General features: G+C 65.6%; 430 protein-coding genes, 8 tRNA genes, 1 pseudogene, 1 CRISPR repeat array and 1 riboswitch (2 of these 441 cut by a window edge). Of the genes and pseudogenes, 318 read left to right on the top strand and 121 right to left on the bottom strand.

All coding sequences use genetic code 11. From position 1 onward, the window contains the following. The 3 genes in view from V5F68_RS12270 to V5F68_RS12260 are tightly spaced (at most 52 nt apart) and all read left to right on the top strand, a layout consistent with a single transcriptional unit that may run on beyond the window. A protein-coding gene (locus tag V5F68_RS12270; RefSeq protein WP_394014995.1) for an ABC transporter permease crosses the window boundary here: on the top strand, positions 1–158 show its 3' end. It extends 1,585 nt beyond the left edge of the window; only the last 158 of its 1,743 coding nucleotides appear in the window; its start codon lies off the left edge, out of view; it ends in the stop codon at positions 156–158. A gap of 11 nt (positions 159–169) precedes the next feature. Then, positions 170–1,507, top strand: coding sequence for an ABC transporter ATP-binding protein (locus tag V5F68_RS12265; protein ID WP_394014994.1), 1,338 nt, complete (start codon positions 170–172; stop codon positions 1,505–1,507). Between the two features lie 52 nt (positions 1,508–1,559). Then, on the top strand, positions 1,560–1,994 hold the full coding sequence (locus tag V5F68_RS12260) for a DUF1810 domain-containing protein (protein WP_394014993.1): 435 nt from the start codon (positions 1,560–1,562) through the stop codon (positions 1,992–1,994). Between the two features lie 30 nt (positions 1,995–2,024). Here V5F68_RS12260 and accC read toward each other — a convergent pair whose 3' ends face one another. From accC to V5F68_RS12235, 5 genes are all read right to left on the bottom strand, one after another. Next, complete coding sequence (accC, locus tag V5F68_RS12255) at positions 2,025–3,389, bottom strand: acetyl-CoA carboxylase biotin carboxylase subunit (protein WP_394014992.1); 1,365 nt, start codon at positions 3,387–3,389, stop codon at positions 2,025–2,027. Positions 3,390–3,486: 97 nt separating this feature from the next. After that, positions 3,487–3,960, bottom strand: coding sequence for an acetyl-CoA carboxylase biotin carboxyl carrier protein (gene accB / locus V5F68_RS12250; protein WP_394015174.1), 474 nt, complete (start codon positions 3,958–3,960; stop codon positions 3,487–3,489). A 64-nt stretch (positions 3,961–4,024) separates the two neighbouring features. Further along, positions 4,025–4,468: a type II 3-dehydroquinate dehydratase gene (gene aroQ, locus V5F68_RS12245; protein WP_394014991.1), complete on the bottom strand. Its 444-nt coding sequence runs from the start codon at positions 4,466–4,468 to the stop codon at positions 4,025–4,027. A gap of 162 nt (positions 4,469–4,630) precedes the next feature. After that, entirely contained in the window at positions 4,631–5,395 is a 765-nt protein-coding gene (locus V5F68_RS12240) for a DsbA family protein (RefSeq protein ID WP_394014990.1), read from the bottom strand. Positions 5,396–5,425: 30 nt separating this feature from the next. Next, complete coding sequence (locus tag V5F68_RS12235) at positions 5,426–6,847, bottom strand: M48 family metalloprotease (protein ID WP_394014989.1); 1,422 nt, start codon at positions 6,845–6,847, stop codon at positions 5,426–5,428. A gap of 283 nt (positions 6,848–7,130) precedes the next feature. On the opposite strand from V5F68_RS12235, the gene V5F68_RS12230 reads away from it, so the two are divergent. After that, entirely contained in the window at positions 7,131–8,306 is a 1,176-nt protein-coding gene (locus tag V5F68_RS12230) for a pyridoxal phosphate-dependent aminotransferase (RefSeq protein ID WP_394014988.1), read from the top strand. On the opposite strand, the gene rsmD is transcribed toward V5F68_RS12230, so the two are convergent. Both rsmD and V5F68_RS12220 read right to left on the bottom strand, forming a co-directional pair. Next, a complete protein-coding gene (rsmD, locus tag V5F68_RS12225; RefSeq protein WP_394014987.1) occupies positions 8,307–8,855 on the bottom strand; it encodes a 16S rRNA (guanine(966)-N(2))-methyltransferase RsmD in 549 nt (182 codons plus the stop codon). It abuts the gene before it with no gap. Between the two features lie 25 nt (positions 8,856–8,880). Continuing rightward, positions 8,881–11,154 carry a pseudouridine synthase gene (locus V5F68_RS12220; RefSeq protein WP_394014986.1) on the bottom strand — a complete coding sequence of 758 codons (2,274 nt, stop codon included), beginning with the start codon at positions 11,152–11,154 and terminating at the stop codon, positions 8,881–8,883. Between the two features lie 66 nt (positions 11,155–11,220). Here V5F68_RS12220 and V5F68_RS12215 point away from each other — a divergent pair, with 66 nt between their 5' ends. Next, the gene (locus V5F68_RS12215; RefSeq protein ID WP_394015173.1) at positions 11,221–11,649 is read left to right on the top strand and encodes a nucleoside deaminase; all 429 of its coding nucleotides are present in this window, start codon (positions 11,221–11,223) and stop codon (positions 11,647–11,649) included. 124 nt (positions 11,650–11,773) lie between these two features. Here V5F68_RS12215 and V5F68_RS12210 read toward each other — a convergent pair whose 3' ends face one another. Both V5F68_RS12210 and purD read right to left on the bottom strand, forming a co-directional pair. After that, positions 11,774–12,673, bottom strand: a complete 900-nt coding sequence (locus V5F68_RS12210) for an alpha/beta fold hydrolase (RefSeq protein ID WP_394014985.1) — start codon at positions 12,671–12,673, stop codon at positions 11,774–11,776. 97 nt (positions 12,674–12,770) lie between these two features. Further along, on the bottom strand, positions 12,771–14,027 hold the full coding sequence (gene purD / locus V5F68_RS12205) for a phosphoribosylamine--glycine ligase (RefSeq protein WP_394014984.1): 1,257 nt from the start codon (positions 14,025–14,027) through the stop codon (positions 12,771–12,773). A 132-nt stretch (positions 14,028–14,159) separates the two neighbouring features. Here purD and xseA point away from each other — a divergent pair, with 132 nt between their 5' ends. After that, positions 14,160–15,779, top strand: a complete 1,620-nt coding sequence (gene xseA, locus V5F68_RS12200) for an exodeoxyribonuclease VII large subunit (RefSeq protein WP_394014983.1) — start codon at positions 14,160–14,162, stop codon at positions 15,777–15,779. Between the two features lie 80 nt (positions 15,780–15,859). Beyond that, positions 15,860–16,087: a DUF2093 domain-containing protein gene (locus V5F68_RS12195; RefSeq protein WP_348845273.1), complete on the top strand. Its 228-nt coding sequence runs from the start codon at positions 15,860–15,862 to the stop codon at positions 16,085–16,087. On the opposite strand, the gene lpxK is transcribed toward V5F68_RS12195, so the two are convergent. The 7 genes from lpxK to V5F68_RS12160 form a co-directional block, all read right to left on the bottom strand. Continuing rightward, on the bottom strand, positions 16,059–17,096 hold the full coding sequence (gene lpxK, locus V5F68_RS12190) for a tetraacyldisaccharide 4'-kinase (RefSeq protein WP_394014982.1): 1,038 nt from the start codon (positions 17,094–17,096) through the stop codon (positions 16,059–16,061). The two genes, V5F68_RS12195 and lpxK, sit on opposite strands and share 29 nt — an antisense overlap. Continuing rightward, a complete protein-coding gene (locus V5F68_RS12185; RefSeq protein ID WP_394014981.1) occupies positions 17,096–18,388 on the bottom strand; it encodes a 3-deoxy-D-manno-octulosonic acid transferase in 1,293 nt (430 codons plus the stop codon). Before V5F68_RS12185 ends, lpxK begins: the two co-directional genes overlap by 1 nt. Then, positions 18,385–19,089 carry a lysophospholipid acyltransferase family protein gene (locus V5F68_RS12180; protein ID WP_394014980.1) on the bottom strand — a complete coding sequence of 235 codons (705 nt, stop codon included), beginning with the start codon at positions 19,087–19,089 and terminating at the stop codon, positions 18,385–18,387. Before V5F68_RS12180 ends, V5F68_RS12185 begins: the two co-directional genes overlap by 4 nt. Before the next feature lie 194 nt (positions 19,090–19,283). Next, positions 19,284–19,532, bottom strand: a complete 249-nt coding sequence (locus tag V5F68_RS12175; RefSeq protein WP_394014979.1) for a DUF4170 domain-containing protein — start codon at positions 19,530–19,532, stop codon at positions 19,284–19,286. Positions 19,533–19,559: 27 nt separating this feature from the next. Beyond that, a complete protein-coding gene (locus tag V5F68_RS12170) occupies positions 19,560–20,399 on the bottom strand; it encodes a 3'(2'),5'-bisphosphate nucleotidase CysQ (RefSeq protein ID WP_394014978.1) in 840 nt (279 codons plus the stop codon). Positions 20,400–20,540: 141 nt separating this feature from the next. Then, complete coding sequence (ubiA, locus tag V5F68_RS12165; protein ID WP_394014977.1) at positions 20,541–21,509, bottom strand: 4-hydroxybenzoate octaprenyltransferase; 969 nt, start codon at positions 21,507–21,509, stop codon at positions 20,541–20,543. 10 nt (positions 21,510–21,519) lie between these two features. Further along, the gene (locus tag V5F68_RS12160) at positions 21,520–22,014 is read right to left on the bottom strand and encodes a hypothetical protein (protein WP_394014976.1); all 495 of its coding nucleotides are present in this window, start codon (positions 22,012–22,014) and stop codon (positions 21,520–21,522) included. Positions 22,015–22,416: 402 nt separating this feature from the next. Here V5F68_RS12160 and V5F68_RS12155 point away from each other — a divergent pair, with 402 nt between their 5' ends. The 12 genes from V5F68_RS12155 (at position 22,417) to V5F68_RS12100 (ending at position 37,477) form a co-directional block, all read left to right on the top strand. After that, entirely contained in the window at positions 22,417–24,177 is a 1,761-nt protein-coding gene (locus V5F68_RS12155; RefSeq protein ID WP_394014975.1) for an acetolactate synthase 3 large subunit, read from the top strand. Positions 24,178–24,344: 167 nt separating this feature from the next. Then, positions 24,345–24,860, top strand: a complete 516-nt coding sequence (ilvN, locus tag V5F68_RS12150; protein WP_348844863.1) for an acetolactate synthase small subunit — start codon at positions 24,345–24,347, stop codon at positions 24,858–24,860. A gap of 249 nt (positions 24,861–25,109) precedes the next feature. Then, the gene (gene ilvC, locus V5F68_RS12145; RefSeq protein ID WP_348844864.1) at positions 25,110–26,129 is read left to right on the top strand and encodes a ketol-acid reductoisomerase; all 1,020 of its coding nucleotides are present in this window, start codon (positions 25,110–25,112) and stop codon (positions 26,127–26,129) included. Between the two features lie 246 nt (positions 26,130–26,375). Then, positions 26,376–27,821: a UbiA family prenyltransferase gene (locus V5F68_RS12140; protein WP_394014974.1), complete on the top strand. Its 1,446-nt coding sequence runs from the start codon at positions 26,376–26,378 to the stop codon at positions 27,819–27,821. After that, on the top strand, positions 27,821–29,182 hold the full coding sequence (locus tag V5F68_RS12135; protein ID WP_394014973.1) for an FAD-binding oxidoreductase: 1,362 nt from the start codon (positions 27,821–27,823) through the stop codon (positions 29,180–29,182). The genes V5F68_RS12140 and V5F68_RS12135 overlap by 1 nt, the downstream gene beginning before the upstream one ends. After that, on the top strand, positions 29,179–29,931 hold the full coding sequence (locus V5F68_RS12130; RefSeq protein ID WP_394014972.1) for an SDR family oxidoreductase: 753 nt from the start codon (positions 29,179–29,181) through the stop codon (positions 29,929–29,931). Before V5F68_RS12135 ends, V5F68_RS12130 begins: the two co-directional genes overlap by 4 nt. 147 nt (positions 29,932–30,078) lie before the next feature. After that, positions 30,079–32,217, top strand: coding sequence for a sodium-translocating pyrophosphatase (locus tag V5F68_RS12125; RefSeq protein ID WP_348844868.1), 2,139 nt, complete (start codon positions 30,079–30,081; stop codon positions 32,215–32,217). Positions 32,218–32,401: 184 nt separating this feature from the next. Further along, positions 32,402–33,691 carry an NCS2 family permease gene (locus tag V5F68_RS12120; RefSeq protein ID WP_394014971.1) on the top strand — a complete coding sequence of 430 codons (1,290 nt, stop codon included), beginning with the start codon at positions 32,402–32,404 and terminating at the stop codon, positions 33,689–33,691. Between the two features lie 157 nt (positions 33,692–33,848). Further along, positions 33,849–34,265, top strand: a complete 417-nt coding sequence (gene secG, locus V5F68_RS12115; protein WP_394014970.1) for a preprotein translocase subunit SecG — start codon at positions 33,849–33,851, stop codon at positions 34,263–34,265. Between the two features lie 110 nt (positions 34,266–34,375). Further along, on the top strand, positions 34,376–36,004 hold the full coding sequence (gene pyrG / locus V5F68_RS12110; protein WP_394014969.1) for a CTP synthase: 1,629 nt from the start codon (positions 34,376–34,378) through the stop codon (positions 36,002–36,004). A 30-nt stretch (positions 36,005–36,034) separates the two neighbouring features. Beyond that, positions 36,035–36,913 carry a VOC family protein gene (locus V5F68_RS12105; RefSeq protein ID WP_394014968.1) on the top strand — a complete coding sequence of 293 codons (879 nt, stop codon included), beginning with the start codon at positions 36,035–36,037 and terminating at the stop codon, positions 36,911–36,913. Positions 36,914–37,156: 243 nt separating this feature from the next. Next, entirely contained in the window at positions 37,157–37,477 is a 321-nt protein-coding gene (locus tag V5F68_RS12100) for a DMT family transporter (RefSeq protein ID WP_394014967.1), read from the top strand. A 284-nt stretch (positions 37,478–37,761) separates the two neighbouring features. Here the strand turns inward: V5F68_RS12100 and V5F68_RS12095 are convergent, their stop codons facing one another. Together V5F68_RS12095 and queF are read right to left on the bottom strand one after the other, a co-directional pair. Beyond that, positions 37,762–38,769, bottom strand: a complete 1,008-nt coding sequence (locus V5F68_RS12095) for a hypothetical protein (RefSeq protein ID WP_394014966.1) — start codon at positions 38,767–38,769, stop codon at positions 37,762–37,764. Between the two features lie 2 nt (positions 38,770–38,771). Then, positions 38,772–39,224 carry a preQ(1) synthase gene (gene queF / locus V5F68_RS12090; protein WP_394014965.1) on the bottom strand — a complete coding sequence of 151 codons (453 nt, stop codon included), beginning with the start codon at positions 39,222–39,224 and terminating at the stop codon, positions 38,772–38,774. Positions 39,225–39,407: 183 nt separating this feature from the next. Between queF and eno the strand changes: the two genes are divergently transcribed. The 11 genes from eno to V5F68_RS12035 all read left to right on the top strand — a co-directional run bounded on the left by eno (position 39,408) and on the right by V5F68_RS12035 (position 49,314). Then, the gene (gene eno, locus V5F68_RS12085) at positions 39,408–40,691 is read left to right on the top strand and encodes a phosphopyruvate hydratase (protein WP_394014964.1); all 1,284 of its coding nucleotides are present in this window, start codon (positions 39,408–39,410) and stop codon (positions 40,689–40,691) included. Positions 40,692–40,813: 122 nt separating this feature from the next. Further along, positions 40,814–41,131 (top strand): FtsB family cell division protein, encoded by a 318-nt coding sequence (locus V5F68_RS12080; RefSeq protein WP_394014963.1) that lies wholly within the window; start codon positions 40,814–40,816, stop codon positions 41,129–41,131. A 161-nt stretch (positions 41,132–41,292) separates the two neighbouring features. Then, positions 41,293–42,306: a pyruvate dehydrogenase (acetyl-transferring) E1 component subunit alpha gene (gene pdhA / locus V5F68_RS12075; protein ID WP_394014962.1), complete on the top strand. Its 1,014-nt coding sequence runs from the start codon at positions 41,293–41,295 to the stop codon at positions 42,304–42,306. Positions 42,307–42,316: 10 nt separating this feature from the next. Further along, a complete protein-coding gene (locus V5F68_RS12070) occupies positions 42,317–42,652 on the top strand; it encodes a hypothetical protein (RefSeq protein ID WP_394014961.1) in 336 nt (111 codons plus the stop codon). Between the two features lie 9 nt (positions 42,653–42,661). Then, on the top strand, positions 42,662–44,065 hold the full coding sequence (locus V5F68_RS12065) for a pyruvate dehydrogenase complex E1 component subunit beta (RefSeq protein ID WP_394014960.1): 1,404 nt from the start codon (positions 42,662–42,664) through the stop codon (positions 44,063–44,065). A 12-nt stretch (positions 44,066–44,077) separates the two neighbouring features. Further along, positions 44,078–45,466, top strand: coding sequence for a pyruvate dehydrogenase complex dihydrolipoamide acetyltransferase (locus tag V5F68_RS12060; protein WP_394014959.1), 1,389 nt, complete (start codon positions 44,078–44,080; stop codon positions 45,464–45,466). A 174-nt stretch (positions 45,467–45,640) separates the two neighbouring features. Next, positions 45,641–45,877 (top strand): HP1242/YdcH family protein, encoded by a 237-nt coding sequence (locus V5F68_RS12055; RefSeq protein ID WP_348844882.1) that lies wholly within the window; start codon positions 45,641–45,643, stop codon positions 45,875–45,877. 161 nt (positions 45,878–46,038) lie between these two features. Continuing rightward, positions 46,039–47,457 (top strand): dihydrolipoyl dehydrogenase, encoded by a 1,419-nt coding sequence (gene lpdA, locus V5F68_RS12050; RefSeq protein ID WP_394014958.1) that lies wholly within the window; start codon positions 46,039–46,041, stop codon positions 47,455–47,457. 41 nt (positions 47,458–47,498) lie between these two features. After that, on the top strand, positions 47,499–47,777 hold the full coding sequence (locus tag V5F68_RS12045; RefSeq protein ID WP_394014957.1) for a GlsB/YeaQ/YmgE family stress response membrane protein: 279 nt from the start codon (positions 47,499–47,501) through the stop codon (positions 47,775–47,777). Between the two features lie 123 nt (positions 47,778–47,900). After that, the gene (gene lipA, locus V5F68_RS12040; RefSeq protein ID WP_394014956.1) at positions 47,901–48,854 is read left to right on the top strand and encodes a lipoyl synthase; all 954 of its coding nucleotides are present in this window, start codon (positions 47,901–47,903) and stop codon (positions 48,852–48,854) included. A 4-nt stretch (positions 48,855–48,858) separates the two neighbouring features. Beyond that, positions 48,859–49,314 carry a type II toxin-antitoxin system RatA family toxin gene (locus V5F68_RS12035; protein WP_394014955.1) on the top strand — a complete coding sequence of 152 codons (456 nt, stop codon included), beginning with the start codon at positions 48,859–48,861 and terminating at the stop codon, positions 49,312–49,314. Between the two features lie 3 nt (positions 49,315–49,317). Here the strand turns inward: V5F68_RS12035 and V5F68_RS12030 are convergent, their stop codons facing one another. Then, positions 49,318–49,812 carry a CinA family protein gene (locus tag V5F68_RS12030; protein WP_394014954.1) on the bottom strand — a complete coding sequence of 165 codons (495 nt, stop codon included), beginning with the start codon at positions 49,810–49,812 and terminating at the stop codon, positions 49,318–49,320. Continuing rightward, positions 49,809–50,999 carry a bifunctional 2-C-methyl-D-erythritol 4-phosphate cytidylyltransferase/2-C-methyl-D-erythritol 2,4-cyclodiphosphate synthase gene (locus tag V5F68_RS12025; RefSeq protein ID WP_394014953.1) on the bottom strand — a complete coding sequence of 397 codons (1,191 nt, stop codon included), beginning with the start codon at positions 50,997–50,999 and terminating at the stop codon, positions 49,809–49,811. The genes V5F68_RS12030 and V5F68_RS12025 overlap by 4 nt, the downstream gene beginning before the upstream one ends. 266 nt (positions 51,000–51,265) lie before the next feature. Between V5F68_RS12025 and dusB the strand changes: the two genes are divergently transcribed. From dusB to V5F68_RS11965, 12 genes are all read left to right on the top strand, one after another. Further along, positions 51,266–52,219, top strand: a complete 954-nt coding sequence (gene dusB / locus V5F68_RS12020; RefSeq protein WP_509274694.1) for a tRNA dihydrouridine synthase DusB — start codon at positions 51,266–51,268, stop codon at positions 52,217–52,219. Continuing rightward, a complete protein-coding gene (locus tag V5F68_RS12015) occupies positions 52,216–53,343 on the top strand; it encodes a two-component system sensor histidine kinase NtrB (RefSeq protein ID WP_348844891.1) in 1,128 nt (375 codons plus the stop codon). Before dusB ends, V5F68_RS12015 begins: the two co-directional genes overlap by 4 nt. A 7-nt stretch (positions 53,344–53,350) precedes the next feature. After that, on the top strand, positions 53,351–54,793 hold the full coding sequence (gene ntrC / locus V5F68_RS12010; protein WP_348844892.1) for a nitrogen regulation protein NR(I): 1,443 nt from the start codon (positions 53,351–53,353) through the stop codon (positions 54,791–54,793). Between the two features lie 132 nt (positions 54,794–54,925). Continuing rightward, entirely contained in the window at positions 54,926–57,124 is a 2,199-nt protein-coding gene (locus V5F68_RS12005; protein ID WP_394014951.1) for a putative bifunctional diguanylate cyclase/phosphodiesterase, read from the top strand. Between the two features lie 123 nt (positions 57,125–57,247). Then, positions 57,248–59,485, top strand: coding sequence for a sensor histidine kinase NtrY-like (locus V5F68_RS12000; RefSeq protein ID WP_348844894.1), 2,238 nt, complete (start codon positions 57,248–57,250; stop codon positions 59,483–59,485). A 3-nt stretch (positions 59,486–59,488) separates the two neighbouring features. Then, positions 59,489–60,853 (top strand): nitrogen assimilation response regulator NtrX, encoded by a 1,365-nt coding sequence (gene ntrX / locus V5F68_RS11995; protein ID WP_348844895.1) that lies wholly within the window; start codon positions 59,489–59,491, stop codon positions 60,851–60,853. A gap of 58 nt (positions 60,854–60,911) precedes the next feature. Further along, entirely contained in the window at positions 60,912–62,288 is a 1,377-nt protein-coding gene (gene trkA, locus V5F68_RS11990) for a Trk system potassium transporter TrkA (RefSeq protein ID WP_394014950.1), read from the top strand. 12 nt (positions 62,289–62,300) lie between these two features. Then, entirely contained in the window at positions 62,301–63,719 is a 1,419-nt protein-coding gene (locus V5F68_RS11985; protein WP_394014949.1) for a hypothetical protein, read from the top strand. Positions 63,720–63,734: 15 nt separating this feature from the next. Continuing rightward, a complete protein-coding gene (locus tag V5F68_RS11980; protein WP_394014948.1) occupies positions 63,735–64,595 on the top strand; it encodes a D-amino-acid transaminase in 861 nt (286 codons plus the stop codon). 146 nt (positions 64,596–64,741) lie between these two features. Continuing rightward, complete coding sequence (gene hfq / locus V5F68_RS11975; RefSeq protein WP_348844899.1) at positions 64,742–64,999, top strand: RNA chaperone Hfq; 258 nt, start codon at positions 64,742–64,744, stop codon at positions 64,997–64,999. 6 nt (positions 65,000–65,005) lie between these two features. After that, the gene (gene hflX / locus V5F68_RS11970) at positions 65,006–66,394 is read left to right on the top strand and encodes a GTPase HflX (RefSeq protein ID WP_394014947.1); all 1,389 of its coding nucleotides are present in this window, start codon (positions 65,006–65,008) and stop codon (positions 66,392–66,394) included. 59 nt (positions 66,395–66,453) lie between these two features. Further along, positions 66,454–66,822, top strand: a complete 369-nt coding sequence (locus tag V5F68_RS11965; protein WP_394014946.1) for a hypothetical protein — start codon at positions 66,454–66,456, stop codon at positions 66,820–66,822. A gap of 36 nt (positions 66,823–66,858) precedes the next feature. Here V5F68_RS11965 and mazG read toward each other — a convergent pair whose 3' ends face one another. Then, on the bottom strand, positions 66,859–67,689 hold the full coding sequence (mazG, locus tag V5F68_RS11960) for a nucleoside triphosphate pyrophosphohydrolase (protein ID WP_394014945.1): 831 nt from the start codon (positions 67,687–67,689) through the stop codon (positions 66,859–66,861). Positions 67,690–67,816: 127 nt separating this feature from the next. Between mazG and V5F68_RS11955 the strand changes: the two genes are divergently transcribed. Together V5F68_RS11955 and V5F68_RS11950 are read left to right on the top strand one after the other, a co-directional pair. After that, positions 67,817–68,323 (top strand): SAM-dependent methyltransferase, encoded by a 507-nt coding sequence (locus tag V5F68_RS11955; protein WP_394014944.1) that lies wholly within the window; start codon positions 67,817–67,819, stop codon positions 68,321–68,323. 43 nt (positions 68,324–68,366) lie between these two features. After that, entirely contained in the window at positions 68,367–68,993 is a 627-nt protein-coding gene (locus V5F68_RS11950; protein ID WP_394014943.1) for a hypothetical protein, read from the top strand. Here the strand turns inward: V5F68_RS11950 and V5F68_RS11945 are convergent. The 3 genes from V5F68_RS11945 to V5F68_RS11935 are packed head-to-tail and all read right to left on the bottom strand — an operon-like array spanning position 68,951 to position 71,997. Beyond that, positions 68,951–70,003, bottom strand: a complete 1,053-nt coding sequence (locus tag V5F68_RS11945) for a YcjF family protein (protein WP_394014942.1) — start codon at positions 70,001–70,003, stop codon at positions 68,951–68,953. The two genes, V5F68_RS11950 and V5F68_RS11945, sit on opposite strands and share 43 nt — an antisense overlap. A gap of 14 nt (positions 70,004–70,017) precedes the next feature. Then, positions 70,018–71,466: a YcjX family GTP-binding protein gene (locus V5F68_RS11940; protein WP_394015172.1), complete on the bottom strand. Its 1,449-nt coding sequence runs from the start codon at positions 71,464–71,466 to the stop codon at positions 70,018–70,020. Positions 71,467–71,475: 9 nt separating this feature from the next. Next, a complete protein-coding gene (locus V5F68_RS11935; RefSeq protein WP_394014941.1) occupies positions 71,476–71,997 on the bottom strand; it encodes a SixA phosphatase family protein in 522 nt (173 codons plus the stop codon). 215 nt (positions 71,998–72,212) lie between these two features. Here V5F68_RS11935 and V5F68_RS11930 point away from each other — a divergent pair, with 215 nt between their 5' ends. The 4 genes from V5F68_RS11930 to dksA all read left to right on the top strand — a co-directional run bounded on the left by V5F68_RS11930 (position 72,213) and on the right by dksA (position 77,015). Next, the gene (locus tag V5F68_RS11930; protein WP_394014940.1) at positions 72,213–73,853 is read left to right on the top strand and encodes an ATP-binding protein; all 1,641 of its coding nucleotides are present in this window, start codon (positions 72,213–72,215) and stop codon (positions 73,851–73,853) included. Positions 73,854–74,104: 251 nt separating this feature from the next. Next, a complete protein-coding gene (locus tag V5F68_RS11925) occupies positions 74,105–75,397 on the top strand; it encodes an NAD(P)/FAD-dependent oxidoreductase (protein ID WP_394014939.1) in 1,293 nt (430 codons plus the stop codon). Between the two features lie 152 nt (positions 75,398–75,549). Beyond that, on the top strand, positions 75,550–76,404 hold the full coding sequence (locus V5F68_RS11920) for a MipA/OmpV family protein (protein WP_394014938.1): 855 nt from the start codon (positions 75,550–75,552) through the stop codon (positions 76,402–76,404). A gap of 194 nt (positions 76,405–76,598) precedes the next feature. Then, positions 76,599–77,015: an RNA polymerase-binding protein DksA gene (dksA, locus tag V5F68_RS11915; protein ID WP_348844909.1), complete on the top strand. Its 417-nt coding sequence runs from the start codon at positions 76,599–76,601 to the stop codon at positions 77,013–77,015. Positions 77,016–77,126: 111 nt separating this feature from the next. Here the strand turns inward: dksA and V5F68_RS11910 are convergent, their stop codons facing one another. After that, positions 77,127–79,289 (bottom strand): flagellar biosynthetic protein FliO, encoded by a 2,163-nt coding sequence (locus V5F68_RS11910; RefSeq protein WP_394014937.1) that lies wholly within the window; start codon positions 79,287–79,289, stop codon positions 77,127–77,129. Positions 79,290–79,522: 233 nt separating this feature from the next. On the opposite strand from V5F68_RS11910, the gene V5F68_RS11905 reads away from it, so the two are divergent. After that, positions 79,523–82,081 (top strand): response regulator, encoded by a 2,559-nt coding sequence (locus V5F68_RS11905; protein ID WP_394014936.1) that lies wholly within the window; start codon positions 79,523–79,525, stop codon positions 82,079–82,081. Between the two features lie 70 nt (positions 82,082–82,151). Here V5F68_RS11905 and V5F68_RS11900 read toward each other — a convergent pair whose 3' ends face one another. Then, positions 82,152–82,538: a hypothetical protein gene (locus V5F68_RS11900; protein WP_394014935.1), complete on the bottom strand. Its 387-nt coding sequence runs from the start codon at positions 82,536–82,538 to the stop codon at positions 82,152–82,154. On the opposite strand from V5F68_RS11900, the gene V5F68_RS11895 reads away from it, so the two are divergent. From V5F68_RS11895 to V5F68_RS11785, 23 genes are all read left to right on the top strand, one after another. Continuing rightward, positions 82,537–82,902, top strand: a complete 366-nt coding sequence (locus tag V5F68_RS11895; protein ID WP_348844913.1) for an NADH-quinone oxidoreductase subunit A — start codon at positions 82,537–82,539, stop codon at positions 82,900–82,902. The genes V5F68_RS11900 and V5F68_RS11895 overlap by 2 nt on opposite strands. Beyond that, complete coding sequence (locus V5F68_RS11890) at positions 82,893–83,477, top strand: NuoB/complex I 20 kDa subunit family protein (RefSeq protein ID WP_394014934.1); 585 nt, start codon at positions 82,893–82,895, stop codon at positions 83,475–83,477. The genes V5F68_RS11895 and V5F68_RS11890 overlap by 10 nt, the downstream gene beginning before the upstream one ends. A 32-nt stretch (positions 83,478–83,509) precedes the next feature. Continuing rightward, positions 83,510–84,136, top strand: coding sequence for an NADH-quinone oxidoreductase subunit C (locus tag V5F68_RS11885; protein WP_394014933.1), 627 nt, complete (start codon positions 83,510–83,512; stop codon positions 84,134–84,136). 11 nt (positions 84,137–84,147) lie between these two features. Further along, positions 84,148–85,356 (top strand): NADH-quinone oxidoreductase subunit D, encoded by a 1,209-nt coding sequence (locus tag V5F68_RS11880; protein WP_394014932.1) that lies wholly within the window; start codon positions 84,148–84,150, stop codon positions 85,354–85,356. Next, positions 85,353–85,715 (top strand): hypothetical protein, encoded by a 363-nt coding sequence (locus tag V5F68_RS11875; protein ID WP_394014931.1) that lies wholly within the window; start codon positions 85,353–85,355, stop codon positions 85,713–85,715. Before V5F68_RS11880 ends, V5F68_RS11875 begins: the two co-directional genes overlap by 4 nt. Further along, a complete protein-coding gene (gene nuoE / locus V5F68_RS11870) occupies positions 85,715–86,584 on the top strand; it encodes an NADH-quinone oxidoreductase subunit NuoE (RefSeq protein ID WP_394014930.1) in 870 nt (289 codons plus the stop codon). The genes V5F68_RS11875 and nuoE overlap by 1 nt, the downstream gene beginning before the upstream one ends. Positions 86,585–86,587: 3 nt before the next feature. Continuing rightward, complete coding sequence (gene nuoF / locus V5F68_RS11865; RefSeq protein ID WP_394014929.1) at positions 86,588–87,895, top strand: NADH-quinone oxidoreductase subunit NuoF; 1,308 nt, start codon at positions 86,588–86,590, stop codon at positions 87,893–87,895. Between the two features lie 3 nt (positions 87,896–87,898). Beyond that, entirely contained in the window at positions 87,899–88,105 is a 207-nt protein-coding gene (locus tag V5F68_RS11860; protein WP_394014928.1) for a hypothetical protein, read from the top strand. A 9-nt stretch (positions 88,106–88,114) separates the two neighbouring features. Then, positions 88,115–90,193, top strand: a complete 2,079-nt coding sequence (nuoG, locus tag V5F68_RS11855) for an NADH-quinone oxidoreductase subunit NuoG (protein ID WP_394014927.1) — start codon at positions 88,115–88,117, stop codon at positions 90,191–90,193. A gap of 113 nt (positions 90,194–90,306) precedes the next feature. Continuing rightward, the gene (gene nuoH / locus V5F68_RS11850) at positions 90,307–91,326 is read left to right on the top strand and encodes an NADH-quinone oxidoreductase subunit NuoH (protein ID WP_348844922.1); all 1,020 of its coding nucleotides are present in this window, start codon (positions 90,307–90,309) and stop codon (positions 91,324–91,326) included. A 52-nt stretch (positions 91,327–91,378) separates the two neighbouring features. After that, positions 91,379–91,867, top strand: coding sequence for an NADH-quinone oxidoreductase subunit NuoI (gene nuoI / locus V5F68_RS11845; protein WP_348844923.1), 489 nt, complete (start codon positions 91,379–91,381; stop codon positions 91,865–91,867). A gap of 172 nt (positions 91,868–92,039) precedes the next feature. Then, a complete protein-coding gene (locus V5F68_RS11840) occupies positions 92,040–92,654 on the top strand; it encodes an NADH-quinone oxidoreductase subunit J (protein WP_348844924.1) in 615 nt (204 codons plus the stop codon). Positions 92,655–92,663: 9 nt separating this feature from the next. Then, positions 92,664–92,972, top strand: coding sequence for an NADH-quinone oxidoreductase subunit NuoK (gene nuoK, locus V5F68_RS11835; RefSeq protein WP_348844925.1), 309 nt, complete (start codon positions 92,664–92,666; stop codon positions 92,970–92,972). A gap of 4 nt (positions 92,973–92,976) precedes the next feature. Next, a complete protein-coding gene (gene nuoL, locus V5F68_RS11830; RefSeq protein ID WP_394014926.1) occupies positions 92,977–94,902 on the top strand; it encodes an NADH-quinone oxidoreductase subunit L in 1,926 nt (641 codons plus the stop codon). A 2-nt stretch (positions 94,903–94,904) separates the two neighbouring features. Further along, positions 94,905–96,419: an NADH-quinone oxidoreductase subunit M gene (locus V5F68_RS11825; protein ID WP_394014925.1), complete on the top strand. Its 1,515-nt coding sequence runs from the start codon at positions 94,905–94,907 to the stop codon at positions 96,417–96,419. 14 nt (positions 96,420–96,433) lie between these two features. After that, positions 96,434–97,861 (top strand): NADH-quinone oxidoreductase subunit NuoN, encoded by a 1,428-nt coding sequence (gene nuoN, locus V5F68_RS11820; protein ID WP_394014924.1) that lies wholly within the window; start codon positions 96,434–96,436, stop codon positions 97,859–97,861. A gap of 3 nt (positions 97,862–97,864) precedes the next feature. Continuing rightward, positions 97,865–98,632: a biotin--[acetyl-CoA-carboxylase] ligase gene (locus V5F68_RS11815; protein ID WP_348844929.1), complete on the top strand. Its 768-nt coding sequence runs from the start codon at positions 97,865–97,867 to the stop codon at positions 98,630–98,632. Between the two features lie 8 nt (positions 98,633–98,640). Continuing rightward, positions 98,641–100,308 carry a ribonuclease J gene (locus V5F68_RS11810; RefSeq protein WP_394014923.1) on the top strand — a complete coding sequence of 556 codons (1,668 nt, stop codon included), beginning with the start codon at positions 98,641–98,643 and terminating at the stop codon, positions 100,306–100,308. Between the two features lie 59 nt (positions 100,309–100,367). Then, entirely contained in the window at positions 100,368–100,772 is a 405-nt protein-coding gene (gene mce / locus V5F68_RS11805; RefSeq protein WP_348844931.1) for a methylmalonyl-CoA epimerase, read from the top strand. A 13-nt stretch (positions 100,773–100,785) separates the two neighbouring features. Next, a complete protein-coding gene (locus V5F68_RS11800; protein WP_348844932.1) occupies positions 100,786–101,058 on the top strand; it encodes a DUF1467 family protein in 273 nt (90 codons plus the stop codon). A gap of 454 nt (positions 101,059–101,512) precedes the next feature. Further along, positions 101,513–102,835, top strand: coding sequence for a proline--tRNA ligase (gene proS, locus V5F68_RS11795; protein WP_394014922.1), 1,323 nt, complete (start codon positions 101,513–101,515; stop codon positions 102,833–102,835). A 14-nt stretch (positions 102,836–102,849) separates the two neighbouring features. Beyond that, entirely contained in the window at positions 102,850–104,142 is a 1,293-nt protein-coding gene (locus V5F68_RS11790) for a lipoprotein-releasing ABC transporter permease subunit (protein ID WP_394014921.1), read from the top strand. Continuing rightward, on the top strand, positions 104,142–104,852 hold the full coding sequence (locus tag V5F68_RS11785) for an ABC transporter ATP-binding protein (protein WP_394014920.1): 711 nt from the start codon (positions 104,142–104,144) through the stop codon (positions 104,850–104,852). Before V5F68_RS11790 ends, V5F68_RS11785 begins: the two co-directional genes overlap by 1 nt. 197 nt (positions 104,853–105,049) lie before the next feature. Here the strand turns inward: V5F68_RS11785 and V5F68_RS11780 are convergent, their stop codons facing one another. Further along, positions 105,050–105,484, bottom strand: coding sequence for an EamA family transporter (locus tag V5F68_RS11780; protein ID WP_394014919.1), 435 nt, complete (start codon positions 105,482–105,484; stop codon positions 105,050–105,052). A gap of 185 nt (positions 105,485–105,669) precedes the next feature. Here V5F68_RS11780 and dnaE point away from each other — a divergent pair, with 185 nt between their 5' ends. Together dnaE and gcvA are read left to right on the top strand one after the other, a co-directional pair. Then, positions 105,670–109,110 (top strand): DNA polymerase III subunit alpha, encoded by a 3,441-nt coding sequence (gene dnaE / locus V5F68_RS11775; RefSeq protein WP_394014918.1) that lies wholly within the window; start codon positions 105,670–105,672, stop codon positions 109,108–109,110. Positions 109,111–109,126: 16 nt separating this feature from the next. Then, positions 109,127–110,038, top strand: coding sequence for a transcriptional regulator GcvA (gene gcvA, locus V5F68_RS11770; protein WP_394014917.1), 912 nt, complete (start codon positions 109,127–109,129; stop codon positions 110,036–110,038). On the opposite strand, the gene V5F68_RS11765 is transcribed toward gcvA, so the two are convergent. Beyond that, a complete protein-coding gene (locus V5F68_RS11765) occupies positions 110,023–110,820 on the bottom strand; it encodes a crotonase/enoyl-CoA hydratase family protein (RefSeq protein ID WP_394014916.1) in 798 nt (265 codons plus the stop codon). The two genes, gcvA and V5F68_RS11765, sit on opposite strands and share 16 nt — an antisense overlap. 285 nt (positions 110,821–111,105) lie before the next feature. Here V5F68_RS11765 and V5F68_RS11760 point away from each other — a divergent pair, with 285 nt between their 5' ends. The 14 genes from V5F68_RS11760 (at position 111,106) to lpxB (ending at position 125,949) form a co-directional block, all read left to right on the top strand. Further along, positions 111,106–112,107, top strand: a complete 1,002-nt coding sequence (locus V5F68_RS11760) for a 30S ribosomal protein S2 (RefSeq protein WP_394014915.1) — start codon at positions 111,106–111,108, stop codon at positions 112,105–112,107. A 104-nt stretch (positions 112,108–112,211) separates the two neighbouring features. Further along, entirely contained in the window at positions 112,212–113,135 is a 924-nt protein-coding gene (tsf, locus tag V5F68_RS11755; RefSeq protein WP_394014914.1) for a translation elongation factor Ts, read from the top strand. 20 nt (positions 113,136–113,155) lie between these two features. Continuing rightward, a complete protein-coding gene (pyrH, locus tag V5F68_RS11750; RefSeq protein WP_348844942.1) occupies positions 113,156–113,872 on the top strand; it encodes a UMP kinase in 717 nt (238 codons plus the stop codon). Between the two features lie 215 nt (positions 113,873–114,087). After that, on the top strand, positions 114,088–114,651 hold the full coding sequence (frr, locus tag V5F68_RS11745; protein WP_394014913.1) for a ribosome recycling factor: 564 nt from the start codon (positions 114,088–114,090) through the stop codon (positions 114,649–114,651). 34 nt (positions 114,652–114,685) lie between these two features. Continuing rightward, a complete protein-coding gene (locus V5F68_RS11740; protein WP_394015171.1) occupies positions 114,686–115,450 on the top strand; it encodes an isoprenyl transferase in 765 nt (254 codons plus the stop codon). Next, positions 115,447–116,259 carry a phosphatidate cytidylyltransferase gene (locus V5F68_RS11735; RefSeq protein ID WP_394014912.1) on the top strand — a complete coding sequence of 271 codons (813 nt, stop codon included), beginning with the start codon at positions 115,447–115,449 and terminating at the stop codon, positions 116,257–116,259. The genes V5F68_RS11740 and V5F68_RS11735 overlap by 4 nt, the downstream gene beginning before the upstream one ends. A gap of 10 nt (positions 116,260–116,269) precedes the next feature. Further along, positions 116,270–117,442, top strand: coding sequence for a 1-deoxy-D-xylulose-5-phosphate reductoisomerase (gene dxr / locus V5F68_RS11730; protein ID WP_394014911.1), 1,173 nt, complete (start codon positions 116,270–116,272; stop codon positions 117,440–117,442). 200 nt (positions 117,443–117,642) lie between these two features. After that, positions 117,643–118,788 (top strand): RIP metalloprotease RseP, encoded by a 1,146-nt coding sequence (rseP, locus tag V5F68_RS11725; RefSeq protein WP_394014910.1) that lies wholly within the window; start codon positions 117,643–117,645, stop codon positions 118,786–118,788. Positions 118,789–118,957: 169 nt separating this feature from the next. Beyond that, positions 118,958–121,387, top strand: a complete 2,430-nt coding sequence (gene bamA, locus V5F68_RS11720; protein WP_394014909.1) for an outer membrane protein assembly factor BamA — start codon at positions 118,958–118,960, stop codon at positions 121,385–121,387. A 62-nt stretch (positions 121,388–121,449) separates the two neighbouring features. Beyond that, a complete protein-coding gene (gene lpxD / locus V5F68_RS11715) occupies positions 121,450–122,517 on the top strand; it encodes a UDP-3-O-(3-hydroxymyristoyl)glucosamine N-acyltransferase (RefSeq protein WP_394014908.1) in 1,068 nt (355 codons plus the stop codon). Next, positions 122,514–123,029: a 3-hydroxyacyl-ACP dehydratase FabZ gene (gene fabZ, locus V5F68_RS11710; protein ID WP_394014907.1), complete on the top strand. Its 516-nt coding sequence runs from the start codon at positions 122,514–122,516 to the stop codon at positions 123,027–123,029. The genes lpxD and fabZ overlap by 4 nt, the downstream gene beginning before the upstream one ends. 1 nt (position 123,030) lies before the next feature. Then, positions 123,031–123,837: an acyl-ACP--UDP-N-acetylglucosamine O-acyltransferase gene (lpxA, locus tag V5F68_RS11705; protein ID WP_394014906.1), complete on the top strand. Its 807-nt coding sequence runs from the start codon at positions 123,031–123,033 to the stop codon at positions 123,835–123,837. 4 nt (positions 123,838–123,841) lie between these two features. After that, the gene (locus V5F68_RS11700) at positions 123,842–124,777 is read left to right on the top strand and encodes an LpxI family protein (RefSeq protein ID WP_394014905.1); all 936 of its coding nucleotides are present in this window, start codon (positions 123,842–123,844) and stop codon (positions 124,775–124,777) included. Further along, positions 124,774–125,949, top strand: a complete 1,176-nt coding sequence (lpxB, locus tag V5F68_RS11695; protein WP_394014904.1) for a lipid-A-disaccharide synthase — start codon at positions 124,774–124,776, stop codon at positions 125,947–125,949. Before V5F68_RS11700 ends, lpxB begins: the two co-directional genes overlap by 4 nt. Positions 125,950–126,139: 190 nt before the next feature. Here the strand turns inward: lpxB and gltA are convergent, their stop codons facing one another. The 3 genes from gltA to V5F68_RS11680 all read right to left on the bottom strand — a co-directional run bounded on the left by gltA (position 126,140) and on the right by V5F68_RS11680 (position 131,087). Then, a complete protein-coding gene (gene gltA, locus V5F68_RS11690; RefSeq protein WP_348844953.1) occupies positions 126,140–127,450 on the bottom strand; it encodes a citrate synthase in 1,311 nt (436 codons plus the stop codon). A 324-nt stretch (positions 127,451–127,774) separates the two neighbouring features. Next, the gene (locus V5F68_RS11685) at positions 127,775–130,417 is read right to left on the bottom strand and encodes a glycosyltransferase (protein WP_394014903.1); all 2,643 of its coding nucleotides are present in this window, start codon (positions 130,415–130,417) and stop codon (positions 127,775–127,777) included. 214 nt (positions 130,418–130,631) lie between these two features. Beyond that, positions 130,632–131,087 carry a hypothetical protein gene (locus tag V5F68_RS11680; protein WP_394014902.1) on the bottom strand — a complete coding sequence of 152 codons (456 nt, stop codon included), beginning with the start codon at positions 131,085–131,087 and terminating at the stop codon, positions 130,632–130,634. A gap of 219 nt (positions 131,088–131,306) precedes the next feature. On the opposite strand from V5F68_RS11680, the gene V5F68_RS11675 reads away from it, so the two are divergent. After that, complete coding sequence (locus V5F68_RS11675; RefSeq protein ID WP_394014901.1) at positions 131,307–132,932, top strand: glycoside hydrolase family 17 protein; 1,626 nt, start codon at positions 131,307–131,309, stop codon at positions 132,930–132,932. On the opposite strand, the gene V5F68_RS11670 is transcribed toward V5F68_RS11675, so the two are convergent. Then, positions 132,892–133,281, bottom strand: coding sequence for a hypothetical protein (locus tag V5F68_RS11670; protein ID WP_394014900.1), 390 nt, complete (start codon positions 133,279–133,281; stop codon positions 132,892–132,894). The genes V5F68_RS11675 and V5F68_RS11670 overlap by 41 nt on opposite strands. Before the next feature lie 325 nt (positions 133,282–133,606). Here V5F68_RS11670 and glmU point away from each other — a divergent pair, with 325 nt between their 5' ends. Continuing rightward, a complete protein-coding gene (glmU, locus tag V5F68_RS11665; RefSeq protein ID WP_394014899.1) occupies positions 133,607–134,950 on the top strand; it encodes a bifunctional UDP-N-acetylglucosamine diphosphorylase/glucosamine-1-phosphate N-acetyltransferase GlmU in 1,344 nt (447 codons plus the stop codon). Between the two features lie 137 nt (positions 134,951–135,087). After that, positions 135,088–136,911 carry a glutamine--fructose-6-phosphate transaminase (isomerizing) gene (gene glmS / locus V5F68_RS11660; RefSeq protein ID WP_394014898.1) on the top strand — a complete coding sequence of 608 codons (1,824 nt, stop codon included), beginning with the start codon at positions 135,088–135,090 and terminating at the stop codon, positions 136,909–136,911. Positions 136,912–137,078: 167 nt separating this feature from the next. On the opposite strand, the gene V5F68_RS11655 is transcribed toward glmS, so the two are convergent. The 3 genes from V5F68_RS11655 to recG form a co-directional block, all read right to left on the bottom strand. Beyond that, entirely contained in the window at positions 137,079–139,136 is a 2,058-nt protein-coding gene (locus V5F68_RS11655) for an acyltransferase family protein (RefSeq protein ID WP_394015170.1), read from the bottom strand. A gap of 168 nt (positions 139,137–139,304) precedes the next feature. After that, positions 139,305–139,733: a YbaN family protein gene (locus V5F68_RS11650; RefSeq protein WP_394014897.1), complete on the bottom strand. Its 429-nt coding sequence runs from the start codon at positions 139,731–139,733 to the stop codon at positions 139,305–139,307. Positions 139,734–139,739: 6 nt separating this feature from the next. Further along, positions 139,740–141,848 carry an ATP-dependent DNA helicase RecG gene (recG, locus tag V5F68_RS11645; protein ID WP_394014896.1) on the bottom strand — a complete coding sequence of 703 codons (2,109 nt, stop codon included), beginning with the start codon at positions 141,846–141,848 and terminating at the stop codon, positions 139,740–139,742. 246 nt (positions 141,849–142,094) lie between these two features. Here recG and V5F68_RS11640 point away from each other — a divergent pair, with 246 nt between their 5' ends. The 16 genes from V5F68_RS11640 (at position 142,095) to V5F68_RS11565 (ending at position 160,194) form a co-directional block, all read left to right on the top strand. Continuing rightward, positions 142,095–142,748: a protein-L-isoaspartate(D-aspartate) O-methyltransferase gene (locus V5F68_RS11640; protein ID WP_394014895.1), complete on the top strand. Its 654-nt coding sequence runs from the start codon at positions 142,095–142,097 to the stop codon at positions 142,746–142,748. Positions 142,749–142,839: 91 nt separating this feature from the next. Next, the gene (locus V5F68_RS11635; RefSeq protein WP_394014894.1) at positions 142,840–144,108 is read left to right on the top strand and encodes an alpha/beta hydrolase; all 1,269 of its coding nucleotides are present in this window, start codon (positions 142,840–142,842) and stop codon (positions 144,106–144,108) included. Between the two features lie 125 nt (positions 144,109–144,233). After that, a complete protein-coding gene (locus tag V5F68_RS11630; RefSeq protein WP_394014893.1) occupies positions 144,234–145,406 on the top strand; it encodes a peptidoglycan DD-metalloendopeptidase family protein in 1,173 nt (390 codons plus the stop codon). Between the two features lie 131 nt (positions 145,407–145,537). After that, positions 145,538–146,551 carry a beta-N-acetylhexosaminidase gene (nagZ, locus tag V5F68_RS11625; protein ID WP_394014892.1) on the top strand — a complete coding sequence of 338 codons (1,014 nt, stop codon included), beginning with the start codon at positions 145,538–145,540 and terminating at the stop codon, positions 146,549–146,551. Positions 146,552–146,555: 4 nt separating this feature from the next. Then, positions 146,556–147,362, top strand: a complete 807-nt coding sequence (locus tag V5F68_RS11620; protein WP_394014891.1) for a segregation and condensation protein A — start codon at positions 146,556–146,558, stop codon at positions 147,360–147,362. Further along, positions 147,359–148,078, top strand: coding sequence for an SMC-Scp complex subunit ScpB (gene scpB / locus V5F68_RS11615; protein ID WP_394014890.1), 720 nt, complete (start codon positions 147,359–147,361; stop codon positions 148,076–148,078). The genes V5F68_RS11620 and scpB overlap by 4 nt, the downstream gene beginning before the upstream one ends. After that, positions 148,075–149,166 carry an ABC transporter ATP-binding protein gene (locus V5F68_RS11610; protein ID WP_394014889.1) on the top strand — a complete coding sequence of 364 codons (1,092 nt, stop codon included), beginning with the start codon at positions 148,075–148,077 and terminating at the stop codon, positions 149,164–149,166. The genes scpB and V5F68_RS11610 overlap by 4 nt, the downstream gene beginning before the upstream one ends. A gap of 173 nt (positions 149,167–149,339) precedes the next feature. Further along, complete coding sequence (locus tag V5F68_RS11605) at positions 149,340–149,570, top strand: twin-arginine translocase TatA/TatE family subunit (protein WP_394014888.1); 231 nt, start codon at positions 149,340–149,342, stop codon at positions 149,568–149,570. Between the two features lie 55 nt (positions 149,571–149,625). After that, positions 149,626–150,231, top strand: coding sequence for a Sec-independent protein translocase protein TatB (tatB, locus tag V5F68_RS11600; RefSeq protein WP_394014887.1), 606 nt, complete (start codon positions 149,626–149,628; stop codon positions 150,229–150,231). After that, the gene (gene tatC, locus V5F68_RS11595; protein ID WP_394014886.1) at positions 150,228–151,028 is read left to right on the top strand and encodes a twin-arginine translocase subunit TatC; all 801 of its coding nucleotides are present in this window, start codon (positions 150,228–150,230) and stop codon (positions 151,026–151,028) included. The genes tatB and tatC overlap by 4 nt, the downstream gene beginning before the upstream one ends. Before the next feature lie 104 nt (positions 151,029–151,132). Next, positions 151,133–152,581 carry a serine--tRNA ligase gene (gene serS / locus V5F68_RS11590; RefSeq protein ID WP_394014885.1) on the top strand — a complete coding sequence of 483 codons (1,449 nt, stop codon included), beginning with the start codon at positions 151,133–151,135 and terminating at the stop codon, positions 152,579–152,581. A gap of 194 nt (positions 152,582–152,775) precedes the next feature. Then, positions 152,776–153,543, top strand: a complete 768-nt coding sequence (surE, locus tag V5F68_RS11585) for a 5'/3'-nucleotidase SurE (RefSeq protein ID WP_394014884.1) — start codon at positions 152,776–152,778, stop codon at positions 153,541–153,543. An 82-nt stretch (positions 153,544–153,625) separates the two neighbouring features. Continuing rightward, positions 153,626–153,949, top strand: a complete 324-nt coding sequence (locus tag V5F68_RS11580) for a hypothetical protein (protein WP_394014883.1) — start codon at positions 153,626–153,628, stop codon at positions 153,947–153,949. 136 nt (positions 153,950–154,085) lie between these two features. Next, a complete protein-coding gene (locus V5F68_RS11575; protein WP_394014882.1) occupies positions 154,086–154,388 on the top strand; it encodes an FAD assembly factor SdhE in 303 nt (100 codons plus the stop codon). A gap of 99 nt (positions 154,389–154,487) precedes the next feature. Continuing rightward, positions 154,488–158,000 carry a transcription-repair coupling factor gene (gene mfd, locus V5F68_RS11570; RefSeq protein WP_394014881.1) on the top strand — a complete coding sequence of 1,171 codons (3,513 nt, stop codon included), beginning with the start codon at positions 154,488–154,490 and terminating at the stop codon, positions 157,998–158,000. An 829-nt stretch (positions 158,001–158,829) separates the two neighbouring features. After that, complete coding sequence (locus V5F68_RS11565) at positions 158,830–160,194, top strand: EAL domain-containing protein (protein WP_394014880.1); 1,365 nt, start codon at positions 158,830–158,832, stop codon at positions 160,192–160,194. A 106-nt stretch (positions 160,195–160,300) separates the two neighbouring features. Here the strand turns inward: V5F68_RS11565 and V5F68_RS11560 are convergent, their stop codons facing one another. After that, entirely contained in the window at positions 160,301–160,756 is a 456-nt protein-coding gene (locus V5F68_RS11560; protein ID WP_394014879.1) for a hypothetical protein, read from the bottom strand. Positions 160,757–160,993: 237 nt separating this feature from the next. On the opposite strand from V5F68_RS11560, the gene greA reads away from it, so the two are divergent. Next, the gene (gene greA, locus V5F68_RS11555; protein WP_394014878.1) at positions 160,994–161,473 is read left to right on the top strand and encodes a transcription elongation factor GreA; all 480 of its coding nucleotides are present in this window, start codon (positions 160,994–160,996) and stop codon (positions 161,471–161,473) included. Between the two features lie 514 nt (positions 161,474–161,987). Beyond that, a CRISPR array of direct repeats spans positions 161,988–163,001; the repeat unit is 31 nt; unit sequence GTTTCGATCCACGCCCCCGTGAGGGGGCGAC. Between the two features lie 209 nt (positions 163,002–163,210). Here greA and V5F68_RS11550 read toward each other — a convergent pair. Then, entirely contained in the window at positions 163,211–164,995 is a 1,785-nt protein-coding gene (locus V5F68_RS11550) for an extracellular solute-binding protein (protein WP_394014877.1), read from the bottom strand. A 190-nt stretch (positions 164,996–165,185) separates the two neighbouring features. On the opposite strand from V5F68_RS11550, the gene V5F68_RS11545 reads away from it, so the two are divergent. Continuing rightward, positions 165,186–165,950: an invasion associated locus B family protein gene (locus tag V5F68_RS11545; RefSeq protein ID WP_394014876.1), complete on the top strand. Its 765-nt coding sequence runs from the start codon at positions 165,186–165,188 to the stop codon at positions 165,948–165,950. Between the two features lie 113 nt (positions 165,951–166,063). On the opposite strand, the gene hspQ is transcribed toward V5F68_RS11545, so the two are convergent. Both hspQ and V5F68_RS11535 read right to left on the bottom strand, forming a co-directional pair. After that, positions 166,064–166,387, bottom strand: a complete 324-nt coding sequence (gene hspQ, locus V5F68_RS11540) for a heat shock protein HspQ (protein WP_348845277.1) — start codon at positions 166,385–166,387, stop codon at positions 166,064–166,066. Between the two features lie 156 nt (positions 166,388–166,543). Beyond that, entirely contained in the window at positions 166,544–167,584 is a 1,041-nt protein-coding gene (locus V5F68_RS11535; protein WP_394014875.1) for an HpcH/HpaI aldolase/citrate lyase family protein, read from the bottom strand. A 168-nt stretch (positions 167,585–167,752) separates the two neighbouring features. Here V5F68_RS11535 and V5F68_RS11530 point away from each other — a divergent pair, with 168 nt between their 5' ends. After that, entirely contained in the window at positions 167,753–168,712 is a 960-nt protein-coding gene (locus tag V5F68_RS11530) for an AEC family transporter (protein ID WP_394014874.1), read from the top strand. A 7-nt stretch (positions 168,713–168,719) separates the two neighbouring features. Here V5F68_RS11530 and V5F68_RS11525 read toward each other — a convergent pair whose 3' ends face one another. Further along, positions 168,720–169,898, bottom strand: coding sequence for a UbiH/UbiF family hydroxylase (locus V5F68_RS11525; protein ID WP_394014873.1), 1,179 nt, complete (start codon positions 169,896–169,898; stop codon positions 168,720–168,722). A 185-nt stretch (positions 169,899–170,083) separates the two neighbouring features. Here V5F68_RS11525 and V5F68_RS11520 point away from each other — a divergent pair, with 185 nt between their 5' ends. The 11 genes from V5F68_RS11520 to V5F68_RS11470 all read left to right on the top strand — a co-directional run bounded on the left by V5F68_RS11520 (position 170,084) and on the right by V5F68_RS11470 (position 182,550). Beyond that, on the top strand, positions 170,084–171,058 hold the full coding sequence (locus tag V5F68_RS11520) for a quinone oxidoreductase family protein (RefSeq protein ID WP_348844986.1): 975 nt from the start codon (positions 170,084–170,086) through the stop codon (positions 171,056–171,058). Between the two features lie 131 nt (positions 171,059–171,189). After that, a complete protein-coding gene (locus tag V5F68_RS11515; protein ID WP_394014872.1) occupies positions 171,190–173,406 on the top strand; it encodes a RelA/SpoT family protein in 2,217 nt (738 codons plus the stop codon). Positions 173,407–173,418: 12 nt separating this feature from the next. Then, positions 173,419–174,192, top strand: a complete 774-nt coding sequence (locus V5F68_RS11510) for a pyridoxine 5'-phosphate synthase (RefSeq protein ID WP_394014871.1) — start codon at positions 173,419–173,421, stop codon at positions 174,190–174,192. Next, positions 174,189–174,605 carry a holo-ACP synthase gene (gene acpS, locus V5F68_RS11505; protein ID WP_394014870.1) on the top strand — a complete coding sequence of 139 codons (417 nt, stop codon included), beginning with the start codon at positions 174,189–174,191 and terminating at the stop codon, positions 174,603–174,605. The genes V5F68_RS11510 and acpS overlap by 4 nt, the downstream gene beginning before the upstream one ends. Positions 174,606–174,823: 218 nt before the next feature. Continuing rightward, on the top strand, positions 174,824–175,576 hold the full coding sequence (lepB, locus tag V5F68_RS11500) for a signal peptidase I (RefSeq protein WP_348844990.1): 753 nt from the start codon (positions 174,824–174,826) through the stop codon (positions 175,574–175,576). After that, positions 175,573–176,283: a ribonuclease III gene (gene rnc / locus V5F68_RS11495; protein WP_348844991.1), complete on the top strand. Its 711-nt coding sequence runs from the start codon at positions 175,573–175,575 to the stop codon at positions 176,281–176,283. Before lepB ends, rnc begins: the two co-directional genes overlap by 4 nt. After that, a complete protein-coding gene (era, locus tag V5F68_RS11490) occupies positions 176,280–177,215 on the top strand; it encodes a GTPase Era (RefSeq protein ID WP_394014869.1) in 936 nt (311 codons plus the stop codon). Before rnc ends, era begins: the two co-directional genes overlap by 4 nt. 7 nt (positions 177,216–177,222) lie before the next feature. Further along, positions 177,223–177,978 (top strand): DNA repair protein RecO, encoded by a 756-nt coding sequence (gene recO / locus V5F68_RS11485; RefSeq protein ID WP_394015169.1) that lies wholly within the window; start codon positions 177,223–177,225, stop codon positions 177,976–177,978. A 213-nt stretch (positions 177,979–178,191) separates the two neighbouring features. Next, positions 178,192–178,407, top strand: a complete 216-nt coding sequence (locus V5F68_RS11480) for a hypothetical protein (protein WP_394014868.1) — start codon at positions 178,192–178,194, stop codon at positions 178,405–178,407. 135 nt (positions 178,408–178,542) lie between these two features. Next, positions 178,543–180,783, top strand: a complete 2,241-nt coding sequence (parC, locus tag V5F68_RS11475; RefSeq protein ID WP_394014867.1) for a DNA topoisomerase IV subunit A — start codon at positions 178,543–178,545, stop codon at positions 180,781–180,783. 6 nt (positions 180,784–180,789) lie between these two features. Further along, positions 180,790–182,550 carry a chloride channel protein gene (locus V5F68_RS11470; protein WP_394014866.1) on the top strand — a complete coding sequence of 587 codons (1,761 nt, stop codon included), beginning with the start codon at positions 180,790–180,792 and terminating at the stop codon, positions 182,548–182,550. A gap of 3 nt (positions 182,551–182,553) precedes the next feature. On the opposite strand, the gene V5F68_RS11465 is transcribed toward V5F68_RS11470, so the two are convergent. The 3 genes from V5F68_RS11465 to V5F68_RS11455 form a co-directional block, all read right to left on the bottom strand. After that, positions 182,554–183,261, bottom strand: coding sequence for a MarC family protein (locus V5F68_RS11465; RefSeq protein ID WP_394014865.1), 708 nt, complete (start codon positions 183,259–183,261; stop codon positions 182,554–182,556). 88 nt (positions 183,262–183,349) lie between these two features. Beyond that, a complete protein-coding gene (locus tag V5F68_RS11460) occupies positions 183,350–184,099 on the bottom strand; it encodes an arginyltransferase (protein WP_394014864.1) in 750 nt (249 codons plus the stop codon). Positions 184,100–184,181: 82 nt separating this feature from the next. Then, on the bottom strand, positions 184,182–184,709 hold the full coding sequence (locus tag V5F68_RS11455; protein ID WP_348844999.1) for an RDD family protein: 528 nt from the start codon (positions 184,707–184,709) through the stop codon (positions 184,182–184,184). Positions 184,710–184,897: 188 nt separating this feature from the next. On the opposite strand from V5F68_RS11455, the gene ggt reads away from it, so the two are divergent. Continuing rightward, the gene (gene ggt / locus V5F68_RS11450) at positions 184,898–186,667 is read left to right on the top strand and encodes a gamma-glutamyltransferase (protein WP_394014863.1); all 1,770 of its coding nucleotides are present in this window, start codon (positions 184,898–184,900) and stop codon (positions 186,665–186,667) included. Between the two features lie 13 nt (positions 186,668–186,680). Here the strand turns inward: ggt and V5F68_RS11445 are convergent, their stop codons facing one another. The 3 genes from V5F68_RS11445 to hemB form a co-directional block, all read right to left on the bottom strand. After that, complete coding sequence (locus V5F68_RS11445; RefSeq protein ID WP_394014862.1) at positions 186,681–187,346, bottom strand: hypothetical protein; 666 nt, start codon at positions 187,344–187,346, stop codon at positions 186,681–186,683. Between the two features lie 61 nt (positions 187,347–187,407). Then, a complete protein-coding gene (locus V5F68_RS11440) occupies positions 187,408–188,667 on the bottom strand; it encodes a threonine ammonia-lyase (RefSeq protein ID WP_394014861.1) in 1,260 nt (419 codons plus the stop codon). A 162-nt stretch (positions 188,668–188,829) separates the two neighbouring features. After that, positions 188,830–189,876: a porphobilinogen synthase gene (gene hemB, locus V5F68_RS11435; RefSeq protein WP_394014860.1), complete on the bottom strand. Its 1,047-nt coding sequence runs from the start codon at positions 189,874–189,876 to the stop codon at positions 188,830–188,832. A 222-nt stretch (positions 189,877–190,098) separates the two neighbouring features. Between hemB and V5F68_RS11430 the strand changes: the two genes are divergently transcribed. The 4 genes from V5F68_RS11430 to V5F68_RS11415 all read left to right on the top strand — a co-directional run bounded on the left by V5F68_RS11430 (position 190,099) and on the right by V5F68_RS11415 (position 192,923). Then, positions 190,099–191,169 carry an enoyl-CoA hydratase/isomerase family protein gene (locus V5F68_RS11430; protein ID WP_394014859.1) on the top strand — a complete coding sequence of 357 codons (1,071 nt, stop codon included), beginning with the start codon at positions 190,099–190,101 and terminating at the stop codon, positions 191,167–191,169. Beyond that, positions 191,166–191,597, top strand: coding sequence for a DUF6163 family protein (locus tag V5F68_RS11425; RefSeq protein WP_348845004.1), 432 nt, complete (start codon positions 191,166–191,168; stop codon positions 191,595–191,597). Before V5F68_RS11430 ends, V5F68_RS11425 begins: the two co-directional genes overlap by 4 nt. Before the next feature lie 48 nt (positions 191,598–191,645). Next, positions 191,646–192,335: an O-methyltransferase gene (locus tag V5F68_RS11420; protein ID WP_394014858.1), complete on the top strand. Its 690-nt coding sequence runs from the start codon at positions 191,646–191,648 to the stop codon at positions 192,333–192,335. A 72-nt stretch (positions 192,336–192,407) separates the two neighbouring features. Next, a complete protein-coding gene (locus V5F68_RS11415; protein WP_394014857.1) occupies positions 192,408–192,923 on the top strand; it encodes a DUF4142 domain-containing protein in 516 nt (171 codons plus the stop codon). A gap of 69 nt (positions 192,924–192,992) precedes the next feature. Here V5F68_RS11415 and V5F68_RS11410 read toward each other — a convergent pair whose 3' ends face one another. The 5 genes from V5F68_RS11410 to panC form a co-directional block, all read right to left on the bottom strand. Beyond that, positions 192,993–193,211 (bottom strand): hypothetical protein, encoded by a 219-nt coding sequence (locus V5F68_RS11410; RefSeq protein WP_348845007.1) that lies wholly within the window; start codon positions 193,209–193,211, stop codon positions 192,993–192,995. 140 nt (positions 193,212–193,351) lie between these two features. Further along, positions 193,352–193,624: a helix-turn-helix domain-containing protein gene (locus V5F68_RS11405; RefSeq protein ID WP_394014856.1), complete on the bottom strand. Its 273-nt coding sequence runs from the start codon at positions 193,622–193,624 to the stop codon at positions 193,352–193,354. 35 nt (positions 193,625–193,659) lie between these two features. Continuing rightward, positions 193,660–195,597, bottom strand: coding sequence for a hypothetical protein (locus V5F68_RS11400; RefSeq protein ID WP_394014855.1), 1,938 nt, complete (start codon positions 195,595–195,597; stop codon positions 193,660–193,662). A 109-nt stretch (positions 195,598–195,706) separates the two neighbouring features. After that, the gene (locus tag V5F68_RS11395; RefSeq protein WP_394014854.1) at positions 195,707–195,946 is read right to left on the bottom strand and encodes a DUF6894 family protein; all 240 of its coding nucleotides are present in this window, start codon (positions 195,944–195,946) and stop codon (positions 195,707–195,709) included. 29 nt (positions 195,947–195,975) lie between these two features. After that, positions 195,976–196,821: a pantoate--beta-alanine ligase gene (gene panC / locus V5F68_RS11390; RefSeq protein WP_394014853.1), complete on the bottom strand. Its 846-nt coding sequence runs from the start codon at positions 196,819–196,821 to the stop codon at positions 195,976–195,978. Between the two features lie 214 nt (positions 196,822–197,035). Between panC and V5F68_RS11385 the strand changes: the two genes are divergently transcribed. Beyond that, complete coding sequence (locus tag V5F68_RS11385; protein WP_394014852.1) at positions 197,036–197,743, top strand: VWA domain-containing protein; 708 nt, start codon at positions 197,036–197,038, stop codon at positions 197,741–197,743. Positions 197,744–197,789: 46 nt separating this feature from the next. Further along, complete coding sequence (locus V5F68_RS11380) at positions 197,790–198,527, top strand: J domain-containing protein (protein ID WP_394015168.1); 738 nt, start codon at positions 197,790–197,792, stop codon at positions 198,525–198,527. Positions 198,528–198,547: 20 nt separating this feature from the next. Here V5F68_RS11380 and V5F68_RS11375 read toward each other — a convergent pair whose 3' ends face one another. After that, positions 198,548–200,266 (bottom strand): D-alanyl-D-alanine carboxypeptidase family protein, encoded by a 1,719-nt coding sequence (locus tag V5F68_RS11375; protein WP_394014851.1) that lies wholly within the window; start codon positions 200,264–200,266, stop codon positions 198,548–198,550. A 299-nt stretch (positions 200,267–200,565) separates the two neighbouring features. Between V5F68_RS11375 and V5F68_RS11370 the strand changes: the two genes are divergently transcribed. From V5F68_RS11370 to clpA, 3 genes are all read left to right on the top strand, one after another. Then, a complete protein-coding gene (locus tag V5F68_RS11370) occupies positions 200,566–200,895 on the top strand; it encodes a phasin family protein (protein WP_348845015.1) in 330 nt (109 codons plus the stop codon). 194 nt (positions 200,896–201,089) lie between these two features. Then, positions 201,090–201,503 carry an ATP-dependent Clp protease adapter ClpS gene (gene clpS / locus V5F68_RS11365; protein WP_394014850.1) on the top strand — a complete coding sequence of 138 codons (414 nt, stop codon included), beginning with the start codon at positions 201,090–201,092 and terminating at the stop codon, positions 201,501–201,503. A 158-nt stretch (positions 201,504–201,661) separates the two neighbouring features. Continuing rightward, positions 201,662–204,166, top strand: coding sequence for an ATP-dependent Clp protease ATP-binding subunit ClpA (gene clpA / locus V5F68_RS11360; protein ID WP_394014849.1), 2,505 nt, complete (start codon positions 201,662–201,664; stop codon positions 204,164–204,166). A gap of 117 nt (positions 204,167–204,283) precedes the next feature. On the opposite strand, the gene V5F68_RS11355 is transcribed toward clpA, so the two are convergent. Together V5F68_RS11355 and pabB are read right to left on the bottom strand one after the other, a co-directional pair. Beyond that, positions 204,284–205,075, bottom strand: coding sequence for an aminotransferase class IV (locus V5F68_RS11355; RefSeq protein ID WP_394014848.1), 792 nt, complete (start codon positions 205,073–205,075; stop codon positions 204,284–204,286). Continuing rightward, positions 205,072–206,466, bottom strand: coding sequence for an aminodeoxychorismate synthase component I (gene pabB / locus V5F68_RS11350; protein WP_394014847.1), 1,395 nt, complete (start codon positions 206,464–206,466; stop codon positions 205,072–205,074). Before pabB ends, V5F68_RS11355 begins: the two co-directional genes overlap by 4 nt. Positions 206,467–206,656: 190 nt before the next feature. Between pabB and V5F68_RS11345 the strand changes: the two genes are divergently transcribed. Next, a complete protein-coding gene (locus tag V5F68_RS11345; RefSeq protein WP_394014846.1) occupies positions 206,657–207,433 on the top strand; it encodes an AzlC family ABC transporter permease in 777 nt (258 codons plus the stop codon). After that, entirely contained in the window at positions 207,430–207,777 is a 348-nt protein-coding gene (locus V5F68_RS11340; RefSeq protein WP_394014845.1) for an AzlD domain-containing protein, read from the top strand. The genes V5F68_RS11345 and V5F68_RS11340 overlap by 4 nt, the downstream gene beginning before the upstream one ends. A gap of 107 nt (positions 207,778–207,884) precedes the next feature. Here the strand turns inward: V5F68_RS11340 and glnA are convergent, their stop codons facing one another. Both glnA and V5F68_RS11330 read right to left on the bottom strand, forming a co-directional pair. After that, positions 207,885–209,294, bottom strand: coding sequence for a type I glutamate--ammonia ligase (gene glnA / locus V5F68_RS11335; RefSeq protein WP_394014844.1), 1,410 nt, complete (start codon positions 209,292–209,294; stop codon positions 207,885–207,887). Between the two features lie 42 nt (positions 209,295–209,336). Beyond that, entirely contained in the window at positions 209,337–209,675 is a 339-nt protein-coding gene (locus V5F68_RS11330) for a P-II family nitrogen regulator (RefSeq protein ID WP_348845278.1), read from the bottom strand. Between the two features lie 214 nt (positions 209,676–209,889). Between V5F68_RS11330 and V5F68_RS11325 the strand changes: the two genes are divergently transcribed. Then, positions 209,890–211,383 carry an NAD(P)H-hydrate dehydratase gene (locus tag V5F68_RS11325; RefSeq protein WP_394014843.1) on the top strand — a complete coding sequence of 498 codons (1,494 nt, stop codon included), beginning with the start codon at positions 209,890–209,892 and terminating at the stop codon, positions 211,381–211,383. A 73-nt stretch (positions 211,384–211,456) separates the two neighbouring features. Here the strand turns inward: V5F68_RS11325 and V5F68_RS11320 are convergent, their stop codons facing one another. Next, a complete protein-coding gene (locus V5F68_RS11320; protein ID WP_394014842.1) occupies positions 211,457–212,716 on the bottom strand; it encodes a multicopper oxidase family protein in 1,260 nt (419 codons plus the stop codon). A gap of 263 nt (positions 212,717–212,979) precedes the next feature. Here V5F68_RS11320 and V5F68_RS11315 point away from each other — a divergent pair. The 10 genes from V5F68_RS11315 (at position 212,980) to V5F68_RS11270 (ending at position 222,107) form a co-directional block, all read left to right on the top strand. Beyond that, positions 212,980–213,064, top strand: a tRNA-Leu gene (locus tag V5F68_RS11315). 110 nt (positions 213,065–213,174) lie between these two features. After that, positions 213,175–214,524, top strand: a complete 1,350-nt coding sequence (gene tig / locus V5F68_RS11310; RefSeq protein WP_394014841.1) for a trigger factor — start codon at positions 213,175–213,177, stop codon at positions 214,522–214,524. A 79-nt stretch (positions 214,525–214,603) separates the two neighbouring features. After that, positions 214,604–215,236, top strand: a complete 633-nt coding sequence (locus tag V5F68_RS11305) for an ATP-dependent Clp protease proteolytic subunit (protein WP_394014840.1) — start codon at positions 214,604–214,606, stop codon at positions 215,234–215,236. A gap of 400 nt (positions 215,237–215,636) precedes the next feature. Beyond that, positions 215,637–216,905 (top strand): ATP-dependent Clp protease ATP-binding subunit ClpX, encoded by a 1,269-nt coding sequence (gene clpX / locus V5F68_RS11300; protein ID WP_348845027.1) that lies wholly within the window; start codon positions 215,637–215,639, stop codon positions 216,903–216,905. A gap of 330 nt (positions 216,906–217,235) precedes the next feature. Continuing rightward, the gene (gene lon / locus V5F68_RS11295; RefSeq protein ID WP_394014839.1) at positions 217,236–219,653 is read left to right on the top strand and encodes an endopeptidase La; all 2,418 of its coding nucleotides are present in this window, start codon (positions 217,236–217,238) and stop codon (positions 219,651–219,653) included. Between the two features lie 211 nt (positions 219,654–219,864). Further along, complete coding sequence (locus tag V5F68_RS11290) at positions 219,865–220,143, top strand: HU family DNA-binding protein (protein ID WP_348845029.1); 279 nt, start codon at positions 219,865–219,867, stop codon at positions 220,141–220,143. A 394-nt stretch (positions 220,144–220,537) separates the two neighbouring features. Continuing rightward, positions 220,538–220,613 (top strand) — tRNA-Val (locus V5F68_RS11285). A 318-nt stretch (positions 220,614–220,931) separates the two neighbouring features. Next, positions 220,932–221,008, top strand: a tRNA-Asp gene (locus tag V5F68_RS11280). Between the two features lie 178 nt (positions 221,009–221,186). Continuing rightward, positions 221,187–221,420, top strand: a complete 234-nt coding sequence (locus V5F68_RS11275) for a hypothetical protein (RefSeq protein WP_394014838.1) — start codon at positions 221,187–221,189, stop codon at positions 221,418–221,420. Positions 221,421–221,528: 108 nt separating this feature from the next. Further along, positions 221,529–222,107 carry a hypothetical protein gene (locus V5F68_RS11270; protein ID WP_394014837.1) on the top strand — a complete coding sequence of 193 codons (579 nt, stop codon included), beginning with the start codon at positions 221,529–221,531 and terminating at the stop codon, positions 222,105–222,107. A gap of 44 nt (positions 222,108–222,151) precedes the next feature. On the opposite strand, the gene V5F68_RS11265 is transcribed toward V5F68_RS11270, so the two are convergent. From V5F68_RS11265 to V5F68_RS11255, 3 genes are all read right to left on the bottom strand, one after another. Continuing rightward, entirely contained in the window at positions 222,152–223,231 is a 1,080-nt protein-coding gene (locus tag V5F68_RS11265; protein WP_394014836.1) for an alpha-hydroxy acid oxidase, read from the bottom strand. Positions 223,232–223,289: 58 nt separating this feature from the next. After that, complete coding sequence (locus tag V5F68_RS11260) at positions 223,290–224,384, bottom strand: 3'-5' exonuclease (protein ID WP_394014835.1); 1,095 nt, start codon at positions 224,382–224,384, stop codon at positions 223,290–223,292. Between the two features lie 129 nt (positions 224,385–224,513). Beyond that, positions 224,514–224,590 (bottom strand) — tRNA-His (locus V5F68_RS11255). A 211-nt stretch (positions 224,591–224,801) separates the two neighbouring features. Here V5F68_RS11255 and V5F68_RS11250 point away from each other — a divergent pair. Together V5F68_RS11250 and V5F68_RS11245 are read left to right on the top strand one after the other, a co-directional pair. Continuing rightward, positions 224,802–227,657: a DUF4114 domain-containing protein gene (locus tag V5F68_RS11250; protein ID WP_394014834.1), complete on the top strand. Its 2,856-nt coding sequence runs from the start codon at positions 224,802–224,804 to the stop codon at positions 227,655–227,657. Positions 227,658–227,859: 202 nt separating this feature from the next. Beyond that, the gene (locus tag V5F68_RS11245; RefSeq protein ID WP_394014833.1) at positions 227,860–228,144 is read left to right on the top strand and encodes a hypothetical protein; all 285 of its coding nucleotides are present in this window, start codon (positions 227,860–227,862) and stop codon (positions 228,142–228,144) included. A gap of 69 nt (positions 228,145–228,213) precedes the next feature. On the opposite strand, the gene thiC is transcribed toward V5F68_RS11245, so the two are convergent. Next, positions 228,214–230,079: a phosphomethylpyrimidine synthase ThiC gene (gene thiC, locus V5F68_RS11240; RefSeq protein WP_394014832.1), complete on the bottom strand. Its 1,866-nt coding sequence runs from the start codon at positions 230,077–230,079 to the stop codon at positions 228,214–228,216. 95 nt (positions 230,080–230,174) lie between these two features. Further along, positions 230,175–230,309, bottom strand: a riboswitch (TPP riboswitch). 186 nt (positions 230,310–230,495) lie between these two features. Between thiC and V5F68_RS11235 the strand changes: the two genes are divergently transcribed. The 3 genes from V5F68_RS11235 (at position 230,496) to V5F68_RS11225 (ending at position 233,074) form a co-directional block, all read left to right on the top strand. After that, positions 230,496–231,290, top strand: a complete 795-nt coding sequence (locus tag V5F68_RS11235) for a thymidylate synthase (protein WP_394014831.1) — start codon at positions 230,496–230,498, stop codon at positions 231,288–231,290. 89 nt (positions 231,291–231,379) lie between these two features. Continuing rightward, positions 231,380–232,270: a protein-methionine-sulfoxide reductase heme-binding subunit MsrQ gene (locus V5F68_RS11230; RefSeq protein WP_394014830.1), complete on the top strand. Its 891-nt coding sequence runs from the start codon at positions 231,380–231,382 to the stop codon at positions 232,268–232,270. A 69-nt stretch (positions 232,271–232,339) separates the two neighbouring features. Beyond that, a complete protein-coding gene (locus V5F68_RS11225; RefSeq protein WP_394014829.1) occupies positions 232,340–233,074 on the top strand; it encodes a hypothetical protein in 735 nt (244 codons plus the stop codon). A gap of 5 nt (positions 233,075–233,079) precedes the next feature. Here V5F68_RS11225 and miaA read toward each other — a convergent pair whose 3' ends face one another. Then, complete coding sequence (gene miaA / locus V5F68_RS11220; protein WP_394014828.1) at positions 233,080–233,994, bottom strand: tRNA (adenosine(37)-N6)-dimethylallyltransferase MiaA; 915 nt, start codon at positions 233,992–233,994, stop codon at positions 233,080–233,082. A gap of 21 nt (positions 233,995–234,015) precedes the next feature. Between miaA and serB the strand changes: the two genes are divergently transcribed. Continuing rightward, complete coding sequence (gene serB / locus V5F68_RS11215; RefSeq protein WP_394014827.1) at positions 234,016–234,915, top strand: phosphoserine phosphatase SerB; 900 nt, start codon at positions 234,016–234,018, stop codon at positions 234,913–234,915. A 68-nt stretch (positions 234,916–234,983) separates the two neighbouring features. Here the strand turns inward: serB and V5F68_RS11210 are convergent, their stop codons facing one another. The 6 genes from V5F68_RS11210 to V5F68_RS11185 form a co-directional block, all read right to left on the bottom strand. After that, the gene (locus V5F68_RS11210) at positions 234,984–236,477 is read right to left on the bottom strand and encodes a Do family serine endopeptidase (protein ID WP_394015167.1); all 1,494 of its coding nucleotides are present in this window, start codon (positions 236,475–236,477) and stop codon (positions 234,984–234,986) included. Positions 236,478–236,617: 140 nt separating this feature from the next. After that, a complete protein-coding gene (locus V5F68_RS11205; RefSeq protein WP_348845039.1) occupies positions 236,618–236,803 on the bottom strand; it encodes a DUF2065 domain-containing protein in 186 nt (61 codons plus the stop codon). 17 nt (positions 236,804–236,820) lie between these two features. Beyond that, on the bottom strand, positions 236,821–237,768 hold the full coding sequence (gene hflC, locus V5F68_RS11200; protein ID WP_394014826.1) for a protease modulator HflC: 948 nt from the start codon (positions 237,766–237,768) through the stop codon (positions 236,821–236,823). Further along, positions 237,765–238,901, bottom strand: a complete 1,137-nt coding sequence (hflK, locus tag V5F68_RS11195; RefSeq protein ID WP_348845041.1) for an FtsH protease activity modulator HflK — start codon at positions 238,899–238,901, stop codon at positions 237,765–237,767. The genes hflC and hflK overlap by 4 nt, the downstream gene beginning before the upstream one ends. A gap of 192 nt (positions 238,902–239,093) precedes the next feature. Continuing rightward, positions 239,094–239,372, bottom strand: coding sequence for a ribbon-helix-helix domain-containing protein (locus V5F68_RS11190; protein ID WP_348845042.1), 279 nt, complete (start codon positions 239,370–239,372; stop codon positions 239,094–239,096). Then, on the bottom strand, positions 239,369–239,665 hold the full coding sequence (locus V5F68_RS11185) for a DUF4169 family protein (RefSeq protein WP_394015166.1): 297 nt from the start codon (positions 239,663–239,665) through the stop codon (positions 239,369–239,371). Before V5F68_RS11185 ends, V5F68_RS11190 begins: the two co-directional genes overlap by 4 nt. 160 nt (positions 239,666–239,825) lie before the next feature. Between V5F68_RS11185 and fumC the strand changes: the two genes are divergently transcribed. The 43 genes from fumC to V5F68_RS10970 all read left to right on the top strand — a co-directional run bounded on the left by fumC (position 239,826) and on the right by V5F68_RS10970 (position 270,334). Then, on the top strand, positions 239,826–241,217 hold the full coding sequence (gene fumC, locus V5F68_RS11180; protein WP_394014825.1) for a class II fumarate hydratase: 1,392 nt from the start codon (positions 239,826–239,828) through the stop codon (positions 241,215–241,217). Between the two features lie 72 nt (positions 241,218–241,289). After that, complete coding sequence (locus V5F68_RS11175) at positions 241,290–241,895, top strand: ParB-like protein (RefSeq protein ID WP_394014824.1); 606 nt, start codon at positions 241,290–241,292, stop codon at positions 241,893–241,895. Between the two features lie 90 nt (positions 241,896–241,985). Next, positions 241,986–242,597, top strand: coding sequence for a LemA family protein (locus tag V5F68_RS11170; protein ID WP_394014823.1), 612 nt, complete (start codon positions 241,986–241,988; stop codon positions 242,595–242,597). A 20-nt stretch (positions 242,598–242,617) separates the two neighbouring features. Further along, positions 242,618–243,430 (top strand): TPM domain-containing protein, encoded by an 813-nt coding sequence (locus tag V5F68_RS11165; protein WP_394014822.1) that lies wholly within the window; start codon positions 242,618–242,620, stop codon positions 243,428–243,430. A gap of 1 nt (position 243,431) precedes the next feature. After that, positions 243,432–244,091 carry a TPM domain-containing protein gene (locus tag V5F68_RS11160; RefSeq protein ID WP_394014821.1) on the top strand — a complete coding sequence of 220 codons (660 nt, stop codon included), beginning with the start codon at positions 243,432–243,434 and terminating at the stop codon, positions 244,089–244,091. A 470-nt stretch (positions 244,092–244,561) separates the two neighbouring features. Beyond that, entirely contained in the window at positions 244,562–244,933 is a 372-nt protein-coding gene (rpsL, locus tag V5F68_RS11155) for a 30S ribosomal protein S12 (protein ID WP_012171083.1), read from the top strand. Between the two features lie 17 nt (positions 244,934–244,950). Continuing rightward, entirely contained in the window at positions 244,951–245,421 is a 471-nt protein-coding gene (gene rpsG, locus V5F68_RS11150; protein WP_394014820.1) for a 30S ribosomal protein S7, read from the top strand. A gap of 18 nt (positions 245,422–245,439) precedes the next feature. Then, a complete protein-coding gene (gene fusA / locus V5F68_RS11145) occupies positions 245,440–247,515 on the top strand; it encodes an elongation factor G (RefSeq protein ID WP_348845048.1) in 2,076 nt (691 codons plus the stop codon). A gap of 56 nt (positions 247,516–247,571) precedes the next feature. Beyond that, positions 247,572–248,762 carry an elongation factor Tu gene (gene tuf / locus V5F68_RS11140; RefSeq protein WP_509274666.1) on the top strand — a complete coding sequence of 397 codons (1,191 nt, stop codon included), beginning with the start codon at positions 247,572–247,574 and terminating at the stop codon, positions 248,760–248,762. A gap of 65 nt (positions 248,763–248,827) precedes the next feature. Further along, positions 248,828–249,136 (top strand): 30S ribosomal protein S10, encoded by a 309-nt coding sequence (rpsJ, locus tag V5F68_RS11135; protein WP_348845050.1) that lies wholly within the window; start codon positions 248,828–248,830, stop codon positions 249,134–249,136. A gap of 22 nt (positions 249,137–249,158) precedes the next feature. After that, positions 249,159–249,893 (top strand): 50S ribosomal protein L3, encoded by a 735-nt coding sequence (gene rplC / locus V5F68_RS11130; protein ID WP_394012594.1) that lies wholly within the window; start codon positions 249,159–249,161, stop codon positions 249,891–249,893. Continuing rightward, positions 249,893–250,513, top strand: a complete 621-nt coding sequence (gene rplD, locus V5F68_RS11125; RefSeq protein WP_394012593.1) for a 50S ribosomal protein L4 — start codon at positions 249,893–249,895, stop codon at positions 250,511–250,513. The genes rplC and rplD overlap by 1 nt, the downstream gene beginning before the upstream one ends. Then, complete coding sequence (locus V5F68_RS11120; protein WP_348845054.1) at positions 250,510–250,818, top strand: 50S ribosomal protein L23; 309 nt, start codon at positions 250,510–250,512, stop codon at positions 250,816–250,818. Before rplD ends, V5F68_RS11120 begins: the two co-directional genes overlap by 4 nt. Positions 250,819–250,840: 22 nt before the next feature. Next, complete coding sequence (gene rplB / locus V5F68_RS11115; RefSeq protein ID WP_394012592.1) at positions 250,841–251,674, top strand: 50S ribosomal protein L2; 834 nt, start codon at positions 250,841–250,843, stop codon at positions 251,672–251,674. A gap of 11 nt (positions 251,675–251,685) precedes the next feature. Further along, positions 251,686–251,964, top strand: coding sequence for a 30S ribosomal protein S19 (rpsS, locus tag V5F68_RS11110; protein ID WP_209105111.1), 279 nt, complete (start codon positions 251,686–251,688; stop codon positions 251,962–251,964). Positions 251,965–251,970: 6 nt separating this feature from the next. Then, the gene (gene rplV, locus V5F68_RS11105) at positions 251,971–252,351 is read left to right on the top strand and encodes a 50S ribosomal protein L22 (protein WP_348845056.1); all 381 of its coding nucleotides are present in this window, start codon (positions 251,971–251,973) and stop codon (positions 252,349–252,351) included. After that, entirely contained in the window at positions 252,351–253,094 is a 744-nt protein-coding gene (rpsC, locus tag V5F68_RS11100; protein WP_348845057.1) for a 30S ribosomal protein S3, read from the top strand. The genes rplV and rpsC overlap by 1 nt, the downstream gene beginning before the upstream one ends. A gap of 29 nt (positions 253,095–253,123) precedes the next feature. After that, complete coding sequence (rplP, locus tag V5F68_RS11095) at positions 253,124–253,537, top strand: 50S ribosomal protein L16 (RefSeq protein ID WP_348845058.1); 414 nt, start codon at positions 253,124–253,126, stop codon at positions 253,535–253,537. Positions 253,538–253,547: 10 nt separating this feature from the next. Further along, a complete protein-coding gene (gene rpmC, locus V5F68_RS11090) occupies positions 253,548–253,757 on the top strand; it encodes a 50S ribosomal protein L29 (protein WP_348845059.1) in 210 nt (69 codons plus the stop codon). A 7-nt stretch (positions 253,758–253,764) separates the two neighbouring features. Beyond that, complete coding sequence (gene rpsQ, locus V5F68_RS11085; protein WP_348845060.1) at positions 253,765–254,013, top strand: 30S ribosomal protein S17; 249 nt, start codon at positions 253,765–253,767, stop codon at positions 254,011–254,013. A 158-nt stretch (positions 254,014–254,171) separates the two neighbouring features. Further along, on the top strand, positions 254,172–254,540 hold the full coding sequence (rplN, locus tag V5F68_RS11080; RefSeq protein ID WP_029006297.1) for a 50S ribosomal protein L14: 369 nt from the start codon (positions 254,172–254,174) through the stop codon (positions 254,538–254,540). After that, positions 254,540–254,857 (top strand): 50S ribosomal protein L24, encoded by a 318-nt coding sequence (rplX, locus tag V5F68_RS11075; protein WP_348845061.1) that lies wholly within the window; start codon positions 254,540–254,542, stop codon positions 254,855–254,857. The genes rplN and rplX overlap by 1 nt, the downstream gene beginning before the upstream one ends. Further along, the gene (rplE, locus tag V5F68_RS11070; RefSeq protein ID WP_348845062.1) at positions 254,850–255,407 is read left to right on the top strand and encodes a 50S ribosomal protein L5; all 558 of its coding nucleotides are present in this window, start codon (positions 254,850–254,852) and stop codon (positions 255,405–255,407) included. Before rplX ends, rplE begins: the two co-directional genes overlap by 8 nt. Before the next feature lie 137 nt (positions 255,408–255,544). After that, positions 255,545–255,850, top strand: coding sequence for a 30S ribosomal protein S14 (gene rpsN / locus V5F68_RS11065; RefSeq protein WP_394012591.1), 306 nt, complete (start codon positions 255,545–255,547; stop codon positions 255,848–255,850). A gap of 10 nt (positions 255,851–255,860) precedes the next feature. Continuing rightward, positions 255,861–256,259 (top strand): 30S ribosomal protein S8, encoded by a 399-nt coding sequence (rpsH, locus tag V5F68_RS11060; protein ID WP_348845064.1) that lies wholly within the window; start codon positions 255,861–255,863, stop codon positions 256,257–256,259. Positions 256,260–256,278: 19 nt separating this feature from the next. Next, on the top strand, positions 256,279–256,812 hold the full coding sequence (gene rplF, locus V5F68_RS11055) for a 50S ribosomal protein L6 (protein ID WP_394012590.1): 534 nt from the start codon (positions 256,279–256,281) through the stop codon (positions 256,810–256,812). Between the two features lie 12 nt (positions 256,813–256,824). After that, positions 256,825–257,187, top strand: coding sequence for a 50S ribosomal protein L18 (rplR, locus tag V5F68_RS11050; protein ID WP_348845066.1), 363 nt, complete (start codon positions 256,825–256,827; stop codon positions 257,185–257,187). Positions 257,188–257,205: 18 nt separating this feature from the next. Then, the gene (gene rpsE / locus V5F68_RS11045; protein ID WP_348845067.1) at positions 257,206–257,763 is read left to right on the top strand and encodes a 30S ribosomal protein S5; all 558 of its coding nucleotides are present in this window, start codon (positions 257,206–257,208) and stop codon (positions 257,761–257,763) included. A 27-nt stretch (positions 257,764–257,790) separates the two neighbouring features. Then, positions 257,791–257,985: a 50S ribosomal protein L30 gene (rpmD, locus tag V5F68_RS11040; RefSeq protein WP_394012589.1), complete on the top strand. Its 195-nt coding sequence runs from the start codon at positions 257,791–257,793 to the stop codon at positions 257,983–257,985. Positions 257,986–257,996: 11 nt separating this feature from the next. Continuing rightward, complete coding sequence (gene rplO, locus V5F68_RS11035) at positions 257,997–258,473, top strand: 50S ribosomal protein L15 (protein WP_394012588.1); 477 nt, start codon at positions 257,997–257,999, stop codon at positions 258,471–258,473. A gap of 291 nt (positions 258,474–258,764) precedes the next feature. Then, a complete protein-coding gene (gene secY, locus V5F68_RS11030; RefSeq protein WP_394012587.1) occupies positions 258,765–260,099 on the top strand; it encodes a preprotein translocase subunit SecY in 1,335 nt (444 codons plus the stop codon). Beyond that, positions 260,096–260,680, top strand: a complete 585-nt coding sequence (locus tag V5F68_RS11025) for an adenylate kinase (RefSeq protein ID WP_394012586.1) — start codon at positions 260,096–260,098, stop codon at positions 260,678–260,680. The genes secY and V5F68_RS11025 overlap by 4 nt, the downstream gene beginning before the upstream one ends. A gap of 196 nt (positions 260,681–260,876) precedes the next feature. After that, positions 260,877–261,245: a 30S ribosomal protein S13 gene (rpsM, locus tag V5F68_RS11020; RefSeq protein ID WP_348845283.1), complete on the top strand. Its 369-nt coding sequence runs from the start codon at positions 260,877–260,879 to the stop codon at positions 261,243–261,245. Positions 261,246–261,378: 133 nt separating this feature from the next. Then, the gene (gene rpsK / locus V5F68_RS11015; RefSeq protein WP_348845071.1) at positions 261,379–261,768 is read left to right on the top strand and encodes a 30S ribosomal protein S11; all 390 of its coding nucleotides are present in this window, start codon (positions 261,379–261,381) and stop codon (positions 261,766–261,768) included. A 127-nt stretch (positions 261,769–261,895) separates the two neighbouring features. Beyond that, positions 261,896–262,921 carry a DNA-directed RNA polymerase subunit alpha gene (locus V5F68_RS11010; protein WP_394012585.1) on the top strand — a complete coding sequence of 342 codons (1,026 nt, stop codon included), beginning with the start codon at positions 261,896–261,898 and terminating at the stop codon, positions 262,919–262,921. Between the two features lie 75 nt (positions 262,922–262,996). Beyond that, positions 262,997–263,413: a 50S ribosomal protein L17 gene (gene rplQ, locus V5F68_RS11005; RefSeq protein WP_348845072.1), complete on the top strand. Its 417-nt coding sequence runs from the start codon at positions 262,997–262,999 to the stop codon at positions 263,411–263,413. Between the two features lie 254 nt (positions 263,414–263,667). Then, entirely contained in the window at positions 263,668–265,056 is a 1,389-nt protein-coding gene (locus V5F68_RS11000; RefSeq protein WP_394012584.1) for a Do family serine endopeptidase, read from the top strand. 26 nt (positions 265,057–265,082) lie between these two features. Beyond that, positions 265,083–266,393, top strand: coding sequence for a replication-associated recombination protein A (locus V5F68_RS10995; protein WP_394012583.1), 1,311 nt, complete (start codon positions 265,083–265,085; stop codon positions 266,391–266,393). 104 nt (positions 266,394–266,497) lie between these two features. After that, positions 266,498–266,884: a fluoride efflux transporter CrcB gene (crcB, locus tag V5F68_RS10990; protein ID WP_394012582.1), complete on the top strand. Its 387-nt coding sequence runs from the start codon at positions 266,498–266,500 to the stop codon at positions 266,882–266,884. 61 nt (positions 266,885–266,945) lie between these two features. Beyond that, on the top strand, positions 266,946–268,019 hold the full coding sequence (locus V5F68_RS10985) for an RluA family pseudouridine synthase (RefSeq protein ID WP_394012581.1): 1,074 nt from the start codon (positions 266,946–266,948) through the stop codon (positions 268,017–268,019). Between the two features lie 139 nt (positions 268,020–268,158). Further along, the gene (locus tag V5F68_RS10980) at positions 268,159–268,845 is read left to right on the top strand and encodes a hypothetical protein (protein WP_394012580.1); all 687 of its coding nucleotides are present in this window, start codon (positions 268,159–268,161) and stop codon (positions 268,843–268,845) included. Next, the gene (locus tag V5F68_RS10975) at positions 268,842–269,534 is read left to right on the top strand and encodes an HAD-IA family hydrolase (protein ID WP_394012579.1); all 693 of its coding nucleotides are present in this window, start codon (positions 268,842–268,844) and stop codon (positions 269,532–269,534) included. The genes V5F68_RS10980 and V5F68_RS10975 overlap by 4 nt, the downstream gene beginning before the upstream one ends. A gap of 29 nt (positions 269,535–269,563) precedes the next feature. After that, positions 269,564–270,334 carry an ATP12 family chaperone protein gene (locus V5F68_RS10970; protein WP_394012578.1) on the top strand — a complete coding sequence of 257 codons (771 nt, stop codon included), beginning with the start codon at positions 269,564–269,566 and terminating at the stop codon, positions 270,332–270,334. 13 nt (positions 270,335–270,347) lie between these two features. Here V5F68_RS10970 and V5F68_RS10965 read toward each other — a convergent pair whose 3' ends face one another. Next, positions 270,348–272,333 carry a tetratricopeptide repeat protein gene (locus tag V5F68_RS10965; RefSeq protein WP_394012577.1) on the bottom strand — a complete coding sequence of 662 codons (1,986 nt, stop codon included), beginning with the start codon at positions 272,331–272,333 and terminating at the stop codon, positions 270,348–270,350. 140 nt (positions 272,334–272,473) lie between these two features. Between V5F68_RS10965 and V5F68_RS10960 the strand changes: the two genes are divergently transcribed. Continuing rightward, entirely contained in the window at positions 272,474–273,271 is a 798-nt protein-coding gene (locus V5F68_RS10960; RefSeq protein WP_394012576.1) for a mechanosensitive ion channel family protein, read from the top strand. Between the two features lie 25 nt (positions 273,272–273,296). Next, positions 273,297–273,692 (top strand): TfoX/Sxy family protein, encoded by a 396-nt coding sequence (locus V5F68_RS10955; RefSeq protein WP_394012575.1) that lies wholly within the window; start codon positions 273,297–273,299, stop codon positions 273,690–273,692. 83 nt (positions 273,693–273,775) lie between these two features. Here V5F68_RS10955 and V5F68_RS10950 read toward each other — a convergent pair whose 3' ends face one another. Continuing rightward, a complete protein-coding gene (locus V5F68_RS10950) occupies positions 273,776–275,323 on the bottom strand; it encodes a DEAD/DEAH box helicase (protein ID WP_394012574.1) in 1,548 nt (515 codons plus the stop codon). Positions 275,324–275,621: 298 nt separating this feature from the next. On the opposite strand from V5F68_RS10950, the gene V5F68_RS10945 reads away from it, so the two are divergent. Continuing rightward, positions 275,622–276,806 carry an MFS transporter gene (locus V5F68_RS10945; protein WP_394012573.1) on the top strand — a complete coding sequence of 395 codons (1,185 nt, stop codon included), beginning with the start codon at positions 275,622–275,624 and terminating at the stop codon, positions 276,804–276,806. Between the two features lie 11 nt (positions 276,807–276,817). Here the strand turns inward: V5F68_RS10945 and parE are convergent, their stop codons facing one another. Continuing rightward, positions 276,818–278,854, bottom strand: coding sequence for a DNA topoisomerase IV subunit B (parE, locus tag V5F68_RS10940; protein WP_394012572.1), 2,037 nt, complete (start codon positions 278,852–278,854; stop codon positions 276,818–276,820). A gap of 232 nt (positions 278,855–279,086) precedes the next feature. Here parE and argC point away from each other — a divergent pair, with 232 nt between their 5' ends. From argC to V5F68_RS10890, 10 genes are all read left to right on the top strand, one after another. Next, positions 279,087–280,142: an N-acetyl-gamma-glutamyl-phosphate reductase gene (gene argC / locus V5F68_RS10935; RefSeq protein WP_394012571.1), complete on the top strand. Its 1,056-nt coding sequence runs from the start codon at positions 279,087–279,089 to the stop codon at positions 280,140–280,142. Between the two features lie 226 nt (positions 280,143–280,368). After that, positions 280,369–280,656, top strand: a complete 288-nt coding sequence (gene gatC, locus V5F68_RS10930; protein WP_394012570.1) for an Asp-tRNA(Asn)/Glu-tRNA(Gln) amidotransferase subunit GatC — start codon at positions 280,369–280,371, stop codon at positions 280,654–280,656. Continuing rightward, positions 280,653–282,137: an Asp-tRNA(Asn)/Glu-tRNA(Gln) amidotransferase subunit GatA gene (gene gatA, locus V5F68_RS10925; protein WP_394012569.1), complete on the top strand. Its 1,485-nt coding sequence runs from the start codon at positions 280,653–280,655 to the stop codon at positions 282,135–282,137. The genes gatC and gatA overlap by 4 nt, the downstream gene beginning before the upstream one ends. After that, a complete protein-coding gene (locus tag V5F68_RS10920; protein WP_394012568.1) occupies positions 282,125–282,445 on the top strand; it encodes a chorismate mutase in 321 nt (106 codons plus the stop codon). The genes gatA and V5F68_RS10920 overlap by 13 nt, the downstream gene beginning before the upstream one ends. Positions 282,446–282,599: 154 nt before the next feature. After that, complete coding sequence (gene folD, locus V5F68_RS10915; protein WP_394012567.1) at positions 282,600–283,472, top strand: bifunctional methylenetetrahydrofolate dehydrogenase/methenyltetrahydrofolate cyclohydrolase FolD; 873 nt, start codon at positions 282,600–282,602, stop codon at positions 283,470–283,472. A 154-nt stretch (positions 283,473–283,626) separates the two neighbouring features. Then, positions 283,627–284,007, top strand: a complete 381-nt coding sequence (locus tag V5F68_RS10910) for a 4a-hydroxytetrahydrobiopterin dehydratase (protein ID WP_394012566.1) — start codon at positions 283,627–283,629, stop codon at positions 284,005–284,007. A 106-nt stretch (positions 284,008–284,113) separates the two neighbouring features. Further along, entirely contained in the window at positions 284,114–285,325 is a 1,212-nt protein-coding gene (locus V5F68_RS10905) for a formylmethanofuran dehydrogenase (RefSeq protein WP_394012565.1), read from the top strand. Further along, on the top strand, positions 285,322–286,971 hold the full coding sequence (locus V5F68_RS10900; protein WP_394012564.1) for a formylmethanofuran dehydrogenase subunit A: 1,650 nt from the start codon (positions 285,322–285,324) through the stop codon (positions 286,969–286,971). Before V5F68_RS10905 ends, V5F68_RS10900 begins: the two co-directional genes overlap by 4 nt. Then, the gene (fhcD, locus tag V5F68_RS10895; RefSeq protein WP_394012563.1) at positions 286,968–287,867 is read left to right on the top strand and encodes a formylmethanofuran--tetrahydromethanopterin N-formyltransferase; all 900 of its coding nucleotides are present in this window, start codon (positions 286,968–286,970) and stop codon (positions 287,865–287,867) included. The genes V5F68_RS10900 and fhcD overlap by 4 nt, the downstream gene beginning before the upstream one ends. After that, entirely contained in the window at positions 287,864–288,670 is an 807-nt protein-coding gene (locus V5F68_RS10890) for a formylmethanofuran dehydrogenase subunit C (RefSeq protein WP_394012562.1), read from the top strand. The genes fhcD and V5F68_RS10890 overlap by 4 nt, the downstream gene beginning before the upstream one ends. 10 nt (positions 288,671–288,680) lie before the next feature. On the opposite strand, the gene V5F68_RS10885 is transcribed toward V5F68_RS10890, so the two are convergent. Together V5F68_RS10885 and V5F68_RS10880 are read right to left on the bottom strand one after the other, a co-directional pair. Further along, a complete protein-coding gene (locus tag V5F68_RS10885; RefSeq protein WP_394012561.1) occupies positions 288,681–289,973 on the bottom strand; it encodes a PAS domain S-box protein in 1,293 nt (430 codons plus the stop codon). A gap of 121 nt (positions 289,974–290,094) precedes the next feature. Then, positions 290,095–291,132 carry a glycosyltransferase family 2 protein gene (locus V5F68_RS10880; protein ID WP_394012560.1) on the bottom strand — a complete coding sequence of 346 codons (1,038 nt, stop codon included), beginning with the start codon at positions 291,130–291,132 and terminating at the stop codon, positions 290,095–290,097. A gap of 266 nt (positions 291,133–291,398) precedes the next feature. On the opposite strand from V5F68_RS10880, the gene gatB reads away from it, so the two are divergent. Then, entirely contained in the window at positions 291,399–292,898 is a 1,500-nt protein-coding gene (gene gatB, locus V5F68_RS10875) for an Asp-tRNA(Asn)/Glu-tRNA(Gln) amidotransferase subunit GatB (RefSeq protein ID WP_394012559.1), read from the top strand. A gap of 42 nt (positions 292,899–292,940) precedes the next feature. Further along, the gene (locus V5F68_RS10870; protein ID WP_394012558.1) at positions 292,941–293,405 is read left to right on the top strand and encodes a hypothetical protein; all 465 of its coding nucleotides are present in this window, start codon (positions 292,941–292,943) and stop codon (positions 293,403–293,405) included. 4 nt (positions 293,406–293,409) lie between these two features. On the opposite strand, the gene V5F68_RS10865 is transcribed toward V5F68_RS10870, so the two are convergent. After that, entirely contained in the window at positions 293,410–294,213 is an 804-nt protein-coding gene (locus V5F68_RS10865; RefSeq protein ID WP_394100457.1) for a hypothetical protein, read from the bottom strand. Between the two features lie 356 nt (positions 294,214–294,569). After that, a complete protein-coding gene (gene lipB / locus V5F68_RS10860; protein ID WP_394012556.1) occupies positions 294,570–295,307 on the bottom strand; it encodes a lipoyl(octanoyl) transferase LipB in 738 nt (245 codons plus the stop codon). Positions 295,308–295,477: 170 nt separating this feature from the next. Between lipB and V5F68_RS10855 the strand changes: the two genes are divergently transcribed. Next, a tRNA-Leu gene (locus tag V5F68_RS10855) sits at positions 295,478–295,562 on the top strand. Positions 295,563–295,764: 202 nt separating this feature from the next. Here V5F68_RS10855 and V5F68_RS10850 read toward each other — a convergent pair. Then, complete coding sequence (locus V5F68_RS10850) at positions 295,765–297,183, bottom strand: polysaccharide deacetylase family protein (RefSeq protein WP_394012555.1); 1,419 nt, start codon at positions 297,181–297,183, stop codon at positions 295,765–295,767. Then, the gene (locus V5F68_RS10845; protein ID WP_394012554.1) at positions 297,183–297,977 is read right to left on the bottom strand and encodes a polysaccharide deacetylase family protein; all 795 of its coding nucleotides are present in this window, start codon (positions 297,975–297,977) and stop codon (positions 297,183–297,185) included. Before V5F68_RS10845 ends, V5F68_RS10850 begins: the two co-directional genes overlap by 1 nt. A 188-nt stretch (positions 297,978–298,165) precedes the next feature. Between V5F68_RS10845 and mgtE the strand changes: the two genes are divergently transcribed. The 4 genes from mgtE (at position 298,166) to V5F68_RS10825 (ending at position 304,161) form a co-directional block, all read left to right on the top strand. Beyond that, positions 298,166–299,575: a magnesium transporter gene (gene mgtE, locus V5F68_RS10840; protein ID WP_394012553.1), complete on the top strand. Its 1,410-nt coding sequence runs from the start codon at positions 298,166–298,168 to the stop codon at positions 299,573–299,575. 66 nt (positions 299,576–299,641) lie between these two features. After that, positions 299,642–301,876, top strand: coding sequence for a bifunctional diguanylate cyclase/phosphodiesterase (locus tag V5F68_RS10835; protein WP_394012552.1), 2,235 nt, complete (start codon positions 299,642–299,644; stop codon positions 301,874–301,876). Between the two features lie 183 nt (positions 301,877–302,059). Then, the gene (locus V5F68_RS10830; RefSeq protein WP_394012551.1) at positions 302,060–303,232 is read left to right on the top strand and encodes an isovaleryl-CoA dehydrogenase; all 1,173 of its coding nucleotides are present in this window, start codon (positions 302,060–302,062) and stop codon (positions 303,230–303,232) included. A gap of 128 nt (positions 303,233–303,360) precedes the next feature. After that, positions 303,361–304,161 carry a YdcF family protein gene (locus V5F68_RS10825; protein WP_394012550.1) on the top strand — a complete coding sequence of 267 codons (801 nt, stop codon included), beginning with the start codon at positions 303,361–303,363 and terminating at the stop codon, positions 304,159–304,161. A 206-nt stretch (positions 304,162–304,367) separates the two neighbouring features. On the opposite strand, the gene V5F68_RS10820 is transcribed toward V5F68_RS10825, so the two are convergent. Then, positions 304,368–304,685 carry a DUF3253 domain-containing protein gene (locus V5F68_RS10820; RefSeq protein ID WP_394012549.1) on the bottom strand — a complete coding sequence of 106 codons (318 nt, stop codon included), beginning with the start codon at positions 304,683–304,685 and terminating at the stop codon, positions 304,368–304,370. Between the two features lie 211 nt (positions 304,686–304,896). Here V5F68_RS10820 and V5F68_RS10815 point away from each other — a divergent pair, with 211 nt between their 5' ends. Genes V5F68_RS10815 through V5F68_RS10805 form a run of 3 tightly spaced genes read left to right on the top strand, consistent with a single transcriptional unit; the run spans position 304,897 to position 306,278 of the window. After that, on the top strand, positions 304,897–305,025 hold the full coding sequence (locus V5F68_RS10815; protein WP_348845105.1) for a hypothetical protein: 129 nt from the start codon (positions 304,897–304,899) through the stop codon (positions 305,023–305,025). Positions 305,026–305,070: 45 nt separating this feature from the next. Continuing rightward, complete coding sequence (locus V5F68_RS10810; protein WP_394012548.1) at positions 305,071–305,760, top strand: glutathione S-transferase family protein; 690 nt, start codon at positions 305,071–305,073, stop codon at positions 305,758–305,760. Beyond that, on the top strand, positions 305,757–306,278 hold the full coding sequence (locus tag V5F68_RS10805; protein WP_394012547.1) for a DUF1489 family protein: 522 nt from the start codon (positions 305,757–305,759) through the stop codon (positions 306,276–306,278). Before V5F68_RS10810 ends, V5F68_RS10805 begins: the two co-directional genes overlap by 4 nt. A gap of 148 nt (positions 306,279–306,426) precedes the next feature. Here the strand turns inward: V5F68_RS10805 and sseA are convergent, their stop codons facing one another. The 4 genes from sseA to V5F68_RS10785 all read right to left on the bottom strand — a co-directional run bounded on the left by sseA (position 306,427) and on the right by V5F68_RS10785 (position 311,103). Then, positions 306,427–307,272, bottom strand: coding sequence for a 3-mercaptopyruvate sulfurtransferase (gene sseA / locus V5F68_RS10800; RefSeq protein ID WP_394012546.1), 846 nt, complete (start codon positions 307,270–307,272; stop codon positions 306,427–306,429). A 36-nt stretch (positions 307,273–307,308) separates the two neighbouring features. After that, positions 307,309–308,340 carry a cysteine synthase A gene (locus V5F68_RS10795; RefSeq protein ID WP_394012545.1) on the bottom strand — a complete coding sequence of 344 codons (1,032 nt, stop codon included), beginning with the start codon at positions 308,338–308,340 and terminating at the stop codon, positions 307,309–307,311. Between the two features lie 78 nt (positions 308,341–308,418). Then, positions 308,419–309,495: an acyltransferase family protein gene (locus V5F68_RS10790; protein ID WP_394012544.1), complete on the bottom strand. Its 1,077-nt coding sequence runs from the start codon at positions 309,493–309,495 to the stop codon at positions 308,419–308,421. 162 nt (positions 309,496–309,657) lie between these two features. After that, a complete protein-coding gene (locus tag V5F68_RS10785) occupies positions 309,658–311,103 on the bottom strand; it encodes a cryptochrome/photolyase family protein (protein ID WP_394012543.1) in 1,446 nt (481 codons plus the stop codon). Positions 311,104–311,265: 162 nt separating this feature from the next. Here V5F68_RS10785 and V5F68_RS10780 point away from each other — a divergent pair, with 162 nt between their 5' ends. Continuing rightward, positions 311,266–312,156, top strand: a complete 891-nt coding sequence (locus V5F68_RS10780) for a glutaminase (protein WP_509274710.1) — start codon at positions 311,266–311,268, stop codon at positions 312,154–312,156. 25 nt (positions 312,157–312,181) lie between these two features. Here V5F68_RS10780 and hutC read toward each other — a convergent pair whose 3' ends face one another. Further along, the gene (hutC, locus tag V5F68_RS10775; RefSeq protein WP_394012541.1) at positions 312,182–312,937 is read right to left on the bottom strand and encodes a histidine utilization transcriptional repressor HutC; all 756 of its coding nucleotides are present in this window, start codon (positions 312,935–312,937) and stop codon (positions 312,182–312,184) included. Beyond that, positions 312,934–314,331 carry a formimidoylglutamate deiminase gene (locus V5F68_RS10770; RefSeq protein WP_394012540.1) on the bottom strand — a complete coding sequence of 466 codons (1,398 nt, stop codon included), beginning with the start codon at positions 314,329–314,331 and terminating at the stop codon, positions 312,934–312,936. Before V5F68_RS10770 ends, hutC begins: the two co-directional genes overlap by 4 nt. Before the next feature lie 107 nt (positions 314,332–314,438). On the opposite strand from V5F68_RS10770, the gene hutI reads away from it, so the two are divergent. From hutI to V5F68_RS10745, 5 genes are read left to right on the top strand one after another with little or no spacing between them, the layout of a single operon-like run. Then, positions 314,439–315,644 carry an imidazolonepropionase gene (hutI, locus tag V5F68_RS10765; RefSeq protein WP_394012539.1) on the top strand — a complete coding sequence of 402 codons (1,206 nt, stop codon included), beginning with the start codon at positions 314,439–314,441 and terminating at the stop codon, positions 315,642–315,644. After that, positions 315,641–317,176 carry a histidine ammonia-lyase gene (hutH, locus tag V5F68_RS10760; RefSeq protein ID WP_394012538.1) on the top strand — a complete coding sequence of 512 codons (1,536 nt, stop codon included), beginning with the start codon at positions 315,641–315,643 and terminating at the stop codon, positions 317,174–317,176. The genes hutI and hutH overlap by 4 nt, the downstream gene beginning before the upstream one ends. A gap of 1 nt (position 317,177) precedes the next feature. Continuing rightward, positions 317,178–318,011, top strand: a complete 834-nt coding sequence (gene hutG / locus V5F68_RS10755; protein WP_394012537.1) for an N-formylglutamate deformylase — start codon at positions 317,178–317,180, stop codon at positions 318,009–318,011. 28 nt (positions 318,012–318,039) lie between these two features. After that, positions 318,040–319,707 carry a urocanate hydratase gene (hutU, locus tag V5F68_RS10750; protein WP_394012536.1) on the top strand — a complete coding sequence of 556 codons (1,668 nt, stop codon included), beginning with the start codon at positions 318,040–318,042 and terminating at the stop codon, positions 319,705–319,707. Between the two features lie 3 nt (positions 319,708–319,710). Next, positions 319,711–320,292: a HutD/Ves family protein gene (locus tag V5F68_RS10745; RefSeq protein ID WP_394012535.1), complete on the top strand. Its 582-nt coding sequence runs from the start codon at positions 319,711–319,713 to the stop codon at positions 320,290–320,292. A gap of 57 nt (positions 320,293–320,349) precedes the next feature. Here V5F68_RS10745 and V5F68_RS10740 read toward each other — a convergent pair whose 3' ends face one another. From V5F68_RS10740 to V5F68_RS10710, 7 genes are all read right to left on the bottom strand, one after another. Beyond that, entirely contained in the window at positions 320,350–321,732 is a 1,383-nt protein-coding gene (locus V5F68_RS10740; RefSeq protein WP_394012534.1) for a UbiD family decarboxylase, read from the bottom strand. A gap of 76 nt (positions 321,733–321,808) precedes the next feature. Then, on the bottom strand, positions 321,809–322,819 hold the full coding sequence (locus V5F68_RS10735) for an ornithine cyclodeaminase family protein (protein WP_394012533.1): 1,011 nt from the start codon (positions 322,817–322,819) through the stop codon (positions 321,809–321,811). A gap of 198 nt (positions 322,820–323,017) precedes the next feature. Further along, positions 323,018–324,049: an ABC transporter substrate-binding protein gene (locus V5F68_RS10730; protein ID WP_394012532.1), complete on the bottom strand. Its 1,032-nt coding sequence runs from the start codon at positions 324,047–324,049 to the stop codon at positions 323,018–323,020. 26 nt (positions 324,050–324,075) lie between these two features. Then, positions 324,076–324,972 (bottom strand): ABC transporter permease, encoded by an 897-nt coding sequence (locus V5F68_RS10725; protein WP_394012531.1) that lies wholly within the window; start codon positions 324,970–324,972, stop codon positions 324,076–324,078. A 7-nt stretch (positions 324,973–324,979) separates the two neighbouring features. Next, the gene (locus tag V5F68_RS10720; RefSeq protein WP_394012530.1) at positions 324,980–325,774 is read right to left on the bottom strand and encodes an ABC transporter ATP-binding protein; all 795 of its coding nucleotides are present in this window, start codon (positions 325,772–325,774) and stop codon (positions 324,980–324,982) included. 389 nt (positions 325,775–326,163) lie between these two features. Then, positions 326,164–326,238, bottom strand: a tRNA-Asn gene (locus tag V5F68_RS10715). A gap of 131 nt (positions 326,239–326,369) precedes the next feature. Further along, positions 326,370–328,199: an ABC transporter ATP-binding protein gene (locus V5F68_RS10710; protein ID WP_394012529.1), complete on the bottom strand. Its 1,830-nt coding sequence runs from the start codon at positions 328,197–328,199 to the stop codon at positions 326,370–326,372. 330 nt (positions 328,200–328,529) lie between these two features. Between V5F68_RS10710 and V5F68_RS10705 the strand changes: the two genes are divergently transcribed. The 28 genes from V5F68_RS10705 to V5F68_RS10570 all read left to right on the top strand — a co-directional run bounded on the left by V5F68_RS10705 (position 328,530) and on the right by V5F68_RS10570 (position 345,370). Next, positions 328,530–330,971, top strand: coding sequence for a DNA-directed RNA polymerase (locus V5F68_RS10705; RefSeq protein WP_394012528.1), 2,442 nt, complete (start codon positions 328,530–328,532; stop codon positions 330,969–330,971). Positions 330,972–331,039: 68 nt separating this feature from the next. Then, complete coding sequence (locus tag V5F68_RS10700; RefSeq protein WP_394012527.1) at positions 331,040–331,255, top strand: hypothetical protein; 216 nt, start codon at positions 331,040–331,042, stop codon at positions 331,253–331,255. 67 nt (positions 331,256–331,322) lie between these two features. Continuing rightward, a complete protein-coding gene (locus tag V5F68_RS10695) occupies positions 331,323–331,502 on the top strand; it encodes a hypothetical protein (RefSeq protein ID WP_394012526.1) in 180 nt (59 codons plus the stop codon). After that, on the top strand, positions 331,495–332,091 hold the full coding sequence (locus V5F68_RS10690; protein WP_394012525.1) for a hypothetical protein: 597 nt from the start codon (positions 331,495–331,497) through the stop codon (positions 332,089–332,091). Before V5F68_RS10695 ends, V5F68_RS10690 begins: the two co-directional genes overlap by 8 nt. A 10-nt stretch (positions 332,092–332,101) precedes the next feature. Next, positions 332,102–332,362 carry a hypothetical protein gene (locus V5F68_RS10685; RefSeq protein ID WP_394012524.1) on the top strand — a complete coding sequence of 87 codons (261 nt, stop codon included), beginning with the start codon at positions 332,102–332,104 and terminating at the stop codon, positions 332,360–332,362. Further along, positions 332,359–332,595 (top strand): hypothetical protein, encoded by a 237-nt coding sequence (locus V5F68_RS10680; protein WP_394012523.1) that lies wholly within the window; start codon positions 332,359–332,361, stop codon positions 332,593–332,595. Before V5F68_RS10685 ends, V5F68_RS10680 begins: the two co-directional genes overlap by 4 nt. Further along, positions 332,595–333,365 carry a Rha family transcriptional regulator gene (locus V5F68_RS10675; protein WP_394012522.1) on the top strand — a complete coding sequence of 257 codons (771 nt, stop codon included), beginning with the start codon at positions 332,595–332,597 and terminating at the stop codon, positions 333,363–333,365. The genes V5F68_RS10680 and V5F68_RS10675 overlap by 1 nt, the downstream gene beginning before the upstream one ends. Beyond that, the gene (locus tag V5F68_RS10670) at positions 333,365–333,520 is read left to right on the top strand and encodes a hypothetical protein (RefSeq protein WP_394012521.1); all 156 of its coding nucleotides are present in this window, start codon (positions 333,365–333,367) and stop codon (positions 333,518–333,520) included. The genes V5F68_RS10675 and V5F68_RS10670 overlap by 1 nt, the downstream gene beginning before the upstream one ends. Further along, positions 333,513–334,199, top strand: coding sequence for a hypothetical protein (locus V5F68_RS10665; RefSeq protein WP_394012520.1), 687 nt, complete (start codon positions 333,513–333,515; stop codon positions 334,197–334,199). Before V5F68_RS10670 ends, V5F68_RS10665 begins: the two co-directional genes overlap by 8 nt. Further along, positions 334,165–334,641 carry a PDDEXK family nuclease gene (locus V5F68_RS10660; protein ID WP_394012519.1) on the top strand — a complete coding sequence of 159 codons (477 nt, stop codon included), beginning with the start codon at positions 334,165–334,167 and terminating at the stop codon, positions 334,639–334,641. Before V5F68_RS10665 ends, V5F68_RS10660 begins: the two co-directional genes overlap by 35 nt. A gap of 78 nt (positions 334,642–334,719) precedes the next feature. After that, the gene (locus tag V5F68_RS10655) at positions 334,720–334,950 is read left to right on the top strand and encodes a helix-turn-helix domain-containing protein (RefSeq protein WP_394012518.1); all 231 of its coding nucleotides are present in this window, start codon (positions 334,720–334,722) and stop codon (positions 334,948–334,950) included. Then, a complete protein-coding gene (locus V5F68_RS10650) occupies positions 334,950–335,309 on the top strand; it encodes a hypothetical protein (RefSeq protein ID WP_394012517.1) in 360 nt (119 codons plus the stop codon). The genes V5F68_RS10655 and V5F68_RS10650 overlap by 1 nt, the downstream gene beginning before the upstream one ends. A 164-nt stretch (positions 335,310–335,473) precedes the next feature. Further along, positions 335,474–336,928, top strand: a complete 1,455-nt coding sequence (locus tag V5F68_RS10645; RefSeq protein WP_394012516.1) for a DnaB-like helicase C-terminal domain-containing protein — start codon at positions 335,474–335,476, stop codon at positions 336,926–336,928. Continuing rightward, positions 336,928–337,125 carry a hypothetical protein gene (locus tag V5F68_RS10640; protein WP_394012515.1) on the top strand — a complete coding sequence of 66 codons (198 nt, stop codon included), beginning with the start codon at positions 336,928–336,930 and terminating at the stop codon, positions 337,123–337,125. Before V5F68_RS10645 ends, V5F68_RS10640 begins: the two co-directional genes overlap by 1 nt. Beyond that, positions 337,125–337,313: a hypothetical protein gene (locus V5F68_RS10635; RefSeq protein ID WP_394012514.1), complete on the top strand. Its 189-nt coding sequence runs from the start codon at positions 337,125–337,127 to the stop codon at positions 337,311–337,313. Before V5F68_RS10640 ends, V5F68_RS10635 begins: the two co-directional genes overlap by 1 nt. Continuing rightward, a complete protein-coding gene (locus V5F68_RS10630; RefSeq protein ID WP_394012513.1) occupies positions 337,310–339,181 on the top strand; it encodes a DNA polymerase in 1,872 nt (623 codons plus the stop codon). Before V5F68_RS10635 ends, V5F68_RS10630 begins: the two co-directional genes overlap by 4 nt. A gap of 43 nt (positions 339,182–339,224) precedes the next feature. Next, a complete protein-coding gene (locus V5F68_RS10625) occupies positions 339,225–339,461 on the top strand; it encodes a GIY-YIG nuclease family protein (protein WP_509274692.1) in 237 nt (78 codons plus the stop codon). Further along, entirely contained in the window at positions 339,458–339,607 is a 150-nt protein-coding gene (locus V5F68_RS10620; RefSeq protein ID WP_394012511.1) for a hypothetical protein, read from the top strand. The genes V5F68_RS10625 and V5F68_RS10620 overlap by 4 nt, the downstream gene beginning before the upstream one ends. Beyond that, complete coding sequence (locus V5F68_RS10615) at positions 339,604–340,338, top strand: hypothetical protein (protein WP_394012510.1); 735 nt, start codon at positions 339,604–339,606, stop codon at positions 340,336–340,338. Before V5F68_RS10620 ends, V5F68_RS10615 begins: the two co-directional genes overlap by 4 nt. After that, positions 340,335–340,817 carry a 5' nucleotidase, NT5C type gene (locus V5F68_RS10610; protein WP_394012509.1) on the top strand — a complete coding sequence of 161 codons (483 nt, stop codon included), beginning with the start codon at positions 340,335–340,337 and terminating at the stop codon, positions 340,815–340,817. The genes V5F68_RS10615 and V5F68_RS10610 overlap by 4 nt, the downstream gene beginning before the upstream one ends. Continuing rightward, positions 340,817–341,167, top strand: a complete 351-nt coding sequence (locus V5F68_RS10605) for a dATP/dGTP diphosphohydrolase domain-containing protein (RefSeq protein ID WP_394012508.1) — start codon at positions 340,817–340,819, stop codon at positions 341,165–341,167. Before V5F68_RS10610 ends, V5F68_RS10605 begins: the two co-directional genes overlap by 1 nt. After that, positions 341,167–341,421, top strand: coding sequence for a hypothetical protein (locus tag V5F68_RS10600; RefSeq protein ID WP_394012507.1), 255 nt, complete (start codon positions 341,167–341,169; stop codon positions 341,419–341,421). The genes V5F68_RS10605 and V5F68_RS10600 overlap by 1 nt, the downstream gene beginning before the upstream one ends. 202 nt (positions 341,422–341,623) lie before the next feature. Next, entirely contained in the window at positions 341,624–343,210 is a 1,587-nt protein-coding gene (locus V5F68_RS10595) for a portal protein (protein WP_394012506.1), read from the top strand. After that, entirely contained in the window at positions 343,207–343,392 is a 186-nt protein-coding gene (locus tag V5F68_RS10590) for a hypothetical protein (RefSeq protein ID WP_394012505.1), read from the top strand. The genes V5F68_RS10595 and V5F68_RS10590 overlap by 4 nt, the downstream gene beginning before the upstream one ends. Then, the gene (locus V5F68_RS10585) at positions 343,392–344,177 is read left to right on the top strand and encodes a capsid assembly protein (RefSeq protein ID WP_394012504.1); all 786 of its coding nucleotides are present in this window, start codon (positions 343,392–343,394) and stop codon (positions 344,175–344,177) included. The genes V5F68_RS10590 and V5F68_RS10585 overlap by 1 nt, the downstream gene beginning before the upstream one ends. Then, on the top strand, positions 344,177–344,983 hold the full coding sequence (locus V5F68_RS10580) for a lysozyme (RefSeq protein WP_394012503.1): 807 nt from the start codon (positions 344,177–344,179) through the stop codon (positions 344,981–344,983). The genes V5F68_RS10585 and V5F68_RS10580 overlap by 1 nt, the downstream gene beginning before the upstream one ends. Beyond that, positions 344,983–345,237 (top strand): hypothetical protein, encoded by a 255-nt coding sequence (locus V5F68_RS10575; RefSeq protein ID WP_394012502.1) that lies wholly within the window; start codon positions 344,983–344,985, stop codon positions 345,235–345,237. The genes V5F68_RS10580 and V5F68_RS10575 overlap by 1 nt, the downstream gene beginning before the upstream one ends. Then, positions 345,212–345,370 (top strand): hypothetical protein, encoded by a 159-nt coding sequence (locus V5F68_RS10570; protein WP_394012501.1) that lies wholly within the window; start codon positions 345,212–345,214, stop codon positions 345,368–345,370. The genes V5F68_RS10575 and V5F68_RS10570 overlap by 26 nt, the downstream gene beginning before the upstream one ends. A gap of 33 nt (positions 345,371–345,403) precedes the next feature. Here V5F68_RS10570 and V5F68_RS10565 read toward each other — a convergent pair whose 3' ends face one another. After that, on the bottom strand, positions 345,404–345,637 hold the full coding sequence (locus V5F68_RS10565) for a hypothetical protein (protein ID WP_394012500.1): 234 nt from the start codon (positions 345,635–345,637) through the stop codon (positions 345,404–345,406). Between the two features lie 544 nt (positions 345,638–346,181). On the opposite strand from V5F68_RS10565, the gene V5F68_RS10560 reads away from it, so the two are divergent. The 22 genes and pseudogenes from V5F68_RS10560 to V5F68_RS10455 all read left to right on the top strand — a co-directional run. Then, positions 346,182–347,126 (top strand): major capsid protein, encoded by a 945-nt coding sequence (locus V5F68_RS10560; protein WP_394012499.1) that lies wholly within the window; start codon positions 346,182–346,184, stop codon positions 347,124–347,126. Positions 347,127–347,195: 69 nt separating this feature from the next. Next, positions 347,196–347,786 (top strand): phage tail tubular protein A, encoded by a 591-nt coding sequence (locus V5F68_RS10555; RefSeq protein ID WP_394012498.1) that lies wholly within the window; start codon positions 347,196–347,198, stop codon positions 347,784–347,786. Further along, entirely contained in the window at positions 347,783–350,281 is a 2,499-nt protein-coding gene (locus V5F68_RS10550; RefSeq protein ID WP_394012497.1) for a phage nozzle protein, read from the top strand. Before V5F68_RS10555 ends, V5F68_RS10550 begins: the two co-directional genes overlap by 4 nt. Then, positions 350,281–350,742 carry a hypothetical protein gene (locus V5F68_RS10545; RefSeq protein WP_394012496.1) on the top strand — a complete coding sequence of 154 codons (462 nt, stop codon included), beginning with the start codon at positions 350,281–350,283 and terminating at the stop codon, positions 350,740–350,742. Before V5F68_RS10550 ends, V5F68_RS10545 begins: the two co-directional genes overlap by 1 nt. After that, a complete protein-coding gene (locus tag V5F68_RS10540; protein WP_394012495.1) occupies positions 350,733–351,248 on the top strand; it encodes a virion core protein, T7 gp14 family in 516 nt (171 codons plus the stop codon). The genes V5F68_RS10545 and V5F68_RS10540 overlap by 10 nt, the downstream gene beginning before the upstream one ends. Next, on the top strand, positions 351,248–353,371 hold the full coding sequence (locus V5F68_RS10535) for a hypothetical protein (protein ID WP_394012494.1): 2,124 nt from the start codon (positions 351,248–351,250) through the stop codon (positions 353,369–353,371). Before V5F68_RS10540 ends, V5F68_RS10535 begins: the two co-directional genes overlap by 1 nt. Positions 353,372–353,382: 11 nt before the next feature. Further along, positions 353,383–357,507, top strand: coding sequence for a transglycosylase SLT domain-containing protein (locus tag V5F68_RS10530; protein ID WP_394012493.1), 4,125 nt, complete (start codon positions 353,383–353,385; stop codon positions 357,505–357,507). Between the two features lie 12 nt (positions 357,508–357,519). After that, positions 357,520–358,221, top strand: coding sequence for a phage tail fiber domain-containing protein (locus tag V5F68_RS10525; protein WP_394012492.1), 702 nt, complete (start codon positions 357,520–357,522; stop codon positions 358,219–358,221). A gap of 1 nt (position 358,222) precedes the next feature. After that, the gene (locus V5F68_RS10520; RefSeq protein WP_394012491.1) at positions 358,223–361,312 is read left to right on the top strand and encodes a non-contractile tail sheath protein; all 3,090 of its coding nucleotides are present in this window, start codon (positions 358,223–358,225) and stop codon (positions 361,310–361,312) included. A gap of 9 nt (positions 361,313–361,321) precedes the next feature. Beyond that, a complete protein-coding gene (locus V5F68_RS10515) occupies positions 361,322–361,555 on the top strand; it encodes a hypothetical protein (protein ID WP_394012490.1) in 234 nt (77 codons plus the stop codon). Further along, positions 361,555–361,785 carry a DNA packaging protein gene (locus tag V5F68_RS10510; protein WP_394012489.1) on the top strand — a complete coding sequence of 77 codons (231 nt, stop codon included), beginning with the start codon at positions 361,555–361,557 and terminating at the stop codon, positions 361,783–361,785. Before V5F68_RS10515 ends, V5F68_RS10510 begins: the two co-directional genes overlap by 1 nt. Beyond that, positions 361,785–361,946, top strand: coding sequence for a hypothetical protein (locus V5F68_RS10505; protein ID WP_394012488.1), 162 nt, complete (start codon positions 361,785–361,787; stop codon positions 361,944–361,946). Before V5F68_RS10510 ends, V5F68_RS10505 begins: the two co-directional genes overlap by 1 nt. Beyond that, positions 361,946–363,031, top strand: a complete 1,086-nt coding sequence (locus V5F68_RS10500) for a GDSL-type esterase/lipase family protein (RefSeq protein WP_394012487.1) — start codon at positions 361,946–361,948, stop codon at positions 363,029–363,031. The genes V5F68_RS10505 and V5F68_RS10500 overlap by 1 nt, the downstream gene beginning before the upstream one ends. Positions 363,032–363,145: 114 nt before the next feature. Further along, a complete protein-coding gene (terL, locus tag V5F68_RS10495) occupies positions 363,146–364,897 on the top strand; it encodes a phage terminase large subunit (protein ID WP_394012486.1) in 1,752 nt (583 codons plus the stop codon). 1,166 nt (positions 364,898–366,063) lie between these two features. Then, positions 366,064–366,213, top strand: a complete 150-nt coding sequence (locus tag V5F68_RS10490) for a hypothetical protein (RefSeq protein ID WP_394012485.1) — start codon at positions 366,064–366,066, stop codon at positions 366,211–366,213. Positions 366,214–367,089: 876 nt separating this feature from the next. Beyond that, positions 367,090–367,269 (top strand): hypothetical protein, encoded by a 180-nt coding sequence (locus V5F68_RS10485; protein WP_394012484.1) that lies wholly within the window; start codon positions 367,090–367,092, stop codon positions 367,267–367,269. A 42-nt stretch (positions 367,270–367,311) separates the two neighbouring features. Continuing rightward, on the top strand, positions 367,312–367,515 hold the full coding sequence (locus V5F68_RS10480; protein WP_394012483.1) for a hypothetical protein: 204 nt from the start codon (positions 367,312–367,314) through the stop codon (positions 367,513–367,515). 600 nt (positions 367,516–368,115) lie between these two features. Then, positions 368,116–369,558 carry a hypothetical protein gene (locus V5F68_RS10475; protein WP_394012482.1) on the top strand — a complete coding sequence of 481 codons (1,443 nt, stop codon included), beginning with the start codon at positions 368,116–368,118 and terminating at the stop codon, positions 369,556–369,558. Continuing rightward, entirely contained in the window at positions 369,555–370,532 is a 978-nt protein-coding gene (locus V5F68_RS10470; protein ID WP_394012481.1) for a hypothetical protein, read from the top strand. The genes V5F68_RS10475 and V5F68_RS10470 overlap by 4 nt, the downstream gene beginning before the upstream one ends. Positions 370,533–370,797: 265 nt before the next feature. Continuing rightward, a complete protein-coding gene (locus V5F68_RS10465; protein ID WP_394012480.1) occupies positions 370,798–371,079 on the top strand; it encodes a hypothetical protein in 282 nt (93 codons plus the stop codon). A 67-nt stretch (positions 371,080–371,146) separates the two neighbouring features. After that, the gene (locus tag V5F68_RS10460; RefSeq protein WP_394012479.1) at positions 371,147–371,518 is read left to right on the top strand and encodes a MarR family transcriptional regulator; all 372 of its coding nucleotides are present in this window, start codon (positions 371,147–371,149) and stop codon (positions 371,516–371,518) included. Then, positions 371,515–372,429 (top strand): annotated as a pseudogene (locus V5F68_RS10455) (tyrosine-type recombinase/integrase); the annotation flags it as partial. The gene V5F68_RS10460 and the pseudogene V5F68_RS10455, both read left to right, overlap by 4 nt. A gap of 196 nt (positions 372,430–372,625) precedes the next feature. Here V5F68_RS10455 and V5F68_RS10450 read toward each other — a convergent pair. After that, a tRNA-Cys gene (locus V5F68_RS10450) sits at positions 372,626–372,699 on the bottom strand. Between the two features lie 220 nt (positions 372,700–372,919). On the opposite strand from V5F68_RS10450, the gene V5F68_RS10445 reads away from it, so the two are divergent. The 6 genes from V5F68_RS10445 to V5F68_RS10420 all read left to right on the top strand — a co-directional run bounded on the left by V5F68_RS10445 (position 372,920) and on the right by V5F68_RS10420 (position 381,066). Further along, on the top strand, positions 372,920–373,483 hold the full coding sequence (locus V5F68_RS10445) for a hypothetical protein (RefSeq protein WP_394012478.1): 564 nt from the start codon (positions 372,920–372,922) through the stop codon (positions 373,481–373,483). A gap of 132 nt (positions 373,484–373,615) precedes the next feature. After that, entirely contained in the window at positions 373,616–374,287 is a 672-nt protein-coding gene (locus V5F68_RS10440; protein ID WP_394012477.1) for a protein-L-isoaspartate O-methyltransferase family protein, read from the top strand. 160 nt (positions 374,288–374,447) lie between these two features. After that, the gene (locus V5F68_RS10435) at positions 374,448–375,842 is read left to right on the top strand and encodes a TolC family outer membrane protein (RefSeq protein ID WP_394012476.1); all 1,395 of its coding nucleotides are present in this window, start codon (positions 374,448–374,450) and stop codon (positions 375,840–375,842) included. Between the two features lie 167 nt (positions 375,843–376,009). Continuing rightward, on the top strand, positions 376,010–376,891 hold the full coding sequence (locus V5F68_RS10430; RefSeq protein ID WP_394012475.1) for a DUF2497 domain-containing protein: 882 nt from the start codon (positions 376,010–376,012) through the stop codon (positions 376,889–376,891). A gap of 126 nt (positions 376,892–377,017) precedes the next feature. Then, entirely contained in the window at positions 377,018–379,804 is a 2,787-nt protein-coding gene (locus V5F68_RS10425; RefSeq protein ID WP_394012474.1) for a valine--tRNA ligase, read from the top strand. A gap of 389 nt (positions 379,805–380,193) precedes the next feature. Next, positions 380,194–381,066: a tetratricopeptide repeat protein gene (locus V5F68_RS10420; RefSeq protein ID WP_394012473.1), complete on the top strand. Its 873-nt coding sequence runs from the start codon at positions 380,194–380,196 to the stop codon at positions 381,064–381,066. 72 nt (positions 381,067–381,138) lie between these two features. On the opposite strand, the gene xth is transcribed toward V5F68_RS10420, so the two are convergent. Beyond that, positions 381,139–381,927 carry an exodeoxyribonuclease III gene (gene xth, locus V5F68_RS10415; protein WP_394012471.1) on the bottom strand — a complete coding sequence of 263 codons (789 nt, stop codon included), beginning with the start codon at positions 381,925–381,927 and terminating at the stop codon, positions 381,139–381,141. A 130-nt stretch (positions 381,928–382,057) separates the two neighbouring features. Between xth and V5F68_RS10410 the strand changes: the two genes are divergently transcribed. From V5F68_RS10410 to V5F68_RS10395, 4 genes are all read left to right on the top strand, one after another. Next, positions 382,058–383,464, top strand: coding sequence for an MBOAT family O-acyltransferase (locus V5F68_RS10410; protein ID WP_394012470.1), 1,407 nt, complete (start codon positions 382,058–382,060; stop codon positions 383,462–383,464). Positions 383,465–383,467: 3 nt separating this feature from the next. After that, complete coding sequence (locus V5F68_RS10405; RefSeq protein WP_394012469.1) at positions 383,468–384,601, top strand: alginate O-acetyltransferase AlgX-related protein; 1,134 nt, start codon at positions 383,468–383,470, stop codon at positions 384,599–384,601. Between the two features lie 153 nt (positions 384,602–384,754). Next, positions 384,755–385,885, top strand: a complete 1,131-nt coding sequence (locus tag V5F68_RS10400) for an alginate O-acetyltransferase AlgX-related protein (protein WP_394012467.1) — start codon at positions 384,755–384,757, stop codon at positions 385,883–385,885. 110 nt (positions 385,886–385,995) lie between these two features. Then, positions 385,996–387,138: an acyltransferase family protein gene (locus V5F68_RS10395; protein WP_394012466.1), complete on the top strand. Its 1,143-nt coding sequence runs from the start codon at positions 385,996–385,998 to the stop codon at positions 387,136–387,138. Between the two features lie 27 nt (positions 387,139–387,165). Here the strand turns inward: V5F68_RS10395 and erpA are convergent, their stop codons facing one another. Next, the gene (erpA, locus tag V5F68_RS10390) at positions 387,166–387,540 is read right to left on the bottom strand and encodes an iron-sulfur cluster insertion protein ErpA (RefSeq protein ID WP_394012465.1); all 375 of its coding nucleotides are present in this window, start codon (positions 387,538–387,540) and stop codon (positions 387,166–387,168) included. Between the two features lie 80 nt (positions 387,541–387,620). Here erpA and V5F68_RS10385 point away from each other — a divergent pair, with 80 nt between their 5' ends. From V5F68_RS10385 to V5F68_RS10375, 3 genes are all read left to right on the top strand, one after another. Next, positions 387,621–388,823: a deoxyguanosinetriphosphate triphosphohydrolase gene (locus V5F68_RS10385; RefSeq protein ID WP_394012464.1), complete on the top strand. Its 1,203-nt coding sequence runs from the start codon at positions 387,621–387,623 to the stop codon at positions 388,821–388,823. Positions 388,824–388,856: 33 nt separating this feature from the next. After that, positions 388,857–390,629, top strand: a complete 1,773-nt coding sequence (argS, locus tag V5F68_RS10380; RefSeq protein WP_394012463.1) for an arginine--tRNA ligase — start codon at positions 388,857–388,859, stop codon at positions 390,627–390,629. A gap of 86 nt (positions 390,630–390,715) precedes the next feature. After that, positions 390,716–392,296, top strand: a complete 1,581-nt coding sequence (locus V5F68_RS10375; RefSeq protein ID WP_394012462.1) for an SPOR domain-containing protein — start codon at positions 390,716–390,718, stop codon at positions 392,294–392,296. A 69-nt stretch (positions 392,297–392,365) separates the two neighbouring features. Here V5F68_RS10375 and V5F68_RS10370 read toward each other — a convergent pair whose 3' ends face one another. Continuing rightward, positions 392,366–393,271, bottom strand: a complete 906-nt coding sequence (locus tag V5F68_RS10370; protein ID WP_394012461.1) for an ATP-binding protein — start codon at positions 393,269–393,271, stop codon at positions 392,366–392,368. 230 nt (positions 393,272–393,501) lie between these two features. Between V5F68_RS10370 and V5F68_RS10365 the strand changes: the two genes are divergently transcribed. Further along, complete coding sequence (locus tag V5F68_RS10365; protein ID WP_394012460.1) at positions 393,502–394,197, top strand: hypothetical protein; 696 nt, start codon at positions 393,502–393,504, stop codon at positions 394,195–394,197. Positions 394,198–394,231: 34 nt separating this feature from the next. Here the strand turns inward: V5F68_RS10365 and V5F68_RS10360 are convergent, their stop codons facing one another. Both V5F68_RS10360 and dusA read right to left on the bottom strand, forming a co-directional pair. Next, a complete protein-coding gene (locus V5F68_RS10360) occupies positions 394,232–395,068 on the bottom strand; it encodes a sulfite exporter TauE/SafE family protein (RefSeq protein ID WP_394012459.1) in 837 nt (278 codons plus the stop codon). A gap of 89 nt (positions 395,069–395,157) precedes the next feature. Beyond that, positions 395,158–396,114: a tRNA dihydrouridine(20/20a) synthase DusA gene (gene dusA / locus V5F68_RS10355; protein ID WP_509274690.1), complete on the bottom strand. Its 957-nt coding sequence runs from the start codon at positions 396,112–396,114 to the stop codon at positions 395,158–395,160. A 930-nt stretch (positions 396,115–397,044) separates the two neighbouring features. Here dusA and V5F68_RS10350 point away from each other — a divergent pair. After that, a complete protein-coding gene (locus V5F68_RS10350; RefSeq protein WP_394012457.1) occupies positions 397,045–399,861 on the top strand; it encodes a fibronectin type III domain-containing protein in 2,817 nt (938 codons plus the stop codon). Positions 399,862–399,956: 95 nt separating this feature from the next. Beyond that, positions 399,957–400,790: an aldo/keto reductase gene (locus tag V5F68_RS10345; RefSeq protein WP_394012456.1), complete on the top strand. Its 834-nt coding sequence runs from the start codon at positions 399,957–399,959 to the stop codon at positions 400,788–400,790. A 126-nt stretch (positions 400,791–400,916) separates the two neighbouring features. Here the strand turns inward: V5F68_RS10345 and V5F68_RS10340 are convergent, their stop codons facing one another. From V5F68_RS10340 to cobS, 3 genes are read right to left on the bottom strand one after another with little or no spacing between them, the layout of a single operon-like run. Further along, complete coding sequence (locus tag V5F68_RS10340; RefSeq protein ID WP_394012455.1) at positions 400,917–401,636, bottom strand: TIGR02281 family clan AA aspartic protease; 720 nt, start codon at positions 401,634–401,636, stop codon at positions 400,917–400,919. 3 nt (positions 401,637–401,639) lie between these two features. Continuing rightward, positions 401,640–401,897, bottom strand: coding sequence for a DUF1289 domain-containing protein (locus tag V5F68_RS10335; protein WP_394012454.1), 258 nt, complete (start codon positions 401,895–401,897; stop codon positions 401,640–401,642). Between the two features lie 49 nt (positions 401,898–401,946). Next, complete coding sequence (gene cobS / locus V5F68_RS10330) at positions 401,947–402,747, bottom strand: adenosylcobinamide-GDP ribazoletransferase (RefSeq protein ID WP_394012453.1); 801 nt, start codon at positions 402,745–402,747, stop codon at positions 401,947–401,949. A 196-nt stretch (positions 402,748–402,943) separates the two neighbouring features. Here cobS and yajC point away from each other — a divergent pair, with 196 nt between their 5' ends. From yajC to V5F68_RS10305, 5 genes are read left to right on the top strand one after another with little or no spacing between them, the layout of a single operon-like run. Continuing rightward, the gene (yajC, locus tag V5F68_RS10325; RefSeq protein ID WP_348845172.1) at positions 402,944–403,288 is read left to right on the top strand and encodes a preprotein translocase subunit YajC; all 345 of its coding nucleotides are present in this window, start codon (positions 402,944–402,946) and stop codon (positions 403,286–403,288) included. Between the two features lie 20 nt (positions 403,289–403,308). Beyond that, positions 403,309–404,916 carry a protein translocase subunit SecD gene (gene secD, locus V5F68_RS10320; protein WP_394012452.1) on the top strand — a complete coding sequence of 536 codons (1,608 nt, stop codon included), beginning with the start codon at positions 403,309–403,311 and terminating at the stop codon, positions 404,914–404,916. A gap of 13 nt (positions 404,917–404,929) precedes the next feature. Beyond that, a complete protein-coding gene (secF, locus tag V5F68_RS10315; RefSeq protein WP_394012450.1) occupies positions 404,930–405,991 on the top strand; it encodes a protein translocase subunit SecF in 1,062 nt (353 codons plus the stop codon). 19 nt (positions 405,992–406,010) lie between these two features. Next, positions 406,011–406,391 carry an Mth938-like domain-containing protein gene (locus tag V5F68_RS10310; RefSeq protein ID WP_394012449.1) on the top strand — a complete coding sequence of 127 codons (381 nt, stop codon included), beginning with the start codon at positions 406,011–406,013 and terminating at the stop codon, positions 406,389–406,391. 16 nt (positions 406,392–406,407) lie between these two features. After that, positions 406,408–407,316, top strand: a complete 909-nt coding sequence (locus V5F68_RS10305; RefSeq protein WP_394012448.1) for a phytoene/squalene synthase family protein — start codon at positions 406,408–406,410, stop codon at positions 407,314–407,316. On the opposite strand, the gene V5F68_RS10300 is transcribed toward V5F68_RS10305, so the two are convergent. The 5 genes from V5F68_RS10300 to uvrA all read right to left on the bottom strand — a co-directional run bounded on the left by V5F68_RS10300 (position 407,297) and on the right by uvrA (position 416,814). Next, positions 407,297–408,400: a serine/threonine protein kinase gene (locus V5F68_RS10300; protein WP_394012447.1), complete on the bottom strand. Its 1,104-nt coding sequence runs from the start codon at positions 408,398–408,400 to the stop codon at positions 407,297–407,299. The two genes, V5F68_RS10305 and V5F68_RS10300, sit on opposite strands and share 20 nt — an antisense overlap. Positions 408,401–408,409: 9 nt before the next feature. Further along, positions 408,410–409,825 (bottom strand): methylenetetrahydrofolate--tRNA-(uracil(54)-C(5))-methyltransferase (FADH(2)-oxidizing) TrmFO, encoded by a 1,416-nt coding sequence (gene trmFO / locus V5F68_RS10295; RefSeq protein WP_394012446.1) that lies wholly within the window; start codon positions 409,823–409,825, stop codon positions 408,410–408,412. Positions 409,826–409,958: 133 nt separating this feature from the next. After that, positions 409,959–412,853: an autotransporter family protein gene (locus V5F68_RS10290; protein WP_394012445.1), complete on the bottom strand. Its 2,895-nt coding sequence runs from the start codon at positions 412,851–412,853 to the stop codon at positions 409,959–409,961. Positions 412,854–413,364: 511 nt separating this feature from the next. Then, positions 413,365–413,526: a DUF1127 domain-containing protein gene (locus V5F68_RS10285; protein WP_348845180.1), complete on the bottom strand. Its 162-nt coding sequence runs from the start codon at positions 413,524–413,526 to the stop codon at positions 413,365–413,367. A gap of 327 nt (positions 413,527–413,853) precedes the next feature. Beyond that, on the bottom strand, positions 413,854–416,814 hold the full coding sequence (gene uvrA, locus V5F68_RS10280) for an excinuclease ABC subunit UvrA (RefSeq protein ID WP_394012444.1): 2,961 nt from the start codon (positions 416,812–416,814) through the stop codon (positions 413,854–413,856). 358 nt (positions 416,815–417,172) lie between these two features. On the opposite strand from uvrA, the gene ssb reads away from it, so the two are divergent. The 3 genes from ssb to V5F68_RS10265 all read left to right on the top strand — a co-directional run bounded on the left by ssb (position 417,173) and on the right by V5F68_RS10265 (position 421,453). Next, complete coding sequence (gene ssb / locus V5F68_RS10275) at positions 417,173–417,736, top strand: single-stranded DNA-binding protein (protein WP_394012443.1); 564 nt, start codon at positions 417,173–417,175, stop codon at positions 417,734–417,736. 271 nt (positions 417,737–418,007) lie between these two features. Then, positions 418,008–420,827: a DNA gyrase subunit A gene (gene gyrA / locus V5F68_RS10270; protein ID WP_394012442.1), complete on the top strand. Its 2,820-nt coding sequence runs from the start codon at positions 418,008–418,010 to the stop codon at positions 420,825–420,827. Further along, the gene (locus V5F68_RS10265; RefSeq protein WP_394012441.1) at positions 420,827–421,453 is read left to right on the top strand and encodes a LysE family translocator; all 627 of its coding nucleotides are present in this window, start codon (positions 420,827–420,829) and stop codon (positions 421,451–421,453) included. Before gyrA ends, V5F68_RS10265 begins: the two co-directional genes overlap by 1 nt. Here the strand turns inward: V5F68_RS10265 and V5F68_RS10260 are convergent. Then, entirely contained in the window at positions 421,374–422,327 is a 954-nt protein-coding gene (locus V5F68_RS10260; RefSeq protein WP_394012440.1) for an AraC family transcriptional regulator, read from the bottom strand. The two genes, V5F68_RS10265 and V5F68_RS10260, sit on opposite strands and share 80 nt — an antisense overlap. Positions 422,328–422,520: 193 nt before the next feature. Here V5F68_RS10260 and V5F68_RS10255 point away from each other — a divergent pair, with 193 nt between their 5' ends. From V5F68_RS10255 to V5F68_RS10240, 4 genes are all read left to right on the top strand, one after another. Beyond that, a complete protein-coding gene (locus V5F68_RS10255; RefSeq protein WP_394012439.1) occupies positions 422,521–423,297 on the top strand; it encodes an SDR family NAD(P)-dependent oxidoreductase in 777 nt (258 codons plus the stop codon). 88 nt (positions 423,298–423,385) lie between these two features. Then, the gene (coaD, locus tag V5F68_RS10250; protein ID WP_394012438.1) at positions 423,386–423,907 is read left to right on the top strand and encodes a pantetheine-phosphate adenylyltransferase; all 522 of its coding nucleotides are present in this window, start codon (positions 423,386–423,388) and stop codon (positions 423,905–423,907) included. Between the two features lie 34 nt (positions 423,908–423,941). Then, the gene (locus V5F68_RS10245) at positions 423,942–424,505 is read left to right on the top strand and encodes a peptidylprolyl isomerase (protein WP_394012437.1); all 564 of its coding nucleotides are present in this window, start codon (positions 423,942–423,944) and stop codon (positions 424,503–424,505) included. An 83-nt stretch (positions 424,506–424,588) separates the two neighbouring features. Next, a complete protein-coding gene (locus V5F68_RS10240; protein ID WP_394012436.1) occupies positions 424,589–425,047 on the top strand; it encodes a peptidylprolyl isomerase in 459 nt (152 codons plus the stop codon). Between the two features lie 96 nt (positions 425,048–425,143). Here V5F68_RS10240 and V5F68_RS10235 read toward each other — a convergent pair whose 3' ends face one another. From V5F68_RS10235 to V5F68_RS10215, 5 genes are all read right to left on the bottom strand, one after another. Next, positions 425,144–425,914 carry a proteasome-type protease gene (locus V5F68_RS10235; RefSeq protein WP_348845189.1) on the bottom strand — a complete coding sequence of 257 codons (771 nt, stop codon included), beginning with the start codon at positions 425,912–425,914 and terminating at the stop codon, positions 425,144–425,146. Positions 425,915–426,032: 118 nt separating this feature from the next. After that, positions 426,033–427,208 carry a GNAT family N-acetyltransferase gene (locus V5F68_RS10230; protein ID WP_394012435.1) on the bottom strand — a complete coding sequence of 392 codons (1,176 nt, stop codon included), beginning with the start codon at positions 427,206–427,208 and terminating at the stop codon, positions 426,033–426,035. A gap of 45 nt (positions 427,209–427,253) precedes the next feature. Then, positions 427,254–428,288, bottom strand: coding sequence for a DUF4424 domain-containing protein (locus V5F68_RS10225; RefSeq protein ID WP_394012434.1), 1,035 nt, complete (start codon positions 428,286–428,288; stop codon positions 427,254–427,256). Positions 428,289–428,422: 134 nt separating this feature from the next. Further along, on the bottom strand, positions 428,423–429,166 hold the full coding sequence (locus V5F68_RS10220) for a glycerophosphodiester phosphodiesterase family protein (RefSeq protein WP_394012433.1): 744 nt from the start codon (positions 429,164–429,166) through the stop codon (positions 428,423–428,425). Positions 429,167–429,176: 10 nt separating this feature from the next. After that, positions 429,177–429,641 carry a RidA family protein gene (locus V5F68_RS10215; protein ID WP_394012432.1) on the bottom strand — a complete coding sequence of 155 codons (465 nt, stop codon included), beginning with the start codon at positions 429,639–429,641 and terminating at the stop codon, positions 429,177–429,179. Positions 429,642–429,736: 95 nt separating this feature from the next. Here V5F68_RS10215 and V5F68_RS10210 point away from each other — a divergent pair, with 95 nt between their 5' ends. The 3 genes from V5F68_RS10210 to V5F68_RS10200 all read left to right on the top strand — a co-directional run bounded on the left by V5F68_RS10210 (position 429,737) and on the right by V5F68_RS10200 (position 432,571). Next, positions 429,737–430,564, top strand: coding sequence for a cell envelope integrity EipB family protein (locus V5F68_RS10210; protein WP_394012431.1), 828 nt, complete (start codon positions 429,737–429,739; stop codon positions 430,562–430,564). Positions 430,565–430,604: 40 nt separating this feature from the next. After that, positions 430,605–430,901, top strand: a complete 297-nt coding sequence (locus V5F68_RS10205; protein WP_394012430.1) for an acylphosphatase — start codon at positions 430,605–430,607, stop codon at positions 430,899–430,901. 110 nt (positions 430,902–431,011) lie between these two features. Further along, entirely contained in the window at positions 431,012–432,571 is a 1,560-nt protein-coding gene (locus V5F68_RS10200) for an ArnT family glycosyltransferase (protein ID WP_394012429.1), read from the top strand. A 183-nt stretch (positions 432,572–432,754) separates the two neighbouring features. Here V5F68_RS10200 and V5F68_RS10195 read toward each other — a convergent pair whose 3' ends face one another. Then, entirely contained in the window at positions 432,755–433,525 is a 771-nt protein-coding gene (locus V5F68_RS10195; protein ID WP_394012428.1) for an MBL fold metallo-hydrolase, read from the bottom strand. A gap of 94 nt (positions 433,526–433,619) precedes the next feature. On the opposite strand from V5F68_RS10195, the gene V5F68_RS10190 reads away from it, so the two are divergent. From V5F68_RS10190 to V5F68_RS10175, 4 genes are all read left to right on the top strand, one after another. Continuing rightward, complete coding sequence (locus V5F68_RS10190; protein WP_394012427.1) at positions 433,620–434,513, top strand: LysR family transcriptional regulator; 894 nt, start codon at positions 433,620–433,622, stop codon at positions 434,511–434,513. 106 nt (positions 434,514–434,619) lie between these two features. Further along, the gene (locus V5F68_RS10185; protein ID WP_394012426.1) at positions 434,620–435,399 is read left to right on the top strand and encodes a TatD family hydrolase; all 780 of its coding nucleotides are present in this window, start codon (positions 434,620–434,622) and stop codon (positions 435,397–435,399) included. 51 nt (positions 435,400–435,450) lie between these two features. After that, positions 435,451–435,999: a CoA-binding protein gene (locus V5F68_RS10180; protein WP_394012425.1), complete on the top strand. Its 549-nt coding sequence runs from the start codon at positions 435,451–435,453 to the stop codon at positions 435,997–435,999. A gap of 106 nt (positions 436,000–436,105) precedes the next feature. Beyond that, the gene (locus V5F68_RS10175; protein ID WP_394012424.1) at positions 436,106–437,389 is read left to right on the top strand and encodes an O-acetylhomoserine aminocarboxypropyltransferase; all 1,284 of its coding nucleotides are present in this window, start codon (positions 436,106–436,108) and stop codon (positions 437,387–437,389) included. On the opposite strand, the gene V5F68_RS10170 is transcribed toward V5F68_RS10175, so the two are convergent. Next, positions 437,382–438,284 carry a LysR family transcriptional regulator gene (locus V5F68_RS10170; RefSeq protein WP_394012423.1) on the bottom strand — a complete coding sequence of 301 codons (903 nt, stop codon included), beginning with the start codon at positions 438,282–438,284 and terminating at the stop codon, positions 437,382–437,384. The two genes, V5F68_RS10175 and V5F68_RS10170, sit on opposite strands and share 8 nt — an antisense overlap. Before the next feature lie 113 nt (positions 438,285–438,397). On the opposite strand from V5F68_RS10170, the gene V5F68_RS10165 reads away from it, so the two are divergent. Further along, positions 438,398–438,811: a CidA/LrgA family protein gene (locus V5F68_RS10165; RefSeq protein ID WP_394012422.1), complete on the top strand. Its 414-nt coding sequence runs from the start codon at positions 438,398–438,400 to the stop codon at positions 438,809–438,811. Further along, positions 438,804–439,502: an LrgB family protein gene (locus tag V5F68_RS10160; RefSeq protein ID WP_394012421.1), complete on the top strand. Its 699-nt coding sequence runs from the start codon at positions 438,804–438,806 to the stop codon at positions 439,500–439,502. The genes V5F68_RS10165 and V5F68_RS10160 overlap by 8 nt, the downstream gene beginning before the upstream one ends. A gap of 3 nt (positions 439,503–439,505) precedes the next feature. On the opposite strand, the gene V5F68_RS10155 is transcribed toward V5F68_RS10160, so the two are convergent. Further along, a complete protein-coding gene (locus V5F68_RS10155) occupies positions 439,506–440,609 on the bottom strand; it encodes a COX15/CtaA family protein (protein ID WP_394012420.1) in 1,104 nt (367 codons plus the stop codon). Positions 440,610–440,738: 129 nt separating this feature from the next. Between V5F68_RS10155 and V5F68_RS10150 the strand changes: the two genes are divergently transcribed. Then, the gene (locus V5F68_RS10150) at positions 440,739–440,951 is read left to right on the top strand and encodes a DUF2842 domain-containing protein (RefSeq protein ID WP_348845205.1); all 213 of its coding nucleotides are present in this window, start codon (positions 440,739–440,741) and stop codon (positions 440,949–440,951) included. Between the two features lie 111 nt (positions 440,952–441,062). On the opposite strand, the gene V5F68_RS10145 is transcribed toward V5F68_RS10150, so the two are convergent. Continuing rightward, positions 441,063–442,520 carry a hypothetical protein gene (locus V5F68_RS10145; protein WP_394012419.1) on the bottom strand — a complete coding sequence of 486 codons (1,458 nt, stop codon included), beginning with the start codon at positions 442,518–442,520 and terminating at the stop codon, positions 441,063–441,065. Between the two features lie 96 nt (positions 442,521–442,616). Next, positions 442,617–443,453 (bottom strand): enoyl-CoA hydratase, encoded by an 837-nt coding sequence (locus tag V5F68_RS10140; RefSeq protein WP_394012418.1) that lies wholly within the window; start codon positions 443,451–443,453, stop codon positions 442,617–442,619. 91 nt (positions 443,454–443,544) lie between these two features. On the opposite strand from V5F68_RS10140, the gene V5F68_RS10135 reads away from it, so the two are divergent. The 4 genes from V5F68_RS10135 to rpsI all read left to right on the top strand — a co-directional run bounded on the left by V5F68_RS10135 (position 443,545) and on the right by rpsI (position 445,792). Next, the gene (locus V5F68_RS10135; RefSeq protein WP_394012417.1) at positions 443,545–443,979 is read left to right on the top strand and encodes a PaaI family thioesterase; all 435 of its coding nucleotides are present in this window, start codon (positions 443,545–443,547) and stop codon (positions 443,977–443,979) included. A gap of 84 nt (positions 443,980–444,063) precedes the next feature. After that, complete coding sequence (locus V5F68_RS10130) at positions 444,064–444,648, top strand: NAD(P)H-dependent oxidoreductase (RefSeq protein ID WP_394012416.1); 585 nt, start codon at positions 444,064–444,066, stop codon at positions 444,646–444,648. A 203-nt stretch (positions 444,649–444,851) separates the two neighbouring features. After that, positions 444,852–445,313, top strand: a complete 462-nt coding sequence (gene rplM / locus V5F68_RS10125; protein WP_394012415.1) for a 50S ribosomal protein L13 — start codon at positions 444,852–444,854, stop codon at positions 445,311–445,313. A gap of 2 nt (positions 445,314–445,315) precedes the next feature. Further along, positions 445,316–445,792, top strand: coding sequence for a 30S ribosomal protein S9 (gene rpsI / locus V5F68_RS10120; RefSeq protein WP_348845211.1), 477 nt, complete (start codon positions 445,316–445,318; stop codon positions 445,790–445,792). 94 nt (positions 445,793–445,886) lie between these two features. On the opposite strand, the gene V5F68_RS10115 is transcribed toward rpsI, so the two are convergent. Continuing rightward, the gene (locus V5F68_RS10115; RefSeq protein ID WP_394012414.1) at positions 445,887–446,237 is read right to left on the bottom strand and encodes a hypothetical protein; all 351 of its coding nucleotides are present in this window, start codon (positions 446,235–446,237) and stop codon (positions 445,887–445,889) included. 127 nt (positions 446,238–446,364) lie between these two features. Between V5F68_RS10115 and V5F68_RS10110 the strand changes: the two genes are divergently transcribed. Beyond that, complete coding sequence (locus tag V5F68_RS10110; RefSeq protein ID WP_394012413.1) at positions 446,365–447,234, top strand: histidine phosphatase family protein; 870 nt, start codon at positions 446,365–446,367, stop codon at positions 447,232–447,234. Between the two features lie 24 nt (positions 447,235–447,258). Here V5F68_RS10110 and V5F68_RS10105 read toward each other — a convergent pair whose 3' ends face one another. Beyond that, positions 447,259–447,687, bottom strand: a complete 429-nt coding sequence (locus V5F68_RS10105; RefSeq protein WP_394012412.1) for a cupin domain-containing protein — start codon at positions 447,685–447,687, stop codon at positions 447,259–447,261. A 560-nt stretch (positions 447,688–448,247) separates the two neighbouring features. Here V5F68_RS10105 and V5F68_RS10100 point away from each other — a divergent pair. Further along, entirely contained in the window at positions 448,248–449,441 is a 1,194-nt protein-coding gene (locus V5F68_RS10100; protein ID WP_394012610.1) for a methyl-accepting chemotaxis protein, read from the top strand. Between the two features lie 251 nt (positions 449,442–449,692). After that, the gene (locus V5F68_RS10095; protein ID WP_394012609.1) at positions 449,693–450,964 is read left to right on the top strand and encodes a sensor domain-containing diguanylate cyclase; all 1,272 of its coding nucleotides are present in this window, start codon (positions 449,693–449,695) and stop codon (positions 450,962–450,964) included. Between the two features lie 49 nt (positions 450,965–451,013). Here V5F68_RS10095 and V5F68_RS10090 read toward each other — a convergent pair. Then, a tRNA-Lys gene (locus tag V5F68_RS10090) sits at positions 451,014–451,089 on the bottom strand. 155 nt (positions 451,090–451,244) lie between these two features. Here V5F68_RS10090 and V5F68_RS10085 point away from each other — a divergent pair. Continuing rightward, positions 451,245–452,411, top strand: coding sequence for a M20 aminoacylase family protein (locus V5F68_RS10085; protein ID WP_394012411.1), 1,167 nt, complete (start codon positions 451,245–451,247; stop codon positions 452,409–452,411). A 39-nt stretch (positions 452,412–452,450) separates the two neighbouring features. On the opposite strand, the gene V5F68_RS10080 is transcribed toward V5F68_RS10085, so the two are convergent. Beyond that, positions 452,451–452,656: the 3' portion of a sulfurtransferase TusA family protein gene (locus tag V5F68_RS10080; protein ID WP_394012410.1), read on the bottom strand. It continues 73 nt past the right edge of the window; the window shows 206 of its 279 coding nt (coding positions 74–279); the start codon falls outside the window, past its right edge — the gene reads right to left on this strand; the stop codon is at positions 452,451–452,453.

The raw sequence follows: 452,656 nt of genomic DNA, 5'->3' as shown, positions 1-452,656 counted from the left end.
AAGGCCTTGGCGCCTATATCGCGGATGCCACCACGGCGGCGGATTTTCCGCGCATCACGCTCGGCATCGCGATCATGTCGCTCTATGTCATCGCCTTCAACCGGGTGTTGTGGCGCCCGCTGTTCACCTTTGCGGCCCGCCGCCTGCGGCTCGACTGAGGAGACCCTCCATGCTCGAAACCACGTCCCCGGTCGCGACCACGCCGATGCTGTCGGTGTCCCATGTGGTCCAGTCGTATCGCAAGAGCGACAACAACCGCTTCCTGGTTCTGGACGATGTCTCGCTTTCGATCCGGGAAGGCGAGATCGTCGGGCTGCTTGGCCGCTCGGGCTCGGGCAAGTCCTCTCTGCTGCGCATCATTTCCGGCCTCACCACGCCGGTCTCGGGCGAGGTGACGTGGTGCGGCCGCAAGCTGGACGGGCCGGCCCAGGGCATCTCCATGGTGTTCCAGACCTTCGCCCTGTTTCCCTGGCTGACGGTGCTCCAGAATGTGGAGATCGGCCTGGAGGCCATCGGCATCGAGATGGCCGAGCGCCGCCGCCGCGCCGAGCAGGCCATCGACCTGATCGGCCTGGGCGGGTTCGAGAGCGCCTATCCCAAGGAATTGTCGGGCGGCATGCGCCAGCGCGTGGGCTTTGCCCGCGCACTCGTGGTGCATCCGCGCCTGATGCTCATGGACGAGCCCTTCTCGGCCCTCGACGTGCTGACCGCCGAGACCCTGCGCACGGACATCATCGACCTGTGGACCGAAGGGGCGCTGCCCATCAAGTCGATCCTCATCGTGACCCACAATATCGAGGAAGCGGTGCTGATGTGCGACCGCGTCCTGATCTTCTCCTCCAATCCCGGCCGGGTGGCGCACGAGATGCCGATCCCGCTCGCCCATCCGCGCGATCGCCTCGCCCCCGAGTTCCGCGCGCTGGTGGAGGAGATCTATTCGCGCATGACCAATCGCGACGGCCCCGGCGCCGAGCTGAACAAGCCGGGTGCACAACAGGGCCAGGGTCAGGAGATCACCATCACCACGCCGCTCACGGCGGTGTCCACCAACGTGCTCGCGGGCCTGCTCGAAGAGCTGACCGACGCGCCCTATAACGGGCGGGCGGATCTGCCGGCGCTGGCCGACAGCCTCAACATGCCGGCGGACGCGCTGTTCCCAATCGCGGAAACGCTCCAGATCCTACGGTTCGCCGATGTGGAGAGCGGCGACATTCTGCTCACCGACGCCGGGCGGGCGTTCGTCGAGGCCGATGTGGACGACCGCAAGGAATTGTTCTCCAAGCATCTGCTCGCCCACGTGCCGCTCGCGGCCCACATCCGCCATGTGCTGGAGGAGCGGCCGAGCCACAAGGCGCCCTGGTCGCGCTTCGAGGACGAGCTGGAAGATCATATGTCGGAGGAATTCGCGGACGAATCCCTGCGCGCGGTCATCACCTGGGCACGTTACGGTGAGAGCTTCGCCTATGACGAGCAATTGCAGCAGTTCAGCCTGGGCGAGGAGGATTGAGCGGGCGGCCAAGCCGTGACGCAGAGCCCGCGCCCTCAAAGCAGGAGGGCGCATGGCACAGGATAGAGTTTCCCTCGCCCGCTTCGTGGAAGCCCAGGACGGCGTGATCGAGCAGGCGCTGGCCGAGCTTCGGGCCGGCCGCAAGCGCAGCCATTGGATGTGGTTCGTGTTTCCGCAGATGCGCGGGCTCGGACATTCGCCCGCAGCCGATTTCTACGGCATCTCGTCCCTGGCGGAAGCGCGCGCCTATCTGGCGCACCCCGTGCTCGGTGCCCGTCTCATCGCCTGCACGCAGGCGGTGGAGGCCCATGACGGGCGCAGCATATCGGCCATTTTCGGCACGCCCGACGATCTGAAATTCCACTCCTGCATGACCATGTTCGCCAAGGCGGCAGAGGTGGGCGACAGCGTCTTCAGCGCGGCGCTGCAGCGGCATTTCGGCGGGCATCCGGACCCGGCGACGCTCGCTCTGCTCGGGTCCGACTGAGCGGCCGGGCGATCGGCCCGGCCGGGGGGCTCAGCGCGCCGGCTTGTCGGAGCCTTCGCCCTCGGCCAGGAAATGCTCCAGCCAATGGATGTCGTACTTGCCTTCCGCGATGTCGTGGGTGCGCACCAGCACGCGGAACAGCGGCAAGGTGGTGTCGATGCCGTCCACCACGAACTCGTCCAGCGCCCGACGCAGGCGATTCAGGCATTCGGCCCGCGTCTTGCCGTGGACGATCAGCTTGCCCACCAGGGAATCGTAATGGGGCGGAATGACATAGCCCTGATAGGCGTTGCTATCGACGCGGATGCCGAGCCCGCCGGGCACGTGATAATGGGTGATGCGGCCGGGCGAGGGGCGGAAGGTGCTCGGATGCTCGGCATTCACCCGGCATTCGATGGCGTGGCCCTCGATCACCACATCCGATTGCTGGATGGTGAGCGGCTCGCCGGCGGCGACGCGGATCTGCTCGTTGATCAGGTCGATGCCGGTGACCATCTCGGTCACGGGATGTTCCACCTGGATGCGGGTGTTCATCTCGATGAAGTAGAACTTCCCGTTCTCGTACAGGAATTCCACCGTCCCGACACCGAGATATTTCAGCTCGCGCATGGCCTTGGCCACGGTCTCGCCGATCTCCTGGCGTTGCTCGGCGGTGAGCGCCGGGGAGGGCGCCTCCTCCCACACCTTCTGGTGCCGGCGCTGGAGCGAGCAGTCGCGCTCGCCGAGGTGGACCGCATGGCCCTTGCCGTCGCCCAGCACCTGGATCTCGATATGGCGCGGGGTGGACAGGTATTTTTCCAGATACACCGCATCGTCGCCGAAGGCCGCCTTGGCCTCGGTGCGGGCGGTGGAGAGCGCCGTGGAGAGATCCTCCTCGGTCATCGCCACCTTCATCCCGCGACCGCCACCGCCGGCCGCGGCCTTCACCAGGACCGGGAAGCCGATCTCCTTGGCGACGCGGTGGGCTTCCTCATCCGAATGGATGCCGCCCTCCGAGCCGGGCACCACCGGGATGCCGAGGCGTTGCGCGGTGCGCTTGGCCTCGATTTTGTCGCCCATGATGCGGATATGCTCCGCCTTGGGACCGATGAAATGGATCTTGTGGTCCGCCAGGATCTCGGCGAACCGGGCGTTTTCCGCCAGGAAGCCGTAACCCGGATGCACCGCGTCCGCGCCCGTGATCTCGCAGGCCGCGAGCAGGGAGGGGATGTTGAGATAGCTGTCGCGCGCCGAGGGCGGGCCGATGCACACACTCTCGTCGGCGAGGCGCACATGCATGGCGTCGGCATCGGCGGTGGAATGCACGGCGACGGTGGCGATCCCCAATTCCTTGCAGGCCCGCAGGATGCGCAAGGCGATCTCGCCGCGATTGGCGATCAGGATTTTCTGGAACATCTGAGGATGCCTGCTTTCACCTGAAACTGGTCTTTAAACGGATGGAACGGAACGGACGAACGCCGATCCGGCCAGCCGCGCGCGCCGCGGCGCGCGCTCACTCGATGACGATCAGCGGCTCGCCATATTCCACCGGCTGGCCGTTCTCCACCAGGATGCGCGTCACCGTGCCCGCGTGCGGGGCCGGAATGGCATTCATGGTCTTCATGGCTTCGATGATGAGGACGGTCTGGCCTTCCTTGACCACTGCGCCCAGTTCGACGAAGGCGGGGGCGCCCGGCTCGGAGGCGCGATAGGCCGTGCCAACCATGGGCGAGGAGAGCACGCCGGGGTGCTTCGAGAAGTCGGTGGCCGCAGGCAGCGGCGCCGCTTCCGTCGCCGCCGCGGGGGCGACGTGGGCCGGGGCATAGTTGGCGGCCGGCGCGGCGATGGTGACGGCGGCAGGGGTGCGCACCACGCGGATGCGCAGCGCGTCCTGCTCGACCTCGATCTCGGTGAGGTCCGTCTCCGACAGAAGCTTAGCGATTTCGCGCACCAGCGCGGTGTCGATGGGGGTTTTGGTGGGTTTCATCATGGTCCTGCGATCGTGTGGCCTGGGCGGCCGCACAAGGGCTCCTTGCGGATGTTCGTGCGGGTCATGCGGGTTTGGTCCGGCCTGCGGCGAGGGCCGCGATGCCGAGCACGTAGCTCTGCGGGCCGAAGCCGCAGATCACCCCGCGCGCAACCGGGGAAATATAGGAATGGTGGCGGAAGTCTTCGCGGGCGAACACGTTGGAGAGGTGCACTTCCACCGTCGGCACGCCGCAACCGCCAATGGCGTCGCGCACCGCAACCGAGGTGTGGGTGTAGGCCGCCGCGTTCAGCACGATGCCGCAGGCGCCGCGTGCCTCCTGGATATGCTCCACCAGCGTGCCCTCGTGGTTCGTCTGGCGAAACACGAGGTCCAAACCGTGGCTCTCACAGGCGGCACGGCACAGCGCCTCGACGTCCGCGAGCGTCGCGGCGCCATATATCGCGGGTTCCCGCGTGCCGAGCAGATTGAGATTGGGTCCGTTGAGGACGTGGATGGTATCGGGCATCCGTGACCGTTCAGCCGTGAACCCGGCCAAGCCGGGCCACGGGGTTATAGGGGTCCCGGTGCGACATGAAAAGCGCCGTTGCGCGCAATACACCGCCGAAGCGCGCCGCGCGGGGGCGCGGCGCGTCGTTCAGGCCCAGTCCTGCGCAAAAATGCGGAGGCCTCAATTGGCAACCGGCTTGCGCACCGCATCGACCGCGCTCTTCAGCTTGTCGAAGCCGACCGCGCCCACGATCACGTCGTCGCCGACGATGAAGCTCGGCGTGCCGTTGAGGCCGAGCGCCTGGGCGATCTTCATGCTTTCATCGAGGGTCGCATTCAGTTCAGGAGAGGTGGCCTGCTTCTGGATCAGCGCCGGATCGATGCCGACTTCCTTCGCCGCAGCCAGCGCGCGGGCGCGATCAGCCTGGCCCTTGCCGCCGAGCAGCGCTTCGTGGAAGGCCAGATACTTCTCCGGCGCCACCATGCGCACCGCCACCGCCACCTGCGCGGCCTCGACCGAGCCCGGGCCAAGCACGGGGAATTCGCGCAGCACGATCTTCAAGTTCGGATCGGCCTTCATGAGGGCGTTCATGTCGCTCAGCGCGTGTTTGCAATAGCCGCAATTGTAATCGAAGAACTCGACCAGGGTGACGTCGCCCTTGGGATTGCCGACCACGACGCCGCGCGGGCTGTTGAAGACCAGATCCTTCATTTTCGCCAGCGCGTCCTTGCGGCCGGCGCTTTCCGCCTGCTGCTGGCGGCTTTCCAGCACGGTGATGGCTTCCTGGAGCACCTCCGGGTTCTTCAGCAGATAGTCCCGGATGATCGGGCCCATCTCGGCCTTCTCGGCATCCGTGAAGGCGGCTGCGGGCGTGACGAGGGCCAGAGCCGGCGCGAGCGCGGCGAAGGCGACAAGGGCGGCGCGCGGGCCAAGGCGGGACAGCATCGAAATCTCCAGTCCAGTCAGTATCGGCGTCTATTGACGCTGGGCGGTGGCGGGCGGCTTGAAATTGACGATGTCGTCGGATTTCAGCCAGCCGGGGGTACCTTGGGGAAAGCGTGTACGGGCACGGGCGGCAAGCTCCCGCGCGGTCTTGAAATCGCCGGAAGCGAAGGCCGCCTGCGCCGCCGCCAGGTCGGCATTGGCGAGATCGCCCTTGCGTCCATAGGCCTCCGCCAAGGAGCGCCATCCCGTGGCGGAATTGGGGTCGCGCTGGGTGGCGAACGACAATTCCCGGATCGCCTCGTCCGTATAGGCCGGATTGCCAGATTGGACGAGGGCCTGTCCCAGCATGGCGCGGATCAGCGGATTGCCGTTGGTCATGCTCACCGCCTGCTTCAGCGGCGGCACCGCCTGGCCGGCGCGGCCGGCCTCCAGCAGCGCCTGACCCTTCAATTCCTGGAAATAGGGGTTGGACGGCTGCTTGGCGACCAGCGCGTCGATCTTGGCCACCGCATCATTCACATTGCCGAAGCGATAGGCAGAAATGGCGCGTGCATATTGCGCGGGCAGGGAGGTATCGCTCAGCGGATAGCGCCGATAGACCACGTCGGGCCGCTCGACGAAGCCATAGAGCTTCGCCCGCATCATGTCGTGACGGGCCTGCAGGGCTGGGGGGTCCTTGGCGTTGTAATAGGGGCTGGCCTTGGCCAGTTCCTCAAGCGCGGCGATGCGCTCGCGCGCCATGGGATGGCTCAGCAGATAGGGATCGACGCGCTGGCTGATGAACAATTGCTCGTTCTGGAAGCGCTGGAAGGTCTCGATCATGCCCTTCGCAGACTGCTGGGTCGCGTTGAGATATTTCACCGCGGAGCGATCGGCCGCCTGTTCCTCGCCGCGCTGATAGGACAAGAGCGAGCGGCGGATCATCTCCTGCGGCGCGGTGATGGCGCCGGCGGCTGCGCTGCCGATGCCGCTCGAGCCGGTGGCCGCCCCCGCCGCGACGCCGGCGCCGGCCAGCAGCATGGCGACGATGGCCATGGTCTGCGCACCGGCGATCTGCTCGCGCATGCGTGCGAGATGGCCGCCGGCGATATGGCCGGTTTCGTGGGCGAGCACGCCGATGATCTGGTTCGGCGTGTCCGCGTCCATCAGGGCGCCCACATTGACGAAGATGCGCTTCCCGTCGGCCACGAAGGCGTTGTAGCTGCGGTCGCCGATCAGCACAACTTCCACATTCTGCTGCGCCAGCCCTGCGGCTTTGAGCACCGGGCGGGTGTAGTCGCGCAGCAATTCCTCGATTTCGGCGTCGCGGATGATCTGGGAGCGGGGTTTCGCGCTGCTTTCCTGCGCCTTGACCGTGGGGGCGCAGAACAGGACGGCGGCGAGGAGAGCGAGGCCATGGCCGAATGCTCCGGCCAGGCGCTGCGCCGGGCCGGACACGGGACGGAAAGGCATAGCCGTCGAGCTCATGGAACGCGCGTGCTCACTTTCGTTTCAAACCGGAGGGCCTCGCCTCGCCCAGCCCCAGCGCATAGCCCCTGCGTACAGGCGCTCTGCACAGTCACCTGCACCCTTGGCGGGCGCGAGCCGACACGGTACGAAACGAAGGAACACGGGCCGGCGCTTGCGGTCAATGCACCCCCGTTCACGTTGGGGCGACGAGCCCTTACCCAACGCGCGATTGCGGCGACAGCGCGGCGGCGCGCCACGGCAAAAGCCCGCACGGCAGGATTGAATCATGGGTCTCGCGTCTGAGTTCAAATTGGCCTCCGCCCGCAGCGAAGTGGCGCCCTTCATCGTCATGGACGTGATGGAGCATGCCGCGCGGCTGGAACGGGCGGGCGCGCGGGTGATCCATCTGGAAGTCGGCCAGCCGGCGGCCCCCGCGCCGCTGAGCGCGCGCAATGCGGCTGCGGCATTTCTTCAGGCCGGGCAGGTGGGCTATACGGCCGCGCTCGGCATTCCCACGCTGCGCGCGCGCATCGCGCGGCATTATGGCGAGGTGCATGGCCTCACGCTCGATCCCGAGCGGGTGGTTGTCACCAACGGCTCGTCCGGCGGCTTCATCCTCGCCTTTCTCGCCTTGTTCGAGGCCGGTGACCGGGTGGCCATCGCGGCGCCGGGCTATCCGCCCTACCGGCACGTGCTCTCTGCGCTCGGCTGCGAGCCGGTGCTGATCGAAACCCGCGCCGAGGACCGATTCGCCCTGACGCCGGAAAGCCTGATCGCCGCGCACCGGGAAAAGCCGCTCAAAGGCGTGCTGGTGGCGAGCCCCGCAAACCCCACCGGCACCATGATGGACCGCGACGCCCTCACCGCGCTGATGGCCTGCGCCCGCGACCTTAATCTGCGCTTCGTATCGGACGAGATCTATCACGGCCTCGATTATGCGTTTCCGGCGGTGAGCGCGGCCGAGATCGCCGAGGATGCGGTGGTCATCAATTCCTTCTCGAAATATTTCTGCATGACCGGCTGGCGCGTGGGGTGGATGGTGGTGCCGCCCGTCCTGTCGCGCACCATGGAGCGCTTGCAGCAGAATTTCTCCATCTCGGTGCCGACGCTCTCGCAGGTCGCCGCCGAGGCCGCCTTCGACGGGCGCGCGGAGATGGAGGCGGTCAAGCACGGCTATGAGGAGAACCGCCGCATCCTGGTGGAGGGGCTGCCGCGCGTGGGGCTGCACCATTTCCTGCCCGCCGACGGTGCCTTCTACCTCTACGCCGACATTTCCGCCTTCACCGGCGATTCGCACGCCTTCGCCTCGCGCATGCTGGATGCGGTGCAGGTGGCGGTGACGCCGGGTGTGGATTTCGACCCGTTCCGGGGCCGCCAGTTCCTGCGCTTTTCCTATGCCGGTTCGGCCGCGGACATGCGCGAGGCGGTGGAGCGCATCGGCGCGTTCCTCAAGGCAGAGTAGTCAGGCCGAGAGGAAGGTCAGCTCGGTCTCGTCATAGCGGCGGCGCTCCAGCTCGCGGAAGCCTTCGGGCGCCACGAAGGCGCCGGCCTTCTCCTCCACCACCAGCAGGGCGTCCGGCGCGAGCCAGCCGCCGGTCCGCGCCGAGGCCAGGGCTAGCTCCGCGAGCCCCTTGCCATAAGGCGGGTCGCAGAACACCAGCGAATAGGGTTCGCCCGGTCCCATGGCGCCGAGCTTGGTGGCGTCGCGGCGGAAGATGCGCGTCACCCCGGTGAGGCCCAAGGTTTCCACATTGGTGCGGATGACTGCGCGCGGCTCCACCGCATCCTCCACGAACAAGGCGAAGGCGGCGCCGCGCGAGAGCGCTTCCAGGCCCAGCGCGCCGGTGCCGGCGAACAGGTCCAGCACGCGCGCGCCGTCGGCCGCGTCGTCATAGGCGTGGGCGAGCACGTTGAAGAGCGCCTCGCGCAGCCGGTCCGTGGTGGGGCGCGTGGCGCTGCCGGACGGGCTTTTCAGAGCCCGTCCGCGATGAAGGCCGCCGACGATGCGCATGCTGCATCACCCTTGAAGCTGCCCCTCAGTCCCGCTTGCGCGGGCCGGGGGGCTTTCCACGCGGCGCGCCGCCGGGACGGGAGCCGCCTTTCGGACCGCCGAAGCCGGGCCGCTTGGGGCCGCCAGGACCGGCCTTGCCGCCGGGCCGGAAGCCGGCGCGCTCGCCCCCTTCGCCACCCCCGGCGCGCGGCCGACCACCGGCAAAGCCGGGCTTGCCGGCGGGGCGTTCACGCCCCGGGCCGGCGCCGAATGCACCGCGCGGACGTTCCGCACCCGCCTCGCCACGCGGGCCCCCGCCGCTGCGCGGCTTGTCGGTGCCATGGGCGCCGCGTGGCTTTTCTGTCCCATAAGCGCCGCGCGGCTTGTCCGTCCCGTAGGCGCTACGCGCTTTGCCGCCACCGAGTCCACCGCGCTCATTGCCTTCGCGCGGCGGGCGATCGCCGAAGCTGCCACGGCCCCGCGGCGCGTCGGGCCGCTGGGGCCGGGCACCGGAAAAGCCGACGTCTTCCGAGCCACGTCCGCGCTCGGCAAAGCCGCCGCGCGGGCGCTGGCCGCGGCCCGCCTCATCGCGACGCGGGGCGCGCTCCGGCCGGTCGGCGCTGAAGGGGCGAGGACGTTCCGCGCGGTCCGAGCGGAAGCCGCCCGGCTTGCCGGCGCCACCCTCGCGGCGGGGCGGGCGCTTGTCGTCATAGCCCGGCCGGTCGTCGCGGCGCGGCGCGCGCTCGGGCCGGTCGGCGCTGAAGGGCTTGGGGCGCTCCGCGCGGTCCGAGCGGAAGCCGCCCGGCTTGCCGGCACCGCCTTCGCGGCGGGGCGGGCGCTTGTCGTCATAGGCCGGGCGGTCGTCGCGGCGCGGGGCGCGCTCCGGCCGGTCGGCACTAAAGGGCTTGGGGCGCTCCGCCCGATCGGAACGGAAACCGCCCGGCTTGCCGGCGCCACCTTCGCGGCGGAAACCGCGTTCGGTGCCCTCCTCGCGGCGGACGCCACGTTCAGCACCTTCCGGGCGGCCGCGGCCAAAGATCGGCTTATGTGGCGCTCCACCGGCGCCTTCCCGTCGCGGGCCACGCCCCGGCGCACCGTCCCGGCCGCCTTCGGCGCGGGGCGGACGTGCGCCGAACTTCGGGCCGGCGCCACGCCGTGCCGGGCCGCGGGCATCGAAACGCTCCGCGGGGCGATCGTCCTGCGGTTCGGGCACGAAACGTTCCACCTTCACCTGCCGGCCCTTGCGGTCGGCGACGGTTCCGGCGCTGACGGTTTCGCGCTCGTCCTTGCGGCGGCTGCGCACACGGAACGCGCCGCCTTCGCTGTCCCCATCGCCATGGGGATGGCGCGAACGGCCGCGATGCTCGATTTCCGTATCGTGCCGCACGGCCACGGTCTCGCGGCGCGCGGGGCCACGGCGGACCGGGCGATCGTCCAGATCCTCGGCGCGCGGGACGAAGCGCTGGGCTTCCTCCATGGCGCGCTCGAACATGGGCGCGTCGAAATCCACCCCGGCGGCGGCGGAAAGTTCCTCGCCCAGCTGGTCGCGCAGGATGCGCGTGCGCACCTCCTCGATACCGTTCTCGGGCACGTCGCCCAGCTGGAACGGTCCGTAAGACACGCGGATCAGCCGGTTCACGCGCATGCCGAGGGCGGCGAGCACGTTGCGCACTTCGCGATTCTTGCCCTCGCGCAGGGAAACGCTGATCCAGGCATTGGCGCCCTGCACGCGGTCCAGCGTGGCTTCGATGGGGCCATATTCGATGCCTTCCACCGTGATGCCGCCCATGAGGGCGTCGAGCTTGGCCTGGTCGATGGCGCCATTGGCGCGCACGCGATAGCGGCGCAGCCATCCGGTTTCCGGCAGCTCCAGCGCGCGGGCCAGGCCGCCGTCGTTGGTGAGAAGCAGCAGGCCTTCGGAATTGAGATCCAGCCGGCCGACGCTGACGAGGCGCGGCAGGCCCTTCGGCAGGATTTCAAACAGAGTGGTGCGGCCTTCCGGGTCGCGGTTGGTGGTCACCACGCCCTTGGGCTTATGGTAGAGGTAAAGGCGGGTGCGCTCGCGCTCCGGCAGCGGCTGGCCGTCCACCTGGATGGAATCCTTCTCCGTCACGGTGAAGGCGGGGCTGGTGAGGACGATGCCGTTGACGGCGATCCGCCCGGCCTCGATCCAGGTTTCGATCTCGCGCCGCGAGCCGAGGCCTGCGCGTGCGATCACCTTTGCGACGCGCTCGGCGTCATTGGTCTTGGCCTGCGGCAACGCGCGCTTGTCGCGCGGGACGCGGTTCTTGTCCTTGCGGGGAGGTTGTGTACGGGGCATGGAAGGCCGATAGCACGAACCGTGCGGCGACACGAGGTGCAGGAGCGCGGGTTGGGCGAGACTTTCATGCAGATGGCGCTCAATGAGGCGCGCGCGGCGGCCGAACGGGGCGAAGTGCCGGTCGGCGCGGTTCTGGTGCGCGGCTCGACCGTGGTCGCCCGCGACGGCAACCGCACGCGCGAATTGGCCGATCCCACGGCGCATGCGGAAATGCAGGTGCTGCGCGCCGGGGCCAAGGTGCTCAGCGCCGAGCGCCTGCTGTCCTGCGATCTCTATGTGACGCTGGAGCCGTGCGCCATGTGCGCAGCCGCGATCTCATTCGCCCGCATCCGCAGGCTGTATTATGGCGCGCCCGACCCCAAGGGCGGCGCGGTGGAGAGCGGCCCGCGCTTTTATACCCAGCCGACCTGCCATCACGCACCCGAAGTCTATGGCGGCATCGCCGAGCGGCAGGCGGCGGACGTGCTGCGCGCGTTTTTCAAGGACCGGCGCTGAAGCGCGGTCTCACCTCTCCCCGTGGAGGAGAGGTCGGCCGCGCAGCAGGCGGGTGAGGGGGGCACAAGGGCGCGACGCCGGCTCAAAGCGCGATGCCCGCAGCTTCACCCCAAGCGTAGCGCTTTCAGCCCAGGAAGCCTTGCAGCGCCTTCAGCGTCGCCTCGGGATTTTCCTCGCACAGGAAATGCCCCGCCTCCACGGCTTGCCCCTCGATCTTCGGCGCGAACACCCGCCATGCGTCCAGCGGGGTGACGCCCCGGCTCGGAATCCCGTGTGCGCCCCAGATCGCGAACACCGGGCATTCGATCACCCGGCCGGCGGCAAGGTCGGCTTCGTCATGGGCAAGGTCGATGGTGGCGCCGGCGCGATAATCCTCGCACATGGCGCGGATATGGTCCGGCGAGGCATAGGCGGCGCGATAATGGGCGAGCGCCCGCGCATCGAAGGCGGAAAGATCCTTCGCCGCGGTCCAGCTTGCCAGGGTGTGGTCGAGATAGAAGCGCGGATTGCCGCCGATCAGGGTTTCCGGCAGCGGATAAGGCTGGGCGAGGAACGCCCAATGATACACCTGGAGCGCGCGCGCCCGGTCCATGCCGTGCCACATGGCGAGTGTCGGCACGATGTCCAGCACCGCGAGCCGGTCCACCCGCCCGGGGGCATCGAGCGCCAGCCGATAGCCCACCCGCGCCCCGCGATCGTGGCCCGCCAGCGCGAAATGGGCATGGCCGAGGGTCTCCATGAGCGAAACCAGGGCGGCGCCGGTGGCGCGCTTGGAATAGGGCGCATGGTCCTTGCCGGGTGCGGGCGCGGCGCTCCAGCCATAGCCGGGCAGGTCCGGGATCACCAGGCGATGGGTCTTGGCCAGCTCCCCCGCGAGGCGATGCCACATGACGCCGGTCTGCGGATAGCCGTGCAGCAGCAGCAGCGGCGGCCCCTCTCCACCGGTGCGCGCGAACAGGCGCCCGGCGGGCGTATCCACATTATGGGACGAGAAGCCGGGAAACAGGTCGACGAGATCGGGCATGAGCATGCTCCGCGCGGGAGGGCGGCATTGGAAGCGCCGAAGGTGGCACGGCCGGACGGCTGGGGCCAGAGCCCCGCCCACCGGCGCGAAGGGCCGCTCAGTCGAGCGCGCGCCAGCCGATGTCGTTGCGATAGAAGCCGTCCGGCCAATCGATGCGGGTGGCGGCACGATAGGCCTTGTCACGGGCCTCGCGCAGCGTATCGCCGATGGCGGTGACGTTCAGCACGCGCCCGCCGTTGGACACGATCTTGGCGCCCGAGCGCTTGGTGCCGGCCTGGAAGACGATCACGCCCTCTTCCTTTTCGGCGTCCTCGATGCCGCGGATCTCCGAGCCGGTCTGGTGCGGGCCGGGATAGCCGCGGCTGGCGTAGACCACCGTGATGGCGCTCTTGGGCGACCATTGCGGCGCGGCGCCCGCGAGTTCGCCGTGGGCGGCGGCGTTGAGCAGGGCGAGGAGATCGCTCTCCAGGCGCGGCATCAGCACCTGGCATTCCGGATCGCCGAACCGGCAATTGTATTCCACCAGCTTCGGCCCGCTCTGCGTCAGCATGAGGCCGGCATAGAGGATGCCGCGATAGGGGCTGCCCTCGGCCACCATGGCGCGTGCCGTGGGCACGACGATTTCCGCGATCGCCCGCGCTTCCAGCTCGGCGGTCAGCACCGGGGCCGGGGAATAGGCGCCCATGCCGCCGGTGTTGGGGCCGAGGTCGCCGTCGAAGGCGCGCTTGTGGTCCTGCGCGCTGCCGAAGGGAATGACGGTCTCGCCATCGACGAGGCAGAAGAGGCTGGCCTCCTCGCCCTCCATGAATTCCTCGATCAGCACTTCCTGCCCGCCGCCGGCGAACACCTGGTCGATGGCGGCAATGGCTTCTTCCACCGTCAGCGCCACCACGACGCCCTTGCCGGCCATCAGGCCGTCGGCCTTGATGACGATGGGCGCACCTTCGGTGGTCACGTAGGCCCAGGCGGCTTCCGGCTTGGTGAAGCGGGCGAAGGCGGCGGTGGGAATGCCGTGGGCGCGGCACAATTCCTTGGTGAAGAGCTTGGACCCTTCCAGGCGGGCGGCGGCGGCCGTGGGGCCGAAGGCGGGGATGCCGGCCTCGGCCAGGCGATCGACCAGGCCCGCCACCAGGGGCGCCTCGGGGCCCACCACCACCAGCTCGATGCCGTTCTTCTTGCACCACGTCACCAGGGTGTCGTGGGCGGAGAGCGCTATGCCTTCCACCAGCTCGGCATGATCCGCGATGCCGGGATTGCCCGGCAGGGCATAGAGCTGAGCGATGCTAGGGCTCTGCGCGAGCTTCCAGGCGAGGGCATGCTCGCGGCCACCGGAACCGAGCAGAAGCACATTCATGCGGCGTCATCTCCCTTTTTAACTTCGCTATCGACTTGCGGGCTTCCAAACAAGGGGGGAGGCATTGCGCTCGCCGCATATGAGATGATGCCGCTATGCTCTTGCCAAGATCGTATGCAGCGATGTGAGTCGATGGTCCAACTGCCCGAACCCCATGCCAATGCTCCCGAATGGAGCGTTTCGGAACTCTCCGCCGCGCTCCGCCGCACGGTGGAGGATGCCTATGGCCATGTCCGCGTGCGGGGCGAAATTTCCGGTTACCGCGGCCCGCATTCCTCCGGCCATGCGTATTTCTCGCTGAAGGACGACGGGGCCCGGCTCGATGCCGTGGTGTGGAAGGGCAATTTCGCCCGCCTCAAGCTGCGGCCTGAAGAGGGGCTGGAGGTGATCGCCGTCGGGCGGCTGACCACCTATCCCGGCAAGTCGGGCTACCAGATCATTATCGAATCCCTGGAGTTCGCTGGCGCAGGCGCCATCATGGCGATGCTGGAGGAGCGCAAGCGCCGGCTCGCCGCCGAAGGCCTGTTCGATCCCGCGCGCAAGACGCTGCTGCCCTATCTGCCGAACGTCATCGGCATCGTCACCTCGCCCACCGGCGCCGTCATCCGCGACATCCTGCACCGGCTCGCGGATCGTTTTCCGCGCCGGGTCGTCGTTTGGCCGGTGCGGGTGCAGGGCGATACCTGCGCCGCCGAGGTCTCCGCCGCCATTCGTGGCTTCAACGCCTTGCCGCACGATGGACCGGTGCCGCGACCGGACGTGATTATCGTCGCGCGCGGCGGCGGATCGCTGGAAGACCTGCTGGGCTTTTCCGAGGAAGCGGTGGTGCGCGCCGCCGCCGAAAGCGCGATCCCGCTCGTCTCCGCTGTCGGCCATGAGACCGACGTGACGCTGATCGATTTTGCCGCCGACGTGCGCGCGCCGACCCCCACCGCCGCCGCCGAGATGGTGGTGCCGGTGCGGGCGGATCTGCTGGTGGCGGTGGAAGGGCTTGGCGGCCGGCTCATGGCCGCGCCCTTGCGCCTGCTGGAGCGCCGGCGCGGCGAATTGCGCGGTCTCGCGCGCCTGCTGCCTTCCGCCGATGCACTTTTGGCAATTCCCCGCCAGCGGCTCGATGCGGCATCGGGCCGCCTGCCGCGCGCGTTGCGCGCCAATGCGTTCGCCCATCGCATCCAGTTCCAGAAGGCCAGCGCGCGGCTGTCCCCCTCAAGCTTGAAGGCGCGTTTGGAACGGGCGCGCGAGCGCAACGCGAGCCTCGGCACGAATCTTGAGCGCTGCCTGCGGCGGGCGGTGGAGCGCAAGCGCGAGCGCTTTTCCGCCATCGGAGCCGGGCTCGATGCGGCCCGCCGCGCGCAGCGGGTCCACATCGCCCGCAATCGGGATCGGCTGGAAGGGCTCGGCGATCGCGCGAGCAGGGCGGCGCGCATCCTGCTGCGCGAGCGGCGGCGCCAGCTTTCGAGCGCCGCGCAGGTGTTGGGCGCCTTGTCGTATAAGGGCGTGCTAAAGCGCGGCTTCGCTTTGGTGCGCGATGCGCAGGGCGTGGCCGTGCGCACGGCCGGGGCGATCGCACACGGCGCGGCGCTGGAATTGGAATTCGCCGACGGGCGCGTCGGCGTGGTGGCGAATGGTGCCGGCGCCCCTCCGCTTCCGCCCACCGGCGGGCCGACCGTTGCCCCGCCGGCACGGCCCAAGTCGGCGCGCACGCGCGGTGGCGACAAGGCAAAATCCCAGCCCGGCCTGTTCGACCTTTGACAATGGATGCAACGGCTCTTTCGGTCGGCGGCGGTTGGGCTTATGTTGACCCGGCTAGATGAGGCCTTGTTTTAACCGTGATGAACAGATTCGAGCGCTTTCCCGAAGGCAATGGCGAAGCCGAGCTGCGCTATCTGGATGGCGAATTCCGCATTGTGCGCCCCGGCACCTTCGTGCGCTGTGCCGTGACCGGCCAGGGGATCGCGCTGGACGAGTTGCGCTATTGGAGCGTCGACCTGCAGGAAGCCTATGCCGACCCGCAGGCGGTGCTGACGCGCGTCAATCAGCTCCGCCGCCAGCAGGGCTGAGCCTGCGCGCGGCGCGTGTCTGCGCCAGCGCGATGAGCGCATCGAAGCTCTGAGCGCCATCCAGCTCCAACCCCACCCGCAGGATGCGGAGGTGCGCGCGCACCTCGTCAAAGCCTTGCGCGCCAAGCCGGGCGGCATCCTTCGCGGTGGTCACCAGGCACAGCCCGCCCGCCTCCGCCTCGCGGTGGAGGGTGGAAAGATCGGCGGGCGTGTAGGGATGATGATCCGCAAACGCCTGGCTCTCCACCACGTCGAGCTCGAGGTCGCGCAGGGTCCGGAAGAATTTGTCCGGCCGCCCGATTCCGGCGAAGGCGAAGATGCGCCGGCCGGCGAGCGCGGCGGCATCCTCGGCGTCCGCCACAAGCTTGCCGCGCAGAACCTCCAGCCGCCCCGCGGCTCGCGCGGCCACCGCTTTTCCGGCCTCTCCCGGACCGACCACCAACAGCGCATCCGCCCGCGCCGCCTGGCCGGGGAAGGGCGCGCGCAGCGGGCCCGCAGGAAGCACGCGCCCATTGCCGAGCCCGGCCGCGCCGTCCACCACCAGCAGGCTGGCGTCCTTGTGCAGGGAGGGGTTCTGAAACCCGTCGTCCATCACGATGTGCGAGGCGCCCTGCGCCACCGCGAGCCGCGCCCCGGCGACCCGGTCGCGCGAAACGACCGTAGGGGCCGCCTGGGCCAGGAGCAGGGCTTCATCCCCCACGGCCGCGGCATCGTGGCGGGCGAGGTCCACCAGCAGCGGGCCGGCTTCGCGCCCGCCATGGCCGCGCAGCAGGGCGAAGGGCGTGGCGCCGCGCGCCTTCAGCCGGCCGAGCAGCGCAAGGGCGGTGGGCGTCTTGCCCGCACCGCCTACCGTGGGATTGCCGACGCAGATCACCGGCACGTCCACCGCGACGCCGGGCTGCGCCATCCGGCGCAACGTCACCGCGCCGACGATCCAGCCGACCGGCGCAAGCAGCAGGCCGGCGAGGGAGCGCGGGTGCGACCAGAAGGCGGGCGCCCGGGCGAACATCAGCGCGCGAGGCGAATGTGGAGGAGATACGGCTCGATGGCCGAGAGCGTGCGGTCCAGGGCGCCGCCGAGCTGATCCACCACCTGGCGGGCAGCGGCGGCGGTCTGCGCATGGAGAGAACCGTCGAACAGCAGCGCGGAGACGCACTGGGCGATGTCGCCGTCATTCTGCACCAGGGCCGCGCCGTGGCGCTCGTCGAGCCGCGCGTAGATGGAGCCGAAATTCCACACATGGGGGCCGTGCAGGGCGACCGAGCCGAGCTTGGCGGGCTCGATGGGATTCTGCCCGCCATGGCGCACCAGCGAGCCGCCCATGAACACCACGGGGGCGAGGCGATAGAACAGGCCCAGCTCGCCGATGGTGTCGGCGACATAGATGTCGGTTCCCGCGTCCGGCAGATAGCCGTCGCTGCGCTGCGCCGCCGCCAGATTGGCCGCCTCGGCGAGAAGGCGCACCTCCGCGCCCCGCTCGGGATGGCGCGGGGCGATGATGGTGAGGAGGTCGGGAAATTCCTCCGCCAGCCGGCGGTGGGCGGCGAGTACGATTTCTTCCTCACCGGGATGAGTGGAGGCGGCGAGGAAGATCGGGCGATCGCCGCATTCCGCACTCATGCGGTCGAGCGTCTTGGCGTCGGCGGGCGGGGCGGGGGCGTCGAACTTGAGATTGCCCACCACTTCCACGCGCGGCGCGCCGAGCGCCTTGAAGCGCACCGCGTCGTCGCGGCTCTGCGCAAGGCAGAGATCGACCCGCGAGAGCAGCGCGCGCGCGCTCTTCGGCAGATGCGCCCAGCGCTCCGCCGAGCGGCGCGAGAGGCGCCCGTTCACCAGCACCAAAGGCGTGTTGCGGCGGCCGAGCTCGCTCATGAGGTTCGGCCACAATTCCGATTCCGCGAGCAGTACGAGGTCCGGCTTCCAATGATCCAGGAACCGGCCGACGAAGCGGTGGGCGTCCAGCGGCATGAATTGGTGGATCACCGATGGGTGCGCCCGCCGGGCCGCGATGCGGCTGGAGGTCAGCGTGCCGGAGGTGAGCAATATGCCATAGCCGCGCCCCGCCAGTCGTTCGATCAGCGGCAGAACGGAGACGATCTCGCCGACGCTCGCGCCATGCACCCAGATCAACGGGCCGCGCGGGCGGGCGGCGCTGGCGATGCCGCGGCGTTCGGAGAGGCGCGCGGGATCTTCCTTGCCCTTGCCCACGCGGTAGCTGAGCCAGGCGGGGGTGAGCAGCGCTGCCGCAGACGTGACGCCCCGATACAGGCGCAGCGGAACCGGCAGGCGGATGCCCTTCATGCCGGCGCCCCCTGCGGGCGGCCGACCATCGCCTCGGCCCGGGCGGTGATGGTCTCGAGGCTGCGTTGCAATTGCGCACGTGCCGCCTGCATGCCGGCCTCGTCCACGTCGCGATCGACGAAGATCGGGTCGCCGACCACCGCCGCCCCGCGCCCGAACGGCAGGTTGAGGCTGGCCTTGTCCCAGCTCTTCAGGACGATGCGGTTGGCGGTGGCCATGGCGATCGGCAGGATCGGCCGGCCGGAATGGCGCGCGATGGTGATCACGCCAAGGCCGGCGCGGCGGGCGATCTTCGGCACGTCTGCGGTCATGGCCACATTGATACCCTCGCGCAGGGTTTCGATCATGGCATAGGTGGCCGAGACGCCGCCCTTGCGATGGAAATCCCCCGGCGAGGTTGCCCCCGAGCCACGAATGGTGCCGACCCCGAGCCGTTGGGCCGCGATGGCGTTGATCTCGGCGTCCGCGTGGCGCGAGATCAGCACCTTGGCCTGATGGTGCGGCTTCATGATGAAGGGGGTGAGGAAATGCTGGCCATGCCAGAAGGTCATGATCAGCGGCAGGTGTGCATCGATGCGCTCGTAGATGTCCGCGGGCTCCACGTCGAAACGCGTTGTGCGGGCCACCAGCGCGAAATAGGACGCGAAGGTCGTGCCGGCGGCGATCTGGAAGCCACGGTTCGTGCGAAGACGGCGCCACATGCTCAAAAAGCGTCCTGCTCCTTGTGTGGGTGCGGTTCCCGGCAGGAACGCGAACGAGACCCACAAACCCCGAAGGGTTCATACTTTGGACGGGCGGGGAAGTATTACCCTTATGATACCGCCAGACGCAAGCGCCGCCGGGCATTGGCCCGGCCGCAAAGCCTAAGCTGAGGTCTGGTGGGAAGATTGCGCCTCTATTGGCCCGGCGTGTGGGTATCGGGGTCCAGCAAGCGATGCATATGGACGACGAAATACCGCATCAGGGCATTGTCCACGGTCTGCTGGGCCTTCGCGCGCCAGGCAGCGGCGGCGCTCGCGTAGTCGGGATAGATGCCGACGATGTCGACCTTCGACAGATCCTTGAACTCGACGCCGTCGAGCTCCTTCAACTCGCCCCCGAAAACGAGGTGCAGCAATTGTTTCGGTTCGGAAGAAGTGGTCATGGTGTCAACGTTCCCCGGCGGTGACGGTCAGAAGATGGCCCCGAACTCGCGTTGCGCGAGCGCGAGGGTTTCGGCGTGAAGCAGGGGTCCCGCGCAGACCAGAGGGCGGTGGAGCGGAACGGGTGCGTTATAGATCGGCGGCGTGCCATCCAGGCCGGTCAGCAGCCCGCCCGCCTCGTGCACGATCAGGTCGGCGGCGGCGATGTCCCAATCCGCGCTGTTGCCATGGGCGAGGGCGATGTCCAGCTCGCCAGTGGCGACGCGGGCGAGCCGCAGGGCCAGCGAGCGCAGGCGCGGCGGCCGGGTGACGCTGGTGTGCCGGGCGACCCGATCGAGAATCGAGGTGGGACCCGCGACAACGGAGCCGCCCACCGCGACGCGGGCGCCGGCGGCAATCGCCGCTCCATTCCGCGTCGCCCCGCCGCCCAGGGAGGCGACGAACAATTCGTCGGACACCGGCGCGAACAGGGCACCGGCGATGGGGCGCCCGTTTTCCACCAAAGCGGCCGAGACCACCCAGTCGGCTCCGCCGGCCATGAAGCCGCGCGTGCCATCGATGGGATCGACCACCCACACCCGGCGGGCGCCGAGGCGTTCGGAGGAATCGGCGCTTTCCTCGGACAGCCAGCCATAATCGTCCGCCAGCGCGCTCAGGCGCTCGCGGAGGAACCGGTCCACCGCGATGTCGGCCTCGGTGACCGGGGAATCATTGTCCTTGGTCCAGCTGGTGACGCCGTTGCGGAACATGGCAAGCGCAACCGCGCCGGCTGCCGCAACAGCGTCGGCGAGATGGCGCGCCGCGATTGCGGGCACCTCGATCGCCGGTTCGGACGAACCGGTCGCGGCCGGGGGATCAAGCAGGCTCATGGGGCAGGCAATAGGCGGAGGTGGCTTTCGGCGCAAGCGGAGATCGGCCCATCCCGGACCGGAATTGGCGCACTGCCCAATATTCAGCGTGCGGTGCACAATCCGGTGATGCCGCCGCCCGCCCCGGCGGCCGCGCGAGGGTCAGAGCAGGCCGATGGCGACCGCATGCTGTAGCGCTGCATCGAGCGCGAGGGCGACGAACAGCACCAGGCCCGCATCCCGATTGGACTTGAACAGGGCCAGGCAACGGTCGGGATTGTCGATGTCCAGCCGCTTCACCTGGATGAACAGATAGGCGGCGAAAGCGACGAGGCCGAGGGCCGAGAACACGCCCGCCCCGGCCGAAACCAGGGCCATGGCGAACAGGATCAGCGTCGCGACATAGGACACGGCGAGGGCGATCCAGCTGCGCCGGCCGAACAGGAGTGCGGTGGAGCGCACGCCGACGATGGCGTCGTCCTCCCGGTCCTGATGGGCATAGATGGTGTCATAGCCGAACACCCAGCAGACCGAGCCGGCGAACAGCAGGAGCGCCGGGTCCTCGATGCTGCGGAACACGCTCGCCCAGCCCATCAGCGCGCCCCAGGAAAAGGCGATGCCGAGCGCGAGCTGGGGCACCGAGGTGATGCGCTTCATCAAGGGATAGATGGCCACCACCCCGAGCGAGGCGATGCCGGTGATGACCGCGAAGCGCGGGAGCGAGAGCAGCACCGCGAAACCGATGAGGCACTGGAAGATCAGGAAGGCGAAGGCGGCCGGCAGGCCGATCTGGCCGGAGGCCAGCGGACGGTTGCGGGTACGGGCGACCTTGCGGTCGATCTTGCGGTCGAGAATGTCATTCCAGGTGCAGCCCGCGCCGCGCATGGCCACGGAGCCGATGGCGAACAGCAGAAGCAGCGTCGGGTCGGGATAGGGCTGGCCGGCCGCGATGGCGGCGAGCGCCGTGGACCACCAGCAGGGCAGCACCAGAAGCCAGCTGCCGATGGGACGGTCGGCGCGCGCGAGACGCAGATAAGGTCGTATCGGCGCCGGCGCGTAGCGATCGACCCAATTGTTGGCGGGCGCATCAGCAACCGGTGCGACAGCGCCCTCTCCACCCCAACTGGTCATACGGCGCGCCTCACTTGCCGAGGGCGTTGCCGTTCAATGTATCGAAAACGCCGCCGCCCTTTGAATTCTGGCCGGGAACGTATCCGGTGGTAACGCCCAGCGCGCTGGAAATGGAGCCCTGCGGCGGGGGCTTGCCGCCCGCCTCGCCACCGGCGGCGCCGGAGGCGGCAGCGGCGCAGATCTTGTCACGCAACGCGGCGGTCTTGGTGTTGTTGGCCTTGGCGGAGTTCACGGCCTGGTCGGGGATCTGGCACCAGTCCTTATTGTCCGCGAGGTATTTCGCGAGCTTGCCTTCGACCGCCGTATAGGTGCGGAACAGGCCGCACAATTCCTGCGGCGGCGCCTTGCGCTTGCCGGCGGCTTGGAGCGCCTGACCCTTCTCTTCCATCTCTTGACGCAGAGTGTTGAAATCGGTCTGGCAGTCTGCACGGGCGGCGCCGGCCCCGGTCAGGAACAGGGCGAAAGTGATCGCCGACAGGCGCGCGCATTTGGTGTTCAAGAGCATGAGGTCTTCCGCAGCGGCTGCTGATCCAGCTTTTCCCCCTTATATTGCCACGAAAGATTGGGCAATATCGGGGCGAAGGCCGAACAATGGCGCTTCCTTGCGCGCGCGTCACAAAAAAGTGGCAGGGCGCCTTGACGGAGATTTCGTGCGCGGCTAGGTTCACGCAACTTTTGGAAGGCTATGTGCAGTCATGCGCAAGATCGTTACCATCCTTGTACGCAGGAGCGCCACCGGCGGAGCAGCTTGATTGCTGCTGCGGGATCTGGTGGCGCGTGACGAGGGGCCTTCGGGCCCCTTCGTCGTTTCTGGGCCGCCGTCTGGATCGGTTTCCAGCGGACGGCCGACGGGTGAAGGACAAAAGCGCGCGGATGCCCTCGGCACGGGCGCAGAGGAGTGGATGAGATGAGCAGGGAAATGACGGGCGCCGAAATGGTCATGCAGGCGCTGGCCGATCAGGGTGTCGACCATCTGTTCGGTTATCCCGGCGGCGCCGTGCTGCCGATCTACGATGCCTTGTTCCAGCAGAACCAGGTGGAGCACATCCTGGTGCGCCACGAGCAGGCGGCGGTGCATTCGGCCGAGGGCTATGCCCGCTCGTCCGGCAAGGTGGGCGTGGTGCTCGTCACTTCCGGCCCCGGCGCCACCAATGCGGTCACCGGCCTCACCGACGCGCTGATGGATTCGATCCCCATCGTCTGCATCACCGGGCAGGTGCCGACCCATTTGATCGGCAATGACGCGTTCCAGGAATGCGACACCGTCGGCATCACGCGCCCCTGCACCAAGCACAATTATCTCGTCCGCGACGTGAACGACCTCGCGCGCGTGCTGCACGAAGCCTTCTACGTGGCGCAGAACGGCCGGCCCGGCCCGGTGGTCGTCGATATTCCCAAAGACGTGCAGTTCGCCACCGGCACCTATGTCGGCCGCGAGAACATCCAGCATAAGACCTACCGGCCGAAGCTGGTCGGCGATGGCGACAAGATCGCGGCGGCGGTGGAGATGATTGCCGGCGCCAAGCGGCCTATCTTCTATACCGGCGGCGGCGTCATCAATTCCGGGCCGCAGGCGAGCCGCGCGCTGCGCGAGCTGGCGCGTCTCACGGGCGTGCCCGTCACCTCGACCCTGATGGGCCTCGGCGCGTTTCCGGCGGCGAGCCGGCAATGGCTCGGCATGCTGGGCATGCACGGCACCTACGAAGCCAACATGGCCATGCACGGCTGCGACGTGATGGTGTGCATCGGCGCGCGCTTCGACGACCGGATCACTGGGCGGCTGGATGCGTTCTCGCCCAATTCCAAGAAGATCCACATCGACATCGACCCCTCGTCCATCAACAAGAACGTCAAGGTGGACCTGCCGATCGTTGGCGACTGCACCAAGGTGTTGGAGGCCCTCGTCGCCGAATGGAAGGCGAAGGACAAGCACATCGACCGCGACGCGCTGGATCTGTGGTGGAAGCAGGTGGACCGCTGGCGCGGCCGCAACAGCCTCGCCTATCGCCAGGGCACGGACATCATCAAGCCGCAATACGCCATCGAGCGGCTTTATGAGGCCACCAAGGAGAAGGACGTCTACATCTCCACCGAAGTGGGCCAGCACCAGATGTGGGCGGCGCAATTCTTCCGCTTCGAGGAGCCGAACCGCTGGATGACCTCCGGCGGCCTCGGCACCATGGGCTATGGCCTGCCCGCCGCCATCGGCGCGCAGATCGCCCATCCCGGCGCGCTGTGCGTGGATATTGCGGGCGAAGCCTCGATCCTGATGAACATGCAGGAAATGTCCACGGCGGTGCAGTTCGAGCTGCCGATCAAGATCTTCATCCTGAACAACCGCTACATGGGCATGGTGCGCCAGTGGCAGGAGCTGTTGCACGGCGGGCGCTACGCCCATTCCTATTCGGAAGCCCTGCCGGACTTCGTGAAGCTGGCGGAAGCCTATGGCGGCGTCGGCATCCGCTGCGACAAGCCGGCCGATCTGGATGCGGCGATCGCCGAGATGATCGACATCAAGCGGCCGGTGATCTTCGACTGCATCGTGGACCAGCAGGAGAACTGCTTCCCCATGATCCCGTCGGGCCGCGCCCATAACGAGATGATCCTCGGCGACATGGCGGTGGATCTCGACGATGCCATCACCGACGAGGGCAAGATGCTGGTGTGAGGGCTTCGGCCGCATGCGACGCAACTCCCTCTCCCGCGTGCGGGGGAGGGCTGGGGAGGGGGCAGACGCACCCTCATCCCAACCCGCCTTTTCCGGCCTTTGGCCGGCCCCCTCCCTGACCCTCCCCGCAAGCGGGAGAGGGGACTCGCCTGATCAGAGACACCCAAATGTCCCATCCTCCCGAACGCATCGAACGCCACACGCTCTCCGTCCTGGTGGACAACGAGCCGGGCGTGCTCGCCCGCGTGATCGGCCTGTTTTCCGGGCGCGGCTATAATATCGACAGCCTCACCGTGTCCGAGGTGAGCCACGAGGGCCATCTTTCGCGCATCACCATCGTCACCACCGGCACGCCCATGGTGATCGAGCAGATCCGCAACCAGCTGGACCGCCTGGTGCCGGTGCACCGGGTGCGCGACCTGACGGTGGAGGCCACCTCCATCGAGCGCGAGCTGGCCATGGTGAAGGTGCGCGGCACCGGGGACGCCCGCAGCGAGGCGCTGCGCATCGCCGAGGCCTTCCGCGCCCGCGTGATCGACGCCACCACCGAGAGCTTCGTGTTCGAGATCACCGGCAAGTCCGACAAGATCGACCAGTTTGCGGTGCTGATGACGCCGCTCGGCCTCGTGGAGGTGTCGCGCACCGGCATCGTCGCCATTTCCCGCGGACCGGAGGCCATGTGAGGCGGAGCGCCGGCCGCCGCGCTTGCCGCAGGGCTCCGCCCTCGGCCATGCGAGGCTGCGCTTGCGCTGATGCGAGGGGCTGGGATACCTGAGGGCCGAAAAGAAAGCCGTCGAATGGTGTGAGGGGTCTGCGCGCCGCCGCAAGCCAGGTCGCGCCGGCCCTTCGTCCATTACGGCCCGTCTCGATGGTGGGTCCCGCCTTCCGCCTTGAGTTCGAACAATCCAAGAAACGCCCAACAGGAGAGAATGATGCGCGTTTATTATGATCGTGACGCCGACCTGAACCTCATCAAGGGGAAGAAGGTGGCCGTCGTCGGCTATGGCAGCCAGGGCCATGCCCATGCGCTGAACATGCGCGATTCCGGCGTCAAGGATGTCGTGGTCGCGCTGCGCCCCGGTTCCGCCACCGCCAAGAAGGCCGAGGCCGAAGGCTTCAAGGTGATGTCGCCCGCCGAGGCCGCCAAATGGGCCGATGTGGTGATGATGCTCACCCCCGACGAGCTGCAGGCCGACATCTATAAGGAAAGCCTGCACGACAACATGAAGACCGGCGCGGCGCTGCTGTTCGCCCACGGCCTCAACATCCACTTCAATCTGATCGAGGCCCGCAAGGATCTCGACGTGCTGATGATCGCCCCCAAGGGCCCCGGCCACACCGTACGCTCGGAATACCAGCGCGGCGGCGGCGTGCCGACCCTCATCGCCATCGCCCAGGATTCCTCGGGCAATGCCCATGACCTCGGCCTCTCCTATGCCTCCGCCATCGGCGGCGGCCGCGCCGGCATCATCGAGACCACCTTCAAGGAAGAGTGCGAGACCGACCTGTTCGGCGAGCAGGTGGTGCTGTGCGGCGGCCTCGTGGAGCTGATCCGCGCCGGCTTCGAGACCCTGGTCGAGGCGGGCTATGCCCCCGAAATGGCCTATTTCGAGTGCCTGCACGAAGTGAAGCTGATCGTCGACCTCATCTATGAGGGCGGCATCGCCAACATGAACTATTCCATCTCGAACACCGCCGAATATGGCGAGTACGTCACCGGCCCGCGTATCATCACGCCCGAGACCAAGGCCGAGATGAAGCGCGTTCTGGCCGACATCCAGGGCGGCAAGTTCACCCGCGACTGGATGCTGGAGAACAAGGTCAGCCAGACCTCGTTCAAGGCCACCCGCGCCAAGGCCAACGCCCACCAGATCGAGGAAGTCGGCGAGAAGCTGCGCGCCATGATGCCCTGGATCAAGGCCAAGGCGCTGGTGGACAAGACCAAGAACTGAGCCGTTCCGGTTCAATCAGTTCAGAGGCCCCGGACGTGTCCGGGGCCTTTTGTTTGCGGGCGTGCGATGGCGCGATGCTGCCGGCTTGACGCGATATCCGGCGGGCACCGCGGCCGCCCGCTCGGGTTGCGCCCCCTCTGAGCACATGCAATAAGCCACCGCATATTAAGCGGCTGGAACGGATGTTGCCGTGGGCCGGGATATCGCACCGGGCGCCTTCGGCGCGTCTTCGGAGGCTGTAAGCAGGTGCTAGGGCTGGCCACGAAAGACGATGCACCCCTGCCGCCCCTGGCAGTGGATCTCGACGGCACGTTGACCGCCTCCGACACCCTGCACGAGGGCTGCCTCGCTTATGTAAAGAACGGGCTGCAGGATGTGGTCGATCTCGCGGCCCGCCTGGGCGAAGGCAAGGCCGCGTTCAAACGCGCGGTCGCCGACCGCACCGATTTCGATCCCGCGCTCCTGCCTTATAATGCTGAGCTGCTGAATTATCTGAAGGCGCAGAAGCGCGCCGGCCGCACCATCGCGCTGGTCACTGCCGCCGACCAATCCATCGCCGATGCGGTGGCCGCCCATCTCGGCCTGTTCGACATGGCGCGCGGCTCGCAGAACGGGGTCAACCTTTCCGGCGTGCGCAAGCTGGCGGTGATCCGGCAGATGCTGGGCGAGCGGTTCGTCTATGCCGGGGACGGCCCGGTGGATGCGCCGATTTTCGCTGCCGCCGAATCGGTGGTGCTGGTCGGCAATGTGGAGCGCCTCAAGCCGCTCCTGCCGGCGGGAAAGTCCATCGAGCAGGCGTTCCCGGTGAAGCGCGCCGGCGCACGCACCTGGGCGAAGGCGCTGCGGGTGCAGCATTGGGCGAAGAACGCGCTGGTGTTCGTGGCGCCCATCCTCGGCTTCAGCCATGCGACCCCCATGCTGGCGCTGAACGCAATCCTGCTGTTCTTCGCCATGGGCGTGCTCGCCTCGGCCACCTATATCGTCAACGATCTGCTGGACCTGCCCTCGGATCGCCAGCATCCGCGCAAGCGCAACCGCCCGTTCGCCGCCGGCGCCATTCCCCCGCGCGACGGCCTGCTCGCGGCGATCGGGCTGTTCATTCTCTCGGCCCTCATCGCCTCCGCCTTGCCGATTGCCGCGGCCGCCGCGCTCGCGGCCTATGCGGTGGTGACGCTGACCTATTCGCTGATCCTCAAGCGCCAGCCGATCATCGACGTGTTCGTGCTGGCGGGCCTGTTCACCTTGCGCGTGCTGGCCGGCAGCCTGCTGGCGCCGCAGCCGGTCTCGCCCTGGCTGCTCACCTTCTCCATGCTGATCTTCCTCGGCCTCGCCATGGTGAAGCGCTATGCGGAATTGAACCGGGTGGTGCAGGCGGGGGGTACGGGCGTCGTGTCGCGCGGCTACACGGTGCGCGATCTGCCCCTGCTGCTGGCCGCCGGCATCGCCAGCAGCTTCTCGGCCATCGTCATCTTCATGATCTATCTGATCAACGAGCAGTACCCGAGCGACATCTACCGGCATCCCGGCATGCTGTGGGCGCTGATGCCGCTGGTGCTGATCTGGGTGCTCCGGGTGTGGCATCTCACGGTGCACGGGCGCATGAGCGAAGATCCGGTGGTGTTCGCGCTGAAGGATCGCTTCTCGCTCCTGCTCGGGGTCCTGGCCTTGCTCACCTTGTGGGCGGCATCCTGATGGAGCCGGTCCGGCGCGCCTATCGCTCCTGGGGCGGCGTGCTGCGCGCCGAGAGCGAGGTGGTGCGCCCGCTCGATCCGAACCGTGCCGCGCGCTTTCTCCAGGGGCCGCCTGCCGCGCCGGCCATCGCCTACGGCTGCGGGCGCTCTTATGGGGATGTGGCGCTCAATCCCGGCGGGCTGCTGGTGGATACCCGGCATCTCGACTGCTTCATGGCGTTCGATCCCGAGACCGGCCTGCTCACGTGCGAGGCCGGGGTGCGGCTCGCGGATATTTTCGCGGTCATCTCCCGCCCGCTGCCGGACGGCTCGGGCTGGATGCTGCCGGTGGTGCCGGGCACGCGCTTCGTCAGCGTCGGCGGGGCCATCGCCAATGACGTGCACGGCAAGAACGACCATGCCTGTGGCAGCTTCGGCAATCATGTCGAGAGCCTGGAGCTGGCGCGCAGCGACGGCAGCCGGCTGATCTGCTCGCGCACGGAAAATCCCGGCCTGTTCTGCGCCACCATCGGCGGGCTGGGCCTGACCGGGCTGATCCTTGCCGCCACCCTGCGCCTGCGCAAGGTCAGCGGGCTGGCGCTGGAGAGCGAGGAGATCCGCTTCGGCCATCTCGACGATTTCTTCGCCCTGGATGCGGAGAGCGCCGAGGCCTGGGAATATACCGCCGCCTGGGTGGATTGCCTCGCCGGCGGGGCGCAGCTCGGGCGTGGCATCTATCTGCGGGCGCGGCACGCGCCGGGCGTCGGCGCGCCGCCGCCCTCGCGCGAAACGAAGATCGCGGTGCCCTTCGCCCCGCCCATTTCGGCGGTGAACGCCCTGTCCTTGCGCGCGTTCAATGCCGCCTACCTGCGCAAGCTCGGCCGTTCCGGGCGCAAAGCGCAGGTCGCCTCCTACGAGAAGACCTTCTTCCCGCTCGACGCCATCGGCCAGTGGAACAAGCTCTACGGCCCGCGCGGCTTCTACCAGTTCCAGGCGGTGATCCCGCCGCAGGCGGCGCGCGACGGCACGGCCGATCTGCTGCGCGCCATCGTGGATGCGGGGCAGGGCTCCATGCTGGTGGTGCTGAAGCGCTTCGGCACGGTGGGTTCGCCCGGCCTCATGTCCTTCCCCATGCCCGGCGTGACCTTGGCGCTGGACTTCCCCAATCTGGGGGACGACACGCTGCGCCTGCTGCGGCGGCTGGAGGATATCGTGGTCGCCGCGCGCGGGCGCATCTATCCCGCCAAGGATTTCTCCATGTCCGCCGAAACCTATGCGAAGGGCTATCCGGCCCTGTCCGCGTTCCGGCATTTCCTCGATCCCGCAATGTCCTCGGCGTTTTCGCGCCGCGTCGGCATTCACCCGGCGGAGGCCCAGAAGTGACCGAGACCGCACGCCGCGTCGCCATCTTCGGCGCCACCTCCGACATCGCCATCGCCTTTGCCCGCCGCTGCGCCGAGGCGCGCCAGCGCCTCGTGCTGGTGGGCCGCGACCGCGCCGCCCTTGATCGCCTCGCGGCGGACCTCTCGGTGCGCGGGGCGCCGCAGGTGGTGGTGCAGGAGGCTGATTTCACCCGCACGGCGGCGCTCGCGGCGGTGGCCGAGAGCGCCTGGACCGCGCTCGGCGGACTGGACGTGGCGCTCATCGCCTACGGCTCGCTGCCCGACCAGGCCCGCGTTTCCGCAGACGCTGCGGAAGGGGAGGCGGCGCTCGCGCTTAATTTCGTCAGCCCGGCCTTGCTCAGCGACGCGCTCGCCGCGCGCTTCGAGGCGCAACGGGCGGGCACCATCGCCGTCATTACTTCGGTGGCCGGCGACCGGGGGCGGCAGAGCAATTATCTCTACGGCGCCGCCAAGGGCGGCCTGCAGAAGTTCCTCGAAGGGCTGCGGCATCGCCTGTTCAAGGCGAATGTCGCGGTGCTCGATGTGCGCCCCGGTTTCGTCGCGACGAAAATGACCGCCCATCTGCCGCAGGGTGGCCCGCTGTGGGCGACGCCCGAGAAGGTGGCGGGCGATATCGATGCGGCCATCTCCAAGCGCGGCGCCGTGCTTTACACGCCCTGGTTCTGGTTCGGCATCATGGCCATCGTGCGCAACGTGCCGCGCCCGCTGTTCCACCGCAGCAAGCTCTGAACCGGAGCGGGATTTCCCGCTTTCGCGCCCCGCTGCGGCAGCCCCCTTGGCGGGCTCGCGCAAAGAGACGATTGCGACTTTCGGGCGCGGCCCTCACACTCCCCCCATAAGACCAGAAAATTTGGCTGGAAACGTAGGGGTGGATTCATGTTGGCATTGGTGGTGATCATCGCCTGCGGCCTGCTGGCCGTCGGCTACGGGGTCTGGGCCGGGCGCGCGGTCATGTCCGCCGATCCTGGAAACGCGCGGATGCAGGAGATTGCAGCCGCCATCGCGGAAGGCGCGCAGGCCTATCTCAAGCGCCAGTACACGACCATCGGGATCGTCGGCATCGTCATTTTCATTGCGGTTGGCTTTTTGCTGGGCTGGCTGGTGGCGGTCGGTTTCGCCGTGGGCGCGATTCTCTCGGCGCTTGCCGGCTTCATCGGCATGAACGTCTCGGTCCGCGCCAATGTGCGCACCGCCCAGGCGGCGACCAAGTCGCTCGCCGGCGGGCTGGACCTCGCGTTTAAGGCCGGCGCCGTCACCGGCCTGCTGGTGGCCGGACTCGCCCTGCTCGGGGTCACGGTCTATTTCGCCGTGCTCACCAAGGGCCTCGGCATGGCGCCGGGCAGCCGCACGGTGGTTGACGCGCTGGTGGCGCTCGGCTTCGGCGCCTCGCTGATCTCCATCTTCGCGCGTCTCGGCGGCGGCATCTTCACCAAGGGTGCGGACGTGGGCGGCGATCTGGTGGGCAAGGTGGAAGCCGGCATCCCGGAGGATGATCCGCGCAACCCCGCCACCATCGCCGACAATGTGGGCGACAATGTCGGCGATTGCGCCGGCATGGCCGCCGATTTGTTCGAGACCTATGTGGTGACGGTGGTGGCGACCATGGTGCTGGCGGCGATCTTCTTCGCCAATACGCCGGCGCTGGAATCCATGCTGCTCTATCCGCTCGCCATCGGCGGCGCGTGCATCATCACCTCGATTGCCGGCACCTTCTTCGTACGGCTCGGGCCCACGTCCTCGATCATGGGGGCGCTTTACAAGGGCTTCGGCGCGAGCGCCGGGCTCTCGGTGTTCGCCCTCGCCTTCGTCACCTGGGTGCTGGCGGGCTTCGGGCCGATTTCCGGCAGCGCCATCACCGGCACCAGCCTGTTCCTGGCCGGCGTGACCGGGCTGGCGGTGACCGGCGCCATCGTCGTCATCACCGAATATTACACCGGCACCGGCTATCGCCCGGTGGTGTCCATCGCCCAGGCCTCGGTGACCGGGCACGGCACCAACATCATCCAGGGACTTGCCATCTCGCTGGAATCCACCGCGCTGCCGACGCTGGTGATCATCGCCGGCATCCTGGTGGCCTATGGGCTCGCAGGCCTGTTCGGCATCGCGATCGCCGCGACCACCATGCTGGCGCTCGCGGGCATGGTGGTGGCGCTCGATGCCTTCGGCCCGGTGACGGACAATGCCGGCGGCATCGCGGAAATGGCCGGCCTTCCCCCGGAGGTGCGCCATTCCACCGACGCGCTGGACGCGGTGGGCAACACCACCAAGGCGGTGACCAAGGGCTATGCCATCGGCTCCGCCGGCCTCGGCGCGCTGGTGCTGTTCGCGGCCTACAGCCAGGATTTGAAGTTCTTCACCAGCACGGCCGCCCCCGGTTCCTATTTCGCCGGGGTCACGCCGAACTTCTCGCTGGAGAATCCCTATGTGGTGGTGGGTTTGCTGTTCGGCGGCCTGCTGCCGTTCCTGTTCGCGGCCATGGGCATGACGGCGGTGGGCCGGGCGGCCGGGGCCATCGTGGAAGAGGTGCGGCGCCAGTTCCGCGAGCATCCCGGCATCATGACCTATGCCGAGAAGCCGGATTATTCCCGCGCCGTGGATTTGCTCACCAAGGCGGCCATCAAGGAAATGGTCATTCCCTCCCTGCTGCCGGTGCTCTCGCCCATCGTGTGCTATTTCCTCATCTATCTGGTGGCGGGCGGCGGGGTGGCGGGCAAATCCGCCGCCTTCTCGGCGGTAGGCGCCATGCTGCTGGGCGTGATCGTCACCGGCTTGTTCGTCGCCATCTCCATGACCTCCGGCGGCGGCGCCTGGGACAATGCGAAGAAGTCGTTCGAGGACGGCTTCGTCGATAAGGACGGCGTGCGCCACTACAAGGGCTCGGAGGCCCACAAGGCCTCCGTCACCGGCGACACGGTGGGCGATCCCTACAAGGACACGGCGGGACCGGCCGTGAATCCCATGATCAAGATCACCAACATCGTCGCTTTGCTGCTGCTGGCGGTGCTGGCGCATTAGGGAGGCACCTCCGCGTCATTGGCGCGGGCGGCCCCCTCACCCTGACCCTATCCCCGGCGGGGAGAGGTCGACCGCGCAGCGGGCGGGTGAGGGGGCAAATTTGCGCTGTTCGCACCTGCGAAGGGCTGGCGGGACGCCGGCTTCCTGCTAGCCTCGCCGCATCGGCAAACGGGGACCGGGCGGCATGCTGGAGCGGGTGTTTCATCTCCAGGAGAACGGCACGCGGCCGGCGACCGAAATTCTCGCCGGCCTCACCACCTTCCTGACCATGAGCTATATCATCGTGGTCAATCCGCAGATCCTGGCGGCCGCCGGGATCGACCATGGCGCCGCCTTCACCGCCACCTGCCTTGCCGCCGCCCTCGGCACGCTGGCCATGGCGCTGCTGGCCAATTATCCCATCGCGCTCGCCCCCGGCATGGGGCTGAACGCCTATTTCGCCTTCACCGTCGTCCTGGGTATGCAGATTCCCTGGCAGGTGGCGCTTGGCGCCGTGTTCCTGTCGGGCCTGCTGTTCCTCGCCATCAGCGTGCTGCACATCCGCGAATGGCTGATCAATTCCATTCCCCTGTCGCTGAAGCTCGGCATCGCCGCCGGCATCGGGCTGTTCCTGGGCCTGCTCGGCTTCCAGGGCATGGGGCTCGTGGTGGCGAAGCCCGCGACCATGATCGGCCTCGGCGATCTGGAAAAGACCACGACCCTGCTTTCGGCGCTGGGCTTCCTGCTGATGGCGGGGCTCTCCGCCCGCAAGGTGCCGGGGGCGATCCTCATCGGCATCGCCGTCACCACATTGCTCGGGGTGCCGCTGGGCCTGACGAAATTCGACGGCTTCGTGGCCCTGCCGCCCTCGCTCGCGCCCACTTTCCTGCAGATGGACATCGCCGGCGCCGTCAAGCTCGGCGCGGTCAGCGTGGTGTTCACCTTCTTCCTGGTGGATGTGCTCGACAACATGGGCACGCTGATCGCCACCACCTTCCGCGCCGGGCTGATGCGCAAGGACGGCACGGTGCCGCGCCTGCGCGAAGTGCTGCTCGCCGACAGCGGCGGGGCGATGCTCGGCGCCGTGCTCGGCACCAGCACCACGACCTCCTATATCGAGAGCGCGGCCGGCATCCAGGCCGGCGGGCGCACGGGCCTTGCCTCGGTGGCGACGGCGCTCCTGTTTCTCGCCTGCTTGGTGTTCGCGCCCCTGGCCATGGCGGTGCCGGCCTTTGCCACCGCGCCGGCCATGGTGTTCGTGGCCTGCCTCATGGTCTCCGCGCTGCGCGCGGTGGATTTCGACGATCCGTGCGAATCGCTGCCGGCGGCAGCCACCGCGCTCGGCACCGTGTTCAGCTTCTCCATCGCCTCAGGCATCGGCATCGGCTTCATTACCTATGTGGCTGTGAATGTGGTTGCCGGCCGCGCCCGCAGCGTCAGCGGAGCGGTATGGATCATCGCCTTTGCCTCGGTCGTGAGCTTCGCATTGGAATGAGATCCGCGTGCCATGCAGGGCGCGGGGAGGTGCTGCGAAATCAGGCACTCTTTCATTGCCCGGCGCGATCGTGTAGGAACGCGCCCGACTGACATTTTCCGGACCTGTGCGCGGTTGCCGGCCTTTTGGCGGACGCCGGCGCGAAGACGTGGATTCCATGCAGACTGTTTTGATCGTCATTCATCTGATGGTGGTGCTCGCGCTGATCGGCGTGGTGCTGATCCAGCGTTCCGAGGGCGGTGGCCTGGGCATCGGCGGCGGGGGCGGCGGCTCCGGCGGCGGCTTCTTCACCGCGCGCGGAAGCGCCAATCTGCTGACGCGCGCCACCGCGATTCTCGCCGGCATCTTCTTTGTCACCTCCATTTCGCTGACCATTCTGGCCGGCTGGGGCCGCACCCCGCCGGCGTTGCTGAGCCCGGCCGCCCCGAGCGGCCCGTCGGTTCCCCAGAGCGGCGGCACCATTCTCGATCAGCTCCGCCAGCAGGCGCCGGCTGGCCAGGCCGCTCCCGCACCCGCGCCTGCCCCGGAAGCCGCTCCGGCGCCGAGCGGCCCGCAGGTTCCGAAGTCTCAGTGATCGTGTATCGCGGCGCTCCCGCCGCGATATGAGGTTCTCCACAGGCGAGGCGATGCCGGAACGGCATTGCTCTCGCCGAATCGCGTTTGCGCGGATTAGAGTTTAAGCCCATGGCGCGCTACATCTTCATCACCGGCGGCGTCGTGTCCTCGCTGGGCAAGGGCCTCGCTTCCGCAGCCTTGGGCGCGCTTCTTCAGGCGCGCGGCTATACGGTCCGGCTGCGCAAGCTGGACCCCTATCTGAACGTCGATCCGGGCACCATGAGCCCGTATCAGCATGGCGAAGTGTTCGTGACCGACGACGGGGCCGAGACCGACCTCGACCTCGGCCATTACGAGCGTTTCACCGGCCGCCCCGCCACCAAGCGGGACAATGTCACCACCGGCCGCATCTATCAGGACATCATCACCAAGGAGCGGCGCGGCGACTATCTCGGCGCCACGGTCCAGGTGATCCCGCACGTCACCAATGCCATCAAGGACTTCGTCCTGGAGGGCAACGAGGGGTACGATTTCGTGCTCATCGAGGTGGGCGGAACCGTGGGCGATATCGAGGGCCTGCCGTTCTTCGAGGCGACCCGCCAGCTCAAGAACGAGCTGCCGCGCGGCCATGCCATCTTCATCCATCTCACCCTGATGCCCTTCATCCCCTCCGCCGGGGAATTGAAGACCAAGCCGACCCAGCATTCGGTGAAGGAGCTGCGCTCCATCGGCATCCAGCCGGACATCCTGCTGTGCCGCACCGACCGGGCGATCCCGCGCGAGGAGCGGCGCAAGCTCTCGCTGTTCTGCAACGTGCGGGAAAGCGCGGTGATCGAGGCGCGGGACGTGGACAATATCTACGCCGTGCCCGCCGCCTATCATGCGGAAGGCCTCGATACCGAGGTGCTGGCCGCGTTCGGCATTGATCCGGCGCCGGCGCCCAACCTGAAGCGCTGGTCCACCATCGAGAACCGCGTGCGCAATCCGGAAGGCGAGGTCACCATCGCCGTGGTCGGCAAATATACCGGCCTGAAGGATGCCTATAAGTCGCTCATCGAGGCTTTGGCCCATGGCGGCATCGCCAACAAGGTGAAGGTCAATCTCGACTGGATCGAGAGCGAGACCTTCGAGCACGAAGACCCCGTGCCGTTCCTGGAGCATGTGCACGGCATCCTGGTGCCCGGCGGCTTCGGCCAGCGCGGGGCGGAAGGCAAGATCCGCGCGGCCCAGTTCGCCCGCGAGCGCAAGGTGCCCTATTTCGGCATCTGTTTCGGCATGCAGATGGCGGTGATCGAGGCGGCGCGGAACCTCGCCGGCGTGCACAATGCCAATTCCACCGAATTCGGCGAGACCAGCGAGCCGGTGGTGGGTCTGCTCACCGAATGGCTCAAGGGCAACGAGCTGGAGCGCCGCTCGGCGGCGGGGGACCTCGGCGGCACCATGCGGCTCGGCGCCTATCACGCGGTGCTCAATCCCGGCAGCCGGGTGGCCAATATCTATGGCGAGGGCGACATCTACGAGCGTCACCGTCATCGTTACGAAGTGAACACCGCCTATAAGGACCGGCTGGAACAGCACGGCCTTCGCTTCTCCGGCATGTCGCCCGACGGGCTGCTGCCGGAAATCGTGGAATATGCCGACCATCCCTGGTTCATCGGGGTGCAATTCCACCCGGAACTGAAGTCGCGGCCGTTTGAGCCGCATCCCTTGTTCGCGTCCTTCGTGGGCGCGGCCATGGAGCAGAGCCGGCTCGTCTAGCGCCGGTGCCTCCGATTTAAGGATTTCCCCATGCGCAGAGGTCTCGATCACGTCGTCCATGTGGTGCGCGACCTCGATGCGGCGGGGGAGGTCTATGACCTGCTCGGCTTCACGGTCAGCCCCCGCAATCGCCATCCCTGGGGCACCCAGAACCGCATCATCCAGATGCCGGGCTTCTTCATCGAGCTGCTGGAAATCTCCGAGCCGGAGAAGATTCCCGCCGGCACGCCGGAGCAGTTTTCCTTCGGCGCCTTCAACCGCGATTTCCTCGCCCGCAACGGGGAAGGCCTCTCCATGCTGGTGCTGGAAGGCACCGACCCGGCGGGAGAAAAGGCGACCTTCGATGCCGCCGGCTTCGGCGGGTTCGATCTGTTCGAGTTTTCGCGCATGGCGCGCCGGCCCGACGGGAACGACGTGGAAGTCGGCTTCTCGCTCGCCTTCGCCGTCGATCCGCTGGCGCCCGACGTGGGCTTCTTCACCTGCACGCAGCGCCGGCCGGAGAATTTCTGGTCGGCCGATCTGCAGCGCCATGCCAACGGCATCACCGGCGTATCCGGCGTGGTGCTGGTATCGGACAGCCTGGTGGATCACGTCAGCTTCCTCGACACGCTGACCGGCGTCACACCGCGCCGCGCCAGCGATGACTGGTATGTGGCGCAGACGCCGCGCGGCGAGATCGACCTGATGACCCGCGCCAATTTCACCCAGCGCTACGGCGTTCCGGCCCCCGCCGGCGAAGGCATGCGCCTCGCCGCCATCCGCTTCGATTCCCCCGGCGCCGCCAGCTTGCGCCGCTCGCTCCAGGCGCGCGGCATGGTGGAAGAGGCCATCGAAGGCATCGTGGTGGTGAAGCCGTCGAGCGCGCTTGGCGCCGCCATTGTGGTGGAGCGTCCCGCCGGCGCCGCTTGAAACTGCGGGATTGGACGCTAGAGTATTCTTATTGAGAAAATAATATTCTCAATGAGCGTGCCGCGCAGGCGCGCTGGAGCATTTTCGAGCGAAGCCGAACCGGTTCGCGTGAAGAAAATGCGCCAAAACAAGCTGTGGGTGCATTTCACCGTTTCAGAGAAACGATGAAATGCACCGGGGCGGGACGACCTTGCCCTTTTCGGTGGATCGGCGGGGACGACCCCGCCTGTACCGGAGCGTCTCATGTCTTGGGTTTACCTGGTCCTGGCCGGGATCGCGGAAATCGGCTGGGCCTATGGCTTGAAGCAAGCCGAGGGTTTCACCCGCCTGTGGCCGACCCTGTTCACAGCCGTCACCTTCACCGCCAGCATCGGTCTCTTGGGCCTCTCCCTGCGTGATCTTCCGCTGGGCACGGCCTATGCCGTGTGGACCGGCATCGGCCTCGTCGGCTCCGTGCTGGTCGGCATCTTCGTGCTGAACGAGCCCGCCGGCGCCCTTCGCCTCGGCTGCATCGGGCTGATCGCCGCCGGCATCGTGGGGCTGAAGCTGCTGACACCGGCCTAGGCGCAACCGGCCTTCAACCGAAGATAGAAAATAGCCCCGTCCCGGCCCGTTCGCAGCGACTGGCCGGGCCGGGGCACGTCATCCAGGCGGCACGCAATCCCGTCTGCCGAAGCGTTGGGGCGCTTGCCGAAATTCATCGCGCGAAATCGGGCCGAAAAGGCGGTGTTATCGCCCCGAGAAGCGCGGAAAACACGCTTCGATCCCATGTTCGTCTAGGCTAAGCTATTGTTTCACGTGAAACATTTTGCGGGGGCGGCGGCCGTGCACGCTATCCGGCGGACCTCTCAATTGGGGTCGATCAGCCGTTCCGCATTGCGATCATAGCGCCACATGGCGCCCGGCTGGAGGCGCGTTCCGCCCAGCCAGCGGTCGATGGCATTCTCGCAGGCATGGTCGAAAGCGCCCTTCAGCGCCGCCAGCCCGGCCTCGGTGATGGCGATCTCTGCGGCCGCGAAGGTGCGATAGGTGATTTCCTCCGGGCCCGCCGGCGTGCTCGCCTGGAACGGCTTGCACTCGCTGGAGGCGAAGGGCAGCCCCTCGATCAGCGGCTCGTGGGCGAAGGCAAGTCCGTCCAGCCGCAGGAAAAACGGCAGATCGGCGAGGAATTGCGCCTCGTCCATCTTGTGCACGGCGCCATAGACATGGGCGACGGTCTGCGGCCCGTCCGCCAGCTGGCGCAGGATGCGCTCCTCGGTCAGCGAAAGGCCGGTGCGCGGCGCCGGCAATTCTGCAAGCGCCCGGCGCAAGGCCGGCACGAGGAACGGCAGGGCCGGGATTTCCTGCTTCACGAACAGCGCCAGGGCGCGCGGCGTGGGCGCCGTGAACGCCTCCCAGGCCTCGCTTGCCGCCTCCAGCTGAACCGCGCTGACCCCGCAGGCCCGCCGCGCCAGATCATGCACCTGCGCCTCGTCCATGAGGCCGAGATAATGATCGGCCTGGATGAGCCGCAGCCCAAGCCGCTCCGGCTCGCGGGCGAAATAATTGAGCAATTGGATCAGCTGGAGCTGGTCGTAGAGGTCGTGCTCGAACCACAAATCCACGCAATTGAACGCGATGTGGATCTCCAGCTGCCCGTCGCGCTCGGCGAAGTCCGCCCGGACGGAATCGAACTCCAGCCCCAGCGACTGGGCGAGAAACGCCGCGCGGGCATCGGCCACGATGTCGAGCGAAGGGTCGGCGGGTACGGGGCCGTCGTGGAGCATGTCCCGCCAGGGCAGGAAATGGCCGGCAATGCCGCCGGCCTTCAGGCGTTCGACCGCCGCATCCCCATTGGTGATCACCAGGTTGGGCATGGTCATCCCCTTCCGCGATAGGGCGCAACTCCCGTCTCCGGCAGCCAGGCGCCTGCCGGCAGGTTGCCAGTCTGCCAGAAAACATCAATGGGTATGCCCCCCCTGGGATACCAATAGCCGGCGATTCGCAAAAACCGCGGCGCCAGCAGTCCCACCAGCCGCTTGCCGATGGCGATGGTGCAATCCTCGTGGAAGGCGCCATGGTTGCGGAAGCTGGCGAAATAGAGCTTCAGCGACTTGGATTCCACCAGGAACTGGTCCGGCACATAGTCGATGACCAGATGGGCGAAGTCCGGCTGTCCGGTGACCGGGCAGAGCGAGGTGAATTCGGGACAGGTGAAGCGGGCCACATAATCCACATCCGGGTGCGGGTTGGGCACGCGATCCAGCACCGCCGTTTCAGGCGAAGCGGGCAGGGCGGTCTCGCGACCGAGCTGGAGGTCGGCGGAAGTCATGACAAGTCCTTGCACGGCAAAAGATGGGTTCGCATCGGATTCTGGAACAGGACATTAGCCGAAAACGGGCAAGGTGCCGCTCCCATCGCCCCTTCGCAGCCGCGCGGGTTCGCGCTAGAAGCGGCCGCGACATCGGGCGCGCCTGGACATCTCGGCTCCAGGACCAAAGGGAGGGATATTCCAATGACCGCCATCGTCGATATCATCGGCCGCGAAATCCTGGACAGCCGCGGCAATCCCACGGTGGAAGTGGACGTGGTCCTGGAAGACGGGTCCCTCGGCCGCGCCGCGGTGCCGTCCGGCGCCTCCACGGGCGCCCATGAGGCGGTGGAGCTGCGCGACGGCGACACGTCCCGCTACGGCGGCAAGGGCGTGCTCAAGGCCGTGGATGCGGTCAACGGCGAGATCTTCGACGCCGTCGGCGGCTTCGATGCCGAGGACCAGGCCAAGCTCGACGCCACCCTGATCGCCCTCGACGGCACGCCCAACAAGGCCCGTCTCGGCGCCAATGCCATTCTCGGCGTATCACTGGCGGTGGCCAAGGCGGCGGCGATCTCCAACAATCTGCCGCTCTACCGTTATGTGGGCGGCGTGAACGCCCGCACCCTGCCGGTGCCGATGATGAACATCGTCAATGGCGGCGCCCATGCGGACAATCCCATCGACTTCCAGGAATTCATGATCCTGCCGGCGGGCGCCCCCACCTTCGCGGACGCGCTGCGGATCGGGTCGGAAATCTTCCAGACCTTGAAGAAGGGCCTCAAGGACGCCGGCCACAACACCAATGTGGGCGACGAAGGCGGCTTCGCGCCCAACCTGCTGAGCGCGGACGATGCGCTCTCCTTCATCATGAAGGCGATCGAGAAGGCCGGCTATCGGCCCGGCGAGGACGTGCTGCTCGGTCTCGACTGCGCGGCCACCGAATTCTTCAAGGACGGTGCCTATCATTACGAGGGCGAGAAGCTGGTCCGCGATATCGAGGCCCAGGTGAAGTATCTGGCCGATCTCGTGTCGCGCTATCCCATCGTCACCATCGAGGATGGCATGTCCGAGGATGACTGGGCGGGCTGGAAGCTCCTCACCGACACCATCGGCTCCAAGTGCCAGCTGGTGGGCGACGATCTGTTCGTCACCAACGTGACGCGCCTGTCGCGCGGCATCAAGGAAGCCACCGGCAACGCCATCCTGGTGAAGGTGAACCAGATCGGTTCGCTCACCGAGACGCTGGAGACGGTGGAGATGGCGCACAAGGCGGGTTATCGCGCCGTGATGTCCCACCGCTCCGGCGAGACCGAGGATTCCACCATCGCCGACCTGGCGGTGGCGACGAACTGCGGGCAGATCAAGACCGGCTCGCTCTCGCGGTCTGACCGCACCGCCAAGTATAACCAGCTGCTGCGGATCGAGCAGGAACTGGGCGATGCGGCGAAATACGCCGGCAAGGCTGCCCTGAAGGCGCTTGCCTGAGCCTTGGTCTGAAGCTTCAAGGATCGGAAGGGGCAGGGCGGAGACGCTCTGCCCCTTCCGCGTTTTTAGCGTCCGCCGCGAGTCTTAACTCCCCGGCAACCGCGATCGCGCAGGATGGCGCCATGCAAACACGCTCGCGCCTGCGCTCCTTCCTGTTCGTTTTGCTGCTCTACGTCCTCTCGGGGGGCGTCATCGGCTATTTTGCGTACCATGCCTATAACGGCCAGCATGGCCTGATGGCGAAGCGCAATTTCCAGGTGGAGATGGCGCAGCTCGAAAGCGAACTGGCGGCGCTGAAGGCGCAGCGGCGCGCGATCGAGAACAAGGTGTCCCTGCTCCAGGCCAATCGGCTCGATCCGGACCTGCTGGACGAGGAGGGGCGGCGGCAGCTCGATTTCGTCAATGCGAAGGATCTGGTGCTGCTAAAACCGCGTCCATGAACTTGTAATAAGTTCATGATGTCAATTAACTGAAACTCGGTTCAACTCAACAGAGTCAAGCGTTTGCAACGTGTTGCGGTGCAGCACGACGCAAATCTCGCTTTGAGCCGTGCCGGAGGTGCGGTAGAGACTCCTCGGTTCCAGCGTGTCCCGAGGATGAGATGGCCGTAAAAAAGGCAGCCGCCCGCACCGAAACCGCGCCGGGCGCGGTATCGGAGTTCAGCAAGGAACAGGAACTTCACGCCTATCGCGAGATGCTCCTGATCCGCCGGTTTGAGGAAAAGGCCGGCCAGATGTACGGCATGGGCCTCATCGGCGGCTTCTGCCACCTCTATATCGGCCAGGAGGCCGTGGTGGTCGGCATGCAGATGGCCATGAAGAAGGGTGATCAGGTGATCACCGGCTATCGCGACCATGGACACATGCTGTCCACCGGCATGGACGCCAAGGGCGTCATGGCCGAGCTGACCGGGCGTCGCGGCGGCTATTCCAAGGGCAAGGGCGGCTCGATGCATATGTTCAGCATCGAGAAGCAGTTTTTCGGCGGCCACGGCATCGTCGGCGCTCAGGTCTCGCTCGGCACCGGCCTCGCGTTCGCCAACCATTACCGCGACAACGGTTCGGTATCGGTGGTTTATTTCGGCGACGGCGCGGCCAACCAGGGCCAGGTCTATGAGAGCTTCAACATGGCCGAGCTGTGGAAGCTGCCGGCCGTGTACGTGATCGAAAACAACAAGTACGCCATGGGCACCTCGGTCAATCGCGCCTCCGCGCAGACTGACTTCTCTAAGCGCGGCACCTCGTTCAACATTCCCGGCGAGCAGGTGGACGGCATGGACGTGCGCGCGGTGAAGGCGGCCGCCGAACGCGCGCTCGGCTTAGCCCGCGACGGCAAGGGCCCCTATATCCTCGAAATGCAGACATACCGCTATCGCGGCCACTCCATGTCCGACCCGGCGAAATACCGGTCGAAGGAGGAGGTGCAGAAGATGCGGACCGAGCATGATCCCATCGAGCAGGTGCGCGCGCGCCTGCTGGAGAAAGGCCTCGTGAGCGAGGACGAGCTGAAGGGGATCGACGGCGAGATCCGCGAAATCGTCAATGCGGCCGCGGATTTCGCGACCAACGATCCCGAACCCGATCCCTCCGAGCTGTACACGGACATCCTGCGCTAAGGCGGCGGCCATGGCGATCCCGGCCCTCATTCTCCTTCTGGTCTCGCTTGCGGGTGCAGCCGCAAGCTGGGGTCTTGCGATCCGCGAAGGGATGAGGGCCGAGGCCGTCTCGGGCTCGCTGAGCGCTGGCCGGCAGGCACGGCTCGTGCTCTGGCCCTTTTCCGCCCGCCTGCGCGAGGGCGCGGCGCGCGATCACGCCCAGCGGGTCGGCAAGGCCCTCATCCTGTTCATCGCCTCCGTCACGGTCGCGGCCGCCGCGGCCTCCGCCTATACCAATCTCACGAGACAGCGTCCCGCCACGCCCGCCCCCGCGAGCGTCAGCGAGCCCGCGTCGAGCAAGAGCTGAGCTGAAGCCATGCCCATCGATATCCTCATGCCGGCCCTTTCCCCCACGATGGAGAAGGGCAATCTCACCAAATGGCTCAAAAAAGAGGGTGACAGCGTCAAGTCCGGCGATGTGATCGCTGAGATCGAGACCGACAAGGCCACCATGGAAGTGGAGGCGGTGGACGAGGGCATTCTCGGCAAGATCCTGATCCCCGAGGGTACGCAGGACGTTGCGGTGAATACGCCGATCGCCTCGATCCTCGGCGAGGGCGAGGATGCGAGCGCAGCTCCGGCGCCTGCCCAGAAGGCCGCCGAGAGCGCGCCGGTCGCCCCTTCGCCGTCCCCGGTTGCCGCGGCAGCGCCTGCCCCCCAGGCGGCCGTGCCGTCCGCCGTCGCCAATCCGCCCCAGGTGAAGAGCCAGCCTGATCCGGAGGTACCCGCCGGCACCGAGATGGTCACCATGACCGTACGCGAAGCCCTGCGCGACGCCATGGCCGAGGAAATGCGCCGCGACGCCGACGTGTTCGTGATGGGTGAAGAGGTCGCCGAATATCAGGGCGCCTATAAGATCACCCAGGGCCTGCTTCAGGAATTCGGCGCCAAGCGCGTGGTGGATACGCCCATCACCGAGCACGGCTTCGCCGGCATGGGCGTGGGCGCCGCCATGGCGGGCCTCAAGCCCATCGTCGAATTCATGACCTTCAACTTTGCCATGCAGGCGATCGACCAGATCATCAATTCCGCTGCCAAGACGCTCTATATGTCCGGCGGACAGGTGCATTGCTCCATCGTGTTCCGCGGCCCGAACGGCGCGGCCGCGCGCGTCGCCGCCCAGCACAGCCAGGATTACACCTCCTGGTACAGCCACATTCCCGGCCTCAAGGTGATCGCGCCCTATACCGCCGCCGATGCCAAGGGCCTGCTGAAGGCGGCGATCCGCGATCCCAATCCCATCATCTTCCTCGAGAACGAAATCCTCTACGGCCACTCCTTCGAGGTGCCGAAGCTGGACGATTACGTGCTCCCCATCGGCAAGGCGCGCATCGCCCGCGCCGGCAAGGACGTGACCCTCGTGGCCTGGTCCATCGGCATGACCTACGCGCTGAAGGCGGCCGAGGAACTGGCCAAGCAGGGCATCGAGGCGGAGGTCATCGACCTGCGCACCATCCGCCCCATGGACACCGCGACCATCATCGAGTCGGTGAAGAAGACCGGCCGCTGCGTCACGGTGGAAGAGGGCTGGGCCCAGTCCGGCGTCGGCGCGGAGATCTCCGCCCGCCTGATGGCCGATGCGTTTGATTATCTCGACGCCCCGGTCCTGCGCGTGACCGGCAAGGATGTGCCGATGCCTTATGCCGCCAATCTTGAAAAGCTCGCCTTGCCGACGGTCGCCGACGTGATCGAGGCCGTGCGCGCCGTGACCTATCGCTGAGGGGAAGACCAGATGCCCATCGAAATCCTGATGCCGGCCCTGTCTCCCACCATGGAGAAGGGCAACCTCGCCAAATGGCTCAAGAAGGAAGGCGACAGCGTCAAGTCCGGCGATGTGATCGCCGAGATCGAGACCGACAAGGCGACCATGGAAGTGGAAGCCGTCGATGAAGGCGTGATGGCGAAGATCCTAGTGCCCGAGGGCACCCAGGATGTTCCCGTGAACCAGCTCATCGCCGTGCTGGCCGGGGAGGGCGAGGACGCCAAGGCGGTCGCCTCCGGCGCCGGCGGCGCCAAGGCCCCGGCTGCCGCTCCGGCTCCGGCCGCCGCTGCTGCAGCGCCTGCCGCTGCCGCACCCGCCGCTGCCCCGGCTCCCGCGCCTGCGGCTGCTCCGGCGCCCGCTCCCGCGCCGGTTGCCGCCGCCCCGGCTGCGAACGGCCAGGGTGGGCGCGTGTTCGCGTCTCCGCTCGCCCGTCGCCTCGCCAAGGAGAAGGGCGTCGACCTTGCCGCGCTCCCCGGCTCCGGCCCCCATGGCCGTGTCGTCGCCCGCGATGTGGAAGGCGCCCAGCCCGGCGCGAAGCCGGCTGCAGCTCCCGCCACGGCGCCAGCGCCCGCGCCGGCCGCAGCGGCGCCCGCGCCGGCGAAGGCTGCCGTGAGCGGCCCGACCGCCGATCAGGTCAAGGCCATGTTCGAGGCGGGGTCCTTCGAGGAAGTCCAGCTCGACGGCATGCGCAAGACGATCGCCAAGCGGCTGGTGGAGAGCGAGCAGCTCACCCCCACCTTCTATCTCAGCGTGGATTGCGACCTCGACGATTTGATGAAGCTGCGCGAGACCGTCAATTCCATGGCCTCCAAGGACAAGGACGGCAAGCCGGTCTACCGCGTGTCGGTCAATGACTTCATCATCAAGGCCATGGCGCTGGCGCTTCAGAAGGTGCCGGCCGCCAATGCGGTGTGGGCCGAGGACCGGATCCTGCGCATGAAGAATTCCGACGTCGGCGTGGCGGTTGCCATCGACGGCGGGCTCTATGCCCCGGTCATCAAGAAGGCCGAGACGAAGACGCTCTCCGCCATCTCGAACGAGATGCGCGACCTCGCCTCGCGGGCCCGCAACAAGAAGCTGAAGCCGGAGGAATATTCCGGCGGCTCCACCTCCATCTCCAACCTCGGCATGATGGGCGTGCGCGATTTCGTGGCGATCATCAACGCCCCGCAATCCTCCATCATCGCCATCGGCGCGTCGGAGCAGCGGCCGGTGGTGCGCGGCGGCGAGATCAAGATCGTCACCCAGATGACCGCCACCCTCACCTGCGATCACCGGGTGATGGACGGAGCTTTGGGCGCGGAGCTTCTGGGCGCGTTCAAGGAGTTCGTCGAGAAGCCCATGACCATGCTGGTGTGACCCGTGCTGGTGTGACCCATGCTGGTGTGATCCATGCTCGCGAGGGCAGCGGCGCGCACTGTGACCGCCGGGCGGGTTTTCCCGTGCGGCAGATCAAAGGTCGCGCGGCGGCTTCGGTGTAGCAGGGCGGATGCGGCGGAAACGCCGCCGCGTCCAAGGCAGAACGAGGCAGACATGACCCACACGCCCCATCAGCTTGCCGCCGACTTCCCGGAGCTTGCCGGCAAGCTCCACGAGCTGCGCCAGAGCGACCCGCACTTCGCCAGCCTCGTCGCCGAGTACGACAAGGTGAACGAGGTGGTCCACAAGGCCGAGAGCGATCTCGAGCCCATGGACGATCTCGCGCTGGACACCGTGCGCAAGGAGCGCGTGCGGCTGAAGGATGAAATCTACGCTTATCTGACCCGCTGACGGCTGCGGCCCGGCGCTTGATGCGCCGGGCCCGGCCCGCCGGTCCTGTCGCCTGCCGAGGCCTTTGGCCGGCGCGCGCGGGGCGGGCACGGCCCCATTCCCACCCGGTCCCTTCTGCCGATGCGGTGCGTCCGGCGGCGCTGGAGGGGAAGGAGAGATCCATGGCTGACACCAATTTCGACATCATCGTCATCGGCGGCGGCCCGGGCGGCTATGTGGCCGCCATCCGCGCCGCCCAGCTCGGCTTCAAGACCGCGGTGGTGGAAAAGAGCCATCTTGGCGGCATCTGCCTGAACTGGGGCTGCATCCCCACCAAGGCGCTGCTGCGCTCGGCCGAGGTGTTCCATTATATGGAGCACGCCAAGGATTACGGCCTCTCCGCCGAGAAGGTGGGCTTCGACATCGGCGCCGTGGTGAAGCGCTCGCGCGGTGTCGCGGGCCAGCTCTCCACCGGCGTCGGCTTCCTGCTGAAGAAGAACAAGGTGGACGTGATCTGGGGCAAGGCGACCCTCACCGCCCCCGGCAAGCTGAAGGTGGAAGCGGCCGAGAATGCGCCGAAGGGCGCGCTCGGTGGCGGCGACTACACCGCCAAGCACATCATCGTCGCCACTGGCGCCCGCCCGCGCGCCCTGCCGGGCCTGGAGCCGGACAAGAAGCTGATCTGGACCTATTTCGAGGCCATGGTGCCGGACATCATGCCCAAGTCCCTGCTGGTCATGGGCTCGGGCGCCATCGGCATCGAGTTTGCGTCCTTCTACAAGACCATGGGCGCCGACGTGACGGTGGTCGAAGTGCTGCCGCAGATCCTCCCCGTTGAGGATGAGGAGATTGCCGCCCACGTGCGCAAGCGCCTGGAAAAGCAAGGCATGAAAATCCTCACCGGCGCCAAGGTGAGCGGAGTCACCAAGCATGGCGAGAACCTCACCGTCCATGTGGAGGACGACAAGGGCGTCAAGCACGACTTCACGGTGGACCGGATGATCTCCGCCGTCGGCGTGGTCGGCAATGTGGACAGCCTGGGCCTCGAAGCGGTGGGCGTGAAGATTGAGCGCGGCATCGTCGTGACCGATGGCTACGGCCGCACCAATGTGCCCGGCATCTACGCCATCGGTGATGTCGCCGGCGCGCCCATGCTCGCGCACAAGGCCGAGCATGAGGGCGTGATCTGCGTGGAGACCATCAAGGGGCTGCACACCCACCCCATCGACAAGAACAAGATTCCCGGCTGCACCTATTGCAACCCGCAGGTCGCCTCCATCGGCCTCACGGAAAAGAAGGCCAAGGAGCAGGGCCGGGAGGTCCGCGTCGGCCGCTTTCCTTTCATCGGCAACGGCAAGGCGATCGCGCTCGGCGAGCCCGAGGGCTTGGTGAAGACCATCTTCGACAAGAAGACCGGCGAATTGCTGGGCGCACATCTCGTGGGCGCGGAAGTCACCGAGCTGATCCAGGGCTTCATGATCGCCATGAATCTCGAAACCACGGAGGAAGAGCTGATCCACGCCATCTTCCCGCATCCGACGCTTTCGGAAACCATGCACGAGAGCGTGCTGGACGCGTACGGCCGCGTTATCCATATGTGAGGGGGCGCGGCGCGGGTCGGGCGGAAATGAAAGGCTGATCCATGAACGGCGAGACCTATGCAGCGTTGAGCCAGCCGGGGGTCGGCTTATTCACCATGATCCTGATCGGCCTGATCGCCGGCTGGATCGCGGAGCGGATCACCGACAGCGACCACGGGCTGCTGACGAACCTCGTGTTCGGCCTGATCGGGGCGTTCGTTGGCGGCAAGCTGGCGGAATTTGCGGATGTGCCGGTCTACGGCTTCTTCCGCACGCTGATCGCCGCCGTGATCGGCGCCATCATCGTGCTGTGGGTATGGCGCCGGATCCGCGCGCGGTAAAGCCTTGACCGGACCGGCGCTGCCGGCAGGTCAGCACTGCATCGCGCCGGCTCGACGCTGGCGCGTGGGAAGACTAGATTTTGAAGCGAATGCTTTTATCGCGCGCGAAAGTCGCCTGAAGATATGGTCACGCTCGTCAACACCCTGAACCGGCCGCGTCATCCGGAAAAGGCGCATCGCCCCGAAAGCGAGATCCTGCGCAAGCCGGAATGGATCCGCGTGAAGGCGCCGGGCTCGGCCGGCTGGTCGAAGACGGCGGAGATCGTGCGGGCAAACGGCCTGCACACGGTGTGCGAGGAAGCGGGCTGCCCCAATATCGGCGAGTGCTGGGAAAAGAAGCACGCCACCTTCATGATTATGGGCGACACGTGCACCCGCGCCTGCGCCTTCTGCAATGTGCGCACCGGGCTGCCGCAGGCGTTGGACCAGGACGAGCCGCAGAAGGTGGGCGAGGCGGTGGCCAAGCTCGGCCTCTCCCATGTGGTCATCACCTCGGTCGATCGGGACGATCTCGCGGACGGCGGCGCCGAGCATTTCGCCCGCACCATCCGCGCCATCCGGGCCGCAAGCCCCGGCACCACCATCGAAATTCTCACGCCTGATTTCCTGCGCAAGCCCGGCGCCATCGAGGTGGTGGTGGAGGCGAAGCCGGACGTGTTCAACCACAATCTTGAAACCGTGCCGGCAAAGTATCTCACTGTGCGGCCGGGCGCGCGCTATTTCCACTCGCTGCGCCTGTTGCAGCAGGTGAAGGAGCTGGACCCCTCCATCTTCACCAAGTCCGGTATCATGGTGGGCCTCGGCGAGGAGCGGAATGAGGTGCTCCAACTGATGGACGACCTGCGCTCGGCGGAAGTGGATTTCATCACCATCGGCCAATATCTCCAGCCCACCCGCAAGCACCACAAGGTGGAGCGCTTCGTGACGCCGGACGAATTCTCCGCCTTCGAGACGGTGGCTTATGCCAAGGGCTTCCTGATGGTGTCGTCGAGCCCGCTGACGCGCTCCTCGCACCATGCGGGCGATGATTTCGCGCGCCTGCGCAGCGCCCGCGAGGCAAAGCTCGGTCGGGTTTGAGCGCGTGCCATCTTTCTCCAGCAAGCGCGTGGTGAGCCATTCCGCGCCCGAGATGTTCGATCTCGTGGCGGATGTGGACCATTACCCGGAATTCGTTCCGCTCTGCCAATCCTTGCGGGTGCGCCGCCGCTCGCCGGGCGGGGAGGGCCAGGAGGTGCTCGTCGCGGATATGACGGTCGCCTACAAGTTGATCCGCGAGACCTTCACCTCGCGCGTCACCCTGGACCGGCCGAAGCTCACCATCCACGTGGAATATCTGGACGGGCCGTTCAGCCGCCTCGACAATCGCTGGGAGTTCCGCGACCTGGAGGGCGGCAAATGCGAGGTGAGCTTCTTTATCTCCTACGAATTCCGCTCGCGCACCCTTGGCCTGCTGATGGGCGCCATGTTCGACGCCGCCTTCCGCCGCTTCGCCGATGCGTTCGAGAAGCGGGCGGATGCGGTGTATGGAGCGGCCTGACGCCTAAAACCGCGCCAGCGTCTCCAGCATTTCCAGCGCGACAAGCACGGAGCGGGAGCGGATCTCGGCACGCTCCAGCGGGCCGAACCGCTCCTCGCGATGCACCAGCAGCCCTCCGCGCTTGGCCGCCGCGAAATGCACCAGGCCGACCGGCTTTTCCTCAGATCCCCCGCCCGGACCCGCGACACCGGTGATGGCGACTGCCAAGCCCGTGCCGGCCGCCGCCAGCGCACCCTTCGCCATGGCCCGCGCGGTCTCCTCGCTCACCGCGCCATGGGCGGCGAGGATCGCCTCGGGCACGCCCAGCATCGCCATCTTGGCGGCGTTGGAATAGGTGACGAAGCCACGATCCACCACATCGGAGGAGCCGGCGATGTCGGTCAGCGCGCCGATCACCAGCCCGCCGGTGCAGGATTCGGCGGTGGCGAGGGTGAGGCCGGCGGCGCGGCAGGCTTCGAGCACGCGGCGGGCACGGTCTTGGGTTTCCAGATCGCTCACAACGCGTCCTCCTCGGGCAGGCGGATGGTGGCGGAAGCCATGGCGGCGATGCCTTCGCGCCGGCCGGTGAAGCCGAGCCGCTCGGTGGTGGTGGCCTTCACGCTGATGCGGCCGAGAGCGACGCCCGTGATTTCGCTGATGCGCGTGCGGATCGCGTCACGGTGCGGGCCGATCTTAGGCGCCTCGCAGATCAATGTGAGGTCGAGATGGGCGACGTTGCCGCCGCGCGCGCGCACCTTGTCCAGCGCGAATACAAGGAAGCGATCGGACGTGGCACCCTTCCATTGCGGGTCGGAGGGGGGGAAATGGGCGCCGATATCGCCGTCGCACAGGGCACCGAGCACGGCATCGGTGAGCGCATGCAGGCCCACGTCGGCATCCGAATGGCCGTCGAGCCCCTTGTCGAACGGAATGGCGAGGCCGCCGAGCATCACATGGTCGCCGGGACCGAAGGCATGGACATCGAAGCCGGTGCCGGTGCGCACATCGGTGAGCGGGGTCGCGCCGTCGCGGGCGGCGCGGGCGAGATCGTCGGCACTGGTGAGTTTCATATTGCCCGCTTCTCCTTCGAACGTCGCGACTTTGTGCCCCGACCATTCCATCACGGCGGCGTCGTCGGTGAGGCCGCCGACACCGCTGCGTTCCGCCTTGAGATGAGCGGCGCGCAGCATGTCATAGCGGAAAGCCTGGGGAGTCTGCACGGCGCGCAGCGTGGCGCGGACCGGCGTCGACGCGACCGTCCCAAAGCCATCGACCACCTTGATCGTGTCGGTGACGCCGGTCACCGGCACGGCGGCGCCGTGGGCGGCGGCCGCTTCGATGGCGCGAGAGATCAGGGCGGGGGTGAAAAACGGGCGGGCGGCGTCATGCACCAGCACGAGGTCCGGAACCTCGCCGGCCAGCGCTTCGAGGCCGGCGCGCACCGAATCCTGCCGCTCGCGCCCGCCCGGCACCGCCAGCCGCACCTTGGGCAAGCCCTCGGCGGCGGCGGCGAAGCGGGCTTCGTCGTCGGGGTGAATCACAACCTGGACGGTGTGAATTTCGGGATGCTCAGCGAATAGGCGCAAGGTGCGCCGCAGGACGGTTTCCCCGCCGAGCAGATGATATTGTTTGGGCAACGGGCCGCCGGCGCGGGTTCCGCGACCCGCCGCCACCACGATGACCGCGCACGTTGCCATGGAGACCATTCCCTTTTTGCGTCATTTGCTCCTTGAACCGCGCCCTTAGCTGCTGCGCAAGGGGACAAAAAAGCGGCGGACGCCTGCGCCTTCGGCAGCCTTCGCGCTGCACCATGGGGCTCATTGCAAAGCTGCCCTTGCGCGTGCACCGCAATTGTCTAGAATGTAGGCACTCCCTAGGTGGCCTAAAATCTGTGCAAGATCTTCTTCCTTCATCCCTTTCGGTTGTTCGAATCGGTCCCTATGCCCTGCCGAACCCGGTGGTGCTCGCTCCGATGGCGGGCATAACCGACGCGCCGGTGCGGCGCATGGCGGTACGTTATGGCGCCGGGCTCGTCGTGTCCGAAATGGTCGCCAGCGAAGCGCTGCTCGACGGCCACGGCGAGACCACCCTGCGGGCCGAGCGGGCCGGCATTCCGCTCCACGCCGTGCAACTCGCTGGCAATGATCCCTATTGGATGGGGGAAGCCGCCCGCATGGCCGAGGCTGAAGGCGCTGACATCATCGACATCAACATGGGCTGCCCGGCCAAGCGCGTGACCACCGGCGCGGCGGGCGCGGCCCTGCTGCGCGACCTGCCGCTGGCGGCGCGCATCATCGCGGCGGTGCGGTCCGCCGTCTCCGTTCCGGTCACGCTGAAGACCCGCCTCGGCTGGGATGGGGAGGCGCGGATCGCCCCGACCCTTGCATCCCTTGCCGAAGATGCAGGCATCGCCCTGCTGACGATCCACGGCCGCACCCGGTGCCAGTTTTATACCGGCACGGCGGATTGGGCGGCAATCGCCGAGGTCAAGGCGAAGGTGTCCATCCCCGTGCTGGCCAATGGCGACCTGACCACATGCGCCGATGCTGGCCCCATGCTCTCCGCCTCCGGCGCCGATGGGGTGATGATCGGGCGTGGCGCCCAGGGGCGGCCGTGGTTTCCGGGCCAGGTGGCGCGGTTCCTGGAAACCGGCCGCGCACCGGCCGCGCCGAGCCTCCACGAGCAGCGCGACGTGCTGCTGGAAATGTATGAGGGCTGGCTCGCCCTCTATGGCGTCGGGCTGGGCATGCGGCAGGCCCGCAAGCACATCGGCTGGGCGTTGGATGCGGCCGCGCAGAGCGCCGGCCGCGAGCAAGGCTGGGTGAAGCCGTGGCGGGAACGGCTCCTGCGCTCGGAAGACCCGCACGCGGTGACGGACGGGATCCGCGCCGCATTCGATGATGTGAACTGGAAGGCCGCGGCATGAAGGCAGATGCAAAGCGCCGGCCCGAGCCGGAGATGAATTTTACAAGAGCGATCCTCGACGCCGTGCCCCATCCGGTGATCACGATTTCGGATACCGGGCAGATCGTGGACGCCAATGTCGCGGCGGAGGCCTTCTTTGAAGTGAGCCTGCCGGTGCTGCGTCGGCGGCCGTTTGCGGAATTCGTGCCGTTCGGCACGCCGCTCCTGGGCCTGATCGATCAGGTGCGGGCGCGCGGCGCGCCGGTCAACGAATATCGCGTGGACCTCGGCACCCCTAAGAATGGCGGCGAGCGGGTCGTGGACATTCATGTGGCGCCGGTCTCGGAGCGGCCGGGCCATGTGGTGGTGATGATCCAGGAGCGCACCATCGCCGACAAAATGGATCGGCAGCTGACGCATCGCGGCGCCGCCCGCTCGGTGAGCGCGCTCGCCTCCATGCTGGCGCACGAGATCAAAAATCCGCTCTCGGGCATTCGTGGCGCCGCCCAATTGCTGGAGCAGTCGGCGGGCGATGAGGACCGCGCGCTTACCCGCCTTATTACCGACGAGGCGGACCGGATCGTGAAGCTGGTGGACCGCATGGAGGTGTTCTCCGACGAGCGCCCCATCGCGCGCGAGCCGGTGAACATCCACGCGGTGCTGGAGCATGTGCGCACGCTCGCCTCCTCGGGCTTCGCGCGGCACATCCGCTTCATCGAGGAATATGACCCCTCCCTCCCGCCGGTCTATGCCAACCGCGATCAGCTGGTGCAGGTGTTTCTCAATCTGGTGAAGAACGCGGCGGAAGCCATCGACTCTGAGACGGACGGGGAGATCCATCTCACCACTGCGTTCCGCCCCGGGGTCCGGCTCACGGTGCCCGGCGCCTCCTCCCGCGTCAGCCTGCCGCTGGAATTCTGCGTCAAGGACAATGGCAAGGGGGTGCCGGACGACCTGCTGCCCCATCTGTTCGACCCGTTCGTGACCACCAAGCCGACGGGGAGTGGCCTCGGCCTTGCATTGGTGGCGAAGATCATCGGCGATCACGGCGGGATCGTCGAATGCGACAGCCAGCCCCGGCGAACCAGCTTCCGGGTTCTCCTTCCCATGTATCGCGGCACACGTGTCGCCTCCGAGGACAACTGAGGTATCCATGCCCACGGGAAGCATTCTGGTCGCCGACGACGATGCCGCGATCCGTACCGTGCTCAATCAGGCCCTGTCGCGGGCCGGATATGAAGTGCGCTCGTGCGGGAATGCGGCCACCCTCTGGCGCTGGGTGAGCCAGGGCGATGGCGATCTGGTCATCACCGACGTGGTGATGCCGGATGAGAACGCCTTCGACCTCCTGCCGCGCATCAAGAAGGCGCGGCCCGACCTGCCGGTCATCGTCATGAGCGCGCAGAATACCTTCATGACGGCCATCCGCGCGTCGGAACGCGGGGCCTATGAATATCTGCCCAAGCCGTTCGACCTGAAGGAGCTGATCTCGATCGTCGGCCGCGCGCTCGCCGAGCCGAAGAAGTCGGATCAGCATCCGCTCGGCTCGGAGGAGCAGGACAATATCCCGCTGGTGGGCCGCTCGCCGGCGATGCAGGAAATCTATCGCCTGCTGGCGCGCCTCATGCAGACCGACCTTACCGTGATGATTGCGGGCGAGAGCGGCACCGGCAAGGAGCTGGTCGCCCGCGCCCTGCATGATTACGGCAAGCGCCGCACCGGCCCGTTCGTTGCGATCAATATGGCCGCGATCCCGCGCGATCTCATCGAGAGCGAATTGTTCGGCCACGAAAAGGGGTCGTTCACCGGCGCCACCACGCGCAATCCCGGCCGGTTCGAGCAGGCGGAAAGCGGCACGCTGTTCCTCGATGAAATCGGCGACATGCCCATGGAGGCGCAGACCCGCCTTCTGCGCGTGCTTCAGCAAGGCGAATACACGACGGTGGGCGGACGCACGCCGATCAAGACCGATGTGCGGATCATCGCGGCAACGAACAAGGATCTGCGCACGCTGATCCAGCAGGGCCTGTTCCGCGAGGATTTGTTCTTCCGCCTGAATGTGGTGCCGCTGCGCCTGCCGCCGCTGCGCGAGCGTTCCGAGGACGTGCCGGACCTGGTGCGGCACTTCTTCCTGCAGGCCGAGCGCGAGGGCCTTCCGGCCAAACAGATCGACACCGCCGCGCTCGACCGGCTGAAGCGCTATCGCTGGCCCGGCAACGTGCGCGAGCTGGAAAATCTGGTGCGGCGCCTGTCCGCACTCTATCCGCAGGAAATCATCTCGCCGAGCATCATCGAGGCGGAGCTTTCCGAGCCGGTGCCGAGCGCCGGCTCCGAGGACGGGCCGGTTGACGCCACGCTTGCAGCTTCCGTTGAACGGCATCTCAACACATATTTTGCCGGTTTCGGCGAAGACCTGCCCCCGCCCGGTCTTTACCATCGAATATTGCGCGATGTGGAATATCCACTTCTGTCCGCGGCGCTTGCCGCGGCGCGCGGCAATCAGATCAAGGCGGCGGAGCTGCTCGGGCTGAATCGTAATACCTTGAGGAAAAAGATCAGGGATCTGGATATTCAGGTCATTCGCACGAGCCGTTAATCTCTCCTGAAGCGGCATCTTATGCGTGCAAGGTGCAAATTGAAGGAATAGGATTACCTAGGGGGCGGTCCGGTTACGCGATGGCGCGCAATAAGGCACCGTATAGTTGATGCCCGTATGCAAGGACCCGCGATGACCGAGGTCGCTTCGAGTCAGCTGCTCTGGGCGATGAATGCCTTCATCGCCCAGGCCGATGACGGCGGCCTTTGGGGCGAAGCGCTGGAGCAGGTCTGCGCCGGCATCGGCCGGGAATTCGGCCTCAGCCGCGTCGCATTGTTTGAAGTCCAGCAGGATGAGCATCCGGGGCTCGGAGTGGTCTGCCGGGCGGATTGGGCGCGGCCAGGCCTTGATCCCATCGGCCGCACGCGCCATCGCACCATTGCCCCCGACGGCGCCGACGACCTGCAGCGCGATTGGGCGGCACGGCGCATCCGCGGCGAAGTGATCCAGGGGCTCACGCGCGATCTCACGGGTTATCTGCGCGTTTATTTCGAGAGCCATCAGATCGTGCGGTTCTACACCGTGCCGGTCATGGTGGGTGGGCATTGGTGGGGCCACTTCTGCATCGCCCACGACGACCCGGACCTGCCGTGGGATGAAGCCGCCATGTCGCTGTGCCATCTGATGGCCAGCATGGTGGCGCGCTCCGCCGAATGCGTGCGGACCGAGCGGGAGCTGAACGAAGTCACCTTGCGCAGCATGTTGGGCTCGGCGCTCGATGCCGTAATCTCCATCGACGAAGCCGGCATGATCCTGGAGTTCAACCCCGCCGCCGAGCGCATCTTCGGGTATGAACGCGAGGATGTGATCGGCCGCACGCTCGGCGCCACGATCATTCCGCCGCGCTATGCCACGGCGCATCAGGCCGGCCTCAGGCGCTATCTTGAGAGCAGCACACCCCACATTCTCGGCCGGCGCGTGGAACTCCAGGGGCGCAAGGCGGACGGCAGCGTGTTTCCGGTGGAACTGACCGTCACCGAGATCCGCGGCGCGACGCGCCGTTTCTTCACCGCCTATCTGCGCGACATCTCCAATTTCGTGGACGCGCAGGAGGCCCTGGAGCGGCTCGCCTATCAAGATGCCATGACCGGCCTGCCCAACCGCGCCGGCCTGGTGCGAATGGTGGCGGAAGTCCCGACCGCGCCCACCGGTGTCGTGGTGGTGCATTTTCGCGATCTCGATGTGCTTGCGGCCAGCCTAGGCCGCGAATTCACCGAGCCGGTCGCCGCGCAGCTGGCCCAGCGCTTGCGCCTCGCGCTGCGCGGCGATGCCATGCTGGCCCGCACCGGGGAGCGGGAATTCGCGATCGTGCTGTTTCGTGGGTCGGATGCGCTGGCCGCCGGCCGCAGCGTGGATGCCTTGTTCCAGGCGCCGCTGGAGAGCGAAGGGCGGCGCTTCTATTTGCGCGCCCGCATCGGCATCGCCCGCGAACAGGGGCAATTGGAGCACATGCTGCGCGACGCCGAGATGGCGCTTCATGCCCAGGGACGGGGCCATGCGGTGGTTTTCGATCAGTCGCTGCGCGCCGACCATCAGGAGCGTCTGGCGCTGGAGACCGACCTGCGCGACTCCATCCTGCGGCGGTCGCGCGATCTCTACATGGTGTTTCAGCCGATCGTGTGCTGCAAAACCGGCACCGTCATGGGCTTTGAGGCGCTCGCTCGGTGGAGCCACCCCGCGCTGGGGAATGTGGAGCCGAGCGAATTCGTCGCCATCGCCGAGGCCTCGGGCCTGTCGGAACAATTGGGTGAGCTGGTGCTGGAGCGGGCGGTTGCCGCCTGCGCACGCTGGAACCACGATCGCGCCTCCTTGGGGCTCGGTGCGCGCTACGTCTCGGTCAATCTTTCCGCCCCGCAGGTCATGGCGCCCGATCTCGTGGCCCGCATCGCCAATATTCTTCAGCAGGTGAATCTGAAGGGCGAGCAGGTGCTGTTCGAGCTGACCGAAAGCACCTTGTTGTCCGAGCCGGAAAAAGCGGTGGAAGTCATGGTCCAGCTGCAATCCCTCGGGTGCAAGGTGGCGATCGACGATTTCGGCACCGGCTATTCCTCCTTCAGCTATCTCCAGCGCCTGCCGGTGAACGTGCTGAAAATCGACCGCTCCTTCATCCGCGAGATCGTCGACAATTCGCGATCGCGGCGCATCGTCGGGGTGATGGTTGATCTCGCCCATGCCTTCGGCATCGAGGTGGTGGCGGAAGGTGTGGAAAACGACGATGCGCTGAACGAGGTGGTGGCCCTCGGCAGCGATTGTGTCCAGGGCTACCTCGTCGGGCGTCCCATGCGCGAGGAAGACGCCCGGCAATGGCCCGACGGCGGGCGAGCGGGCTGACACTTTTCGGTCCAAGCCTCTGATCGGTGGCGAGACCGGTCGCAATTGTCACATTTTTGCACCAGTGTTGTCTCATTGCATCAGTCGCGCCGATTCCCGGCGCGTCGCAGGGCTTCACCATCCATGACGAATGCCAACCTGGACGCCGCCAACACCCGTTCCGTCGGCGGGGGGATTCCAGGGGCGAGTCCGCTGTTGAGTGTGGGCCTGTTCGCGCCGGCCATGGTGGTCCTGGCGCTCTGCTCGGCGCTGGCCACCTTCTTGATCTTGATGGGTTTGACGCCCGTCATCCCCAGCCACGAAGTGGTCATCGGACTGCTGACGGGAAACGCGCTCGCGGTCGCGATCCTCTCCACCATGGTGGGCCGGGAGGTGTGGCGCATCGTCCGCGCCCGGGCGCGGGGCCGTGCCGCCTCGCGGCTGCATGTGCGCATCGTCGCCCTGTTCGCGGTGGTCGCCGTCGTGCCCGCCATCCTGGTGGCCGGTGTGGCAAGCCTGACGCTGGATCGCGGGCTGGACCGCTGGTTTTCCGTGCGGACCCAGGAGATCGTCGCGAATGCGGTGCAGGTGGCGCAGACTTATGTGCGCGAGCATGCGCTCAACATCCGCGGCGATATCCTCGCCATGAGTGCTGATCTCAACCGGCTGAAGCCGCTCTACGACAGCGATCTCCCGCGTTTCCGCCAGATTCTCACCGCCCAGGCGGCGCTGCGCAATCTGCCGGGCACGCTGATAATCGAGCACGATTTGAAAGTGGTCGAGCGGGCGCAGGTGATGACCGGGCGGGAATTCCTCGTTCCGGCGAATATCGCCATCGGCGAGGCGACGGCCGAACAGCCGATCATTTATCTGCCGTCCGACGCCGATTTCGTCGGCGCCCTCATCAAGCTGAAGGATTATCCCGACCTCTATCTCTACGTGGCGCGGCCCATAGATCCGAGGGTGATCGGCTATCTGAAGACCACGCGGGAGACGCTGGCGGACTATCAGAGCCTGGAAGAGCGCCGCTTCGGCGTGCAGGTGGCGTTCGCGCTGATGTATGCGGTCATCACGTTGATCGTGCTGCTCTCGGCGGTGTGGCTCGGTATCAACGTGTCGAAATGGCTGGTGGCCCCGATCCGACGGCTGATGTCGGCGGCGGACCATGTGGCGGCCGGCAATCTCGATGTCCAGGTGCCGATTTATCGCTCCGAGGGCGATTTCGCGACGCTGGGCGAGACCTTCAACAAGATGACCGCCGAATTGCGCAACCAGCATGACGCGCTGCTGCGCGCGCGCGACCAGATCGACGTCCGCCGCCGGTTCACCGAGGCGGTGCTCTCCGGCGTCGGGGCAGGGGTGATCGGCCTCGATTCCGATGAACGAGTCACGATCCTCAACCGCTCGGCGGAAAAGCTGCTGGGCGTGAAGGAGGCCGAAGCGCTCGGCCATCACCTAGCAGAAGTGGTGCCGGAGACCGCCTCCCTGATCGGCGAGGCGGAGGCCGGGCGCGAGCGTGTGGTCCAGGGCAACATCACGGTGCAGCGCGAGGGCCGCGAGCGGGTGTTCGCCGTGCGCGTGACCACCGAGCAATCCTCCGAGGCGGAGCATGGCTGGGTGGTGACGCTGGACGACATCACGGCCCTGATTTCTGCGCAGCGCACCTCCGCCTGGGCCGACGTGGCGCGGCGCATCGCGCACGAAATCAAGAATCCGCTGACGCCGATCCAGCTTTCCGCGGAGCGGTTGAAGCGCAAATACGGCAAGCACATCACACAGGACCGCGACGTGTTCGACCAGTGCACCGACACCATCATCCGCCAAGTGGGCGACATCGGCAGGATGGTGGATGAATTCTCCTCCTTCGCCCGCATGCCCAAGCCGGTGGTGGACAGCCAGGATCTCGCCGAGACCCTGCGGCAAACGCTCTTTTTAATGAAGGTCGGCCATCCCGAGGTCACGTTCGAGGCCGACATCCCTCCCTCCCTTCCGGCGCGGTTCGACCGCCGCCTCATTTCCCAGGCGCTGACCAACATCCTCAAGAATGCCGCCGAGGCCATCGAGGCCGTTCCGGCGGAACAACGTGGCAAGGGACTGATCCGCGTGAAGGCGGACCAGTCCGGCGAAGATCTGGTGGTTGATGTGATCGACAACGGAACCGGCCTGCCCCAGGAGAAGCGCAACCGCCTCCTGGAGCCGTATGTGACGACGCGTGAAAAAGGCACGGGCCTCGGCCTCGCCATCGTCGGCAAGATCATGGAAGAGCACGGCGGCGGCATCGAGCTCTACGACTCGCCCGAGGGACGCGGCGCCTGGATCCGGCTGCGCATGCGCGCCGACGGACCGATCCTCGCGCCGGCCGACCAGAAGAAGGGGGCGTGACCCATGGCCCATGACATTCTGATCGTCGACGACGAAGCCGACATTTGCGGCCTGGTGGCCGGCATCCTGGAGGACGAGGGCTATTCCGCGCGCACCGCGCGGGACGCCGACAGCGCCCTCGCCGCCATCGCGACCCGCCGGCCGAACCTGATCTTCCTGGACATCTGGCTGCAGGGCAGCCGCATGGACGGGCTGGAGCTGCTCGACACCATCAAGCTCCAGCACCCCGACGTGCCGGTGGTGATGATTTCCGGCCACGGCAATATCGAGACCGCCGTCGCCGCCATCAAGCGCGGCGCCTACGACTTCATCGAGAAGCCGTTCAATGCGGATCGCCTGATCGTCATCACCGAGCGCGCGCTGGAAACGCTGCGGCTGCGGCGCGAGGTGCGCGAACTCAAGCAGATGACGCAGCCCCAGACCCTGGTGGGCCGCTCCAGCGCCATCCAGCAGCTGAAGGCAACCATCGAGCGGGTGGGCCCGACCAACAGCCGCATCCTCATCATCGGTCCGTCGGGCTCGGGCAAGGAACTGACGGCGCGCATGGTTCATGCGGTATCGAGCCGCAACCAAGGACCGTTCATCGTCATTAACGCCGCCGCGATCACGCCGGAGCGGCTCGAATACGAATTGTTCGGTGTCGAGGAAGGTGAGGGCCGCGAGGCCCGGCGCGGCGCGCTGGAAGAGGCCCACGGCGGCACGCTGTTCCTGGACGAAATCGCCGACATGCCGCGCGAAACCCAGAACCGGGTGCTGCGCGTGCTGGTGGAGCAGACGTTCACCCGCATCGGCGGCACGGACAAGGTGAGCGTGGATGTGCGCATCATCTCCTCCACCGGCCGCAATCTGGAGGAGGAGATCGCACAGGGGCGGTTCCGTGAGGACCTCTACCACCGCCTCAGCGTGGTGCCGATCCGCGTGCCTCCCCTGGCCGAGCGGCGCGAGGACATTCCGGACTTGGTGGATTTCTTCATCGACCTGATCTCCCAGACCACCGGCCTGCCGAGCCGCAAGATCGCCGACGATGCCATGGCGGTGCTGCAATCCCACGACTGGCCGGGCAATGTGCGACAGCTGCGCAACAATGTGGAACGCGTGCTGATCCTCGCCGGCGGAGACCCCGACGCCATCGTCACCGCCTCCATGCTGCCGCCGGATGTGGGCGCGCTGGTGCCTAACCTGCCCAACGGGAATGGCGGAGAGCATCTGATGGGCCTACCGCTGCGCGAGGCGCGCGAGGTATTTGAGCGCGAATATCTCGCCGCGCAGATCAACCGCTTCGGCGGAAATATCTCCCGAACGGCGGAATTCGTGGGAATGGAGCGCTCCGCTCTTCATCGAAAGCTCAAGGCTCTCGGCGTAGGGTAGGCATAGGCGCTGCGGCGTCGAGGGGATAAGCTGAGGCAGGGGTCAGGGGGAATCGCGCATGAAGGTCGTGATCTGCGGGGCGGGGCAGGTGGGGCTCGGCATTGCCGAGCGCCTCGCGAGCGAGCAGAACGACGTCTCCATCGTCGATGCCAGCGCGCGCCGCATCCAGATCGCGACCGAGCAACTGGACGTGCGCGGCGTGGTGGGCCACGGCTCGCACCCCGATGTGCTCGCCAAGGCCGGCATCGAGCAGGCCGACATGCTGATCGCCGTGACCTTGCATGACGAGGTGAACATGGTGGCGTGCCAGGTGGCGCACTCCCTGTTCAACGTGCCGACCAAGGTCGCCCGCATCCGCGCCCAGACCTATCTGATGCCCGAATGGCGCGACATGCTCTCGCGCGACCACCTGCCCATCGATGTGGTGATCTCGCCCGAGATCGAGGTGGGCGAGATGGTGCTGCGGCGCCTGTCGCTGCCCGGGTCCATCGATACCGTCACCTTCGCCGATGGCGCGGTGGTGGTGGCCGGCGTCTATTGCTCCGAGGAATGCCCGATCCTCGATACCCCGCTGCGGGAGCTGACACAGCTGTTTCCGGACCTGCGCGCCACCATCGTGGCGGTGAACCGGGGCGGCAAGCCGATCGTGCTCACCTCGCGCGACACGATCCAGGCGGGCGACATCGCCTATTTCGTCGCCAAGTCCGATCAGGTGCGGCGCACGCTCTCCATCTTCGGCCATGACGAGGTGCCGGGGCAGCGTATCGTCATCGCAGGCGGCGGCAATATCGGCCTTTATGTCGCCGACCAGCTGGAGAAGCGCAATCCGATCGCCAAGATCAAGATCATCGAGAATGCGCCGGAGCGCGCACAGGTGATCGCGGAAACCCTGTCGCGCTCGGTGGTGCTGAACGGGGATGCGCTCTCGCGCGAGATCCTCGACGAGGCGGGGGTCGGGGACGCCGACACCATGATCGCGCTCACCAATGACGACCGCATCAACATCGTCGCCTGCCTCCTCGCCAAGCAGATCGGCGCGCGGCGCATTCTCGCGCTGCTGAACGAGCCGGGCTACACGACGTTCGCGCGCGGCCTCGGCATCGATGCGCACGTCAATCCGCGCCAGATCACCGTCTCCAAGGTGCTCCAGCACGTGCGGCGTGGGCGTATCCGCGGCGTACATTCGTTGCTCGACGGCGCGGGCGAGATGATCGAGGCGGAAGCGCTGGAGACCTCGCCTCTGGTGGGCCGGCCGCTGCGTGACATCGATCTGCTGAAGGGCCTGCGGGTGGGCGCGCTGGTGCGCAACGGCGAGGTGCTGCTGCCCACCGGCGATACGGTGGTGCGCGCGCAGGACCGGGTGATCCTGTTTGCCCTGGCGGAGCGTATCAAGCGCGTGGAACAGCTGTTCCGCGTGAGCCTCGAATTCTTTTAAAGCATCGCCTCCATGCCCTCCATCCTCCGGCTTCTCGCGCTGGCGCTCCTGTGGGTGGGGGGCGCGGCGCTGCTGCCCGCGCTGGTCTCGGCGCGCAATGGGGAAGGGCAGGCGCCCATCTTCCTCGCAACCGCGCTCGCCTGCGTCTTCTTTGCCGGCGCCATGCGCCTGTCCTGCGCCGGGGTGAAGGTGCGGATGCGCCGGCTCCATGCGTTCGCCGCCCTCGCCGCGCTCTGGCTGCTGGTGCCCGTCATGGCGGCGCCGGCGGTGGCGGTGGCGAGCGGGCTCGATCTGTGGCGCGCCTGGTTCGAGGCGCTCTCCGCCTTCACCACCACTGGCTTCACGGCGGTGCATGACGCTCCGCGCAGCCTGTATGTGTGGTTCGCTTTGCTGCAATGGAGCGGCGGCCTGCTGACCATCGTCTCCGGCGTGGCGGTGCTGGCGCCGGCGGGGCTGGCGGGCCTGCCCCATCGCGCGCAGGCGGGCGTGGACGGGCTGGAGATCGTCGATACCGCCGGCGTGGTGCGCGATGTCGCGCCGATTTATGCGGCGGCGACGCTCCTGGCGCTGATCGCGCTGCTGGCGAGCGGCAATTCCCTCTATGTCTCCCTGTGCCTTGCCTCTGCGGCGACCTCTTCCGGGGCCCATGTGCCACCCCAGGCGGTGGAGGCGCTGCGCACCGGGGTCGCGACCCCGCTGGTGATGATCCCGTTCATCCTGTGGTCGGCCACCAGCGTGCGCTGGCACCGGGCGCTGGTGACGCGCCGCATTCATGCCGCGCCCGAGCAATCGGAAAGCCTGCTGCTGCTTGGCTATTGGCTGGTGGCGGGCATCGTGCTCGGCGCCATCATCTTCCGCGACCCCTCGGATATCTCGGTGCGCGCCTCGCTGGAAATGGGGATGTTCAGCGCGGCCTCTTTGATCGCGACGAGCGGTCTGGTCAGCGGCGCGGAGGTCTATGGCATCGTCCCGCCCGCGCTGGTGCTCGGCATGGCGCTGGTGGGCGGCGGGGCGCTTTCGGTCACCGGCGGCATCAAGCTGCTGCGGCTGCGCGCCATGCTGCTGCGCGCGCAGGGCGATCTGATGCGGCTCATCTCGCCCCATCTGGTGCAGCCGGCGCGCACCGGTGAAGGGGGCGTCGGCTCGGCCATGCGCGGGGTCTGGGTGGGCCTCGTGTCGGTGCTCGCGACCCTCGCCCTGACGATCATCCTCATGAGCATTTCCATGCCCAGCCTCCAGGCGGGGGTGACGGCGGCGGTGGCGGCGCTGACCAATGCCGGCCCGATCTATGACGCGGCCGATCCGGATTGGCCCGCCGTTTCCGCTTTGCCCCCGCTGTCCGTGCTCGGCGCCGCCTTCGCCATGATCGCCGGCCGGCTGGAGACGGTGGGCGCGTTCGTGCTCATTCACCTTGCCTTCTGGCGCAGTTGAGGTTCGAATTCCGTCATGTCCCGCATTGCCTATGTGAATGGCCGCTATCTGCCCCACCGCGACGCCTTCGTGCATGTGGAGGATCGCGGCTATCAGTTCGCCGACGGTGTGTATGAAGTCTGCGAAGTGCGCGGGGGCAAATTGATCGACGAACGCCGGCATCTCGACCGGCTCGACCGCTCGCTGAAGGAATTGCGCATTGCCGCCCCCATGTCGCGCGGCGCGCTTTCCACCGTGCTGCGCGAGACCGTGCGGCGCAATCTCGTGCGCGACGGGCTGGTCTATCTCCAGGTGACGCGCGGCGTCTCCCGGCGCGACCATGGCTTTCCCGCCGCCAGCGTGCCGCCGAGCATCGTGGTGACCGCTCGCTCGGCCAATTTTGCCAAGAACGACGCGACCGCCGCCGCCGGGATGAAGGTGATCTCGCTGCCGGAGAGCCGCTGGGACCGGGTGGACATCAAGAGCGTCGGCCTTCTGCCCAATGTGCTGGCCAAGCAGGCGGCGCGCGAGGCGGGCGCCGGAGAGGCCTGGTTCGTGGACGCGCAGGGCTTCGTGACGGAGGGTGCTTCCACCAATGCCTGGATCCTGACGCAGGACGGCGTGCTCGTGACCCGTCCGGCGGAGCACGGCATCCTGCGCGGCATCACTCGCACCGTGCTCATGGATGTCGCGGCGGAAATGCAGCTCAAGGTTGAGGAGCGGGCGTTTACCCTGGACGAAGCAAAGGCCGCCAAGGAGGCATTCGTTTCCTCGGCCACCTCCCTCATCATGCCGGTGATTGCCATCGACGGAACCCCGGTCGGCACTGGTGCCGTGGGCCCTGTGGCCCGCAATCTGAGGAGCGAATTCCACAAATTCGCCGAGGCCTCCGCTTGATGCAGCACAATATCCTGATGCTGCGGGGCAAAAATTGCAGTTGCACCGATTTTTCGCTGTGCCATCCTAGGCTGCTAACTCCCGCCCTTCGATCGCTGCTTCGCGTCGGGTAGGGCGGGGCAACGCCGAAAGAAACGGATACGAAAATGGCGGCGGAACGGACACAAAATCTGCAGGACACATTCCTCAATCACGTCCGCAAGAACAAGACTCCCCTCACGATCTTCCTGGTGAATGGGGTAAAGTTGCAAGGTGTGGTGACGTGGTTCGACAATTTCTGCGTCTTGCTGCGGCGCGATGGCCACTCTCAGCTTGTCTACAAGCACGCGATTTCGACCATCATGCCCGGTCATCCCGTGCAATTGTTTGACCCGACCGACGAGGTCGCGGCGGAGAAGGCGTAACGATACGTGGAGCATAAGGACGAACGGAGCGCGCCGAAGGTCGGGGCAAGAAGCGTCGAACGCCAGGCCCCGCCCACACGGTGCGCAGTGATCACGCCGTTTTCATCAAATCGGGCCCGTTGGACGCAGAAGGGCGCGGCGCACGAGCGCCGTTCTCCCGAAGCGCGGCTCGACGAGGCGGTGGGCCTCGCCATGGCCATCGATCTGGAGGTGGTCTATCGCGGCCTCGTGCCCTTGGCCGAGGTGAAGCCCGCCACCTATCTCGGCTCCGGTAAGGTGGAAGAGATCGCTGGAATCGTCCAGGCGGAAGAGATCGGCCTCGTGTTCTTCGATGCCGCGCTCTCCCCCGTGCAGCAGCGCAATCTGGAAAAGGCGTGGTCCACCAAGGTGGTGGACCGCACCGCCCTGATCCTGGAGATCTTCGGCAGCCGCGCCCGCACGAAGGAAGGCACGCTTCAGGTGGAACTCGCCCACCTGAACTACCAGCGCTCGCGCCTCGTGCGGTCCTGGACCCATCTGGAGCGCCAGCGCGGCGGCTTCGGCTTCCTGGGTGGTCCCGGTGAAACCCAGATCGAGGCCGACCGCCGGCAGATCGGCGAACGCATCATCCGCATCGAGCGCGACCTTGAGCAGGTGAAGCGCACCCGCGCGCTGCACCGCACAAGCCGCAAGCGCGTGCCCTATCCCGTGGTTGCATTGGTTGGCTATACCAATGCGGGTAAGTCCACATTGTTCAACCGTCTTACCCGTTCCGAGGTGATGGCGCAGGACCTGCTGTTCGCAACCCTTGATCCGACCTTGCGCGCAGTGGACCTGCCCCATGGCACGCGGATCATCCTGTCTGACACCGTGGGCTTCATCTCGGATCTGCCGACCCAATTGGTGGCGGCGTTCCGCGCCACGCTGGAAGAGGTGATCGAGGCCGACGTCATCCTGCACGTGCGGGACGTCTCCCACCCCGACAGCCAGGCCCAGGCGGACGACGTGAAGGACGTGCTCACGGATCTCGGCATTGATATCGAGGCCAGCGGGCGCGTGCTGGAAGTGTGGAACAAGATCGACCTGCTTTCGCAGGAAGCCCGCGAGGCGATGGAGAACACCGCCGTGCGGACCGACCTCGCGGAGCGGCCGATCCTGGTTTCCGCCCTCACCGGCGCCGGCACGTCCGATCTGCTGGATGTGGTGGAACGCCAGATCACCGCCGGCCGTGTGACACTGGACGTGACGGTGGCGGCCGACGATGGCGAAGGCCAGGGCTGGCTCTATCGCCATGGCGAGGTGTTGGAGCGCCGCACCGACGCGGACGGCGTGATGCATTTCGCGTTGCGCATCCTGCCCGAGCGCGCGCCCCTGGTGACGCGCCGGTTCGGCGCGGAGCGCGTCCACCAGATGTGAATGGAGGCGCGCGGCGGCGGCCAAGCCGGAAGCGGCCGCGCGCGGGCGAAGCCACCGGGATGAGCAGAGACGACGTGCCGGACGAAGCCGAGGTCTTGAAGGTGCGCCTGCGCCAGGACCTTCGCGACGCAATGGTCGCCCGAGAGCCGGTTCGCGTGCGCGTGCTGCGCCTGCTCGTGAGTGCACTCGACAATGCCCAGGCCGTGCCGGTCGCTTCGGAGCATAAAAGCTATGTGGTGCGCGCGTTCGGGGACCCTTCGGTGGAAGTGCCCCGGCTGTCGCTGACTCCCGATGCGGTCAGGCGCCTTCTTGCATCCGAAATCGCCGCGCGGGATGCGGCGGCTGCGGAGCTAGCGGGCGTTGGCCGGTTGGAGCAGGCGGACGTGCTTCATCAAGAGGCGCGGATTATCGGCGCCTATCTCGGGTAGAATGCGGGCGGGATACCGCTAGCTCCCGCACCGCGCTCATTCCCCGCGCTCGACGCCCTTCGCCGCCACCCAGAAGGCCTCCATTTCGTCCAGGCTGGCCTGTTTCGGCGCGCGTCCCGTCTCGGCGAGCCGGTCTTCCACGAAGGCGAAGCGGCGGGAGAATTTCTCGTTGGTGCCGCGCAGGGCCGCTTCCGGGTCCACGCCGGCATGGCGCGCGAGATTCACTACAGCGAATAGAAGATCGCCGATCTCGTCCTTGATGGCCTCCGGGCCGCCGGCCTCCAGTGCCTCGGAAACCTCGTCCGTCTCTTCCCGGATCTTGGCCAGCACCTGAAGCGCATCGTTCCAGTCGAAGCCGACGCGGCCGGCCTTTTCCTGCAGCTTCAGGGCGCGGGTCAGCGCCGGCAGGCCCACCGGCACGCCGTCGAGCGTGCGTCCGCCATCCTCCGCGGGAAGGCCGGCGGCGGCGCGGCGCTGGGCGCGCTCGGCTTTTTCCTGCGCCTTGATCTCCGCCCACAGGCCCTTCACCGCCTGGGGGGTGAGGTCGCGCACATTGCCGAACACATGGGGATGGCGGCGGATGAGCTTGGAGGTGATGGCCTCGACCACATCGCCGAGATCGAACAGGCCCCGCTCTTGGCCGAGCCGCGAGTGGAACACCACCTGAAACAGCAGGTCGCCCAGTTCGTCCGGCAGGTCGGCCATGTCGTTGCGGGCGATGGCGTCCGCCACCTCATAGGCCTCCTCGATGGTATAGGGGGCGATAGTGGAGAAGTCCTGCTCCAGGTCCCACGGGCAGCCGGTGCCCGGCGTGCGCAGCGCGGCCATGATCTCCACGAGGCGGGCAAGATCGCGGGAAGGCTGCATCGGGGGTCTCCGGGCAAGGGCGCCGCAGGGCGGCGTCGGGGGCAAGGGCGCCGCATGGCGGCAGCGGGCAGGTGGGACTATCATCACGGCGGGTTTGCCGCGAATGCGGGTCTGCCGAGGATAAAGCATGAGTTCCCTCTCAACCGAAAGCGTGGCCGCGCCTGTACCGTCCGAGGATGACACGGGCATTCGTCCCGGAGAGATCGCGGTCGCGCTGCCGCCGGCTTTCGATGCCGGGCTGTATTTCATCGGCCGCATCCGCACGCCCTGGGCGCGGCGGGAGGATTGCCCCAAGCGCGGCAGCGAGGATGGCCCCATCTGCCGGCTGGAGATCGACCCGCGCTGGGAAGCCGCGCTCGAAGGCGTCGGGCGCGAGCCGCGCCTCCAGGTGCTCTATTTCATGGATCAGGCCCGGCGCGATCTGGTGTTGCAGATGCCCCGACGCGCCAGCGCAGCTTCCGGCACCTTTGCCCTGCGCTCGCCGGTGCGGCCGAACCCCATCGCCTCCTCGGTGGTGCTGTTCGTCGCCCGCGAAGACCTGAGCGTGCTGGTGCGCGGGCTCGATTGCATCGACGGCACGCCGCTGGTGGATCTCAAGCCGCAATATTGTACCCTGGCGCACGATGTGACTTAACGTCATGTCGCGTCCGCACGCTTGAGCTTTCATGAGGTTTCCCTTGAGCACATCCACCGGCCTTTCCTTCGGCGCGACCCCTGCGGATGGCGCGCCGCCGGCGGAAGAGGGGCTGATCTACAGTTTCCGGCCGCGCCTGATCGGCTCCGGCTCGCGGTTCCGCCTGGATGGCGAGACGCTGCATTGGGCGGTCGGTGCGCGGTCCGGCGCGCTGCATCTGCGCGACGTGGTGCGGGTCCGGCTCAGCTATCATCCCGGCCAATTGGCTTCGCCCAATTATGAGACCGTGATCCACGGCAGGGCGGGGGAAAAGCTCACCATCGGCTCGCTCTCGCGCACCTCCATCACCAATGTGGACGACCATCGCAAGGCCTATGCCGCCTTCATCGCCGCCCTGCACGGCGCGCTGCGGCCTTATGCGAGTGGCATCGTGTTCGATGGTGGCCTGCCGCCCTGGCGCTGGTGGCTCATGAGCGGGCTGGCGGGCGTCACGGCTTTGGGGCTGCTTGCGGTGCTGGCGAGCGCGCTCGGCAATGCCGACTGGACGGTCGGCGCCCTGATCCTGGTGCTGTGTCCGCTGCTGGCATGGCCGCTCGCGGAGATGCTGTGGCGCAACCAGCCAGCGCCCTATTCGCCCTCGGCCTTGCCGGCGCGCCTGCTGCCGAGCTGAGGGCGAACCTCTTCTTCCTGCGCCTTTTTCATCAGCCCCGCCGCCACGTCTGCGACGCGGGGTGCGGGCAAGGCGGTGAAAGGCAGGGGGCGGGTCACCGCGATCGCGGCCAGGCCCAGCCGCGCCGTGAGCAGGCCGTTCACCACCCCTTCGCCGAGCCGTGCCGAGAGGCGCGCAGCAATGCCCGAGCCCACCAATTCCTGCACCAGCGTGTCGCCCGCCGCCATGCCGCCGGTCACGGCGAGATGGCTGAGCACATGGCGCACCAGCCGCAGCATGCCGAGCGCGCCGGGGCGTCCGCCATAGAGTTCAGCCAGCCGGCGGATCAGCACGAAGGCGCTGTAGAGCACGAACAAAAGGTCCACCACCGCGCGCGGTGAAACGGCGGTCACCACCGACACCCGCTTGGCCGTGTCGGAAACCAGCTGGCGCGCCCGTGCGTCGAGCGGCGCCATCAGCGTGCGCTCGGTGAGCCGCACCAGATCCGCCCCGTCGATGATCTCCCCAAGATGGGAGGAGAGATCGCCCCGGGCGCGGGCGAGCGCGGGCATCTCCTTGGCGATTCCGAGCAGATCGTGCGTCACGGCCTCGGCCAGCGGCCGGTCATCGGTGGCGAGCGCGAGCACAGCCCGTTCGCGAATGGAATCCAGACTGGAAAAGCGCATCAGCCCGGCGACCTCGCGGCCGATGATGGCGAGCACGCTCACCGCCAGCAGGCCCGCCAGCGCCAAGCCGAGATAGCCGAGCGCCTGCGTCTGCGCGAACAAATCCTCGATCAGCCGCGTCACCGCAAGGCCGATGCCGAGGCTCGCGAGCCCGCCGAGCGCGGTCCAGAACACGGCGCCGAGCGAAAAACCCCGGCGCCGCGCGGGCGGGGCGGGCGCGACGATCTCGTCCGCTTCTTCGATAGGCGCCGGCGCCTCAGTCACCACGATGCCGGCCTCGTCCAGGCGGAACACCTGGGGGCGGGTATTTTCGGGCCGGTGCCGATCGTTGCGCGGGTCTGCCATGAAGACGTCTGATCTCAGCTCAGCCGGTCGCCCAATAGGAACTGGAGCGCGCGGTCGAGGCGTATATGGGGCAGCGGGCCGGCCGGGCCAATGCCGGCCGGCGGGCGGAAGCGCAGGAAGCGGAAATCCGCCTCGCTGTCCGGCCCGCTCGCAAGCCCGCGAAAGGCGGCGCCGTCAGCGGCGAACAGGGCATCGGGATTGGCCGGCAATTCGCCGGGAAACAGCGCCACCTCCTCGCTGCCATCAAACACCTGTCCGCCGGCTTCCTGCCCGGCCTCGGGCGTGCCGATGATGGCGGCGATGTTGCGCCCGCCCTTGGAGACCTCGGCCTCGCGGGTGGCGCGGATCGCCGCGAGCGCGGCGACATCGATGCGCGCCCCGCCTTCCTGGGCGCGGGCCAGCGCGCGCTCCACGAGCCGCCGCAGAATGGCTTCCAGGCGGTCGTGGCTGGCGCGGTGGAGATGGTCGGCCTTGGTGGCGGCGAACAGCACCTTCTCGATGCGCGGGCGCAGCAGGGCGCTGACCAGTGTGTTCCGGCCCACGCGGAACGCCACCAGGATCGAATCCAGCGCGCGCTCCAGGTCCGCCAGGGCGGCAGGCCCGGCGTTGAGCGCGGACAGCGCATCCACCAGCACGATCTGCCGGTCGAGCCGGGCGAAATGATCGCGGAAGAAGGGGCGCACCACCGCGCTTTTGTAGGATTGGAACCGCCGCTCCATCATGGCGCCGAGCGAGCCCGCGGGCAGCGTCGCGCCGTCCTGAAGATCGAGCGGGGCGAAGGTGAGGGCCGGGGAGCCTTCCAGATCGCCGGGCATGAGGAAGCGGCCCGGCGGCAGCAGGCTCATGCCCACCCGCTCGCCCCGGCAGGCGGCGAGATAGGCGGTGAAGATGGCCGCAAGCTCCCGCGCCACGCTCTCGTCGGCCGGCGCGGCCGGCGTGTGCGCGCCAAGCGCCGCCAGCAGCGCCCCGGCATAGGGCAGGCGTGCCGGCGCGCGGGCCAGCTCCAGCGCCTGTCGGCAGAAATCGGCATAGCTCATGTCGAGCAGCGGCAGGTCCAGCAGCCATTCGCCGGGATAATCCACGAGATCGAGCGTGAGGCGCCGCATGCCGCCCCGGACGGGGGCATAGGACACCTCCAGCCGCAGCTCGCTGATGCGGGTGGTGGAGGAGGGCCAGTCGCGCGCGCTCGCAAGGCTGGCCAGATGGTCCTCATAGGGAAAACGCGGCACCGCGTCGTCCGGCTGGGGCGCGAGGCGCGCGCCGGCGATGCGGCCGGCGTTCATGGCCTCAAACACCGGCAGGCGGCCGCCGCGCATCAGCGCATGCACGAGCGCCGTGGTGAAGATGGTCTTGCCCGAGCGCGCAAGCCCGGTGACCCCCAGGCGCAAGGTCGGATGGGCGAGATCCTCGAACCGGTCCGCGACCGCGCGCAGGCCGATCCAGGCTTCATCCAGCAGGCCCATGGCCAAGGGTCACATCTCCAGCATGAGCGAGCGCGGCGTCACGAAGCGGTCGAGCCGCCCGGTCTGCGGGGTCACCTCGGCCCAATCGTCGATGGGCAGGTCGATGATGGCCAGCGCGCCGGTGGGAAATTTCTCCGCCATCTGGCTGCGGGTCGCCGCCGGGCCCTGGTCGGTCAGCACGTCGGCGATGTCCTCCAGCCCGGGATTGTGGCCCACCAGCATCAGCGACTGAACCTCGCGCGGCTGCTCGCGCAGCACGGTCAGGATGCGTGTGACGCCGGCTTCGTAGAGGCGCGGCTCGCTCTGCACCGCGACGGTGGAGGGCAGGGCGGGGGCCACCAATTCCCAGGTCTCGCGGGTGCGCCGGGCCGGGGACACGAGTACCCGGTCGGGCACCAGGTCCTGCGCCGCCATATAAGAGCCGATCATCGGCGCCGCCGCCCGCCCGCGCTGGGCCAGCGGCCGCTCGGGATCGACAATGCCCGCAGGCCAATCGGATTTCGCGTGGCGAAGCAGAATGAGGCGGCGCATGGACCATCCGAGGCGTGGCGAGGATTCGCACCTTATCATGCGGGGTCCCCTGGTGCAGTGCGGCGAACCGCCGATATGCCGAAGCGGGGGCCGCCGCGCCCGGCGCCGACCCTGAGCGCGCGTAGCGATAGGTATCAAGCTAGGGCGAGACTTTTCCCGATAACCTGAATATTCTTTGTCCCGTCGCGCTGATGAGCGGCTGGGGGCCGAGCTCGATGATCTTCCCTGGGCTAGTCGAGGCTGTCCGCGTTCGCCCATGGCTGTCCTACCTTTTGGCCGCAACGCTCAGCGTTCTGGCCCTGCTGGTGCGCTTCGCGACGGGCGATTTCCTCGCCGGCTATCCCTTCATCACCTTCATTCCGGTGGTGTTTCTCGCAGCGTTTCTGGGCGGATTTGGGCCGGGCCTGCTGGCGGCCGTGCTCGGCGGGCTGCTGGTGGCCTATTACATCGTCACGCCGCAGGATGGCTTGGGGCTCGACTGGCCCTCCGGCTATGTGGGGATGCTGTTCTATGCCCTGACCTCCCTGCTGATCATCTCCGTGACCGGCAGCCTGCTCGCCGCAGTCCAGCGGCAGAAGGCGAGCGACGAGGCCCTGCGCCGCCTGAATGCGGAGCTGGAGACGCGGATTGCCGAGCGCACCGCCGAACTGCAGGCCGAGATGACCGAGCGATTCGTCGCCGAAGCGCAGATCCGCCAGATGCAGAAAACCGAGGCCATCGGCCAGCTGACCGGGGGCATTGCCCACGATTTCAACAATATGCTCGCGATCGTCATCGGCTCGCTGGACATCGCGCGGCGCCGGCTGACGGGCGAAGAGCACGATCTGGTGCGGACCTGCCTCGACAATGCCATGGAGGGTGCGCAGCGGGCCGCGGCGCTGACCCAGCGGCTGCTCGCCTTTTCACGCCAACAGCCGCTGGAGCCCCAGCCGGTGGATGCCAACAAGCTGGTCGGCGGCATGTCGGAGCTGCTCCGGCGCACCCTTGGCGAAACCATTCGGGTGGAGACCGTACTGGCGGGCGGCCTCTGGCGCTCGTTCGCCGATCCCGCGCAATTGGAAAATGCCATCGTCAATCTGGCGGTAAATGCGCGCGACGCCATGCCCGACGGGGGCCGGCTGACCATCGAGACCGCCAATTCCGACCTGGACGAGCGCTATGCCCGCAATCATGCCGAGGTGGCGGCCGGGCAATATGTTTTGGTGAGCGTCACCGACACCGGCACCGGCATGAGCCCGCACGTGATCGAGCGGGCATTCGATCCCTTTTACACCACCAAGGGCGTCGGTCGTGGCACCGGCCTCGGGCTCAGCCAGGTGTACGGTTTCGTCAAGCAGTCCGGCGGCCATGTGAAGATCTATTCGGAGGTCGGCCAGGGCACCACGGTGAAGCTCTACCTGCCGCGTCATGTGGGGGAGGCGGCCAGGATCGAACGCGGGGAAAGCGGCGAAGGGCAGCCGCCGCTGGGCCGTCCGGAGATCACAATCCTGGTGGTGGAGGACGAGGAGAACGTGCGCCACATGAGCGTCGATGCCCTGCGGGAGCTTGGCTACACCGTGGTGCAGGCCAGCAGCGGCAATCAGGCCCTGGAGCAACTGGTCCTGCAACCGCGCATCGACCTGCTGTTCACCGACATCGTCATGCCCGACATGACCGGCCGGCAGCTGGCGGAGCAAGCGGCCGCCGCGCGCGCGGGGCTGAAGGTGCTCTACACCACCGGCTACACCCGCAATGCCGTGGTGCATAACGGCATTCTGGACCGGGGCGTGGCCTTTCTTCCGAAGCCCTTCTCGCTCGACCAGCTGGCCCGCAAGGTGGACGACGTGCTGGCCGACCGTGGCGCCAACCGGCCCTGACCCCCCGTCCGCGAACGGCACGCCCGTCGCGAATTCGGTATAATAAAACCAATGTCGGCAACGGCGCGTGGCGAATCTCGGTTTGCGGTTTCTTGATACCGTGAAACGCCCAATGCCCCCTTGGACCTAACGCACGGCGATGCTACGCCTTACTCTTGCTGGATTTGTGACACCCTCTCGCCCACATTGAAGGGTGCCGCCGACACCGGCGTTCAACAACGGGATTGGGGCTCCATGACCCTTTCGCCACGATGAACACGAACGTGCGCGCCACCGGGCCCGGCATCGCCTCGGCCGAGCCGTTGCCCGTCGTGCGGGGCGACCTCGATTGCGATGTCTGCGTCATCGGCGACGGCGTGCCGGGGCTTTGGATCGCGCTCGTCCTCGCCCTGCGCGGCCGAACCGTCGTGTTGCTGGAGACGAAGGCCCCGGAGGCCGGGCGCCAGGAAAGCGTCATCACCTCCGGCCTCGATCTCACCGCCAAGGATCTGTGTGCGCGTGCCGACCGGGACCGGGCGCGCGAATTGTATGATCTCTCGACCGGGGCGACCCGTAGCGCCTTGCGGCTGCTGGATGTGCTGCGCCTCGAGCAGACCGGGGAGGGCGAATTGCTGGTGCCCGGCCCGGCCGGTCTCGCAGATTTGTTGGACGAGGCCGCCGCCCGCGACGTGCTCGGGCTCCCCGAACTGGCCCGCGTGGGCGAGGCGGATCTGTTCGATCTCATCGGCACCGATGTCTATTCCGGCGCCCTGTTCGACCCGGACGCACGGCGCTTCGACGTGGGCCCCCTGGCTTCGCTGCTGGGCGCGGCGGCGGTGGCGGCCGGCGTCCGGCGATTCCCGCGCACGCCGGTCGAGAGCGTCGATCTCGACGGCGTGCGCAAATATATCCAGCTCGCCACCGGGCGGGTGCGGGCGGACCACGCCATCTTCTGCGCCACGCGCGGGCTCGGCCGGGTGGCGCCCTGGCTTGCCCGTGCGGTCTATCCCGCAACCTTCGTTACCGGCAGTTTCCACGTCTCCGGGGGCGGCTATGGCGGCCCGGCGGTGCGCGAGACCGGCGCGCGGCCGGTGCGCTTCGCCCTTGATGGCGGGCACCTCACCTTCACCGCGCCCACCGCCACCTATCAGGGCCGGGAGGTCGCCGCCGCCTGCGCCCTGCGGCGGCAGGCCGGTGCCCTCTATCCGCGCCTCGCTTCCGCCATGGTGGGCCATGCCTTCGGCTGGCGCGCCGCGCGCGCCCCCTCCGGCCTTCCGCTGATCGGCAGCTATCGGCCGGGCGTGTGGTATGCCCTTGCCCTGGGGCAGGACCCGCTGGCCAATATCAGCCTCGCCGCCGATCTGATCGGCGACGCCATCGTGGACCGCGACGACCGCATCACCCTGTTCGGGGTCCCGCCGCTGCCATCGACCTGGGGGATGCTCGGCGCCGGCGTGCGTTGGACGAATTATTGGACCGGCCGGCTCGCGGACCGGGGAGAGCGGCGCCGCGCCCGCGTCGCGGACCGCCAGGAAGTCAGCACGGTAGAATTCTCCAGTGCATGACGAATCATTCGGGTTTCATTGACCTTATCCGCAACGAAAGAGCGCCGAACTCCGGCGAGAAGCGCAATAACTGCGGCGGAGTGACATATTTGGCACCAAAGAATGGAGGCTGCCCGGTAGGGTAGACTTTGGGATTCCTAACTGGGTGGACTATGGCCGAGCTGCGCCTTCTCTCTCTCGTAACGCTCTGTGCCACCGGCCTTTCCTTCGCCGCGACCAGCCCGGCCGCCGCGGCCGATGTTGCTCCCGTCACGATCTTCGGCGCTCCGTCCCAGCCGAAGGAAGATTGGTATGTGACCATCGGCGGGTCCGGCAACATTGTACCTCAATATCCCGGAAGCGAAACCTACGAACTGCGCCCCGGCTTCATTTTCAGCCTAGAAAAGGCGAGTGAACTCAACACGTTCCACAGTGTGGACGACAATCCCTCTGTCGCCTTCTTCGACACCGGCAAGTTCCGTATCGGCGCCGTGGGGCGGATCGACTGGGGCCGGGACGAGGACAGTTCGGACCGCCTGACCGGCCTTGGAAACCTGGACCCCTCGCTGGAAGTGGGCGGCTATTCCGAATGGTATCCTGTTGACTGGCTGCGCCTGCGCGGTGAGCTGCGGTATGGTTTCGGCGGTTATGAGGGATGGGTCGGCGATCTCGGCGCGGACGTGATTATTCCTTACGAATCCTGGCGTTTCGCCATCGGCCCCCGCCTCGCCTTCGGCTCCTCCGCCTTTCAGAATGCGTATTTTGGTGTGACGCCGTTCCAGTCCTTGAGCGCGAATTTCCTCGGGAATCCGACCTCGGTCTATCAGGCCAGCAGCGGCCTTTACTCCTGGGGCGCGACCGCCCAGCTGAGCAAGAATTTCGGCAAAGGCTTCACTGCAGGCATATTTGGAACTTACGGCCGCCTCGTCGGAGACGCCGCCGATTCTCCGCTGACCCAGAGCTCCAATCAATTCATGGCAGGGGTCTCGCTCGCCTACACCTTCAACATTGGCAAGACCTGGTGGTGAACGACCGCCCACGCGCATGAGGCACATGCCTCGCCGCGGGCGGTATTAGACTGCAGTAAGGGAACGCGAAGTGCGTCGCTCGAGTTTGATCTCGGCGGATGCGTGTGTTGATGGCGGTTGTCGACGGGCGAGGTGGTGGATATAAGCGCGGCGACCCGGTGGGGATCAGCGACGCTGTATCGAGGACATTGCTGATGTCGGTCCAAATCGACCAGGACTATCGCCCCCGCGAGGACGAGCCCTTCATGAACGACCGCCAGCGGGAATATTTCCGGCTGAAGTTGTTGAATTGGAAGGAGGACATCCTGCGGGAGGCGCGTGAAACGCTGCAGCACCTTCAAGACGAGAACCAGAATCACCCCGACCTTGCGGACCGTGCCTCTTCCGAGACGGACCGTTCGATCGAGCTGCGGGCCCGCGACCGCCAGCGCAAGCTGATCTCCAAGATCGACGCTGCCCTTGGGCGGATCGAGGACGGGAGCTATGGCTATTGCGAAGACACAGGCGAGCCGATTTCCCTCAAGCGGTTGGAAGCCCGGCCCATCGCCACATTGTCGGTGGAGGCACAGGAGCGGCACGAGCGACGTGAGCGCGTGTATCGCGACGATTGAGCTGGTCGGCCGGTGACCGGAGGGATCCAGCTTCTCCGCGACGGCCGATTCCAGACAAAATAAAAGCCGGGCATCACGCCCGGCTTTTTCTTTAGTGCATCGTTTGCGTGGTCAGCGCTGCCCTGTACCGCGCCCAAGAAGATTGGCCATCTCCGCCTCCAAGTCCTCAAACGGGTCCTTCTCGGCTTCGACCTTGGGCTCCGGCGGGGCCTTTGCCTCGGCGACCGGCGGGGTCAATGCGGGTGCGTCGATAGAGACCATGCTGCCGGAATCCAGCGCGAACGGGTTGGCCACTTCGCTTTGGAACGCATCCGTCGCAGGTGTCGCCGGTGGTGTCGCGCGGGGCAGCACCCAGCGGCGGGGCGGGGCTGCTGGAGCGGCGGGTGCGAAAGCGGGCTTCGGCGGTTGCGCCGCCCCGCTTTCTGCCGGTCCCACGCCGATCGTAGGAGCGGGCACCGGCGCCTTGACTTTCAGGTCTCTCGGATCGACGGGGCGCGCCCGCACTTCCGGCGCCGGCGCAATCGGTGCGCGCGGCGGGTTGGGAGCGGGGGCATCCATTGCGATGGTGGGCAGATCGGCTGGCTCCACCACACGGGCGGCGGCGGGGCGGGCGGACACTTCCGGCGCGGGCGGTTCCACGACAGGCGCGGGCCTGACGGGCACCTGTTCCTGCGGGGGCTGGCCGCCTTCGGGACGCGGCTTGATGTTCGCCGTGCGAAACAGAGCGCCAAGCCCCCGTCGTGCCGGCGGAGCTTCTTCCGCAGGCGCGGGGACTGGATCCGCCGGAGCACCGGTGATTTCAGCTGCATCCGGGCCCAGCAGATCTTCAAGCGTCAGCGCGGGAATGATTTCAGCGGGCTTTGGTGTCGCACCAACAACTTCTGGAGCCACAGGGCGCACATTGGGCGGCGTAGCGACCGGCGGGGCGGTGGGGCGCTTCGGAGGGGTCTCGGCCAAGCGCGGCTCCGTGCGCTCGGCATCCGCCGCTCGGATGTCCTTTCCGAGCGTGAAAGTGGTTCCACGACGCGGCGCGGGCGGCTCGGTCTGCGCGGCAGCGGGAAGCGGAGCCGCGGACGGGGCGGCAGGCGCCTTGCGTTCAAATACGGGAGGCGCCATGGGCGGCGCGACCGGTGACGCAGGCTCGGGCATCACTTCGGGCACGATCGCTTCGCGCTCTGGCCGCGCCTCTTTCTCGGCGACCAGATCGGGCACCTTGCTTTCTTCAGCAGCGACAGTCGCCTGCGACCCGACGCTCACCTGAGGGGCAACGCCGGTTTCCGGGGCAAACTTCACTTCCGGCGCCTTAACGTCTGGTGCGGCTGCGATTTCAGGGGCGGGAGCAAGACGTGTTGCCGGGGAGGATGGCGCGGGTGCGGTTTGAGCCGTTTTGGCCGAATCGGCGTTCGGATCGAGCCGCTGCGGCCGTGCGAAGGACGGGCGCGGGGTGTCGGTGCGACGCGGCGCATCGATTGCGGGAACGGCCACGTCGGTGGTGCGGCGCGTGGGGATGGGGCGGCGGATTTCCGGCGGCGAAGCGGGAACGTCCAGTGCGGGGGGAGTGGCAGGGGCAGAAGCCGGCTCGCGCGCAACCGAAATTGCTGACGGCGCAGCCTCTTCCAGCTTGGCCAGGGCCGGCTCGGGAACGGCGGGGTCGACTGGCGCAGTCTCTGCCGGCGGCTTTGCGGCGCTGGGCGCCCCCAGCGGCCGACGCGGCGCTTGGCCATCCCGCGCGTAAATGGATTCGCGCGGGGGGCTCGCTTCGCGCGGCGGCAAGGCTTCACGAGAAGGGAAAGCCTCACGCGAAGGCAAAGCGTCCCGTGGCGGCAAGGTTTCACGGGGTGGCAGGGCTTCGCGGCCGTCGCGGGGCGCGAGGGTCTCACGCGCCTCGCGGGCCATAAGCGACTCCCGCGGCTCGCGCGGCGGCAGCGCTTGGGCGGCCTCGCGCCCGATGGCCGGTTCGCGCGGCACGGCCGGCTCGCGTGCCGGAGCGCGAGAGATCGCAGGCTCCACGACGATATCGGTGGACCCGCCAACCAGGAGCAGGTGCTCAACCTCATCGCGTCGCACCAGTACCAAGCGTCGGCGGGGATCTATGGTGACGCTGTCGAGGACCGCGAGGCGCGCCTGACGGGAGCGCGCCGTGCCGCTCCTGCCATCGCGCCCGAGGCGCCGGACAATAAACACGGTCAAGCCCAGCAGCACGCCGATCACCAGTAGGGCGATGGCCAAGCGCACGGGCAGATCGAGTTGCGCCCCAAACAAATTCTGCAACATCGTGTGTCCTCTTCGCTGCCCGTGCGATGTACCACGTCCCAGGCCCCCGCGCTCCTCGGCGAGCGGCCAGGCGCAGGAGCGCGCGCACGGTACAACATCAACTGGCGAACCAAGAAATTGTTGACGATCATGGCATGATTTCAACCAATGCCGTAACTTTGCGTTAATTTTCGCGGATTCGGAGCAGGTATGGCCGCGAAGAGCGTATCTGCGTGCATCGGAAGGACGTCTTCATGAGCACCGACGCGGGCGATGCGCGCTCGGGTTTGTCGAGCGGCGTGTTCAGCCGCAGATCGTCCGGACGTGAGCGGCTGGTGGTCGGTGGGGCGGCATTCGCCGGGGGCCTCCTTGTCGCCATTCTGCAGGGCAGCACGGGCGGCAGCGTCACGGCGGTCCTTGCGGGACTCGCGGCCATTGGCATCTTCGCCGTCGTCAGCGCGACCATGCGGGTGTGGAGCGGCACCGATAAGCGAAGCGACGAATTGGTGCAGGCTCTGCTCGCCAATATGAGCGACGCGGCGATTGTCGTTGAGGCCGGCGAACGCGTGTTGGCCGCCAATACGGCCTATCTCAATCTGAGCCGCAGCGCGGCCGGCCAGGTGCCGACGCCGGATCGCTTTCTCGGGCGCATTCCGGGCGGGCAGGCCATGGTAGGGCTGCTGCTGCGGAGTGCCGCCGACGGCATCCGGGGGATGCAAACCTTTCCCTTTGATGCCAACCCTGCGGGTCGGCGCCTGGTGGTTTCGGTGCAGCCGCTTGCCGGCGCCCGTCGCGCCCTATGGGTTCTGCATCTGGCGGGGGAGAGCATTCCCTCAGCACCCGCTGTAGCGCTGGAGGCGGGTGCGGGCCTCGCGCGCCCACTAGCAGCGCAGGTGATTGAACAGGTACCTGCGCCGGACGGCGTCGCCGCCCTTGCTGAAATCTGGGAAAAAGCACCGGTGGGCATGGTGCTGCTTTCCGCGTCCGGCGGGCGCCTCACGAACGCCACCTTGGCCCGCTGGCTGGGATACGGGCTCGCCGAGCTGGGCAGTGGGACATTGCCGTTCGCCGAACTCATTGCCCCGCAAAGCGCTGCGATCGCCAAGGCCGTGTTGGAACGTGGCCAGTCCGGACCGCGCGGCATCGACATCGATTTCGTACGCCAGGATGGCTCGATCGCGTCCGGCCGTGTCTGGATTGGGGGGCGAGCCGGGTCGGACAGCATAGCAGTGGTGATTCCGCGTGGCGACGCGGTGGCACTGTCGGCCGCGGAACGGCCGGCTGCGGCCCCTCCAGCCCGCATGTCCACGGTCGCGGACGGCTCGTTCTTCGCCCGTTCACCGCTCGCCATGGCCAATGTGGATGGGGCAGGCGCCGTACGTGAGGCAAACGGCAGCTTCTCCCGCCTGTTCGCCGGCAGCGACCGCGCGCTCGCGGGAGCCAAGCTCGTGCAACTCGTTGCCGAACGCGATGTCCCAGCGGTGGAAAACCTCGTGCGGGAGACGCTGACCGGCCAGGCGGGTGGTGCCCCGGTGGAGGTCGGCATCGCCGGGCAGGCGGGACGCTCGGCCCGCCTCTATGCGGCCGATCTTGGACCGGGCGGCGCCGGCGCGGCGATCTATGCGGTGGACACCACCGCCCAGCGTGCCCTTGAGGCGCAGTTCGCCCAATCGCAGAAGATGCAGGCCATCGGGCAACTGGCCGGCGGGGTGGCGCACGATTTCAACAATGTGCTGACCGCGATTCTGGGCTATTGCGACCTGCTCCTGGCCAACCACCGGCCGAGCGATCCGTCCTTTCCCGACATCATGCAGATCAAGCAGAACGCCAATCGCGCGGCGGGGCTGGTGCGCCAGCTCCTCGCCTTTTCGCGCCGGCAAACCCTGCGCCCCCAGGTGATCCAGCTCACCGATGTAATTTCCGATCTTTCCATGCTGTTGCGCCGCCTGATGGGCGAGAGCATCTCGCTGCAGGTGGAGCACGGGCGAGAGCTGTGGCCGATTCTCGTGGACGTGAATCAGTTCGAGCAGGTGATCGTGAATCTCGCGGTCAATGCGCGCGATGCCATGCCCTCGGGCGGCGTCGTGACCCTGCGCACTCTCAATGTTCCCGCCGCGGCCTGCGCTGCCTATGGCGACGCCAGCAGCCTTGTCCCCGCCGATTATGTGCTGGTCGAAGTGGGTGACACCGGCACCGGAATGCCTGCGGACATATTGGAGAAAATCTTCGAGCCGTTCTTCTCCACCAAGGACGTGGGGAAGGGCACCGGCCTTGGGCTCTCCACGGTCTATGGCATCGTCAAGCAGACGGGCGGGAGCGTGCTCGCCTCCAGCGAACTCGGCAAGGGCAGCCTGTTTCGTGTGTTCCTGCCACGCCATGAGGGGGGGGCGGAAGAGGTGCAAGCCCGGCCGATCGAGCCGGAAGCCAAGGTGCCCGATCTCACCGGCCAGGCATCGGTGCTGCTGGTGGAGGATGAGGACGCCGTGCGGGCCTTCGCCTCTCGCGCTTTAAGTGCGCGCGGCTACCGCGTCGTCGCGGCGGCAAACGGCGCCGAAGCCCTGGAGGCGATCGACCAGCCGGGTACCAGCTTCGACGTGGTGGTGTCCGACGTGGTGATGCCCGAGATGGACGGGCCGAGCCTGCTGCGCGAACTGCGTCGCCGCGATCCCAAGCTGAAGATCATTTTCATCTCCGGCTATGCGGAAGAGGCGTTCGCCAAGAATCTCCCCGAGGGGGAGCGTTTTGCCTTCTTGCCAAAGCCTTTCTCCCTGAAACAGCTGGTCGCCGCCGTGAAGGAAGCGACCCGCCCCTAACGGCACGCGGGCGTTTGAAAGGCTTTTTCCCCTGTCAAACTGTCGCAGCCTCACCTGAGCAGTGGAAAGCTCACAGATGTGTGCTGCGCTGCGTCAGGCCAATTGACGCCGCGGTACTGCACTGCAAACAGGCATCGGGACGGATATCGACACTTGGGTGCACGGAGATCTGCTGAAAGATCGGCTGCGCGGCGCGTTTTCCTGCCCCCACAACGGCCTTGAAGCGTTGCGGTGAAAATCGGCGACATACAAAAATTCGTGTGGCTTTTGTGGGATATGGGCGATGTCGTTCCGGCATGTCGGTGAGTTTGGATGGTTCTACACGCGTCAAAGGCAAGGTCGCACTTGCCACCCATCTGGCGCTGCGATAAGCCTCGCTCGTTTCGAACTCCTCCAACCGAGGCCGGCGCGGTAACGCTTCAAGCGGATCGCCCATGCGCCCCAAGGTGCGGATCATGAACCTGCTGCTCCAGGATTATCTCCCGGTCGTCATCTTCATAGGCGTGTCGGTGGTGATCGGCCTCGCCTTGCTGGTGTCACCCTTCATCGTGGCCTATAGCAGCCCGGATCCGGAGAAGCTTTCAGCCTACGAATGCGGCTTCAATGCGTTCGACGATGCCCGCATGACCTTCGACGTGCGGTTCTACCTCGTCTCCATCCTCTTCATCATCTTCGATCTGGAAGTGGCCTTCCTGTTCCCCTGGGCGATTTCGTTCGGCGGCCTCGGTGATCTCGGCTTCTGGTCCATGATGCTCTTCCTCGGCGTGCTGACCGTCGGGTTCATCTACGAATGGCGCAAGGGAGCACTCGAATGGGATTGACCCCTTCTGCGACGAAGCCGCTGGTGGCCCAGGCGCCGCGCGGCCTTGTCGATCCCAATACCGGCCGGCCCGTCGGCTCGGATGATCCCTTTTTCCAAGAGATCAATTCGGAGCTCGCCGACCGCGGCTTCCTGATGACCAATGTCGATGATCTCATCACCTGGGCGCGCACCGGCTCGCTCATGTGGATGACCTTCGGCCTTGCCTGCTGCGCCGTGGAGATGATGCAGGTTTCCATGCCGCGCTACGACGTGGAGCGCTTCGGCTTCGCGCCGCGCGCTTCGCCGCGGCAGTCGGATGTGATGATCGTCGCCGGCACGCTGACCAACAAGATGGCGCCTGCTCTGCGCAAGGTTTACGACCAGATGCCGGAGCCGCGTTACGTGATCTCCATGGGCAGCTGTGCCAATGGTGGTGGCTATTATCACTATTCTTATGCGGTAGTGCGCGGCTGCGACCGGATCGTGCCCGTGGACATCTATGTCCCCGGCTGCCCGCCGACCGCCGAAGCGCTGCTCTATGGCGTTCTTCTTCTGCAAAAGAAGATTCGCCGCATCGGAACCATCGAACGCTGAATCGCTGCACGCACGGCGACGGGAAGAGGCAGATGGACGAGACCTTGAAGGACCTCGCGGCTCACGTATCGGGCGCGCTCGGCGAAGCGGTCCGCGCGACGCACATCGCGTTCGGCGAACTGACCCTTGAAGTGGAGGGAGCGCAGATCGTGAAAGTCGCGACTTTCCTGCGCGACGATCCGACCTGCCTGTTCCACTGCATCGTGGATGTGTGCGGCGTGGATTATCCGGCGCGCGAGTTGCGATTCGAGGTCGTCTATCACCTGCTGTCGTTGAAGCATAACATGCGCATCCGCCTGAAGGTGCAGACCGACGAGGCGACCCCCGTTCCTTCCATTTGCGGTGTTTTCCCCGGCGCCAACTGGTTCGAGCGGGAAGCCTACGACATGTATGGCATCCTGTTCACCGGCCATCCCGAGTTGCGTCGGCTGCTGACCGATTACGGCTTTGACGGCTATCCCCTGCGCAAGGACTTCCCGCTCTCCGGCTTCGTCGAGGTGCGCTATGACGACGAAGCCAAGCGGGTGATCTACGAGCCGGTTCGCCTGCCGCAGGAATTCCGCAACTTCGATTTCCTCTCCCCCTGGGAAGGCGTCGAATATGTGCTGCCCGGCGACGAAAAGGCTGCTTCGCAGCCCGGCGCTCCGAAGGCGAGCTGAAGGAGCGCCCCATGGCCCATACTCTTGACTCGCCACGCCCCGGCGCCCCGGTCCGCAACTTCCAGATCAATTTCGGCCCGCAGCATCCGGCGGCCCACGGCGTGCTGCGCCTGGTGCTCGAGCTGAACGGCGAAGTCGTGGAACGCGTCGATCCGCATATCGGCCTGCTGCATCGGGGCACCGAAAAGCTGATCGAAGCCAAGACCTATCTCCAGGCCGTGCCCTATTTCGATCGGCTCGACTATTGCGCGCCGATGAACCAGGAGCATGCCTATTGCCTGGCGGTGGAGAAGCTTCTCGGGATCGAGGTTCCGATCCGCGGTCAGCTGATCCGCGTGCTGTATTCCGAAATCGGCCGCCTGCTCTCGCATATCCTGAACGTCACGACCTTTGCGATGGACGTGGGTGCGCTCACCCCGCCGCTGTGGGGCTTCGAGCAGCGCGAAAAGCTCATGATGTTCTATGAGCGCGCCTCCGGCAGCCGCATGCATGCGGCCTATTTCCGGCCGGGTGGGGTCCATCAGGACTTGCCGACCAAGCTGGTGGAAGACATCGGCGCTTTCTGCGATCCGTGCCTGCAGACGCTCGCCGACCTTGATGCCCTCGTTACCGGAAACCGCATCTTCAAGCAGCGCACGGTCGATATCGGCGTGGTCACGCTGGAGGAGGCACAGGCCTGGGGCTTTTCCGGCGTGATGGTGCGTGGCTCCGGCGCCGCCTGGGACCTACGCCGGGCGCAGCCTTATGAATGCTATTCCGAGCTGGATTTCGACATCCCCATCGGCAAGCACGGCGATTGCTATGATCGCTATGTGGTCCGCATGGAAGAGATGCGGCAGTCCATCAAGATCATGAAGCAGTGCGTGCAGCGCCTGTTGAAGGAGCCGGGTCCGGTCGCCACGGTGGACAACAAGGTGGTGCCTCCGAAGCGGGGCGAGATGAAGCGCTCGATGGAAGCGCTGATCCACCACTTCAAGCTCTATACCGAAGGCTATCACGTGACGGCCGGCGACGTGTACGCGGCGGTGGAAGCGCCCAAGGGCGAGTTCGGCGTCTATCTCGTCGCCGATGGCACCAATAAGCCCTATCGCTGCAAGATCCGCGCCCCCGGTTTTGCGCATCTTCAGGCGATGGATTTCTTGTGCCGCGGTTACATGCTTGCGGACGTTTCTGCGATCCTCGGCTCCCTTGACATCGTGTTCGGGGAGGTGGATCGGTGAAGGTTCTCCTGACCGCTTCCGCACTTCTTCCGCTGGCCTGCGGCCTTGGTGAAGCTGCCGATGCCAGCCGCGTGCCCACCACGCTTGATGTGGTGGTGCCCCTCGGTGCTCCGACGGAGCCGCCTAAGGCGATGGTGGTGCAGAAGCTCACCATGTTCAGCCTGCTGAACGGCGGCTGGCAGCCGGTGGACGCGGCGCTGATCCCCGAGAGCGGCATTCCCGGCACGCGGGGCAGTTTCGCCCATGCGGACGGGGCTGCGGTGAAGCTCTACAAGGATGGCGTCTACGCCTATTGCGGCATCGCCCAGGTGGGCGGCGCCTATAATGATTGTCACATTGTCAGCCCGGGAAGCCGCTGATGTCCGTCCGCCGCCTCGCAGCTGAGCAGCCCGCAAGCTTCGCCTTCACGGCGGAGAACGATGCCTGGGCCGATCGTCAGATTGCCAAATATCCCGAAGGCCGCCAGGCCAGCGCCGTGATTTCGCTCCTGTGGAAGGCGCAAGAACAGTGCGGCGGCTGGTTGCCGGAGCCCGCGATCCGCGTGGTCGCAGACCGGCTCGGCATGCCGAACATCCGGGTGCTGGAGATCGCCACCTTCTACACCATGTTCAACCTGGAACCGGTGGGGCGTCACTTCGTGCAGCTCTGCGGCACCACGCCCTGCATGCTGCGCGGCGCCAATGAGCTGAAAGAGGTCTGCCAGCGCAAGATCGGACCGGAGCGTCATGTTTCGGCCGATGGTGCGCTGTCCTGGCTGGAAGTGGAATGCCTCGGCGCCTGCGCCAACGCGCCCATGGTTCAGATCAATTACGATTATTTCGAGGACCTAAGCCCCGAGATCCTGGAGAAGATTCTGGATGATCTCGCCGCTGGCCGCCCGGTGAAGCCGGGCCCGCAGACGGGCCGCCAGTTCTCCGCGCCGGCCGGGGATCTCACCTCGCTCACCGATCCGCAGATCTATGAGCCTCGCGCCGCCGAAGCAGCCGTGGCAGCGGCCGACGAGCAGCCGGATTTGTTGCAGGCCGGCCGTCCGGGTGCGGCGGTGGAGACTCCGATCGATCCTGTCGGCATCGCGTCCGCCGCGCAGGAGAAGGTCGTGAACGGACAGCACGCCGGCGAAAAGCGGGAAGAGGTGGCGCGCGCCGCCCAGGAGAGCAGCCCCTCCGTGACGGGCTCAAAGCGCGAGGCGCCGAAGACCGGCACCGGCGTGCGCGATCCGGAGGAGTGAGCCATGCTCCAGGACAAGGACCGCATCTTCACCAATCTCTACGGGTTGCATGACTGGGGCCTCAAGGGCGCGCTTGCGCGCGGCAATTGGGATGGCACCAAGGGCATCCTGGAAAAAGGCCGCGACTGGATCATCAATGAGATGAAGGTCTCGGGCCTGCGCGGCCGCGGCGGCGCCGGCTTCTCGACCGGTCTCAAATGGTCGTTCATGCCGAAAGTCTCGGACGGGCGCCCTCATTATCTCGTGGTGAACGCCGACGAATCCGAGCCGGGCACCTGCAAGGACCGGGAGATCATGCGGCATGATCCGCATCTCCTGATCGAAGGCTGTCTTATCGCCTCCTTCGCCATGGGGGCGCACGCGGCCTATATCTATGTGCGCGGCGAATATGTGCGGGAGCGTGAGCAGCTCGAAGCCGCCGTTGAGCAGGCCTATGAGGCCAAGCTGATCGGCAAGGACAATGTCCACGGCTACCCGTTCGATCTCTACGTGCACCACGGCGCCGGCGCCTATATCTGCGGCGAGGAAACCGCGCTGCTGGAAAGCCTCGAAGGCAAGAAGGGCATGCCGCGGCTGAAGCCGCCGTTCCCCGCTAACATGGGCCTCTATGGTTGCCCGACCACGGTCAACAACGTCGAATCCATCGCCGTCGCGCCCGACATCCTGCGGCGCGGCGCGGCGTGGTTCGCCGGCATCGGCCGTCCGAACAATGTGGGCACCAAGCTGTTCGGCATCTCGGGCCATGTGAACACGCCCTGCGTGGTCGAAGACGCCATGGGCACGCCGTTCAAGGAATTGATCGAGCGCCACGGCGGCGGCATTCGCGGCGGATGGGACAATCTGCTGGCGATCATTCCCGGCGGCGCGTCCTGCCCGGTGATCCCGGCCGAGCAGTGCGAAGACCTGATCATGGATTTCGACGGCACCCGCGCCGCCAAGTCCAGCCTCGGCACCGCCGGCATCCTGGTGATGGACAAGTCCACCGATATTGTGCGGGCGATTGCGCGGATCTCTTACTTCTTCAAGCATGAGAGCTGCGGCCAGTGCACGCCGTGCCGCGAGGGCACGGGCTGGATGTGGCGCGTACTCAACCGCATGGCCGAAGGCCGCGCGCAGAAGCGCGAGATTGATCTGCTGCTGGAAGTGACGACCCAGATCGAAGGCCACACCATCTGCGCGCTCGGCGACGCGGCGGCTTGGCCGGTTCAGGGCCTGATCCGGCACTTTCGTCATGAGATCGAGAAGCGCATCGACCAATATGCGGCCAATCCTCATTCCGACCCGGTGCATATGCCGGTCGCGGCGGAGTGAGGGATGGCCAACGAAGCGGATAATTCTCTCCTGACGCTCCTGCGCCGCATGGATGCGCGCACCGAGCGGATGGCGGAGGACATCCATCATTTGGAAGTTCGCGTGACCGCGCTTGAGGAGGCTGTTGTGGAAAACAGTCGCCGCTTTGAACGCCTGGAACATCGCGTCGGCCGGATTGAGCGTGCGCTTGATCCGATCGATCTGCAGTAGGGACCTGTCATGGCCAAGCTGATTGTTGACGGCACCGAAGTCGATGTTCCAGCCGAATTCACGCTGTTGCAGGCGTGCGAGGTGGCTGGCGTCGAAATTCCGCGCTTCTGCTTCCATGAACGGCTGTCCATCGCCGGCAATTGCCGCATGTGCCTGGTGGAAGTGAAGGGCGGCCCGCCCAAGCCCACCGCCTCCTGCGCCATGGCCGTGAAGGATCTGCGCCCCGGCCCGAACGGCGAGCCGCCGGTGGTGCTCACCAAGAGCCCCATGGTCAAGAAGGCCCGCGAAGGGGTGATGGAGTTCCTGCTCATCAATCACCCGCTGGATTGCCCGATCTGCGATCAGGGCGGCGAGTGCGATCTGCAGGACCAGGCCATGGCCTATGGCGTGGACACCTCCCGCTTCGCCGAGAACAAGCGGGCGGTCGAAGACAAATATATCGGGCCGCTGGTGCGGACCTCCATGAACCGGTGCATCCATTGCACCCGCTGCGTGCGCTTCACGACGGAAGTCGCCGGCGCGGCTGACCTCGGTGCCATCGGGCGCGGCGAGGATATGGAGATCACCACCTATCTCGAACACGCCATGCATTCGGAACTGCAGGGCAATGTGGCGGACCTCTGCCCGGTGGGCGCACTGACCCACAAGCCCTATGCCTTCCATGCGCGGCCCTGGGAACTGACCAAGACCGAATCCGTCGACGTGATGGATGCGGTCGGCTCCAACATCCGCATCGATACCCGCGGCCGCGAAGTGATGCGCATTCTGCCGCGCACCAACGAGGCGGTGAATGAGGAATGGATCTCCGACAAGACGCGCTATGTGTGGGATGGCCTGAAGGCGCAGCGCCTCGACCGCCCCTATGTGCGCAAGGATGGGCGCCTCATGCCCACGACTTGGACCGAGGCCTTCGCGGTGATCGCCGCCAAGGTGAAGGCGACGACGCCGGCTCGCATCGGTGCGATCCTCGGTGACCTCGCCACCGTCGAGGAAGCGTTTGCCCTCAAGCAGCTGTTCGACAAGCTCGGCTCAAAGAACATCGATGCCCGCCAGGACGGTGCGGCGCTCAATCCGGCGCTCGGGCGCGCCAGCTATATCTTCAATGCCGGCATCGAGGGGATCGAAGAGGCGGACGCGATCCTGCTCATCGGCACCGATCCGCGCCACGAGGCGAGCGTGCTGAACGCGCGCATTCGCAAGCGCTGGCGCATGGGTGGTCTGAAGGTTGGCGTGATCGGTCCGCGTGTGGATCTGACCTATCCCTACGAATATCTCGGCGCAGGGCCTGAAACTCTCGCGGAACTCGCTGGCGCCGGCACCTTCTCGGACGCGCTGAAGGCGGCGGAGCGTCCGCTCGTGATCGTGGGGCAGGGGGCCCTCGCCCGTCCGGATGGCGCGGCGGTTCTCTCGCTCGCGGCACGCGTTGCAGTGGCTGTCGGAGCCGTGAAAGACGGCTGGAACGGCTTTGCGGTGTTGCATACCGCAGCCTCGCGCGTCGGCGCGCTCGACGTGGGCCTCGTCCCCGGCGAGGGTGGTCTCGACGTGGCGGGCATGACCGCCGCCGGCGCGCTGGATCTGGCCTTTCTGCTCGGCGCGGATGAAGTGGACGTGGCGCCTGGCGCCTTCGTTGTCTATCTCGGCACCCATGGTGATCGCGGCGCCCATCGCGCTGATGTGATCCTGCCGGGCGCGGCCTACCCGGAAAAGTCCGGCATTTACGTCAATACCGAGGGGCGGCCGCAGTTCGCCAATCGCGCGGCCTTCCCGCCTGGCGATGCCCGCGAGGACTGGGCGGTGCTGCGTGCGCTGTCCGAAGTGGTCGGTCACAAGCTGGCTTACGACACGCTCTTGGCTTTGCGCTCCGCGCTGGTCGCTGCCCATCCGCACCTCGGCCGATTGGATCAGGTGGAGCCGGCGGATGCTGGTGCGATCGCTGCGCTCGCCGCGACGGGCGGGACGGCCGACAAGGGTGCGTTCGTCTCCACCATTGGTGACTTTTTCCTGACCAACCCCATCGCCCGGGCATCCGCCGTGATGGCGGAATGCTCGAAACTGCGGCTCGGCAGCGATGCCGTGGCGGCGGAGTAGGGCCATGGCGGGCGGGACGAGCAACGGGACGCTGGGTGAGCGGGCCTCGGCCTGCTGGAAGCCGGCCGGGCATGCGCCCTGCCGGATGATGGATTGAGGGGCGGGAAGAACCCATGAGCTGGCAGGATACCCTTATCCAGGTGCTGATCATCCTCGGCGCGAGCCTCGCGCTGCTGGTGGCACTGCTGATCTTTATCGCCTTCATCCTGTTGGCGGACCGCAAGATCTGGGCGGCGGTGCAGATGCGCCGCGGCCCCAATGTGGTGGGCCCGTTCGGCCTGCTGCAATCCTTCGCCGACCTGCTGAAGTTCGTGCTCAAGGAGCCGATCATTCCGGCGGGCTCCAACAAGGGCATCTTCATCCTGGCGCCGCTGGTGAGCTGCGTGCTCGCGCTCTCGGCCTGGGCGGCCATTCCCTTGGCCTCTGGCTGGGTGATCGCCGACCTGAACATCGGCATTCTCTATATCTTCGCTATCTCTTCGCTGGGCGTGTACGGCATCATCATGGCCGGCTGGGCGTCCAATTCGAAGTATCCGTTCCTGGCGGCGCTGCGCTCCGCGGCGCAGATGGTGTCGTATGAGGTCTCCATCGGCTTCGTCATCATCACGGTGTTGATGTGCGCCGGTTCGCAAAACCTCTCGGCTATCGTCGAGGCGCAGAATGGACGGTTCGGCCTGCTGAACTGGTATTTCCTGCCGTTGCTGCCGATGTTCGTGATCTTCCTGGTCTCGGCGCTCGCGGAAACCAACCGCCCGCCCTTCGACCTCGTGGAAGCGGAATCCGAGCTCGTCGCCGGCTTCATGGTGGAATATTCGTCCACGCCCTATCTGCTGTTCATGCTGGGCGAGTACGTGGCCATCATGACCATGTGCGCGCTGGGCACGATCCTCTTCCTCGGCGGCTGGCTTTCCCCGCTGCCGTTCGCGCCCTTCACCTGGGTGCCGGGCATCATCTGGTTCGTCCTGAAGCTGTGCTTCATGTTCTTCCTGTTCGCGATGGCCAAGGCGATGGTGCCTCGTTATCGCTACGACCAGCTGATGCGGCTCGGCTGGAAGATCTTCCTGCCGATCTCGCTGGTGGCCGTGGTCGTGGTGGCGAGCGTCCTTCACTTCACCGGGACGGCGCCCCAATGATCGAGACCCCCGACCTTTCATTCGGCCGCGTCGGCGCGGCGGGAGCGATGCCATGAAACTGGATCAAGCGGCCCGTGCCGTTTTCCTCACCGAGTTTCTCTCGGGTTTTGTGCTCGCCATGCGCTATTTCTTTGCGCCCAAGGCGACCATCAACTACCCGTTCGAGAAGAACCCCATCTCGCCGCGCTTCCGCGGGGAGCATGCGCTGCGCCGCTATCCCAATGGGGAAGAGCGCTGCATCGCCTGCAAATTGTGCGAGGCCATCTGCCCCGCCCAGGCCATCACCATCGAGGCTGGTCCGCGCCGCAATGACGGCACGCGCCGCACCACGCGCTACGACATCGACATGGTGAAATGCATCTATTGCGGCTTCTGCCAGGAAGCCTGCCCCGTGGATGCCATCGTCGAGGGGCCGAACTTCGAGTTCGCGACCGAGACGCGCGAGGAATTGTACTACGACAAGGAGCGCCTGCTCGCCAATGGCGACCGGTGGGAGCGTGAGATCGCGCAGTCCATCGCGCTGGATGCGCCTTATCGGTGACAGGGTTCGCCCGCTCAGGCGGGCGGTGAGGGTTGGGGCTGAGGGGGCGCGCGTCCTGCGGGCACCCGAGACAGTGGACTTATGTGATGGGTACGGGCTATCGACGGGCCGGCCGCCACGTGCGGCCGCATAGGATCGGCGCCGAGGCGCCGCGGAGAGGGGAGCTCGGCGCATGAGTGTCGCGGCAGTGTTTTTCTATCTCTTCGCTGGCGTCCTCGTGGCGTCGGCCTTCATGGTCATTTCCTCCCGTAACCCGGTCCATTCGGTCCTGTTTCTCATTCTGTGCTTCGTCAATGCGGCGGGCCTGTTCATCCTGATCGGGGTCGAGTTCCTCGCGCTGATCCTGGTGGTGGTCTATGTCGGCGCGGTGGCGGTGCTCTTCCTCTTCGTCGTGATGATGCTCGACGTGGACTTCGTCGAGCTGCGGCAAGGGTTCCTGCAATATCTTCCCGTGGGCGCGCTGGTGGGCGTTGTCTTCCTGGTGGAATTGATTCTGGTGGTGGGTACCTGGGCAACGGCGCCGGCCGTCGCGCAATTGCCGAAGGCGGCAGCCGCCGGCGGGGTCGCCATCAGCAACACGAAGGCGCTCGGCCAGGTCCTCTATACTGACTATGTCTACTTCTTCGAGGCCTCGGGCATGGTGCTGCTCGTGGCCATGATCGGCGCCATTGTGCTCACGCTGCGCCATAAGGCGAATGTGAAGCGCCAGAACGTCTCCGCCCAGGTTGCCCGCACGCCCGAGACCGCGATGGAAGTGGTCAAGGTGCGCCCTGGCCAGGGCATATAGGAGGGAAAGATGGACATTTCGCTTTCCCACTATCTCACGGTCGCGGCGATCCTGTTCACGCTGGGCACGCTCGGCATCTTCCTGAACCGGAAGAACGTGATCGTCATCCTGATGTCGGTGGAGCTGATCCTGCTCGCCGTGAATATCAATCTGGTCGCCTTCTCCGCCTTCCACGGCAGCATCGTCGGCCAGGTGTTCGCGCTCCTGGTGCTGACCGTCGCTGCCGCCGAGGCGGCCATCGGGCTCGCCATCCTCGTGGTGTTCTACCGCAACCGCGGTTCGATCGCCGTCGAGGACATCAATGCCATGAAGGGCTGAGGCCATGTATCAGGCGATCGTCTTTCTCCCCCTCATCGGCTTTCTCATCGCCGGTCTTTTCGGCCGCGTGCTCGGCGCGCGTCCGGCCGAGATCATCACGACGGCATTTCTGTTCATCTCCTGCGCATTGGCCTGGGTCGCCTTCTTCCAGGTGGGCTTCGGCGGACATGATGCGCATGTGCAGGTGATGCGCTGGATCCATGTGGGCGATCTCAAGATCGACTGGGCGTTCCGCATCGACACCATGACGGTCATCATGCTGATCGTGGTGACGACAGTCTCATCGCTGGTTCACCTCTATTCCATCGGCTACATGCACGAGGATCCGAGCCGCCAGCGCTTCTTCGCCTATCTGTCCCTGTTCACCTTTGCCATGCTGATGCTGGTGACGGCGGACAATCTGGTCCAGCTGTTCTTTGGCTGGGAAGGCGTCGGCCTCGCCTCCTATTTGCTCATTGGGTTCTGGTATGAGAAGCCCTCGGCGAACGCGGCGGCCATGAAGGCCTTCGTCGTGAACCGCGTGGGTGACTTCGGCTTCATGCTCGGAATCTTCGCCGTGTTCGTTATGACCGGCTCGGTCACCTTCGACGCGGTCTTCGCGCAGGCGCCTTCGCTGGTGGGCAAGAGCATCAACTTCCTCGGCCATGCCTGGGATGCGCCGACCGTGATCGCGCTGCTGCTGTTCGTCGGTGCCATGGGCAAGTCGGCCCAGTTCCTGCTCCACACCTGGCTGCCGGACGCGATGGAAGGGCCGACCCCGGTCTCCGCCCTTATCCACGCCGCGACGATGGTTACCGCAGGCGTGTTCATGGTGGCGCGCATGTCGCCCATCTTCGAGCTCTCGCACGCGGCGCTGAACGTCGTGATGCTGGTGGGCGCGACGACCGCGATGTTCGCGGCCACGGTGGCCCTGGTGCAGAACGACATCAAGAAGGTGATCGCCTATTCCACCTGTTCCCAGCTCGGCTACATGTTCGTGGCCATGGGTGCGGGGGCCTATTCGATCGGCATCTTCCATCTCTTCACCCACGCCTGCTTCAAGGCGCTGCTGTTCCTCTGCGCCGGCTCGGTCATCAATGCGATGCACCACGAGCAGGACATGCGCCACATGGGCGGGCTCTATAAGAAGATCCCGTTCACCTACGCCATGATGCTCATCGGCACGCTGGCGATCACCGGCTTCCCCTTCCTGGCGGGCTATTATTCGAAAGACGCCATCATCGAGGCGGCTTGGGCCAGCGACAACAGCTTTGCGCTCTACGGCTGGGTGATGACTGTGGCCGCCGCGGCGCTGACCTCCTTCTATTCCTGGCGCCTCGTGTTCATGACCTTCCATGGTCATCCGCATGACCACCACCATTATGAAGCGGCGCATGAATCGCCGCTGGTGATGACCATTCCGCTCGGCGTGCTCGCCGTCGGCTCGGTCTTTGCCGGCATGGTGTTCTACGGCGACTTTGTCGGCCATCACGTTCAGGACTTCTTCCGCCAGTCCATCTTCATGGGCGCGGAAAATCACATTCTCCACGAGATGCATGAAGTGCCAACTTGGGCCGGTCTCGCGCCGACGGCCATGATGGTGCTGGGCTTCCTGGTCGCCTTTTGGTTCTATGTGCTCGATCCGAAGGTGCCGGTGGCGCTGGCCCGCAGCCAGGACGCGCTCTACCAGTTCCTGCTGAACAAATGGTACTTCGACGAGATCTATAATTTCATCATCATCCGCCCCGTGCTCTGGATCGGTCGCGTCCTGTGGAAGCAGGGTGACGGGAGGATCATCGACGGGCTGGGGCCTGACGGTATTTCCGCCAGGGTACTCGATGTGACCGCCTCCGTCGTGCGGCTGCAGAGCGGCTATCTCTATCACTATGCCTTCGTGATGCTGATCGGCGTCGCCGCCTTCATCACCTGGTTCATGTTCGCCGGAGTGTGACGATGACCACATGGCCCATCCTCTCCGTCGTCACCTTCCTGCCTTTGGTGGGAGCGCTGTTCATCCTGGTGGTGCGGGGTGATGATGCAGTGTCCGCCCGCAACGCCCGCTGGGTGGCGCTGTGGACGACGCTCGTCACCTTCATCGTCTCCCTGCTGCTGTTACCGGGCTTTGACTCTAAGGCGGCCGGCTTCCAGTTCGTCGAGAAGCATCCCTGGCTGGGAGATGTCGCGGCCTATCATATGGGCGTGGACGGGATCTCACTGCCGCTTGTTATCCTGACCACCTTCCTCATGCCCTTCTGTATCCTGGCCAGCTGGGACAGTGTGAAGAAGCGGGTGAAGGAATATATGATCGCTTTCTTGGTGCTTGAGACCTTGATGGTCGGCACCTTCTGCGCCCTGGATTTGGTCCTCTTCTATTTCTACTTCGAAGCTTCGCTGATCCCGATGTTCCTGATCATCGGTATCTGGGGCGGTCCGCGCCGCATCTATGCCAGCTTCAAATTCTTTCTCTACACGCTCGCCGGTTCGGTGCTGCTGATGCTCGCCATCATGGCGATCTATTGGCAGGCCGGCACCACAGACGTGCCGACCCTCATGACCCACGGCTTCCCGGTGGGGATGCAGACCTGGCTCTGGCTGGCTTTCTTCGCCTCGTTCGCGGTGAAGATGCCCATGTGGCCGGTTCATACCTGGCTGCCGGACGCCCACGTGGAGGCTCCGACCGCCGGCTCGGTGATCCTGGCGGGCGTGCTGCTGAAGATGGGCGGCTACGGCTTCATCCGCTACTCGCTGCCGATGTTCCCGGATGCCTCACATTTGTTCGCGCCGCTGGTGTTCACGCTGTCGGTGGTGGCCATCATCTACACCTCGCTGGTGGCGCTGGTGCAGACCGACATCAAGAAGCTGATCGCCTATTCTTCCGTGGCGCACATGGGCTTCGTCACTATGGGCCTGTTCGCGATGAACGAGCAGGGCTTGCAGGGCGCCATGTTCCTGATGATCTCGCACGGCTTCGTGTCGGGCGCGCTGTTCCTCTGCGTCGGCGTGATCTACGACCGCATGCACACCCGCGACATCGCCGCTTACGGCGGGCTCGTGAAGCGCATGCCGCTCTATGCGACCGCGTTCATGATTTTCACGATGGCTAATGTGGGCCTGCCCGGCACCTCCGGCTTCGTCGGTGAGTTTCTCACCATGCTGGCGGCCTTCGAGCGCAATAGCTGGATCGCGTTCTTCGCCGCCACCGGCGTGATCTTCTCGGCCGCCTATGCGCTCTGGCTTTATTGGCGCGTGATCTTCGGGCCGCTTGAGAAGGACAATCTCAAGGACATCCTTGATCTCGGCCCGCGCGAGATCGCCATCCTCGTCCCGCTCGTGGTGATCACCATCCTGTTCGGCTTCTGGCCGGCGCCGATCCTGGACATGACGTCCACGGCGGTGAACGCGGTGGTCGCCCGTACCGATACTGTCGCGTCGGCGGTGAAGACCGCCACGCTGATGTTCAGCTTCTGACCCGAGGTCGCCCGATGTCGTCCCTGCCTCCGCTCGGCGCCGTTCTTCCCGAAGTTACGCTCGCCGTTTCGGCGATCGTGCTGCTGCTGGTCGGTGCAATCCGCGGCGAAGCGGCCGCCAATCTGGTGAACGGCCTCGCCATCGCGGTCCTGGCCGCTGCCGGCATCTTGGTCCTGATCGCGCCCCATGCCGCCATTTCGGCGTTTGGCGGAAGTCTGGTGATTGACGACTTCAGCCGCTTCATGAAGGCGCTCGCGATCCTCGGCGCGCTGGTGTCGCTGATCCTCTCCGTGCATTGGCTAAACCGCGAACGGCAGAGCAAGTTCGAGTATCCCGTGCTCATCCTCATCGCCACCCTCGGCATGTGCATGCTGGTGTCGGCGGGTGATTTGATCGCGCTGTATCTCGGGCTCGAACTGATGAGCCTCTCGCTTTATGTGGTCGCCGCCTACAATCGGGATTCGGTGCGCTCCACCGAGGCCGGTCTGAAGTATTTCGTCCTCGGTGCCCTGTCCTCGGGCATGCTGCTTTATGGCTCCTCGCTGATCTACGGGTTCACGGATTCGGTGAATTTCGGCGCCATCGCCGCGGCTGCCACGACGCCCACCATCGGGCTCGTCTTCGGCATCGTGTTCCTGTTCGCCGGCCTGTGTTTCAAGGTTTCGGCGGTGCCGTTCCACATGTGGACGCCGGATGTGTACGAAGGCGCGCCCACGCCGGTGACGACCTTCTTCGCCACCGCTCCGAAGGTGGCCGCCATGGCGGTGTTCCTGCGGGTTGCCATGGAAGCCTTCCCGCATATCACGCACTCCTGGCAGCAGATCATCACCTTCGTGTCCATCGCCTCGATGGTGCTAGGCGCGTTCGCTGCCATCGGACAGCGCAATATCAAGCGCCTGCTGGCCTATTCCTCCATCGGCCATATGGGCTTTGCCTTGGTCGGGCTGGCCGCGGCCACCCCGCAGGGCATCCGCGGCGTGCTGGTCTATATGGCGATCTACGTCGCCATGACCCTGGGCAGCTTCGCCTGCGTCCTTTCCATGCGCCGCAACGGCAATGCAGTCGAGAATGTGGACGACCTGGCCGGTCTCGCGCGGACGAATCCCATGATGGCCCTGTTGCTGGGTGGGCTGATGTTCTCGCTCGCAGGCATTCCGCCGCTCGCTGGGTTCCTGGCGAAATACTATGTGTTTCTCGCGGCGGTCGAAGCGGGCCTGTATGGCTTGGCGGTGATCGGCGTGCTCGCCTCGGTGGTGGGCGCTTATTATTACCTCCGGGTGGTCAAGATCATGTATTTTGACGAGCCGGCGGAAGCGTTCGACCCCATGCCCGGTGAACTGAAGGCGGTGCTGGGCCTTTCCGGCCTGTTCACCATCTTCTATTTCGTCTATCCCTCGCCGCTGATCAACGCGGCCGGTGTGGCCGCCCGGGCACTTTTCTGAACTATGGCGGCGCAGCGTTTTCAAAGCTCCACGATCCCCATCGTCCGATTCACCGAGATCGGCTCGACCAATGCGGAAGGTCTCGCGCGGCTCAGCCGTGGTGAGGCCATGCCCGTTTGGCTGGTTGCTGATATTCAGAGCGCGGGGCGCGGCCGGCGCGGCCGGCCCTGGACGAGTGAGCTCGGCAATCTCTTTGCAACGCTCGTTTTGCCGAATCCGGCCCCGGTCGCGCACGTGGCGCAGCTGTGCTTCGTCGCCGGCCTCGCATTGCGCGATGCCGTGCTGGCAGCCGCGCCGCTGCTGACCACGGATGGGCTCAAACTGAAATGGCCAAATGACCTGATTCTGGATGGTGGCAAGCTCGCCGGCATCCTGGTGGAAGGCGGCACCGACGCGGCGGGGCGCCCGGCGGCGGTCATCGGGTTCGGCGTCAACTGCCTTCACCATCCCGAGGACCTGCCCTATCGGGCCACCAGCCTGGAAGCGGCTGGTGCCCCGACGGCGCCGGACCGGGTGCTGGAAGCCCTCGACCGGGCCATGGCGGTGCGCCTCAACCAATGGAATGGCGGCAACGGCTTTCCTTCGGTCCGCACGGACTGGATGCGCCACGCCCTCGCGATCGGCGATACGGTCACGGTGCGCATTGGCGAGCGGGAAGTGACGGGACGTTTCGAGAGCATTGATGCCCGCGGCGCCATGATGTTGCGGCGGCGGGACGGAATTGCAGAGATCATCACCGCCGGCGATGTCTCCCTGCCGAAGGCGGAATGATAGGTCACATGGCGGAACAGAACGAGCTGGTCTTCGCACCCCTAGGCGGGGTGGGGGAGATCGGCATGAATCTTGGTCTTTATGGTTTCGGCCCGCGGCGTGCCCGCAAATGGCTGATGATGGACCTCGGCATGAGCTTCGCCGGGGATGAAGCGCCGGGCGTAGATCTCGTGTTGCCCGATATTCGTTTCCTGGAAAAGGAAAAGGCGAACATCGTCGGGCTGATCCTCACGCACGGGCACGAGGATCACGTGGGTGCGGTGATCGACCTGTGGCCGCGCCTGAAATGTCCGATCTATACGACCGCTTTTACCGCCGGCCTGCTTGAGGCGAAGCGGTGGGGAGAGCCGGGTGCGCCGAACATCCCGGTCACGGTCGTGCGGGCAGGGGCGAAGATTTCCATCGGCCCGTTCGAGGTGGAATTCATCCCGGTCGCCCATTCGATTCCCGATAGCCACGCGGTTGCTCTGCGCACCCCGCTGGGGCTGGTCCTGCATACGGGCGACTGGAAGCTCGATCCGACCCCGGTTGTCGGTTCGGTCACCGATATCGCTCGGCTGAGTGCGCTGGGCGATGAGGGCGTGCGCGCCATCATCTGCGATTCCACGAATGCCATCCGTGACGGCGTTTCGCCTTCGGAGGCGGATGTCGGCGCGACGCTGAAGGAAATCGTAGCAAACGCCAAGCACCGCATTTGCTTCACCACCTTCTCGTCCAACGTGGCGCGGGTGCGCTCCATCGCCGAGGCGGCGCTGGCCGCTGACCGCGAAGTGGTGGTGGTCGGGCGGGCTATGGAGCGGGTGATTGGCGTTGCCCGCGAACACGGCATGCTCGACGGCATCCCGCCGTTTCGTGGCGCCGACGCCTACGGCTATTTGCCGCGCGACAAGGTCGTGGCGCTGTTGACCGGTTCGCAAGGCGAGCCCCGGGCCGCCTTGAGCCGCATCGCCACAGACGATCATCCGGAGATCGCCTTGTCGAAGGGCGATCTCGTAGTGTTCTCCTCCCGGACCATTCCCGGGAACGAGAAGGTGGTGAACACCGTCATCAACGGCTTGGTGAAGCGCGGCGTGCGCGTCATGACCGACCGGGACGCCCTGGTGCATGTGTCCGGCCATCCGCGCCGCGGCGAGCTGGAGCAGATGTACGGCTGGGTGCGCCCACAGGTGTCTGTGCCTGTGCACGGCGAACCCATGCATCTTGCCGAGCATGCGGCCCTCGCGCGGCGTGTCGGTGTGCCGGAAGTGGTGAGCTGCTTCGACGGCAACGTCATCCGCCTTGCCCCCGGGCCGGCGGAGCGGGTGGACGATATCCCGTTCGGGCGCCTCTATAAGGACGGACGGCTCCTGGTATCCGACACCGCCTCGACCATTCCGGAGCGGCGGCGCCTCGGGTTTGTGGGCGTCGTCTCGGTTGCGCTCGCCGTGGACCAGAAGGGCGCGCTCGTGGGCGAGCCCGCCTTGGAGCTGACCGGCATTCCCGAGCGCGGGGAGGGCGGCATCGATATGCTCGACCATGTGTTCGATACGGTGGTCGCCACCATGAACGGCCTGCCGCGTGCCCGCCGCCGCGACCCGGATGCCCTTGCCGAGACCATTGAACGCGCAGTGCGGGCTGCGGTGAATGGCCTGTGGGGCAAAAAGCCGGTTTGCCACGTCCACATTCTCGAAGTTTGATGCGAGGCTGCGTGCGCCAAGGCGGCGCCCGCGGCTCAACGGTGCTTCAGGAGGGGTTCATGATCGGCCGGCTTAATCACGTGGCCATTGCGGTGCGCGATATCGCGGCGGCCTCCGCCCTCTATCGCGACACGCTCGGGGCGGATGTCTCCGAGATTGTGCCGCAGCACGAACATGGCGTGAGCACGGTCTTCATCAACCTGCCCAACACCAAGATCGAGTTGCTGGAGCCACTCGGTGCGGATTCCCCGATTCTGAAGTTTTTGGAGCGCAACCCGGACGGGGGCATCCATCACATCTGCTACGAGGTCGAGGATATTCTCGCGGCGCGGGAGCAGTTGAAGGCGACGGGCGCGCGGGTTCTCGGCAGCGGAGAGCCGAGAATTGGCGCGCACGGCAAGCCAGTGCTGTTCTTGCACCCGAAGGATTTCAACGGCACTCTCGTGGAGCTGGAACAGGCCTGAGGACGCGAAACCTGTGAAGATCGGATCGGTACTCGCCATCTATTTCATCGTGTGGTGGACGGTGCTGTTCGCTGTCCTGCCGTTCGGCGTGCGCTCTCAGGCCGAGGCCGATGATGTGGATCCCGGCACCGATCCCGGCGCGCCGACGCGCCCGTTCCTGATGCGCAAGGTGGCTGCGACCACGCTGGTGGCGGCGGTGGTCACCTTCGGGCTGTTCTATATCGTCATGAACGGCATCCTCACGCTTGAGGATTTTCCCATGCCGTTCAGCATCAGCGACGAGTGAGCGGGCGGCGCGCCGGAGATTCGCGCCCCGCGTGAATCATCGGGAGCCGGTACCGAAACGCGCGGATGAAAAAAGAAAGGCGAGACCGAGGTCTCGCCTTTTTCTCGTTTTAATGCACCTTAATTCTGGTTCGCCGCGGGTGCAGCCGCTCGATCCTTCAGTGCTGCCGTTCCCGAATTACGCGCGCCATCTTTGACGGTCGTCGGTCGGCTTGTTGTTGATGATCCTCCCGAGACCCGGACCCTCCCCATCGTGCCGCTCGAGCACAATGGCGGTCCCCTTTCTTTTGGCACGGTCAAAGTAGAACAAGATTTACGCCTTTGTCATCCTTGCGCCGCAATAGATGATTTGTTGCGACGCAGCACGGAGGCGGTTCCGGCGGGCTTGTATTTTGCCGACCGTTCCGCTTTCTCTCCGCCACGCCTTTGAAACGTCCAGCCGCAGAGTCATCCAGATGCGCTTATCCCGCTATTTTCTGCCCATCCTTCGCGAAGTCCCGAAGGAGGCGGAGATCGTCTCGCACCGGCTCATGCTGCGCGCCGGCATGGTGCGGCAGGAAAGCGCGGGCATCTATGCCTGGCTGCCGCTCGGTCACCGGGTGCTGACCAAGATCTGCAACATCATCCGCGAAGAGCAGAACCGCGCCGGTGCCAACGAGATGTTGATGCCCACCATCCAGTCGGCGGACCTGTGGCGCGAGAGCGGGCGCTATGACGACTATGGCAAGGAAATGCTGCGCATCCGCGACCGGCACGATCGCGAGATGCTGTTCGGCCCGACCAATGAGGAAATGATCACCGAGATCGTGCGGGCCTATGTGAAATCCTACAAGAGCCTGCCGCTGAACCTTTACCATATCCAGTGGAAGTTCCGCGACGAGGTGCGCCCGCGCTTCGGCGTTTACCGCTCGCGCGAGTTTTTGATGAAGGATGCCTATTCCTTCGACCTCGATGCGGAAGGCGCCCGCCATTCCTACAACAAGATGTTCGTCGCCTATTTGCGCACCTTCTCGCGGATGGGGCTGAAAGCGATTCCCATGGTGGCCGATACCGGGCCGATCGGCGGCAATCTCTCGCACGAATTCATCATTCTCGCCTCCACCGGCGAGAGCGAGGTGTTCTGCCATGCCGATTATCTGGATCTCGCCCCGCCGGCCGCCGACGTGAATTTCGACGATGCCGCCCAGCTCCAGGGCGTGTTCGACCAGTGGACGAAGCTCTACGCGGCCACTTCAGAAAAGCACGACGAAGCCGCCTTCGCCGCCATCCCCGAGGCGCGCCGCATGGCCGCGCGCGGCATCGAGGTGGGGCACATCTTCTATTTCGGCACCAAATATTCTGATCCCTTCGGTGCTAAGGTGCAGGGCCCCGATGGCGCCGAGCATCCGATCCACATGGGCTCCTACGGTATCGGCCCGTCGCGGCTGGTGGCGGCGATGATCGAAGCCTCCCATGACGAGAACGGCATCATCTGGCCGGACGCGGTCGCGCCGTTCCAGGTGGGCATCCTGAACCTCAAGGTGGGTGATGCGGCGGTCGATGGTGCCTGCGCCGAGCTTTACGCGAAGCTCACCGCCAGCGGCGTCGATGTGCTCTATGACGATACCGAGGAGCGGGCGGGTGCGAAATTTGCCACCGCCGATCTCATCGGCTTGCCGTGGCAAATCCTCGTCGGGCCGAAGAGCCTTGCCGAGGGCAAGGTCGAGCTGAAGCGCCGCTCCGACGGCTCGCGCGAACTCATGTCCATCGCGGACGCCTATGAAAGGCTCAAGAAATGACGGGAGGCCAGCGCATGGCTCCAGCTTCTGCGGCCCGCTCGGAAGAACCGACGGGCACGCGGCCGTTTTCGGCCTTCGAGTGGATGCTGTCCCTGCGCTACTTGCGGGCACGCCGCAAGGAAGGCTTCATCTCGGTGATCGCCGGCTTTTCGTTTCTAGGCATCGTGCTCGGGGTCGCCACCCTCATCATCGTCATGGCGGTGATGAACGGCTTCCGGCAGGAATTGCTCGGCAAGATCCTCGGTCTCAACGGTCATCTGCTGGTGCAGCCGCTGGAAACGCCGCTCACCGATTACATCGCGGTGGCGGACCGGATCGCCAAGCTCAACGGCGTGCGGCTCGCCGTGCCGCTGGTGGAAGGACAGGCGCTGGCCTCCTCGCCCTATAACGCCAGCGGCGTGCTGGCGCGGGGCTTGTCTGAGAAGGACCTGCGCGGCCTGCCGTCGATCGCCAACAATATTCGCCAGGGCAGCCTGGAAGGCTTCGACCAGGGGCAGGGCGTGGCGATCGGCAAGCGCCTCGCCGACCAGCTAGCCCTGAGGGCAGGCGATAACATCACCCTTGTGGCACCGCGGGGCGCCGTCACCCCCATGGGCACGTCGCCGCGCATCAAGGTCTATAAGATCGCGGCGGTGTTCGAGATCGGCATGTCGGAATATGACAGCGCCTTCCTCTTCATGCCGCTGCCGGAGGCGCAGGCCTATTTCAACCGCCCCAACGACGTGAACGCCATCGAAGTCTATATCGACAATCCCGACGACGTGGCCATCCTGAAACCGGCGATCCAGGCGGCCGCGGAGCGGCCGGTCTATCTGGTGGATTGGCGCCAGCGCAATGCCACCTTCTTCAACGCGCTCCAGGTGGAGCGCAACGTGATGTTCCTCATCCTCACGTTGATCGTGCTGGTGGCGGCGCTGAATATCGTGTCCGGCCTCATCATGCTGGTGAAGGACAAGGGACGCGACATCGCGGTGTTGCGCACCATGGGCGCGACGCAAGGGGCGATCATGCGCGTGTTCCTCATCACCGGCGCGAGCATCGGCGTGGTGGGCACGATGGTGGGTCTGGGGCTTGGGGTCCTGGTGTGCCTGAACATCGAGGAAATCCGCCGCTTCATCTCCTATCTCACGTCCACGGAGCTGTTCTCGCCGGAGCTGTATTATCTCAGCCGCTTGCCGGCGGAGATGAATGCCTGGGAAACGACCTCGGTCGTGGTCATGGCCCTTGTGCTGTCGTTGCTCGCCACCCTTTATCCCTCCTGGCGGGCCGCGCGGCTCGATCCGGTGGAAGCGTTGAGATACGAGTGATGGCGACCTCTCCCTTCCAGACCGAGCCCACTCCAGCCGCCCTGGCGCTTGCCGGAGTCGGGCGGCGCTACGCCCAGGGCGCAGGCACCATCGAGGTGCTGCGCGGCGCCGACCTCGTGGTCGAGCGCGGCCAATCCGTGGCGCTGGTCGCGCCTTCGGGTTCGGGCAAGTCCACATTGCTGCATATGGCCGGGCTTTTGGAACATCCCGACGAGGGCGAGGTGTTCATCGACGGCCAGCCCACCGTGAAGCTGCCGGACCGGGAGCGCACCCGCATGCGGCGGGTGCATGTGGGCTTCGTGTATCAATCCCACAATCTGCTGGCGGAATTCTCGGCGCTGGAGAACGTGATGATGCCGCAGATGATCCGCGGCCTCTCGAAGAAGGATGCGGCGGCGCGGGCGAAGGATCTGCTGAGCTATCTCGGGCTGGCGCAGCGCCTGACACACCGTCCCTCCGAGCTTTCCGGCGGCGAGCAGCAGCGCGTCGCCATTGCCCGCGCCCTCGCCAATGCGCCGCGCCTGCTGCTGGCGGACGAGCCGACCGGAAATCTTGATCCCAAGACCTCCGACCATGTGTTCGCGGCCCTGGCCGAACTGGTCCATGCCACTGGGGTCGCGGCCATCATCGCCACGCATAATCTGCAATTGGCGGCGCGCATGCACCGGCGCGTGACCGTGATAGACGGGCGGATTATCGAGCTGGAGTAGGTGCGCCCGCAAAAATGTTTCACGTGAAACAATGACTTGGCGCGGAGGAACTTCGGTTTATTGGGCCATCTCGCAGCTCTTCAGCCCGATGGAACCGCGATTTCGGTGAAAGTTCGGCGCAGATTTCGGCGCCCCTTCGCTCCACGCGGGACATGCCGGTTTTCCGGCGCGCCACGCAGCTCGCGCCGCCCGGCGGGTCAGCGCAGGGCGACCAGGATGGCGCCGGCGGCGATCAGCGCGACGCCCGCCCAATTCACCAGCGAGAGGCGCTCGCCAAGGAACAGCGCGCCGAACACGGCCACCATCACGACGCTGAGCTTGTCGAGCGGCGCCACCTTCGCCGCCTCGCCGATCTGCAGGGCGCGGAAATAGCAGAGCCAGGACGCGCCCGTGGCGCTGCCGGACAGCACCAGGAACAGCCAGGTCTTCGCGGAGATGGTATCGAGCGGCTGCCAGGCGCGCCCCGCCAGCACCATCAGCGTGATGATGATGAGAATCACGACGGTGCGGATGAGGGTCGCGAGGTCGCTATGGACCGCGCTGACGCCGATCTTGCCGAAGATGGCGGTGAGCGCCGCGAACACGGCCGCGCCGAGCGCCCAGAACTGCCAGCTGCCGATGAATGTCCGCACCTTTTTCCCCTTCACCGCCGCGACCGGCCCGACTGTCGCGGATCGCGCGGCTCGGACAAAGGAAAATGCTATAGCGGCGGCACGCGGGAGGTTGGACTTGCCCTTGGCGGTCTGGCGTCCGATCTGAATAGAATGCGAGATCGCGACTCGCACGCGGCATCCGCGCGTATCGCCCTGGAAGATCCATGCGCACTCCCGGCTTTGTCCATCTCCATGTCCATTCCTCCTATTCGCTGCTGGAGGGCGCGCTTTCGCTCGGCAAGCTGGCGGATCTGGCGAAGGCGGATTCCCAGCCTGCTCTGGCCCTGACCGACACCGGCAATCTTTTCGGCGCGCTGGAATTCTCCGAGAAAATGGCGGGGGCGGGCATTCAGCCCATCATGGGCTGTTCGCTGGCGGTGGATCTTCCCGAGGCGCCCGGCCCGCGTGGCGCCCTGCCGCAGAGGAAGCCGCGCCTGGTTTTGCTCGCGGCGCGCGAGACCGGCTGGCGTAATCTCATGAAGCTGGTCTCCCGGGCCTTCATGGAAACGCCGAGCGATGAGGAATCGCGCATTTCCCTCGATTGGCTGCGCGAAGCCAATGAAGGGCTGATCGCGCTGACCGGCGGCCCAAACGGCCCCATCGACCGTGCGCTCGCCGGCGGTCATCCTGATCTTGCCGCCGAGCGGCTCGACATGCTGGCGCAGATGTTCGGCGACCGCCTCTATGTGGAGCTTCAGCGCCATGGCATGGAGATCGAGCGCATCGTCGAGCCGCAATTGCTGGACCTTGCCTATGCGCGCGCCTTGCCCCTGGTCGCCGCCAACGAGCCGTTCTTTGGCTCGCACGGGGATTTTGAAGCCCATGACGCGCTGGGCTGCATCGCCGGTGGCCGTGTGGTGGCCGATGGCGCGCGTCCGCGCCTGACCCCGGACCATCGCTTCAAGACGCGCGAGGAGATGCTGACCCTGTTCGCCGACCTCCCCGAGGCGACGGCGAATACGGTGGAGATCGCCCAGCGCTGCGCCTATCGGGTGCGCACGGTGAAACCCATCCTGCCGCGCTTCACCACCGGCGGCGGCGATGGCGACCCGCTGGCGGAAGAGGCGGCGGAACTGGAGCGGCAGGCGCAGGAAGGGCTCGTGGCGCGCCTCGCCAAGCACGGCCCCGCGCCGGGGCTCGATGTCTCCGTCTATGAGGAGCGCCTCGCCTACGAATTGTCCGTCATCACCAAGATGAAGTTTCCCGGCTACTTCCTCATCGTGTCGGACTTCATCAAATGGGCGAAGGCGCACGACATCCCGGTGGGACCGGGCCGTGGTTCGGGCGCCGGCTCGCTGGTGGCCTATTCGCTCCAGATCACCGATCTCGACCCCCTGCGCTTTGGCCTGCTGTTCGAGCGCTTCCTGAACCCGGACCGCGTGTCCATGCCCGACTTCGACGTGGACTTCTGCCAGGAGCGCCGCGACGAGGTGATCAATTACGTGCAGCAGCGCTATGGGCGGGCGCAAGTGGCGCAGATCATCACCTTCGGTACGCTCCAGGCGCGCGGCGTGCTGCGCGATGTGGGCCGGGTGCTGGAAATGCCCTATGGCCAGGTGGATAAGCTCTGCAAGCTGGTGCCGCAAAACCCCGCCGCGCCGGTGACCCTGAAGCAGGCGATCCACGACGAGCCGCGCCTGCAGGCCGCCCAGGCCGAGGAAGAGGTGGTCAAGCGCGCGTTCGATATCGCCGTGCGCCTGGAAGGGCTGAACCGCCACGCCTCAACCCACGCCGCCGGCATCGTCATCGGCGACCGGCCTTTGCATGAACTGGTGCCGCTCTATCGCGACCCCAAGTCCGACATGCCGGTCACCCAGTACAATATGAAATGGGTGGAGCAGGCGGGGCTTGTGAAGTTCGACTTCCTCGGCCTGAAGACGCTGACCACCATCGAGAAGGCCGTGAAGCTGGTGCATCAGCGCGGCATCGACCTCGATATCTCGAAGATCCCGCTCGACGATCCCAAGACCTACGCCATGCTGGCGCGGGGCGAGACGGTGGGCGTGTTCCAGGTGGAAAGCGCGGGCATGCGCCGCGCGCTGGTGGACATGAAGGCCGACCGGGTGGAAGACCTGATCGCCCTCGTGGCGCTCTATCGCCCCGGCCCCATGGCCAATATCCCGGTCTATTGCGACTGCAAGCACGGGCGCGCGGAGCCGGACTATATCCACCCCAAGCTCGAGCCCTATCTGAAGGAAACCTTCGGGGTCATCATCTACCAGGAACAGGTGATGCAGATCGCGCAGGCGCTGTCGGGCTATTCGCTCGGCGAAGCGGACCTGCTGCGGCGCGCCATGGGCAAGAAGATCCGCGCCGAGATGGAAAAGCAGCGCGAGCGCTTCGTCTCCGGCGCCAGCGAGCGCGGCGTCCCGAAGGCGCAGGCCGACACCATCTTCGACCTGCTGGCCAAGTTCGCCGATTACGGCTTCAACAAATCCCACGCGGCGGCTTACGCGCTGGTCGCCTACCAGACCGCATGGCTGAAGGCGAACTATCCCACCGAATTCCTCGCCGCCTCCATGACGCTGGACATGGGCAATACCGACAAGCTCGCGGAATTCCGCCAGGAGGCGCAGCGGCTCGGCATCGAGGTGGTGCCGCCCAACATCAATCTCTCCACCCGCGAGTTCGCCGTGGTGGATGGCAAGATCATCTATGCCATGGCGGCGATCAAGGGCGTGGGCGGGCATGCCGTGGAGGCGCTGGTGGCGGCGCGGGGCGAGCGTCCATTCAAGAGCCTCTCCGATTTCGCGGATCGCCTGCCGGCCAAGCTGGTCAACAAGCGCACGCTGGAAAGCCTGGTGGCGGCGGGCTGCTTCGACGTGCTGGAGAAGAATCGGGCGCGCGTCTTCGCCGCCCTCGATTCCATCGCCGCCCATGCCGCGCGCGAGGAGCAGGGGCGGGCGCTGGGCCAGAACGACATGTTCGGTTCGGGTCCCGTGAAGGCCGAACTGCCCTTGCCGGATGCCGCGCCCTGGGAGCCGGCGGAGCGGCTGCAGCGCGAGTATGATTCCATCGGCTTCTTCCTCACGGGCCATCCCCTGGACGATTATTCCGAATCGCTGCGCAAGCTCCGAGTGCAGCCGTTCAATGATTTCGCTCGCGGCGTGCGCGCGGGGGCGGTCGCCGGGCGGCTTGCGGCGACGGTGGTGTCCAAGCAGGAACGGCGCACCAAGTCCGGCACGCGCATGGGCATCGTTGGGCTGTCCGATCCCTCGGGACATTTCGAGGCGGTGATCTTCTCGGAAGGGCTCGCCCATTATCGCGACCTGCTGGAGCCCGGCACGCCGCTGCTGATGATGGTGAACGCGGAGCTTCAGGGCGAGGACGTGCGGGTGCGCATCCAGACGTGCGAGCGACTCGACGCGGCCACTGCCCGCCACCACAAGAGCCTGCGGATCTTTGTGAAATCCGTCGATCCCCTGGAGGGAATCGCCAAGCGCCTGTCGGGCGGCAAGGGCGATGGCGAGGTGAGCCTCGTGCTGATGATGGACCAGGGCAAAGCGGAGGTGGAGATCCGCCTCGACGGCCGATATCCGGTTTCGCCGCAGATCGCCGGGGCGCTGAAGGCGATCCCGGGTGTGGTCGCGGTGGAAGCGGCCTGAGCCGCGGCCCCAGGCCATGGCCTACCGGCTGCCGCCGCTCAACGCGCTGCGCCTGTTCGAAGCGGCGGGGCGCCATCTCTCCTTCAAGCTGGCGGCGGAGGAGCTCAACCTCACCCCGAGCGCGGTGAGCCATGGCATCCAGGGCCTGGAGGATTGGCTCGGCGTGCCGCTGTTCGCGCGCGGGCACAGGCAATTGGTGCTCACGCCCGCGGGCGTGGCCTACCTGCCGCGCGTGCGGGATATTCTCGGGCAGATCGCCTCGGCGACGGAAGCGGTCCCCGGTCGACGCCCCGCCGACCGGCTGAAGGTGAGCGTGGCGCCGACGTTCGGCATGCGCTGGCTCATCCCCCATCTCGGGCGCTTCCAGACGCGCCATCCCGGCATCCAGGTCAGCATCGATACCGCCCATCGCAGCGTGGAGTTTCCGCGCGATGGCGTGGACGTGGCGATCCGCATGGGGGAGGGCGGGTGGCCGGATGTCGCGGCCGACCTCCTGGTGCGCGAGCACCTTGTGCCCGTGTGCGCGCCGGCCTTGGCGGCCACGCTGCGGGAGGCGTCGGACCTTGCCGGCCAAACGCTGCTCCATGTGACCGAGGTTTCGGAGGATTGGGACGCCTGGGCCGCCATGCGCGGCATCGGCGGCATCGATTTTTCCCGCGGCCTGCAGTTCGACAGCATCCATCTGGCGCTGGAAGCGGCGGCGCAGGGCCTGGGCGTGGCAATGGGGCGGCTGACGCTCGTCGCGGACGATCTTGCGGCCGGGCGGCTGGTGCCGGTGCTCGGGCCGCCGATGGCGGCGCGCACCGGCTATTGGCTGCTCGCCGACCGCGCCTCGCTGCATCGGAGCGAGGTTGCGGCCTTCCGCGCCTGGCTGCGGGAGGAACTTGCCGCCCCGCAGCCAAGCGCACCGCTTCAGCGGCCCATGTAGCGCGGCTGGCGCCGCTCGATCCAGGCGTCGAGCCCCTCGCGCAGGTCGTGGGTCGGCACCATGCGGGCGAATTGCTCGCTTTCCACCTGCAGGCCTTCGCCGATCGACTGGTTGATGCCCCGCGTGACCGCCGTGAGAATGCTGCTCACCGCGACCGGAGAGTGCCGCATGATGCGGTGGGCGAGGGCCCGGGCCGAGGGGATCAATTCGGCATGGGGCACCACCTTATTGACGAGCCCGAGATCCAGGGCATGGGCCGGGGAGAAGCTGTCGCCGGTCAGCAGCAGTTCCAGTGCCCGCTTGCGGCCGGCAAGCCGTGGCAGGCGCTGCGTGCCGCCGAAGGTGGGCGGCATGGCAAGCTTGATCTCGGGCTTGGCGAACAGCGCATTTTCGCTCGCGACGGCAAGCGGCGCCGCTTCGGTGATTTCGCAGCCGCCGCCGAACGCGATGCCGTTCACCGCCGCGATGATCGGCTTGGGAAAGGCCTCGATGCGCGAGGTCAGGGTCTGGCCGCGGCGTACGAAATCGCGGGTCGCGCCGAGCGGGCCGAGGCGCACGCTGCGGGAGAATTGATGGATGTCGCCGCCGGCGGAAAACGCCTTCTCCCCGGCACCGGTGAGAATCACCGCCTTCACATTGTCGTCGGTCTCCAGCGTGTCGAGGAAAGCGAGCAGCGCATCGGCCAGCGCATAGTCGATGGCGTTCAGTTTTTCCGGGCGGTTGAGGGTGAGGGTGGCGATCCCTTCGCTGATGTCGCAAAGGACCGGGTGCAGGGTGGACATGGGCGGCTCCATCGGGGCTGGCATTGAATGTGCCCCAAAGCTGGCCGCCACGGCCCGGCTTGGGCAAACGCGAAAAATCCACGCGCGAATGAGAAAATCTCACCTAAACGGCGCAATGCCCTGGGGAGGAGAGGGCTAAAAGCGGCGGTGCCCTTGCCCTTTTGCCCCCCTTCGCCTATAAGCCGCGCCATTCCGCACGCGGACAGTCGGCCAATTGGCCAATCCGGTGCCTTCGTCCCTGACGGGCCGAGGGTACGTCCGCGGAGGCTCAACCGGAGAGTAAAAGTGGCAATTCCTGATTATTCCATGCGTCAGCTTTTGGAAGCTGGCGTGCATTTCGGTCACCAGTCCCACCGCTGGAACCCCAAGATGGCGCCGTATATCTTCGGCGTCCGCAACAACATCCACATCATCGACCTGTCGCAGACCGTGCCGGCGCTCCATCGCGCCCTCCAGGCCGTGTCCGACACGGTGGCCAATGGCGGCCGCGTGCTGTTCGTCGGCACCAAGCGCCAGGCCGCGGACCAGGTGGCTGACGCCGCCCGCCGCTCCGCGCAGTATTTCGTGAATTCCCGTTGGCTGGGCGGCATGCTCACCAATTGGAAGACGATTTCCAATTCCATCGCCCGGCTCAAGAAGCTGGAAGAGATGCTGGCCGGCCCCGAGGCGGGCTCCGGCTACACCAAGAAGGAGCGCCTGACGCTCTCCCGTGAAAAGGAGAAGCTGGAACGCGCCCTCGGTGGCATCCGCGACATGGGCGGCCTGCCCGACCTGCTGTTCGTGATCGACACGAACAAGGAAGACATCGCCGTGAAGGAGGCCCAGCGCCTCGGCATCCCGGTGGCGGCCATCCTCGACACCAATTGCGATCCCGACGGCATCGCCTTCCCGGTTCCCGGCAATGACGACGCCGGCCGCGCGATCCAGCTCTATTGCGATCTGGTCGCCCGCGCCGCCATCGACGGCATTTCCCGCGGCGCTGGCGATTTCGGCGATGTGGGCGCGGCTGAAGAGCCCCTGATCGAGGACCTGCCCGCCGAGCTGAGCGTGTGGTCCACCTTCGAGCCCCTGTCCGGTCCGCGCGGCGTCGCCGACGATCTGAAGAAGCTGACGGGTGTGAGCCCGGAGATCGAGCAGAAGCTCAACGATCTCGGCATCTTCCACTTCACCCAGATCGCCGGCCTGGATGCCCAGGACGCGCACCACATTGGTGAAGAAGTGGGCCTGCCGGGCCGCGTTGACGGCTGGATCGCCCAGGCGAAGGAGTTCTCCGCCGAAGTGGAGTGATCCCTTCTCCGGAGGTCATTTGAGTGAAGGGGCGATAAGCGCCCCGGCGGCCGGCTTGGGCACCCCCTTGCCGGCCGTGGCATGAGAAAAAGAGGAAGCTGAGCATGGCCGCGATCACTGCAGCTCTCGTGAAGGAACTGCGCGACAAGACTGGCGCCGGCATGATGGACTGCAAGGCCGCTCTCACGGAGACCGCCGGCGACGTCGAGGCTGCCATCGACTGGCTGCGCAAGAAGGGTCTCGCGAAGGCCGCCAAGAAGGCCGGCCGCGTGGCCGCCGAAGGCCTCGTTTCGGTGGAATCCTCGGGCCATTATGCGGTCGCGCTGGAAGTGAACGCCGAGACCGACTTCGTCGCCCGCAACGCCGATTTCCAGGCGTTCGTGCGCGAAGCCGCGAAAATCGCGCTCAACACCGACGGCTCTTTGGAAGCCCTCGCCGCCGCCCATTTCCCGGGTGAGAGCGTGACGGTGGCCGAGAAGCTCGCGACCCTGATCGCCACCATCGGCGAGAACATGACGCTGCGCCGCGTCGCCAAGCTCCAGGTCGAGCATGGCGTGATCGCGTCTTATGTGCACGGCACGGTGTCCGAGGGCCTCGGCCGCATCGGCGTGCTGGTTGCGCTCGAGTCCAAGGGCGATGTGGACAAGCTCTCCACCCTCGGCCGCCAGATTGCGATGCATGTCGCGGCGCTGAGCCCGCTGGCGCTCGATGCCTCGGGCATCGACGAGAGCGTGGTCGCCCGCGAGAAGGCGATCCTGCTGGAGAAGCACCAGGGCAAGCCCGCCAACGTGCAGGACAAGATCGCCGAAAGCGGCATGAAGACCTTCTTCAAGGAAGTCACGCTGCTGGAGCAGCCGTTCGTGCATGACGGCTCCAAGTCCGTGGCGCAGGTGCTGAAGGAAGCCGAAGGCAGCGTCGGCGCCCCGGTGAAGCTGACGGCCTTCGTGCGCTATGCGCTCGGCGAAGGCATCGAGAAGGAAGAGAGCGACTTCGCAGCCGAAGTCGCCGCCGCTGCGGGACAGTCCTGAGCAGGTCGGGGGAGGGCGCCATGTCCGACCTTCCCTATCCTCGCGTCCTCATCAAGGTCTCCGGCGAGGCCTTGATGGGACCGGAGCCGTTCGGGCTCCATCCCCCGACCGTGACGCGGATCGCCCGCGATCTCGTGGCCGTGCGTGCGCTCGGCTGCGAGGTTGCCGTGGTTGTGGGCGGCGGCAATATCCTGCGCGGTGCCCGCGTGGCCGGCGAGGACCTCAACCGGTCCACCGCCGACCATATGGGCATGCTTGCCACGGTGATGAACTGCCTTGCCCTTGAGCAAGCGGTGGAGGCCGCCGGCGAACCGGCGCGCACCATGTCCGCCATTCCCATGCCCACCGTCTGCGAGCCTTATGCCCGCCAGCCGGCCATGCGGCATCTGCGACGGGGCCGGATCGTGCTGCTGGCGGGCGGTACGGGCAATCCGTATTTCACCACCGACACCGGCGCGGTGCTGCGTGCGGCGGAGCTGAGCTGCGATGCCGTCCTCAAGGCAACGAATGTGGATGGCGTGTACACCGCCGATCCCAAGCTCGATCCGAACGCCCGGCGCTATGACCGTCTCACCCATGACCAGGCCCTGGCCTACGATCTGAAGGTGATGGATGCCGCTGCGTTCGCCCTTGCCCGCGAAGCTGCCTTGCCGATAATCGTCTTTTCTATTCGCGAGCCGGGTGCCATCGTGGCGGCCGCCAAGGGCGAGGGCCACGTCACCGTGGTTGCGCCCTGACGGCATGAGGCGGCGCTCTCGGCGCCTCGTGCTCCTCCGGTCCGCATCGCGCGAGCGCCGGCGGGGCGGCGCTCTCGCCGGTGCGCGGCGCTTGGCGAGGGCCGCGTTTCCCGGGTATCCCGCGGTACAGAGACCTTGGCCTTCGGCCGTGTCGTCAGGCGGGGAAGGACAGAACCGGCATCTCGCGCCGGGAAAATGAAGAACAGGAATTTGCCATGAGCACCGACGCATTCGACCTTGCCGATCTCAAGCGCCGCATGCAGGGCGCTGTGGGCGTGCTGAAGCAGGAACTCGGCGGCCTGCGGACCGGCCGGGCGTCGGCCAGCCTCCTGGAGCCGATCCAGGTGGACGCCTACGGCACCCACATGCCCATCAGCCAGGTGGCGACGGTCTCGGTGCCCGAGCCGCGCATGCTGTCGGTCCAGGTCTGGGATCGTTCCATGGTCAGCGCGGTGGAAAAGGCGATCCGCGACAGCAATCTCGGCCTCAACCCCTCCACCGAAGGCCAGGTGATGCGCATCCGCATTCCCGAGCTGAACCAGGAGCGGCGCCAGGAAATGGTGAAGGTCGCCCACAAATATGCCGAGGCGGCGCGCGTCTCCGTGCGCCATGTGCGGCGCGACGGCATGGACCTGCTCAAGAAGCTCGAGAAGGACAGCGAGATCAGCGCCGACGATCTCGAGCGTTTCTCCACCCAGGTGCAGAAGGCGACCGACGAGGTGATTTCCGAAGTGGACCAGACCCTCGCCCACAAGGAAAAGGAAATCCTCTCGGTCTGAGGAGCATGGCATGAAGGGGGAAGGGGCCATGTCGGTGCGCAACGGCGCCTCAGCGACGCCAGCCACGGGTGACGCATGCATCCCGGTGCATGTGGGTGTCATCATGGACGGCAACGGGCGCTGGGCGACGGCCCGAAACCTTCCCCGATTTGAAGGCCACCGGCGCGGGCTCGAGGCTTTGCGCCGGTGCGTGCGCGCGGCGCGCGAGATCGGCATCCGCTTTCTCACCATCTACAGCTTCTCCAGCGAGAACTGGTCGCGCCCGGCGAGCGAGGTCTCCGACCTCATGGGCCTGCTGAAGCGGTTCGTGCGTCACGATCTCGCCGAGCTGCACAGCGCCAATGTGCGCGTGCGCATCATCGGCGAGCGGGCTGAGCTTGCCCGCGACATCTGCCAGCTGCTGGACGAGGCGGAGGCCCTGACCAAGGACAATACCGGCCTCACCCTGGTGGTTGCGTTCAATTATGGCGGGCGGCAGGAGATCGCCGCCGCCGCCGCGCGGCTCGCGGCCGATGCGGTGGCCGGCAAGATTCGGCCCGAGGAGATCAGCGCTGACATGATCTCTGCGCGCCTCGACACCGCCGGCATTCCCGATCCGGATCTGATCGTGCGGACCAGCGGCGAGCAGCGGCTCTCCAATTTCCTGCTGTGGCAGGGCGCCTATTCGGAACTCGTGTTCCTGCCCATCTATTGGCCCGAGTTCGACCACGCCGCGCTGGTTGGCGCCATCGAGGAATATGCCCGGCGTGACCGTCGGTTCGGCGGCATCGCCGCCCGCGCCGGCAGCGTGCGCACGTGATCGGCGGAAAAGACCTCCGCCAGCGCACCTTATCCGCGGCCATCCTGGCGCCGCTCGTCTTGGCGATTACCTGGTTCGGCGGCTGGCCCTTCGCGCTCATGTGGGCGCTCGCTGGCATCACCATCGTCTATGAATGCGGCACCGTGGCACGGGTGCTGCCGCGCATGCTGCCCATCGCCATGGGAGCCGCGGCCGTGCTCGCGGCGAGCGCGACGCTCGCCGCCACCGGGTCCGGCGCGGGGGCGGCGGCGATCTGCCTGGGGGGCGCGGTGGTCGCGATCCTGGCTGCGCGCGGCCGCCTTTGGGCGGGAGGCGGGGTTTTATGCGGGGCGGTGGCCAGCCTGCCCATCGTGGCGCTGCGCGGTAGCGACCAATTGGGCCTCGTCGCGGTGCTCTTCCTCTATGCGGTGGTGTGGAGCACGGACATCGGCGCCTATTTCACCGGACGCACCCTCGGCGGCCCCAAGCTGTGGCCCCGCCTCTCGCCCAACAAGACATGGTCGGGCGCGATCGGCGGCGCCGTCTGCGGCATGGCGGCGGGAATCGCCCTGCTGGTTTCGGCCGGATTGGTCTTCACGCCCATGTGGGCGCTCCTCGGCATCCTGTTGAGTGCCGTGGCGCAATCCGGCGACCTAGCCGAATCGGCCTTCAAGCGGGCGTTCGGCGTGAAGGATGCCGGAAGCCTCATTCCCGGGCACGGCGGCGTGCTGGACCGGTTGGACGGATTTCTCGCCGCGGTGCTGCTGGCCGGCCTGATCGGCTTTGCTCGCAACGACCTGGTCCCAGCGGCGGGTCTGCTTTTGTGGTAGGTCTTTCGCTATGACCGTCATTTCGATCCTTGGCGTCACCGGCTCGGTGGGCCGCAGCACCGTGAAGGTTTTGAGCGAAGCTCCCGGCCGCTATCGCGTGGAAGCGGTGGCCGGCGGGCGCGATCCTCAGGCCCTGGCGCGGCTTGCGTGCGACCTCGGGGCGCGTTTCGCAGCCATCGCCGATCCGGCCGGGGGCGCGGAACTGTCGGCTCTGCTCGCCGGCACCGGCATCGAAAGCGGGGCAGGGCCTTCCGCCGTCATCGAAGCGGCGCAGCGCGAGGCGAATCTCGTGGTGGCCGCCATTTCCGGTGTCGCGGGCCTTGCGCCCACCGTCGCGGCCTTCGGGCAGGGGCGGCGGCTCGCGGTGGCCAACAAGGAATGCCTCGTGGCCGCGGGCGCATTCTTCATCGCCGAAGCCGCGCGCACCGGCACCACGCTGCTGCCGATGGATTCCGAGCATAACGCCATCTATCAGGCGCTCGGCGCCGGGCCGCGCGCGGATGTGGAGCGTGTGACCATCACCGCCTCGGGCGGGCCGTTCCGCACCGCCCCGCGCGAGCAGATTGCCCGCGCCCGCGCCGCCGACGCGCTGAAGCATCCCAATTGGTCGATGGGCGCCAAGATCACCATCGATTCCGCCACCCTGATGAACAAGGGGCTGGAGCTGATCGAGGCGCACCATCTGTTCGGCATCCCGGCCAGCCAGCTGGAGGCGGTGGTGCATCCCGAATCGGTGGTGCATGGCCTCGTCTCGTTCCGCGATGGATCGGTGGTCGCGGGGCTTGCCGTGCCCGATATGTGCGTCCCCATCGCCCATTGCCTCGGCTTTCCGGACCGGCTGGACACCTCCTGTCGCCGGCTCGATCTCACCAAGGTGGGCCGGCTGACGTTCGAGGCCCCGGATCTGGAGCGATTCCCGGCCTTGCGTCTGGCGATGGCGGCCATGGAAGCCGGCGGCACGGCCCCGACCATCCTCAACGGTGCGAACGAGATCGCCGTCGCTGCTTTCCTGGAAGGGCGTATCGGGATGTTCGGCATCGCGGCGGTGGTCGAGGAAACCTTGGCGGCGCTTCCCGCCGGCGCCCCTCCGGCGTCCCTGGCGGAGGCCCTGGCGCTGGACGCGCAGGCCCGGCGCGTCGCGGTGTCGCTGCTGCCTAAATATGCCGCGGCGGCAGTCGCCTGAGTTCGAGTCGCGGACGATAATCGCATTCGCGCTTGCCTAAGTTTGCCGCAAAGGCATCCTAAGGCTCTGCGCTGGGGGTCTCGGCCTCATCTCTTATGGATCGCGAAGGGCGCACCGCGCGGCCTTTGCCCAACATTCGGTGCCATCGGTTGCGCGGCGCTTCGCCATGCGCCGGCGCGGCGCACGCGAGGAAACGGACGATGGAAGTGTTTTCGAGTCTGGGCGCCTGGGGCACCTCGCTCCTCGGTTATGTGGTGCCTTTCCTTTTCGTGCTGACCCTGGTGGTGTTTTTTCACGAGCTTGGTCATTTCTGGGTGGCACGCCGCGCCGGCGTGCGGGTTTTGACCTTCTCCCTGGGCTTCGGCCCGGAGATCGCCGGCTTCAATGACCGCCACGGCACGCGCTGGCGCCTCGCCGCCGTCCCGCTGGGCGGATACGTGCGATTCTTCGGCGACGAAGACGCCGCCAGCACGCCGAACACCGAAAAGCTGCGGCAGATGACGCCGCAGGAGCGCAAGGAAAGCTTTTTCTACGCGCCGCTGGCGTGGCGCGCCGCCATCGTCGCGGCGGGGCCGATCGCCAATTTCATCCTGGCCGTGGTCATTTTTTCCATGGTGTTCATGGTGTTCGGCCGCCAGGTGACGGCGCCGCGCGTGGACCAGGTCGCGGCCGGCAGCGCCGCCGAGCAGGCCGGGTTTGTCCCCGGCGACCTTGTCCTCAGCATCGACGGCACGCCGGTGGAGAGCTTCGCCGACATGCAGCGCATCGTCGGCTCCAATGCCGGCGAAGCGCTGAGCTTCAAGGTGGAGCGCGGCAATGCCGAGCTTTCGCTGACCGCCACGCCGCAATTGCGGGAAGTGAAGGATGCGTTCGGCAATTCCCACAAGATGGGTCTGCTGGGCATTTCCCGCTCGCTTGCCGCGGCGGACGTGACGACTCGCCGCTACGGCCCGGCCGAAGCCATCACCATGGGCGCCCAGGAGACCTGGTTCGTGGTCGCGCGCACGTTCGACTATCTGGGCGGCCTCATCGCGGGGCGGGAATCGGCCGATCAGCTGGGCGGCCCGATCCGCATCGCCCAGGTGTCCGGGCAGGTAGCCACCTACGGAATCGGTGCCCTCCTGTCGCTCGCGGCGGTGCTTTCGGTGTCGATTGGACTTCTTAACCTCTTTCCGATCCCGCTGTTGGACGGGGGGCATCTGCTGTTCTACGCTGTGGAAGCGGTGCGCGGGCGGCCGCTCAGTGCGCGCACGCAGGACATCGGTTTTCGCATCGGCCTCGCCATTGTGTTGATGCTGATGGTTTTTGCCACATGGAACGATGTGCTGCATCTGGCCACCATGTGACGAAGAGGGCAGTCGTGGCGCAGCGGCCACGGTTGGCGGAAAAGCGGAAGCCGCTGGTGGGACAGGCGTTTGCAGTGCGGGGAAAAGCCTGTACAAGCGCCTCGACGGTGAGAATCCGAGCGCCCCGGCGCCCGGGTTTGAGAACAACGAATTCAAGGTTGCGCGCCATATGACTTCTCGGGTCCGAGTCATCGTGAAACTGGCCGCCGTCCTCGGCATCGCGCTCAGCGCCGCGATGGCGACGACCGCCGGTTCCATCCTCATCGCCGGTCCCGCGGCCGCTCAATCCGCTTCGAACATCGTGGTTGAAGGCAATCGCCGCGTCGACGCGGCGACGATCCGGTCTTATTTCGCGGTGAAGCCCGGCGAGTCGCTGTCGCCCGCCAAGATCAATGAAGGCCTCGCGGCCCTCTATGCGACCGGCCTGTTTTCGGACGTGAACATCTCCCAGCAAGGTGGTCGGCTGGTGGTGCGCGTCTCGGAAAACGAGGTGATCAATCGCATCGCGTTCGAGGGCAACAAGAAGCTCAAGGACGACGCGCTGCTGGCGGAAATCCAGTCCAAGCCGCGCGGCACCTTGTCCAAGGCCGTGGTGCAGGCGGATACCCAGCGCATCATCGAGGTTTATCGCCGTTCGGGCCGGACCGACGTGAAGGTCAATCCCGTCACCATCGATCGCGGCAATGGGCGTGTCGATCTGGTGTTCGAGATCACCGAAGGCGAGAAGGTCGGCGTCAAGGACATCAAGTTCGTCGGCAACAAGGCGTTCTCGGACTATAAGCTGAAGGACGTGATCACCACGACGACCACCAACTGGCTGTCGTTCCTCAAGTCCACGGACGTCTATGATCCGGACCGCGTGAATGCGGACCAGGAGCTGCTGCGCCGCTGGTACCTGAAGAATGGCTATGCCGACTTCCGCATCGTCTCCGCCACGGCTGAACTGATCCCCGCCACCAGCGGCTCGCCCGCCGGCTATGTGATCACCTTCACCCTGGACGAGGGTGCGCAGTATCGCTTCGGCAAGGTGGATGTGGTCTCCAACATCCGCGATGTGCCCGCCGCCAGCCTGCGCAGCGCGCTGCGCATGAGCGAGGGTCAGGTCTATAACGCCGAGCTGGTCGAGAAGTCGGTCGAGAACGTCACGATCGAAGTGTCGAAGAACGGCTATGCGTTCGCCCAGGTGCGGCCGCGCGGTGATCGCGACTTCGAAAACAAGCGCATCAACGTGCTGTTCGTGGTCGAAGAGGGACCGCGGGTTTACGTCGAGCGCATCGAAATCCGCGGCAACACCCGTACCCGCGACTGGGTTATCCGCCGCGAATTCGATATCGGCGAAGGCGATGCCTATAACCGCGTGATGGTCGATCGCGCCGAGCGCCGCCTGCGCAACCTCGGCTACTTCAAGACCGTCAAGATTACCAATGAGCCCGGCTCGGCCCCCGACCGCATCATCCTGGTGGTGGACGTGGAGGATCAGCCCACGGGTGAGTTCTCGGTGTCGGGCGGTTATTCGACCTCGGACGGCTTCATTGCCGAAGTCTCCTTGGGCGAAAAGAACTTCCTCGGCCGTGGTCAGTACGTGAAGATCTCCGGCTCCTTCGGCCAGAACGCTCAGGGCGCGGAATTCTCCTTCACCGAACCCTACTTCCTCGGATATCGGCTCTCCGCTGGCATTGACTTCTACTGGAAGGAAACCAGCGCCACGAGCTACACCTCGTACAACACCAACACGCTGGGTGGCGGCTTCCGCTTCGGCCTGCCGATCACGGACGAAATCACCCTGGCGCTGCGCTACAACCTCTATCAGCGCGAGATCAACCTCGATTGCGCGGCCTGGGGCGACCCCTTCCTGACCTGCGCCGGCACGGCCTCCTGGGCGATCATCGAGGCGGTGGCACAAGGTGCGACGATCACGTCGGCGGCGGGCTACACGCTCTCCTTCAACGGGCTCGACAGCAACATCAACCCGACCTCCGGTCTCTATGCGGAACTGAAGCAGGACTTTGCCGGCCTCGGCGGCGACGTGAACTTCATCCGCACCTCGGCTGACGTGCGCTATTACTACCCGCTGATCAGCGACTGGGTGCTGTTGCTGCACGGCCAGGCCGGCCATGTGAATGCATGGGGCGACCAGGATCTGCGGATCATGGACAACTTCTTCATGGGCCCGAACCTGGTTCGCGGCTTCGCCCCGAACGGCATCGGCCCGCGCGACATGGCCTCCCTGTCGCAGGACTCCCTGGGTGGTACGTCCTACTGGGGCATCTCGGCCGAAGTGCAGTTCCCGCTGGCCTTCCTGCCCAAGGACATCGGCCTGAAGGCCGCGGTGTTCGCGGATGCCGGCTCGCTGTTCGACTATCAGGGCCAGACCACCTTCGTGGGTGCCCCCGCGCCGTATACTTGCCCGGCGGGTGCCCAGAACGCGACAGGCAATGTCTGCGTGTTCGACGACAACGGCATCCGGTCTTCGGTGGGCGCGAGCTTGATCTGGCAGTCGCCCTTCGGCCCGCTGCGCTTCGACTATGCCTGGGTGCTGAGCCAGCAGGCCTACGACAAGGACCAGGCGTTCCGCTTCTCCGGCGGCACCAAGTTCTAATCCTGTCCTCTTATGCGGGCGTCGGCGGTCGTTCCGTCTGACGCCCGCAGCGTATCTAAAATATGAGCGATCCTCTCTTCTTTCCCCTGCCGTCACCGCTAACCCTCGCGGAGGTTGCGGCACTGAGCGGAGCGCGCGCCCTCGTCGCAGACCTTCCGGAAGGTCCTGTCGTTCGTGGGGTCTCCACCCTCGCCGATGCCGGCCCCGGCGATCTCGCCTTCTTCGATTCGCCGCGCTATCGCAGCGAGTTCGAGGCAACCCGCGCGAGCGTCTGCATCACCACCGAGAAACTGGCCGAAGGCGCGCCCGCCGGCCTGATCGTTCTGGTGTCGCCCCGTCCCGCGCTTGCCTTCGTCAATGTCACCCGCACCCTGTTCGGAACCGCGCTGCGGCCGCAACCGGTGTTCGGCCATAAGGGCATCGCGCCGGGGGCGTTTATCCATCCCACCGCCCGGCTCGAGGACGACGTGACGGTCGATCCCGGCGCTGTAATTGGGCCGGACGTGGAGATCGGCGCCCAATCGGTGATCTGCGCCAACGCCGTCATCGGCGCCGGCGTGCGGATCGGCCGGGAAACCTCCATCGGCGCCGGCACGACCCTGATTCACGCGCTCGTGGGCAATCGCGTGATCCTGCACAGCGGGGTCCGTATCGGCCAGGACGGCTTCGGCTACCAGCCGAGCCCGCGCGGCCATCTCAAGGTGCCGCAGATTGGCCGTGTCGTGATCCAAGACGATGTGGAGATCGGCGCCGGCACCACCATCGACCGCGGCGCCTTGCGCGACACCGTGATCGGCGAAGGCACCAAGATCGATAATCTCGTGCAGATCGCGCATAATGTGGTGATCGGCCGCCATTGCGTGATCGTCTCGCAGACCGGCATTTCCGGCAGCACCACGCTGGGCGATTTCGTCATGCTGGGCGGGCAGGTGGGCGTCATCGGCCACGTCCGCATCGGGGATGCGGCGCAGATCGCGGCCTCCTCCAATGTGAAGGACGACGTGCCGCCGGGCGTGCGCTGGGGCGGGTCGCCCGCAAAACCCGTGCGCGAATGGTTCCGGGAATTGACCGCGCTGAAGAAATTGGGGCAAGCAAGCGCCCGTCGCAGCGATGAAGGGGGGGACAAATGAGCGAAGCCAGCAGCAGCCCCGAGGCGCTCTCGGCCGATGCCGCAAACGCCGAATGCAAGGTGCTTGCGAGCGCCGACCTTCAAAAGATCCTGCAATGCCTGCCGCACCGTTATCCGTTCCTGCTGGTGGACCGGGTGGAGCGCATCGACAGCGACAATTCCTGCGTCGGCGTGAAGAACGTCACGGTCAACGAGCCACATTTCCAGGGCCATTTCCCCGGCAATCCGGTCATGCCCGGGGTTCTCATCATCGAGGGCATGGCGCAGACGGCGGGCGTGATCTGCATTCTCTCCAAGCCCGAGCGGCCGGCTGACCAGCCGCCGCCTTTGGTCTATTTCATGACCATCGACGAGGCCAAGTTCCGCCGTCCCGTGGTGCCGGGAGACGTGCTCGAATATCACATGACCAAGATCTCGCGTCGTCGCAACATGTGGTGGTATCGCGGCGAGGCGAAAGTGGGCGGCGAGCTTGTCGCCGAGGCGCGCCTTGGCGCGATGATTACCGGATTCTGATGTGCCCTTGATCGACCCTCTCGCGCGTGTTTCCGACGGCGCCATTCTCGCCGATGATGTCCATATCGGACCGTTCTGTACGGTCGGCCCGGATGTCACTCTTCATGCCGGGGTGCGGCTGATCTCCCATGTGAACGTGCAGGGGCAGACCACCATCGGCGCGCGCACCGAGGTCTATCCCTTCGCCTCGCTCGGCACGCCGCCACAGTCGGTGCACTACAAGGGCGAGCGCACCGCGCTGACCATCGGCATGGATTGCGTCATCCGCGAGCATGTCACGGCCAATATCGGCACCGCCGGCGGGCGCGGCGTGACCCGCATCGGCGATGGCTGCATGCTGATGACCGCCGCCCATGTGGGGCATGATTGCGACGTCGGAAATCATGTGATCTTCGCCAATAACGCCACCCTCGGCGGGCATGTGGATGTCGGCGACCACGTGTTTCTCGGCGGCCTGTGCGCGGTGCATCAATACACCCGCATCGGGGCGCAGGTGATGGTCAGCGGCATCACCGGCGTGCGTGAGGACGTGATTCCTTACGCCTATGTGCTCGGCCAGGCCGGGCGCCTGGTGGGCCTCAACACCATCGGCATGAAGCGGCGCGGGTTCACGCGGGCGGACCTGCACGCCGCGCGCGCCGCCTATCGCGACCTGTTCTTCGGAACGGGCGTTTTTGCCGATCGTCTCGCGCGCCTGCGCGAGCAGACCGAAAGCTCGCAATTCGCGCGCGAGATCGTGGAATTTATCGATGCGGGCAAGAACCGCTCGCTCTGCCAGCCCGCGCGCGGCGTCGTACACGAGGAATGACCCGGTGACCCCCGCGCCGGCACAGCAAGGGCTTCCGGCGCAGGGACTTGGCCCGGCCGACGGCGGACAGGGCCGGGGAGCCACGGCCCGTGCACCGGAGGGGCCGCTGGCCATCGTCGCCGGCGGCGGCGCTTTCCCGGCCGCGGTTGCCGAAGCGGTGCGGGCGCAGGGGCGGGATGTTCTGCTGCTCCTGATGAAGGGCTTCGCCGATCCCGCGCTGGAGCGCTATCCCCACCATTGGTTTCGCCTCGGCTCGCTCGGCAGCGTCTCCGCCGTGGCGCGGGCGCGCGGTGTGCGCGATGTGGTGATGGTGGGAACGCTCACGCGCCCGCGCCTCTCCGATCTGGGGCTCGATTGGACCACCATCCGCCTGCTGCCGCGCATCGCCCGGCTGCTGCGCGGCGGCGACAACCATCTGCTGTCGGGCGTGCTTGGTCTTGTGGCCGAGCAGGGCTTTCACCTCATCGGCGCGCACGAGGCGGTGCCGGGGCTGCTGCTGCCCGAGGGCGTGCTGGGCCACGTGCAGCCCAGCGCCGAGCAGCAAGCGGATATCACGCTCGGCCTTTCGGTGGTGCGCACGCTCGGCCCGTTCGACGTGGGGCAGGGCGTGATCGTGGTGAACGGCTTCGTCGCCGCCGTGGAAGCTGCGGAAGGAACGGATGCCGTGCTCGCGCGCTATGAAGCCTTGCGCACCAGCGGACGTCTGCGCTTTCCCATGCGCGCCGGCGTCCTCGTGAAGGCGCCCAAGCCGGATCAGGACCGGCGCGTGGACCTGCCCTCGTTGGGCCCGGCGACCGTCACCTGCGCCGCAAGGGCGGGCCTCGCCGGCATCGCCTTCGAGGCCGGGGGGGTCATCGTGCCAGATCCTCAGGAATTGGTGCGGGCCGCAGATGCTGCGGGCCTGTTCGTGCTCGGCGTGGCGCCGCGGGGGCCGGCGTGAGCACCGGGCTGCCGGCCCGTCCGTTGCGCGTGTTCATCCTGGCGGGCGAGGAATCCGGCGACATGCTCGGCGGCGCGATCATGGCCGGGCTGCGCCAGCTCGCGCCGGAGGGCGTGGTGTTCTCGGGCGTCGGCGGGGTGCGCATGCAGCAGGCCGGGCTGACCAGCCTGTTTGCCATGGACGATCTCACGGCGATCGGCTTCGGCCAGGTGATCGGCAAGCTGCCGACGATTCTCAAGCGTCTGCGCGAAACGGTCGACGCCATCTGCGCGGCGCCCCCGGACGTGCTGGTGCTGGTGGATGCGCCGGACTTTACCCATCGCGTGGCGGCGCGCGTGCGGCGGCGCAACCGGCAGATTCCCATTGTGAAATATGTCTCGCCCACGGTGTGGGCGTGGCGGCCGGGGCGCGCGAAGGCCATGCGGCCGTCCTTCGACCATCTGATGGCTTTGCTGCCGTTCGAGCCGGACGTGCATCTGCGCCTGGGTGGGCCGCCGACCACATATGTGGGCCATCCCTTGCTGGAGCGGCTTGCTGAATTGCGCGCGAGCCCGGCGCAGCAGGTGCGCCCCGCGCACGAGCCGCCGCTGGTGCTGGTGCTGCCGGGCAGCCGGCGCAGCGAGGTGGAACGGCTGGGTGCCGTGTTCGGGCAGGCGCTCGGGCATCTTGCAAGTCAGCGCCCGCTGGATGTGGTGCTGCCGACGCTCCCGCGCCTCCTGCCCATGGTCGAGGCCATCGCCGCCGATTGGCCGGTGCGCCCGCGCATCGTGACCGACGCGGAGGAGAAATACGCGGCCTTTCGCATGGCGCGGGCGGCGCTCGCGGCTTCGGGAACCGTGACGCTGGAACTGGCGCTGGCCGGTGTCCCGACGGTCGCGGCTTATAAAGTGGCGCAATGGGAGGCTGTGATCGCGCCTTACATCCTCAAGCTGCCGAGCGTTATCCTGCCCAATCTCATTCTCGGAGAGAATGTGGTGCCGGAATTCCTTCAGCACGATTGCACGCCGGAGCGGCTCTCGCGGGCGCTGAACCGGCTGCTGAACGACGGTGCGGACCGGGATCGGCAGATCGAGGCGTTCGCGCGGCTTGACGATATATTCGGAACCGAGGATGAAGCCCCGAGCCTGCGCGCCGCGCGGGTGGTGCTCGCCACCGCTGCAGCTCCGCGCTGACGCGCTTTTCGGACAAGACCGTTTCTGTGAGCGCGATTTTGTGAGCGCGCGCTTCGTCGCCGTTCCCGCCAAAGCGTGTCCGGCTCGTGGCGTCCTGCCTCTTCGGTCTTGAAACAAAAAACGCGGCCTTTCGGCCGCGTTTCGATGGGATCAAAGCACCGGAGGAAGCCGGCGCCGAGAGTCACGAGGCCTATTTGCGCTTGGCCATCGGCACATAATCGCGGCGCTCGGCGCCGGTGTAGAGCTGGCGGGGGCGGCCGATGCGCTGGCCCGGATCCTCGATCATTTCCTTCCACTGGCCGATCCAGCCGACCGTGCGGGCGACCGCGAACAGCACCGTGAACATGGTGGTGGGGAAGCCCATCGCCTTCAGGGTGATGCCGGAATAGAAATCGATGTTCGGATAGAGCTTCTTCTCGATGAAATATTCATCGTGCAGCGCCACGCGCTCCAACTCCACGGCCACGTCCAGCAGCGGATCGTCCTTGATGCCGAGTTCGGCGAGAACCTCGTGGCAGGTCTGCTGCATGATCTTCGCGCGCGGGTCGTAATTCTTATAGACCCGGTGGCCGAAGCCCATGAGGCGGAACGGATCGTTCTTGTCCTTGGCGCGGTTCACGAACTCAGGAATGCGCTCGGGACGGCCGATTTCCGTGAGCATCTTGAGCGCGGCTTCGTTCGCGCCGCCGTGGGCGGGTCCCCACAGGCAGGCGATGCCGGCGGCGATACAGGCGAACGGGTTGGCGCCCGAGGAGCCGGCGAGACGCACGGTGGAGGTGGAGGCGTTCTGCTCGTGGTCAGCATGGAGGATGAAGATCCGATCCATGGCGCGGGCGAGCGTCGGGCTCACCTTATAGTCCTCGCACGGCACGGCGAAGCACATGTTCAGGAAGTTGGAGGTGTAGTCCAGGGAGTTCTGGGGATACACGAACGGCTGGCCGATGGAGTATTTATAGGCCATGGCAGCGAGGGTCGGGATCTTCGCGATCATGCGGATCGACGCGATCAGGCGCTGCTGCGGGTCCGAGATGTCGGTCGAGTCGTGATAGAAGGCGGAGAGCGCGCCGACCGAGGCCACCATGATGGCCATGGGGTGGGCGTCGCGGCGGAAGCCCTGGAAGAACCGGGTCATCTGCTCGTGAACCATCGTGTGACGGGTCACGGAATAATCGAAATCCGCTTTCTGGGCGGCGGTGGGCAGTTCGCCATAGAGCAGGAGATAGCAGGTCTCCAGGAAGTCGCCGCCCTCGGCGATCTGCTCGATGGGATAGCCGCGATAGAGCAGGACGCCCTCGTCGCCGTCGATATAGGTGATCTTGCTCTCGCACGACGCCGTGGAGGTAAAGCCGGGATCGTAGGTGAACATCCCGGTCTGGCCATACAGCTTGGAGATGTCGACGACCGAGGGGCCGATGGTTCCGCCGTTGATCGGCAGGTCCCAGCTCTTCTCACCCACTGTCAGCTTGGCGGCTGAACCTGCGGTTTTGGTGGTGGCGTCCATAAAGTCTCCCATCTGTAAGCGGGGAAATGGTACCACCTTCGCGGATGCGAAGGGTCTGGCGCGCAGTCGTAAACCCTCCCCAATTTTGCCGCAAGCGTGACCATGCCCGCATTGGACGCAACACGCGGTGAAGTGGCTCGAAACCCCTTGCCGTGCCTGGATTCCATTGTGCCCGTGGCGGCCGATTTTTCACATCCGATCTGCGAATGATCTGCCGCGACGCGGGAAAAATGGCGGTATCAATGGTTCAAACGGGGCGGGCAGGGCACAAACGAAAACGCCCGGCGCAGGGCCGGGCGTTCGGTCGAAACGGGTTCTAAGGGCTCAGTCGGCCACTGCCCGCGGCCGCGTCGCCGGCAGGCGGCGTGCGACGGTCGCGATGCGGGTCCGCATGGCGCGCCAGGTGGCGAAATCATTCAGCCGCGAGGCTTCGCCGAGGCCGATGAGGGCGGCCGCGACGAACGGAAGGCTCTGGACCACCAAGGCGAGGGCGTAAAGATCGACTTCGCGCACCACATGCCAATTGGTCATGTGCAAGGTCACGCCCGAGCCCAAGAGCAAGCCGCCGACCACGGCTTCCGGCAGGGCCGGGAAGGAGCGCGCGGCGCCCGAGAGCCAGCCACCGCCCTTGGCCGTGCGGGCGAAGGCGAGGTCCTTGTATCTGAAGCCGTCGAACACCGCCTTGGCGACCGTGAACTGCACGGCCATCGCCGCAATCGCCGCGCCCAGCATGCGCAAGGGCGTGGTGGCGACGCGCATGCGGTACATGGCGATGAAGTGCAGCACATAGACCACGAAGGTGGCGATGATCGGCAGGGTGAGGATGTGCGCCGGAACGGCGATGCCGAAGGCGAACACGAACGGCACGAATGCCAGAGAAAGGATCGCCGCGAGGGCTCCGACCGATTCCGCCCCGAGCCACGCCACCCAGCCGAGCAGGAAGTGGCGGCGCTGCGCCGTGGTCAGGCGCGAGCGCGCCGGCAGGAACCGTGACCAGTGCTTACGGATGATCTGGAAGCCGCCGTAGGCCCAGCGGTGACGCTGCTTCTTGAACGCCTCGAACGTGTCGGGCAGCAGGCCCCAGCCGTAGCGGGTGCGGGTGTAATGCGTCTTCCAGCCGTTCTCGGCGATGGTGAGGCCGAGGTCGGTATCCTCGCAGATGGTGTCGGACGACCAGGAGCCGGCCTCCATCATGGCCGCGCGCCGCACCAGGCACATGGTGCCGTGCACGACGATGGCATCGTCCTCATTGCGCTGGACCATGCCGATATCGAAGAAGCCGGCATATTCCGCGTTCATGGCTTCATGCATCGGGCTGAGATGCCCGTCGCGGTGATCCTGCGGCGCCTGCACGAGACCCACGGTGGGATCCTCGAACACAGGCACCAGATCCTTCAGCCAATTGGGCGCCACCACATAGTCGGCGTCGATCACGCCGATGATCTCGGCGTCGGGAGCGGTGTGCTCCAGGGCGATGCGCAGGGCGCCGGCCTTGAAACCGCTGATCTTCTCGAGGTTCAGGAATTTGAAGCGCTCGCCGAGCGTCGCGCAATGGGCGCGGATCGGCTCCACCATCGCCGGGTCGGGCGTGTTGTTGAGCGCGACCACGCATTCGAGGTTCGGATAATCGAGCCGCGCCACCGCATCCAGGGTCTGCTTGAGCATCTCCGGGGGTTCGCGATAGGCGGGAATGTGGATCGACACCTTCGGGTAGCGCGAGAGCGTGGCGGCCGGCCGGGCCTCGATCAGGCGCGACGGGGCAGGGCCGAACGCGACGGCCGCAAGCTCCTCGATGCGGTAGAGCAGCACGATCACGAGCGGCACCAGCAGCACCACGGAGAGCAGCAGCGTCACGTAATTGCCGCCGGTCACATAGTGCGTGGCCCAGTGGTTGAAGACCAAGGCGACCCAGGCGCCGACGCCGTTGGCGGCAGCCGCGAGGACGGCGCCCTGCGAGACCGTCACGGTTTGCGAGGCGCGCAGCATGGGCAGCGAGAACACCAGCCCGAGCAACAAGGCGAGAATCGCCGTCTGGTTGAACGTGTTGGGAACGATCGGGCCGGTGAGCGGGAATTTCAGATGCCGGTTGGCGTCGAACACACCCCAATACTGTCCCACCGAACCTTCGAAGCTCTTCCAAGGTGCGTCAAAGGCCTCGATGATATTGTATTCGATGCCCATGGCCTCGGCGCGCGCCGTGAAGGTGCGGATGACGTTCGCTTGGGCCAACTCGCCCGGCACAGCCCCGTCGCGGTTGAAGCCCGCGCTCGGCCAGCCGAACTCGGCGATGACGATGCGCTTGCCGGGATAGGCGGCGCGCAGGCGATTGTAGATGTCGATGGAACGGTCCACGACCTGCTCGGCGCTGACGCCTTCCCAATAGGGAAGAATGTGCGCGGCGATATAATCGACTGCGGACACCAACTCGGGATGGTCGAGCCAGACATTCCAGATCTCACCCGTGGTCACGGGCGTGTTGGTTTCCCGCTTCACCTTGCGGATCAGCTCGGCCATCTCGGCGGCGCTCTTTTCACCGCGGAAGATGGTCTCGTTGCCGATCACCAGGCCTTCGACGTTGGGATTGCGCTTCGTCAGATCGACCGCCGCGCGGATTTCCTTGGCGTTGCGGGTCTCGTCCTTGTCGATCCAGGCGCCGACTGTCACCTTCAGCCCGCGTTCCGCGGCGATGGCCGGGATCAGCTCGAGGCCCATGGTGGAGGAATAGGTGCGGATGGCCCGTGTGTAGTCGGCCACCGCATTCACATCGGAGCGAATCTGCTCCGCCGTCACCGGCGGACCCTTGTCGGGGTGGCGGACGTCTCGGCTATAGGGCGCGAAGGACAGGCTCGAAAAGCGCTCCGTGACGCCCGGAGCGTGAACTTCCGGACGCACGGAATACCAGATCGCGGCGTGAAATCCGATCACAACCGTGATGATGGCTGCAGCAGCAGCAAGGCCGGGACGCATTGGCGGAGACCCACTCGAAAGGGAAATCGAACCGTTAACGCAGGCTTAAGATATCGGTTCCTGACCTTAAGCTACGGAGCACCCTTTCGACCTGCCCCTAGGTCGGCAGTGCCTTTTACGCGGCACTGCACCGAGACACTAAACCTCTCAAATCAAGAGGTAAATGGGAAGTATGGCGGGCACTGGGCGGCGCCAAGGCCGCCGGGTGATCTAATTATTGCGCTGGTGCAGCAACATAGTCGGGATTAACCCAACATTGATGGACCCGGGCGCCCAGACGCTCTTGCGCTTTTTGATCGATGTTGCCCTGGCGCACCAGGCAGCGGAACGCGAGCTTCAGATGTTCGGTCGGGCAACCGAAGCGCTCGTACATGTCCAGGTGGCGGCGCGCGGTGTCGATATCGTCGCGCCACAGCAGCGCGGCAATGCGCCGCCCCGTCCATACACATTCCGGCAATCCGGCATTGCCGGGCAGTTTCGCAGCTTCCGTGAATTCTTCCACGGACCGGCGCTGCGCATCACGCGCCGCCTGCTGCTCCGGCGTGATCTGCTCGGCCGGGGTTGCGGGCTTCTGGTCGGTTCCCTGAGATTGGGCGGAAACCGGACCGGCGAACGCGAGAAACAGAGCGCCCGCGAGGAGCGTGAGACGGAAACGGTCCATATTGGCCATTGGGTTCGAAGGCTGAAAGGCGGAAGACGATCCGCGGGTGCACCTTAGGAGAATGTCGGGAATTTGTCAGCATGAGGACGCCTCGGAAACAAGTCGCCGAGCATCTTCCCGCTGTGGACGGCTATCCCTGCCCTGGTTGCACCGCAATGGCTTCACATGGTTCTCGCGAAGCTTTATGTCGCTGGGCACGCGCCGCCGCCCCAGCCCCCGGGAGATTTCATGACATCGTCTTTGCGGTTGCCGCTCATGCTGGCACTTGTGGTGGGCGTCGCCGTCGTGGGGCTTGCCTATGTTATGGGGCGGCCGGTGGCGATGCCGCCCTCTCCGTTGGCTGCCGGCGAAAAACTGCAATGCGTGTCGTATGCGCCGTTCCGCGAGGGACAATCGCCGCTGATCAAGGGGCTCGTGATCCCCGAGCAGCAGATCGACGAGGATCTGGCACAATTGGCCAAGATCACCGATTGCGTACGGACTTATTCGGTGGAAATGGGGCTCGACAAGGTCGCGCCGCTCGCCCGCAAGCACGGGCTGAAAATGTTCCAGGGCATCTGGCTCGGCTCCGAACGGCAGAAGAACCGGATCGAGATCGAATCCGGCGTGAAGCTCGCGCAGCAATATCCCGATGTGATCCAGGGGGTGATCGTCGGCAATGAGGTGATGCTGCGGGGCGAACTCTCCTCCTCCGACATCTCCGCCATTCTGCGCGAGGTGAAATCCCGGGTTGGTGCAACCCCCGTCACCTATGCCGATGTCTGGGAGTTCTGGGAGCGCGCGCCGGCGCTCGCGGCGGACGTGGATTTCATCACCGTCCATATCCTGCCCTATTGGGAGGATCTGCCGGTGGCGGCGGACCAGGCAGCGCGGCACATCGACGAAACCCGGCAGCATGTGGCGAAGATGTTTCCCGGCAAGGAGATCCTGATCGGCGAGACCGGCTGGCCGAGCGCCGGGCGCATGCGCGAAGGCGCCTTGCCGGCTCCCTCCGAGCAAGCGCTGGTGATGCACGAATTGCTGAAGCTGGCGAAGGAGAAGGGCTATCGGGTGAATGTCATCGAGGCCTTCGACCAACCCTGGAAGCGGGCGAACGAGGGCACGGTGGGCGGCCATTGGGGCCTGATCGACGCCGGCACCCGAGAGCCCAAATTCCATTGGGGTGAGCCGGTGGTGAATCACCCCTTCTGGCGCGCCCAGGCGGTGGTGGGGGTGGCGATGGTGGTGCTGGCCTTCGGTGCGGCGCTGTATGGCGCGAACAAGCGGGCCAAGACCGTGCGCCCCCGCGACTGGCTGGCAGTTGCCCTGATCGCGTTCGCGGGCGGGGCCACCTTCGGGCCGGCGCTCGCGGCGCTGCCGTTGGAAAGCCTGGGCTGGATCGGCTGGACCCGCAATCTTGCCTTCGTCGCGGTGTCGCTCGCGGCGGTGGCTGTGATCCCCGCCGCGATCGGCGCAGGTGTGCGGCTGCCCGCGCTCGCCACCGTGCTCGACGGCGCGCGGCGCCGGCAGGCGGATTGTTTCGCAGTGGCTGCCGCGGCGATTCTCGCGCTCGGCGTGCTCGCCATCGGCGAAGCCGCGTTCGAGCTGGTGTTCGACCCGCGCTACAAGGACTTCCCGATCAACGCGCTGACGCCGGTCGCGGCGGCGCTTGCGGTCCTCGCCTTGCTGCGGCTGCCGGCCGGGGCGGGGGCGGGCATGGCGGAGCGCACCGCTTTCTGGTGGCTCGTGGTTGCGGGGCTATTTGTGCCGCTCAACGAGACGCTGCAGAACTGGCAGGCGCTGTGGTTCGGCCTGATCTGCTTGGCGCTCGCCGTTACGCTGTGGCGGGTCCGGGCCGCGCGAGCGACAGGATGAGCAGCATCGCCGCGATGGCCCCGGCGATATTGTTGTAGAGCACCAGCGCGATCCCGGCGAACGCGATGCCGATGGCGAAGGTGACAAGGCGCGGCCGCCACAGTTGCAGCAAAGCTGCGGCAAGGGCGACGCCGCCGAATACCGACCATCCGAACAGGGCGATGGTGGCCGCGCGCAGCTTGCATTGGAAGGTCGCGAGCCCGGCATCGCAGGCGAGGCCCACCGTGGACGGCTCGATGATCAGATAGCGCACATAGATCGCCCAGCCGGTGGCGCCCATGCCGATCGCGATCAGCCAGTTCATGGCGCGCGGTCCCGGGCGGAAGCTGCGGTCTGTGACGGTATCCATAAGCGGCGTCCTGCAATGGTGTCCCTGCCAGATGGCATCATCCCTGTCGCGAGACAACTCCCAAGGCGGCCCTTTGGTCCTCGCAGCCGCCCTTCAGGCGCGCCGGACCGGCAAAGCACCCGCCCGGCCTGCGGCGAATAGGCCCGCCGCCCCCGGTCGCGATCGTTTCGTTCACCGGGCGCTTCGCTCTCACCTTCGCTTAAGGTTTAGCTTCCATCATTTTCCCAAGCCGGCGCGGATCCTGGCGCGCCGGCGAGATCGGATGGCGACAAGGATGCCGTTTTCGCTCTAGAAGGGCCGCGTTGGTCGTGGCGCGAGGATTCCCATGAGCGAACGCAGTCTTCTTGTCGTGATTCTGGCTGCCGGCGAAGGCACGCGGATGGCATCGCGCGTGCCCAAGGTGCTCCATAAGATCGCGGGCCGCACCATGTTGCACCATGTGCTAGAAGCCACCCGCGGGGCCGGCGCGACGCGCGTCGCCGTGGTGGTCGGTCCCGGCCGCGCCGATGTGGCCGAGGAGGCCCATCGCATCGCCCCCCACGCCCAGGTGTTTCTCCAGGAAGAGCGGCTCGGCACCGCCCACGCCGTGCTCGCCGCCCGCGCCGCGCTGGGGCAGCCGGTGGACGATGTGCTGGTGCTCTATGCCGACACGCCGCTCGTGCGCTCCCAGACCCTGCTCGCCCTGCGGGCGCCGCTCGCCAGCGGCGCCGCCGTCGTGGCGCTGGGCTTTTATGCCGCCGATCCCACCGGCTACGGCCGCCTCATCACTCACGGCGGCGAATTGCTCGCCATCCGCGAGGAGAAGGACGCGAGCCCCAGCGAGCGGCAGATCGATTTCTGCAATGCCGGGCTGATGGCGCTCTCCGGCGCCCATGCGCTGGACCTGCTGGACCGCATCGGCAACGACAATGCCAAGGGCGAATATTATCTCACCGACGCGGTCGAGATCGCCCGCGCCCAGGGCCATGCCACCATCGCCGCCGAGGGCGAGGCGGAGGACGTGGCGGGCGTCAACAGCCGCATCCAGCTGGCCGAGGCGGAAGCCATCATCCAAAAGCGGCTTCGGCTCGCGGCCATGGCGGGCGGCGCCACCCTGGTCGCCCCCGAAACCGTGTTCTTCAGCGCCGACACCGAACTTGGCCGCGACGTGGTCGTGGAGCCGCACGTGGTGTTCGGCCCGGGAGTGAGCGTCGGCAATGACGTGGTGATCCATTCCTTCTGCCATCTGGAAGGGGCGCACCTGGAAAGCGGCGTCACCATCGGTCCTTACGCGCGGCTGCGGCCGGGCACGCGGCTCGATACCGGGGTGCGCATCGGCAACTTCGTCGAGACCAAGGCCGCCCACCTTGAACGTGGTGTTAAGGTGAACCATCTCTCATACGTGGGCGATGCCCATGTGGGCGCGAACAGCAATCTCGGCGCCGGCACCATCACCTGCAATTACGACGGCTTCACCAAATCGCGGACGGAAATCGGCGCGGGCGCCTTCATCGGCGTGCATTCGGCGCTCGTGGCGCCGGTGACCATCGGCGCGGGAGCCTATGTGGGCACCGGGTCGGTCATCACCGATAACGTGCCTGACGATGCGTTGGCGATTGCCCGCGGGCGGCAGGTTGTGAAGCCGGGCTGGGCGCCGGAATTCCGCGACCGCGCCAAGCACAAGGACTGATCGCTCCTTTCGCCTGCGAGAGGCGGTCAGGAAGCGAAAGAGGAAGTGATGCTGCACCGCGCCACGCAGGCTGGCGGAGCGCGGCGAAGCAGGCTTTAACCGGCCTCGGGTGTGACACTTACGGAGCGCAATCGGTCATGTGCGGCATCGTCGGCATTCTTGGTAAAACACCCGTGGCGGAAAACCTGGTGGAATCCCTCCGCCGCCTGGAATATCGCGGCTATGATTCCGCCGGCATCGCGACCCTGGAAGACAATCATCTCACGCTGTGCCGCGCCGAAGGCAAGCTGCGGAACCTTGAGAAGAAGCTGGACCGTCACCCGCTGCACGGGCACACCGGCATCGGCCACACCCGCTGGGCGACCCACGGCAAGCCCTCCGAGCGCAATGCGCACCCCCACGCCACCAAGCGCGTTGCTGCGGTGCACAATGGGATCATCGAGAATTTCCGCGAGCTGAAGGAAGAGCTGATCGGCCGCGGCATCACCTTCAAGAGCGACACCGACACCGAAGTGGTCGCCCAGCTCGTGGATCGCGAACTGCTGGCGGGCCTGGACCCGGTCAGCGCGGTGGGCGCGGTGCTGCCGCGCCTGAAGGGCGCGTTCGCGCTCGCCTTCGTGTTCGACGGCTTTGACGATCTGATGATCGCCGCCCGGCGCGGTTCGCCGCTCGCCATCGGCTATGGCGAGGGCGAGATGTTCCTCGGCTCCGACGCGATCGCGCTCGGCCCGTTCACCGACACCGTCTCCTATCTGGAAGAGGGGGACTGGGCGATCCTGCATCGCGGCGGCGTCGAGATCCGCAACGAGCGCGGCGCGATCGTCCAGCGCGCGATCCAGAAGGTCGCCGCCGGTACGCTGGTGGTGGACAAGGGCAACCACCGCCATTTCATGGCGAAGGAAATCTACGAGCAGCCCGAGGTCATCGCCCACACCTTCAGCCATTATGTGGACATCGCCGAGGAGGTGGTGTGCCTGCCCGAGCTGCCGTTCGCGCTCGCCGACATCAGCCATATGTCGATCACCGCCTGCGGCACGGCGCTCTATGCCGGCGCGGTGGCTGAATATTGGTTCGAGCGGTTCGCCCGCATTCCGGTGAGCACCGACATCGCCTCCGAGTTCCGCTATCGCGAAACCCCCTTGCCCCCGGGCGGCGTGACGATCGTCATCTCCCAGTCGGGCGAGACCGCCGATACGCTCGCGTCTCTGCGCTATGCCAAGGAGTGCGGGCAGAAGGTGGTTGCGGTGGTGAACGTGCCCACGTCGACCATCGCCCGCGAGGCGGACGTGGTGCTGCCGATTCTCGCCGGTCCGGAAATCGGCGTCGCCTCCACCAAAGCGTTCACCTGCCAGCTGGCGACGCTTTTGTGCCTGGCGGTGGCCACCGGCCGCGCCAAGGGCAATCTTTCCCTAGAGGACGAGCATCGTCTGGTGCGCGCCATGATGGAAGTGCCGCGCCTGATGACCGAGGCGCTCAAGCTGAGCCCGGAAATCGAGGTGCTCGCCCGCACCCTCTCCAAGGCGCAGGACGTGCTCTATCTCGGCCGCGGCACCAATTATCCGCTGGCCCTGGAAGGCGCGTTGAAGCTGAAGGAAATCTCCTACATCCACGCCGAGGGCTATGCCGGCGGCGAGCTGAAGCATGGACCCATCGCGCTGATCGACGAGAAGATGCCGGTGGTGGTGATCGCCCCCTCCGACCGCATCTTCGACAAGACCGTCTCCAACATGGAGGAGGTCGCGGCCCGTGGCGGCAAGATCATCCTCGTCACCGACCCGGCCGGCGCGGCGCAGGCGAATGTGGACGCGATCCAGAAGCTGATCCTGCCGGAGATGCCGGCGACCGTGGGGCCGCTGGTCTATTCGATTCCCGTGCAGCTCATCGCCTACCACACGGCGGTGATCATGGGCACGGACGTTGACCAGCCGCGCAATCTGGCGAAATCCGTCACCGTGGAGTGAGGGCGGGGAGAGTGAATGGGCCGATCTCACCCTCCGCATGGCTGGCCGGGGACATGCCTGGCCATGACGGTTGTGAGGTGCCCGAGAGGCTGGCAAGCGCCCAGTCCGGCAAATTTCCGAGCAGGCTCATAATGGTAACAAATACACGTCGTGGAGGCATCGCACCCCTACCGAAATTTGTCCCATAAACGGCGAACAACATATTCTGAACCACGACGACTAAGGTGATTGTCATCAATGTAAAATAGAACGCCGTCTTTCCCTCCGTAGCAGTACTTTTCGTCACACAAAGCTTCTGACAGATCAACAACTTTCACATATGGTCGTGAATTTAAAATATTATCTACGCCTGATTTAAATTCACGATTTCTAGCCTCGAATTTAGATATTAGAATCGCACAAGGTTCTTTCATTTTTGAAGTTAAAGTTATCGGCCTTTTAACCAGGCACGACCTGATATCAAAATCTAATTCTGGAACATCGCGTAAGTACGTAACCTTCTTTCCGGCGGAAACAAGGGTATCAATTGTGGATTCAAGACCCCCAAAGAAGACATCTGAATTGCTCCTCATTCCTTGCTGTTCGTTTTCATAATGGAGAATCCATTTTTCGAATCTATCGCCATCAATCTCGCCGAAGACTTTATGTTCCGTATATAGAGGGCCTCTTGAAGTAAGTATTACTTCCTCAATTCCCGGGGTATCAATTATCTTTTTAATAGCTTGCGTTATTTTTAATAAACAATTTTGGGTGTCGTTGCCTGAATTGGGCTTGCTTACTACGTTTAGTAGCGGCGGGCAGCCTCCGCCGCCGCCAAATACACCTACACCTTTGCCCTGGGAGGAGTAGAATTCTCTAAGACCCCAATAAATTCTTGCTGCGTGGCTATCCCCGAGAATAACAACAGAGGGGTTTACGCCAGTATAAAAACATCTAGAACCTTTATAGGTGAGAGAGTCGCAAATCCAACCGCTCATCATTCTTTCAAATTTAAAATCCAAATCGGCAGCTTGATTCTGAACAAGCGTCACAGAATTTCTAAATTTGAACCCATCACACGCATACGCAGTGTAGCCAACGGCGCCGATAGCGGACATTAAAATAGCTAGAACCGCAACTTTGACCCTGCTGCCGCCACCTAAGCGCATGGGGCGTTCGACAAAATTATAGGTGAGCCAAGCAAGCGCGACTGCAAGAGCAATAGCCGCAATGCGAATGTTGAGGCTTGGAGTCTCACTCTCCATTATCCTGGCGAAGGATAGCAACGGCCAGTGCCACAAATAAAGCGGAAAGCTGATTAGGCCAAGCCAAACGGCAATCTTATTTGATAGTATATTTCGATTTATCCAAGCGCCAGATCCTGACGAAATGATCAAAAGAGTTCCTAAAACAGGAATTGCCGCCCACTCTCCAGGAAAATTAAACTCCTTTGTGATTCGAATAAATCCGTAGACTAAAAATAAGCTACCGACTAAAGAGATCGCGTTTGAAAATATTTTACCGTCAATCTTTTCCGGTTCTCGATAAGCTAACTTATAAATAAGAGTGTCAAATTTTAAACCGCATTCGGTAAAATAGTCATTCCTGTAGAGTGCGAGCCAAGCCAAAATGCTTCCGCACAACAGCTCCCAAAATCTAGTTTGAGGCGCGTAGAAGGTGATCGCGGAGTTTTGCCCGGCGCTAATAAGATTTAATGCAAACGAAATAAGGGTGATGATAATAGTAGTGGTAAATAGGTTGATTTTATTCTTCCAAAAAATCCATAAAAAAAGTGGCCATATGATGTAAAACTGTGCCTCGATACCTAAACTCCACAAATGTAAAAGCGGCTTTGTTTCATACGAATTATCGAAATATCCTGCCTCCCCCCATGATACAAGATTAGGAATAAATCCGGCGCCTGCGGCAATGTGCTTACCGAGCTTCTCGTACTCGTCCGCTAGCAGTGCGAACCAGCCAAAAACAAAACTTGCAACGAGCACCAGCAGCAAGGCCGGGAATATTCGCTTGATACGCCTTGCGTAAAACTCAGAGAAGCTGAACGTGCCCCTGTCAATATTTTCAAATATGATTGTTGAAATCAGGAAACCGGAAATAACAAAAAAAACATCGACACCAATGAATCCGCCTTTCATCCAATCCGGGAATGCGTGAAAAGCGACGACAGACAGCACGGCGACAGCTCTCAAGCCGTCAATGTCAGGGCGATACCTGGAATGTGGCATATGCGGAGTCTGTGTTGTCATTCCAGTTTTTTAGTCCTGTTTGGAAATTTTGCGGACTGGGCGCTGCCGACCTCTCAGGCAGCTTATAAAAGTCGTGGCCGAGCGTGTCCCGGCCATGACAGGGGGCGGTTGTGCCCTTTGAATTTCAAAAAAGGCTCTGAGCCCGCCTCACCGCGACGGCCGCGTCACCATGAAGAGCGCCAGCACCGAGAAGAAAATCCCGAGCCCGATCAGCACCGCCATCGGCGCGCCCATGTACCAGGATGCGCTCCAGGTGCCGACGAAGCTGGTGAGCGCCAGCAGCTTCACCGGCCAGGGAATGGCGCCGGTCTCCTGCCAGCGGGCGACGCTCGGGCCGAGATAGCGGTGGTTGAGAAGCCACGCCTCGAATCTTGGCGAGGTGCGCGCGAAGCACCAGGCGGCGAGAATCAGGAACACCGTGCCCGGCATCATGGGCACCACCATGCCGATGGCGCCGAGCGTGAGAAATACGCATCCGGCTGCGAAAATGGCGCGGTGCAGGAGCAGGGCGCGCAAATCGGCGGGACGCGAGCGCGGATCGGGGGAGGGGGCGGCTGGCATGTCGGGCGGGACCATCGTCCTTCAACCCGCCGAGAGCAAGCGCATCGCGGCGTCGCGCTCGTGGAGATACAGCATCATGCGCACCGGCGCGCTCTGTGCCCCGCCGAGCGTGGGATCGGCGCCGACGATGTGCGCGGCGACTTCCCGCGCCTTGGGCACCAGGGCCGCATGCACATCCAGCCGCGCGAGGGCGAATCCGGGAAAGCCGCTCTGCCGGGTGCCGAGCACGTCGCCCTCGCCGCGCAGCCGCAGATCCTCCTCCGCGATGGCAAAGCCGTCCTCGCTCTCGCGCAGAATCGCGAGGCGTGCTTTCGCGGTTTCGCTTAAAGGGCCCCGATAGAGCAGCAGGCAGGTGGAGGCCTTGTCGCCACGCCCCACGCGCCCGCGCAGCTGGTGCAATTGCGCGAGGCCGAACCGCTCGGCATGCTCGATCACCATGATGGTGGCGTTTGGCACGTTCACGCCCACTTCCACCACCGTGGTTGCCACCAGAATGCGCGTTTCCCCGCTGGCGAAGCGGGCCATCACCGCATCCTTCTGCGCCCCGGAAAGCCGGCCGTGGACGAGGCCGGCCTTGTCGCCGAAATAATGCTGCAGGCTCTCGTGGCGTTCGCTGGCGGCGGCAAGGTCGGAAACGTCGCTTTCCTCCACCAGCGGGCAGATCCAATAGCATTGCGCCCCGTGCATGAGCGCGCGCCCCACGGCGGCCACCACCTCGTCGAGCCGCTCGATGGAGACCGAGCGCGTGTCGATGGGCTGGCGCCCCGGCGGCTTTTCCCGCAGTTCGGAACTTTCCATATCGCCGAACAGGGTGAGCACGAGCGTGCGGGGAATGGGGGTGGCGGTCATCAGCAGCATGTCCACCGCCTCGCCCTTGCGAGAGAGCGCGAGGCGTTGTTCCACGCCGAAGCGGTGCTGCTCGTCGACGATGGCGAGCGCGAGGTCGGCGAAAGCCACATCGTTCTGGATCAGCGCATGGGTGCCGAGCACGAGGCCGATGCGCCCCTCCCGCAGGCCGGCCAGAATCGCCTCGCGGGCGCGCCCCTTTTCCCGGCCCGTGAGGATGGCGGTTTCGATGCCGGCCTTGGCGGCCAACGGCGCGATGGTTTCCAGATGCTGGCGGGCCAGGATCTCGGTGGGCGCCATCAGCGCCGCCTGCCGGCCCGCCTCTATCACGCTGGCGGCGGCCAGCAGCGCCACCACGGTCTTGCCCGAGCCGACATCGCCCTGGAGCAGCCGCAGCATGCGCTTGTCCGAGGCGATATCGGCGGTGATGGCGGCGAGCGCGGTTTCCTGTGCGCCGGTCAGCGAAAAGGGCAGGGCGCTTCGCACGGCGTGGGAGATACGGCCGTCGCCAACGCTCGGCCGCCCGCCGGTCTCGATCTGCCGGGCTCGCACCAGCGCCAATGTCACCTGATGGGCGAGCAGTTCCTCAAACGCGAGGCGCTGCCAGGCGGTGCCGGTGGGCGCCGCCTCGGCGAGGTCCGCCGGCCGGTGAACGCGATGGAGCGCGTCGCGAAAACTCGGCCAGCGGCCGTCCTTGAACAGGTCCGTCGGCATCCCCTCCAAGGGGATCATCTCCGGCAGATCCGGGATGCGGGCCAGCGCCGCCTCGATCGCCCGCCGCACATGGCCGGCGGCGAGGCCCTCCACCAGGGGATAGGTGGGTTCGATGGGCGGCAGCTTGGCAAGGCCCGCCGCATCCAGGATGCGGTCGGGATGGGTCATCTGCCGCATGCCGTCATAGAGCGTGATGCGGCCGCACAGCCAGCGGGTCTCGCCCACCGGCAGCAGGCGCTCGATGCGGGTGCGGTCGATGTTGAAATGCACCACGGTCAGATCGCCGCTGGAATCGCTTACCAGCGTGCGATGGGGCGCGCGGCGGCCGGGCGGCGGCGCCTGATGGTCCTCCACCAGCACCTCGACCGTCACGTCGGTATCGGGCGGGGCATCCGCGATGCGCGGCCGGGCGCGGCGGTCCACATAGCCCGAGGGCAGATGGAACAAGAGGTCGATCACCCGCGGCGTCTCGCGCGCCAGCAGGCGGGCGAACGGCTTTTCCAGTTTGGGGCCGATGCCCGAAAGGCTGGTGAGCGGCGCAAAGAGGGGATCGAGCAAAGCCGGGCGCATGGCGCGGCGAAAGTGGCCGAGCCACGCGCCATGCGCAAGAGCGCGCCATGCAAACCCTCGGGACGAGCGAAACTTAACCGCGGCCGGCGGCGTTGAACCGCGCGGAGGAGATCCCATTTTCCCCCAGAAGCCGGGAATGCCTCTGCCATCAAGGTGTTGGCGGCATGACGCGGGAAAAGCGCGCGCAGCCGTCTTTGAAAGTGGTGTATTATGCCCGCTGAGCAATCTGTGGAACAGGACGGCGCGATGGCGGATACCGACGCCGAGAAGCAGGAGCGCATCTCGTTCGTGCTCGGCTTGCGCCACCGCGGCATCCAGGATGTTGCGGTATTGCGGGCCATGGAACTGGTGCCGCGCGCGCTGTTCGTGGACCCGGCCCTGCGCCGGCACGCCTATGACGACGTGGCCCTGCCCATCGCCTGCGGACAGACCATGTCGCAGCCGAGCGTGGTGGCCGCCATGACCGAAGCGCTGGCGGTGAATGCGCAGCACAGCGTGCTGGAGATCGGCACGGGCTCGGGCTATCAGGCGGCCGTGCTCTCCCACCTCGCGGGACAAGTGGCGACCATCGACCGCTATCGCCAGCTCGTGAGCGAGGCGCAGGTGCGCTTCAACGTGCTGGGATTGCGCAACGTCACCGCATTCGTGGGCGACGGGCGCACGGGTCTGCCGGCGCGCGCCCCGTTCGATCGCATCCTCGTGACCGCAGCGACGGCGGAGCTGCCGCAATCGCTGGTGGATCAGCTGCGGATCGATGGAATCCTCATCGCCCCCGTGGGCGATCCCAATGAAGTGCAGACGCTGACACGCTTCGTAAAGGGCGCGACCGGCTTGGTGGCGACGCAGATGATGCCGGTGCGATTCGTGCCGCTTATCGCTGGGGCAGCCGCGACTTTGTAAACAAATGCTGAGCACGGTGCATTGCACCGGCTGCTTTGCTCCTCTATCCACATCTCTCCGCACCCGCTGCGGAGGGAGTTTAGGGGACGTGATGCGGCTCGGATCGTGCAGTCGCGCCGTGGTGCTTGCCACGACGCTCAGTCTCGGGCTGGCTGCATGCGGTGGTCGCCCGCCCGGTATATTGGTGCCGGTGGAATATACCGTGCCGGGCGCCAGCGTGGTTGAAATGGTGGTGGCCACCACCCGCGCGCCGGCCAAAAATCTCGACATGTTCTCCGGCGATCGCGGCACCATGCTGAGCTTCGCCGAAATCGCCGTTTCCGTTCCCCCGGCCGCCAACCGCAAGGTGGGCGACGTGCAATGGCCGAAGAGCGTGCCGGGCAATCCCGCCACCGATTTCGTGACCCTGCGCGCCGATGTCCTCACCCAGAGCGCCGCGCTCGACTGGTTCAACAAGCGCATCAAGACGACGCCGCGCCGGCAGGCGTTGATCTTCATCCACGGCTATAACAACCGCTTCGAGGACGCCGTCTTCCGCTTCGCGCAGATCGTGCACGACTCGAACGCGCCGGTGACGCCGATCCTCTTCACCTGGCCCTCGCGCGGCAGCCTGCTCGCCTATGGTTATGATCGCGAGAGCGCCAGCTATTCGCGCGACGCGCTGGAAAAATTGCTGGCTCACCTCGCCAATGACCCGGACGTGGGCGAAATCTCCATCCTGGCCCATTCCATGGGCAATTGGGTGACGCTGGAAGCGCTGCGCCAGATGGCGATCCGCAACGGCCGCATCGCGCCGAAGATTCGCAACGTCATGTTGGCGGCCCCGGACGTGGATGTGGACATCTTCCGCACCCAGTTCTCCGATTTCGGCAATCCCAAGCCCAACTTCACCATCTTCGTCTCGCAGGACGACCGCGCCCTCCAGGTCTCCAAGCAGGTCTGGGGCTCGGCAGCGCGCCTCGGGCAGGTGGATCCCGAGCAGGAGCCGTTCCGCACCGAGTTCGAGCGCGACCACATCACGGTGCTGGACCTCACCAAGCTGCAGACCGACGACAAGCTCAACCACGGCAAGTTCGCCGAGAGCCCGGAAGTGGTGAAGATGATCGGCGGCCGCCTTGCCGAGGGCCAGACCATGACCGACGGCCGCGAGGGCGTGGGCGACCGGATCATTCAGGTGACCGCCGGCACAGCGACGACCATCGGCACGGCGGCCGGGGTGGTGCTCTCCGCCCCGGCGGCGGTTCTCGATCCCTCCACGCGCGAGAATTACGGCGCGCAGATGGAAAGCCTCGGCGGTCAACTGTCCTCTACCGCAGGCTCCACGGGGCGTCTTTTGACCACCGTTCCGAAGGTAGAGTAATCCTGAGCGACGTTGCGTAATTGTCACACTGAAGGAAATGCTGAGGAAGGCTCGGGAGCTTAAGGCGCCGTTTACTGCTGGGGCTCTTAAGTGGCCGCATGTTCGTTGCGTGCGAGTTCGGTCACATGCTTTCTTCCCGCGAAACCTTGGGACAAAACGTCTTGGCGCGGCTCGCCATGGTCGGGCTCGTCTCCGGTGCGCTCGCCGGGTGCAGCTCGGATTCGGCGCGCTTCTCCTCCACTCCTGGGCCCATGGCGAGCCAGGGCTCGCCGGAGGTGACGGGTTCGCTCGGCGCCGCGCCGACGGGCCGGGTCGATTCCGCGCCCATCGCCTCGGCGCCCCTTGCGCCGGCCGGGCCTCCGGTCGCCTATGCCGCCCCGCCGCCGCCGCCCTCGGGCGGGCAGCCGCTGTACGGCGCTCCTAATTACGGCGCCGCGACCTATGCCGCCGCCCCGGCGCAGACCCATACGGCGGCGCGCGGCGCCAGCCATGTGGTGACCTCGGGCGAAACGCTCACTTCGGTGGCGCAGAGCTATGGCATGACCCGCGCCCATCTGGCGCAGGTCAATGGTCTCTCCCCGGACGCGCAGCTGAAGATCGGCCAGACGCTCGTGGTGCCGCCGGGAACCGCCGGCAATTTGGCGCAGATCCGGCCCGCGCCGGCCGCCGCCAAGCCGAGCGTCGTCGCGGCGGTGCCCCCGCCCGCAGCGGCTCCGGCCGCAGCGCCCAAGACCGTTGTCGCTGCCAAGCCCGCGACCGTTCCCGCCGCACCGGCGCCCGTCGTCACTGCTGCGACGCCGGCCGTTGCCCCGGCTCCAGCCAAGGTCGCGTCCGCCGCCGCTCCGGCCAAGGTTGAGACCGCCGCCAAGGTCACGCCGGCCGATGATGCCGACGATTCCGCCCGCACCCCCGGCTCCGGTCCCCAGTTCCGCGCCCCGGTGCGTGGCCGGGTGATCTCCGGCTTTGGTCCCAAGCCGGGCGGCACCCGCAACGACGGCGTGAATTTCGCGGTGCCCGAAGGCACCGGCGTGCGCGCTGCCGAGGACGGCACCGTCGCCTATGCCGGCAACGAACTGAAGGGCTACGGCAATCTCGTGCTCATCAAGCATGCGGATGGTTATGTCACCGCCTATGCCCACAACAGCGAACTGATGGTGAAGCGCGGCGACACCGTGCGGCGCGGCCAGATCGTCGCCAAGGCGGGCCAGAGCGGCGGCGTCTCCACGCCCCAGCTTCACTTCGAGATCCGCAAGGGCTCCCAGCCCGTGGACCCGAGCCAATATGTGGCCGGCCTCTGAGGCAGGGCCGCCCGACGCTGTTCCTCCAAGAACCACCTTCAGGCCGGGCATCGTCCCGGCCTTTTTTCGTCGGTCCGGCCCAGGGCGTGCCGTGCCTTGACGCGTGCATGACGCCCCGTTAGGCCGATCCCATGACCGCGAATGCTTTCATCGTCGGGCTCGCCGGGCCCCGCCTGCTGCCGCAGGAGCGCGATTTTCTGCGCGCCCGCGCACCCTGGGGCCTCATTCTGTTCGCGCGCAACGTGGAGACGCCGGACCAGGTGCGTCTCCTGGTGGCCGAGGCGCGCGATGCGCTCGGCTGGCATGCGCCGGTGCTGATCGACCAGGAAGGCGGGCGGGTGCAGCGCCTGCGGCCGCCGCATTGGCCCGAATATCCGCCGGCCGAGGCGTTCGGCACTCTTTATTCTAGGGAACGAGAATTGGGCCTGGAGGCGGTGCGCCTCAATTCCCGGCTGATCGCAGCCGATCTCGCCGACCTCGGCATCGATGTGGATTGCCTGCCGGTGGCGGACCTGCGCCTGCCGGAGGGCCACGGCATCATCGGCAATCGCGCCTATGGCGAGACGCCCGAGCAAGTGGCGGCGCTGGCCCGCGCTGCCGCGGGCGGCCTGCTGGATGGCGGCGTGCTGCCGGTGGTGAAGCATATCCCCGGACACGGCCGCGCCCGCGTGGACAGCCACGAGCGCCTGCCGGTGGTGGACACCGACCGCGCCGGGCTGGAGCGCACGGATTTCGCCGCTTTCCGTCCGCTTGCCCATCTGCCGCTCGCCATGACCGCCCATGTGGTCTACGCGGCGCTGGATGCCGAACGGCCCGCCACCACCTCGCCCGTGGTGATGGACGAGATCATCCGCGGCTTCATCGGCTTTTCCGGGCTCGTGATGAGCGACGACCTTTCCATGGGCGCGCTTTCGGGAAGCGTGGGCGAGCGTGCCGCCGCCTCCATCGCCGCCGGTTGCGACATGCTCCTGCATTGCAACGGCAAGCTGGAAGAAATGGCTGAGGTGGCGGAGAATGCCCCGCCGCTCGCAGGTCTCGCCGCCGGGCGGGCGGAGCGGGCGCTGGCGCTGCGAGTCGTGTCCGACCGGTTCGACGCGATGGAAGCGCGGCTTCGGCTCGCCAGCCTGTTGGGAGTATCCAGATAAGGCCATGTCCACCGCCTCCGACACCCCCGAATTTGCCGAGGACATTCCCGCCTCGGCCGGGGATGGCGCTTTCGTGGTGGACATCGACGGCTTCGAAGGCCCGCTGGACCTTCTGCTCGCCTTGGCGCGCACCCAGAAGGTGGATCTGACGCGGCTGTCCATCCTGGCGCTGGCGGACCAATACCTCGCCTTCATCGACGCCGCCCGCAAGGTGCGGCTGGAACTGGCCGCCGACTATCTCGTGATGGCGGCCTGGCTCGCCTATCTCAAGTCGCGCCTGCTTCTGCCGCTGCCGCCGCAGGAGGATGGGCCGAGCGCCGAGGAGATGGCCGCCGCCTTCGCCCGGCGCCTGCGGCATCTCGAACGCATCCGGCAGGCGGCGGCGCGGCTGATGGCCCGCGAGCGGCTCGGGCGCGACGTGTTTCCAAGAGAAGTGCCGGAACGCCCGCGCGGCACCGACCAGCCGGTGACCTATACGGCGACGCTGTACGATCTGCTTTCCGCTTATGCCGCCCAGCGGCAGAAGCAGGCGCTCTCCTATGTCACGCTGAAGACCCGCGCGGTCTGGTCGCTGGCCGAGGCGCGTTCCCGGCTGGAGCGCCTGCTCGGCGGGGTTGCCGGCGATTGGATGCGTCTCGACCACTTCCTGCTAGACTATCTCGCCACGCCCGAGCAGCGGGCGACGGCGCTGGCCTCCAGCTTTTCGGCCAGCCTGGAGATGGTGAAGGACGGGACATTGGACATACGCCAGGATGCGCCCTTCGCCCCGCTCTGGCTGCGCAACCGGGCGCCGGAGGAGGGCGGGGCATGAACCGCGCCGCGCCGCGCGTCGATCTGTTCGACGCCCGTCCCGAGGACGAGCGGGCGCTTGCGCTTGCCCGCGACCTGCGGATCATCGAGGCGCTGCTGTTCACCTCCGCCATGCCGCTGGACGCCAACGCGCTGCGCCTGCATCTGCCGGCGGACGCGGACATTCCCGCCCTTATGGACGCGCTGACCGCCGATTATGCCCGCCACGGCGTGAATGTGGTGAAGGTGGCCGGCGGTTGGATGCTGCGCACGGCGCCGGACCTTGCCCCGGTGGTTGCGGCCGGCGCACCCGAGCCGCGCAAGCTCTCGCGCGCGGCCATCGAGGTGCTCGCCATCATCGCCTACCATCAGCCCGTGACTCGGGCGGAAATCGAGGAGATCCGTGGCGTCTCCACCTCCAAGGGCACGCTGGATGTGCTGTTGGAAAGCGGCTGGGTGCGCCTGCGCGGTCGCCGCAAGGCGCCGGGCCGCCCCGTGACATATGGAACCACGCCCGGCTTTCTTGTCCATTTCGGCCTCGACGGCGTGCAGGATCTGCCCGGCCTGGACGAACTGAAGGGCGCGGGGCTGCTGGACGGGCGCATACCTTCCGGTTTCTCCATTCCGCTGCCGTCGGATGCTGACGCGCTGCGCGAGGACGAAGAGCCGCTGGAGGCCGACCCTCTCGACTTCGCCCTTGCACCGCCGCCGCAGCCGGGCGACGAGGACGAGGAATGAATATCGAGACCAAGACCGTGCGCCAGCGAACTCCCGCCGCCATCGCCAAGGGCCTGAGCTTCGAGGATGTGCGCCTGTCCTATGGCGACGTGGAGGCGGTGCGCGGCATCACCTTGCATGTGCGGCCCGGCGAGGTGTTGTGCCTGCTCGGCAATTCCGGCTGCGGTAAGACCTCGCTGCTGCGCCTCGCAGCAGGCATCGAGCGGCCGGACAGCGGGCGCATCAGCGTCGATACGATAGAGATGGCGGGTCCCTCCGCCTTCGTGCCGGCGGAGCGGCGCGGCATCGGCCTGGTGTTCCAGGATTATGCGCTGTTCCCGCACCTCACCAATTTGCAGAACGTGATGTTCGGCCTGTCGGACCTGCGCAAGTCGGAAGCCGAGGGGGAGGCGCTGCGCGCACTCGCCCGCGTCGATCTGGAACGTTACGCGGGGGCCTATCCCCACGAATTGTCGGGCGGTCAGCAGCAGCGTGTGGCGCTGGCGCGCGCGCTTGCCCCGCGTCCCGGCATCCTGCTGCTGGACGAGCCGTTCTCGGGTCTCGACCGGCGCCTGCGCGACCAGGTGCGGGCCGATACGCTGGCGGTGCTGCGCGATGCGCGCGCCACCTGCATCATCGTCACCCACGATCCCGAGGAGGCGATGCGCCTCTCCGACCGCATCGCCCTGCTGCGCAATGGCGAGCTGGTGCAGGTGGGGCCGCCGGAAGAGCTGTATCGCGCGCCCCGCGACCTCGGGGCTGCGCGCTTCTTCTGCGAGCTGAACGAGATGGACGCCATCGTGCGGGGCGGATGGGTGGACAGCCCGCTCGGCAGCTTTCCCGCGCCGCGCGGCGCGGCGGACGGTGCGGCCGTGCTCGCGGTGCGGCCGCAGGGCATTTCGCTCACCGCCAATCCCTGCGGCATTCGGGGCCGGGTGGTGGAACGGCGGTTCCTGGGCGAGCTCGATCTCGTCGAAGTGATGGTGGCCGGTCGCGACCGGCCGGTGGTGGCGCGGCTGCGGGCGCCGCCGGGCGCCGTGCCCGGCCGGGACGTGGGCGTGATGGTGGACCCGTCCGAAGTCCTTGTTTTCGCCGCTTCCGGGGGATAACGCTCGTTTTTGGGCGCGCAGGCCGAGCGGATGCCGCAAGGTGAGTGGAGCGACGCTTCCGAGCGGGAAAAGTCGTTCAACTTTATCGGCACATGCTCTAGAGTCGGTGTCATGTGAGCGGCGCAAAGCCGCGCGATCGGCGCTCTGCGCGCGACGTTTTTGGAGGAAGTGTTATGGGTTCGTTGAGCATCTGGCACTGGATCATCGTGCTGGCCGTGGTGCTCCTCCTGTTCGGTCGCGGCAAGATCTCCGACCTGATGGGCGACGTGGCCAAGGGCATCAAGTCCTTCAAGAAGGGCTTGGCCGAGGATGACACGCCGGCGCCGGCTGCCGCGCCGGAGGCGCCGCGTCCGATTCCGCACCAGACGTCGGCTGCACCCGAGGCAGAGAAGAAGGCCGTCTGAGGCTTCATTCGGGCGCAAGAGGAGGCCGCGGCTGAGCCGCAGGCATTGAGCCGTCATGTTCGACATCGGCTGGTCTGAGCTCATGTTGATCGGCGTTGTCGCGCTGATCGTCATCGGGCCCAAGGAATTGCCATCGGTTCTGCGCACCGTGGGGCGCACGGTCACCAAGCTGCGCCGCATGGCCGGCGAGTTCCAGGGGCAGTTTCAAGATGCCCTTAGGGAAGCCGACCTCTCCGACATGCGCAGCGAGATCGGCAATATCACCGAAAGCGCGAAATCCTCCTTCCCCGGATCGGAGGTTTTCGACCCGCTGCGCAGCATCCGCGAGGAGATCCGCTCCACAGTCGAGGGCACGGCCAAGCCGGCCGCGCCGGTGGACCTGTCTCCGCTGGATCCCCCCGCGGTGACCAAGACCCTCTCGCCCCATGAGGCGGCGGCCATGAGCGCGGCCGCCGCGATTACCGCCGCCACCGCGCAGATCGTCGTTCCCGTGGCGCCGGTTCAGGCCGCGCCCACCCTTGCCGTTTCAAGCGAGCCCCTCGTGCCGTTACCGCCCCCCGCCGCCGAGCCCGATCTTCTCGCGCCCCCGGTCGAGGCCGTGGCGCTGCCCGCGCCGTCTTCGGACCCGGACGGCACGCGGACAGAAGGGCCCCGGGCATGACCACGGACGATATCGACGCGTCGAAGGCGCCGCTCATCGAGCATCTGATCGAGCTGCGCTCGCGCCTGATCAAGTCGGTGATCGCGTTCCTGATCGCCTTCTTCATCTGCTTCATGCTGGCGAAGCAGATCTACAATATCCTGTTGTGGCCCTATGAGTTCGCCTCCGGCTTCGCGCCGGGCGTGAAGCTCATCTACACGGCGCCGCAGGAATTTTTGTTCACCCAGATCAAGCTCGGCATGTTCGGCGCGGCGTTCATCTCCTTCCCGGTGGTGGCGACGCAGGTCTATATGTTCGTGGCGCCGGGCCTCTATAAGCACGAGAAGAATGCGTTCGTTCCCTATCTGGTGGCGACGCCCATCTGCTTCCTCATCGGCGCGGCGTTCGTCTATTTCGTCGCCATGCCGCTGGCCATGACCTACTTCCTGGGCATGCAACAGGTGGGCGGCGACGGGCGGGCGGAAATCTCGCTGCTGCCGAAGGTGAGCGAATATCTCTCGCTTATCACCACGCTGATCCTGGCGTTCGGCATCTGCTTCCAGCTGCCCGTGATTCTCACCTTGCTGGCGCAGGTGGGGGTGGTGACGGCCGAGATGCTCACCAAGGCGCGGCGCTATGCCATCGTCGGCGTGTTCATCCTGGCTGCCGTGCTCACGCCGCCGGATGTCATCAGCCAGCTGTCTCTTGCGATCCCGACGCTGCTTCTCTACGAGATTTCGGTCTATCTGGTGCGCATCGTCGAGAAGCGGCGGAACGCGGCGGAAGCGGCCCGCGAGGCTGCCGAAGCGGCGGACTGAGGCTCCCAAGGGGGCGCATCCCACACTGTTCGGCGAGGGATGAAGCCTCACCGTCCCGAGGGGGCGGCGCGGCCCCGTCGCCTTTTCGCGGCGGAGCCGGTTTCATGCACGATATCAAATGGATCCGCGAGCAGCCCGAAGGCCTCGTCACAGCCCTGACGCGCCGCCGCGTCGATGTGGCCGAGGCGACCGCCCTGCGCGACAAGCTGCTGGCGCTCGATGGGCAGCGCCGCGCCACGCTCACCACGCTGGAAGGGCTGCTCGCCCGCCGCAATGCCGCGTCCAAGGAAATCGGCCAGGCCAAGGCGGCGAAGGATGAAGCCCGCGCCGCCGCCCTCATGGAGGAAGTCGGCCGGCTGAAGGTGGATGTTCCCGCCCTGGAGCAGGAAGCAAAAGCGCTGGACGCCGCGCTCACCACCGAGCTTGCCGCCATCCCCAACGTGCCGCTGGGCAGCGTGCCCGATGGCGCGGACGAGCACGACAATGTGGAGAAAAGCGTCTCCGGCACCAAGCCCGCTTATGATTTCGCGGCGAAACAGCATTTCGAGGTGGGCGAAGGCCTCGGGATGATGGATTTCGACACGGCGGCGAAGCTGTCCGGCGCGCGCTTCGTGGTCAACAAGGGCCCGCTGGCCCGCATGGAGCGGGCGCTCGGCCAGTTCTTCCTGGACGTGCATACGCAAGAGCACGGCTATACGGAAGTAAACCCGCCGCTGCTGGTGCGCGACGAGGCGATGTTCGGCACGGCACAGTTGCCGAAATTTGAGGATGATCAGTTTAAGGCACATCGCACGCTTTCAAAGGAAGACATCGCCGCCGCTGAGGAAAAATTTTTGTTCGACTTGGGCAGTGGCAAGATAAAGACGGCACAACAGGCCGACGCAGAGATTTTTCTTCCGTACCTTGATCGTGTGGAGGAAGATCGGGCGAAACTCTGGCTCATCCCCACCGCCGAAGTCCCGCTAACGAACCTCGTGCGCGAATCCATCCTCTCGGAAGAAGAACTCCCCCTGCGCCTCACCGCCTGCACGCCGTGCTTCCGGGCCGAGGCCGGGTCGGCGGGGCGCGATACGCGTGGCATGATCCGCCAGCACCAGTTCACCAAGGTGGAATTGGTGTCCATCACCGCGCCGGAAAAATCGCTGGAGGAGCACGAGCGCATGCTCGCCTGCGCCGAGGCGGTGCTGAAGAAGCTGGACCTGCATTATCGCGTGGTCACGCTCTGCACCGGCGACATGGGGTTCGCCTCGCAGAAGACCTATGACATCGAGGTGTGGCTGCCGGGGCAGGGGATGTATCGCGAGATTTCCTCCTGCTCGGTGTGCGGCGATTTCCAGGCCCGCCGCATGGATGCGCGCTATCGCCCGAAGGATGCGAACGGCAAGCCCGGCGCCCCCCGCTTCGTCCATACGCTGAACGGCTCCGGCGTCGCGGTCGGCCGCGCGCTGGTGGCGGTGCTGGAGAATTACCAGCAGGAGAATGGCGCCGTCGCCGTGCCGGACGCGCTTCTGCCCTACATGGGCGGGCTCAAGGTGATCGAGAAATTGAAATAGCGGCAAGGCGGGCCAGGATCGCCGCGCTGCGCGTCCCGTCCCTTCGAAGACCTCCCCCTTTCGTTGCAGCGGCCGCCCACTCCGGGTAAGCAGCGCTCTTCGGGCGCCGCCCGGCCGCATCCCTGCCGGCGCGCGGCGCCGCCCGCCATTCCACACGACCGGTGCCGACCGGTCGGACACGAGGACCCGTTCCCATGCGCATCCTGGTTACCAATGACGATGGCATCCACGCGCCTGGGCTCGATGCATGCGCGCGCATCGCCCGCGCCCTGTCGGACGATGTGTGGGTGGTTGCGCCGGAAACCGATCAGTCGGGCGTTGCCCATTCGCTCTCGCTCAGCGATCCGCTGCGCCTGCGGCAAGTGGAAGATCAGCGCTTCGCGGTGAAGGGCACGCCAACAGATTGCGTCATCATGGCGGTGCGCCATCTCATGGAAGGCAAGGCGCCGGATCTCGTGCTCTCGGGCGTCAATCGGGGGCAAAACATCGCCGAGGACGTGAGCTATTCCGGCACGGTCGCGGGGGCTATCGAAGGGACCATTCTCGGCATTTCCTCCATCGCCTTGTCGCAGGCGTTCGGCCCGGCGACGCGGGCCAATCCCTCCTACGACACCGCCGAGGCCCATGCGCCGGAGGTGATCCGCACCTTGCTGAAGGAAGGCATCCCGCCCGGCATCCTGGTGAACGTGAATTTCCCGGATCGCCCGCCGAAGGATGTGCAGGGCATCGCCGTGACCGCCCAGGGCCGGCGCGACCAGAATCTCATGCGCATCGACGCGCGCCAAGACGGGCGCGGCAATGCCTATTATTGGATTGGCTTCGAGCGCCGCGTCTTCGCCACCGTCCCCGGCTCGGACCTGCGCGCGCTCGACGAGGGCCGCATTTCCGTGACGCCCCTGCGGCTCGACATGACCGACGAGCCCTTCATGACCCGCCTCGCCCAGGTGTTTGAGGAAAAGTAACCGTAAGATAGCTTCAGCTTCACTATAAGGGCAGTGTTCGCCGGCCTAATCTCGGATGCGGAATCACCTGAGGGGCAGTCGAATGCGCGCGAAATGGATTGTGGCAACACTGGCGGTTGCCGGCATGTTGAACGGGGCGTGTTCAAGCGCCTGGGCCTATGCGGAGCCGGTGCCGGTGGCGCCGGTCCATCTGGCCGGCAAGACCGGGGTCGGCATCACCACCCTGGGCGGGATCGCGCTCGGCATGGGCTTCGCGCTGCCCGCATCGATGATCCTCACCGCCGGCTATGTGGCCGTGACCCAGCATCGGGAACTGACGCAGACCGAAGCGACCGAGACCTTCTTCGGCACGCTCATCCCGCCGCTCGGCCTCTATTATCTCGGCCGCGACCTCTCGAAGAAATAGCGTCCGGGCGCGCGCGGGCCCGGCACTGGCCAGCGCGCTTCAAAAGCGACTATAAGCATGGGCACGGACGGGCGCCAAAGGGGCTCGGCCGCGCTTTGCTGTTGCACGCGCCGGATCGCGCGGGAGGATGCCAATCGTGACGGGAACCGAGAAATCGAGCGCAGGGCTGGATGTACGCCGCAGGCGCATCCTGTTCCGGGCCTGGCATCGCGGCACGCGCGAGATGGATCTGCTCATGGGCCGCTTCGCCGATGCCGAGATCGAGACCCTCACCGAGGACGAGGTGACAGCGTTCGAGATCCTGATCGAGGTGGAGGATCCCGACCTGATTTCCTGGATCGGCGGTAATGTGCCCGTGCCGCCCGACCATGACACCGAGATATTTCGCCGGCTCCAGGGCTTTCATTTGTCCGGCCGTGGCGTGCCGCGCGGGCTCTAGCGCTCGCCGCCTTTCTTCCTTCCCTCCCTTCGAGATGCCGGGCCTGCGGGTCCGCTGGACGGGCGCCGGTTCGCCTGTCCGTGTAATTGGAACCGATCCGTGAAGCGTCCCCGTCCCCTTGCCGAAGACATCGCCCCCGGCGTGCCGCTGACCCTCTCGCGCGTGCCGGACGGGCTGGAAGGCCTCATCGTCGCCGATCTCGCCCGCTCCCTCGCGGCGAAAAAGAATGCGAAATGGCCGAGTCTCGTCGTCCTGTGTCGGGACGGGCAACGGATGGCGGCGCTGGAGCGGGGTCTCGCCTTTTATGCGCCCGAGCTTGAGGTGCTGACCTTCCCCTCCTGGGATTGCCTGCCCTACGACCGTGCCTCGCCCAACGGTGCCATCGTGGCGCGGCGCATGTCGACGCTGGCGCGGCTCGCCCGTGTGCGCGGCGGGGAGGCGAGCGTCCTGCTCACCACGGTGAACGCCAGCGTACAGCGCGTGCCGGCGAAGGAGGTGCTGGCGGCCCAGTCGCTTGCCGCCAAGCCCGGCAATGCCATGGCGTTGGAAGGCATCGTGGAATGGGCCGAGCGCAACGGCTATCTGCGCACGCCCACCGTGCGCGACACCGGCGAATATGCCGTGCGCGGCGGCTTGATCGATCTGTTCCCGCCCGGATTGGCGCAGCCGATCCGCCTGGATTTCTTCGGCGATACGCTGGAAAGCATCCGCGCCTTCGATCCGGAGACGCAGCGCACCTCAGGCCAGATGTCGGCGCTGGAACTGGTGCCCATGGCCGAGTTCCAGCTCACCAGCGATACCATGCGCCGCTTCCGCATGGCCTATCTCGCGGAATTCGGCGCCAATACCAAGGGCGACACGCTCTATGAGGCGGTCAGCGAAGGCCGCCGCCACGCCGGCATGGAACATTGGCTGCCGCTGTTCCACGAGGGGCTCGACACGCTGTTCGATTATCTCGAGGGCGTGCCGCTGGTGGTGGATCCGCTGACCGAGGAAGCGGCCGGCGAGCGCATCGGCCAGATCGAGGAATATTACGCGGCGCGAAAGGAAGCGCTGGCGCTGGCCGGCGGCGGCGCGGTCTACAAGCCCTTGCCGCCGGACCGGCTCTATCTCTCCGGCAAGGAATGGAGCGACCGGCTCGCAGCTTCGGCTTTGGTGCGCATCTCCTCCTTCGCGACGCCCGAGACCTCGCGCGGCAAGGTGATCGACATCGGCGGCGTGCAGGGCCGTTCGTTCGCGGCGGAGCGCGCCGACCCGGAGGTCAATGTGTTCGACCTCGCGGTGGAGCACGTGCGCACGCTGCAGAAGACCAAGAAGGTGATTCTCGCCGGCTGGTCGGAAGGCTCGCGCGAGCGTCTCGGCACCGTGCTCGCCGACCATGGGCTGAAGGACACCACCGCGATCTCCCGCTTCGCCCTGCTGGATGCGCTGCCGAAGACCAAGGCGGCGCTGGCGGTCTATGGGCTGGAAGTGGGGTTCGAGACGCCCGATTTCGCCATCATCGGCGAACAGGACATTCTCGGCGACCGCCTCGTGCGGCCCAAGCGCAAGGCGCGGCGCGCGCAGGACGTGCTGTCCGAGCTGAACGCGCTCACCGCCGGCGACCTCGTGGTGCACGTGGACCACGGCATCGGCCGCTTCATCGGGCTCAAGGCCATCGAGGCCATGGGTGCCCCGCACGATTGCCTGGAGATCCATTATGCCGGCGGCGACAAGCTGTTCCTGCCGGTGGAGAATCTGGAACTCCTGACGCGCTACGGCTCGGAGGACACCGAGGCCCAGCTCGATAAATTGGGCGGCGGCGGCTGGCAGACGCGCAAGGCGCGGATGAAGAAGCGCATCCGCGAGATGGCGGGCGAGCTGATCAAGATCGCCGCCGCGCGCCAGCTCTCCGAAGCCCCGCGCCTGGTGCCGGCCGCCGGGCTCTACGACGAATTCCGCGCTCGCTTCGCCTATGAGGAGACCGACGACCAGCAGGCCGCCATCGAGGCGGTGCTGGACGATCTCGGCTCCGGCCATCCCATGGATCGCCTGGTGTGCGGCGACGTGGGCTTCGGCAAGACGGAAGTGGCGCTGCGCGCCGCCTTCGCTGTGGCGCTGTCCGGCAAGCAGGTGGCGGTGGTCGTGCCCACCACGCTGCTGGCGCGCCAGCATTTCCGAACCTTCACCGAGCGCTTCAAGGGGCTGCCGGTGAACATCGCCCAGGCCTCGCGCCTTGTGACCGGCAAAGACCTCACGGCGGTGAAGGCGGGGCTGGCGGACGGGCAGGTGGACATCGTTGTCGGCACCCATGCCCTGCTGGGCAAGGGCATTCATTTCCGCGATCTCGGCCTCGTCATCGTGGATGAGGAGCAGCATTTCGGCGTCGCCCACAAGGAGCGGCTGAAGGCGCTGCGGGCGGAGGTGCATGTCCTCACCCTCACCGCGACACCCATTCCCCGCACGCTGCAACTCGCCATGACGGGGGTGCGCGAACTCTCGCTCATCGCCACCCCGCCGGTGGATCGGCTCGCGGTGCGCACCTTCATCACGCCGTTCGACCCGCTCACCATCCGCGAAGCCTTGCTGCGCGAGCGCTATCGCGGCGGGCAGAGCTTCTATGTGGTGCCGCGCATCGACGATCTCGCCGAAGTGCGCGAGTTCCTGGAAAAGCAGGTGCCGGAACTGAAGGTGGCGGTGGCGAACGGCCAGATGGCGGCAACCGCGCTGGAAGACATCATGTCCGCCTTCTATGACGGGCAATATGACGTACTGCTCTCCACCACCATCGTGGAAAGCGGGCTCGACGTGCCGAACGCCAACACGCTGATCGTCCATCGCGCCGACATGTTCGGCCTCGCCCAGCTGTACCAGCTGCGCGGACGCGTGGGCCGGGCGAAGGCGCGGGCCTATGCTTTGTTCACCACGCCCGCCTCAAAGCCCATGACCACGCAGGCCGAGCGGCGGCTGAAAGTGCTGCAATCCCTGGAGACGCTCGGCGCCGGCTTCCAGCTCGCGAGCCACGATCTCGACATTCGCGGCGCCGGCAACCTGCTGGGCGACGAGCAGTCCGGCCATATCAAGGAAGTCGGCTACGAGCTGTATCAGGAGATGCTGCAGGAGGCGATCGCCCACCTGAAGGCCGGTATCACCGAGATCGCCGCCGACAAATGGTCGCCCAACATCACCATCGGCATGCCGGTGCTGATCCCGGAAGACTATGTGACCGACCTGCACGTGCGCCTTGCGCTCTATCGCCGGCTCGCGGACATCGAGACCGACGCGGAGCTGGATTCCTTCGGGGCCGAGCTGGTGGACCGCTTCGGCCCGGCACCGGAGGAGGTGACGCACCTCATCCGCCTCACCCAGATCAAGGCGCTCGCGCGCCGCGCCAATGTGGGCAAGGTGGATGCCGGCCCCAAGGGTGTGGTGCTCGCCTTCCGCGACAACCAGTTCGCCGACCCCGCCGGCCTCGTGCAGATGATCAATGCCGAGGGGCCGCAGGCCAAGGTGCGGCCGGACTTCAAGGTGGTGTTCCTGCGCGAATGGCCCACCGCCGAGGCCCGGCTGAAGGGCACGCTCTCGGTGCTCAAGAAACTCGCCGCGCTGGTGGAGAAGCGCCGGGTGGCCTGAATGTATTCCGGGGCTTTGGCGCGAAATGGCAATTAAATCGATTTTAGGTGGGCAAATTTTGCGGGCTACGGTTGTGATGCGCGACATGGCATGTCGTGAAATTTAACGTAATTATGAATTCTGAATATAAGTTTTAGTATAAAATACTTTATGGACATCAAGAATCGTAAATTAAATAATAATATACACAGAACTGTTATATTTTATGTAATTTTAGAAAATAATAAAACGAAGTATGTGATTTTATATTTTCATATACTTACAATTTTCTTCATAATTGTTTCGAATTGCGAATTATAATATTATGATAATATAGATCATATAGGGTGTGTTTACGAAGACTGGATCGAGTGGATTCTTGAAAAAAAGGTCGAGTTTCTCCTTTTTTGCGATGGCTGCAGGTGCGAGGTGTTCTGCTGAAGGAAGAAGGTTGTTTTTTGATCTTCGCTCCGGATGCGCGCGTCGTGTGGCCGTAATTTGCCACTGGTGCAGGCGCGTGCCCACTGATATTGGGTGGTACCATCACAATCGCTCATCTTAGAGTAATCGGCCCCAGCAGCCCGCGTCCATCTCATGAGCAGTCTTTTTTCGAGCGGTCACTTATTGCAACCAGAACCCGAGATGCGAAAGTAGCCAAATGTTATCTTCAACGAAAAGAGCTGAAGTGGCTTTGGTATCCGTATTCGCAGGCGTTATTTCAGTATTTTTTCTAATTTATTGTGTTATTGATTTTCGCGATGCCCGTTCCGACAGTTTGTTGAATCTGCACAATCAGACCACCGGCATGGTCTCTTGGGTTGATCGAAATCTAGATCTTACGAAGCGGGCCATGCATGCGGTCGCCGAGGGAGCGCCGTCGGATTGCCAGCAGGAGGAAATCTCCTCCATCGTCGGACGCCTCCTGCGCACCGTCGCGGTCGAGGAGATCGAGTTGCGCAAGCACGGCTCGACCGTCTGCGTATGGAAGCCGCCGGTGGACGCCTTCTTCTCAAGCGGCTTCTGCCAGTCGCCGCGGTCGGAGAATACGGTCGTGCTCGTCTCGGCGGAGGGGGGCAACGGTGTCGTTGCCGTTGCCCATGCGGACACCCGCTGCCTGCTGACGCCCTTCCTGGTGTCGCAAAGGGATGCCCGCACCGAGGTGCATCTCGCCGCCGGATTTGAGCAGGCAGGCGGGCGACCCGTCCGCCGCGTTGTCGCCTTTCCCGAAACGAGCTGGTGGGATGCCCATGCCGAGGTTGCGGTGCACTCCGCCGCCTGGCCGGTCTCGGTCGGCGTTTCGGTGCCTGAAACGGCGCTTCTGGAAGCGTGGGCGCAGCGCCTGCCGGTCCACATCGGCCTGTTCGCGGTGCTGGGCACGGTCTGCTGGTTCGGACCGATCGCCATGATGCGCCGGCGGATATCGATTTCCGGACAGGTGCGCGGGGCCCTGCGTCGCAGCGAATTCTTCCTGCTGTACCTGCCGACCGTGGAAATCGAGAGCGGGGAATGGGTGGGGGTCGAGGCCCTGCTGCGCTGGCGCACCCGGCAGTTCGGCACCTTGCCGCCCTCCGCCTTCATTCCCTGGCTGGAGAAAAGCACCCTCATTCACGATACCACCACCTGGGTGATGACGCAGGCCGCCAAGGATCTCAAGCGCCTGCGCGAAACCAACGACAACATCTATGTCGGCATCAATGTGCCGCCGAGCCAGCTGGCCGATGAGCGCCTTCTGGAGGCCGCCGTCACGGCATTCGGCGGCGATGGCAGCGCGCTCAATCGCGTCATGTTCGAACTGACCGAGCGGGAGATGGTCGATTACAATTCGGCCGTCGTGCAGGATGTGGTCAATCGCCTGCGCGCCCATGGCGCTCTCATCGCCCTCGACGATTTCGGCGTCGGCTTTTCAAATATCGCCTGCCTGCGGTCCATCCGGGTCGACGTGATCAAGGTCGATAAATCCTTCACCCAGGCCCTCGGCGCGCAAGACTTCGGCGCCGCGTCGCAAAATCCGGCGCTGGTGGACATGGTGGTGAAGATCGCGCGCGAGTTCGACGTCCGGGTGATCGCGGAAGGTATTGAAACGAAAAGCCAGCTCGCGGATCTCCAGTCGCTGGGCATCCAGCTGGCACAGGGCTTCCTGTTCTCGCGGCCGGTCGAGCTGGATGCCGTGGTCAGCCATATCAAGGAACGGCAGATGATGGCGGAAGCCAGCTGAGGCGAGGCAATCTTGCCGTCAGCATCCGCGCCGGCGATCCGCCCCGCCTGATGCGCGAGCGGGGGCCGCACCTGATGGCGCGACCCTTATCGCACAAGCAATCTTATCAGTTGCTGGTGGTCGGCGGCGTTGCGGGCGGGGGCGTCGTGGTCGCCTGTGTGGGAGCCGCGGGGCTGGGGGTTGACGTCGTCGCCGGAGCCGGCGCGGTGGCCGGAGCCACAGTTGAACTCGCGGCGGGCGTGGTGGCGGGCGCCGAAGTCGGGGTCGGCGCCGGTGTCGTGGCCGCCGTGGTCTTGGATTTCGTGACCTTGTGGGTCTTGGTGCTGCTGGCGGTGTGCTTTTTCACCTTGGTGTTCTGGGGAATGCCGAGCACCCCCTTCACGCCGCCAACCACACCACCGGTGACGCCGCCCACGGCCCCACCTACGGCCGCGCCCACCGGGCCAGCAGCGTTGTTGCCGACCGCAGCGCCTTCCTGGGCGCCGCGCACCACGCCTTGCGCGGCCACGGGGCCGGTCAGCGCGGCAAGGCCAACGAAGGCCAATACGATGCTTGTCTTCATGGCTTGGTTCTCCTCTACCGTATGAACGCGCCGCCCAAGGTGCGGTTCCCGCGCGTTTCCCTTGGGGCGGGCTGGCGGATGGGGCAGGGTGCGGGGAGGGGACGGTAGAGCCACGCGACGCTGGGGAAAGGTGCCCGGCCCGCCCGCTTCGGGATGGCACCCGGTGCTTTGCTGCCTATATGTGAACGACGCTCCCTTCCCGGCGCCACCCCGGCGCCCAGCTGAAACCCCGTTGCGATGTCCGTTGCCTTCACCAAGGAAAATGATCTCGAAGCCACGGCGGCGGACCTGCCGGACCGGCCCATTTCGCCTCATCCGAATCTGGTGACGGCGCAGGGGCTGGCCGCGCTGGACGCGGCGCTGGCGCAGGCGCGCGCCGCCTATGGCGCGGCGCAGGCGGTGGGCGAGGTGCAGGCGGACCGTACCGCCATGGCGCGGGCGACGCGGGACCTGCGCTATTTCTCCGCCCGCCGCGCCACCGCCCGCGTGGTGGAGCCGGAGCCGGGTTCCGATACGCTCCAGTTCGGCATGCGCGTGACCTTCGAGCGCGAAGACGGGCGCCGCCAGACCTATCGCATCGTCGGCGAGGATGAGGCGGACCCGGCACAGGGCTCGGTTTCCTACGTCTCCCCGCTCGCCCGCGCGCTCATGGGCAAGAGCGTGGGCGATGTCGCCCAGGTGGCCGGGGCCGAGGTGGAAGTGGTGGAGATCGCCTGAGGGGTCGGGTGCCGGTGGGCAGGCGACGCACGACGGTGTCGATCATGCCCCGCCCGCGCAGAAGTTTCGATCCACGCCCCCGTGAGGGGGCGACGCGTGTTTGCGGCGCTTACCGGCGCTGCGAACTAGTTTCGATCCACGCCCCCGTGAGGGGGCGACGGACAGCCAGACCTATTTCAACATCCTGCACTCGTTTCGATCCACGCCCCGTGAAGGGGCGACAAGATCCCTCGGCCTCGACTATCTTTTTGGTCTGGTTTCGATCCACGCCCCCGCGAGGGGGCGACTCCATGATCGCGAAGACCTGATCGGGCGAGAGCCCATTTCGATCCACGCCCCCGGGAGGGGGCGACTGCCGGTGCCGACTCTCAAAACTTCGACACGGAGTTTCGATCCACGCCCCCGCGAGGGGGCGACCGCACCCGAGATGTTCGCGGCGCTCGATGTGGACGTTTCGATCCACGCCCGCGAGGGGGCGACTCCACCGAGGTGTCGAGGCTTGCGAGCGCGCAGGTGTTTCGATCCACGCCCCCGCGAGGGGGCGACATGGTATCTGTGCCAGAAGCGAAAACCTGCATCGTTTCGATCCACGCCCCCGCGAGGGGGCGACCAGGATTTCAGCGATGCCGCATACCACGGCGTGGTGTTTCGATCCACGCCCCCGCGAGGGGGCGACGCACCAATCTGGGGGGCGGCAGGGAGGCGTCGGCGTTTCGATCCACGCCCCCGCGAGGGGGCGACCCCCCGGCATGATCGCCTATCTTGCCGACGGTGAGGTTTCGATCCACGCCCCCGTGAGGGGGCGACGTCTTCTTGTTCAGCCGTTCCGCAACGTCGATGTAGTTTCGATCCACGCCCCCGTGAGGGGGCGACTCATGAGCCCGCGCAGCTGCGGAGGGGTCGGCATGTTTCGATCCACGCCCCCGTGAGGGGGCGACCTGGAGCGCACCTTCCAGGCCCACCGCACTCTGCGTTTCGATCCACGCCCCCGCGAGGGGGCGACCAGCAGCCGGTTGTCGCGGATGCGGCTCGGGATGTTTCGATCCACGCCCCCGCGAGGGGGCGACCGGAGACTGCAAATGGCCGATCCTGTCTGGCTGACGTTTCGATCCACGCCCCCGCGAGGGGGCGACCGGCGGGTCGTTTCTGCTCAACACGCTGCTGTCGCCGTTTCGATCCACGCCCCCGTGAGGGGGCGACGCTGCCTATCGCTGAGGCTGGCGATGTCCTTGCCCTGTTTCGATCCACGCCCCCGTGAGGGGGCGACCAAGGCTCCGAGATCACCGCGAAAACCTATCTGGTTTCGATCCACGCCCCCGTGAGGGGGCGACGGCCGGGGCAGACATTTGCCCAGCCCGCCTATAGCGTTTCGATCCACGCCCCCGTGAGGGGGCGACGCGGCGCCAATCGCGCGGCCGGCGAGATGGTACGAGTTTCGATCCACGCCCCCGTGAGGGGGCGACACAGGGCGAGATGCTCGGCCGCATCCGCGCAGCCGTTTCGATCCACGCCCCCGTGAGGGGGCGACCTCCTAATGTGTAAGATGCCGAAGCCGCGCACAAGTTTGGTGCCGTTCCGCGAACCCCGGCCTGGGGGCGCCTCCAGCATGGCGGGAGGGCGGCCGGGCGCGGGCGGGGTGCAAGGAAATCAAGCGGTTGAAGCCGGTGCGAACCGCCCGGCATACAAGCGCACGCTTGGGGTTCGCGGCACCCTCCCGGCAGCGGCCGCCGCGCCGCTTCACTGCGGCGTGTGCCACCAGGTTTCCGGCAAGGTGCCATAGAGCGAGGCCTGGCCCGGCAGGTGGATGGAGGACCAGCGGGCGAGCCATTGGCCCGGCGCGTGGAACAGCGGCACCCCATAGGCGCCCGAGATCAGCACCCGGTCCAGCGCCCGCGAGGCCGCCACGAGGTCCGCCCGGCTGTTGGCGGCAATCATGGCCGCGATCAGCGTATCGGCGGCGGCGCTCTTCATGCCCATGTAATTGCGCGTGCCCGGCTGGTCGGCGGCGGCGGAGCCGAAATAGAAGGCCTGCTCGTTGCCGGGAGACAGGGATTGTCCCCACACGAAGGGCACCATGTCGAAATCATAGGAATTGCGCCGGGCATCGAATTGCACCGCGTCGACGATCCGCACATTGGCCGCGATGCCGGCCCGCGCCAGCTGGCTGGCGAAGGCGAGGCATAGGCGCTCCTGCTCGCGGGTCGTGACCATGATCTCGAAGCGCATCGGCTCGCCCGTGTCGGTGCGGCGCAGCTTCGCGTCCTTCAGCTGCCAGCCGGCCTCGGCGAACAGGTCGAGCGCCGCCTTCAGCCGCAGCCGGTCGCGGCCGGTGCCGTCGGCGGCGGGCGGGGCATAGGTGCCCTCCAGCACATCGGCGCGCACCGCCCCAGGGAAAGCGGCGAGCATCGCCCGCTCCGCCGCGTCGGCCTTACGGCCGATGGCCGAGAGTTCCGAGCCATCGAAGAAGCCGGCGGTCCGGGCGTAGAGGCCGTGGTAGAAATTGCGGTCGAGCCAGGCGAAATCGAACAGTTCGATGATCGCCCGGCGCACCCGCACGTCCGCGAACACCGCGCGGCGGGTGTTGAACACCAGGGCATAGTGGGGCTTCGGTAGCCCGGTGGGGATCACCTCGCGGATGACCTCGCCTGCGCGGGCGGCAGGAAAATCGTAGCCGGTTTCCCACCGGCCCGGATCGCTCTCAAACCGCACATCGACAAGCCGACGCTTAAAAGCTTCAAATTCGCTGTTTTGTTCGCGGAAATAGTCGAATCGAAGCTGCGAGAAGTTGTTGAATCCCCGATTCGTCGGCAGGTCCCGGCCCCAATAGGAGGGGTCCTTGGCCAGCGTCACGCTCGCGCCCGGCTCCACCGCCACCACCTTGTAGGGGCCGGACCCGAGCGGCGGCTTAAGGCTGGTTTCCTCGAACTTCGCGGGGTCCGTGGCATGGCGGGCGAACACCGGCATCAACCCCATGATGAGGGGCAACTCCCTGTCCGGGCTTTGAAAATCGAATCGCACCACCCGCTCGGCCAGGATCTCGGCGCGGGCGATCTTGCCATAATACAGGCGGTGGTTGGGCCGGCCCTTCTCCCGCAGAAGCTGGTAGGAAAACACCACATCATCCGCCGTCACCGGTGTTCCGTCCGAGAACCGGGCGCGCGGGTCCAGCGTGAAGGTCACAAAGGAGCGCTGGGGGTCGGTTTCGACACTCTGAGCCAGTTGGCCATAGAGGGTGAAGGGCTCGTCAAAGCCGCGCACCATCAGGCTCTCGACCACGTTGTTGCGGATGAACGCGGTCGAAGATCCCTTTACGATGAAGGGGTTGAGACTATCGAAGGTGCCGGGCAGGGACAGCGTGAGGCGTCCGCCCTGGGGCGCTGCGGGATTGGCATAGGCGAAATGGTCGAACCCCGGCGGATAGGCCGGCTCCCCATGCATCGCGATGGCATGGACCGGTTGTGCGCCGGCTGGGTGCGGCCCGAAAAGCAGCAGCGCGAGAAGGATGGCGGCGGCCTGTCGCATCGGCAGGTGTTTTGATCTCCAGCAGCGACGCTGTCGTGTGACAGCCGCAATGTTGGTCAAGGTATCACATACGCGCACGGAAGCGGTTCCCCGTCACCGTGTTGCCTCAATTGACACCGACAGAGCCGAGGTTAAGAGGGGTCCAGCCGATCCACCCGGCCGGTGCCACGCGACAGGGAATTTTTGAAATATGATGAAAGCGAAAATTTTGCGCCGTGTCGGCGGCCTTGCCGCGATGGCATTGACCCTCGGCGTCGCCGGCGGCGCGTTCGCCCAGACGCAGCCCGCGAAGCCCGCCAAGCCCGCCGCCCCCGCGCAGGCGCCCGCCGCGCCCCAGGGCCAGCCCCAGGCCCAGGGCGGCGCCCCGGCCTCGGTCGCGGTTCCCGGCATCAACACGCCCTGGACCAAGGTTTGCGGCAACGACCAGCAGGCCAACAAGCAGATCTGCATGACCACGCAGGACTTCACGGCCGAAACCGGACAACCGCTCGCGTCCGCTGCCATCCGCGAAGTTCAGGGCGATCCGAACATGAAGTTCATCGTGTCCGTTCCCATCGGCATGATGGTTCAGCCCGGGACGCGCGTCATCATCGACCAGCAGCCGCCTTTGGCGCTGAAGTATGAGATCTGCTTCCCGAACGGCTGCTTTGCCTCCATGGACGTGAACGCCGAGTTCGTGAACAAGCTCAAGAAGGCCCAGACGATCACCGTCCAGGCCCTGCAGATGGGCGGACGCACGCTGAACTTCCAGCTTCCGGCCAAGGACTTCGCCAAGGCTTATGACGGCCCGGCCTCTGATCCCAACGTGGTTGCGGCGGAGCGCCAGAAGCTGGCCGAGGAACTGCAGAAGCTGGCCCAGAAGAAGCTCGAAGAGCGTGGCGGACAGCCGGGCCAGGCGGCCCCCGCTGCTGCTCCGGGCGCTCCGGCGGCGCCTGTGGCTCCTGCTGGAAAGTGACGCCGCGCCACGCGGCATAGATCTGGTGGAAAAGGAAACGGCGCGCCTGGGGCGCGCCGTTTTCATTTAAGCGCTCAGGCGCGCATATGCTGGCCGGCGTTTGGCTCGGCAGATCAGTTCAGGAGGTCGCGGCGCATGCGCCAGCCGCCTTCGCCATCCTCGGTCAACGCCTCGGACACGCGGGGATGGCGCACCGGTTCGCCTGAGAGATCAGCTTCGAGGTTCTGCTCGGAGACATAGGCGACGTATTCGTTCTCCGCATTCTCGGCCAGCAGATGGTAGAAGGGCTGATCCTTGCGCGGGCGGATCTCCTCGGGAATCGCCTGCCACCATTCCTCGGTGTTGTCGAAAACCGGATCCACGTCGAACACCACGCCCCGGAACGGGAAGTGCTTGTGGCGCACGACTTCGCCGATGCGGAACTTGGCGAGGCGCATGGTCTCCACGCTTGGTGTCGCAAAGCCGTCACGCACCTCGCCGATGTCGCGAGTCATCATCGCCTTGTCGGCGCGCGAAGGGGAGGTCGCCCGCTCCCGGGGTTTTGAATCGCGTGGCATGTGACTCTTACCTCTCAAACTTCCCGGCCCCTTCGTCTAGAGGCCATAAACCTTTGCCATTTCAGCGTCTTTTTCCGACACAAGCTTGGCCAGATCGACGATGACCTTGGCCTGCTTCCAGGTGGCGTCGTCCTGCATCTTCCCGTCGATCATCACCGCGCCGGCCCCATCGGGCATGGCTTCGAGGATCTTCAGGGCGAATGCAACCTCACCAGGATCGGGACTATAAACCTTCTTCGCAATGGCAATCTGTGTCGGATGCAAGGACCATGCACCGACGCAGCCCTGGAGAAAGGCGTTGCGGAACTGGCTTTCGCATGCGGCCAAATCGGCAAAATCGCCGAACGGGCCATAGAAGGGCTTGATGGCATTGGCCGCGCATGCGTCCACCATCTTGCCCACGGTATAATGCCAAAGATCCTGCTGATAGCCTGCGCGGGGCTTGTCGCCGTCGGGATCGGCCAGAACTTGATAGTCGGGATGGCCGCCGCCGACGCGGGTGGTCTTCATCGCGCGGGAGGCCGCAAGGTCCGCCGGGCCGAGGCTCATGCCGTGCATGCGCGGCGAAGCGGCGGCGATCTCCTCCACATTCTTCACGCCTTCGGCGGTCTCCAGAATGGCGTGGATGAGGATCGGCTTGCCGATGGCGTGCTTCGCTTCCAGCTGGGCCAGCAACTGGTCGAGATAGGCGATGTCCCAGGGGCCATCGACCTTCGGCAGCATGATGACGTCCAGCTTGTGGCCGATGGCGCCAACGACGTCGATGATGTCATCCAGCGCCCAGGGGCTGTTCAAGGCGTTGATGCGCGTCCACAGGCCGGTGGAGCCGAAATCCACATTGCGCGCCATCTCGATGAAGCCGGAGCGCGCCGCCTCCTTGGCATCGATGGGAATCGCGTCTTCCAGATTGCCGAGCACCACGTCCACCTGCTTGGCGAGGTCCGGCACCTTGGCGCGCATCTTCTCCATGTGCGGGGGCACGAAATGGATCATCCGCTCCAGCCGCACCGGCAACTCCCGATAGGGCGCAGGCGCGCCAATGGCGAGCGGCTTGAAGAAGTTGCGCGGCAGTTTCATGCGAGGTCCCCCAGACAGTCCTGCTTCAGCATGACCATGGCCACGGCAGGCGGCAAGCCCCAAGATGCGCTGCAACATGCCGCTGGGTTGCGGCCGAGGCTCACTGCACCGTTTGACCTGCGGCGCGAAAGCCGCTAGCAGGCGGATCCCTCCCGCAGTGCACAATCCATGTCCGACCTTTTCGGCCTCGCCTTTCCGTTCTTCGGCCTGATCTTCCTCGGCTATGCGTGCGGGCGCTTCGTGCGCCTGCCGGAGGAGGGGCTCGCCTGGCTGTCCTTCTTCATCATCTATATCGCCCTGCCGGCGCTGTTCTATCGCATCGTGGCGCAGACGCCGTTCGCCCAGCTGATCAATCCGGGCTTCATCCTGGCGGTGGTGGTCTCGACATCGTTCTGTGCGCTCATTGCTTTGATCCTCGCCCTGTGGCTGCGCAACGGCAATGTCGGGGAAGCCGCGATCGCAACGACGGTCGGCGCCTATGCCAATGTCGGCTACATGGGCCCCGGCCTGACGTTGGCGGCTTTAGGCCAAGATGCGGCGACGCCGGCGGCGCTCATCTTCGCCTGCGACAGCCTCTTTTTCTTCACCCTGGTGCCCCTGCTGATGGGGGTGCATGGCCGCAGCGAGAGCGTGCTCCACACCCTGGCCGGCGTGTTGAAGCGGGTGGTGACCCACCCGTTCAATGTGGCGACCCTGCTCGGCATCGTTTCCGCTGCCTTCGAGTTCCGCGCGCCCGGAGCCGTGGAACGAATGCTGGATTTCCTGAAGAATGCCGCCGCCCCCTGCGCGCTGTTCACCCTGGGGGTCACGGTGGCGCTGCGTCCGCTCGGGCGGGTGCCACGGGAACTTGCCCCTTTGCTGGCGCTGAAGCTTCTGGTTCATCCCCTGGTGGCATTGATGGCCCTGACCACGCTCGGCGTGTTTTCTCCGACCTGGGTGAAGACCGGCGTGCTCATGGCGTCCCTACCGCCGGCGCTCAATGCCTTCGTGCTGGCGCGGCAGTACAAGGTCTATGTGGAGGAGGCCTCGGCATGCGTCCTTCTCGGCACGGTGCTGTCTGTGGTCACCGTGACGGGCGTGCTCTACCTGATCCAGCAGAACATGCTGCCGCTGCACATGATCCGATGAGGGTGCCTCAAGCGGCGCGGGCTCCAATCCCGAGCCGCATCAGGCCGCGCCGCAGCGGACCGACACGATCGAGAAGATAGAGCCCGAAGCCCCGCACGCTCTGGATCGGCACCAGATCCGAGAGAAGCGAGCGGTTAAGCAGGTCCACCGCCGCCATCCGTCCGCTCACGTCATTGCGACGTTCGCGGGCATAGCACTCCAGCACCGCCGCACTGCCGGGATCCGTGCCCTGGGCCACCGCTTCGCTCGCGAGCGTCACCAGGGTTGCGGCATCGCGTAGGCCGAGGTTGAGGCCCTGCGCCCCGATGGGCGGCATGACGTGGGCGGCCTCGCCCATCAGGGCCACACGCGGCGCCGTCACTTTTTCCGCCGTCTCCGCCGCAAGCGGATAGGTGCCGCGCCCGCTCTCAACCTCGAACGCGCCGAGCAGCGAGAAGGCACGCCGCTCCATCTCGCGGGCGAAGGCTCCGGCATCGAGGCCCAGCAGGTCCACCGCCTCGCGCTCGCTCACGACGCAGACGATGGACGAGCGGTTTCCCGAGAGCGGCACCAAGGTGAACGGGCCGTGCTCCATGTGGAATTCGGTGGAAATATCGTCGTGCGGCCGCGTGTGGCGCACGGTCATGGTGAGCGCGACCTGGGGATAGGCCCTGCGCCGCATGGCGATTCCAACGGCCTCCCGAACCCGCGAATTGCGCCCGTCGGCGGCGATGATGAGGCGGGCGGACAGGGTTGCGCCTGTATCCAGCACGAGATCGACTGCGGCATCCCCGTAGGCCACATCCTCGAGTGAGGCGGTGAAGAGGTCGAGGCCGGGTGTCGCCTCGCACAGTGTGCGCAGTGCGCCCCGCAGCGCTTCGTTTTCGAGATTATAGCCGAACGCCTCCAGCCCGATCTCACTGGAGCGAAACAGCACTTCCGGGGCGCGCACCAGCCGGCGCGTTCCATCCACGATCCGCAAATCGCGCAGGGGCGTCGCCTCAGGCGCCAACTGATCCCATGCGCCGAATTCGGTCAGAATCCGCACCGAACCTTCAAGCAGGGCGGTGGTGCGATGATCCTGGCCGCGCTCCGGCCCGGTGACGAGAGCGGTGTGCAGACCCTTGCGGGCCATGCCGAGGGCTGCGGCAAGGCCCGCAGGGCCAGCACCGATCACCGCAACGTCATAGGGCATGGTCTCAGACATCTGCGCCTCCCGGCGGGTGTTGAATCGTCCTGGAGCCTATTTTACGGGCGCGCTGTCTGCCTGTCGCGCGCCCTGTCGTCTCAGGCAATAATCGCGATCTGCTGGCGGTTTCAGTGGCGCGCCGCTTGCCGTTGGCTCGGGAGTGCCTATCATTCGCGCAAAATTGCAATGCTGGGAGCCGGGAAATGGTGGGTATCGTGCGCGTGCACCGGACCGGCGGTCCAGAAGTTCTCAGCTTCGAGCAGGGGGACGTTCCGCCGCCCGGACCGGGCGAGGTGAGGCTTCGCCACACCGCTATCGGGCTCAACTTTGTCGATACGTACTTCCGCACCGGCCTGTACAAGGCGCCTCAGATGCCGTTCACGCCCGGTAGCGAAGGCGCGGGCGTGGTCGAGGCCGTGGGGCCGCATGTGAATGATTTCCACGCCGGCGATCGCGTGGCCTACGCCACCGCGCTGGGCGCCTATGCCGAAGTGCGCAACGTGCCGGCCTCCGCTTTGGTCCATCTGCCGGCCTCCATCGATGACCGCACCGCGGCCGCGATGATGCTGAAGGGCATGACGGCGCAATATCTCGTTCGCCGCACGTTCGAGGTGAAGCAAGGCGATACGGTATTGATCCAGGCCGCAGCTGGCGGCGTGGGGCTGATCCTCTCGCAATGGGCGAGCTTCCTTGGCGCGACGGTCATCGGCACCGTCGGCTCGAAGGAGAAGGCGGAACTGGCGCTCGCCAACGGCGTCGATCACGTCATTCTCTATCGCGACGAGGATTTCGTGCACCGGGTGAAGGAGATCACAAACGGCAAGTTGTGCGACGTGGTCTATGACGGCGTGGGGCAAGCGACCTATCCCGCATCGCTGGATTGCATCAAGCCGCGCGGGCTGTGGGTCAGCTTTGGCAATGCATCCGGCGCGATCAAGAATTTCGATTTGCTGACCCTGTCGCAGAAGGGCTCGCTCTATGCGACCCGGCCGACGCTTGCGACCCATGTGGCGACCCGCGCGGACCTTCTGGCGACGGCGAATGATCTGTTCGAGGCGGTCATCAAGGGCGCGGTGAAGATTCCCGTGCACCAGACGTATGCGCTGAAGGACGCGCAGAACGCCCATCGGGACCTGGAATCGCGCGGGACCACCGGATCGACCCTGCTTCTTCCTTGATGACATTCATAAATTTACCTTCCGCCCCGGTTCAGCCTTGCGCCGGGGCGCACCGTCCATGATATGGTTTGGAATGTCTCAAACGGGGCGGTGTCCCGCCGCTCCCTCCTGCTTCGACGGTCCGTCGCGCCATGATGCGCCAATACGAACTCGTCGAGCGTGTGCGCCGGTATAATCCCAACACCGACGAAGCATTGCTCGACCGCGCCTATGTCTACGCCATGCGGGCGCACGGCACGCAGCTTCGCGCCTCGGGCGATCCCTATTTTTCCCATCCGCTCGAAGTTGCGGCGATCCTGACCGACTTGAAGCTGGATGACGCGACCATTATCGCCGCGCTCCTGCACGACACGATCGAGGACACAGGGGCCACAAAGGCCGAGATCGAGCGTCTGTTCGGCACCCAGATCGCGACCTTGGTGGAGGGGCTGACCAAGATCAAGAAGCTCGATCTGGTCTCCAAACAGGCGAAGCAGGCGGAAAATCTGCGCAAGCTCCTGCTCGCGATCGCCGATGACGTGCGCGTGCTGCTGGTGAAGCTGGCCGACCGCCTGCACAACATGCGCACGCTGAAGTGGGTGCCGCAGGAAAAGCGCGATCGCGTCGCCCAGGAGACGCTGGACATCTATGCGCCGCTCGCTGCGCGCATGGGCATGCAGGACATGCGCGAGGAGCTTGAGGATCTGGCGTTCCGCCAGCTCTCTCCAGAAGCCTATGCCTCGATCGCGGCACGTGTTTCGGAGTTGCGCGAACGCAACGGCCCGCTCGTGGAAGAAATCGAGCGCGAGCTCCAGGCCGAACTGGCGCGCCGCGAGATTAAAGCGGATGTTAAGGGGCGCGAGAAGCGGCCTTATTCCATCTGGGGCAAGATGGAGCGGAAGGCGATCGGTTTCGAGCAATTGTCGGATTTGTACGGTTTCCGCGTCATCGTGGAGACTGTGGAGGACACGTATCGCGCGCTCGGCGTGGTGCACACGAAGTGGCCCATCGTGCCCGGCCGTTTCAAGGACTACATTTCCACCCCCAAGCCGAACGACTATCGATCGCTCCACACGACGGTGATCGGGCCGCGGCGCCAGCGCGTGGAATTGCAGATACGCACCCGCGACATGGACGATATCGCGGAATACGGCATTGCCGCCCACGCGCTCTACAAGGATGCCTCCGGCGTCCAGGTGGCGATGCTTTCCAACGAAAGCCGCGCCTATGCCTGGTTGCGCAAGACCATCGAGAACCTCGCCCAGGGGCTGAGCCCGGAGGAGTTTCTGGAGCACACCAAGCTCGAACTGTTCCACGACCAGGTGTTCTGCTTCACCCCCAAGGGCCGGCTGATTGCGCTGCCGCGCCGCGCCACGCCCATCGACTTTGCCTATGCGGTGCATACCGATGTCGGGAACACCGCGGTGGGCTGCAAGATCAACGGCACCGTGGCGCCCCTCGTGTCCGAGCTGAAGAATGGCGACGAGGTGGAGATCATCACCTCCAAGGCCCAGACGCCGCCCGGCGCTTGGGAAACCATCGCCGTCACCGGCAAGGCCCGCGCGGCGGTACGGCGGGCGACACGCGCAGCGGTGCGGGCGCAATATGCAGGCCTCGGGCGCAAGATCGCGGAGCGTGCCTTCTCCAAGGCGGGCAAGGCTTTTTCCGACGATTCGCTTTCCAAGGCCCTGCCGCGCCTCGCCCGAATGACGCTGGATGATGTCTTTTCCGCCGTGGGCCGCGGCGAGATCAAGACCGATGATCTGATCCGCGCGGTCTATCCGGACTGGAGCGCCGTGCGCCCGGATGAGCGCACGTCGGCTGAAAAGGCCCCCAAGGGCGAGGGCTGGTTCGAACTGAAGCGCGGGCAGAACCTCAAGTTCAAGATCCCCGACGGGCCGGAGGAAGCGCTAGTCGGGCCCATTCCCATTCGCGGCATCAATGGTGAACTGCCGGTGCGCTTCGCCCCCGACGGCGGCGCGGTGCCGGGCGACCGGATCGTGGGCATTCTCACGCCGGGCGAGGGCATCACCATCTATCCTATTCAATCGCAGGCCCTGCAACATTTCGAGGACGCTCCGGAGCGCTGGCTCGACGTGCGATGGGACGTGGACGAATTGAGCGACGGGCGCTTTCCCGCACAGATCGTCGTTACGGCGGTGAATGAGCCGGGCTCGCTTGCCCAGGTGGCGACGGTGATCGGCACCCGCAACGGCAATATTCAGGGCATCAACATGCGCTCGCGCTCTCCGGACTTCACCGAGCTGTTGATCGACCTGGAAGTTTTCGACCTGCGCCACCTCAACGGCATTCTTTCCGAATTGCGTTCGAAGCCGGTGGTATCCAGCGCGGAGCGTGTCAACGGCTGAGGAGTTGAGAGAATGAAGGGCATGCGTCCGGTGCGGCTCGGGGTGAATATCGATCATGTGGCGACGGTGCGGAATGCCCGTGGCGGCAGCCATCCCGATCCTGTGCGCGCGGCCGCGCTCGCCCTTGCCGCCGGCGCCGACGGCATCACCGCCCATCTGCGCGAGGATCGCCGTCATATCCGCGATGCGGACATGGCGCGGCTGAAGGCGGAAATTGCCCTGCCGCTCAATTTCGAGATGGCGGCGACCGACGAGATGGTGGAAATCGCGCTGAAAACGGCGCCGCACGCCTGTTGTCTGGTGCCCGAAAAGCGCGAGGAGCGCACCACTGAGGGCGGGCTCGACGCGGCCGGGCAGGCGGCTGATCTCGGTCCGAAGATCGCCGCACTGAAGGCCGGCGGCATTCGGATTTCCCTGTTCGTGGCGCCCGATCCGATGCAGATCGAGGCCGCGCGCGCGCTCAACGCGGATATCGTCGAATTGCACACGGGCACCTGGTGCGATCTCCGCGCGGCGGGGAAGGATGCGGACGCCGAGAGCGAATTCGCCCGTCTCGCCGCCGCCGCCGTCCAAGCGGCCGATCTGGGTCTGGAGGTGCATGGCGGCCATGGGCTGGATTATGGGACCGCCCGCCGGATGGCGCGCTTGCCGCAGGTGGTGGAACTCAATATCGGCCATTACATCATCGGGGAGGCCGTGTTTCACGGGCTCGAAAGCGTCATCCGGCGGATGCGCGATGCGATCGCGCAGGGCCGGGCGCATCTGCGAACGGAGCAGGCCGCATGATTCTTGGTATGGGCTCGGATTTCACCGACGCGCGGCGCATCGCGCGCTCCATCGAGCGGTTCGGCGACCGCTTCCTTGACCGCGTGTTCACCCCGTTGGAGCGTTCCAAGGCCGATCGGCGCATGCGCCGGGTTGAGACCTACGCAAAACGCTTCGCTGCCAAGGAGGCTTGCGCCAAGGCGCTGGGGACCGGGCTGAGCCATGGCGTATTCTGGCGCGACATGGGCGTGGTGAATCTGCCCTCCGGCAAGCCGACCCTGGCGCTGACTGGGGGCGCCGCGGCCCGGCTCGCGGCGATGGTGCCGGAAGGTTATGAGCCGCGGATCGAATTGAGCCTGACGGACGAAGGGCCGCTTTCGGCCGCCTATGTCATCATCAGCGCGGTCCCGCTCGGCACGGCTGCGGCCCGGTGACGGCTCCTCCAGGCGCGGCCCAATGAGCCGAACCCTTGCCGTGCGCGCACGTTTGCGCGATGCCCGCGTGTGGCGCATGGCGGCTGCGTTGCCGCCCGGAACTGAACGGTCTATAGCTGCCGTGCGCCGCGGGACATTGCTGTGCCGCGCGTCCATGCGACCGCCTTCTGGGCAATGTTTGCGGCACTGTGTGTAGCAAACCATACATCGGACCCTCAATGACCGCAGCCAGCGATTCCAAGAAGGAAGGCGGTTTCCTCGAAACCGTTAAGGTCATCATCCATGCGCTGTTGATCGCGCTGGTGATCCGCACCGTTCTCTTCCAGCCCTTCAATATCCCCTCGGGGTCCATGAAGGACACGCTGCTGATCGGCGACTACCTCTTCGTCTCGAAGTTCAGCTACGGCTATTCCCGCTTCTCCATTCCGTTCTCGCCGAATCTGTTCTCCGGGCGCATTTTCGGCTCTGAACCGACGCGCGGCGACGTGGTCGTGTTCAAGCTGCCGCGCGATAATGAAACCGACTATATCAAACGTGTCGTCGGCCTGCCCGGCGATGCCATCCAGATGATCGACGGCGTGCTGAACATCAACGGTGTACCCGTGAAGCGCGAACGCCTCTCGGACATTACCGAGGACGATGGCAGCGGGCGCGTCGTTCCGATCAAGCGGTGGAAGGAGACTTTGCCGAATGGCGTCTCCTACGAAACCCTCGATCTGGTGGACAATGGATTCTACGACAACACGCAGGTCTACAACGTGCCTGCGGGCCATTACTTCATGATGGGCGACAATCGCGACAACTCGGCGGACAGCCGCGTTCTGAGCCAGGTGGGCTATGTTCCCTTTGAGAATCTCATCGGGAAGGCCCAGTTGATTTTCTTCTCGATCGACGATCACGCGCAGGCCTGGCAGGTTTGGACGTGGCCCTGGTCGGTGCGCTGGTCTCGCCTGTTCAGCATGGTCCGATGAGTAGCGTCGGGTCAGACCTGTCCGCGCTCGAAGCCCATCTCGGCTATACGTTCGCGGATCAAAGCTTCATCGAGCTGGCCTTGACGCACATCAGCGTCGTCAAGGGCGACGCGCCGCGCGTGCGTTCCTATCAGAGGCTGGAATTCCTCGGCGACCACGTGCTCGGCTCGATCGTGTCGCACATGCTCTATGCCGCGTTTCCGCAGGCGGAGGAGGGGGAGCTGTCGCGCCGCCTTGCCGATCTGGTGCGCGAGGAAGCGTGCGCGGAAGTGGCAGAGGACATGAACATCGGGGCGTTCATTCGGCTCGGTAATGGCGAAACCCAATCGGGCGCCCGCAGCCGTCGCACCATCCTCGCCGACGTGACCGAGGCGGTGGTTGCCGCCGTTTATCTTGATGGCGGCTACGAGGCCGCCCATGCGCTGGTGGAGCGCTTCTGGCGTGCCCGGCTGCTGGCCCCGCGCCGGCCGCTGCGCGATGCCAAGACCCATTTGCAGGAATGGGCCCAGGCGCGCGGCCTCCCGCCGCCTTCCTATCGCGACGTGGAGCGCAGCGGACCGGACCATGCGCCGAGCTTCCGGGTGCGGGTCGAACTTCCTGGCCTTGCCTCAGCGGAAGCCATAGGATCATCCAAGCAGGCGGCGCAGAAGGCTGCGGCCGCCGCATTTCTCGCCCGCGAGGGCGTGCCCACCGGGAGCGAAGCATGAACGACGCGGTCACCCCGCCGAGCACGGCCGAGGGACAGACGCGCTGCGGTTTCGTCGCTCTCCTCGGCGCGCCCAACGCCGGTAAGTCCACCCTCACCAATGCTTTGGTGGGGACCAAGGTCTCCATCGTCTCCCACAAGGTGCAGACCACGCGCGCGATCGTGCGCGGCATCGTGCTTGAAGGTCCGGCGCAGATCATCCTGGTGGACACGCCAGGCATTTTCTCGCCGAAGCGGCGTCTGGAACGGGCGATGGTTTCAACCGCTTGGACCAGCGCCTCGGACGCCGATCTGGTGGCGCTCCTGGTGGATGCCAATCGCGGCGTCGATGCGGAAATCGAGGCCCTGCTGGAGCCCTTGAGCCAGGTGCGCCATCCGCGTGCGCTGATCATCAACAAGATCGACCTCGTGAAACGCGAGTCGCTGCTGGCGTTGGTGGCGCGGCTCACGGAGCGCCTGCCGTTCGAGAAGGTGTTCTTGATTTCCGCCCTCAAGGGCGACGGCATCGAGGACATCAAGCGCTGGTTCGCGCAATCCATGCCCTACGGGCCGTGGCTCTATCCCGAGGACCAGATCACCGACGCCCCCATGCGCATGCTGGCGGCGGAAGTGACGCGCGAGAAGCTGTTCCTGCGCCTGCACGACGAACTGCCCTATCGCTCCACGGTCGAGACCGATTCCTGGAAGGAATTGCGCGACGGGTCGGTGCGTATCGAACAGACCATCTTCGTCGAGCGGGAAAGCCAGCGGAAGATTGTGTTGGGCAAGGGCGGTGCCGCCATCAAGGCGATCTCCACCGAGGCCCGCAAGGAAATTTCCGAGATCGTCGAGAGCCCGGTGCACCTGTTTCTTTTCGTGAAGGTGCGCGAGAATTGGGCCGATGACCCTGAGCGTTATCGCGAAATGGGCCTGGAATTCCCCCGGGGGGACTGACGCCGCCGTGGAATGGACCGATGACGGCATCGTGATCAGCGTGCGGCGGCACGGAGAGAGCAGTGCCGTTGTCGAGCTGATGACGCGCGAACACGGGCGCCATCTCGGTCTTGTGCGCGGCGCGATGTCGAAGCGGCAAGCGCCCTTCGTGCAGCCCGGCAACGTGATGCGTGCGGTCTGGCGCGCGCGGCTCGAGAGCCAGCTGGGCCTCTATTCCCTCGAAGGGCTGACGGTTCGCACAGATCTCATGATCCGCGTGCCGCACGCCGCGTATGGCATGAGCCATATGGCCAGCCTGCTTCATCTGCTGGCCGAGCGGGAGCCCCATCCGGGCCTCTATGAGGTTCTGGCGGCCATTCTGGATGCCATCGAAGACGCAGAATCCGCCGGCGTGCTCCTCGCGCGCTTCGAACTGGCGATGCTGGCGGAACTGGGATTTGGGCTGGAGCTGGACGCCTGCGCTGCAACCGGCGGACGCAATGATCTTGTGTTCGTATCGCCGCGCACCGGCCGGGCCGTGTCTGAAAGCGCGGGCGCGCCCTATGCCGAGCGGCTGCTGCCCTTGCCGAGCTTCCTGATCGGCGGGCCCGTTCCCCCTCCGGAGGAGGATCTGGCTGCGGCCTATGCTCTGACGGGATATTTCCTGGCGCGGCGTATTTTCGATCCGCGCGGCCAGCGGTTGCCGGACGCTAGGGAAAGCTTTCTCCTCGCATTAAAACGGGAGGCCGCGCTGGCCTCCCGTAGACGACGTTCGCGTCAGTAGGGTCGCGGGCCGTAATAGGGACCCGGACGGCCGGGGCCCGGACCATAGCCGCGACGCGGGCCAACCCACACGTTCGTGCACCGGGTCGTTACGATGCGGCGGCCATAGGCCCAGCGCGTCACTGGGCGACATACGCGGCGCCAAGCCACCGTTTCCGCCTGCACGCCGGCTTGGGCGAGCCCCAGCGGCTTCGCGGGAGTGAGGGGAGTCGCATTGGCGCCGGTAGCCATTGAAACCAGTCCCAATGCTGCTGCACCACAAAAAGCAATCATAAGACGTTTCATTTTTAGCTTCTCCTTTGAAGCTCCATTCGGCGCCGTTCGGCGCATGGGTGAAGGTGAAACGTCCAAGTGCCGTGGTTATGTTCCAGAAAAATATTTCCGATTAATTCGTGGTAATCAAAAAGCCAATGGCGACAATGATTTTTGAACGCTCGTTCATACTCATTAATCGATGAGGCGCGTTTGTTCAGCCTTGCGGCAATCTCGCGGTGGTGAAGTGACAAACCTGTGCACGGATAAGGCGCACCTTGTGCGGCGGCCTCTGGCGCGCTAGTGCGATCCCATGGCTACTCGCACCCTTCCGCCTCCAGGCGATGGCAATATCGAGCCGGTCGAGCTCAAGGCGGCGCTCGAAGAACGCTATCTGGCCTACGCCCTTTCCACGATCATGCACCGTGCGCTGCCCGATGCGCGCGACGGGCTGAAGCCGGTTCACCGCCGCATCCTTCATGCGATGCGGTTGCTGAAGCTGGATCCGGAAGCCGGCTTCAAGAAATGCGCCCGCGTCGTGGGCGATGTGATCGGCAAGTTCCACCCGCACGGCGACCAGGCGGTCTATGACGCATTGGTGCGTCTCGCCCAGGATTTCGCCCAGCGCTACCCGCTGGTGGATGGGCAGGGCAATTTCGGCAATGTGGACGGCGATAACGCCGCCGCCATGCGATACACCGAGGCGCGCCTCACCGAGACCGCGCGCCTGCTGCTGGACGGTATCGACGACGACGCGGTGGATTTCCGCCCCACCTATGACGGCTCCGAAGAGGAGCCGGTGGTGCTCCCGGCGGCCTTCCCGAACCTGCTCGCCAACGGCTCGCAGGGCATTGCGGTCGGCATGGCGACGTCGATCCCGCCACACAACGCCGCCGAACTACTGGATGCGGCGCTTTATCTGCTGGACCACCCCGATGCGCCGGCTTCCGACCTGCTGCAATTCGTGCCCGGTCCCGATTTTCCCACCGGCGGCGTGCTGGTTGAGGATCCTGTCGGTGCGGCGGAAGCCTATGCCACCGGGCGCGGGTCGTTCCGCGTGCGGGCGCGCTGGCACAAGGAAGATACCGGCCGCGGTACCTATCTGGTGGTGGTGACGGAAATTCCCTATGGCGTGCCCAAGTCGCGCCTGGTGGAGAAGATCGCCGAGCTGCTCACGGACAAGAAGCTGCCCTTGCTGGCCGACGTGCGCGACGAGAGTGCCGAGGACATCCGCCTCGTGCTGGAGCCGCGCACCCGTGCGGTGGATGCAGAAGTGCTGATGGCGAGCCTGTTCAAGCTCACCGAGCTTGAGGCCCGAGTCTCGCTGAACATGAACGTTCTGGTGCGCGGCCAGATTCCCAAGGTGCTCTCGCTCGCCGATGCGCTGCGCGAATGGCTGGCGCACCGGCGCGACGTTCTGCTGCGCTCCTCGCGGCATCGGCTTGGCGAGATCGCGCATCGGCTGGAGGTTCTCGGCGGCTATCTGATCGCCTACCTCAATCTCGATGAGGTGATCCGGATCATCCGCGAGGAGGACGAGCCCAAGGTCGTCCTGATGTCGACCTTCGAGCTGACGGATGTTCAGGCGGAAGCCATTCTCAACATGCGCCTGCGCTCCTTGCGCCGCCTGGAAGAGATGGAGATCCGCAAGGAACACGACAAACTGAGCAAGGAGCAGGACCAGCTCAACAAGCTCGTGGGCTCCGAGCCGGCCCAGTGGAAGGCGATCGGCAAGCAGATCCGCGAGACTTACAAACTCTATGGGCCGGACACGGCCATCGGCCGCCGCCGCACCAGCTTCGGCGTCGCGCCTGTGTTTGACGAGGATGCCTTCAGCGAGGCCCTGGTGGAACGCGAGCCGGTCACCATCGTGGTGACGCAGAAGGGCTGGATCCGCGCGCTGAAGGGCCATGTGGCGGATCTCTCCGGCCTTCAGTTCAAGGGCGACGACAGCCTCGCCCACGCCTTCTTCGCCGAGACCACCTCGCGCATCATGGTCTGGGCCACGAACGGCCGATTCTACACGCTGGATGTCTCCAAGCTGCCCGGCGGGCGCGGCCACGGAGAGCCGATCCGCCTCATGATCGATCTGGAGCAGGAGGCGGAAATCGTCAGCGTCTTCGCCTATCAGGGCGGGCGCAAGCTGCTGGTATCCTCGCGCGAGGGCCGCGGCTTCCTGGTGGCGGAGGACGATTGCCTCGCCAACACCCGCAAGGGCAAGCAGGTGCTCTCGATGGACCCGCCGGACGTCGCCGGCGCCGTGGTGCCGGCGGTCGGCGATTGGGTCGCGGTGATCGGCGACAATCGCAAGCTGCTGCTGTTTCCGCTCAACCAAGTGCCGGAAATGGTGCGCGGGCGCGGCGTGCGGTTGCAACGCTATCGCGAAGGCGGCCTCTCCGACGTCAAGGTATTTGCCATTGCCGACGGTCTGACCTGGGAGGATAGCTCCGGCCGGACCTGGACGGTGAGCGAACTGCTGGAATGGCAAGGGGAACGGGCCTCTTCCGGCCGCCTGCCGCCCAAGGGCTTTCCGCGCAACAATAAGTTCGGCTGACGCACGATGGACGCGGCTCTCGGAAAATCCTCCAGCGCCGCGTTCAGCACTCGCCTGCGGGCGGTGCGCCGCGCGCGATGGCGCGACGAACTGATCTTCGTGGCCCTCGCGGCCATTGTCGGCATCCTTTCCGGAGCAGCGGCCGTCGGCATCAGCTCCGGTGCCAAATGGATGCATCGCGTGCTGTTTGATGCCGGTGCGGACGGCATGCTCTCGCCGCTGCCGGTTCTTTCCTCGAGCTACATGTATTTCATCCCGGCCTTGGGGGGGCTGGCGCTGGGCCTTCTCGGCCTTTTCATCAAGCGCTGGCGCCCACGCCCCATGGTGGACCCGATCGAGGCCAATGCGCTTCACGGCGGGCGCATGTCGCTGCTCGACAGCGCAATCCTTTCGCTACAGGTCATGCTTTGCAACGGTTTCGGCGCCTCCGTCGGCATGGAGGCCGGTTATACCCAGGCGGGATCCGGCATGGCCTCGGCCATTGCCGCCCGGTTCCACCTCAGCCGCAGCCAATGGCGCGTGCTGGTCGGGTGCGGCGCGGCGGGTGGTATTGCAGCGGCGTTTCATGCGCCCCTCACGGGCGCCTTCTACGGCTTCGAGCTGATTATCGGCGTGTATGCCATTCCCGCGGTTGCACCGGTGATGACGGCGGCCCTGCTGGCCTTCCTCACCGCACGCGCGCTCGGCGCGACGCCGTTTCCGATCGTCGTGCCGCCCCTCCCGGATTTGACCGCCGCCGATTATCCGCCCTTCATCCTGCTGGGCCTTATGGGGGCCGCTGTGGCGATTGCCATCATGCGGCTCGTGACGTTGGTGGAGAGGGGATTTGCCAGCAGCGGCGTGCCGGTGCCGTTGCGCCCCGCGATCGGCGGGCTCGGCGTCGGTGCGTTGGCGCTTTACAGCCCGCAGATCCTGTCGAGCGGCGAGGGGGCCCTCCACATCCAGGTCGGCACCGCCGTCACGCTCTCCGTGCTGTTCGTGTTCCTGCTGAAGATCTGCGCCTCCTCGCTCTCGCTGGGATCGGGCTTCCGCGGCGGCCTGTTTCTGGCGGCACTGTTCCTCGGCTCGATGATGGGCAAGCTGTTTGCCGGCGGGGCGTCATTTCTCGGGCTTGAAGTGGACCCGGTGGTATCGGCCGTGGTGGGCATGGCGGCCCTGGCTGTGGGGATTGTCGGCGGGCCGTTCACCATGACCTTTCTGACCCTGGAGACCACGGGCGATCTCGCGATTTCCGGGCTCGTTCTCACCGCCGCCATCGCCTGTTCGCTCACGGTGCGGGAGACCTTCGGCTATTCCTTCTCCACCTGGCGCCTGCACCTGCGCGGCGAAAGCATCCGGGGTGCCCATGACGTGGGCTGGCTGCGGGAACTGACCGTGGAGCGGCTGATGGAGCAGGGTCTCTCCACATTCCCGGCAAGCGGAACCCAGGGCGCTCTGCGGGCAGCATTTCCGCTTGGCCAGGTGCGTTACGTTGCCCTGCTGGATGGGGAGGGACGATATGCCGGCATGGTGCGGGTGGCGCGCGTCTATTCCGCAGGCCTCGACGGCCCGATCGCCGATTTTGCGCAGCATCGAAACGACGTGCTGCACCCGCAGATGAACGTGACCCACGCCCAGGCGGTGTTTCGCCATGCCGATGCCGAGCTGCTGGCGGTGGTGGATCCCGCCAGCGGCCGCGTGCTCGGCCAGTTGCATGAGGTGGAAGCGTTGCGCCGGTATGCGCAGGAGGTGGAAGCGGCCCGTCGGGATCTCTCCGGCGGGGAGTGAGCTTCACCCTCCCAGAAGCTTCGCGCCTTGGTGCGGAATCGGCAGGCTGCTGAGAAGCTCGCTGGCGCCGGTCCACATGATCTGCAGGCCGATGCACAGGAGCACGAACGCGAACAGGCGCACCAGAATATTGGTGCCGTTCGGACCCAGGATGCGCTCGATATCGCCCGCATAGCGATAGGCCAGCAGGATGGTGATCGAGATGGAAATCAGGCCAAGAAGCGCTGCCGTAACTTCAAGCGCCGCGATGGTGTAGGAAAACGTGGTTCCCGCCGAGACCTGGCTGCCCAGCGCAATCGCTGTCGCAATCGAGCCCGGTCCCACCGTCAGCGGCATGGTGAGCGGGTAGAAGGCCTGATCCTCGATGCGGGATACGTCCACATCCACCTGGGAGTTCTTGTCGGTCTCCCGGTCTGCCGGGGCATTGCCCTGGTGGAGGATCTGCCAGCCGACGAAGGCCACCACCATGCCGCCGCCCACCCGCACCACCGGCAGGCTGATGCCGAAGAAGGTGAGGATATGGGAGCCCAGCACCATGGAGCACAGCAGCAGGACGAAGCCGTAGGTCGCGATCTTGCGGGCGATCATCGCCCGAGTGGCGGGAGGGGCCCCGCGCGTGAACTGGTAGAAGATGGGGGCGCCACCCAGCGGATTCACCACAGGGAAAAGGGCGGCAAACACCGCTAGAAAGACGTTGATAAACTGGCTCACCCGAGCGCCTCCCGTCGCGACCTCGTCTAAAGCCGTTTGCGGCTTTTCGAACGGGTTTGCAAGGCGAGAGGGCGCATCCGCGGCCTGTTCAGCTCTCCACGCGTTCCCAGCCCTGCGGGGAAAGGCGTTCCTGCGGCAGGAAGCGGCGCTTGTAGTCCATCTTGCGCGAGCCGCTCACCCAATAGCCCAGATAGACATAAGGCAGGCCCATGGCGCGGGCCTTGGCGATGTGATCCAGAATCAGGAAGGTGCCGAGCGAGCGGTCGGGGATGTTCGGGTTGTAGAAGGAATAGACCATGGAGAGGCCGTCGCTGAGCACATCGGTCAGCGCGACGGCGAACAGATCGCCGATGCCGCGCCCGTTGATGCGGGTATCCGGCCCGAGCTTGCGATATTCCACGAGGCGCGACTGCACATGGGTGTCCTCGACCATCATGGCATAGTCGAGCACGCTCATGTCGGCCATGCCGCCGGAACCATGGCGGGTGCTGACATAGGAGCGAAACAGGCCGTATTGCTCGGACGTCGGCACCGTCTCGCGCAAAGACCCGCCGATGTCTGCATTCGCGGCGAGCACGCGGCGGAAGCTGCGGCTCTCCTTGAACTCGTCCACGCAAATGCGCACGGAGACACAGGCGCGGCACCCCTCGCAGGCAGGGCGATAGGCGATCGACTGGCTGCGCCGGAAGCCCCCCTGGGTGAGGACATCATTGAGGGTGGTCGCGCGCTCGCCCACAAGGTGCGTGAACACCTTCCGCTCCTCCTTGCCCGGCAGATACGGGCAGGGCGAAGGTGCGGTCAGATAGAATTGCGGTGTGTCACGCGGGTGCTCGGTCACGACACTCAGGCCTCGAATTTTATGAGCATCGCTCCCAGGGTCGAGTCGGTCAAAAGATTTTGCGCGCCCCGCTTTGCGAAATTTAGCTGCGGCGCAGAAGCGCGGCCCGCGATTGCGTGTTCACCACGACCGCGCCCACGAGGAAATCGTGCAGAAGCCGGCGGCGATTGTTGAACAATGCCACCAGAAGCACGAAGGGTGTGAAAACGCTCACCGAGACCCAGAACGCCACCGCATGAACACCGCCAAGCACGGCATAAGCGGGCGCCCCGTACCAGGTGCGCATTTCCAGCTCCATCAGCCGCATGCCGAGGGTGGCCGAGGCGGGTGAACCCAGGGTCAGGGCATTGTAACAGATGGCCCAGACAATGAACGCCGGTCCCAGCAGGGGAAACAGCATCCAGCCCAGGCTCAGGGTGAAGATGCCGAACACGAAGATGAAGATGGCCAGCAGAACGATCGGTCCGATGATCATCGTCGCGTCCACAGCGAACGCCACCAAGCGGCGCGAGAGAACGCCCTCGAAATATTCCGGCTGCGTCACCGGGTCGAAGGCGTGCGGACGCACGGCATCGGAATAAGGGCGGCTGTCACCGGGCGTGTATGTCATCTCATTTCGCTCCATGCGCAATAAGGTGGTGTGCCCCACCTCCGGACGCAAGAACCGGCCCTTGGCCTCAAACTTCGGCGTTGAACGCCTGTATTCTGACAAAACCCGCCGACCTTGCCACGCCCTCGCCCATGTGGCGACCGACAAGGGCTGCGCAAGCGTGATCTTACCTCAGGACCGGATTGCACATGGATTTTTCCGCCGCCGCCCGCCGTGTCGCCGTTGTTGCGCTTCTCTTGTCCAGCCCGTCCGGCCAGGCCCTTGCCATTTCCCCCCAGCCCGTCGAGGGGCCGAACGGCATGGTGGTGAGCGAGCAGGCGATCGCCGCCCAGATCGGCGCGGACATTCTGCGGCGCGGAGGCAATGCGGTGGATGCGGCGGTGGCGGTGGGATATGCACTCGCCGTGGTGCATCCGTGCTGCGGCAATCTCGGCGGAGGCGGCTACATGGTGGTGCGCCGCGCTGACGGCACCGCGATCTTCATCGATTTCCGTGAAGTTGCCCCGCAGCAGGCGACGCCCGACATGTTCCTGGATCGCAACGGCAATGTGGTGCCGGACGCGAGCCTCAAGGGCTGGCGCGCCGTGGCTGTTCCCGGGTCGGTCATGGGTCTCGATGCCGCCTTGGAGCGCTTCGGCTCCATGTCCCGCACGCAGGTGATGGCGCCGGCGATCGCGCTGGCGCGGGAGGGCTATATTCTCTCCGCGGGCGATGCCGCGATCCTCGCCACCGGGACGCAGGATTTCCGGGCCGACCCCGTCCTCGCAGAGATTTTCCTGAAGGACGGCGCCGCGCTCAAGGCTGGCGACAGGCTGGTGCAGAGCGACCTTGCCTCGACCCTGTCGGCCATCGCAGCCGGCGGTCCGGCCGCCTTTTATCGCGGCGAGATTGCCCGCCGCATCGTCGAGGCGAGCGCGGCGCGCGGCGGCCTCTTGAGAGAGCAGGATTTCGCGCAATACGCTGTGCGCGTGGGAGAGCCGCTGCGCTGCACCTATCGGGGCTACGATATTCTCACCGCAGCGCCCTCCAGCGCGGGCGGAGCGGCCATCTGTGAGACCTTGAACATCCTCGAGGGTTACCCGTTGTCGTCGTCCGGCGCGGGGGCAGCGGAGACGGTGCACATCCTGGCCGAATCCATGCGACAGGCCTTCATCGACCGCAATTCCGTGCTCATCGATCCGGCGTTCGGTTCCAATCCGCTGGAGCGCTTGCTGTCCAAGGACTATGCGGTCGCGATCCGGGCGCGCATAGATCTCAACCGCGCCGCCGTCTCGACGTTGGACGATCCCTCCTCGGCGCCCCACGAGGGAACAGAGACGACGCATTATTCGGTGGCCGACGCGGCTGGCAATACGGTGGCCGTAACCTATTCCCTCAACGCCTATTTCGGTGCGCGGGTGATGGCGCCGGGCACCGGGGTTTTCCTGAACGACACCATGGACGATTTCACCGCCAAGCCCGGCAATGCCAATGCGTTCGGCCTCGTCCAGGGTGCGCGCAACGCCATTGCCCCGGGAAAGCGGCCGCTGAGTTCCATGAGCCCGACCATCGTGGTGCACGATGGGAAGCCTTACATCGTCCTGGGCTCGCCGGGAGGGTCTCGGATCATCTCCTCGGTGGTGCAGACGCTGGTGAATGTGATCGACCACGGCATGACCCTTCAGGAAGCGGTGGATGCCCCGCGCATTCACCATCAATGGCTTCCCGACGTGCTCTTTGCCGAGCCCTATGCCCTGTCACCCGACACCATCCGCCTGCTGGCGGAAAAGGGGCACCAGGTGGTGGTGCAGCGCCCGTGGAGCGCTGTAGAGGCGATTCAGTTCCCGGACGCTGGCCCGGCCCGTGCGCAGCAGCCCGCCTTCGGTGCGGACACGCTGCGGCTGTGGAAGCCAAAGCCTGGCACGATCTATGGTGCCAACGACAACCGTCGCCCGGCGGGCGCTGCCGTCGCTCCCTGAGCTGCGCGCCGCTTCAGGTAAGCTGGCGGTAGATCCGTGTGCTGATGTCGGCGAGATTCTTCTCCTCGCGGGCAATACTCTCGACGACCTGGACCCGGGTCTCCCGCAGGCTTTCCAGCGCTTCGCCGATGAATTGCTCCGCCTCGCGCATCTCAGCGTCCGAAAGCGGGGCGGAGACGTGTGCGAACGCCGTCCGCAGCTTCAGCAGTTCGCGCGCGAGATTCCAGGCGAGGAAGGTGCCGGCGGAGGGGGCGAAGTTCATCTTCTCCAGCATGCCGCGCTTCTGCGCGCGGCGCAGCGTTGTGATGTTGGGATAGGGCTGCCCGTTCGCATCGGCACCTGCAAAAGCGGTCAGCCAATCGTCCAGGATGGATTTGAGAAAATTCAGCCCATAGAGCGCCTCGGTCGTCGCCTCGCGCTGATTGTGCAGGAAGGCAATCTCGCCCTTGGCGATCTGCCCCTGCACGCCGAGCCAAGCGATCCAACCTGCAAAAATGGTCCCGGCGGCACCCAGCAGGCCGCCGGCAAGGTCGCCATATTGGCGCAGGTAGCAGCCGATGCCGCCAGCCGGCAGGGCGAAATCGCACAGGTGTGCCCTGTCGTCGGCGAGGTGCAGCAGCAGTCCCACCGAGCAGATGAGGAGCGCCAGCACCAGCAGGGTCTGAAACAGAGGCTTCATGCGCAAAGGATGGCCGCAAGGCCCTCCGCTTGTCGAGGGGCTCCGGCTCAGGCGCGATGACTCACCATTCGGTGCCGCCGGCGCCGAGCCGCTCCACCGGGAGGCCTTCGGCTTCAAGCGCGCGCTGGATTTGTTCCGCGTGCAGGGCGTCGCGGGTTTCCACAGTCAGATCGAGCCGGGTGCCTTTGGCGGGTACGTCGAGGAAGGTGCGGCGGTGGTGCACTTCCAGGATGTTGGCGCCGAGCTGGCCCAGCAGCGTGGTGATCATGCCGAGCATGCCCGGCCGGTCGAGGATGGTCAGGCGGAAGGAGACGATGCGCTGCTCGCGCTCCAACTCGCGCACCAGGATGCTAGCCAGCACTCGCGGGTCGATATTGCCGCCGGACAGCATCAAACCAACCGTCTTGCCCTTGAAGCGCTCCGGCTGGGCCAGCATCGCGGCAAGGCCAGCCGCGCCGGCGCCTTCGGCCAGCACCTTCTGGTTGGTGAGCAGTGCGTTCACCGCCTGCTCCAACGTGGTCTCCTCCACCAGCACGATGTCGGACACGAGATCGCGGATGATCTGGGCCGTCATGCGTCCGACGTTGCGCACCGCGATGCCTTCCGCGAGCGTCGGGCCGCCGCAGGGCCGGGCGACCCCGTTCAAAGCGGACCACATGGCGGGATAGAGCGCGGCTTCTACACCCACCACCTCGGTGGTGGGGGACAGGCCCTTCGCCGCCAGCGCCACGCCCGCGATAAGGCCGCCGCCGCCGATGGGAATAATCAGCGAGTCGAACTTCGGCCCGTCTTCGATCATCTCCAAGCCGATGGAGCCTTGGCCGGCGATCACGTCGGCATCTTCATAAGGATGCACGAAGACGCGGGCTTCGCTCGCGGCGATGCGCAAGGCCTCCAGCTCGGCATCGCCCACGCCCTCGCCGTGCAGCACCACGCGGGCGCCGAACGCCTCGGTGGCAGCCACCTTCACCTGGGGCGTGTTCTCGGGCATCACGATGGTGGTGGAAATGCCGAGCCGCGTGCCGTGATAGGCGACGGCCTGGGCATGGTTGCCCGCCGACATGGCGACGACGCCGCGCCGGGCCTCTTCCGGAGTCAGGCGCGCCAGCTTCACCACCGCGCCGCGCTCCTTGAACGAGGCGGTCATCTGGAAGGTTTCGTACTTCACCCACACGTCCGCGCCCGTGAGCGCAGAGAGGCGCGGCGCGCGAAGGGTGGGAGTGCGCACCACGGCCGCTTCCACGATGCTGCGCGCCGCCAGGAGGTCCGCAAGGGTGACGGGGAGGGGCGCAAGGTCGGTCGTGAGCGCTTCGGCGCGCATGGGCAGTCCTCGGACTCGGGCGTTGGGAGCGCACGCAATGCGCCCATCGTTCAAATTTGTCAGCCGCCGAAGGCGCGCGCCACCCGATAAGGGTGCCGCGAGAGCAATATCAGAGCGGTCTTAGCCCAACGGGCGCCGGCCTCGCGTTATGTCGGCGGGTGTTCATCTCCCCGCAGCGAGGCGCTCTGCCATGCGGGGCGCGAAATAGGTGAGGATGCCGTCCGCGCCGGCGCGCTTGAACGCCATCAGGCTTTCCTCCACCACCCGCTCGCCGTCGAGCCAGCCGTTGCGGATCGCGCCCTCGATCATCGCGTACTCGCCGGACACCTGATAGGCGAAGGTTGGCAGGCCGAACGCCTGCTTGAGACGGTAGACAATGTCGAGATAGGGCAGGCCGGGCTTGACCATGAGCATGTCCGCTCCCTCCTCGACATCGAGCGCGGCCTCGCGCAACGCTTCGGCGCCATTGGCGGGGTCCATCTGGTAGGTGCGCTTGTCGCCGGAGAGGGTCTTGGCGGTGCCGATCGCGTCGCGGAACGGACCATAGAAGGCCGAGGCGTATTTCGCCGCGTAGGACATGATCTGCACGTCTTCGAACCCGGCCCGGTCGAGGCCGCAGCGGATCGCGCCGACCCGCCCGTCCATCATGTCGGACGGGGCGATCACATCCGCTCCCGCCTGGGCCTGCACGATCGCCTGATGCACCAGGATCGCCACAGTCTCGTCGTTCAGAATGCGCTCGCCCTCGAGCAGGCCGTCATGGCCGTGGCTGGTATAGGGATCGAGCGCGACGTCGGTGATGAGGCCGATATCGGGCACCTCGGCCTTTATGGCGCGCAACGCGCGGCATACGAGATTTTGCTCGTTCAGCGCCTCGCTGCCGGTGGGATCGCGCAGCGAAGGCTCGGTATAGGGAAACAGCGCAATCGCCGGGATTCCGAGCTTGGCGGCACTCTCGGCGGCGCGCACGATCTCATCTACCGACAGGCGATCCACGCCAGGCATGGAGGCGATGGGTGTCCGCGTCGCGGTGCCTTCTACCACGAACACCGGCCAGATCAGGTCATCGACCGTTAGCGTGTTCTCGCGCACCAGCCGCCGTGCCCAACCGGATTTGCGGTTGCGTCGCAGGCGCTGCACCAGCTCGAGGCTTTCAGCAGCCGGATCGGCGGGCAGGGCGGAGGGGAAACGGGCGACGGGAGATGACATGGACGGGCACTCGCAATGGTGCGGCAGGCCTTGAGGGCCGCGAGGCATTCCTTATAAGCCTAGATCCACGCGAGGGCGAGACGATGGCGAGCGGCCGGGTGACGCGCACCCCGACCGCCTCCGCTCGCACCCTTCCGTTGACGCACGCGGGCGCGCCGTCTAACCCTCGCGATGCCTGATCCGGCGGGCGCGCGCCCGCATCATCTCTCCTAAGGAGCCGCCGTGAGCACCGAGCCAGACGTCCTGCTGGAGCGCCGGGGGGAAGCCGGCGTCATTACCCTGAATCGCCCCAAAGCTCTCAATGCGCTGAACCTCACCATGGTGCGCGCCATCCACCCACAGATGAAGGCATGGGCCCATGACCCCGCGGTGACGCGCGTCATCATCAAGGCGGCGGGCGAGAAGGCTTTTTGCGCCGGCGGCGATATTCGCGCCATCTACGACCACGGGCGCGTCGGGCAGGTGGACGATGCGCTGCGCTTCTGGTTCGAGGAATATCAGCTCAACCATTATATCGGCACCTATCCCAAGCCCTACGTTGCGCTGATCGACGGCATCTGCATGGGCGGCGGGTTCGGCCTGTCCGCCCACGGTCCCTATCGCGTGGCGGGCGAGCGCTATCTGTTCGCCATGCCCGAAGTGGCCATCGGCCTGTTTCCGGATGTGGGCGGCACCCATGTTCTGCCGCGCCTGCCCGACGCGAAAGGCGTGTACCTCGCGTTGACCGGCGCGCGCATCAAGGCGGCGGATGCCCTCTCCGCTGGCCTCGCCACCCATTTCGTTCCTACGGCAGGCTTTGTGGCTCTCGAGGAGGCGCTGGTGGCCGGCGGCGATGTCGCGGAGACCCTCGCCGCCCATGCGCGCGATCCCGGCCCGGCGCCGCTCGACCGGCACAAAAGCGTCATCGCTGATGCGTTCGGCCGGCCCGACGTCTGGGCAATTCTCGGGCGGCTGGATGAAATCGGCGCAGGCACGGGGGACGATGCGGCCTTCGCCCGCGAGTGCGCGGCGACTGTGCGCGGCAAGTGCCCCACCAGCGTTGCGCTCGCGATGGAGCAGATGCGGCGCGGGCCCGCGCTCGACCTCGCGGAATGTCTCGTCGCCGAATATCGGGTGGTGAACCGGGTAGCGCGCGGCCACGATTTCTACGAAGGTGTGCGCGCCGTGATCGTCGACAAGGACAATGCCCCACGTTGGGAACCGGCCCGGCTGGAGGATATCGATCCGGCCGTCATCGCCGGCCATTTCGCGCCCATCGCCCATGAACTGACGTTCACGCCGGACTCTGCATGACCCATTATGATCCCATCGACGCTAGCGCCCGCGCTCATTTGGAGCGCCTTACGCCATGGCGTCGACGGCTGGTGTTCTTCCTGCGGGCGGTGGCGCTCTTCTTGCTCGCCGAGGGCGTCTACCATTGGGCGATCATCTGCGGAATCGGCGATGGCGCGGCCAATTCCTTCGAAAGCCTGCCGCCATCGGTACAGGCGGCGATCATATGGGCGGCGATCATTGATCCCATTGCGGGAGTGGGGCTGTGGCTCGGCGCCGGCTGGGCCGTAGTGCTTTGGCTGATCGCGACGCTCAGCCAGGTGATCCTGGGCGCATGGGCACCGGCGGGCATGGGCCGGCTGCTGATTCTGACACTGTTTGAATTGGGGCTGGTGGTTGCGTATGCGGTGCTGTCCATCCGAGCGGCGCGCGAGAGCGATGAGGACTGAACGCGCGTCGTGTTTCACGAAGTGCAAGGGGAAGCGGAGGCGGCTGGCATGAGCGAAGCAGACATTAACCTGCGGTGCTGGTCGCGCGTCGATGATTATATCGTCGAGACGCTTGTGCCCGCCGACGCGACGCTTGACGCCGTGCTGGAGGCGAGCGCCGCGGCCGGTCTCCCTGCGATCAATGTCTCCCCCGCTCAAGGGCAGATGCTGGCCTTGTTCGCGCGCATGGTGAACGCCCGGCGCATTCTCGAAATTGGCACCCTGGGCGGCTACAGCACCATCTGGCTCGCCCGTGCTCTACCGGCTGACGGCAAGGTCGTGACGTTGGAAGCCGACAGCCGCTATGCGGAAGTGGCGCGCGAAAATTTCGAGCGTGCGGGTGTTTCGGAGCGCATCGACCTGCGGGTCGGCCGCGCCCTCGACACCTTGCCGGCGGTCGAGCATGACGCAGCCGGCCCCTTCGATCTCATTTTCGTGGACGCCGATAAGCCGAACAATCCCGAATACCTCGTCTGGGCCCTGCGTCTGTCGCGGCCCGGCACCCTGATCGTGTGGGACAATGTGATCCGCGACGGTGAGGTGGCGGACGCGGGCAGCGGTGATCCCCGCGTTCAAGGTGTGCGGCGCCTGTTCGACCTCCTGGCCGAAGATTCGCACCTCAGCTCGACGGCGATCCAGACGGTGGGCAGCAAGGGGTATGATGGCTTCGCGCTGACCCTCGTGCAGGAGCCCGCCTAGCGGACGAGGATTGCGCGTCACGGAACCAGCGGTCGTTACGGAAGGTTTCTTCCTTGGCCAAAGGAGGCGCCAATGCCCCACATCAAGACCCTCATCCTCGCCTGCATCGCCCTCATGGCGGCGCCGATGCTTGCACAAGCGCAATTGGCGGGCACCCTCTCGGGTCCCAAATTCGTCGAGGCGGCAGGGATTGCGGACCGGTTCGAGATCGAGGCCGGGCGGCTCGCCATGGAGAAAAGCGAGAATGCGCGGATCAAGGTTCTGGCGACGCAACTCGTGGCCGATCACACGCACGCCCTCGCCGGACTGAAGGCGGCAGCGGCGAAGGCCGATGGACAGATCGTGGTGCCGTCTACTCTCGATCCCAAGCATGAAGCGAAGATCGAGCAGCTCAAGGCAGCGACGGGTGCGGATTTCGACGCGCTGTTCGTTCAGATGCAGACCAGCGCGCACGATGCCGCCGTCGGCATCTTCGCCAGCTTCGCGAAGGACGGGGACCAGAGCGCGCTAAAGGACTATGCGGCCGAAACGCTGCCCATGCTCGAGCGGCATTTCGAGCGCATCAAGCAAATTCAGATTAAGACCTGACGCAATTAAATCATAAGCGCCAGGGACGAAGATGTGGATGCGGCACGGGCCCTGCCGTGCCGCATCATATCAGTTAGACGACGCTTTTTCAGTGAGGACAGCAATCAGCGCGGCGGCAACTTCACGCGTCACGCGCTTCTTGTATTTTGAATGAACCATCTGACCGTTGTGATAGACGTCATATTCGACGTAAACCATGTCACCGTCCCAACGCAGGATATTATCGGTCTGGGTGGTCTCGATGACGCCGAGGCCTTCGATGAACTGTTCACGCGGCTGCTTCAGCATTTCAGTCTCCCAAACCCGCGCTGCGCCTTCGGGATAAAGGCACTGCGTTCTTGATGCGCGCGCGCGGCCCAGCGTTAAAGATAGACCATAGCTCGCCGCCGACAAGCCGCGGCTTTTAGCGCAGGCTGGCGAACGGCGGGTTAATCGTCATTCGAGGCGTTGAGCTGGTCTGTCCGCAGACCTTCACCCGCGGGACGCATCCGCACGCCCGAGTCGATGAATTCCACCCCGGCCGTATCGAGTGCCGCCCGCATGCGGTGCAATGCCTCTGTCTGGTCGCTCACGCCGCCGGATTCAATGGCCTTAATGGTTTGCGCGGGCACCCCGCTTGTCCGCTCGAGGTCTGTCTTGGTCCAGCCGAGGAGCGCGCGTGCCGCTTTGATCTGCTGGCGGAGAAGCGGGGTGTTTGACATGTGGGCTCCCTAGGGTCTGGGAAAGGCGGGATATCTCAGGCGTCGCTTTGCGGGGGCACGACATCGGGAACGAGCCATTTGGCAAGTTTTGAGCCCAGCAATTTACGCGCACGCCGACGGCTCGCAGCTCTAAGCTCCAAGACCCGATCAAGTTCCGCCTGAACGGCTGCGGTCTGGCGCTCAAGCGCGATGAATTCCGCACGCGCGGTGCTGAGACCACGCTCCATCCTCAGGGAATGAGCGTGAACCGCATCGCGATCTGCGGTCAGGGCGGCCACCTCCTCGTGCAGAACCGACACTTCTCCGGCGAGGCGCCGCTCCTCTGCCGAGCCCGCTTCCTCGCGAAGCGCTGCGGCTGCATGCACGGCGCGCAGCTCGGACAGTTCGGCCTGATGAGCAGCCGCCTGCATCCTGATGGCGTTCTCGTTCTGCTGCCGCGCCTCCTCGAAGAGGCGCTCGACATCGAGGGCGTGAGCGCGGGCCGCGTCCCGATCGGTGACGGCGAGGTTCATTTCTTGACGGACGACGGAAACCTCCATTCCCAGTTCCTGGAGGGTCTCCTGAAGATTCAAGGAGTGGGCATGGATGGCGTCGCGGTCCCTGGCGAGCGCCGAAACTTCTTCCATCAAAACGGCGGACTGAGCTGCCTCCGTGTCGAGCCGTGCTTGTGCGGTGGAATATTCCGCGCGCAGAGCCTCAACTTCCGTCTCTGCCTGTAGCGCCCGGGATTCCAGGGCGAGCCGCGCCTCACGCTCAAGGAAAAGGCGCGTGTCTTCCGCATCCTGCGCCGTGCTCTCTTGCGCACGCTCGGCCGCGAGGTTCGCCTCGGCTGCTTGAAGAGCGATATTCAGCCGCTCGATCTCCGCCGCGAGCGCGGCGCGTTCCGCCTCGAAATCGGCGGGGTTCTCCTCCGTCGCCTTGAGAGCGATCTCGAGATTGTCCACATGCGCGCGGATCGCGTCGCGATCCTGGGTCAGGGCTAAAACTTCACCCTCCAGTTCGCTGATCCGGTTGCGAAGGGCCTCCATCTCGACGCGGGCGGCTTCCGCGGCAATGCCGACATGTTCGACGTGCGCATCCAGTTCGCCGACCCGGGAATCGGCCCTCCTCAGCCGTTCCTGCATGACCGCCAGCGCCGGTCCATAGAGCTGGCACGCCCGGTCGAAGTCGCGTCTCACCTGGTCCAGCGTCTCCAGGGCGCTGTTGGAACTCGGCGTGCGGCTCAATTCATCAAGCGCGTCGTAGGCGAGGCGGACCCATTCATGGATTTCCGACCGCGTGCGCCAATTGGGATCGTCAACCCGCTGATGTCGCAGCGTGTCGGAGATGAACCCATCGATCTCGGCGGCGGAAAAGTCGGACCAGCGCGGCCAAGCCAGATTAAGCCGCGTGCCGGTGGTCTCCAGCGTGCCACGCCAGTCGGAAAGAAGTGCGTTCCACGAGATGACATCACGCGGACCCGAGCGGGTCGCGTGTTCGGCATCCAGCACGTGCCGCAGCCACGTCAGGAGCCCGTGGGCGATCGACAAGCCGTCGCGCTCGCGCAGCGATTGCGCAACCTCGAGCGGGTTTCGAATGGGCAGAAGCGCCCGAGGGGCGTAGCCGCTCGCCCTCAATTCGTCGAACCAGAACGGCGTCAGGCGGCACATCCGAGGATCCTTGAGGGTGATCAGCGGCGCGCCGCCAAACTCCTCCTCGATCAGGCCCCGAGCGGATTCGGAAAACGCGTGGGCGACCGCAGTTTCCCTCCAGCGCGGATTGAAGGCGCGCCAATCGCTCCAGTCGGAACCGGCGGATTTGAGGATTTCCTGGTTGAGATCGGAAATCCGCGTCGATTCAAAATACCCCAGCAGATTATGGGCGGTGGGCTCCATCAAGGTCCGGGGTGGCGTGGCGCCCAGGTGCACGAGCGCCCCCGCAAGGCAGGATGTGCCGCTGCGGTGCATTCCCATAACTACAAGCGCGTCCTTCATTGAACCCTTGCCTTTGCCGACTTTGCGGCGCGCCGCACAAACCTCAGATTGCACCTAAGCTACCGGCCCGCTCTGTGGCGGGAAAGCCCCGCGCACCCGATAGTGACCCTCAATGGCCGTCGTGCCGGATGGCCTCGGAGACCGGAAATTCCAGCACGATCTCGCCTTCCGCGTCGCGTACGGCGATGACCGCGGCGAGCAGCCGCGCATCACCCGCCTGCGTCGCCAGCAGCGAGGCCGCAAGTGCCTGCGCCCGCTCCCAGGCTGCATCCGCGTCGCGCAGCAGAATGCCGCTCTCGTCCTTCAGCGTCTGGCCGCCGATTTCAGTATCGAAGAAATAGCGAGGCACGCGTGTGGCTCCTGCCGAAGGCCTGGGCGTCAAACGCCGATATTGTCGATGAGACGGGTCTTGCCGAGCCACGCCGCCGCCAGCAATCGGACGGGTTCGTCGGCTGATGCCAGAGGCGCAAGGGTTTCCGCATGGCGCGCGGCCACGTAATCCACCTTTAGCCCGGCGGTCGTGATGCGATCGGCGGCTGCCGTCGCCGCGGCATTGGCGGGCGTGCCGGCGCGGATCGCGGCGGCAGCTTCCTTCAGCGCCAGATGGATCACCGGAGCGATGGCCCGCTCCTCCGGGGAAAGGTAGCGATTGCGGGACGACAGAGCGAGCCCGTCATGCTCGCGCACCGTGGCGCCGGGCACGATTTCCACGGGCAGGTCGAGGTCGGCGGCGAGGCGGGTCACAACTTTTAGTTGCTGATAGTCCTTCTCGCCAAACATGGCGTAATCCGGCCCCGTGCGGATCAACAGCTTGCTCACCACGATCGCGACGCCGGCGAAAAAGTGCGTGCGGAAATCTGTTTCCAACCCCAGCGCCGGTCCGCCCATTGCAAAATGGGTGGCGAACCCTTGCGGATACATATCGGCGGCCGTGGGAGCATAGACCACGTCGACACCTTCGGCTGCGAGCAGCGCGAGGTCATTGTCGAAGGTGCGCGGATAGCGGGAGAAGTCCTCGTTCGGGGCAAACTGGGTCGGGTTTACGAAGATGGAGACCACGATCCGTTGCGCGAGGGTCTTGGCGTGACGCACCAGGGCAATGTGGCCTTCATGGAGGGCACCCATGGTGGGAACCAGCGCGACTTTCTCGCCCCCCGCACGCCACGTGCCTACCCGCGTGCGCAAGGTATCGACCGTTTCCACCACTTCGGGCTTGCCCGCCATCGTGTTTCTCCCGCAGGCCCCGACGGCCCGCCCACTTTTTTGCGGCGCAGACCCTAGCGCGGGAAACTTGCGGGTCAACCGCGTGATCCGCCGCCACGCATGGCGCTGCAACGCGCCCCTCTGGTGTGGGGCGCGAGAAGGCCTATTTTGCAGGGATGGACCAAGATTCCCTTCGCCCGCGTCTGACCGCCCCAATGTTGGGGATCGCCAAGCCATGAGCGCGCCGAAAAAGCCGTTGACCCCCGCAGGGGGCGCGAGCGAGGCAGAGCTTGCAGCCTTCCTTTCCGCCGCGCGCGAGCTCGGACCCGCGCAAGCGGGGGGAGGGCGGGGCCGGCTGGCCTTCGCCCTGGACGCGACTTTTTCGCGCCAGCCCACGTGGGATCTCGCCTGCCGCATTCAGGGCGACCTGTTTTCAGCCGCCGCGGATCTCGGCGGACTGGATGTTCAGCTGATCTATTATCGCGGCCTTTCGGAATGCCGCGCGTCGCCCTGGGTTTCCGAGCCCGCACGGCTCGGCGCCCTGATGGGCGCCATCACCTGCCAGGGCGGACACACGCAAATCTCGCGCGTGCTCGGGCATCTCGCGAAGGAGGCGCAGCGCTCCGGGCTGAAGGCGGCCGTCTTCGTCGGGGATGCGGTGGAGGAAAACCCCGATGCCCTCGCCGCGAAGGCGGGTGAGCTTGCCTTGCTCGGCGTGCGCCTGTTTCTGTTCCAGGAAGGCGAGGACCGGCAGGTGGAAGCCGTGTTCAAGGAAATGGCGCGCTTAACCTCCGGCGCCTGGTGTCGTTTCCGCCCCGGCGCGGACGGAGAATTGCGGGCTCTGCTGCGCGCGGTGGCCGCCTATGCCGCCGGCGGGCGGCAAGCCCTTTTGGCAACGAAAGAGTCGGGGGCGGTGCGGCTGCTCTCGGCCATGGGCCAATGACCGACGGCCTCCATCTTAACTCGACGATCGCGGGAGAGTGCGCGTGGTGACTTTGATCGCGGGAGCGCTTCTGCTGCTGCTGGGGCTTTACGCGCTCAAATTATGGACCAAAGCCTCGCCCAAGGCATTGGCGACGGCGCTGTACAAGATCGCCGGGTATCTGATGCTCGGCGGTGCTGCCGTCTCCTTGGTGACGGGCCGCTTCGCGGCGGCGGTTCCGCTCGCCATGCTTGGTGCCGGCCTTCTGGCGCAGGTGAATGGAGGCGGGATCGGGGGCTGGCTCTCCAACCTTTTCGGTCAGGGCGGCTTCGCCCGGCGGCGAGCGGCCCGTGTCTCACGCGTGTCCTCGCCTATGTTTGAGATGGAGCTGAACCACGACACCGGCGTCCTGAGCGGGCGCGTGACAACCGGCCCTCGCGCGGGCACTTCGCTCGATGATCTTGAAGTTCCCGATCTCCTGGCTCTGCGCGGCGGGCTCGACGCCCAGTCGCTCGCGCTAATCGAAGCTTATCTCGACCGCAGGGCGCCCGCTTGGCGTGAACACGCGCAGAGTAATGCGGGTGGCAGGAGCGGGGAGGGAAGCAGTATGAGCGCGCGCAACAGCGCGATGACGGAAGAAGAGGCCCATCAAATACTTGGGCTTGAACCGGGGGCGGGAGAAGCTGCGGTTCGCGCCGCCCATCGCGCCTTGATGAAAAAGCTCCACCCCGATCATGGCGGATCCAGTTATCTTGCTGCGAGAGTGAATCAAGCGAAAGATGTCATTCTCGACAAACATCTCTGATTCTCTCCAAACGCACTACATCAATTACGGAAAATCATGCAGGCGAAATCGTTGCGTTGCAGTAAACGGCACGCTTCTTTTGCGCCTTTCTCGTCGAGTCCGGCAAAACGGGCGCGGTAGAGATCCGTCGAACCCTTTGAGACTTTCTCCGTAAATCCATCGGCTTGGCTCAGAACGCTCTTGGCTTTCGCCTGGGCGACATCGAGCTTGGCACGCGCCTCCTTCTCCGCACCGAAGGCGCCGATCTGAATGCCCCAGCCCGAGTGACGGGGCTGCGCAGCGCTTTCCGCGCTGGCGCGGGGCGGCTCGGCGGCGCGCGCCGCGGGTTCAAACGAGGAGGCGGGCAGGGCGACCGGGCCGGCAGATGCGGTACGGATGGGCTTTGCCGGCTGGCTCGTCGCGGCGGCCGTCGGGATGGGAGCAGCGTTGACCTGGGGCGCCTGGAGGGGCGCAGCGCGCTGGGCGGGAATGTCAGCGGCGGCGACCGGGGAGCCGTTGGAGCCGATGAAGCCGAGCGTTCCGTTGCCCGGCGTAAAGCTCGGGGCGGGGACGGGCGCAGCGACCGGGCGCTGGATGGAAACCGTCTTCACCGCCACGGGCTTGATGGGTTCGGCCGAACCGGGCGCGGGGCCGCGGGGAGGAATGCTTGCTGTGACCACCGGGTCCGCACCGGCATAAGCGAGGCGCTGGGGCGCGGGCAGCGGGGCGATGGGATAGGACGGAGCGGCGGGACGCGCGGCGGCCACGGCGGCCGGTGTGGCATCCTCGTCATTGGATGCGGTCTCCGTCACCTTCGGCACGGTTCGATTGCCGGCATAGGCGCGGTTGTAATTATTCGCGATCAGGCTCGCCATGCGGGCATCGCGGGACGAGGCGCTGCTGCCACCGAGCACGACGCCGATGATGTAGCGGTCGTCGCGGTGAACCGAGGTCAGCAGATTAAACCCGGACGCGCGGGTGTAGCCGGTCTTGATCCCGTCCACGCCATCGATGCGGCCCAGCAGCCGATTGTGGTTTCCGATCGTCTCGCCCTTGTAGGTGAACGAGCGGGTCGCGAAATATTTGTACTGGCGCGGGAAGCGCTCCTGGATCGCTCGGCCGAGGACGGAGAGGTCACGCGCCGTCGTCACCTGGCGAGGATTGGGCAAGCCGTTCGCATTTTCGAAATTGGTGCGCGACATCCCGAGGGCATGGGCCTTGCGGGTCATCATGTCGGCGAACCTTTCCTCGGTGCCGCCGACGGTTTCCGCGATCACCACGGCGACGTCGTTGGCCGAGCGGGTGACGATCGCCTTGATCGCGTCCTCCACATCAATGGTGGAGCCGGCACGGACGTTCAACTTGGACGGGGACTGCGAAGCGGCGCGGGCGGAAACCACCATTTCACTGTCGAGCTTCAGCCGGCCGGCTTCGAGCTGCTCGAACAGCAGATAGAGCGTCATGACCTTGGTGACGGAGGCAGGATGCCGCAGGGCGTCGGCATTATCCTCGTAGAGGACCTTGCCGGTGTTGCCGTCGACGATGATGGCGGAGCTTCCCGTTTTCCATCCGGGACCGGTGTTCTCGTCCGAACGATCGGCCGTTGCCTTGGCCTTCTTGGATTGCGAATGCGCCTGCGCGCTCTTCTGCTTGCGTGGCTTCGCATCCGCCCAACCAGCGGAAGCCACCACCATCACTGCGGCAAGTGCCGCCGCGACGAGCTTGGCGGAGAAGGAGCCGTTCGCGATCGCAATACGCATGAAACCGTGTCCCGTGGGTCAGTCCAGGAAAGGGTCCGGCCTGGAGTGGAGCGTCTCATTCTCGCGCGGCGGCGCGAAAATTCAGCTGAGCTCGGGTCCATGAACCGGGGAATGACTGGCTACAGCCTAAAAACCCGCGGTTACCAAGCCGTAAACCAAGCCAAAATGAGGCATGGTGCACTGCACAATTTTGTTGACGGATTTGTTGCAATGCATCTTAATGCAACTGGGGCGGATCCGAATGGCCCACCGCACCGCACTTAACGAGTGGCAGCCTTAACAAACGCATGAGGACACCCATGGCCCAGAATATCGAAGACTTTCAGAAGCTCGGTAAGGAAAACGTCGAAATCGCCATGAAGAGCTTCGGCACCTTCTCCAAGAGCGCCCAGGCGATCGCGCTCGAAATCGCCGATTACACCAAGAGCTCGTTCGAGCTCGGCACGGCCACTCTCGAGAAGCTGCTGGGCGCCAAGACGCTCGAGCAGGCTGTCGAGATCCAGCAGTCCTACCTGAAGACCGCGTACGAAGGCCTGGTGGCGGAAACCACCAAGCTCGGCGAGCTGTACAAGGAACTCGCCAAGGAAGCCTACAAGCCGTACGAGAGCGCCTTCGCCAAGGTTCAGTGACAGCGCCTGATACGCTTAGGCTCCCACGGGAGCCTTTCGCGTGGCTTTCCAAAGTGAGCCGGGAGGCGTCATTTTGAAGCCTATGACCAACGGTGGTCTGGCATTGCCGGGCCCCCGTTCCTATTATCTGGCACGTGCCCGACGCCCGACCGCATCTGCGCGGCCCGTCAAAACCTGGCACGGATGCCGATGAAATGATGCAGTCCTCTTCTCGCTCTGATCTTTCTCATTCCCCGTTGCGCCCGGGGCGTGCGGCTTATGCGCCGCCGATGGCTGCTGGCGAACCGCCGCGCCGAAACGGCGGCAACGACAATCCCGGCACCGCCGTCATCACCCGCACGAAGACGCAGACCAAGCGGCCCAGCCTCTATCGCGTCCTGCTGTTGAACGACGACTACACCCCCATGGAATTCGTGGTCCACGTGCTCGAGCGCTTCTTCAACAAGGGGCGCGAGGAGGCGAACACCATCATGATGCACGTTCACCAGAACGGCGTCGGCGAGTGCGGCGTGTTCACCTATGAGGTCGCCGAGACAAAAGTGACGCAGGTGATGGACTTCGCGCGCAAACACCAACATCCTCTGCAATGTGTGATGGAAAAAAAATAGGTGCATTCGCGTTCGGCAGCGTCTCAAATTGGTGATGGAGATGTTCGGGCAAGGCTCTTGCGTAATCTGAGGGCCGGTACAAAGTTTGAAGGAGCGCGTGTGCCGACGGAGCCGACGGACGTTCCGGGTTTCGGGCGGTGCACGAGATAGAGGTCTAGATGCCAACTTTCTCACGCAGCCTCGAACAATCGCTTCACCGGGCGCTCGCCCTTGCCAACGAGCGCCACCACGAATACGCGACGCTCGAGCATTTGCTGCTGTCTTTGGTCGACGATCAGGACGCTGCAGCCGTCATGCGGGCTTGCAATGTCGATCTCGACAAGCTGCGCCGTAATCTCATCGAATATGTGGACAGCGAACTGGAGAATTTGATCCAGGCCGCCGGCGACGATTCAAAGCCCACCGCCGGCTTCCAGCGCGTCATCCAGCGCGCGGTCATCCATGTTCAGTCGTCGGGGCGGGAAGAGGTTACCGGCGCCAATGTGCTCGTGGCCATCTTCGCCGAGCGCGAGAGCCATGCCGCCTATTTCCTGCAGGAGCAGGACATGACGCGGTACGACGCCGTCAATTACATTTCCCACGGCATCGCGAAGCGTGCCGGCCTTTCGGAGAGCCGGCCGGTGCGCGGCGCTGAAGAGGAGACCGAGACGAAATCCGGAGACGACACCAAGAAAAAGGCTGATGCCCTGGACGCTTATTGCGTCAACCTCAACAAGAAGGCGCATGAGGGAAAGATCGACCCCCTCATCGGCCGCGACAAGGAAATCCAGCGCACGATCCAGGTTCTCTGCCGGCGGCAGAAGAACAATCCGCTGTTCGTGGGCGATCCCGGCGTCGGCAAGACCGCCATCGCCGAAGGCCTTGCGCGGCGCATCATCAATGGCGACGTTCCGGAAGTGCTCGCAACCGCCACCATCTTCTCGCTCGACATGGGCGCCCTGCTCGCGGGAACCCGCTATCGCGGCGATTTCGAAGAGCGGCTGAAGCAGGTGGTGAAGGAGATCGAGGCCTATCCCAACGCCATCATGTTCATCGACGAGATCCACACCGTCATCGGCGCGGGTGCGACCTCCGGCGGGGCCATGGATGCGTCCAACCTGCTGAAGCCGGCGCTCGCCTCCGGCACGCTGCGGTGCATGGGCTCGACCACCTATAAGGAATATCGCCAGTATTTCGAGAAGGACCGCGCCCTGGTGCGGCGGTTCCAGAAGATCGACGTGGCGGAGCCCACCGTTCCGGACACGATCGAGATCCTGAAGGGCCTCAAGCCCTATTTCGAGGACTATCACAAGCTGCGCTACACCAACGAGGCCATCAAGGCCGCGGTGGAACTGTCCGCGCGCTACATCCACGACCGCAAGCTGCCCGACAAGGCGATCGACGTGATCGACGAGAGCGGCGCGGCCCAGATGCTGATGCCCGAGAGCCGGCGCAAGAAGACCATCGGCTTGAAGGAGATCGAGGCCACCATCGCAACCATGGCCCGCATCCCGCCTAAGACGGTTTCCAAGGACGACGCGGAAGTGCTCGCCCATCTGGAAAGCACGCTGAAGCGGGTGGTCTACGGGCAGAACAAGGCCATCGAGGCGCTCTCGGCGTCGATCAAGCTGGCGCGCGCCGGCTTGCGGGAGCCGGAAAAGCCCATCGGCTCCTATCTGTTCTCTGGCCCGACCGGCGTCGGCAAGACCGAAGTGGCCAAGCAGCTCGCCTCCATTCTCGGGGTGAACCTGCTGCGCTTCGACATGTCGGAATATATGGAGCGCCACACGGTCTCGCGGCTGATCGGCGCCCCTCCCGGCTATGTGGGCTTCGACCAGGGTGGCCTGTTGACCGACGGCGTCGACCAGACTCCGCATTGTGTGCTGCTGCTGGACGAGATCGAAAAGGCCCATCCGGACCTGTTCAACATCCTGCTGCAGGTGATGGACCACGGGAAGCTCACGGACCACAACGGCAAGACCGTGGATTTCCGCAATGTGATCCTGATCATGACCAGCAATGCGGGCGCGGCGGACCTATCGAAGGAGGCCTATGGCTTCACCCGCACCAAGCGTTCGGGCGACGACATCGAGGCCATCAACCGCACGTTCGCGCCGGAATTCCGAAACCGTCTCGACGCGGTGGTGACCTTCGCGCATCTGCCGCACGAGGTGATCGGACAGGTGGTGGAGAAGTTCGTCCTCCAGCTGGAAGCCCAGCTGGCGGATCGCAACGTCACCATCGAACTCTCCGACGAGGCGACCGCCTGGCTGGTGGAACGCGGCTATGACGAGCAGATGGGCGCCCGCCCCATGGCGCGGGTGATCCAGGAATATATCAAGACGCCGCTGGCCGACGAGGTTCTGTTCGGCCGGCTCAAGGGCGGTGGGCATGTGCTGGTGGTGGTCCAGGGGACCGGCAAGGAATCGAAGCTCGGCTTCGAATTCCCGGATGGTCCCGTGACACCGAAGCCGGACAAGATCGTGCCCGCGCCTTCCAAGCGCGCGCCGCGCCGCAAGGCGGAAACGGCGTCGGCCAAGTCCGGGCCGTCAAGGTCCGGTGGGCCCAAGGGCGGATCCAAGACCCCGCCGAAGACGCCGCGTTCCGGCGGTGGCGGAGGAGCGGCCGGTTCCGGTCCGCGGCGCGGGAGCCATGTTCCCAAGGTACCCCTCGTCAAGGCGTGAGCCGAGCGGTGGATTGAAATGCGAAACGGGCGGCCATTGGCCGCCCGCTTTGTTTGAAAGCGCCGCATGGCAGCGCTGCGCGAGAATCCGATGGCGCAGGCCGCCGCCTCGCCGACCTTAAAGGCCGAGCGACGCGCGCAGGGTCTCGGCGACCGGATAGGCGTCGGGCAGCGCACGCCCTTCAAGATGCGACACGGACCGGATGCCCAGGCTGCTTGTGAGAAAAATCTCCTGCGCCTGAGCCAAATCCTCTTCCCGAAGCGTCACTTCGCTGCCGTGTTCGCGCAGCACCTCGGCGCGCATGATGCCGGGCAGGGCGCCTTCGCACACGGGCGGTGTCAGCAGCATGTTGCCGATCACCACGAACAGGTTCGCGATGGTGCTTTCGGCCACCCGTCCGCGCGTATTGAGCAACAGGGCATCGTCTGCCCCCCGCGCGGCGGCCTCCTGGCGGGCGAGAATATTGTCCAGGTAGTTCAGCGATTTGACGGCATGCAGCGGCGACAGCTCGTTGCGCCGTGTGACACGGGCGATGACGAGGCGTGCCGGCGGCGCGGGCGGTGATGCGGGGGCGGCGGTGATCAGCAACGTGGGTTCGGGCTCGGCCGGCGGCAGCACGCCGCGCGGACCGGACCCTCGGCTCAGCGTGATGCGCACCACCCCATCGGAAAGCCCGTTCGCCTCCAGCACCGCGAGCGCTGCGGCCTTGAAATCCATCTGCGGCAGCGGCAGGCCCAGAACGCGCGCCCCGGCGGCGAGGCGCGCGAGATGGGCATGCAGGTGCCATAGGGCGCCGCCCTTGGCGCGCAGGGTCTCGAACAGGCCGTCGCCGAGGGTGAAGCCGCGATCGTCGGGGGAAATCCGCCCCGCACCGTGCTCCACGAGCGCGCCGTTGAGCCACAGGATCATGCCGGCTCTCCTGAAACTGCCCGCAGCAGGGGGGCGATTTTCACCATGCTTTCCTCATATTCGTCCGCCGGAACCGAATCCGCGACGATGCCGCCCCCGGCTTGGGCGATCAGTGTCTCACCGCTGCGTGCCAATGTGCGGATGACGATGGACGTGTCCATGGCGCCGTCGAAGCCGATCCAGCCGATGGCGCCGCAATAGATCCCGCGCGGCAGCGGCTCCAATTCGTGGATGATCTCGATGGCGCGGATCTTCGGCGCGCCGGTGATCGACCCACCGGGAAAGCAGGCCCTCAGCAGGTCCATGGGGCCGATGCCTGGGCGCAGCCGGCTTTCCACCACGGAGACCAGATGATGGACGGAGGCGAAGGTCTCAAGCCCGTTCAGCACCGGCACACTGATGCTTCCGATGCGCGAGACCCGGCCAAGGTCGTTTCGCATCAGATCGACAATCATCAGATTTTCTGCACGGTCCTTGGGGCTCGCCAGCAGGGCGGCGGCGCTCTCAGCATCGCGCGCGGGCTCGGCATGCCGGGGGCGCGTCCCCTTGATGGGGCGTGTCTCGACCTCGCCCTTGGCGCTCAGGCGCAGGAAGCGTTCTGGCGAGGCGCTGATAACGGCGTGTGTGCCATCCCCCGTGAGCAAGGCGGAGAAGGGCGCGGGGCTCAAATCCAGCAGGCGCAGATAGAGCGCGTAATCAGTGAGGCCGGCGGGACGCGCGGCCAGCATGGCCTGGGTGAGGTTGGCCTGAAAGATGTCGCCAGCGCGGATATATTCGATCACGCGGGCGATGCTGGCTTCCACTTCCGCCCGCAGCTGAATCGCCGTCCAAGAGCTACGGGCCGACCAATCCGGCTGCCGCCGCTGCTTGGGCGCGCAGGTGATGCGGGCGAGGAGGGCTTCGGCCCGCGCCTGCGCCCGTTGCACGCGCCCAGGGCCCGCGGGTTCGGGCATGCCGCTGGAGAGGACGAAGGCGGCCTGTTCCACATGGTCGAAGGCGACAATCGAATCATAGAGCCCGAAAGCCATGTCGGGAAACGGCACGGGGCTTGAGCGAGGGGCGGGCAGGCGTTCCAGATGGCGGCCGAGCTCGTAGGATAAAAACCCGACAGCGCCCGTTGCGAAAGGCACCGGGCTCTCACCGGCCTCAAGGACACAGGCATCGAGGGCGGTTTCCAGCGCGGTGAAGGGATCGGCCGAAACCAGCAGCCCGTCCACCCGCACGCCGTCGGCTGATGCCAGAATGCGACGGAACGGATCGACGGCGATGTAGGAATAGCGGCCGCGTGCACCGTCAATCGCGCCGCTGTGGAGCAACGCTGCGAAAGGCTCGCTCGCGAAGGCCTCGAACAGCGCCACCGGATCGGCATAGGGAAAGGGAACGACGCGCACGGGATTCGCTGGAAAGCTGGAGAAAGGCCCATTCCTTCTATTGCCTAACGGCCGGCGGCGAAAGCGTGCTGCACGCGCCGGCTGTAAGCCGCATGGCCTGTGTGGGAGCTCTGCAAATGATGCAGATGCCACGCAACCATGTGATGTTAATTTGCCCGACACGCACTCCAGAACGGACAAGAAGCCGCCCGTGCCGCCCTCTTTCTCTGCTCCGGCCGAACCGCCACCTCCGCCGCCCGACCTTGTTCCTACACTGCACCGCACGACTCTCGGCTGGGCGGGGCATGGCGCGCGGCACGCCATCTCCGTGCCCGGAGTGGTGCTCTTCGCCGGCTATGTCGGTCTGGGAGGCCTGCTTCATGGGGTCGGCTTCCCCTTCTTTGCCGGCATGCTCTCCACGCTCTTGATCTGGGCGCTTCCGGCCCAGGTGATCCTTGCTGGCGGCATCGGGGCTGGAACCGCGTTACCGGCGATTGCCCTCGCCATCGGCCTGTCCTCATTGCGGTTGCTGCCCATGACGGTTGCGATCGCCCCGTTCATGCGCGGCCATAGGCGCAGTTTCTGGGCGGAGTTGCTGTGCTCCCATTATGTGGCGATGACCTTCTGGGTGGAGGGGCTGCGCTTGCTGCCCAAGGTTCCGGGCGAGGGGCGCGTCGCGTTCGCCCTTGGGCTCGGCAATGCGCTGCTGGCCATAAGCCTCGCCGGCACGGCGGTGGGATTCTTCCTCGCAGGGGAATTGCCGCCCACACTTGCTGCCGCCCTGCTGTTTCTCACGCCGGTGTCGTTCTCGCTGATGATGATCCGCAATGCCGGCCGTGACCTGATGGATTGGCTTGCCCTTGCCGCCGGACTTTTGAGCGTGCCGTTCGTGGTTGGGCTCGCCGGCGGGGCGGACCTGATGATCAGCGGCATCGGCGGAGGAACCGTCGCCTATCTCATCGGGCTCTTTCTGCGGAGGCGCGCATGAGCGCGCTTTCCGGTGAGGCGGCGGCGATACTGGTGGTGATATTGGTCGGCTTCCTGCCCACCGAGATGTGGCGGGCGCTGGCGATGGTGGCCGGCCGAAAAGTGCAGGAAGGCAGCGAATTATTCCGCTGGGTCAAAGCGGTGGCGACGGCCTTGCTGGCGGCCGTGGTGGGCCGGCTGATCTTCGCCCCGGCGGGCACATTGGCCGAGATGCCGCTGCTTCTGCGACTTGCGAGCATCGCCATAGGGGTCGCGGTGTTCTTCGCCTGCCGCCGTTCGATTCTGCTCGGGGCGCTTGCGGGTGAGGCCGTGCTGCTGGGCGGCGCCTGGTGGTTTCTGGGCTGAGGGCGCTGCCGTCCGTCGGCAGGCAAAAAGAAGGGGCGCCGCGAAGGCGCCCCAGCTGGAAGAGTCACACAAAGGAAGCCGGTGGCGAACCGCCGGCCGGTTCGGCCTCAGACCGAATAGTACATCTCGAATTCGACCGGGTGCGGCGTCATTTCGAAACGCATCACTTCGGTCATCTTGAGATCGATATAGGCTTCGATGAAGTCCGGAGCGAAGACACCGCCCTTCTGAAGATAGGCATTGTCATCTTCCAGCGACTTCAGCGCTTCGCGCAGCGAACCGCAGACGGTCGGGATCTGCTTCAGCTCCGCCGGGGGCAGATCGTACAGGTCCTTATCCATCGCCGCGCCGGGATCGATGCGGTTGAGGATACCGTCCATGCCGGCCATGAACAGGGCCGCGAAGGCGAGATAGGGGTTCGCGCCCGGATCGGGAAAGCGGACCTCGACGCGCTTGGCCTTGGGATTGTTGGTGTAGGGGATGCGGCAGGAGGCCGAACGGTTGCGCGCGGAATAGGCGAGCAGAACCGGAGCTTCATAGCCGGGCACCAGCCGCTTGTACGAGTTGGTCAGCGGATTGGTGAAGGCGTTCAGCGACTTGGCATGCTTGATGATGCCGCCGATGTACCACAGGCATTCCTGGCTGAGGTCGGCATACTTGTCGCCGGCGAACAGGGGCTTGCCGTCCTTCCAGATGGACTGGTGGACGTGCATGCCAGAGCCGTTGTCGCCGAACACCGGCTTCGGCATGAAGGTCGCGGTCTTGCCATAGATGTTGGCGACCTGATGGATGCAGTACTTATAGATCTGCAGATGGTCGGCCATGGTGACGAGCGGGCCGAACTTCAGGCCCAGTTCGTGCTGGGCGGAGGCGACTTCATGGTGGTGCTTTTCCACCTTCGCGCCCATCTTGGCCATGGCGCCGAGCATTTCGGAACGCATGTCCTGCGCGCTGTCGAGCGGGGGAACCGGGAAGTAGCCGCCCTTGGTCTTGATGCGGTGACCAAGGTTACCGCCTTCATATTCCGTGTCGCCATTGATCGGCAGCTCGACGGAATCGAGCTTGAAGCCCGTGTTGTACGGGTCGGCCTTGAAGCGCACGTCGTCGAAGATGAAGAATTCGGCCTCGGGGCCGAAATAGACCGCATCGCCGATGCCGGTGGACTTCGCGTAGGCCTCGGCCTTCTTCGCGATGCCGCGCGGATCGCGCGCATAGGGTTCGCCGGTGGTGGGCTCCAGCACGTCACACACGATGGACATCGTGGTTTCGGAGAAGAAGGGGTCAATGCAGGCGGTTGCCGGATCGGGCAGAAGCTGCATGTCGGATTCGTTGATGGCCTTCCAACCGGCGATGGAGGAGCCGTCGAAGGCGGTGCCTTCGCTGAACAGGTCTTCGTCCACCATGGAGAGGTCGAAGGTTACGTGCTGCCACTTCCCGCGTGGGTCGGTGAAGCGAAGGTCGACGTATTTAACGTCGTTGTTCTTTATGGAGTCGAAGACATCCTTGACCGTAGACATGCTGGTAAGTGCCTTTCCTCTAGTACTGTTCTTGGTACTTTATTAAATGGCGTCGAGACCAGATTCGCCCGTACGGATGCGGATCGCTTCCTCAATGTTGGAGACGAAGATCTTGCCGTCACCGATGCGGCCGGTCTGCGCGGCGCGACGAATCGCGTCCACGGCTTTTTCGACCATGTCGTCGGCGATAACCACCTCGATTTTCACTTTCGGGAGGAAATCGACCACATATTCGGCTCCACGATAGAGCTCAGTGTGGCCCTTCTGGCGCCCGAAGCCCTTCGCCTCGGTGACGGTGATGCCCTGGAGACCGACATCTTGCAGCGCCTCCTTCACCTCGTCGAGCTTGAAGGGTTTAATGATGGCCTCGATCTTTTTCATGCGCTCCGTCTCCCTGGCCCGTCCCACCGGCAATTGGCCGAGCCGGTTTCCCCTTAAGCAGGATGCGTGCCATGCGCGGCAATACATGACCTCTTCGCTGCCCATTGGCAACTGTGACTAAAAAACAGTCAGAATGATCAGATATTGTGCAGTGTTTAATGCGCTTATCGACAGTTGATGGACGGGAAATAGGCAAGAGGCGATGGAGACCCGAATGATCGAGCTTTTAGACCCTGCCGAGATGGGTCAGGCTGACCAACTTGCCATCCGTGCCGGAATTGCGGGCAGTGTGCTCATGGAGCGGGCCGGCACGGCCGTGGCGGATACGGTCGCGCGCCAAGCTCTTTCCACGCGGGTCACGATCCTTTGCGGTCCGGGAAACAATGGGGGTGACGGATTCGTCGCGGCGCGGGTGTTGAAGCAGCGCGGCTTCCGCGTCCGCCTCGCCCTGCTGGGAAACCGCGCCGCGCTGAAGGGCGATGCGGCCGGTGCCGCCGAGCGCTGGAACGGCCCGGTGGAGGACCCCGCCACCCTCGATCTCGGCGCGGGCGATCTGATCGTGGACGCCCTGTTCGGCGCCGGCCTTGCCCGCGATCTCGACGGCGCCGCGCGCGCCCTCGTGGAGCGCATGGGGGCGAGCGGCAAGCCGATCGTGGCCGTCGATCTGCCTTCGGGCCTGGACGGCGCCACCGGCGCGGTCCGCGGGGCGGCGGCTCAGGCTGTCGAGACGGTCACGTTCTTTCGCCGCAAGCCCGGCCACCTGCTGCTGCCGGGCCGCGCGCTCTGCGGCCGGGTGCGGGTGGCGGATATCGGTATTCCCGAAACGGTGCTCGAAACCATCCGGCCGCTCACAGGCGTGAACGCACCAGCCGCCTGGGGTGCGCATTTTCCGGTTCCCGGCACGATGGGTCACAAATATGCGCGCGGCCATGCGGTGGTGGTGAGCGGCGGCGCCTGGACGGCGGGCGCGGCGCGGCTCTCGGCGCGCGGGGCGCTGCGGGCGGGGGCGGGGCTGGTCACCATCGCCTGTCCGCCCGAGGCGCTGGCGATCCACGCCGTTTCCTATGCCGCCATCATGACGCGCCCGTGCGCGGCGCCGGCCGATCTGATCGCATTGCTGGAGGATCGGCGCCTGTCCACGGTCGTGCTCGGGCCGGGGCTCGGGGTCGGCGCGCGGACGCGGGACCTGCTGGAGGCCGCCGGCGGCTCCCATCGCAGCCTTGTGGTGGACGCGGATGCCCTCACCAGCTTCGCGGGCGAAGCGGTTAGCCTCGCCGCTCTGCTCGGCCGATGCGCCGGAGCCGTCGTCACGCCCCATGACGGCGAGTTCGCGCGCCTGTTTGCCGGGCAGGCCGATATTCTTGACGCTCCTTCCAAGCTGGCGCGCGCGCGGGCGGCGGCACGCATGCTCGGGGCGGTGGTGGTGCTGAAGGGCGCGGATACGGTCGTCGCCAGCCCGGACGGGCGCGCCTCCATCGCCGAGAACGCCCCGCCGATGCTGGCGACGGCGGGTTCGGGCGATGTGCTCTCGGGTTTCATCGGCGGGCTGTTGTCGCAGGGCATGCCGCCGTTCGAGGCCGCGAGCGCCGGGGTTTGGCTGCACGGCGAGGCCGGCAACGAGGCCGGGGCCGGTCTCATCGCGGACGATCTGCCGGAGGCCTTACCGGCGGTTTATGGCCGGCTGTTCGCGGATCTGCCGTCCCATTGAGGCCTCTTGCCGCAGAGCCCGGTCCCGACGAACCGCGCGGCGCCTGCGCCGCGGGGTCGTCAGGTGAATACGTTCAGGCCACGTCGTAGGACTGAGCGGCGACAATCGCGCCGTCACCGCCGCGCTGGCCGATCACCGCCCATTTGCCAGCGGTGCCGGCCACCAGCGCTGCGCGCACCGTGGTTCGCGGCGCGACCGGAATGGCGTCATGCCACCACGGCTTCCAGCCGTCGTCCACGCCGTCGAGGATGCGGGCCGGGGCGCCATGCAGCAGCACCGCGACCGGTGCCTCCAGCTTGTTCACCAAAGAGAGCACCACGCTTTGCCCGGGCTTCACCGTGCCGAGGCTCGGGAAAGACGAGAGCGAGGCCTCGCCAGATAGCGGCACTTCGAAGCGCGCAGCGTTTTCCAGCGGGATCTTCTCCGGCAGGCCATTGGAGGGCAGGGCGTCCGGAGCGGGAAGCGCCTGGCCCTGGGCGGAGCTTCCCGCGCCCACCGGCACCACGAGGGCGAGCTGGATCGGCAATTGCGTGGTTTCCACATCCAGGCGGATGGGATCGGCGGTGCCGACATCGAGCGTGAGATCGACGCGGCCGCCGGGGGTGAGCTGGACGCGGCCGTCCTTCAGGGCGAACGGCTGCACCGGCTGGCCATCCACCGCCAGCACGAAGCAGGGGGCATCGCCGATCTTCAGGCGCAGGAACTGCGCGCTGGCATTGATCAGCCGCAGGCGCGCGCGCCCACCGGCGGGGGCTTCCAGGGTTGGGGAGACGGCGCCGTTCACCGTGAGCAGCGGCACGGTCATCTTCGGGTCCGGCGACCAGGCCTGGACCAGCAGCGTGAGGTCGGCGGAGAAGGGCGAGGCTTGTGCGCTCTCGACGATGAAGGCGCCGACCAGGGTGCGCGATGCGGCTTCCGGAACGAAGGCACGATAAAGGAAGGTGCCGGCGTCCGGCGGGGTGAAAGCGATGTCGCGTTTCTCGCCGGCGGCAATGGCGGGGCCGGTGAGGCCAGGCACGCCGTCCACCGCGTTCGGCACGCGCACGCCCTGCCAATGCAGCGAGAGCGGGGCGTCGATCGCGTTTTCCACATTCACCGCGAACGGCGCGCCCTGCTTCACGCGCAAAACCGGGCCGGGAATGGATTCGCCAAACAAAGCGATGGGCGACTGCCCGCCGAGCTCGATGCGCACGGAGTTGGCGGCCTTCAGCCGGTTCGCGGTATCCTGCGCGCTCGCCCCCTGGGCGAATGCGGCGCGTGCAAACGGGGCGCTGAGCGCCAGGGCGGCGGCTCCGCTGAGAACCGCACGACGGGAAGGGGCCGGAACGCGCAAGGCAGCTCTCCTGGAAATGAACGGTTGAGCGGAGCGGACCTTCTCCCGCCGCCGGGCAAAGGGCAAGCCGGATTTACCATCGCGGCCGGCGGGCGGGAAATTTCCCGAGGATGGCCGCGCGGCGGGCGCTCAACGCTGCTTTTTCTTGCTGCACGGTGACAGCAGCATGATATAAGCCCCAGCCCGGCCGGTGCCGATTCAATCGGTCGCGCATCGGGAGAAGCGCGCCTTGCGCAGCTCTCAGGTGCGTGAATCTCGGGCGCGCGGGCGTGGCGGAACTGGTAGACGCGCGGGATTTAGGTTCCCGTGACGAAAGTCGTGGGGGTTCGAGCCCCTCCGCCCGCACCACGTCACCGGTCCGCACCCTTTCAGGATGCGCATGCGCCTTGCCGGACGCGGCGCACTTTGAGTTTGATGGAATGACACCGCCGCGGCGGAAAATGAACGAAGGCAAGACGATGCAGGTGACCGAAACCCAGGCCGACGGCCTCAAGCGTGCCTTTCGCGTGGTGCTTCCCGCGGCGGACCTGGATGCCAAGGCCAATGGCCGCCTGACCGAGCTCAAGGGCCAGGTGCGTCTCAATGGCTTCCGCCCCGGTAAGGTGCCGGTCGCTCATCTCAAGCGCGTGTACGGCAAGTCCGTCATGGCCGAGGTGATCGAGCAGGCGGTGACCGAGGCCAATGGCAAGATCGTCGAGGAGCATGGCTTCCGCCTCGCCCTTCAGCCGCGCGTCGAGCTGCCGAAGGATGAAGCGGAAGTGACCCGTGTCATCGAGGGCAATGCCGATCTCGCTTACACCGTCGAGCTGGAGATCCTGCCGGTCATCGAGCTGGGCAATTTCAAGGACATCTCCATCGAGAAGCTGGTGGCGAACGTGTCCGACGCGGAAGTGGACGAGACCCTGAACCGGCTCGCCGATTCCAACCGCCCCTATAGCGAGAAGCAGGGCGCCGCCGAGAATGGCGACCGCGTCACCACCAATTTCGTCGGCACCATCGACGGCGTCGCGTTCGAGGGTGGCTCGGGCGAAGGCATCCAGGTGGTGATCGGCTCCAACAGCTTCATCCCCGGCTTCGAGGAGCAGCTGCTCGGCATTTCTGCCGGCGAAACCCGCACCGTCAACGTGTCCTTCCCCGAGGCCTATGCGGCGCGCGAGCTCGCCGGCAAGGCCGCCTCGTTCGAAGTCACCGCGACGCTCGTGGAAACGCCCGGCGAACTGGTGCTGGATGACGAATTCGCCAAGAGCCTCGGCCAGGAAAGCCTGGACAAGCTCAAGGAGCAGGTGCGCGCCCGCATTTCGCAGGAGCACGCCGGCGCCAGCCGCCAGAAGGTGAAGCGCGCGCTGCTCGACGCCCTCGACGCCCTGCACAAGTTCGACGTTCCCCCGACCCTGGTGTCGCAGGAGTTCGACGGCGTGTGGCAGCAGGTGCAGCAGGACCTCACCGCCCAGGGCCGGACCTTCGAGGACGAAGGCACCAATGAGGAAGCCGCGCGCGGCGACTATATGCGGATCGCCGAGCGTCGCGTGCGCCTCGGGCTGGTTCTTGCGGAAATCGGTGAGCGCAACAATATTCAGGTCAGCGACGATGAAGTGACGCGTGCGGTGGTGGAGCGCGCGCGGCAGTTTCCCGGACAGGAACAGCAGGTGTGGGATTACTATCGCCGCAATCCGCAGGCGATGGCCTCCGTCCGCGCCCCTCTGTACGAGGAAAAGGTCGTCGACTTCCTCCTCGAGCTCGCCAACGTGACCGAAAAGCCGGTTTCCCGCGAAGAGCTCTACAAAGAGGAAGACGAGAAGGCGGCCTGAGCCTCAGGTCGTCACCTGCTTCCACTGCGACGATATCGCGCGGCGCACCCTTGCGGGTGGCCGCGCCTGAGGATGCGAGATGCGCGACCCCATTGAGACTTACAACAGCTACCTGGTTCCCATGGTGGTCGAGCAGACCAACCGCGGCGAACGGTCCTACGATATTTATTCGCGCCTCCTGAAGGAGCGGATCATCTTCCTCACGGGGCCCGTGGAAGACGGCATGTCCACCCTGGCGGTGGCGCAGCTCCTGTTCCTCGAAGCGGAAAACCCCAAGAAGGAAATCTCGATGTACATCAACTCCCCTGGGGGAGTGGTGACGTCGGGCCTCGCGATCTACGACACCATGCAGTTCATCCGCCCGCCGGTGTCCACGCTGTGCATCGGGCAGGCCGCCTCCATGGGTTCGCTGCTGCTGACCGCCGGCGAAAAGGGCCTGCGTTTCGCACTGCCGAACGCACGAATCATGGTTCACCAGCCGTCCGGCGGGTTCCAGGGGCAGGTCACGGACATCATGCTCCACGCCCAGGAAATCCTCAGCCTCAAGAAGCGGCTGAATGAAATCTATGTGAAGCACACGGGCCGCACCTTCGGCGAAATCGAGAACGCGCTGGAACGCGACAACTTCATGACGGCCGGGGCCGCGCAGGAATTTGGTCTGATCGATTCCGTGCTCGACCAGCGTCCCGCGGAAGAGCCGGCGAAGGCCTGATCCGCCCCTTTTTAGGGTTCAACTGACGCACGGCTCTTGCGTGCAGTGCAAGATCGCGCTTGCATGGGGCCATGAGCCGGCATTCGAACCGGCTGTGGCGGTACCCTGTGGTTTTTCCCACCTCGGGACACTGTTCAGGGACCCGCCGCGGCAGGCCGTGTCGAGTGGCGTACCTGCGTCGATCGGGAAGCTTCATATCTTTTCGACGATGCCATCCTCAGGCAAGCGGTCTGGGCATAATCTGTGCATGTGCCTTGATTGCAACGCGAGAGGGTGATTGGCTGAACTTCGGCCGAAAGCCGAACGGTTCCGGAAGCGGCCCCTGCCGCGTCTGGTCCTGATTTTGGTCCTGAATCGATACGCTTCGGCGTGGCGAGGGAAGGACCGGACGGAGAAGAAGATGAGCAAGACCGGCGGCAGCGACAGCAAGAACACGCTTTACTGCTCGTTCTGCGGCAAAAGCCAGCACGAGGTCCGCAAGCTCATCGCAGGACCTACGGTCTTTATTTGCGACGAGTGTGTCGAACTGTGCATGGATATCATCCGCGAGGAATCCAAGTCCTCGTTGGTGAAGTCGCGGGATGGCATTCCGACCCCGAAGGAAATCCGCAAGGTCCTCGATGACTATGTCATCGGCCAGGAGCATGCGAAGAAGGTCCTCTCGGTGGCCGTGCACAACCATTACAAGCGTCTCAACCACGCCACGAAGCACGGCGATGTCGAACTGGCCAAGTCCAACATCATGCTGATCGGGCCCACCGGCTCCGGCAAGACGTTGCTGGCCCAGACTCTCGCGCGCATCCTGGACGTGCCGTTCACCATGGCGGACGCCACCACTCTGACGGAAGCGGGCTATGTGGGCGAGGATGTCGAGAACATCATCCTCAAGCTCCTGCAGGCCGCCGACTACAATGTGGAGCGGGCGCAGCGCGGCATCGTCTATATCGACGAAATCGACAAGATCAGTCGCAAGTCTGACAATCCCTCCATCACCCGCGACGTTTCGGGCGAAGGCGTGCAGCAGGCGCTGCTGAAGATCATGGAAGGCACGGTCGCCTCCGTGCCGCCCCAGGGTGGTCGCAAGCATCCCCAGCAGGAATTCCTGCAGGTGGATACGACCAACATCCTGTTCATCTGCGGCGGCGCGTTCGCCGGGCTCGACAAGATCATCTCCACCCGTGGCAAGGGCGGCACCTCCATCGGGTTTGGCGCCAAGGTCGCGCCGGTGGAAGACCGCCGGCCGGGCGAGGTGTTCCGTGAGGTGGAGCCCGAGGATTTGCTGAAGTACGGCCTGATCCCCGAGTTCATCGGCCGTCTGCCGGTTCTGGCGACGCTCGGCGATCTCGACGAGGCGGCCCTCAAGCAGATCCTGTCCGAGCCGAAGAACGCGCTGGTGAAGCAGTATCAGCGTCTGTTCGAGATGGAGAACGTGGATCTGACGATCCACGAGGAGGCGCTCGGCGCCATCGCCCGCAAGGCGATCGAGCGCAAGACCGGCGCCCGTGGCCTGCGCTCCATCATGGAAGGCATCCTGCTCGATACCATGTTCGACCTCCCCGGCCTCGAGGGCGTGGAGGAAGTGGTGATCAGCAAGGAGGTGGTCGAGCAGGGAGCCCGGCCGCTCTATATCTACGCCGACCGTGTCGGCGATGCCGGCGCCAGTGCGTGACGCTCCGCATTCCGTTCAGGCCCCTCGCGCCGTGTGCGCGGGGGTGGTGTCAAAGCTTGCCCACGGCGCGGCTTTTCTTTCCGGCGGAACGGGATCTGGCACATTCAAGCCGATCCGTCGGAGACTTGATCCGACGATCTTGAAACCTGTGGGTCGGCTCTCCATCTCAATTTCGAAGAATCCGGTCTCCGGGCTCGGTACTCGTGCCTCTCGCGGCTTTGCCCCTTCTGCACTGCCCGCTCCAGCATTGAAAATCCGCTCCCGTCCCGGCTGCGCTGCGCAGGCGGACAGGCGTCCGTGTGTGCCGGCGTCAATAGAAAGGATTGGGTCATGACGAGCCAAAAGCCGCGCCCTGCGCTCGTTGCCGGCGTCTCTCAGACGTTCCCGGTGCTGCCGCTTCGGGATATTGTTGTTTTCCCCCATATGATCGTTCCCCTCTTCGTCGGCCGCGAGAAGTCCATCCGCGCGCTGGAAGAGGTCATGCGCGGCGACACCTATATCCTCCTGGCGACCCAGGAGAACGCCTCCGACGACGATCCGGCGACCGACGCGATTTACAACGTCGGCACGCTCGCCACCGTGCTGCAATTGCTGAAGCTGCCCGACGGCACCGTGAAGGTGCTGGTGGAAGGCATCACCCGCGCGCAGGTGGTCAAGTACACCGAGCGCACGGACCTCTACGAGGCCGAGGCGATCACGCTCGACGACGAGGTCGGTGACCGCGTCGAAGGCGAGGCGCTGGCCCGCTCGGTGGTCAACGAGTTCGAGAATTATGTGAAGCTCAACAAGAAGGTGTCGCCCGAGGTGGTCGGCGTCGTCGGTCAGATCGACGACCATTCCAAGCTCGCCGATACCATCGCCTCCCATCTCGCGGTGAAGATTCCCGAGAAGCAGGGCGTGCTGGAGACCATCAAGGTCGCCGAGCGCCTGGAGAAGGTGCTCGGGCTGATGGAGAGCGAAATCTCCGTGCTCCAGGTGGAGAAGCGCATCCGCACGCGGGTGAAGCGCCAGATGGAGAAGACCCAGCGCGAGTATTATCTCAACGAGCAGATGAAGGCGATCCAGAAGGAACTCGGCGACGAGGACGGCCGCGACGACCTTCAGGAGCTGGAAGACCGCATCAAGAAGACCAAGCTCTCCAAGGAAGCCCGTGAAAAGGCCACCCACGAGCTGAAGAAGCTGCGCCAGATGTCGCCCATGTCGGCGGAAGCCACCGTGGTGCGCAATTATCTGGACTGGCTGCTGTCGATCCCGTGGGGGATCAAGAGCAAGGTCAAGAAGGACCTGCCGTTCGCCCAGTCGATCCTCGATGCCGATCACTACGGCCTCGACAAGGTCAAGGAGCGGATCGTCGAGTATCTCGCCGTGCAGAGCCGCGCGAACAAGCTCTCGGGCCCCATCCTGTGCCTCGTCGGCCCTCCGGGCGTCGGCAAGACCTCGCTGGGCAAGTCCATCGCCAAGGCGACGGGCCGCGAGTTCGTGCGCGTCTCCCTCGGCGGCGTGCGTGACGAGGCGGAGATTCGCGGTCACCGGCGGACCTATATCGGGTCCATGCCCGGCAAGATCGTGCAGTCCATGCGCAAGGCGAAGAAGTCCAACCCGCTCTTCCTGCTCGATGAGATCGACAAGATGGGCGCGGACTTCCGCGGCGATCCGTCCTCGGCCCTCCTGGAGGTGCTGGATCCGGAGCAGAACTCCACGTTCAACGACCATTATCTCGAGGTCGATTACGACCTGTCGAACGTGATGTTCGTGACCACCGCCAACACCCTCAACATCCCGCCGGCCTTGCTGGACCGGATGGAGGTGATCCGCATCGCCGGATACACCGAGGACGAGAAGGCGGAGATCTCGCGCAAGCATCTGATCCCGAACGCGGTTCAGAAGCATGGCCTGCAGCCGAAGGAATTCGCCATCGACGATGGCGCCCTGATGCTGCTGATCCGCCGCTACACCCGCGAGGCGGGCGTGCGTAATCTGGAGCGCGAGCTCTCCACACTGGCCCGCAAGGCCGTGAAGGAGCTGGTGATGTCCAAGCGCAAGACCGTCAAGGTCACCGCCAAGAACCTTGAGGAATTCCTCGGCGCGCCGCGCTTCCGCTACGGCGAGATCGAGGGCGAGGATCAGGTGGGCCTGGTGACGGGCCTTGCCTGGACCGAGGTGGGCGGCGAGCTGCTGACCATCGAAGGCGTCATGATGCCCGGCAAGGGCAAGATGACGGTGACGGGAAACCTGCGGGACGTGATGAAGGAATCCATCTCCGCTGCGGCCTCTTATGTCCGCTCGCGGGCCTTGGACTTCGGAATCGAGCCGCCCTTGTTTGAGCGTCGGGACATCCATGTCCACGTGCCCGAAGGGGCGACCCCGAAGGATGGTCCTTCCGCCGGCGTCGCCATGGCGACCACCATCGTCTCGGTGCTCACCGGCATTCCGGTGCGGCGCGATGTGGCCATGACGGGTGAAATCACCCTGCGCGGCCGCGTGCTGCCCATCGGTGGGCTGAAGGAAAAGTTGCTGGCCGCTCTGCGCGGCGGCATCAAGACCGTCCTCATTCCTGAGGAGAACGCGAAGGACCTGGCCGATATTCCGGCCAATGTGAAGAACGCCATGGAGATCATTCCGGTCTCCCGGATGGACGAAGTGCTCAAGCATGCGCTGGTTCGCACGCCTGAGCCCATCGAATGGACCGAACGGCCCATTACCGCCGCCGTGCCGGAAGAAGATGCCGCTGGCGTGGTTGCTCACTGAGCAATTTCAAAGACTTAGGTCATAAGGAGAGGCGGCCCCGAAAGGGTGCCGCCTCTTTTATTTTGCGTCACGGAATGCGAGAAATCGTGCATTGATGCGGGTTTGTGGCGGATCGCGCTTGCAAAAGCCGCATTTTCCGTAAAGCTTCCCGCCCATCGCTGCGGGCTCCCATGTCCCTCGATTCGAAGATAACAACGGAAGGAACGGTCACATGACCACCAAGAACGAACTGATCGCCGCGGTGGCCGACGAGGCCAAGCTGACGAAGGCGGCTGCGGCGGCCGCGGTGGACGCGACGTTCGACATCATCGCCCAGGCCCTCCAGAAGGGTGAAGAAGTGAAGCTCATCGGCTTCGGCTCATTCTCGGTGGTGAGCCGCGCGGCGCGCGAAGGCCGCAATCCCCGCACCGGCAAGCCGGTGAAGATCAAGGCCTCCAAGGCTCCGAAGTTCACGCCCGGCAAGGGCCTGAAGGAAGCCGTGAACGGCTGATCCTCCACCCGTGGGGGTGCTGCTTCGTCTCAAGACCAAGAAGCGCCCCCAGGGTCGCACTGAGGGCACGCCTGGACGTGCCCCGTGCGTTCGGTCTGCGTGGCTTTCCTGGCTCAGCCTCGGGCTTCAGGCGCCTGAAGACCTGCTCCGCCCTTCCGATGGCGAACCGGCCGGCAATGCGCCCCTGAGGCGCGTGGAGAGGCGATACAGCGCCCTTCAAGTCCCGAACGGCGGTCTGCAGCAACAGTTTTGCCTTTTGGGGATGCCGTCTCGCACGGCTTGCGCGCCGAGCAGGCGACGCTTAAAGCTTTCCAACGCATCGCGTGCTGCCGTCATCGCGTCCCAGGACATCGCCTCCCGGGACATGGCGGCAAACGGGAATGCCCGTCAGGTCGGGCGGTTAGCTCAGTTGGTAGAGCATCTCGTTTACACCGAGAGGGTCGGCGGTTCGAGCCCGTCACCGCCCACCATCCTCCCAGCGATTCTTCACCCCGCTTTCTCGCGCTATCCGATCGGGGATCTGCGGCCCTCATGCGCGATTCGCGCACGGAGCTTGCCCGCTCGCCGCAACGTCGCGCCGGCCATATGTCCCGGGCGACCCCGCTTTAGGGCTCCAGCGCTCCGAGAGGTCGCGCTCGTTTGCTCGCGAGAGGGCGATGTCAATCCGCTTTCGCAGCGCCGAGTTTTGCACAGGCCGGCTAAAAATGCCGGTGCTTCGCTTGACTTGATCCGGGCCGCGCCTTATCACCCGCCATCTCGACGCGCCGCCACGAAGGCAGCGTCGCTCGGGGGGTGTAGCTCAGTTGGTTAGAGCGCCGGCCTGTCACGCCGGAGGTCGCGGGTTCGAGCCCCGTCACTCCCGCCATTTATTCCCAAATTTTGATCCGATCGGTCCCGCGTTTTGACGCAGCCGTGCTGTGCGTGACAGGTGTCGCAGAGCCCTGCGGCGCGACGTTTTCGTCCGTCCGCGATACGCACTGCAGACTCCGCTTGTTCCTGATTTGTTCTTGTGAGATCCTGGTGCCCGTTCCAAGAGGTGCCCTATGCCGCAAGAGCCAGAGCTTGCTTCCTCCAGCCAGTCTTCCGCCTGCAACCCCGCCGATTTCGACGTCAGCGAGCAGGACATCGACGAAGCCATCGCGGCCTGCGAGGGCAGTGCGCGTGCTGCGATCCGGGCGCTGCTGGTGGCCTATGCGATGCTGGAGCGGGACATGAGCCTGCGCGCGTCCGCCGGCTTCGTGCGCCGTGCCGGGCGCGCGCGCCGCCCGGCGGGGTGAGGCGGAGCCGCGGGTGAGGACAGGTTAGGGCGTTCAGGGTGACTGCCGTCTGCGGTCGTTCAATTTCCCATCGTCGATACTTTCCTTCGGCTGCTTCGGGAGGCTCGCGTGCGTTATTCCCCGCTTCGGATCATCTCTTGCTGCATTTTCACGCTGCTCGTGGCGGGGGTCGTTGGACTCTTCTTTCCCGCGACCCTTTCAGCCTATATCGTGGGATTGACTGTAATCGCGATGGCCGTTCTCGTCGCCTTGCGGGTGTTCACATGGTGGCGTGCGTTCGCGATCTTGAGCATCGTTCAATTTTTGAGTATATTTAGCTTAGAGGCGTCATTTTCGTTCGATTTTTATTTTCAATTTTTAATATTGATAATTGAAGCTATCGCCACGCTTGCAATTGTTTCGTATGCCTTCAAAATTACAATTTTGCGCAGTTTCACGTGGAAGATTTTTTCTTATTTTTACGCATTTGTTTGCGCAATCAGTGCGGCAACAATGATATATTCTGTGTACGATGAGATTTATAGGCCTGACGAAGTTCCATATGCTGTATTCTTATCGCTTTCATTGATAGTGATGATCCCATATTTGGGTTTTATCGCCCTATCCTGGCTGGGGGTCTGGCGCTATGCGCAGACATGCACAAGAGCGGGCGGGCAGACGCCCCGGACAGAGGGTGCGCTACCCTAGGGGGTACGGCCCTCGCTCTTGTGGCTGAGCCCGCCCGGTCGCGCTTACGGGCGCCAGAGCACGCCGGAATCGATATGGTCCAGGCTGGGGCGCCCGGTCAGGGCCATGGCGACTTCCAGTTCCGCCCGTAGCAGATGGACGGCATGTGCCACACCCGCAGCACCGGCCACCGCCAGCGCATGAACATAGGGCCTGCCGATGAGGACGGCGCGCGCGCCCAGGGCCAGGGCTTTAACGATATCGGTGCCGCGCCGCACGCCGCCATCCAGAAGCAGCGGCATCGTACCCGCCACAGCCTCGGCGATGCGGGGAAGCGCCTCGATGGTCGCCGGCACCGTATCCAGCGCGCGGCCGCCGTGATTGGACACGATGACCGCCGCCATGCCGGCCTGAACCGCGCGACGCGCGTCCGCCGGATTGAGAATGCCCTTCACGATGATCGGTAGATCGCTGAGGCCGGCCAGCCACTCCAGGTCGCGCCAGGTGGGCGCGCCTTCGAGGAAGCCCGAGAATAGCGGGCTCCGGCCGATTTCGGCGGAAGCGGGCGGGCCGGCGCGCATGCCGCGCAGGTTCACCGGCTCGATGCCGGGAGGCAGGCGGAAGCCCGAGCGCTGCTCGCGATTGCGCAGGCTCGCCGGTGCGTCCACCGTCACCACCAGGGCACGATAGCCGGCCGCTTTCGCGCGGGCGACGAGGTCCGCCGTGAAGCCTCGGTCGTGTTGGATATAGAGCTGAAACCAGAGCGGCCCTGTGGCGGCGGCGGCGATGCGCTCCAGGCTCTCGCTGGCCTGCGTGCTGACGACGGTCAGCGCCTTTGCGGCGCCCGCGCCCGCGACGGTCGCAAGCTCGCCCTCCGGATGCACCAAGCGATGATAGGCGACCGGCGCCAGCAGGATGGGATGCTCCAGCGTCAGCCCCAGCAGCGAGAGCCGCGTATGGGCGCGAGAGAAGTCCCCAAGCACGGTGTTCTGAAGCTTCAGGCGCGCGAAGGCGGCGCAATTCTCATGCAGCGAGATTTCGTCGGCCGCCCCACCGTTCACATAGGCGCGCACGCTCTCGCTCATGCGCTGCGCGGCGCGCGCTTCATAATCGGCGAGGGCGACGGCGGGGGCTGAAAAATCCATGCCTTGTTTCATACACCAGCGCGCCGGCCGCGCGGGAGGGCGCGAACCTGCTTATCCCTCACGCGTCCTCGCGCGTCGATGTGCGGATGGTCGTGTCAGCCGCGCCCGCCGCCGGCGTGGGGACTACGGTGCGGATCACCTCGAAAATATGCCGCATCGCCTGGTCTTCGGCCACGGTCAGGCGGCCATCGCGCTTGATCATGCCCATCAGCAAAGGCAGGACGACGGACATTTCCCCCCGGTTGCCCGCGAGGCGCTTGGAGGCCGTGGTTGCCCCGTTCTGGCTCCCCATCAGGGCCATGGCGCTTTCGCGCAACGCCGCGCGCAGCGCCTCGTCGAAAGATAGCCCCAGGGCGGTCGCGACATGGGACGAATAGGCGTCGATGGTCGCCAGCTGCGCCTGCATGGGTACCTTGGCCCGGGCGGCGACAAAGCGGATGAGCAACTGGCCATCGCGCGCACGTTCGATTGCGCGCCTCGCGGCACGGCCACTGTGCGCCGCGGGCTCGTGCGGCATGGATATCTCGGCCGAAGCGGCCCGCCAGCCCGCTCTCTTGGGCACGCGGCGGGGCAGGGGGGATTCCGGCCGGGGCGGCGCGGGCAGGAGGTTGGTCGGCACGGGCCAGGGCGCGTGCCAGGGCGGGATCGCGGCGCGCTTGATATGGAAATAGAGCCGCGCGGTGAGGAAAGCGTCCTGGAACGCATCATGGCGTTCCGCCTGGGACCCGAGCCCGAGCCGGCCGACGCAGGAGGAAAGCTTGGCCGATTGCCCGGGCCAGTGGCTTTGGGCCGCCTGCATGGTGCAGAACACCGGCTTCTCGACCGGCGCGCGTTCCGACTTTCTCAGCTCGCGCGCGACATAGTGCATATCGAAACCGGCATTGTGCATGACCAGGCAATCGGCCCAGTCCAGCCAGGCGCGGACCTCGTCCGCTTCCTCGGCGAATAGGGGCTGGAACCGCAATAGCCAGTCATCCCACCCGTGAACCGCCAATGCGCCGGGGTGGGAATCCTTGCGGGGGTCGTAGATGCGATAGATGTGGTCCACGTAGGTGCCGCGATCGAACCGGATCGCGGCGATGGCGATGAGCTTATCGTAGGGCAGAACACCCGTGGTCTCGGTGTCGAGGACGATGATGCGTTGATTTGGCATGGGCCCCAGCCGTTTGGCGAAAAGTATGGGGGCGGCAATCACCGATTGTCCAGATCGCACGGCACGTTAATCCCGCACCGCATTACGTGTGGCGAGGATGAACCGGCGGGGGAGGGGGGGCACTGGTAATGGTACAGGTGGGTGGGCTCGAACCACCGACCTCCGGTTCCACAGACCGGCGCTCTAACCAACTGAGCTACACCTGCGAAGCTCCGGCGCGCGGGGGCGCCGAAGAGAGCGCGGAACCTACTCGGGACGTTCCGGTATTTCAAGGGGGGCGGCGCGGATTGTGCCCGCGCGTTTCGGTGCCGCTCGCCCTATCCCGGCACCATCGAGCGGAAGGTGACTTTGCCCGCGCCGAAAATTCCCTAATGTATCCCTCAAGGGTAAGCCGCAAGAAAATCGTGGATGGGGACCATGGCCAACGTAACCCTTCCGAATTCCACCTATCTCGACTTCACGAGCTACCGCTCCACCAGCGCCACAACACCCGAAGCTGCCTACGATATTACGCCGGGTGAGATCCACCACACGGATTCCGGGCTGGTCGTCGCTCTGGTGCTGGACCGCGCGAACGATCCCAGCGCCTTGCTCTCGGGCGATTGGGCGAGCCGGCAGAAGGCCATCGCCAGTCTGAACGCGCAGGGCACCTTGTGGTCCACCTATGGCGCCGATCCGGTCGAGTATCAGAAGGTGCTCGACGGGCTGCACACCATGGGCGTCACGGTGGTCGGCGATGCCATGGGCACCAGCGGCTATGTGACCTCGGCAGAATCACGCACCATCTGGGTGCAGCTCGACACCAATACCTTCCCAGCCCTGTTCGGCACGCCGCTGCTGCGCGTCGGCCCGACGGACGACGCCAGCCAGCTGTTCTGGAACGGGAGCCTCTCCCTGCCGCAGGACTGGAAGGTCTCCGGCATCTATCCGGATTTCGAGGCTTATCCGGCGGTGTCGAACCTTGCTGGCGGGGCGAGCGTGGAGCTGCCCCAGGGGCCGCAGAGCCCCGGCAACAGTTCCTCGGCAAATCCTGCCTTCTACGCCCAGCAGCTGGGCCAGAACTTCTACAATTTCCCGGAAGAATGGGCGACCCAGAAGACCGGCACGGTCGGCCTCCTGGAGCCGGGCGTGGGCGATTCCCTTCCATTCGGCAGCACCCAGACGTTCCAGGACTTGCTGAATGCGTTCCGCCAGGGCGCGGGGCTCGACACCGACGGGCATTATTACGTCGTCGCACCGGCCGGCCAGCTCTATGACAATTCGGCCGGAGAGCGGTCGCTGGATGTGGGCGTGGTCACCTCCGCCGCGCCGCAGAGCACGATCGGCCTCTATGTGGGCTCTGGCCTGCTGAATTACTCCTGGGCCACCAGCTACACGGCCTATCAGCAGGCCTTCTGGGACCTGCTGCACAATCCGGCGGTGATCTCCTCCTCCTTCGGGGACGAGGTCTTCCCCGCACCCGGCTCGCCGTTCATGGCCGCGAGCCGCGAGCTGTTCGTGGACGCGGCGCTGCGCAACATCTCGGTGTTCTCGGCCAATGGCGACGGCGGTTCGGGCGACCAGGCGGCGAACGGCATCACCAACCAATACACCTCCTATACCAGCCCCTATGGCGTCCTGGTGGGCGGTACCTCGCTGAGCCCGCCAGCCAAGGCGGCCGCCGACGCCACGCTGGCGCAGATCGTCGCGGAAGTGGCCGCCGGCAACGCGGCCACCATCTGGCAGCTGGTCTCCGGCGGCATGACGCAATTGCCGGACCCGACCTCCCAGGACACGACACAGATCGAGACCGTGTGGAACTCGTATGTCCTGCGGGAGAACCACATCAATCCCGGATATTACATCAACAATGCCGGGTCCGGCGGCGCCGATCCCACCCAGCCGACGCCGTGGTATCAGCTCGCCTACGGGTTGACGCCCTTCACCGCCGATCCGCTGCACCAGCCGGGGCGCGGCACGCCGGATGTTTCGGCGCAGGCCGGCGGCGGGGTGTCCTATCTCGTACCCAGCGCCGACATGACGGAGGTCTGGTACGATTACGGGACCAGCGCCGCGACGCCGTTCTGGGCGTCCATCGCCGCCCACATCAATGCCGAGTTCGCAGACATTGGCCTGCCGCAGCTCGGCTATGCCAACGACCTGCTCTATATCGCCGCCGTCATCACCCCAGCGGCGTTCAACGACATCACGGTGGGCCAAAACACCTCCACCTTCATCGAAGGCGGAAGCTATACGACGCCCAATTATTCCGGCGACGTGATCCACGTGACCCCGACCGGCTTCGGCGATTCCGCCGGGCCCGGATATGACCTCGCCACCGGGCTCGGCACGCCCAATGCCACGGTGCTGGCGCGGACGCTGGCGGCCATCGCAACCGCGCAATATTATTTCGATACGCCCGACGTGCTCACCGCGAGCGGCAGCACCTGGAGCAGCACCACCGACCAGAGCCTGCTGTTCCAGAGCGCGCTAAGCGCCGACGCCCCCATCGACCTCTCGCTCGGGGGGCATGATGTGAGCTTCAACGGTGCCGCCGGCGGCACCTTTGCCTGGACCAGCCAATTCGCCCAGCAATCCCTTTCGGCCGATTTCTCCGCCGATCTCGTGACCATGTTCGACAAGCAGGCGCAGGGCACGGTGAGCCAGTTCCATGTGGCCGCCGGCGCCGGCATCGGCGTGCAGATCGGCGGGGCGGCCACCGGGACGCCGCAGGCCTCCTTGTCCACGCCGTATGGTTTCGTCGATTTCGTCTCGGACGCTACCGACAGCGCCGTGCAAGTGGCGCGCGCGGTCGCGGTGGCGGAGACAGCCGGAGCGGCGAACGACCAGGAAGCCGTCGTGCGCCTGCGCCAGAGCGGCAACGATGCGGTCTCGCTGCTGTTCTACAAGGTGGATGATTTCTCCGGCACCATCGATGGAATCGCGCCGGGGCAGGCCGGCTATGATGCGGCGACGCTCGTCCATGCCTATGCCACCACCAGCGGGGGCGCCTGGATCAGCGGCCCGGGCTTCGGTCTCTATGGCCAGACGGCGCTGCTCGACGTGGATGCGGGCGACATCATCGCCATGCGCCTGAAGGACGGCACCCACGATTATTTCGCCTTCTCCCCCGCCAACGAGCAGGTGAATGGCGAGGGGGTGGCCCACCTGTGGAACTACGGCCTCAACACCTGGGGCTGGGAAGACCTCTATGGCGGCGGCGACCACGATTATAACGACCTCGTGGTCCAGCTCGATTTCACGAGCGCCGCAGCAAAGGATTGGGTGGTGTGACCGTGCCCGGAAAATCAATCTAAAAATATCAAGGCAATGTGCCGCAATTGACTGCCGTAAAGTTAAAGAGGATGGACCTCTTCGCGGGCCTTATAAAGGGGAAGAGGTAATGAAGTACGTTGTTTCTCGTCTATGCTTGGTTTTTTCACTTCTTCTGCTATTGGGCGGCTTAGCGCGCGCAGCGGAGGGAAGGCAGAATTTCGTGCTGGTGAATAATACCGGTTACGATATCAGCCACGTCTATGTCTCGCCCACGAAGTCGGACGAGTGGGAAGAGGACGTGCTCGGCAAGGATATCCTGGAAGACGGGGATTCCTGGAAGATCAAGTTCAGCCGCAGCACGCGCACCTGCAAATGGGATTTGAAGGTCGTCTACGACGACGATGATTCCACCGCGACATGGAAGAACATCGACCTGTGCACGGTCGAGAAGATCACCATCAAATACAATCGCAAATCGGACACCACCAGCGCCATATTCGAATGATTGGCAGCCGGTTTTCCGGTTTTAACCCCGCCCTGTGAAGGGCGGGGTTTTCTTTTGCGGCGCGGGCGCTCAGGCCGCGGGCGGTTCCGCGACATCGGGGGCGGGGGTGTAGATCTTGCCGCCGCCGTCGCGGAATTTCTGCGCCATTTCCGCCATGCCCGCCGCCGCCTGGTTGTCGGCTTCGGCGCGGGCAATATCGCCGGCTTCGATCTTCAGCTCCTGGGAGATTTTCATGGAGCAGAATTTCGGCCCGCACATGGAGCAGAAGTGCGCCACCTTGGCGCCCTCCGCCGGCAGGGTCTCATCGTGGAAGGATTCCGCCGTCTCCGGATCGAGGGAGAGCGCGAACTGGTCGCGCCAGCGGAAGGAGAAGCGGGCCCGGGAAAGGGCATCGTCCCGGATGCGCGCAGCCGGATGGCCTTTCGCAAGGTCTGCCGCATGGGCGGCGATCTTGTAGGAGATAACGCCGGTCTTCACATCGTCCCGGTTGGGCAGGCCGAGATGCTCCTTGGGCGTCACGTAGCAGAGCATGGCGGTGCCGAACCAGCCGATCATGGCCGCGCCGATGGCCGAGGAGATGTGGTCGTAGCCGGGGGAGATGTCGGTCACCAACGGGCCAAGCGTGTAGAAGGGGGCCTCGTGGCAGACCTTCAGCTGCTTCTCCACATTCTCGCGGATGAGGTGCAGCGGTACATGGCCCGGCCCCTCGATCATCACCTGGCAATCGTGCCTCCAGGCGATTTCGGTGAGTTCGCCCAGGGTCTCCAGCTCGGCGAACTGGGCGGCGTCGTTGGCGTCCGCGATGGAGCCTGGGCGCAGGCCGTCGCCGAGCGAGAAGGCCACGTCATATTGGGCGAAGATCTCGCACAATTCCTCGAAATGCTCGTAGAGGAAGCTCTCCTTGTGGTGGGCGAGGCACCATTTGGCCATGATCGAGCCGCCGCGCGAGACGATGCCGGTGACGCGGTTGGCGGTCAGCGGCACATAGGCGAGGCGCACGCCGGCATGGACGGTCATATAATCCACGCCCTGCTCGGCCTGCTCGATCACCGTGTCGCGGAAGATCTCCCAGGTGAGGTCCTCGGCGACCCCGTTCACCTTCTCCAGGGCTTGGTAGATCGGCACCGTGCCGATGGGCACCGGGGAATTGCGGATGATCCATTCGCGGATGGTGTGGATGTTCTTGCCGGTGGACAGATCCATGACCGTGTCGCCGCCCCAGCGGATCGCCCACACCAGCTTGTCCACCTCCTCGGCAACCCCCGAGGTGACGGCCGAATTGCCGATATTGGCGTTGATCTTCACCAGGAAGTTCCGGCCGATAGCCATCGGCTCGGTTTCGAGATGGTTGATGTTGTTGGGGATGATGGCCCGGCCGCGCGCCACTTCCTCGCGCACGAACTCGGCCGTGATATCGGTGGGAATGGCCGAGCCGAGGCCCATGGCCTTGTGGTGCGGGTGGGCGCCGCCATTGGCGCGGGCGAGATTTTCGCGCGCGGCCACATATTCCATCTCGGCGGTAATGATGCCGGCACGCGCATAGGCCATCTGGGTCGGCCGCTTGCCGGGCTTGGCCTTCAGGGGCTTGCGGCCGGTGCGGTCGAAGGCGGGCAGGTGGCTGGTCTGGCCGGGCTTCAGCCCGTCGTCTTCCGGCTTCTGCGCGCGGCCTTCCACTTCCTCGACATCGCCGCGCTCAAGCACCCAGCTGCGGCGCAGCTCAGGCAGGCCCTTGGTGAGGTCGATCAGCGCCTCGGGATCGGTGTAGGGGCCGGAGGTGTCATAGACGCGCACCGGGCGTTCGGCGGGATCGGACAGGCTGACCTCCCGCATCGCCACCTGTACGTCGGGACGGGTGGCTGGCACGAATACCTTGCGGGACTGGAGCAGGGGGCCTGTCGTCACCTTCAGGGATGAGGTGGAGGCTTCATCGAGCATACGGATCTCCTTTAAGCTCGCGCTTCAAATGAGATCCGGGGATTCGAGCTTAGGAGACGGGGTGGCTCCGGGTGGAATTCGCGGGGCGAATCGCGCCGGTGGCCTATTCCGATCCCTTCGCCGGCATGACCCGGATCAGGTTCGAAGGGTCATCGCGGCGCCGGTGATCATGACGATCAATCCGGAAGGCGATCTCTCAGCCCCCTCGCGGGGCTCCCCTTGGAATGCGTCCACAGTGGGGAGGGATTTGATCCATGTCAACGCTGCGACGCAGCAGCCAGTCGCCGCGCATATTGCGTTGCAACACGAATTTGTGTGGGTCGGCAGGTGGCTTCACGGCCGGCGCCCATGACATTTCCTGGTGAAGTGCATAAATCTTACGGAGAAGCGCGGAATTGGGACGGAGAAGTGCTGAGATGCGCCAGTACCACGACCTTCTTCTGCGCATTTTGAGCGAGGGCGTCCGCAAGGAGGACCGCACCGGCACCGGCACGCTCTCCGTGTTCGGTCACCAGATGCGCTTCGACCTAGCCGAGGGCTTTCCCCTGGTTACCACCAAGAAACTGCACCTCAAATCCATCGTGCATGAGTTGCTCTGGTTTTTGGCTGGCGACACAAACATCAGATATCTCAAGGAAAACGGCGTTTCCATCTGGGACGAATGGGCGGATGCAAACGGCGATCTCGGCCCCGTTTACGGCCATCAGTGGCGCTCCTGGCCGACCCCGGAAGGGGGCGTGATCGACCAGATCGCCCAAGTGGTCTCCGACATTAAGCGCAATCCGGATTCTCGGCGCTTGATCGTAACCGCATGGAATCCGTCAGACGTGCCGAAGATGGCTCTGCCGCCGTGCCATTGCCTCTTTCAGTTTTATGTCGCGGATGGCAAACTTTCTTGCCAGATGTACCAGCGCTCTGCCGACGTTTTTCTTGGCGTTCCTTTCAATATTGCATCCTACGCTCTATTGACGGCGATGGTCGCGCAGGTAGCGGGCTTGAAAGCTGGCGATTTCGTTCATACGTTCGGTGATGTTCACCTCTATTCCAACCATGTGGAGCAGGCGCAGGAGCAATTGTCCCGTCCCCTCCGCCCCCTCCCGCGTCTGGTGCTGAACCCGCGGGTGCGTGATATCTTCGCGTTCCGCTATGAAGACGTGGCGATCGAGGGATATAATCCGCACCCTGCCATCAAGGCCCCCGTTGCCGTATGATGTGCGGCTTCACGGCCTTGTGTAACGCCTTGCCGTAACTTTGGCGCCTCGCTTTGCGTATCTTGAGCGATAGCGAGAGAATACGCCCCATGGCCCTGTTTCACGAACGTAATGGCAAATTCAGCCCGGAACTCACCCTCTCTCTTCTTGGAGCGGTGGTGCCGGTACTCTGGCTGGCGGGCTGGGCGCTGGCGGGGGACCTTGGCGGGCGGCCGGTCGCGGCAGCGATCCATTTCACCGGCCTGTGGGCCGTGCGTTTCCTACTGGTGAGCCTCGCCGTCACCCCCGTGCGACGCCTCTTCCAATGGCCGAAGCTGGTACTGGCACGCCGCAATCTCGGTCTTGCGGCCCTCTTCTATGCCGCCTTGCATCTCGGATTGTTCGTGGCCGATCAAGGCTATAGCTTCACGGCGGCAGGGCGTGAGATCGTCTTGCGCTTCTATCTCACCATCGGGGCGGTGGCGGTTGCCTTGCTGCTGGCGCTTGGCGGAACATCCTTTGACCGCATCATTCGCCGCATGGGGGCGAAGCGTTGGAATGCGCTGCATGCCAGCGTCTATGCCGTTGCAATCCTTGCCATTGCTCATTTTCTGATCCAGTCGAAGCTGGACGTGACCGAGGCCGTCATGATGGGCGGCCTGCTGATCGTGCTGTTCGCCTATCGCATCGTCTTCCACTTCACGAATCGTGTCGGGCCAATGGCTTTCGCCGCCGTAACGATTGTTAGCGCCGCGCTGACGGCGCTTGGCGAAGTGGCATGGTACGGGGTGCTCACCGGCGTGGACCCCTGGCTGGTTGCGGCAGCGAATTTTCAGCCGCAGCTTGGGGTTAGCCCCGCCGGCTGGGTGCTGGCCGCCGGTTTGTCGCTGGCTCTGGCGGCGGCGGTGCGACAGACGCTGTTTCCGTCTGCAAAGACCGTCCGGGCCGGCAAACAATCCGGCACGAAAGTGTCACCCCCCAAGTCCAGACTCGCCGGCTAACCCCCTTCGCTGTCCGTTCCCGCTCTCCCCCCGATCAGCTAAGCTGAGCGGCGAGCATGGGGGTGGGACATGAATGCGAAAATCAAGGGTATTCTATGGTGGGTGTGCCTTGTCGTGGCGCCGCTTATTCTTGCCAGCGCCGAGCTTTTCCATCCGTCGGGCTTCACGAGGAGTCCCGGCATGTATGCCTATCTTTGTACGTCCCAGCCGTTTGATCCGCGCTACTGGGCGCTTGGTTATTTCGGGCCGACCTGGTGGTTCACCATGCACATGATCCAGCTTCCCATGCTGGGGCTGGTGTCGGTGGGATTATGGATGGCTGTGGAGGGGATTGAGGAGGGCCTCGCCTGTCTCGCGGCCTGGGTGTCGCGCGTCGCCACCTTCATATTTTTGATCTGCTACACGGCGCTTGATTCCATCGGCGGCATCGGGCTCGGCCGCAGCATGCTGAACATCGACGCCATGCGCGCGGCGGGAAAACTGACGCCAGAGCAAGCCCAGGGCGCGATCGCGCTGCTCAATGAAGATTGGGTGGATCCGTGGGTCGGCGGTGTCGGGTCCGTCATCAGCCTCACGGGCTCCTGGATGGTCCTTCTCGCCGCGGTGAGCGTCGCCCTTGCCCTCCACCTCACGCGCCGGGCCCCATGGCCCTCCCTTATTCTGCTGATTGCGTTCGGTTGGGAGATCCAGACGTCGCACGCCAGCCCCCATGGGCCCATAGGCTTCCTGTTTTTGGCGCTTGCGGCCGCGTGGATTCGCTTGGCCGGGGCGGCACCGGCACGCAGGGGGCTTGCGGCGGCCTGAAACGTTCAGGCGGCAATCTCACCCATCAGGTCTTCCAGAGCCTCATAGGGAGTCGTGTGCGGCCACTCCGCCATCTGGTGGCGAAACCAAGTCTCCTGCCGCTTGGCATAGCGGCGGGTGTCGGTCTGGCCCTCCGTAACCGCTTGGGAACGGGAGATATCGCCGGCGAGATGCCGCATCATCGCGGGCACGCCGCAGGCCTTGAGGAGCGGCCGGTCGGCAGGCAGCCGGCGTTCGGCGAGCCGTTCGACCTCTTCCAGGGCACCGCCCTCCATCATCACCTCGAAGCGCCGGTCGATCTGGCGCCGCAGAATGTCTCGATCCAGCTGAAGCACCCGCTTCACCAGCCCCTCCGGGGGCAGGGCGGGCGGCTGGATAGAGCGCTGCCACGCGCTGAGCGACTTCCCCGTCGCTTCAACAACTTCGAGCGCGCGTAGGATGCGCTGACGATCGTTGGGCGCCAGGCGGAACGCGGTTTCGGGATCCAGCGTGGCAAGGCGGCTGTGCAGCACGTGCGCGCTCTCGCCTTCCGCCATGGTCCGGATCGCCATCCGCATCTCTGCCGGGATCGGCGGAATGGCGACAAGGCCTTGGGTCAGGGCCCGAAAATACAGGCCAGTGCCGCCGATGACGATCGGCAGCCGATCCACCGCCCGCGTCGCCCCTATGGCGGCGATCACATCGCCGAGCCAGCGGCCCACGGAATAATCGTCCATCGCGTCAGCATGGCCGTAAAGCCGGTGGTCGGCGCGAGCCTCCTCCTCGGCGCTGGGCCGCGCGGTGAGGATTCGCAGATCGCGGTATACCTGCATCGAATCCGCATTGATCACCACGCCGCCCGTGCGCTCGGCGAGAGCCAGCGCCACCGCGGACTTGCCGCTGGCCGTTGGACCTGCGATGAGCACCGCTGACGGTTTCAAGCTTTCCTCATTGGACAGACCATGGTGTATGTCGCGACACTTATCGCAAATCCTTCTCACGCCACCTTAACGCGCGACATGATTCACGCCGCGCGGTCCGTCCTGCCCGGCGCGGAGGAAGAGCGCATCCTCGCGGCCGAGGTGGCCGTGGACATTCCGTTCGATCCTGAACTTGGGGCAGATACCCGCCTTCTTGCCGATGGCGTGCGCGCCGCCCTTGCCGGCGCGCCGATCGACGTGGTGGTGCAGCTCGCCGCGGCGCGGCGCAAGAGATTGTTCATCGCCGACATGGATTCCACCATGATCGGCCAAGAGTGCATTGATGAACTCGCGGACGTCATCGGCATCAAGGCGCACGTGGCTGCGATCACCGAACGGGCGATGCGCGGCGAGATCGCATTTGAACCGGCACTGCGCGAGCGTGTGGCCTTGTTGAAAGGCTTGCCGGCGCAGGTGGTGGACGAGGTTTTGCGCAGCCGCATTTCCTTGACGCCGGGCGGCGCGGAATTGGTCGCCACCATGAAGGCGAACGGAGCCTATACGGCGCTCGTTTCCGGTGGGTTCACCCTGTTCACCGATGCGGTCGCGGGCATGCTGGGATTTGACGAGAACCGTGCCAATCGCCTGCTGATCGAGGCGGACCAGTTCTCAGGCCTCGTGGAGGAGCCGATTCTCGGCCGCGACGCCAAGACCGCATCCCTCGTCGAGCTGCGGGACCGGCTTCATCTGTCTCCCTCCGAGACCCTGGCGGTGGGCGATGGCGCAAACGATCTCGGAATGCTGGGGGAGGCTGGCCTCGGTGTCGCGTTCCACGCCAAGCCGAAGGTGGCGGAGGCGGCCCACGCACGCATCGATCACGGGGATCTCACCGCCCTGCTGTATCTTCAGGGTTATTCCGCGGAAGAGATCCGCCATCCCTGAGCCGGTTCGCGGCTCATGCGGAAAAAAAGGCCCGGTGTTTCCGGGCCTTTTGTTTGTGAAAGTGGCCGCTAGTTCAGCGGGATCGCGGCGAACTGAACCTGCCCATCGGCGTCGGAGATCAGGAGCAGGGCGGATTTCTTCCCGTCCTTCTTCAGCCCGTCGACGCGCTTCTGGACATCGTCCGGGCTTGAGACCGCTTCCTGACCCACCTCAACCACGATCTGCCCGGGCTTGAGACCCTTCTCGGCGGCGGGGGAATTGCGGTCCACGTTCAGGATCACGACGCCTTTGACGGTGTCCTTGATTTTGAAGCGCTTGCGCAGGTCATCGCTCATCGGGGCGAGTTCCAGGCCGAGCGACTTCTTCGCTTCGGGTTTCACCGCATCCGTGGGGGTCTTGGCGACAGCGGCGGCCTTCTCGTCCTCAGGCATGCGCGCGATTTTGAGGCGCAAGGTTTCTTCCTTGCCTTTGCGCACCACCACCACATCGACTTCCTTGTCCACCGCCGTGTCCGCGACGAGACGGGGAAGATCGCGCATTTCCTTCACGTCCTTGCCGTCGAAACGCACCACGACATCGCCGGCCTTGAGGCCGGCCTTCGCCGCCGGCCCGCCATCGTTGACGCCGCCCACCAGCGCGCCGCGCGACTTGCCGAGGCCGAGGCTCTCGGCGATCTCGTCGGTGACGCTCTGAATGCGCACGCCAATCCAGCCGCGACGCACTTCCTTGAACTGTTCGAGCTGGGCGATCACCGGCGTGGCGGTGGAGGCGGGCACGGCGAAACCGATGCCGATGGAGCCGCCCGACGGCGAGATAATCGCCGTATTGATGCCGATGACCTCACCATCCATGTTGAACAGCGGTCCGCCGGAATTGCCGCGGTTGATGGCGGCGTCGGTCTGGAGGAAGTTGTCGTAGGGGCCGGCATTGATGTTGCGGTTGCGCGCGGACACCACACCGACGGTGAGGGTGCCGCCGAGGCCGAAGGGATTGCCGATGGCCATCACCCAGTCGCCCACCCGCATCTTGTCGGAATCGCCGAATTTCACCGAGGTCAGTGGCTTGTCTGGCTTCACGCGCAGCAGGGCGAGGTCGGTCTTGGTGTCGCGTCCCACCAGCTCGGCCTTGAGCTTCGAGCCGTCGTTGAAATTGGCATAGATCTCGTCGGCGTCGGCGATGACGTGATTGTTGGTCACGATCAGGCCCGACGGATCGATAACGAAGCCGGAGCCAAGCGAGGAGACCTTGCGGCCGCGCCCACCCTCGCGGCCCTCTCCGTTCTGGTCGCCGTCCTGCTGTTGCCGACGCTTGAAGAATTCGTCGAAGAAATCCTCGAACGGCGATCCCGGCGGCAATTGCGGGGTCGGCACACTGCGCGAGGCAGCGACATTCTGCGAGGTGGAGATGTTCACCACCGCGTCCATGACCTTCTCAGCCACGTCGGCGACGGTGTCGGGGCCTTTGCCGGGAGCCGCGAGGGACGGCGCAGACCAAGCGAACGGCGCCGCCAGGGCCACCGCAAGCAGCGGCATCTTCAGCGCGGACACTAGGCGAGCGGACATGAAGCGAGCGGACATGGCCTCTCCTCAGGGGCGGAGCAAATGGGAACCGGGCGAACCGCACCAAACCACGGCGGATATTACGCCTCGCCTGCCAATGCGGCGGAAACGCGACGCCACGTAAGCGGGGCCGCGCTGTTACTCTATCCGCGCACCAACCAGACCAGGATGACCCCGACCGCGCCGGCGACGAGCCCGGCGATGCGGACGGGCGTCTCCGGCGCTTGCAGGACCGCCTTTATGGCGCTGCGCCACGCCGCCGGAAAGGCGGCGAGGCAAAGACCCTCGATGACGAGGACCAGACCGAGAGCGGCGACCAGATCGCGCATCGACCCCCGCGCCGCGATCAGCGTGCGGGCGCCGGCTGAGCCGGCGCGGCGGCTCCGCCGATCGGGGCCGCAGGCGTGGGCACAGGCTTGCCGCCATTGCCGAACGGATCGACGAAATAGCGGAAGAAGGTCGAATCCGGGCTCACCAGAAGACGCGTGTCGCCAGGCTTGAGGCTCGTCTCATAAGCTTGCATCGAGCGATAGAAGGCGAAGAAATCCGGATCGCGCCCGAAGGCATCGGCGAAGATCGCGTTGCGTTCCGCATCGCCCTGGCCACGCAGCTGCTCGCCGCGCGAGGTCGCCTCGGCCACCACGATGGTGGCTTCCCGCTCGGCGCGCGACCGCAGGCGCTGGGCGGCCTCCGCACCCTGGGCGCGAATTTCCGCAGCTTCCCGCTGACGTTCCGTCTGCATGCGCTGGAACACCGCCTGGCTGTTCGCCTCGGGCAAGTCGGCGCGGCGAATGCGGACATCAACGACGACGATGCCGAAGTTGGACGCTTCGCGATTCACCTGCTCCGCGATCCGGCGCATCAGGCCCTCGCGATCGTCACGCACAACGCTGGTGAAGGTGCTTTCGCCCAGCACGCGCCGCAGCGACGAGTTGAGCACGGTCGCGAGCCTGGAATTGGCGCCCTCGATGGTGCCCACCGCCTGATAGAAGCGCAGCGGATTAGAGATGCGATAGCGCGCGAAAGCGTCCACGACCAAGCGCTTCTGGTCGGAGGCGATCACCTCCTGGGACGGATTCTCCAAATCGAGGATGCGCTTGTCCAGATAGACCACGCTGTCGATGAAGGGGATCTTCCAGTGCAAGCCGGGCGTGGTGATGGGCGTTAAGGGGTCACCCAGCCGCAGCACCAGCGCCTGCTGGGTCTGGTTGACGATGAAAGCCGAGGAATACAGGCCGATCAGCACGATCACTGCGATGACGGCAAGGACGCCGCCGAGAACGGGATTTTTCATCGGGCGGCTCCTTGGGGCTGTGTGGTGCCCTGCGGCGCCGTGGTTCTGCGTCCGATGTCGCCGAGCGGTAGAACCGGCACGACGCCCCCTTCGCGCGCGGTGGAATTCTGATCCACCAGCACCTTGTCCATGCCGCCGAGCACCCGCTCCATGGTCTCAAAATACATGCGCTGGCGCGTCACGTCCTTCGCCTTCACATACTGCTCGTAGATGCTGAGGAAGCGCTCGGCCTGGCCGCGGGCCTCAACGACGGTGCGCTCGCGATAGGCTTGCGCCGCATTGTCGATCTGCGCCGCCTGTCCACGCGCCTCAGGAAGCACCCGGTTGGCGTAGGTTTGCGCCTCGTTCTGAGCGCGCTCGGCATCGGCGCGCGCGGCCTGGACGTCGCGGAACGAGTCGATGACCTGCGAGGGCGGATCAACCTTTTGCATCTGCACCTGGGTGATCTGCACACCGGCGCCATAGCTGTCGAGGGTGCGCTGCATGAGATCGTGCACATCCTGCTCGATCGTCTGGCGCGCGCCGGTGAGGATGGGCTGGATGTTGGTACGACCGATCACTTCGCGCATGGCGCTTTCGGCGACCGCCTTGATGGTGCCCTCGGGATTCTGGACGTTAAACAGGAACTTCTCGGCACTGCTGATGACCCAGAACACGGCGAAGTCCACGTCGACGATATTCTCGTCGCCGGTCAGCATCAGGCTTTCCTCAGGCACATCGCGCATCACGGTGCTGCCGCGGCGCGGGTCCTCTGTGAGGCGCATGCCGATGTCGAGCCGGTTCACGCGGGTCACCTTGGGGGTGATCACTGTCTCGATGGGATAGGGTAGGTGGTAATTCAGTCCCGGCTGGGTGATTTCTACAAACCGGCCGAAGCGGAGCACCACGCCCTGCTCGTCGGGCTCGACCCGGTAGAAACCGGAGAGCAGCCAGCCGGCCACGACCAGCGCCACCACGAGGATGGCGCCCTTGGTCCCCAGGGACCCCGGAAGCATGTTTTTTAGCCGATCCTGACCGCGCCGGATCAGGTCTTCAATGTCCGTCGGCGTTGGTCCCGAAGAGGAAGGCCCCGTACCCCAGGGACCGCGAGGCCCGCTTCCCCATGGGCCACCGCCCTGATTCTTCCACGACATCCGCCGTCTCCCGTTGGAGCGCCACACACGGGCGGTCCACCACAATCGAAACCGCCTGCGTCTTGAAGCTCCAACGACTCGCTCGTATGCGGGCCCGGATCATCTGACTGGCAGCGGGTTATAGAAAGGCACGCGCCACGTTTCAACGCAGCGCGTGCTTCACAAGAGAGTCAGATAGGAGGCCGACCAAGCTTACGCAACGGGAGTTCCGGTTGCTCCAGCGCGCTCGACGGAGCTTGAGGCGCGACTGGGTGCCGCATGGCCGCGGTAGTGATCGAGCACGAAGAGGCGGATCGCTGAAGACAAATTCCCCTGCGTACGCGACGAGTCGATGGTCGCGACAAGGTCAGACAATGTCAGGCGGCGACTGCTCGCGATTTCCTTCAAAGCGTCCCAGAACGCATCTTCGAGGCTCACGCTGGTTTTGTGACCGGCGATCACGATGGACCTTTTCACAACGGGGCTTTTCATGTGTTTTCCCTCTTCGTGAGCAGATGACCTTCAAGACGCAGGGCTTTAATCCGCTGTTCTGCGGCCTCAGCTTCCCGCTCAGCTTTGGTGCGTCCGAACCGTATCCGGTTCTCGGCGGCCTCAGCCTGCGCCTCGCTGCGTGCACGATCTTTTCGCGCACGCCGAAGATTCACGATCTCGCTCACTTCAAGCCTCGACAAGCGGCATGGTTCCCCCCAAACCGGGCCGAGCTTCACGAGCTTCCGGCAGGAAAAGACCTTGGTCAATCTGCCCTCAGCACGATCAGGTAACATCACGCCTGATCCACGGCGAACCTATGGCAAATCCAGTGAGAACCGCCCTCCCTGGGTACCTTTCTGTAACTATTTTACCATCGGAGCGGACTCGGCCTCGTGACAGGCTGTGCTAGAAGCCTCGTCGCTCCCAGAATTTTGGCGACAGGGGACCCTCATTATGACTGCGACCCGTACCGAGACAGACACATTCGGCCCCATCGAGGTGCCGGCAGACCGCTACTGGGGCGCCCAGGCCCAGCGGTCGCTGGGCAACTTCAAGATTGGTTGGGAGCGCCAGCCCCTGCCGATCGTGCGGGCGCTCGGCATCGTGAAGCGCGCCGCCGCTGAGACCAATATGGGCCTTGGCCGCCTCGACCCGGCGCTCGGCGCCGCGATCGTCACCGCCGCCCAGGAAGTGATCGACGGCAAGCTCGACGACCACTTTCCCCTCGTCGTCTGGCAGACCGGGTCTGGCACCCAGTCGAACATGAATGCGAACGAGGTGATCTCGAACCGCGCGATCGAAATTCTCGGCGGCGAGCGGGGCTCCAAGAAGCCGGTTCACCCGAACGATCACGTGAACATGAGCCAGTCTTCGAACGATACCTATCCCACGGCTATGCACGTGGCGTGTGCGGAAGAGATCGTTCATCGCCTTCTGCCGGCCCTCAGCACGCTTCATGCCGCGCTGGATGGGAAGGCAAAGGAATGGTCCACGATCATCAAGATCGGCCGCACCCACACCCAGGACGCGACGCCCCTCACGCTCGGCCAGGAGTTTTCGGGCTACGCGCAGCAGGTCGGCAATGCCATCGCGCGCCTCGAATCCACCTTGCCGGGCCTGATGCAGCTTGCCCAGGGCGGAACGGCGGTGGGCACCGGCCTCAATGCACCGGTGGGATTTGCCGAGAAGGTGGCGGAGCAGATCGCGGAAATCACCGGCCTTCCGTTCACCAGCGCGCCCAACAAGTTCGAGGCCCTGGCGGCGCACGACGCCATGGTGTTTTCACATGGCGCGATCAATTCGGCGGCCGCTGCGCTGTTCAAGATCGCCAATGACATCCGCCTGCTCGGTTCCGGCCCGCGCTCCGGTCTCGGCGAACTGTCCCTGCCGGAAAACGAGCCTGGCTCTTCCATCATGCCGGGCAAGGTCAATCCCACGCAGTGCGAGGCGATGACTCAGGTGTGCGTGCAGATCTTCGGCAACAATGCGGCTCTCACCTTCGCCGGCAGCCAGGGTCATTTCGAGCTGAACGTGTATAATCCGGTCATGGCCTATAACTTCCTCCAGTCGGTACGGCTGATGGCGGACGCGGCCAACAGCTTTACCGAGCATTGCGTGGTCGGCATCGTGCCGCGCGAGGACAACATCAAGGCGGCGCTCGAGCGGTCCTTGATGCTGGTCACGGCTCTTGCCCCGAAGATCGGCTACGATAATGCGGCCAAAATCGCCAAGACCGCGCACAAGAACGGCACGACCTTGCGCGAAGAAGCCGTCGGTGGCGGCTATGTGACGAACGAGGAGTTCGATGCGGTGGTGCGGCCCGAGCAAATGATCTCGCCGGGCTGATCCGCGCCTCTCGCTCTGGGGACAAGGCAACGGGTCGCGCGGGGCGCGGCCCGCAATATACAGAGGGGCGCTATGGGAAATCGCTCGATCGCGATAGATGATCTGCATCCGACCCAGCTGACCCTCGGCATGGCCGAGGTGACACGACGCGCGAAGCGGATGGCGGCCCTCGATAAGGATGACCTGGACGATCTGGTTCGCAAACGCCCGGTGCCGTGCGTCATCGGTCCCAAGGGCCGACTCTATATGATCGACCATCACCATTTGTGTCGTGCGCTGCTTCTGTGCGGCGCTACGACCGTGATGCAGGACCTCTCGGCGACCCGCGACTGGTCTCACATGAGCAGTGAAGAGTTCTGGCCCGCGATGGATCACGCGGGCATGTGCTGGCCCATCGACGCAGACGGCAACCGGCGTCCCTATGTGCGTATTCCGAGCCACGTGCGGGAACTAACCGACAATCCCTGGCGTACCCTGGCCCGCGGCGTGCGCGGCACCGCGTTCCGCGACGATGATGACACCCCGTTCAAGGAATTCATGTGGGGCGAGTATTTCCGCACGTTCATGAGCAAGCGGCTGATCGAGACCAGCCTCGATCTTGCGGAGGATCTCGCGCTCAAGCTGGCACAGCTCGACGAGGCGCAGGACCTGCCAGGATATATCTCCAAGGGAAAATAGCGCGACGTGCCTGCGCGAGCGGGCGCCGTCGCAAGGTCATCAAATCTGATATGGTCCCCGCATCACGCGGTCTGCCCAGAAAGGCTTGTCATGTCCTTCATCAGCGCAATTGCCGGCCGCGTGAAAATCCCCTCACTGATGGTGTTCGTGGGCCTAGTTCTGGCCGGATGCGGGGTCAACGCGATCCCCACCGAGGAAGAGCGCGCGAAAGCGGCCTGGAGCGAGGTGCTCAATCAGTATCAGCGCCGGTCCGACCTTATCCCGAATCTGGTTGAGACGGTGAAGGGGTATGCCGCACAGGAGAAGGACGTGCTGACCTCGGTGGTCGAGGCGCGCGCGAAGGCGACGTCGATTCGCGTGGACGCGTCCACCATCACCGACCCCGCCCAGTTTAAGCAGTTCCAGGATGCTCAATCGCAGCTGTCCGGCGCGCTCGGCCGGCTCATCGCGGTGTCGGAAGCCTATCCGGATTTGAAATCGAACCAGAACTTCCTGGCGCTTCAATCGCAGATCGAAGGCACGGAGAACCGCATCTCCGTCGCACGACGCGATTATATTGAGGCTGTGCGCGTCTATAATACTGAGCTGAGGACATTCCCCGGCTCCATCTGGGCGGCGACCCTCTACCGCTCCAACAAGCCCATGGAGACCTTCACCATCTCCGAGCAGCAGATGCAGGTCCCGAAGGTGAAGTTCAACTGAGGGCGGTGGGAGCGCACCCCATGGCCCTGCGGCCCAGCCTGAAGGCGGCGAGCCGGTTTGCGCCGGGATCGGGAGGTTGGCTGGCCCTGTTCCTGCTGTGCGCGCTCCTCGCCGCCGGGACCCCGGTCTGGGCCGAGCTGACCTTTCCGCCGCTCTCCGGCCGGGTGGTGGATGCGGCCGGGATTCTGGATGCCTCTACCGTTCGAAGCCTCGATACGAAGCTGGCGGCCCAGGAAGCCAAGGCGACGGACCAGTTCGTGATCGCGACCGTGCCGTCGCTTCAGGGCACATCGATCGAGGATTATGCGAACCGGCTCTTCCGATTCTGGCAGATCGGGCAGGCGCGCAAGAATAATGGCGTCCTCCTCCTCGTCGCACCGACCGAACGCAAGGTCCGCATAGAGGTGGGCTATGGCCTTGAGGGCATTCTGACGGACGCGGTGTCGGGAACGATTATCCGCACCGCGATCCTCCCCGCGTTCAAATCCGGCAACATGACCGCCGGCATCGAGGCCGGCGCCGCGGCGATTCTGGAGATTCTCAATCTCGACCCCGAGGAGGCGAAGGCGCGTGCCAAGGGGGCGGAGCCGCAGGCGGGATTGAGCGAGGATGACTGGGTTCAGATTGTCGTCTTCGTGATCATGGTGCTGCTGTTCCTCTATTTCATCCAACGCGGATCCGGTGGCGGGCGCGGAATGGGTGGCCGCAGGCGCGGGGTATTCGTGCCCGGCCCGCTCTCCGGAGGTTGGGGCGGCGGGAGTTCGGGCGGAGGCGGCGGCTTCTCGGGCGGCGGGGGCTCGTCCGGCGGCGGCGGTGCCTCAGGAGGATGGTAGGATGCGTGCCGGCATGACTGCGCGCTCTTCGCGCTCGCCCCAGTCTCCGATTCTGCAACCGGAGGAACTCGAGCGAATCTCCCAAGCCATCGCGACGGCGGAGCGCATGACTTCGGCTGAGATCCGAGTCGCCGTCTCATCCCGGCCGGTGGTGGGGCATGCCTACCATGGAATCATGTGGGCGGCGCTGGCCGCCCTGATTTTGCCCTGGGGAATCATCGCCCTCGCGCCCATGCGGCCCGTCACGCTGCTGGCGGTCCAGGCAGGCTGCTTTATCGTCTTGTGCCTGTTGTTGACACGCCCGGTCGTGGCGTCCCGCCTGGTTCCGCTCGCAGCCCGCCGCCAGGCGGCCCGCGACATGGCGCTCGGCCTTTTCCATGCGCATGGCCTGCATCAGACCGAGGCGCGCAATGGCCTGCTGATCTTCGCCGCTCCCCACGACCGGCTCGTGGAGATCGTTGCCGACGCTGGCGCTCAGGCCGCTATCCCGCACGAGGCCTGGAAAACCCTGTGCGACGCGGTGGTGGAGCGCGCGGGCGAGGGGGCCTTGGCAGAGGGGCTCGCAGCGGCTGTTACCCACGCCGGAACCTTGCTTGCACCGCATTTGCCGTCGCTGCCCGGAGACCAAAACGAACTCTCCGACCGGGTCGTCTTAATATAATATGACCGGGACGGCGGATTTGGCCGAAACAGTGGGGCGAGACCTGCAATAAAGCTGTCACGAAGCTTGCGAGCCCTTGACGCACAGCGACTCTGCAGCTACACCACGCTCCACTTCCACGGCAGACGTTCGCGTCTGAGCGATCGGAGCAGCTTTCCCGGTATCCGGGGCGCCCTGATCAAATAGCCAAAAGCTGCCTGGAAGAGCACTGCGAGACAAGGGTGCACGATCGCGGCGCCAATCTCCGCAAGGAGATGGAGTGGCGTGATCCTCTGTCGCGAACGAAGCGGAAAGCTGTTTATTCAGCTTTCCATGCTTGGGCGTTTGCGGTGCCGCTGAAGGGCGAAAGCCTTTCGGCGTCGAAACTGTTTTGTGGCGGCCTCGGCCGTTAAATCGTGGCGGTCCCCGAGGGGGTCGCAAAATTCATGGATGCGGCGAAAGCCGCAGGTCAGGACGAGGCGAAGGCGTACATGCCGACGATCAACCAGCTGATCCGGAAGCCGCGGGAAGCGCAGAAGGCGCGGGACAAGGCTCCTGCTCTTCAGTCGAGCCCGCAGAAGCGCGGCGTTTGCACCCGCGTTTACACCACGACCCCGAAGAAGCCGAACTCGGCGCTTCGTAAGGTCGCCAAGGTGCGGCTGACCAACAGCTACGAAGTGATCGGTTACATCCCCGGTGAGGGACATAACCTTCAGGAGCACTCGGTGGTCATGATCCGCGGCGGCCGCGTCAAGGATCTTCCCGGCGTGCGTTACCACATCCTCCGCGGCGTGCTGGATACCCAGGGCGTGAAGAACCGCAAGCAGCGCCGTTCGAAGTACGGCGCGAAGCGGCCGAAGTGATCAGGGGAGCTTGAGCTATGTCTCGTCGTCATAAAGCCGAGCGCCGCGAAGTCATTCCGGACGCCAAGTACGGCAGCCTCGTGCTCAGCCGTTTCATGAATTCCGTCATGCGTGACGGCAAGAAGTCGGTTGCGGAAACCATCGTGTACGGCGCCCTCGACGTAGTCGAGTCCAAGGCCAAGCACGATCCGGTCGAGGTGTTCGTCACCGCGCTGGAAAACGTCGCTCCGGCCGTGGAAGTTCGGTCCCGCCGCGTCGGTGGCGCCACCTATCAGGTGCCCGTCGAAGTGCGTGTCGAGCGTCGCCAGACCCTGGCGATCCGCTGGCTCATCGCCTCGGCCCGTGCCCGTAACGAGAAGACCATGGTGGAGCGTCTCTCCGCCGAGCTGCTCGATGCCGCGAACAATCGTGGCAACGCGGTGAAGAAGCGTGAAGATACGCACCGGATGGCGGAAGCCAACCGTGCCTTCTCTCATTATCGCTGGTGATCGGAGAGGACCTCAGTCATGCCGCGCCTTAACGCCATCGAGGACTACCGTAATTTCGGCATCATGGCCCACATTGATGCCGGCAAGACCACGACCACCGAGCGGATTCTCTATTATACCGGCAAGAGCCACAAGATCGGCGAAGTCCATGATGGCGCCGCCACCATGGATTGGATGACGCAGGAGCAGGAGCGTGGCATCACGATCACTTCTGCTGCTACGACCGCCTTCTGGAACGGCAAGCGCCTGAACATCATCGACACCCCGGGCCACGTGGACTTCACCATCGAAGTTGAGCGTTCCCTGCGTGTGCTCGACGGTGCCGTCTGCGTGCTCGACGGCAACCAGGGCGTCGAGCCCCAGACCGAGACCGTGTGGCGCCAGGCCGACAAGTACAACGTGCCCCGCATCGTGTTCGTCAACAAGATGGACAAGACCGGTGCCGATTTCTACCGCTGCGTCGAGATGATCATCGACCGCGTGGCCGGCAACCCCGTGTGCTGCCAGCTGCCGATCGGCTCCGAGAACAATTTCAAGGGCATCATCGACCTCGTCCGCATGAAGGCGGTGGTGTGGGAAGACGAAGCCCTCGGCGCGAAGTTCCATGACGAGGAGATCCCCGCGGATCTCGCCGACAAGGCCGCCGAATATCGCAACAAGCTGGTGGAAGCCGCCGTCGAACTCGACGACGACGCCATGGCTGCTTACCTCGACGGCACCGAGCCGGACGAAGCGACCCTGAAGGCGCTGATCCGCAAGGCGGTCGTGACGCGTAAGTTCAACCCGGTGTTCTGCGGCTCTGCCTTCAAGAACAAGGGTGTTCAGCCCCTGCTCGACGCGGTTGTCGACTTCCTGCCGAGCCCGATCGATCGTGGCGCGATCAAGGGCATCGACTTCCGGACCGAAGAAGACATCGTCCGCATGCCGAGCGACTCGGATCCGCTGTCGGTCCTTGCGTTCAAGATCATGGACGACCCCTTCGTCGGCACCATCACCTTCTGCCGCGTCTATTCGGGCAAGCTCGAAACCGGCATGGGTCTGCTCAACTCCACCCGCGACAAGCGTGAGCGCGTCGGCCGGATGCTGTTGATGCATGCCAACAACCGCGAAGACATCAAGGAAGCCTATGCGGGCGACATCGTCGCTCTGGCCGGCCTGAAGGATGTGCGCACCGGCGATACGCTGTGCGACACCGCCAATCCGGTCATCCTTGAGAAGATGGAATTCCCAGAGCCGGTGATTGAGATCGCCATCGAGCCCAAGTCCAAGGCGGACCAGGAAAAGCTCGGTATCGCGCTCTCCAAGCTGGCGGCGGAGGATCCGTCCTTCCGCGTGTCGACCGATTTCGAAAGCGGCCAGACCATCCTCAAGGGCATGGGCGAACTGCATCTCGACATTAAGGTCGACATTCTGCGCCGGACCTACAAGGTGGACGCCAATATCGGCGCCCCCCAGGTGGCCTATCGCGAGACCATCACGAAGAAGACCGAGGTCGACTACACCCATAAGAAGCAGACCGGCGGTACTGGCCAGTTTGCGCGGGTGAAGTTCACGGTCGAGCCGAACGAAGTCGGCAAGGGCTTCACCTTCGAGAGCGTGATCGTCGGCGGCGCGGTGCCTAAGGAATATATCCCGGGCGTCCAGAAGGGCCTCGAAAGCGTGCTCGGTGCGGGCGTGCTGGCGAACTTCCCGGTGGTGGATGTCAAGGTTCAGCTCACCGACGGCGCGTATCACGAAGTGGACTCGTCCGCTCTCGCGTTCGAAATCGCCTCCCGTGCAGCGTTCCGTGAAGCCCTTCAGAAGGGCGGCTCGGTGCTGCTGGAGCCGATCATGAAGGTCGAGGTGGTGACGCCTGAAGACTATACGGGTTCGGTGATCGGCGATCTGAATTCTCGCCGTGGCCAGATCCAGGGCCAGGACATGCGCGGCAATGCGAACGTCATCAATGCGATGGTGCCGCTGGCCAACATGTTCGGCTACGTGAACACGCTGCGGTCCTTCAGCCAGGGCCGGGCAACTTTCACCATGCAGTTCGACCACTATGAACAAGTGCCGTCGAATGTCGCGCAGGAGGTTCAGGCGAAATACGCCTGAGCTTCATAACCGAACCCTGATCGAGAAATCGCCAGAGAGACCCAACGGAGAGTCCCATGGCCAAAGCAAAATTTGAACGCAACAAGCCGCACTGCAACATCGGCACCATTGGTCACGTTGATCATGGCAAGACGTCCCTGACGGCCGCGATCACGAAGGTGCTTGCGGAAGCGGGTGGCGCGACGTTCACGGCGTACGACCAGATCGACAAGGCGCCGGAAGAGAAGGCGCGCGGCATCACGATTTCGACGGCGCACGTGGAATACGAGACCGCGAACCGCCACTATGCGCACGTGGACTGCCCCGGCCACGCCGACTATGTGAAGAACATGATCACGGGCGCGGCGCAGATGGACGGCGCGATCCTGGTGGTGTCGGCTGCCGACGGCCCGATGCCGCAGACCCGCGAGCACATCCTGCTTGCGCGCCAGGTGGGCGTGCCTGCGCTGGTGGTGTTCCTGAACAAGTGCGACATGGTGGACGATCCCGAGCTGCTGGAGCTCGTGGAGATGGAAGTGCGCGAGCTTCTGTCGAAGTACGACTTCCCGGGCGACGACATCCCGATCATCCACGGCTCGGCGCTGATGGCGCTCGAGGGCAAGTCCCCCGAGCTGGGCCATGAGGCGGTTCTCAAGCTGATGGCGGCGGTGGACAGCTACATCCCGCAGCCGGAGCGTCCGGTTGACCTGCCGTTCCTGATGCCGATCGAGGACGTGTTCTCGATCTCTGGCCGCGGCACGGTTGTGACGGGTCGCGTGGAGCGCGGGATCATCAAGGTGGGCGAGGAAGTCGAGATCGTCGGCATCCGCCCGACCACCAAGACCACGGTGACCGGCGTCGAAATGTTCCGCAAGCTGCTGGACCAGGGCCAGGCGGGCGACAACGTGGGCATCCTGGTGCGTGGCACCAAGCGCGAGGACGTGGAGCGCGGCCAGGTGGTGTGCAAGCCGGGTTCGGTGAAGCCGCACACGAAGTTCAAGGCCGAAGCCTACATCCTGACGAAGGAAGAAGGCGGCCGTCATACGCCGTTCTTCACCAACTACCGCCCGCAGTTCTACTTCCGCACGACGGACGTGACGGGCATCTGCACGCTTCCCGAGGGCACCGAAATGGTGATGCCCGGGGACAATGTTTCGATGGACGTGGCCCTGATCGTTCCCATCGCCATGGAGGAGAAGCTGCGCTTCGCCATCCGTGAAGGTGGCCGGACCGTCGGCGCTGGCGTCGTCGCTTCAATCATCGAGTGAAATAGAAGTTTGAACGGGGGCGCGTGGTTCGCCCATGCGTCCCTCTTTCGTGGAGCCCTAGAGCCATGAACGGCCAGAACATTCGAATCCGCCTGAAGGCGTTCGATCATCGCATCCTCGATGCGTCAACACGCGAGATCGTCGCCACGGCCAAGCGCACGGGCGCGCAGGTGCGCGGCCCGATTCCGCTGCCGACGCGGATCGAGAAGTTCACCGTCAACCGGTCTCCGCACGTCGATAAGAAGTCGCGCGAGCAGTTTGAGATGCGTACTCACAAGCGGTTGCTCGATATTGTCGATCCGACGCCCCAGACGGTGGACGCGCTGATGAAGCTCGACCTCGCCGCCGGCGTTGACGTCGAAATCAAGCTCTGAAGTGAGGCGAGGAGACACGACCATGCGGTCAGGCGTCATCGCCCAGAAGGTCGGCATGACACGCATCTTCACGGATGCAGGTGAACATGTTCCGGTCACTGTGCTGAAAGTTGAGAGCTGCCAGGTGGTTGCCCACCGCACGCTCGATAGCAACGGATATGTCGCGGTTCAGCTCGGTGCTGGCCGTCGCAAGCCGAAGAACACCACCCGCGCCGAGCGGGGCCACTTCGCGGTGGCCGAGGTGGAGCCCAAGCGTAAGCTCGCGGAATTCCGCGTGGACGCCGAAGGCCTCATTCCGGTCGGCGCCGAGATCACAGCTGACCACTTCGTTGTGGGCCAGTATGTGGACGTGACCGGCACCACCATCGGCAAGGGCTTTGCCGGCGGTATGAAGCGGCACAATTTCGGTGGTCTGCGGGCGACGCACGGCGTGTCGATTTCGCACCGCTCCATCGGTTCGACCGGTGGTCGCCAGGATCCTGGCAAGACCTTCAAGAACAAGAAGATGCCGGGTCACATGGGCGACGTCACCGTCACCACCCAGAACCTGAAGGTCGTGATGACCGACGTCGAGCGCGGCCTGATCGCGGTTGAAGGTGCGGTTCCGGGTCACGCCGGCGGCTGGATCATGGTTCGTGATGCGGTCAAGAAGCGTCTGCCCACCGAAGCTCCCAAGCCCGGCGCGTTCAAGCTGCGCGACGGCAATGGCAGCTCGGCCGAGGTGCAGGCTGAAGCGACGAACGGGGAGGGCGCGTGATGGAAATCGCCGTCAAGACGCTCGATGGTGCCGACGCAGGTTCGGTGACGCTCTCGGACGAGATTTTCGGTCTCGAGCCCCGTGCGGATATCTTGCACCGGTGCGTGACCTGGCAGCTGTCCCGTCGCCAGGCTGGTACGCATCGCACCAAGGGTCGTTCGGAAATCAACCGCACGTCCAAGAAGCTCTATAAGCAGAAGGGCACGGGCAACGCCCGTCACGGTGCGGCGTCTGCGCCGCAGTTTCGTGGCGGTGGCCGCGCCTTCGGTCCGGTCGTGCGGTCCCACGCCATCGACCTGCCGAAGAAGGTGCGGGCCCTGGCGCTGAAGCATGCGCTTTCGTCCAAGGCGAAAGCGGAGCAGATCGTCGTTCTCGACCAGATGTCGCTGACCGACCCCAAGACCAAGGCTCTGAAGGAACAGTTCGCGAAGCTCGGTTGGGCTTCGGTGCTGATCGTGGACGGCTCCGAAGTGGAGGCGAACGTCGCCATGGCGGCGCGCAATCTCCCTTACGTGGACGTTCTGCCGATCCAGGGCATCAACGTTTACGACATCCTGCGGCGTGACACCCTGGTCCTGACCAAGGCAGCCGTGGACGCGCTGGAGGCGCGCTTCAAATGAGCCCGCAGCGGAACATCGAGCCGCGTCATTACGACGTGATCCTGTCTCCCGTCATCACCGAGAAGGCGACGGCGGCGAGCGAATTCAACAAGGTCGTCTTCAAGGTCGCCCGCACCGCCACCAAGCCCCAGATCAAGGAGGCGGTGGAGAAGCTGTTCGACGTGAAGGTGAAGAGCGTCAACACCCTCGTCCGTAAGGGCAAGGTGAAGATCTTCAAAGGCCGCAAAGGTGTGCAGTCCGACGTGAAGAAGGCGGTCGTGACCCTCGAAGAGGGCCAAACCATCGACGTCACCACGGGCCTGTGAGCAGAGGGACGGGAATAAGACCATGGCGCTGAAGCATTTCAAGCCGGTCACGCCGAGCCTCCGCCAGCTCGTGATCGTGGACCGCTCCGGCCTCTACAAGGGCAAGCCGGTGAAGACGCTGACCGAGGGCAAGAGCTCCTCGGGTGGCCGCAACAACAACGGTCGCATCACGGTTCGTTTCCGTGGCGGCGGCCACAAGCAGACCTACCGTCTGGTGGATTTCAAGCGCGCCAAGCGCGACATGGCGGCCGTGGTGGAGCGGATCGAATACGATCCCAACCGTTCGGCCTTCATCGCCCTGGTCAAGTACGAAGACGGCGATCTGTCCTATATCTTGGCACCGCAGCGCCTGGCAGTGGGCGATAGCGTGATCGCCGGCGAGCAGGTGGACGTGAAGCCGGGTAACGCCGGACCGCTGGCGAACCTGCCGGTCGGCACGATCGTGCACAACGTCGAGCTGAAGATCGGCAAGGGCGGCCAGATGGCCCGTTCGGCTGGCGCCTACGCGCAGATCGTCGGCCGCGACCACGGCTATGTCATCGTTCGCCTGAACTCGGGCGAGCAGCGTCTGGTGCACGGGGCGTGCTACGCGACGGTGGGTGCGGTTTCGAACCCGGACCACATGAACATTTCTCTGGGCAAGGCGGGTCGTAACCGCTGGCTCGGACGCAAGCCGCATAACCGCGGCGTGACCATGAACCCGGTCGATCACCCCCACGGCGGTGGTGAAGGACGTACCTCGGGCGGCCGTCATCCGGTCACCCCGTGGGGCCTCCCGACCAAAGGCAAGAAGACCCGCAACAACAAGGCGACGGATCGGTTCATCGTGACCAGCCGTCACAAGCGGAAGAAGTGAGGGCCTGACTTATGTCAAGAGCGATTTGGAAGGGCCCGTTCGTCGACGGCTATCTGCTCAAGAAGGCAGACACCGCGCGTGCTTCGGGTCGCAACGATACGATTAAGATCTGGAGCCGTCGTTCGACGATCCTCCCCCAGTTCGTGGGTCTTACTTTCGGCGTTTATAACGGCCAGAAGCACGTCCCTGTTTATGTGTCGGAAGACATGGTCGGCCACAAGTTCGGCGAGTTCTCGCCGACCCGTACCTATTACGGGCATGCGGCCGACAAGAAGTCGAAGCGGCGGTGATAGGCCATGGGTAAGCAGGCAAAGCCCCGCGCTCTCGCGGACAACGAAGCCAAAGCGGTCGCGCGCAATCTGCGCGTCTCCCCGCAGAAGCTGAACCTCGTCGCGGGTCTGATCCGCGGCAAGAAGGTGGCGACGGCGCTCGCCGATCTCGAGTTTTCTCGCAAGCGGATCGCCCGCGACGTGAAGAAGTGCCTCGAGAGCGCGATCGCCAACGCCGAGAACAACCACGAGCTGGACGTCGACGATCTGATCGTTGCCGAAGCGCATGTGGGCAAGGGTCTGGTGATGAAGCGGTTTTCGCCGCGGGCGCGCGGTCGCGCCTCGCGCATCGAGAAGCCGTTCGCGCAGATCACCATCGTGGTGCGTGAAGTTGAGGAGCGGGCCTGATGGGTCAGAAGGTCAATCCGATCGGGCTGCGGCTCGGCATCAACCGCACGTGGGACAGCCGCTGGTTCGCCAACAAGGGCGAATACGGCCAGCTGCTCCACGAGGACATCAAGATCCGCAAGATGCTGTTCAAGCTTCTTAAGCAGGCCGCGGTGTCCAAGGTGGTCATCGAGCGTCCGCACAAGAAGTGCCGCGTGACGATCCATTCCGCCCGCCCGGGCGTGGTGATCGGCAAGAAGGGCGCCGACATCGACAAGCTTCGTAAGAAGGTTGCCGACATGACCAAGTCGGAAGTCTTCATCAACATCGTCGAGATTCGCAAGCCGGAAATCGATGCGCGGTTGGTGGCTGAATCTATTGCCCAGCAGCTGGAGCGCCGCGTTGCGTTCCGCCGCGCCATGAAGCGCGCCGTTCAGTCGGCGATGCGTCTCGGCGCCGAGGGTATCCGGATCAACTGCTCCGGCCGTCTTGGTGGGGCTGAGATTGCGCGCCTGGAATGGTACCGCGAAGGCCGCGTGCCTCTGCATACCTTGCGCGCCGACGTGGACTACGGCACCGCCACCGCCTTCACGACCTACGGGACGTGCGGCGTGAAGGTGTGGGTCTTCAAGGGTGAAATCCTCGAGCACGATCCCATGGCCCAGGACAAGCGCCTGGCCGAGAGTGACGGCCCGAGCGGGCGTCCGCCCCGGCGTGAACGTGATCGCGACCATGGTCGTGACCGCGATCGCGACGCGGCCTGACGCTCGAGCAGAGAGAAAGGCGATAAGCCATGCTGCAACCCAAGCGCACGAAATTCCGCAAGCAGTTCAAGGGACGCATTCACGGCGTCGCTAAGGGCGGCACGGAACTGAATTTTGGCGAATTCGGCCTGAAGGCGCTCGAGCCCGAGCGCGTTACGGCCCGCCAGATCGAAGCCGCGCGTCGCGCACTGACCCGTCACATGAAGCGTGCCGGTCGCGTGTGGATCCGCGTTTTCCCCGATGTGCCCGTGACCTCCAAGCCCACCGAAGTTCGTATGGGTAAGGGCAAGGGCGCCCCGGAATATTGGGCGGCCAAGATCAAGCCCGGCCGCATCATGTTTGAAATCGACGGTGTCAGCGTCGAGACGGCCCGTGAGGCTCTCACGCTCGCCGCCGCGAAACTGCCCATCAAGACGCGCTTCATTCAGCGCATCGCCGAGTGAGGAGAGGCTCATGAAAGCCGAGGACGTTCGGGCCCTCAGCCCCGATCAGCTCGCCGATGAGCTGCTGAAGCTGAAGAAGGAACAGTTCAACCTGCGCTTCCAGAAGGCGACGGGTCAGCTGGAGAACACGGCGCGGTCCAAGGAGATCCGTCGCGATATCGCGCGGGTCAAGACCGTGCAGACCACCAAGCGCGGCGCGGCCGCGTCGAAGGCGAAGTGAGGGAACGATGCCGAAGCGCGTGCTCCAAGGCGTCGTGGTGAGCGACAAGCAGGACAAGACGGTGGTGGTCCGGGTGGAGCGTCGCTTCACTCACCCGCTGCTGAAGAAGACCGTTCGTCGGTCCAAGAAGTATCACGCGCATGATGCGGACAATTCGTATCATGTGGGCGATATCGTTTGGATCGAAGAGCATCGGCCTCTGTCTAAGCTGAAGAACTGGATCGTGGTCCAGGGCGAGAAGCGGGCCGAGGTCTAAAAACGAAGCGCTCCGATGCTGGGTCCGTCGAGTTCGGGACGCCTGGACCGAGTGGAGACCGCATCGCAGTGAGAACCGTGTACCGATGAGCGGGCACGGTATGTGGAACGGGCAATGCCGGCTTGCCGGCGGCGCTGGATGACGAGAACAGGTGCGTCATGATCCAGATGCAGACCAATCTCGACGTGGCGGACAATTCCGGCGCGCGTCGCGTCATGTGCATCAAGGTGCTGGGCGGGTCCAAGCGGAAATATGCTCACGTTGGCGACATCATCGTGGTGTCGGTCAAGGAAGCGATTCCGCGTGGCCGCGTTAAGAAGGGCGATGTCATGAAGGCCGTCGTGGTGCGCACGGCCAAGGACATTCGTCGCGTCGATGGTTCTGTGATCCGCTTCGACCGCAATGCGGCCGTGCTGATCAACAATCAGAAAGAGCCGGTGGGCACTCGTATCTTCGGACCGGTTCCGCGCGAACTCCGCGCCAAGAACCACATGAAGATCATCTCGCTGGCGCCGGAGGTGCTGTGATGGCGGCGAAGATCAAAAAGGGCGACAAGGTCGTCGTTCTCATCGGCCGCGATAAGGGTCGCACCGGCGAGGTTATTCAGGTGATGCCGAAGGAGGAGCGTGCGCTCGTCCGTGGCGTCAATATCGTCAAGCGCCACCAGCGCCAGACGGCGGACAAGGAAGGCGGGATCATCTCTAAGGAGGCTCCTGTCCATCTGTCCAACCTTGCGGTCGCCGACCCCAAGGACGGCAAGCCGACGCGCGTCGGCTTCCAGGTGCTGGAAGACGGGACCAAGGTCCGCGTGGCCAAGCGTTCCGGGGAGAGGATCGATGGCTGAGGTGAGTTATACCCCCCGGCTGCGTACGCACTACGACGAAGTCGTGCGGCCGAAGCTGATCGAGCAGTTCGGCTATAAGAACCCGCTGCAGGTTCCGGCGATCGAGAAGATCGTCATCAACATGGGCGTCGGCGAAGCCACTGCCGACACCAAGAAGGCGACGACCGCCGCTGCGGACCTCGCGCGCATCGCCGGCCAGAAGCCGGTTCTGACGCGGGCTCGCAAGGCGATCTCGAACTTCAAGCTGCGCGAGAACCAGCCGGTGGGCGCGAAGGTCACCCTTCGCAAGGCGCGCATGTTCGAGTTTCTGGACCGCTTGGTCACGATCGCGCTGCCGCGCGTGCGAGACTTCCGCGGCCTGAACCCGAAGAGCTTCGATGGCCGCGGCAACTATGCCATGGGCATCAAGGAGCACATCGTGTTCCCCGAGATCAACTATGACCAGGTCGAGCAGGTCTGGGGCATGGACATCATCGTGTGCACGACGGCGAAGACGGACGATGAGGCGCGGGCTCTGCTGCGCGCTTTCGACTTCCCCTTCCGCCAGTGACGGTATAGAAGAGGCGATTCGCGCTTGGGTCGGGTTTTCCCGCGAGGCGCGTTTCCCTCTCAAATCAAGAGAAGGTTGTGATTTTCCGGCTGTGGAGGGGTTTTGGCCTCTTCAGACGCGGAGAACAGGAGCAAGACATGGCGAAGAAGAGCGCGATCGAGACAAACGAGCGTCGCCGCAGGCTCTCCAAGAGCTTGGCCGGCAAGCGCGCGGGTCTGAAGGCGATCGTGAACGACAAGACCCTGCCGATCGAGGAGCGGTTTGCCGCCACCCTCAAGCTCGCGCAGATGCCGCGGAATTCCGCGCAGATCCGCGTGCGCAACCGGTGCGAAGTGACCGGGCGCCCCCGCGCGTTCTACCGCAAGCTCAAGATGAGCCGTATCGCGCTGCGCGAACTCGGGTCCCAGGGACTTGTCCCGGGTCTCGTGAAGTCGAGCTGGTGAGGAGAGGCTCATGTCCATCAACGATCCCATCAGCGATCTGATCACCCGTATCCGCAACGCCCAGATGCGGCGCAAGGAGAAGACCTCGACCCCGGGTTCGCGCTTGCGCGCCAGCCTGCTCGATGTTCTCCGCGACGAAGGGTACATCCGCGGCTACACCTCGACCGATCACGGCAATGGCCGGACCGAGTTCGAGATCGAGCTCAAGTATTTCGACGGCCAGCCGGTCATTCGCGAAATCAAGCGCGTGTCCAAGCCCGGCCGCCGGGTCTATGCGTCCGTCAAGACCCTCCCGCGCGTTGCGAATGGTCTTGGCATCGCAGTTGTTTCCACGCCCCAGGGCGTGATGGCCGACCACGACGCCCGCGACAAAAATGTCGGCGGCGAAGTGCTCTGCACGGTGTTCTGAGCGAGCGACGGAGAGAAACATGTCGAAGATCGGCAAGCATCCCGTCGCCATTCCCGCCGGCGTCAATGTCAGCGTGGACGGTCAGACGGTGAAGGTGAAGGGCCCCAAGGGCGCCCTCGAATTGACACTCGTGGAAGAAGTGCTGGCGGAGCTGAATGGCGCCGAGCTGCAAGTCTCCATGCGCGGCGAGACGCAGCGCCATCGGGCGATGTGGGGTATGTCCCGCACCCTGGTCGCCAACCTCGTCGAAGGCGTGACGAAGGGTTTCGAGAAGAAGCTCGAAATCACCGGCGTCGGCTACAAGGCCGCGGCTGCCGGCAAGAACCTCAACCTGTCGCTCGGCTATAGCCACGACGTGATCTATGCGATCCCGGAAGGGATCCAGATCGTGACCCCGAAGCCCACGGAAGTGCTGGTTTCGGGCGTGGATAAGCAGAAGGTCGGTCAGGTGGCTGCCGAGATCCGCGAGTTCCGCGGCCCCGAGCCCTATAAGGGCAAGGGCGTCAAATACGCAGGCGAATTTATCTTCCGCAAGGAAGGCAAGAAGAAGTAACGGAGGCGAACCATGGCTAAGGATTTGGAGGCGCTGGCGCGCCGCAAGGCCAAGGTGCGCCGTGCGATTCGCGTTGCGGCCAACGGGCGTCCCCGCCTGTCGGTGCACCGCACCTCGCAGCACATCTATGCGCAGATCATCGACGATGCGAAGGGCGAGACCGTAGCGGCCGCGTCCAGCCTCGAGAAGGACCTGCGCGGCACCCTGAAGACCGGCGCAGACACCGAGGCCGCCAAGGCCATCGGCAAGCTGGTTGCTGAGCGTGCGGCGGCGAAGGGCGTGACCGCGGTCGTGTTCGACCGTGGCGCATACATCTATCATGGGCGCGTCAAGGCGCTCGCTGAGGGCGCCCGCGAAGGCGGCCTTCAGTTCTGACGCGAAGGACGTAGCGAAATGGCCCGTGAACGGGAACACCGCGGAGATCGCGAGGATCGTGACAACACGTTCGTGGACAAGCTGGTCCACATCAATCGTGTCGCGAAGGTTGTGAAGGGCGGACGGCGCTTCGGTTTCGCCGCCCTGGTTATCGTCGGCGACCAGAAGGGTCGCGTCGGGTTCGGTCATGGCAAGGCGCGTGAAGTGCCGGAAGCCATCCGCAAGGCCACGGAAAGCGCCAAGCGCGCCCTTATCCGCGTGCCGCTGCGCGAAGGCCGCACCCTGCATCACGACGTGCATGGGCACCACGGTGCGGGCAAGGTCATCCTGCGCGCGGCACCGGCCGGTACCGGCATCATCGCTGGCGGCCCCATGCGCGCCGTATTCGAGACGCTCGGCATTCATGATGTCGTCGCCAAGTCGTTCGGGTCTTCCAACCCCTACAACATGGTGCGCGCCACGTTCGATGCCCTGGTCAACCAGGACAGCCCGCGCTCCGTCGCTTCGCGCCGGGGTATCAAGGTGTCGCAGCTCCAGTCCCGCCGCCGCGTCGAAGACGCGGAAGCGACGGACTGAGCCGGGCTCGCAGAATAGGAGCGCGCCATGGCTAAGGCGTCTGAAGGAAAAACCGTCACCGTCGAGCAGGTCGGTTCGCCGATCCGCCGTCCGGCTGACCAGGAAGCAACCCTCGTGGGCCTCGGGCTGAACAAGCGTCATCGCCGTTCGACCCTTCAGGACACGCCGGCGGTGCGGGGGATGATCGCGAAGGTCGCCCATCTCGTCCGCGTCGTCGACTGAGGAGAAGCGAGATGAAGCTCGACGAGATCAGGGACAATGTCGGCGCGCGCAAGAAGCGCATGCGCGTCGGCCGGGGCATTGGCTCCGGCAAGGGCAAGACCGCGGGTCGCGGCGTCAAGGGCCAGAAGGCCCGCACCGGCGTCGCCATCAAGGGCTTCGAGGGCGGCCAGATGCCGTTGCATCGGCGCCTGCCGAAGCGCGGATTCAACAACATCTTCGCGCTCGACTTCAATGAAGTGTCGCTGGGCCGGATCCAGACCGCCATCGACGCGGGTAAGCTGGATGCCGGCACGACCATCGACGCTGCCGCGCTCGTTGCGGCCGGTGTTCTTCGCCGCGTCAAGGATGGCGTGCGCGTGCTCGGCTCCGGCGAGTTGAAGGCGAAGGTGACCCTCGAGGTCGCCTATGCCACCAAGTCGGCGGTTGAGGCGATCGAGAAGGCGGGTGGCTCTGTCACCATGTCGACGGTTTCGGTCGAAGCTGCGTGATTTTGAGGGCGGCGGCGGAGCGGTTGCTTCGCTGCCGCCTTTGTTGTGTTTCGTCGAAAGCGTTTAGTTTTCGATAGTTGGAGGTCCCTCCGGGCATGGGGCCGAAGTTGGAGGCGGTTGTCCGCCTCATCGCGTAGGCCCGGCGCGTCATCTCGCCAATGGTCTGCCGCGGCGAGTGCGGGTATGACCGATGGAAAGATGCGGTACGTGCCGGCTCTCGCCCTGTCGCCGCGCGCTCCCGCCTCTCATGGATAGGCCGTTCCCACGCGGATGGCCCAAGCGGAGCAAGGCATGGTCTCGGCGGCGGAACAACTCGCAGCGAACCTGAATTTCGGCGCCCTCGGCAAGGCCGAGGAACTGAAGAAGCGCATCTGGTTCACCCTTGGCGCCCTTCTGGTGTATCGCCTTGGAACCTATATCCCCCTGCCGGGGATCAATCCCGATGCCCTCTCGCAGGTGTTTCACGGCGCGCAGAACGGCATTATCGGCTTGTTCAACATGTTCTCCGGCGGCGCCGTTGAACGTATGGCGATCTTCGCCTTGAACATCATGCCGTATATCTCCGCCTCGATCATTATTCAGCTTTTGACCACCGTCTCACCGACGCTGGAAGCGCTGAAGAAGGAAGGCGAGAGCGGTCGCAAGCAGATCAATCAATACACCCGCTATCTCACGGTGGTTCTTGCGCTGTTTCAGGCCTATGGCATTTCCGTCGGCCTCGAAAGTTCCGGGTCCGTCGTCCAGGATCCGGGCCTTTTCTTCCGTATCTCCACGGTCATCACCTTGACCGGCGGCACCATGTTCCTGATGTGGCTGGGTGAGCAGATCACCTCGCGCGGCATCGGCAACGGTACGTCTTTGATTATCTTCGCGGGCATCGTCGCGGAACTTCCGGGCGCCTTCGTCCGCACCCTGGAACTCGGGCGTCAGGGCGCGATTTCGACCCCCATCATCCTCCTCGTGCTGGTGATGGTGATCGGTCTCATCGCCTTCATCGTGTTCATGGAGCGGGCGCAGCGCCGGCTGCTGGTGCAGTATCCCAAGCGCCAGGTGGGCAACCGCCTGTACGAGGGGCAGTCCTCGCATCTGCCGCTGAAGTTGAACACGTCGGGTGTTATTCCGCCGATTTTCGCCTCTTCTCTGCTGCTGATTCCGACGACGATCGCGAGTTTCATGCAGGGTTCGGGACCCGAATGGTTGGGCGTGGTGACCACCCAGCTCGGCCACGGTCGGCCGCTGTATATGATTCTCTATGTCGCGCTTATCGTGTTCTTCTGCTTCTTCTACACCGCGATTGTGTTTAATCCGGTGGAGACGGCGGACAATCTGAAGAAGCACGGCGGCTTCATTCCCGGCATCCGTCCGGGCGAGCGGACCGCCGAATATATCGACTATGTGCTGACGCGAATCACGGTGGTCGGTGCTGCTTACATTGCGGCAGTGTGTCTCTTCCCCGAACTGCTCATTTCCTACGCGGCCGTTCCGTTCTATTTCGGAGGGACGTCGTTGTTGATCGTGGTTAGCGTCACGATGGACACCGTATCTCAGATACAGGGACACCTCTTGGCCCACCAGTACGAAGGACTGGTTAAGAAGGCCAAGCTGCGTGGGGGGAGACGGAAATGAGGTTGATTTTGCTGGGACCTCCCGGGGCAGGGAAGGGGACTCAAGCCCAGCGACTGGTGGCCCGTCACGGGATCGTTCAGCTGTCCACCGGCGACATGTTGCGCGCCGCTGTCGCGGCTCAAACGCCGGTGGGGCTGAAAGCCAAGGCGGTGATGGAGGCCGGCGGGCTGGTGTCGGATGACGTGGTCATCGGCATCATCGCCGAGCGGCTTGAGCATGAAGACGCTCAGAAGGGCTTCATCCTCGATGGCTTTCCGCGCACGGTCGCACAGGCCGAGGCGCTCGACCAGATGTTGGCCGAAAAGGGGCTCAAGCTCGATGCAGTGATCGAGCTGGTCGTGGACCAGGCGCTCCTCATGGATCGAATCATGCGCCGGGCAGAAGAGACGAAGGCGCGCGGCGAGCCGGTGCGGAAGGACGATGATCCGGAAGTGTTCCGTCATCGCCTGGATGCCTATAACCGCGACACCGCGATCGTTGCGCCTTATTACGCCGCGCGCGGTCAGTTGCAGCAGATCGATGGCATGCGGCCCATCGACGAGGTGACGAAAGCCATCTCAGAGGTGCTCGAAACGGTCTGAGGGGAACCGGAAGGGGCGGCGACTTGACGCCTGCCCCATAAGCGTGTATCAGCGCTCCCTTCATTCGGCATCCGTGCTGCCCGCGCCGCTTTGGCGACGTGGGACGCGCGGGTTTTGTTTTATCTCCGCATGGGCCGGCCTCCACCGGACGCGGAGACACTGTCCACACTCGTGGGCGGTCCACATGGAGAGACACGTGGCTCGTATCGCAGGCGTCAACATCCCGACCAACAAGCGCGTCATCATTGCGCTTCAGTACATTCACGGCATCGGCGCGAAGAAGGCCGAAGAGATCGTGACCAAGGTGAACATCCCGGCTGAACGCCGCGTGAACCAGCTCACCGACCAGGAAGTGCTGCAGATCCGCGAGACCATCGACCGCGATTACATCGTGGAAGGCGACCTGCGCCGCGAAGTGTCCATGAACATCAAGCGTCTGATGGACCTCGGCTGCTATCGCGGCCTGCGCCATCGTCGCGGCCTGCCGGTGCGCGGCCAGCGCACCCACACCAACGCCCGCACCCGCAAGGGTCCGGCGAAGGCGATCGCCGGCAAGAAGAAGTGATCCGCGCCTAGCGCGATCAGGGGAGGCCGGTCCGCCGGCCTTCCTTTTTGTGTTTCGCTCGACCCGCTCCCGTATGGGAGTACCCATCCCGAGCGCCTGGTGTTACGGGCGCGCCTGAAGGATCAAAGTACAGATGGCCAAGGAAGCTACCCGCGTTAAACGTCGTGAGCGCAAGAACATCGCCTCCGGCGTCGCGCATGTGAACGCATCGTTCAACAACACCATGATCACCATCACGGACGCGCAGGGAAATACCATTTCCTGGTCGTCGGCCGGCGCCATGGGCTTCAAGGGCTCGCGCAAGTCCACCCCATACGCCGCGCAGGTTGCCGCCGAGGACGCGGCCCGCAAGGCCGCCGAGCACGGCATGCGCACCCTGGAAGTGGAAGTCTCCGGTCCCGGCTCGGGACGTGAGTCGGCCCTGCGCGCCCTTCAGGCCGCGGGCTTCATGGTGACGTCGATCCGGGATGTGACCCCGATCCCGCATAACGGCTGCCGTCCGCGCAAGCGCCGGCGCGTCTGAGCGTTCCATTGGCTCGCCGACCCGGTCGGCGAGCCTTCTGCCCGGTTCCTCCCCCCGCATACGGGACGGGTCGGCGCCTCGCGGTCAGAGATGGCACCTGAGTGCAGCGGCCCGGTGAGAAGGCAAGGTGACGCAAGTGATTCAGAAGAACTGGCAAGAACTGATCAAGCCCGAGAAGTTGCAGGTCACGGCTGGCCGCGATCCCAAGCGCCTCGCCACCGTTGTGGCCGAGCCGCTGGAGCGTGGCTTCGGCATGACCCTCGGCAATTCGCTGCGGCGCATCCTGCTGTCCTCTCTGCAGGGCGCGGCGGTGACCTCGGTGCATATCGACGGCGTGTTGCACGAGTTTTCGTCGATCCCCGGCGTGCGCGAGGATGTGACGGACATCATCCTGAACATCAAGGACATCGCCATCAAGATGCAGGGCGAAGGCCCCAAGCGTCTGGTTGCGAAGAAGACCGGCCCCGGCGTGCTGACCGCCGGCGACATCCAGACCGTGGGCGACATTCAGGTTCTCAACCCGAACCTCGTCATCTGCACGCTGGACGACGGCGCCGAGCTGCGGATGGAATTCACCATCGACACCGGCAAGGGCTATGTGGCGGCCGACCGTAACCGGCCGGAAGATGCGCCCATCGGGCTCATCCCCATCGACAGCCTGTATTCGCCGGTCCGCAAGGTCTCCTACAAGGTCGAGAACACCCGTGAGGGTCAGATTCTCGACTATGACAAGCTGACCATGCAGATTGAGACCGACGGGTCCATTTCTGCGGAAGATGCACTGGCATATGCCGCGCGAATCCTGCAGGACCAGCTTGAGATCTTCGTGAACTTCGAAGAGCCCAAGCGCGAGAGCGAATCCACCGCCATTCAGGAGCTGCCCTTCAACCCGGCGCTTCTCAAGAAGGTGGACGAGCTGGAGCTTTCGGTGCGCTCGGCGAACTGCCTGAAGAACGACAACATCGTCTATATCGGCGACCTGATCCAGAAGAGCGAGACGGAGATGCTCCGCACGCCGAACTTCGGGCGCAAGTCGCTGAACGAGATCAAGGAAGTCCTGGCTTCCATGGGTCTGCATCTCGGCATGGAAGTGCCGGGCTGGCCGCCTGAGAACATCGAAGAGCTGGCAAAGCGCTTCGAAGATCACTACTGAGCTTTCCATACGCGGCTCGAGCCGCTCAACCATAAGCCGGCTCGAAACGCCGTCGGATTTTAGGAGTTCGCCGTCATGCGTCACGGCAAGGTACATCGCAAGTTCAACCGCACCTGGGAACATCGCAAGGCGATGTTCATGAACCTCAGCGCGGCGCTCATCACCCATGAGCAGATCGTCACCACCCTGCCCAAGGCGAAGGATCTTCGCCCGGTGGTGGAAAAGCTTGTTACGCTCGCCCGTCGCGGCGATCTGCATGCGCGCCGCCAGGCCATCGCCGAGCTGCGCGACGTTGCAGTGGTGAAGAAGCTGTTCGACGTGATCGCGCCCCGTTATCAGGCGCGGCCGGGTGGCTACACCCGCATCGTCAAGGCCGGCTTCCGCTATGGCGACTCGACCCCGGTTGCGGTGATTGAGTTCGTCGATCGGGACGTGGACGCCAAGGGCGCTTCCGACCACGCCCGCACCGCCGCTGAGGCTGCTGCGGCCTGAGGCTGGATCTCGTTCAGTTTTCGAGCGTTTTGGAAGGGCGGCCGCAAGGTCGCCCTTCTTTCGTTTCAGGCAGGCTCTATATGTTGCGTGCGCCGCCGCTCGGTGTCGGCGCGGACCTAAGGTGGCTCATGGCATCTGGCATTTCCCGCTTCCTTCGCTTCGATCGCTCATTGCCGACTTTGCCCGCCCGGCCCACGCGGACCGGTGCTTCGCTCGCCTGCGCGGCGGGAGTGCTCGGGCTACTGGCGATCGCGATGACAGGGGAAGCGCTCGCCCAGACGACGCCGGCCCCGCAAGCACAGGTGCCGGCATCGCGGAACGAAATCACCCTCAGCTTTGCTCCGGTGGTGGCGCGCACGGCTCCGGCGGTCGTGAACGTCTACGCGCTGAAGAGTGCACCGCGCTCCAATCCCTTCTTTGACGATCCCTTCTTCCGGCGCTTTTTCGGCGGCGGGCAGGGCGGCGACGCACCAGGCCTCGGCGGGCCCGAGCGGATGCAACGCTCGCTGGGATCAGGCGTCATCGTGGATCCGAGCGGCCTTGTGGTCACCAACCACCATGTGATCCAGGGTGCTGACCAGATCCGCATCGCGCTGAACGACAAGCGCGAGTTCGACGCCGAATTGATGCTCAGCGATCCGCGCACCGATCTCGCCGTGCTGCGCATCAAGGGCGATCAGGAGACCTATGCGAGCCTGGAGCTGGGCAATTCGGATGATCTCGCCGTCGGCGATCTGGTGCTGGCGATCGGCGATCCCTTCGGCGTCGGCCAGACGGTGACGCAGGGCATCGTTTCGGCGCTCGCCCGCACGCAGGTGGGCGTATCGGATTACCAGTTTTTCATTCAGACTGACGCGGCGATCAATCCCGGCAATTCGGGTGGCGCGCTCGTCGACATGGCGGGGCGGCTGATCGGCATCAATACGGCGATCTATTCCCGCTCCGGCGGATCCCACGGCATCGGCTTCGCCATCCCGACCAACATGGTACGCGTGGTGCTTGAATCGGCGAAGGCGGGGTCGGCCACGGTGCGCCGGCCCTGGCTCGGCGCCAAGCTCCAGCGCGTGACGCCGGAGATTGCCGAGGGGCTCGGTATTGCCCGGCCGACCGGCGTCCTGGTGCAAAGCGTGCTTGCCGCCAGCCCGGCCTCCAAGGCAGGAATCAAGACCGGCGATCTCATTGTCGCGGTGGAAGGGCAGGGGGTGGATGATCCGGAATCCCTCGGCTATCGGTTCGCCACTCGGCCCATCGGCGGCGTGGTCACGTTTACGGTGAACCGCCAGGGCCGCGAGATGCAGGTGAAGGTGGCCCTGGAACCGGCACCTGAAAGCGTGCCGCGTGACGAAGTGGTTTTGCGGGGGCGGTCTCCCTTTGCGGGCGCACGGGTGGTGAATGTCTCGCCCGCCGTCGCCGAGGAAATGCGGGTAGATGTCGACGACACTGGTGTGGTGGTGGCGGATGTGGCGGAGAACTCTCCCGCCGCCGCCGCAGGCTTCCGCGCCGGGGATGTCATCCTCGCGGTCAACGGCGCCAGGATCGCCCGCACGGCGGATCTGGAGCAGGCCACGCGCGCGCCCATGCGGGCGTGGCAGGTGAGCGTGGCGCGCCGTGGGCGCGTCATCAATGCCGTGATCGGCGGTTGAACCGGGAACGGGTCTGAGGGCGGGGCATGGCGACCTTATTCGAAGCAGCCGGGTTGGAACAGGGGGCGCCGCGCCCCCTGGCGGATCGGCTGCGCCCGGAGAAGATCGCCGACGTGGTGGGGCAGGACCATCTGGTTGGGCCCGACGGAGTGCTCACGCGCATGCTGGAGGGCCGCTCCCTCGGCTCGCTGATCCTCTGGGGACCGCCTGGGACCGGCAAGACCACGGTGGCGCGCCTGCTGGCCCACGCCACCGACCTGCATTTCGAGCAGATCTCGGCCATCTTCTCCGGCGTCGCGGATCTGAAGAAGGTGTTCGAGCAGGCTCGCCATCGCCGTGCGACGGGGCGGGGCACGCTGCTGTTCGTGGATGAGATCCATCGCTTCAACCGTGCCCAACAGGACAGCTTCCTACCCGTGATGGAGGACGGCACGGTGACGCTGGTCGGCGCCACCACAGAAAATCCGTCGTTCGAGCTCAACGCCGCCTTGCTCTCGCGCGCTCGGGTGCTGGTGTTCCGCGCGCTCGATGAAGAGGCGATTTCCCGTCTGCTGGCGCGTGCCGAGGAGGTTGAGGAGCGGCCCCTGCCGCTGGATGCCGACGCCCGCGCCGCGCTCGCGCGCATGGCGGACGGCGACGGGCGAGCGGCGTTGACCCTGGCCGAGGAGGTCTGGCGCGCCGCCCGCCCCGGCGAGGTGTTCGATACGGCCGGCCTGCAAGAGGTGGTGCAGCGCCGCGCGCCAATCTACGACAAGAGCGAGGACGGCCATTACAACCTCATCTCCGCCTTGCACAAATCCGTCCGCGGGTCGGACCCGGACGCGGCGCTCTATTATCTCGCCCGCATGCTGGATGCCGGGGAAAGCCCCTTGTTCCTGGCCCGCCGGCTGGTGCGCATGGCGGTAGAGGATATCGGGCTCGCCGATCCGCAGGCCCTGGTGGTCGCCAATGCGGCGAAGGAAGCCTACGACTTCCTCGGCTCGCCTGAGGGCGAGCTGGCGCTGGCCGAGGCGGCCGTCTACATGGCGACCGCACCCAAATCCAATTCGGTCTACAAGGCCTGGTCGGCGGCGATGCGCACCGCCAAGGCCGGCGGCTCGCTGGTGCCGCCCAAGCACATTCTAAATGCCCCCACCAAGCTCATGAAGGGCGAGGGCTATGGCAAGGGCTATCGCTACGATCATGATGAGCCCGATGCGTTCTCGGGGCAGAACTACTTTCCCGAGCAGCTGGGGCGGCAGAGCTTCTTCCATCCGGTGGAGCGCGGCTTCGAGCGCGAGATCAAGAAGCGCATGGACTATTGGGCGCGATTGCGGGCGGAGCGTGGGGAGCCGTGATGCCGGGGCCGGTGCTGCGGTGCAAAAATCCCGGCCGATGCCCTTGATGCGGGACGGCCGGGACCGCTAAGACGAAGAGGTCCTTCATTCGTGCAGGTGCAGCCATGATTCCCGCGCTTCTGGTGTTCGTCGGGGCGGGCCTTGGCGGTCTGATGCGCCATCTGTTCAATCTGGCGGGCTTGCGCCTGCTGGGCATGGTGGACTTTCCCTACGTCACGATGTTCATCAACGTGCTCGGCTGTTTCATCATGGGGGTGGCGACCATTTGGTTCGCCATGAGGTCCGGGGTGAGCTGGTCGCAGCCCACACGCCTGTTCCTGACCACCGGTGTCCTGGGCGGGTTCACGACCTTCTCCACGTTTTCGCTGGAGTTCGCCCTGCTGATGGAACGCGGCGTCTGGGGCTATGCCGCGGCTTATGCCATCGGCTCACTGGTGCTTTGCATCCTCGCCGTGTTGGCCGGCATGGCACTTATGCGCGCCATTGCGTGACATAGCGGCGGGGGACGCGTAAATCTGCGCGCAAGTTCCGACCGTTGCGAGGATGTGACCCATGGCGGTCGAAGTAAAGCAGGTGAGTGCGGACGAGGCCGGGATGCGCCTCGACCGCTGGTTCAAGGCGCATTTCCCGGATCTGTCCTTCGGCCACCTCCAGAAGCTAGTGCGCACAGGGCAGGTGCGCGTGGATGGCGGGCGCGCGAAAACCTCCACCCGGCTCGAGCCGGGCCAGAGCGTGCGCGTTCCCCCGCTGGGCGTGGACTCCGATGGAATCGAGCCGGTGGATGCTGCCGATGAGGCGGCGCGGTCCGCCGCGCCAGGGGGTGAGGCGGGTCAACGCCCGGCCGCTCCGCGTGGCGTGATCGCAGCCGCGGCGCGCCGCGAGAGCGATGATCTCACCGCGCTGAAGGCCATGATCCTCTATGAGGACAAGGACGTGATGGTGCTCAACAAGCCCATGGGCCTCGCGGTCCAGGGTGGGTCGGGCACCTATCGTCATATCGACGGCATGCTGGATTCCATGCGCGATCGCGACGGGCAGAAGCCGCGCCTCGTCCATCGCATCGACAAAGACACCGCCGGCTGCCTGCTGATCGCCAAGACGCGCCTTGCAGCCTCCATCCTCACCAAGAGCTTCCGCTCGCGCGAGGCGCGCAAGATCTATTGGGCGCTCGTGCCCGGCGTGCCAAAGCCCCGCCAGGGCCGTATCTCCACCTATCTGGCCCGTGAGGAGAGCGAGGAGCGCATGCGGGTTGCGAAGCACGGCGAGGACGAGGCGAGCCACGCCCTGACCTATTATGCCGTCGTCGACCAGGCGGCTCAGAAGATGGCCTGGCTTTCCCTGAAGCCGGTCACTGGCCGCACCCATCAGTTGCGCGCGCACATGGCCCACATCGGCCATCCCATTGTCGGCGACCCGAAATATTTCAACATCGAGAACTGGGAATTTCCCGGGGGTATGCAGAACAAGCTGCATCTGTTGGCACGCCGCATCGTGATTCCCCATCCGCGTGGCACTGGCGTGATCGATGTGTCGGCGCCGCTTCCACCCCATATGGCGCAATCCTGGGCGGTGCTGGGGCTGGATGCGACTCAGTACGATCCGATCCTGGAAGCGCCGGAATCCTGATCAGAAAGAGAGCCGTCCTGCCGCAGCGGCCGGCGCCTGACCCAGGTCAGCGTCCGCCGTGCAGGTTTCCCCTGCGGACAAACCGCGCTACAGGGATGCCCCGGGGGCGAGTCATCCAATCTAGTTACGGAGACGATGCATGAGCCGACAGCCAGACGTGTGTCCCGGCTGTGGAGCACCGACGCATCCCCACGCCCATGAATGCGCTGAATGCGGCACCGCCCTGCCGCCGCGCCGTTCGATGCTCCCCCTTATCGTCGGCGCCGCGGGCGTCCTGGTCGCGCTCTTGGCCGGGGCGGGGGTATGGATCATGCTCAGCCCGCCCCACGGCGGCGCGGTACAGGATGCCGGTGCGCCGGTTCAGCCCGCGCCGGCCGCACCCGTCTCGGCGGATGTCACTGCGGCACCGGCCCCGAGCCCATCTGTCCCGGCCGCGCCCGATCCGCAGGCCGCTGCCCCTCAGATTGCGACTGCCCCGTCATCCGCTCCCGCCAATGCGCCGGAGCCGGAGACCGCCTTGCCGACCGTGCGTCCGGGCGTAACGCTTCCATCGGCGGACGAACCGACCCGGCGCGCCTTCGCGAAGACCACCCAGGATAATTTTGTCCAGAACGGGCTCGATCTTCAGGTCACGACCAGCGGGCAGGAGGCGACCACGATCGCCATCAAGTTCAATTTCCCGGCCAAGACCGCCGTGGAACTGATCGCGTCCGGCCCGTTCCCGCGCCAATGCAAGCAGCGCGGGTTTAAGACCATTCAATTCTCCGATCCCAACGCCATATCCTGGACTTATGATCTCGCCACCGACAAGCTGACCCAGAAATGACGACGGACGACACCTCTTCCGGCCTGGTCCTGTTCGATTGCGACGGCACGCTGGTGGATAGCCAGCACGCGATCGTCGAGGCCATGAGCGCTGCCTTCGTTTCCTGCGGCGTGGCGCCGCCAGAGCGGGGGGAGATTTTGTCGGTCGTCGGCCTCTCGCTGCCGGAGACGTTCGCGGTGCTCTCGCGCGGGGCCGCGGACTTTCCCGTGGAGGCGCTCGAGGCGGCCTATCGCTCCACCTACCGCACGCAGCGCGAAGCCGCGCCCACCGAGCCGCTTTATCCCGGGGCGCGGGAGACGCTGGAAGCGCTGCGCGCCCGCACCGACCTGCAATTGGGCATGGTGACCGGCAAGGCCCGGCGCGGCGTGCGCCGCGTGCTGACGGGTCACCAAATGGAAGGCTGGTTCTCCACCATCCAGACGGCAGACGATGCCCCCTCCAAGCCGCATCCGGCCATGGTGCTGCAGGCGATGGCGGAGCTTGGCGCGGATCCGGCCTTGACCGTGGTGGTGGGAGATACAACCTACGATATGCAAATGGCCAAGGCGGCCGGCGCCTTCGCCATCGCCGTCGGCTGGGGCTATCATGAACGCGGCGCGTTGCTGGCAGCCGGCGCGGACCTGATGGTGGACCGGTTCGCGGAGCTGCCGACGGCCATCGAGACCTTGTTCGCGCGCGTTTCCGCGTAAGGCGCGCCAGGCGAAATCACGGGACCCACATGCGCGATCTTCTCGAAGGCATCGAAACAACGGGTATCGACCCGGCGGAATCCGTGCGCGCCGCCCAGCGGGTGACGTTGCCGAAGCGGTTTTACAAGGCCGCGAGCGTCGGCACGGAGGTGGATGGCTTCACCATTCTTCTGGATGGGCGGCCGGTGCGCACGCCGGCCCGCGATATCCTGCGCCTGCCCACGCGCGCCCTCGCCGAGGCGGTGGCCGCCGAATGGGAGGCTCAGATCAGCGAGATCAATCCCCACGCCATGCCGCTGACGCGCCTCGTCAATGTGGTGCTGGACGGGGTGATGCGCGATCCTGCCGCCTCCGCCGCCGAGGTGGTCAGCTATGCCGGCACCGACCTGCTCTGCTATCGCGCGGATGGCCCGGAGCGGCTGGAGGCGCAGCAGGCGCAGGCGTGGGACCCGGTTCTGGGTTGGTTCCGCGACCAGCACGGCGCCCGATTTTTCCTCAGCACCGGCGTACGCCATGTGAAGCAGCCGGACGAGACCTTGGCGCGCATCGCGGACTTGGTGCCGCGCGAGCCGTTCCGCCTGGCGGCTGTCACCTCGATGACGGCGCTCACCGGCTCCGCCCTACTGGCGCTGGCGGTGGCCTATGGCGCGATCGATGCGGAAACCGCATGGACCGCCGCCCATGTGGACGAGGCGTGGAACCGTGCCCAATGGGGTGAGGACGAGCTTGCAGCGGCGCGCCATGCCGCCCGCAAACTGGAGATGGACGCGGCCGCGCGCCTGCTCGCCCTGCTGGACTGAGGCTGCCTACGCCTCAATCAGGGACCGCCGTCATGCGCCGCTTCACGTCTTCCGCCATGCGCGCGAACACGGTGCTCCACCCCCCCGGCACATCCTGACGGAACAGACGCACGCTCGGATACCAGGGGGTATCCTCCCGCACCGCCAGCCAGCGCCAGTCGCAGCCGGCAATCAGCGCCAGCAGGGCCGGGCGGCCGAGCGCGCCGGCCAGATGGATCATGGCGGTATCGCACGAAATCACCAGATCGCACGCAGCAAGGATCGCCGCGCTATCGAGGAAGGTCTCGCCCGGCGGATCGATAGCCGCCATGTGCTCGACCGCGAACGGCAGGCCGGCGGCCTCCGCCTGCTCCTCGCCCGGACCCTTCTGAAGCGAGAGGATCCGCACGCCGTCCAGCGCCGCGACCGGCGCAAGAGCTGCGAGTGGAAAGGCCCGGCTCATCCCGGCTTCACCCTTGGGATTTCCCGCCCAGGCCACGGCGATCTTGAAGCCGCCGTCGCCCAGCCTCTGCCGCCACGCCTCGGTGCGGGTGGGCTGCGCCTTCAGATAAGGCGCGAAGGGCGGCAGCGTCTGCGGCGTCAGATGGAGCAGATGCGGCACGCTCATCAGCGGCGCCCAGCGCGCCGGCTCGCGCAGCCCGATGGCCTGCTCGATGCTCATGACGCCCGCAATACCTTCGATCCCCGACAGGAGGGGCAGCATCTCGGGTGTGGCCGCGAGGGCCACCTTGTGACCGAGGCGGCCGAGCAGCGGCGCGAACCGAGCGAACTGGATGATGTCGCCGCGCCCCTGTTCGGCCTGGAGCACGAGCAGGCTTTTCTGGTCCGGCTTGTCTCCCGTCCAGCGCGGGTAGGGAAATTCCGCATAACCCTTCTGGCGCAGCTCGTTGCGGCGCTCGAACAAAGGCAGGCCGCGCATCCAGTCGCCGCTGCGCAGGCGCGCGGTGGCCAGCAGGAACGCGACTTCCGGGTGCGGCGGCGCCGCCTGCACCAGGGGTTCAAGGTCACGCCTGCCATCCTCCAGCCGGCCGAGGTCCATCTGGAGCTGGGCGCGCAGAATGCGGGCGCGGATGAAGGCGGGATCGCGGGTGAGCGCCCGATCGAGATCAGCTATCGCGTCTCCATGCCGTCCGACGGTGGAGAGCAGCAGGGCGCGCGGATAGAGAATGTCAGGCCGGTCGGGCGCCAGTTCCGCGGCGCGCGTGGCGCTTTCCACGCCTTCGGAAAAACGCCGCAGGTCCAGCAGCACGCTGGCGCGGTTGGCGTGGGCCTGCGCGGCACGGGGATCAAGCACGAGCGCCCGGTCCAGCAGTTCCAGCGCCTCCTGCGGGCGGTCCAGATTGCGTAGGGCGAGCGCCGTATTGGACAGCGCGTCCACATTGTCCGGTTCCGCCGCCAGCACGGCTTCAAAAGCCGTCAGGGCAGGCGCGTAGCGCATCAGGGTGCTCAGCGAGACACCCCGGTTGAGATGCGCAGCGCCCATGTTCGGGGACATGGCGAGCGCGGTGTCGAAGGATTTGATGGCATCCTCGTGCCTGTCCATCTCCTGCAACAACGCGCCGCGATTGAGCCAGCCTTCGGGACGGCGAGGGGCGAGGCGCAAGGATTCGTCATAAGCGCGCAGCGCCTCGGTGCGGCGGCCGAGGGCGCCGAGCACGCCGGCGCGGCTGCCCCAGGCATCGGGATTTTCCGGCGCGAGGGCGATGGCCCGATCGTAGGCCGCGAGCGCTTCCGTCAGGCGGTCGAGCCGCTCCAATGCCAGACCAAGCAGATCGAATGCCCGCCCGTCCTGCGGCGCGGCTTGCGTCGCGTCCTGAAGGAGGCGCACGCCATCCTCCAGCCGCCCTTGCTGGCATTGGAGCCGGCCGAGCCGGAACAGGGCCTCGCCGTCTCGCGGTGTCGCGCGCAGAATCTCGCCATAGAGGTCCGCCGCTTCGTCCAATTGGCCGGAATCGTGAAGGGCGATCGCCCGGTCGAGAAGAGAGGATGATGCGGGCATGGTCCAACGCTGCCGATAAAGGAGCGGCACCATATTCATTCGCGCGGCCCGCCGGAACCCCGCGCGGACGCCAGCGAACTTATTGCATCGCCGCGCGTTTGCCTCTTCAATCCCTTCACTACAGTAGCGAGGCCTTGGCGATGGATATCGATACCGAACACCTGGGCGAAGTGGCGGTCGTCTACGGCCTGAATGTGGTCTACGCACTGGTTCTGCTGGGTGTCGGCTGGTGGATTGCGCGCACCGTCGAGGGCCTGCTGATGCGCGGCCTCAGCGCCACAGGGCGGATCGACGTGACGGTGGCGAGCTTTCTCGCCAGCCTCGCCAAATATGCCGTGCTGGTGTTCGTGCTGGTTGCGGTACTCCAGCGTTTCGGGATCCAGACCACCAGTATCATCGCCGTGTTGGGTGCAGCCTCCTTGGCCGTCGGTCTCGCCTTGCAGGGCACCTTGTCCAACATGGCCGCGGGCGTGATGTTGCTGATCTTCCGGCCGTTCCGTGTCGGCGACCAAGTGGAGGTCGCCGGAAAGGCCGGCACGGTGAAGGCCCTCACCTTGTTCACCACCGAACTTGCAGGCGCCGCCAATGTGCAGATCCTGATCCCCAACGGGCAGGTGTGGGGCACCGCGATCCTGAACAAGTCCGCCTATCCGGCTGGCGATTCGACGGTGTCGGTGGCGCTGGAGGTGGCGACCAGTATGGATGTGGACGCGTTTCGCGCCAAGGTGCTCGCCTTCCTCCAACAAGATCAGCGGGTCCTGGCGACTCCTGCGCCGAGTGTCGTTCTTGGCAAGCTCGGCTATGACCGGATCGAACTGACCGTCTCCGCGACCACCAAGCCCGCCGATGCTACGGCGGTGAAGGAAGAGCTGCTGGAGCTGGTGCGTCCCCTGATTTATGCGGCACCGTCGGAGAAGCCGGCGCTGGTCTCGCCTTAGACCCATCCGCGCCTTCGGAAATGCCGTGACCGCAGACGACATTCGCGAATTGTTCGCCAACTTCGGCCCGGTGGACGTGCGCCGCATGTTCGGCGGCGCCGGCGTCTATGCGGACGGCGCGATGTTCGCGCTCGAGGTCGGCGGGGAGCTGTATCTGAAGGTCGATGAAGGCTTCGCCCTGGACCTGGGGGCGGGCGGCTCGGTGCCGTTCAGCTATGAAGCGAAGGGACGGCGCACCATCATGTCCTATTGGAAGGTGCCAGAAGCAGCGCTGGACGATGGGGATGATCTGGCCGCGCTGGCCCGCCGTGCGCTCGAAATCGCCCGTGCCGCCCGGCTGAAGAAGCCCGCCGCATCGAGGCCGCGCAAGAGGTCCGCAACCAAGCGCGGCAAGCCGGCGCGGCCGGAGGGCGGCCTCTGAAAATCCGCTGAGCGGGTTCTTGCAGCGGACAGGGCCGAAGAGAAAGAAAATGAGGCAGGGCCTTTACGGCCCACGCCTCGGGGTCAGCTCGTTGCCTTCACGCGCACGGGGCGCAGCAGGAAGGCGGGGAGGTGGGACATGTCCGCCGGCTCGTTGACCGGGGGACGCTCGCGACGCGGCGGACGGCTGGATTCGCGGGGCGCAGTCTCGCGAGCCGCCACGTCACGGGCCGGTGCCTCGCGCGGTTCCCGCGGCGGGCGCGGCTCACGCGGTGGACGCGCCTCGCGCACTGGAGCGGCCGCTATCTCGACAGGGGCCGCCTCTTCGCGGGGCGCACCGTCGCGCGGCTTGCGGTTGCGGGTGTTCTGACGCTCGGCGCGCGGCACGTCGCCCTCTTCCGGGCGGGCGGAGCGGCCTTTCTCGCGACCACGGCCACCGTCACGGCCCTTGTCGCGGCCGCGCTTGTCACCGGCGCCGGTGCGACGCTCGCGCGGCGGGGCTTCGCCAAGCGGCTCGCCCTGCCAGGGAATGGGATTGCCGATCAGCTTCTCGATGGCGGCCAGGGACTTCAAGTCGTCATGGGTCATCAAGGCGATGGCCATGCCGCTGCGGCCCGCGCGGCCCGTGCGGCCGATGCGGTGGACATAATCCTCCGCATGGTGGGGAACGTCATAATTGAAGACGTGGCTGACGGCCGGAATATCCAGCCCGCGCGCCGCGACGTCGGAGGCCACCAGCAAGGTGGCTTCGCCTGAGCGGAACTGGTCCAGCGCCTGGGTGCGGGACCGCTGGTCCATGTCGCCGTGCAGGCACACCACATTGAAGCCGTGCTTCTGCAGGGAGCGGTGGACCACAGAGACCTCGCTCTTGCGATTGCAGAAGACGATGCCGTTCTGCAGCCCTTCCGCGCCCCGGATCAGTTCGCGCAGCTTCTCGCGCTTTTCATAATCCTCCCGGCCGGTGGCAACCAGGACCTGGGTGACGGTCGTGGCCGTGGACGCGGGCTTGGAAACCTCGACCCGGACCGGGTTGGAGAGGAATTGCGACACGAGCCGCTGGATTTCCGGCGGCATGGTGGCGGAGAAGAACAACGTCTGCCGGGTAAAGGGCACCAGCTTGCAGATGCGTTCGATGTCGGGAATGAAGCCCATGTCCAGCATGCGGTCGGCTTCGTCGATGACGAGCACTTCGATGCCCGAGAGCAGGAGTTGCCCGCGCTCCACATGGTCAAGCAGCCGGCCGGGGGTGGCGATGAGGACATCGACACCACGCACCAGCTTGGTGTTCTGGTCGCCAAACGAGACGCCGCCGATCAGCAGCGCGACATTGAGCTTATGGTTCTTGCCGTAGCGGGCGAAGCTGTCCTCGACCTGGGCTGCGAGTTCGCGCGTCGGTTCGAGGATGAGGGTGCGCGGCATGCGCGCCCGTGCCCGGCCCTGCTCCAGCAGGGTCAACATGGGAAGGGTGAAGGCGGCGGTCTTGCCGGTGCCCGTCTGCGCCAAGCCCAGCACGTCGCGCCGGGCGAGAACGTGCGGAATGGCTTGCGCCTGGATGGGCGTGGGCGTGGTGTAGCCGGACGCCGTGACGGCCGAGAGGACTTTTTCGCTCAGGCCGAGTTCGGAAAATGACATATCGTCGCTTAATGCGGCAGCGCTCCGCTTATCGCAGGCCCCGTGCCGTACGGGGCTGGGCGAGCGGTCGTCGCTCGGCGCGCTTGGATTCGAAATAATCGGACGACACGTTGTAAAGTAAGGATTTTGTGCGCTGTGTCAATGCTTCTCGTTCAGCGTGCCATGCGCCAGGGGAATTGCAGGGACGAGCGCTATGCGAAACCGGCCTTGACCCTCCCGTGAATGAGCGCCAAGGAAGCTTTCTCACCGAGCCCTCACTCAGGGCGACGTCCCCGCCTTTTCTCCAAACCGTGCCGCCATGCCCTTTCTTCTGGTCCTCGGTCTGGCCGGGTTCGCCAGCGCCTTTTCCATGCGCGCGGTGGACCCCATGCTCAACCTGCTGGCGGCGGACCTTGCCGTGACGCTGCAGCGTGCAGCGCTTCTCGCCAGTGCCTTCTCCTTGCCCTATGCCGCGATGCAATTGGTGTTCGGCCCCATCGGTGATGCCGTGGGCAGGGTGCGTCTGATCCGCGTGACGCTGTCCATGCTCTGCCTCGGGCTCGTCGGCTGCGCGCTGGCGCCAAGCCATGAAGCCTTGATGGCGGGACGCATCTTTTCCGGCGGGTGGGCCGGCGGGGTGATACCTGTGGCGCTCGCGACTGTCGGCGATCGCGTGACCATGCGGCAGCGCCCCCAGGCGCTCGGACGCCTGCTCATGGCCATAGTCCTGGGCCAGCTCGGCGGGGCCATGGCCTCGGGCATGATCTCCACCCTAATCGGATGGCGCGCCGTGTTCTGGTGCACGGCGGCGGTGGCGGGTACTGCGGCGTTCGGCGCCATGTTCTTCCTCAGCGAGACGGCAATTCCGCAGCGCCCGTCCGTGCGCGGGGCGCTGGAGCGCTATCGCGTGGTGTTCAGTAATCCCCTCTCGATCCGCCTGTTCCTGGTCGCCGCCATCGAGGGCGCGCTGATCTTCGGCGTGTTCCCGTTCGTTGCCGCCCATATGGTGGGGCGCGCACTCGGAGATGCGGTGGAGGCGGGCTTCGCCCTCGGCATGTTCGGCGTGGGCGGCGTGATCTATACCTTCCTGGTGGCGGTTCTGGTGCGCCGGCTTGGCCTGTCCGGCATGGCCGGGCTCGGCGCGACGGTGGCGGGGATATGCCTGATCGCCATTGCGCTGGTGCCCTCGCTCGGCCTGATGCTGGCGCTGTTCGGCGTGCTCGGTTTTGGCTTCTACATGATCCACAACACCTTGCAGATCATGGCCACCGAGCTGGTCCCGGCGGCGCGCGGCTCGGCCGTGGCGCTCTATGCCACCTTCTTCTTTTCCGGCCAGGCGTTGGGCGCCCTGCTGGCGGCGCAGCTGGTCGGCCTCATCGGGCCGGTGGAGCTGTTTGCGGGCGCAGGCGTGTGTCTGATTGCGCTCGCCTGGCCGGCCTCGCGCCTGCCGCGTCGCCTCAAGCCTGCAGCATCGGAGCCGGCGCCGGTCGATCCCTCGGCCTGAGGGATCGAGCGTCAGATATCCAGCAGATCCTCGCCCGCAAACGCGGCACGCTCGGAAATGAAGGCGAAGCGCGCCTCCGGCTTGTTGCCCATGAGACGTTCCACCAAGTCGGCGGTGTCGGCCTGCGCCGCCGCCTCGATGGTGACGCGCAGCATGGTGCGGGTGCGCGGATTCATCGTGGTTTCCTTGAGCTGCGCCGGCATCATCTCGCCGAGGCCTTTGAAGCGGCCAATCTCCACCTTGCCGCGGCCGGAGAATTCCTTCTTCAGCAACTGGTCCTTGTGGGCATCGTCCCGGGCGTAGAGCGTCTTGGCGCCCTGGGTGATGCGGTAGAGGGGGGGCACCGCCAGAAACAGGTGGCCCTCCTCGATGAGCTTCGGAATCTGCCGATAGAAAAAGGTGACGAGAAGAGAGGCGATGTGGGCGCCGTCCACGTCCGCGTCGGTCATGATGACCACCTTCTCATAGCGCAGGTCCGCCTCGCGATATTGGGCGAGCGTTCCGCAGCCGAGCGCCTGGAGCAGGTCCGACAATTGCTGGTTCTGGGCAAGCTTGTCGCGCCCGGCGCTGGCGACATTGAGGATCTTGCCACGCAGCGGCAGCACCGCCTGGGTCTTGCGATCCCGCGCCTGCTTGGCCGAGCCGCCAGCCGAGTCGCCCTCGACGATGAAGATTTCAGACCCCGCCGCCTCGGTGTTGGAGCAATCCGCGAGCTTGCCCGGCAGGCGCAGCTTGCGCACGGCGGTCTTGCGGGAGATCTCCTTTTCCTGCTTGCGGCGCAGGCGCTCTTCCGCGCGCTCCACCACATGGTCCAGCAGGCGGTTGGCCTGGACCGGATTGGCGGCAAGCCAATGGTCGAGCGGATCGCGCAGCGCCTGCTCGACGATGCGCGAGGCCTCCGCCGTGGCGAGCCGGTCTTTGGTCTGGCCCTGGAATTCCGGCTCGCGAACGAACACGGAAAGCATCGCCGCGCAGCCGGTGGTAACGTCGTCGCCGATCAGGATGGCCGCGCGCTTCGCCTGGCCAATACGCTCGGCATAATCGCGCAGGCCCTTGAGCAGAACCAAGCGCAGCCCGTTCTCATGGGTGCCACCGTCATGGGTGGGAATGGTGTTGCAATAAGAGGAAATGCCGCCGTCGCCATCGGCAACCCAGGCCACCGCCCATTCCACCGAGCCGTGGCCGCCTTGCTTCTGGATCCGGCCAGCGAAGATTTCGTTATGGACCAGCGTCTGACCTTCAAGGTCGCCCGCGAGATAATCCTTGAGGCCGCCCGGGAAGCGGAAGGTCATCTTGTCCGGCACGCCGGTTGTGCCCACCAGCAAAGCGGGGTCGCACGACCAGCGGATTTCCACGCCGCCGAACAGATAGGCCTTGGACCGCGCCATGCGGAACACGCGGGCGGGCTCGAAATGCGCACCTTCGCCGAAAATTTGGGGATCGGGATGGAAGCGCACCTTGGTGCCGCGCCGGTTGGTGATGCGGCCGACTTCGGCAAGCGGCCCGAGTGGTGCACCTTTGGAAAAGCTTTGGCGGTAAAGGGTCTGGTTGCGCGCGACTTCGATTTCCAGATGGTCGGACAGCGCGTTTACCACCGAGACGCCGACGCCGTGCAGGCCGCCGGAGGTTTCATAGACCTTGCTGTCGAACTTTCCGCCCGCGTGCAGCGTGGTCATGATGACTTCGACGGTGGACTTGCCGGGGAATTTGGGATGCGCCTCCACCGGGATGCCGCGCCCGTTGTCGGTCACGGTCAGCGTGCTGTCGGCGGCGAGATGCACTTCGATAAAGGTGGCGTGCCCGGCCACCGCCTCGTCCATGGAATTGTCGATCACCTCGGCGAAGAGATGATGCAGGGCTTTGACATCGGTGCCGCCGATATACATGCCGGGGCGGCGGCGCACCGGCTCCAGCCCTTCCAGCACCTCGATATGGGCGGCGGTATAATCGCTCGCCATTTCCGGCACGGCGGCGGGTGCCTTCGCGCGGGGGCTCGGGGCCTTGCGGGCAGGGGCGGGAGCGGCAAACAGATCGTCGTTATCGGACATGAGGCTCTTTAAGTCGCTTTAGGGGCGAATCGCCGCCGGCCATCATGCCAGGGCGAGGGAACGAAAGGGAACATACCGGAAACGCGCGCAGCGCGGGACTGGTCACTTATCCCTGTCTTTCGCCTGATATGGGATCGGTGTACAGACCCCCGACCGAACACGCCCGCGCAGCGTTCCGCGCACGGATGGGTACGGCCAACGTCACACGGCCCCTGGCGGGCGGGAGAAGGACATGTCGGAGACAGCAAAGGCACGGATCGCGGTTCTTGGCGCCTCGGGTTACACCGGGTCTGAACTCGTGCGCCTTCTGCTGCGCCATCCGCGTGTCGAGCTGGTGGCCCTGACGGCGGACCGCAAAGCCGGCCAGTCCATGGCCGACGTATTCCCGCAGTTCGCCCCCTATGCGCTGCCCAAGCTCGTGACCATCGACGAGGTGGATTTCAACGCGGTGGACCTCGTGTTCTGCGCGCTGCCGCATGCGACCACTCAGGAAGTCATCAAGAAGGTGTTCGAGCAGGCGCCGAAGGTGAAGGTGGTGGATCTTTCCGCCGACTTCCGGCTGCGCGATCCCGGCGCCTATGAAAAATGGTACGGCCACCCCCACGGCGCCCTCGATCTCCAGAAGGAAGCGGTGTTCGGCCTCGTCGAAATCTATCGCGACGAGATCCGGAAGGCGCGGTTGATCGCCAATCCCGGCTGCCACACCACCACCTCCATCCTGCCGGCTGTGCCGCTGCTGGAAGCCGGCGCCATCGAGCCGGAAACCATCGTCATCGACAGCAAGACCGGCATGTCCGGCGCCGGCCGCTCGGCGAAGGAAGCGATGCTGTTCTCCGAGGTTTCCGAGGGTATCCACGCCTACAGCGTCGGTTCGCATCGGCACATGGGCGAGCTGGATCAGGAATTCACCAAGGCCGCCGGCCGCCCGGTCGCGCCCATGTTCGTGCCGCACCTCGCGCCCATGAACCGGGGCATCTATGCGACGCTCTATGTGCGCACCACCGGCGCGAAGGCCGAGGATCTCCACAAGATCCTGGCGGATTTCTACAAGAGCGAGCCGTTCGTCCATGTCCTGCCGTTTGGCCAGGTGCCGCAGTCGCGCCATGTGCGCGGCTCCAACATGGTGATGATCGGGGTCGTCGCGGACCGCGCGAGCGGCCGGGCCATCGTGCTCTCCACCCTCGACAATCTGGTGAAGGGCGCGTCCGGCCAGGCGGTGCAGAACATGAACCTCGTTCTCGGCTATCCCGAGACGCTCGGCCTGGAGCAGATCGCGCTCATGCCGTGAGCGCTGCGCCATGATCCGTCGCGGGCCGCTGCAGCATGCGGCCCGCGCTTTCCTGGCCGCCGCCATTGCCTCCCAATTCGCCGGCTTGCTATAGCGGCGGGGAAGGGCGCGGACGGTATGCGGAAAATTGCAGCGCTCGCGTTCGGAACATGCTTCAACCGCCCGCGGTTGAGCCATCTGTTGGCGCCGCCCCGTCATCGGGCGCGGTGCGTGCTGGGAGCTGTCCATGTCCGTCGATCAGGCGACCGTCCGAAGGGTTGCGCATCTCGCGCGCATTTCGGTGCGCGAGGAAGAACTTGCGCCCCTTCAGGAGGAGTTGAACGCCATCCTCGCTTTCGTCGAGCAATTGTCGGTGCTTGACGTGTCCGGAGTCGAGCCCATGAGCGGCGTGATTCCGCTCAGCCTGCCCCTGCGCGAGGATGTGGTGAGCGACGGCCATTATCCCGAAAAAATTCTCGCTAACGCGCCCGATGCCGAGGGCGGCTTCTTTACCGTGCCGAAGGTGGTGGAATGACCGCGCTCAATCAGCTCACCCTCACCCAGGCGCGTGAAAAGCTGGCGCTGCGCGAGTTTACCGCGGTCGAACTGACCCAGTCCTATCTCGATGCCATGGATAAGGCCCGCGGTCTCAACGCCTATCTGGAGGAGACGGCGGAAAAGGCACTCGCCATGGCGGCGGCCAGCGATGCCCGCATCTGCAATTCCGAGGGCGGCCCGCTGGAGGGCATGCCCATCGGCGTGAAGGACATGTTCTGCACCGACGGTGTGGCAACCACCGCCGGATCGAAGATCCTCGAGAATTTCGTGCCGCCCTACGAATCCACCGTCACAGCGCAGCTCTGGCGCGACGGGGCGGTGATGCTGGGCAAGCTCAACAATGACGAATTCGCCATGGGCTCGTCCAACGAGACCTCGGCCTTCGGGCCCGTGGTTTCGCCCTGGCGGCGCGAAGGGGAAACGACTCCGTTGGTGCCCGGCGGTTCGTCCGGCGGATCGGCGGCGGCGGTGGCGGCGTTCCTGTGCGCCGGCGCAACCGGCACTGACACCGGCGGCTCGATCCGCCAGCCGGCGGCCTTCACCGGCACCGTGGGCATCAAGCCGACCTACGGACGGTGCTCGCGCTGGGGCATCGTCGCCTATGCCTCCTCCCTCGATCAGGCCGGTCCGTTCGCGCGCACCGTGAACGACGCGGCCCTGCTGCTGCGCTCCATGGCCGGGCATGACCCGAAGGATTCCACCAGCGTGGACCTGCGCGTGCCCAATTATGAGGACGCGGTGGGCGCCTCGGTGAAGGGCAAGCGCATCGGCATTCCGCGCGAATATCGCGTGGAGGGCATGTCGCCCGAGATCGTCGAACTGTGGGAGCAGGGCGCGGAAATGTTGCGCGACGCGGGCGCGGAGGTGGTGGATATCTCCCTTCCCCACACGCAATACGCGCTGCCCGCCTATTACATCGTCGCGCCCGCCGAGGCCTCCTCCAACCTCGCGCGGTATGACGGCGTGCGCTATGGCCTGCGCGTTCCGGGCCGCGATGTCGCGGAAATGTACGAGCGCACCCGCGCGGCCGGCTTCGGCCACGAGGTGCGCCGCCGCATCATGATCGGCACCTATGTGCTCTCGGCCGGCTATTACGATGCCTATTACCTGCGGGCGCAGAAGGTGCGCAGCCTCATCAAGCGCGACTTCGACGACGTGTTTGCGCAAGGCGTGGACGCCGTGCTGACGCCGACCACGCCTTCGCCCGCCTTCGGCATCGGCGAGAAGAGCAAGGCCGACCCGGTCGAGATGTATCTCAACGACGTGTTTACCGTGACGGTGAACCTCGCCGGCTTGCCGGGCATTTCCGTGCCGGCCGGCTTCTCCGCCGATGGCCTGCCGCTGGGCCTGCAGATGATCGGCCGCCCGTTCGAGGAGGAGACGCTGTTCTCCCTCGCCCAGGTCATCGAGGACGCCGCCGGCCGCTTCCCGGTGGAAGACCTGTGGTGGGCCAAGTGAGCTCTGGCGCGCGGCCGCAACGGGAGGGCATTCCCGCGGCCCTCGCGGACGCGCGCGATTCCATCGATGAGATCGACGATCAGATCGTCGATCTGCTGGTGCAGCGGCTCGCGGTGGTGAAGCACGTGGTGGTGGTAAAGGAGCGGGAGGGAATTCCCGCCCTCCTGCCGGACCGGGTTGAAGAAGTGGTGGAGCGCGTGGGCCGCCGCGCCGCCGCCGCTGGCCTGCCGCCGGACCTGACTGAACGCCTGTGGCGCGATCTCATCGAATGGACCATCGCCTACGAAGACAAGCATCTCGGCGACTAACAGGCGAGTGCAAAGTTTTCTCTTTACGAAAATTTTTATCCCTATAAGACTTCCATGGTGCCACCGCGTCGGGCTTGGCTGATTTGTCTTGAATGGCGCGCGACATCCGCCGACAAGGCGCGCAGCCGTCATGTTGCGTTCGCAGGGGACGATTGTGATCGAAACCAAGCCCATCGATGGAAAGGCCTTCGCGGCCGATCTGCGTGCCCGCATCGCCGCCGAGGTGGCCGACCTCGCCACGGGCGCCGGCCTGAAGCCCGGTCTCGCGGTGGTGTTGGTGGGTGAGGACCCCGCGAGCCAGGTCTATGTGCGCAACAAAGCCGCCCAGACCGCCGAAGCCGGCATGGCATCCTTTGAATTCAAGCTCCCGGTCGAGACCGCAGAAGCGGATTTGCTGACGCTGGTGGCCAAGCTCAATGTGGATCCGGCGGTTCACGGCATTCTCGTGCAATTGCCGCTGCCGGCGCATATCGACACCAACAAGGTGCTTTCCACCATCGACCCGGCGAAAGACGTGGACGGTTTCCATGTCGTGAACGCCGGCCGCCTCGCTGTGGGCCTTGACGCCCTGGTGCCCTGCACGCCCCTTGGCTGCGTGATGCTGCTCAAGCACCATCTCGGCAATCTTTCGGGGATGAAGGCGGTGGTGGTCGGGCGCTCCAACATCGTCGGCAAGCCTGCCGCGCAATTGCTGCTGCGCGAGGATTGCACGGTCACCATCGCCCATTCGCGCACCCGCGACCTGCCCGGCGAATGCCGCACCGCCGACATTCTGGTGGCCGCCGTCGGCCGGCCGGAGATGGTGCGCGGCGACTGGATCAAGCCCGGCGCGACCGTGATCGACGTGGGCATCAACCGCGTGCCCAAGGGGGATGGCAAGACCCGCCTCGTGGGCGATGTGGCCTATCAGGAAGCACAGGGGATCGCCGGCCTGATCACACCCGTGCCCGGCGGTGTCGGTCCGATGACCATCGCCTGCCTGCTCCAGAATACTCTGACGGCTGCCAAGCGGCAGCATGGACTGTGAAAGTGAACCGGGACGGGTTTGCGCCTGTCCCGGAAGATGTTAGCTCTATACCCAAGAACGGACGCATGGCCCGGACATCCGGAGCACTGCAACGACAAGCGGAAAACCGCCGCAGCGTCTTGATCGGGACACCCCGCTGAAGGAGGCGCGCGACATGCCTGTCGATCGCAAGAAGACGCTGTCTCAAGACGAAATCATCACCCGCCTCGCGTCCGAACTGCCCCACTGGCGGCTGGAGGACGGCTGGATCCGCCGCACCTACCGCACCAACAGCTGGAAGGGCACGCTGATGGTGATCAACACGGTCGGCCACCTCGCCGAAGCCGCCTGGCACCATCCCGACATCACCGCCTCCTACGCCTGGGTCGAGGTGCGCCTCATGTCCCACGACGCCAAGGGCATCACCGAACGCGACTTCGCTCTGGCGCGGAAGATCGAGGAGGTTGTGCAATGGCAGCCCGGCGCCGAGGAGGGTGGGCCGCTGGAGGGGACGCCGGCGAGCGACCTGCGCTTCGCCTATCTCAAGTATGACTGACCCCGCCATGCCCCCCGCTGCGCAATCGCACACGATACGGGACCTGGTATGCGGTTTCTGCGGCCTGGGGTGCGACGATCTGGAAGTGAGGGTCCAGGGGCGCGCCGTGCACCCGCATATCTCCTGTCCGGAAGCCGCCGCTCTGCTCCAGCGATCCGACGGTGAGCCGCCGGTTCCGCGCGTCGCTGGCCGGGAAACCTCGCTGGAGACCGCAGCGGCCGCTGCCGCGGCACTGCTCGGCGCGAGCCGGTCCGCAGTTTTCTCCGGGCTCGGCGCGGATGTGGATGGGGTGCGCGGCGTGTTCGATCTCGCTGTACGGTTCGGCGCGAGTTTCGATCATGCCGCCTCAAGCGGGCTGTTTCGCAACCTGGACACGCTTCAGCGGCGCGGCTGGATCGCCACCACGCTGGCGGAGGTTCGCAATCGCTGCGATTTGCTGGTTGTTGTGGGCGGTGATCCGACGCCGGACTTCGCTCGTTTTTTTGAGCGCGTGCTGCCGGTGGCCATTGGGGATACGCGCAACGGCGATGAAGCGCCGCTGTTCATGAACCTCTCACGCGCGCGCCGCGTGGTTTTCCTTGGCGATCTCGCAGGCCCGGTGGCGCGTGCCGCCCTTGCCTATCATGACATTTCGCACATCCCCGTGCCCGCGGCTCTCCTTGCCGATGCGATGGCAGGCCTCAGCGCGTTCGTGGACGCGCGCTCCGTGAAGACCCTGGCGGGCGCTTTCGATGGCGCGCTGGGGGCGGCGCTCGCCGAGCTGGCGGATGCACTCAAGGCGGCGCGCTATGGTGTGTTGACCTGGAATGCCGGGGCGCTCGATCCGACCGACGGCGAGCGTATCGTCGGCCATGCCGCCGCCATCGTGGCGCGGCTGAACGAGACCACGCGGGCGGCCGTCTTTCCCCTGGGCGGGCGGGACAATCTCATCGGCGCGCATCAGGTGGCGCTCTGGCGTTTCGGCTATCCTCTGCGCACGCTGGTGGCAAAGGGCGAAGCCAGCCACGCGCCCGGCCTTTATGCCACCAGCCGGGGGTTGCGGGACGCCGACCTGCTGCTCCATGTCAGTGCCTTCCGGCCTGATCCGCCGCCGGCCTTCTCGTCCGGCCCGCTGATCGCGCTGGCGCATCCCAGCACGGAGTTTTCCCGCGAGCCGGATGTGTTCATCCCCGTGGGCACGCCGGGGATCGACCATGCCGGCCAGGTGTTTCGCATGGATAGCGTCGTGTGCCTGCCGCTCGTGAAGCTGCGGGAAGCCGGCCTTCCGAGCGTGGCGCAGGCCGCCGCCGCGATCCTGCAATCGGGGAGCACGCCATGAGGGTGCGCGTCTCGAACGGTCGGATCTTCGATCCCGCGTCTGGCACGGTCGACGTGCTGGGCAATGTCCTCATTGAGGATGGCCGCGTCGTCCTCGACGATCCCGCCCTTCACGCGGATCAAACGCATGATGCCGCTGGCTGCGTGGTCATGGCGGGCGGCATTGACCTGCACAGCCATATCGCCGGCGGCAAGGTGAACCTCGCCCGTTTGCTCATGGGGGAGGATCGCCGCACAAACCCCGAGCCGTTCGGCGCCTTCTGCTGGTGCGGCGGCGGCGTTGCGGCGCCGACAACCCATGTCACGGGCTGCCGTTATTCCCAGATGGGCTACACCGCCGTGTTCGAACCGGCCATGGTGGGGGCCAATGCGCGCCATGCGCACCTGGAAATGGCAGACATTCCGAACATCGATACCGGCGGGTTCCTGGTGCTCGGCAATGACGATTTCCTGCTGCGTCTGATCGCTCAGGGCGAGAGCCAGACCGCGATCAATGATTATGTCGCCTGGATGCTCGCGGCGACCCAGACTTGCGCCATCAAGATCGTCAATCCCGGCGGGATTTCCGCCTTCAAGTTCAATGCCCGCAGCCTCGATCTGGACGAGGCGGGCCCGCATTACACGCTGACCCCGCGCCGGGTGCTGCAGACGTTGCAGCGCGCTGTGACGGAACTGGGCATTCCCCATCCCATCCATCTGCACGGGTGCAATCTCGGCGTGCCCGGCAATGTGGCGACGACGCTCTCGACCATTGGCGCGACCGAGGGCTTCCCCCTGCATCTCACCCATGTGCAGTTCCACGCCTATGGGAAGGAAGGCGACCGGCGCTTTTCTTCCGGTGCGGCGGAAATCGCGGCGGCGGTCAATGCCAATCCCCATATCAGCGTGGACGTGGGGCAGATCATGTTCGGCCAGACGGTCACGGCTTCGGCCGATCTGATGGCGCAATATCGCAACCATGCCATGGCGACCCCGAACAAATGGATCGGCATGGATATCGAGTGCGACGCAGCCTGCGGCGTGGTGCCTTTCGCCTATCGCGACAAATCCTTCGTCAACGCGCTGCAATGGGCCATCGGCCTGGAACTGTTCCTGTTGATCGAGGACCCGTGGCGGGTCTTTCTCACCACTGATCATCCCAACGGCGCGCCCTTCACCTCCTATCCCCACCTGATCCGCCTGCTGATGGACCGGGATTTCCGCGCCGAGCAACTCGCCCGCCTGCACAAGGCGGCGCGCGCGCACACCGATCTCGGCGAGCTGAAGCGCGAATATACGCTGGAGGAGATCGCTATCGTCACGCGCGCCGCGCCGGCGCGCACGCTGGGCTTGAAGGATCGCGGCCATCTCGCGCCCGGCGCCATTGGCGACGTGGTGCTCTACGCGGATATGGCGGATCGCGAGGCCATGTTCAGTGCACCGCGCCTGGTGCTGAAGGATGGCCGGACCATCGTACGCGATGGCGAGATTGTCGATCTCGTGCAAGGGCGGACTTATGCGGTGAAGCCGCCGTTCGATCCGCTCATGGACAAGCGCATGGACCGCTGGTTCGACGAAGCCATCGGCCTCAAGGCCAAGCATTTCCGCATCAGCGACGGGGAGATCCGGGGCGGGCAAGGGCCGAGCATCGTGGAGTGCGTGTCGTGAACCTGAACGGCGTGGACATTCGCGACAGCTTCGCCGAAGCGTTTCCAATGGCGGGCACGCGGCTCGTCATCACCGCCGATACGCCCCACTGGGCACATACCGCCGCCATATCGCTCACGGGTTTCGCCACCTCGGTGATCGGCTGCGGCTGCGAGGCGGGGATAGAGGGGGAGATCGCGCCCGAGGACACACCCGACGGGCGCCCCGGCATTGCTGTGCTGATCTTCGCCATGTCGCTGAAGGATCTGAAGAAAATAGTTCCGGCGCGGGTCGGCCAATGCGTGCTCACCTCTCCCACGTCTGCCTGCTATGCGGGCGTGAGTGGGGGCGCTCGCGTGCCCCTCGGTCGCGCGCTTCGCTATTTCGGCGACGGGCACCAGATCGCAAAGAGCTTCGAGGACCGCCGGTTCTGGCGCATTCCGGTGATGGAAGGCGAGTTCGTCTGTGACGATGTGACGGGCAGCAGCGCGGCAGCGGTAGGCGGGGGAAACTTCCTTATTCTCGCCCGATCCCGCGCGGCCGCGCTGAATGCGGCCGAGCATGCGGTTGATGCCATGGGTGAAGTAAAGGGCGCGATCCTGCCCTTTCCGGGGGGCGTGGTGCGGTCCGGCTCGAAGATCGGCGGCAAATATGCCGGCATGATTGCTTCCACCAATGATGCCTATTGCCCAACTTTGCGCGCGAGCGTCGAGAGCGCGTTGCCGGTGGATGTCCAGAGCGTGCTCGAGATTGTCATCGACGGGCTGTCGGCCGCCGAGGTCGCCGCCTCCATGCGGGCCGGCATCTTAGCTGTGTGCGCGCTCGGAGAGGCGGCCGGCATCGTCGCCATCGACGCGGGAAATTATGGTGGCAACCTCGGCCCGTTCCATTTCAAGCTGTGGGAGCTGATGGCGTGAGCGGCTATGAACTGCGGCTGCGTGCGCCGCTCGCCGCACGCCTCGATCTGTCGAGGGTCATGCCGCAGGCTCTCGGCAGCCTGAGCCTGAATGAGGTGGAGCGCCTGCCCCTTCCCTACGGCACCGCGCGCGTGGCGCTCGGCGAATTGTTCGAGGTGGTGCCAGCCGCGGACGGTGTGCTCCTTCTTTGGGGCGATTCACGCATGGATTTTGTTGGTGCGGGCCTCGCGTCGGGCGATCTGATGGTCACGGGTGCCATAGGTGCGTTTGCGGGCGCCCGGATGAGCGGTGGCCGGCTGGTCCTCGGCAGTGATGCCGGCGAGGGCGTCGGAAGCGGCATGTCCGGCGGGCGGATCGACATGCTGGGCGACGCCGGAGCCCGGCTTGCCGGCCCGCTGCCCGGCGAACGGATCGGCATGACCGGGGGCACCATCGCTATTCGCGGCTGCGCCGGAGCGCTGGCCGGCGTCAGCATGCGGGGCGGCCTCGTCCTCATTTGCGGCGATGCCGCGGAAGGCGCGGCGCGCGGCATGGTCGCCGGAACCATCGCGATCGCCGGAACCTTGGGGCCACATGCCGGCGCCGGCATGAAGCGCGGAACGCTCTTGCTGGCGCGGGAGCCGCTTCTGCTCGGTCCCGGTTTTGGCGATGCAGGTGAGCACGACCTTATCGCTCTGCAACTCCTCGCCCGCCGGATTCCCGAAATCGCGGCCTTCTTCGGAGGCAGTGTGTCCGGGCGGGCGCGCCGCTATGTGGGGGACCGGCTTGCGGGCGGCGAGGGCGAGTTGCTCTGGCTGTATTGATCCTTGCCGTTCACTCCGCGGCCTTCTTCAACTCCGCAAGTTCCTTCCGCAGCTTCTTCGTTTCCTCGAAGCGAGCGTTCACGTCGCGGATGGTGGACACCATGCCCTCGACGCGGCCATCGGCATTCTTCAGAAGCACGATGGTGAATTCGATGGAGAAGCGCTGCCCGTCCTTGTGCAGGCCCGGAACGGCGAGCAAATCGCCGGCGCCATAGCGGCTTTCCCCGCTCGCGACCGTCTGGTGGTAGCTCTCCCAATGGCGGGCGCGGAACGGTTCCGGAATGATAATGTCGAGGGATTGGCCCAGCGCTTCCTGCTCGGAAAAGCCGAAGATGCGCTCTGCCCCGGGATTCCACAGGATGATCTGGCCATCCCGATCGCTGGCGACCACCGCGTCGGCATTGCTGTCGATGAGGGCTTGGCCGATATGGTCGGGGGTGAGAGTGCCCGGTGAGAAGGGTTTGGGGTGGGTCATGGGGGCCGCCTTGACGCCGGAGGAAACCGTTGGCTGCACGGGCGGGGTTTGCGAATCCAGCAGCTCTTCTATGGGGCCGAAAAATTCAAAATGAATGCGCGCGTTCGGCACCCCGCGGGCGGCCAGCCCCTGAACGAAATGGCGCATGAAGGGCAGCGGGCCGCAGACGAAATAATCCGCCTGCGCCAATGGGGTATTTTCCACCAGCCAGTCGAGATCGATGAAGCCGGCGCGGTCAAAATCACGCCCCGCCAAATCGGTCTCACGCGGGTGCTCGTAGAAGATCGTCGTCGTGAGATTGGCGCGCTGTCCCGCGAGCGCTTTCACATGGCTTGCGAACGCGTGGGTCGCTCCATTCTGCGTGCCGTGGATGAAATGAGCGGGCGGGCCGGAGGGCTGGGCGGCCAGAGCCTCCAACATGCAAACCATCGGCGTCAGGCCCACACCGCCCGACAGCAGCACCACGGGTCGCGTCTGGTCCGCCGGCAGCACGAAGGTGCCGGATGGTGGCATCAGCTTGACCCGCATCCCCGCATCGGCCGCATCGTGCAGCCATCGCGATGCCTGACCTTGGGCTTCGCGCTTGACGGAGATGCGATAGGTCTCGCCATTGGCATGGCCGGAAATCGTGTAGTTGCGCTTCAAGGACGGACCGTCCTTGGGCTCGATTAGCAACGTCAGATGTTGTCCTGGTTGGTGGCGCGGCACGCCTTTGCCATCCGCAGGCCGGAAGATGAACGAGGTGATGATTTCGCTTTCCGGCACGCGGCTTTCGATAATGAAGTCGCGCCAGCCGGCCCAGGTCTCACCCGTCGTTGCGTCTGGCATGGCGTTTTCGGTCTCCCTGACCTGACTGTGCCGGCGCTCGGCGAACTCGCCTGCCCGGTCTGCTGTTCTGGTTTAATGTATGCCACGGCCCTTGAGCTGGCGAGCCCACGCGAGCGGAATGTCACTTTGCCCGCAGGGATAACCAGCGCTTGAGGAAGGATCGCCGCGTCTTGCGCAGCGCGGCCGCCAGCGCGACGTGGAACGGCGCCTGCGCCTTGGTCACCTGAACCCGAAGGGCATTCAGCTCCGCAGTGCCCGCGCGGGCGCCCTCCACGAGCGCATCGAGGCTCGCCAGCACGCGCCGATAGGGATAGGTGCGGGCAAGATCGAGATAGCGCGGCGACGCCCGGCGCTGCACGAACGGCCGAACCGCAACCGGTCCCTCAAGCTGGGGGATATAAGCGAGCAGAAGCCGGTCCGGCCGCTCCAGCAGAAGCCCGGGCTCCTCCATCAGGGCCCGTGCGCCGTCAATGTGGTGTGAGGCGGTGGAGGCCTTGTAGTCCGGCCGCGCGCGCCAGCGGATATAGCTGACCATGCATTTCGCGACCAATTGATCGTTCGACCGCACGGGGAAATGGGCGAGGTCCGCGGTGGCCAGAAGGGTCATGGGCTGTTCGGCATGCCAGCGGCTGATGATGTGGTTGCCGTCCGAGATCAGCGTTTCGGGGTGGCCGGCAAACGCTCCCGGCACGATCACCTTGTTTGCGCCGCGCGGCAGGTCGAGCACATGGGTCAGGCGCGACAGGGGATTGGGATCGGCGGCATCGTCGTCCGCGTGCGGAAAATAATGCGTCACCGAGAACGCGCCGATGCGCGGCTCCGGCAGGGCATTCAGTTCCGCTTCCAGCGTGGCGCGATCGGTTATGGTTATGAACTCGTCGGCATCGAGGGCGAATATGAAATCCCATGCCTCGTCTTGCATCGCGCGGTGCATGAGGCCCGTGGTGCGGCGGCCCTGGTTGTAGGCGGCGTGGGCGCCGTCTTCGATCCGCACAACCGGCAGGCCCTCGCCTTGCAGAAGATCCAGTATGGCGCGGGTTGCGTCCGTGCTGCCGTCATCGATGATGTACATGCAATCGACGAAATGCAGGTTGTGCCGGACGAAAACCTCAATGATGTCCGCTTCATCGCGCGCGAGAGTGACGGACGCCAGACGCATATTCTTCCCTTCGCGCACGTGAGCCAGTGTGACCGGGCTGCGGCTTAGCACGGGGCGGGGAGGGTGGAAACGTGGCGGATGCCCCCGACCGCCCGCGCGGAGGCGCCAATCTTGCCGCCGGCGCAATGGCGGGTCTCCTCGCACCACATTGTCCGGTCCACCGCGATCGCGTCTGCGCAATGTTCCGAAGGTTGCCAGAGAGCGGGTCGCGGGAGTAGGGACACACATGACCTGCGGCAGACGCCGCCCAGTTGCGAAGGACCACGATGACCGCTCACGTTCGACCCGCCGATGCCAGGAAGCTTATTCGTGGAGCCACGGGCGATTGGGAGGTGGTGATCGGCATGGAAGTGCATGCTCAGGTGGCGTCCAACGCCAAGCTCTTCTCCGGCGCTTCGACCGAATTCGGTGGTCCCCCCAACGATCACGTGTCGCTGGTGGACGCGGCGATGCCGGGCATGCTGCCGGTGATCAACAAGGAATGCGTGGCCCAGGCGGTGCGCACGGGGCTCGGACTGAAGGCGCAGATCAATCTGCGCTCGGTGTTCGACCGGAAGAATTATTTCTATCCCGACCTGCCCCAGGGCTATCAGATCAGCCAGTACAAATATCCCATCGTCGGCGAAGGCGAAGTGATCGTCGATCTGGCGGACGGCGATAGCATCACCGTGGGCATCGAGCGGCTGCATCTGGAGCAGGACGCGGGAAAGTCGATCCACGACCTCTCCCCCTCGCTCTCGTTCGTGGACCTGAACCGCTCTGGCGTCGCGCTGATGGAGATCGTCTCCAGACCGGACCTGCGGTCCTCGGAAGAAGCGCGTGCCTATGTGACCAAGCTGCGGTCCATCCTGCGCTATCTGGGCACCTGCGACGGCGACATGGAGAAGGGCAATCTGCGGGCCGACGTGAACGTCTCCGTGCGTCGCCCCGGCGCGCCGCTCGGCACCCGCTGCGAGATCAAGAACGTCAATTCCATCCGTTTCATCGGCCAGGCGATCGAGGTTGAAGCCCGCCGCCAGATCGAGATTCTCGAGGACGGCGGCGCGATCGACCAGGAGACGCGCCTGTTCGACCCCAATAAGGGCGAGACGCGGTCCATGCGCTCCAAGGAAGAGGCGCACGATTATCGCTATTTCCCTGATCCCGACCTGTTGCCGCTGGTGCTGGAAGAACCCTTCGTGCGTTCGCTCGACGAGGCGCTGCCCGAGTTGCCGGACGAGAAGAAGACCAGGTTTATCGCCGACTATGGGTTGACCCCTTACGATGCCAGCATCCTGGTGGCGGAGAAGGAAACAGCGGACTATTTCGAGGCGGCCGTAAAGGCGGAGGGCGCGACCGCCCGCAATGCCAAGCTCGTTGCCAACTGGATCATGGGCGATCTTTCCGCCTATGCGAACACCGCCGGGCTGGCGGTTTCCAGCGTACATGTCACCCCGGCTCAGATCGCCGGCATCGTCGACCTGATCTCGGACAACACCATCTCCGGCAAGATTGCCAAGGAGGTGCTGGTGATCCTGTTGGAAGAAAAAACCACCCAGCATCCGCGCGAGATCGTCGAGGCCCGCGGCCTGAAACAGGTGACCGACACGGGTGCCATCGAGAAGGTGGTGGATGAGATCATCGCCGCCAACCCGGATAAGGTGGCCCAGGTGATCGCCAAGCCCACGATGCTCGGCTGGTTCGTTGGACAGGCCATGAAGGCGTCGGGCGGCAAGGCCAATCCCCAGGTGTTGAACGAGATCCTCAAGGGCAAGTTGGGTATCTGAGGCGCTCCGCCCTGCGGGGACGCCATATGCAAGGAGCAGGGCATGCGCAGTGCGGGTGTGGCGGCGGTGATGGTGCTCGGGCTGCTGGGGCCGGCACATGCGGCGGACGTGCCGAACATTGTCGGCCTGTGGACGCCCGTCGAGCATGCCGGCTCCAATCTCAGCATCACGCCCATGGACGATATGCGCCTGCGCGTGGATACGCCGCATTTCGCGAACCGCCCCGGCACGGAGGCCTGGAGCGTGCGCATCGACACGCAGAATGACCGCGCCTTCGGTGGCGCGGTGGTCTCCAAGGGCGGCAAGGAACAGGTGCTCCTGGGCACCTTCCGCAGCGATGGCAAGCGCGTTGTCTACGCCACCGATTTCAGCTCCGGCGACGGCGAGGTGAATGCCGACAGCATGGAATTATGCTGGATCGATTCGATACCGAATTACATCGCCACCGCCTGCACGACCTACGTGCGTGCGAAGCCCGCGCAGACGACCGCGCCCGCGGGAAAATAGCCCGTCATTCGGCTGTCGTCTTTGGCTGGACTGCCGGTGTGGCGAGCGCGGGGGAAAAGCCGATCCGCCCGTTCACGGCGTCGAACAGCACCTTGTAGTGGCGAAACACCAAGCCGCCGGAATTGAACCCTTTCACGCCCCCGTGGGGTGGGGCGTAGCGATAGCGGTTGATCCAGGGCCGCCGTCCGCTTTCCACCGTCAGGCTCATGGCACCCGCAACGCTGGTGGTGATGCGATGCCCGGCGGGAATCCGCGTGTGTAGCTCGCTGGGATCGAGATCCGGCGTCTCGAAACTGCCTGACCCCGCACCGGTATCGAACACGGTCGCGAAACACCCGGGCGGCCCGGAATCCACCGTGAAGCAAGTGGGAATGCTCTTGGTGTTCCAAGCCTTCAGTCCCGCCGGCTGTGCACCGTCGGCTGGCGCGAAGGGGCTGGTGGAGAAGCCGGTGCTGTTCTGTGGCGTCAAGCCCACCACCAGATGCGGGGTCACGTTCGGGTCGGCGAAATCATCCGCCACGACGATGAAGCCGTTTGCGAGCGTCCCTCCGAGCTGGGCCAGGGGATTGAAGACCTCGACCGGATTATAGGCGACGCCCATGACTCCCATCTCAGGCGCTTTCCAGCCCGGGCAGTCGGGCATGTCGGTCTTGCACGTCACCTTCTGCACCACCTGAACGGCAATGCGATGTGGCGTCGCCACGGCGGGGGTCGAATCCGGGAATGAAACGACGGCATAGCCGAGGACACCCTCCAGAACATTGCCGCTCGAATAAGAATAGGTAAGGGGAATGTCGGTCAGTTGCACGTCTGGCCCGACGGCATCGGCGCGGATGCGCAGCCCCGTGGATCCAGTATCGAGAAGGACCGCGCCCGGAGCGCCGCCGCCTACCGATACCCGGACGAAATTTGCAAATCCGCTGTTTCCAGGGCGCGGAAGCAGGGCGATGGCTGCGCTTTCAGGCGGTGCGGTTTCACCGGCCCCGGCGGGCAGGGGACCCCAGGCCAGGAGAGAAAGAAGGCTTCCAAACCCGAGTCTCAGGGCAGGCGTCATCCCGTCCCCCATCAAAAGAGGCTGCAGCCGGAGCTTAGCTTATTCCGAAGGTACCGGTGATGTGTCCAGGTGATCCGCAGGACCGGCCGAAGGCCCGCCCAGCGTAAAACTCAAACCGGAGCACTGCCGGCCTTCGTCGCGCCGAATACTTCCTCGAACGCGATCCGCAGCACGCTGTCCACCTCCGGCAGACTTGCAAGGTGGCCGAGATCCTCAAGGCTGGTCACGCCGTGTTCGCGCACGCCACAGGGCACGATGCCGCCGAAATGCGTCAGGTCGGGATTCACATTCAGCGAGATGCCGTGGAAGCTGACCCACTGGCGCACGCGAATGCCGACTGCCGCGATCTTGTCTTCCCGGTCGGGGCGCGCAACCCACACGCCAACCCGGTCCTCGCGCCGCTCCGCGCGGATGTTGAAAGCGGAAAGGGAGGCGATGAGCCAGGTTTCCAGCGCGCTGACATATTGGCGCAGATCGGCGCTGCGTTGCTTGAGGTTCAGCATCACATAGGCGACCCGCTGGCCGGGGCCGTGATAGGTGAACTGGCCGCCGCGCCCGGTCTCGAAGACGGGAAAGCGCGCGTCGATCAGGTCTTCGCCCCGGGCGCTGGTGCCAGCGGTATAGAGCGCAGGATGCTCCAGCAGCCACACCAATTCCGGCGCCGTGCCGGCGGCGATCGCCGCCACCCGCGCCTCCATTGCGGCGATCGCCTGCGGATAGGGCACCAGAGTGTCGCTCACACCCCATTCCACCGGCGCCGCTCCTGCCACGCTTGGCAGGAAATGCGTCGCGAGCGCGGATCGCGCGATGGAAGGGGCGGTCGGCGACGGGGAAGAAAGTGCGGTCATGGCGGCTTCATACGTCTTTGACGGCGCGCGGGACACACGCCATCCACAGGCTACATATAGTTGGCGCATGATCCGCTGTTGAGGCCTTGTGGCGCCGGAGTCGATCTGTTAGACGATGGCCCCCGGCGCCACGCACCTCAGGGTTCGCGGGCGCCGAGCCATCTCTGACTGCGGTCGTGGCGGAATTGGTAGACGCGCTAGCTTGAGGTGCTAGTGGGGAGACCCGTGGAGGTTCGAGTCCTCTCGTCCGCACCAGAAGATGGGGCCGCAAAGGCCGACGCAGAACGGCGCCTTCGGGCGCCGTTGTCGTTTCTGGACCGGCCTGAAGCAGGCCGTGGGGGCGCCCGTGTGCCGCCCAGAACTTTTCCTTGGATGCGGCACAAAAAAGCCGCCCGGCCGGATCGGCGGGCGGCTTCATGGCTGGACGCCTGTGTCCCTTCGGAGCCCGCTGGGGCCCTTACTGCGTGGGTTGCAGGCCCTTCGGAAGCATGTCCGTCAGAATGCGCGGCCAGGACAGGCTGAATGGTTGCTCGGCGGGCGCGGGGCTGGCCTGCACGGCGGCGGGGGCAGGCGCTGGCAAGGGTACACGGGCGGAAGGAATGCCGCCGGTCGCGGCGGCAGTGGTGGTCGAGCGGACAGGGGCGGTCGCCGGCTTCGCCGGGGTGGCCGCTGAAGCGCCGTTCGTCGCCTGGACGCCGACCGGCTGGGCGGTGGTCGATTGTGCCGCGACCGGCTTGGCAGTGGAGGGCTTCGCCGCAGCCGAGCTGGCGCCGGGGACGGTGGCGGCCGCAGGAGCAGGCAGCGCCGCGACTGCATCGGGTCCCTCGCCGTAAATCATGTGAACCACCTTGAAGCCTCGCGCCTTCAGCTCATGCAGCAGGGTTGGCAGCATCACGGCGGTGGACGGCTGGATGTCATGCAGCAGCAGAATGCCGGAGCCGCGTTCCTCCAGGCGATCCAGCGCGCGCTTCAAAACCTCGTCGGGCTTCAGATGCATCCAATCGTCGGCGACAAGGTCCACGCTGAACACGCCGATTCCGTGCTCCTGGGTATAGGCCTCATAGAACTTGGTCCGGCCAAGACCCGGAAAGCGGAAGAACGGGACCGTGTGCGCCCCTATCGGCGCCAGGCCCGCGTTGACCGAGGCAAAACCCTGCTCGATTTCGGCAAGTCCCGCCGGATGCGTCAGCTTGGGAAAGATCAGCGGATGGGTCTGGCTGTGCGTCCCGATCGTGTGGCCGGCCTCGTGAACTTCCTGAAGCACGTGGGGATAAGCGTTCGCCATGCGTCCCACGATGAAGAAGGTGGCCTTCACGCAATTGGCGGCCAGCGTATCCAGCACACGATGGGTCATCGGGGGCAGCGGGCCATCGTCAAAAGTCAGAATCACCTCGCCCTTCTGCAGCGGCACGGTCTGCTTGTACTGAAGGCGGCCGAGGAATGGCGTCTGCTTCGGGTCGATCTTCACGATCCGCGACGTGCCGAGGGCATCCGGATTGCCCGGGCATGCCGCACCGGGCTGTACGGCGGCGGATGTCTCGTACGAGGCCGGGTGCGGCGCGGCGGGCAGCAGCGCTGGCGCCGCCGCCTGAACGGGATTGGATTTTGGTGCCGCTGTCGCGGCAGGCTGGGTCGGAGCGCCCAAAGTGGTGGCAGGTGGCGCGGAGGTCGCGGTCGGGAGGACGGGTGAGTCGGTGGCGGGGAGGGGTTGGTCCCCAGCCGCCTGGGCGGCGCCTGCCAGAGCAACAAAGGCTGCCGCAAGAATAATCGACCGCATTCCTGTAACTCTCGTGACGCCCCACCGGGACGGATCCCAAGGATCGAAGGCTTGACGTATCGTCAGATACGAACCGTCGCCCAAAAATATGGTTAACATCAACGGCCAGATGGCCGCGTCGACGTGGGGACGATGTGAACGACGTGATAACCGCGCTCCGCTAAAGCCTGCAAGAACGCCGGAATCATGGCTGCGGTGTAGGTTTTCGTATCGTGAAATAGAATGATACCGCCCCCGGCCGCGTCGAGACGGCCCAGCACAAGTGCAAGTTCCTGCTCCGGCGTCATTTTATTCCAGTCGCTCGCCCAGAGATCCGCGCCGAAGACAGAAATGCCACGCCGTTCAAGATAATCGAGCAGTTGAGGCGTCGAGGCAAAGCCGGGAAAGCGGAAGAACGGCACGCGGGGCGCCCCACCTGGCACAGCGCTGCCGTAAGCCGCGGTGTCGTCGGCGGCGATGCCCCGTTCGATTTCAGCCACGGCGGCGTCGAACGGCAGATGGGCGAGAGTCGCTTCAGGGTGGGTCATGGAATGGTGGGCGATGGTATGCCCCTCCGCCAGGGCCCGGCGCACCAGCTCCGGCCGCGCGCGGGCATTCTCCCCGATCAGGAAGAAGGTCGCGCGCACGCATTGCGCCTTAAGCGCGTCCAGCACCGCCGCCGTGGTCTTCGGCCAGGGGCCGTCGTCAAACGTGAGCACGACTTCCTTGGGCTTCAGGGCGAGCGTCTGGGGGAAGGATTTCGTCCCCACGCGCACGCCCGCCGGCACCTCCATCACCCGTGATGTACCGAGGGCGGAGGGGCGGCCGGGGCACCCTTGCGCCAATGCCGCAAGTGGCATCAGGAGGGCTGCCGCGACCCCCATGGTCAAGGCCAAGGCGATGCGGATCTTCATGAATCGGATTTTCCGGCTGGAGCGTTTGCGTTCCTGCTCTCGCATGCCTAGAAGCGCACAGGCCGAATCTTGGCGGCACGCCGTGGTTTCCAGGCTCTCAGCGACAGCAAGCGACGAGGGGTTCGTTCAGGTTGGAGGCAACCTAGTCCGAACCTGTGCCGGTTTCTATCCGTGACGTGGGGTGAACGATGCGCGAGGACAGTCCCGCCGCCGCAGACGACCGTCGCCCTGTCTCGGCACGCGACGAGGACGGCGCCATCGCCGACGCATTCCTGGAAGAGGTGCGGCATGCCATCGCCGCCTCGAATGGCGAGCATCTCCGGCATCTTATCCGCGGGCTGCACGAAGCGGACCTCGGCGACATCATCGAAGCCCTCGACCCGGAGCAGCGGCCCCGCTTGATCGAACTGGCGGGCGGCGAATTCGATTTCACCGCGCTGACCGAGCTGGACGAAACCGTGCGCGTCCAGATCCTCCAGGCGCTGCGGCCCTGGACCGTGGCGGAGGGCATCCGCGATCTCGATTCGGACGATGCGGTCTACATCCTGGAAGACCTGGAGGAGGACGAAAAGTCCGCCATTCTCCAGCACATCCCCGCGCCGGAGCGGGTCGCTCTGCAACGGTCCCTCGACTATCCCGAGGAAAGCGCCGGCCGGCGCATGCAGACGGAATTCATCGCCGTCCCGCCGTTCTGGACCGTCGGGCGGACCATCGACCATCTGCGTGACACGGACGATCTTCCCGAGACCTTTTACGAGGTCTTTGTGGTCGATCCCGCCTACCGGCTGATCGGTTCGATCCCGCTCGACCGTCTGCTGCGGACCAAGCGGGCAGTCCTTCTCACAGCGGTGAAGGCGGACCAGCGCCACATCGTGAAGGCATCCGAGGATCAGGAAGACGTCGCTCGCATGTTCGAGCACTACAATCTGGTTTCCGCCCCGGTCGTGGACGATGCCGGGCGCCTCGTGGGCGTCATGACCATCGACGACGTGGTGGACGTGATCCAGGAGGAGGCAGACGAGGACCTGCGCGCCATGGCGGGCGTCGGCAGCGATGAGGAACTGTCCGATACGGTTGCCTATACCGCCCGTGGCCGCTTGCCCTGGCTTGTGGTGAATCTTGGGACTGCATTCCTCGCCGCGTTCATTATCGGCCTGTTTTCGGCGACCATCGAGAAGATGGTCGCCCTTGCGGTGCTCATGCCCATCGTCGCCTCCATGGGCGGGAACGCGGCGAACCAGACCATGACCGTGGCGGTCCGCGCCCTTGCAACCAAGGACATCAGCTCTCACAACGCGCGTCGTGTTGTCCTTCGAGAAGTTTTGGTTGGTTTGGTAAATGGGTCGATCCTTGCCATCCTTCTTGGGGTCATCGCTGCAACCTGGTTTGGGAATTTGCAGCTAGGGGGCGTAATCGCGACCGCATTAGTGGTGAACATGCTTGCGGCGGGACTGTTCGGAATCCTTGTTCCGCTGGCGATCCACAAGCTTAAACTCGACCCCGCGGTCGCCTCCGGCGTATTCGTCACCATGGTAACGGACAGCGTCGGTTTCTTCGCTTTTCTTGGCCTCGCATCTCTGTGGTTTGCTGGTACCTAAGGGAGGATGCCCTTTCGGGGAGCTTGCGCCCGATGCGCGGGCGTACGAGAAAGGTCGGAGGCGACATTGGGTCGGTCGCGCGGCCTTTTCGTGGCCCTCGGTCGGGAGGCAAATATTCCTAGACGGGCGGGCGCTGCAGCGCGCAGCTTCTCGGTAGCGACCATCGCGGCGGTGCTCGTGGTCGTAACGTGCCTCTGCGCGATTCTTGCGTTCGCGACCGCCAGCAACGACGCCCGCTCCAACGCCTTCGAGCGGCAAACGGTGCTTGCAGCCCTGAGCGACCACGCCGCGCTCATGAAGCGCACGGTAAGCCTGCTCGAACCCGACGAGGAAGTCAGCGCGCGCGTGAAGCAGAATGATCGCGCCTGGCTGCACGAAAATCTGGGGGTCACGCTCAACAATCACTTCGGTTACGAGCGCACATTCCTGCTGGATCGCCAGCAACGCGTGGTCTACGCGTCCTCGCTGGGGCAGGAAGTCGACCAGCGGCAGTTCGACGCGCTGCGTCCTGCACTTCAGCGGATGATGCGGGACCCGGGAAACCGCGACGCGGAGGACTCCGGAGAGCCTCTCGCGGGGTTTGTCGCGACTTCGGATTTCGTTGGCCTTGCAGTTGTGCGGTCGTTCCGGAAGACCGACACCGTCGGCGGCGGGCCGGACGTGCTCGAATCCGTGACGGTGGACCTTGTCGACGACGCCTTCCTTGGGGAATTGGCGCAACGGGTCCAATTGGCCGGCTTTCGCGTCTATCAGGGGCCGCCGCCAAACGACCGCGAAAACTACATCACCCTCACCAATCTCGTGGACGGCAGCCCCATGGTGCTCGCCTGGGTGCCGGAACGTCCCGGCGTCAGCGCCCTCCAGCGCATCGCGCCGCTGGTCGCAGCGCTCTCGCTGACGCTGCTTGCGATCTGCCTGATGCTGCTGGTGCAGTCCAGGCGCACCGGGGCGGCCCTGGCCGCTAGCGAGGCCGAGGCGAAATCGCTCGCCATGGAGGATTATCTCACCGGGCTGGCCAATCGCGGTGGCTTCGTCGGGCGCCTTCAGGCGCGCATCGCATCCCTGTCGGGCAATGAAATCCTGGCCATGGCCTATCTGGACCTGGACGGGTTCAAGGACATTAACGATACCCTCGGCCATGGCGTGGGCGATGAACTCTTGTGCCTGATGGCATCGCGCGTGCGCCAGGCGCTCGGCGATCGTGGCCTCGCCGCGCGGTTCGGGGGCGATGAGTTCGTTCTCTATATGACATGCGCCGAGCGGAGCGAGGTTGAGACGTTCCTCACCGCATTGCTCACGGTCATGCAGCAGCCGGTGCGCCTGGAGGGGCACGAGCTGCAAATCGGTGCCTCCATCGGTGTGGCGTTCGTACCCGAACACACAACGGACCCCGGCGAACTGATGCGCCTCGCCGATATCGCGCTGTATCGTGCCAAGGCTGATGGACGCGGGCTGGTGCGGTTCTTCGTTCCGGAACTGGAACAGGACATTCGCAACCGGCGCACCGTGGAACTGGAATTGGCCGAGGCCATCGATTCCGGACAGATGGCGCTGGTATTTCAGCCGCAGGTCGACGTGGAGAGCGAGCGGATCGTCGGCTTCGAGGCTCTCGTGCGGTGGGATCATCCCGAACGCGGGCGCCTGCCTCCGGAGACCTTCGTCCCGATTGCCGAGCGCAGCCGCCTCATCTGCCGGCTCGACAATTGGGTCATGCGGCGGGCCTGTGAACTCGGCCGGCGGCTCGACGATGTAACCGTCTCGGTCAATATGTCGCCGATCAGCCTGCGCCAGCCCAATATTGCGGACCTGATCCTGGAAAGCCTTGCCCAGACGGGTTTCGAACCGTCGCGCCTGGAGATCGAGATCACCGAAAGCGCCATCATCCAGGCCGATTCGGAAGTGAATGCCGCGCTGCTGCGCCTGCGGGAAAGCGGGGTGCGCATCGCGCTCGACGATTTCGGCACCGGGCATGCCTCGCTGGTGCATATCCGCCGTTTCCCGGTGACCAAGATCAAGATCGACCGCTCCTTCATCTCGAATCTCGGCACGGAGCGCGATGCCGCCGCGATCGTCGAATATGTGGTGCGGCTCGGTCGCTCGCTCGGCATCGTGTTGACTGCCGAAGGGGTCGAGACGCGCGAACAGCTGCGCTTCCTGCGCGCGTTCGGAGCACAGCAGGCGCAGGGCTTCCTGTTTTCCGGCCCGGTTTCCATCGATGCTGCCAGGGCCATGCTCGCCGCGCAGGATTCCCCGAGCGGGCGGCCGCGGCCTCCGGGTTCGCGCCGCAATGTGGAAGCCTGAGGGAGCCTCACATTCCTGTTGAATAAACGGCCATCCGTTTTATTCTGCCTTCCGGTTTCCCTTCCCGCCGCCGTTCCGGCGCGGGTGCGGGGATCAACGCCACGGGTTCAGCGCGCGTCCCTTAAGAAGACCACGGCGGCGGTGCCGCGCAGAATGGGCTTCGACGCGGCCGGGAGGAAGATCATGTTGCCCAACGCCCACCGCGGATTCGATTTCGATCTCGGCGAGACCGCCGACATGCTGCGCGACACCGTGCGCGCCTTCTCCCAGGACAAGATCGCCCCGCGCGCCGAAGAGATCGATCGCACCAACCAGTTTCCCCGCGATCTGTGGCCCCAGCTTGGGGCCCTCGGCCTGCTCGGCATCACGGTGGAAGAGGAATATGGCGGCTCCGGGCTCGGCTATCTGGAGCATGTGATCGCCATGGAGGAGATCAGCCGCGCCTCGGCTTCGGTCGGCCTGTCCTATGGCGCGCACTCCAACCTGTGCATCAACCAGATCCGCCGCAACGGCAATGCGGCGCAGAAGCAGCGGTATTTGCCCAAGCTTATTTCCGGCGAGCATGTGGGCGCGCTCGCCATGTCGGAGCCGGGCGCCGGTTCCGATGTGGTGTCCATGCGCACCCGGGCTGAGAAGAAGGGCGACCGCTACCTGCTCACCGGCAATAAGATGTGGATCACCAATGGTCCCATCGCCGAGACGCTGGTGGTCTATGCCAAGACCGACCCCGCCGCCGGCGCGCGGGGCATGACCGCCTTTCTCATCGAGAAGGGCTTCAAGGGCTTCTCCACGGCGCAGAAGCTGGACAAGCTCGGCATGCGCGGCTCGGATACCTGCGAACTGGTGTTCGAGGACTGTGAGGTGCCGGAAGAGAATGTGCTGGGCGAGGTGGGGCGCGGCGTCAACGTGCTGATGTCCGGCCTGGACTATGAGCGGGCGGTGCTTGCGGCGGGCCCGGTTGGAATCATGCAGGCCTGCATGGACGTGGTGCTGCCCTATGTTCACGAGCGCAAGCAGTTCGGCCAGCCCATCGGCACCTTCCAGCTGATGCAGGGCAAGATCGCCGACATGTATGTGACCATGAACGCCGTGCGCGCCTATGTGTATGCCGTTGCAAAGGCTTGCGATCGCGGCGCCACCACGCGCGAGGATGCGGCGGGGGCCATCCTGTTCGCGGCGGAGAAGGCAACCTGGATGGCGCTGGAGGCGATCCAGACCCTTGGGGGCAACGGCTACATCAACGACTATCCCACCGGCCGCCTGCTGCGGGATGCCAAGCTCTATGAGATCGGCGCCGGGACGAGCGAGATTCGCCGGATGCTGATCGGCCGGGAGCTGTTCGACAAGACCGCCTGACGCGGGCGGGTTCACGGCCCCATCTCCGTTTAAAATCGGAACGCGCGGGCGTCGGCCGGGGCTTGCGCGCTTCTCCATCTTCGCGCTGCAACAAGACTAGGCTATTGCTTGGTTGTAGAGGAGCGATCATGGACGATTTTTACACGCTCTCGAAGATCCTCGGCATCCTGGCGGCTCCGTCCAACATCCTGGTGCTGCTGGCGGTTTTCGGCGTGATCCTGCTGCTGACGGGTCTGCGCCGGACGCCGTCGCTGATTCTCGCCGTCGCCGTGCTCGGCATGTTCCTGACCGGCTTCTCGCCGCTGGCCAATTATCTGGTCTCGCCGCTGGAGGAGCGCTTCCCGCCTTATGTGGCGGACGGAAAGCCCGTGGACGGCATCATCATGCTCGGCGGGGCGGAGGTGCCGGACGTGGCGCTGGCGCGCGGCATCACGGCGGTGAACGACGCGGCGGAGCGGGTGATCGTGTTCGCGGCCTTGGCGCGGCAATATCCCGCCGCGCGCCTGGTGGTGGCGGCGGGCTCCACGGCGGCGGGCGAGATGGTGGCGCCGGAGGCGGAGGCCGAGCGCAAGGCCCTGCAGGATGTCGGCGTCGATCTCTCGCGGGTGGTGTTCGAGCAGCGCTCGCGCAACACCATCGAGAATGCGGCCTTCAGCAAGGCGCTGGTCAATCCGCAGCCGGGCCAGCGGTGGCTGCTGGTGACCTCGGCCTTCCACATGCCCCGCGCCATCGCTTGCTTCCGCGCGGTGGATTTTCCAGTGATCGCCTATCCCGTGGACTACCGCACCGTGCGGCCGGACTTGCTCGACACGCCGTTCACGCGGGTTGCGCAGGGGCAGGACCTGACGGACATCGCGACCCGCGAATGGGTGGGCCTGGTGGCCTATTATCTCGCCGGCAAGACCAAGGTCCTGTTTCCCGCGCCCTAGAGACCAACCGGCGCTGCGGCCGCCGGCCCGCAACGGGAAAATGTTTCACGTGAAACAATGGCTTAGCGCAGACGAACAGGGGTTTTATGCCCCATCTCCGTGGTTTTCCGAGCGCTAAACCCGGGATTTCGGCAGACTTCGCGCCATGAACGTCTGCAACCGCGCAATCGGGACACGACGGCGCTGCGCGAGGGCCGGCAAACCGCTCAATCCTCGCGCGGCAGGCCGAGGCGGTAGACGCCGCGAAAATCCTGCGGGTCCACCGGCTTCCCCTTGCGATAGATCACCAGCCGGCCTTCCAGGGCGAGGCGCACCGCCACACGGCGCACCGCTGGCAGGGCGCGCTGCCACTGCCCGGCGCCCATGAGGGAGACGGCGGCTTCCGCCGGGGCGATGGTCTTGCCCGGCTCCTGGGCGGCCAGGGTGAGGATGGCGGTCGCCACATCCTCTTCGGAGGGCAGGGCGGTGTCTGCGGCCTCGGCCGCGGGCGAGTTCTGCGCTTGGGTCATGGCCTGCTGTGGCATCGCCGCCAGCGCCGCGCAAGCCTGCGCGCGTAGGAAGACTCCATGGAAGGGCAGCCATGCGCAGATGCGGGGTGCGCCGCAGCAAGATGGCCTTGCGCTTTCGTTAGGAATTTCTTAGGTATTGTGACGAATGCGTGGCCAAAATGCGCCCCATCCCAAATCCTGTATCGGGATACCTATTTTCTTCCCCTTCGAGCCACAGACAGTCATCATGACCGTAAAGACCGAACGATCCTGCTGGTGCATTGCACGCACCGCTCTGGGCGTTGTTGTTGCGACCATCGCCGTGGTCTATCTCTTCGGCGGGTTCGATCCCGTCATCGTCGCTTCGATCCGCTGACGGCACGCGGCCCGATCCCGTAGGGTTCTGGGGAGGGTGGCCGCCATGCCGTTGAAGCTGATCATCGGGAACAAGAATTATTCTTCCTGGTCGATGCGGCCGTGGCTTGCCTTGCGCGCCGCCGGCATCGGCTTTGAGGAGCAGCGCATCGCCATCGGCACGGATGCATTCAAGGCCGCGCTCGCCCCGCTCGGCACCGCCGGCCGCGTTCCGGTGCTGGTGGATGGCGACATTCCGGTGTGGGATTCCCTGGCGATCATCGAGCATGTGGCAGAGACCCATCCGAATCGCCCGCTCTGGCCGCTGCGCCCCGCGGCGCGCGCCTTCGCCCGCTCCATCAGCGCCGAAATGCACGCCTCCTTCCATCATCTGCGCCGCCATCTGCCGATGAATCTGTGGCGCCCAGTGGCGCCGCTGGCCTTGCCCGAGGGCGTTGAGCGGGATGTCGCGCGCGTCACCGCCATCTTCCGCGAGGCGCGCCAGCGCTTCGGCGGCGGCGGAGCGTTCCTGTTCGGCGCCTTCTGCGCGGCGGACGCGATGTTTGCCCCCGTGGCGACGCGCCTGCGCACCTATGCGGTGCCACTCGACCCGGTGAGCGAAGCCTATGTCGCTGCCATTCATGCCCAGCCCGATTTCGTCGCCTGGAAGGCCGAGGCGCTGCGCGAAAGCGAGGTGCTGGCCGAGGATGAGGTGGACTGGCCGCAGGTGAAGCGGGAGCCGGTCGCCGCGGCATGAGTGCGAAATCCCCCTCCAAGCCGGCGAAGACATCGCTCGCCAAGACATCGCTCGCCAAGGCGCCGGCCGCCACAGCCTCCCGCCCCCTGCATCTGCTGAAGCTGTGCGTCGGTGCCGAATCCATCGAGGACCTCACCGACTGGATCGCGGAGCGCCTCGCCGACAAGACGGCGCGCGGTCTGCCTGTGGAACACGGGCATATCACCCGCATGGTGCCGACCCGCACCGAGGAATTGCTCGGCGGTGGTTCGCTCTATTGGGTCATCAAGGGCGAGATCATGTGCCGTCAGCGCCTGGTCGACATCCGCCCGTTCGTGGATGGCGAAGGCATCCGCCGCTGCACCTTGGTGCTGGACCCGCAGGTGGTGCGCGTGGCGCCGCGCCCGCACCGCCCGTTCCAGGGCTGGCGCTATCTCAAGGATGTGGACGTGGCCGCCGATCTCGATGCGGCCGGCAAGGGCGCGGCCGGACTGCCGGCGGAGATGGAGCGCGAATTGCGGTCGCTCGGGCTGCTATAGGCGCGGCCGGGGCGCCGGCCCGCTTGGTGGTCTTTCTCCCTCCCCAACCCTCCCGCGCGCGGGGGTGGGCTAGGGAGGGGCCTTCCAAGCGAGGGTTAGGGCTCTCCCAAGCGAGCGCTGGCGAGGCGCCTTCCAAGTGAGGCGGGGTTTATTCCGCCCCGGTCGCCACCGGCTTTCCGGCGGCCGCCCATTCGGCCCAGGAGCCGTCGTAAAGCGCGTGCGGGCGCTTGCCGATGCTGTCCAGCGCCAGCCACAGGATGGCGGCCGAGACGCCGGAGCCGCAGGAGGTGATGACCGGGCGGGAGAGATCCACGCCCGCGCCTTCCAACGCCGCCCGCAGGGCCTCGGGCTCGGCAAGGTGGCCGTCCTTGACGATTTCGCTGAACGGCAAGTTGAGGCTGCCGGGAATGTGGCCGGAGGCGATGCCGGCGCGCGGCTCCGGCGCCTCGCCCCGGAACCGGGCGGCCGGGCGCGCATCCAGCACCTGGCTGGTGCCGGCGGTCAAGGCGCGCTCTACCTGGGCGATGTCGGCGATGATGGAACGGTCCAGCCGCGCCATGAAGCTGGCCGGCTGGCGGGTGGAGGGCCCGCTTTCGGTCTCGCGGCCCTCGGCCAGCCATTGCGGCAGGCCGCCATCCAGAATCATCACCTCCGCCACCCCGAAGGCGCGGAAGGTCCACCACACACGTGCCGCCGAGAACAGGCCGAGCTGGTCATAGACCACGATCCGCAGCCCATCGCCGATGCCGAGCTTGCCCACCGCCGCGGAGAAGGCGAGCGCGTCCGGCAGCATGTGGGGCAGGTCGCTCGAATGGTCGGAAATGGCGTCGATGTCGAAGAACACGGCGCCGGGAATGTGATGCTCCAGGTACTCCGCCTTGCCGTTGCGCCCGGTCGGCGGCAAGTGCCAGGAGCCGTCCACGATCACCAGGTCGGGCGCTCCGAGATTGTCCGCAAGCCATTGCGTGGAAACGAGGTAGGGCGAGGAGGTCATGAACGGGATTCCGCGTTGGAGGAAGGGCGGCGAGGATCACACGAGAACGTTCGGTACCTCGCTCTTGCGTTCCAGCCAGCCCGGCACGGGCAGATCCTTGGAGCGCAGGAATTCGGGATTGAACAGCTTCGACTGATAGCGCGTGCCGTAGTCGCAGAGAATGGTGACGATGGTATGCCCCGGCCCGAGATCCTTCGCGAGGCGGATCGCGCCGGCGATATTGATGCCGGACGAGCCGCCGAGGCACAGGCCCTCGTGCTCCAGCAGGTCGAACACGATCTGCACCGCTTCGGCGTCCGGGATCTGATAGGCGAAATCTACGGGCGCGCCCTCCAGGTTCGCGGTGATGCGCCCCTGGCCGATGCCTTCGGTGATGGACGAGCCCTCCGCGTGCAGCACGCCGGTGGTGTAATAGGAATACAGCGCCGCGCCGAACGGGTCGGCGAGCGCGATCTTGATGTTGGGGTTGCGTGCTTTGAGCGCGATGCCGATGCCGGCGAGCGTGCCGCCGGTGCCCACCGCGCACACGAATCCGTCCACCTTGCCGTCGGTCTGGTCGTAGATTTCCGGGCCGGTGGTGTCGATATGGGCCTGGCGGTTGGCCACATTGTCGAACTGGTTGGCCCAGATGGCGCCGTTCGGCTCGGTCTTGGCGAGGGCCTCGGCGAGGCGGCCGGAGACCTTCACGTAATTGTTCGGGTTGGAGTAAGGCACCGCCGGCACTTCCACGAGCGTGGCGCCGGCGAGGCGCAGCATGTCCTTCTTTTCCTGGGACTGGGTCTCGGGAATGACGATCACGGTCTTGAAGCCGAAGGGCGCCGCCACCAGCGCCAGGCCGATGCCGGTATTGCCCGCCGTGCCTTCCACGATCACCCCGCCAGGCTGGAGCGTGCCTTTCGCGATCGCATCCTGGATGATGCCGAGCGCCGCGCGATCCTTCACCGACTGCCCCGGATTGAGGAATTCCGCCTTGCCCAGAATGGTGCACCCGGTCTCCTCGGACGCCTTCTTCAGGCGGATGAGCGGGGTGTGGCCGATGGATTCAACAAGGCCGTTACGTATATTCATGGAATAACCGTGCTCCAGATGGCGAGCGAACGTTACCGAAGCCGCTCACCAGCGGCAACCTGCGCGGGCTTGCGGCGGTCATCGCGGCACCGGGGCCGGGCGCGCGCTGCGGCGCAGAAGCGCGGTGCGCAAAAACCCGTTCATGGGCAGCTCGATGCAGCGATAGGTGAGATAGCCAAGGGCGAGCGCGGCCGAGGTGACAAGCAGAAAATAGAAGCCGAGATACTGCCCGCCGAACAGTTTGCGCCAGACCGGATCGACGAACAGAAAAATGAAGCTGTGGCTGAGATAGAGGCTGTAGGAGGCATTTCCCAGCACCACGAGAATGCCCACCGCCGGCCGCGCCGGGTTGGCATCCACGCACAGCACGCATAGCCCCACGGTGAGCATCGCCACCAGCGTATGCGCCGCCGGCACCAGCTGGGGAAAGGCCGTCACAGCGACGATCAGCGCCAGGCAGGCGGGAAGGACATGGCGGAACGCCAGCACGCCGCGCCCGCTGCGCATGAGGTGCAGCTTCACCAGCGCGAGGGCGATGCCGATGATGAATTCCAGCAGGATCGAATGGGTCCAGGCCCGCATGGCATCCTGCTGCCAGTCCAGCGTTCCCGCCGCGATCAGGCCGAGCAGCAGCGCCACCAGCACGAACAGGCCCAAGCTGCGCCGCAGGAAAAGGCTGGCGGCGAAGGCGAGGTAGAAGAACATCTCATAGTTCAGCGTCCAGCCCTGGGACAGGATCGGCCGATGCTGCGCGTAGAGATTGAAGTAGGGAATGAAGAAATAGCTCTTCACCACTTCCGGCACGGAGAGCAGCGCGGCGCCCGAGGGATCGCCGAGGCGCGCGAGCAGCAAAAAGACCAAAATCTGCAGCGTCGTCAGCAGCCAATAGAGCGGCACCACGCGCACGATGCGCGCGGCGAGAAACCGCCCCGGCGCCCCCGGCTTTCCGAACGCGTCATGGGCGATATAGACCATGATGAAGCCGCTGATGACGAAGAAGATGCGGACCCCGAGATCGCCGGAAATCCCGAAGATGAGCACCTCCGACCCGAAGCGCTCGCGAAAGCCGGAAAGGCTGTGCTCGACATGGGACAGCATGACCAAGGCGGCTGCGAGGAAGCGCAGGATCTGCAAGGAGTAGAGGGTTTCCCGCATCGCTTGATCCTCGCCGCGGCCCGGCGCCGCGCGTGCCGAATGTCCTGCCGGCGCTGGCTTTGCGCGCCGCGCTCGCGCGCGATTCGCCGGCCGGCCCGGTGTAGCGGGAAGCCTGCGGCCGCGCCATAGCTTGGCCCTGCGGCGCGCGGCTCCAGGCGGGCGTCATGCGGCCTTTATCTGCTCGAACGCGCGCAGCGCCCGGGCGCGGGCTTGGGCGTGGTCCACGATGGGATGGGGATAGGTGCTGCCGAGCCGCACGCCGGCCCGCGACAAAGCGGCGGCATCGCCCGTCCAGGGCTTGTGGATCAGTGCCGGCGGCAGGCCGGACAGCTCCGGCACGAAGGCGCGCACATAGGCCCCGTCGGGATCGAACTTCTCGCCCTGGAGCACCGGATTGAAGATGCGGAAATAAGGCGCGGCATCGACCCCGCTGCCGGCGACCCATTGCCAATTGCCCGGATTGCTCGCGGCGTCCGCATCCACCAACGTATCCCAGAACCAACGCTCCCCAGCGCGCCAGTCCACCAGCAGGTGCTTGGAGAGGAACGAAGCGACCACCATGCGCATGCGATTGTGCATCCAACCCGTCTGCCAGAGCTGCCGCATGGCGGCATCCACGATGGGATAGCCGGTGCGGCCGCTCTGCCATGCCGCGCTCTCCTCGGGCGCATCGCGCCAGGGAAAGGCGTCGAAGGCGGCATTGAGGTTGCGTGTCGCAAGGTCCGGCGCCGTATTCAGAATGTGGTGGTTGAATTCGCGCCAATACAGTTCGGCCGTGAACTTCTCCCCATCGCGGGGCGATAGCCCCTCTGCCTCCACGGCGTGCTGGGCGGCGGAGAGGACCTGCCGAGGCGATATCTCGCCCCAGCGCAGGTGCGGCGACAGGCGCGAGACGTGGTCCATGTCCGGCCGGTCGCGCAGCTCCGCATAACCGGAGAGCCCGGTGGAGAAAAAGGCGTGCAATCGCTCCCGCGCCGCCGCTTCTCCGGCCCGCCATGCGGCGCGCAGGCCGTGCGCCCAATCGGGGCGGGAAGGTTCGAGCGCCCATTGGGCGAGATCTTCGCTTGCCTGTGCGTGGCGGGCGGCCTCCAGGCGCGGCGGAACGGGCAGGGGCGGGCGTGGCACCCAATCTTTCAGGGCGGCGCGGTGAAAGGCAGAGAATGTGCGCGGCAAGGTGCCCGCCGCCGTGCGTACCGATCCCAATTCGTGGAGCAGATGGCCGTTGAACAGGTGCACCTCGCCGCCCTCGGCCCGCAGGGCGGCCGCGACCTGCGCGTCGATGGTACGCTCCGCCGTTCCGGGCCGGCTGTTGAGCGTGACGAGCCCGGCACCCAGCGCCCGCGCCAGCGCCGGAACGATCTCGCCCGCCCGACCCCGGCGCAGGATCAGGGGAATGCCGTGCGCGCCGAGGTCGCGCATCAGTGCTTTCAGAGACTGGGCCAGCCACCAGCGCGCCGCCCCGCCGAGCGGGCGCACGCCGGGCGAAATTTCATCCAGCACATAAAGCGCCGCCACCGGCCGCCCATCCCGCGCGGCGTGGGTAAGGGCGGGATTGTCGGCGAGCCGCAGATCGTCGCGGAACCAGACCAGGGCAGGGGAAGGCGGCATGACGCACCGATTGGGAAACGGGCGCGCAGCATAGCCTGTGCGGCGCGGCCGGCTACCCTTCGCGCCTGCGAGAGCTATAGTCGCTCAGTGTTCAAGGGGAGGACCGGGGTGTCGGATTTCAAGCCGGAATTGAGGCAGGTGGTGGCGGACATCGCCGCCGACATGGCAAAGCGCACCGAGCGCGGGACAGTGGCGAGCTATATTCCCGAACTCGCCAAGGTGCCGCTGGACCAGTTCGCCATCGCCGTGACCACCGCAGACGGCGAGATGATCTGCGCCGGCGATTTTGAGACCGCCTTCTCGATCCAGAGCATCTCGAAGGTGTTCACGCTGACTTTGGCGCTGGGGCAGCTCGGCGACAATCTGTGGAACCGTGTCGGCCGCGAGCCCTCGGGCAATGCGTTCAATTCCATCGTCCAGCTGGAATATGAGAAGGGCAAGCCGCGCAATCCCTTCATCAATGCTGGCGCCATCGCGGTCACCGACGTGCTGCTCTCCGGCCACCAGCCGCGCGAGGCGCTCGGCTCCATCCTGCGCTTCATCCGCTTCATCGCCGACGACGAGGACGTGGCGATCGACGAGAATGTGGCGCGCTCGGAGAAGCAGACCGGCTTTCTCAATACGGCGCTCGCCAATTACATGCGCGCGTTCAACGTGCTGGAGCATCCGGTGGACCACGCGCTCGGGGTCTATTTCCACCATTGCGCGATCACCATGACGGCGCGCCAATTGGCCATGGCGGGCCGATACATCGCCTTCGGCGGCAAGATTCCCACCACCGGACGCACGGTCGTCACGTCGGAGCGGGCGCGCCGCATCGCGGCCTTGATGCTCACCTGCGGCCATTATGACGGCTCGGGCGATTTCGCCTTCCGCGTCGGCCTGCCGGGAAAGAGCGGTGTGGGCGGCGGCATCCTGGCGGTGGCGCCGGGCAAGGCCTCGATCGCGGTCTGGTCGCCGGGGCTCGACCGTTTCGGCAATTCGGTGCTCGGCTCGATCGCCCTGGAGCAATTGGCGAAGGCCATGCGCTGGTCGGTGTTCGGCGGCAGCTGAGCGCTCCGCCGGGCGCACCCGCGCTTCAGCCGCCGGAGGAGGTCTGCGAGGGGGTGAAGCGGGCAACCAGGTTGAACAGATCGCCCCGGAAGGTCTGACGCACGAACGTGATGTTCTCGTCGCCGCGCCAGGTGCGGCGTTGCAGCTCCAGGCAGGCGGCGCGGTCCGGAATGTCGAGCAGCGTCGCCATTTCGCTCGAGGCATTGACGGCGGTGATGTGGTGCTCGGCCTCGGTCCAAGGAACGTGACCAACCAGCCACGAGCCGGGAGATTGGCGCGAGAAATCCACCTCCGCCGCCTCGGGCACCGCGGCGATGTTGATGAGCCGTCGTTCCAGCGCAAAGGGGCGCAGGCCGGCCATGTGCCGGCATTCCAGCTCCAGCACGTCGCCGTGCGGCGTCAGCTCCCACTCCAGCGCCACGCGCCGGTCCGCGCGGCGGCGCTGCAAACGCAGCAATTCGTAGCGATAGGTCTCGCCCCGCAAGGTGATCTCGGCCTCGATATCGGGGATCTGAAGAATCGCCGATTGGATGCGCGGCGCGGCGACGAACGATCCCGCCCTGCGGCGACGCTCCACCAGCCCCGCCGCAGCCAGCTCGGATACCACCTTGTTCACGGTCATGCGGGCGCAGCCATATTGCGCCATCAGCTCGTGCTCATAGGGGATGCGGTATCCCGGCCCCCATTCGCCGGACAGGATCTTGGCTTCGATATCGGCCCTGATGCGCCGATTGAGCGTCGACGTCTTGTCCCTGAGAGGATTTTCGACCGCTTCGCTCACGCCAGCACTCTTTCCATCACGCGCGCGAACCTGCCGCGGATCCGTTCATGGTCGTTGTGAAGCCCGTTCGTCACATATTTGCGTCCGCGACGCCAGACACCGTCCACCGCGCCGCCGCGCGCCCCGAAAATCCAGCCGTCGAGCCAGGCGTCGCCCGCGCGTCCAACAAGGGCGGAGCGGCCGGGATCGAGCGTGACCAAATCGGCCGGCGCGCCGACCGCGATGCCCCAGCCCGTCGCGCCGCGCGGCGCCTGCAGCGCCTGTCCGCCCCCGGCGAGAGCCGCATCGAACAGCGCGCGGCCGGTGGAGCGCTGGGCCTTTCCGATCGTCACCTCGCCCGCGAGGACATTGCGCGCACGCAGGCGCAGCCGCTGGCCATATTCGAGGGTGCGCAATTCCTCCGCCGCATCCACGAGCACATTGGAATCGGAACCGATGCCGTAGCGTCCGCCGCTGCGGGCAAATTCGGCGGCCGGGAATATCCCGTCGCCGAGATTGGCTTCGGTGATCGGGCATAGGCCGGCGACGGCTTGGCTCTGCGCCAATTGGCGGGTTTCGCCCTCGGTCATGTGGGTGGCGTGGATGAGGCACCAGCGCGCATCGACCGGCGCGCGCTCGAACAGAAGCTCGACCGGCCGCCGCCCGCTCCATGCGCGGCAGTCCTCCACTTCCTTGGTCTGCTCGGCCACATGGATATGGACCGGCCCGCCGGCGGCGAGCGGAAGGATGGCGTTGATGTCTTCGAGGCTCGCGGCCCGCAGGCTGTGGGGGGCGATGCCGACCACGGCATCCTCCAGTGGCGCCACCGCAGCCCGGCTCGCGGCCATCAGGGCGGCGAACCCATCGCGGTCGTTGATGAACCGGCGCTGGCCGTGGCCCGGCGCCAGGCCGCCGAACCCTGAATGGGCGTAGAACACCGGCAAGAGCGTGAGGGCGATGCCGGTATCGGCGGCGGCAGCGGCGATGCGCGCCGCAAGTTCGGCACGATCGGCATAGGCCGCGCCGTCGGGGTCATGATGGAGATAATGGAATTCGCCGACGCGGGTGAAGCCGCTCTCCAGCATTTCCATGTAAGCGAGGGCGGCCAGTGCCTCCACGTCGTCCGGGCCGATCCGGTCGACGAAGCGATACATGACCTCCCGCCAGCCCCAAAAGCTGTCCTCGCCCGGCCCACGCACCTCGGCCAAGCCCGCAAGCCCGCGTTGGAAGGCATGGCTGTGGAGATTGGGAAGCCCGGGCACAACCGGTCCGTGTCGCTCTTCCCCGCCCACCGGCGCCACGTCGCGCTCGATCTCGGTGATGGCGCCGTCGCACAGGTGAAGGCGGACCCTCGGCACCCAGCCGTCGGGCAGCAGCGCGTCTGTAAACCAGAGGCTCCGGGAAGGGGACGGCACCATCGCTTTCCTTTTTTCGAAGAGGGCTGGACAAGCGCGAAGTCGCGTATTTATGTATATACATTATCGGCGCCACCGCCAATGGGATTTGGTGACAGGGGACGGCCATGCGCTGCGACCGGATCTGGCGGAATGCCCGCCTTGCAACCCTCGCGCCCGCGCTTCCGGGGCTCGGGGTGGTGGAAGACGGCCTCATCGCGGCGCGCGACGGTCGCATCCTCTACGCCGGTCCGCGCGCCGATGCGCCGGCATTCGATGCCATCGAGACCGTGGATTGCGCAGGACGCTGGATCACGCCCGGCCTCGTCGATTGCCACACCCATCTGGTCTATGGCGGCGATCGCGCGAACGAGTTTGAGATGCGGCTCGCCGGTGTCCCCTATGAGGAGATCGCACGGGCCGGCGGCGGCATCGTCTCCACCATGAAGGCCACCCGCGCCGCGCGCGAGGACGAGCTTGTCGCCTCCGCCCTGCCGCGGCTCGATGCGCTCTTGGCGGAGGGTGTGACCACCCTCGAGATCAAGTCCGGCTATGGCCTGAGCCTGGAGGCCGAGCGCCGCCAATTGCGCGCCGCCCGCGCGCTCGGCGACCGCCGGCCCGTCACCGTCACGACCACTTTCCTCGGCGCCCATGCCTTGCCACCGGAAGCCGGCGGCGACAAGGACGCCTTCATCGATGCGATCTGCACGCAGATGCTCCCGGTCGTGGCGGGAGAGGGGCTGGCGGACGCGGTGGATGCGTTCTGCGAAGGCATCGCCTTCTCGCCCGCCCAGGTCACGCGCGTGTTTGAAGCCGCCCGCGCGCTCGCCCTGCCGGTGAAGCTGCACGCAGACCAGCTCAGCAATCTTCATGGAGCCGAGCTCGCCGCGCGCTTTCGCGCCCTGTCCGCGGACCATCTGGAGCATGCGGACGCCGCCGGAGCCGCGGCCATGGGCAAGGCCGGCACCGTCGCGGTGCTGCTGCCGGGCGCCTATTATTTCATTCGCGAAACCAAGACGCCGCCGGTCGATCTCTTCCGTGCCGCCGGGGTTCCCATCGCCCTTGCCACCGATTGCAATCCCGGCACTTCGCCGCTCACCTCGCTTCTGCTCACCATGAATATGGGCGCGACTTTATTTCGCCTGACGGTGACCGAATGTATCGCCGCTGTGACGCGCGAAGCGGCGCGCGCGCTTGGGATGCTCAAGCGGACCGGCACCCTGGAGCCCGGCAAGGATTGCGATCTTGCGGTGTGGGACATCGAGCGGCCGGCCGAGCTGGTCTACCGCATCGGCTTCAACCCGCTCCACGCCCGCGTCTGGAGGGGCAGATGAGCGTGCGCCTCAACGCCGGCGCGGTGCCATTGGCGCAGTGGCGCGACATCGCCGCCGGCGCCGCCCTCACCCTCGACCCAAGCTGCGCCGAAAATGTGCGGCGCAGCGCTGAGACGGTGGACGCCATCGTCGCGGCGGGCGCTCCGGTTTACGGCATCAACACAGGCTTCGGGAAGCTCGCCAGCGTCCGCATCGATGCCGCGGATCTCGCTGCGCTGCAGCGCAACATCGTCTTGTCCCACGCGGCCGGCGTGGGCGCGGCCATGCCGGTGCCGGTGGTGCGGCTGATGATGGCGCTGAAGCTTGCGAGCCTTGCCCAGGGGGCATCCGGCGTTCGCCCCCACACGTTGGCGTTTCTGGAGGCCATGGTCGCGCGCGGGCTGGTTCCGGTGGTGCCGGCCCAAGGATCGGTCGGCGCGTCCGGCGATCTCGCGCCACTGGCGCACATGACCGCCGCGATGATCGGCGTCGGGGATTGCCTGTTCGGCACCGAGCGCATGCCGGCCGACGCGGCCTTGGCCCGGGCCGGGCTCGCCCCTTTGGCGCTCGGACCGAAAGAGGGCCTGGCGCTGCTCAATGGAACCCAGTTTTCCACCGCCTGTGCGCTGACCGGTCTGTTCACGGCGGAAACCGCATTCCGCGCGGCGCTGGTCACGGGGGCCCTTTCCACCGATGCCGCGCGTGGCTCGGACGCGCCGTTCGATCCGCGCATCCATGCCTTGCGCCGCCATCGCGGGCAGATCGAAACCGCCGATGCGTTGAGGACGCTCATGGCCGGCTCGGTCATTCGCGAATCCCACCGCCTCGGCGATGATCGGGTCCAGGATCCCTATTGCCTGCGCTGCCAGCCCCAGGTGATGGGCGCGGTGCTCGATCTGTTGCGCCAGGCCGCCGAGACCCTCTCAACCGAAGCCAATGGTGTTTCGGACAATCCGCTGATCTTTTGGCAGACGGGGGAGGCGCTTTCGGGCGGAAACTTTCATGCGGAGCCGGTGGCATTCGCCGCCGACATGATTGCGCTTGCGATGTGCGAGATCGGTGCGCTGGCCGAGCGCAGGATCGCCATGCTGGTGGATCCCGCGCTCTCCGGCCTGCCGGCGTTTCTCACTCCCCGGCCCGGACTGAATTCCGGCTTCATGATTGCGCAGGTCACCGCCGCCGCGCTGGTGTCGGAGAATAAGCAGCGGGCCTATCCCGCAAGCGTGGATTCGATCCCCACCTCGGCCAATCAGGAAGATCACGTGTCCATGGCCGCCCATGGCGCGCGGCGGCTCGCCCCCATGGCGGAGAACGCCCACGGCATCATCGGTATCGAATTGCTTGCCGCCGCCCAGGGCTGCGATTTCCACGCCCCGCTCGCCTCCAGCCCGCGGCTGGAGCGCGTTCGGGCACGTTTGCGGGCGCGGGTGCCGCACCTCGAGGACGATAGGTTTTTCCATCCCGACATGGCCGCCGCCATCGATCTCGTGCGCAGCGGCGCGCTTGCCGAAGCGGCTGGCGTCGACGTGTTGCCTTCCATCAGCGGAGCTTGATGTGACGCTTTCCTTTCCCGATTGGCTGCGCGTCACGCGCGGAACGGCGCCCCTGGTGGTGAGCCTCCCGCACACCGGCACCGAAATCCCCGACGCTTACCGCGACGGGCTGGTGTCGCTCGCGCTCGCGCGCAAGGATTGCGATTGGTGGATCGATATTCTGTATGACTTTGCCACGGAGCTGAACGCGAGCATCGTGCACACGGCGGTGTCGCGCACGGTGATCGACGTCAATCGCGATCCCTCGGGCGTCTCGCTCTATCCCGGCCAGGCGACCACCGAGCTGTGCCCGATTACGACCTTCGACGGCGAGCCGCTGTATCATGCGGGCCGCGCACCGGACGCGGCGGCGGTGGCGGCGCGGCGGGCGGCCTATTTCGATCCCTATCACACGGCGCTCGCCGGAGAGATCGCCGCCGCCCGGCAGCGCCATGGCACCGTCGTGCTCTATGACTGCCACTCGATCCGCTCGGTGATCCCGCGCCTGTTCGAGGGCACCTTGCCGGAGTTCAACATCGGCACGAACAGCGGCCAGAGCTGCGCGCCCGAGCTGGTGCGGTCGATCGAATCCATCTGCGCGGACACCGGCCGGCCGCACGTCACGGACGGGCGGTTCAAGGGCGGCTACATCACCCGCCAGTATGGCCGGCCCCCGGAGGGCGTGCACGCCGTGCAGATGGAGCTGGCGTGCCGCGCCTATATGCACGAGCCGCTGGGTCCGCTCACGCCGGACCAATGGCCGACACCATACGATGCCGCTTATGCCGCCCCTCTGCGGGCGGCGCTGCGCTCCATCTTCGAGACCTGCCTTGCCTTCGCCCGGGCGCGAGGCTGACCGCATGCATGACCAGGAAAGACCCGCAATGACCCGCATCGACAATGAGCGCCGCATTCGCGCCCCGCGCGGTTCCGATCTGTCGGCCAAGAGCTGGCTCACCGAGGCGCCGCTGCGCATGCTCATGAACAATCTCGATGCCGAAGTGGCGGAGCGGCCGGGCGAGCTTGTGGTCTATGGCGGCATCGGCCGGGCGGCGCGCGACTGGGAAAGCTTCGACCGCATCGTCGGCGCCCTGCAGCGCCTGGAGGCCGACCAGACCCTGCTGGTGCAATCGGGAAAACCGGTGGGCGTGTTCCGTACCCATGCCGATGCGCCGCGCGTGCTGATCGCCAATTCCAACCTCGTGCCCCATTGGGCCACATGGGACCATTTCAACGCCCTCGATCGCCAGGGCCTGATGATGTACGGCCAGATGACGGCCGGTTCCTGGATCTATATCGGCTCCCAGGGCATCGTTCAGGGCACCTATGAGACCTTCGTGGAGATGGGCCGGCGCCATTATGGCGGGAGCCTTGCCGGCCGCTGGATTCTCACTGCGGGCCTCGGCGGCATGGGCGGAGCGCAGCCGCTCGCCGCGGTGATGGCGGGTGCCAGCTGCCTCGCCATCGAATGCCAGCCGAGCCGTATCGAAATGCGCCTGAAGACCGGCTATGTGGATGTCCTGGCCAAAGACCTGGACGAGGCGCTGGCGATCATCGAAAACGCCTGTGCGACCGACAAGCCCATATCCGTCGCTTTGCTTGGAAACGCCGCCGAAATCCTGCCGGAAATGATCCGCCGCGGCGTGCGCCCGGACGCGGTCACCGACCAGACCTCCGCGCATGATCCGGTCAATGGTTACCTGCCCGTCGGCTGGACGTTGCAGCAGTGGGAAGACCGGCGCGCCAGCGATCCCAAAGCCGTGATGGCGGCCGCCAAGGCTTCGATGGCGACCCATGTGCGCGCCATGCTCGCCTTCTGGAAGCAAGGTGTGCCGACCGTCGATTATGGCAACAACATCCGCCAGATGGCGCTCGAAGAGGGGGTTGCGGACGCGTTCGACTTCCCGGGGTTCGTGCCAGCCTATATTCGCCCGCTGTTCTGCCGCGGCATTGGCCCGTTCCGCTGGGCGGCGCTCTCCGGCGACCCGGAAGATATCTATCGCACCGACGCCAAGGTGAAGGAATTGCTGCCGGACAACGCCCATCTCCACACCTGGCTGGACATGGCGCGCGACCGCATCAAGTTCCAGGGCCTGCCGGCCCGCATCTGCTGGGTGGGGCTGGGAGATCGCCATCGCCTTGGCCTTGCCTTCAACGAAATGGTCGCCTCCGGGGAGCTCAAAGCGCCGATCGTGATCGGCCGCGACCATCTCGATTCCGGTTCGGTCGCCTCGCCCAATCGCGAGACCGAGGCCATGCGGGACGGGTCGGACGCGGTCTCCGACTGGCCCCTGCTCAATGCCCTGCTCAATTGCGCCTCGGGGGCGACCTGGGTGTCGCTGCACCATGGCGGCGGGGTGGGCATGGGGTTCTCCCAGCATGCGGGCATGGTGATCGTCGCCGATGGCACGCCGGAAGCCGCACGCCGGCTGGAGCGGGTGCTTTGGAACGATCCGGCCACCGGGGTCATGCGCCACGCCGATGCGGGCTATGAAAGCGCGCTCGACTGCGCGCGCGAAAATGGCCTCGACCTTCCCGGCATCCTCGGCTGACCCATGCGCATCGTCCGCGCCGCCGATTGCCGCCGCATGGCCTGGAAGAATGGCGGTGGCGAGACCGTGGAAATTCTCACCGCCCCTGAAGGCGCTGGGCTTTCGGATTTCGATTGGCGCATCAGTTCCGCCACGGTGGCAGGCGCGGGGCCGTTCTCGGCCTTCGCGGGCATTGATCGCACCTTGTGCGTGCTCTCAGGCGAGGGGCTTACCCTCGCCGTCGCCCCGCATTCCCCGGTTCGCCTCGATCCCGCCTCGGCCCCCTACCGGTTCCGGGGCGAGGCAGCGGTGTTCGGCACGCCGCTTGGCGGCCCGGTGGTGGATCTCAACATCATGACCCGGCGCACCCGCTTCACCCACGAGGTGACGCGCCTGACGCTCGAAGCGCCGCTGCGCGTTCCCAGCGCGGGGGCGGAGGTCGCGATTTTCGTGGTTCAGGGCGTGCTCTCGGCCGCGTGTGCGGGAAGCGCCGCAGAGCTTGCCGCCGGCGACTGCGCCCTCCTATCGTCGCAGGACGAGAGAGGCGTGATGACCCCGCTCAGCGGGGTGTGCCAGATCGTTCTCGTGCGGATCTTCCCCGCGTAGAGCGGCTGTTTCCCTCTCCCGCCCGCAGGAGAGGGAAACGCGCAGCGTCAGCCCGGCTCACACCAGAGACTGGACCAGCTTGCGGGCCGCCGCCGTCACGTCCGCAGGCAGGCTGTGGCGCTTGGCATAGGGGCGGGTCTTGCAGGTGGCGTCGATCATCAGCTTGGCGGTGGCGCCGTTGCGGTTGGACGGATCGAGGATCGCGCCCATGCCGTTGCGCACGACGTCCATGTCGGTATCGGCCTGGAAGCGGGTGCACACCGCCCACATGACCTGCTCCTCGTCATAGACGTCCACGTCCGCATCCACCACGATCACCAGCTTGAGGCTGAGATTGTCGCCGAACGCGGCCATGGCGATGTTGCTCGGCTCGCCCGGCGCGGGGTCCTTCACCGCCACATAGGCATGCAGCAGGCAGGTCCCGGATTTCGGATAATGGACCGCCGTGACATTGGGATATTGCACCCGCAGCGACTTCAATTGCCGCGCTTCCTGCGAAACCCCGAGCAGCATCGTGTGCTCGTCCGAAATCCCGGGAATGATGGTGTGATAGATGGCGTCCTTGCGGTGCAGGATGCTGCTCACCTCCACCGCATTGCGGGTGGAGCGCTCGGAGGCATAGCCGGTGAATTCGCCGAACGGACCTTCGTCCTCGTCCGCATCCAGTAGCAGCTTGCCCTCGATGGCGATCTCCGCGAACGCCGGAATCTCGATCGGGCCGGTGACTCCCTGCACGACCTTCAACGGCTCGCCGAGGAAGCCGCCCGCGATCTCGTATTCGTCGGTGCTGATGGGCCCCTTCCACAGGCCGGAGCCGAAGGTGATCAGCGGGTGGCACCCGACCACGATCACCACCGGCAATTCCTTCAGCCCCATGGCGCTGGCCTTGCGGGCATAGTTCCACAGGTGCCGGCGGCTGTGCAGGCTGGTGCCGAAGCGGGTCTTGCCGTTCACCTGCATGCGGTGGAACGAGGCATTGCGCACCCCGGTCTCGGGGTCCTGGGCGATGAACATGGCATTGGTCAGATAGGCGCCGCCATCCTCGACGAAATGGCGCATGATCGGCAGATAGGACAGATCGACCGCGTCGCCCGTCAGCACGACGTCGAGAACCGGCCCGGTCTCCAGAACTTCCGGCGCGATGGGCGCCGCGTCGGTATTGGCCCAACGCTCGATCAGCTTGTCTTCCGGCACGCCGAGCGCCGCTGCGAAGCGGTCGCGGGCGCCATACATGTTCATCAGCACGGGAAAGCGCGATCCCTTCACGTTCTCGAACATCAGCATGGGGCTGCCGTGCTTCTCGAACTCGAAGGTGATGGCGGTGGTGTCGTAATCGAGGTTCACTTCCTCCGTGATGCGCACCAGCTTGTCGGGGCGGTCCGCCTCGAAGGCGGTCAGGAAGCTGCGCAGATCCTGGTGGTCGTAGGATTTCGGATCCATGGGATGGTCTTTCATTCGGTGCGGCGCCGTGTGGATCTGCGCCATCGGATCGGGAAACGGGTGGACGGGCGCCGCGTCAGGCGAACCTGAGCCGCTGGCCGATCCCCAGACGGGCGGCCTTTTCCAGCATGGCGTGGCCGAGCGCGATGTCGGACAGCGACAGGCCCCGGTGCCAGAACAGGATGGTTTCCTCGTCGTTTTCCCGGCCCGGCTTCAGCCCGGCGACGATCTGGCCCATCTCGGCATGCAGGGTTTCCGGCGAGAGCTTGCCGGCCCGCACATGGGCCCGGAGCGATCCGAGCTCACCCTCGCGGCATTGGCCCCAATCGTCCACGATCAATTTGGACATGATGTCAGTCAGGGAAAGCTCCACCGCGCTCTTGGTGCCATAGGGCACCACGAACGCCCCCGGCTTGATCCATTCGGTCTTCAGCAAAGGCTCGGGCTTGGTCAGGCGCGATGCCTCGACCACGATATCGGCGCCGCGCACGGTTTCTTCCCAGGTGTCGACGGCGCGGATCTTTTTGCCGAGGTCGCGTTCGAGCTTTTCCGCGAACGGGCGATAGCTTTCGGGGCGGCGGGAATGCACGCGAATCTCGTCGAAATCGAACAAATGATCCAGCAGCCGCACGTTCCAATAAGACGAGCCGCGGGCGCCGATATGGCCGAGGATCTTGGAATTCTTGCGGGCGAGATATTTCGCGCCAAGGGCGGTGATGGCGCCGGTGCGCATGTCGGTGATGCCGCCCGCCTCGATGATCGCCTTGGGCATGCCGGTGTCGCGCGACATGAGGGTGAGCACCGCCATCTCGGACGGCAGGCCCTTCTCGTAATTGAGATAGAAATCGCTCACGACCTTCACGCCGGCAATGTCCACATCGCCGCCGATGGCACCGCGCAGCACGTTGAAATGCCCTTCAACCGCCGGGTTGGGATGCAGATGGACGCGCGGCTCGATCACGGTTTCCCCGCGCCCCTGGGCGGCGAGGCTCTTCTCGATGGCGTCGAGAATCTCGGTGTCAGTGATCTCCAGCGCGGCGATATCCGGGCCGTTCAGGAAGGTGATGTAGATCGGCTTGCTGCTCATATTCTTCTCTTTCCACTGCCCGGTGTGGCGCAAAGCCAAAGCCTGCGGCAGGCGAGGGGACGCGGTTTGCGGGTCTTCGGCGGTTGCGGCGGCGCGCGCGAGGCCGCGCGTGAAGGCACTTCGGGTCGGGATCCAGGGAAGCGCGATCCGCGCGTGCGGCGCGCGGCGACAGGCCGCCTGCGCGCCGCGGCGGCGGCGCTATTTCGCCTTGTCGATGAAGCTGTTGGTCCAGAGATCGTTCTCCGAGCCCTTGGCGTCGAACTCCTTGCCGAAATCGGTGCCGACTTCCTTGGCGAAGGTCAGCAGGTTCTGGAAGCTCTGAACGTCCAGGCGGCCGCCGTCGGCGACGCCGCTGGACATCGCCTTGACCCCGGCGACGATGCTGTCCGGCTCGGCCTTCGTGAAAAACTGGCTCTGGATGGCGAGCGCCGTGGGCTCGGGCTTCTGCACCAAGGCGGTGCTCGCGGCCTGCATCACCTTCACCGTGCGCACGATCAGATCGGTGGTCTTGGCATCGACGGGCTTCTTCGCCACCAGCACCAGGAACGGCTGGTGGGCAAGCAGCGGGAATTCGTCACCGAGCGACACCAGCACGGTACCGGCCCCGGACTTCTCGGCGAGATATCCTTCCGGCGGCGACAGCACGAACGCGTCGATGCGCTTGTTTTCCAGCGCCGCGCGCAGGGCCGGCGGATTGCCCACCTGGGCCACCTTGATGTCGGTCTTCGGATCGAGGCCACCCTTGGCCGCCAGCCAGCGCGCCGCCGTATCCTGGGCGCCGCCGATCGACGAAACGCCGACCAGCGCCCCCTTCAAGGCCGCCAGCCGCTTCTCGACGGGATCGCTGGGCTTGACCCCGGTGCGTTGCATCAATTCGTTGGAGACGACCAGCTGGAGCGTGACCTTCGACATCAGCGAATAGACGATCTGGAACGGCTGGCCCTTGGCCGCCGCGCGCAACACCGCCTCCGACCCGACGGCCGCCAGATCAATATCCCCCGCATCGAGCGCGGCCAGCGCCGAGGGATCGCCGCCCGGCACCACCGCCGTTGTGAGGGTCAGCCCCTGGGCCGCATAGCTGTCGAGGGCCCTTGCGGCCCAAAGAGGCATGAAGCTGAGCGCCGAGGTGGCCTGGCCGATGCGCACGACCTGCTGCGCGGCGGCAAGGGTTGGGCTGAACAGGAGCGACGCGCCGATGGCCGCCGCAATCAGATTTTGGACCACGCGCATGTTGCCCTCCAGAGACGGTTTCGGGTTCAGATATCGGTGGGGCGGCCGCCGAGGGGCGTCCGCCAGCGCAGCAGCCGGCGTTCCAGCCGGCCCGCGAGGACATTGGCGGAGATGACGAAGACAAGAAGGATGGTGATGCCGGCGAACACGCCTGCCGGGTCGTAGGTGGCGGATGCCTCGTGGATGAACAGGCCGAGCCCCTGCATGGAGGAGGTGAATTCGCCCACGATCACGCCGATCACGCTGTAGGGGATCGCCATCCGCATGCCGAGCACCACGAATGGAGCGGCGGCAGGCAAGTAGACGTGGGTGGTCAATTGCCGCTCGTTGGCGCCCATCACCTTGGCAAGATTGACCAGCTCGCGGTCCACACCCTTCACGCCCGAATAGACATTATAGAACACCAGGAAGAATACCATGATCGCGGCTAGGGCCACTTTGGACCACATGCCGATGCCGAACCAGATGATGAACAAGGGGGCGAGCGCGATCTTCGGGACTCCGTAGAAGCCCATCACATAGGGCTCGAAGATGGCCGAGAGGCGCGGCGAACGACCGAGCGCATAGCCGCCGACCACGCCGCAGCTCACCCCGATCACATAACCGAGCACCAATTCCTGGCCGGTGATCCACAGATGGGGATAGATCTCGCCGCTGGAAAACAGCTCATAGAGCCGCGCCACCACTGCCGTCGGTTTCGAGACATAGATCTCCTTGATCAGCCGGCCGGAGGCCCATTGCCAGAACGCGATCAGCACGATGCCCGGCAGCAACACCAGCAGCCGCTGGCCCCAGATGGCGGCATAGCGGCGGGCGGTGCGCGGCGCTGGACGAGCGGCATGGTCCTGGACGGGCTGCGGCTCAGCCGTGTCCATGGGGTCTTGGAGCGGGTCTCGCATGCGGGATTCGGCCATGTGGCTCATGCGTGCCTCAATGCCGCCGGCGCGCGCCGGCGACCTGTGAACTGAAGGCCGCCCAGACGCGCTCGTAGGTCTGTTCGAAGCCGGGCGTGCGGAACGGCTCGAACATGTCGCGCGGACGCGGCAGGTCGATGGGTATATGCGCGAGCAGGCGCGAGGGCCGCTGGCTCAGGACCACCACGTCGTCGGCCAGGAGGATCGCCTCGGTGATGTCGTGGGTCACGAATACGACGGTCGCGCCGGCCTCCATGGAGAGGGCTTGGAGATCGGCCTGCATCACCATGCGTGTCTGCGCATCGAGCGCACCGAACGGCTCATCCATGAGGATCACGTCGGGGCGGTAGACCAAGGTCCGCGCGATCGACCCGCGCTTCTGCATGCCGCCGGACAATTGGTTCGGATAATGGTCGTCAAACCCGTCGAGCGCGACCGAGCGGATCGCTTCCGCCACCCGTGCCCGGCGTTCGGCGAGCGGCACGCCGCGCAGCAGCAGCGGCAGCTCGATATTTTCGGCCAAGGTCTTCCAGGGGAACAGCTGGGCCTGCTGGGGGACGAAGCCGACGTCGCGATTGACGCCCCTCACCTGGTGCCCGCGATGGCGAACCGCGCCGTACGTGGGCGCGAGCAAGCCAGCCGCCATCTGCAGCAAGGTGCTTTTCCCGCACCCGCTCGGGCCGATCACCGCGGTGAACTTTCCTGCCTGCACCTCAAAGCTGATGCCGTCCAGGACCCGCATCGCGCCGGTTCGGCCGGGGACCGGAAAGTCCTGCCTGATGTCATCGAAGGCCAGAACGGAGTCCTGCACTGCGATATCCCCACGCCTAAATCATGTATAGACATAATGAGATTTGCTGCCCGTCAGGCAAGCCTAAATGATGGGCAGCTGCTGAGCAATTCAGCGGCAATGTGCAGCAGCGCCGCGCGCCGAGCCTATCGGGGGACTGAAACGACGTGCGGATCGCGCCGAAATTGTGCGGTGATGACGTGCACGGCAAACGGCGCGTTGGCGCCTAAGCCGGAAAGTCCAATCGGGGACGAGCGTCGGCCTAAGGCATGCTGAGACGGGCAGGGGTCGCGTGACTCTGCCGGTCGCGCCATGTCCTTGGCCGGCTCGCGTCAGCTAACGCTCTAAGAATCCAATGGGAAAAGGCAAACTGCCTGAATGTCGCAAAGGCCAGACCGCCTAGCAGGCGGTGGCTCCCCGGGCCGGATTCGAACCAGCGACCAACCGGTTAACAGCCGGTTGCTCTACCACTGAGCTACCGGGGAACAGGTGCTCACTTGCGAGGCCGGCGATATAGCAACCGTGTGCCGGCTTGTGAAGACATAAACCGCGATAATTGCGCGGGGCTTGTGAAAAGCCTGGGGGTATCTCCCCCAAGCCTTTGTTTCTAAAGGCTTCAGGCCGACAGAAGCGCGGGGGCCTGACCGGCGGCGTCCTTGTGTTCGTTCTCGTGGGCGAACTGCATCTGGTAGAAGCTGTAATAGCGTCCGCGCTTCGCCATCAGCTCCTCGTGCCGGCCGCTTTCCACCACATGGCCGCCATCCACCACGCAGATCTTGTCGGCGCGCACCACGGTCTGGAGGCGGTGAGCGATGACGATGGTGGTGCGGCGGCTTTGAAGGGCGACCAGCGCCTTCTGCACTTCCGCCTCGGATTCGCTGTCGAGCGCAGCGGTGGCCTCGTCCAGCAGCAGGATGGGGGCGTTCTTGAGGAAGGCGCGGGAGATGGCGATGCGCTGGCGCTGGCCGCCGGAGAGCTGCGCACCGTGCTCGCCCACCTGGGTGTCGTAGCCGTGCTCGAAGCCCATGATGAAGTCATGGGCGTGCGCCGCCTTGGCCGCCTCGATGATCTCTTCCTCGGTGGCGTCCGGACGGCCGAAGCCGATATTTTCCTTCACCGTGCCCGAGAACAGATACACATCCTGGCTGACCAGCGCGGAGGCCGCGCGCACCGAGGTGCGCTTGAACCGGGTGACGTCCTGCCCGTCGATGGTCACGGTGCCGGCGGTGGGCGTGTAGAAGCGCTCGATCAGGCTGATGATGGTGCTCTTGCCGCCGCCGGACGTGCCCACCAGGGCCGTGGTCTGGCCGGGTTCGGCCGTCAGTGAGATTCCGCGCAGCACCGGCTCGCCGGGGCGATAGGCAAACTCCACATCCTTGAAATCGACCCGGCCCGGACCGACGGGGAGCAGCGGCATGTCGGCCGGCTCCTGTTCGGCGCCCGGCGTGTCGAGAATCTCGAACAGCATGTTCGTGCCGACCATCATGCCGGCCAGCTCCACATTGAAGCGGGCGAGACGCTTCGCCGGCTCGTAGGCCAGCAGCAGCGCGGTGAGCACCGAGAAGAACTCGCCGGGGGTCTTGTTGAGCACCACCACATTATACCCGGCATAGAGAATCACGCCGGCGATGGCGAAGCCGCCGAGGGTCTCCATCAGCGGGCTCGACTTGGCCTGGGTCTTCATCAGATTGTTAGAGGCGCGCTCGACATCGTCCACATAGCTGTAGACCCGGCCGCGCATGATGGTTTCCAGCGTATAGGCCTTCACCGTGCGCACGCCCTGGATGAATTCCATGGCGGTGGTGTTCAGCTTGATGCCGCTGGCGAACTCGCGCTTGAAGATGTTCTTGGCCTTCTTCACCAGCTTGCGCGTGCCCATCACCGCGATCGGCATCACCACCAGGGCGACGATGGCGAGGAAGGGATCCTGAATGATCGCGACCGTCACCAGCGAAATGAGCGAGAGCAGGTCGCGGCCGATGGAGGTGATGACGAGGTTCAGCGCGTCGCGGGCCGAATTGGCGCCGATGGAAAAGCGCATGGTGATGTCGGCGGTGTGCCGCGCGGCGTAATAGCTCACGTCCTGGTCCAGGAGGCGGTCGAAGATCCGCTTCTGGTTGTCGGCCACGATGCGGTTGCCGACCTTGGCCATGGTGACGGACTGGGCGTAGGCGGAGATGCCCTTGACCATGGACAGCAGCATCATCGCGATCGCCACCGCCCACACCGCTTCGGCCGTGGGGGTCACGAATATCGAATCGACCGCCGATTTCATGAGGTAGGCCATGGCGCCGGTGGAGCCGGCCATAAGCCCCATGAAGGTGAACGCCGTTACGTAACCCTTCCAGTGGCGGCGGCCGTCGGAGATGAAGAGGCGATGGATGAGCCGCGTGGTCTCATCTTTTTGCATGTAGGCGCCAAGGCGCTTCACCGGCGAAAAGCTCATCAAAATCTCCGGGCACGAACCGCGTGCCACGCCCATGCTTCGCCATCATAGCGGCGGTTCAGTTTCGCGCATCTGGGCGAGATGGGCATCGCATAAGGGCAAAGTGCCGCGCACGAAACTGGAGGCCACGCCCGGAATCGAACCGGGGTGCACGGATTTGCAGGGCGATGACGTTTAGTACGCCAACCTGCATAGTCCGCAAACCCGTTGTCATTCCTTGGCTTGGCCACCTATCTCGCTGCCTGTTCGCGATAGTACGCATTTGCATACGGACTTCGGTGACAGGCAGCTTAGTGACAATCTATAGAGACACTCGCCGAGAGGAGCAACATGCACCCCGAAACGGGCCGTGAAGTCGAACTTGAGCAGGGGATGCGAGACCGTGGGAAGCGACGCTTCGAAACGGCCACCCAGAAGGCAGAGGAACGGGGAGGAAAGGGGGACACGGCGGGGGGCCTGGAGGTGGCCCGTAAGCTGCTCGCCCCACTCGCCGCCGGGGTGCGGGCATACCTCGACTCGGAGCGTGATGTGGATCGCCGGCCGTCCATCGCGGGCCGCCTGCTGTCCGAGATCGAGCCCGAGCTGATCGCCTACCTCACCATACGGGAGGTCATCAGCCACACGCCGGGCGGCGTCCCGGCATTCCGCATGGCCCGAAGCTTGGCCTCCGTCCTGGAGGATGAGGTGCGCATGGCGGCGTTCGATGAACGTGCGCCGGCCCTCTACAACACCGTGGCTCGGAGCCTGCGGCGGAAGTCATGGGACCCGGAGCACACCGAGAAGGTCTATAGCGCCGCCGCCCGAGCGGCCGACCTGGACCTGCCCAGATGGGCGACATCCGACAAGGTTCACGTCGGGGTCAAGCTGATCGACCTGCTGATCGAGCACACCGGGCTCGTCGAGGACGTCAACATCCCCGTCAAGAGGAACAAGACGGTCAAATACATCCGCCTGTCCGAGACCGGGCGGCGCTGGATCGAGGACTACAATGCCAAGGCGGCCTTCCTGCGCCCGGTCCTGACGCCCACCGTGGTGGAGCCCATCCCCTGGGTCAGCACCGTGGGTGGTGGCTATTTGACGCACGCTGTGCGCCCCTTCACCATCGTCAAGCGCACCTTCCGGCCCCACGTCGAGGCTCTCAAGGCGGGCGACATGGGCCGGGTGTACCGCGCGGTCAACGCTCTCCAGTCCACGGCGTGGCGGATCAACGGACAGGTCCGAGAGGTGATGGAGCGGGCGGTGGACGCAGGCGTTCCGATGCCGTGTCTCCCCCGACCTGAGCCTGAGGATCTGCCACCCCGGCCGTTCGACATGGACACCAGCGAGACGGCGCAGCGGGCCTGGAAGGCAGAGGCCAAGGCCATCCACGAGCGCAACGCTGAGGCCGAGGGCAAGCGGGCAGAGGTCGGTCGGCTGATGGTGATTGCCCAGGAATACCGGGATGACCCCCGGATATTCTTCCCGCATCAGCTCGACTTTCGGGGGCGGGGCTACTCGATCCCCGCCGTTCTCCAGCCGCAGGGCTCCGACCATGGGAAGGCGCTGCTCACTTTCGCCGAGGGCAAGCCGGTGGGCGACCGGGGCCTTCGGTGGCTGGCCATCCACGGCGCCAACGTCTTCGGGTTCGACAAGGCGAGTCTGGACAAGCGGGAATTGTGGGCTCACGCCCATGAAGACGTCATCCGGGAATGCGCCCGAGACCCATTCTCCAACCGCTGGTGGACCGAGGCCGACAAGCCGTGGTCCTTTCTGGCATGGTGCTTTGAATGGGGTGAGCTTTGGGAGCGGCACAGGGGAAGTCCCCGAGCCTTCGTCTCCCATCTTCCCGTCGCCCTGGACGGCTCCTGCAACGGGCTCCAACACTTCTCCGCCATGCTGCGAGACCCCATCGGGGGCGCCGCTGTCAACCTCGTGCCGTCCGATGAGCCGCAGGACATCTACCAGCGGGTCGCCGACCGGACGATGGAGCGGTTGCGCGTGATGGCCCGTAGCGGGGACGAACGGGCATGGATGGCCCGAGGCTGGGTGGACTTCGGCATCGACCGAAAGATCACCAAGCGCCCGGTGATGGTGCTGCCCTATGGCGGGACCACATCCTCGTGCCTGCAATACACCCGAGCGGCGGTGCGTGATCGCCTCGCTGGCGGTGCTGAGAACCCCTTCGGGATCGAGCTGGTCAAGGCCGAGAGCCTCCTGTCGAGCACGATCTGGGCATCCATCGGCGACGTCGTGGTGGCTGCTCGGCAGGTGATGGCCTGGCTCCAGCAGATCGCCAGGGCGGTGGCCAGGGAGGGTAAGCCTCTCCAGTGGACCACCCCAAGCGGCTTCGTGGCGCACCAGGAGTATCGGAACGTGGAGCACCGGCGCGTCAAGAGCCGGCTGCGCGGGTCGCTCGTCTATCTCTCCCAGTTCACCAACGGGGATGAGCTGGACGTGTCCCGGCAGGCGCTCGGGATCAGCCCGAACTTCATCCACTCCATGGACGCCAGCGCCATGATGCTCACGATCTGCGACTGCCTGGACCAGGGCATTTCGTCGTTCGCGATGATCCATGACAGCTACGGCACACACGCGGCGGACACCGACCGCCTCGCTGCGACCCTCAGGGACACGTTCGTCCGCATGTATTCGGACCACGACGTGCTCGCCTCGTTTCTGCACGACGTTTCGCTCGGCTTGCCGCCTGAGATCGTCGCTGCACTCCCGCGTCCTCCAACCCAAGGAACCCTCGACCTCAACCAAATCCGGCAGTCCGCCTATTTTTTTGCCTAGATAGTACGCTTATTCGTACCAAACGACTTTGCGGACTAAGGTTGCACCAGAGCTTAACCGGAGACCGAATGACCACAGGAACTCTGACGATCCGCATGGGAGCTGCCCATTGGGATGCCACCGTCCACCGTGCTGACGGGGACGACTACCACTTCGACTTCCATCGGATGACCCACGCCGAGCGCGGCGAATGGCACCGCCAGCTCATGAACGGCGCCCGCCGCATCTATGGCGGGAACGACAGCCGCCGGGGTGAGCCGCTGCCGCAGGGCAAGCGTCGGTGATCCGCAAGTTCCTCGCCTTTCTCGGCGAACTGATCCTCCACACCCACAACGACGACAGGAAGCAATGATGTTCGACATCAAGGAAGTTGAGAAGCAGGCCCGTGCCGAGATCGCCAAGGAGCGCGGCGATAAGGCCAAGGCCCGGCTCAAGGACAAGCTCAAGCAGATCGCTGCCGCTGAACGGATCGTCCAAAACCTCAAGAACGAATACGAGGTGCTGCTGCTGGAGATCGGCGACGATGCGTGAGCCTTTCGGGGCTTGGCGTGATGGCCGCCCCGACATGCTGTCGTTCCCGATCAAGCTCGACCTAGCCGGTTGGCGGGCCGACACATGGCAGCTCCAGCAGGCCGGCTGGGCATTCAGTGCGGACCAGGACATCCGCTCCCGGACAATGCAGCTCGCATTCGAGCACAAGCAGATGGGTCTCCGGGGTATCTCGGCCCGGATCGACTTCGAGTACCTGCACCAGGACCAGGAGTATCTCCGCCATGTGGTGCTCCCCGCCCAGGCCATGGGTCGGGAGGTGTTCATCCACATGCACGGGAGCGTCCCGTCCCTCTTCCAGCCCATCGACGCCAAGCCCCAGCTCGTGGAGCACCGGCGCGTGAAGCTGGAGGACTACGTCCACTTCGCCCCGGCCCTGGTCCGAACCCAGGAAATCATCCTGCCGGAGGAGAGCGTGGAGGAGCTGATGGAGCGCATCCTCAAGCTCCAGCAGCCCGCCCGAACCGAGCGCTACCAACGCCTCGCCCGTGAGGCCGGCGACCCCGGCCAGCAGATGGACTTTGCCCCGAGGCACAAGGTCCACGCCCAGATCATCAGCCTCGCAGCCTGACAAGGAACCCTTGGACCTCGACCATCTGGCCAACGCGCCTTCCGAGGCGGTCGCGCAATCCGCGATGCAGCTCGTTGACCGTCTCCAGGACCACCCGCCGGCCATCCAATCGGTCGCCGTCGCGGTGCTTTTCCTGACCGTGTGCAAGACCCACGGCCTCAATCCCCAAGACGTCTTCACCGTCGCCGGCAACCTGACCGCCGACACCATCCATGGCGAGCGTCCCGAATTCCGGGCGCTGCGCCTCTATGCGGAGCACGAGCTGAAATGATGAACCCCTATGTCACCTTCGACGGCGAGACCATCACGCTGTCCCGTGTTCCCAACACCTTCGCAGGCGGCCTCGCCACCGGAGCCACGATCCTTGCGGCGATCCTGGTGGAGGCCGAGCTGGATGCCGACGAGATCGTCTCGGTCCTCGGCATGTACAAAGTCGCCGCCGTGGACGTGCTCGGTCAGATGCAGGCCGGTTCCCCGATGATCGTCGGCGAGGTGGTCGGCTGATGAACAACATCACCCCCATCCTTACGGGCCGCCGCGCCGACGTCGTCATCAGCGATGGCATCCTCCCCACGTCCGGCCGCGCCGGCAGTGAGCCGCTCACCATGTCCTCGCGGGAGATCGCCGAGCTTCTCGGTGCCCGCCATGACAACGTGAAGGTGACGGTGGAGCGGCTCGCAAACCGAGGCATTATCGAATTCCCTGCAACGCAGGAAATCCCCACGGCCACAAAGCCGATGCGGGTCTACCTCCTCGACAAGCGCTCCAGCCTGATCGTCGTCGCCCAGCTTTCCCCGGAGTTCACCGCCCGCGTGGTGGACCGCTGGCAGGAGCTGGAGGCGCAGGTGGTGGCACTCCGACCGCAACTTCCCGACCTGCACAATCCGCTGGTGCTGCGGAACCTGCTCCTCGCCTCTGCCGAGCGCGAGATGGAGAAGGACAAGCGCCTCGCCATCGCGGAGCCGAAGGCCGAAGCGCTGCACCAGCTCGCCGACATGGACGGAACCTTCTCGTTCGAGCAGACGGCCGCGAACCTTGATGTCCCGCTGAAGCGGGTGTTCCTGCCCACGTTGATCGGCCGGAAAGTGCTGTTTCGCCGTGTCGAGGATGGCCTGATCCTTCCGGCCACCCGATACCGGGAGAAGGGCTTCTTCCGTGTGCGCGAGGTTCCAGTCCGGGGAGCGCTTCGCAAACAGACGCGGGTCTCGGCGAAGGGCGAGGCGTGGCTGGCGACTAACCTCCACTGGTTCTCCAGCTATTCGGCGGCCGCCTGATGCGCCAGCCCCGCCCCCTCATGATCGCCAAGCTCTACTGGGCCAAGGGCGACCCTCTTCCGTTGGACGTCGAGGTGGAGCTGATGGCTCTCGGCCTCGACCCCAACATCCTCCATCGCAATTTCATCAATCGCAGGAACAAGCTCATTGGCTGAGAAGAAGAAGCGCAACAAGATCAAGGTCGGTCGGATCATCACGCCCATCGGCGTTGCCCGGTATCCGCATGTCATCGTCCCCGACACCAAGTGGAAGCCGGAGGGCGAGTATCGCTGCCCCCTGATCTATGACGAGGACGTGGCCGACGCGTTGCGCCCAAAGCTCCAGGCGTTCCTGGACAAGGGCTTCGAGGAGTTGAAGGCGGAGCATTACGGCGACACGCCGAACTCCCCCAAGGCCAAGCGCTTGAAGAAGAACGACCTCCCCATCAAGGCGCATGAAGACGAGGAGGGGAATGAGACCGGCCAATACATCCTCACCCCGAAGCGCACGGCCTCGGGCACGAAGAAGGATGGCTCGGCGTGGAAGGCCAAGATCGACATCGTCGACAGCAAGGGCAAGAAGATGTCGAAGGAGGGCCTCTCCATCTGGGGCGGCTCCAAGCTCCGCTGCGACTGCGACGTGTTCGCTTGGTTCTCCCCCAAGGATAACGAGGTCGGCCTCAAGCTGGAGATCGTGGGCGTCCAGGTGATCGAGCTTGTGGCCGGCGGCGGCGAGCGTGAGAGTTCCTTCGGTGAAGTCGAAGGCGGCTACGTGGCCGAAGACGATGCAGGCCGCTCGTTCTCCGACAGCGAAGACGAAGTTGCGGACGAAGACGACACCTCCGCTGACTTCTGAGGCCCGTGCCGAGGCGGAAGGATACCGCTCCGGTCTTGAAGAGAAACTCGCCGCGCAGCTCAAGAAGGCCGGCGAGCCCGTCGTCTACGAGGAGCACACGCTCCACTACAAGCAGCCCGAGAAGCCCCGCAGGTACACGCCCGACTTCATCTTGAAGAACGGCATCGTCGTGGAGAGCAAGGGGCGCTTCGTCACCGCCGACCGCCAGAAGCATTTGTTCATCAAGGCGGATCATCCGGCGCTCGACATCCGCTTCGTCTTCTCAAACCCCAACGCGAAGATCGGCAAGACCTCGAAGACCTCCTACGCCATGTGGTGTGGGAAGTACGGCTTCCTCTACGCGGCCCGTTGGATACCCCAGGAATGGCTCGACGAGCCGCCGGACCTGACCCGCATTATCGCGGCAGGCGCCGCCCTCGGCTGGGCACCCAAGCACAATTGAACACCCACAGCGGGGAGGGCACAGCGCTCTCCCCGTTCCTTTGTCAGCTCTCAAGCATCCTCATCTGGAAGGAAAGACATGGCATTCGCGCCCCTGAATAAGAAGCCCCAGACCTCGCTGCTGCTGGACCACTTCCGCAAGAACAGCTCCATCTCCGGCATCGAGGCGCAGGCGATGTTCCGCATCCGCTCGCTCTCCCGTCGCATCAACGACCTGGAGGCGAGCGGTCATCGCTTCGCCCGTGAGCAGCGCCTGGACACGACCGGCCAGCGCTATGTCCGCTACCACTATCTGGGAGCCGCTGCCTGATGAACCAGCAGCAGCGCAAATACGCCCTGGAACGGGTGGACCAGATCACCCGCAAGAAGATCGACGACCTCCGGGTGAAGTTCCGTGTCGAGGGCCGGGTCATCACCGACGAGCGTCGGGCTGAGCTGGTCCGTACCGGCAAGGTGAAGCTCCGTTCCGAAGACACGCCCATCTCATCCTACACCCGCGTGATGGATGCCTTCGACTTCTCGAAGTACGAGTGGAGTGCCGGCCCCGACCCTGTGAGGTTCAACCCCGCGAAGGCCGAGGTGGAAGCTTCATCCCAGAAGGTCCGTGATCGCATCATGCTCGGTGACACGGAAGAGGCGCTTCTCCTCCTTGAAGAGTTCGCTGCCTGAGCTTGGAGGACAGTGAGTTCCTCAGCCACGGGCCTTGTCCCTGTGGCTCCTCTTCCGACGCCTACGCCACTTACACAGACGGACACGGTTGGTGCTTCTCCTGTTCCCGGCATTTCGCCGAGGACACGGAGGGCGCCGCCGCGCTCCCCAACAGAGGAGACCGAGTGAAAGGTCTGATCGACGCGGGGGAGGCCATGGAGCTTTCCCGGCGTGGACTATCCGAAGAAGCCTGCCGCCGCATGGGCTACACCGTCTCTGAATTGAACGGCAAGCCGGTTCAAGTGGCCAATTACCGGGACCTCTCCGGCGCCACCGTGGCCCAGAAGGTCCGCTTTCAGAACAAGGACTTCACCTTCCTTGGCGATACCAAAGCCGCCGGCCTCTACGGGATGCACCTGTGGAAGGAGGGCGGCAAGCGGGTCATCATCACCGAGGGTGAGATAGACGCTGTCTCGGCGTTCCAGGCCATGAACTATCGCTGGCCCGTTGTCTCCCTTCCAAACGGAGCGAGCGGCGCCAGGAAGTCCCTGTCCGCGAACCTCGAATGGCTCTTGAAGTTCGAGCACATCGACCTGTGCTTCGATCAGGATGACCCCGGCCGCAAGGCGGTGGAGGACTGCGTCGGCCTGTTCCCGCCGGGCCGGCTGCGCATCGTGCGTCTGCCCCTCAAGGACGCCAACGAGATGCTCCAGCAGGGGCGCGGCAAGGAACTGGTGGATGCCCTGTGGGCACCGACTGAGTACCGGCCGGACGGCATCGTTACCATCGAAGATATCGAGGAGCAGGCCCTCCAGGACCTGGAGATGGGCCTGCCCTGGTTCCTTCCGAGCCTGACAGAGGCCACCTACGGCCGGCGCTACGGGGAAGCCTACGCCCTCGGCGCGGGCACCGGGGTCGGCAAGTCCGACTTCCTCTCCCAGCAGATCGCCTTCGACGTGGGCGAGCTGGGCTTGAAGGTGGGCATGTTCGCCTTCGAGCAGCAGCCAGTGGAGACGCTCCGCCGCGTGGCCGGCAAGGTCGGCGGCAAGCGCTTCCATATCCCTGATGGGAGCTGGTCGAAGGAGGAACTGCAAGCCTCCATCACCAAGCTCAAAGGCAGCGGCGGGCTCTACCTCTACGATCACTTCGGGTCCTGCGACTGGGGCGTGGTGAGCAGCCGCATCCGCTACCTCGCCCATACCGAGGGGGTGCGGGTGTTCTACCTCGATCACCTCACCGCCCTGGCCGCCGCTGCCGAGGACGAGAAGACCGCCCTTGAGAAGATCATGGCGGAGATCGGCTCCATGGTGAAGGAGCTGAACATCATCCTCATCTTCGTCAGCCATCTCGCCACGCCCGAGGGCAAGCCCCACGAAGAGGGCGGCCGGGTGATGATCCGGCACTTCAAGGGCTCCCGCTCCATCGGCTTCTGGTCGCACGGCATGTTCGGCATGGAGCGCAACCAGCAGGCCGACGACGAAGAGGAGCGGCAGACTACCGTCTTCCGCATCCTCAAGGACCGCCTCGGCGGACAGGCCACCGGCCTCACCATCCCCCTCGCATACGACGTGGACACCGGGCGCCTCCGCGAAGCAGCGCAGCGCGGGTTCGATGCCGTTGAAACCACACAGGATTTCTGATGAACACCGACAGCATTGACTGGACGCTCTCCACCGACCCGGCCGAGGTCAACATCGCCGCCGTAACCCATGACGGCCAGTTCTTCGTGGGCATCGCCATCGGCAACACGGGCCTGCTCTTCCCCTCCGAGTGGCTGGACGACGTGGTGGAGGTCCTCGACGCCCTCGTGCCCGACCCCACGGACACCATCCACTGATGGAGGTCCGCACCTATGAGGGGCCGGCCAACTTCCGCATCACCGTTTTGAAAGAGCGCCGGGCGGAACAGAAGCGCTCCGTCGAGCTGCACGTTCCCGGCTTCTTCACCTGGGTCCTGGCGCCTGACCGAGCGCGGGACCTCGCCTCGGAACTCGCCTTCGCCGCCGAGGATGTGCGGAAGACGTGAAGACCCTCGTCTTCGACATCGAAACTGACGGCCTCCTCGACGAACTCACCAAGGTCCACTGCCTCGTCATCCACCATCTGGAGACCGGCGAGACCATCTCCTGTTCGGATCACGAAGGGTATGCGCCGGTCCAGTTGGGCCTGCGCCTCCTCGCCGAAGCCGACCTGATCCTCGGCCACAACGTCATCGGCTTCGACATTCCCGCGCTCCAGAAGGTCTACCCAGACTGGAAGCCGCGCGGGGTGGTGCGGGACACCATCATCCTGACCCAGCTCCTCTATCCGAAGGAGGTGCTGGAGAACATCGACTTCGCCCTGGCGGAGAAGGGGAAGTTCCCCAAGCAGATGATCGCCCGCCAGGGCCTGGAAGCCTGGGGCCACCGGCTCGGTGAGCACAAGGGGAACTACAAGGGCGGATGGGCGCACTGGTCCTCGGAGATGCAGGACTATTGCGAGCAGGACGTGGTGGTCACCACCAAGCTCTGGGCTCGCATCCAGGCCCGCCTCCGGGGTGATGAAGAACCCGAGCACAAGCGCATCGCCTGGGGCGAGGAGTGCGTGGAGCTGGAGCATGGCGTGGCGTGGATCTGCGCCCGCCAGGAACGCCGTGGGTTCGCCTTCGACATGGAGGCTGCCCAAAAGCTCTACGCCACGCTGAGCAGCCGCCGGGCCGATCTGTCCGATGAGCTGAGGCGCGTCTTCCCGCCGAAGGAAGTGCGCACCACGTTCATCCCCAAAGCCAACAACCGGCCGCGCGGGTACGTGAAGGGCGTCCCCACGGTCAAGACCAAGATCGTCCCGTTCAACCCCGGCTCCCGAAAGCAGGTGGCCGAGCGCCTCCAGCAATTGGGCTGGGTGCCCAACGAGTTCACCAAGGACGGCACCCCCAAGCTCGACGACGACATCCTCGGCGGGCTCCCATACCCCGAGGCTAAGGTGCTGGCCGAATACTTCTTGGTGGCCAAGCGCCTCGGGCAGCTCGGCGACGGGCGGGAAGCCTGGATCAAGCACGAGAAGAAGGGCCGGGTCCACGGCCGGGTCATCACCAACGGCGCCGTGACCGGGCGCATGACGCACCGCCTCATCGCCAACGTTCCCGGCATCCTCGACAAGAAGACCGGCAAGCCCCAGCCCTACGGCAAGGAGATGCGGGCACTGTTCACCGCCGGGCCGGGCTACAAGCTGGTCGGTTGTGATGCGGACGGCCTGGAGCTGCGATGCCTCGCCGGCTTCATGGCCCGCCACGACGGCGGCGCCTACATCAGGACCGTGCTGGAAGGCCGCAAGGAGAACGGCACGGATATGCACACGCTCAACGCCAAGGCGCTGGGCTGTGAGCGGGAGACGGCGAAGACCTGGTTCTACGCCTTCATCTATGGGGCAGGGGACTTCAAGCTCGGCCTAACCCTGCTGGGATTGCTCTCCCGCACCCGGCTGATGGGTGCCGGCCGGGCGGCCCGAACCAAGTTCCTGGCCAACCTGCCGGCCATGAAGAAGCTTGTCGAGGCGGTCGCCAAGACTGCGCTCGGGCGGGGATATCTCATCGGGCTCGACGGGCGCAAGCTTCGCATCCGTTCCGACCACGCCGCCCTCAACACCCTGCTCCAGTCGGCCGGCGCCGTGCTCATGAAGAAGGCCCAGGTGATCCTCGACACCGACCTCCAGGCCGCTGGGCTCGTGCCGGGCGAGGACTATGAGTTCGTCATCACCTATCACGACGAATGGCAGCTCGAAGCCCGGCCGCATCTCGCCGAGCAGGTTGGCCAGATGGCCGCCGACGCCATCCGCAAGGCCGGCGAATACTTCAACTTCCGGTGCCCGTTGAAGGGCAATTTCGACATTGGCCAGACCTGGGCCGACACCCACTGACGGCTGGGTCTACATCCTCCACAACCCGGCTTGGCCTGGGCACGTGAAGGTTGGGTCCGCCTCGGACCTCAAGGCCCGCGTCAGCGTCTATCAGACCTCCAGCCCCTTCCGAGACTTCGCCCTGGTGGCGGCAGTCCAGGTCGCCGACCGCCGCGCCTTTGAGCGGGCGCTCCACGCCGACATGCGGGGGCACCGGGTGGGCACCACCGAGTGGTTCCAGGTCCACCCGCAGGACGCCAAGAACATCCTCGAACGCTTGCAACACAAGGAGCACGCATGAGCATCGAAGACACCATTGAATGGATGGACCTCCTCGCGGAGAAGTATGGCATCTCCTGCCCGGTCACCTTCGAGACCGACGAGGGCGACGAGCATATCCTCCAAGAGCGCCGGGAACTGGAGGATTACCGGGGTTTTTCTTGGTGAAAACCCTCGTCCTCGTTGACGGGGACATCTTCGCTTACACCGCCGCCGCCGCTGTCGAGCGGGCCACCGAATGGGACGACGAGGTGTGGACCCTCACGGCCGATCTGGACGAGGCCAAGGGCGCATTCGATACGCTCCTCGACGGGGCCTTGAAGGAGATCGGGGACAAGGACCCGGAGGTGGTGATGACCTTCACCCCGGATGGCGGCGTCTTCCGCCATGACCTCTGGCCCACCTACAAGGGCGGCCGAAAGCGCAAGCCCATGGTCCTCAAGCCCCTTGTGGCCTGGGCCAGCGAGCGCTTCGATACCCGCGTCCGCCCCCGCCTGGAGGCCGACGACGTGCTCGGCATCCTCGCCACGCACCCCGGCAACGCCAAGCGGCGGCGGGTGATCGTCACGGGCGACAAGGATCTTTCCCAGATCCCCGGCGACATCCTCGACATCAAGCGCGGCACCTGGACCACGGTGACGGAGGAGGAGGGCGATCTCCTCCACCTCACCCAGACGCTCACCGGCGACACCACCGACAACTACCCCGGCTGTCCCGGCATCGGCGAGAAGCGGGCAGGGGCCATTGCCGCCGCCGGCTGGCCGGCCATCGTCGCCGCCTATGAGAAAGCCAAGCTCACCGAAGAGGACGCCCTGATCCAGGCCCGCCTCGCCCGCATCCTGCGGTTCTCCGACTATGACCTCAAACGAAAGGAGCCCATCCTTTGGGAGCCACGATGACCCAGATGCTGTTCCTCGACCTGGACGGCGTGCTGGCCGATTTCGACAAGGCGGCCGGGGCGATACTCGGAACCAACAACACCTATAAATTCGAGTTCATTCACGGAAACAAGGAGTTCTGGCGGCGCCTCGACGAGGTGCCCGACCTGTTCTCCAGCTTCGATACCATGCCCGATGCCTATGAGCTGTGGGATGCGGTGAAGCATCTCGATCCGGTCATCCTGACCGCTCTGCCGAAGACGAATGCGGCCTCCGTGGATCGCCAGAAGCGCGACTGGGTGGCCCGCCACCTCGGCCCCGACGTGCGTGTCATCACCTGCGAGACGGAGGACAAGCCGAAGTATTGCCGGGCTGGCGATGTTCTCGTCGATGACCGGGCGGTGAACCGAAATGCGTGGTGGGCGGCCGGCGGCGACTTCGTCCTGCACACGGATGCTGCGTCCACCGTAGAGCGCCTCGCGAAGATGGGGGTCATCTGATGGGCGCCCCGAACCACGAACCTGTAGCCGACCATGCCGGCGGTGGCGTCAAGGCCGACACCGGCAAGCCGCCCGTTGGCCTGATCCCGCGCTCCGCTCTCCTGGCCGAGGCCCGTGTCCTCGACTTCGGTGCCAAGAAATATGCCCGCCACAACTGGCGTAAGGGGATGCTCTGGTCCCGCCTGGGCGACGCTGCCCTGCGCCACCTTCTGGCATGGCTGGACGGTGAGGACATCGACCCGGAGACCAGCGAAAGCCACCTCGCGCATCTCCGCGCCTGCTCCGGCTTTCTGATCGAGTACCAGGAGCGCGGCCTGGGCGAGGACGACCGCTTCAAGGGCGCTGCCTGATGGCCCGCCTCAACCGGGGCCAGCCCGACGAGGGGCTTAGGTTGCACCAGAGCATATTCGGTGACGCCCCCGGTCTCACTCTCCCCAGTGTTTCCTCCGATCTCTTGAAGTACCTCGACCATGTCTTCCCCAACCGCATCAATGCGGCGTGGACCGAGCTGGAATTTCGGGAGGCTTGTGGGGCGCGGGCCGTCGTCGATCACCTCCGTCAGCTCTACGAAGAACAGGAAAAATCAGATGTGCCTGGGCGGTAGCAAAACGCCCCCTCGACAGGCGGCGGCGGCTCCCCCGGCGCCTCCTCCCGCTGACACCCCCACGTCCCCCGCCCTCAACGAGGCCACAACCGAAGCCAAGAACGCCAATGCTGCGGTCTCGGGCGCCCGGCGTGGGCGCAGCGCTCTGCGTATCGACCTCAACGCCCCGTCCCAGGGCTCCGGCCTGACCATTCAGAACTAGGTGGACGAGAACAATGCCACAGCGGCACAGCGTTACGAGGCCCTGACCTCGCCGCGAGACCCGTTCCTTCGACGGGCTCGTGACTGTGCCGTTCTCACCGTTCCCTACCTGATGCCGCCGGCAGGCTTCTCCGCCTCCCAGACCCTGGAGACACCCTACCAGTCCCTCGGTGCCCGTGGCGTCCGCACCTTGTCCTCAAAGCTCCTGCTCTCCCTGTTCCCGCCGAACACCCCGTTCTTCCGCTACCAGATCGACGACCAAGCCCTCCAGAAGCTGACCCAGCAGGATGGCATGCGCGGCACGGTGGAGACGGCGCTGTCGGCGCGGGAGAAGGCAGTGCTTGCCGAGATGGAAAGCGCCATCTTCCGGCCGGTCGCGTTCACCTGCCTCCAGCAACTCCTCACCGCCGGCAACGTGCTCCTCCATATCCCCGAGGAAGGGCGTTGCCGGGCCTTCCGGCTCGACCATTTCGTCGTCAAGCGCGACGCCTCCGGCAATTTGCTGGAGATCGTCATCAAGGAGACCGTCGCCAAGACGGCCCTCTCCGACGAGGTTCGGGTGGCCATCGCCGACAAGGTCCCGACCTCCCCGCAAGGCACCGCCTCCGAGCAGAAAGACCTCGACCTCTACACCTGGATCGTCCGCGACAAGTCCATGTGGAAGGTCCACCAGGAAATCTGCGGCATCCAGGTGCCCGGCAGCGACGGCAGCTACAAGCTCGACGAACTGCCCTGGCTCCCGCTGCGCCTCTCGGTGCAGCCGAGCGAGGACTACGGTCGCCCCTATGTCGAGGAATACCTCGGTGACCTGGACAGCCTGGAAGGGCTGGTCGAGGCCATCGTCGAAGGCTCGGCCGCCACCGCCCGCGTCATCTTCATGGTCTCGCCCAACGGCACCACGCAGATGCGGGTGTTCGCCAAGGCCCGCACCGGCGACGTGATCTCGGGAGACCCGAACGATGTCGGGGTGGTGCAGACCGCCCGCCACGTCGATCTTTCGGTTGCACGCCAGCAGGCCCAGGACATCACCCAGGCCCTGGCGTTCGCCTTCATGCTGAACACCGCCGTCCAGCGCTCGGGCGAACGGGTCACTGCGGAGGAAATCCGCTACATGGCCTCGGAGCTGGATGACGCCCTCGGCGGCGTCTACACGCTGCTCGGTGCCGAGTTCCAGCTCCCCGCCGTGCGCCTCTTCGAGAAGCGCATGGAGAACAATCGCAAGGTCCAGGAGCTGCCGAAGGACCTCGTGCAGCCCCAGATCGTCACCGGCCTCCAGGCCATCGGTCGCGGCTATGACCAGCAGAACCTCAAGCTCTTCGTCTCCGACATCATCTCGGTGCTCGGGCCGGAGCTGGCCATGCAGTATCTGAACGCCTCCGAGTTCCTCAAGCGCTCCGCCGCTTCCTACGGCATCGACACCGGCGGCCTTCTGCTGCCGGAAGAGCAAGTCGCCCAGAACCAGCAGCAGGCCCAGCTCCAACAGCTCATCCAGCAGCTCGGGCCGCAGGCCATCTCCCAGCTTGGTGGTGTGGCCCAGACGCAGATGAAGACCGGCGCTCCCGTCCCTCAAATACAGGCTCCTCAATGACCGACGAAACCTCCACGCCGACCGCCGCCGACCTCGCGGCGAAGGCCCAAAAGCCCCGTAAGCCCACGACCGCCCCCGCTGGTGCGGCTGTTCCCGAGATCGCCCCGCCGGACCTGCCGCCCAATGTGGTCCCCGGCGCCACGACTGAGCTGCCCAACGGCCTCGTGATCGAGAGCTTCTGATGGTCGATACCGTCGTCTTCACCACGCCCCCGACCGGCGCGGAAGCCCCGGCCCCCGCCGAAACCCAGGCCCTGGCCGGCACCGAGAAAGCCCTGGCCGACACCAAGGCCGAGCTGACCCGCGTCCAGCAGGAGCTGGCGGCTCTCAAGAAGCCCGCCACCGACGCGCCCGTAACCCCGCCCGCCGCCGATGCAGCCCCTGTCACGCCGCCGGCGGTAGATCCTCCGGCGCCCGACGCCGCGCAGGAAGCCGCCAAGGATGCGGTTGCCGCCGCCGGCCTCAACGTGGCGCCGTGGCAGACCGAGTTCGACACCACCGGCGACGTCTCCGCCGAGGGCCGCGACAAGATCGCCGAAGCCCTCAAGGCCCAGCTCGGCGATCAAGCCCGGCAGGTGGTGGACGACTTCATCGAAGGTCAGAAGGTCCGCCGTTCCAACCAGGAAGCCGAGCTTATCAAGGCCGGCGGCGGCGCTGACGGCTACAAGGACATGGTCACCTGGGCTTCCAAGTCCCTGACCAAGGCCGAGGCGGACCTGTTCGATGCCACGGTATCGAGCGGCGACGTCAATGCCGCCCTGTTCGCCATCCGTGGCCTGCGCTCCCGCTTCGAGGCGGAGAACGGCAAGCGGCCCCAGCTCATCACCGGCGGTGCCCCGGCGGTCGCCAGCGATGCCGGCTATGCCTCCCGCGCCGAGATGACCACCGCCATGAGCGACCCCCGATACAAGACCGATCCGGCCTACCGGAAGCTGGTCGAGCAGCGCGTCCTCCAGTCCAAGTTCTGATGCCCATCAACGATCTGAGCCTTTCCCTCGAAGGGCTCAACTTCATCAAAGGCTACGAGAGCTTCGTCGCCTACCCCTATGACGACCACCGCCCGGCGGTGAAGGGCAAGTACCCCGAATGGAAAGGCGGGCCGCTTCTCAAGGGCGGTACCGCCACCGTGGGTTACGGCCACACCGACAGCGCCAAGTACCCGCTCAAGGTTGTCCCCGGCATCCGCCTGACCGAGGCCGAGGCTTCCAAGATCCTCGACGTCGATCTCGACGAGTGCGAGGAAGCGGTCAACCGGCTGGTGAAGGTGAAGATCACGCAGGGCCAGTTCGACGCCCTCGTGTCGTTCACCTTCAATTGCGGCGAGGCCAATCTCAAGAAGCTCATCGCGCCCCTGAACAAGGGGGACTATGCCGGCACCCGCGCCAAGTTCGACCTCTATATCCGCTCCGAGGGCGAGGTCATGAATGGCCTCATCCGCCGCCGCGACGGCGAGCAGGCGCTGTGGGATGCCCGACCCAAGGCTCTGCCGCAGGACCATGAAGTCGAGAACGTGCCCGAGCGGGTCGACGCGCCGCCGAACCCTGGCACCAAGCGCGGCATCGTTCTGGGCGGGGGCACTGCTGCCACGTTGATCGCCGTGAAGGAGGGCACCGACGTTGCCACTGGCATGGCGGACTCGGCCCGTAACGCCGTGGCTTCGGTCAGCGGCCTCGCCAGTTCCATGGGTTCGCCCTGGGTACTGGCAATTATCGCCGCCGTGCTCCTGGTTGGGGCCGGCATCTATGTGTGGCGCAGCCGGGCGAAGACCGCCTGATGGCCGCCATTCTCGCATGGGTCGTAACCCTGCTGGCCCCGTTCAAGAAGTACCTCGCCATCTTCGGCCTCATCGGGAGCGCCCTCGCCTGGGCGTTCCTGAAGGGCCGCAAGGGTGGGGTGGCGTCCGAGCGGGCTTCGCAGGAGGAGGCCGTCAAACAAGTGGAGCAACGCTGGGATGCGACTGATCGCGCCCCTCTTGATTTCGATGGTGCTATTGAGCGGCTGCGTGACCGCTCCCGTTCGGGCGGTTAAATGCCCGGTGCTGGCGGCGCCCCCGCCCGCCGTCGTTGACGCGCTCGCAGCTTCCGGCCGCTCCGATCCCAAGTCGGCGGAGTGGGTGGTAGGGCTGGAGAAGCATTACCAGAAGCTGGACGTGTGCGATTAAAGGTGGCCCCGGCATTTGCCGGGACCTCCCATGTTATCGTGAGAAGTCAAAACCGGGAAGGGTAGGAAACCCGTGCGCTTGCAAGCGCAACTTCTTCAACGTCTTGCTGATGGTGCTCTGGCTGACGCCCAGATACGCACCGACTTCGTGCTGGGGGTAGCCTTGGCCACGCAAGGCAACGGCGATCCGGCACATGGTCGCGGTCATTTTGGGGGACCGCTTGAAAAGGCGGCGATTGATACCCGGTGCGATGGTAACTGCGTCCATATGTGACTCCATATGAACTTCGCTACTTGCGTCCAAGGCGCTTGAGGGTATGCTCCGCGTTGCTAATCCGAGAGCTAACCCTCGCGGCACAGTGGCCAGCGAAGCAATTTTATGGCCTGGCTCGGGGGCAGTTCGTAGCTGCACCCCGAGCCGACTCAAGCAAGCCATAATGACGCCATTCGCCCCCGCGATATAGGGCGGAATGCATCTTTATGCACATATTTTATGAAGGTACCCATTCTGTACCACATTTTCACTGTCTGTCAAATCTTTCGGTTGGAATGCGCCTTTTTACGGTTGCTTTTAGCCCGTTATCCACAGGGTTAATTCACAGGCCTGACCGCGCACGTTAGGTGGCGGCCACCAATGATTTTCATCAGCCATACCTGAATGCTCGTGACGTCGTGCCCCTCTCTAGGGGGCGACCACGGCTCCGCATAACAGCGGCTCTCGCTCTCCCCGCCGAGGTGGGGAGCGCCGAGAACTACCGACCACGTGCCGATGCCGAGGACTTCCATCCTCAAGCATTCAGGCTTTCCCACACATGGCTTATCCCGACACCACCGTCTCCCGCCTTGGCCAGATCAACGGCGCCGGCGACGTTCAGGCGCTCTTCCTCAAGATTTTCGCGGGCGAAGTGCTCACGGAATTCGAGCGCACCAACATCTTCAAGGCTCTGCATTTCGTCCGGCAGATCGCCAGCGGCAAGTCCGCCTCGTTCCCGATGATCGGCCGGGCGAACTCCGCCTACCATACGCCCGGTAACTGGATCGACGGTTCGGTCATCACCCACGGTGAGACCATCCTGACGGTCGACGATCTCCTCCAGTCCAACGTGTTCATCGCGAACGTGGACGAGGCGATGAACCACTATGACGTTCGCGGCCCGTACAGCTCCGAGCTGGGCCAGGAACTGGCGTATCAGTACGACACCCACGTTGCCCGCGTGATCGCCCTCGCGGCCCGCTCCGCCAGCAACCTGACCGGCCGTTCCGGCGGCTCCCGCATCACCGACGCCGCCATGGCGACGGACGCGGCCAAGCTCGAAGCGGCCCTGTTCACCGCTGCCCAGACGCTCGACGAGAAGAACGTCGGCCTCAACGACACCCAGGCGGTGTTCCGTCCGGCCCAGTATTACCTGTTGGCCCAGCGCGACCGCCTCGTGAACAAGGAACTCGGCGGCACCGGCGGTGTGGCCCAGGGCAAGGTGGACACCGTGGCGGGCTTCCCCATCGTGAAGTCCAACCACGTCCCGTCCACCCAGATCACGACCGGCCCGACCAAGTACCAGGGCGACTTCCGCACCACGGTTGGCCTCATCTTCAACAAGATGGCCGCCGGCACCGTCCAGCTCATGGATGTGGGCGTGGAGTCCGAGTACGAAATCCGCCGTCAGGGCACGTTCTTCGTCGCCAAGTATCTCGTGGGCCACGGCATTCTCCGCCCCGAGTGCGCCATCGAGATCGCCACCGGCGCCGTCGCCGGCTGATCCACAGCAACATCAACCACAGCAATCGGCGGGGGTCCTTCGGGGCTCCCGCCTTTTTGCGTCAGGTCCATGTCCACCGACATCCTCACCCCTTCGACAGAAATCGAGGCGGTCAACGCGCTCCTTGCCGCAATCGGAGAGAGCCCGGTGGACACCCTTCTGGGTGTTCTCCCCGTTGACGCTGCCGCCGCCCTGACCAACCTCCGCCGATTTAGCCGGCAGCTCCAGAAATCAGGCTGGTCCTTCAACACCGAGATCGCGTACCGGCTGACGCCCAGCGTCAACGGCGAGATCATCCTCCCCGCCAACACCCTCAAGGTCGATCCTTCCGACGTCCAGTTCGACCTCGTGCAGCGCGGCCTGCGTCTCTACGACCCGGTCGCCCACACCTATGCCATCGGCAAGCCCGTGGTGCTGGACTTGGTCATCGGCCTCCCGTTCGAGGAGCTGCCCGAGACCGCCCGCAGCTACATCATGGCCTCGGCGGGCCTGCGCTTTCAGGACCAGTTCCTCGGCGATGCCACGGCGCATTCCTTCTCCGAGAAGGATGTCAAGCAGGCATGGTCCGAGTTCCTCTCCGATGAGGCCGAGAACGAGGACCTGAACGTTCTCGACGCGCCGACCCCACAGCGCATCCTGCGGCTTCGTTCCCGCACGTGAGCCACGTCTCCGGCGATATCGCCAATCTCTATTCCGGTGTTTCCCAGCAGGCCGTGGCCCTGCGCCTGCCGACCCAATGTGAGAGCCAGGAGAACTTCTATTCCACCATCGTCGGCGGCTTGAAGAAGCGTCCGCCCATGGAGGTGGTCGCCAAGCTCCCGGTGTTCTCCACCAACCTCTCCATGCACATGATCGACCGTGACGCCGACGAGCGTTACGTCACCACCATCAGCCGTTCCGGCATCCGGGTGTTCGACTTCGCCGGCAACGAGCGCTTCGTGGATGCCCCCAACGGCTGGGGCTATCTCGCCGACGCCACCGACGAGGCGGCCGACTTCAAGGCCCTCACCGTGGCCGACTACACCTTCATTGTGAACCGCAAGAAGGTGGTCCAGCGTTCTGCCAGCTTCTCCCCGACCCGGCCGCACGAGGCGCTGATCTATGTGGTGCAGGGCAATTACAGCCGCACCTACAATGTCACCATCAACGGCAATCTGGTGGGCTCCTACAAGACCCCCGGCGCCGGCCTTGCGACCTCTGCGGTTGCGGCGGGCACCGACTGGATCGCCAACATCCTCATCAGCGGCCTGCCTTTGCCCGGCGGCTCCTTCTATGTGGGGCCGAGCGGTAACGAGAACCAGGTGATCTGGGGGTTCTCCGAGGACAATTACCAGATCGTGGACAACCACGGCCTCGTCGTCCGCATCATGAACCACCAGGGCATCACGCCGCAGAACGGCTGGACCCTCCAGCGCTACCAGAGTACGATCTACGTCAACCGCTGGGACGGGCAGGACTTCTCCCTCAGCGTTGACGATGGCTACAACGGCAACGCCATGAAGGTGTCCAAGGGCTCGGTGCAGAAATTCACCGACCTCCCGGCGTTCGCGCCGAAGGACTTCGTGGTCCAGATCTCCGGCACCGACACCTCGACCTCCGACAATTACTGGGTCAAGGCCACCAAGGACGGCGGGGACGATGCCAACTCCCAGGTGATCTGGAAGGAGAGCGTTGCGCCCGGCACCTGTCTCGGGCTCGACCCCAGCACTATGCCCCATATCCTGGTGCGCGAGGCGGACGGGCACTTCACGTTCAAGCCGGCGAGCTGGGACGAGCGCGAGTGCGGCGACGGGGTCGACATCAATCCCGACCCGTCCTTCGTCGGCCGGACCCTGGAGGACATCTTCTTCCACCGCAATCGCCTGGGGTTCCTCAGTGACGAGAACGTGGTGATGTCCCGCTCCGGGTCATTCTTCAACTTCTTCCGCACCACCGCCACCGCGCTGCTGGACGATGACCCCATCGACGTGGCCGCGAGCCATGTGAAGGTCTCGATCCTGCGCCACGCCGTGCCGACCCAGGACTATCTGGTGCTGCTGTCGGCCGACACGCAGTTCCGGCTGGCCGGCAACGACCTCCTGACGCCCAAGAGCGTGTCCCTGCGGCCCCTGACCGAATATTCCTGCTCCACCCGCGTCGCCCCGGCGGTCTGCGGCAAGAGCGTGTTCTTCGTGTCGGACGCCGTGGTGAACAAGGACTGGGCCGTGGTCTACGACTATCTCGTGGACAAGAACACGGAGACCGCCGAGGCCGACAACGTCACCTCCCACGTCCCCAATTACATCCCGAGCGGGGTCCGGCAGATCGTCGGCAGCTCCGATGAGGAGACCCTGGCTGTCACCACGGACGGGGACCCCGGCGCCATCTACATCTACCGCTATTACTGGTCGGGCGACCAGAAGCTCCAGTCCTCCTGGTCCCGATGGTCCACGCCCTCGGCGGCGCGGGTGGTGAGCATGGCGTTCCTCAACTCCGACCTCTACGTGGTCACCCAGCGCGTGGACGGCATCTATCTGGAGCGCATGCGGATGCAACCCGCAGCCTTCGACGAGCCCCCCGAATTCATGGTGCACCTTGATCGGCGCATCGTGCTCTCCGGCGGCGCCTATGATGCCTTCAACGACCGCACCACCTATCAGCTTCCATACCCGGTGACCGACACCCTGGAAGCTGTGGCTGTCTCAGGCCAGCGAGCCGAGCAGCTTGAGGTGATCGCCCGCAACGGCTACGCGCTCACGGTCAAAGGCAACAGCGTCAACGTCAAGGTCTTCTGCGGGGTGCTCTACGAGAGCCGCTACCGCTTCTCCACCATGTACCACCGGCAGCAATCCGCGAACGGCGGCATGGTCACCATGATCGGTGGGCGCCTCCAGCTCCTGCATCTGAGCCTGACCCACGACCAGACCGGCTACTTCCGCGTGGAGGTGACCGTGGACGGGCGCAGCACCAAGTCCTACCCATACTTCGGGCGGGTGTTCGGCGACACCAAGCACGTCTTCAACCGCGTCGAACTGGAGAGCGCCCGCATCTCGACGCCCATCATGAGCCGCTCCGACCGCGTCGTGATCGAGCTGGTGAACGATAGCTGGCTCCCCTCCAGCTTCGTCTCGGCCCGTTGGCGCGGCACCTACAACGCCACGGCCCTTCAAATCTGATGGGCTACACCGTCCCCGCGACGGTCCAGCATGCCCGTGACCTCTGCCCCCTTCTGCGCAAAGCGGACCGGGCGGAGGTCCTGGCGCTCACCGGCGCCCCGCCCGAGCTGATCCTGCCGGCCTGCGTCGGCGGTGATGCCTGGGCCATGTTCACCGACACCCACGAGCTGGCCGGCCTCTGCGGCGTGGACCACGTGGTCAACTTCCCAGGAATTGGGATTGTGTGGATGCTGGGCAGCGATCTGATCGCCAAGCACCAGCGTGACTTCCTGGCCCATGCCAAGCTCTGGGTCGAAGACCAGCACCAGCGCTACCCGCTTCTCACCAACATGGTGGATGCCCGCAACACCCGCCATATCCGGTGGCTGGAGTGGATGGGGTTCACCATGCTCCGCCGCGTCGAAAGATGGGGAGCGGCAAGCCTTCCCTTCATCGAATTCGAAAGACGCATATGTGCCTAGTCGCAGCCCTACCACTGGTGTCGGCGGCGTTGAGCATTGGCGGAGCGGTCGCCGGTTACGCCGGAGCCGTGAAGCAGGCCAACCAGCAGAACCAGCTCTACATGGACAATGCCGCCGAGGCCAACCGAGCCGCCGGCGACCAGTACAACGCCCTCACCCATAAGCGCACCCAGGAGCGGGCCGCCTCCAGCCAGCAGCTCTTTCAGAACGACCTGGAGGGCCTGCGAGCCCGCAGCACCGCCCGCACCTCGGCAGGCGAAGCTGGCGTCACCGGCCTCTCCGTGGATGCGCTCCTCGGCGATCTCGGCGCCCAGCAGGGCCGCAAGTCCGAGGCCATCGACAGCCAGTATCAGATGACCACCGACAGCATCACGGCCCAGACGCAGGAGGTGAAGGCCAACACCCAGTCCCGCATCAACTCCGTCCAGCGGGCCGCCAAGCCCTCCTTCCTGCCGTTCCTCATCGGCGGTGCATCCGGCGCTGTCGGCGCCTTTAAGGGGGTCTGATGGCAACGCAACGCACCCGAGTGGAAGTCGGCGACCTCGGCGCCCCGCAGGACCTGCGCGTTCCCAATTTCGGCGGCGACACCTTCGTCCAGCCCGAGCGCCCGGTCATCAACAACGACCTGGAGCGGCTTTCCCAGTCCCTGTCCGGTTTCTCCTCGGCGCTCTCCGGCTTTGCCCGCGCCAACGCCGCGACTGACAAGAAGGCCCTGGAGGATCAGGCGAAGGAGGCGGCCACCCGCTTCGTCGCCGCGTCCACCGACAAGCAGCTCTACGACGCCGTCACCACGGGGCAGGTGCCCTATGCCAGCCACCCGGTCGCCAAGGCGGTCGTGGACAGCGCCATGGGCACGAACATCGGCAACGAGTTCAAGGCCAACATGACGGCGCAGTTCGGCCCCGGCGGCTCCCAGTCTCTGCTGGATGCCAACGGCAACCCCCTCAATATCGACGAGATCGTCACCGGGCAGGTTAAGGGGTATCTCGACCGCATCCCCCAGGGGTCGCCCCATGCCACCACGACCTTCGCGGGAGGGGTGGAGGGGGTCAAGCAGTTCCTGCTCCAGCAACAGCAACAGCAGATCGCCGCCCGCAACGGGCAGATGCGGGACACCGCCATCACCACCGGCTTCCGCAATGTACTCCAGGGCGCCGACCTCGCCGGCCTCCCGCCCGAGAAAGTCTCCGAGCGCGTCCGCACCGCCTACGGGGAATTGCAAGGCGTCACCCATGCCACCTGGGCGGAGCTGGACGACAAGCTCGTGGGCACCCTCAAGCTGTCCCTGGCGGATAACGCCGCGACCCCGCAGAACGCCCGCAATGTCATCGCCATCCTCGACGCGCCCCGCAAGGACGCCGCCACCGGCCAGGACCTCGGCCCGTTGGCGCAGAACCCGCGCTTTGCCCAGGACGCCACCGTGCTCCGTTCCGAGGCCACCAAGGTTCTCGCCAAGGATGCCGAGGTGCAGGTGCGCAGCCAGATGGCGGAGCAGGCCCGCGCCGCTTTCGAGCGGGGGGACGGTTCGTTCGACGCGATCCAGGACGTCCCCTTCGTCAATCCCTACACCAAGCAGGCCAAGGTCATCCCGGCCCAGGAGATCAAGGACGCCGCCGTCGTGCAGCAGTCCCAGCTCACTCGCGCCAATGTGGCCCGCCAGCTCAACGGCCAGCCGGCCAATGTGGTGAACAGCCAGGTCTTCGTGTCCCAGGCCAACCAGTTCATCCCCAATGGCGTCATCAATCCCGAATGGCAGGGCTATCTGCGCTCCTCGGTGAAGGCCGCGGCCGACGCCACCTCGCTCACCGATCCCGATAAGGCGGCCCGCCTCAAGCAGTCGGCGAACCTCTACGAAGCCCTGCGGACCCGCAGCCCTGCCTATGTGGACGCCATGCTCACCAAGGAGGAGCGCGGCTTCTACGAAAACTACCACCTGCTGCGGAAGATGGGGCAGGGGGACGACTTCGCCCTCGCCGGCGCCGCCAAGGTGCTGGAGCCGGAGAACCAGCAGGACCCCGGCGTCATGGCGCGATATCAGGAGGTCCAGAGCAAGGTCGACAACTTCACCAAGACCGGTGGGTTTAGCACTTGGGTCGGGACCTTTGGCGGCACGACCACCGGGAACCTCGGGCAGATGCGCTCGGAAATCATCCGGCGCGTCGGGCTTCTCTCCCGCACCCAGGGCATGTCCGTGGACAAGGCCATCGAAGCCGTGTCGACCGACATCAAGGAGAATGTTCCGGTCATCAACGGGCAGTTCCAATTCAACCGCAGTCCGTTCCTCGTGAAAGGACGGGAGGGCGTTGTCCAGCGCCAGCTCGACGACGTGTTCGCCCAGCATGCCCCCGACCTCAAGAGCCAGGGTATCACCAGCTCAGAGGACCTGTCCGTCAGCTTTGAGGGTGGTCACTACCGTGTGGTTCGTGCCGCCGATGGCCTGCCTGTCGCGGTTCGTGGACCCACCCCATTCGTCACCTTCACCGACCGGATGCTGCGCTCAACCCAGCAGCGGATGGAAACCGAAGGCAACCAGAAGATCGCCGAGGACGGCAAGTCCAAGAAGACCGTCCGCGAAATCCAGATCGACACCGGGTTCGACCCGCGCATCCCCGAGTTCGTCCCGCAATAGCAACAGGAACAATGGCAGAGACCGACCTGACTCTTCTCGACCCCAACCAGGACCAGACCGTCAGCGCCGGTCCTGCCTTGTCTCCGCCTGAGCTGGACCTCCCCGACGTGCATGGGGCGTCCGTGGCGGCTCCGAGCACTCCACCCGACCTTTCCCTACCTGACACCTCGGATGCCGCAAGCGCCCTCCCGGCGCCGATGCAGCCCGCACCCCAGACCCCTCCTGCGCCTGCCGAGTCTCCACCGGCCACGGGTAAGCTCGCCACCGGCCGCGCCACCCGCATCAACCAGAGCAATCCTGGCGCCGCCAAGGTGATCGAGACCTTCGCCGCCAAGCACGGCGTGGACCCCGACGTCCTCAAGGTGCTCGCCGACATCGAAAGCTCCGGCAATCCCTCGGCCGTGACCGGCTCCTACAAGGGGCTCTTCCAGATGTCTGACGAGGAGATGGGGAAGTATGGTCGGGGCCGCAGCGCTTTTGACATCGAAGCCAATACCGAGGCCGCCATCCTCTCCATGAAGGACAAGGCAGCGGCCTTCCAGAAGCGCTTCGGCCGCGCCCCGACGCCCACTGAGTTCTATCTCGGCCATCAGCAGGGTGACGGCGGTCTGGAGCAGCATCTCGCCAATCCCAACCGGCCGGCATGGCAGTCCATGTACGCGACCGGGGAGGGGAAGCGGCGAGGAGAGAAATGGGCGCGGGATGCGATCTGGGGCAACATCCCCACCGACATGCGCCAGCTCTTCCCCGGCGGCGTGGACACGGTCACCTCGGCACAGTTCGCCGCTGTGTGGGCGCAGAAGGTCCAGGGCATCCCCTATGCCCAGGCGCTGGGGAAAGCCCAAGGCGGAACTTTCGGCACCGGCTCCCTGTCCGGTGGCGGGAACGACTACAACGCGCCGGTCCAGCCATTCGCCGATACGTCGCCGTCCTTCGCCCCCGCCGGCACCCAGGAGGCCGCTGTCGAGCAGAACAAGCTCCAGCACCCGACCGACGACCCCGGCGTCTGGCAGATGGTCCAGGCCGCCGCGTCCGAGACGATCACGGCCCGCATCTTCCAGCAGACGCAGGAGTTCATCCCCGATCCCGCCTACGTGCCCACGGCGGAGGAGGTCGCCGTTCGAAAGCAGGGGCTCCCGGAGAAGTTTCACGACAGCCTGATCGGCGTGTCGGCCGAGCACTCCAACTATCTGACCAACCTTGCCCGCCAGCAGGCCACCAACGAGCAGACCCTGGCGGACGGCGGATGGACCGGCACCGGCATCAACGTCCTCACCACTATGCTGGACCCACCCACCCTAGCGCTCGGCATCGCATCGGGCGGCGCCGGCTCGGCACTCGGCGGGGCCATGAAGCTCGGCCGGGTCGGGCAACGTCTGATCGCCGCCGCCGCCAACGCGGCCGGCAACGTGGCGACCGAGGCGCTCCTCGACGCCAGCGGCAAGACCTCGACTGCCTCGGACTATCTCGGCGCGGCGAGCTTCGGTGCGCTGTTTGGCTTCGCCTTGGGACCAATCGCCCGCAATCCGGCGACCGCCGACATTGCCGCTGCCGGCATCCGGCGCACCCGCGAGTTCCAGACTGGGCTCGCTTCGGGCGACCTGGGTGCCGCCATCAACACCGGCAACACCCTCCAGTTCTCCACCCACGATCTCGCGAAGTTGGCGGACGCCGACGTTCCCTCCACCGCCATAGAGACCGGACGCATCGACATGGCTGGCCGGGTCGGCAGGTCCGAGAACCCGGCGGCCCGCGCCATCGGCGGTGCGTTGCTCACCGACTCCGTGGGCGTCCGCGATGCCGATGGCCTCCACGCCACGAACCCCATCGCCGCCGATCAGGACAAGGCCCGGCTCGTCGCCGGCTACCGGACCCGCGTCAGCACCGTCGCCGCCCCGAGCTTCAAGGAATGGGCCGACGCGCAAGGCGTGCCGTGGTGGAAGCGCTCCAGCTTCTCGAAGGCGTGGAAGGATTTCGGTGAGGAGGTCGGGTCCTACATCCGCGACGACCTGCCGGACGCCTCCGGCCGCTATTCGCCCCAGGCGATCCGCGTCGGCGACACGATGCGCGAGAGCTACCGCCAGCAGCTCAAGGACAACCAGGACCCGCGTTGGCGGGAAGGGGGAGGTGGCCGCCCGCTGCCCGGTCTGGAGCAGGTTTCCTCCGACATGTTCTACAGCCCCCGCGTCTACAGCTTGCACAAGCTGGATCAGCTCGCCTCGCGGGTTGGCGACATGAAGGTGGTGCAACTGTTCGAGGGCGCCATCCGCTCCCGTAACCCCCACCTCTCCGACGACCTCGTCGGCCGCATCGCCCAGGGCATGTACAAGAACCACCGGGCTCGCGGCTTTGGGCTCCAGGAGCGCGGCATGATGCTGCGCAACGGCGCCGAGCCCAACCTGCTCAAGGCCCACCTCATGGAGGACATCGGCCTGCCCGAGGCGGACGCGGACCGGGCCGTTTCCATCATCACCGCCGAGCGCCCCGGCGTTCCATTCGCCAAGGCCCGCTTCGATCTCGACGAGAAGTTCGAGCTGCCGGATGGCACCAAGTTCTCCGACATCCTGGAGACGAACGCCTTCGCGCTCCACGAGAATTACACCAGCTCCGCCCAAGCCTGGGCTGCGCTCGGCCGGGTCCGCATCACCGACGCCGCCGGCAGCGCCATCGTGGACGGCATCCGCTCGGTCAATGAGTTTGAGCAGCTCCTCGACGTGGTCCGCGCCCGTGGCGTCGGCACCCAGACCAAGGCGCAGACCGATCGTGACATCGCGATCCTCCGCGAGGCGTTCGACCGCATCCGGGGCGTGCCCCACGACGCCGCCGGCTCCACCTGGGACAAATCCCTGGAGTTGCTGCGCAACGTCAACCTCTTCCGACTTGGCGGCAACTTCGGCATCGCCCAGCTCGGCGACATCGGTGGCCTGCCTGCAATCGCGGGCATCCGCGCCATGCTTCAGCACATGCCGGACTTCCGCCGGATCGTGGATGGCGGCGTCCTCACGCGCGGCAGCGAGTTGGGCAAGGAACTCCAGGCGGTCTTCGGCTTCGGTGCCGACGATCTGCGGGGCCTGACCCAGCATGTGCGCGAGGAGATGCTGCTCGGCCGGGCGGAGCTGGACCCGAAGGGCTCCCGCCTCGACATGGCGCTCGATGCCTCCCGCCGCGCCTCCGAGTTCGTGATGCAGGCGTCGGGCCTTCAATATCTCACCGCCGTGCAGCAGGTGTGGGCCGGCAAGCTGATCGCGCAGAAGTTCTCCGATCTCGCGAGCCGCGTCGCCGGCAATGCGACCCTATCCTCCGCCACCTTGAACCGCATGAAGTTCCTCGGTCTCGACGACGCCATGTTGGGGCGGGTCCTGCGGGAAGTGGGCACCCACCGCGAGGTGGTCGGCGGCACGTTCGGCGAACGCATCAACCGCATGAACCTCGACAATTGGACCGATGGGGAAGCCCGCCGGGCCTTCGAGGGCGCGGTGTTCCGGCTCGCTCGCAAGGCGATCCAGGAGAACGACATCGGTCTCCAGACGCCCTGGTCCCGCAGCCCGCTGTTCCGCTCCGTCATGCAGCTCCGCCAGTTCACCCTGACGGCGTGGCACAACAACACCCTGCACAACCTCAACATGCGGGACGGGGAGTCCATCGGCCACCTCGTCGCCTCAACATTCGCGGCGGGGTTGGTCTACGCCGGGCAGGTGCGCCTCCAGGCCGCCACCGAGGCAGACCCCGAGAAATTCCTGCGGGATCGGATGAAGCCCGGCGCCTTCGGCGCGGCGGTGTTCCAGCGAACCGCAGCTTCCTCCCTCATTCCAACCATTGTGGACACGGCCCTGGGACCGGTCGCGGACCCGATCTTCAACTACCGGACCTCCGGCCAGCCCTCCAAGCTCATCAGCGGCATCCCCACGGTGAGCCTGTGGGACGACCTCCAGACCGCCGGGCAGGCGCTGGCGTTCCCCAATTACGACGGGCGCGAGCGCTCGCAGCAGGAATACAAGGCCATGCTGCGTGTGTTCACCAACTCCCTGCCGGCGACTGCTTTGTTCTCCACCATGATCTCGGGGGCGCCCGCCCGTGCCCCAAAGAGCCGCGATGGGCACAGCATCCCCGACATCATCATGAACTCTGTGGACTGATCCAAACCACCCATGGCTTCCAGCTACGTGACTTACACCGGGGACGGCGCTCAAACGCTGTTCTCGGTGCCTTTCCCCTTTATCGACCGCAGCCACGTCTTTGTGGACGCCGGTGGCCAACTCGCTCCCTTCACCTGGCTCAGCAACTCCAGCATCGCCCTGGTGACCGCCCCGGCTTCTGGCGTGGCCATCAAGGTGTTCCGCTCGACGCCCAAGGACCTGCCGCTGGTCACCTTCTTCAACGACCAGACACTCGACGTCAGCCACTTCAACCTCGCCATCCGGCAGGCGCTCTACGTGGCCCAGGAGCTGGAGGACAACACCGGCTCGGTCATCAACCAGTACATCATCAGCCACGTGTCCGGTGACTGGTTCTACGATCTCACGGTCTCCATCCCCTACACCCCGCTCACCGGCGAGACGGTCCTCATCCACCCGGTGGTCCGGCAGCTCACCATCCCCGCCAACTTCGCCGGCAGCTCCGCCCGCGCCGATAAGCCCGCCACCGATCGCACCCAGGTCTTCACCATCTACCGGGGCGCCACGGCCATCGGCACCATCACCTTCTCCCCCGGCAGCGCCCCCGGCGTGTTCGGCGGCGCGGGGAACATCGTCGTCAACCCCGGAGATATGTTGAAGGTGGCTCTCACCTCCCAGAACGACAGCACCTTCCGCGACATCGGCATCACCTTCCAGATGACCGGCCACGCCTGACATGGGTTATCTGATCTCCACCCCCAAGGGGGACCGCAGCGATGTCGTCCGGCGGTTCACGCCGAAGCTCTGGACCCTCGACATGCCGCTGGAAGCCTCCGGCTCCATTCGCACGGTGGGCCCGGACGGCGTCGATGCGAGCGCCATCTTCCGGCGTAATGGCGACATCGTCGGCATCATGTGGAACACCGACATGCAGTTGGACCATCCTCGGTTCCGCTACGAGGGCAAGCCGGACTACACCGGCTGCGTCCTGGATTTCGACATCGAACTGGGCGGGACGTCCTCGCGCCTCGACAGCCTCTACGGCATGTCCATGGTGATCGACACGGCGGATGGGGGGCACTATTACGTGCGCCTCTGGAACTACCGGACGGACCCGTCGAACACCTCGCCGTTCCGCCAGTCCGTTCGCATCCCGTTCACCGCCGATCTCTATGGCGGTTACGAGCCCACGCCGGCCTCCGCCAGCGAGGACGTCAAAGCCTCCCGGCGCGTCCCGACCGGCGCCATCACCCGCATCATGCTTCCCATCACGCCGCGCGATTATCTCGCCGGGGCCGCCACGCTCGGCCTGCCGCTGAGCACGGGAAGCCGCCAGCTCACCATCGTCACCACCAATGGCGCCACGCTGTCTCCCGGAGACGTCATCACCATCCCCACAGCCGGCGGGGGTGGGACCGACCTGACCATCGCAGGAGCCGTCGCCGATCCGGGTGAGGCGGTTGCCCATGCTTCCGACTGGGGTGACGTGGTCTTCACTTGGCCCGAGCCCGTGGGCGTATCGAACCCGACCTATCAGGTCCGCGTGTTCAACAACGGTCTTGTGGTCCACAGCGGCACCACGACCGAGCCCTTCTATGACTTCCCCGTGGAAGCCTCCATTCCGATCTATGGCTTCCCGCCCTCCTGGATACGCTGGGAGGTCACGGTGGCGGGCGATCTGTCCCCCCTGGTGACACGGGAAGGCTCCGTCGTTCTCGACAATGCCTTCGTCACGGTGCTCACGCCGTTCGGCGGGCAGTCCAACGGGGTCGGCCACTTCACCACACTGTCCGGCAGCAACCGGGACACCTGCTCCGCCGGCACGTTCCGCCGCAAGCTCGCCGAACTCTATGGCATCCGGGCCGTGCAGGTCATGCCGCTGATGGTCTGCTGGGGTTCGGCCGCCGCTGACAAGCAGGCCGACGACGATGCCAATACCGGCGAGAATTATTGGTGGGATCTGAACGCCAATGCCCCCGGTCCCCGCCTGCTCCAGGCCGTGTCCATCATCAAGGGCACCGGCGTGAAGCCCGATACGATGATCTGGGCGCAGGGCGAGAACGACGTCAGCTTCATCGGCTGGCCCGACGACCACGGCTATCCCAAGCCCACCATCGCCCGCCTTAAGAGCGCCTGGGAGGCGATCTTCCACTACCTGCGGGAGCAGGTGAACCCCGACCTGAAAATCTGGATACAGAAGGTATGCACCTCCTGGTACGGCAACCCGCCGGTGCAGGTGCTGCCGGACCTCTATGCCCAGGCGCGGGCGGCGCAGGACCAGATCGCGACGGATGATCCGCTGACCTTCATCGGCGCGGAGAACCTTGCCTTGCAGGTGTCGGACTTCTTCCGCGAGGACATCACCTACATCCACTATGCCACGGCCATCTATCACACCCTGGCGAACACCCTGGCCGCCAACATCCATGCCGGCCCGGCCATCGTCGGCACCGGCCCGCTGGACGGCGTGGGGACCCCCGACCCGATCTTCTCAGGGCCGCCCGTGGTCTCGAACGGCGGGGTGCATGTGGTGCGCACGGCACAGACCTACAACGGCCCGACCGTCCCGATGGGGACCGCATTGGAGGTTCGCACTTCGGTCAACGTTCCGCTGATCGCGCAGAACGAATGCCGCCTCTCGCTGCGGAATATCCGGGTCTCCGGCAGCAACACCGACCTCCTGTGCGATCTGCGGCCCGAGCCGGCCCATCGGCTGCGCATGACCGATGGCTACGACAATTGCTACAACCTCTCGCCGGAGTTCGTGGTGGACCGCGTCTACAGCCTCGGGTACCGCGACCATTATGTGCTCTACATGGGCATCTCGCATTTCCACAACTTCTCGTGGACGGGCGAGCGCTGGTTGCTCAGCAAGACCGGAGAGCTGGTCAACACGCCCACCCGCGAGTGGTTCACGGACTTCTGCCAGCGGCTCAAGGCCAAGGGCTATGCGCTGTGGCTGTCCATCAGCTACGAGATCCTCGCCGCCATCATCCCGATCGAATGGCAGCAGGTGAACATTTCGGGAATGCCCGGCCACACCGGCTGGAGCCCGCCGAGCGCCCTGGTGGAGCCTTCCAACCACGAGGGGGCAACCTACCTCGCCAGCGTCGCCATCCGCTTCCTCGGGATCATGAAGGCCGCCGGCCTGCCTGCGCAGTACCAGATCGGCGAGCCGTGGTGGTGGGACGGGTCGTTCACGGACGGCCAGCCCTGCGTCTATTCCTACGCCACCGCCTTGAAGTACCTGGCTGACACCGGCAACTACGCGCCCCAGCCCTATATGACCTCCACCCACCTCACGCCTGAGGCGCTGGAAGTTCAGCGGCCCTATCTGGAATGGCTCGGCCGGCAGCTCGGCGAGAGCACCAACCTTCAGGTCTCCATCGTCAAGGCCACCTTCCCCGAGACCAAGACCGCCATCCTGGTGTTCACGCCCCAGGTGCTGAACCCCTCGGCCAATGCCTCCGCCATCATGAACCTGCCGCCCGCCGATATGTGGGGGCCGACCAAGTTCGATGTTCTCCAGATCGAGGATTACGACTGGGTCACGGCCGGCGAGTTCGACCTCATGAAGTCCACCTGGGTCATGGCCAAGGAGACACTCGGCTATCCCCTGGATCGCATCGAGTATTTCTCCGGCTACGTCCAGAACCACACGGACGGTTATATGTGGGCCTACGTGGATGCCGGCATCGAGATCGGCGTCACCAATGCCGCTTCCCAGACCTATGTCTGGTCCCGCGAGCAGGTGATGCGCGACGGCTACATCTACCAGCGCCGCGTCTCTCCCTCCGTCACCATCTCCACCAACGCACAAGTCTAAGAGTGAACCATGTCTGCTGACCCGAGCGACCTCGGCCTCCATCGCGATCTCGGTCGCCTGGAGGGCAAGGTTGACTCCATCGCTGAAACCGCCGAGCGCATCGAGACGCGCCTCGCATCCCAGGACGAGCGCATCGCCACCCTGGAACGCCGCCAATGGTACATCACGGGCGCCGCTGCGGCGGTCGCCTGGATCGCCTCCAGCTTCCTCGACCTCCGCGCCATCCTGAGCCGCATCGTCTGATGAAGGCCGACGCTAACCTCCTCGAAGAACTCCACGGCGTTGTTGTCCGTGAGCTGATGAGCCGCATCAAGAGCGGCGAGGCCACCTCCGGCGACATTGCCGCAGCCGTGCGCATGCTCAAGGACAATGGCGTGGACGCCCGCAGCAAGGACGCCGTGGAGATGGAAGACCGCCTCTCCGCCCTCCTGCCGTTTCAGGCCGCGCCTTCCGACCCCGACATCATCGACTGATGGAAGCCTCGCCTCCGTCCTCCGTGCCCGGCACCTTGCCGACGCAGGACACCTACAACCCCTGCCTCGGCTCCGGCTCGCTCTTCACGCTCTCCGAGCAGCCGCGCCGGGTGACCAAGAAGCCACCCATCGGCTTCGTCCATTTCAAAGAGAAAGGCTGATGGCAGATCTTCCCATCTCCTCGACGATCTATACCGCCGTCACCGCCCAGGACATGGCGGGCCGCACATCCGCCCTGGCCCGAGCCAAGATTGCGCCCGGCCGATATTTCCGCGTCTTCTGCGGCATCGACAGCCTCTCGGCGGGCGGTGGTGATCCGCTGTCCACCTATCGCACGCCCCTTGCCGCCGGCTTGAAAGAGCGTCTCGGGGACGGCGGGCCGGGCCTCCTGTGGTTCGATGCGCTGAACGCCGGCTATTATTCCGGCGCCACCGGCGGCACGGTCTCCGCCTTCCTGGTGGGCAATCCCGCCTGGAATAGCGGAGCACGCTCCCATAGCCTGTGCGGCCTCGGCACGACCTTTACCGGCGTGTCGGGCGCCTATGCGGGTCTTGATCCCGGCGCTCCCTGGGATCGCGTCCGCATCTATTTCGAGCTGGGCACCGGCGGTTCCTTCGGTGCCGTGGCGGACGGCGCGGGTGCCATTGGTGAGACCGTGGACACGACGCGCTTTCCCACCGGCACCTTGTGCAGCGTCGATCTCTACCGGGCCGCCACCCACGAGACCGCCATGGCGATCTATTCAGGCGCCGGCACGTTCACCCTGTTCGGCGCAGAATTCCTGCTGGATGGCGGCGGCGCCACGGTTTCCAACGCCGGCATCTCCGCCACCGCGCTGGCGCAACACGCGAGCCTCGACGATAGCTGGGGCCGCGCCTGGGCGCAGTTGCTCAAGGCTGACGTCTACATTCTCAACGCCGGGATGAATGACCGCCTCACCGACGACGGCGCGAAGTACGGCTTTGGCATCAACAAGCTGGTCGGCCGGTGGCAGGCCGGCGGCACCGACGTGCTGCTGGTGCGCCCCAACGACAGCTCGGACGTCGCGACGACCTTCCTGGCCGGCTACGACAAGGCGCTCCAGATGACCGCCATGGCCCGGCGCTGCGGCTATGTGGATGATCGCGACGCCCTCGGCGTCTATGCCGATGCCGTGGCGGCCGGCTTCATGAGCGATCTCATTCACCCCAACGACCCCGGCAATGCTGCGCGGGCCGCCGCCTACCTCGCCGCAATCACCCCCTGAGTCCTCCCGAGTCCGTGGGCGGCTGTTCGGGCTTCTGGCTACACACCTAGCCGGAGCGCCTCAGATGGCCGCCCACGACTCTCCCTGGCAACTCCAGGCCCAGCCCAAGGATTGATGACCAAGCCCCCCGGCTCCACCCGGAGCCATCTGCTTTCGACCACGTCCAAGACCCCTGCCGATCCGCTCAAGGCCGACTTCCGCAACTTCCTCTGGTTGATCTGGAAGTCGGGGATCATTCCCCTCAACCCCGACCCGACGCCGATCCAGTACGACATCGCCTATTGGCTCCAGCACGGCCCGCGCCGTCTGGTGATCGAGGCGTTCCGGGGCGTCGGCAAGAGCTGGATCACCTCCGCCTTCGTCTGCTGGCTGCTCTATTGCAATCCCCAGCTCAAGATCCTGGTGGTCTCCGCCTCCAAGCAACGGGCGGACGCCTTCTCGGTCTTCACCCTGCGCCTCATCCGAGAGGTGGAGGTGCTGAAATTCCTGGAGCCCCACGACGGCCAGCGCGAGAGCACGGTCGCCTTCGACGTCGGCCCGGCCCGCCCTGACCATTCCCCCTCGGTGAAGAGCGTCGGCATCACCGGGCAGCTCACCGGCTCCCGCGCCGACGTGATCGTCGCCGACGACATCGAGGTCGCCAACAACTCCGCCACCCAGGCCCTGCGGGATCGTCTCGCCGAGACCGTCAAGGAGTTCGACGCGGTGCTCAAGCCCGGCGGCCGGGTGATCTACCTGGGCACCCCGCAGTCCGAGCAGAGCCTCTACAACGAGCTGCCTGAGCGCGGCTACGTGGCCCGCATCTGGCCGGCCCGCTATCCCACCCCGGAGAAGCGGGAGAAGTATGGGGCCAAGCTCGCCCCCTTCATCTCCGAGAAGCTCGACACCGATCCCAACCTCGAAGGTCAGCCCACCGACCCCGGCCGGTTCTCCGACGAGGACCTGCTGGAGCGTGAAGCCTCCTATGGGCGCTCGGGGTTCGCCTTGCAGTTCCAGCTCGATACGAGCCTGTCCGATGCCGACAAGTATCCCCTCAAGCTCCGCGATCTCGTCGTCTTCCCCCTAGACCCCTTCCGTGGTCCCACCGATCTCGTCTGGGCTTCCGGACCGCAGCAGGTGCTGGAGCTGCCCAGTGTGGGTCTGGCCGGCGACCGCTACCACCAGCCGGCCTGGACCGCCAACACCTTCGCCGAGTGGGAGGGGTCGGCCATGTTCATCGACCCTTCGGGCCGGGGCAAGGACGAGACCGCCTACGCCGTCGTGAAGGTCCTCCATGGCCGCATGTTCCTGACCGCCGCCGGCGGCTTCAAGGGTGGTGGCTATGACGAGGACACCCTGACCGCCCTCATGATGATCGCCCGCAAGCAGGGGGTGAACGTGATCCTGGCCGAGCCCAACTACGGCGGCGGCATGTTCACGGCGCTCCTCAAGTCCGTATCGCAGAAGGTCTACCCGGTGCGGATCGAGGATGCCGAATGGACGCGGAACCAGAAGGAGGTCCGCATCATCGACACCTTGGAGCCGGTCATGAACCAGCACCGGCTGGTGGTGTGCCCCTCCGTGGTGGAGCAGGACTACAGCTCCACCGAGGACTATTCCCCCGACGACCAGCGGGATTGCCGGCTGTTCTACCAGATGACCCGGATCACTGCGGCGCGGGGCGCCCTGGCCCATGACGACCGCCTGGACGCCGTTGCCGGGGCCGTGGCCTATTGGGCCAAGGTCATGGCCAAGGACACCGACAAGGCCGCCCTGGCCCACAAGGACAACCTGTTCGACCAGGAGATCGAGAAGTTCCTGAACAACGCCATGGGCCGGGAGGTCATGAAGGAGCGTTGGGCGTCTGGGCTGATGCAGGGGCGTTAGTTCGCCTTCCGGCCTGCATCAAGAGCCCGCATGACTGCATAGAGGATGACGATGGCTGCGAAGTCGAACACAAGACCGTCTATGCCCTGCCGGTGCAGGAACCAAGACAGCTCACCATCGAGCTTCCCTCCGATAAGGAGCAAAGCCGCAGACCCAGCAATGAAGCACCACTTCAACCCGACTGACGAGAAACCCACCGATACCTCCATCCTCGAACGAGGGAGGTGGAGGTAGCCCGCCTATTGGGGATTGTCCACGGGGCAGGGGGCTTAGGTTGCACCAGAGCATGGCTCTGCCGGGTTGCCTCTATGTAGGATATATCTAGGAGTATCTTCTAGAGTCTTCCAGCATCTTCAGGAGCCATTCAGGGACCCGTAGGAGAAGAGGACCATCCCCCTCTCCACGGGCTCCCTGGGGCTCTTGAGGAGGTGGGCAGATTTGGGGGAAATCTGTGAAGCCCTCTCGATGAATAAAGCACAGGCGCGGACCCCCCGTGCCCCCCTCGCGCGTCGCGCCTACGACGTGCCCGTGCGCCTGTGGTTTGCCGTTCGCGCCCGTGATAGTTGCTAGCCGCGCGAGGCGTCTGTCACCGGAACCTGCCACCGACCCACCGCAAACCGTTGTGGCTGCAGGGTTTTCCACGGATATGATATCGCTGCTCCTCCTCCCGGCTCACCCTCGCGCCCGTGGTTTGCCGTTCGCGCACCCGTGATGCGCTCCCGCGCCCGTGGTTTGCCGTTCGCGCTCGTTTTGCCGTCTGTTTTCGGATCAGTGTTTTTGCCCTCCTGCCGAGTTATCCACAGGCTCTAGAAGATTTCTTGGGGCTTGGAACCTAGCAACGCCAACGGTTTCTGCCGCGTTCCGTCGATTTTCTCAGTTGGTCCGCAAAAGAGGACTAGACAGTTTTGGGGACAGTCTCTAGATTGGGTTCATCGAACGAGACGGAGACACACCAATGACCACCACCCAAACCCCTAGGAACCGCAGGACTCTCGGGAACACCTTCCACACCGTGAGCGACACATGGGCAGAGGCGGAAGCGCGGTACGCGGCACGACAAGAGGCTCGCAAGGCGCGGGAGGCGCAGGGCGAGGGCAGAAGAGGCGAGGAGGGGTGAACCCTCCCGCCACTCACCACCCGAACCCCTGAAAGCAGGACACAGTGACATGACCGAGAAGCAGCGCAGCGACCTTGCGGACCTTTGGAATGGCGCCTTTGACTTCGAAACGGCGGCGGCAATGGTGGATATCCCTGACGCGGCGATGACCGAGGCGCGGGAGGCATGGGAGGAGTGGGAAGAGGCAATGGAGTGGTGAGGGGGAAACCCCGCACCCTGCTAGGGCACCATCGAAGGGCGGGACGCTCGCCCTTCCGTAGTGCGCTTGTGGACATGGCCACGACGCGAGAGTGAGGAGGAGGCCGCAGGGCGCAGGAGGATGCGCCGGCCATCTGGATAGGGTGAAGGTCGAGGAAACTTTTTCTGGATTGTACGCAAAAAGGGACTAGACATTCCTGCGTATCTCAGAATAGAGTGGTTTCCATCGAACGGGGACACGGCGCCGCAAGCTGATCTGGCCTAGAGGCCACGAAGACGCAAAGCAGCACAAAGAACCCGCTATAACGACACACACTAGAAACAGGGCGAACACCAAAGAACGACTTAAAGGCAAGCCCTAGGGCCGCACCTAGGGCACGGAATGACGGTCCGAAAACCGTCCGGCGCACATGCAGCACGAACCGTCTTGCAAGACGGGGGCGCCGTTAGCTTGGGAAGACGATAGGCCAAGCCCCTGCCATAGCGTGTCGGTGGTCCCATACACGGGATGCCTGCGAGAGATAGCGAGCGGCTTATGCCGTCGCCGAACCGGACGCGATGCGGACGGGAGGTGAGCGAAGGGTAACAGGTAGCGTGTGGGATGCATCAAAGCCGCTGACTCGCCTAGGACGCGAGAAGGTGGCCGGACTAGACGGGACGGGATTAGCACCCCGGAACGCTAGAGGAACCGGCTAGATGGTGAGGGACAGGACGTCCCCCAAACGGCACAAATATTTGAAAATGAACACAATCCCTATGCGGCGCCCGAACCTAGACACGATCTAGCGGGCGCCGCGCTGGGGATGCACAAGCGGCGTGACTGGCGCGGCTTCTGCATCCCCAACACTAGGAGGCGTGGATGGTGAGAGTTCACGGAATGGTTGATCTGTTTATCAGCCGGGACGGCGCGGAACGCCGCAAGGCCGATGTGGTGGCGCAGCGCAAGCTTGCCGCCGTTGCGGTCGAGCGGGCAACGCGCCGGGAGCCGGACGGGTGCGTGTCGCAGGGCTATGTGGTCATGATGAAAGAGCCGCTTGGCGCGTGGCAGTTTGCCTAAAATGTACGCGAAAGCGTATTAACGACAAACCAGGACAAAGACATGATCCTTGACTATGAGCGGTGCGGTCCGAAAGGCCGCGTCGAGTTCTTCGATTGCTACACGGGGCGGACTGTCTTCCGCCTCCCGGCTTGGCTCGCATGGGCTGCGCCTGTGGTGTGGCGGATGACCTACCGGCTGGTTCGGAATGTTCGGCCGCGCAAGGGCACCAAGCCCGCGATCGGCTGGGAAGGCTGGGAGGGCTGACGATGCAAGCAATCGTTACGCGCTTCCTGGTTCCGACCGACCACAACGGGCCCCGCGTCTCTGCGAGGGCGGCGGCGGGAAGCCTGTCGGTCCCGTGGGATCACGCCCTTAGCGCTCCCGGCAACTTCGCAGCGGCGGCACGCGCCCTTGCGGATCGGCAGGGCTGGGCAGGGCGATGGATCGGCGGCGGTATGCCGCTTGGAGATGGGGACGTCTTTGTCTGCGTGGACCGCGCGGAAGGCGAATTCCAGATTGAAGCAAAAGGCGAATAGCGCCAGCGCAGCACCGAGGGGCGACGGGTTCGCCCTTCCACGGTGCGCTTGCCGCCGGTGACGAACCGGCATCAGCCCCGCCCGCACCCGTAAGCCGCCACGCACGGCGGAACCCCCAAAGCGGAGCCTGTTCCATGATGAAAATCGTGGTGCGTGTCTCCGTCTCAATAAGCGGACGGGAAAGCAAAAGAGCCACTAGGGCCGTAGCAGCGGCAATCCTAGCGGCTCTCTTTTACTTCCTAGCTTAGAGACGGCCCCGTCCGGCTAGCAGGCTGGACGGGTGCCGAGGGGGAAATCCTAGCAAATTTCCTAGCTCGGAGAAATCCCCTTGTTCCAACTCGTTACCATCGCGGGCGGGGCGCCTGTCCCCGTGCTCGCGGCGGACGGGAAGCCGTTCGTTTTCGAAACAGGACGGGAGGCCGCAGAGGTCGCCCGAATGCTCACGGTAGAACGTGGGCATAAGGTACAGCCCCGCCCGATGCTTTCGGACGGCTCTTGGAAGGAGCGTGAGGCATCCCGCTTCGCGGACGGCACATATCAAGCCGTTCCGTGGGCAGACGCGCCGTGGTTTGCGGCGGAACCGTCTCCTGCGAAGGACCATTTCGTGCATGTCTCCAAGGACGTGCCGGGCATGGTCGCCTACACGGAGGATGCGGCGAAGGGCGCGGCGGATCGGCAGACGCGGGTGAAGGCTGGCGTCTATCTCCACCGCTATTTCGGCGAGGTCCTGTCGTCGGACGAAATCCGCGATATCGCGACCGAGTTCACGGCAGAGCGGGAGGACAACACGCTCCTCTTTGCGGCGACGGCGGACGATATCGAGCGCGTGTACACGACCGGACCCGAGTCGTGCATGGCGCACCCGTCCAGCAGCTACGAAAGCTCTATCCATCCTGTCCGCGTCTATGCCGCCGGCGACTTGCAGGTGGCCTATATCGAGCGGGGTGGCGACATCACGGCTCGCGCCCTGGTGTGGCCGAAGAAGAAGGCTGTCGGCCGCATCTATGGTGACGAAGCACGGCTCCTGCGGCTCCTGCGGCTGGCTGGCTATGGCTACCCTGACACCGAGTTGTTCGACGGCGCCCGGCTGCTCAGGATTGAGGAGCGCGGAACGTTCGTTGCGCCTTATCTGGACGGGGATTTGGAGGTGAACGACGGCGGTAAATTCCTGGTTATCACGTCAGGAAGTGGTGACGTTTGCTGCGGCCGAACGGACGGCTTCGCAGATGAGCCGGAGGAAGAGGGGCAGTATTGCAACCGCTGTGAGGAGCACCAGGACGAAGACGGTTTCCAGGAAGTCCGCTACCACACTTGGAATGGACGAACGACGACGACGGAATGGTGCGAGCATTGTTGCGACAATAGCACCTTCGTCTGCGACAGCACCGGCGAACGCTGGTGCGAAGATGACGCTGTCCTGATGGAGAACGGGGAAACCTGGAGCAAAGAGGCGTTCGAAGACGGTGGCTTCATCTGCGACGCCACCAGCGGGAATTACCCCAATGACGAGCGCGTCGAGCTGTCAGACGGCACGGTGTGGTGCAAAGGCCACTTCGACGAACACGGCTTCACCTGCCCCGACTGTGGCGAGAACTTCGCCCAGGACGACGGGGAGGAGATAGACGGCGTCTGGTACTGCACGGATTGCGCCGAAAAGCATCGCAGCACGGATGATGCTTCACCGGAAGCCCCTCCTGCTGCCAGCGAACCCACCGGCTTGTCCGGTTGGGATGCACTGCAAGCCCTGCTGGATGAAAGGACCAAGACATGACGCTCTCGACGCCTCGACCGGAGGCGGCGACGCTTCTCGCTATGCTCCGGTATCGCCGGCCAGCCAGCACCAAGACGGAGCGCTATTTCATCGAGCGGTTCATCGAGCCCCTTGGTGTCGAGCGCGACGCCTATGGCAACCTCACCAAGCGGATCGGCGACGCGCCGGTCCTGTGGTCCTGCCACACGGACACCGTGCACTCGCAGGGTGGAAAGCAGAAGCTTGCCATCGAAGGCAACATCGTCAAGGCGGACGGCGCGTCCAACTGCCTTGGCGCCGATTGCACGACTGGCGTCTGGCTCATGGCGGAGATGATAAAGGCCGGCAAACCGGGCCTCTACGTCTTCCACCGGGACGAGGAGATCGGCGGGCACGGCTCCAACCATATCGCCCACAAGACCCCCGAGCTTCTTGACGGCATCAAGATGGCCATCGCCTTCGACCGCTACGGCACGAAGAGCATCATCACGCACCAATGGGGCGGTCGGTGTTGCTCGGACGTGTTCGCCAAATCCCTGGGCGCCGAGCTGGGCCTGGGCATGGAGGCGGACGATGGCGGCAGCTTCACCGACACGGCAAATTACACAGACTTAGTCGGTGAATGCACCAACGTCTCGGTCGGCTACCTGCACCAGCACACCAAGCGGGAACAGCAGGACGTGGCATTCGCCCTGCGGCTGCTCGACGCGCTCCTGGCGCTCGACGTGTGGCGCATCCAGGTGTTCCGCCAGCCCGGCGATCCCGACCCCGATGAGGTCCACCGCTGGAAGGCGAAGGGAGGCACCCGCCAGCCCTGCTACACGGACTGGATGGATGACGTGTGGGGCCAGGAAGAGGCTCCGCCGCGCCGCAGCCACACCATTCTGTCTCTCGTGCGGGATCACCCCGACGAGATCGCCGATTGGCTGGAGGAGCACGGCATCGGCACGGCCGAGCTTCTGGAGGTGGTGCAGAGTCGGGGCGGGCCGTTCTAGCCAGCGCATGGCTGGTGTTCCCGGTATGTTCTTGACTCTGTCTGACACCATCATGTAGGTGCATATTCCTATAAGCCGCGCGGGTCGTAAGAATTAGATCTTAATCAGCAGGTGCCTTCCCGTTCGGTACAAGGTCGAGACAGGGATGGTACGCGGAGATGGATTAACCACAAATAAGGCTGGAATAAATCTGCCGCCAACGCTATGGAACAATCGCGTTGGTTTCCAAGATATTAACAAGTCAAATCTGTGAGGATCTGAGGATATGGCGAGTGCAGATGAGACGGGCGTATCCAGCAGAATGGTAACTCCTGACGGTTATGCGACGCTCGTTGGCTTTTTTCAGAAAACAGAGCCGTGGATGCTTGATGGCTCCGATGCGGCAATCCTTGACATACTCGACGATCAGGAGAGAGCGGTGAAGAAGGCCATCGAATGCGGGGTATTTATCTATTCTGGAGCATCAATCGACGTTGGGGGGATCAGACACCCGACCGTCGCATTCCCTGACGGGTTCCTCCGGGACCTCTATCCCGCCGTGCCTTAGCGGATCTTGATTGTCCGCCTTTGTGTGTGGTACGGCAAACTGAACACAACGAAGAGGCGGACAAAAAATGACAGGGACAAAGCAGGGGTTAGGAGAGGACGACAAGGCATACCTCGCAGTCCTCTCCGACATCCTAGAGCGGCTCAACGAAATTCACCCAGACATGACTGTGCGCACCGCAAGGGTGCTGCTGCAAATCGCCGACGTTGAGCCGATCCTACAGGCGGACCTCATTCGGCGGTACGGCTACGTCAAAACGACGCTCAACCGCATCATCTATCTGCTGACGGATCGCGGCGCACGAGGCGCGGGCGACGGGTTGAAGCTGGTGTTGAAGGAGTCCGGAGATAACGACCGGGACAAGCCCTTGCGCCTGTCGCCGCTTGGTCGGCGTCTCATCCACGACATGATCGACACAATCAAGAAGGCGGGTAAATGACGGTACGCGAGAAGGGCTCCAAGTTCATGGCCGACTTCATGGTTGGCGGCGTTCGCTACCGTGAGGTCTTTAACTCCCGCCTGGAGGCTGAGGCGTGGGAGCATCAAACAAAGGCGAACCTCAAGCTTGGCAAGCCCGTGGAGCGCAAGACGTACGCACCGGACGTGGCGGCGGGCGGCTTGGGAACCATGCGGGGCCTTCTGGGGCACGTCAGCCGCGTCCATTGGGCTAACCTCGCATCTCGGGTTGACCAGGAGCGCAACGCTGCTCGGTTCGTCAACTATGTGGGCTCCAACCTCCAGCCCTCATCTGGTTTCACCGTCGAGAACCTGGGCGGCTTCGTCTCTATGCTGCGTCGGGGGAAATGCTCAAACTCGACGATCAACCGCCACCTCTCTGCCGTGTCCAAGCTTGCCCGTGTGGCATATAGTGCTAAGCGCCTGCCTGAGATGCCGGAAATACCCTGGCAGAAGGAGGGGGCGGGGCGGACCCGATCATTCACGGTGGAAGAGGTGACTGCCATCGTCGAGACGGCTAGGTCCTGGGGCTACGACCCTGAGGCGGACCTGTTCCAGTTTCTTGTGGACACCGGTTGTCGCCTGGGTGAGTCGCTGAAAGTCCGCTGGGAGGATTTCTCCGAGGACCTATCCCGCGTCACGTTCTTCGGCGACATCACCAAGAACGACTCGGACCGAACCATCCCGCTCTTCCCGACCACCCAGACGGCGCTCAAGCGTCGCATGCTGCTGGCAGGGAGGATGGCGGGGCCGTTCCAGGAGATCAAGGGCGCCCGGCTGCGCAAGGTTTGGTACCGGGTGCGCAACACCCTGGATATCGGCGACGACGCAACCATCCACACCTTCCGACACACCAGGGCGACGTGGTTCGCGGCTCAGGGTCAGGACTTCTGGCGCATTCAGAAATGGATGGGGCATCGCTCACTAACCACCACGCGCCGGTACACCCACCTCGTGTCCAACGACCTCGACGTGATGGTCAATCCGTTGGTGTCGATGGCCGGCCGAGCGGTGACAAATAGTGGTGACAATCCGGGGACAAATGGTGTCACCGGTGACAATCAGCAGGGCGAGAAAACCCCGAGTATGCTGGAGGCCACGCCCGGAATCGAACCGGGGTGCACGGATTTGCAGTCCGCTGCGTAACCACTCCGCCACGTGGCCTCGTAGCGGCGCTAACTAAAGCAGTCGGCCCCGTCGGGCAAGGGGGCCCTGTGGGCAGCGTTGCATTGCACCCGTCCGGGCGGCCCGGCACCGCCTGCGGGAAAGGGCTGAGGGCGCGACGAGAAAGCTCAAGCTTGGCGCTTGCGCACCGGCTCCCCATACGGCAAGCCAGCTGTGTTCCGCCTCGCAGGAAGGCGGACGCTTTTGGGAGAATAAGCCCATGAATATGCGCAAACTCCTCACCGTCGGCGCGCTCGCTCTGCTGCCGACGCTCGCCCTAGCTGCCGATCCGATTCTCACCGTCGCCTTCGTGGTGAAGACGACGATCTCCGTCAAGGTGTCCGCCGTGGATGCCAAGACCCGCGTGATCACCCTTGAGGGCCCTGAAGGGAACTGGGTCACGGTGAAGGCCGGCGAGGAGATGCAGAACTTCCCGCAGATCAAGGTGGGCGACACCGTGACCGCCGGGATGGAGCAGGCGACCGAGATCCAGGTCGTACATCCCAACGACGGCACGCCGATCCCCACCGACGTGAAGACGCTGGACAGCGCCCCGGCCGGCGCGCGTCCCGGCGTGATCGTCACCGATCGCCGCGAGATCGCCGCCACCGTCACCGCGGTCTCGCTCGACACCCGCACGGTCACCGTGAAGGGCCCGGGCGGCAATTCGGTCGCGGTTCAGATTCCCGAGGGCAAGGACGAGTTCAAGAAGATCAAGGTGGGCGATCATGTGATCTTCCGTCAGATCACCGTCGCCGGCATTGCCGATACGGCAGCCAAGTGAGGCGCTGAAAACACCGCGAAATGCCGGGACGGAAGCCGCGAAGCCTGCGTCCCGGCGACTTGCAAAAGTGGCAGGTCTGTGGCTCTTGCAGGAAAGGGTTAAACCGTCACGGCAGCGGTCGGAGGGCCATAGATGATCGATTTCGCCGAATTGCGTCGCGGAATGGTGGACGGCCAGGTGCGCGCCAATGATGTGACCGATCCGCGGATCGTCAGCGCGATGCTGGAGATTCCGCGTGAGCGCTTCGTGCCCTCGGATCTGAAGTCGCTTGCCTATATCGACGACGATCTGGTCATCCGCCCGTCCCGCCCCGGTTCGCCCGCGCGGTATCTGGTGGAGCCGATGGTTCTGGCCAAGCTGCTTCAGCTGGCTGACATCCAGCCGGACGATCTGGTGCTCGATATCGCAGTCGGTACCGGATATTCGGCGGCGATTCTCGGGCGGCTGGCCGGGCAGGTGGTCGCGCTCGACGACGATGCGGAGCTGATCGCCGAATCGACCGCGATTCTCGCCGACCTCTCGGTGGCCAATGTCGCCGCCTTCCAGGGCCCGCTGACCGCCGGCTGGGCGCCCGAGGCGCCTTATGACGTGATCTTCATCAACGGATCGGTCGAAATCGTGCCCGAGGCACTGTTCGCCCAGCTCAAGGAAGGTGGCCGGCTCGTCACCGTGGTTGGCCGTGGCGGCGCCGGCCGTGCGGCGGTGTTCACCAAGGTGAACGGTGCCATGAGCGAGCGGGTGGTGTTCAACGCCGCCGTGCCGCCGCTGGCCGGCTTCGAAGCCCCGCCGCGCTTCACTTTCTGACCCACCTGTGGCGCATCTGCCGCGGTGGTTCGGAAAAGCGCCGACGGATCGAACCGGTCGGTTCCCTCCGACCGGACAGGCAGTTAAGGTCAGCTTAAGTTCCGCGCGTCAGGCGCCGCACTCTTTGTCGTGCGGCCTCGCGTCGGTCGGGGAGATATTCATGTCGCTTGCGACACATGTTCGCCGACGCATCCTTGTGCTGGCCGCTGCCACCGCCCTTAGTGCGACGGCTTGGTCTGCCACTGCGTCCGCCCAGACTCTCGAAGCCGCGTTGGCTGCCGCCTACATCAACAACCCGACCCTGAATTCGCAACGCGCCGGTACACGGGCGATCGACGAAAACGTGCCGCAGGCCCTGTCCGGCTATCGGCCGAACATTACGGCCGGCGTGAGCGCGGGCAGCGAATATGCGCGCTCCAAGGCGGCGGGTGTGAGCACCACGGGTTCGCTCGTTCCGCGATCCGCCAACCTGACGGTCACGCAGACCATCTTCAACGGATTTCTCACCGCCAACACGACGCGTAACGCCGAATCGCAGGTGAGGGGCCAGCGCGAGCTGCTGCGCAACACCGAGCAGAGCGTGCTTCTGAACGGCGTGACTGCGTTCATGGACGTGATCCAGGGCATCGCGCTCCTGGAACTGCAGCAGCAGAACCTGGCGGCCCTCAACCAGGAACTGCGCGCGACCCGCGACCGCTTCAACGTGGGTGAGGTGACCCGCACGGACGTGGCCCAGGCCGAAGCCCGCGTCGCCAGCGCCCAATATCAGGTGGCGCAGGCGATCGCGAACCTCTCCTCCTATCGCGCGGTCTACCATCAGGTGATCGGCGTGGAGCCGGGCAAGCTGGTGCCGCCCTCCACCGCCGTGGAGCGCCGCCTGCCGGCCAAACTCGACGGCGTCATCGGCGCGGGACTGACGCAGAACCCGGCGATCCTCGCCTCGCAATTCGCGGTGGATGCCGCGAACTTCAAGGTCCGCATGGCGGAAGGCGGCCTCGCGCCGAACCTGAACGTGCAGGGCCAGGTGCTGCAATCCTACGACCAGAGCCAGGCCGTGGATTCGAACTTCGGCGCGGCGGTGACGCTCAACCTGTCGGTTCCGATCTACCAGGGTGGCGCGGAATATTCCGCCATCCGGCAGGCCAAGGAATATCTCTCCCAGGCCCGCATTGAGGTGGATGTGAACCGCGACGCGGTGCGCACCCAGGGCGTGCAATATTGGGGCGCGCTCGAAGCCGCCAAGGCGCAGATCGAAGCGGCGCAATCGCAGGTGGCCGCCAATACGCTCGCCCTCGAAGGCGTCCGCGAGGAATGGCGCGTCGGCCAGCGCACCACCACCGACGTGCTGAACGCGCAGACCGACCTCACCAATTCCAAGTCGGCCCTGGTTCAGGCGCAGCGCGACCGGGTGGTCGCTGCCTATTCGCTGGTCTCGGTGATCGGCAAGCTGGATGCGCTCTCGCTGGGCCTCAAGGTTCCGGTCTACGACCCGAAGGTGCACTATCAGCAGGTTCGCGACAGCTGGTTCGGGCTGCGCACGCCCGACGGAAAATGAGCCGGATGCGCCGGCGCACTTGATCGCCGGCGCGCGTCGTGATGCCATGTTGAAAGATAGGTGCGATTCTGGCGTCCCTGATCAATCGTAGCGTTGCGCGCGGTTTGAAGGACGTCTTCGGCCGAGGTCGAGACATGTCCGCAAACCCGAAGCCGCAAGAGCCCTCCATGGATGAGATCCTGGCCTCCATCCGCCGGATCATCTCCGACGATGATACGCCCGCCCGGCGCGAGGCCGCGACGCCCGCGAAGGATGTTCCGCCCCGCCGCGGGCTTGGCGACGACACGCGTTTCGCCCCGACCGCCCGGCCGGAGCCGCCCCGTCGCGGCGAGTCGGCAGGTCGCCCGGAGGCCTCCCGGCCCGACGCCGCGCGCCAGGATATGTCCCGTCAGGAGCCTGCGCGTCACGAACCCACCCGGGCAGACGCTTATCGGCAGGACGCGCGCGCCGAAAATTCCCGGCAGGATGCCTATGGCGCCGAGAACGCCCGGCCCATGGCTGCGCGCCCGCAGCCGCCTCGGGAAACCGTCGCGGCGCACGAGAGCGCCGCGCGTGATTCCTTGGACCGCGATCCCTTTGCCGAGCCAGTATCGCTCGGCCTCGACCGCTACGATGATCCGGCCAGCGGTTGGGATGAGACCGGTGGCGCGGCCTCCATGCCGTATCGCGAGGATGAGGACATGGCTGATTATCCCGCTTCCGGTGTCGCCCCGCGGGCGCCCGTCTCCCAGCCGGCACAGCCCGCGCCGGCGCGTGCCGACGGCGTGACCCGCCCGACCGCCGCGCGTGCGGCGGATGGAGCGGCGCGCCCGTTCGGCGACGCCCCGCGCCGCAAGGATCTGCTTTCTCCCGCTGTCGATGCGGCGGTGGCGGCGGCTTTCGAATCTCTTGGCGACATGGTGCTGCCCACCCACGAGCGCACGGTGGAGGATCTGGTGAAGGAGATCCTGCGGCCGATGCTGAAGGAATGGCTGGATGCCAACCTTCCCGACATCGTCGAGCGCCTCGTGCGCGCGGAAATCGAGCGTGTGTCGCGCACCGCGCGCTGACCTCTCGCGTACCCCGGAATTGCCCCTTGTGCGGCGGCCCCGTTGACGGCGGGGCCGCCGTACGGCTTTAAGGCGCACGTCTCAAGATCACGATGCCGGGCGCGGCGCGCCCGTGGAGCTTTGCGCATGCTGGAAAAAGTGTTCGACCCCGCCGCCGTGGAAACGCGCATCTCGGCCGCTTGGGAAGAGGCGCAGGCGTTCCGGTGCGGGCGACCCGAGCGCAAGGACGCGCCCGGCTTTTCCATCGTCATTCCGCCGCCGAACGTCACCGGCTCGCTGCACATGGGCCACGCGCTCAACAACACGCTGCAGGACGTGCTGGCGCGCTATGAGCGCATGCGCGGCAAGGACGTGCTCTGGCAGCCGGGCACCGACCATGCGGGCATCGCCACCCAGATGGTGGTGGAGCGCCAGCTGGCCCAGCGCCAGGAGCCGGGTCGCCGCGAGATGGGCCGCGCCGCCTTCATCGAGCGCGTGTGGGCCTGGAAGGAAGAATCCGGCGGCACCATCGTCAACCAGCTGAAGCGCCTCGGCGCCTCCTGCGACTGGTCGCGCGAGCGCTTCACCATGGACGAGGGGCTCTCCCGCGCCGTGCTGAAGGTGTTCGTGGAACTGCACCGCGCGGGCTTGATCTACAAGGACAAGCGCCTCGTCAATTGGGACCCCAAGCTCGTCACGGCGATTTCGGACCTGGAGGTCCAGCCGATCGAGACCAAGGGCAACCTCTGGCACCTGCGCTATCCGGTGGAGGGCGAGGACGGCCGCTTCATCGTGGTCGCCACCACGCGCCCCGAGACCATGCTGGGCGACACGGCGGTCGCGGTGCATCCCGAGGACGAGCGCTATGCCGACCTCGTCGGCAAGTTCGTCATCCTGCCGCTGGTCGGCCGGCGCATTCCCATCGTGGCAGATGAGTATTCCGATCCCGAGAAGGGCTCGGGCGCGGTGAAGATCACCCCGGCGCACGATTTCAACGATTTCGAGGTGGGCCGCCGGCATCATCTGCCGATGATCAACATCCTGGACGCCGAGGCGCGCATCGACGTGTCGGGCATCCAGGATGATTTCGCCGCCCGCCGCGAGGCCTATGTGGACGATCCCGATTTCGGCGGCGTGCTCACCCTGCTGAACGGCACCGACCGCTTCGTCGCGCGCAAGCAGATCGTCGAGCTGCTGACCAATCTGGAGTTGCTGGAAAAGGTGGAGCCGCATCCGCACGTGGTGCCGCACGGCGACCGCTCGGGCGTGGTGATCGAGCCCTGGCTCACCGACCAATGGTATGTGGACGCCAAGACGCTGGCCCAGCCGGCGCTCGCCGCCGTGCGGGAAGGGCGCACCGGCTTCGTGCCGAAGAATTGGGAAAAGACCTATTTTGAATGGCTGGAGAACATCCAGCCCTGGTGCGTCTCGCGCCAACTCTGGTGGGGCCACCAGATTCCGGCCTGGTACGACCCGTTCGGCAATGTGTTCGTGGAACTGGACGAAGACCGGGCGTTTGAGGCCGCGCTGGCCAAGAACGTGGCCGCCGAAAACCTCACCGGCGAGGAAGCGCAGGCGCTGATCGACGACGCGGAGAAGCGCGCCGCCTTCCTCACCCGCGACGAAGACGTGCTGGACACCTGGTTCTCCTCCGCGCTCTGGCCCTTCTCCACCATGGGCTGGCCGGACGAGACGCCGGAGCTCGCCAAGTTCTACCCGACCTCGGTCCTGGTGACGGGCTTCGACATCATCTTCTTCTGGGTCGCCCGGATGATGATGATGGGCCTGCACTTCATGCCCGACGTGCCGTTCAAGGACATCTATATCCACGCCCTCGTCCGTGACGAGAAGGGCGCGAAGATGTCGAAGTCCAAGGGCAACGTCATCGACCCGCTGGATCTTATCGACCAGTACGGCGCCGATGCCCTGCGCTTCACGCTCGCCGCCATGGCCGCCCAGGGGCGCGACATCAAGCTCGCCACCTCGCGCGTCGAGGGCTACCGCAATTTCGCGACCAAGCTGTGGAACGCGGTGCGCTTCGCCCAGATGAACGGCTGCGAGCGGGTGGAAGGGTTCGATCCCGCGAAGGTGGACGGCACGCTCAACCGCTGGATCATCGGCGAGGCCGCCCGTGCCACGGCCGAGCTTGAGGCGGCGCTTGCCGCCTATCGCTTCAACGATGCTGCCGGCGCGGTCTATCGCTTCATCTGGAACGTGTTCTGCGACTGGCACCTGGAACTGGCCAAGCCCGTCCTCGCCGGCCCCGATGGGGCGGGCAAGAGCGAGACGCGGGCCACCACCGCCTTCGTGCTCGATGTGGCGCTGAAGCTGCTGCATCCCTTCATGCCGTTCCTCACCGAGGAATTGTGGGCGCGCACGGGCGAGCAGGGACCAGCGCGCGAAGGGCTTCTCGCCCTCGCCCCCTGGCCCGACCTCTCCGGCCTGGAAGCGCCCGATGCGGAGGCCGAAGTGGGCTGGGCGGTGGATCTCATCACCGAGGTCCGCTCCGTGCGCGCGGAGATGAACGTGCCCGCGGGCGCACAGGTGCCGCTGGTGCTGGTTGAAGCTTCCGCCGCCACCCAATTGCGCGCCAAGGTGTGGGATGATGCCATTCGCCGTCTGGCGCGCCTCTCCGACATCACGCTCGCCGATGTCATGCCGGGCGAGTCCGTGCAGATGGTGGTGCGCGGGGAAGTGGCGGCCTTGCCGCTCGCCGGCATCGTCGATCTCGCCGAAGAACTGACGCGTCTGCGCAAGGAAGAAGGCAAGCTCGACCAGGAAGTGGCGCGGATCGACGGCAAGCTCTCGAACGCCTCGTTCGTCGCGCGGGCGCCCGAGGAGGTGGTTGAGGCCGAGCGCGAGAAGCGTGAGGAATATCTCGCGCGGAAGGAGAAAGTGCTCTCCGCCATCGCGCAATTGTCGCGCACCGCCTGAGCCCGGCTCCGGCCCGGCGCGCCCGGGCCGGCACTGTGACAGCCAAGCAACACTCGGAAGCATTCAAACCGCCAACCGCGCACGCGGCCCATTGCGCCGTGAAGCCGCCACAAAACGGCGTGTAATCGAACGCCTGCACGTGGCGCGTTCAGTTGCTTGGAAAGTCTTCCCGGCTGCCACGTCGAGGGTGATCCCGGATGACAGGGCATAAGGCCGTCTGCGGTCTATCGATTGCGGCAGAAGCGCAGGGGCGCCCAGGAGAATCCTCGGCTTGGCCTTGGCTCGGCCCCGATCTCGCCCCCACGTCATGGCACCTTTCCTCAATCATGGTTAGCAAGAGCCGCTCCCTGCTGAAGCGTCGCGCGTCCCACATGGGGCGCGGCGGTTGCATGTCCCGGCCCGCGAAACGGCCCTATCGGGAAACGTTTGCGGCCGCGCTGCTGCTGTGCGGCGTGCTGGCGAGCCCCGCGCTCGCGTTCGACGGCAATGCCCAGTCCGATCACACCGTGCCCGAGCAATTGACCCCGCCGGCCGATGTGCCCGGCACCCCCGGCGTGCGGCCGGTGGACGAGGCGTTCCGCTCCGGGGCGCAGGCGCTGAGGCTCGGCCAGACGGCCAAGGGCGTGGATGCGCTGCGCTATGCTGCTGACCAGGGGCACCCCGCCGCCCAATGGAAGCTCGGCCGCATGTATGCCGATGGCGACGGCGTGAAGCGCGACGACATCAAGGCGTTCGAATATTTCAGCCGGGTCGCCAACAGCCATGCCGAGGATTATCCCGGCACCGCTCAGGCCCGGTTCGTGGCGAGCGCTTTCGTGGCGCTCGGCAGCTATTATCTCCAGGGCATTCCCAATTCCTCGGTGCGCCGGGACCCGGGGCGCGCCCGCGACATGTATTCCTATGCCGCATCCTATTTCGGGGATTCGGAAGCCCAGTATCGGCTCGGCAAGATGTATCTGGACGGTGTCGGCGCGCCGCGCGATCCGCGCCAAGCCGCCCGCTGGCTCATCCTGTCGTCCCAGAAGGGGCAATATGAAGCCCAGGCCCTGCTCGGCAACATGCTGTTCCGGGGCGATGAGGGCATCAGCCGGCAGGGCGCTCGCGGCCTGATGTGGCTGACCCTCGCCCGCGACGGCGCCGCCGCCCCGCAGGACAAATGGGTGGTCGAACTCTACGAGGACGCCTTCGCCGAGGCGACACCCGAGGAGCGCCAGCAGGCGCTGCAATATCTCGAGCAATGGCTGAAGACCGCGCAGCGCTGAGGCGGCGCGTCGGTTGGAAGGGCAGGGCAGGGCGATTTCGTCTCGGCTCCCGGCCCCGAGCCTGCGGCGCGCTCAGGCCGCGATCTTGAGATCCACCCACACCGGCACGTGATCGGACGGCTTTTCCCAGGCCCGCACATGCTTGTCGATGCCCGCGGCGAGCAACTTGTCGGCCGCCTGGGGCGACAGAAGCAGATGATCGATGCGGATGCCGAGGTCGCGCTGGAAGGCGCCGGCCTGATAATCCCAGAAGCTGTAGAGCTTGGCGGAATCCGAGGTGGCCCGTACCGCATCCACCAGCCCGAGGTGGATGAGCGCGCGAAACGCCTCGCGCGTCGGCGGCAGGAACAGGGCGTCATTGACCCAGGCGGCGGGGTCCGCCGCATCGGCCTCGCTTGGAATCACATTGAAATCGCCGCACAGCAGCAGCGGCTCCTCCAGGGCGAGCCGGTCGGCGGCAAACGCGTGCAGGCGCTCCATGAAGTTGAGCTTGTAGGGATATTTCTCCGTGCCGACCGGGTTGCCGTTTGGCAGATAAATGCAGCACACGCGCACGGCACCGCCTTTGGTGGAGACCACGGCTTCGATGAAGCGGGCCTGCACATCCTCGTCATTGCCCGCGAGCCCGTGGGTCACGTCCTCGAGCGGCAGCTTGGAGAGCATGGCCACGCCATTGAAGGTCTTCTGCCCATGCACGGAGACGTTATAGCCGAGCGCCTCGAACGGCTCGCGCGGGAAGGCCTCGGTCTGGCACTTGATCTCCTGAAGGCACACGACGTCCGGCTGCGCCTCGCTGAGCCAGCGCACCGCATGGTCGAGACGCTGGCGGATGGAATTGACGTTCCAGGTGGCGATACGCATCGGTCACACTCCCGAGAGAATAGGCAGGATAGTGCAGAGCTGCCGTCGCGCAAACCAGGATTGAGGCTTGCCTGACGCGCGAAAGGATGCCATTTCGGACCTCTTCTCGTGACCCGCCGGCCCCGATCGTATGACCTTCGCATCCATTCAGTTTCTATTCTATTTTCTTCCGCTCTTTCTGCTGCTGTATTTTTCGGCGAAGCAGATCAAGACGAAGAATTTCATTTTCGTCGTCTTTTCGCTCATCTTCTATTCGGTCGGCTATACACCGCACCTTTTGATTCTGCTGTTTTCAATCACGGTGAATTATTATGTCGCCTTGGCGGTTGATCGCAACGAGGGCGAGCGCCGTAAGCGGCTCCTCATTCTTGGCGTGATTTTCAACGTCCTGATGCTCGGGTTTTTCAAGTATACCGGCTTTTTGATCGAGAACCTTGATTTCCTTCTGCATCCGCTTGGCATCTATATCGTCAATCCGAATATTTCCCTACCTCTCGGCATCTCGTTTTATTCATTCCACGCCATTTCCTACATCGCGGATATCTACAAGGGTCGCGTGCGCGCCAATCGCAACCCGTGGGAATTCGTTCTCTACATGACCATGTTCCCGCAGTTGGTCGCGGGTCCGATCGTGCGGTATTCGCTGGTTGCGCACCAATTGTCGGATCGGCGCACCACCTGGGGCCGCTTTTCAGCCGGCGCGCGGCTGTTCGCGCTCGGCCTCGCTTGGAAGGTGCTGATCGCCGACGAGGTGGCGCGCATGGTGGATGCCGTGTTCGACGGCACGTCCAACCCGACGCTCCTGGAGGCGTGGACCGGCGTCTATGCCTACGCGATCCAGATCTATTTCGATTTCGGCGGCTATTCCGCCATGGCGGTGGGCCTCGGCGTGATGGTGGGCTTCACCCTGCCGCGCAACTTCCGCATCCCCTACGCGGCGCTGAGCATTACCGACTTCTGGCGCCGCTGGCACATGAGCCTGTCCTCCTGGCTGCGCGATTACGTTTACATCACGCTCGGCGGCAATCGGCGCGGCGTCGGGCGCACTTATGCCAATCTCTGGGCGGTGTTCCTGCTCTGCGGCCTCTGGCATGGGGCAAGCTGGAACTTCGTGATCTGGGGCGCCCATCATGGCGCCTTCCTGGTGATCGAGCGCGCCGGGCTCGGTAAGGTGCTCAAGCGCATGCCGGCGGCGTTCGCCCATATCTACACGCTGCTGGCGGTGTTCCTGGGCTGGGTCTGGTTCCGCGCGGAGACCTTTGAGGGCGCCATCGCCATGTTCCAGGGCCTGTTCGGCTTCAATGGCGTGGGCGGATACAGCGTGGCGTTCGGCTTCGGGCTTTATCCGCTGTCCATCGCCGCTTTGGTGGTGGGCGGCATTATCGGCCTGTGGAAGTGGCCGCGCATCCGCTGGTCGCCCGCTATGAAACCCCTGCTCGCAGTGGGCGATTATGTGATGATCGCGCTTCTGATGCTCTTCAGCGTGGTGTGGATCGGCGGCGGAATGGGCACGCCGTTCCTCTATTATCGGTTCTGAGGCATGGCGCTGCTGGTCTCCTATCGCCGCTACATGGGTGCCCTGGTGATGGGCATCCTGACGCTGCTGCTGACGTCCAATCTCATTCCCGATCCGCTGGGCTTCCACACCTGGCGCGGCCTGCCGCGGGAAGGGGCCGGTTTCTTCGAGCGCTTCCACGGCAATCTGCGCAGCTTCGGCTTCTATCTTCAGGATAATTTCGGCTTCCGCGCCTCCATGCCGGTGGTCCGCCGGACCCTGCGGGATTCAGTGTGGTCGCCGGACACCACGACCCTCTACATCGGACCCAACGGGCAGATGTTCTGGTCAGGCGAGCGTGCGCCGGAACAGACGGCGGGGCAGTTGTACCGCGTGCATGCCGTGGAGCGGTTCGTCGCGCTCATGAAGGCGATGCAGGACCGCCTGCCGCACACCAAGATCGTGGTGGCCATTCCGCCCAACGCCCAGACGGTGGACGTGAACGATCTGCCCACCTGGTACAAATATGTGCGTCCGCGCCCGACCGAATATTCGCTCATGTTGGCGGACCTTCAGAAGGACGGCATTACCGCCGTGGACCTGCGCGCGGTGCTGAAAGCCGCCCCGGGCGTGCGCCATTACCTGCCCAACGACACCCATTGGACCCATCTGAGCGCGGCCATCGCGTTCAATGCCACCATGGCGGCGGCGGGGCATCCCGACTGGCAGGTGGATCTGAACAAGGCAGTGGGGCCGATGGAGCCGATCCCGCAAGGCGATCTTGCGCGCCTGCTGCGGATCAAGACGCCCCTGGCCGATGAGAACCAGCGCCTCAATTTCGATCCGGCCTGGGTCAAGCAGCCCCATCCGGCGCTGCGGCTGAAGACGGAATCGCGCCAGTTCACCCCCTATGCGATCCGCTTCCGTGACAGCGGGCCGCGCGTGCTGGTGGTGGGCGATTCCTACACCGCCACCCAATGGCCCGGCCTGTTCGGCTTTACTCCGGTGGCCGAGGTGGGCTGGATGCACTTCAGCCGGTTCTCCTCCGGCGCCTGCGATTTCGATTTCGCCGATATCCGGGATTTCAATCCCGACGTCCTCATCATCGCGCGCACCGAGCGGCTGTTTCCGTGCCTGAAGAATAAATGGCCGGATAACCTGCCGGCGCCGCCCGAATGAGGCGGTTTACACAGTGGGAAACACTGTTTGCATTCAGAAACCAGAGGATTGTTGATCTTCGTGCCGATGATGGCCCATGTGAATTGAGGCTTCGGAGACCGCGCTGCGCGGCTTCGGCGCCGGCCCCCTGATCCGTGAATGTGAGGCTTTGGCTTGCTCGTCTCGTATCGCCGCTACATGGGCATCCTGGTCATGGGTATCCTTGTGGCCCTCCTGCTGAGCAATGTGGTGCCGGACCCTCTCGGGCGCCGCATCTGGCGCGGCGGCGCCAAGCCCGATGCCGGCTGGTTCGGCCGCATGCACGGGCAGCTTCAGGCTGCCGGCCTCTATCTCCAGGACAATTTCGGCTTCCGCGCCACCATGCCGATCGCCCGCCGCGAGCTGCGCAACGCGGTCAATTCGCCCGACACCAAGAATGTCTATTTCGGGCGCAACGGGCAGATGTTCTGGTCCGGCCAGCGCGCGCCCGAGCAATCGGCGGGGCAATTGGTGCGCACCGGCGCGGTGGATCGCTTCGTGGAACTGATGGTGAGCCTGCACTCTCATCTCGCGCCCCATGGCGTGAAGATGGTGGTGGCGCTGCCGCCCAATGCGCAATCCGTGGACACGGATAATCTGCCCGCATGGCAGGATCGCCTGCCCAAGAAAACGACCGAATACACCCTTATGCTCCAAGGGCTTGCCAAAGCCGGGATCACGGCGGTGGACCTGCGTCAGGTGCTCAAGGCCTCGCCCGACTCGCGCCGCTATCTGCCCAATGACACCCATTGGAACAGCCTGAGCGCCGTCCTGGCCTTCAACGCCACCGTTGCCGCCGCCGGGCATCCGGACTGGCAGCTTGACGTGAACAAGGTGGTCGGGCCGCTGCAGCCCATGCCGGTGGGCGATCTCGCGCGCACCTTGCGCCTCACGCCCCCGTTGCCGGACTTGAACTACGAGCTGCGGCTGCCGCCCGGCATCAAGAAGGAGCCGGACCCGGCCCTGCGCCTCCAGCATGAGGCGCGCGGTTTCAACGGCTATGTCATCCGTTATCGCAAGGAAGGCCCGCGGGTGCTCGTGGTCGGCGATTCCTACACGGTGGACATCTGGCCCGCTCTGTTCGGCTATACCCCTGTGTCTGAAGCCGGGTGGATGCATTTCAGCCGCACCACGTTCGGCGCCTGCGATTTCGATTATGCGGACATCTATAATTTCAAGCCGGACCTGCTGATCATCGCCCGCACCGAACGCATGTTCGCCTGCCAGAACGGCGACTGGCCGCTGCACCTGAAAAGCCCGGACTAAACGGCGCGGCGGATTTTTCGCGGCGCCGCTGCTGCGGTGGCGTGTTTGATGCTAGGAGCTTGCCGGGGCGCACGGACAGAATCGCCGGGCGGTGAGACAGCGGGGCGGGCGTGGACGGGAAGACGGCACAGGTTTCCTCCGCGCCGGAGCGATCGGGCGGGCCGCTGTCGGGCCACGCGCTCAATACCAATATCCAGGGTGCGCGCGGCTTGTTCTGCGCCATGATCTTCTTCTACCACGTCATCAATTCGGCGCTCCCGGCGCCGCAGGTGGTCACCTCGGGCCCGCTGCATTTCGCCCTGATGAGCCTCTCCCACTCGGTCGAATTGTTCTTCGGCATCAGCGGCATCGTCATCATCGGCTCGCTGCATCGCTCGCGCAGCGCCGCCGCCTTCCTGTGGAACCGCGCGACCCGGATCTTCCCGGTGCTGTGGGTCACGGTGGTGATCTTCCTGGCCATGAACATCGCCAGCGGACGCCCGGAGGGCGTGCCGCCCATGGACCTGATCGCCGCGCTGCCCGCAAACCTCCTGGCCATGCCGCCGGTGGTCCCGGTGCCGCTCATTCATCCGGCTGCATGGTCGCTGAGCTACGAATTCGGCTTCTATCTCGTTTGCGCCTCGGGCTTTGCGCTGTGTGCGCTCATGGGCCGCTGGGGCTATGCGCTGCCGATCGCGGCTGCGGCGCCGCTGCTGTGGATCCATACGCCGGCGCTGATGTTCATTCCCGGCGTGCTCGTGGCGCTGAACGCGGTGCCCCCCATCGCCCGCTGGATCGGGATGCGCTTTTCCCTGGTGGCGCTGGTGGCCTTCCTGGCGGTCTGGCACACGGTGATCGAGATCGCCGCGACGAAGAAGCTGACGCTGCTGGCCTTCCTCACGTTCGCCGACTGGCGCAGCGTGCTGATGCCGCTCTCGCTGCTGCTCGCCTATATCCTGTTCATCGGCATGTCGTCGGGGGCCGGCGTGCTCGGCCGCATCCTGCGGACGCCGGCCATGCTGTGGATGGGCACCATCAGCTACAGCTTCTATCTGTGGCATCCCATCGCCATGGCCTTCGTGAAGCTTGGCCTTTACAAATCCGGCCTGGTGACGCTGGCGGGGAACTGGTCCATGCCCATGTTCTTCGTATGCGCGCTGCCGCCGAGCCTCGCGCTCGCCTGGGCGAGCCAGAGGGTGCTGGAGGTGCGTGTCACCAATTGGCTGCGCCGCCGGAACGCGCGCCCTCCGGCAGCTGCCGTGAACGAGGCATAAGCGCGCCTGCTCAGACGCGCGTCGGGGTCAGAGCGAAAAGCTGGTGCCGCAGCCGCAGGAAGAGGTGGCCTGCGGATTGTCGATCTTGAACGACGCGCCGATCAGATCGTCGACGAAATCCAGGCGCGAGCCCACGAGATAGTCGAGCGAAACCTTGTCCACCAGGATTGTGGCGCCCTCGCGCTCGATCACAAGGTCCTCGCTGTCGCGAGTCTGCGTGACATCGAAGCGGTACTGGAAGCCGGAGCAGCCGCCACCTTCCACGCTGACCCGCAATGCGCTTTCCGGCGCTTCGGAGGCAAGGATTTGCGCAACCCGGCGGGCCGCGCTGTCGGTTACGACAAAGGGGCCTGGGGCGGGGAGGGAAGAAGAAGCGGTCTGCGGTGTCACGGCGCTGGACATGGCGGCCTTCGACGGTTGATCAGTGTTCGACATGATAGTTAAGTGCGGCCGCGCTTAAATTAAAGGGCATAGGGGTGGTAATGGCGGTTTTGGGATCGACCCCGCGCGTATCCTACGCCTCTGACCCCCTGCGTTCCCGCGGCCGGCTGCATCCCGAGCCGGAGGGCAGCCGCAATGTGTTCCGCCGCGATTGCGACCGCGTCATCCATTCCACAGCCTTCCGCCGGCTGAAGCACAAGACCCAGGTCTTCGTGTTTCATGAAGGCGATCATTTCCGCACCCGCCTCACCCACACGCTGGAAGTGGTTCAGGTGGCCCGCTCGATCGCCCGGGCATTGGGGCTCGACGAGGATCTCGCGGAGGTGCTGGGCCTGGCCCACGATCTCGGCCATCCCCCTTTCGCCCATGCCGGAGAGCGGGCGCTGGACACCTGCCTGCACGCCCACGGCGGGTTCGATCACAACGCCCAGTCCCTGCGCATGGTCACGCGCCTGGAACGGCGATATGCGGCCTTCGACGGCCTCAATCTTACGTGGGAGACGTTGGAAGGCATCGTCAAGCACAATGGTCCGATGACCGACCGGCAGGGCAGGGGAATCGGCCGCTATGCGGCCGGCGTGCCCCATGCGGTGAACGTTCATTCCGCCGCACAGGATCTGGAATTGTGGAGCCATGCCGGCCCGGAGGCACAGGCGGCCGCGCTCGCCGACGACATCGCCTATGACGTCCACGATATCGACGACGGTTTGCGCGCCGGCCTGTTCGCGCTGGAGGATCTTGCCGCCCTGCCGCTGGTGGGCGATGCCCTCGCGGAGGTCCGCGCGCTCTGGCCGGGGCTCGATCGCAATCGCACCGCCTATGAGATGATGCGCCGGATCATCACCCGCTTCATCGAGGATGTGGTGTGCGAGACCGACCGGCGGGCCGTGGCGGCGGGCGTCGCCAGTGTCGAGGATGTCCGGGCGCTCGGCCTGCCGCTGGTGGGCTTTTCCGCAGAGGTGCAGGCGGCCGAGGTGGCGATCAAGGGATTTTTATTCCCGCGCATGTACCACCACGAACGCGTCAACCGCATCATGGACGACGCCGCGCAGGTGGTGCGCGACCTGTTCGCCCATTTCCTCAGCGCCCCCGATGACATGCCGGCCGACTGGCGGCGCGACATCGACCCCTCCGACACCCCCCGCCTGATCCGCCGCGTCGCCGACTATATCGCCGGCATGACCGACCGTTACGCCCTGGACCAGCACGCCCGCTACTTTGACTTGACGCCGGATTTGCGTTAGGCGCCCCGTGCTCTCACCACATTGGAATGCCCCATGAACGTCTACGCGATCTTCGCCGATCACGTGCGAGAAGCCGTCGCCGAGCTTGCCCGCCAGGGTCAGTTGGGGGAAGGCCGCACGCCCGAGGGTCTCGATCTCGGCCGCATCGTGGTGGAGCCGCCGCGCGACCCGACCCATGGCGATCTCGCCACCAACGCCGCCATGGTGCTGGCAAAGGACGCCGGCATGAAGCCGCGCGACCTCGCCGAACGCATCGCCGCCCAGCTTGCGCATGTGCCGCGCGTGGCCAAGGTGGACGTGGCCGGGCCCGGCTTCATCAATATGACTCTGGACGCGGCATTCTGGCCGGTCGTCCTCGCCGCCATCCTGCGCGCGGGTCCGAACTTCGGCCGTTCCACGATGGGCGGCAACGTGCCAGTGAACGTGGAATATGTCTCCGCGAACCCCACCGGGCCCATGCATGTGGGCCATTGCCGGGGCGCGGTGTTCGGCGATGCCCTTGCCAGTCTGCTTGGCTTTGCCGGGTATAAGGTGACGCGGGAATATTACATCAACGACGCTGGCGCGCAGGTGGATGTGCTCGCCCGCTCCGTGTTCCTGCGCTATCGCGAGGCGGCTACCGGCGAACCGGCGGAGATCCCCGACGGCCTCTATCCCGGCGACTATCTCGTGCCGGTGGGACGGGAACTGGCCGAGATGCACGGCGGCGCTTTCGTGGAGGCGCCCGAGAGCGAATGGCTCCCGATGTTCCGCAGCTTCGCCATCGGCGCCATGATGGTGATGATCCGCGAGGATCTGGCCGCGCTCGGCATCGAATTCGATGTGTTCTTCTCGGAGCGCTCGCTGACCGTGGGTGTTGACCGTGTCGGCCTGATGATCGAGCAGCTGCGCCGCTCGGGCGAGGTGTATCAGGGGCGCTTGCCGCCACCCAAGGGGGCGCCGATCGAGGATTGGGAGGATCGCGAGCAGAGCCTCTTCCGCTCCACCGCCTTCGGCGACGATGTGGACCGCCCGCTGGTGAAGTCAGACGGCAGCTATACGTATTTCGCCGGCGACATCGCCTATCACAAGGACAAGTTCGACCGCGGCTTCAACCGCATGATCGACGTGTGGGGCGCCGACCACGGCGGCTACGTCAAGCGCATGCAGGCCGCCGTGAAAGCGGTGACCGGCAATCAGGCGAGCCTGGACGTGGAATTGTGCCAGCTGGTGCGGCTTTATCGCAATGGCGAGCCGGTGCGCATGTCGAAGCGTGCGGGGTCCTTCGTCACCCTTCGCGAGGTGGTGGACGAGGTGGGCCGCGATGCGGTGCGCTTCATGATGTTGTTCCGCAAGAATGACGCGCCGCTGGACTTCGACCTCGCCAAGGTGATCGAGCAGTCTCGCGAAAACCCCGTCTTCTATGTGCAGTATGCGCACGCCCGCGCCCATTCGATCCTGCGCAAAGCCAAAGAACAGATTGCATCTTTGCCGGAAACGGCGGAAGTTTATGCCCATGCGCCGCTGGAGCGGCTGGACGATCCGGGAGAATTGGGTCTACTCGCGCGCCTTGCCGCTTGGCCGCGCCTCGTTGAACAGGCCGCCGCCGCGCGCGAACCCCATCGGATCGCCTTTTATTTGCACGATTTGGCCAGCGATTTTCACGGGCAGTGGAATCGCGGAAATGAATTGCCACATTTACGCTTCATTATGGAGAATGATCGAGAATTGACCTTAGCACGTCTGGCACTGGTTCACGGCGTGGCTGCGGTGCTCGCCTCCGGGCTGTTGGTACTAGGGGTTGAGGCCGTTCAGGAATTGAAGTGACCGCGTCGTCCGTTCCGACCCGTGTACCGTAAGGTTGGGTTTGGGGGGTGCGGAAATCCGGTCCTACCAAACATGATTGAGGCCACATGGGCGACGAAAGCAGCTTCCGCTACCGGCGCGATGACGAGCACGCCAGTCAGGCGCCGTCGGCGGCCGCGAATCCCGCTCCCGGCCGCCCGCGCAACGAAGACGCGCTGGCGGAGTTGGCGCGCCTGATCGGCGATCAGGACCCCTTCGCCGACTTCGGGGAGATGGGGCAGGATCAGCCGCCCCCCGCTCCTGCGCCCCGTGCCCGCACGGTTCGTCCGGATCCCGCGCCGGCGCCGCAGTTTTCTGCCCCGCCGGTGGAGCGCCGGTTCGAGGATTGGCAGCCGGGCCGCCGGGGCAGTCGCGACAGCGCTGCCAGCGAGCCGTTTTCGCGCGTGCCGGGCGAGGACGTGACGCAGCGCTCCCGCGCCCAGGATCCGCGGGTTCAAGATACGCAGGCCAGCTGGGATGCGCTGGAGCAGGAAGTCGCGGCCGAGCAAAGCCGCACTTCGGTCCGCCTCGGCTATGGCTCGCTGTCGCGCCGTGCGGAAGGCCGGCAGCAGCAGCTTCAGGACGAGTATGATCCCCGCCCCGCCGCCCCGTCTCGGGCAAGCGAGCCGGCGGCACCCGTTTCCCGCCATCCGGACGAGGATGACGATCCGCAGGCCGGTTATGCCTATGGCGGTGCCGCCCAGGGCGATGGCTATGACGAATATGACGACAATTACGACCCCGCCTACGGCGAGGAAGGCTATATGCCGCCGCACGCGGAGGAGGTCTATGAGACCGAACCGCGCCAGCGCAGAGGCCGCCTGGCTCTGATCGTGGTCGCCTCCGTCGTCAGCATCGGTCTCGCCTCGGCGGCGGGGCTGTTCGCCTATCGCATGGTGGGCAGCGGCGGATCGTCTTCCAGCGGCGAGGCGCCGCCGGTCATCAAGGCGGACAATGCGCCGACCAAGGTCGCGGGACCAACCCCGGCGACGAATTCGGACGGTCAGAAGCTCATCTATGATCGCGTGGGTGGTGCGCCTGGCGCCGAGCGCGTCGTGCCGCGCGAAGAACAGCCGGTCGATGTGAATGCCGCCGCAGCTGCAGCGGCTGCTGCCGCCGGGGCGGGGGCGCCGCCCGCTGCCGCTGGTGCGCCATCCACTGAACCGAAGCGGGTCAAGACCTTGGCGGTGCGGGCTGACGGAAGCGTGGTGCCGAATGGCGCCCCGGCATCGGCGCCGCCGACGGCCGGTATCGCGCCCACAGCCTACGCCCCCACACAAAATCCCATTCCGAGCGGCGCCCCCGCACCGAAAACCGTGACCACCACGCCCACCACCGGCGGCGCGGCACCGGCGGCTGCGCCGGCCACCGCCTCGGCTGCACCGGCGGCGGTCGCCAATGGCGCCTACGTGGTGCAGGTGTCCTCACAGAAGTCCGAAAGCGACGCCATGGGCTCCTGGAAGGTGCTTCAGGGCCGTTATCCGCAGCTGCTGGGCAGCTATAAGGCGACGGTCCGTCGGGCCGATCTCGGCGACAAGGGCGTCTATTATCGCGCCCAGGTCGGTCCGTTCTCGACTCGCGACGAGGCGAACAACCTCTGCAATGCCCTCCAGGCCCAGGGCGGCACCTGCATCGTCACCCGCAACTGAGGCCGTCGGCGGTTCTAAAAATAAAGGCCGGCCCTTTCGGACCGGCCTTTTTCTTTGGAGAGCTGGGTTTCAGGCGGCGGAGGGCGCCAGGGCCACGCCGAGCTGGCCGGCCAGATCCTGCACGAACTGCCAGGCGGTACGGCCCGAGCGTGAGCCGCGCGTGGTGGCCCATTCCAACGCCAGCGGCCGCCACTTGTCTTCCTCCATGGGAATATTGTGGTGCGCCACATAGGCGGCGACCATCTCCAGATATTCGTCCTGGCTGCATTTGTGGAAGCCAAGCCACAGGCCGAAGCGGTCCGAGAGCGAAACCTTCTCCTCCACCGCCTCGCCTGGATTGATTGCCGTGGAGCGCTCGTTCTCCATCATGTCGCGCGGCAGCAGGTGACGCCGGTTGGACGTGGCGTAGAAGATCACATTGTCCGGCCGCCCCTCAATGCCGCCTTCGAGCACCGCCTTCAGCGACTTGTAGGTGGTGTCATCGCCATCGAAGGAAAGATCGTCGCAGAACACGATGAAGCGGTGATGCGAGCCGCGCACCAGCGACATCAGCACCGGCAGGGTTTCGATATCCTCGCGATGGATTTCCACCAGCTTCAGCCGCCGCCCGCCGGCATCCGTGCCGAGAACGGTGCGGTTGATATGGGCGTGCGAGGCCTTCACCAGCGAGCTCTTGCCCATGCCGCGCGCGCCCCAGAGCAGGGCGTTGTTGGCGGGCAGGCCGCGCGCGAAGCGCTCGGTATTGTCCACAAGCTGGTCGCGCACCCGGTCGATGCCCTGAAGCAACTCCATGTCCACACGATTGACGCGCTTCACCGGTTCGAAACGGTTCGGCTGGGTATGCCAGACGAAGGCGTCCGCGGCCTCGAAATCGGGCTTCAGCAATGAGGGGGGCGCGAGACGTTCCAGTGCGTCGGCGATGCGCAGCAGCAGGGCATGGGTGGCGTCGGCATTAGGTTCGCTGGGTGGCGTCATTTTTGGTCTCCTTCGGGCGGGGATAGCCGCGCCAGCGCTTCGCAGCAAGTTGGCCGTGCGGGCGCCGCCGGCCCGAGACATGCGGTTCATGCATGGGGAAGCCACCCATATTGCGCTGCGGGAAGATTCCTTTAACCTGCCTCTGGCCTATTGGGGTGGGCTGGGTTTGGAAGTTGAGGCGAGAGCGGGGCGTCCTTGGGCGCCGGCTCTGCCGCATCGACGGAGATGACATGCCGCAAACCCGTTTGCCCCGCGCCATCGCACCCGTATGCGTCCCCTTGATCCTCGTGGCCGTGGGCAGTGCCCCCGCCGCGGCGCAGGAAGTGGCCACCCGCGTATCGCGCACGGCCAATGCCGACGGTTCCGCCTCGGTGACCGCCGCCGGTGCGCTGATTGGATGGAGCGCGGCGCAGTTCGGCGTCGATCTCTCGGTCGCTCCGGCTCCGATCACGACGGTCCAGCCGCGTTCCGACCTGCCGTGGCACGCGTCGGATACTTCGGGCGCCGTCGCCTGGGCAAAGGTCGAGATGCCGGGCGTATCGAACCTCTTCTTCTGGGAAAAGGGCGCGGTGGACGTGCGCGTTGACCCGCTTCAGGACAAAAGCCAGCTGGGCACGAGTTTCTCGCGCGAATGGGATCTGGGTGGACACATCAGCGCTCAGGTCAGCGACAGCTACGCCGTCACGGTCGCCCCCGCCTCCAGCGGCGAAGGGTGGAGCAGCGATAAATCCGTCAGCCTGAACGTGCATGAGACAGGCACGCGCTTCAGCCTCGGCACGTCCGTCGCCAGCGACCGGCGCTCCTGGCTGCCTTCGGTGAGCGCCCAGCAAAACCTGGTCGGCCCGCTGGTGCTGACGACCACGGTGGCCGACACGGGAAGCGAGATCAATCGCAGCATCACGGCGGGCTTCCGTAGCACCTGGTGACGACCGCCCGGTGGGCTCGCGGGTCGGCCCGCCGTCACCCCAGGATGATGGCGACGAGGAATCGCAGCGCCATGATCAGCAGGAACAGGCCGAAGCCCATTTCCAGCGTTCGGCGCGACAGCCGATGCGCGAGGCGCGCGCCGAACGGGGCCGTCACCGCGCTCACCGGCGCCATGCAGGCGAAGCCCAGCAGCGACACATAGCCGAGCGAAAGGGGCGGCAGCTCCGGCAGGTGGGGCCAGCCGGCGATCGCGTAGCCGATGATGCCCGGAATGGGAATGAGCATGCCGATGCCGGCGGAGGTAGCGACGGCGGCATGTATGGGCACACCGTAGAGCCCGAGAATGATGCTGGAGATGCCGCCGCCGCTGATGCCGATGAGTGAGGCGGCAAGGCCGATGAAGAAGCCGTACCCCCACATCGCGGTGCGGCCCGGCAATTGCGTGCCGAGATGCCAGTCGGCGCGGCCGAGCAGGGCCTTGAGGCCCATCAGGCTGGCGATCACGACGAAGGCAGCCTGCAGGATCCAACCGTCGAGGAAGGCCGCGATGGCGCTCCCGGCAATGATGCCGAGAATCGCCGGCAGGCTCCAGATCTTCAGCACGCCCTGCATGACCGCGCCACGGGCCTTGTGGGCTCGATAGGACAGGAGCGAGGTGGGCACGATGATCGCGAGCGAGGTGCCGACGCACAATTGCATCCGCACGTCCTCCGGCACGCCGATGATGCGAAACACCTCGTAAAGCACGGGAACGATCACAGCGCCCCCGCCGACCCCCAGCAGGCCCGCGAGCAGGCCGGTGACGACCCCTCCGGCCAGCAGCGCCAGCGTCAGATAGGCAAGTTCGCTCCAGGGGACGGAGGAGAGCATCAAGTCGGTCTCGAAGGGAGGGCGCGCGACCTTCAGGGCCGGCAGGGCGGGCGGCAACCTGCGCCCGAATTGCCGATCCTGTCCAGCGTTCAGGCTGCGGCGCGCCGGGGGGCCCGTCGCACGTCGTTCAGTGCTGTGCGCAGCACCTCCAGCCCTGCGCCGGGCGCGATCCCTTCCGTGGAAAGGCGACGGCGGAACGTGCGGGCGCCGGGCCTGCCGGTGAACAGGCCGAGCATGTGCCGGGTGATGTCGTGCAGCCGCCCGCCCGATTCCAGATGGGCGGCGATATAAGGCTCGAAAGCCTCCACCGCCGCGAAGGCGTCGGCGTGCGGTGAGCTCTCGCCATAAAACAGCGGATCTACCGCAAGCAGCAGTTCCGGATTTTGATAGGCCGCACGTCCGACCATTACTCCGTCGAGCCCCGCGCTTTCCGCCTGCGCCTGCTCCAGCGTGACAAGGCCGCCGTTCAGGGCGATGGGAACCTGCGGCAAGCGGGCCTTCAGGCGGCGCACGCGGTCATAGTCGAGCGGGGGAATATCGCGATTTTCGCGCGGCGAAAGTCCTTGCAGCCACGCTTTGCGGGCATGGACGATGAGCGCGTCCGCCCCCGCCGCGATCACGGCATCGGCCAGTGCATCCAGGGCGACCTCCGGATCCTGGTCGTCCACGCCGATGCGGCATTTGACGGTGACCGGCAAGGCAACCTCCGCCTTGATCGCGGAAACGCAGCGCGCGACCAGGTGCGGCTCGCGCATGAGGCAAGCACCGAAATTGCCGCCCTGCACGCGGTCCGAGGGACAGCCCACGTTGAGATTGATCTCGTCATAGCCAAAATCCGCGCAGATCCGCGCGGCCCGCGCGAGCTGCTCGGGATCGCTCCCGCCGAGCTGAACCGCCACCGGGTGCTCCGCCGGCGAATACCCCAGCAGCCGCCCGCGATCACCGTTCAGCACGGCTGGGGCGGTTACCATTTCGGTGTAAAGCAGCGCGCGTGCCGAAAGCGTGCGATGGAACGCCCGGCAATGGCGGTCCGTCCAGTCCATCATGGGGGCCGTGGAAAATATAAACGATTGATAATTAGACATTATTTTGTAGCTTCAAGGAGTTGGGTCTCGTCGTGTGCACTCGATTTTCGCCACGATACGCCCAATTTCCAATTTTTAGACGCGTGAGTGCTCACGGAGCGCACACGGATTGGCCTCCCTCACTAAACTAAAATGCGGCTCCTGGAGAGCCCAGTTCCGAGATGCCGAGGCATGGGCACTCAGGGCGCCTTCGTCCGCGCCTCGCTGGCCTCGGTCTATCGGCCCAGCTCCGCGCGCCTCATTAATTCGCCACATAGAGATACTCCTCCACACCGTTCTGGTGGGGCGGCGCTCTTTGCCGAACCGCCGCAGGTTCTCGGGCAGGCCGGCGAGCTGGGGGGCTGCGTCGGCAGCGCGCCGGCCGACGCAGCAGGTCGATCGATGGGGACTCCAAAGGCAAGACGGGCGAAGGACGCATCGAGCAACGAGGACAGCATGGGCAGCATGTCCCCCCGTGCAGCACCAAGGGGCCTTATCGCGATGTGCACCACCCTCGGACTGAGCCCGCACCATCCAGTAGGTGGGGTGGAGAAATGATGTGCCGGCAAATCATGTGACGGCGTGCCAAGCCCATGTCTTGCTCACAACTAGGACGATAGGCTTTCAAAAGGCGATTAACTTAAGTATTAACTTGTTTTATTCGTGAATTAGGTTCGCGACATGGTGCGATATCATGAATAAATATCGAACTGACCATGCTGTCGAAAATGCTGTTTTGGATATTTCGCGAAAATATCCGATCAGGCGGGCGTGTGGATTAAAAAGGGCATGAAAGTTCGGGTTTTGACCTAAACTCAGCTTGAACATGACAGGCGGATGGGAAAGCCTGAGAAGCAATAGCCTGGGTCTCGCGGGGGGCGAGCGACCCTTAGGCGTGCAGAAGGAAGCGCGATGACCACGGGAACGACGACCGCGATCAATTGGGCCTGGGGCAAGAACACGGTCCTGGACTTCAACCCCGCCACTGACGTGCTCGATTTCGGCTGGTTTCAGGCCGACCAGTTCACGGTGACGGAGGTAAATGGCTCGGTCGTCATTTCCATCCCATCGAACAATGAGACCTACACGCTGCAAGGCGTTCATCTGTCTCAGCTGACGATGGCCAATATCACCGCCAAGGATTCCACAGCGCTTGCGGAGTGGACCAGCACGCTCGCGACCGGCGGTACGGGAACGGGCACTGGCACTGGCACGGGCACCGGTGGCGGCACCGAAACGGGCGGCGGGACCGGCACCGGCACGGGCGGCACCACCAGCGGTACCGTCTACGCCATTTCCCTCAGCGGGGCGGACATCACCGGCTTTGACGTCACCAAGGACAAGATCGATACCGGTGCGAACACGATCCATGCCTTCATCATCGTGGATACGCCGGACGGCGTCGGCTTCATGAACCCTTGGAACGGCGACATGCAGATCATCAAGGGCGTCGCCCTCGCCGATCTGACCATCGACAATTTCAGCTATATCGAGAATGCCCACCTGCGTGAGGCGGTGAGCGGGGCGCTGGCGTGGGAACAGGGGATCACGCCCGAGCCGCACACGGTCTATGCGCGCTCCCATGAAGTGGGGCAGGTGGACAAGGTCGCCTTCGATCCCGCAACCGACGTGGTGAGCTTCAAATATTTCGCGAGCCGCGAGCGGCTCTCCATGACCGACAGCAGCGAAGGCGTGGTGATCGCCGATGGCGCGACCGGCGAAAAGCTGGTGCTCCTTGGCGTAACCATTTCCGAACTCTCGGCCAAGAACTTCGAATTCACCTTCACTGAGGTCCGTGAGGACCATCTGGATACCCAGCTCGGCATCACCGTGCCGGATTCCCAGATCGTTGATTTCGACATTGCGATCGCGGGTGGTGGCACGGTCACGGGCGGCAGCGGGTCCACGGCTGGTGGGGGCACCGGTGGCACAGGTGGAGATTCGGGCGGCGGCACGGGTGGTACCGGCGGCGATACGGGCGGCACGGGCAGCGATGGCGGCTCCGGCCATGTAGGCGACGGGATGGCCACCGTCACCACCATAACCTGGGCCTGGGGCACCAACACGGTGCTGAATTTCGACACCGCCTTGGACAAGCTGGATTTCGGCTGGTTCTCCGCCGACAATTTCACCGTGTCGGAAGTCGCCGGCTCCGTAGTCATCTCCATTCCGAGCAATAATCAGACCTATACCCTCACGGGCGTCACGCTCGCTGACCTGAGCCTGGCCAACATCGTTGCCAAGGACAGCTCGGCGCTGAGCGAATGGACCGATGCGCTCTCTGGAAGCACCGGATCCGGCGACAGCGGCACCGGAGGGACCGGCACTGGGGGCACCGGCACAGGTGGGACCGGCACCGGGTCGGGCGGAACCACCGTCTATGCCGATCCCTGGAGCGCCACCAAGGTGTATAACGGCGGCGATCTCGCGAGTGAGAACGGCATGGTCTACAAGGCCGGCTGGTGGACCCAGGGCAATGATCCCGCCTCCAACCACGGCGATGTCGGCAGCGGCCAGGTGTGGACGTTCGTCGGCTATCTCGATAGCACTCCGGTGATCCCGAACGCTCCGGAAGACCTGTTCGCGGCCAGCACTACCGACACCTCCACGGTGCTGGTATGGGATGCCGCCACGGTCTCGGGCGTCGGCACGGTGACGAGCTACGGCGTTTACATGAACGGCGTGCTCATCGCGACCACCACCGACACCCATTACAAGGTCGCGGATCTGCACGCCTCAACGAGCTACGATTTCAGCGTGGTCGCGATCGATGAGGCCGGCACCTCGGCTGCAGCAAGCCCGATCCATGTCACGACTGGACTGCCCGGCAGCGCCGAAAACCTCGACCAGGAATTCTCGCCCTATGTGGACATGTCGCTGACCACGAGCCAGGACCTCCTCGGCATCGCGAAGGCGTCTGGCGTGCTCGATTTCACCCTGGCCTTCATGCTCAGCTCCGGCACCAATCAGATCGGCTGGCAGGGTGCGGGCACGATCCAGAACGACACGCTGTCGAACGGCACCACCATTCTCTCGCAGGTGGAAGCCATCCAGGCGGCAGGCGGCCACATCACCATTTCGTTCGGCGGCGCCAATGGGCAGGAAGCGGCCATCACCGCCACCAGCGTCGAGAACCTGACCAAGGAATATCAGTCGGTCATCGACCGCTATCATGTGAACTCGCTCGATTTCGACATCGAGGGAGGCGCGGTCACCAATACGGCCGCAAACCATCTGCGGGATCAGGCCCTGGTTGCCCTCGAAAAGGCCAATCCGGACCTGACCATTTCTTTCACCCTGCCGGTGCTGCCCACGGGCCTCACCCAGGATGGGCTGAACCTGCTGAAGCAGGCGGCCGCCGACGGCGTGCACATCGATGTCGTGAACATCATGGCCATGGACTATGGAGCGGCGGTCGACAGCGGCGACATGGGGAAGGATGCCATCTCGGCTGCGATGGCGACCCTTGCGCAATTGAAGGACCTGGGCATCGACGCGAAGCTCGGCATCACGCCGATGATCGGCATCAATGATGTGAGCAGCGAGGTCTTTACGCTCCAGGATGCGCAGGAATTGCTGGATTACGCGGACGGCAATCCCGACATCGCCCGCCTCGCCATGTGGTCGCTGGGCCGTGACAATGGCAGCACGGTCGGCGTCGTCTCGCCCGTCGGCAGCGGCGTGGAACAGACCGCTTACGAATACAGCCACGTCTTCGGCCATTTCTGAGCCGGACACCACCAGGCACCCGCAGCGTTGCCGCAGCGGGTGCCTTTTCACCCCGCAGCAGGTCGGTTAGGGTCCGGCTCAAACGGGGATACAGAATGCCAAGAACTGTGCAGCTTCCGGGTGGGGAAACCGTTTCGGCCATCGGTCAGGGCACCTGGTTCATGGGCGAGCAAGCCGGCCGCCGCGCGCAGGAGATCGCGTCCCTGCGTCTCGGCGTGGACCTCGGCGCAACCCTTATCGACACCGCCGAAATGTATGGCGACGGCCGCACCGAAGACATGCTCGGCGAAGCCCTGCTGGGCTATCGGGACAAGGTGTTCCTGGTCTCCAAGGTCTATCCCCATAACGCCAGCCGGCGCGGCGTGGTCGAGGCGTGCGAACGTAGCCTAAAGCGCATGCGGACGGACCGCATCGATCTCTATCTGCTGCACTGGCGTGGCAGCCATCCCTTCGAAGACACCATCGCCGGCTTCGAGGCGCTCCAGGTGGCTGGCAAGATCCGCCACTGGGGCGTGAGCAATCTCGATACCGACGACATGGAAGAATTGCTCGACTGCGGCGGCGAGGCCTGCGCGGTGGATCAGGTGCTCTACAACCCCACGCGCCGGGGACCGGAATACGATCTGTTTCCGTTTCTGGCGGAGCAGGGCATTCCGATCATGGCCTATAGCCCCATCGAGCAGGCCCGGCTGCCCCGCTCGGGCGCGCTGGGCGCAGTGGCGCGCAAGCACGGGGTTGATCCCTACCAGATCGCGCTGGCCTGGGTGATCCGCCGGCCGGATGTGATCGCCATTCCCAAGGCCGGTACGCCGGACCATGTGCGGGCCAATATCGCCTCCGCCGACATCGTGCTGGATGCCGAGGATCTGGCGGCCATCGACGCGGAATTCCGCCCTCCGACCCGCAAGCGCGGCCTGGAAATGCTCTGAGAACCTGGAAATGCTCTGAGAAGAGGTGTGACAGGGCGCGGGCGGCGAGGCTCACCTCGGACGGAATGACTCGTTCGGCGCTACGCTTTCCTTCGCTCGGCGGGCCAAGAGGAGCGCGCGTTTCCGTCAACGTCCCGCCAGCGGACCCCGCATCATCAGGCGGTCGCCGCGAATCTCGAAGCTGTCGAGCCTCTGCAGAAAACTCATGCCCAGCAGGCTGGTGCGCAGAACGCCGGCCGGCGAGACGAGGGCAGGGACGCGGCGCTCCACGATGGTGCCGATGGTGATCTTGTCCAGCACCACCGAGGCGGCTTTCGTGCGTCCGTTCGCGGTATCCACGGGGACGTCGTATTTGAGGAAATCCACGGGCAGGCCGGCGGAGCGGGCGGCTTCCAGCGTGAGCACCACGGAAGATGCCCCAGTATCCACCAGCATGTGCACCGGCGAATCGTTGATCGCGGCCCGCACAGCAAAATCGCCATCGGCGCCGCGCGCGATTTCCACCGTCGCGGTGGGTCCGCTGCCGCCCACATAGCCGGGAATGAGCTGCACCAGCACTTTGTCTGCCACCTGCCGTAGTGGCTCGCGATAGGTGTAGCCCATAGCCAGAACCACCGCGACGATCACCCAGAACAGGGCCGCCATCAGCGCTTCGCCGATGCGGCCGCGGAACATGGACCATGCGATCGCCCCGACAAAGATGAGGATCGCGAATTTCGAGATGAGGCTTGCAAACTGGCTGAGATCCAGCCCCGCCACCTCACCTTGTTCGTGATGGACGGCGAGCACGATCACCCCGCCAAACAGCCCGAGTAGCAAAATCCACAGAAGACGATCGCCGCGCATGTCTTAATCCGCAAAGGCTTCGGGGCGTTGCTGGCGCAGGCGTTCGAGCCGCACCGGCAATTGCGCCATCACGGCCGTGCGCCGCTCGGTGGACATGGAAATCCAGGCGCCGATTTCCTGCGTTGTCCGCCCGCACCCCACGCACAGGCTGGAGACGGGATCGACCCGGCAGATTTTCACGCACGGCGTCGCGATAGCCTGCGATGCGGCGGCGGGTCCGCCGGGAAACGGGGAGGGGGAAACGGGTCTCGCGTCGCTCATCTGCGCTCTTCGGGCCGTCGCGGGCCGCTCAACCGGGGTGGCGGATGCCTCAAACGGCCTTGGCGAACATAAGCACCGCCAGCAGGAAGGCAATCTCCGCCACCTGCTGTGTGGCGCCGGCCACATCCCCCGTCTGCCCGCCGATCAGGCGCGCGGAAAGGCGCGCCATGACGAAGCCGGCCAGCGCCGGTGCGATCAGCCCGGCGAAGGTGGCGCCCACGCCGAAGCTCGGCACGAGCAGGACCGCGACGACCAGCGCCGCCATAAGGGCGCAAGCCATGGCGGCATCCGCTCCAGGCTGTCCCGCACCGGCGGAAGCGCCGTCGGTGCGGGCGGCGGGCAGTACCTGGAGAAGGGCGATTCCCGCCGCACGCGAGGCCGCTCCCGCCGCAACGAGCGCAATCACCGCGCGAACCGGGCCGCCCAGCACGAGCAGCGCCTCGAGGCTTGCGATGCGGATCAAAAGTGAGAGAGCCAGGGCGCACGCGCCATAGGTGCCGATGCGGCTGTCGCGCATGATTTCAAGGCGCCGCGCCCTGTCGCGGCCGCCGCCGAGGCCGTCGGCGGTATCGGCCAGCCCATCCTCATGGAAGGCGCCGGTCGCCAGTACCACCGTGGTGATGGCCAGGCAGGACGCGAGAAAAGGCGGGAAGCCCAAGGCCGATGCCAGAAGCAGCACCGCCGCGCCAAACAGGCTGATGACGGCACCCGCCAAGGGAATCACATAGGCGATGCGCGAAAGCGGCGGCGCGCCGAACGGCGCCTCTTCCCCGCTCTGCGCCGGAATCGGCAGCCGGGAGAAGAAGCGCAGGGCGACGAATAGGTCCTCAACGAGACGGTTGCGGGTCATGCGCCGGATCCGGTACGGCCGCGCAGCTCGGCGGCCGCCCTTTGGGACCCTTATTTGCGCCTTGGGTCAAGCAGGTGCGCACAAGCTGGCGCGTCGCGTTTGCATTCGGCGGCTCGGCCGGTATAGTCCCGCCGCTTCGCCCGGCCTCGTGCCATCTGCGCGGCCTGGCCTTTCTTCAGATAGAACGAGGATGCACATGTTCATTACGCCCGCTTTCGCCCAGGGCGCCACGGCCGCCGGCGGCGGGACCGACATGCTCATTCAGCTTGCCCCGTTCCTGTTGATCTTCGTGGTCATGTATTTCCTGATCCTGCGTCCGCAGCAGAAGCGCGCCAAGGCGCACCAGGAAATGGTCAACTCCCTGCGCCGCGGCGACGTGGTGGTCACGGCAGGTGGTCTGGTCGGCAAGGTTGCGCGTGTGGTCGACGACGCCGAGGTCGAATTGCAGATCGCTGATAACGTGAAGGTGCGCCAGCTGCGCTCGCAGATCACCGTCGTGCGGTCCAAGGCCGAACCCGCAAAGGATGAGGCGGCCTCCTGAGGCCGTAGAATCGCAAGACGATGCTGCACTTTTCCCGGCTAAAGACGACGGCGATTCTCGTCATCACGGCGATCGGTATCCTGTTCGCCCTTCCCAATCTGCTTCCGCCCGCCGCCTTGGCGGTGCTGCCGTCGTGGCTCGCGTCGAGCCGCGTGACGCTCGGCCTTGATCTTCAGGGCGGCTCGCACATCCTCCTGGAGGTGGACGGCGCGGCCCTGCGCAAGGAGCGAGCCGAGCAGATCCGGGACGAGGTTCGCAATGTGCTGCGCGAGCAGCGCATCGGCTATAGCGGGCTAACGATCCGCGACACCGCGATCCAGCTTCGTCTGCGCGACCCCAACGATACGACCAAGGCGGTGGCGGAGCTCCGCAAGCTCGCCGCCCCGGTCACCAATACGCTGCTGGCCAGTTCCAGCGGCGAGATGGACCTCAGCATCGCCAGTGCGAGCGAGGGCGCGATCACCGTCACCTTGACCGAGGCGGGGCTCAACGCCCGCATTCGTTCGGCGGTCGATCAGTCGATCGAGATCATCCGTCGCCGTATCGACCAACTCGGTACGGTGGAGCCGAACATTCAGCGCCAGGGCGCGGACCGCATCCTGGTGCAGGTGCCCGGGCTTCAGGATCCGCAGCGCTTAAAGGCGCTGTTGGGCCAGACCGCCAAGCTGTCATTCCGCATGGTGGACCAGTCCATGTCGCCCCAGCAGGCACTGGAAGGCCGCCCGCCGCCGGATTCCGAAGTGCTCCAGGGCCAGGACGGTGTGCCGTATCTGGTGGAGAAGCAGGTTCGCGTTTCGGGTGAGGATCTGGTGGATTCCCAGCCGGGCTTCGACCAGAACACGCGCCAGCCCATCGTCACCTTCCGCTTCAATTCCAACGGCGCCCGGCGCTTTGCTGCGACCACCCAGGCCGCGGTGGGCCAGCCGTTCGCGATCGTGCTCGACAATCAGGTGATTTCGGCCCCGCGCATCAACGAGCCGATCCTCGGCGGATCGGGCCAGATCTCGGGCTCGTTCACCGTTCAGCAGGCCAACGACCTCGCCATTCTGCTGCGGGCCGGCGCGCTGCCGGCTCCGCTCAAAGTGGTGGAGGAGCGCACCGTCGGCCCCAGCCTCGGGCAGGATTCCATCGAGGCCGGAAAGCTTGCCGCGTTCGTGGCCGCCGGGCTCGTGGCGGTGTTCATGATCGCCGTCTATGGCCTGTTCGGCATTTTCGCCCTGATCGCGCTGGCGGTGCACGTCACCTTGATGTTTGCCCTTCAGTCGGTGCTCGGCGCCACCCTGACCCTGCCTGGCATCGCCGGCGTGGTGCTCACCATCGGCATGGCGGTGGATTCCAACGTCGTGATCTTCGAGCGTATCCGCGACGAGGCCCGCGAGGGACGTTCCGCCATCGCCGCCATCGACAAGGGCTTCACCCACGCGCTCGGCACCATCATGGACGCCAACGTGACCTCCCTTGCCACGGGCTCCATCCTGTTCCTCCTGGGCGGCTCGGGCCCGGTGCGCGGCTTCGCCGTCACCTATATCCTTGGCCTTCTGACCACCGTGTTCACTGCTTACACCCTCACCCGGCTCATGATCGCATGGTGGGTGAAGTGGCAGCGCCCGGCGAAGCTGCCCATCTGAAGGTGCGCCGTAAATGCCTTTGATCGATTATATCCCGGCGCAAACCCACATCGGTTTCATGCGCCTGCGCCATGTCACCTTCCCGCTTTCGGCGGCGGCGATGGTGCTGGCTCTCGTCTGCTTCGCCACCTTCGGTTTCAATCTCGGCATTGATTTCCGGGGTGGAACGCTGGTGGAGGCGCAGACCAGCCAGGCGGTGGCCGACATTTCCGGCCTGCGCGAGCATCTCAGCGATCTTGAGTTGGGCGATGTCCAGATCCAGGAGTTCGGCTCCCCGCGCGACGTGCTGATCCGCGTCGGCGAGGCCGGCACGTCGGACGCCGCCCAGCAGGCGATCGTCGGCAAGATCTCATCCGCCCTTGGCACCGACTACACCATCCGCCGCGTGGAAACGGTGGGCCCGAGCGTGTCGGCGGAACTGGTGCGCCAGTCCATCATCGCGCTGTTGCTCGGTGCCGTGGCGGTGCTGATCTATCTGTGGTTCCGCTTCGAATGGCAGTTCGCGGTGGGCGCCATCGCCACCACCGCGCACGATATCTTCGTGACGCTGGCGATCTATTCGATCCTCGGGATCGATTTCGACCTGACCTCGATTGCCGCCATCCTCACCATCATGGGCTATTCGCTCAATGATACGGTGGTGGTTTACGACCGTATCCGCGAGATGCTGCGCCGCTACAAGCGGATCCCTCTGCCCGAGATGCTCGACCTCTCGGTGAACGCGACCTTCTCGCGGACCATCATTGTCTCCCTGACCACCTTCCTGGCGACGCTGGCGCTCTACTTCTTCGGTGGCGAAGTGCTGCGCGGCTTCTCGCTCGCCATGGCGGTCGGCATCATCGTCGGCACCTATTCCACCATTTTCGTGGCCGCGCCCATGCTGATCCATCTTGGCCTGCGGTCCAGCGCGGTGGAGGGCGAGAAGAAGCCCGAGGGCATCGCCGCCCGCATCGACGAGGTGATGGCGCCCCAGACGGAGGAGGCGGAGATTCTGCCTGCGACTCCGGGCGCGCCGAAGCCCGCGCCCGTTCCCCCGAGCAGCCGTGGCCGCTCGCGCGGCAAGTCGCGGAAATAGCAGGTAAGGACGGTACAAGATGGCGGAGCAGAAAACGGAGGCGTTCCTGCCCCGCCAGGTGCCCATCGACGGTTATGGGGACCGCTTCTTCCATTTTTCCGGCATGTCTCATTCGGGCTCGATCCTGGCTTTGCCCTCCGGCATCCGGCCCTGGGCGGTCGAGACCTTTTCCGCGCTCGATGCGGCGGCCCTTGCGCCGATCATCGCCGAAGCCAAGGCATTCGAGCTGCTGTTCCTGGGCACCGGCCGAGATCCGGCGCATTTGCCTGAGCGGCTGAAGGAGCGGTTGCGCGCAGCGCATCTGCGCTTCGAACTGATGCCGACGCCCGCCGCAGCCTCGACCTATAATGTTTTGCTGGCCGAAGGCCGGCGCGTGGGCGCGGCGCTGATCGCATTCTGAAACCGAAAGGCGCGTCATGAGCGAAGATGCCGGCGCATCCGGTGCGCCCGATCTGGAAACCGCCTATTCCCATTGCGCCGATCTCATCCGCGTCCATGATCGCGACCGATTTCTCGCCGCTCTGTTTGCAGCTGCCGCGCCCCGCCGCCATCTGATGGCGCTTTATGCCTTCAACCTGGAAGTGGCGCGGGTGCGCGAGGTGGTGCGCGAGGCGCTTCCCGGCGAAATGCGCCTGCAATGGTGGCGCGAAATCATCGAGGGCCTGGGGCGCGGCGATGTTTCCGGCCATCCGGTCGCTGCCGCCATGCTCGACACCATCGCCGTCTGTGATCTGCCGCGCGGCGCCCTGCTGAACCTGATCGATGCCCGCACCTTCGATCTCTATGACGACGCCATGCCTACCCTCAATGATCTGGAGGGTTATGCGGGCGAAACGTCATCGGTGCTGATTCAGCTGGGGGCGATGATCCTCCTCGGGCGCGCTGACCCCGCCCTCGCGGATGCTGCCGGACATGCGGGGGTGGCCATTGCGCTCACCGGCCTGATGCGGGCGCTGCCGCTGCACGCGGGGCGCGGCCAGTGCTTCCTGCCGCTTGACGTGCTTGAGCGCCACGGCCTCACGCGCGAGGACGTGGTGAAGCGAAGCTCGGGTCCCGGGCTCACGGCGGCGCTCGCGGAAATGCGCGCGCGGGCAACCCACCATGTGAAAGCAGCGCAGGCCGCACTGCCGTCTGTCCCGGTGCAGGCCATTCCGGCTTTTCTGCCGCTGGCCCTGGTCGCCGGGGACCTGAAGGCGCTGGGGCGGGCGGGCGATCCCTTCACCCTCATTGCCGGCGTCCCGTCCTTTCTACGGGCCTGGACGCTCTGGCGCGCGGCCGCGAAGGCCCGCGCCGGCAAGGACTGGCTCAAGCCGCCGGCCGTGTGATCCGGTCTGTCAGGTTGAGTCGTCCGCGCGCGATCTGATCAATCAGGTCGCGGGTGACCTGCGAGCCAGAAAGGCTTTCCAGCATCTCGATCTGGTTGCGCGCCACGAGCAGCAAAAGATCGTCGCGCACGACGCCATTGTTGTCGCGCGGCAGCAGCGGCACGAGTTGCAGGTGGTCGAGATGCGGCCGGTCCGGCAAGGCTGTGGCCAGATGGGTGCGCAACGCATCGGCGGTCAGATCGTCGCGCGTTTCCACAAAGGCATAAAGGCCGACCTTGCCGCCGAGCGTCTGGAAATCCGCCATATGCACGTCGCTGACCGCGGGATGGGCGAGGAGAGCCTCGGCGATGCGCGGCCCCACCTGTGTCACCCGGGGACCCCGGCCCTCGGTATCCGAATAAGACATGAGCCGGCGCGTGACGAAGCGGTAAACGCGCTTGCCGGTGGCCATCCAGATGCGGGCGAAGCCGCTCTTCGTGGCCAGCATCTGGCGCTCGCGCGCGGTGAGCGCATCGGGGCAATAGGTGCGCTTGTGCTTGAGCAAGTGGCGCACATCCTCATAGGCGAGGATACGGCCCAGCCGCGAACGGCGCGATATGGGCAGGGCCAGCTGGAAATCCATAAGCCAGGCTTCGCCATCGGCGCCGCGCAGCCAATTCTGCTGCTTGGCAAGATCGTTATGAGCAAAACCCGCGGCGTGCAGCGTGCGCAGCGCCGCCTTGGCGGAGCGGAAGAAATCGACATCGCCATAGGGGCGGGCGATTTGCAGCGGCGCGCCGTCGATCCAGCCGCGCACAAGGAAACGATGCCCGACCGCCAGCAGCGGCGTGGTGACGCCCGTGGCGCTAACGCGTTCCAGGGCCTTCACCTCGCCGGCGGCGAGGCGCGCGGCAATCGGGAAAAACCAGGGGGAGACCGCATTCCAGCGACGCAGCACCGCGGGATGCTCGGTGCCGGACCGGTCGGTCCAGATGCCGCGCTCGACGGTTGAGAAGACGTCGCGCTTGAGCACCGTATCCACGGCGAAGCGGGCGAGGTCGGCTTTGTGCTCGACCGGGGTGAAAGGGCGCAAGTGCCTGGGCATGAGCGCCTCTTAAGCCGCCTCGGCCGGGCTGTCGAGCCAGGCGTCAAGGTCCGCGAGTGCGCGCGCCGCAATCGCGTGCTTCTTCGCCAGGGTCTTCTCGGTCCCCCGCAGACGCTTGCCGTCCTCCCCCTTTGGATTGATCTCAAGGGGCGGAAACAGTCCGAAATTGATGTTCATGGGCTGGAATGAGCGCGGGCCGGCATCGATGGTCTCGATATGGCCGCCGGTAATATGGGCGAGCAGCGCACCGTGGGCGGTGGTGAGCGGCGGCAGGCTCGGATCCTCGCCGCGCCGCTCGGCTGCGGCAAAGCGCCCGGCGAGAAGGCCGACGGCCGCGCTTTCCACATAGCCTTCACAGCCGGTGATCTGGCCGGCAAAGCGCAGGCGTGGATCCGCCTTCAGGCGCAGCGTGCCGTCCAGCAGGCGTGGCGAATTGAGATAGGTATTGCGATGCAAGCCACCGAGGCGGGCGAACTCGGCATTTTCCAGCCCGGGAATGGTGCGGAACACCCGCACCTGATCGCCGTGCTTCAGCTTGGTCTGAAAGCCCACCATATTATAGAGCGTGCCGAGCTTGTTATCCTGCCGCAGCTGGATGATGGCATGCGCCTTGATATCCGGTGCATTGGGATTGGTGAGGCCGACCGGCTTCAATGGCCCGAAGCGCAGGGTCTCACGGCCGCGCTCCGCCATGACTTCGATGGGCAGGCAACCATCGAAATAAGGCGTCTTTGCCTCGAAATCCCGCATTGGGGCCTTCTCGCCGGCCAGCAGGGCGTCAATGAAGGCTTCGTATTGGTCCTTGTCGAGGGGACAGTTGATGTAGTCCGCGCCCGTGCCGCCCGGACCGACTTTGTCATAGCGCGACTGGAACCAGGCCTTGCTCATGTCGATGCTGTCGAAATGAACGATCGGCGCGATGGCGTCGAAGAAGGCGAGGGCGGTTTCCCCCGTCAGTTCCAACACCGATTGCGCCAGCGCCAGCGAGGTGAGGGGGCCGGTGGCGACGATGACCTTGTCCCATTCCGCGGGCGGCAAGCCGGCGATCTCTTCGCGGCGGATGTCGACCAGAGGATGGGATCCGAGCGCTGCGGTCACGGCCTCGGCAAAGCCCACCCGGTCCACGGCGAGCGCACCGCCGGCCGGCACCTGGTTGGCATCCGCGCATTGGAGAATCAGGGAGCCCGCGCGGCGCATCTCCGCATGCAGAACGCCCACGGCATTGCCGTTGGGATCGTCCGAGCGGAAGGAGTTGGAGCAGACGAGCTCGGCCAGGGCCTGGGTGTGATGGGCCTCTGTGGTGCGGACCGGGCGCATCTCATGCAGGACAACCGGTACGCCGCGGGTCGCCAATTGCCAGGCGGCCTCCGAGCCGGCGAGGCCACCACCGATCACATGCACCGCGCGTAAATCACTCATGAGCATTCCTGAAGCCGGGCGTGAAGCCCGGCGCGGGGCCGCGCCGGAAGCGCGCCCGAAAAACCGATCTGGCTCAATGCCTGATCACGGCCGCCGCTTCAAGGTCTGCGGGCAGATTGTCCCGGGTCAGAGGTCCGTGTCAGAACGTCCAGGTCAGGCTGCCCTTCACGGCATTCTCGCTCACGTCCGATGCAAGCTGGCCGGAATAGAAGATGCCGAACGCCATGCTCTCTCCCATCTTGGCGGAAAGCCCCGCGCCCACCAGCAGGGCGTCGCGCGCGAGCGGAGCGCCGGAGACGGTGAACGGCAGGGAGCCGGAGGAGAATGCAAGGGTCGCGGTTGGCGCGAGATCGCCATAGGCATGCTGCCATCCGAGCGTGCCCGAAAGCGTCATGGGCGCAAGACCGGGTGCCGGAAGCACCATTGCGGCGCGCACGCCGAGGCTTGTGCTCAGCGTGTCGAACGTGCCGGATTTGGCCGTGAGCGCCGCAGCCCCCAGCCCCTCGGAGAAGCTGTCGGTTGAAAGGTTGGCATAGGTGAGGCCCGCGAACGGCTCGAAGCTGACAGGCAGGTTCCCGGCCATGCCCTGCATCTGATAGCCCAGTTCGCCGAACACCTGGCCGGTCTGTCCGGCATAGCCGGGGCTATAAGCCTGCACGAACCCCGGCAGCACTACCGTGCGATCAACGGAAATGTCGTGCCAGGAATAAGCGGCGCCCAACCGCACAGCGAGCGCCCCGGGGCCTGCCATGGGGAAGGTGCGGCCGGCATAGAGGGCGAAATCGTAATTGTCGCTTGTGCCGTTGGAAGTGGAATTTCCCAAATTGAAGCTCGACTGGCCGAAGCCGGCGGCAACGCCGATACGCCAATCGGACAGCGTACCGTCAAGACCCATCAGGAACCCGCCAATGGAATCGCTGACAGAGCTTGTACCCGGGGCGGCTGAGAAATTCCCCCAGCCGCCGTAGCCCTGGCCCCACAACGCGGTGCCTTGCGGGTCCACCTCGATGGTGCGAGGCGCGCCTGCGGCCGCAAGGCCGGGCGCGGCGGCCTGACGCAAGCGCGCGCCCACGGCGTCGCGCACATAGGCGGATTGCATCATGAGGACGCTCTGCACCGAGGCATAGACCTCGCCGGATAGAGAGGCGTAGGCAGCCGGCGCCGTAGTAGACTGAAGGCTCGCCAGCACCGAGGTGAGCGGCGCGCCGGGCGCAAGCGTATCGGCCGCCGTCGCGACCGCCCATGTGTTCGCCGTGGTCGCGAAGACCGAGAAGGGCACAGCGCTGCGCGCCATGCTCACGGTGGCCTGGGTGCCCGCCGCATCGACGTTCGGCGTGAGGAAGGGATAGAGCGCCGCCGCCGTGCCGAACGCACTCGCGTTGACTGTAAAATTGCCGGTGATTCCGCCGGTGGCGGTCAGCACGGTGAAGCTTTGCCCGAGGGTCGGCACATAGCCGGCGACCGGCACCAGGTCGAGCTGAGCGCCGTTCAGTGTGGCAGTACCGCTGACGGCGATGAGATCGCTGCTGCTCGCCCCGATCTCGGCGCGATAGCTAGCTTGTTGGGAAAAGGCGAGATCGCCGTTCACCACCAGCGTGCCGATGGAATGACCGGGGCTGAGGACGCCCGCGTTCACCAGCGTGCCGTTCACGGTGCCGTTTCCGCCCACGAAGCCGCTGTTGGTCAGATTTCCGAAGATGGTGCCGTCATGAATCAACGTGCCGGCATTCGCGACGTTGCCGACGATATTGGCCGCATCCAGCACCGATGCGCCCTGGGCGATGGAGAGGGAGGCGGTGACCGTATTGGAGAAGGCGACCGTGCCGCTGTTCACCGTGATACCGGCCGGCAGGGTCACCTCTCCCAGCACAGAAATGAATCCGGTTCCGGTAAAGGCCAAGGCGCCCGGGCCGCTGATGGAGCTGAGCAAGGTCGCTACGCCCCCAGCCGACATCTCGGTATCGCCGCGGACATAGACCGGCAGGTTGGTGGAGAATCCGCCAGGCAAGGCAAATGTGCCCATCGTCGACAAGTAGGGCGAGAAATAGACTCCCGCAGTATCCGGATTGATGGCTTTGAGCCCTTCATAGCCGCCCACGGCGTCGAACATATATTCGAACTGCGAGAAGGGGTGGATGCCGGTATTGGCGAGGTCGCTCTCGTTGATCCGGGAGTACCAGGGAGCAGCTGTATTGTTGTCGTCGCCATCGACCTTATAGGAATAGCCGACATTCGTGTTGCCGCCGATGTAGACGGTCACTTCGGTGCCCTTGGGCGCGCAGGAGAAATCGGCATTGCCGGGGCATGCGACGGAATTGTCCGCGGCCTTCTTGCCAAGGTCAGACCACAGATAGGAAATGCCGGTATCCATCAGCACGCTGTCGACCTTGGTGACCTTCGTGCCGTCCACCACCACCGTTCCCGGCGCGGTCTGCCAGTTCACGCCCGCCTGACCCGGCGGGGTATCCTGCACGAGCTTCACATAGGAAAAGCCGGAGCCGGCATTCTGTGCGGTCAGGCCGGCCTGAATTCCCTGCGGGGTGATCACATAGCCCGCGCGCACCGTGCCCTCGTCCATTCCGGCGAGATGCAAGAGCGGATTATTGACGAGCGAGGGCAGATAATCCGGCCCCCAGCCGGAATCGGGGCGACCGTAGCCCACACCCATCAATGTGGTGCAGGCCGCGCCGGGCACGGAGCAATCGGTTTTCACCGATTTTCCGTCCACCACCGTGTAGGAGGCCGATTCCACCAGCACCGGTATCGTCGCCACGGCTTCATTGCCGTTGGCATCATGGCTGCCGGGGAATCGCACCTGAACCGTGGTCCAGGTGCCGATCGAGTAATTGCCGCTGGAAGAATAAAGGATCTTCTGCTGATTGGGGGATTGCTGGAAGTTCGGGATCAGATACTGGGGCACCACCATGCCCTGCGAGCCCGTGTCCAGCTGAAACACCAGCGGGGCGCTATCGCCGATGGCGGCGGAGACGAAGATGCCGGCCTTCGGAGAATCATAGCTGGGCTGAGTCCCCACGAAGCCGGAATCCGCATGGGGCTGGGCAAAGGGGATGAAATAGGAATCGCTGTATTGCTGATACAGATTCCATGAAGGGGTTTGCGCGAGCGCAGCAGTCCCCCCGGACGATAGGCCCACACCGGCGGCCAAAACATAGGCAAGCCGAGAACTCGATTCCCACACCGACGCCATAGCGAAGCCCCCAAGCACACGCTTGGGCGGGACTATAGAACCTCCGCGCGGAAAAAGACTAGGCCTTCGCGCGAAATTTTACGCAGCAATTGCAAAGGCTAAGGTCTGCAATTCTTCCCCAGCGTCAAAGCGCGTGTGCCGCCGCGCGCATCAACGCGGGGGCAGGCATCTGGAGCAGGAATTTAAAGGGAAAAGCAGAAAGTGGCGAAAGCGCCATTTGGGAGGGTCATCGACCGCACTCCCGGTACCAGCCTCGCGGCCCGGTGCAAGCACCGGCGCCGTCGGGGCCAGGATATTTTTCATCTCACGCGCCGCCAGTCGGCGGCCCGTATGCCAATCAGGCGGCGAGGGCTGCCTGACGGGCGATCGACCGGATTTCGGAACGGCTGACGTTGATGTCGCCGAGAGCGCGGTCATCGAGCTGGGACAGTTCGGCAACCGTGCGATTGTAAGCCTGCCAACGGCGAACCTGGCGGGCAAGAAGACCCCAAAGCAACATGATTTCTCTCCTTCAGGCGGGTGGCTTTCGCGCCCCGCATCGTTGAAGCAGAGATAAGCCTGTTCGGAGCCATAGCCAATGCATGTTGCCGCAACGCAGCATTGCGGCAATCGCATATAATTTATACCAGCTGATAACTTTTACGGCAGGACTGCGGCTGCAAGGTGCTCAAATCAAAGGCTTGCAGGCGCCCGCCGCCGTCGGAGCCAATCGCGCGCTTCTCCCGGAAGAGCCCCAGGGAGCGACACCCAGGTGCCAGCGGCGTTGCACCGCATCATCGCCGGGGGCCGCTTCGCCACCGGCGATGCTTTGAATAGGGGCCCGCGGCTATTCCGCCGCCTGCTTGCGGGCACGCTTGGCCTTCGGCGGCAGCACCGGCAGCTTTGATTTCGTGGGGCGACGGGCCAACACCTCTGCGAGAAAGGAGCCGGTGTGGGACCGTTTCGAACGCGCGATCTCCTCCGGCGGACCCACGGCCACGATCTCCCCGCCGCCGTCGCCGCCCTCGGGACCGATGTCGATCACCCAATCTGCGGTCTTGATGACCTCCAGATTGTGCTCAATCACCGTCACGGTATTGCCCTGCTCGACCAGTTCGTGGAGCACTTCCAGAAGCTTCGCGACATCATGGAAATGCAGGCCTGTGGTGGGCTCGTCCAGGATGTAGAGCGTGCGACCGGTGGCGCGCTTGGACAATTCCTTGGCTAGCTTCACCCGCTGCGCCTCGCCGCCAGAGAGCGTATTCGCCTGCTGCCCGACCTTGATATAGCCGAGCCCGACGCGCGAAAGGGTTTCCAGCTTCTCGCGCACGCTGGGCACCGCCTTGAAGAAATCGGCGCCCTCATCCACCGTCATATCCAGCACGTCGGCGATGGACTTCTCCTTGAAGGTCACTTCCAGAGTCTCGCGATTGTAGCGCTTGCCCTTGCAGACATCGCAGGTGACGTAGACATCGGGCAGGAAGTGCATCTCGATCTTGATGACACCGTCGCCCTGGCAGGCCTCGCAGCGCCCCCCCTTCACATTGAACGAGAAGCGGCCCGGCCCGTAGCCGCGCGCTTTGGCCTCCGGCAGGCCGGAGAACCATTCGCGCATGGGCGTGAAGGCGCCGGTATAGGTCGCCGGGTTCGAGCGCGGCGTGCGGCCGATGGGTGACTGGTCGATGTCTATGACCTTGTCGAGGTGCTCCAGGCCTTCCAGCTTGTCGAACGGCGCCGGCGCCTCACTGGCATTGTTCAGCCTCCGCGCCACAGCCTTGTATAGGGTGTCGATGAGCAAGGTGGATTTGCCGCCGCCCGACACGCCGGTGACGCAGGTGAACAGGCCGAGCGGGATTTCCGCTCGCACGTTCTTCAGATTGTTGCCGCGCGCACCGCTGACCGCGAGCATCTTGCGGGGATTGGGCTGGCGCCGCGTCGGCACGCCCACCGACAATGCACCGGTGAGATATTGCCCCGTCAGCGAATTGGGGTCGGCCATCACCTCGGCCGGCGTGCCCTGGGAGACGATGCGCCCGCCGTGGACGCCGGCACCCGGGCCGACATCGACCACATAATCGGCGGCAAGGATCGCGTCCTCGTCGTGCTCGACCACGATGACCGTATTGCCCAGCTCGCGCAGGCGCTTCAGCGTCTCAAGCAGTCGTGCGTTGTCGCGCTGGTGCAGGCCGATGGATGGCTCGTCCAGCACATAGAGCACACCGGAAAGACCGGATCCGATCTGGGACGCGAGGCGGATGCGCTGGCTCTCGCCGCCGGAAAGCGTGCCGGAGGAGCGCGCGAGGGTGAGATATTCCAGCCCCACATCCATCAGGAAGCGCAGCCGGTCGCGGATCTCCTTCAAGATCCGCACCGCGATCTCATTCTGCTTCGCCGTCAAAAGCGAAGGCAGCGCCTCGAACCAGGCGCTCGCAGCTCGCACAGAAAGTGCGCCGGCCTCACCCGCGTGCATGCCGCCCACCTTCACCGCCAGCGCCTCGGGCTTGAGGCGATAGCCGTGGCAGACCGCGCAGGGGACGGTGGAGAAATACTTCGAAATTTCCTCCCGCGCCCAATCGCTTTCGGTTTCCTTCCAGCGCCGGTCGAGATTGCGCACGATGCCTTCGAACGTCTTGTGGGTCTCGTAGGCGCGCAGGCCGTCGTCATAGGCGAAGGCGATCTGCTCGTCGCCCGACCCGTAGAGGATCACGTCGCGTGCCTTCTCCGGCAGGTCGGCGAACGGCACCGTGAGCTTGAACTTGTAGTGCTTGGCGAGCGCATCCAGCGTCTGCCCGTAATAAGGCGAGGTGGATTTCGCCCAAGGCGCGATGGCGCCCTGCTTCAGGGTGCGGCTCTTGTCCGGCACCACGAGGTCGGGATCGATGGTCTGTTCCACGCCCAGCCCGTCGCAGGCCGGACAAGCGCCGAACGGATTGTTGAAGGAGAACAGCCGCGGCTCGATCTCGGAAATCGTGAAGCCCGAGACCGGGCAGGCGAACTTCTCCGAGAACATAATGCGCTTCGGCGCGCCGTCCGCATCCTTCTCGTCGGCGAATTCCACGATGGCGATGCCGTCGGCAAGACCAAGGGCGGTCTCGAAGCTGTCGGCGAGCCGGGTCGCGATATCCGCGCGCACCACGAGGCGGTCGACCACCACATCGATGTCGTGCTTGAACTTCTTGTCGAGCGCCGGCGCTTCGGCGATCTCGTGGAAGGTGCCGTCGAGCTTCACGCGCTGGAAGCCCTTCTTCAGGAATTCCGCCAATTCCTTGCGATATTCGCCCTTGCGTCCCCGCACGACCGGCGCCAGCAGATAAAGCCGGGAGCCTTCGGGCAGGGCCAGAACGCGGTCCACCATCTGAGACACGGTCTGGCTCTCGATCGGCAGGCCGGTGGCGGGGGAATAGGGAATGCCCACGCGCGCCCAGAGCAGGCGCATATAATCGTAGATCTCCGTTACCGTGCCGACGGTGGAGCGCGGGTTCTTCGAGGTGGTCTTCTGCTCGATGGAGATGGCGGGCGAAAGACCGTCGATCTGGTCCACGTCCGGCTTCTGCATCATCTCCAGGAATTGGCGGGCATAGGCCGAAAGGCTCTCCACATAGCGCCGCTGGCCCTCCGCATAGATGGTGTCGAATGCGAGGGAGGACTTGCCCGAACCCGAGAGGCCCGTGAACACCACCAGGCTGTCACGTGGGATATCAAGGTCCACATTCTTCAGATTGTGCTCCCGCGCGCCGCGCACGGACAAAAGGCGGGCGTCGCGGCGATCGGAAAGGGACGTGCGGGGAGGTGGCGCGCGATCAGTCATGGGGCTCGGGCTTATGATGGGCAGACGGTGCGGGCGAAGAAAGACATCCGGCACACGGAGCGCGGCGCCTCGCGGCCCGTCGCCTTGCTTAATTTAGGACGCCGTGTGCGCTGCGGTAGAGAACGTAAGCCGAACATAGGTGCCAAAACCGAAAAAAGGAACTGGCGGAGGAAAGACTCGTCTTGCGCCTAATGTGCGTGATTGCTAGAACAGATCAAGAACATTTGCGGGCAAGCGCCAGCCTTGCGGACCTTTTGGTGGAAAAGGCGCGGGTGCCCCTCGCATCACGGAAGGGGGGCGCTAGGGTGCAGCTTCGGTTGAGCCGGCTTCCCCCGGCACATGAGACAGGGAGCGGGCGATGGCCGGCAGCGTCAATAAGGTGATCCTGATCGGCAATCTGGGTCGCGACCCGGAGATCCGTTCGTTCCAGAACGGCGGTCGCGTGGCGAGTTTTTCCATCGCCACCTCCGAGACGTGGCGCGACAAGGCCTCCGGTGAGCGCAAGGAGCGCACCGAATGGCACCGCATTTCGGTGCTCAACGAAAATCTGGTGGGTGTTGTGGAGCGCTTCGTCAAGAAGGGCTCCAAAGTCTATATCGAGGGCCAGCTCGAGACCCGCAAATATGAAAAGGACGGCCGCGAGCAATATACCACCGAAGTGGTTTTGCGCCCTTATCGCGGTGAGCTCACCCTTCTGGATGGCCGTGGAGGCGGCTCCAGCGAGGGTGGTGGCGAAGAATATGGCGGCGGCTCTGATTTCGGCTCCTCCAGCCCCATGGGCGGCGGTAGCTCCTTCGGTGGTGGTGGCAGCTATGGCGGCGGGGCCGGTGGCGGCCGTCGGTCCGGTGGCGGCGGCGGTGGCGGCTCGGGTTCTGGCGGAGGCCGCCCCTCCGATGACATGGACGACGAAATCCCATTCTGATGGAGCCCGGGCGCGTGTGAGCGGGTTTTCAAGGGTTTGAGTCGCCCGCTCGCGGATCAAAGAGGCGCGGCGCCAGCTGGCGTTCCTGCGCCTTTTTGAGGTGTGCGGACGGTATATGAGGGTGCGTCGCCGCGAAGAACTTGAATGCGCCGGCGTAAGGCGTTGTAATATCGAAGATATTTATCCCTGCGCTGACGGTCTTTTGCTGGCGTGATGCCCATGAATCGGCTAAAAGACAGAGCTTATAGGCTCATCATGAGAGACCCGTCTTTTGGCTGACAACGAGACGCCGCGACAGGGAGGCGATTTGCCTTCCGACATCCGGCCCGTATCCATCACCGAAGAATTATCCCGCTCCTATCTCGACTACGCCATGAGCGTGATCGTCGCGCGGGCCCTGCCGGATGTGCGCGACGGGCTCAAACCGGTGCACCGGCGCATCCTGTTCTCGATGCATGAGAACGGCTACGAGTGGAATAAGTCCTATCGCAAGTCCGCGCGTGTGGTCGGCGACGTCATCGGTAAATACCATCCCCACGGCGACCAGTCGGTCTACGACGCCCTGGTGCGCATGGCGCAGCGCTTCTCGATGCGACTGCCCCTGGTCGATGGCCAAGGCAATTTCGGCTCCGTGGATGGCGATCCGCCTGCGGCCATGCGTTACACCGAGGTGCGCCTGGAGAAGGTCGCCAACGCGCTGCTGGACGATCTCGACAAAGACACCGTCGACTATCAGGAAAACTACGACAACAGCGAGAGAGAGCCCTCCGTTCTTCCGGCGAAGTTCCCCAATCTGTTGGTGAACGGCGCAGGCGGCATCGCCGTCGGCATGGCAACGAACATCCCGCCGCATAATCTCGGCGAGGTCATCGATGCTGCGCTCGCGCTGATCGACGATCCTCTGATGCCCCCGGAGGCGTTGCTGGATGTCGTGCCCGGCCCGGACTTCCCCACCGGCGCCCTCATTCTTGGCCGTTCGGGCATTCGCCAAGCCTATTTGACGGGGCGCGGCTCCATCATGATGCGGGCGAAGGTCTCCATCGAGACCGTCCGCAAGGACCGCGAAGCGATCATCATCACCGAGATTCCCTATCAGGTGAACAAGGCGACGATGATCGAGAAGATCGCCGAGCTGGTGCGGGAGAAGCGCCTGGAAGGCATCGCCGAAATTCGCGACGAATCCGATCGCGAGGGCATGCGTGTTTATATTGAGATCAAACGCGATTCCCAAGCTGATGTGGTATTGAACAACCTTTACCGCATGACGCCGCTGCAGACTTCGTTCGGTGTCAACATGGTCGCGCTGTCCGGCGGGCGCCCGGCGGTGATGACCCTGCATGACATGCTCACGGCCTTCATCGCATTCCGGGAAGAGGTTGTAAGCCGGCGCACAAAGTTCCTCTTGCGCAAGGCGCGGGATCGCGCCCACGTGCTGGTCGGCCTCGCCATCGCCGTCGCCAACATCGATGAAGTTATTCGCTTAATTCGAGCGGCGCCCGATCCCGCAAGTGCCCGCGAGGCCCTGATGGGTCGTGATTGGCCGGCTAAAGATATGGCGCCGCTGATCGAGCTTATCGCCGATCCGCGCCATACCCTTGCGGCGGATGGGACCTATCGGCTCTCGTTCGAGCAGGCGCGCGCTATCCTCGATCTGCGCCTGCAACGCCTCACCGCCCTGGGGCGCGACGAGGTCGCGGACGAACTCAACAAGCTCGCCATCGAAATTGCGGATTACCTCGAAATTCTCGCAAGTCGCGCGCGTGTTCAGCAAATCGTTCGCGACGAGCTGAATGCCATCAAGGCCGAGTTCGGCACCCCGCGTCGCACCGAGATCGTCGAGGGCTTCGGGGACCTCGACGACGAGGATCTGATCCAGCGCGAGGAGATGGTCGTCACCGTTTCACACGCCGGCTATGTGAAACGCGTTCCGCTCTCCACCTATCGCGCCCAGCGGCGCGGCGGGAAGGGGCGGTCGGCCATGCAGACGCGGGACGAGGATTTCGTCACCCGCCTGTTCGTCGCCTCCACCCATGCCCCGGTGCTGTTCTTCTCCTCCAAGGGGCAGGTCTACAAGCTCAAGGTGTGGCGCCTGCCGGCGGCGGCGCCTCAGGCGCGCGGCAAGGCGCTCATCAACATCCTGCCGCTGGACCCGGACGAGCGGATCACCTCCATCGTGCCTTTGCCCGAGGAGAGCGATGAGCACGGCCGCTGGCAGATCATGTTCGCCACCACCGGCGGCACGGTGCGGCGCAATGAGCTGGCGGATTTCAGCCAGGTGAACCGCAACGGCAAGATCGCCATGAAGCTGGAGGAGGGCGAGTCCATCGCCTCGGTCCAGCTCTGCACGGAGCAGGACGACGTGCTGCTCACCACTGCAAACGGCGCCTGCATCCGCTTCCCGGTGACCGATGTGCGCGTGTTCAAGGGCCGCGATTCGGTGGGCGTGCGCGGCATTCGGCTGGAGGGAGAGGACCGGGTCATCTCCATGGCGATCATCTTCCATTCGGACGCGACGCCGGAGCAACGGGCCACCTATCTGCGCATGGCCAATGCCGAACGGCGCGCGCTGGGTGGCGCCACCGGCACAGCAGCCGAGGAGCCGGCAGCGATCGAGGCCGATGCCGAAGAGGGGGTGGCCGAGGGCGCACAGAGCGAAGGCGCCCTGGACGAAGCCAAGCGCATTCAGATGGCGGCGCTGGAGCAGTTCATCCTGACCCTGTCCGAGAACGGCTACGGCAAGCGGACCTCGTCCTACGAGTATCGCGTGACCGGCCGCGGCGGCAAAGGCATCGTCGCCATGGCGGTGAACGAACGCAACGGCAAGCTCGTCGCGTCCTTCCCGGTGAAGGATCCGGACCAGATCATGCTGGTGACCAATGGCGGCCAGCTGATCCGCTGCCCGGTGGAAGGCATCCGCATCGTCGGCCGCTCCAGCCAGGGCGTCATCGTGTTCAACACGGCCGATGACGAGCATGTCGTTTCGGTGGAGCACATCAGCGAGGACGAGGAGGCGAACGGCCTCTCCGCCGAGCCGGGTGAAGACACCGGCCCGGCGGATGACACCGGCCCCGTGGACGACGGCGAGGCCTGATGCCCGGCCCCGGGCTCATCTCGGCCGAAAATCTGGCCCTGTTCGTGCTCGCCTGTATCGCGCTCGGCGCCACGCCGGGCCCGAATGTCGCCCTGATCGTCGGCACCGCGCTCAAGCATGGGCGCCGGGCCGGGATGCTGGCTGCGGCCGGGGTGAATGTGGGCCTGGTGCTTCAGCTTGCGGTGGTGGCCGCCGGGCTTTCCTGGCTGGTGGAGACCTTCGCCCGGCATTTCGACCTCGTGCGCTATGCCGGTGCCATCTATCTGATCTGGCTCGCGGTGCGTCAGTGGCGGCAGGCCGGGAAAGCAAAGCAGGAAACGGCGCCATCGGGCCGGGCCGCTTTCGCGCGCGGCCTCGCGGTCGCCTTCGCCAATCCAAAGACGCTGCTCTTCCATGCAGCCTTCCTGCCGCAATTCGTCACCAATCCTTCAGATCCCGTGCCCCAGATCGCCTTGCTCGCCGCCATCTTCGCGGCGATCGCCTTGGTGGGCGACATGCTGTGGGCCATCGCCGCCGATCGCGCCCGCACGGCGCTCTCCGGCCGCTTTACGGCGATGGCGGACCGGGTGTCTGCCGTGATCCTGGCGGGGGGAGCCGCGATCCTGCTGGCGGCGGGCCGTCGCTGAGGGAGAGGGCCTCCAGGTCCCGGCGCGGCGGGGCGCCGAATAGGCGGGCATAGTCGCGGGTGAAGTGGGACACGCTCTCATAGCCCACGTCGAACGCCGCCTCGGAAATGGCCACCCCTTCCCCATGCAACCGCCGCCGCGCCTCCACAAGGCGTAGCCGCTTCTGGAACTGGAGCGGTGAGAGGGACGTCACCGCCTTGAAATGCGCGTGGAAGGACGAGACGCTCATGCCCGCGGCCTCGGCGAGCCGCCCCACCGGGAGCGGGTGGGCATAGTCCGCGCGCAGCAGGGCCACAGCCCGGGAGATCCGCGCCGCATGGCTGTCCGGCAGGCTGAGTTGCCGCAGCATGGGGCCGTGGGGGCCGCGCAACAGCCAATAATGCAGTTCGCGCAGGATGGACGGGCGCAGCACCGCCAGCGCGTCGGGCGTGTCCACGAGCCGCACCAGCCGGGCGACGCAGTCCTGCACCGCGACCTGCGTCTCAGCAACCGCCACCCGGGCCGCGGACTGCGGCGGGGGCGCCGCTGCGATCTCGCTCATCAACTCCCGTAGCAGCTGCAGGTCGATGTTGAGGGCTACCGCAAGATAGGGTGCCGCGGGGCTCGCCTGCCGCACCCGTCCGGAGACGGCGAGGTCCGTGCCCACGATCAGCGTCTCCCCCGCCTTGAACGACCAGGTTTGCATTCCGGAGGTTACGTCCTTCGCCCCTTGGAGAACCAGGCAAAGCAGCGGCCGGTAGAGGGCATGCACATAAGGCGTGGGCGTGCGGGCGCAAGCAAAGCCGATGCCTCCGGCCTCCGCCAGAAGCAGGCCCTCGGGCGCTTGCAGTCCCGCGGTGTGGCGTGTGGCTGCGGCGCGCAGATCCTCGGTCATGGCGGTTTCTTCCTGGCCGGTGGGACGGCATGGCGCGGCGCCGCGTCACGCGAAGCCGGGCAGGGGAAAGCATAATCGATTGGCGGCAGGGGAGAAGTGGGTTTGGAGAAATGGGCAAGCCTTCGGCAGCATCCGGCAAGAAGCGTGGAAGGCCGGGCTCTACAAGTCTCCCATCGCTGATGGAGACCGTGTCATGACCCAGACCCCCGCTTCTTTCCCTTCCATCGCTCTCGTCACCGGCGGCAGCCGGGGCCTCGGGCGCAGCACCGTGCTGGCCCTGGCGCGCCGAGGCATGGATGTGATCTTCACCTATCATTCCCGCGCCGAGGAGGCCGAGGCAGTGCGCGCCGAGATCGCGGCGCTGGGCCGTACCGGCCTTGCCCTCCAGCTCGATACGGGGCGCTCGGCCACCTTCCCGGTCTTCGCAGGGACCGTGCAGGCGGCGCTCAAGGAGACGTTCGGCCGCGAACGGTTCGACGTCCTCGTCAATAACGCGGGCATCGGCATCCATGCCGCCTTCATGGAGACCACGGAAGAGATGTTCGACCAGCTGGCGAACATCCACCTGAAGGGCACCTTCTTTCTCTCCCAGGCCCTGCTGCCGCTGATGGCCGACGGGGGGCGCATCATTAATTTGTCCAGCGGACTTGCCCGCTTCACCATGCCGGGCTTTGCCGCCTATGCAGCCATGAAGGGCGGCATCGAGGTGCTCACCCGCTACATGGCGAAGGAGCTGGGGCCGCGCGGCATTCGCGTCAACACCATCGCTCCCGGTGCCATCGAGACCGATTTCGGCGGTGGGTTGGTGCGCGACAGTGCGCAGGTCAACGCGATCATCGCCGGCGAGACGGCGCTCGGCCGCGTCGGCGTGGCCGACGATATCGGCCCCATGATCGCGACCTTCCTGGCGGAAGAGAATCGCTGGGTGAACGGCCAGCGCATCGAGGTGTCGGGTGGCATCCATCTGTGAGGATGCCTGCGCTGTGACCCCAAGGGGCGGTGCCGCGCGGCGCCGCCCCATTGCGCGTGGACGCGGGGCGCGATAACGCTTGCGCCCCATGAGCGCCCAGCAAGCCCACACCGCCCGCGCCGCCATTTATGCCGGTTCGTTCGATCCGCCCACCAACGGGCATCTCGATGTGGTGCGCTCCGCGTGCCGCCTCGCCGACCGGCTGGTCCTTGCGGTCGGCATCCATCCCGGCAAGACGCCGCTGTTCACGCCGGCCGAGCGGCTCGACATGCTGCGCGAGGTGTGCGGACCGGTGGCCGCAGAGGAAGGGGCGACCTTGGAGGTCGTCACGTTTGACAAGCTGGTGGTCAGCGTGGCGCAGGAAACCGGCGCCGGGCTGCTAATCCGCGGGCTGCGCGACGGCACCGACCTCGATTATGAAATGCAGATGGCGGGCATGAACGGCACGCTTGCGCCGGATATCCAGACCGTGTTCCTGCCGGCGTCCCCCCGGGTGCGCCCCATCACCGCCACCTTGGTGCGGCAGATCGCGTCCATGGGCGGCGATGTCTCCGCCTTCGTGCCGCCGGCGGTGCTCGCGCGGCTGCACGGGAAGTTTCCCAAACGCTGATGTCCAACAGCTGATCGGTTCCAAGGAGAAACCCATGCCCCGCTTTCTCGGCCGCGTCCTGGCCGGCCTTGCCGTCGCGCTGATGTTCGTTCTGCCCGCCGCCGCGCAGAGCAAGATCGACCCCCAGAACACGCTCTATCTCGACACCACCTACGGCCGCGTGGTGATCGCGCTGCGCCCGGACATCGCGCCCAAGCACGTGGAGCGCCTCAAGCTGCTGGCCCGCGAGGGCTTCTATAACGGCGTGCCCTTCCATCGCGTCATCGACGGCTTCATGGCGCAGACCGGCGACGGCCAGTATGGCAACGGCACCGGCGGCTCGAAATATCCCAACCTGCCGGCGGAATTCTCCAACGTTCCGTTCGAGCGCGGCACGGTGGGCATGGCCCGCTCGTCCTCCCCGGACAGCGCCAATTCGCAATTCTTCATCAATTTCGATTCCACCCCTTCCCTGAACGGCCAGTACACGGTGGTCGGCAAGGTGGTGTCGGGCATGGAATTCGTGGACAAGATCAAGAAGGGTTCGTCGAGCCAGAACGGCACGGTCGCGAACCCGGACAAGATCATCAAGATGCAGGTGGCCGCCGACGCCAAGTGATCTGGCGCATTTTTCGCGGAACCGCTCTGTAGAGCGCGGCAGCAAAACGCCGCGACACCATCGACCAACCAAGGAGACTGGCCATGGCCGACGAGGTTATCGTTCTCGAAACCACCAAGGGCGAGGTGGTCATTGCGCTGCGTCCCGATCTGGCCCCCGGCCATGTTGCGCGCATCAAGGAACTGGTGGCGGAAGGCTTTTATAACGGCGTGCCGTTCCACCGTGTCATCGACGGCTTCATGGCGCAGACCGGCGATCCCACCGGCACCGGCATGGGCGGGTCCGGCAAGAAGCTGAAGGCGGAGTTCAACGCCGAGCCGCACAAGCGCGGCACGGTCTCCATGGCGCGTGCCCAGAACCCGGATTCGGGCGACAGCCAGTTCTTCATCTGCTTCGGCGATGCCGGCTTCCTGGACCGCCAGTATACGGTGTGGGGGCAGGTGATCTCCGGCATGGAGAATGTGGACAAGATCAAGCGCGGCGAGCCGGTGAAGGATCCCGACAAGATCGTCTCCGCCAAGCTCCAGCCCGCCGCGGCCTGAACGTCCTGCAGAGATGAAGAAAACGCCGGCAGCGATGCCGGCGTTTTTGTTTTTAGGTTCCGCCTTGGGAGATGCGCTTGAAGGCGGAGGGCAGCGTCAGCCCTGGCCGCCTTCTGCCCGGCGCCCATGCTTGAGGTAGGGCGGACGGGGAATGGAGGTGTGTGCCGAACGCAGCGCCGCCGACCAGCGCTCCCGCAGGTCGTGGAAATAGGGCTCGCCCGGCTCGATGCGATAGCTCAGCTCGGATTCCAGCGTATCGGGACATAGCACCAGCACGTCGATCGGCAGGCCGACGCCGAGGTTCGAGCGCATGGTGGAATCCATGGAGATCAGGCTGGTCTTCAATGCGTCGGCGATTTCCATGTCGAAGGTCACGGCGCGGTCGAGAACCGGCTTGCCGTATTTGTGCTCGCCGATCTGAAGGAACGGCGTGTCGGTGGTGCACTCGATGAAATTGCCGGCCGAATAGATCATGAACAGGCGCAGCGGCCCGCCGATGATCTGGCCACCCAGAAGGAAAGAGACGTCGAAGCTGACATTGCTCTGTTCCAGCGCATTGCCGTCCACCGTGTGGACCTGCCGGATGGCGCGGCCCACCAATTGGGCGGCCTGGAACATGGTTCTGGCGTCGCGCAATTGCTGGCGCTCGCCTGCCTCATGGTCCTCGACGCCTTCGTGCAGCAGGCTGAGCACCGATTGCGAGACGGAGAGATTTCCGGCCGAGGCGATGGCCATGACGTGATGGCCGGGTTCCTCGAACACATGCAGCTTTCGGAAGGTCGAGATGTTGTCGAGACCGGCGTTGGTGCGCGTGTCCGCGATCATCACCAGACCGTCCCGCACCAGCACACCGCAACAATAAGTCATCACCTTCCCCCACCGCAGGCCGGGAGTTATAGCGAGCCTACCCCGCGTGCCGCAATCAGCGTTATGCCCCCTTGCTCAATTCCGTCAGTCTTTTACGACGGGCGCGGCAGGAATGCCGCTAATCGGCTTCCGGAGGTCCGCCGCGACGGAACGGGCCAAGCTCCGTGAGGTCCTCGCCCACCTGGGCCACATGGGCGCGTTCGCGCTCCAGATAATGCGCGACGCCGCGCCGCAGGCTGGAATCGGCGATCCAATGGGCGGAATAGGTCGGGGTCGGCAGATAGCCGCGCGCCAGCTTGTGCTCACCCTGCGCGCCGGCTTCGACCACCTTGAGCTTGTGCGCGATCGCATAGTCCACCGCCTGATGGTAGCAGACCTCGAAATGCAGGAAGGGGTGTTCCTCGATCGCCCCCCAATAGCGACCGTAGAGGGTGTTCGCGCCGATCATGTTCAGCGCGCCGGCCACATAGCGCCCCTCCCGCTTCGCCATCACCAGCAGCACCTGATCGGACAGCCGCTCGCCCAACAGGGAAAAGAAGGCGCGGTTGAGATAGGGCCGGCCCCATTTGCGCGAGCCGGTGTCCATGTAGAAGGCGAAGAAGGCGTCCCAGGCGGCTTCGGTCAGGTCGCCGCCGCTCAGCCATTCAATCTCGATGCCGCTCGAAAGCGCCTCGCGCCGTTCGCGCCGCAGCGCCTTGCGCTTGCGGGAGGCCAGGGCCTCCAGGAACTCCTCGTAGCTGGCATAGCCCGCATTGCTCCAATGGAATTGCTGGTCCGTGCGCTGCAGAAAGCCGAGCGCGGCCAGCCTTTCCCATTCCGCCTGCGTGGCAAACGTGACGTGGACCGAGGAGGTCTTGTGCAGGCGCGCCAGTTGAACGAGGCCCGCGCCCAGGAGATCCGCATTGCCGGCGGCGTCCGGTCCCGGCCGGGTCAGCAGGCGCCGTCCGGTGACGGGCGAGAACGGCACGCTCACCTGGAGCTTGGGGTAATAGCGTCCGCCCGCCTGCTCATAGGCGTCAGCCCAGCCTTGGTCGAATACATACTCGCCGCGCGAATGGGACTTGAGATAGGCCGGCACGACTCCGGCCGCGCCGCCGTCCGGCCCCTCGAGCAAAAGGTGCTGGGGCAGCCAGCCGGTGCGCGCGCCGACACAGCCCGATTCTTCCAGCGCCCGGAGGAAGGCGTGGGAGACGAATGGCTCCGGCCGCGCGGCTTCCCCGGCCGCGCAGGCATCCCAATCGGCGGCGCTGATCTCCGATAAGGCGGAGAGGACGCGAACGCGGGCCTCAGTCATGCAATATCGCCCATGCGCTCAACTTGGCGGCATGGTGCGGTGCAATCAAGGGGTGGGGTTGGGCTTCAGGATCAAAATCGAGAGGTCTTCCGTTGGGTAAAAATCGGTCGCGTTCATCTCGAACGTGGTGGGACCGGTCTTTTTGACCCCGGTGCCGCAGAAGCTGACGAGATTGTTCGGCGCGCCCTTGTCGACGGTGAGCTTGAACTTACCGATCGGGCCGGACCAATTGGCCCCGGTGGTGAGAATGTAGCCGATGCGTTCCTCGGAGAAGGCGATGCCCGTCTTCGCCTTCTTGACCGCGGCCTGGACGGTGGCGAGGAAGGCGCGGTCCATGCAGAATTTCTGCTCATACATGCGCTGCTCGCGCTGGAGATAGACGTTGTCGCCCACCGCCATGGCAAGGTTGGTGCCGACCGAGGCGCCGACGCTCGGCTTATAGGAATGCTCGATGATCGTGTCGGCCTTCGGTGGGAAGGTCTGCATCCAGTAGAAGGTGGTCTTGAGGGTCCATTGCGGCTCCAGATGGTCCTTCATGCCCTGGCCGACATCGTACGTATCCACGCGGGCAAGGCCGATCTTCGCCCATTCGTCCCAGAGCGGCCGCGGCAGCGCATCCAGCACCTGGCGGGTGGATTGCAGATGCGGGGCGAGCGGCACCTTCTGCTCCAGAAGCATGGCGGTGCGGTCGATGCCGAGCACGAACACCTTCTGCTCCACATCGGTGCGCACCGGCGTGCCGTTCACGCGGGTCTTGAAGTCGAGGATATTCACAGGGTCCTCGGTGGGGATCGAAATATTCGCCTCGCTCGCGGTGATATCGGGCATGGGAAAGGCGATGAGGCCGGAGACCGGTTTGTCGGCGGCATTGTGGAACACATAGCGCACCCGCACCTCACCGGTGGAGATGAACAGGTCTTCCGAGCGCATCTCCACATCCAGGTTGCGCACGAAGACGAGGCCGCCGGCCGAAAGTTCCGCCGAAGAATCGTTGGCGCGCGCCGGCCCGGCGCAGACCGGCGCAAGGGCGCACGCAAGGGACAGCGAGGCGACGGACAGGGCTGAACGCAGCGTCGACACGGGCGATCCTCCGAAGTGCAGGAGCGTCGCCAGCCGGAAGCCGGCCGGTGCCCGTTCCTTGCTGGACTAACCTCTTACCCCGGCGACACCAGCGACGCATCACAGGATGCGAAGGCGGGGCAGGGCATTTCGCGTCAGGGACGGAAACCCTCGAAAATCATCTGGTCGGCGAACTTCTTCGCCGCCTCCCGGTCCGCCTGTCGCCGCACCGTCCACGCCAGGATGGGAAAGCCGAGCGCATGGGCCACGCGCGTCGCCGGCGCGGGCAGGTCGCCCACCCGATAGGCGATGAATTGGAATCGGGTCTTCGGCCAATGCAGAAGGTTGCGCATCACGTGCTTCGTGCCCGCCGAAAGATCTTTCCATTCCGGATGGTCGTAGCGCCGTTCGGCGACGATGCCACGGGTGATGTCCGGCGCCGCGTCCCGCACCGCCGCGATCATCTCGGGATCGAATGACATCAGTGCCGCCGGTCCGCGATATGCCGACAGAAGGGTCACCGCGCGCAGCGCCAGCCGCACGTCGCCGCTGAACGCGCTCTTGATCTCGATCAGGAGCGGTGCCCGCCCGTCGACCCGTGCCAGAAGCTCCGGCAGGCTCATCATGCGATCGTCGGTGGCGCGAAAGCGGACCTGCATCAAGGTCTCGCTCGGCTGTTCCGCGAGCAAGCCGGACCCCTGCGTCAGGCGGTCCAGTGCAAAGTCATGGAAAACCATGGCCTCGCCGTCGCGGGCCAATTGAATATCCACCTCGACGGAGAAGCCGCCGGCGATGGCGGCTTCCACCGCGCTCGGCGAATTCTCGATCACCCCGCATGACGCATCATGCAGGCCGCGATGGGCGACGGGTCTTTGGATCAGCCAGGACAGGTCGCCCATCGACGTGCGATCAGGCCACTTCGACCACGGCCTCGACCTCGACCGCCGCGTCGAACGGCAGGGCGGCAATGCCGACCGCCGAGCGCGCGTGGCGGCCCTTGTCGCCGAGCACTTCCACCAGAAGGTCGGAACAGCCGTTCATCACTTTGGGTTGATCCACGAAGTCGGGCGTGGAGTTCACGAAGCCGACCAGCTTCACCACCCGCACGACCTTTTCCAGATCGCCGACGGCAGCCTTCACCTGGGCGAGGATGTTGATGGCGCACTGGCGGGCGGCCGCGCGGCCGGTCTCGATTTCCACGCCGCCACCAAGCTTTCCGGTGGTGATCTTTCCGGCGCCGTCGATGGAGACCTGGCCGGACACGAACAGGAGGTTGCCGGTGCGCACGACGGGCACATAATTGGCGAGCGGGGCGGTGGGAGTGGGAAGCGTGATTCCCAGATCCGCCAGTTTCTGCTCGATGGTTTGCGACATTCTCGTCTCCTGCCACACCTTGCGCGTAAATGTGCGCCTTCTTCGCCGAAGCAGGGGCGGGGCGCAAGCCGTCCGGACGATATGAGGAGACAGGTATGGTGGATCGCTCGCGGATGTTCGCAAAGCTCGCCCTGACCGCAGGGCTGGCGGCCGTCCCCCTTGGTCTTGCGCATGCCGATCCGCTCCTGGCTCACCGCACGAGCTATGTGCTCTCGCTGGATGGCTCCAAATCTTCGCAAAAGCTGGAGGGCGCCGACGGGCGCATCGATTACGAGATGCGGGGCGACGCCTGCGAGGGCTATACGGTGAAGCTGCGCCAGACCAACCGGCTCGACACCGGCGAGGGCGCTCCCGTGAACAGCGAGATGCTTTCCACCAGCTGGGAGGACGGCGCCGCCGCCACCTATCGCTTCAAGACATTGAGCCGCCAGCAGGACGAGGTGAAGTCGGATGTCGACGCCACCGCCAACCGCACCGACACCGGCCTCAGCGTCGCGATCACCAAGCCGCGCAAGGCAACCGTGGAGCTGACGGGGAAGATCCTGCTGCCCACCGAGCATGTGCAGAAGGTCATCGCCGCCGCGAAGGCGGGCGAGACGGTGCTTGAGGCGCGCGTGTTCGATGGTTCGGACGACGGGGTGAAGGTGTTCGACACCCTGGCGGTGATCGGCCATCCCTCCAAGGACGAGCCGAACCTTCCCGAGGCGGCGAAGGCCGCGCTCGCCGGGCACACCTATTATCAGACCAGCGTCAGCTATTTCGAGCCGGGCGGGTCGGACCAGACACCGGAATATGTCATGAGCTTCTCGCTCTACGACAATGGCGTCATCGGCGCGCTGAAGATCGACTATAACGACTTCGTCCTGCGCGGGCAGATGGACCAGTTCGAGCCCCTCAAGGCCAGCCGGCCATGCGACAAGTGACCCCGTCCGCCACCCCCGGGATTCCCCGCAGGAGAACGCCGTGAAGGTGGTGCATCTCATCATCGAGGGGCGTGTGCAGGGGGTCGGCTATCGCGCCTGGTGCGCCCATGGTGCCGAGGCGCGCGGCCTTTCGGGCTGGGTGCGCAATCGCGCGAACGGCAGTGTCGAGGCGGTGCTGGCCGGCGCGGACGATGCCGCCGTCGATGAAATGGTGCAGGCGTGTGGCTCCGGTCCCGCCGGGGCGCGGGTGGATGCGCTGCGGCTGTACGAGGCCGCCGACACCGCGCTCGCGGCCAGTGGCGGCTGGGGGCGGTTCGCCGTGCTGCCCACCCTGTAACATTCTCGCTACAGCGGCGCGCGCAAATGCGTTAGGGAAGGTCGGCGCCATGGTCATGGGCCGGATCGCCGCGTATAGAAAAGGCCCTGATCCGACTGCGGAGTGCCCCTGTGTCCGCGACAGTTTCGGCGGACCCGAGTGCCGGCCGCCCCGCCAACACGCCTTCCCGAATTGGCCCCTATGATCCGGTGGAGTCGGCGCCCTGGTGGGCGAGGCCCAGCGGCATCGCGCTGATCGTCGGGCTCTGGGCGATTCTGCACGCCCTGATCGCCGTCTTGTTCGAAAGCGCCATCAATGTGGATGACGCGATCGAAAGCTATCTCGTCCAGTCGTTCGAGATCAGCTATGTGGCCCGCAATCCGCCGGTGTTCGACTGGCTGCTGTTCGGCATCCAGAAGATCACCGGGCCCGGCGCGCTGAGCTTCGCGATTCTGCGCTACAGCCTGCTTTTCGCCTGCGCCATGCTCGTCTATCGCGTCGCCGTGCGGGCGATTGCCGATCCGCGCCTGCAGGCGCTCTCCGTGTTCTCGCTCTCGGCGCTGTGGGTGATCGGCTATCACAGCCACCGCATCCTGACGCACTCGAACGCCATGATCGTTGCCATCGCCGGAACGATGGTGACGCTCATCGCGCTGCGGGCGGCGCCGTCGCGCTGGCTGTATGCGGGGCTGGGCGGCTGGATCGCGCTGGGCGTGCTCAGCAAGTTCGGCTATGTCGCCTTCTTTGTCGCAATCCTGGTCTCCTGCCTGCTGGAGCCAAGCTTCCGCCGGGTGTGGCTCGACCGGCGCATCGCCATCACGCTTGGCGTCGCGGCGGTGCCGATCATCCTGTTTTCCATCGTTCTGGTGGTGATGAAGCAGGACGTGGTCTTCGCCACCGCCGACGTGATCGCGCCCAATGCGAAGTCCAAATGGTCGGATGTCCTGGACGTCTTCGCCGGCGCCTGGATCGGCTATCTGCTGCCGCTGATCGGCATCGTCGCCTTGATCTTCCTGCCGCTGAACCGGGGCGAGGGTGGGCGGGCGAGCACCCAGGAGCGCGCGGCGATCCGCCACCTGCTGCGGTCCATGATCATCATCGGCACCGTGGGGACGCTGATCGGCGTCCTGGCGGCCGGCTCCACCAGCCTGCGCGACCGCTATTTCCACGTCTTCTTCCTGCTGGCGCCGGTCTATGTCTTCGCCGAGCTGGAGCGCCTGGGCGGCTGGCAGCGGCGGGTGAAGCTCTATCTCGGCATCGTGGCGGCGCTCGCCATCGGGGTGATGGCGGTGCGCATCGCAGTCACCGTCTATCCCGATCCGCGCCTGTGCGGGCGCTGCGTCTCCGCCGAGCCGCTGGCCAAGCTGCGGCCGGTGGTGCTGGCGCAATTGGGATCGGCGCCGACCCTGATCGCCGCGGACCGCATGTCCGCCGGCCGCATCCGCGCCGCCGTGCCGGAAGCGCGGGTCGTGATCGTGCGCGAATACGGCTATCGCCCGCCGGCGCGCCCCTCCACGGGCTGCGGGCAGGTGACCGGCGTCGCCAACGGCTTCGGCGTCTATGCGCCGGCGCGCATGGAAGGCACGGCCATCGACATCTATGCCAAATGGTGGTCGCCCTGGCTGAAGCCGCGGCGTGAAAGCTTCTGGCAGCTCACCCCGCTGCCGGCCGACAGTGAATTGTGCCGCTGAGCCGCTCCGGCCCAGCGGTTCTTTGAAAATGTTTCACGTGAAACAATGAGTTAGCGCGGACGAACAGCGGTTTCGCGGCTGTTCTCCGCGCCTTTTCGGCGGACAAAACCGTCATTTCGGGCGAACGTTTTCCGAAGATGAATCCGGTTCGCCTCTTCGGCGGCGTGCGGTGCGCCCCCGGCCCTAGAGCGACAGCGGCTCGCCTTTTTGCAGCCGGGCGAGCCGGTCGCCGAGGCCGAGCGCCGTGAAGGCGTGGGCCAGTTCGTCCTCCGCCTCGCTGAAATGGCCCCAGCCCTCGTTATGCACGGCGACGATGCGCGCGCCGGAGAAGGCATGCGCCGCTTCCAGCGCATCGTTGGCATCCATGGTCAGATGGAACGCGCCGCGCGGCTTGGCGGCGCCGGTGAAGAGCACGGCGATGCGCGGGGAGAAGCGCTTCGCGATTTCCGCAACGCCCTCATACCAGACCGTATCGCCGGAGATGTAGAGCGCATCTCCCGGCGCATCGATTCCCAGGGCGAAGCCGATCACCTCGCCAGCGATGGGCTCGATGCCGGGAGGGCCGTGGCGTGCGGGGACCGCGGTCACGAACAGGCGCCCGCCGTCCGGCGTCTTCAGCTCGCGCGTGTCCCAGGGGGCCAACCCCTCGCCGAGGCCGAGCCGTTCCGCGCCGATACGCGTGGTGAAGGTCGCGCCCGCCTTGGGCAGGAAGGCGCGGCCTGCGCGATCGAGATTGTCCGAATGCTGGTCGTGGCTGAGCAGCACGGCGTCGATGGCGCCAATTTCCTCCACCGGGATCGCCGGGCCGGTGAGCTTGTGCAGCGTGATGGTGCCGGAGGCATAATCGCCCGGCACGTCGAAGGTGGGGTCGGTGAGCAGGCGCAGGCCGGCGATCTCGATCAACAGCGTCGGGCCGCCGACGAGCGTGAGGCGGATGGGGGCGGGTGAAGGCATGGGATCGGCTCTCCGATGGGGCACCGGCGGGCGCCCGGTTCGCGGCTAGCATTAGGCGCTGGCCATCTGCGCGAAAATTCCCGAAAACTGCGCAATGGCCGCTCATTTTCGCACAGATCTCGATTGGGACCAGCTTCGCGTGTTCGCCGCCCTCGCGCGGCACGGCAGCCTTTCGGCGGCGGCGCGCGTGCTGGGGGTCAATCACAGCACGGTTTCGCGCAATGTCGCCGGGTTGGAAGCGGCCATCGGCGCGCCGCTGCTGGTGCGCAATGCCAACGGCTACGATCTGACCGAACCGGGCCGCCGCGCGCTCGATGTTGCGATGGCGATGGAGCGGGCGGCCCTGGCCCTGCTGGAGCAAGCGCCGCACGACGCCTATGCCGGGCGGGTGCGCGTGACGGCGACGGCGAGCCTTGCGGAGGTGTTCCTGCTGCCGCATCTCGCGGCGCTCCAGGCCCAGCATCCGGCGCTCGATCTCGAGCTGATCGCCAACCGGCGCTCGGTGAGCCTCCAACGCCACGAAGCCGACATCGCGCTGCGCCTCGCCCGCCCATTGGATGGCGACCTTCTGGCGCGCCGGGCCTGCGGCGTCGGGCTCGCTTTCTATGCGACGCAGGCGTGGCACGCCCGCATCCAGCGGGGGGAGGCGCCCCATTTCGTCGGCTTCGACGAGGCGGCGGGCACGCTGCCGGAGGCGCTCTGGCTCGCGCGGCAATATCCGCGCGCGCGATTCTCCTTTCGCACCAACAGCCAGGCGGGGCAGGCGCAGGCGGCTGCGGCGGGGTGCGGCATCGCGCTGCTGCCGCATTTCCTCGCCGCCGGCCATCCGGGCCTCACGGTTCTCGAGATGCCGCACCGCCCGCCGGCCCGCGAATTGTGGCTGCTCACGCGCGCCGATGCCCGTGCCGACGCCCGCTTTCGCCTGGTCGCCGATGCGCTGCTCGATCTGTTCCGGCGGGAGCGAACCCTGTTCGAGGGCGAGGGCTAGGCATTTATTCGCCAGCCGCTGCGTGGCCGAAGGGTGTCGGCAAGCGGCGCTCGACGCGGTGGCGCCGAATGCCTATGTGAGGGGCGTGTTGTGAAGGCCCTTATTCATGCTCGTCGATAGCCACTGCCATCTCGATTTCCCCGATTTCGCCGAGGAACTGCCCGCCGTCGTGGCGCGGGCGCGCGAAGCCGGCGTTTCCCATCTCGTCACCATCTCCACCCGCGTGAAGCGCTTCGACCAGATCCGCGCCATCGCCGAGCGGTTCGACAATGTCTTCTGCTCGGTGGGCACCCATCCCCATCAGGCGGCGGAAGAGCCGGACGTGACGACGGCGGACCTCGTGGCGCTCTCGGCGCATCCCAAGGTGGTGGCGATCGGCGAGGTTGGGCTCGATTATCATTATGACAAGAGCCCGCGGGACGCGCAGGCCCACGGCTTCCACACCCATATCGCCGCCGCGCGCGAAACCGGCCTGCCGCTGGTGATCCACGCCCGCGAGGCGGACGACGATGTGGCCGCGATCTTGGAGGCGGAGAGTGCGAAGGGCGCGTTTCCCTTCCTGCTGCATTGCTACACCGGCGGGGCGGACCTCGCGCACCGGGCGGTGGCGCTTGGCGGCTATGTCTCCTTCTCCGGCGTCATCACCTTCAAGAACAGCGCCACCCTGCGCGAGCTTGCCGCCGCGCTCCCGGCCGAGCGGCTGCTGGTGGAGACCGACGCGCCGTTCCTCGCGCCGACGCCCCATCGCGGCAAGCGCAACGAACCCTCCTTCGTGCGCGAGACCGCCACGGTGCTCGCCGCCGCCCGCGGCACCACGCTGGAGGAGATCGCCGCGCGCACCACGCAGAATTTCTTCACCTTGTTCTCGAAGGCGCGGCGCGCCTGAGCCATTCTGCCTTTAAGCAAGGCGCGGGACGCGCGGCAGGGGACCATCCTCATGAATCACGATCGCTATGATGACGCCTATATCCGCGACATCCTGAGCACCTGCCGCACCATCGCCGTCGTCGGCGCGAGCCCCAACCCGGCGCGCCCGTCCTTCTTCGTGGCGAAATATCTCTCCGAGCGCGGGTTCGAGGTCTATCCCATCAATCCCGGGCAGGTCGGCAAAGAGCTTGCGGGCCGCCCGTTCTATGGCCGGCTCGCGGACGTGCCGGTGCCCATCGACATGGTGGACGTGTTCCGCGCCCCGGCCTTCGTGCCCTCGGTGCTCGACGAGGCGCTCGCGCTTTCGCCGCTGCCCAAGGTGCTGTGGCTGCAACTGGGCGTGCGTCATGACGAGTCCGCCGCGCGGGCCGAGGCCGCCGGGCTCAAGGTGGTGATGGATCGCTGCCCGAAGATCGAATACGGGCGGCTCTCGGGCGAGATCGGCTGGACCGGGGTCAACAGCCGCACCATTTCCTCAAAGCGTCCGCAACGCCTGGGAAGCGGGGTTCAGCGCCTGTCGTTGTCGCGCACGCCGAAGCCGCCGGCCGACGCACAATAACCCATGCGTCACTGTGGGAATGAGTAAACAACATTTTTTTGATGCACGAACTAGAATATAACATGAAGGCCACGGCATAATGCCGGGGACTCGGAGGAGACCAGCCATGACCGACCGCGAACCGGGCTTCGCCACCCTCGCCATCCATGCGGGCGCTCAGCCCGACCCGACCACGGGTGCGCGGGCGACGCCGATCTACCAGACCACCTCGTTCGTGTTCGATGATGTGGATCATGCGGCGGCGCTGTTCGGCCTCCAGACCTTCGGCAACATCTACACCCGCATCGGCAATCCCACGAACGCGGTGCTTGAAGAGCGCGTGGCGGCGCTGGAGGGCGGCACGGCCGCGCTCGCGGTGGCGTCCGGCCATGCGGCGCAGTTGCTGGTGTTCCAGACCATGCTCTCGCCGGGGGATGAATTTGTCGCCTCACGTAAGCTCTACGGCGGCTCCATCAACCAATTCACCCATGCCTTCAAGAGCTTCGGCTGGAATGTTGCGTGGGCGGATCCGGACGATATTTCCTCGTTCGAGCGCGCCATCACGCCCAAGACCAAGGCCATCTTCACCGAATCCATCGCCAATCCGGGCGGCGTGGTGACCGACATTGCCGCGATTTCCCAGATCGCCAAGGCCGCCGGCCTGCCGCTGATCGTCGATAACACGCTGGCGACGCCCTATCTGTGGCGCCCCATCGAGCATGGCGCGGACATCGTCATCCATTCCGCCACCAAGTTCCTGGGCGGGCACGGCAATTCCATCGGCGGCGTGATTGTGGACGCGGGCACCTTCAATTGGTCCGCCACCGACCGCTATCCCTTCCTCTCCAAGCCGCGGCCGGAATACCAGGGCATCGTGCTGCACGAGACGTTTGGCAATTTCGCTTTCGCCATCGCCGCGCGGGTGCTTGGCCTGCGCGATCTCGGCCCGGCGCTCTCGCCGTTCAACGCCTTTCTCATCCTCACCGGCATCGAGACGCTCACCCTGCGCATGAAGCAGCACAGCGAGAATGCGCTGGCGGTTGCGAAATTCCTGGCCGCGCATCCCGCGGTGGAATGGGTGAGCTATCCCGGCCTGCCGGAGGACAAATATCACGCGCTTGCCCGCAAATACCTGCCCAAGGGCGCCGGCGCCGTGTTCACGTTCGGCCTCAAGGGTGGCTATGAGGCGGGCGTGAAGCTCGTTTCCCACGTGGAGCTGTTCTCGCACCTTGCGAACATCGGCGACACGCGCTCGCTCATCATCCATCCCGCCTCCACCACCCATCGCCAGCTGTCCGATGAGGCGAAGGTGGCGGCCGGGGCGGGGCCGGAGGTGGTGCGCCTTTCCGTCGGCATCGAGGACGTGGCCGACATCATCGCCGACCTGCAACAGGCCCTGGCGGTCAGCTGACCGTCATTTCGCCCGCCTCGCCATAATATTCCCGCGCCAGCGCGAGCCAGGCGCGGGCGGCGTGGGAGAGATAGGCCCGCCGGCGCCAGATCAGCGCCATGTACCAGTCCGTGCTCGGCTCATTCAGCGGCACCAGCGCCACCGAGGGGTGGTGCCGCTGCTCGGCGATGGTGCGCGGCAGGAACCCGATGCCGAGCCCGGCGCCCACCAGCGCCACGATGAAGTCGATCTGCCCCGAGCGGGCGATGATGGTGGGCGAGACACCGGCGCGCTCGCAGGCATCGAGAATCACCTGGTTGAGCGCGAATCCGCTCTCGAACAGGATGAAGGGCAGGGCCGCGAGGTCGGGAAAGGTGACGCTCGGCGCGTGCGCCAGCGGGTCGCCCTCGGGCATCAGCACCACCAGCGGCTCCAGGCGCACCGGCTGTGCCGCGAACTCCTCCTTCACTGGAAGAAGAGAGCCCGCCAGCTCCACTTCGCCCGCCAACAGAATCTCTTCCAGCCGTTTGCTGCCCTGTTCCACGAGGCGAATCTCAATGCCGGGATAGCGGCTGCGAAACTGCGCGAACAAAGGCGCAAAGAGCGTTGAACTGCCGAGCGGCGGCAGGCCAAGGCGCAGGATTCCGGTCTTCAACCCGCGCAATTCGTCGAGTTCGGTGGTCAGGTCCTCGCGCTCCGCCAGCATGGTGAGCGCGCGGCGATAGACGATCTCGCCGGCGGCGGTGAGTTCGCTGCGATGGCCGAGCCGGTCCAGCAGGACCACGCCCAATTCCTCCTCCAGATGCTTCACCGCCTTGCTGACCGTGGACTGGGTGGCGAACACGGTCTTGGCGGCCTGGGAGAAGCCGCCCTGGCGGACCACCTCGACGAAGGCACGCAGGGTGCGAAGCTCCATGGTACGTCATTCCGATTTGGACTGGACAGAATTCATTCAATTCATTTTACGAATATCGCGACGCACCCTAATCTCCAAATACATTCTCCTGCTTCTGTTTGTGGACCTCTCCCATGTCCGGGATCCTGACCCGCCTCCGCCTTATGCTGCGCCGCACACGTGTGCTCCAGATCCTCGTCCTGCTCGGTTTTTGGCTGGCGGGGGATACGCTGGTGCGCTGGCTGCATCTGCCGCTGCCCGGCGGCGTGGTGGGCATGGGGCTGCTGCTGGTGCTTCTCGGGACCGGCGTGCTGCGGGCGGCGAACGTGCGCCTGGGTGCCTATTGGTTGCTGGCGGAAATGCTGCTGTTCTTCGTGCCCGCCGCCATGGCGGTGATGGACCACGGCGAATTCGTTGGCACGCTGGGCCTGAAGATCGCCGCCGTCATCCTCGTCGGCACCGTGGCCGTCATGGGCACGACCGCCCTGATCGTGGATTTCGCCTATCGCTTCAGCCTGCGCCATGGCGGGGAAGCCGGACATGCCTGAGTCCGGCTCCCTGTTCTGGCTGTTCTTCTGGCCGGTGGCGACGATCGCGCTCTATGCCTCGGTGCGCCTGCTGAACCGCAGGTTCGGCCACTGGTTCACCGCGCCGCTGCTTCTGACGCCGGTGCTGATCCTGGGCCTGACCGCCCTGCTGCATACCAATTATGCCGATTATCTGCGCGGCACCCATTGGCTGCTGCTGATGCTCGGGCCGGCGACGGTGGCGTTCGCAATCCCCATCTATGAGCAGCGCGTCACCATTCGCCGCCATTGGCCGGTGCTGCTGGTGGGCGTTCTCGCCGGCAGCACCATCGCCCTCGGCTCGGCCTGGGCGCTCGCCAATCTCTTGGGACTGCCGGACGTGCTTGGCCGCAGCCTCATGCCGCGCTCCACCACCACTCCGTTTGCCATGAGCATGTCGGGCGAGATCGGCGGCATTCCCGATTTGACCGCCATGTTCGTGGTGGTCACCGGCATCTGCGGAGCCACCCTCGGCGAGGTCATGCTGAAATGGCTGCCGCTGCGCTCCACATTGGCGCGCGGCGCGCTGTTCGGCATGGGTGCCCATGGCGCGGGCGTCGCAAAGGCGCATCAGATCGGGCGCGAGGAAGGCTCCATCGCCGGTCTGGTGATGATCCTGGCCGGCTTCGTGAACCTGTTGCTTGGGCCACTGGTGGCGATCGCCCTGCGCTGATCCTCAGGCCCGCGCCGGTTGCGCGGGCAATGCGGCGGGTACGATCGCCCGTCCGCTGCGCGCGACATCGCTGGCGTGCAGCGTCGCCGCGATCAGCACCACGGCGGCGCCGAACTGGTGGGTCAGCGCGATATCCATCGGCACCACGAACACCAGCGTGAGAATGCCCAGCAGCGCCTGGCAGCACACCAGCGCGAACACGCCCCAGGCCTCGCGCGCCACCCAGCCGCCGAACCGGCGCGCGTTGAGCGCATGCAGCAGCGCCGCCGCGAGGATCGTATAGGCGATCATGCGGTGGACGAACTGCACCGTCAGCACATTCTCGAACAGATTGCGCCATGCCGGATCGAGCGCGCCGAGCTGCGCGGCGGCGGGAATGAAATGTCCGTCGATCAGCGGCCAGGTGTTGAAGGTGAAGCCCGCGTCCAGTCCCGCCACCAGCCCGCCGGCGAAGATCTGCAGCAGCACCAGCGCCACCAGCACCAGCGATCCCGTGCGCAGGGGCGCGGGCACCTTGTCCCTCGCCGCGCCCGTAAGGCTGCGCGCCACCGCGACGATGGCGGCAAGGATGATGCAGGCGAGCGTCAGATGCACCGCCAGCCGGTATTGGCTCACCGATGTGCGGGCGGCGAGGCCCGAGGCCACCATCCACCAGCCCACCGCGCCCTGAAGGCCGCCGAGCACGAACAGGCCGAGGCATTTGACCAGCAGCGGGCCCCGCAGCACGCCGCGCACGGCGAAATAGAGGAAGGGCAGGAGGAAGGCGAAGCCGATCAGGCGGCCCAGCAGGCGATGGCCCCATTCCCACCAGAAGATGCGCTTGAAGCCTTCCAGCCCCATGCCCTTGTTGAGGATCTCATATTGGGGAATCGCTTTGTATTTCTCGAACTCCGCCTGCCAGTCGGCCTGCGAGAGCGGCGGCAGGACGCCGGTGACGGGCTTCCATTCGGTGATCGACAGGCCGGATTCGGTTAGGCGCGTGGCGCCGCCCACGACGATCATCAGCACGATCAGCGCGGCGACCGCATAAAGCCACAGGCGAACCGCCCGGTATCCCTGGCCGGCCGAAGCCTCGGCGGAAACGATCGCGCTGCGATCCTGCGGCATCTGAACGTGCTCCAGAATATGGCCCTCCCACGCGATCCGATATACAGCGGCTCACACGGGTGCAAGACGGCGCGGCGTCGCTGCCCTTAGGGCGGCTGGCCTGCACGCAGGACAACAGAGGAGGGCGCGATGCCCATGCGTTTGCGCAAGTTCATCGGCACCGTGCTGATGCTGATCCTGGTGGTGGTGTGGGCACTGGGGGCGATGGCCATCGCCCAGGGCCGCGTCACCGAGCTGCCCTGGGCGTGGCAGACCGTGTCCTACGTGCTGCTGGGATCGCTCTGGATCGTGCCCGCCGCTTTCCTGATCCGCTGGATGGAGCGGCCCGACAAGAAGGTGTGACGCCGGCTAATCAATTGCGATTCGCGTGATGCCTGACTTTAGTATATCAACATAACTCATTATAAAATCAGGTGAATCTAAATATTGTAGGCCTGACGTTCCGCTGAAACTTCAGGCGGCGGGCGCAAGGCGATGCGGGCGGGCTTCGCGCTTCGGCCGCACCGCTTCCGCCTCCTGGACCGGACGGGCCGGGGCGGAAGCGGGCACATCGGCATCGGCGAGGCGCAGCATCACCACGTCGTTGAACCCGGTGGAGGCGAGCGCGGCATAGGCTTCCACCCCCGAGCCCACGGGCGCGCCCATGTCCTCGATGCAGATCAGCAGCGGCTGAAGCGCGGCGAGGGCGGCCGCATCGGCCAGATGCGGCGCGGCGGGTGCGGCGACGATCACGCAATCATAGGTCTGGCGCAGCGAGCGCAGGATGAGCGCCAGTCGATCCGCGGTCGCGACACTGCCGCCGCCCCGTGCGCCGCGGCCCGGCGGAATAATGTGGGCGCGCGAGACGAGGTCCCGATGGATGGTCTCGCCGAATCCGGCGACACCGAACAGCATCTCGGTGACTCCGGCCGCCCAGGGATCTTGAACCAGCCCCTCCAGCGCCGGCGCATCGCCGTCGAGGGCCACCAGCGCCACTTGCGTCTCCCCAAGCGAGAGCGCCCGCGCCAGGGCAACCGCACAGGAGGCGGAGCGGGCGAAAGGGGTGTCGGCGGTCAGCACCACGAGATGACCGGCATCCGCCGGGCGGGCGCACAGGTCTTCGAGGATCTGGAGCAGGCGGGCGAGCGCCTCGTCCTGCGTCATGCCGCGTCCGGCGCCCGCGTCCACCCAGGCCACGCTGCGCCCGTCGGTGAGCTGAACCGGCAGGCTCGCGGCTTGTGTCCCATCGAGCGCCGGCGAATGCTGGCGCCCGAAGCGCAGGGCGATGCCGCCAAGGGCCAGCGCTCCGGCCGCCAGCAACGCGAGGCGCAGGGGCGAGGGCAGGTCCGGCATCGCCGGTGTCACGGCGGCGGCAGCGAGGCGCATCGGCGGCGTCGCGGCGTGGGCGGCTGCCGGCCCGTCCTGGTCGGCCCGCACTTCCGCATCGAGATGAACGAACGCATCCGCATAGGTCTGCACCACCCGCGCGGCGAGGTCCGCACGCGTGGTGGTGAAGGAGAGTTCCAGCACCCGCCCGCCAAAACGCGGCGTCACCGCGAGCCCCGCGACCAGCGCTGCCCCGCCAATATCGGCGGGCGCGCGGGGTGCGTCTGCGGAGAGCCAGCGTGTCAGCGAAAAGGCGCGGCTTCCCGCCAGGGCGGAGCGGTCCGCCGGATCGAGGCGGGCGAACACGTCCTGCGCCATCTCGCGGGCGCCGAGCACCTGCATGACGCCGCGCACGCTGGCGGCGGGCGGCTGGGAGGCGACATCGAACGACAGGGAGGCGCTGGCCGTATAGCGCAGCGGCAGCAGCAGGAGCGCCGCTGCCAGAAGCAGGGCGATGGCGGCGCACACGCGCACGCGGCGCGTTTGAACCCCAAGCCTTTCGGCATCGGGATCGCAGAGCGTTTCGCGGCCCAGGCTGTCGGTCATCGCGCCTTCCTTCGCCGCCGGCATCATGCCAGCCAGGACACTAGGAAAGCCCTTTATGGTTTAGGGAACGTAAAGGACGGCGAGATCGATGCGATCTCACCGATCCTCCCAATGGGGCGGGCGCTTGTCCAGCACGGCGGAAATGCCTTCGTCCGCGTCGCGCGCCAGCATGTTCGTGGTCATCACCTGGGAGGCGAAGGCATAGGCATTGTCCAGGGTCATTTCCGACTGGGCGTAGAAGGCGGCCTTGCCCAGCTTCACCGGAACCTGCGATTTTGCCGCGATGCGCAAGGCAAGGTCGCGCGCCGCGGGCACCGCCTCGCCATCGGCCACCACCCGGTTCACCAGACCCATGCGGTGGGCTTCCTCCGCCTCCACCCATTCGCCGAGCAGCAGCATTTCCAGCGCGTGCTTGCGCGAGACGGCGCGCGACAGGGCAACCATCGGGGTATGGCAGAACAGGCCGATATTGACGCCGGGCGTGCAGAAGCGCGCCTTGGCCCCGGCCACCGCCAGATCGCAGCTCGCCACCAATTGGCACCCGGCCGCCGTGGCCATGCCGTCCACCGCCGCGATCACCGGCTGGGGCAGGCGGACGATGGCGGTCATCAGCGCCGCGCAACGCCGCAGCACCTGGTCGTAATAATGCCGGCCACGATCCTCGTCCCCGCGATGGGCCTGGATTTCCTTCAGATCATGGCCGGCGGAAAACACCGGGCCCTGCGCCGCCAGCACCACGGCGCGCACGGCGGGATCCACCGAAATGTCGGTCAGCGTTTCCGAGAGCGCCGTCATCATGGCTTCGGAGAGGCTGTTGCGGCTCACGGGTCGGTTGAGCGTGACCAGCGCGACGCCGTCGGCATCGCTGCGCAGCACCGCCGGCTCCACCGGAGTCTCAAGGGCGGCTGCAACTGGGGATGCGGCAGAAGACATGTCATCTCCCTCGCGCGCTTCGCGCGCTTTGATCTTTTGTCAGGCTACTCTAAGCAAAGCGCGCGCGGGAAGCGAGATGCGGGAGGACGCAATGGGGAATGGTGAAGTGCGGATGTCGCCGGACGACCTGGAGGCATTTCTGCACGCGGAATTCCCCCAGGCGTTCGGCCCGGGCAAGGGGCACAAGGTGATCGCCACCGGCCCCATGACGGCGACTGTGCAGCTGGAGGCGGGCGACGACCATTTGCGGCCCGGCGGCACGGTGTCCGGCCCGGCGCTGATGGCGCTGTCCGATGTTGCAGTCTATGCCGCGCTGCTGGCACAGATCGGCCCGGTGGCGCTGGCGGTGACGACCAATCTTTCCATCAACTTCCTGCGCAAGCCGGCGCCCGGCCCGATCCTGGCGGACGCGCGCATCATCAAGCTGGGCAAGCGCCTCGCGGTGGGTGATGTCGCGCTTCACAGCCCCGGCAGCGCGGAGCTTGTCGCCCATTGCGTGGCGACCTATTCCATTCCGGCACGATAGGCCCCTTCCGCAACGGCGCGCCCTGATCCGGATCAATGCGATTTTCCCTCCGGTCCCGCACGGTGTGCGCGAGGGAAAAACGCCATGGGAAAAGCCGTCCTCATCATTCAGGGGCATCCGGATCCGCACGGTGGGCATCTCTGCCACGCCCTCGCGGATGCCTATGCGCGCGGCGCGCGTGCCGCCGGCCACGATGTGGCACGGGTCGAGGTGGCGGCGCTCGATTTCTCGCTGATGCGCACCCAGGCGGATTTCGAGACCGGCACCATGCCGCATGATCTGCTTCCCGCGCGCGACGCGCTGCTCGCGGCCAATCATGTGGTGCTGCTGTTTCCCCTTTGGCTCGGCACCATGCCGGCCTTGCTGAAGGCGTTCCTGGAGCAGCTGATGCGCCCCGGCTTCGCCTTCATCCAGGCCGGCCCCGGATTTCCCCATAAGTTGCTCGGCGGGCGCTCGGCGCGGGTGATCGTGACCATGGGCATGCCGGCGCTGATCTATCGCTGGTATTTCTTCGCCCACGGCGTGCTCGGGCTGGAGCGCAACATCCTGGATTTCGTCGGCATCGCCCCGGTGCGCCACAGCCTCTTCGGCGAGGTGGATGTGGTAACGGCTGAACAGCGCTCCCGCTGGCTGCGGCAGGTGGAGGCGCTCGGACGGGAGGCGCGTTAAGCGCGATCGGGTGGTTTATCGCGCCAGAAAAGCGGCTTGGTTTGTGGTGCTATAACACCATTTTAATAAGCTATTGAAAATCAACAGTAAATCGGGGCCTTGTCGCGTTGACGCTGCGCCGGCTCTGGGTTACAAGCCCCATCCATTGCCGGAGGCCTTGCGATCTTTCGTGGGGACCGGCTTTCTCATTCGGAAACCGATCCATGAAGACGTATTCGGCCAAGCCTGCCGAAATCGAAAAGAAATGGGTGGTGATCGACGCGACCGGCCTCGTCGTTGGCCGTCTCGCCACCATCATCGCCATGCGCCTGAAGGGCAAGCACCTTCCGCTCTACACCCCCCACGTTGATTGCGGCGACAATGTCGTCGTGGTGAACGCGGAAAAGGCGGTGCTGACCGGCCGCAAGCGCGAGCAGAAGGTCTATTACCACCACACCGGCTTCCCGGGTGGCATCAAGGAGCGCACCGCCAAGTTCCTGCTGGAAGGCCGCTTCCCCGAGCGCGTCATCGAGAAGGCCGTGGAGCGCATGCTCGCTCGTGGCCCGCTCGGCCGCAAGATCATGGGCAACCTGCGTGTATACAAGGGCGCCGCTCATCCCCATGAGGCGCAGCAGCCGGTGGCCCTCGACGTGGCCGCGCTCAACCGCAAGAATGTGAGGAACTGATCATGGCTGAGGTTCTTCAGTCCCTCGACGCGCTCGATTCCCGCCAGGGCGGAATCGAAGAGGCGCCCGTCCACGTCCAGAAGCTGGACAAGTTCGGCCGCGCTTATGCCACCGGCAAGCGCAAGGACGCGGTCGCCCGCGTCTGGATCCGTCCCGGCACCGGCAAGATCACGGTCAATGACCGCGACGTGGTGGTTTATTTCGCCCGTCCCGTGCTGCGGCTGATGATCAACCAGCCCTTCCAGGCCGCGGCCCGTGAAGAGCAGTATGACGTGGTCTGCACCGTTTCCGGCGGCGGCCTCTCCGGCCAGGCCGGCGCGCTGCGCCACGGCATCTCCCGCGCGCTCACCTATTATGAGCCCGAGCTGCGCAGCCCCCTCAAGAAGGGCGGCTTCCTGACCCGCGACAGCCGCGTGGTCGAGCGCAAGAAGTACGGCCGCGCCAAGGCTCGCCGCAGCTTCCAGTTCTCGAAGCGCTGATTTTTCCCCCATTCGGGGATCAAACGAAAAAGGCGGCGGGGTTTCCCCGCCGCCTTTTTTGTGTCTCGCTCCAGGAGCCGGGGCGGAACGCCCCTCAGAAGCTCGGCGTATCGCCGGGCAGGGGGCTCCACTGGCCGTTGTCGGTCGGATCGCCGGGAGGCGAGGAGCCCATGTATCCGTCGAGATTCGGCGGGAAGACATAATCCTCGTTGCGATCGTCGCCGAGGCCCACGTCCGGCTTGATGGCCGCGCCCGGGCCGGGGTCGAGATAGCTGCCCTGCGGAATGACCGGCAGGTGGATCACGTTGGGATTGTGCGGCTGGATGGTGATGTGCGGCGGGTTCGCGGAGCTTTGAGCCGCGGCATGATCGGCCACCGCCGCGACCATCGCGACGCCGAGCGTGCAGATGGCGACGCCTCCGACCCAAGACCAGACCTTCTGCATGGTACCCCCCGACAATGGCGTTGCTTCGCATAGGCGAGGGCGGAGACATTGGCAAGCGATCGCCGGGGCATGGCGAATGCCGCGACTTTTGCTAAGGTCCGGCGGTACCGTTGGCAGGGGATGTCTCATGGCCGCGTTTTGCTTCTCGCGCCTCGCTTTTCGCAGCCTTTTAACCTTTGCCCTCGCAGGCGCTGGATTTTTCGCGACGCTGCCGGCGAGCGCTGCGCCCGCGCGCATCATCATTCTGCGTCACGGCGAAAAGCAGGATGCCTACCGGCTGTGCCGGGTGGGCAATCAACGCGCCCAGGCGCTGGCCGCGCAGTATCTCGGGAAGGGGGCCGCGAACAGCCTGTTCCCGGCGGGCGAGGCGCCGGCCGCTATCATCGCCGTGACGCTGCACACCATGGAACTCGCCGCGCCTGCCGCCGCTACCTGGGCGCTGCCGGTGGTGATGTACACCGCGCTTCCCGAAGCCCGCACCAATCCGCGCAAAAAACAGGATCGCGCCGTCTCCGCGCCCCCCGCTCCCGCTCCGGCCGCCGCCGCGCCGCCGGCTGCCGATGCATCGGCGGAGGCTAAGCCGAAGAAGGCGCGCAATCCCGCCAAGGTCGCCCGCAAGAGCGAGTTCACCCAGATCGTCACGACCCGCACCCGGCAGGCCGTGAATGACGTGATGAGCGATCCGCGCTTCACGGGCAAGACGGTGGTGATGGTGTGGGAACACGATCATATCGCCGATGCGGATCTGGAAGCCGCCAACCCCGGGCAGGATGTAACGCTGCGCCAATTGCTGCACCTCGGCGCGCTGCCGGATGTCCCGGCGAGCTGGCCCTGGGCGACCTATGATTATTTCTGGATCGTGGATTTCGGCGCCGACGGCAAGCCGACCCGATTCACCATGCAGCGGCAGGTGTTCGACGGCGCGTTCTCCAACCTGCCGTCGAACGAATGGGGCGCGCCGAACGGCATGACCGCGCAAACCGGCTGCGTGCTCTAGCCGCCGCGCGCGGTTCGGCCTCGGCTATTGCTTGATGATCGTGCTCTTGGCGCCGTCGGGCAGGGTATCCACCACCAGCAGACGGACCGCCTCCGGTCCGTCGTTCACAGCGAAGTGCCATTGGTCGATCACCTCGAAGATGGCGTCCCCCGGCTTGTAGGTGAGCGTCAGCGCCGTCGCTTCCATCGTTACGGACAATGTCCCCGCCAGCACATAGGCGAAGCGCGGGTAGGGGTGCTTGTGGGCCGGGAGGCGGGCGCCCGGCGCAATCACATATTCCGAAAACGTCACGCGGGCGTCTCCGGGCGGAAAGCGGATCGGCTGGCCGGACGCGGTCGTGGTCGAGGACGCGATCGGCTTTACCACGACCGGCGGCTCGCCCCGCGCCGGCGCGATCCCCGACGCGATCAGCGCGGCGATGCCAAGTGAAATGACGATTGACCGATGTGCCATGGCGTTCCTCGAGTCGCGGTTCTGAGCGCACCGTTTTTTCCCGCGCCGGGCCCCCTCGAGCCGGACCGATAAGACCAGGCGCATCGGGCACGGCACGCTTTTGTGCCCCTATAGCGCACATATTTGGCGGGCGCGTCGGCAAAGTCAGCCAGACACAAGCCTTCAAATGGATTTTGCGGCGGTGCCGTCATCCTACCCCAACATGGCAAATTGGTCATCGTCGGTGGCTGCAGGGGACCAGGGCAGAAGGAAATGCAATGTCCATCGCGCAAGTTATCGCCATGCCACGCAAGACAGGCTCCAGCTTTCCGGGGATGGAGTTCCTAGACGACCTGCCCTTCGCCATCATGCTGTGCGACCCGACGACCTGCATCATTCAATATGCGAACGGGAAATCCCGCGAATTGCTGCAGGAAATCGAGCATGTCCTGCATGTTTCGCCCGATGCGGTCGTCGGCGCTTCTCTTGATGTCTTTCACCAGCACCCCGGGCAGGCGCGCCGGATCGTGCAGGACCCGAGCAAGCTGCCTTACAAGACGGTCATCCGCGCCGGCAATGAGATGCTCGACCTGACCATCAACGCGATCCTGGATGCGCGCGGCAAATATCGTTACGCGCAGCTCACCTGGAATCGGGTGACGCAGATCCTCGAGGAGAAGCACAAGACCGAGCATCTGCTGCGGATGCTCGACGAGCTGCCCATCAACGTGATGACCTGCGAAAAGGATGGGCTGAAGATCAATTATGCCAACCGGGCCAGCCTCGATACGCTGCGGCGCATCGAGAAGCATCTGCCTATTCAGGCGGATGATCTGGTCGGCACCTCGATCGATATCTTCCACAAGCATCCGGCGCACCAGCGCGCGCTGCTCGCGGATCCGAAGAACCTGCCGCATTCCGCGAAGATTCGCGTCGGACCGGAGACGCTTCAGCTGCGCGTTTCCGCCTCGCACAATTCGGAAGGGACTTATGTCGGCCCGATCCTGACCTGGTCGGTGATCACCAAGAGCATCGCGGTCGCAGCGGGCGTCACCGAGGTGGTCGAAGGCCTGCGGCAGACCGCCACCAGCATGAGCCAGGAAAGCGACACGCTGCTGGAGCTGAGCGAAGGCTCGGAGAGCGCGGCCGCGTCCGTCAGCGCCGCCGCCGTGGAAATGGCTGCTTCGTTTGACGAAATCTCGAAGCAGATTCAGCATGCCGCGACCATGTCGCGCGATGCCGCCGACCGCAGCAGCTCGGCCGACAACCTGGTTCGCGGGCTGGCAGACAGCGTCGGGCGCATCGGCGCCGTCACCGCCTTGATCGAGAAGATCGCCGCTCAGACCAATCTGCTCGCCCTCAATGCCACCATCGAGGCGGCGCGCGTGGGAGAGGCCGGAAAGGGATTTGCGATCGTCGCGCAGGAGGTGAAGGCGCTGGCCGTGCAGACCGCCAACGCCACCAAGGATATCCGCGCACAGGTGGAGGCGGTGCAGGCTACCAGCACGGATGCCGCCGTTGCGGTCAGCGACATCTCGAGCAATGTCGGACAGGTCAGCCAGGTGTTCATCGCGCTGGCAGCCGGCGTCCAGGAACAGGTCGCCACCACTCATTCGGTGAGCCAGATGATCACCCAGGTTTCCGGCAAGGCGAAGGACATCCGCTCGGGAGCGGTGCAGGCGCGCAGTGTTGCTTCGGAGGTGTCGCATTTCGCCGAGCGCCTGAACGGAGAAATGGCCGCTCTGCTCGAGGATTCATCCGCCTCCTCGCGGTGATATTTTGAAGCGCGCGTGATCAGACATAAAGTCCGGGCGAAGCTAAAATCGATTTTATACTTTTATCCTTGCCCGGATGTCTCTGAAATAAATTCGGAGAAAAGTGGAAAAATCTGAAACAGCGTGCAGTTTCAAGACATACTTTGAACGTCTCCCCACCACTATCGAAATACCATCACGAAAGAAGCGCTTGTTCCCCGGAGGCAGATCGACCTAATATTGAATTCAGCGAGAATTTTCAGAGTCCACCCGTGTCTGACGAGAACAGTTATTTCTTTATATCAACATTGCTGGACACTATAGATATAGCAGTATGTCTTTTTGATTCAGAAGATCGTACGATTTTTTGGAATCGCGCGTTTACACGATTTTTTCCGGAACATGAGGGGCACGTCTATTCCGGCGAACCCTATCGGGAAAACCTGCGTCGATTCTATGCCGGCAGATTACCGGCGGACGAGATGCCGAACATAGAGCGCTATATTGACGAGGGCGTGGATCGTCATCGCAATCAATCGCGCCCCTTCGTCTTTACGCACAATGGCCGCCGCCTGCGCGTGGCATCTCTCCAGACGCCGGACGGCAGCCGCATTCGAATCTGGCACGACCTCGCCGACGAGACAGGCCGGCCGCCGGAGCCGGTGGCCTGGAACGAATTTCCCATCGATCTGCTGGATTATATCGCCGACGGCGCGATGGTGCTGGACCAGAACGACAAGATCATCGCCATCAACAGCGAGTTCCGGGCGCTCTATGACATCGCGCCGGACGAATCGGTCGTCGGGCTGACGCTGATCGACATCGTGAAGCGCGCCTGGGTTAAGGCGGGCACGGTGGGCCGGGCCGTTGAGGTGGCCGTGCTCGACAATATTCGTTTCGCCGGTGCGCCGTTCGAGGTGGAGCTTCCGGGTGGACGCTGGCGCCGGGTCATCGCGCGGCGCACCGCCAGTGGCATCGGCTATTTCACGCATTCCGACATCACGGTGCTCAAGCGCGCCCTGGCCGACCTCTCCGCGATGGCGGCCACCGATGGGCTCACCGGGCTGCCGAACCGCCGGCGATTCGACGCCGCGCTCGAGGAAGCCTGGCACCGCTGTTGCCGCGAGCGCGCGGCGATTTCGCTGCTGCTCGTCGACATCGATCATTTCAAGTCGGTGAACGATCGCTTCGGCCACGTGGTCGGCGACAATTGCCTGCGCCGTACCGCCTTGATCGTCCAGGGCGCGGTACGCCAATCGATCGATCTTGCAGCGCGTTTCGGCGGGGAGGAATTCGCGGTGCTGCTGCCGAATTCCACACAGGAGGGCGCGGTCACCGTCGGCCGGCGCATCCGTGCCTCCATGGCCCATGAGCCGTGGACCGAAATCCATCCCTATCTGAAGTCCGTCACCGCGAGCATCGGCGTATGCTCCGCCGGCAATGCTGCGGATCTCACCGTTGCGGATTTCATGCGCCACGCCGACGAGGCGCTCTATCGCGCCAAGAACGGCGGCCGCGACCGGCTCGAACTCCACGTCGTCTAGAACGACGGTCGTGCCGAACTGGCGATGCGGAACCGTTAAATTGTGATGGTGGTGAGCCCGTCGGGATTCGAACCCGAGACCCCATGATTAAAAGTCACGTGCTCTACCGGCTGAGCTACGGGCTCACTGGGCATGGGTGTTAGGCCGCGCGGGCCGCAGGGTCAAGGTGGCTAAGGGAAACTGCCTGTGCGCGGCGGTGCTCGGGCGCCCTATTACCGCGTTGCGGTATTGACCGCATCCCGCGCCCGCGCGCACCATCCGGCCGAGAGGGAGGCTCTTCATGCCCGTCATCAACCGTCTCGCCGAAGCGGCGGACGAAATCACCGCCTGGCGCCAGAAACTCCATGAAACACCGGAGCTGCAATACGATTTGCCCGTGACCTCGGCGTTCGTGGCCGAGCAATTGCAGGCGTTCGGCTGCGATGAGGTGGTCACGGGGATCGGCCGCACCGGCGTTGTGGGCGTGATCCGCGGCAATGGCGGGGCGGGGCGCACCATCGCGCTGCGGGCGGATATGGATGCCTTGCCGATTCTGGAGCGCACCGGCGCCGTCTATGCGTCCAAGACGCCGGGAAAGATGCACGCCTGCGGCCACGACGGGCACACCGCCATGCTGCTGGGCGCCGCCCGGCACTTGGCTGAAACGCGCAACTTTGCCGGCACCGCCATCATGGTGTTCCAGCCCGCGGAAGAAGGCGGAGCAGGCGGCCGCGCGATGGTGCAGGACGGGCTGATGGAGCGGTTCGGCATCGACGAGGTTTACGGCATGCACAATCTGCCGGGCCTGCCGGTGGGCTGCTTCGGCATCCGCGAGGGGGCCATCATGGCCTCCGCCGACCATGTCGAGATCACCATCGAGGGCAAGGGGTCCCACGCCGCAAAGCCCCATGAGGGGGTGGACGTGGTGCTGACCGGCGCCTCCATCGTCACCGCCTTGCAGCAGGTGGTCGCGCGCAATTTGGACCCGTTGGATTCGGGCGTGGTGTCCATCGCCATGTTCCACGCCGGCGATGCGGACAATGTTCTGCCGCCGAGCGCGCAGCTCACGGGCACTTTGCGCAGCCTCTCGCCCGCCGTGCGCCTGCAATTGCGCGAGCGGGTGCAACAGATTGCGGAAGGCATCGCCGGGGCGTTCGGCGCCGAGGCCAAGGTGCGGTTCGTCGAGGGTTATCCCGTCACCATGAACCATCCGGCCCAGGCCGCCTTCGCGCAAAAGGTGGCGGAAGAGGTCGCCGGCGCGCCGCAGGTTAATGGCGCCGCCCCGCCGCTCATGGCGGCCGAGGATTTCGCCTATATGCTGGAAGCACGGCCCGGCGCCTATATTTTCGTGGGCAACGGGCCGAGCGCCGGCCTGCACCATCCGGCCTATGATTTCGCCGATGCGGCGATCCCGTTCGGGGCGTCCTATTGGGTGCGCCTGGTGGAAACCGCGCTGCGGGCGGCGTGAGCGGTGGCGCTGCCGCCTTCCCCGGTCACTTCGCCCCGGTCACTTCGCCTTGCGCAGGCGGAATTCGAGCACCCCGGCTTCCACCGTGCGCCCTTCGAACATATCGCCCGTCTGCTGGGCGATATGGGGAATGTCGATGACCGACATCGGGTCGGTGCAGGTCACGATCAGCAGGGTTCCCGGCGCGAGGGTCGCCAGCGCCTTGCGGGTGCGCAAGGCGGGTAGGGGGCATTTCAGCCCCTGGA

Origin of the sequence: Roseixanthobacter pseudopolyaromaticivorans (assembly GCF_043195145.2) — a bacterium.
Taxonomy (GTDB): domain Bacteria; phylum Pseudomonadota; class Alphaproteobacteria; order Rhizobiales; family Xanthobacteraceae; genus NCEH01.
This window is presented reverse-complemented; position numbering and strand designations above follow the sequence as displayed.

Bases quoted from the DNA above. Each gene is read 5' to 3' on its own strand.
- V5F68_RS12265 (WP_394014994.1), top strand. From the start codon at position 170: ATGCTCGAAACCACGTCCCCGGTCGCGACCACGCCGATGCTGTCGGTG.
- V5F68_RS12260 (WP_394014993.1), top strand. From the start codon at position 1,560: ATGGCACAGGATAGAGTTTCCCTCGCCCGCTTCGTGGAAGCCCAGGAC.
- accC (WP_394014992.1), bottom strand. From the start codon at position 3,389: ATGTTCCAGAAAATCCTGATCGCCAATCGCGGCGAGATCGCCTTGCGC.
- accB (WP_394015174.1), bottom strand. From the start codon at position 3,960: ATGAAACCCACCAAAACCCCCATCGACACCGCGCTGGTGCGCGAAATC.
- aroQ (WP_394014991.1), bottom strand. From the start codon at position 4,468: ATGCCCGATACCATCCACGTCCTCAACGGACCCAATCTCAATCTGCTC.
- V5F68_RS12240 (WP_394014990.1), bottom strand. From the start codon at position 5,395: ATGCTGTCCCGCCTTGGCCCGCGCGCCGCCCTTGTCGCCTTCGCCGCG.
- V5F68_RS12235 (WP_394014989.1), bottom strand. From the start codon at position 6,847: ATGCCTTTCCGTCCCGTGTCCGGCCCGGCGCAGCGCCTGGCCGGAGCA.
- V5F68_RS12230 (WP_394014988.1), top strand. From the start codon at position 7,131: ATGGGTCTCGCGTCTGAGTTCAAATTGGCCTCCGCCCGCAGCGAAGTG.
- rsmD (WP_394014987.1), bottom strand. From the start codon at position 8,855: ATGCGCATCGTCGGCGGCCTTCATCGCGGACGGGCTCTGAAAAGCCCG.
- V5F68_RS12220 (WP_394014986.1), bottom strand. From the start codon at position 11,154: ATGCCCCGTACACAACCTCCCCGCAAGGACAAGAACCGCGTCCCGCGC.
- V5F68_RS12215 (WP_394015173.1), top strand. From the start codon at position 11,221: ATGCAGATGGCGCTCAATGAGGCGCGCGCGGCGGCCGAACGGGGCGAA.
- V5F68_RS12210 (WP_394014985.1), bottom strand. From the start codon at position 12,673: ATGCCCGATCTCGTCGACCTGTTTCCCGGCTTCTCGTCCCATAATGTG.
- purD (WP_394014984.1), bottom strand. From the start codon at position 14,027: ATGAATGTGCTTCTGCTCGGTTCCGGTGGCCGCGAGCATGCCCTCGCC.
- xseA (WP_394014983.1), top strand. From the start codon at position 14,160: ATGGTCCAACTGCCCGAACCCCATGCCAATGCTCCCGAATGGAGCGTT.
- V5F68_RS12195 (WP_348845273.1), top strand. From the start codon at position 15,860: ATGAACAGATTCGAGCGCTTTCCCGAAGGCAATGGCGAAGCCGAGCTG.
- lpxK (WP_394014982.1), bottom strand. From the start codon at position 17,096: ATGTTCGCCCGGGCGCCCGCCTTCTGGTCGCACCCGCGCTCCCTCGCC.
- V5F68_RS12185 (WP_394014981.1), bottom strand. From the start codon at position 18,388: ATGAAGGGCATCCGCCTGCCGGTTCCGCTGCGCCTGTATCGGGGCGTC.
- V5F68_RS12180 (WP_394014980.1), bottom strand. From the start codon at position 19,089: ATGTGGCGCCGTCTTCGCACGAACCGTGGCTTCCAGATCGCCGCCGGC.
- V5F68_RS12175 (WP_394014979.1), bottom strand. From the start codon at position 19,532: ATGACCACTTCTTCCGAACCGAAACAATTGCTGCACCTCGTTTTCGGG.
- V5F68_RS12170 (WP_394014978.1), bottom strand. From the start codon at position 20,399: ATGAGCCTGCTTGATCCCCCGGCCGCGACCGGTTCGTCCGAACCGGCG.
- ubiA (WP_394014977.1), bottom strand. From the start codon at position 21,509: ATGACCAGTTGGGGTGGAGAGGGCGCTGTCGCACCGGTTGCTGATGCG.
- V5F68_RS12160 (WP_394014976.1), bottom strand. From the start codon at position 22,014: ATGCTCTTGAACACCAAATGCGCGCGCCTGTCGGCGATCACTTTCGCC.
- V5F68_RS12155 (WP_394014975.1), top strand. From the start codon at position 22,417: ATGAGCAGGGAAATGACGGGCGCCGAAATGGTCATGCAGGCGCTGGCC.
- ilvN (WP_348844863.1), top strand. From the start codon at position 24,345: ATGTCCCATCCTCCCGAACGCATCGAACGCCACACGCTCTCCGTCCTG.
- ilvC (WP_348844864.1), top strand. From the start codon at position 25,110: ATGCGCGTTTATTATGATCGTGACGCCGACCTGAACCTCATCAAGGGG.
- V5F68_RS12135 (WP_394014973.1), top strand. From the start codon at position 27,821: ATGGAGCCGGTCCGGCGCGCCTATCGCTCCTGGGGCGGCGTGCTGCGC.
- V5F68_RS12125 (WP_348844868.1), top strand. From the start codon at position 30,079: ATGTTGGCATTGGTGGTGATCATCGCCTGCGGCCTGCTGGCCGTCGGC.
- V5F68_RS12120 (WP_394014971.1), top strand. From the start codon at position 32,402: ATGCTGGAGCGGGTGTTTCATCTCCAGGAGAACGGCACGCGGCCGGCG.
- secG (WP_394014970.1), top strand. From the start codon at position 33,849: ATGCAGACTGTTTTGATCGTCATTCATCTGATGGTGGTGCTCGCGCTG.
- pyrG (WP_394014969.1), top strand. From the start codon at position 34,376: ATGGCGCGCTACATCTTCATCACCGGCGGCGTCGTGTCCTCGCTGGGC.
- V5F68_RS12105 (WP_394014968.1), top strand. From the start codon at position 36,035: ATGCGCAGAGGTCTCGATCACGTCGTCCATGTGGTGCGCGACCTCGAT.
- V5F68_RS12100 (WP_394014967.1), top strand. From the start codon at position 37,157: ATGTCTTGGGTTTACCTGGTCCTGGCCGGGATCGCGGAAATCGGCTGG.
- V5F68_RS12095 (WP_394014966.1), bottom strand. From the start codon at position 38,769: ATGCCCAACCTGGTGATCACCAATGGGGATGCGGCGGTCGAACGCCTG.
- queF (WP_394014965.1), bottom strand. From the start codon at position 39,224: ATGACTTCCGCCGACCTCCAGCTCGGTCGCGAGACCGCCCTGCCCGCT.
- eno (WP_394014964.1), top strand. From the start codon at position 39,408: ATGACCGCCATCGTCGATATCATCGGCCGCGAAATCCTGGACAGCCGC.
- V5F68_RS12080 (WP_394014963.1), top strand. From the start codon at position 40,814: ATGCAAACACGCTCGCGCCTGCGCTCCTTCCTGTTCGTTTTGCTGCTC.
- pdhA (WP_394014962.1), top strand. From the start codon at position 41,293: ATGGCCGTAAAAAAGGCAGCCGCCCGCACCGAAACCGCGCCGGGCGCG.
- V5F68_RS12070 (WP_394014961.1), top strand. From the start codon at position 42,317: ATGGCGATCCCGGCCCTCATTCTCCTTCTGGTCTCGCTTGCGGGTGCA.
- V5F68_RS12065 (WP_394014960.1), top strand. From the start codon at position 42,662: ATGCCCATCGATATCCTCATGCCGGCCCTTTCCCCCACGATGGAGAAG.
- V5F68_RS12060 (WP_394014959.1), top strand. From the start codon at position 44,078: ATGCCCATCGAAATCCTGATGCCGGCCCTGTCTCCCACCATGGAGAAG.
- V5F68_RS12055 (WP_348844882.1), top strand. From the start codon at position 45,641: ATGACCCACACGCCCCATCAGCTTGCCGCCGACTTCCCGGAGCTTGCC.
- lpdA (WP_394014958.1), top strand. From the start codon at position 46,039: ATGGCTGACACCAATTTCGACATCATCGTCATCGGCGGCGGCCCGGGC.
- V5F68_RS12045 (WP_394014957.1), top strand. From the start codon at position 47,499: ATGAACGGCGAGACCTATGCAGCGTTGAGCCAGCCGGGGGTCGGCTTA.
- lipA (WP_394014956.1), top strand. From the start codon at position 47,901: ATGGTCACGCTCGTCAACACCCTGAACCGGCCGCGTCATCCGGAAAAG.
- V5F68_RS12025 (WP_394014953.1), bottom strand. From the start codon at position 50,999: ATGGTCTCCATGGCAACGTGCGCGGTCATCGTGGTGGCGGCGGGTCGC.
- dusB (WP_509274694.1), top strand. From the start codon at position 51,266: ATGGCGGGCATAACCGACGCGCCGGTGCGGCGCATGGCGGTACGTTAT.
- V5F68_RS12015 (WP_348844891.1), top strand. From the start codon at position 52,216: ATGAAGGCAGATGCAAAGCGCCGGCCCGAGCCGGAGATGAATTTTACA.
- ntrC (WP_348844892.1), top strand. From the start codon at position 53,351: ATGCCCACGGGAAGCATTCTGGTCGCCGACGACGATGCCGCGATCCGT.
- V5F68_RS12005 (WP_394014951.1), top strand. From the start codon at position 54,926: ATGACCGAGGTCGCTTCGAGTCAGCTGCTCTGGGCGATGAATGCCTTC.
- V5F68_RS12000 (WP_348844894.1), top strand. From the start codon at position 57,248: ATGACGAATGCCAACCTGGACGCCGCCAACACCCGTTCCGTCGGCGGG.
- ntrX (WP_348844895.1), top strand. From the start codon at position 59,489: ATGGCCCATGACATTCTGATCGTCGACGACGAAGCCGACATTTGCGGC.
- trkA (WP_394014950.1), top strand. From the start codon at position 60,912: ATGAAGGTCGTGATCTGCGGGGCGGGGCAGGTGGGGCTCGGCATTGCC.
- V5F68_RS11985 (WP_394014949.1), top strand. From the start codon at position 62,301: ATGCCCTCCATCCTCCGGCTTCTCGCGCTGGCGCTCCTGTGGGTGGGG.
- V5F68_RS11980 (WP_394014948.1), top strand. From the start codon at position 63,735: ATGTCCCGCATTGCCTATGTGAATGGCCGCTATCTGCCCCACCGCGAC.
- hfq (WP_348844899.1), top strand. From the start codon at position 64,742: ATGGCGGCGGAACGGACACAAAATCTGCAGGACACATTCCTCAATCAC.
- V5F68_RS11965 (WP_394014946.1), top strand. From the start codon at position 66,454: ATGAGCAGAGACGACGTGCCGGACGAAGCCGAGGTCTTGAAGGTGCGC.
- mazG (WP_394014945.1), bottom strand. From the start codon at position 67,689: ATGCAGCCTTCCCGCGATCTTGCCCGCCTCGTGGAGATCATGGCCGCG.
- V5F68_RS11955 (WP_394014944.1), top strand. From the start codon at position 67,817: ATGAGTTCCCTCTCAACCGAAAGCGTGGCCGCGCCTGTACCGTCCGAG.
- V5F68_RS11945 (WP_394014942.1), bottom strand. From the start codon at position 70,003: ATGGCAGACCCGCGCAACGATCGGCACCGGCCCGAAAATACCCGCCCC.
- V5F68_RS11940 (WP_394015172.1), bottom strand. From the start codon at position 71,466: ATGGGCCTGCTGGATGAAGCCTGGATCGGCCTGCGCGCGGTCGCGGAC.
- V5F68_RS11935 (WP_394014941.1), bottom strand. From the start codon at position 71,997: ATGCGCCGCCTCATTCTGCTTCGCCACGCGAAATCCGATTGGCCTGCG.
- V5F68_RS11930 (WP_394014940.1), top strand. From the start codon at position 72,213: ATGATCTTCCCTGGGCTAGTCGAGGCTGTCCGCGTTCGCCCATGGCTG.
- V5F68_RS11925 (WP_394014939.1), top strand. From the start codon at position 74,105: ATGAACACGAACGTGCGCGCCACCGGGCCCGGCATCGCCTCGGCCGAG.
- V5F68_RS11920 (WP_394014938.1), top strand. From the start codon at position 75,550: ATGGCCGAGCTGCGCCTTCTCTCTCTCGTAACGCTCTGTGCCACCGGC.
- dksA (WP_348844909.1), top strand. From the start codon at position 76,599: ATGTCGGTCCAAATCGACCAGGACTATCGCCCCCGCGAGGACGAGCCC.
- V5F68_RS11910 (WP_394014937.1), bottom strand. From the start codon at position 79,289: ATGTTGCAGAATTTGTTTGGGGCGCAACTCGATCTGCCCGTGCGCTTG.
- V5F68_RS11905 (WP_394014936.1), top strand. From the start codon at position 79,523: ATGAGCACCGACGCGGGCGATGCGCGCTCGGGTTTGTCGAGCGGCGTG.
- V5F68_RS11895 (WP_348844913.1), top strand. From the start codon at position 82,537: ATGAACCTGCTGCTCCAGGATTATCTCCCGGTCGTCATCTTCATAGGC.
- V5F68_RS11900 (WP_394014935.1), bottom strand. From the start codon at position 82,538: ATGATCCGCACCTTGGGGCGCATGGGCGATCCGCTTGAAGCGTTACCG.
- V5F68_RS11890 (WP_394014934.1), top strand. From the start codon at position 82,893: ATGGGATTGACCCCTTCTGCGACGAAGCCGCTGGTGGCCCAGGCGCCG.
- V5F68_RS11885 (WP_394014933.1), top strand. From the start codon at position 83,510: ATGGACGAGACCTTGAAGGACCTCGCGGCTCACGTATCGGGCGCGCTC.
- V5F68_RS11880 (WP_394014932.1), top strand. From the start codon at position 84,148: ATGGCCCATACTCTTGACTCGCCACGCCCCGGCGCCCCGGTCCGCAAC.
- nuoE (WP_394014930.1), top strand. From the start codon at position 85,715: ATGTCCGTCCGCCGCCTCGCAGCTGAGCAGCCCGCAAGCTTCGCCTTC.
- nuoF (WP_394014929.1), top strand. From the start codon at position 86,588: ATGCTCCAGGACAAGGACCGCATCTTCACCAATCTCTACGGGTTGCAT.
- V5F68_RS11860 (WP_394014928.1), top strand. From the start codon at position 87,899: ATGGCCAACGAAGCGGATAATTCTCTCCTGACGCTCCTGCGCCGCATG.
- nuoG (WP_394014927.1), top strand. From the start codon at position 88,115: ATGGCCAAGCTGATTGTTGACGGCACCGAAGTCGATGTTCCAGCCGAA.
- nuoH (WP_348844922.1), top strand. From the start codon at position 90,307: ATGAGCTGGCAGGATACCCTTATCCAGGTGCTGATCATCCTCGGCGCG.
- nuoI (WP_348844923.1), top strand. From the start codon at position 91,379: ATGAAACTGGATCAAGCGGCCCGTGCCGTTTTCCTCACCGAGTTTCTC.
- V5F68_RS11840 (WP_348844924.1), top strand. From the start codon at position 92,040: ATGAGTGTCGCGGCAGTGTTTTTCTATCTCTTCGCTGGCGTCCTCGTG.
- nuoK (WP_348844925.1), top strand. From the start codon at position 92,664: ATGGACATTTCGCTTTCCCACTATCTCACGGTCGCGGCGATCCTGTTC.
- nuoL (WP_394014926.1), top strand. From the start codon at position 92,977: ATGTATCAGGCGATCGTCTTTCTCCCCCTCATCGGCTTTCTCATCGCC.
- V5F68_RS11825 (WP_394014925.1), top strand. From the start codon at position 94,905: ATGACCACATGGCCCATCCTCTCCGTCGTCACCTTCCTGCCTTTGGTG.
- nuoN (WP_394014924.1), top strand. From the start codon at position 96,434: ATGTCGTCCCTGCCTCCGCTCGGCGCCGTTCTTCCCGAAGTTACGCTC.
- V5F68_RS11815 (WP_348844929.1), top strand. From the start codon at position 97,865: ATGGCGGCGCAGCGTTTTCAAAGCTCCACGATCCCCATCGTCCGATTC.
- V5F68_RS11810 (WP_394014923.1), top strand. From the start codon at position 98,641: ATGGCGGAACAGAACGAGCTGGTCTTCGCACCCCTAGGCGGGGTGGGG.
- mce (WP_348844931.1), top strand. From the start codon at position 100,368: ATGATCGGCCGGCTTAATCACGTGGCCATTGCGGTGCGCGATATCGCG.
- proS (WP_394014922.1), top strand. From the start codon at position 101,513: ATGCGCTTATCCCGCTATTTTCTGCCCATCCTTCGCGAAGTCCCGAAG.
- V5F68_RS11790 (WP_394014921.1), top strand. From the start codon at position 102,850: ATGGCTCCAGCTTCTGCGGCCCGCTCGGAAGAACCGACGGGCACGCGG.
- V5F68_RS11785 (WP_394014920.1), top strand. From the start codon at position 104,142: ATGGCGACCTCTCCCTTCCAGACCGAGCCCACTCCAGCCGCCCTGGCG.
- dnaE (WP_394014918.1), top strand. From the start codon at position 105,670: ATGCGCACTCCCGGCTTTGTCCATCTCCATGTCCATTCCTCCTATTCG.
- gcvA (WP_394014917.1), top strand. From the start codon at position 109,127: ATGGCCTACCGGCTGCCGCCGCTCAACGCGCTGCGCCTGTTCGAAGCG.
- V5F68_RS11765 (WP_394014916.1), bottom strand. From the start codon at position 110,820: ATGTCCACCCTGCACCCGGTCCTTTGCGACATCAGCGAAGGGATCGCC.
- tsf (WP_394014914.1), top strand. From the start codon at position 112,212: ATGGCCGCGATCACTGCAGCTCTCGTGAAGGAACTGCGCGACAAGACT.
- pyrH (WP_348844942.1), top strand. From the start codon at position 113,156: ATGTCCGACCTTCCCTATCCTCGCGTCCTCATCAAGGTCTCCGGCGAG.
- frr (WP_394014913.1), top strand. From the start codon at position 114,088: ATGAGCACCGACGCATTCGACCTTGCCGATCTCAAGCGCCGCATGCAG.
- dxr (WP_394014911.1), top strand. From the start codon at position 116,270: ATGACCGTCATTTCGATCCTTGGCGTCACCGGCTCGGTGGGCCGCAGC.
- rseP (WP_394014910.1), top strand. From the start codon at position 117,643: ATGGAAGTGTTTTCGAGTCTGGGCGCCTGGGGCACCTCGCTCCTCGGT.
- bamA (WP_394014909.1), top strand. From the start codon at position 118,958: ATGACTTCTCGGGTCCGAGTCATCGTGAAACTGGCCGCCGTCCTCGGC.
- lpxD (WP_394014908.1), top strand. From the start codon at position 121,450: ATGAGCGATCCTCTCTTCTTTCCCCTGCCGTCACCGCTAACCCTCGCG.
- fabZ (WP_394014907.1), top strand. From the start codon at position 122,514: ATGAGCGAAGCCAGCAGCAGCCCCGAGGCGCTCTCGGCCGATGCCGCA.
- gltA (WP_348844953.1), bottom strand. From the start codon at position 127,450: ATGGACGCCACCACCAAAACCGCAGGTTCAGCCGCCAAGCTGACAGTG.
- V5F68_RS11685 (WP_394014903.1), bottom strand. From the start codon at position 130,417: ATGCGTCCCGGCCTTGCTGCTGCTGCAGCCATCATCACGGTTGTGATC.
- V5F68_RS11680 (WP_394014902.1), bottom strand. From the start codon at position 131,087: ATGGCCAATATGGACCGTTTCCGTCTCACGCTCCTCGCGGGCGCTCTG.
- V5F68_RS11675 (WP_394014901.1), top strand. From the start codon at position 131,307: ATGACATCGTCTTTGCGGTTGCCGCTCATGCTGGCACTTGTGGTGGGC.
- V5F68_RS11670 (WP_394014900.1), bottom strand. From the start codon at position 133,281: ATGGATACCGTCACAGACCGCAGCTTCCGCCCGGGACCGCGCGCCATG.
- glmU (WP_394014899.1), top strand. From the start codon at position 133,607: ATGAGCGAACGCAGTCTTCTTGTCGTGATTCTGGCTGCCGGCGAAGGC.
- glmS (WP_394014898.1), top strand. From the start codon at position 135,088: ATGTGCGGCATCGTCGGCATTCTTGGTAAAACACCCGTGGCGGAAAAC.
- V5F68_RS11655 (WP_394015170.1), bottom strand. From the start codon at position 139,136: ATGCCACATTCCAGGTATCGCCCTGACATTGACGGCTTGAGAGCTGTC.
- V5F68_RS11650 (WP_394014897.1), bottom strand. From the start codon at position 139,733: ATGGTCCCGCCCGACATGCCAGCCGCCCCCTCCCCCGATCCGCGCTCG.
- recG (WP_394014896.1), bottom strand. From the start codon at position 141,848: ATGCGCCCGGCTTTGCTCGATCCCCTCTTTGCGCCGCTCACCAGCCTT.
- V5F68_RS11640 (WP_394014895.1), top strand. From the start codon at position 142,095: ATGGCGGATACCGACGCCGAGAAGCAGGAGCGCATCTCGTTCGTGCTC.
- V5F68_RS11635 (WP_394014894.1), top strand. From the start codon at position 142,840: ATGCGGCTCGGATCGTGCAGTCGCGCCGTGGTGCTTGCCACGACGCTC.
- V5F68_RS11630 (WP_394014893.1), top strand. From the start codon at position 144,234: ATGCTTTCTTCCCGCGAAACCTTGGGACAAAACGTCTTGGCGCGGCTC.
- nagZ (WP_394014892.1), top strand. From the start codon at position 145,538: ATGACCGCGAATGCTTTCATCGTCGGGCTCGCCGGGCCCCGCCTGCTG.
- V5F68_RS11620 (WP_394014891.1), top strand. From the start codon at position 146,556: ATGTCCACCGCCTCCGACACCCCCGAATTTGCCGAGGACATTCCCGCC.
- scpB (WP_394014890.1), top strand. From the start codon at position 147,359: ATGAACCGCGCCGCGCCGCGCGTCGATCTGTTCGACGCCCGTCCCGAG.
- V5F68_RS11610 (WP_394014889.1), top strand. From the start codon at position 148,075: ATGAATATCGAGACCAAGACCGTGCGCCAGCGAACTCCCGCCGCCATC.
- V5F68_RS11605 (WP_394014888.1), top strand. From the start codon at position 149,340: ATGGGTTCGTTGAGCATCTGGCACTGGATCATCGTGCTGGCCGTGGTG.
- tatB (WP_394014887.1), top strand. From the start codon at position 149,626: ATGTTCGACATCGGCTGGTCTGAGCTCATGTTGATCGGCGTTGTCGCG.
- tatC (WP_394014886.1), top strand. From the start codon at position 150,228: ATGACCACGGACGATATCGACGCGTCGAAGGCGCCGCTCATCGAGCAT.
- serS (WP_394014885.1), top strand. From the start codon at position 151,133: ATGCACGATATCAAATGGATCCGCGAGCAGCCCGAAGGCCTCGTCACA.
- surE (WP_394014884.1), top strand. From the start codon at position 152,776: ATGCGCATCCTGGTTACCAATGACGATGGCATCCACGCGCCTGGGCTC.
- V5F68_RS11580 (WP_394014883.1), top strand. From the start codon at position 153,626: ATGCGCGCGAAATGGATTGTGGCAACACTGGCGGTTGCCGGCATGTTG.
- V5F68_RS11565 (WP_394014880.1), top strand. From the start codon at position 158,830: ATGCATGCGGTCGCCGAGGGAGCGCCGTCGGATTGCCAGCAGGAGGAA.
- V5F68_RS11560 (WP_394014879.1), bottom strand. From the start codon at position 160,756: ATGAAGACAAGCATCGTATTGGCCTTCGTTGGCCTTGCCGCGCTGACC.
- greA (WP_394014878.1), top strand. From the start codon at position 160,994: ATGTCCGTTGCCTTCACCAAGGAAAATGATCTCGAAGCCACGGCGGCG.
- V5F68_RS11550 (WP_394014877.1), bottom strand. From the start codon at position 164,995: ATGCGACAGGCCGCCGCCATCCTTCTCGCGCTGCTGCTTTTCGGGCCG.
- V5F68_RS11545 (WP_394014876.1), top strand. From the start codon at position 165,186: ATGATGAAAGCGAAAATTTTGCGCCGTGTCGGCGGCCTTGCCGCGATG.
- hspQ (WP_348845277.1), bottom strand. From the start codon at position 166,387: ATGCGCCTCGCCAAGTTCCGCATCGGCGAAGTCGTGCGCCACAAGCAC.
- V5F68_RS11535 (WP_394014875.1), bottom strand. From the start codon at position 167,584: ATGAAACTGCCGCGCAACTTCTTCAAGCCGCTCGCCATTGGCGCGCCT.
- V5F68_RS11530 (WP_394014874.1), top strand. From the start codon at position 167,753: ATGTCCGACCTTTTCGGCCTCGCCTTTCCGTTCTTCGGCCTGATCTTC.
- V5F68_RS11525 (WP_394014873.1), bottom strand. From the start codon at position 169,898: ATGTCTGAGACCATGCCCTATGACGTTGCGGTGATCGGTGCTGGCCCT.
- V5F68_RS11520 (WP_348844986.1), top strand. From the start codon at position 170,084: ATGGTGGGTATCGTGCGCGTGCACCGGACCGGCGGTCCAGAAGTTCTC.
- V5F68_RS11515 (WP_394014872.1), top strand. From the start codon at position 171,190: ATGATGCGCCAATACGAACTCGTCGAGCGTGTGCGCCGGTATAATCCC.
- V5F68_RS11510 (WP_394014871.1), top strand. From the start codon at position 173,419: ATGAAGGGCATGCGTCCGGTGCGGCTCGGGGTGAATATCGATCATGTG.
- acpS (WP_394014870.1), top strand. From the start codon at position 174,189: ATGATTCTTGGTATGGGCTCGGATTTCACCGACGCGCGGCGCATCGCG.
- lepB (WP_348844990.1), top strand. From the start codon at position 174,824: ATGACCGCAGCCAGCGATTCCAAGAAGGAAGGCGGTTTCCTCGAAACC.
- rnc (WP_348844991.1), top strand. From the start codon at position 175,573: ATGAGTAGCGTCGGGTCAGACCTGTCCGCGCTCGAAGCCCATCTCGGC.
- era (WP_394014869.1), top strand. From the start codon at position 176,280: ATGAACGACGCGGTCACCCCGCCGAGCACGGCCGAGGGACAGACGCGC.
- parC (WP_394014867.1), top strand. From the start codon at position 178,543: ATGGCTACTCGCACCCTTCCGCCTCCAGGCGATGGCAATATCGAGCCG.
- V5F68_RS11470 (WP_394014866.1), top strand. From the start codon at position 180,790: ATGGACGCGGCTCTCGGAAAATCCTCCAGCGCCGCGTTCAGCACTCGC.
- V5F68_RS11455 (WP_348844999.1), bottom strand. From the start codon at position 184,709: ATGACATACACGCCCGGTGACAGCCGCCCTTATTCCGATGCCGTGCGT.
- ggt (WP_394014863.1), top strand. From the start codon at position 184,898: ATGGATTTTTCCGCCGCCGCCCGCCGTGTCGCCGTTGTTGCGCTTCTC.
- V5F68_RS11445 (WP_394014862.1), bottom strand. From the start codon at position 187,346: ATGAAGCCTCTGTTTCAGACCCTGCTGGTGCTGGCGCTCCTCATCTGC.
- V5F68_RS11440 (WP_394014861.1), bottom strand. From the start codon at position 188,667: ATGCGCGCCGAAGCGCTCACGACCGACCTTGCGCCCCTCCCCGTCACC.
- hemB (WP_394014860.1), bottom strand. From the start codon at position 189,876: ATGTCATCTCCCGTCGCCCGTTTCCCCTCCGCCCTGCCCGCCGATCCG.
- V5F68_RS11425 (WP_348845004.1), top strand. From the start codon at position 191,166: ATGACCCATTATGATCCCATCGACGCTAGCGCCCGCGCTCATTTGGAG.
- V5F68_RS11420 (WP_394014858.1), top strand. From the start codon at position 191,646: ATGAGCGAAGCAGACATTAACCTGCGGTGCTGGTCGCGCGTCGATGAT.
- V5F68_RS11415 (WP_394014857.1), top strand. From the start codon at position 192,408: ATGCCCCACATCAAGACCCTCATCCTCGCCTGCATCGCCCTCATGGCG.
- V5F68_RS11410 (WP_348845007.1), bottom strand. From the start codon at position 193,211: ATGCTGAAGCAGCCGCGTGAACAGTTCATCGAAGGCCTCGGCGTCATC.
- V5F68_RS11405 (WP_394014856.1), bottom strand. From the start codon at position 193,624: ATGTCAAACACCCCGCTTCTCCGCCAGCAGATCAAAGCGGCACGCGCG.
- V5F68_RS11400 (WP_394014855.1), bottom strand. From the start codon at position 195,597: ATGAAGGACGCGCTTGTAGTTATGGGAATGCACCGCAGCGGCACATCC.
- panC (WP_394014853.1), bottom strand. From the start codon at position 196,821: ATGGCGGGCAAGCCCGAAGTGGTGGAAACGGTCGATACCTTGCGCACG.
- V5F68_RS11385 (WP_394014852.1), top strand. From the start codon at position 197,036: ATGAGCGCGCCGAAAAAGCCGTTGACCCCCGCAGGGGGCGCGAGCGAG.
- V5F68_RS11375 (WP_394014851.1), bottom strand. From the start codon at position 200,266: ATGCGTATTGCGATCGCGAACGGCTCCTTCTCCGCCAAGCTCGTCGCG.
- V5F68_RS11370 (WP_348845015.1), top strand. From the start codon at position 200,566: ATGGCCCAGAATATCGAAGACTTTCAGAAGCTCGGTAAGGAAAACGTC.
- clpS (WP_394014850.1), top strand. From the start codon at position 201,090: ATGATGCAGTCCTCTTCTCGCTCTGATCTTTCTCATTCCCCGTTGCGC.
- clpA (WP_394014849.1), top strand. From the start codon at position 201,662: ATGCCAACTTTCTCACGCAGCCTCGAACAATCGCTTCACCGGGCGCTC.
- V5F68_RS11355 (WP_394014848.1), bottom strand. From the start codon at position 205,075: ATGATCCTGTGGCTCAACGGCGCGCTCGTGGAGCACGGTGCGGGGCGG.
- V5F68_RS11340 (WP_394014845.1), top strand. From the start codon at position 207,430: ATGAGCGCGCTTTCCGGTGAGGCGGCGGCGATACTGGTGGTGATATTG.
- glnA (WP_394014844.1), bottom strand. From the start codon at position 209,294: ATGTCTACGGTCAAGGATGTCTTCGACTCCATAAAGAACAACGACGTT.
- V5F68_RS11330 (WP_348845278.1), bottom strand. From the start codon at position 209,675: ATGAAAAAGATCGAGGCCATCATTAAACCCTTCAAGCTCGACGAGGTG.
- V5F68_RS11325 (WP_394014843.1), top strand. From the start codon at position 209,890: ATGATCGAGCTTTTAGACCCTGCCGAGATGGGTCAGGCTGACCAACTT.
- tig (WP_394014841.1), top strand. From the start codon at position 213,175: ATGCAGGTGACCGAAACCCAGGCCGACGGCCTCAAGCGTGCCTTTCGC.
- V5F68_RS11305 (WP_394014840.1), top strand. From the start codon at position 214,604: ATGCGCGACCCCATTGAGACTTACAACAGCTACCTGGTTCCCATGGTG.
- clpX (WP_348845027.1), top strand. From the start codon at position 215,637: ATGAGCAAGACCGGCGGCAGCGACAGCAAGAACACGCTTTACTGCTCG.
- lon (WP_394014839.1), top strand. From the start codon at position 217,236: ATGACGAGCCAAAAGCCGCGCCCTGCGCTCGTTGCCGGCGTCTCTCAG.
- V5F68_RS11290 (WP_348845029.1), top strand. From the start codon at position 219,865: ATGACCACCAAGAACGAACTGATCGCCGCGGTGGCCGACGAGGCCAAG.
- V5F68_RS11275 (WP_394014838.1), top strand. From the start codon at position 221,187: ATGCCGCAAGAGCCAGAGCTTGCTTCCTCCAGCCAGTCTTCCGCCTGC.
- V5F68_RS11265 (WP_394014836.1), bottom strand. From the start codon at position 223,231: ATGGATTTTTCAGCCCCCGCCGTCGCCCTCGCCGATTATGAAGCGCGC.
- V5F68_RS11260 (WP_394014835.1), bottom strand. From the start codon at position 224,384: ATGCCAAATCAACGCATCATCGTCCTCGACACCGAGACCACGGGTGTT.
- V5F68_RS11250 (WP_394014834.1), top strand. From the start codon at position 224,802: ATGGCCAACGTAACCCTTCCGAATTCCACCTATCTCGACTTCACGAGC.
- thiC (WP_394014832.1), bottom strand. From the start codon at position 230,079: ATGCTCGATGAAGCCTCCACCTCATCCCTGAAGGTGACGACAGGCCCC.
- V5F68_RS11235 (WP_394014831.1), top strand. From the start codon at position 230,496: ATGCGCCAGTACCACGACCTTCTTCTGCGCATTTTGAGCGAGGGCGTC.
- V5F68_RS11230 (WP_394014830.1), top strand. From the start codon at position 231,380: ATGGCCCTGTTTCACGAACGTAATGGCAAATTCAGCCCGGAACTCACC.
- V5F68_RS11225 (WP_394014829.1), top strand. From the start codon at position 232,340: ATGAATGCGAAAATCAAGGGTATTCTATGGTGGGTGTGCCTTGTCGTG.
- serB (WP_394014827.1), top strand. From the start codon at position 234,016: ATGGTGTATGTCGCGACACTTATCGCAAATCCTTCTCACGCCACCTTA.
- V5F68_RS11210 (WP_394015167.1), bottom strand. From the start codon at position 236,477: ATGTCCGCTCGCCTAGTGTCCGCGCTGAAGATGCCGCTGCTTGCGGTG.
- V5F68_RS11205 (WP_348845039.1), bottom strand. From the start codon at position 236,803: ATGCGCGATCTGGTCGCCGCTCTCGGTCTGGTCCTCGTCATCGAGGGT.
- hflC (WP_394014826.1), bottom strand. From the start codon at position 237,768: ATGAAAAATCCCGTTCTCGGCGGCGTCCTTGCCGTCATCGCAGTGATC.
- hflK (WP_348845041.1), bottom strand. From the start codon at position 238,901: ATGTCGTGGAAGAATCAGGGCGGTGGCCCATGGGGAAGCGGGCCTCGC.
- V5F68_RS11190 (WP_348845042.1), bottom strand. From the start codon at position 239,372: ATGAAAAGCCCCGTTGTGAAAAGGTCCATCGTGATCGCCGGTCACAAA.
- V5F68_RS11185 (WP_394015166.1), bottom strand. From the start codon at position 239,665: ATGTTACCTGATCGTGCTGAGGGCAGATTGACCAAGGTCTTTTCCTGC.
- fumC (WP_394014825.1), top strand. From the start codon at position 239,826: ATGACTGCGACCCGTACCGAGACAGACACATTCGGCCCCATCGAGGTG.
- V5F68_RS11175 (WP_394014824.1), top strand. From the start codon at position 241,290: ATGGGAAATCGCTCGATCGCGATAGATGATCTGCATCCGACCCAGCTG.
- V5F68_RS11170 (WP_394014823.1), top strand. From the start codon at position 241,986: ATGTCCTTCATCAGCGCAATTGCCGGCCGCGTGAAAATCCCCTCACTG.
- V5F68_RS11165 (WP_394014822.1), top strand. From the start codon at position 242,618: ATGGCCCTGCGGCCCAGCCTGAAGGCGGCGAGCCGGTTTGCGCCGGGA.
- V5F68_RS11160 (WP_394014821.1), top strand. From the start codon at position 243,432: ATGCGTGCCGGCATGACTGCGCGCTCTTCGCGCTCGCCCCAGTCTCCG.
- rpsL (WP_012171083.1), top strand. From the start codon at position 244,562: ATGCCGACGATCAACCAGCTGATCCGGAAGCCGCGGGAAGCGCAGAAG.
- rpsG (WP_394014820.1), top strand. From the start codon at position 244,951: ATGTCTCGTCGTCATAAAGCCGAGCGCCGCGAAGTCATTCCGGACGCC.
- fusA (WP_348845048.1), top strand. From the start codon at position 245,440: ATGCCGCGCCTTAACGCCATCGAGGACTACCGTAATTTCGGCATCATG.
- tuf (WP_509274666.1), top strand. From the start codon at position 247,572: ATGGCCAAAGCAAAATTTGAACGCAACAAGCCGCACTGCAACATCGGC.
- rpsJ (WP_348845050.1), top strand. From the start codon at position 248,828: ATGAACGGCCAGAACATTCGAATCCGCCTGAAGGCGTTCGATCATCGC.
- rplC (WP_394012594.1), top strand. From the start codon at position 249,159: ATGCGGTCAGGCGTCATCGCCCAGAAGGTCGGCATGACACGCATCTTC.
- rplD (WP_394012593.1), top strand. From the start codon at position 249,893: ATGGAAATCGCCGTCAAGACGCTCGATGGTGCCGACGCAGGTTCGGTG.
- V5F68_RS11120 (WP_348845054.1), top strand. From the start codon at position 250,510: ATGAGCCCGCAGCGGAACATCGAGCCGCGTCATTACGACGTGATCCTG.
- rplB (WP_394012592.1), top strand. From the start codon at position 250,841: ATGGCGCTGAAGCATTTCAAGCCGGTCACGCCGAGCCTCCGCCAGCTC.
- rpsS (WP_209105111.1), top strand. From the start codon at position 251,686: ATGTCAAGAGCGATTTGGAAGGGCCCGTTCGTCGACGGCTATCTGCTC.
- rplV (WP_348845056.1), top strand. From the start codon at position 251,971: ATGGGTAAGCAGGCAAAGCCCCGCGCTCTCGCGGACAACGAAGCCAAA.
- rpsC (WP_348845057.1), top strand. From the start codon at position 252,351: ATGGGTCAGAAGGTCAATCCGATCGGGCTGCGGCTCGGCATCAACCGC.
- rplP (WP_348845058.1), top strand. From the start codon at position 253,124: ATGCTGCAACCCAAGCGCACGAAATTCCGCAAGCAGTTCAAGGGACGC.
- rpmC (WP_348845059.1), top strand. From the start codon at position 253,548: ATGAAAGCCGAGGACGTTCGGGCCCTCAGCCCCGATCAGCTCGCCGAT.
- rpsQ (WP_348845060.1), top strand. From the start codon at position 253,765: ATGCCGAAGCGCGTGCTCCAAGGCGTCGTGGTGAGCGACAAGCAGGAC.
- rplN (WP_029006297.1), top strand. From the start codon at position 254,172: ATGATCCAGATGCAGACCAATCTCGACGTGGCGGACAATTCCGGCGCG.
- rplX (WP_348845061.1), top strand. From the start codon at position 254,540: ATGGCGGCGAAGATCAAAAAGGGCGACAAGGTCGTCGTTCTCATCGGC.
- rplE (WP_348845062.1), top strand. From the start codon at position 254,850: ATGGCTGAGGTGAGTTATACCCCCCGGCTGCGTACGCACTACGACGAA.
- rpsN (WP_394012591.1), top strand. From the start codon at position 255,545: ATGGCGAAGAAGAGCGCGATCGAGACAAACGAGCGTCGCCGCAGGCTC.
- rpsH (WP_348845064.1), top strand. From the start codon at position 255,861: ATGTCCATCAACGATCCCATCAGCGATCTGATCACCCGTATCCGCAAC.
- rplF (WP_394012590.1), top strand. From the start codon at position 256,279: ATGTCGAAGATCGGCAAGCATCCCGTCGCCATTCCCGCCGGCGTCAAT.
- rplR (WP_348845066.1), top strand. From the start codon at position 256,825: ATGGCTAAGGATTTGGAGGCGCTGGCGCGCCGCAAGGCCAAGGTGCGC.
- rpsE (WP_348845067.1), top strand. From the start codon at position 257,206: ATGGCCCGTGAACGGGAACACCGCGGAGATCGCGAGGATCGTGACAAC.
- rpmD (WP_394012589.1), top strand. From the start codon at position 257,791: ATGGCTAAGGCGTCTGAAGGAAAAACCGTCACCGTCGAGCAGGTCGGT.
- rplO (WP_394012588.1), top strand. From the start codon at position 257,997: ATGAAGCTCGACGAGATCAGGGACAATGTCGGCGCGCGCAAGAAGCGC.
- secY (WP_394012587.1), top strand. From the start codon at position 258,765: ATGGTCTCGGCGGCGGAACAACTCGCAGCGAACCTGAATTTCGGCGCC.
- V5F68_RS11025 (WP_394012586.1), top strand. From the start codon at position 260,096: ATGAGGTTGATTTTGCTGGGACCTCCCGGGGCAGGGAAGGGGACTCAA.
- rpsK (WP_348845071.1), top strand. From the start codon at position 261,379: ATGGCCAAGGAAGCTACCCGCGTTAAACGTCGTGAGCGCAAGAACATC.
- rplQ (WP_348845072.1), top strand. From the start codon at position 262,997: ATGCGTCACGGCAAGGTACATCGCAAGTTCAACCGCACCTGGGAACAT.
- V5F68_RS11000 (WP_394012584.1), top strand. From the start codon at position 263,668: ATGACAGGGGAAGCGCTCGCCCAGACGACGCCGGCCCCGCAAGCACAG.
- V5F68_RS10995 (WP_394012583.1), top strand. From the start codon at position 265,083: ATGGCGACCTTATTCGAAGCAGCCGGGTTGGAACAGGGGGCGCCGCGC.
- crcB (WP_394012582.1), top strand. From the start codon at position 266,498: ATGATTCCCGCGCTTCTGGTGTTCGTCGGGGCGGGCCTTGGCGGTCTG.
- V5F68_RS10985 (WP_394012581.1), top strand. From the start codon at position 266,946: ATGGCGGTCGAAGTAAAGCAGGTGAGTGCGGACGAGGCCGGGATGCGC.
- V5F68_RS10980 (WP_394012580.1), top strand. From the start codon at position 268,159: ATGAGCCGACAGCCAGACGTGTGTCCCGGCTGTGGAGCACCGACGCAT.
- V5F68_RS10975 (WP_394012579.1), top strand. From the start codon at position 268,842: ATGACGACGGACGACACCTCTTCCGGCCTGGTCCTGTTCGATTGCGAC.
- V5F68_RS10970 (WP_394012578.1), top strand. From the start codon at position 269,564: ATGCGCGATCTTCTCGAAGGCATCGAAACAACGGGTATCGACCCGGCG.
- V5F68_RS10965 (WP_394012577.1), bottom strand. From the start codon at position 272,333: ATGCCCGCATCATCCTCTCTTCTCGACCGGGCGATCGCCCTTCACGAT.
- V5F68_RS10960 (WP_394012576.1), top strand. From the start codon at position 272,474: ATGGATATCGATACCGAACACCTGGGCGAAGTGGCGGTCGTCTACGGC.
- V5F68_RS10950 (WP_394012574.1), bottom strand. From the start codon at position 275,323: ATGTCATTTTCCGAACTCGGCCTGAGCGAAAAAGTCCTCTCGGCCGTC.
- V5F68_RS10945 (WP_394012573.1), top strand. From the start codon at position 275,622: ATGCCCTTTCTTCTGGTCCTCGGTCTGGCCGGGTTCGCCAGCGCCTTT.
- parE (WP_394012572.1), bottom strand. From the start codon at position 278,854: ATGTCCGATAACGACGATCTGTTTGCCGCTCCCGCCCCTGCCCGCAAG.
- argC (WP_394012571.1), top strand. From the start codon at position 279,087: ATGTCGGAGACAGCAAAGGCACGGATCGCGGTTCTTGGCGCCTCGGGT.
- gatC (WP_394012570.1), top strand. From the start codon at position 280,369: ATGTCCGTCGATCAGGCGACCGTCCGAAGGGTTGCGCATCTCGCGCGC.
- gatA (WP_394012569.1), top strand. From the start codon at position 280,653: ATGACCGCGCTCAATCAGCTCACCCTCACCCAGGCGCGTGAAAAGCTG.
- V5F68_RS10910 (WP_394012566.1), top strand. From the start codon at position 283,627: ATGCCTGTCGATCGCAAGAAGACGCTGTCTCAAGACGAAATCATCACC.
- V5F68_RS10900 (WP_394012564.1), top strand. From the start codon at position 285,322: ATGAGGGTGCGCGTCTCGAACGGTCGGATCTTCGATCCCGCGTCTGGC.
- V5F68_RS10885 (WP_394012561.1), bottom strand. From the start codon at position 289,973: ATGCCAGACGCAACGACGGGTGAGACCTGGGCCGGCTGGCGCGACTTC.
- V5F68_RS10880 (WP_394012560.1), bottom strand. From the start codon at position 291,132: ATGCGTCTGGCGTCCGTCACTCTCGCGCGCGATGAAGCGGACATCATT.
- gatB (WP_394012559.1), top strand. From the start codon at position 291,399: ATGACCGCTCACGTTCGACCCGCCGATGCCAGGAAGCTTATTCGTGGA.
- V5F68_RS10870 (WP_394012558.1), top strand. From the start codon at position 292,941: ATGCGCAGTGCGGGTGTGGCGGCGGTGATGGTGCTCGGGCTGCTGGGG.
- lipB (WP_394012556.1), bottom strand. From the start codon at position 295,307: ATGACCGCACTTTCTTCCCCGTCGCCGACCGCCCCTTCCATCGCGCGA.
- V5F68_RS10850 (WP_394012555.1), bottom strand. From the start codon at position 297,183: ATGTTAACCATATTTTTGGGCGACGGTTCGTATCTGACGATACGTCAA.
- V5F68_RS10845 (WP_394012554.1), bottom strand. From the start codon at position 297,977: ATGAAGATCCGCATCGCCTTGGCCTTGACCATGGGGGTCGCGGCAGCC.
- mgtE (WP_394012553.1), top strand. From the start codon at position 298,166: ATGCGCGAGGACAGTCCCGCCGCCGCAGACGACCGTCGCCCTGTCTCG.
- V5F68_RS10830 (WP_394012551.1), top strand. From the start codon at position 302,060: ATGTTGCCCAACGCCCACCGCGGATTCGATTTCGATCTCGGCGAGACC.
- V5F68_RS10825 (WP_394012550.1), top strand. From the start codon at position 303,361: ATGGACGATTTTTACACGCTCTCGAAGATCCTCGGCATCCTGGCGGCT.
- V5F68_RS10820 (WP_394012549.1), bottom strand. From the start codon at position 304,685: ATGCCACAGCAGGCCATGACCCAAGCGCAGAACTCGCCCGCGGCCGAG.
- V5F68_RS10815 (WP_348845105.1), top strand. From the start codon at position 304,897: ATGACCGTAAAGACCGAACGATCCTGCTGGTGCATTGCACGCACCGCT.
- V5F68_RS10810 (WP_394012548.1), top strand. From the start codon at position 305,071: ATGCCGTTGAAGCTGATCATCGGGAACAAGAATTATTCTTCCTGGTCG.
- V5F68_RS10805 (WP_394012547.1), top strand. From the start codon at position 305,757: ATGAGTGCGAAATCCCCCTCCAAGCCGGCGAAGACATCGCTCGCCAAG.
- sseA (WP_394012546.1), bottom strand. From the start codon at position 307,272: ATGACCTCCTCGCCCTACCTCGTTTCCACGCAATGGCTTGCGGACAAT.
- V5F68_RS10795 (WP_394012545.1), bottom strand. From the start codon at position 308,340: ATGAATATACGTAACGGCCTTGTTGAATCCATCGGCCACACCCCGCTC.
- V5F68_RS10790 (WP_394012544.1), bottom strand. From the start codon at position 309,495: ATGCGGGAAACCCTCTACTCCTTGCAGATCCTGCGCTTCCTCGCAGCC.
- V5F68_RS10785 (WP_394012543.1), bottom strand. From the start codon at position 311,103: ATGCCGCCTTCCCCTGCCCTGGTCTGGTTCCGCGACGATCTGCGGCTC.
- V5F68_RS10780 (WP_509274710.1), top strand. From the start codon at position 311,266: ATGGCAAAGCGCACCGAGCGCGGGACAGTGGCGAGCTATATTCCCGAA.
- hutI (WP_394012539.1), top strand. From the start codon at position 314,439: ATGCGCTGCGACCGGATCTGGCGGAATGCCCGCCTTGCAACCCTCGCG.
- hutH (WP_394012538.1), top strand. From the start codon at position 315,641: ATGAGCGTGCGCCTCAACGCCGGCGCGGTGCCATTGGCGCAGTGGCGC.
- hutU (WP_394012536.1), top strand. From the start codon at position 318,040: ATGACCCGCATCGACAATGAGCGCCGCATTCGCGCCCCGCGCGGTTCC.
- V5F68_RS10745 (WP_394012535.1), top strand. From the start codon at position 319,711: ATGCGCATCGTCCGCGCCGCCGATTGCCGCCGCATGGCCTGGAAGAAT.
- V5F68_RS10740 (WP_394012534.1), bottom strand. From the start codon at position 321,732: ATGGATCCGAAATCCTACGACCACCAGGATCTGCGCAGCTTCCTGACC.
- V5F68_RS10735 (WP_394012533.1), bottom strand. From the start codon at position 322,819: ATGAGCAGCAAGCCGATCTACATCACCTTCCTGAACGGCCCGGATATC.
- V5F68_RS10730 (WP_394012532.1), bottom strand. From the start codon at position 324,049: ATGCGCGTGGTCCAAAATCTGATTGCGGCGGCCATCGGCGCGTCGCTC.
- V5F68_RS10725 (WP_394012531.1), bottom strand. From the start codon at position 324,972: ATGAGCCACATGGCCGAATCCCGCATGCGAGACCCGCTCCAAGACCCC.
- V5F68_RS10710 (WP_394012529.1), bottom strand. From the start codon at position 328,199: ATGAGCTTTTCGCCGGTGAAGCGCCTTGGCGCCTACATGCAAAAAGAT.
- V5F68_RS10705 (WP_394012528.1), top strand. From the start codon at position 328,530: ATGCACCCCGAAACGGGCCGTGAAGTCGAACTTGAGCAGGGGATGCGA.
- V5F68_RS10700 (WP_394012527.1), top strand. From the start codon at position 331,040: ATGACCACAGGAACTCTGACGATCCGCATGGGAGCTGCCCATTGGGAT.
- V5F68_RS10695 (WP_394012526.1), top strand. From the start codon at position 331,323: ATGTTCGACATCAAGGAAGTTGAGAAGCAGGCCCGTGCCGAGATCGCC.
- V5F68_RS10690 (WP_394012525.1), top strand. From the start codon at position 331,495: ATGCGTGAGCCTTTCGGGGCTTGGCGTGATGGCCGCCCCGACATGCTG.
- V5F68_RS10680 (WP_394012523.1), top strand. From the start codon at position 332,359: ATGATGAACCCCTATGTCACCTTCGACGGCGAGACCATCACGCTGTCC.
- V5F68_RS10675 (WP_394012522.1), top strand. From the start codon at position 332,595: ATGAACAACATCACCCCCATCCTTACGGGCCGCCGCGCCGACGTCGTC.
- V5F68_RS10670 (WP_394012521.1), top strand. From the start codon at position 333,365: ATGCGCCAGCCCCGCCCCCTCATGATCGCCAAGCTCTACTGGGCCAAG.
- V5F68_RS10655 (WP_394012518.1), top strand. From the start codon at position 334,720: ATGGCATTCGCGCCCCTGAATAAGAAGCCCCAGACCTCGCTGCTGCTG.
- V5F68_RS10650 (WP_394012517.1), top strand. From the start codon at position 334,950: ATGAACCAGCAGCAGCGCAAATACGCCCTGGAACGGGTGGACCAGATC.
- V5F68_RS10640 (WP_394012515.1), top strand. From the start codon at position 336,928: ATGAACACCGACAGCATTGACTGGACGCTCTCCACCGACCCGGCCGAG.
- V5F68_RS10635 (WP_394012514.1), top strand. From the start codon at position 337,125: ATGGAGGTCCGCACCTATGAGGGGCCGGCCAACTTCCGCATCACCGTT.
- V5F68_RS10620 (WP_394012511.1), top strand. From the start codon at position 339,458: ATGAGCATCGAAGACACCATTGAATGGATGGACCTCCTCGCGGAGAAG.
- V5F68_RS10610 (WP_394012509.1), top strand. From the start codon at position 340,335: ATGACCCAGATGCTGTTCCTCGACCTGGACGGCGTGCTGGCCGATTTC.
- V5F68_RS10605 (WP_394012508.1), top strand. From the start codon at position 340,817: ATGGGCGCCCCGAACCACGAACCTGTAGCCGACCATGCCGGCGGTGGC.
- V5F68_RS10600 (WP_394012507.1), top strand. From the start codon at position 341,167: ATGGCCCGCCTCAACCGGGGCCAGCCCGACGAGGGGCTTAGGTTGCAC.
- V5F68_RS10590 (WP_394012505.1), top strand. From the start codon at position 343,207: ATGACCGACGAAACCTCCACGCCGACCGCCGCCGACCTCGCGGCGAAG.
- V5F68_RS10585 (WP_394012504.1), top strand. From the start codon at position 343,392: ATGGTCGATACCGTCGTCTTCACCACGCCCCCGACCGGCGCGGAAGCC.
- V5F68_RS10580 (WP_394012503.1), top strand. From the start codon at position 344,177: ATGCCCATCAACGATCTGAGCCTTTCCCTCGAAGGGCTCAACTTCATC.
- V5F68_RS10575 (WP_394012502.1), top strand. From the start codon at position 344,983: ATGGCCGCCATTCTCGCATGGGTCGTAACCCTGCTGGCCCCGTTCAAG.
- V5F68_RS10565 (WP_394012500.1), bottom strand. From the start codon at position 345,637: ATGGACGCAGTTACCATCGCACCGGGTATCAATCGCCGCCTTTTCAAG.
- V5F68_RS10560 (WP_394012499.1), top strand. From the start codon at position 346,182: ATGGCTTATCCCGACACCACCGTCTCCCGCCTTGGCCAGATCAACGGC.
- V5F68_RS10555 (WP_394012498.1), top strand. From the start codon at position 347,196: ATGTCCACCGACATCCTCACCCCTTCGACAGAAATCGAGGCGGTCAAC.
- V5F68_RS10545 (WP_394012496.1), top strand. From the start codon at position 350,281: ATGGGCTACACCGTCCCCGCGACGGTCCAGCATGCCCGTGACCTCTGC.
- V5F68_RS10540 (WP_394012495.1), top strand. From the start codon at position 350,733: ATGTGCCTAGTCGCAGCCCTACCACTGGTGTCGGCGGCGTTGAGCATT.
- V5F68_RS10535 (WP_394012494.1), top strand. From the start codon at position 351,248: ATGGCAACGCAACGCACCCGAGTGGAAGTCGGCGACCTCGGCGCCCCG.
- V5F68_RS10530 (WP_394012493.1), top strand. From the start codon at position 353,383: ATGGCAGAGACCGACCTGACTCTTCTCGACCCCAACCAGGACCAGACC.
- V5F68_RS10525 (WP_394012492.1), top strand. From the start codon at position 357,520: ATGGCTTCCAGCTACGTGACTTACACCGGGGACGGCGCTCAAACGCTG.
- V5F68_RS10520 (WP_394012491.1), top strand. From the start codon at position 358,223: ATGGGTTATCTGATCTCCACCCCCAAGGGGGACCGCAGCGATGTCGTC.
- V5F68_RS10515 (WP_394012490.1), top strand. From the start codon at position 361,322: ATGTCTGCTGACCCGAGCGACCTCGGCCTCCATCGCGATCTCGGTCGC.
- V5F68_RS10510 (WP_394012489.1), top strand. From the start codon at position 361,555: ATGAAGGCCGACGCTAACCTCCTCGAAGAACTCCACGGCGTTGTTGTC.
- V5F68_RS10505 (WP_394012488.1), top strand. From the start codon at position 361,785: ATGGAAGCCTCGCCTCCGTCCTCCGTGCCCGGCACCTTGCCGACGCAG.
- V5F68_RS10500 (WP_394012487.1), top strand. From the start codon at position 361,946: ATGGCAGATCTTCCCATCTCCTCGACGATCTATACCGCCGTCACCGCC.
- terL (WP_394012486.1), top strand. From the start codon at position 363,146: ATGACCAAGCCCCCCGGCTCCACCCGGAGCCATCTGCTTTCGACCACG.
- V5F68_RS10490 (WP_394012485.1), top strand. From the start codon at position 366,064: ATGACCGAGAAGCAGCGCAGCGACCTTGCGGACCTTTGGAATGGCGCC.
- V5F68_RS10485 (WP_394012484.1), top strand. From the start codon at position 367,090: ATGGTTGATCTGTTTATCAGCCGGGACGGCGCGGAACGCCGCAAGGCC.
- V5F68_RS10480 (WP_394012483.1), top strand. From the start codon at position 367,312: ATGATCCTTGACTATGAGCGGTGCGGTCCGAAAGGCCGCGTCGAGTTC.
- V5F68_RS10470 (WP_394012481.1), top strand. From the start codon at position 369,555: ATGACGCTCTCGACGCCTCGACCGGAGGCGGCGACGCTTCTCGCTATG.
- V5F68_RS10465 (WP_394012480.1), top strand. From the start codon at position 370,798: ATGGCGAGTGCAGATGAGACGGGCGTATCCAGCAGAATGGTAACTCCT.
- V5F68_RS10460 (WP_394012479.1), top strand. From the start codon at position 371,147: ATGACAGGGACAAAGCAGGGGTTAGGAGAGGACGACAAGGCATACCTC.
- V5F68_RS10445 (WP_394012478.1), top strand. From the start codon at position 372,920: ATGAATATGCGCAAACTCCTCACCGTCGGCGCGCTCGCTCTGCTGCCG.
- V5F68_RS10440 (WP_394012477.1), top strand. From the start codon at position 373,616: ATGATCGATTTCGCCGAATTGCGTCGCGGAATGGTGGACGGCCAGGTG.
- V5F68_RS10435 (WP_394012476.1), top strand. From the start codon at position 374,448: ATGTCGCTTGCGACACATGTTCGCCGACGCATCCTTGTGCTGGCCGCT.
- V5F68_RS10430 (WP_394012475.1), top strand. From the start codon at position 376,010: ATGGATGAGATCCTGGCCTCCATCCGCCGGATCATCTCCGACGATGAT.
- V5F68_RS10425 (WP_394012474.1), top strand. From the start codon at position 377,018: ATGCTGGAAAAAGTGTTCGACCCCGCCGCCGTGGAAACGCGCATCTCG.
- V5F68_RS10420 (WP_394012473.1), top strand. From the start codon at position 380,194: ATGTCCCGGCCCGCGAAACGGCCCTATCGGGAAACGTTTGCGGCCGCG.
- xth (WP_394012471.1), bottom strand. From the start codon at position 381,927: ATGCGTATCGCCACCTGGAACGTCAATTCCATCCGCCAGCGTCTCGAC.
- V5F68_RS10410 (WP_394012470.1), top strand. From the start codon at position 382,058: ATGACCTTCGCATCCATTCAGTTTCTATTCTATTTTCTTCCGCTCTTT.
- V5F68_RS10405 (WP_394012469.1), top strand. From the start codon at position 383,468: ATGGCGCTGCTGGTCTCCTATCGCCGCTACATGGGTGCCCTGGTGATG.
- erpA (WP_394012465.1), bottom strand. From the start codon at position 387,540: ATGTCCAGCGCCGTGACACCGCAGACCGCTTCTTCTTCCCTCCCCGCC.
- V5F68_RS10385 (WP_394012464.1), top strand. From the start codon at position 387,621: ATGGCGGTTTTGGGATCGACCCCGCGCGTATCCTACGCCTCTGACCCC.
- argS (WP_394012463.1), top strand. From the start codon at position 388,857: ATGAACGTCTACGCGATCTTCGCCGATCACGTGCGAGAAGCCGTCGCC.
- V5F68_RS10375 (WP_394012462.1), top strand. From the start codon at position 390,716: ATGGGCGACGAAAGCAGCTTCCGCTACCGGCGCGATGACGAGCACGCC.
- V5F68_RS10370 (WP_394012461.1), bottom strand. From the start codon at position 393,271: ATGACGCCACCCAGCGAACCTAATGCCGACGCCACCCATGCCCTGCTG.
- V5F68_RS10365 (WP_394012460.1), top strand. From the start codon at position 393,502: ATGCCGCAAACCCGTTTGCCCCGCGCCATCGCACCCGTATGCGTCCCC.
- V5F68_RS10360 (WP_394012459.1), bottom strand. From the start codon at position 395,068: ATGCTCTCCTCCGTCCCCTGGAGCGAACTTGCCTATCTGACGCTGGCG.
- dusA (WP_509274690.1), bottom strand. From the start codon at position 396,114: ATGATGGACTGGACGGACCGCCATTGCCGGGCGTTCCATCGCACGCTT.
- V5F68_RS10350 (WP_394012457.1), top strand. From the start codon at position 397,045: ATGACCACGGGAACGACGACCGCGATCAATTGGGCCTGGGGCAAGAAC.
- V5F68_RS10345 (WP_394012456.1), top strand. From the start codon at position 399,957: ATGCCAAGAACTGTGCAGCTTCCGGGTGGGGAAACCGTTTCGGCCATC.
- V5F68_RS10340 (WP_394012455.1), bottom strand. From the start codon at position 401,636: ATGCGCGGCGATCGTCTTCTGTGGATTTTGCTACTCGGGCTGTTTGGC.
- V5F68_RS10335 (WP_394012454.1), bottom strand. From the start codon at position 401,897: ATGAGCGACGCGAGACCCGTTTCCCCCTCCCCGTTTCCCGGCGGACCC.
- cobS (WP_394012453.1), bottom strand. From the start codon at position 402,747: ATGACCCGCAACCGTCTCGTTGAGGACCTATTCGTCGCCCTGCGCTTC.
- yajC (WP_348845172.1), top strand. From the start codon at position 402,944: ATGTTCATTACGCCCGCTTTCGCCCAGGGCGCCACGGCCGCCGGCGGC.
- secD (WP_394012452.1), top strand. From the start codon at position 403,309: ATGCTGCACTTTTCCCGGCTAAAGACGACGGCGATTCTCGTCATCACG.
- secF (WP_394012450.1), top strand. From the start codon at position 404,930: ATGCCTTTGATCGATTATATCCCGGCGCAAACCCACATCGGTTTCATG.
- V5F68_RS10310 (WP_394012449.1), top strand. From the start codon at position 406,011: ATGGCGGAGCAGAAAACGGAGGCGTTCCTGCCCCGCCAGGTGCCCATC.
- V5F68_RS10305 (WP_394012448.1), top strand. From the start codon at position 406,408: ATGAGCGAAGATGCCGGCGCATCCGGTGCGCCCGATCTGGAAACCGCC.
- V5F68_RS10300 (WP_394012447.1), bottom strand. From the start codon at position 408,400: ATGCCCAGGCACTTGCGCCCTTTCACCCCGGTCGAGCACAAAGCCGAC.
- trmFO (WP_394012446.1), bottom strand. From the start codon at position 409,825: ATGCTCATGAGTGATTTACGCGCGGTGCATGTGATCGGTGGTGGCCTC.
- V5F68_RS10285 (WP_348845180.1), bottom strand. From the start codon at position 413,526: ATGTTGCTTTGGGGTCTTCTTGCCCGCCAGGTTCGCCGTTGGCAGGCT.
- uvrA (WP_394012444.1), bottom strand. From the start codon at position 416,814: ATGACTGATCGCGCGCCACCTCCCCGCACGTCCCTTTCCGATCGCCGC.
- ssb (WP_394012443.1), top strand. From the start codon at position 417,173: ATGGCCGGCAGCGTCAATAAGGTGATCCTGATCGGCAATCTGGGTCGC.
- V5F68_RS10265 (WP_394012441.1), top strand. From the start codon at position 420,827: ATGCCCGGCCCCGGGCTCATCTCGGCCGAAAATCTGGCCCTGTTCGTG.
- V5F68_RS10260 (WP_394012440.1), bottom strand. From the start codon at position 422,327: ATGACCGAGGATCTGCGCGCCGCAGCCACACGCCACACCGCGGGACTG.
- V5F68_RS10255 (WP_394012439.1), top strand. From the start codon at position 422,521: ATGACCCAGACCCCCGCTTCTTTCCCTTCCATCGCTCTCGTCACCGGC.
- coaD (WP_394012438.1), top strand. From the start codon at position 423,386: ATGAGCGCCCAGCAAGCCCACACCGCCCGCGCCGCCATTTATGCCGGT.
- V5F68_RS10245 (WP_394012437.1), top strand. From the start codon at position 423,942: ATGCCCCGCTTTCTCGGCCGCGTCCTGGCCGGCCTTGCCGTCGCGCTG.
- V5F68_RS10240 (WP_394012436.1), top strand. From the start codon at position 424,589: ATGGCCGACGAGGTTATCGTTCTCGAAACCACCAAGGGCGAGGTGGTC.
- V5F68_RS10235 (WP_348845189.1), bottom strand. From the start codon at position 425,914: ATGACTTATTGTTGCGGTGTGCTGGTGCGGGACGGTCTGGTGATGATC.
- V5F68_RS10230 (WP_394012435.1), bottom strand. From the start codon at position 427,208: ATGACTGAGGCCCGCGTTCGCGTCCTCTCCGCCTTATCGGAGATCAGC.
- V5F68_RS10220 (WP_394012433.1), bottom strand. From the start codon at position 429,166: ATGGGCGACCTGTCCTGGCTGATCCAAAGACCCGTCGCCCATCGCGGC.
- V5F68_RS10215 (WP_394012432.1), bottom strand. From the start codon at position 429,641: ATGTCGCAAACCATCGAGCAGAAACTGGCGGATCTGGGAATCACGCTT.
- V5F68_RS10210 (WP_394012431.1), top strand. From the start codon at position 429,737: ATGGTGGATCGCTCGCGGATGTTCGCAAAGCTCGCCCTGACCGCAGGG.
- V5F68_RS10195 (WP_394012428.1), bottom strand. From the start codon at position 433,525: ATGCCTTCACCCGCCCCCATCCGCCTCACGCTCGTCGGCGGCCCGACG.
- V5F68_RS10190 (WP_394012427.1), top strand. From the start codon at position 433,620: ATGGCCGCTCATTTTCGCACAGATCTCGATTGGGACCAGCTTCGCGTG.
- V5F68_RS10185 (WP_394012426.1), top strand. From the start codon at position 434,620: ATGCTCGTCGATAGCCACTGCCATCTCGATTTCCCCGATTTCGCCGAG.
- V5F68_RS10180 (WP_394012425.1), top strand. From the start codon at position 435,451: ATGAATCACGATCGCTATGATGACGCCTATATCCGCGACATCCTGAGC.
- V5F68_RS10175 (WP_394012424.1), top strand. From the start codon at position 436,106: ATGACCGACCGCGAACCGGGCTTCGCCACCCTCGCCATCCATGCGGGC.
- V5F68_RS10170 (WP_394012423.1), bottom strand. From the start codon at position 438,284: ATGGAGCTTCGCACCCTGCGTGCCTTCGTCGAGGTGGTCCGCCAGGGC.
- V5F68_RS10165 (WP_394012422.1), top strand. From the start codon at position 438,398: ATGTCCGGGATCCTGACCCGCCTCCGCCTTATGCTGCGCCGCACACGT.
- V5F68_RS10160 (WP_394012421.1), top strand. From the start codon at position 438,804: ATGCCTGAGTCCGGCTCCCTGTTCTGGCTGTTCTTCTGGCCGGTGGCG.
- V5F68_RS10155 (WP_394012420.1), bottom strand. From the start codon at position 440,609: ATGCCGCAGGATCGCAGCGCGATCGTTTCCGCCGAGGCTTCGGCCGGC.
- V5F68_RS10150 (WP_348845205.1), top strand. From the start codon at position 440,739: ATGCCCATGCGTTTGCGCAAGTTCATCGGCACCGTGCTGATGCTGATC.
- V5F68_RS10145 (WP_394012419.1), bottom strand. From the start codon at position 442,520: ATGACCGACAGCCTGGGCCGCGAAACGCTCTGCGATCCCGATGCCGAA.
- V5F68_RS10140 (WP_394012418.1), bottom strand. From the start codon at position 443,453: ATGTCTTCTGCCGCATCCCCAGTTGCAGCCGCCCTTGAGACTCCGGTG.
- V5F68_RS10135 (WP_394012417.1), top strand. From the start codon at position 443,545: ATGGGGAATGGTGAAGTGCGGATGTCGCCGGACGACCTGGAGGCATTT.
- V5F68_RS10130 (WP_394012416.1), top strand. From the start codon at position 444,064: ATGGGAAAAGCCGTCCTCATCATTCAGGGGCATCCGGATCCGCACGGT.
- rplM (WP_394012415.1), top strand. From the start codon at position 444,852: ATGAAGACGTATTCGGCCAAGCCTGCCGAAATCGAAAAGAAATGGGTG.
- rpsI (WP_348845211.1), top strand. From the start codon at position 445,316: ATGGCTGAGGTTCTTCAGTCCCTCGACGCGCTCGATTCCCGCCAGGGC.
- V5F68_RS10115 (WP_394012414.1), bottom strand. From the start codon at position 446,237: ATGCAGAAGGTCTGGTCTTGGGTCGGAGGCGTCGCCATCTGCACGCTC.
- V5F68_RS10110 (WP_394012413.1), top strand. From the start codon at position 446,365: ATGGCCGCGTTTTGCTTCTCGCGCCTCGCTTTTCGCAGCCTTTTAACC.
- V5F68_RS10105 (WP_394012412.1), bottom strand. From the start codon at position 447,687: ATGGCACATCGGTCAATCGTCATTTCACTTGGCATCGCCGCGCTGATC.
- V5F68_RS10100 (WP_394012610.1), top strand. From the start codon at position 448,248: ATGCTCGACCTGACCATCAACGCGATCCTGGATGCGCGCGGCAAATAT.
- V5F68_RS10085 (WP_394012411.1), top strand. From the start codon at position 451,245: ATGCCCGTCATCAACCGTCTCGCCGAAGCGGCGGACGAAATCACCGCC.